We start from the raw sequence: 453,405 nt of genomic DNA on the forward strand, positions 1-453,405 counted from the left end.
TACCTCCTACCCGCCGTGGTCTTCCTGCTTCCCACCGCCCTCGTCGGCGCGGAGCTCGCCTCCGGGTGGTCCGGCGGCATCTACCGGTGGGTCAGCGAGGCGCTGGGCAAGCCGCTCGGGTTCGTCGCCGTGTGGTGCCAGTTCGCCATGACCATCGCGTACTACCCGAGCCTGCTGGCCTACGTGGCCTCGACGTTCGCGTACGTCATCCACCCGAGCCTCGCCGAGAACGGCCCCTACGTGGCGCTCGTCATCGTCGTCATCTACTGGACGGGCGTCTGGGTCACGTGCCGGGGCACCAGAACGGTCGCCGGGCTCTCCTCCCTGGGGCTGATCATCGGCACCCTCGTCCCCGGCGTCGTCCTCGTCGTCCTCGGCATCGTCTTCCTGGGGCAGGGCAACGCGTCCGCCGCGCCGATGAGCCCCGACCACTGGCTGCCCCCGTGGACCGGCCTCGCCAGCCTGGTCCTCATCGTCAACAACTTCCTCTCCTACGCGGGCATGGAGATGAACGGCGTCCACGTGTCGTCGCTGCGCCACCCCCGCGCCGAGTACCCGCGCTCGATCTTCCTGGCCACCGGCCTCGTCCTGCTGATCTTCATCCTTCCGGCGCTGGCCATCAGCTGGGTCATGCCGTCGGAGGAGCTCAGCCTCACCGCCGGTCTGATGCAGGCCTTCCAGGCGTTCTTCGACCACTTCCACGTCGGCTGGCTGACGAAGGTCGTCGGCGTCATGCTCGTGATGGCGGCGCTCGGCGGCATGCTCACCTGGCTCGCGGGGCCCGCCAAGGGGCTGGTGACGCTGGCCCGGCAGGAGGGCTACCTGCCGCCCTTCCTGCAGAAGTTCAACAAGGCGGGCGTCCCCCGCAACATCATGGTCGCGCAGGGCGTCGTCACCACCCTGATCGGCGTCCTCTACGCCTTCAGCTCCGACGTCTCCAGCGCGTACTGGATGTTCTCCGTCATCACCGTGCAGATCTACCTCATCGCGTACCTGCTGATGTTCGTGGCCGTCGTGCGGCTGCGGTCCTCACAGCCCGAGGTCGAGCGGGGCTTCGTGGTGCCCGCCGTGACGCTCGTCGCGACCGTCGGGTTCGTCGCCTCGCTCGCCGCGCTCGCGATCGGCTTCGTGCCGCCCGACCAGTTCGGCAAGGGCCCGTTGTGGCGCTATCTGCTGATCGTCGGCGGCGGTCTGCTCGTCCTCGGTGTGCTGGCGCCCGCGGCCTTCCTCAAGTACCGCAAACCCGGCTGGATCCACCCCGAGCATCGGTCTGCCCATGTGCCCGAATAGCGTCTCCCACCCGGCATCGCCCCCGACGACGGCAACCGCGCCCGTGGCCCCGCAGCAACCGCCCCCGCGGCGCCGGGCACCGCGGCCCGCCCTGGTCCGTGTCCTGGCGGCCCTCCTGCTGGCCGGCGCCCTCGCGTACACCACCTGGGTGAGCGAGATCGTCCTGCCGACCGGGCTCTCGCCCCGCACGGTGTACGTCAGCGCCCTCGCCGCCGAGGACCAGCCCTACGGCACGTTCTTCCGCGCCGCCGACCTCCTCGCGGGCCTCCTCGTCCTCGCGGGCGCGGCGGGCGCGTTGCTCTGGATGCCGCGCCGGGGGCGGTGGGCCGTGGCGGGCTGGGCCGGGATCGCGCTGTTCGGGGCGGCCACCGCGGCCGACTCGCGGCTGCCGCTGCACTGCGTGGCGACCGCCGACGCCGGGTGCCTCGCGCGGGAGCGGGCGGGCGACGTCCCCTGGACGCACTCCGCGCACGTGGTCAGCAGCGGTCTGGCCGCCACCGCGGCCGTGATCGGCATGGTGCTGCTCACGGCCGTCGCGCGCCGGCACGCCGCCGCGTGGCCCTCGCTCGCGCGCACCGGCCCGGCCGTCGTCGCCCTCGAACTGGCCGCCACCTGCTGGACGCTGGCCTCCATCGCCGCGTTCGAGGCCGGGCGGGGCACGTGGGGCCTGGGCATCGGCCAGCGGCTTCAGGTGTTGTTCATCGCGGTGTGGCTGGTGGTCCTCGCGCGGTCGCTGGTGACGGGCGCGGAGCCGCCCGCACCGGAGCCCTCCCCGGAGGCCGCGCGGGGATGACCTTCGTACGCGTCGGGGGAGTGCCGCACCACGTCACGGTGACCGGGCGCGGGCCCGTGTGCGTGCTGAGCGCCGGACTGGGGCTCGGCTGGTTCGACTGGGACCCGGTGGTGCCCCTCCTCGCCCCGCACCGGACGGTGGTCCGCTTCGACCGGCCGGGCGCCGGACTCAGCGGGCACGCGCGCGTGGCGCCCACTCCGCGGGGCGAGGCGGAGCGGATCCTGCGGGTCCTGGACGCCGTCCTCGACGGGGCGCGGCGCGGCGGGGAGCGGGCGACGGTGGTCGGCCACTCGCTCGCCGGGTTCCACGCGGAGGCGTTCGCGCGGCTGTATCCGGGGCGTACGGCGGGGCTCGTGCTCGTCGACTCCAGTGTGGAGGAGCGGCCGCGGGTGCTCGTGCCGCGCGGGGCGCGGGTGGCGGGCACGCGCGCGTGCGGGGCGCTGCTGCGCGCGACGGGGCTGCCGAGGGCGGTGGGGCCCGCGCTGCGGAGGCTGGCGGCGCCGACGCCCTGGGCGTGGCTCTACGGAGGCAGCCGGGTGTGGCGGGGCGCCCTCGTGGAGTACGCGACGTACGGCGACGCGGCACGTGAACTCGCCGCGCTGCGGCGGGCCCTGCCGCTGCCCGAGGAGGTGCCGGTGACGGTGCTCGCCGCGTACGGCGGGGGCTCGCGGCGGTGGCTGGAACGCCAGCGGGAGCTGGCCGCGGGTCTGGGCGGGACGTACCGCGTGGCGCGGCCGTCCGGTCACCTGGTGATGCGGGACCGCCCCGAGGACGTGGCGGAGGCGGTCCTGGCGGGGGCGCGGGACCCGTCCTGACGCCCGGCACCGGCCCGCCCCCCCCGGGCTACCCCTGCGCCCCCCGGACCGGCCGCACGCTGTCCCGGATCACGATGTGGGTGCCCAGGACGTGGCGCTCCTGGCCGGTGAGCGGGGCGCCGGAGAGGGCACGGCGGACCGCCGTGCGGCCCATCTCCTCGGCGGGGATGTGGACGGTCGTCAGACCGGGCGTGATGTCCCCGGCCACCGGGTCGTCGTTGTAGCCGACCACCGACATGTCATCCGGGACCCGCAGGCCGTACTCCCGCAGGGCGATGACCGCCGCCGCCGCGGCGCGGTCGTCGCCCGCGAAGACCGCCGTGAAGCGGGGCTTGCCCGCCGCCTCGTCGAGCAGTTCGCGCATCGCCCGGTAGCCGTGGTTCTGCCCGAACCCCGTCCCGTGGAGGATGGCCTCGCTCCGGGGCACCCCGTGGTCGTCGAGCGCCCTGAGATAACCGGCGAGACGGTCCTCGCCGGTGGTGTTGCCGGGCTCGTAGCCGAGCAGGGCGATCCGTCGGTGGCCCGCGCCCAGGAGGTGGCTGGTGACGGCGTGCGCGCCCGCTTCGTTGTCGTACTCGACGACCAGCGCGGGCATGTCGGGCGTCGGCGCGGGACGCCCGCACAGCACGAGCCGGGAGCCCGCCGCCGCGAGCGCCTGCGCGTACCGCGCCATCCGCTGCCGGTACTCGTCGTCCTGGACGGCGCCGCCCACCAGCATGACGGCCTCGGCGGCCTGTTCGCGCATCATCTGGACCAGCGCCAGCTCGCGGGCCGGATCGCTGCCCGTGGACGCGACCAGCGTGAGGCGTCCGCGCTGGGCGGCCTCCACCTCCACGCCCTGGGCCACCTGCGCGTAGAAGGCCCCCACCACGTCGTACATGAGGACCGCGATCGTCTTGCGGCCGGCGCCCGCCAACGCGCGCGCGTGCGCGTTGGCGACGTAGTCCAGGTCCTTCACCGCCCGGAGGACCTTGGCGCGCGACGCCGTGGACGTCGGGTAGTTGCCCGCGAGGACCCGCGAGACGGTCGCTACCGAGACGCCCGCGCGCGCGGCCACCTCGCGGATGGTGACCCGCTCACCCACTGTGTCTCCCTCACCCGGCCACCGGCCGGCCTCGATCGTCCGGCGGCCAACCCGCCGTATCCGGGGCGCAGTTGCCCCACGGCACCCCGCCCCGGACCATCATCGCGCGCCCGCGTCCCGGGTCAGTGCGCGGCCTCGTACTCCTTCAGGAACTCCTCGGCGGCCCGCTTGCCGCCCTGCGACTGCCACTTCCGGTGGATGCCGTCCCAGTCGGAGAGCTTCTTGCGGCCGGAGACGATCGCCGTCACGCCGTCCTCGATGATCTGCTGCATCGTGGCGCCCTGCCGGTTGTACGTCTCCGACATCAGGCCCCAGTGGTCGTCGGGCACGAGCAGCGGGACGACCTTCTTCTCCCAGGCGTGCAGCCGCTCGGTCAGCTCGGGGAAGCCGGGGAAGTACAGCGGCTGCGGCGCGTCCATGAGGTAGGGGAAGGGCAGGTTGGTCCTGGAGTCGACCAGGCCGAGCTCCGTGGCGACCGGGTCGCCGTCCTTGTTGTACGTGAAGTGGGTGCCCTCGACTCCGTAGTGCATCAGCTCGTACTCCTTCGAGCCGAACGGCGAGGCGAGCCAGTTCAGTACGCGCAGCAGCAGCTCGACGCGTTCCTTGGACGCCTTCTTGATGACGGTGTAGCCGAAGCAGCCGCGGTTCTGCTGGTAGACGGGGGTGGCCCCGTCCACGGCGTAGGGTTCGGCGACGTCCAGGGTGAACTCGTCCTTGATCCCCTGGGCGTTGGAGATGGCGGCGCCCCAGCCGTCCGTCATGGAGCGGACGGTGCCGTTGTAGAACTGCGTCTTGAGGTCCACCTGGGAGATCGAGGTGGCGTCGGAGTTGTACGAGCCGTCCTTGCGCATCGTGGCCATGTATTCCAGAGCCGCCTTGAACGCGTCGGTCCCGAACGCGTCGGTGACCTTGCCGCCCTTGATCTGCCACTGGTTGGGCGCGCCGTGCCACATCGCGTGGTAGAGGTAGCCGAAGACGCCCACCGTGGACGCGCCGAGCGCGGACTTCCTGCCCTGCGAGGCGTCCTGGGCCATCGCCCGGAAGTCGGGCGCGGACATGCCCGGTTCGTACCCGGCCTTGTCGAACGCCTCGCGGTTGATGAACATCGCGCCCTGCACCTTGGCCCGCTCGATCGGCACGCCGTAGACGCGCCCGGCGATGCGGCCCATGCCCTCCCACGCGTACGTGGGGATGTTGGCGAGGTTGGGGTAGTCCTTGGCCGCGTCGCCCGACAGGTGCTCGCTCAGGTCGGCACAGCGCGCCTTGACGAACTGCGATTCGCGCGGCAGGACGTACCCGCCGCCGAAGTTGATCAGGTCGGGCAGGTCGTCGCCCGACATCAGCGTCGACATCTTCGCGCGGAAGTCCGCGTCCGGCACGACGGTGAACTCGACCTCGACGCCCAGCGCCTCGTTCACGGCCTGCCAGTACCCGTTCCGGCCGACCGGCTTCGGCGGAGTGCCGTAGGTGATGGTCATGACCTTGATCTTCTGCTTGCCGGTGCCCGGCTTCTCGGCCGTCGACCGCACCAGCTTCTCCGGGTACTTGGTGTATCCCGGCTGCACGCCCTCGGCGGTCGGCGCGAGGTCCGGGGCGGGGCCCTTCGCTGGGGCGTACGTCGGCCAGGGCGCCACCTTCTTGCCCGCGTTGGAGACGTTGCCGCCGCCGCTGGAGTCGGTCGAGCAGGCGGTCAGGACGGACGGGGCGGCCACGGCGGCGCCGCCGACGGCTATGGAGCGCAGCAGCGTGCGCCGCGACATCGAGGAACCGGACACGTGAAGGAGCCCTTCTGGACGACGAGTTGAGGTATCAGCTCTTGATGGCGCCGGTGAGCACGCCCTTGGTGAAGTACTTCTGGAGGAAGGGGTAGACGAGCAGGATCGGCACGGTGGCGATCACCAGGACGGCCATCTGCGTCGTCTGCGGGGCGGAGACGAGACCGGCCTCGCTCAGTCCGGTGTCGGCGATCTGGGAGCCGCCGATGACGTACGTGCGCAGGACCTGCGACAGCGGCCAGTGGCCGGACTCCATGTAGATCGAGGCATGGAACCAGGCGTTCCAGTAGCTCACGGCGTAGAAGAGCGAGACCACGGCGAGCGCGGCCTTCGACAGCGGAAGGACGATCCGCCACAGGATGTGCCAGTCCCCGGCCCCGTCCAGCCTGGCCGCCTCGTACAGCTCCTCGGGTATCCCCTGGAAGAAGCCGCGCAGCACGATCAGGTTGAAGACGTTGATGAGGACGGGCGCGATGAGAGCGGCGTACGTGTCCATCATCCCCATCCCCTTGACCAGCAGGAACGCGGGGATCATGCCGGGCGGGAAGAGGAAGGTGAACAGGATGAGCAGGAGCACCGGCTTGCCGCCGAAGACGCCGGGGCGGGCCAGGGCGTACGCGAGGAAGGTGGTGCAGGCGAGCGAGAAGAGCGTGCCCACGACGGTGAGGCCGACGCTGACGCCGAGCGCCTCGGTGACGATGCCGCCGCTGAGGATGGTCCGGTAGGCGCGCAGGGTCGGATCGCTCGGCCACAGGACCCAGCCGCCGTTGTCCACGACCTCCCGGTTGGAGGCGAGCGAGGTCGAGACGATGACGAGGAAGGGGATGAGGACGAGCCCGAGAATGATCAGCACCGCCACCGCCTTGGCGGCCTTGGTCGCGAACCGGGGCTTCTCCATCCAGGCGGGCCTGGTGACGTGACCGGTACTCACTTGTAGACCCCCTGTTCGCCGAGCCGGTGGGCGATCCGGTTGGCGGTGAAGACGAGTACGGCGCCGACGACGCCCTTGAACAGCCCCGCGGCCGCCGCGTATCCGGTGTCGCCGCCGACGATGCCCTGCCAGAAGACGAAGGTGTCGAGCACCTCGCCGACCTCCGGGCCCACCGACTGCCGTTGCAGCAGCATCTGTTCGAAGCCGACGGAGAGGATGTCGCCGAGCCGCATGATCAGCAGCAGGATGACGATGGGCCGGATGCTGGGCAGCGTGACGTGCCAGAAGCGCCGCCAGGGCCCGGCCCCGTCGATCGCCGAGGCCTCGTAGAGCTGCTCGTCCACCTGCATCAGGGCGGCGAGGAAGATGATCGTGCCCCAGCCGGCGTCCTTCCAGATGACCTCGATGACGACGAGCGGCTTGTACGCGTCCGGATTGCCGATGATGTCGACGGTGTGCAACCCGGAGTCGCTGAGGAAGGTGTTCAGCAACCCGGTGTCACTGAGCACCTGCTGGAAGAGCGCGACCACGACGACCCACGACAGGAAGTGTGGCAGGTAGATCACGGACTGCGTGAAGCGGCGCAGCAGGTCCGAGGTCAGGCTGTGCAGGAGCAGCGCGATGGCGAGCGGCGCGGGAAAGAAGAAGACCAGCTGCAGCACGGCGATGAAGAGGGTGTTCCACGTCGCGTGCCAGAAGTCCGGGTCGCCGAACATCCGCGAGAAGTTCTCGGTGCCGACCCACGGGCTGGCCCACAGGCCGTCGAAGGGGACGTACTCCTTGAAGGCCACCGCGTTGGCGACGAAGGCGCCGTAGTGGAAGACCAGGAAGTACACCAGCCCCGGCACCATGAGCAGCACCAGGACGCGCGTGCGCTGAAACCGTTTCCACCGCTCACCACGGCCCGATTTCCCACCACTTGCCCCGCTCTCGCGCCTGCCGGGCGGCTTCACCGCCTCGGTTTCCGCCCGGTCCTTCGTCACCGTCGGCACGGCAACCCCTCCGTCGTCGGAATAAGGTGCCCGGAATCTAAAGCGGTTACTTCGCCCGGTCAACCCCCCTCGTCCTGCTGTCTCTTGACCACGCTCCCGGATTGGTCCTAGCCTCCAGGCGCTGGTTGGTAACCGGTTACTACGAGGGACGGTCACGCGTGGCAGATCAGGCAGAGCGGGCGGATCGGCGGGAGCGGGCCGGTGACGGGCCGCCGGTCACGGCCCTGGCCATGGGCATCGAGGTCGCGGACCGCGTGTTCGCACCGGACCTGCGCGAACGGCTCGCCCGCAGCGTGCGGCTGTCCCCGCTCCTGCTGTCGGGAACGCTCACCTCGCCCGAGGCTGGGGCGGTGCTCGCCGAGACGGAAATCCTGGTCACGGGCTGGGAGTGCCCGCCCCTGACGCCCGAGATCCTCGCCGGGGCGCCCCGCCTGCGCGCGGTCGTCCACGCGGCGGGCTCGGTCAAACCGATGGTGACGGACGCCGTCTGGGAGCGCGGCATCGTCGTCTCCTCGGCGGCGGACGCCAACGCCGACCCGGTGGTGGCGTTCACGCTCGCCGCGATCACCTTCGCGGCGAAGGGCGCGCTGTCGACCGCGGCGGGGTACGCGGCGGGATGGCCGTCGTTCATGGCCCGGACCGGGGCGGACGCCCGCACGATCGGCGTCATCGGGGCCTCCCGGATCGGCCGCCGGGTGATCGCGGCGCTGCGGGCGTCGGACACGAGGTGCCGCGTCCTGCTCACCGACCCCTACGTGAGCCCCGCCGAGGCGGCGTCGCTGGGCGTGGAGCTCGTGGACCTGCCCGAGCTGTGCGGGCGCAGCAGCATCGTCACGGTGCACGCCCCGCAACTCCCCGAGACGCGCGGCCTGTTGAGCGAACGGATGCTGAAGCTGATCCCCGACGGCGGAGCCGTCGTCAACACGGCGCGGGGCTCCCTTGTCGACACGGAGGCGCTGGCGCGGGAGTGCGGGGCGGGGCGCCTGGACGCCTTCCTCGACGTGACGGACCCCGAGCCGCTGCCGGCCGGCCACGCGCTGCTGCGCCTGCCGAACGTCCTGGTCACCCCGCACATCGCGGGGGCGCAGGGGAGCGAGGTGCGGCGCCTCGGCGAGTACGCGGTGGGGGAGGTCGAGCGGTTCGTGGCGGGGGCGGAGTTGAGGGGGCGGCTCCTGCGGGAGGAACTGGTTCGGCTGGCGTAACCGTGTCCTCGGGGGCTCGGGGGCTCGGGGGCTCGGGGGCTCGGGGCCCCTGGGCCCAGGAGTCTCGTGAGGGGTGAAATGTCCCGCTCGGCCAGGGGTCTTGTCCGGGAATCCTCTCGGGATTGTCCGTGATCTGTAACAGGCGGATCCCCTGAGCCGCGTCTCTCGTCCTGCCAGGTGGTCACAGGGTGACCGGGGATCGGCGCGGGACAGGGTGAGAGGGGCGGGGCATGGCACGGCACACCGGTGGGCGGGGCTGGTACGGCAAGATGATCGGGGCGGCGCTGGGGGTGACGATGCTCGCCACCGGTGCCTCCGTGTGGACCGCGCAGGCCGGTTCGGCGGGTGACGCCCCATCAGAGGTGACGTCCCCGGCGCGGGGCGGCGCCGCCAAGCCGGTCGCCGCGACCATCGCGCACGCCTCGGAGAAGGGCAAGGGCGGCATCAACCTCACCATCGACGACGGCCCCGACCCGAGATGGACCCCGCAAGTGCTCGACGTGCTGCGGGAGAACGACGTGAAGGCCACGTTCTGCATGGTGGGCACCCAGGCCCAGGCCCACCCGGACATGGTGAAGAAGGTCGTCGCCGCGGGCCACCGGCTGTGCGACCACACGGTGTCCCACAACACCGGCATGGACAAGGACACCGACGCCTACCAGTCCCGCCAGATACTCGACGCCGAACGCATGATCACCAAGGCGTCCGGGGGCGTGCGGCCGATGTACTACCGGGCCCCCGGCGGCGCCTTCACCCCCTACAGCCGCAAGCTCGCCGCCTCCCGCGGCATGCGCCCGCTGGGCTGGAACGTGGACACCAAGGACTTCGAGCGCCCGGGCACGGACGCGATCGTCGCCACGGTCGAGCGGGAACTGTCCAACGGGCCCACGCTCCTCTTCCACGACGCGGGCGGCGAGCGCACCCAGACCGTCGAGGCCCTGCGCCGCCTCATCCCGCGGCTCAAGGAGCAGGGCCACACCTTCGGCTTCCCGGTGCGCTGAGAGCCCGCGCCCGGGGCCGCGTCACGGCTTGGCGCCGCGGTCCTTCAGCATCGTCGCCATCAGCGCGATCTCGGACTCCTGCGACTCCACCATGCCCCGGGCGAGACGTCGTTCCGCGGACACCTCGCACCGCTCGACGCAGCCCTGCGCCATGTGTACCCCGCCCCGGTGGTGCCGCGTCATCAACCGCAGGTACAGCACCTCCGCCTGCTTGCCGCTCAGCTTCCCGAGCCGCTTCAGCTCCGCGCCCGTGGCCATCCCCGGCATCAGCGCACCGTCCTCGCCCGGCGGCATGTCGCCCATGCCCATCCACGCCATGGGCGCGCCCTCGGGAACCTTCGGCAGTTCCCACAGGTCCAGCCAGCCGAGCAGCATGCCCCGCTGGTTGGCCTGGGTCTGGGCGATGTCGTAGGCGAGGCGCCGCACCTCCTCGTCGTCGGTGCGGTCCCGCACGATGTACGACATCTCCACGGCCTGCTGGTGGTGGACGGACATGTCCTGCGCGAAGCCCGCGTCGGCCGACGACGTCGCGGGCGAGCCGCCCGAGTCGGAGTCCGTGGCGGCCACCGCCGCCGTGATGCCGCCCGCTGCGACGACCGCCGCCGCGACACAGCCGACCAGCCAGTTCGTACGCCGCCTCACGTCACACCCCACCTCGCCGCGCCCACCGCGCCCATCGTCCTCACTGCGCCAGGCCGTTCGTGCACGCCGCCCCCGGCTCGGGGGTCTGCTTGCCCTGGACGTACGTGGAGAAGAACTCCTTGACCTTCGGGTCGTCCGCGCCCGAGACGGTCCGCTGGTGCGCCCACGCGCTCAGCACGACGGGGTCCTTCTGGTCCTCGACCGGGCTCATCAGCGAGTACGGCGTGGCCTTGACCTTCGCCTCCAGCTTCTTCAGGTCGGCCGGCTTCGCCTTGGCGTTGTACGTGACCCACACGGCGCCGTGCTCCAGGGAGTGCACGGCGTTCATCTCCGGGATCGCCTTCTTGTAGACGTCACCGTTGCAGTTCATCCACACCTGGTTGTGGTCCCCGCCGACCGGCGGCGTCATGGGGTAGTTCACCTTCTTGGTGACGTGCGTACGGCCGAGTTTGCCCCAGACCTTCTCGCCGTCGGAGGTGACCTTGTACTTCGGCCAGCCCTTCGCGTCGTCCGAGCCGGAGCCGTCGGACGCCTTGTCGAAGAGGAAGAAGCCGCCCACCCCGAGCGCCGCGACGACGACCGCGCTGACAGTGATCATCAGGGCCCGGCCCCGGCGGTCACGTGCGCGCTCGGCCCGGCGCATCTCCTCTATCCGGGCCTTGCGGGAAGCGTTGCTCGTGTTCTTGGCGGAACCCATGGTGTGTCCTTCTGCGGAAAGGGACGGACGGGACGACGAACGAGTCCGCTGATCGTAATGCGAGGGAGGGGCGGTACTACAGAGCGTTCTGGAATCCATGGCGGTGCGGGAAGGGCCCGGGCGGAGAATTTGAGCCGCGGATGCGCATTACCTACGCTCGACGGCATGCGGCTCATGCGATCGACCGACCTGGCGCTGCGCACGCTCATGCGCCTGGCGGTCGCGGAGGGGGCGGCTCCCACGACGCGTGAGGTGGCCGCCGACATGGCCGTGCCCTACACCCACGAGGCCAAGGTGGTCGCCGAGCTCCAGAAGCTGGGCCTGCTGGAGGCCCGCCGGGGCAGGGGCGGCGGGCTCGCGCTGACGGAGGCGGGCCGCACCGCGTCGGTGGGCGCCCTCGTGCGGTCCTTCGAGGGCACGGGCGACGTGGTGGACTGCGAGGGCGGCACGCCGTGTCCGCTGAACTCGGCGTGCCGCCTGCGGGACGCGCTCCGCAGGGCGCAGGAGGCGTTCTACGCCTCGCTCGACCCGCTCACGGTGGCGGACATCGTGGCGGCGCCGACGGGCCGCCTCCTGCTTGACATCACGGTCCGGGGCACCGGCTGAGCGGGACCCGCCCCGCGTCTCCTCCTACTCCTGGGCCAGCCACAGGTCGGGTCCGAACACCTCGTAGTGGATGTCGGCGGCGGCGACCCCGCGCCCGATCAGCTGGGACCGGACGGCCCGCATGAACGGCAGGGGTCCGCACAGGTACGCGCGCGTGCCCGCGGGAATCGCCGGGAGCGCCGCCAGGTCGACGCGTCCCGTCAGGGCGTCGGGGTGCCCCGCGTCCGGCTGCTCGTAGAAGAAGTGGGTCTCGGCGTCCGGGAGCTTGGCGGCGTACCCCGCGTGCTCGGCGCGCAGCGCGTGCGCGGCGGGGGAGCGGTCGGCGTGCACGACGGTGACAGGGGCGCGGCGCCCGGTGGCGGCGAGCTGCTCCAGCATGGCGATCATCGGGGTGACGCCGATGCCCGCGGAGGCCAGCAGCAGCGGAACGTCACCGTCCGCGTCGAGGACGAGGTCCCCGTACGGCGGGGAGAGCCGCAGCACGTCGCCCTGCCGCACGCGCGCGTGGAGGTGGTTCGAGACCTCGCCCTCGGGCGCCGCGTGGACCCCGGCGGCCCCTCGTACCCGCTTCACGCTGATCTGCCGCACCCCGGGCTCCCGGCCCGCGGGGATGACGCCCCCGGACAGGCTGTACTGCCGTATCTGCCGTGCCCCGTCGTCCAGTTGGACCCGTACGGACACGTACTGCCCGGCGCGGCAGACCGGCGCGGGGGCCCCGTCGAGGGGGCGCAGCCGGAAGGTGGCGACGTCCGCGGTCTCCTCGACGCGCTCGACGACCTCCCACTCCCGCCAGCCGGCGTCGTCCGCCGTGACGCCGTGTGCGGCGTAGAGCCGCGCCTCGATGGCGATGAGGGCGTTGGCCATCAGCCAGTAGACGTCTTCCCAGGCGGCGGCCACGCCGGGCGTGACGGCGTCGCCGAGCACCTCGGCGATGGCCGCGAAGAGGTGGTGGCGCACGGTCTCGTACTGGCCGGGGGCCACGCCGAGCGAGGCGTGCTTGTGCGCGATGCGGTTCAGGAGCACGTCCGGCCGCTCGTCCGGGCGTTCCACCAGGTGGGTGGCGAAGGCGGCGATCGACCCTGCCAGGGCCCTGCGCTGGGTTCCGGCGGCCTGGTTGCCGCGGTTGAACAGGTCCTTGAGGAGCTCCGGCCGGTCGGTGAAGAGCCGGTCGTAGAAGCGCTCGGTGATCTCGCCGATGGCCGCTCCGACGACGGGAAGCGTGGCGCGGACGGTCGCGGCTGACTGCTCGGACAGCAACGTGGACTCCTCAAGGACGAAGAGGTACGGGAGGTTTGCACCCCCTTGTCTGTTTCGAGGCCCAAATTAGCATCTGAGATGCAAGTTATAGCGAGGGGGGTGGCCTCGGTGCGGACCGGACGAGGCACCCGCCGCCGTTACGGCCGGGCCGTCGAGCAGGCACTATGGGCAGAGAGCGGCGAGCGGCACGGCTGACAACGCTGCGGTACGGCTCGGAGCGGCGCGGTACGGGATCCGCAACGCGCGCGAAACCGAGTAATGGGATGCTCGTGTGCCCAGTGCGTCCCGGGAGCCGGGTGCAGGTGGCCTGACCAGCAAGGATGGGTGGAAGCGGAAGATGGACAAGCAGCAGGAATTCGTGCTCCGTACGTTGGAGGAGCGCGACATCCGGTTCGTACGCCTGTGGTTCACGGATGTCCTCGGCTTCCTGAAGTCGGTGGCCGTGGCCCCGGCCGAGCTGGAGCAGGCCTTCGACGAGGGCATCGGCTTCGACGGATCGGCGATCGAGGGATTCGCCCGGGTGTACGAATCAGACATGATCGCCAAGCCGGATCCGTCGACGTTCCAGGTGCTGCCCTGGCGCGCGGAGGCCCCCGGTACCGCCCGCATGTTCTGCGACATCCTGATGCCGGACGGCTCACCGTCCTTCGCCGACCCGCGCTACGTCCTCAAGCGCGCCCTGGCCAAGACCTCCGACCTGGGCTTCACCTTCTACACGCACCCCGAGATCGAGTTCTTCCTCCTGAAGGACAAGCCGCTGGACGGCTCGCGGCCCACCCCCGCCGACAACTCCGGCTACTTCGACCACACCCCGCAGAACGTGGGCATGGACTTCCGCCGCCAGGCCATCACGATGCTCGAATCCATGGGCATCTCGGTCGAGTTCAGCCACCACGAGGGCGCGCCCGGCCAGCAGGAGATCGACCTCCGCTACGCGGACGCGCTCTCCACGGCGGACAACATCATGACCTTCCGCCTGGTCATGAAGCAGGTCGCCCTCGAACAGGGCGTCCAGGCCACCTTCATGCCCAAGCCCTTCTCCGAGCACCCGGGCTCGGGCATGCACACGCACCTCTCCCTCTTCGAGGGCGACCGCAACGCGTTCTACGAGTCGGGTGCCGAGTACCAGCTCTCCAAGGTCGGCCGCTCCTTCATCGCGGGCCTGCTCAAGCACGCCGCGGAGATCTCCGCCGTCACCAACCAGTGGGTGAACTCCTACAAGCGCATCTGGGGCGGCTCCGAGCGCACGGCGGGCGCGGGCGGCGAGGCCCCCTCGTACATCTGCTGGGGCCACAACAACCGCTCCGCGCTGATCCGCGTCCCGATGTACAAGCCCGGCAAGACCGGCTCGGCCCGCGTCGAGGTCCGCTCCATCGACTCGGGCGCCAACCCCTACCTGACGTACGCGGTGCTGCTCGCCGCCGGCCTCAAGGGCATCGAGGAGGGCTACGAACTCCCGCCCGGCGCCGACGACGACGTGTGGGCGCTGCGGGACGCGGAGCGCCGCGCCCTCGGCATCGAACCGCTGCCGCAGAACCTGGGCGAGGCCATCGCCCTCATGGAGAAGTCCGAACTGGTCGCCGAGACGCTCGGCGAGCACGTCTACGACTTCTTCCTGCGCAACAAGAAGCAGGAGTGGGAGGAGTACCGCTCCGAGGTCACGGCCTTCGAGCTGCGGAAGAACCTGCCGGTGCTGTAGGCGGCCCGCGGCACCGCGCGGGGCCCTTCGGGCGGTGTCAGGGTCGGGCAGGCGTGCATCAACGGTCGCCCTCGGGCGGCACACGCGTTCGGGTGCCCGGTGTCGGTGCAGGTGGGGCGGGGCTCCGGAGCGGCCTCGGCCGAGGCTGGACCACGGTGGAAGCGTGTGAGTGGGGTGGGGGTGCATCAACCCCGCGGGAAGCTCGGATCCAGTGCCACGATGTCTCAACGGGCGCCGGTCGAGGCCCGGTTGACCCGCAGTCCGTGACTGTACCGGGCGCGATGTCCCGGGCACTTCGAGATCCAGAGGTACCTCATGCGCACACACCGGCGGCCGACCTGTGCCACGCCGAAGCCCGCTGTTCGTCCGGACGGCCACCAGACCGTCGTCGTCATCGTGGTGCTCGTCCTCGGCGCCGCACTGGCGCTCGCCGGGATGCCCGTCGTCGTCCTGGCCGAGACCCTGACGGCCTGCGGTCTGATCGGCGTCCGGCTGGCTCGCCGCGCTCCGGCCGCGCCCGAGGGAATGTGACCGGGGCGGGCCGTGGCGCGCCCGGAACAGCCGGTCTCCACCTCCAACCCGGGCCTGGCGAAGCTCGCGGAGTGGCTGCGCGCCCACCGCAGGGCGGCGGGGCTGACCCACCGGGAGATGGCGGAGAAGTCCGGGTACGCCTTCTCCGCCACCACGTACTCCCGTGCCGCGAGCGGGAACCAGGTGCCGCGCCTGCCGGTGGTGGAGGCGTACGCACGGACCTGCGGGGCTCCGGTCGGCCAGGCGCGGCGGCTGTGGCAGGCCGCCCGGTACGCCGAGCACCGGCGGAGGTACCCGCGGGCGGGCGTCCCGAGGCCGGACCGGGTCTATGACAGGGACGGGCTGAACCGCGCGCTGCAGGAGCTCTATTACAAGGCGGGGGCGATACCCGTGGACGAGATGGAGCGCCGGGCCGGCGCGCACGGAGAGCTGCCGCACAGCACGGTGCTGCGGATGCTGGCGGGCAAGTCCATGTTCGAACTCCCCCAGCTCGTGGCCTTCCTGCGGGTGTGCGACGTGACCGACGGCGTCGAATGGGGGCGGTGGCGCAGCGCCTGGCACCGGGCCCGCCGGCACCAGGAGGTGGAGCGGATGGCGCGGCGGCTGGCCCGGCTGCACGAGGCGTCGGCCCGCAGCCGTCGCAGCGCCCGCGACCAGGTCCCCGCGGACCGGAGCCCCGCGACCCATGCGGAGCCCCGAAGCCTTCCGTACCCCTCCGTGGGCCTCGCGATGCCACGGAACCGGCCCACGGGGGACGGCGCGCCGCCGCCTTGATGCCGCCTCGTACCGGCGGGTCAGAGCTTCGGCACGATCGCCTCACGCAGCGGTGTCGTCGCCCGGACCCGGTACTCCTGGATCGACCAGCCGTTGCCGTCCGGGTCCGAGAAGTACATGAACGTGGCGCCGTCCTGCGGGGCGTGCTCGACCGGCTCGGTGACGTCCAGGCCGCGGGCGACGAGCTCGGCGTGCGCCGCCTTGGCGTCGGGCACGCACAGCTGCAGGCCCTGGTAGCTCCCGGCGGCCGGGCGCGGCCCGCGGACCGACTCCCAGATCGTGTCGCCCAGGGCGATGGAACAGCCCGAACCCGGCGGGGTCAGCTGGACGATGCGCATGCCCGGCATGATCTCGGTGTCGATGTCGACGTGGAAGCCCAGCTTGTCGCGGTAGAACTCCATGGACCGGTCGATGTCGCTGATGGGCAGCGGGATCACTTCGAGTGTGTATTCCATGACCCGCAGTACACCAGGGCCCGGGGCGCCTGTCAGTGCCCCCGGCCCGGTGTCCCTCCACGAGGGCGGCTCCGCGCGCGCCGAGTGCGTCGCCCAGGCCGTAGGCTCGGGCTGAGGAGTGATCGAACGGAGGCTCGGCATGACGGTGCCGCAAGGACGACGGAGCAGCACGTTCACCCGGTTGCTGCGGCACGGCTTCACCGATCCGTCCACCGCGGAGCGGCTCCTCGACGACCCGGCGCTGAGCGCCGTGCGCGACGACCCGCTGCTCCTCGACGCGCTCGGCGCCACCGCCGATCCCGACCTGGCGCTCCTCGGCCTCGTCCGGCTCGTGGAGAGCCAGGAGAGCGACATCGGCCGGCGGGAGCTGCTCGACACCCTCGTCACCGCGAAGCCCCTGCGCGACCGCCTCCTCGGCGTCCTCGGCGCCTCCGAGGCGCTCGCCGACCACCTGGCCAGGCACCCCCGGGACTGGCGCGCCCTCGCCACGTACGAATCGGCCGATCTGCACCCCGGCGTGGAGGAGTTCGAACGGGGCCTTCGCGAGGCCACCGACCCGGTCTCGCTGCGCGTCGCCTACCGCCGCTGCCTGCTCTCCATCGCGGCGCGCGACGTGTGCGGCACGACGGACGTCGCCGAGGCGGCGGCCGAGCTCGCGGACCTCGCGACGGCGACGCTGCGGGCGGCGCTCGCCATGGCCCGCGCGGCGGCGCCCGGCGACGCGGCGCAGTGCAGGCTCGCGGTGCTCGCGATGGGCAAGTGCGGCGGCCACGAGCTCAACTACGTCTCCGACGTCGACGTCATCTTCGTCGGCGAGGCAGTGGACGGCGCCGACGAGGACAAGGCGGTGCGGGCGGCCACCCGGCTCGCCTCGCACATGATGCGGATCTGCTCCGAGACGAACGTCGAGGGCACGATCTGGCCCGTCGACGCGAACCTCCGCCCCGAGGGCAGGAACGGCCCCCTGGTGCGCACCCTCTCCAGCCACCTCGCCTACTACCAGCGCTGGGCGAAGACCTGGGAGTTCCAGGCGCTGCTCAAGGCCCGCCCGGTCGCGGGCGACCTCGCGCTCGGCGAGGAGTACGTGACCACGCTCGCCCCCCTGGTCTGGCACGCCGCCGAGCGGGAGAACTTCGTGCCCGACGTGCAGAAGATGCGCCGCAGGGTCATCGAGAACATCCCGGCGGGGGAGGTCGACCGGGAGCTCAAGCTCGGCCCCGGCGGGCTGCGGGACGTCGAATTCGCCGTCCAGATGCTGCAGTTGGTGCACGGGCGCAGCGACCCCTCGATCCGGAGCGGGTCCACGCTGGTGGCGCTGCAGGCGCTCGGCGCGGGCGGGTACGTGGGGCGCGTGGACGCCGCCCAGCTCGACGACGCGTACCGCTTCCTGCGCTCCCTCGAACACCGCATCCAGCTCTACCGCTTGCGCCGCACCCACCTCGTCCCGGAGCGGGACGCGGACCTGCGGCGCATCGGCCGCTCCCTGGGCATGCGCACCGAGCCGATCACCGAGCTCGGCCGGGCCTGGAAGCGGCACACCTCCGTGGTGCGCCGCCTGCACGAGAAGCTCTTCTACCGCCCGCTGCTCGACGCCGTCGCCCAACTCGCGCCGGGAGAGGCGCGGTTGAGCACGGCGGCGGCCCGCGAACGCCTCGTCGCCCTCGGCTACGCGGACCCGAGCTCGGCGCTCAGGCACCTGGAGGCGCTGGCGTCCGGGGTCTCCCGCAAGGCGGCCATCCAGCGCACCCTGCTGCCCGTCCTGCTCGGCTGGTTCGCTGATTCCGCCGACCCGGACGCGGGCCTCCTCGGCTTCCGCAAGGTCTCCGACGCGCTGGGCAAGACCCCCTGGTACCTGCGGCTGCTCAGGGACGAGGGCGCGGCGGCCGAGAACCTCGCCCGCGTCCTCTCCGCCGGACGCCTCGCCCCCGACCTGCTGCTCCGCGCCCCCGAGGCGGTCGCCCTGCTCGGCGACCCCCGCGGTCTCGAACCCCGCGGCCACGCCGCCCTGGAGCAGGAGATCCTGGCCGCGGTGCGCCGCGCGGACGGTGCCGAACAGGCCGTGACGGCGGCGCGCGGCGTGCGCCGCCGCGAGCTGTTCCGTACGGTCGCGGGGGACATCATCGGCTCCTACGGCACGGAGGAGAGCCCCGCCGAGGCCGACCCCGGCGCGCTGGTCGACCGGGTGGGCGGCGCGGTCTCGGACCTCACGGCCGCCACCATCGCGGGCACCCTGCGCGCGGTCGTCCGGGAGGGCTGGGGCGACACGCTCCCCACCCGGTTCGCGGTCATCGGCATGGGCCGCTTCGGCGGTCACGAGCTGAGCTACGGCTCGGACGCGGACGTCCTGTTCGTGCACGAGCCGCGCGAGGGCGCCGACGAGCAGGAGGCGGCGAAGGCCGCGGCCAAGGTCGTCGCCGAGATGCGCAGGCTGCTCCAACTCCCCTCCGCGGACCCGCCGTTGCTCATCGACGCGGATCTGCGCCCGGAGGGCAGGAGCGGCCCCCTCGTGCGCACCCTGCGCTCGTACGAGGCGTACTACCGCCGCTGGTCCCTCGTCTGGGAGTCCCAGGCGCTGCTTCGGGCCGAACCGGTCGCGGGCGACGAGGAGCTGGGCCGCGCCTTCATCGAGCTCGTCGACCCCCTGCGCTATCCCGTGGAGGGGCTCGGCGAGGACGCGGTCCGCGAGATCCGCCGCCTCAAGGCCCGGATGGAGGCGGAGCGGATGCCGCGAGGGTCGGACCCGACCCTCCACGCCAAGCTGGGCCGCGGCGGCCTCTCCGACGTCGAGTGGACCGTCCAGCTCCTGCAGTTGGAGCACGGCTGGGCCGAGCCGGGGCTGCGCACGACCCGCACCCGTGAGGCCCTCGCGGCCGCCTGCGCGGCGGAGCTGATCCCGACGGACGACGCGGCGATCCTCGACGAGGCGTGGGTCCTCGCCGCGCGGGTGCGCAACGCGGTGATGCTGGTGCGCGGCCGCGCGGGGGACACGTTCCCCTCGGACGGACGCGAACTGGCCGCCGTCGCACGGTACTTGGGGTACGACACGGGCCACGTCGGCGACATGCTCGACGACTACCGGCGGATCACGCGGCGGGCGCGAGCGGTGGTGGAGGAGCGGTTCTACGGGGCGTCGTGAGCCCGTCACCAGGGCCGACCGGCGCCCCGGCTGTCCCATCGGGCACCGAACCCTGCCCTCGCGCACCTGGCCCGGCACCCGCTCCGTGACGTATCCAGGAAGAGTTCGAGTCCGTCTGCCTGGAGGCCCCATGCGTGCCCGCGAAACCGCCCGACCTGCTGATGGGGACAGGGTCGGCCGCGTACCGGCCCGTTCCGCCGGGGCCCCGGCGAGCGTGGGTGGCCTGTCCGCCCAGGAGGTCCGCGCGCTCCAGCGCACGGCGGGCAACGCCGCCGTCGTCGAGGCCGTGCAGCGCTCCGCCGTCCACGACGTGCTCCGCGGCGGCGGGCGGCCGCTCGACAGCGCCACCCGCAGCGACATGGAGGCCCGCCTGGGCGCGGACTTCTCCGACGTCCGTATCCACGACGACAGCGCCGCGAAGGACTCCGCCGCCGAGGTCGGCGCCCGCGCCTACACCTCCGGCAGCCACGTCGTCATCGGCGACGGCGGCGCCGACCGGCACACCCTCGCCCACGAGCTGACGCACGTCATCCAGCAGCGCCAGGGGCCGGTGGCGGGCACCGACAACGGAGCGGGGCTCAAGGTTTCCGACCCCTCCGACCGCTTCGAGCGCGAGGCCGAGGCCAACGCCCACCGGGTCCTGTCCGGACCGGCGCCCGAGGCTCACGGGCCGGTGACGGCGCAGCGCGCCACCGGCGCCTCGCACGCGCCCGACGTGCAGCGCGCGACCGCGGTCCAGCGCGTCAACGGCACCGACGCCGGGCCCCGGGTCGACTGGGACCAGTTGCTGAACATCATCGTCGGCCAGGACCGCAGTCTCGGCGGGTTCCAGTTCGGCACCGACTGCCGCAACAACGGTGGCAACAACCTCATCTCCCGGGCCGTCACGGTGACCGTGAGTGACGGTGGTGCGACGGCCAAACTGGCCGTCCACCTCAACGTCATGCTCACCAGCGGCGGCGAGGTCAGGGACCGCAAGACGGGTGAGTCCACGGCCACGATCAAGGGTTCGCTCTTCCACCTGACGGCCCGCCCGGCCGAGGGCCAGGCCCGGATCAACCAGAGCGGCGCCTCCCAGCTCACCGCGGAGGAGTCCATCCACGTCGGCCGCAACAACGCCAAGGGCTGGAACAACCGGCCCGGCAACACCGCGGAGCTCGCGCGCGGCGTCGGCGTCTCGGCGGAGGCGCTGATCGCCGCGCTGGAGGCCAAGTACCCGCTCGCGGGCATGCAGGGCATGATCGACGGCTTCAAGAAGGACGTGGGCCGCGCGGTCGTCCACGGCCTCGTCCCGGACGTCGTGCACGTGAAGTGGGACGGCGACGAGTCGTTCAGCTAGGGCCTGGTCCAAGGGCCCGCTCCAAGGGCCTGGTCCAAACGAAAGGCCCGCCCAGGCCGTCCGAAAACCGCTACGTCGTGACCGGCGGCAGGTCCCGCTCGCCCTCGACGGCCACCTCGCGCGCCAGCGCGTACGGCATCGCGCCGTACCAGAGGCGGGCCACCAGGAACCCGAAGGCCAGGCAGATCATGCCGCCGACCGCGTCCAGCCAGAAGTGGTTGGCCGTGGCCACGATCACGACGAGCGTCGCGGTGGGGTAGAGCAGGCCGAGCACCCTCACCCACGGCACCGACGCCAGGGCGAAGATCGTCAGGCCGCACCAGAGGGACCAGCCGATGTGCATCGAGGGCATCGCCGCGTACTGGTTCGACATGCTCTTGAGGTCGCCCGACGCCATCGAGCCCCACGTCTGGTGGACGACCACGGTGTCGATGAAGTGCGAGCCGTTCATCAGGCGCGGCGGCGCCAGCGGATACAGGTAGTAGCCGACCAGGGCCACCGCCGTCGTCGCGAAGAGCACCAGGCGGATGGCCGCGTACCGCCCGGGGTGCGTGCGGAAGAGCCAGACCAGGACGCCGAGCGTCACCACGAAATGCAGCGTCGCGTAGTAGTAGTTCATGCCGACGATGAGCCATGTCACCGAGTCCACGGCGTGGTTGACGCTCCGCTCGACCGCTATGCCCAGATGGCCCTCGACGCGCCAGATCCAGTCGGCGTTGCGCAGCGCCTGCGACTTCTGTTCCGGCACGGCGTTGCGGATCAGTGAGTACGTCCAGTAACTCACCGCGATCAGCAGGATCTCGAACCAGAGGCGGGGTCGGCGGGGCGTGCGGAGACGGCTGAGACGACGTGCGAGGTTCCGCCCATGGCGGGTGTCGTGCTCGCCCGCGGTGGGTGATGAAGCGGGCCGCTGCCGGCCCTCAAGTGTCGTCACGGTCGTCTCACCCATAGGGACAGAGTCTGCCAGATCCCCACCCTTCGACCGATCATCCCCTGGTCGGGTTCGGGCCGCATTCTCTACGCCCCGGGGACGAGTCCGCCGTACGCGTGTGGCCCTTGGGGCGCCTGGGTCCCGAAGCCGTTGAATCCCGAACCGGAGACCGATGACCGTGCGGTCACGGAGCGGGACCGTACCGGCCGGTATCAGGGTGCCCACCAGACCGTCGTGTCGGCGGGGAGCACGGACTCGTCGGCGCCCGGTTCGACGTCCGCGCTCGCAAGGAGCAGGGTGCCGGGGGTGGGCAGCGCCACGGGGGACGCGGTGAGATTCACCGTGCAGACGAACGAGCCGCCGCGGGCGGTGCGCCGGAAGGCGAGCACGCCCTCGGGCGACGGCAGCCACGCGATGTCGCGGCCCGCGCCCAGGGCCGGGTGGGCGCGCCGCACGGCGAGCGCGCGCCGGTAGAACTCCAGCGTGGAATCCGGGTTGCCGGTCTGCGCCGCCACGGACAGGTCCCGCCAGGAGTCCGGCTGCGGCAGCCAGCTCGGGCCGCCCTCCGCGGGCCCGAAGCCGAACGGCGCCCGCCGCCCGGACCACGGCAGCGGCACCCGGCACCCGTCCCGCGTGCCGTCCTGCCCGGCGCCGCGGAAGAACGCCGGGTCCTGCCGCACCTCGTCGGGCAGCTCGGTGACCTCGGGCAGGCCGAGCTCCTCGCCCTGGTAGAGATAGGCGGAGCCGGGCAGCGCCAGCATGAGCAGCGTGGCGGCCCGCGCCCTGCGCAGGCCGCGGGCCGCGTCGCCGTCGGCGAAACGCGTGGCGTGGCGCACCACGTCGTGGTTGGAGAGGACCCAGGTGGCGGGCGCGCCCACGGCGTTCATCGCGGTGAGGGAGCGGTCGATGACGGCGCGCAGCGCGGCGGCGTCCCAGTCCGTCGTCAGGTACTCGAAGTTGAACGCCTGGTGCAGCTCGTCGTGGCGCAGGTACCGGGCGCTGCGCTCCACCGTCGGGGTCCACGCCTCGGCGACGGCGATGCGCTCCGCGCCGTACTCCTCGAGGATCCGGCGCCAGTCGCGGTAGATGGCGTGCACGCCGTCCTGGTCGAAGTACGGCACCTCCTGCTTGCCGAGCAGCTTGACCTGCTCGCCGTGGCCGATGTCCGGCAGGCCCGACGCCTTGACCAGGCCGTGGGCGACGTCGATGCGGAACCCGTCCACGCCGAGGTCGAGCCAGAAGCGCAGTACGGAGCGGAACTCCTCGTGGACGGCGGGATGGTCCCAGTTGAAGTCCGGCTGCTCGGGCGCGAAGAGGTGGAGGTACCACTCGCCGTCCTCGACGCGGGTCCAGGCGGGGCCGCCGAAGACGGACTCCCAGTCGTTCGGCGGGAGTTCGCCGTCGGCGCCGGTGCCGGGGCGGAAGTGGAAACGGTCGCGGGCCGGTGCTCCGGGCCCCTCCCGCAGCGCCTGCCGGAACCACTCGTGCCGGTCCGAACAGTGGTTGGGCACGATGTCGAAGATGACCCGCAGACCCAGGGCGTGCGCCTCGCGGATGAGGCCGTCGGCGTCGGTCAGGGTGCCGAACATCGGGTCGACGGCGCGGTAGTCCGCCACGTCGTAGCCCGCGTCGGCCTGCGGCGACGCGTAGAAGGGGGAGAGCCAGACGGCGTCCACGCCCAGGTCGCGCAGGTGCGGCAGGCGGGCCGCGATGCCGGGCAGGTCGCCCATGCCGTCGCCGTTCCCGTCGGCGAAGCTGCGTGGGTAGACCTGGTAGATGACTGCGTCGCGCCACCACTGCGGTGCGGGCGCGGAGTCGGTGGCGGCGGGCGCGGCGGTCGCGTGCTGCGTCATGAAGTCCCTTGGAGGTGCGGCGGACCGGTACACGGAGGTGAACGCCGTGCGGAACGGGAAGGTCACGAACGGGTGTCACGGGCGCCGCACGGGCGCAGATCCTATCGCCAAGCACACGGCCCGCGGCCGAAGTTCCCGGATCTTCACTGGTCCCGGTCGCAGCGGCCTCGTCGACTCCCCGAGCGCCCCGCGGAGCGCTAATTTGGTCGACAGGCCCAACGGGGGTCTGTCCCATCAGCCCCAAAGGGGCCCCGAGTGAGCGTCAACGGCAAGGAAGGCACCACGGTCCTGGTGGTGGACGACGTCGCCGCCAGCCGGTACGCCCTGGGCGCGGTCCTGCGCAGGGACGGCCATCGCGTCGTCCTCGCGGCCAGCGCCGGCGAGGCGCTCGTCGAGCTGCACGCGCGCGGGCGGGCGGGACAACTGCCCGACGTGGCACTCGTCGACGTCGGGCTGCCCGACATGAGCGGCTTCGAGCTGTGCCGCCGCATGAAGGAGACACCGCCCCTCGCCGCCCTGCCCGTCGTGCACTTCTCGGCCGCCAGGACCGCCCCCGCCGACCGGTGCCGCGGCCTCGACGCGGGCGGCGAGGCCTATCTGACGGTGCCCGCCGAACCGGAGGAGATCCAGGCCGTCGTGCGCGCGGCCGCCCGCGGAGCGCGCCACCGCTGCGACGCCGAGGCACAGGCCGGACACCTGACCCGACTCGCGGAGACCATCCTCGACGTGCAGTCGGCCCGCTGCCCGCGCGAGCTCGCCGAGGCCGCGGCGGTCGGCGCGGCCCGCCTCACCCACGGCCCGGCGGCCGCCTTCGTCCTCGGCGACGACGGCGAGCTCCACCGGGGCCTTTCCCGGCCCAAGGCCGCCGTCGCGCTCCCCGACGACGGCGCGCACGCGGCGGTCCTCCACCTGATCCAGCGCGGCATGGCGGGCCGTACGGGCGTACGCGACACCGTCGTGCACCCGCCCCTGTGGCCGCCCGGCTTCTTCCCCACCGAGCACTCCGGGGGCACCCGGCTCCCCGAGGGCGCCCGGCTGACCCTGGCCCGAGCCCGCGAGGGCTGCGCACCCGTCTGCCTCGCCACCCCCGCGTACGCCCGGGGGCTGCTGCCCGACACCGGACGGCTCGTGGCACGGCTGGCCAACGCCATGGCGGTTGCCGCCGAACGGCTGCTCATGTACGAGATGGAGCGCCACATCGCCCTGACCCTGCAGCGCAGCTTCCTGCCGGCGCACGTGCCCCAGACACCCGGCACCGAAGTCGTCGTCCGCTACGAACCCGCCTCCCGCGACACGGAGATCGGCGGCGACTTCTACGCCGCGCTCGGCACCTCCCAGGGCCTGCTCACCGGCATCGGCGACGTCGTCGGCCACTCCCTGGAGGCCGCCACCGTGATGGTCGAGATCCGGCACGCGCTGCGCGCCTACTGCGTCGAGGACCCCGACCCCGGCAGGCTCGCGAGCCGCCTCGACAGGATGCTCCAGCGCTACCACCCCGAGGTGACGGCCACCCTCTGCCTGGCCCTCACCGACCCGTCCGACGGACGCACCCGCGTCGCCAACGCCGGACACATCCCGCCCCTGATCGTCGGCGACGACGGCACCGCCGCCTACCTCAGGGCGAGCGGCCCGCTGCTCGGCCTCGGCCTGCCCCGGCCCGAGCCCACCGAGACGGTCCTGCTCCCCACCGACCGGCTCCTCATGGTCACCGACGGGCTCATCGAGACCCGCGGCACCGACCTCGCGGTCTCCATGGAACACCTGCGCACGGTCGCGGCGGACGGGCCACCCGGCGTCACGGCCCTCTGCGACTCGCTGCTCGCCTGCCTCGGCCACGACCGCGAGGACGACATCGCGCTGCTCGTGATGCGGTTGCGCGAGGACGGCACCTGACCGGCCCCGGCCATTACCGCTAGCGGAGCGGCCGCTCCAGCAGCAGCACCCCGTACGGGCTGCCGTCCGCGGCGCGTTTGTCCGGCAGCTTTCCCACGAGCGTGTAGCCGGCCCCCTCGTAGTACGTGCGCAGCCGGGGGTTGGTCTCCACGCAGTCCAGGCGGGCGAGGGCGCGGCCCGCCGCCGCGATGCGCCGCTCGGCGTCCGCGAGGAGTTCCCGGCCCGTTCCCGCGGGCGCGCCGCGGCGCGTCATCAGCCGGTGCACGTACCCGGCCACGGGAGGCTGCGGGCCCCACGCCTGCTCGTCGGACCACCACAGTTCGTACGCGCCGAGGGCGCTGCCGTGTCCGTCGTGGGCGAGCCACACCTCGGCGGACGCGGAGTCGAGGAGGCGCCGGAAGTGCCGCTCGTCCTTGGCGCCCGGCGTCCACTGGTCGATGCCGCGCTCCAGCATCCAGCGGGCCGCGCCGTCGTAGAGGGAGACGAGCGCGGTGAGGTCGTCGCCCGTCGCCGGGCGCACGGAGAGCGGTGCGGTGGTCATGGGGCGAGCGCGACCAGCCGTTCGATCAGCTCGGCGAACGGGCCGTCGGCCGGTTCCGCGGCGAGGATGCCGCGCAGCACCTCCGCCATCTCCGGGTCGTACGCGGCGCTCACCGCGGTCAGCGCCGCGAAGTCGTGCACCAGTTGCAACTCCAGCTCCGCGCGCGGGATGCGGCGGCCGTCCAGCCAGATCAGCGCCGTCGACTCGGCGAGCGAGATCCAGGAGCGCACCACGAGTTCGAGCCGGGCGGGCGGGTCGGTGATGCCCAGGTGCGCGAGGATCTGGTCGTACGCGGCCTGGCGCACCGAGTCGATCAGCGCGTTCGTCGTCGAGACGGCCTCCTGCGCGCAGGCGCCGCCCGCGGAGACCGCGGGGCCGCCCCGCATCAGCGCGGAGAAACCGGGCCCGTGCTCGTCCACGAAGTCGAGGAAGCGGCGCATCACGCGCTGCAGCCTGGCCCCGAGCGGCCCTTCGCGCGGCTCCACGAACCGGCCGGCCAGATCCTCCGCCGCCCGGCGCAACGCCGCCTCGTACAGGCTCAGTTTGCCGGGGAAGTAGTGGTAGACCAGCGGGCGCGAGATGCCCGCGGCCGCTGCTATCTCGTCGATGGAGACGTCGTCCGGCGAGCGGTGGCTGAACAGTTCGAGCGCGACCCCGATCAACTGCTCCCGCCGCTCCTCGACACCCATCCTGCGGCGCACCCCGGTAGTCATGCGAACACCTTACCGAGCAGAACCGGCCCTCCGGGGGGCCGGTCCGTGCCTGCCGGTGTCCGGGCGGGCCACTCGTCTCACATGTCGAGCACGAGCCGCTCGCCGCGCGCCCGCGAGACGCAGAGGAGCATGGACCCGGCCCGCTCGCCGTCGGTGAGGAGCTCGTCGCGGTGGTCGATCTCCCCTTCCACGACGCGCTGTTGGCACGTCCCGCAGAACCCCTGCTCGCAGCTGTAGGGGGTGTTGGGCAGCTCGGCGCGGACCGCGGCGAGCACCGTGGTGTCCGCGGCGACCGCCACCGTGCGTCCGCTGCGCCGCAGTTCGACCTCGAAGGGGGCGTTGCCTTCGAGGGAGGTGCGGGGCGAGAACCGTTCCAGGTGCAGCGTGCACCCCTCGGGCAGCGCGGCGTCGACGGCGTCCAGCAGGGGCTCGGGGCCGCACACGTGGACGGCGGTGCCGCGCCGCGTGCCGTCCAGGAAGGCGGCGAGGTCCGGCAGTCCGGCCTCGTCCTCGGCGACGACGGTGACCCGCTGCCGCCCGGCGCCGCCGAGCTTCTCGACCTCTTCCAGGAACGGCATCGACGCGCGTGAGCGCCCGCCGTACAGGAGCCGCCACGGGGCCCCGGAGGCCTCGACGGCCCGCAGCATCGGCAGGATCGGCGTGATCCCGATGCCCCCCGCCACGAAGACGTAGGACGGGGCGTCGGCGAGCGGGAAGCGGTTGCGGGGTCCGCGCACCTCGACCTCGGCGCCCTCCCCGAGCCGCTCGTGGACCTCGCGCGAGCCGCCCCTGCCGCCCTGCTCGGCGCCGATCAGGCGGGTCGCGACGGTGTACGAGGAGGAGTCCTCGGGGTCGCCGCAGAGCGAGTACTGCCGTACGAGGCCCGAGGGCAGCACGACGTCGAGGTGGGCGCCCGGCTCCCACCTCGGCAAGTCGTGGCCCTCCAGGCGCAGTTGGACGACGCCGTCGGCGACGCGCTCGTGCCGGGCGACGGTGAGCCGGAGCGCCCGGGAGCGCGGCTGCCCGGAGACCGGCTCCGCCAGGGCGGGCAGCGGCCACAGCGGGGAGGCCCCGATGCGGCGGCGCAGGGCCCGCCGGGTGAACAGGGCGGCGCCCGCGGCGAGGGCGACGGTGCGGATGCGGGGCATGTCAGGCGACCCCCTTCCCGGCGGCGAGCGCGGCGACGGCCGCGGGCGAGGAGGCGAGGTAGGCGACGGCCTGCTCCGTGCTGCCCTCCTGCGAGGGGTGGTAGTCCCGGCTGAGGTAGCGGGGGATGGAGCGGATCATGTCGCCGGCGGTGGGCAGCGTGCCCGCCCTGCCGCTGCGGTGGAAGTCCTTGAAGGACGCCTTGCCGTCCACGAGCGTCGGGTCGTTCTCCATGAAGAACCGCGTCCCGCGCTGCCAAAGGAAGACCAGGGCGGTGAACGCGGTCGCCCAGGTCCTGGCCCGGCGCCGGTAGCCGCCGTCGACGTGCATGAACAGCTCGAAGGCGACGGAGCGGTGCTCGACCTCCTCCGCGCCGTGCCAGCGGAGCAGGTCCAGCATCGTCGGGTCGGCGCCCCTGCGGTCCAGCTCCTCGGCGTTGAGCACCCAGTCGCCGAGGAAGGCGGTGTAGTGCTCGATGGCGGCGATCATCGCGACGCGCTCCATCAGCCACCAGCGGCTCGGCCTGCCGGGCGGCAGCGTCCGGTCGCCGAGCAGCTTCTCGAAGAGCCAGTCGACCTGCGCGGTGTACGGCGTCGGGTCGAGCCCCTGTTCCTTGAGGTGCGGCAGGACCTCGTCGTGGGCCTGTGCGTGCATGGCCTCCTGGCCGATGAACCCGATGACGTCCGCGCGCAGTCCCTCGTCCCGGATGAGCGGCAGGACCTGCTTGTAGACGTGCACGAACCAGCGCTCACCGGCGGGCAGCAGCAGGTGCAGCACGTTGATGGTGTGCGTGGTGAACGGGTCGTCCGGGAGCCAGTGGAGCGGGGTGTTCTCCCAGGAGAAGGAGACGTTGCGTGCCTTGAGCGGTATGTGCTCGGACGCGACGGGCTCGGGCACCCGCCTCTGCGTATTAGACATGGCGTCAATGTACTGAGCGGTAGTTCGGCGGTACAGGGGTCTGCGGGAGGAACTTCGGCGGCTACCGGGGCGGGCTCAGCTTCCTGCCGCCCGGCAACGTGCCGGTCAGACTGACCTCGGCGTCCCGCTCCGTCCGCGTCGCAAGGACATGGCCCGGCGTCCGCGCGCCGCCCGTCGCGGCGATGGACGCCACGTCCTTGCTCCCGGCGGCGAGCAGGTACCAGTTGCCGCCGCGCGACTTCCAGCGGACCCCCGCGAGGACATGGGGATCGCGGCTGCCGCACGTCGCGGAGTCCTCGGCCTTGGCGACGACCGCCCCGGTGGGCCCGTCGGCCGTCTGGAACTGGGCGAGGATCCGGCTGCCGGCGCCCCGCCAGGTGTCGGCGCGGGTGCAGACCCACTGCGCCGGACCGTTGCCCTCGGGCAGCGTCTGGCGCGCGTACGCCCAGGAGTTCACGGCCCGGACACCGTTCGAGCGCACCGACGCCAGGGAGCACGCGGACTTCGACCACTGGGCGGGCGTGGCCTCGCGCGGAGCCTCGGGGCGGCCCGCGGTCAGATGGGCGGGGACGAGCTCGCCGAGGTCGGACGACATGCGCACCGCGCCGGACTCGTCACGCAGCAGCAGCGCGTTCCACGACGTGCACCGACCGCTCTGCGCGGGCCCGGCGAATGGGTCGGTGACGCCGTCGCCGGAGCGGTGCAGGGGAACCGCCCGCGCGGCGGGCTCGAGCAGGTCCCGCACCGAGACGGACGCGACCCACGGGGCGGTCAGATAGCGGATGTTGCCGTCGGCGCGGTCCACGACGACGGCGTTCGCCTCGGTGCCGTCGGCGCCGTCCACCCGCGCGAAGTCCAGGGCCGCGCCGCTCGCGCCCTCCCTCGGCTCGGCGTACCGCACGATGCGCAGGCCGTCGTAGAGCAGCACCACGCGCGCGGAGTCGACGTCACCGGCGAAGAGCAGCTGGGCGGGGCCGGGCGGCGCCCCGGACGGGGAGCCCGGGGTCGCGGAGACCCGCACGGACTCGCCGGGCCGCGCCCAGACGGCGAGGGCGCGGCGCAGCAGCGCCCGGTCGCCGACGAGGTTGCCGCGGGCGGGCCACACGGAGAAGTCGGTGCGCGGGGACCGCTTCCAGGCCGAGGCCGTGGCCACCGTCAACTGGCCCGGGTCGAGGGCGGCCCGGCCCGCCGGGTTCTGCGCGTACGGGGGAGCGGCGGCGCCGTCGGGCCCCCAGCCCTCGCCCGGCAGCCCGAGCAGCGCTCCGCAGACCAGCGCGGCGACGGCCGCGACGCCCGCCGCCTTCATGTGCTGCCTGCGCCGCATCAGGTCCGTCGGCCTGGCCTGCAGGGAGCAGGGGTCGAACTCGGGCGACGCGAGCAGGTCGTACCGCTCCTCGACGTCGTCGGCCTCGTCCAGGGCGTCCTCGGGGTCGTCGCAGCCCGCCGCGGCGAGCACGGCGGCCACGGCCTCGTCGTCGAGTTCCTCGAGACCGCGCAGTACGTAGGCGGCGCGGGCGGCGCCGGACAGGGCGGACATCCGCTGGTCGAGGGCGAGTTCGTCGGCGCCGCCCGAGCGCGGGAACAGCCGCAACCCCCTCACCTGGGGAAACAGCGGCGGCAGCTGGGCCCGCTTGGGCCAGGAGGTCCACCGCAGGGGCTGCCCGGCGTCCAGGGCGCTGCGCAGCACCCGCAGGCGTACGTAGGCGTACCCGGGGTCGCCGTGGGGGCCGGAGCCGCGCTGCGCGGGGACGAGGGCCGCGTCGGCGCTCTTGCGGCTGCGGGGCAGGGCGCGCTGGGTGAGGGCGTGGGCGGTCAGGACCCGGCGGTTGCGGCCGAGGCTCGGCGGCAGCACCAGGTAGGCCAGCCGGACGAGCCGCGGGTAGTGCTCGACGAGGGCGGCCTCGGCCTGCTCCACGTCGACGACGGCCGCGGGGCCGCGGGGGTTCGGGGGCTTCGGGTGAGACTGCACATTCGACGACACGTTCAGCAAAACGAGCGAATCGTCGGATGGTCACCTCATGCCGGGGTGTCCTCCACGAGCGCGCGGGCGTAGTTGGCCATCGACCGCTGGTAGCGCGGCAGGTGGGGAGCGAGGGCGCCGAGCACCAGGGCGAGCCCCTCGCGCTCGCGCCCGAGGCTCGCCAGGCACAGGGCCAGGCAGGCCCGCACGGCGTCGTCGAGCTCATCGCTCGGAGCGACCAGTTCCGGGGTGAGCAGGGCGACGCCCTCCTCGGCCCGCCCGGTGTTCCGCAGGGAGCTGGCCAGCTGGACCGCGGTCCGCCGCCTGCGGTACGGCGGCAGTCCGCGCTCCAGCGCTTCCTGGTAGAGGGGCACGGCGCGGTCGGAGTGGCCGGTGGAGTCGAAGGCGCAGGCCCGCTCGAAGAGGCCGACCGGGTCCCCTTCGGGGAGTTCGGCGGCCAGTTCGTCGATGGCGGCGCGGAACTCCCCGGCGTTCTCCTCGCCGTACGCGTCCAGCGTGTCCCACGTCGCCGCGAGCCGCTTCTCCCAGTCGTCGTCCATTCCCTCACCCTCGCACCGCGGACCCCCTCACGTCACTCCCTTTACCCGCACCGCCCGCCGCCGCGCGGCGCTACGCGTCCACCTTCCAGCCGCTGAACTCCACCGTCCCGCGCCCGCCGTCACCCCCGTTCGTGGCACTCATGAACATCCCCACGTCCTGCGCCGCCACCGCACCGGCCACGGTCACCGTCGCCACGGTCCGCCAGGAGGCGCCGTCGTCCGTGGAGCACGCCCCGGTGAAGGAGTCGCCCTCGCGCGCGAGCCTCAGCAGCACCGGCGCCTTGATCCCGGTGAGCCGCTTGTACGTGTCCAGGGTGCCGTCGCCGTTCGTGTCGTACGACAGGACGACGCCGTTGGCCGGTGTGACGGCGAGGTTCACGATCCCGCGCGAGCCGGGGGTGCCCAGGGCCGCGCGGCTGATGAGACCCGCCCGCGCCCACGGCCCCGAGACCGTCTGGGAGTCGACGCGTACCGTCACCGACACCCCGTCCCGCAGCACCGCGTCCCGGTACAGCGCACCGAACTCCGTCGTCCCCTTCCACAGGTCCGCGCCGCCGCCGTCGATCGCGTACCGCCCGTCGAGCTCACCGAAGACGGCGCCGTTGTTCGCGTACGTGCGCCACGCACCGCTCAGCGGGCCGGCCTCGTACAGAGTGCCCTCGTGGACGGACCGCACCCGGCGCTCGCCCGCGGGGCCGTACTTCACCGTGATCTCGTACGGCAGCGGGCGCAGCGGCCGGTCCAGCGGAGTGTCCGGCGCGTCGGCCCGCCAGCCGGCCTTCGCCGTTCCCGCGGGCGGGACCCTCGGCAGCGAGACGGGTCCCGTCGGCTCCGCGTCGATGCCGGTCAACGCGAAGTCGACGCGGCCCGTGGCGCGCAGCCCGTTGACGTTGCGGAAGACGGCCTCCAGGCGGGCGTGGCCGCCCGGCGGGAGGGCGGGCGGCTCCGCGGTGACCTTGAGGTCGCCCTGGTAGGGCGCCCGGGCCAGGACGTCATGGACGCGGGACGCGGTGCGGTAGGCGGAGCCGACGGGCCGCAGCGGGTAGTCCTTGCGCTCCCGGGTCCACGGCTGTTCGAACGCGAACCAGTCGACGGGCTTCGGCGCGCGCCCCGCGGCCAGCGCGTCGGCCAGCTCGTCCAGCCACGTCTGCCAGCGGGGCACGTAGAAGTCGCTCATGAGGCCGTGCCATTCGCGGTTGCCGTAGTCGCGCAGCCGGCCCGCGTCGGCCGTGGCGCGCTCCCCCCACACGGTGATGAGCACCTTGGCGGTCCGCTCGAACTCGGCGGACTCGGCCTCGTTCGTGCCCATCCGCCGGGCGGCCTCGACCCACGGCCCGAGGAGGAACGCCGGGTCGGTGCCCGTCACCTCGTCCGAGAGCCGCATGAGCCGCAGCCACAGCGTCGACAGGGTGGCGAAGGTCTCGCGGTCCTTGCGGGCGTAGGCCGCCCGCAGCTGCGGCAGGAGCTGGCGGCTGCGGTGCGCGAGGGCCTGCCGGGCGACGTCCACCAGGTCGTACCGGTAGGCGGCGCTCGCCCGCAGCGCACTGCCCACGCCGAGCAGCCCGGTGAGCGCCGCGTCGAAGCGGCCGGGGTCGTAGGTGAGGGCGCGCGGCGCGAAGTCGGCGGCGCGGGCGGCCGCCAGGTCGGGCCGCGCGGCGAACAGGGAGTCGTGCGGGTCGCTGCGCTCGACGGCGGTGTGCTGGTAGGCGGTGTCGTTCAGCGCCTGCCAGGCGGCCCGCGCGTCGCGGTCGCGGCCGCCGTACCGGAAGTCGGCGTACGAGGAGAACCACGAGGACCGGTCCACGGGGTTCCTCGTCCAGGCCAGCTCCGAGAAGAGCTCGAAGGCGGCCGGGTCCCGGTCGGTGGCCTCCGGCAGGAAGGCGGTGCCGGTCAGCGCGCTGTTCTCCTTGTCGCGCCAGGCGAAGAACTTCTCGTTCCAGATGTGGGTGCGCGCCCCGATCGTCGTGCGGCCGCCGAAGTTGGGGATGGTGCCGAACGCGTACGGGGTGCCGCCCCAGTCCTTCTCCCGGTCCGTGACGCCCTTGAACCGGTCCGAGACGCCGTCGACGATCAGCATCCGCTTCTTGTCGACCGCGTCGAGGAGTTCGGGCAGCGGGTTGGCTTCCCAGCCGAGAATCACCCAGGTGGCCCCGGGCCGCGCCGTCCGCAGGGCGGCTTCCACGCCCCGGGCGGCCGCGGGCACGGGCACGTCACCCGCGGTTCCGCCCTCGTGCAGGAGGTCCATCTTGAAGTGGTCGGCGGGGCCGAAGAGGTCTTCCTGGTGGCGGTAGAAGGAGGCGGCGACCTTCGCGAAGGCGGTGGTGCGCGGGTCGAGCCAGTCGGGCCGCGGGAAGCCGTGCCAGACGCCCTGCGGCACGACCCGGGCGTCGCCGCCGTTGCGCTCCACGAAGCCGTCGGGCACGTGTCCGTAGTAGCCGGGGAAGACCGGCGCGATGCCGAGACCGCGCAGCCGGTCCACGATGCGACGGCCCAACCGCACGCGGTCGTCGATGAGTTGGTGCGAGAGGGGGCCGCCGTACCCGGAGAGGTTCTGCAGCAGCCACCAGGGCTGGTGCGAGGGGGCGGGCAGCCAGGCCCTGGCCTCCGCGTCGGAGTAGCCGAACTCCTGAAGTACCCGGTGGTACACGGCTTCCGCGCCCGCGATCACCATGACCTCGTTGCAGCCGTGCAGCGCGAGCACGTCGATCATCCGCTCCCAGTAGGCCCAGTCGGCGTACGGCGCGGTGTACCCGTCGTTGGTGTCGTTGAGGGCGAACCGGTGGGGGAGCGAGGTGGACCGCTCCAGCGGGCGGGCCGGGGCGGGCAGCCTGCGGGGCAGGTCCAACTGGCTGCCGTTCCAGGTGATGTGGGCGCCGCACACGTACTTCAGGTACCAGTGGACACCGGTGAGCAGCACGGCGGGCGTCGTGCCGGACACCTGGATCCGCCCGGTGGTGCCGGTGACCCGGAAGCGGTCCTCGCCCTTCCGCGCCGGGACGAGTCTGAGACGGATCTGCTCCGCGTGACGCGGCAGGAGTCTGTTGAGTGCCGAGCGCGCGGAATCCGTATCGAAGGCGGGGCCCCCGGTGGTCTCCGTGGGGCCGGTGGGGCCGTCGGCGGCGTGGGCCGGCAGCGGCACCCCGGCGACGGCGGCGCCGAGGCCGAGCGCGCCGGCGGTGCCGAGCACGGAACGTCGGGACAGTTCGGACATGTGTACCCCCTGAGGTGAAGGCTGCGGCGCACGGTATCCGTGCCGCACCCCGTGCTCAACGGTGAAGAGGGAGATGGCGTGTTCAAGTCGCCGGGTGAGGCTGGTGTGACGATGAGGGCAGCACGGAGCGCGTTTTCGGGCATGGCTGTGGGTGGGGTGCTGATGCTGGCGGTGATGGGGTGCGGCTCGGGGAGCGAGGGCCCGCCGAGGACGGCGAGCGGCAGCCTGGAGCAGCTGGCGGCGGAGGCGGGGTGCAGGCCCGACGTCCAGACGGACGCGGCCGAACTGCGCCAGGCCACCTGTGAGAACGGTGCCCGGCGCTACCTGCTCGTAACCTTTACAAACAGCCGTGGCCAGGCCGAATGGCTCGACGAGGCGAACGACTACGGGGGTACGTACCTCGTCGGCGGGACCTGGGTGGCGGTCGGCGGCGCCGGTGACATCGCGGCGCTGCGCGGACGGCTCGGCGGGACCGTGGTGGACGCCGCGGGCACACACGGCGAGGGCCACCACGGTCACCGGATGGGCTGAGAACGGGCCGGGCGCGGGGTCAGGTGCAGCGCTGTCCGGCGTTGACGCACTTCACGACGCGCCGCATCAGGCGCTCGTCGAAGACGTTGATGAAGTCGCCGTGGTCGGTCACGGGCTTGTGCAGCTGCTCGGGGAACGAGTCGACGGCGAAGCCGGGGCCCGGCGGCACGTCGTACACGATGCGCTGCACGAGCTGCGGGACGGCGCGGAACCCCTGCGGGCAGGCGCCGGTGCGCGGGTCGGCGAAGGCGACGTGGGTGCGGTGGTTGGCGCTGTCGGTGTTGCGGCCGTCCCAGCAGCTCTGGAACCTGAACGTCCGGACGACCTTGCTGCCCTCGGGGCAGATCGGGTACTTGTCCTTCAGCTGCCGGTTCTCGAATCCGGTGCAGCTCCAGGAGGCGTTGGCATTGGCGTCGCCGTTGGTGAAGGCCTTGGCGTCGCCGGTGATGATGCGCAGGAAGCGCGGCATCGCGGAGACCTTGCTCACCGGGTTCCCGGCGAACTGCAGCGTGACGGACGCGGGGGTCTGGATCTCCCCGACGTTCTGGTCCTTGCCGCCGCCGTCGGCCTGCGCGTCGTTCTCGTCCTTGCCGTTGCGCAGCCGCAGGACGGGCCAGTAGTACGTCGACTTGTCGCCCTGGTTGCGGCAGGTGGTCCGGCCGGCCGCGAGGGCGTCGTCGGTGGCGAAGGCGTCCGTCGCCTGATTGCCCACGTAGTCGTGCATGTGGTGCGCGCCGTTGCGCACGCCGGGCGCGGCGATGACGTTGTCCGGGTTGAACTTGCCGTTCTCGTTGCGGCCGCAGCTCGTGGTGAAGGTGCCGCGGGAGGCGTTGCGGCCGTTGCGGGGGCGGTCGACGTTGGGCCGGATGGACTGGATGCGCACGAAGTCGTCGGCCTCGGGTCCGTTGCCGCTACCGCTGCCGGTGTCGCCCTGGCCGGGCTGCTGGCCGGGCTGCTGGTCGTCGGCGCGCAGGGTGCACGGCGCCATGCCGTCGATGGCCTCGGGCCGGTCGCCGGCCCGGTCGAGGGCGTCGCCGATCCGGCCGATGGTCCCGCGCCGCTGCTCCTCCAGCGGGGGCAGGACGGATTCCTTGTCCTCGACCCGGCCGAACCGGGCGTAGGCCCGGGTGATCTGGCTGTCCAGCTCGGCGAGCCCGCGGTCCACCTCTCCGCGCGCCGCCCGCGGCACCTCGGCGAGCTGGTTGCCCACGTCCGGACAGCTGATGGTGGAGACCTGCTGCGCGGCGTTCTGCGGGGGCGGCCGGTCCGTGCCTTCCTCGGCGTTCGCGTAGACGTTCACCGCGACGAGACCGCCGCCGCCCAGCAGCAACGCCGCACAGGCGGCGACCACGCGCCGCGCGAGCTTCGATCGTTTTCGTGAAGTGCGTCCCATGGGGCTACATACGCATCAGGGGCCCGGCGTGTTCAGCGCCCCCGCTCCCCGTCAGCGCCCCTGATCCAAATAGGCGAGGACCGCGAGCACCCGCCGGTTGTCGTCGTCGGAGACCGCCAGGTCCAGCTTTCCGAAGATGTTGGACGTGTGCTTGGCGATGGCCCGCTCGGTGACGACGAGCTGCGCCGCGATGGCCGCGTTCGACCGGCCCTGCGCCATGAGTTCGAGGACCTCGCGCTCGCGCGGGGTGAGCGCGCCGAGCGGCTCCTTCGCCGAGTGCCGCGAGAGGAGCTGCTGGATCACCTGCGGGTCCATCGCGGTGCCGCCGCCCGCGACCCTGCGCACGGCGTCGACGAACTGCGCGGCGTCGAACACCCGGTCTTTGAGGAGGTAGCCGACGCCGCCGTTGCCGTCGGCCAGGAGCTCGCGCGCGTACAGCTGCTCCACGTGCTGGGAGAGGACGAGGACGGGCAGTCCGGGCCGGGCCCGGCGGGCGGCGAGCGCGCACTGCAGGCCCTCGTCCGTGTGGGACGGCGGAAGCCGGACGTCGACGACGGCGACGTCCGGCTGCAACTCCGCGAGGGCCTTGCTCAGTTCGGGCCCGCTCTCCACGGCCGCCGCGATCTCGAAGTCGAACGCCTCCAGCATCCGCACCAGGCCGTCGCGCAGCAGGAAGAGGTCTTCGGCTAGGACAACTCGCAAGGGATCTCCATGGTCACCATGGTCGGGCCGCCCGCGGGGCTGCTGACGGCCAGTACGCCGTCGAATGTACCGAGTCGGCGTTCGACACCGGTCAGCCCGGACCCCGCCCCCACCACCGCCCCGCCCCTGCCGTCGTCGGTGACGGCGATGCGCAGCATGCCGTCGGCGTGGTGAACGTCCACCCAGACGCGGTCGGCGCCCGCGTGCTTGATCGCGTTGGTCAGGGTCTCGCTGACCGCGAAGTACGCGGCCGACTCGACCGGCGCCGCCATGCGGGCGGGCAGCTCCACGTCGACCTCCGTGGCGACCGGCAGGCGCAGCGCGAGGGCCTTCACCGCGTCGCCGAGGCCCCGTTCGGCGAGGACCGGCGGGTGGATGCCGCGGACCAGGTCGCGCAGCTCGGTGAGCGCCTCGCCGGAGTTCTGCCGGGCCTTGGCGAGCAGCTCCTTGGCCTTGGCGGGGTCCGCGTCGATGAGCGCCTCGACGGTGCCGAGGTCCATGCCCATGGCGACAAGCCGGGCCTGCGCCCCGTCGTGCAGGTCGCGCTCGATGCGGCGCAGCTCGGCGGCGGAGTTGTCCACCGCGTCGTGCCGGGTCTCGGTCAACCGGTCCACGCGCAGCGCCAGTTCGCGCTCGCGCATGCTCGTGGTGGGCGCGAGGAGCGTACGGGCGAGCAGGAAGTGGCCGCGGATCAGGCCCGGGTTGACGAACACGCCGAGCACCAGGAGCGCGGTGCCGAGGGCCGCGGCCTGGTTGGCGGTGGACTGCGAGGTGACGTGGATGAAGCCGTACCACTCGCCGCCGCCCGCGTCGTGGATCGGCTTCCAGACGCCGAGGGCGAGGACCCAGCCGTACAGCCAGTAGAGCAGCAGCGCGGGAGCGAAGACCGCGCTGAGGAGTCCACCGGTCATGTCGACGAGCAGCCACTGCAGATCGCGCCAGGTCGCCGGGTCCTTGAGCATCGTCGAGCAGCGCTCCACCTGCCCGGTGACGCCGGTGCGCAGGTCGGCGGGGAAGGGCCGGTAGGGGACCGGGATCCGGACGTCCGACCACCGCAGGGCCTGATGGCGCCGCAGGGTCGCCCAGCCGCGGACCGCCGTGAGCACCGCGGGCGTGGTGAACACCCCGATGCCGAGCAGGATGAAGGCGAGCGAGAGGACGCTGAGGACGAAGAGGGTGACCGAGCCCGCGATCGAGACGATCGCCAGATAGAGTCCCCGCCCTCCGGCGATCACCGCGTTCCGTAGCCTCGTCATGGCCGTGAGCCCCTCTCGTCAGGTCGCCCGGCCGCTCCCGCGTCCGGCGCCCCCTCATTCTCGCTGGTCGCGCCGGTGCGGAGCACTGGGTCCCGCACCCGGGCGGGGGTGTACCTGACGACACCCCGGGGCCTCGCCCTGTGCTTCGGCGGGAGGGGGCCTCGGCGGCTGGGGCGGGCGGTCCCCGATTCCTAGCGTGGAGCACGTCTTATCCGGCGTATACACGCAGACTTGATGGGGGCGGATCGCCATGAGGCGGAACCTCGCGGCACGACTCGGGGTGTGGAGCGCACACCACCGGAAGGCGGCCGTCATCGGCTGGCTGGTTTTCGTGGTGCTCGCCACGGTCATCGGCGGGGCCTCCGGCATGGTCACCGCGTCCGACGACGAGATGGGCGTCGGCGATTCGGCCCGCGCCACGAAGATCCTCGCCGATGCGGACATCGACGAACCCGCGGGTGAGCTGGTCATGGTCACCGCCAAGGCCCCCGACGGCTGGCGGGACGCGGCCGCCGGCCTGTCGAAGGCGCTGACGGCGACCGGTGACGTACGGGGGCTCAAGGCGCCGCTGCCCTCCGAGGACGGCAGGGACGCGCTGCTGCGCTTCGAGATCAAGGGCGACTCCAAGGACGCGGCGGACCGGGTCCAGCCGGTCCTCGACGCCGTGGCGAAGGCGTCGCGGGACGGGGCCGAACACGGCGTCTCCGTCCACCAGTTCGGCGACGCGAGCTCCGAGAAGCACCTCTCCGACCTGCTGGCCGACGACTTCAAGAAGGCCGAGTTCACCGCGGTGCCGCTGGCGCTCGGCATTCTCCTGGTGGCCTTCGGCGCCGTGGTCGCGGCGCTGCTTCCGGTGGGCCTCGCCCTCACCGCGTGCGTGGCCGCCTTCGGGTTGCTCTCGCTGGCCAGCCATCGGCTGCACCTCTTCGAGACGACGTACTCGGTGATGTTCCTGATGGGCCTCGCGGTCGGCGTCGACTACTGCCTGTTCTACCTGCGGCGCGAGCGGGACGAGCGGGCCGCGGGCCGGGACGCCGAGACCGCCCTGCGGATCGCCGCGGCCACCAGCGGACGCGCCGTCCTGGTCTCAGGACTCACGGTGATGGTCGCGATGGCGGGCATGTTCCTGTCCGGTCTGCTCCTCTTCAAGGGCTTCGCCGTCGCCACGATCCTGGTGGTCTGCGTGGCGATGCTCGGCTCGGTGACCGTGCTGCCCGCGCTGCTCGCCGGGCTCGGCGACCGGATCGACGCCGGACGCATCCCGTTCCTGCGCCGCCGCGCCAAGAAGGCGGGGCACGCCGGTGGCGGGTTCGCGGGCACCGTCCTGAAGCCCGTCCTGGCCCGCCCGAAGTTCTTCGCGGTCGGCGCCGCCGTCCTCCTGCTCGCCCTCGCCGCGCCCGCGCTCGGCATGAAGACCGAACAGCTCGGCCTGGAGAAGCAGTTCGGCTCCGACGCCCCGCTCTCCGTCTCGTACAAGAAGATCACCGAGAAGTTCCCCGGCGGTCCGGCCCCCGCCCGGGTGGTCGTGAAGGCCGACGACATCGACGCGGGGCCGGTGCGGGACGCCCTCGGCTCGCTGACGCGGAAGGCGGGCGACGGCGCCGAGCTCACCGTCCACAAGGCGGCGGGCGTCGCGGAGATCGCCGTACCGCTGCCGGGCAACGGCACCGACGCCGAGGCGAAGAAGGCCCTGCGCGAACTGCGGGACGACACGGTGCCCGCGGCCTTCGACGGGGTGGACGCCGAGGCGTACGTGGGCGGGGACCTGGCGGATTCCGAGGACTTCGGCGACCAGCTCGGCAAGGGCATCGTGCCGGTCTTCGCCTTCATCACCGCGGTGACGTTCCTCCTGATGCTCCTCAGCTTCCGCTCGGTGGTGATCGCGGTGACGTCGATCGCGCTGAACCTGCTGTCGGTGGGCGCCGCCTACGGCGTCATGACCGCCGTCTTCCAGCACGGCTGGGGCGCCGATCTGATCGGCTCGGAGAAGGTCGGCGCGATCGAGAGCTGGATGCCGCTGTTCGTCCTCGTCGTCCTCTTCGGCCTGTCCATGGACTACCACGTGTTCGTGGTCTCCCGCATCCGCGAGTTCCGCGACCGGGGCCTGGACAACCGCTCGGCGATCCGCGAGGGCATCACGCGCACGGCGGGCGCGGTCACCGGCGCGGCCGTGATCATGGTGGCGGTCTTCGCGGTCTTCGGCACGCTGTCCATGCAGGACATGCAGCAGATGGGCGTGGGCCTGGGCGTGGCGGTCCTCCTGGACGCGACGGTGGTCCGGATGATCCTGCTGCCCTCCCTGATGAGCCTCCTGGGCGAGCGCAACTGGCACACGCCGCGCGCCCTGCGCCGGCTCCCGGCCCTCTCCCACGAGGAGGAGACCCCCGCCGCCCCGCGGCAGCCCGGGTGGCCCAACACCCCGGTGTCCAGCACCCGTTGACGAAGGCGGCCCGGCCCGGTCGGCCCGGCATGGCGCGGCCCCGGTGCGGCACGTCCGCACCGGGGCCGCGGCCGTCGCTACAGGCCCAGCGCCTTCGCCTCCTTCTCGGGGGAGAGCCCGACCACCGGGCGGTCCGGCCGCTGCGGCGCCGCGCCGCCGATGGACCGCAGCCACTCCCAGGTGTCGCGCACCGTGTCGGCCACCGGCCGCGTCCCGAGGCCCGCGTCGATCGCCTTCCGCGAGGACGTCCGGTGCATCGTGTCGTGCAGCTCGCCCGGCGCCAGCCACACCGGCAGCTCCGTCCACTGCTCGATGCCCGCGGCGAGCACCGTCTCCGGATCGGTCCAGCGCAGCGACGCGTCCGGGCCCGCCACGTCCGCGCAGGCGTCGAGCAGTTCCCCCATCGTGAACCGCCCCATCGGGCTGACCAGGTTGTACGGGCCGTGCAGCCCGGCACCCGCCGCGTGCAGGATCCACTCGGCGAGGTCCCGCACGTCGACGTACTGGATCTCCAGGTCGCGGGGGCCAGGGGCGAGCACGGGGCCGCCCCGCGCGACGCGGCCGAGCCACCACGGCAGCCGCCCGATGTTCTCGTACCGGCCGAGGATCAGCCCGGCCCGCGCGAGCACCGTCCGCTCGGCCCCGAATGCGGCGAGCGCGGCCAGTTCGCCCCCCCGCTTGTCCCGCGCGTACTCCGTCGCCTCCGCGTCCGGATCGCCGTCCACCACGGGGAAGCTCTCGTCGGACCCGGCCTCGCCCGGGTAGCGGTAGACGGAGCCGCTGGAGACGTAGACGTACCGGCCGGCCCGCTCCGCCAGGAGCCGGGCCGACGCGCGCACCACCCGCGGCGCGGCCGACCAGGTGTCGACCACCACGTCCCACTCGCCGTCGGCGAGCCCCGCGAGGCCGCCCTCGGCGGTGCGGTCGCCGTGCACGGCCGTGGCCCCCTCGGGCGCCGCGTGGTGGCCGCGGTGGAAGACGGTCACCTCCCAGCCCCGGGCGAGAGCCGCCTCGGTGACCGCACGTCCCACGAACTCGGTACCGCCCAGCATCAGAAGTCTCATGAGGGCGACTCTGCCCGGCCGACCCGCGCCGGGGAACCGGGTTCTGCTCCCGGCAGAGCCCGGCCCGTGCGGCGTCCCGGGTCAGCGCGGTGTGGGCGGCGCGTACTTGTAGCCGACCCGGCGCACCGTCTGGATCGTCCTGCGGTGCTCGGCACCGAGCTTGCGGCGCAGCCGGGCGACGTGGACGTCGACGGTCCGGCCGTCGCCCACGTGCCCGTACCCCCACACCGTGGTCACCAACTGGTCGCGGGTGTGCACCCGGTGGGGGTGCGCGACGAGGTGCGCGAGCAGCTCGAACTCCAGGTACGTGAGGTCGAGGGGGCGTCCGTCGACCTCGGCGGCGCGCTGGCCCGCGTCGATCCTGACCGGTCCCGCGGCGGGGACGGGCCGGGGCTCGGGCGGCGCGGGATCGGCGGTGACGGGCTCCTGGCCCGCCGGTACGAGGACGAGGTAGCCGACCATCGGGGGCTGCCCCGGCAGGGTCGGCAGGGTGTGCTGCGGCGCGGGCAGCCACGTGGCGCCCGGCGGCAGGAAGTCGGAGATCTGCGCGACCTCGTCGGGGGCGACGGCCCGCAGGCGGCCGCGGCCCGGCGCCGGAGGAGGGGTGAGGGCGGTGGGGGCGGTGGCGGAGAAGGATCGGGTGTTCGCCATGGTGGGATCAGCTCTTTCGCGCGAAGGAGTCGTCGAGAACGAGACGTACGTCGTGCGCGTCAGGCGAAGGCCGGTGAACGGCTTTAGAGGGCCCGCGCGTTCATCGCGCGGCAACACACCCGGTCGAAGTCGTGATGCTGCCGGGAGGGCCAGAAGGGCTCGAGGTCATGACGACCTGTCGCGGTGATCCGGTGGCTGCCCATGGCTCCATTGAATCAGATGGCGACGGGGGCGCCCACCAGAACCGGTGGGCGCCCCCGTCGACGACGGTGGGACGGGATCAGACCTGACCGGCCTTCTCGAGGGCGGTGCAGCACGTGTCGACGAGCAGCCGCGTCACGACGTACGGGTCGACGTTCGCGTTCGGGCGGCGGTCCTCGATGTAGCCCTTCTGCTCCACCTCGACCTGCCACGGGATGCGCACCGACGCGCCGCGGTCGGAGACGCCGTACTTGTACTCGTCCCAGGGCGCGGTCTCGTGCAGCCCGGTGAGACGGTCGTCGATGCCCGCGCCGTAGTTCTTGACGTGGTCAAGGGGCTTGGAGCCCTCGCCGAGGGACTCGCAGGCGGTGATGATCGGCGCGTAGCCCTCGCGCATCGCCCTGGTGGAGAAGTTGGTGTGGGCGCCCGCGCCGTTCCAGTCGCCCTTCACCGGCTTCGGGTCGAGCGTGGCCGACACCTTGAAGTCCTCCGCGGTGCGGTAGAGCAGCCAGCGGGCGATCCACAGCTGGTCGGACACTTCGAGCGGGGCGAGCGGGCCGACCTGGAACTCCCACTGGCCGGGCATGACCTCGGCGTTGATGCCGGAGATGCCGAGGCCGGCCGTGAGGCAGTGCTCCAGGTGCGCCTCGACGACGTCACGGCCGAAGATCTCGTCCGAGCCGACGCCGCAGTAGTAGCCGCCCTGTGCGGCGGGGAAGCCGCCGACGGGGAAGCCGAGCGGGCGGTCGCCCTCGAAGAAGGTGTACTCCTGCTCGATGCCGAAGATCGGCTCCTGCGCGGCGAAGCGGCCCGCGACCTCGGCCAGTTCGGCGCGGGTGTTGGACTCGTGCGGCGTCATGTCCGTGTTGAGGACCTCGCACAGGACGAGTACGTCGTCGCCGCCGCGGATCGGGTCCGGGCAGCTGAAGACCGGCTTGAGGACGCGGTCGGAGGCGTGACCCTGGGCCTGGTTCGTGCTGGATCCGTCGAAGCCCCAGAGCGGCAGCCCGGCGCCCTTCGCGTCGTCCGCAAGGATCTTCGTCTTGGAACGGAGCTTGGCGGTCGGCGCGGTGCCGTCGATCCAGATGTACTCAGCCTTGAAGGTCACGGGGGCCTCATCCTTTGACGCTCGGTACGGCGCAGAACGTGCGGGTGCTGCGGTGCCGCGGTGATGTGCGGCAGCCTGGCAACCGGCGATTTCCCGACCGTTGCCCTTGTGTGAACCCCGTGTTACCTGCGGCGGGTGTGGCCCACGTCACTTGATGACGGCGTTGGCGGCCGCGATCGCGAGCCCGATCGTCGCGTCGGCGCCGCCGATCAGGACCGCCGAGCGGCGCCGGTAGCCGACCCGCAGCGCGGCGAACGTGCCCCAGGCGAAGAGGAGGGCGGCGTTCAGGAGCAGCCCGCCGTAGGTGACGCGGCTCTCCGGCCAGTCCAGCGCGCCGGCGAGGATCAGCAGCAGCACGGTCGGCCAGCACGCGACGATCACCGGCCACTCATCCACGAGCGCCCAGGCCAGCTGGCGCCAGCGGTGGGTGCCGCGGCCCGGCCGGTGCGTCGACATGTGGTGCGCGTAGCCGTGGGCGAGGGCGGCCGTGCCCGCGGTCACCATGACCCAGGCCGCGTCGTAGTAGGGCGTGTAGGTGTCCCCCTGCGACTGCAGCGCCGCGAGCAGCGCGCTGGCGAGGACCGTTCCGTATACGCCTCCGAACATCCAGCTCCGCACGGCGCGCTCCTTCCCGTATGCCGGACGCGTCGTCCGGTCGGCGGTCGGTGAGCACCCCACGCTAGGCAGGTATATGTAACGGTTTGCCGGATTTACGTCATCGGTCGGAGGTCAACCGCGCGCGCTGCCGGGCCCCCGCCCTCAGCGCGACAGCGCGTCCCGCACCGCCTCCTCCGTGCGGCCCACCACCGCCGTGCCGTCGTCCGCCGTGATGATCGGGCGCTGGATCAGCTTCGGGTGGCCGGCGAGGGCCGTGATCCAGCGGTCGCGGGCCGAGGCGTCGCGGGGCCAGGCCTCGCGGTCCGCGAGGTTCAGCTCCTTGGCCTCCGCTTCCTGGGTCCTGGTGATGTCCCAGGGTTCGAGGCCGAGGCGGTCGAGGACGGCGCGGATCTCGTCCTCGGTCGGGACGTCGTCGAGGTAGCGGCGCACGGTGTAGTCGGCGCCCTCCGCGTCGAGCAGCGTGAGGGCGCTCCGGCACTTCGAGCAGGCGGGGTTGATCCAGATCTCCATGCCCGTACGCTACCCCGCGCCCCACCCGTTCCGGGCGGCGCGGAACGGGCCTGTTCGAATAGCCCAAAACCCGTCTGGCCAGCGGCGATTGTCAGTGCCTCGCAGTAGAATCACAGTAGTGTTCGAGGGCGCCCGACGGGGGGTCCTGACCGCGACAGGAGGATGCCTGTGCCCGCTGCCGCACTCACATCGAAGCGTGTGTCCAAGACCGTACCGAAGCCCGTCCTGATCGACCTGCCGTACGTACCGCTGGAGAAGAAGGCGCTGCCCGCCGGGCGCCCGCGCGAGTGGTACGTCAACCACAACCGCCGCCTCAAGGCGATGCGCCTCGCCATCGCCCTGCTCGACTCCGGTGTCTATCTGCCGAACCAGGCGAAGAACAGCACCATACGACGCATGGCGGAGGATGTCGGGATCCATCCGCCGTCCGACATCACCTGCCACATGGTGCGGGCGCTGATGCGGTACAGCCGCTGAGCAAGTACGGGGCCCGTGGCGGCAGTTGACTGCCGCAGGCCCCGTTTCCGCATGGGCCTGTGCGGTCGCGTGTGCGATGGGACATGCTGTGCCCCATGACCCTGCCGGAACCCGTCGGCGAACTGCCGCTCCTGATGACCGCCGAACTCCCGGACGGCACCCGCCTCCCGGTGCGCGGCCTGCGCGCCCCCGCACCGGACCGCTTCCTTCCGTCGGGCTCGGGTCCGGCGCCGGGTCCGCCCCCGGCCCCCGCGGTGCTGATCCTGCCCGCGATGGGCACCCCCGCCCGCCACTACCGCCGCTTCGCGCGCCAGCTGCACGACGAGGGGCTCACGGTGCTCACCGTCGACCTGCGCGGCCAGGGCGAGTCGACCCCCGGCGGCACCGGCCGCGGAGCGCTCGACCACGGCTACCGCGCCATCGTCGAGGAGGACTTCCCCGCGGTCGTCGCGGCGATCCGCGGCGAGCTCGGACCCGAACCGCCCCTGTACCTCCTCGGGCACAGCCTCGGCGGCCAACTCGGCCTGGTCTACGCGGCGGTGGCGCAAGGGAGCCCGGGGCGTCCTGGCGCCCCCGGCGTCGACGGAGTGGCGCTCGTCGCCACCGGGTCGGTCTGGTACCGCGCGTTCGGCCCGCTGCGCGGCCCCGGCCTGTACCTCCTCCAGCTCCTGATCACCGTCACGGCGACCCTGCTCGGCCGCTGGCCCGGCACCCGGCTCGGCTTCGGCGGCGACCAGCCCAAGGGCGTCATGCGTGACTGGGCACGGCAGGTGCGCACCGGCCGCTACCGCGCGAAGGGGTCCGCGCTCGACTACGAAGCGGCCCTCGCGGACCTGGAACTGCCCGTGCTCGCGGTCTCCGTGGAGCAGGACGGCTACGCCCCCGTCACCGCGCTCGACCACCTCCTCGGCAAGGTCCCGCGGGCCCGCCTCACCCGCCGCCCCTACACGACGCAGGAGGCGGGCCGTCGCCTCGACCACTTCGCGTGGACCCGGGCGGGCGCGACGCTGGCCAAGCGGGTGGCGGCGTGGACGGCCGACGAGGAGACGTCCGGCGTGCCGGCGACGGCGGCCACCGACCGCTGACGCGAGCGGAGCACGGCCCGGCGACGTCGCGTCACGCCGCGCCACGTCACGCCGCGCCGCGCCGCGCCGCGCCGCACCACGTCACCTCACGTCACCCGAGCAGGGCGTCCACGAGGCGGCGCCGGTCCGCCGCGTGGTCCCGCAGCCAGGCGCCCAACGCGTGGTCCGCCCGCGGCAGTTCGAGCCGCGTGAACCGCGCGCGGGTGGCGAGCGCCTCGCCGACGGCCGCCGTCACCTCGGGCGGGATCACCGCGTCGGAGCCGGGCACCACGAGCACCGCACGGCCGGAGAAGCCCCGGTAGACGTCGAGCGCGGCGGACTCGCGCCACCGGCCCGGCGTACGGATGATCTCGGTGAAGCGGCCGTCGCCGTCGCCGAAGGGGAGCGGCCAGGCCGCCGTCGCGTACACGGCGGGCGCGCACAGGCCGATGCCCGTGACCCGCGCGCCGAAGTGCGCCACCAGGTCCGCCACGGTCTGCCCGCTCATGCTGAACCCGAGGAACACCAGCTTCCCGGAGCCGGGCGCCCGCTCCTCGACCACCGCGGCCGCCTGCTCGAACCGCCGCCGCAGGCTCAACTCCCGCAGTGCGCCGGTGCTTTCGCCGTGCCCGGAGAAGTCGAGCGCGAGCGCCCGGCAGCCGCGCGCCGCGAAGTCGGCCTGGAGGGCGGCCAGTCGCTCCTTGCTGCCGGTGCCCGCGCCGTGCAGGAGGACGACGGTGACGGCAGGGTCCCGTACGGCGCCGGGCAGCGCCTGCGAGCAGCTGAGCGTCTCGCCGTCACAGGCGAAGGAGAAGGCGGACAGGGAGGCGGAGGGCGCGGCGAGGGGGTTCGAAGACAGGCTCTGAGTCATGCCGCCTATCCTCGGCCGGGCCCCCGAACCGTGGGGCGCGCAACGGGAAGATGAGGCGTATGGCACCCACCGTGTCCGTGTTCACCCTCGGCGGCACCATCTCCGCGCGGGGCGGCGGCGGTCCGGCCCGGCTGTCCGGCGCCGAGGTCCTCGCGGCGACCGGCGCGCTCCCGCCGGGCGTCGAGGTGGAGGTCCACGACGTCCGCAGGCTGCCCAGTTCCTCACTGACCGTGGAGGACGTGGCCGCCCTCGCCGAGCGGGTCGAGGAGGTGACGGCCGCGGGGCACGGCGCCGTCGTGGTCCAGGGCACCGACACCCTGGAGGAGACCGCCTTCCTCCTCGACCTCACCTGTACGCCCCGCACCCCCGTCGTGGTCACCGGTGCGATGCGCCGCCCCGACCTGCCGGGCGCCGACGGCCCGGCGAACCTGGCCGCGGCGGTCGCCGTCGCCGCGGACCCGGGGTGCGCAGGGCTCGGCGTCCTCGCGGTCCTCGCCGACGAGATCCACGCGGCCCGGCACGTGCGCAAGTGCCACACCACGTCGATCGCGACCTTCGCGTCACCGGGCGCGGGCCCGCTCGGCCGGGTCGTCGAGGGCAGGCCGCACGTCCTGCTCCGCCCGGCCGGGCCCACGGTCGCCCGCCCACTGAGCCTGCGCGGCCCGGCCCGCGTCGCCCTGGTGACGCTCGCGCTCGGCGACCGCGGGGAGCTCCTTGAAGCCGTCGACGACCGCTTCGGCGGCCTGGTCGTGGCGGCCTTCGGCGCGGGCCACGTCCCCACCTGGCTCGTCGAACCGCTGACCGCGCTCGCCGCCCGCATCCCGGTGGTCCTCGCCTCCCGCACGGGCGCGGGCCCGCTGCTCAGCGAGACGTACAAGGGCCCGGGTTCCGAGTACGACATGCTCGGGCGCGGTCTGCTCTCCGCGGGTCCGCTGGACGCGCCGAAGGCCAGGCTCCTGCTGCACGCGCTCCTAGCGGACGGCGCCGGCCACGCTCAAGTGGCCGACGCCTTCCGGGCGTTGACGCCCTAGCCGATCTGGTCCGGGGTCACCGTCAGCCACCGCTTGTCGGCGGTCACCTGCTGGCCGAGCTCGCGCTGCCGGTCGGCGTTCTTCTTCTTCATCCCATTGAGCTGCTTCATGTACGCGTCCTTGCGGTTGACCCACACGCGCACACCGCCGTGGTCCACGTCGGCGGAGTGGAACAGCATCGGGCCGTCGCTCGACGGGGTGTCACCGGCGGCGAGGATCGGCTTCCGCCACTCGTCGATGTAGGTGTTGATCGCCGCGGGCTTGCCCTCGTACCAGGTCAGCGGCGCCCACAGGTGCGGCGTCAGCTCGCGCTTCGCGAGCTTCGCGCGGTCCTTCTCGCCGAAGCGGCCCTCGGCGATCTCCTTGCGGGAGCTGGTCACCGCACCGGTCCTGCGGTCCTTGAGCTGCATGGACACGCCGATGACGTTCTGCGGCTTCACGCCGTAGCCGTACTTCGGGTCCGCGAGGACCATCCGCACCAGGTCCTCACTGGCCGCGCTGACCACGTACACCTCCACGCCGTGCGCGCGCAGCGTCTTGTAGAGCTGCCGCATGCCGCGCGAGAACTGCGGCGGCTTCACCTCGGTCTTCGTGAGCTTGCCGTCCTCGTAGTACTCGGCCGGGATCGGCTTCTTGTACGCGAGGAGTTCGTCGACGTACCCCTTGAGCTCCTTCAGCGTGAAGCCGGAGAAGATCTGCGCCGCCCAGGGGTAGGAGACCTGGTCGTCCACGTCGCACAGCCGCAGGTAGTAGCTGTAGAGGCTCTCCTTGTGACCGGGCTCGTCCTTGAAGGGGATGATCTTCAGGGACGGGTCCATGGTCTTGCGGGTGAGGACGCCCTTCATCTCCAGGAACGGCAGCAGCGCCTCTTCGAGGTCGCCCCGGTACGTGGTGTTGTCCGCGTCGAAGACCGCGTACGCGCCCTTGTGGTCGTTCTTCGCGATGACCTTGCCGAGCTGCTTCGCCACGGGCTTCGGCCAGTGGGACAGCTCGCGGGCGGTGGCCGCCGAGGTGTCGGCGGCGCTCGCCTCGCCCGTCGGCCACAGCGCGCCGCCCGCGAGGACGGCGGCGGCCAGCGCGCCCGTGGTGCCGATGAGGGCCAGCTTGCTCTTTGCCCGTACTGCCATGGTGTGACGTCCCTGCCGTTCCTGAGAGCGATGCGCGGCCCCGTCCGGAGCGGCGCGCAATGCTATGGGGCCCGGCGGACATTTCCCATGATCGAAGTCACCGGCTCCGGCGGGCATGGGGGAAGTGAACACGGGTAGGGGAGGGGGACCCTCGGGTGCTCACCGCGGTGGTCGCCGCGACCCCTCGGGACCCGCCGCGCATACTGGTTCGCATGGGCTCCCGTGAGTTCGTCAGGGCCGCGCCGCGGCTCGACGGCATGGTCGTCTCCGCCGTCGGCTACCGCACCGCGGGGCAGCGCCCCGCCCTGCACCGGGGCCTGCCCTCGCCGTACCTGACGGTGATCTTCTCGCTCGACGGGCCCATCGCCACCGGCGCCACCCCCGACCGGGCCACGGGGCCGGACGCGGCACGCACCGAGATCGTCGTGGGCGGCCTGCACCGGAGCCCCGCGTACGTCGTCCAGCCCGAGCACGAGGCGGGCATCCAGCTCGCCGTGCACCCCCTCGCGGCCCGGGCACTCCTCGGCGTGCCCGCGGCCGACCTGACCGGTCAGCTCGTCGTCGACGGCGCCGACGTGTTCGGCGACCGCGCCGCCGACGTACGGGAGCGGCTGTGCGAACTGGACACCTGGGCGGACCGGTTCACCCACCTCTCCGCCTACCTGCGGCGGCGCGCGTCCGACGGCCGCGCCGCGGGGGCCGTCCGCCCCGAGGTCGCCGAGGCCTGGGCCTGGCTGGCCCGGCACCGCGGCACGGGCACCCTGGGCGGCCTGTCCCGGCACGTCGCGCTCAGCGAGCGGAGGCTGACCGCGCTGTTCCGCGCCGAGACCGGCCTCAGCCCCAAGCAGGCCGCGCGCCTCATGCGCTTCCAGCACGCCAAGGCCGCCGTGGTCCGCGCCGTCGCGGCGGGCGCCCCGCCGGACCTCGCCCGGGTCGCGGCCGACACCGGCTACTACGACCACTCGCACCTCGTCCGCGACTTCCGGCAGTACACCGGGGCGAGCCCCACCCACTGGCTGGCCGAAGAGTGCCGGAATATCCAAGCCGGGGCGCACGGCAAGGACGAAGACTCGAAGACATGAACACCACACCGCACACCACACCGAACCCGAACCCCGAGCCGGCCCCCGCCGCGGGTGAGCACCTCACCACGCCCCCTCCCGCCGTCTGGCCGGGCGTGCAGGCCCAGGACGCCCCCGCGCTGATCGACTTCCTCGTCGACACCGTCGGCTTCCTGCGCACCGCCGTCTACGAGGACGGGGGCCGCGTCGCCCACGCCCAGCTCGACTGGCCCGAGGGCGGTGGCATCATGCTCGGCTCGTACGACCCGGAGGCCGCGGCCACCTGCGGCACACCCGGCACCGGGGGCGCCTACGTCGTCACCGCCCGGGTGGACGACCTGTACCGCCGCCTCACCGGGGCGGGCGTGAAGATCACCGCCGAGATCGAGGACAAGCCGTACGGCAGCCGCGAGTTCGCCATCGAGGACCCGGAGGGAAACCGCTGGTCGTTCGGCACCTACCGCGGCGAGCCGAGGCCCGCGCCGACCACGTGAAGGCGTGTGACAGGTGCGTGATAACTTGCGCAAGCCAGTCAAACCCACACCTGGGCCAGGGAATCCGGTGCGAATCCGGAACTGACGCGCAGCGGTGAGGGGGACGGGCGGGGCCACGGCCACTGGGTGTCTCCGGACGCCCGGGAAGGCGCCCCGCCCGGTCGATCCCGAGTCCGAAGACCTGCTGGCGCCTCCGCTCGCACACCGGGCGACGGAGGTCGTGACGCAGGCCAGGCTCCGCGTATGAGCCGTGAGACTCAAGGGATCACGTGTCCTCGACAGCCCGTACATTCGCCCTCCTCTGTGCCGGTCTGCTCGCGCTCACCGCGTGCGGCGACGGCTCCGCACGGAACTCCGCGCACTCCGGGGGCGGGAGCGCCGACGGCTATCCGGTCACGGTCACCTCCTGCGGCAAGGAGGCGAAGGTGACGGCGCCGCCGCGGCGGGCCGTCTCCCTCGACCAGGGATCCACGGAGATCCTGCTCTCCCTCGGCCTCGCCGACCGGATGGTGGGCACCGGCACCTGGACCGACCCGGTCCTGAAGAACCTGGCGAAGGACAACGCGAAGGTGGAGCGCCTCGCCGACCGCTACCCGTCGCTGGAGAAGGTCCTCGCCAAGGAGCCGGACTTCGTCAGCGCCTCCTTCCTCTACACGGTCGGCAAGGGCGGCGTCGCCGACCGTACGAAGTTCGGCGAGCTCGGCGTGCCCGTCTACGTCTCGCCCACCGACTGCGCGGGCAAGGACAACGACGGCGCGGGCGACGGCAAGCGCGTGAAGACCCTCACCATGGAGAGCGTCTACGGCGAGGTGCGCGACCTCGCGAAGGTCTTCGACGTGAAGAAGCGCGGCGAGAAGCTGATCGCGGGCATGAAGGACCGCGTCACGGCGGCCACGAAGGACATCGACGCCTCCGACGCGCGCCTCATGTACTGGTTCGCCAATTCCGACGCCCCGTACATGGCGGGCTGCTGCGGCGCCCCCGGCATCATCACCCGCGAACTCGGCGCGAAGAACGTCTTCGACGACACCCGCGAGGAGTGGCCCCAGATCAACTGGGAGACCGTCGCCGACCGCGACCCCGACGTCATCGTCCTCGGCGACCTCACGCGCAAGTCGCAGTCGGCCGAGAGCGCCGCCGCGAAGATCGAGTTCCTGGAGTCCAACCCGGCGACGAAGAACCTGACCGCCGTGAAGAAGAAGCGGTACGTGCTGCTCAGCGGCCAGGCCATGAACCCCACGATCCGCACGGTCGACGGCATCGAACAGGTCGCGGCCGCGCTGCGGAAGTTCGGACTCGTCACGTGACGCGGGTGGGCGGGGTGGCGCCCGGCACGGAGGAGGTGGCGCCCGGCACGCGGGACGGGGCACGGGGCACGCAGGACGGGGCGCAGGACGGGGCACGGGGCACGGAGGAGGTGGCGCCCGGCACGCGGGACGTGGCACGGGGCATGCGGGACGTGGCACCCGGTGCCGTACACCCGCCCGCCCCGCCGCACGGCCTGCGGACAGGGCTGCGCCTGGGCCTGCTCTGGTCGCTGGGCGTCGTCGCGCTCCTCCTCTCCGTGTCCGTGGCCGTCACCATCGGCCCCGCGGACATCTCCGTGCCCGACGTGTGGTCGACCGTCGCCGCCCACCTCGGCTGGGGCGAGACCCCGCTCACCCCGATCAGGGACGGCATCGTCTGGAACCTGCGGATGCCCCGCACCCTGCTCGCCGCGGTGTGCGGCGCGGGCCTCGCGGTCTGCGGGGCGGTCATGCAGTCCCTGCTCCGCAACCCCCTCGCGGACCCCTTCGTGCTCGGGGTGTCGTCCGGGGCGTCCACGGGCGCGGTCGCGGTCGTCGTCCTCGGGGTCGGCGGGGGAGCGGTGTCGGTCTCGGCGGGCGCCTTCGCCGGGGCGGTCTGCTCCTTCGCCCTGGTGCTGCTCCTGAGCCACACGCTGGGCGGCACCACGGACCGGGTCGTCCTGTCCGGCGTCGCGGCCATGCAGCTCTTCTCCGCGCTGACCTCGTTCGTGGTGCTCACCGCGGGCGACGCCGAGACCACGCGTGGCGTGCTGTTCTGGCTCCTCGGCTCGCTCAGCGGGATCGGCTGGACGGACGTGTGGCTGTGCGCCGGAGTGCTCGCGGTGACCCTGCTCGTCTGCCTCACCCACGCCCGTACGCTCGACGCGTTCGCGTTCGGCCAGGAGGCGGCCGCGACCCTGGGCGTCCGGGTGGCCCGCACCCGGCTCGTCCTGCTCTGCACGACGGCACTGCTGACCGCGGCCCTGGTCAGCTCGGCGGGCGCCATCGGCTTCGTCGGCCTGGTCCTGCCGCACGCGGCCCGAGCGTTCGTCGGCTCCGGGCACGCCCGGCTGCTCCCGGTCACGGCGCTGGCCGGGGCGGTCTTCCTGGTCTGGGTGGACACGCTGGCCCGCACGGCCCTGGACCCGCAGGAGGTCCCGGTCGGCGTGGTGACGTCGCTCATCGGCGTACCGGCGTTCGTGGCGGTCCTCTACCGGACGCGGAGGGTGTCATGACGTACGGGGAGGGTGCCGTGACGTACGGGAGGGCGTCATGACGTACGAGGACGGTGTCATGACGTACGAGGACGGTGTCATGACCCACGACCTGCTCCCCGCGGACGCGGCGGGGCTGCGCGCCGACCGCGTCAGCCGGGAGGCGGGCGGCCGCCTCGTTGTCGACGGGGTCAGCCTCGCCCCGCCCACCGGAGCCACCGTCGGACTCCTCGGCCCCAACGGATCCGGCAAGTCCACGCTCCTGCGCATCCTCGCGGGCGTCCTCGCCCCGGCCGCGGGGGTCGTCACCCTGGACGGCCGCTCGCTGACCGACACGGGCCGCCGGGCGGTGGCGCGCCGGATCGCCGTGGTCGAGCAACACGCTTCGACGCAGGTCGAGTTGACCGTACGGGACGTCGTACGACTCGGTCGTATCCCGCACCGTCGGGCCTGGTCGGCCCCCACGTCCCACGACGAGCGGGCGGTACGCGACGCGCTGGCGCGCACCGGACTCACCGCACGCGCCGCCCAGGCCTGGCACACCCTCTCCGGAGGCGAGCGCCAGCGCGTCCAGATCGCCCGCGCGCTCGCCCAGGAACCCCGCGAACTCCTCCTCGACGAGCCGACCAACCACCTGGACATCCAGCACCAGTTGGACCTCCTTTCCCTGGTGGCGGAGCTCCCGGTGACCAGCGTGATCGCGCTGCACGACCTCAACCTGGCGGCGATGTTCTGCGACCACCTGCTCGTCCTGCGGGAGGGCACGGCGTACGCGGCGGGGACCCCGGCCGAGGTGATCACCGAGGAGCTGATCGCCGAGGTCTACGGGGTGCGGGCGGTGGTGACGCCGGGGGAGGAGGACGGCGGCCCACCGGGCGGCCGTCCTTCGGTGCGGTTCCTGCGGGGCTGAGGGCCTGTGGACCAGGCCAGACGCATGGAAATGGCCCTTAACGAGGGCCTGTCGGCCGCTTAGGTTCGCGGGAAGGGGTCTACGGAGGCCCCGCGAGGACCGCAAGGACCGCGAGGACCGCGAGGAACGAGGAACCACAGGGATGCCCGCACCATCAGCAAGGCCAAGTGATGTGAGCGCTGTGAGTGCTGTGATCGCCCAGGTGAGCGACGTCCACATCGACACCGGCGCGGACGACGGCGGACGCAGCGCCGCCCGCACCCGGGCCGTCATGGACTACCTGAACGACCTCCCGTACGACCTGGACGCCGTCATCGTCACCGGCGACATCGCCGACCACGCGACCCCGTCCGAGTACGAGGCCGCCCGCACGCTCCTCACGTCCCGGCACCCGCTGCTGACCTGCCCCGGCAACCACGACGAGCGCGCCGCGTTCCGCGCGCACCTGCTGGGCGAGGCCCCGAGCACGGAGCCGGTCAACCACTCCCTCACCACGGACCGCTTCGTCCTGGCCCTGTGCGACACGTCGGTCCCCGGCGAGGACCACGGCAGGCTGGCGGACGAGACGCTGGCCTGGCTGTCCGCCCTGCTCGCCGGCACCCCGCCCACGCGCCCGGTCCTGATCGCCTTCCACCACCCACCGGTCCCGCTGCACACGCCGTACGTGGACGGCATCCGCCAGTTCGACGAGGACCGCCTGGCCGACCTGACGGCACGGCACCCGAACGTCGCGGCGTTTCTGGCGGGCCACGCCCACACGCCCGCGGCGACGACGTTCGCGGGCCGCCCCCTGCTGGTGGCCCCCGGCGTCGTCTCCACGCTCCGCCTCCCCTGGGAACCCCAGGCGTCCCCGTCCCACCACGTCCACCGCGACCTGCCCCCGGCCGTCGCCTTCCACGTCCTGGACAGCACGGGCCGCCTGACCACGCACTTCCGCCCGGTCCCGGTCCCGGCCGCCTGAGCGCTCCGGCTACCGGGAGGCCGCGTCCGTGGCCCGGATCGCGGATATGTCGAACTGCAACCGAACCTTCTCGCTGACCATCGTGCCGCCCGCCGCGAGGCGCTGGTTGTAGACGAGCCCCCACTCGGTGCGGTCGATGGTGGTGGTGCCGTCGAAGCCGACGCGCTCGAAACCGAAGGGGTCCACGACCGAGCCCAGATAGTCGAGTTGCAGCTCCACGGGCCGAGTGACGTCGCGGATGGTCAGATCCCCCGCCATCCGGAAACTCTCCCCGCCCTCGTGCACGGTGGCGGTACTGCGAAAGGTCATCTCCGGATAGCGGCGCGCGTCGAAGAAGTCGGTACCGACGAGATGCGCGTCGCGCTGCTCGACGCCGGTGTCGACGCTGCCGATCCGGATGACGAGCTCGGCCCGCGACTCCGAGGGCCGGTCACCGTCGAAGTACAGCGTGCTGTCGTAATCGGTGAACGCACCCCGGACGGTCGTGACCATGGCGTGCCGCACGGAGAACCCGATGCGGCTGTGCGGACGGTCGATGGTCCACTGCCCGCCGAGCGCGCGCAGCGCCGGATCGAGCCCGGCATCACCGCCCCCGGCCTGCCGGTCGAGCGTCCCGAGCCCACCACCGGACGTCGGCCCGGCGCTGGCGTTCTGGCGACGGCTGAAGATGCCCATGGGGCCGTACCTGCTTTCGGACGTTCAGAGATGATCACTCCATGCCGTCAAGACGGTCGCAGACACCCCTCAGCGAGATGGGCGGCCTCGTCCGTCTTCCATGGCGCCGACGACAAAGATGCACAGGATCGACATGATGTGAATGCACGGTGAGCCGACCCGACGTGACACAAGGTCACGGTCCCGGCATGGCTCCCACTTACGTCCCTGCCGACGGTCTTGTCGTTCACGGCCTCCATCGCGCCGATGGCTTCGAGCGCGGCTTTTCAGGCACCGTGTGCACACGCTGGGTGTGATCTATGCAAGCAGCAGGCGCCCGTGATCGTCGAGCACGGCCCACACCTCGGGTACGTCTTCGAAGTCCTGGAGTCGTCGGAGGACGACCCGCGCGCGCTCTGCCGTGCGGTCGCTCGCAAGGTCGCCGGACACCTCGATGACGGCCCGCGCCTGCGTGGCTGCCGCTTCAGGTTCCCCACCGTCGGCGAGAGCTATCGCAAGCCAGCTCCGGTACAACGCCACCTCTCGCACGTGCGTCGCGTCGTACCGAGCGAGCACGGACGTGAGCAGGGGTACCGCCCGCAGCGGTCGGCGCAGCTCGGTGAGTGCGCGGGCGTCCATGGCCTCAAGCTCTTCCCGGGAGACCCAGTAGCTCCACAGGGGCGCCTCGCAGCCGTCGCCACCTGACAGGGCGTCATGTGCTTCCCCGAGGGCTCGCATCGCCTGTTGCGCCTCGCCTGCCTTGGCGTGAGCCCACGCGACGCGGTCGAAGAAGAGCGCTCGCGTCTTCGGGGGGGCGCCAGGGCCGGCCTCTTCCAGGGCTGCGCGAGCCAGGCCGAGCCCCTCGCGCTCGCGGCCCGTGTTGGCGTGCTGGTACGCGAGCGACCCGGCGACATGGCCGACCAGGGTGAGATCACCCGACTGACGCGCGGCCGTGATCCCGAGTTCGTACGCATGCTGGGCGTCTTCGTGGCGTCCGGCGTCGCTCAGGACCCACCCGGCGATCTGAGCGAGCTCGCCGATCTGGACGAGTAGGCGGCGCCCGGTGTCGTCGTCGTAAGAAGCTTCGCGGTGAAGCCGTACGGCGGACCGCAGTTCGCGCACCGCGGGCTCTGCTAGATCGCCCCCGGACAGAACATCGTCGGCGAGCCGCAGGCCGTGCACGCGGCCCGCGAGGCTCTGTACGTCCGTCATGCCGATGCGGCGCCCGGTGCGTGCTGCGAGAGGCGCTAAGGGGTCGCACGAGGGCAGGAGTTCCGCGAGCGTCGCTGCGGGTCCGGGAGGAGACGCCAGGGTGTCACCGCGGGCGTACGCGGCGGCGCCTTCGAGGTCTTCGAAGGGTGTGCCGAGGGCCTGAGCGAGGAACGGTAGCCACGCCTCGGGCAGGCGCTCGCCGCGCTCCCATCGGGAGACCTCGTTGCGGGTGACCGACTGGACGCCGGAGAGGGCGCAGAGGTCTGCCGCGAGCTGCCGCTGCGATCGGCCGGTGCGCCGTCTCAGCCGTGCGAGGTACGCGCCGAACCACCGCTTCCGCTCGCTGCTCATGCTGGCCCCCTCTCGCTCACATTCTGGCCCCCTCCTGGCCCCTCGTCAGGCTCCTTTGCAGGGTCGGCACCGGGAGTTCGATGGAACGAAGACCCCGGCGACCGCGCGGAACGGCCCGGGGAATGGCCGACTGGTAAGGAGCCGACGCCGTGAACGATAACCACACGGCAGCCCCGGACGGAACGGCGCCCGAGAGCACGGGGAAACCCGCCATCGGGTACCTGGTCGTCGACACCGCACGGCAGCTCCTGGGGCGGGTCATGGGGAACGAAGGGCTGTACGTCCAGCTGCGGCCCCCCGGCGGGCGGACGCGAGTGGGATGTCAACCCGGAGTTCGTGCGGCCCGCCCGGGAGGACGAAATCCTACGCGCCGGTGTGGCGGAGGTCAGCCCGGCGACCGAGAGGAGGACGCCATGATCACGGACGCGCACGTGCCGCCGGACCCCCAGACGCTGAGTAATCTCCAGCTGACGGAACAGGCGTGCGCGTTGTGCGGCGCCCGCCTGTTCCGGGACCGCCTGCTGGGCCAGGTCACCTATCGCGACAGGCTGGGCAGGAAGCAGTCCGCGGAGCTGTGGGCGTGTGCGCCTGCGTGCTCGTCATGAGAAGGGACTGCCGCGAGTGCGGCGAGGACACCGACGAGCCGACGGCCTTCGGCCTGGAACAGGCAGGGGCCGCGGGTGGCCGCGTCGTGTACATGCGCCCGGTCTGCCGCTTCGTCCTCGGGATCGTGCCACTGTCGGAACACCCCGCGGGCAGTGATGGACGCGTCCGGTACGTGGAGGATGCACCCGCCTAGTGCTCTGACCGCATGCGTTCACCGGTTTGGGTGTCTCCGGCCCTGCACCCGCTCAGGAGGCGGTTGTTGTTGCCCAGGTTCGGAACAGGGTGAGGGCCTCGGTGAGGTTTCCGGGACCGCACGCGGCGTGGAAGGTCTCCAGGTGCGGACCCAGTCCTGCGTGCCGCGGTTGACCTCCTGGAGGCTGTAGTCGCGTCCTTCCAGGTCCGTCTGCTCCAAATCGATCTCGATGGTCCAGCCGGGATTGTCGAGCGTGGCAATCTTCACGCCCCACTCGTGCTCCCAGTCGCCGTCGCACTGCTGCGCGTACCAGTTCTGCAGCCAGTTGAGAACGGGCTCCGAATCGCTCATGGCAGGAGATGCTGGGCGAGTCGCGCGCCGGGTTCGGGCGTGACTGGTCCGTCCTGCAGGGGCGAAGCGATGGCGGAACCGGTGCGAGTACGCAGACTGACCGACCAGGAGGGACAACGTCTGCAGCAGATCGTGCGCCGGGGCAGCCGCCCGGTCAAACCAGGGCCGGCCCTTCACCTGCTGGTCGATCCGCAGACTCGCCGCCTACCTGACACTGCGGCACTACTACGCGTCGGTGCTGTTGTACGCCGGGCGGGGGCGTCAAGGCTCTCGATTGCTTTGATCATCAAGGGTTGCAAGCCCTCATGCTCGCCGACTCCTCGTCAGGGGCGATCGGAAGATTCGAGAAAGGCGATCAAGGAACCTAGGACGTCCACATAGAAGCCGACGGCCCAGAGGCGGCCCAGGCGAGCAGAAACCCGCTCTGACCTGCGGCGTTCTTAGATGTCGAAGTACAGCTAGACGAACGCTCTGACCTGGTTAGCTACCTCCCGGTCGGACGCGCCGGTGCACAACGGGTGCACGTGATGGAGTCAGGCGGAGTCGCTGCGCCCCCTGCGGTTTCGGAGTGGCGGTTGGTGAGGCTTCCTGGTGGTGCGCAGCTTCCGTGCGTCTGCCCGGGTGGTGCGGCGGCGGTGCTCCAGGATGACAATCCACCATTCCAGTCGATCACTGGACTTATCTGGAATGAGTAGCCGAAGGGCCCGGAGGCAGAAGTAGATGAGGCTCGTGAACGCGACGACCAGGCAGGCTGCCCACCAGGGCAGGCCGGTGTCCACGGCTTCAAGGATCTCGATCACGGCGTGAGTGCTTCCTGTCGGCGGCGCAGAGAGATCGGTGGCATGCGGTCGATCAGGCGCGTCGCGAGAGAAGGCGGAGCGAAGCGTTTCCGAGCGTGATGGTGAGATGGTCGGGAGTCGACACGGTCTTGCTTCCGGGAATGCCGATGACAGGGTCTGTCATCGACGCCGCCAGGTCGTCCGGATAGGGGTATGAGTCCCATTCCAGTTCCCAGCTGTCACCGGCCCCATGGAGCTTCCGGTTTTCGCCGAAACTTCGATCCCTGTCGATCCATCCTCGGCGCCGCAGGGGGTCGTAGAACCAGTTGCCGATTGCCCACCTGCGGTGAGGGTCCCGTGCTGAGATGCGGCAGAAGACGCCAGCCAGCAGACACTGTGCATGCGCCGTCATCAGAGGAACGCTGGCCAGCTGCTCGCGTTCGTAGGGAGCGAGCGGAGCGTCCAGGGAGAGGAAGTCGACGTAGGATTCGCTTCGGGCGCCGGCAGGCTTCCCCGACTGGTTATTCGTGACCACGAACTGCGCGTCCGTGGGCAGGTGCCGCATGACGTAGGTGCCGTATCCGCGATGCTCCTCAACTCGCAGCCCCGGCAAACCATCTGTCCTGTCAGGTTCTGGGAGCAGGTAGTCGACCACGTTGTGCGGAACGTCAGTGATGAGTACCAAGCGGTTGAATCGTGGGGACGCCGTGATGGTGTATGCGGAGAGGGCAGACATGTGCCATCCCGCGGGAGTGCTGTAGTCGTACCCGCGGTTCAGCAAACCGAGCGCGAGCAGCGCACGTAGCTCTCTTTGTCCTGGGACACAGACGTCCAGTCCCATGGAGTGGTCGCGGGCGATGCCTGCTTTGGCTGCAGCGAACTTCTCGCCGGTGTACAGCGAACGAGTGCGGGCCGCCAAGTTTCGTTGGCTTTCGGGCATGCTTCACCTCACCGCTGCCCGGTCAGCGCATCAGGGGCCACATACCTAGTGAAACCGTAGGCCGTCTATCGCGTCGCGGAGTAGGTGCTCCACACCCTGCTCAGCTTCCGTGAGTACCGGGCTCACATACTTCTGCTGGCGACCGGGCCTCCGCGGACCGGTATTTGGGCGGAGCGTACACGACATCTATCCAGCTGCGCGTTGAGTTGCAGAAAAGCCTTGGCTTGAACGCTTGGCTCGAATGGGTCTGGTGCACAACAGCACACCATGCACCAGCTGGGGGCTGCAGGCTGGAGGGCCTCATCCGGCAGCGGGCCGCCTGTCAGGAGATCGACGCAGAAGTGGGTGCTGCCTGTTGAGTCGCGCTCCAGCCCGCAGCTGCTGGCCAGGGGGCATCACAGTCCATGCTCTGCACGCAACGGGGCAGGGTTGTGATCCGAGCGATTGGACTCAGGACGCGCTTGTGCGGATGCCGTGCCGTCGACGCGTTACCCGCCGTATGTCAATGCTGTGAGAGTGCTTGCCCGCGACGGCGAGGCAGACCCCCACGACAGCTTCCTCATTCCACGGAAGGTGTCAGAGGTCGCTCGTAAGCTCTGGAACATGGGGAGCACTGGAATCACTGAAGCCGATGTCGACAAGGCGATGGCCGTCGTCGAGAGCAGTAGACAGTCACTTCGGCGGGATGATCCCGCCGTCCAAGCACTCGCCGCAGCAGTATCCGTGCGGCGTCGCTTACAGGAAGTGGGGGCGGTCACGGACGACGAACTACTGGGGGCGCATGACCACCTGCACGCAAGGATGCCGTACCGGCACGGCGGCTACCTGGAGATACTGGCCGAAGCGCTACTGGCCCGCGGGATAGTACCCTCGCCCGGCGACTACGACGGCGACTGGTGGCTGTGGTGGCCCAAGAAGGGTTATGGGCCGTGTCGTGACTGCCGACAGCCTCGCTCATTGACGCGCTACTCCGCCAAGTGGGGCAAGCCATACAGATACTTGTGCGCACGCTGCCGCAAGCAGGAATTGGCAGACGATACTGCCTTTCTCAACAGCGTCACCGGTGTCACCCCAGAGGAAGGCGAGTCCGCCGAATCGCTCTTCGCAAGGCGTACGGCAGCTCTCATAAGCCAGTTGGGCAGCCAGGCGGAAGCAGCACCTGAGAAGCAAGCGGTTCGCCCGAGTACTGAACAGTGGAGCGAGTACGTAGACCGGCTCATCGAAGTGCTCAGCTCGCTCGACTGGGCTGGCTGGGAGGTCCCGGACGAATACGATTCGGACTGGGACGCCGAAACCGGCCCGATGCTCTTCGGCACGCTGTGGCGTACCGGCGCCGGGCTAGACGTCGAGTACTACCCACATGAAGGCCGGCTCCGGCTTCTTCCCTACGAAGACGTATGCGGCGACTTCCCGGAGTCTTTTGCCGCACTCGATGAAGAGGTCGAAATCGCGATCTCCCGCGAAGGCGACGAGGCCGTTACGGCACTCCAACATCGAGCCGGCGCGCTGGGATTACTCGATGCAACCCGCGTCCGTGTGGTGGAAGGGGCTGATCCGGAGACCGCGGAGGCGTTCGAAGCTGAGTCGCTCCGGTCTCTCTTCAGCCCGGCAGCTTCGTACCGGAAGATCCCCGTTGCCGACATTGTCAAGGAAGCTCTACAGCACCCCGATCTCAGCACCTATCTGCGCTGGGTTGTCGGTATGGCAGGCTGCGACGTGCTCCCGGATCCGGTCCCCGATGCGGCGGCTTTGGGTATCGCGGCCTGGTGCTGGCGCAATGAAACTGCTGTGGAGAATCACCATCTTCCCTCGGACGTAATGATGGCTCGAGTGAACATCGCGGTGACTCGCGCGGTGCTGCCTCACGTCTGTCGGTACGAAGGAATCGACTGGGAGGGGGTCGAGCAGTCACTGACTGATACTGACTGGGAACTGCCAAACGGCCGTACTGTTTCCTCCCTGTTCGGCGACGGATGGCCTGAGGTGCAGTCGACGGTGCGTGAGCAGATCCGGAAGTGGCAACGACTCGACAGCGAGCTTCTTGGCCCGGATACCACTTTGAGGCTGATGACGATCGGGGGCTCGACAAGCTACACGCGTCATTGGTGGGGACAAGGGCGGTGGCGCGCGATCTGCGAAGAGATTGTCCGAGATGCTGTCCAAGCTGGGTTCACGCTGCCACAGCCGTACGACTGCCGCGGCCCTGGTGCCTTGATCGACGGCCTGGAAGATCCTGACATGCAGTCCGACGCAGTGCTGAACTGGCTTATCGACATGCCCGAAGCCTCCGTTTCAGGGCCTCACGGATTGCGCCACCATCCAGCTACCCAACCGCTCGTGCGTGAATACGATCCGTGGTGGGCAACGCCGGACGGAAACTGACTCCGCGATCATCGGCAGATCAGCGCCCCTAAGTAAAACGGGTGTCTACCTCCAGCAGGACCTGCTGGAGGTAGACACCCGGGGAGCCTTCGGCCGACAACCTGCCGAGTTCGAGCTCTACTTTGTAGAGGTCGAAGTAGAGCTCGAAGGGTGTTGTGACCTGTGCAGATGCGGTGTAGTGGGCGGGGGTGGTGCACATTCGGTGCACATGCCCGTTCCGCGGGCAGTGACCTAAGTGAGGCGACGAGCTAGAGCGACGGTTGCCAGGGGGGATGTCTCCATCGTCAGGGGCGAGCTTGCCTGTCGAGCAGAGATGAGGCGCTACGTCGCGGAAATTGATGTTCTGTCGGGTCGTGTCTTCCATCCGCCGCGCCGAGCTACTTCGGCGATCGACTCCAACGGCTTGCCCTTCGTGGACATCCCAGATCTGCGGGTCGGCTATATGGAGCCTGGAGCGGTGGCATGGGAGGTGCCTGATCCAGTCGACCGTCAGATGGCGACTGTCCTGCAGGTCTTGCCTTTGGACTGCCCTGAACCGAAGGATGCACCTAAGGCTGAGGCGCTCTGGATTGCCGGCCAGCTCGTCGCAAGCGCATCGCGGACCGGGCGCTTGTCGCGGGATTACGTGCTCCAGTGGTTGGCCGAGTCCGCGGACAACGAGCAACGGCAGGAAATATTTCGCCGAATCATGGATCCTGCTGTTCGATTCTATGTCCCGGTCCTCGGAACCTCCTGTCAGGGATGGTGATTTCAGATCGCTCGCCGTCTCATTTGGGTGACAAGCGGCACGCAGGATGAAGGACGGCTTCTTGAGTTGCTATTGGACAAGTCGCCACCAGCCGACGAGCGGTGTCCTGTTCCTCGACAATCCGATCGGCCGGGCCAACGCGGACTATCTGCACGCCCTTCAATGCAAGGTCGCCGAGGCATTGGGCGTGCAACTCATCTACACCACAGGGCTGTCCTACGACGGCACGCTGAAACGCTTCCCACTTGTTCTGAGGTTGCGCAACGACGCCGATCTCCGGGCGGGACGCAAGTATCTGACCGTGACCGACCGGATTCAGGAGACGCTCGATGCGTTGCCTGAGTCGGACGGCACGGGCAACGTGACCACCACCAGGATCTTCAAGCGAGTGACGGAGGATGGGCGCACCCGTGAAGCACAGGCAGAGTGAGTTCATCCGGTACCTGAGAACCGGTGCCACCGAGGCGGGTTGGAAAGGCGAACGCAGGACTCGCGTCGTGCTTGACGACATCTGGACTGCATTCCGAAGGGTGAACAACCGCAATCCGGACGGCGAGTTCGAACCCCTGCTTATGGCGAGGCTGTTGGATGAACTTGAAGAGCAGGGCCTGATCGAACAGATGAAACAACGCACTCGGGACAAAGTGTCCCTGCCGCTCAGGATCTGGCTGTGCGCCACCGCACCCCCGCGACCCCCGCACCGCCCATGCCGCACTGGCACCCCGATCTCTACCAGCTCGCCAGGGAGTGGCCGACGGCCACCCTGAAGCAGCGCTCCGCGTACGTGGCCGTCAACCAATGCTCTGGTCCGGTGGATGCCTGCGGCGCACCGGGCGAAGTCGATCGGCCTCCTCGTCGTCGGTCAGCGCCTGGCACAGGAGTGGGTCGGCTACCGATACCTGACCCGCAACACCGCTTGGCACGCCGACCTAGTTTGAGGAGCTGGGGAACTGGTCGTAACACAAGAGGAAGCGCCGGCGCGAGAGCAGAAGGCGGAGGCGACGCAGCGTCGCATCGAGGAGATACAGAGGCGGCTCAAGTCAGGTCCTGACCGAGTGTGCTGGTTCGGCATTGCGTGGGCGATGCGTGAGCGGACGTAGCCCCACACCTCGCTACACCATGGACCGAGCCGTCCCACAGTGCCTTCCTGAGTTGGGGTTTCCGGACAGCGGATCAGACCCCGCGATCATCCAGTCCAAGATCGCGGGGTCTTTAATCCAGTGGTGACTGCGTCGCGGTACCTCACAAGACAGCGAGGGTTGCGTCCTCCAGATCTGGAGGACGCAACCCTCGCTGCTAACTCTGACGTCGAGTCAGGAGGCTGGCCGACCGGTGCACACCCAGTGCACAGCAGTCTGGAAAACGAGTGGTAGCGCTGAGAAACGCTGAGCAGCGTTTCCGCAGGTCACCTCACGATTCCCGGCCTCCGGTCGAGGTCACCCGACCCCGCGGCTTAGATGTCGAAGTAAAGCTCGAACTCGTGCGGGTGCGGACGCAGTTGGATCGGGGCGATCTCGTTCGTGCGCTTGTAGTCGATCCACGTCTCGATCAGGTCGGACGTGAAGACGCCGCCCGCCTGCAGGTACTCGTTGTCCGCCTCGAGGGCGTCGAGGACCGCGGGGAGGGAGGTCGGGACCTGGGCGACGCCCGCGTGCTCCTCGGGGGCCAGCTCGTAGAGGTCCTTGTCGATCGGCTCCGGGGGCTCGATCTTGTTCTTGACGCCGTCCAGGCCGGCCATCAAAAGCGCCGAGAACGCCAGGTACGGGTTCGAGGACGGGTCCGGCGCGCGGAACTCGACGCGCTTGGCCTTCGGGTTCGAGCCCGTGATCGGGATGCGCATGGCGGCCGAGCGGTTGCGCTGGGAGTAGACCATGTTGACCGGGGCCTCGAAGCCGGGGACCAGGCGGTGGTACGAGTTGACCGTCGGGTTGGTGAAGGCGAGCAGCGACGGGGCGTGCTTGAGGATGCCGCCGATGTAGTAGCGGGCGACGTCCGAGAGGCCCGCGTAGCCCTGCTCGTCGTAGAAGAGCGGGTTGCCGCCGGACCACAGCGACTGGTGGACGTGCATGCCCGAGCCGTTGTCGCCGAAGATCGGCTTCGGCATGAAGGTCGCGGTCTTCTCGTTGCGCCACGCGACGTTCTTCACGATGTACTTGAAGAGCATCAGGTCGTCGGCCGCGGCGAGCAGCGTGTTGAACTTGTAGTTGATCTCGGCCTGGCCGGCCGTGCCCACCTCGTGGTGCTGACGCTCGACCTGCAGGCCGTTCTTGTCCAGTTCGAGGGAGATCTCGGCGCGGAGGTCCGCGAAGTGGTCCACCGGCGGGGCCGGGAAGTAGCCGCCTTTGTAGCGGACCTTGTAGCCGCGGTTGTTCTCGACCGCACCGGTGTTCCAGGCGCCGGCCTCGGAGTCGATGTGGTAGAAGCTCTCGTTCGCCGACGTCTGGAAGCGGACGTTGTCGAAGACGTAGAACTCCGCCTCGGGACCGAAGTACGCGGTGTCCGCGATGCCGGTGGACGCGAGGTAGGCCTCGGCCTTCTTCGCGATGTTGCGCGGGTCACGGCTGTACTGCTCGCCCGTGATCGGGTCGTGGATGAAGAAGTTGATGTTGACAGTCTTGTCGCGGCGGAACGGGTCGACCCGGGCCGTCGACAGGTCCGCGCGCAGCGCCATGTCGGACTCGTGGATGGCCTGGAAACCGCGGATCGACGAACCGTCGAAGGCCAGCTCCTCGTCCGGGTCGAACGCCGCCGCCGGAATCGTGAAGTGCTGCATGACACCGGGCAGGTCGCAGAAGCGGACGTCGATGAACTTGACGTCCTCGTCCGCGATGTACTTCTTCGCGTCGTCGGCGTTCTGGAACAACATCCAACTCCTCCTACTCCCGCCCGGGGCTGGACGGGGTTGCAGCTCGTGGTGCGGCCAGTGCGGTGGCACACGCTGGGACCCGACCATAGGGACGGGGCATTTCTCAAGCGTGACCCATTTGTTTCACCGAAGTTAACCGACGCGGCCGCGCGACGGGGCTCACCGTGGTGGTCCTGAGCTCCGTTCCGGGCCGTCCGGCACCCCCGGCCGCCCCTGCGGGAGAAGGGGCGCAGTACCTTTGACGGGTGGACAAGAGGCAAGCAATCGGATCGTGGCTGTCCGGCCCGCGCGCGGCCGCAGAGGACGCCGGCGTCGACTTCGGGTACCGGGGCCAGCAGCTCGGCCTGCCCGAGGAAGGGCCGGGAGCGATCGCCCGCCCCGGCCGCCGCATCGGCGCCCTCGCCGTCGACTGGGCCCTGTGCATGCTCATCGCATACGGCCTGTTCGCCGGCGGTGACCAGCAGGCGATGGGCAACTGGGCCCTCGGGATCTTCTTCGTCGTGAGCGTGCTGACCGTCGGCACGGTCGGCTGCACCCCGGGCAAGGCCCTCTTCCGCCTGCGCGTCATAGCGGAGGGCGGCGGCCGGCTCGGCGCGGGCTGGGTCCTGGTCCGCAGCATCCTGCTGTGCCTCGTCATCCCGGCCCTGATCTGGGACCGCGACGGCCGCGGCCTGCACGACCGCCTCTCCCGCGCGATTCAGGTACGGATCTAGTCAGCGCGGCTCGGGTACGGATCGAGTCGGCGCGGCTCAGCTACGGGTCCAGACGGCGCCCATCCCTCCCGGCTTTGGTCGGGAGGGTCTTTTCATGCCCGGGCGGGGGCGCGGGGCGGGAGGGTGGTCAGTGGCGGCCCGGGGCAGGCAGATCGGGCAGGGTCAGACCCTCGTGCACGACGGCCTGGGCGAGGTCGGTCAGGCTGATGTCGTGGGTGTGGGCATGAGCGCGCAGCAGCGCCAGCGCCTGGTCGGCGGTGACGGAGTGCCGATAGCTGATCCTGCCGATGGCCTGGTGGATCACCGCGTCGGACGGCGGGAACCAGGCGTCGGCGGTGTCGTCCCCGGCAGGGGCCAGCGCGGTCAGCAGGAGCAGGTCGGCGGCGTGGGCATGGATGTGGGCGGTGTCCCGCTGCACGTCGGAGAGCGGGCCGGGCCGGTCGCGGTAAACGGTCAGGACGAGCCCGGCCCGGCTGGTGCTGGGGGGCCCGTGCAGGACCGGGAAGGCGAAGACGGACCGGATGCCGCAGGCGAGGGCACGCTCGGCGTAGACGGGCCACTCGCGGATGGTGTCGGTGTGATGGAGGTCGGCGGCGAGGACGGGCATGTGCTGACCCAGGGCCTGGACGCAGGGGCCTTCCCCGAGGCTGACCTGGAGGTACTCGCCCGGGGTGGCCAGCGGTCCGGCGGTGGCCAGGGACACCCGCTGGGCCTGTGCGGCGTTCACGGCCAGCGTCAGCCCGGCGGAGCAGGACCGGTCGAGTGCGGTGCGGCACGCCGCGACGAGGCTGCGGGCCGGGGCCGGTTCGTACAGGTGGCGAGCTGCGAGGACGACGGCTTCGGCCGGGGAAACCGTCACGGCTGGCTCGCTGCGGACGGGGGGCTCCATGCCCTGTATGAACGCATAAGGTGACCCGATCTGTGGGCGTTCACCGATGCCGCCCGGGCGGGTCTGGGCCAGGTGTCGGCAGGACAACCCGAAGCAGCGTGCCTCCGAGCGGCCTGGCCCTTCGAGCTTACGCCCGTCGCGCGCCCCGGGAGCGGATGACTCGCTGAATTCCCTTGCTGCCGTCCGCGGCGGTGACAGTGGTGCTGTCGATGAGGGGCGCACTAGGCTGGGCACGCTGTGGGCCGGAACGGTACGGGAGGTGACGGGCATGGCATCCAAGGGTGACTTGGCTGCTGTGCTGGGGGACCTGCGCGCCTCGTCCGGTGGCAGGGAGTTGATCGGCGTTGACGCGGCGCGGTGTGCGCGGGTGCTCGGCGTCGACGGCGTCGCCGTCTCGGTGCCGATCACCGGCGACCTGGGAGAGATGGTGTGGTCGACCCCCGGGACGAGTGCCCGGCTGGAGGATCTGCAGTACACCCTCGGCCAGGGCCCGGGTCTGGAGGCGGCCGCGACGAGTGTGCCGGTGGCCGAGCCCGACCTGGCGCAGGTCGCGTGCGACCGGTGGCCTGTCCTGCTGCCGGAGACCATCGGACTGGGCGTGGGGGCGGTGTTCAGTTTTCCGCTGCTGCTCGGCGGTGCCTGCCTGGGCACGTTGACCCTGCAGCGTGCGGTGCCCGGCCCGCTGACGGAGACGCAGTGGACCAATGCGTGGCTGGTGGCGGGGGTGCTGACCGCCGTACTGGCGGACGGCGCGCAGCAGTGGGCCGCTTCCGATGCCAAGGGGGACTCGGTGTTGTACCGGGCGAGGGTGCACCAGGCCGCCGGGATGATCAGTGTGCAGGCGAAGACCACTCTGGCCCAGGCGCTGGTGCGGCTGCGCGCCTACGCCTTCGCCTGCGGCCGGCCGTTGGTGGAGGTCGCCGAGGACGTGGTGGCCCGGCGGGTGCACTTCCGCAAGGATCAAGACGGGCCGGGCGTGTCCGACCGGTGAAGGGATGAAAGAGTCATGACTCGTGAGGAACGCCTGCTGGCGGCCGTCCTCGATGCCGTCGACACGCTGGTCGACGACTTCGATTTGATCGATCTCCTGCACACGCTGTGCGCCCGCTGCGCCGATCTGCTCGACGTGTCGGCGGTGGGCGTCATGCTCGCCGACCCGGGCGGCCGGCTGCAGCTGATCGCCGCCTCGGACGAGCACGCCCGGCTGCTGGAACTCTTCGCGCTCCAGTACGAGGAGGGGCCCTGCGTGGAGTGTCACCGCGACGGCGTCGCCCGGCTCAACGTCGACCTCGGCTCGCCCGCACAGACCGACAGCTTCCCGCGGTTCACCGAGCAGGCCCACCAGGCTGGTTTCGCCGTGACCCATGCGCTGCCGATGCGCCTGCGCGAGCGGTCCGTCGGCGCGATGAACCTCTTCCACACGCGTCGGCAAGACCTGTCCAGCGCCGACGCGCGCGTGGCCCAGGCGCTGGCGGACGTGGCGACCATCGCGATCCTGCAGCACCGCACCATCGCCCACGGCAACCAGGAAAGGTCCCAGCTGCAGGCCGCCCTGTCCAGCCGCATCGTCATCGAACAGGCCAAGGGCATCCTCACGGAACGCTGGAACACCAGTCTCGATGCCGCATTCGACGCGCTGCGCCGGCACGCCCGCAGGAACCATCTGCGGCTCTCCGAAGTGAGCCGCCAGGTGGTCACCGGAGAGATCGACACCAGCGAGATTCCACCGCCCTGACCGGCAAGTCACCGGGCCGCACCAGCCCTGGTGCGGCAGCCACATCCCCGACCCGTTGGGATGCCCCATGCATGACGACGACCACAGTGCCGCCTGGCGCCGCATCACCACCACCGCCAACGGCGATGTCACCCTGAGCGCGGCCTGCCAGGCGGCCGCCGCGGACGTCCACGCCGACTGCCTGGGCATCACCCTGGTCGTCGCGGATGACCTGCGCATGCTGGGTTACGCCAGCGACGACCGCGCCAAACGCATGGAGGACGCCCAGCTCATCTCCGGAGAAGGCCCCTGCACCGACGCCTACGCCAAGGGTGCAGCCGTCGAAGAAGCCGATCTGCACCACGCCTTCGAACGGTGGCCCGTGTTCACCCAGGCCGCGGCCGACCAGCACATGCGCAGCGTCACCGCGTTCCCCCTGGCCGTCGGCGCGCTGCGGTTCGGCGCCGTCGACTTCTACCGCACCGCACCCGGCGCCCTCACCCCCCGGCACCGAGCCCGCGCCCACGTCTACGCCCGCATCCTGGCCCTGCTCACCCTCGACGAGCACCCCCACCTGCTGACCGCCGAAGTCCGCCACGCCCGGCCCGGCCCGCAGGGCTACCCGGCCAGCGTCCACGTGGCCGCCGGCATCCTCGCCGAGAAGGACAGCCTCAGCACCGACGACGCCCTGGCCCGCCTGCGGGCCCACGCCTTCCGCCACAATCAGCCCCTGCTGCAGACCGCCGACCACGTCCTGACGAACCACACCCTCGACTGAGAGCCTGTCTTTGAACCCCCGCCTGCGCCCCGACGCCCGGCACGCACTCCCCCAAGCTCTCGGCTGCGCTCGAGCAGGGGGGACCCCCATGGCGCACGGAGTCCAAGGACAGGTGGCTCCGCCACATGACCTCGGACTCCGCACACCGATCGCACGCACCGACCGCCGCTGCGCCCGCGCTCCGCGCGGACGACGGGGGTTCAAAGACAGGCTCTGACAGACATGTGAGCGGTGGGCGGTGCTGACGGCCCGTATCGGCTCACGTCGGCGTGGCTTTGACCGACGCGCGGTGAACGACTCAGGAGCAGGAGCGAAGAGCTTCGTCCCAGGCGCCAGGACTGCGGTAGTGGTTCTTGTGCCCCGCGGCGAGCACGTGGCGCAGTTCGGCGAGGTGCTGGGTGTCTGCCGGGAGGTCCAGCCGACCGAGGAGGCTCAGTGCGGCAGCTGGCTCCAGGTCTCCGTAGACGTCATGGAAACTCGCCAAAAGGCCGCGGAAGACGGCCGGGTGCAGAGGAGGAAGCCGCAGGGCGGTGCGGTACGTCAGCTCCTTCACCGTCCAGCGCACCGGTCCCGAACACTCCAGAACCCGACGGGCCCGGCGCAGCGAGGCCTCCGACGGGTCGGCCACCACCCGGTCGACATCGTTCCCGAGAACCTCGGCGAAGGCCGTCGCGGACGTGGTGCTGTCCTCGAACCAGTCCACCCACAGCGAGTAGGTGACGGTTTCGGCATCCCGGTCCGCCTCGAGGCGTTGGCGGTAGCCGTCCCACAGCACGTCGGCCGGCAGGGGGCCGTCCGGGTCCTCGTTCGCGAACCGGATCTCGCACGTGACCCAGTACTCGTCGAGGAGGTCCAGCAGCCCGAAGGCCAACCGCACCTGGTCGGCTGCATCCAGGTCTTCGGTGAACACATCACCGGCCCAGGAGTGCGCCACCTGGCCGGCGGTCAGCGACGTGTACGGCTTCTCCTCGCTCACCCACCCGTCGCGCACCTGGACGACGCCCTGATCAGCCAGCCATCGCCGCGCCGCTTCCTCGGCTTGCATCTCCACTCGGCAAGTATGGCAAGCCTCGCAAGATCCGAACGAAAGGGCTGCCTGCCCCATCGCGGGCGTCCCACTGACGCGTCCTCACCTCTCCCGCTCATGCATCAGACGGGAGAGGTGAGGCCGGAACTCGTCAACGCGAGGACTTGGGCGGGCGAGCGCCCTTCACGCCCTTCGGCATGGGCCCCTTCGGCAGCGGCATGTTGGACATGAGGTCGCCCATCGCCCGCAACCGGTCGTTCGTCGCGGTGACCTGCGGGCCCGTGAGGACGCGCGGGAGCTTCAGGAGCGTCGTGCGCAGCTTCTTCAGGGAGACCGTGTCGTCGGTGGTGCCGACGATGACGTCGTGCACCGGGACGTCCGCCACGATGCGCGCCATCTTCCGCTTCTCGGCGGCCAGCAGGCCCTTCACGCGGTTCGGGTTGCCCTCGGCGACCAGCACGATGCCTGCCTTGCCGACGGTGCGGTGCACCACGTCCTGGCTGCGGTTCATCGCGACCGCGGGGGTCGTCGTCCAGCCGCGGCCGACCTTGTCGAGCACCGCGGCCGCCGCACCGGGCTGGCCTTCCATCTGCCCGAAGGCGGCGCGCTCGGCCCTGCGTCCAAAGACGATCGCCATCGCGAGGAAGGCGAGCAGGAAACCGAGAATGCCCAGGTAGATCGGGTGGCCGATCAAGAAGCCGATCGCGAGGAAGACACCAAAGGTGACGATTCCCACAGCCGCGATGATCAGGCCGATTTTGGAGTCGGCCCGCCGGGTCATCTTGTAGGTCAGAGCGATCTGCTTGAGTCGCCCTGGCTCCGCGGCCGCATCCGCCGCGGTGGATTCCTTCCTCGCCATGCCGTGAAGTCTACGTGGCTCCGCGGGCGGCTACGACGTGCGGGTGGTCACGGCCTCTTCGAGCACGCGCAGGGCGTCGACCCGGTCCTTGGCGCGGCGCCGGTCTTCCAGTACGGAAGTCCAGGCGTTGCGCCGCGCGGTGCGCTGGCCGCCGCTCATCAGCAGCGACTCGACGGCGCGCAGGGCTTCGGAGACGGACGGGATCGCGGTGGCGCGAACGGGCGCGGCCTGCATGATGGGGCCCTCCTGGGGAGCGGCTCGGGTGGGGGGAGCGGCTATGGGTAAGGCTGTACGTGCGGTAGTACCAGAGTCACTGACTGGTGTTACCAGGGCGTGTCCGGGCGGTCAAACACCGATGAAACCCTGACGCCGGGCCCCAAAACGCTGACGCGGCCCGTACACCCCCGTCACCTGCGGGATCGTGCGGACCGCGTCGTTGCGGGTTCTACTAGTGGGTAGTCACTTGTGCGCGGATTCACACGGTGCGTGCGCGACCGGCATGTGCCCCCGTCACCGGCGAGGCGCCGGATGACGTCGGCGTCAGAGCGCCTGCGAGGCCACGTACGCGCCCCGCTTCTCGATCGCCATCTGGTACAGGCGGCCCGCGCGGTACGAGGAGCGGACCAGCGGGCCCGACATGACGCCCGAGAAGCCGATCTGCTCGGCCTCCTCCTTCAGCTCCACGAACTCGGCGGGCTTGACCCAGCGCTCGACGGGGTGGTGGCGCGGCGTGGGGCGCAGGTACTGGGTGATCGTGATGAGTTCGGTGCCCGCCTCGTGCAGCTGGCGCAGTGCCTCGCTGACCTCTTCGCGGGTCTCGCCCATGCCCAGGATCAGGTTGGACTTGGTGACCAGGCCGGCCTCGCGGGCCCTGGTGATGACCTCCAGGGAGCGCTCGTACCGGAAGCCGGGGCGGATCCGCTTGAAGATGCGCGGGACCGTCTCGACGTTGTGCCCGAGGACCTCGGGGCGGGACGAGAAGACCTCGGCCAGCTGGTCGGGGTCGGCGTTGAAGTCCGGGATGAGCAGCTCGACCTTGGTGTAGCCCTCGGCGCGCTCCGCCGTCATCGCGTGGATCTGGCGGACGGTCTCCGCGTAGAGCCAGGCGCCGCCGTCCTCCAGGTCGTCGCGGGCGACGCCGGTGATCGTGGCGTAGTTCAGGTCCATCGTGACGACGGACTCGCCGACGCGGCGGGGCTCGTCGCGGTCGAGGGCCTGCGGCTTGCCGGTGTCGATCTGGCAGAAGTCACAGCGCCGCGTGCACTGGTCGCCGCCGATGAGGAACGTGGCCTCGCGGTCTTCCCAGCACTCGTAGATGTTCGGACAGCCCGCCTCCTGGCAGACCGTGTGCAGCCCCTCGCTCTTCACGAGTTTCTGCAGGGCGTTGTACTCGGGGCCCATCTTCGCCCGGGTCTTGATCCACTCGGGCTTGCGCTCGATGGGGGTCTGGGCGTTCCGGACCTCCAGGCGCAGCATCTTGCGTCCGTCGGGTGCGACTGCGGACACATCGGCTCCCTGTAGCTTCGATTCTTCGGCGCACACCAGGGTACGCCCGTGATGTCGTTGGGCTTACTTCCGGCCAACCTCTGGCCAACGGGGTCCATTCCCCGGGCCGGGGGGCTCCGTCAAGCGGAGGCCGGCTCCGTCGTCCGCTCCCCGCTCGCCACCGGCTTCTCGACGAGGCGCGGCTTGAGCTCCGCGTTCTCCAGCACGTCGCGCAGGTGCCGCTCGGCGACGGGCAGCACGTCGGCGATGGTGACCTCGCGGTCCAGCTCGTACGAGAGGGATGTCACGCCCGCGTCGCGGATGCCGCACGGGATGATCCGGTCGAACCAGGTGTTGTCCGGGTTCACGTTCAGCGCGAAGCCGTGCATCGTGACGCCCTTGGCGACGCGGATGCCGATCGCGGCGATCTTGCGGTCCTCGCGGCGCTGGCCCGCGTTGGACGGGGCGTACTCCGGGCCGTTGAACCGGGCGTCGAACTCGTCGTCCTGGAGGCGCGGGTCGAAGTCCAGGGAGAGCCCGCCGAGCGCGGGGCGCTGCTCCACCGGGTCGCCGAGGACCCAGACGCCGCTGCGTCCCTCGACGCGGCTGGTCTCCAGACCGAACTCCGCACACGTACGGATAAGAGCCTCTTCCAGACGGCGTACGTGTGCTACGACGTCCACCGGCCGGGGCAGCTTCTGGATGGGATAGCCCACCAGCTGGCCCGGGCCGTGCCAGGTGATCTTGCCGCCGCGGTCCACGTCGACGACGGGGGTGCCGTCCAGCGGACGCTCGCTCGCCTCGGTCCTGCGTCCCGCGGTGTAGACCGGAGCATGCTCCAGGAGAAGGCAGGTGTCCGGGGCCTCGTCGGCGAAACGGGCCGCGTGCACACGGCGCTGCTCGTCCCAGGCCTCCTGGTACTCCACGAAGTCCGGGCCGAAGCCCAGCCGGACGAACCGAAACTCACTCACGGCAGGTTCCTCCCTGAACGTTCACCGTGCACATATCGCGCCCCTGCCACTGTACGGGCCCCCTCCGGTGGCAACCTCGGCCCGGGTTCCTCACACGATCGGATGAATGCCGGAGGAAGGTGCGTCCGCAGGCCGTGATGGCCGCTACATTCACGCCGTTCACGAGGCCATAAGGGCTGCTCACAGCAGGTCCGGAAGGCAGGAGACCGCACAGCCGATGACGGAACGACCCCCGCAGCGCACCCCCAACCGCCAGCTAGCCGCGCTCATCGCGGAAGCCGGGTTCTCCAATGCGGGCCTCGCGCGCCGTGTCGACCAGCTGGGGCTCGAGCACGGTCTCGACCTGCGTTACGACAAGACATCAGTGACCCGGTGGCTGCGCGGGCAGCAGCCCAGAGGCACCACACCCGCGCTGATCGCCGAGGTCTTCACCAGACGGCTCGGGCGGCGCCTGTCCGCCCAGGACCTCGGTCTCGACGCGTGCGCCCCGGTGTACGCGGGGCTGGAGTTCGCGGCCAGCCCCGAGGAGGCCGTCGACATCGTCGGCGGGCTCTGGCGCAAGGACTCCGGGAGCCACGCCGAGCTGCGGAAGATCGCGTTCACCCCGGCCGGGCTCGTGGTGCCCAGCCGGGACTGGCTCATCGGCCGCCCCGACGAACGCGTGGGGCGCGGGGAGGTCGACCCGTCCCACCTCCGCGTCCCCGCTCAGGGTCGCCCCGCACTGCCCCGGCAGCGGCAGGGTCCCGAGCGCGGCCCGGGCCAGCGGGTCAGCAACGGCGACATCGCGGCGCTGCGCTCCGTGGGCGAGCTGTTCCGCGCGCTCGACCACGCCTACGGCGGCGGGCACGCCCGCCAGGCGCTGGTCCGCTACCTGGAGCACGAGGCCGAGCCGATGCTCCGCGGGGTCTACGGCGAGCAGGCCGGGCGGCGGCTCTTCGCGGCCGCCGCCGACCTGACCCGCCTCGCGGGCTGGACCTCGTACGACATCGCGGCGCACGGCCTGGCCCAGCGGTACTACGTCCAGGCGCTGCGCCTGTCCCAGGCGGCGGGCGACCGGGCGTACGGCTCGTACGTCCTGGTCACGATGAGCCGTCAGGCCGTCTACCTCGGGCATGGACGCGAGGCCGTGCAGCTCGCGCGGGTGGCCCAGCAGGGCGTCGGCTCCGCGGCGCCGCACGTCGTGCAGGCCCTGCTCTACTCGGCGGAGGCGCGCGGGCACGGAGTGCTCGGCGAGGTGCGGGCCTGCACGGCGTCCCTCGCGCGGGCCGAGCGGTCCCTGGAGGCGGCCCGGCCGGGTGACGAAGTGCCGCACTGGGCGCGGTTCTTCGACGAGGCGCAGCTGGCGGACGAGTTCGGGCACAGCTACCGCGATCTGCAGCAGTACCGGGCCGCGGCCCAGTACGCCGAGCGTTCGCTCCAGCTGCGCGCCCCAGCGTTCGCGCGCTCCCGCCTCTTCTGCCGGGTGGTCCTCGCGACCGCGCGGCTGGGTCTCGGCGAGCTGGAGCACGCCTGCCAGCTGGGCGCGGAAGCCGCGCAGGCGGCGGGGGAGATGCGGTCCGCGCGGGCCCACGAGTACGTGCGCGAATTCGAGCGGCGCCTCGAACCGTACCGGGACGCGGGGCCGGTCCGCGGCTACCGGGACAAGGTCGCGGCGCTGGGCTGACCCGGGGCACGTGCGGGGAGAAGCCCCCGCGTGGGGGGCGCGGGGGCTTCCGGGGGAGCGGGACGAGAGACCGGACGGGTCAGGCCGCCGTGGGCAGCGCCTCCTGCGCGCACGCGGGGGTGATGCCCAGGTCCGTGAGGGCGGCGTGCGCCACGCGCCGCCCCGAGTGCAGGGCGCCCTGGACGGTGCTGGTGTCCCGGTGGTCCCCGCAGACGTAGAGCCCGGAGAGCAGGCGGACCGGGCGCCGGACGTCGTGCGGGGGCGGCATCGCGGGCACGGCCTCGCGGGTGTGGTGGAGGGCGAGCAGTTCCCAGCGGTGCGTCGGGGTGCCGTAGAGCGCGGCGAGGTGGGTGCGTACGGCGCGCTCGTCCGGTGGCGGCCCGAGGACCGTCGAGGAGACCAGGACGCGGTCGGCGGGGGCGCGCGACGGGTCGACCTGGCTGATGACCGAGGTGTGGGCGACCGGGCCCGCGCGGTCCGCGTCCAGGAGCAGCGCGGCACCGTCGAGCGGCGGCTCGGGCGCGGTGTGGTGGAACACCGTCACCTCGTGGAACGGAGGCACGCGCAGGCCGGGCAGGAGCTCGGCGGCGGCGCGCGCGTCGGTGGCGAGGAGGACGGCGCGGCACGGGAACTCCCCGTGTTCGGCGGTTCCGACGGAGCTCGTGGAGACCGAGGTGACGCGGACGCCGGTGCGGACCGTGCCGGGCGGCAGGGTGGCGGCGAGGAGGTCGGGCAGGACGTCGGCGCCGCCCTCGGGCACGCAGAGGCGGCCGCGCGCGAAGGCGTGCAGGGCGAGGTCCGCGCACCGGCTCGACGTGGTCAGGCCGGGGTCGCAGAGCAGCGCGGAGAGCAGCGGGCGCAGAAAGCCGTCGATGGTGCGGGAGGGCAGTCCGCGGGCGGAGAGGGCGTCACGGGCCGGGAGTTCGGGCCGGGTGAGGAGGCGTTCGACGGGGGTCGCGGCGAGGCGGGCCAGGGCGGCGCCGAGCCGGGCCTGGTCGAGGGAGGTGCCGAGGGGGGCGGGGCGGGACGTCGTGCCGGGGGCGGTTCGCGCGGGGGTCAGGGCGGCACGCGCGGGGCCGAGGGGGGCGGTCGCGAGGGCGCGCGCCGTGGTGAGTGCGCCCCTCGCGCTCCGTCCTGCCTTGGGCTCGGCGGCACGGTGGTGCCGCCCGTCGCTGTGGACCAGGAGGCCCGGGGCGAAGGGGCGCAGCACGAGGGAGCCGAGCCCCGGGGTGCGGCGCAGTTCCGGATACGAGGTGGTGAGGAGCTGCCCGATCCGGTCGAGCCGGAATCCGTCGACCTTCTCGGTGGACATCCGGCCGCCGACGTAAGGGGCGGCCTCCAGGACCACGGTCGTTACACCGGCGCTGGTCAGCCGATGCGCTGCCGAGAGCCCGGCGGCCCCGGCTCCCACGATGACGACATCCGCATGGTGCGCAGGCTCTGGCACGTGCCCCTCCCGAGGTCGCGCGGCTGATGAGGAGCTGATGCCCCGACAGCGCTCTGGAATACCCGAGTTCGGCACGAGGGTAGGAGCGGTTCCGGTCAGCGGCACTCGCGCACGCACCGGGCACGGTCGCACACAGGTCGCACGCCGGTGGCGCGGGGAGCCCGCGGCGGAAGGCCGACGCACGCTTCCCGGCAGGGGCGTACGCCGGTGACTGTGCCACTGGCACCCGCCCCGCGGCCGCACGTCGACGTCGACCGGATCGCCCTCACGTCAACGCCGACCGGATCGCCTCCTCGATACCGGGGAACGCGAAGGTGAAGCCCGACTCCAGGAGCCGCGTCGGCAGCACCCGCTGGCTGCCGAGGACGTCCCCGGCCATCTCGCCGAGCACCACGCGCAGCGCGGGCGCCGGGGCCGGGAAGAGCGTGGGCCGGTGCAGCACCCGCCCCATCGCGGCCGTCACCTCGCGGTTGGTGAGCGGATCGGGCGCCGTGAGGTTGACCGGGCCCGACAGCGACTCCGTGTCGATGAGGTGGCGCAGCGCGGCCACCTCGTCGTGCAGGGAGATGTAGCTCCAGAACTGCCGGCCGTCACCGAGACGGCCGCCGAGCCCCGCCTTGAAGAGCGGGAAGAGCCGGCCCCAGGCCCCGCCACCGCTGCCGATCACGAGGCCGTTGCGGGCGATGACGGTCCGGATGCCCGCCTCGCGCGCGGGCGCCGTCGCCTCCTCCCACTCCACGCACAGCGACGGCAGGAACCCCGTCCCCGCGGGCGCGCTCTCGTCCACCGCGCGGCGACCGGTGTCTCCGTAGTAGCCGATCGCGCTGGCGTTCAGGAAGACCCGCGGCGGCTCGTCGAGGGAGGCCATGGCGGTGGCGAGCGCCGAGGTGCCGAGGACCCTGCTGTCCCGCAGCTCCCGCTTGTAGGCGTCCGTCCAGCGGTGGTCGCCGATGCCCGCGCCCGCGAGATTGACGACCGCGGAGCAGCCGGCGAGCCCGGCCGTGTCGACGTACCCCTCCTTGGGGTCCCAGCGCACCTCGTCCTTGCCGCGGGGCGCCCGGCGCACCAGGCGCACCACGTCGTGCCCGTCGGCGGCGAGCGAGCGGGTGAGCGCCGTACCGATGAGCCCGGAGGAGCCGGCCACGGCGACGCGTGACTGTGTGGTTTCCATGGGTTCCATCCTGCCCCGCGGGGCCGGGACGGCACCCGCCGAGCGAGCCCGGAACGGCGCGTCCCCCGGCCGCCGTACAGTGGCGCCATGTCGGACATGCACATACGCACCGCACGCCCCGAGGACGACGACGAGCTCGCCCGCCTCGACCGCGCCGCCTGGTCCACCCTGCACGCCGTCCAGCCCCGTCCCGAGCCCCCCTACGAGCCGTTCTTCAACGACCGTTTCGGGCCCCACGACCATCTGGTCGTCGTGCTGGACGGCCGGATCGTCGGCTATGTGAAGCTCGGCTACCCCACTCCGCTGCTCGTCAACGCGCATGTACGGCAGATCCAGGGCTTCGTCGTCGCCGAGGAGGTGCGCGGCCGTGGCATCGGCACGCTGCTGATCCGGGCGGCCATGGACGAGGCACGCCGGCAGGGCGCCCGACGCATCACCCTGCGGGTCCTAGGGCACAACACTCCCGCCCGGAAGCTCTACGAGGCCGAGGGATTCGTCATCGAGGGCGTACTGCCCGGCGAGTTCCTGCTCGACGGCGCGTACGTCGACGACGTCCTCATGGGCCGCCTCCTCTGAACGGGGGCGGCCCGCGGAGCTTCCACGACCTTCCACGGGTGCGCACGCCTGCCCGGCGCGCCGCACCCGACGGACCGGCCCGGCGTGCGGAGGCACCGCGCGCGTAGGAGCGTGAAGAGATGATCAGGGCTGCGGCCAGACGGCGCGACGCGGACCAGCGCGACTGGCTGCTGCGCGGGACGCCACCCCCGCCCTGGGTGCGCTGGCCCCCGCCGCTGCTCCTGCTCGCGATCTTCCTGGTCCAGCTGGTCACCCCGAAGACGGTCGACCTCAGCTTCCTGGTCGCGGCCGTCCCGCCGCTCGCCGCCCTCTCGTACGGGCCCGCCGCCACCGCCGTGGTCGGCGGCGCCGTCGTCGTACTGCTCTCCCTGCCGACCTTCGGCCTCGGCCATCCCGGCAACAGCGACGAGCTCACGATCACCTTCGTCTCGCTGCTCAGCGTCGTCTTCGCGTGGGTGCGCAGCCGCCGCGAGGCCCAGCTCGTGACGGTCCGCACGGTCGCGGAGGCGGCCCAGTTCGCGGTCCTGCCCCCGCTCCAGGAGTGGGTCGGCAAGGTGCGGTGCGCGGGCCTGTACGAGGCGGCGCAGCACGAGTCGCTGGTCGGCGGCGACTTCTTCGACGTACGCCGGGGGCCGCACGGGGTGCGCGCCATCGTCGGCGACGTGCAGGGCCACGGCCTCGCGGCGGTCGGCACGGTCGCCGCGCTGCTCGGCGCGTTCCGCGAGGCGGTCCTCGACAAGCCGGACCTCGTGGGGGTCGCCGCCCAGCTCGACCGCAGGCTCGTGATCGACTCGGCGGGGCAGGAGCACGCGGAACTGTTCGCGACGGCGGTGCTCCTGGAGTTCCCCGACGACGCCTCCGTGGTGCGCGTCGTCTCCTGCGGCCACCCGCCCCCACTGCTCCTGCGCGGCGCCGAGGTCACCGAGCTGGACGTGCCGTCGGGACCGCCGCTCGGCCTCGGCATCGCGGGCCTCGCCCCGCCCGAGGAACTGACGGTTCACCTGCTCGGCGGTGACCGCCTGGTGGGCCTGACCGACGGCGTGAGCGAGGCGCGGGACGCCGTCGGCGCGTTCTATCCGCTGGTCGACCGGCTCGTCGCCATGCTCAAGACCGACGCCGGGCTCGTGGACGACCCGGCCGGGCTCGCGGAACGGGTGTGGCGGGACGTGGTCGGTTACGCGGGGCGCGTGCGCGACGACGTGACGCTGATGGTGTTCGCGCCGGGCCCCTACGGGCTGCCGGACGGCTCGGAGGACGGCTCCGACAGTTCGGCGGACGGCTCGGCGGAACCCAGGGCCCCGTACGACCCGGAGACCACGTAGAGCTCCGGACGGCGGCCCGCCCTCACTCCTCCGGCCGCGTCAGCACCCGCATGCCGCCCATGAGCTGCCGCAGGCACCGCACCGCGAGGTCCGCGGGGGAGCCGGGGCCCGTGACGTCGGCGTCCGTCTCCGCCCAGGTCTCCAGGGCGATCCGGATCGCGTCCGTGGCGGCGGCCGCGGCGAGACGGATCTCCAGGGGCCGCGCGCTTGCGCCCGCGCGCTCCGCGAGTTCCGCCACAACGGGCCGCAGCTTCTCCTCGGACTCCTGGTTCACGCGGTACCAGACCGCCCGTAGCGCCGGGTCGTCGGCGGCCGCGCGGAGCAGGCCGCGGGCCTGTCGCAGTCCGGCCCCGGCGGCCTCGTCCGGCGCCGAGAGCGCCTCGGCGACCGCGCTCCGCAGGGCGTCGGGCAGTCCCGCGCCCGGCTCGCTCGCGGCGAGCAGCGCCCGCCAGCGCTCCCCTCCGACGGCGAGCAGCGGGCCCACCGCGTCCTGCTTGCTGCGGAAGTACCGGTAGAAGGTGCGCAGCGCGACTCCGGCGCGGCCCGCGATGGCCTCGGCGGTGGTGCCGTCGGGCCCGTGCGCGGTGAAGAGTTCGGCGGCGGCGTGCGCGATCTCCAGCTGGGTGGCCAGCTTGCGGCGCTCCGTGAGGGAGAGGGGCGGCGGGGTGGTGTTCACGCGTCGCAGCCTACGCCGGGCGTGACGTGTGGGCATTTCGCGCCGACATGGCACAACATGCCACTCAGGCGTAACGTGTAGCGCGAAAGCGCGTCCGTTGGGAGAGTGGGAGAACGCCATGCAGAGCCCCGTGCAGAGCCCGAACCGTTACGAGGGGCGCCGCGCCCTGGTCACCGGCGCCGGATCCGGCATCGGTCAGGCGACCGTGCTGCGCATGCTGGCCGAGGGCGGCGCGGTGGCCGCCGCCGACGTCAGCGAGGACGGCCTGAAGGACACCGTCGCCAAGGCCGGAGCCGCCGCGGAGCGCCTCACCACCGTCGTCGTGGACATCGCCGACGAGGCCTCGGTCCGTGCGGCCGTCGCCGCCGCCACCGGCGCGCTCGGCGGCCTGGACGTCCTGGTGAACGCCGCGGGCATCCTGCGCTCCTCGCACACCCACGAGACCACCCTCGACGCCTTCAACCAGGTCGTCGCCGTCAACCTCACCGGCACCTTCCTGATGATCCGTGAGGCGATCCCGGCGCTGCTGCGGGGCGAGGGTCCGGCCGTCGTCAACTTCAGCTCGACGTCCGCGGAGTTCGCCCACCCGTACATGGCCGCGTACGCGGCGAGCAAGGGCGGCATCCAGTCCATGACGCACGCCCTCGCCGCCGAGTACGGCAAGCAGGGCATCCGCTTCACCGCCGTGCAGCCCGGCTCCATCTCCTCCGGGATGACGGACGGCTCCGGCGCCAGCAGGCAGAGCGTCGGCCCCGGCCTGCCCGAAGACGCCGACATGAGCCTCTTCCTGAAGCTCGCGCCCGCGCTGGGCCAGGGCTTCGCCGGTCCCGAGACCGTCGCCTCCGTCGTCGCGATGCTCGCCTCGGACGACGGCCGCTTCATCACCGGCACGGAGATACGCGTCGACGGCGGCACGCACTTCTGAGGCACGGGTGGGCGCCCCTCGAGGGCGACCCGTCTCACTCCCCCATGAACCGGTCCCAAAGCCTCGGATAGCTCCGCGCGAGCGCCGCCTCGTCCTCGAAGTCGACCGGTGTGCCGACCGGCTCCGGTGGGGCCGCGGGGAGGCCCAGGTCGGGGGCGACGTCGCCGGTGAGCTGCTCGTACGCCTCGTCCGCCGCGTAGCCGAGTTCCTCGCCGTCGCCGTCGAGCTCCTCGTCGAAGTCGTCCAGGAGGCCGGCGAGCGCGTCCGGGTCGTGCACGGCGCCCTCGAAGACCTCCCGGCCCTGGCCGATCAGCCAGCACCGGAAGTAGTCGAAGGCGTCGTCGCTCGCGCCCCCGAGGAGGACCGACGCCGCGCCCCACAGGTCCCAGCGGTAGGCGCGGTTGTAGCGGGCCTCGAAGTGACGGGCGAAGTCGAGGACGGAGTCCGGGTCGTACTGCAGCAGTCTCTCGACGAGCAGCTCGGCGTGGTCCTCGGGGTCGCCATCGGCGGCCTCGCGGGTGCTGTCCACGATCTCCCAGAACTCCGTCTCGTCCATCACGGGACAAGCATCGGTCCTGGAGGGTGGGGGCGCACGCGGAGTGCGCCGGAATGCGGCTGTCTCGTTATGCGTGCACATGCCCTTGGAAAAACCGACAGGAGTTGTCGCCTTTCGATGGAAGCCTCAAGGACATGGAGACCAACCAGCCCCTGACCGGAAAGACCGCCCTCGTCGCGGGCGCCACCCGCGGCGCGGGCCGCGCCATGGCCGTGGAGCTCGGCCGCGCCGGCGCCACCGTGTACGTGACGGGCCGCACCACTCGCGGGCACGTCAGCGAGACCGGCCGCACCACCGAGACCATCGAGGAGACCGCCGAACTGGTCGACGCCGCGGGAGGCAAGGGCGTCGCCGTCCCCACCGACCACCTGGAACCCGAGCAGGTCCGTGCCCTCGTCGAGCGCGTCGACCGCGAGCGGGGCCGCCTGGACGTCCTGGTCAACGACATCTGGGGCGGCGACCTGCACGTCGAGTGGGACAAGAAGATGTGGGAGCACGACCTGGAGAAGGGGCTGCGCATCCTGCGCCTGGGCATCGAGACCCACATCGTCACCAGCCGGTACGCACTGCCGCTCCTCATCAGGAACCCCGGCGGCCTGGTCGTCGAGGTCACCGACGGCACCGCCGCGTACAACGGCCCCAACTACCGCAAGCCCTTCTACTACGACCTCGCCAAGGCGGCCCCGCTGCGCATGGCGCGCGGCCTCGCCGAGGAGGTGAAGGAGTACGGCTGCACGGCGCTCTGCCTGACGCCCGGCTGGCTGCGCTCCGAGGCGATGCTCGACACGCACTTCAAGGTGACCGAGGAGAACTGGCGGGCGGGCACCGCGCAGAACCCGCACTTCGCGATCTCCGAGACGCCCGCGTTCGTGGGCCGCGCGCTCGTCGCCCTCGCCGCCGACCCGGACGTGGCCCGCCACAACGGCGCGTCCCTCTCCAGCGGCGGCCTCGCCAAGGAGTACGGCTTCACGGACGTCGACGGCTCGGCGCCGGACGCCTGGCGCTACCTGACGGAGGTCGACCAGGAGAGCCCGACCGCGGACGTCACGGGCTACCGCTAGGGCGCCCCATCGGCGCGCGGCATCATGGGCGCATGCGCGCTGCCCGCCTCATCAAGATGGTGCTCCTGCTCCAGGCCCGCCCCGCCATGACCGCCGCCGAGCTCGCCGCCGAACTCGAAGTCTCCGAGCGGACCATCACCCGGGACGCGCAGGCGCTCTCGGAGGCCGGCGTCCCCGTCTACGCGGACCGGGGACGCACCGGCGGCTACCGCCTCGTCGGCGGCTACCGCACGCGGCTGACCGGGCTCGGGCGCAGCGAGGCCGAGGCGCTGTTCCTCTCCGGGGTGCCGGGCGCGCTGCGGGAGATGGGCCTCGACGACGCGGCGTCGGCGGCCCGTCTGAAGGTGTCGGCGGCGCTGATGCCCTCGCTCCGCGACGCCTCGCAGAACGCGGCGCAGCGGTTCCACCTGGACGCGCCGGGGTGGTTCAAGGAGATCCCCGCGCCGGAGCTGCTGCCCCCGCTGGCGGACGCCGTCTGGGACGACCGGCGCGTCCTGGCCCGCTACCGGCGCGAGGACACCGAGGTGGAGCGGGAGCTGGAGCCCTACGGACTCGTGCTCAAGGCGGGCGTCTGGTACCTGTGCGCACGGGTGCCGGAGACGGACTCGTTCCGTGTGTACCGCATCGACCGCTTCACCGCGGTCGAGGGCGGCGCGGAACGCTTCGTACGCGACGAGGAGTTCGACCTGCCGGGCTTCTGGGACGAGCGGGCCGCGCAGTTCGCGCGGGCGATCCTGCGGGCCGAGGTCGTGGTGCGGCTCTCCGAGGCGGGCCTGCGGCAGCTTCCGTACGCCGTCGACGCCGTGTCCGTGCGCGCGGCGCTGGACGAGGCGGGTGCCCCGGACGAGGAGGGCCGGGTCACGCTGACGCTGCCCGTCGAGAACGAGACGGTGGCCTACACCCAGCTCATGGCCCTCGGCCCGGAGGCGGAGGTGCTGGCCCCGCCGTCCCTGAGAGCCCGCTTCACGGAGGCGTCCCGACGGATGGCTGCCCGCTACCGGTAACGGCAGCGGGCCCCCGCCCGCTCCCGACGAGGGAGTGGACGGGGGCCCGCACCAGGCCGGAGGGCTACAGGCCGTACTTGGCCCGCGCTTCCTTGACCGCCGAGGCCGGCACCTCGCCGCGGCGGGCGAGCTGCGCCAGCGCGGCGACGACGATCGACTCCGCGTCGATGCCGAAGTGGCGGCGGGCGGCGTCGCGGGTGTCGGAGAGGCCGAAGCCGTCCGCGCCGAGCGAGGAGTAGTCCTGCTCGACCCACTGCGCGATCTGGTCGGGAACCTGGCGCATGTAGTCGGAGACCGCGAGCACCGGGCCCTGGGCGCCGTCGAGCGCCGTACGGATGTAGGGCACCCGCTCCTCGCCGCGCAGGAGGGCCTCGTCGGCCTCCAGGGCGTCGCGGCGCAGCTCGGTCCAGGAGGTCGCGGACCACACGTCGGCGGCCACGCCCCACTCCTCGGCGAGCATCTTCTGCGCGGCGAGGGTCCAGTGGATGGCCGTACCCGAACCGATCAGCTGGATGCGCGAGGCGTTGGCCGCGGGGGAGTGCCCCGCCGTCTCGGCCGTGTTGAAGCGGTACAGGCCCTTGATGATGCCCTCGTCGACACCCGCGGGCTTCGCGGGCTGCGGCATCGGCTCGTTGTAGACGGTGAGGTAGTAGAAGACGTTCTGGTCCTCACCGGGAGCGGCCTCGCCGTACATGCGGCGCAGACCCTCCTTGACGATCGCGGCGATCTCGTAGGCGAACGCCGGGTCGTACGAGAGCGCGGCGGGGTTCGTCGCGGCGATCACCGGCGAGTGGCCGTCCGCGTGCTGCAGACCCTCACCCGTCAGCGTCGTGCGGCCCGCGGTGGCGCCGACGAGGAAGCCGCGGCCGAGCTGGTCGCCGAGCTGCCACATCTGGTCGGCCGTGCGCTGCCAGCCGAACATCGAGTAGAAGATGTAGAACGGGATCATCGCTTCGCCGTGCGTCGCGTACGACGACGACGCGGCGATGAAGTCCGCCATGGAACCGGCCTCGGTGATCCCCTCGTTGAGGATCTGGCCGTCCTTGGCCTCCTTGTAGTACATCAGCTGGTCGCGGTCGACCGGCTCGTACGTCTGGCCCTTCGGCGAGTAGATGCCGAGCGAGGGGAACAGCGACTCCATGCCGAAGGTGCGCGCCTCGTCGGGGACGATCGGCACCCAGCGCTTGCCGGTCTGCTTGTCGCGCACGAGGTCCTTGACCAGGCGTACGAACGCCATGGTCGTCGCCACCGACTGCGAGCCCGAGCCCTTGTCGAACGAGGCGAAGGTCTTGTCCGCGGCGGCGGGCAGCGGGGCGAGCGGCTGCGTGCGGCGGGCCGGGGCCGGACCGCCGAGCGCCGCGCGGCGCTCCTGGAGGTAGCGGACCTCGGGGGAGTCGGCGCCCGGGTGGCCGTAGGGCACCTGGCCGTCGACGAACGCGCTGTCCGGGATGGGCAGTTCGAGGAGGTCGCGCATGTCCTTGAACTCGTCCACCGTGAGCTTCTTCATCTGGTGGTTGGCGTTCTTGGACTCGAAGCCCTTGCCGAGGGTGAAGCCCTTGACCGTCTGCGCGAGGATCACGGTCGGCGCGCCGGTGTGGGTGAGCGCCGCACGGTAGGCCGCGTAGACCTTGCGGGCCTCGTGGCCGCCGCGCGAGAGGTGGAAGCACTCGCTGATCTTGTCGTCGCTGAGCAGCTTGCCCAGCTCGACGAGCGCGGGCTCGGAGCCGAAGAAGTGCTCGCGGATGTAGGCGGCGTCGCGCGTCGCGTACGTCTGGAACTGCGCGTCCGGCACCTCGCGCAGGCGACGGACCAGGGCGCCGTTGGTGTCGAGCTGGAAGAGCTCGTCCCAGGCGTTGCCCCACAGGACCTTGATGACGTTCCAGCCGGCGCCGCGGAACTGCGCCTCCAGCTCCTGCACCACGCGGAAGTTGGCGCGGACCGGGCCGTCGAGGCGCTGCAGGTTGCAGTTGATGACGTACGTGAGGTTGTCGAGGCCCTCACGCGCGGCCAGTGCGAGGGCCGCCGTCGACTCGGGCTCGTCCATCTCGCCGTCACCGAGGAACGCCCACACGTGCGAGGCGGAGACGTCCTTGATGCCGCGGTTGGTGAGGTACCGGTTGAAGCGCGCCTGGTAGATGGCGGAGAGCGGACCGAGACCCATGGAGACGGTCGGGAACTCCCACAGCCAGGGCAGGCGGCGCGGGTGCGGGTAGGAGGGCAGGCCGTTGCCGCCCGCCTCCTGCCGGAAGTTGTCGAGCTGCGCCTCGTTCAGGCGGCCGTCGAGGAAGGCGCGGGCGTAGATGCCGGGGGAGGCGTGGCCCTGGATGTAGAGCTGGTCGCCGGAGCCGGGGGCCTCCTGGGATTCCTTGCCCTTGAAGAAGTGGTTGAAGCCGGTCTCGTACAGCCAGGCCGCGGACGCGAAGGTCGCGATGTGGCCGCCGACGCCGTGCTTGGAGCCGCGGGTGACCATCGCGGCCGCGTTCCAGCGGTTCCACGCGGTGATCTTCCGCTCCATCTCCTCGTCGCCGTCGATGCCCGGCTCGGCGGAGGTGGGGATGGTGTTGACGTAGTCCGTCTCGAGGAGCTTGGGCAGCGCCAGGCCCGCGCCCTCGGCACGCTCCAGCGTGCGGCGCATCAGGTACGCGGCACGGTGCGGCCCGGCCGCCTCGGTGACGGCGTCCAGGGAGGCCTGCCATTCGGCGGTCTCCTCGGGGTCGCGGTCCGGGAGCTGGTCGAGCTCGCTCGGCTGGATTGCGGAGGGGTCGGTCATGTCGCCGCCTTCCTGAGTCGGAGGGGGTCCCCTGTTCGGTAAGGGGTGGGGGTGCCCGGTTCTTGGCAGGACAGGGCGTAAGGCTCTGGTGAGAGCCCGTCGGAGACTCTAACTCCGTGATCGATGATCGATCAAAGGGTTGAAGGCGAAAACCTCTCCATAACGAGAAAGTAGGCATCCGGTGCCAGCAAAGCGGGCACGCGGTGCCTTCGATTGCAAGGGTTTACGCAGGTGGGAGCACGTTTGGAGGCGGGGCGCCACGGATGAGCGTGGGTGTCACGGGCGCGGCGCGCAGCCCAGCACGTGGGACTTCACCAGGTCGGCGATGGCCGGGTCGCGACGCCGGAAAGCGGAGACGAGGGCCTCGTGCTCCTCGGCGTAGGACTGCTGGACCGTGCCCAGCCAGCGGATCGACAGCGCCGTGAAGACCTCGATGCCGAGGCCCTCCCAGGTGTGCAGGAGGACGGAGTTGTCCGCGGCGCGCACCAGTTCCCGGTGGAAGCCGACGGTGTGCCGGACCTGGGCCGTGCCGTCGGAGGCCCGGTCCGCCTCGTAGAGGGCCGCGACATGGGGTTCGAGGGCCGAGCAGTCCTCGGCGAGCCGCCCGGCCGCGAGCTCGGCGGCGATCGCCTCCAGACCGGCCCGCACCGGGTAGCTCTCCTCCAGGTCGGCGGCGGAGAGATTGCGAACGCGTACGCCCTTGTTGGGCGCCGACTCGATCAGCCGCAGCGTCTCCAGCTCCCGCAGCGCCTCACGCACGGGGGTCTGCGAGACCTCCAGCTCCACCGCGATCCGGCGCTCCACGATGCGCTCGCCCGGCTTCCATCGCCCGCTGACGATCCCCTCCACGATGTGCTCGCGGATCTGTTCGCGCAGCGAATGGACGACGGGCGCGGTCATGTGGGCTCCTCAGGCAGGGGCAGGCAGGCGCCCCAGGGCGTAGTGACCCCTAGACAATACGGCGACGCCCCCACTCGGAAACCTCCGAGCGGGGGCGTACGCGCTGATGAGACGAGTCTTACAGCCACGGGGGCCGCGGGACTACAGGCCGAGCTCGACCTCGAACTCGCCGGCCTCCAGGATCGCCTTGACCGCGGTCAGGTAACGGGCGGCGTCCGCGCCGTCCACCAGACGGTGGTCGTAGGAGAGCGACAGGTACGTCATGTCACGGACGGCGATGGTCTCGCCGAGGTCCGGGTGGTTGATGACGACCGGACGCTTCACCGTGGCACCGATGCCGAGGATCGCGGCCTGGTTCGGCGGCACGATGACCGTGTCGAACAGGGCGCCGCGCGAACCGGTGTTGGAGATCGTGAAGGTGGCGCCGGACATGTCGTCCGGGGTGAGGCCACCGCCACGGGCCTTGCCGGCCAGCTCGGCGGTCTTCTTGGAGATACCGGCGATGTTCAGGTCGCCCGCACCCTTGATGACCGGCGTCATCAGACCCTTCTCGGCGTCCACGGCGATGCCGATGTTCTCCGCGTCGAAGTACGTGATGGTGCCTTCGTCGTCGTTGATCCGGGCGTTGACGACCGGGTGGGCCTTCAGCGCCTGGGCGGCGGCCTTGACGAAGAACGGCATCGGGGAGAGCTTGACGCCCTCGCGGGCCGCGAACGCGTCCTTCGCCTTGGCGCGCAGCTTCATCAGCTTGGTGATGTCGACCTCGACGACCGAGGTCAGCTGGGCCTGCGAGTGCAGCGCCTTCATCATGTTGTCGCCGATGACCTTGCGCATGCGGGTCATCTTGACCGTCTGGCCGCGGAGCGGCGAGACCTCGAGGGCCGGGGCCTTCGGGGCGGCGGCCGGGGCAGCGGCGGCGGCCGGGGCCGGGGCCGACTTCTTGGCCTCGGCGGCGGCGATGACGTCCTGCTTGCGGATGCGACCGCCGACACCGGAGCCGGTGACCTCGGAGAGGTTCACGCCGTTCTCGGACGCGAGCTTACGGACCAGCGGGGTCACGTAGGCGCCGTCGTCGGCCGGGGTGGACTGCGCCGGGGCGGCGGGCGCGGCCGGGGCGGCCGGCTGGGCCGGGGCGGGGGCAGCGGCGGCGGGCTTGGCCGGGGCGGCCGGAGCCTGCGCGGGGGCGGCCGGAGCGGCGGGAGCCGGGGCGGCCTCCTGCTTCGGGGCCTCCTGCTGGGGAGCCTCCTGCTTCGGGGCCTCCTGCTGGGGAGCCTCCTGCTTGGGGGCTTCCTGCGCGGGGGCGGCCGGGGCCTCCTCCTTGGCCGGGGCCGGAGCGGCACCGGGCGCACCGATGACGGCGAGCTTGGCGCCGACCTCGGCGGTCTCGTCCTCACCGACGACGATCTCGAGCAGCACGCCCGCGACCGGCGAGGGGATCTCGGTGTCGACCTTGTCCGTCGAGACCTCCAGGAGGGGCTCGTCGGCCGCGACCTCCTCGCCGACCTCCTTCAGCCAGCGGGTGACGGTGCCCTCGGTGACCGACTCGCCGAGCGCGGGCAGGGTGACCTCGGTGCCCTCGGCGGAACCGCCGGACGGGGCGGGGGCGGCGGGAGCCTCGGCCTGCGCCGGGGCCTCCTGCTGCTGGGGGGCCTCCTCCTGGGCGGGGGCGGCCGGGGCCTCCTCCTGCGCCGGAGCGGCCGAGCCGCCCGCGTCGCCGGAGCCGTCGTCGATGACGGCGAGCTCGGCGCCGACCTCGACCGTCTCGTCCTCGGCGACCTTGATGGAGGCCAGGATGCCGGCGGCGGGGGAGGGGATCTCGGTGTCGACCTTGTCGGTCGACACCTCGAGCAGCGGCTCGTCGGCCTCGACGCGCTCGCCCTCGGCCTTCAGCCAACGGGTGACAGTGCCCTCGGTGACGCTCTCGCCGAGCGCCGGAAGGGATACGGAAACCGCCATGGTTTCAGTTGCTCCTTACGAAAATGGGGTCTCCCCTGCTCGAGCGAAGCCGAGAGCTTGGGGAAGGAAGTCTGGGTCGCGAGAAGGTCAGTCGTGGGAGTGCAGCGGCTTGCCCGCCAGGGCCAGGTGGGCCTCGCCGAGCGCCTCGTTCTGGGTCGGGTGGGCGTGGATGAGCTGGGCGACCTCGGCCGGCAGCGCTTCCCAGTTGTAGATCAGCTGGGCCTCGCCGACCTGCTCACCCATGCGGTCGCCCACCATGTGGACGCCCACCACGGCACCGTCCTTGACCTGGACGAGCTTGATCTCGCCCGCGGTCTTGAGGATCTTGCTCTTGCCGTTGCCCGCGAGGTTGTACTTGAGGGCGACGACCTTGTCCGCGCCGTAGATCTCCTTGGCCTTGGCCTCGGTGATGCCCACGGAGGCGACCTCGGGGTGGCAGTACGTCACCCGGGGCACGCCGTCGTAGTCGACCGGGACGGGCTTCTGCCCGGCCAGGCGCTCCGCCACCAGCATGCCCTCGGCGAAGCCGACGTGCGCGAGCTGGAGGGTCGGCACCAGGTCACCCACGGCCGAGATCGTCGGGACGTTGGTCTGCATGTACTCGTCGACGAGGACGTAGCCGCGGTCCATGGCGACGCCCTGCTCCTCGTAGCCGAGGCCCTGCGAGACCGGGCCGCGGCCGATGGCGACCAGGAGGACCTCGGCCTCGAAGGTCTTGCCGTCGGCGAGGGTCACGCGGACGCCGTCCTGCGTGTACTCGGCCTTCTCGAAGAACGTGCCGAGGTTGAACTTGATGCCGCGCTTGCGGAACGCGCGCTCAAGGAGCTTGGAGCTGTTCTCGTCCTCGACGGGCACGAGGTGCTTCAGGCCCTCGATGACCGTGACGTCGGCCCCGAAGGACTTCCAGGCCGAGGCGAACTCGACGCCGATGACGCCGCCGCCCAGGATGATCGCGGACTTCGGCACGCGGTCCAGGGTCAGGCCGTGGTCCGAGGAGATGATGCGGTTGCCGTCGATCTCCAGGCCCGGCAGCGACTTCGGCACGGAGCCCGTCGCGAGCAGCACGTGGCGGCCCTGGACGCGTCGGCCGTTCACGTCCACGGAGGTCGGCGACGAGAGCTTGCCCTCGCCCTCGATGTACGTCACCTTGCGGGAGGCCACGAGGCCCTGCAGGCCCTTGTACAGGCCCGAGATCACGTCGTCCTTGTACTTGTGGACGGCGGCCATGTCGATGCCCTCGAAGGTGGCCTTCACGCCGAACTGGTCGGCCTCGCGCGCCTGGTCGGCGATCTCACCGGCGTGCAGCAGCGCCTTCGTGGGGATGCAGCCGTTGTGCAGGCAGGTGCCGCCGAGCTTGTTCTTCTCGATCAGGGCGACGTCCAGGCCCAGCTGCGCTCCGCGCAGCGCCGCGGCGTAACCGCCGCTACCGCCGCCGAGGATCACTAGGTCGAAAACGGTGCTGGCGTCGTTCGCCACGTCACGTCCTCCATGCATGTGCGCCGTACGCCGGACCCCTTTTCGCGGGGGACGACCGGTCGGTCGGCTGGTGTTCGGCCGCTCTTTTTTCGGCCCTGTGGTGGGGGCCCTGTCCTGCCGAGAACCCATCTTCGCACTTGTCGACGGGAGACGGGACGCCGGGCCGGGCTGTGAGACGTCTGATCCGCCGTCCCGACGGGTCACCGCTGTGTTCGAACACACGGATTTCGTCGAGGGCGAAATCGGGCGGGGCCCCGGACGCGGGAGCGTCCGGGGCCCCGCCCCGACGTGTCCGGATCAGCCCAGGTCGCCCGCGGCCGTGTGCTCGGCCAGCCGGACCAGGGTGCGGACCGCGGAGCCGGTGCCGCCCTTGGGGGTGTAGCCGTAGGGGGCGCCCTCGTGGAAGGCCGGGCCCGCGATGTCCAGGTGGGCCCAGGTGATGCCCTCGCCCACGAACTCCTGCAGGAAGAGGCCGGCCACCAGGCCGCCGCCCATGCGCTCGCCCATGTTGGCGATGTCGGCGGTGGGGGAGTCCATGCCCTTGCGCAGGTCGGCGGGGAGCGGCATCGGCCAGGACGGCTCGCCGACCTCCTCGGCGATCTCGTGCACCGACGTACGGAAGGCGTCGTCGTTGGACATGATGCCGAAGGTGCGGTTGCCCAGCGCCATCATCATGGCGCCGGTCAGCGTCGCCACGTCGACGATCGCGTCGGGCTGGTCCTCGGAGGCCTTGGCGATGGCGTCGGCCAGGACCAGGCGGCCCTCGGCGTCCGTGTTCAGGACCTCGACGGTCTTGCCGCTGTACATCCGCAGGACGTCGCCGGGGCGGGTCGCGGAGCCGGACGGCATGTTCTCGGCGAGCGCCAGCCAGCCGGTGACGTTCACCTCGAGGCCCAGGCGCGCGGCGCTGACGACGGCCGCGAAGACGGCGGCGGCACCGGCCATGTCGCACTTCATGGTCTCGTTGTGACCGGCGGGCTTCAGCGAGATGCCGCCCGAGTCGTACGTGATGCCCTTGCCGACGAAGGCGAGGTGCTTCTTCGCCTTGGACGACGTGTACGAGAGCTTGACCAGGCGCGGCGGGGCGTCGGAGCCCACGCCGACGCCGAGGATGCCGCCGAAGCCGCCCTTGGCGAGCGCCTTCTCGTCGAGCACCTGGACCTTGATGCCGTGCTCCTTGCCGGCGGCCTGGGCGACGGCGGCGAAGGCCTCGGGGTTGAGGTCGTTCGGCGGGGTGTTGACCAGGTCGCGGGCGCGGTTGAGCTCCTCGGCCACGGCGGTGGCGCGCTCGATCGCGGCCTTGTGCGCCTTGTCGCGGGGCTTGGCGCCGAGCAGGGCGACCTCGGCGAGCGGCGCCTTGGCGTCCTTGCCGTTCTTCTTGGTCTTGGCCTCGCCCTGGTCCTTGTAGGCGTCGAAGGAGTACGCGCCGAGGAGCGCGCCCTCCGCGACGGCGCCCAGGCCCTCGGCGTCCTCGACGGGCAGCGCGAACGCGGCCTTCTTCGAGCCGGTCAGGGCGCGCGCGGCGGCACCGGCGGCGCGGCGCAGGGCGTCCGTGCCGTACGTCTCGTCCTTCTCCGGGACCTCGCCGAGACCGATCGCGACGACGACCGGGGCCTTGAAACCGGACGGCGCGGGAAGCTTCGTCACCTCACCCTCGCCGCCCGAGGCGCCGAGGGTCTCCAGGACGGACGCGAGCTTGCCGTCGTACGCCTTGTCCACGGCCTCGGCGCCGGGGGCGACGACCAGGCCCCCCTTGGATCCAGCGCCCTTCGCGACACCGACGACGATCGCGTCGGCGCGCAGGCCGGTCGCGGCGGCGGTGCTGAGAGTCAGAGCAGTCACGGTGGTGAGGTCCTCTTTCAGTGAGTTTCGGCGGGCTTTGGGGTGGTGAGCCCGTCGCGAGCCTACGCCCGTGAGCGCTGCGGTGTGCCTCACTGTGTGTGTTCGGCGCGGTGGAGGGGCGGTCGGGGTCCCGCCGGACCCGGGCGTCAGCCGAGTGCGAGCACCACGAGGGAGGCGGTCGCCGCAGTCTCCGCGAGGCCGCCGAACACGTCTCCAGTGACCCCGCCGAACCGCCGTACGCAGTGCCGCAGCAGCAACTCCGCGGCGCCCAGCGCGAGTACGACCGCCGCGGCGCCCCGTACGGCGTCGGCCGCACCGAGCGGCACGCTCACGGCCGCCGCCCCGCACACGACGACGGCCCCGACGCCGAGGGCGCGCCCGCGCGGCACGACCCCGGCGACGGCGGCGCCGAGACCCTCGGGGCGGGCCGGGGGCACCCCGTCGCGCGCGGCCAGGGTGAGGGCCAGGCGCGCGGCGGTCGCCGAGAGGACGGCGGCGACAGCGCCGCGGAGCCAGGACGCCTCGTAGAGCTGGCAGAACACGGCGACCTGGGCGAGCAGTACGAAGAGCAGGGTGATGACGCCGAAGGGGCCGATGTCGGACTGCTTCATGATGCGCAGCGCGTCGTCGGCCGGCTTGGCGCTGCCGAGGCCGTCGGCGGTGTCGGCGAGGCCGTCGAGGTGCAGGCCGCGGGTGAGGGCGGCCGGGACCGCGGCGGTCGCGACGGCGGCGAGCAGCGGGCCCGCGCCGAGCAGCGTCAGCGCGCCGCCGAGCGCCGCCGCGCAGAGCCCGGCCACCAGACCGGCGAGGGGGGCGCACTGCATGCCGGCGCGGGCGGCGTCCCGGTCCCAGCGGGTGACCCGGACGGGGAGCGCGGTGAGGGTGCCGAAGGCGAAACGTATGCCGTCGGCCGGGGAGGTTCTGGACACCGCGGCAGGCTACCCCGGCGGAACCCGCCGCCCTGCGGATCACTCTTCGGGGACGGAGGATGGGCGCATGGACGACTGGTGGGCCGCATGAACGACTGGTGGTACCGGAACATCGTCGAGCCGGGGAAGCTGCCGCTGCTGCTCGCGCTGCTCTCCTTCGTGGGCTCGTTCGTGGTCACCCGGACCATCACGCGGTTGATCCGGGCGGGCAAGGGGCCGTTCAGGAACATCAGCACCGGTGACGTGCACATCCACCACGTGGTGCCGGGGATCTTCCTGATGCTGGTCGGCGGGTTCTGGGCGGTGGCCGCGGGGCGGCACGGCGCGGGGCCGCTGTACGCCGCCGTCATCTTCGGCATCGGCGCGGGGCTCGTGCTCGACGAGTTCGCGCTGATCCTCCACCTCGACGACGTCTACTGGAGCGAGCAGGGCCGCAAGAGCGTCGAGGTCGTGATGCTCACGGCCGCCCTCGTGGTGCTCGTGCTCACCGGCTTCACGCCGTTCGGGGTGAACGACCTGACCCCCGTGGAGCGCCAGAACCGCGCCCTCTTCGCGCTGAACGTCGGCATCAACTGCGGCTTCTCCCTGGTCGCGCTCCTCAAGGGCAAGCTGCGGACCGCCCTGATCGGCATGGTGGTCCCGTTCGTCGCGCTGGTCGGCGCGGTCCGTCTCGCCCGGCCGGGTTCGGCGTGGGCGCGGCGGTTCTACCGCAACCGGCACCGGGCACGCGCGCGTGCGGGGCTGCGCGCCTTCCGGCACGACCGCCGCTGGGCGGGCCCGCGCCGCAAGCTTCAGGACTGGATCGGCGGCTTCTCGCCCGACGGGCCGAAGCCGGTGCGGGACGCGTCCGAGCCGGATCCGGAGCGGGTGCCGCCACCACCCCGGTGACCGTCGCCCCGGCGACGGACGGCCCGGATCACGCACAGCACGAGCACCACGACGATGGCGGCGATGTGCTCCTTGCCCGCGAGGTTGTTCTTGACGAGCACCTCGACGACCATCAGGGCGCTCACCAGGGCCGCGGTGAAGTACGCGCGGTGGCGCCAGCAGACGTAGACGGCGAGGGCGACGACGGCCGCCGAGGGGCCGGTGTCGACGACCTGCGCGTCGGAGGCGGGGAGTCCGAGCGGGTTGCCGGGGCCCAGTTCGATGCCCACGCGCGCGTAGAGCGTGCCGGCGAGGGTGGCCGCGTACCCGATGAGGAGCGTGCGCCACCAGCCCAGGCTGATCTCCGCGATTCCGAAGACGAGCAGGATCTGCGCGAGCGCGCCCCACACCGGCAGGTCGAGGGCAGGCACGAACAGGGAGAGCGGGGTGCGCAGCAGGGAGAGCCAGAGCGGGTCCTCGGCGCGCACGCAGCCGATGTTCTGGACGAACTGATAGCCCCAGGGCCGGTTCTGCACGTACTGGCAGAGGGCGGTGAGACAGACCGCGGCCAGCGTCATGGGGACGGCCCGCCATCGTCGGGCGACGAGCGCCCCGCGCACGGTGGAGAAGAGTGACCCCCACTCGGCGCGGGCGTAGCGGGCCGGCGGTCTCATCGTCTCGACTCCAGGTGCTTGCGGTGCATCCACTTCGGCAGACCGGGCGCTTCGAGGAAGCCCTCCGCGCGAGCGGCCGCGATGCCGATGCGCGGCAGGTCGACGCTCTTCTCGAAGAGGAGGAAGCGGGGCTCCCAGATCGGCCGGTACTTGGCGTTGGCCCGGTAGAGGGACTCGATCTGCCACCACCGTGAGAAGAAGCTGAGCAGCGACCGCCACAGGCGCAGGACCGGCCCCGCGCCGAGCCGCGAGCCACGTTCGAAGACCGAGCGGAACATCGCGAAGTTGAGCGAGACCTGAGTGATCTCGATCTCGGGGGCGCGCTGCAGGAGTTCGATGACCATGAACTCCATCAGGCCGTTCTCGGAGTCGCGGTCACGCCGCATCAGGTCGAGGGAGAGGCCGTGCGGCCCCCACGGCACGAAGGAGAGCACCGCCCGCAACGCGCCGTCCCCGTCGGTGCATTCGAGCATCACGCACCGCCCGTCCGCCGGGTCCCCGAGCCGTCCCAGCGCCATCGAGAAGCCGCGCTCGGTCGCCCCGTCGCGCCAGTCGTCGGCGCGCCGGAGCAGCTCGGTCATCTCCTCGGGCGGGATGTCCTCGTGGCGGCGGATGCGGACCGTGTACCCGGCGCGCTTCACGCGGTTGTACGCCTGCCGGACGGTGCGCATGGCCCGCCCCTCCAGCGTGAAGTGCTCTTTGGAGGACGAGCCTCGTGCGCCCGTCTCCACGATCGCCTCGTCGCCCAGCTCCAGGGCGTCGAGGCCGTGCCGGGCGTAGATCGTGCCCGCCTCCTCGCTCGCGCCCATCACGGCCGGGATCCAGCCGTGTTCGCGGGCCTCGGCGAGCCAGGGATCGATCGCGCCGGGCCAGGCCTCCGGATCGCCGATGGGGTCGCCGGAGGCCAGCGAGACACCGCCGATGACGCGGTGGGCGACGGCCGCCTTGCCGGTGGGGGACCAGACGACGCTCTTCTCGCGGCGCAGCGCGAAGTAGCCGAGCGAGTCGCGGTCGCCGTGCCGGTCGAGCAGGGCGCGCAGCCGCTCCTCGTCCTGCTCGGTGAGCGGGTCGACGGCCCGGCGGGAGCGGAAGGCCGCGTACAGGACGGCGCAGAGCAGCAGCGTGCTCAGCACGTTGATGCCGACGTTGACCCAGCCGGGCGTGGTGATGCCCTCGAAGCGCTTGTCGTCGGGGGCCAGCGAGACCAGGCGCATGGTGCCGTAGCGCCAGCGGTCCAGGAAGGTCGAGCGGTAGTCGTCGTGGGCGCTGTTGGTGACGGTCACGAGCAGCGCGGCGATCAGCGAGGTGACCAGGAGCCCGCCGGCCGCGACGACCGAGGCCAGCTTCGGGTTGGACCGGTCGCCCTTGGCGTAGAACTCCCGGCGCCCGACGACCAGCGCCGTGACGAACGCGGCGGTCAGCACGAGCGAGATCCAGTTCTGCGCGTACCTGCGGATCTCCGGGAAGACCATCATGAAGGCGAAGAGCAGCAGGAAGAGCCCGCTCAGCACCAGGTTGAGGATCCACGCGGCGCGTTTGCGGCGCCGCATGGTGATCGCGAGGAAGAGCGTGAACGCCCCCGACGCGAAACCGGCGGTCAGCAGGTACGGAGTGAAGTAGTCCGCCGTGTTGTGCTGCCGCAGATCCTGTCCGAGGGAGACCCAGACCGCGCTCAGGAAGTTGATGAACGTGACGGCCCGGAGGTACCAGACGGCGAATCCGGCGGCACGGCGCTGTATGACGGTGTGTGTTCTCTGTCGCCCGGCGACGACCTGCTCATCTCCCATGAAAAGGGATCATATGGGCAACGAGGGTCACCCTCCGCATTGCGGGCGAGCGGGCCACCGGTGCCGGGCGCCGTTGACGGTGCGTCAACCGGCGCCCGAGGGCGGGGCACTTACTCGGTGAACGGTACCGAAGACTCCGCTTCCGGTACCACAGACTCCGCTTCCGGCACTGAAGACTCCGCTTCCGGCGCCGCAGGCTCGGGCTCCCGTTCCGGCAGCTCCGCCGACAGCGCGGCCGCCGCCCGCACCAACGGCAGCGCGAGCAGCCCTCCGGCGCCCTCGCCGATCTTCACGCCGTGCGTGAGCAGCGGGTCGAGGGCCATCCGGTCCAGGGCCTTGGCCTGCGCGGGCTCCCCGCTGTCGTGCCCCGCCAGCCACCAGTCCGGCGACCGGAAGGCGACCCGCTGGGCCACCAGCGCGGCCGCCGACGCCACGACGCCGTCGAGGATCACCGGGGTGCGCCGCACCGCGCACTGCAGCAGGAAGCCCGTCATCGCGGCCAGATCGGCGCCACCCACCGCCGCGAGCAGCTCCAGCTGATCGCCGAGCACGGGCCGGGCCCGCCGCAGCGCGTCCCGCACCGCCGCGCACTTGCGCATCCACGCCAGGTCGTCGATGGGCTCGCCGCCCCGCCCGGTCACCACGGAGGAGTCGGTCCCGCACAGCGCGGCGACCAGGGTCGCCGCGGCCGTCGTGCCGCCCACGCTGATGTCGCCGAGCACGACCAGATCGGTGCCGGAGTCGGCCTCCTCGTCCGCGACGGCCATGCCCGCGCGCACCGCCTGTTCCGCTTCCTCGGAGGTCAGCGCGTTCTCGATGTCGATGCGCCCCGAGCCGCGCCGCACCCGGTGCCCCGCGACCTCGGCGGGCAACTCCTCCGGGGCGCAGTCGAGCGCCATGTCGACGACCCGTACGGGCACGTCGAGGCGGCGCGCAAGGACGGCCGCCGGGCTCTCACCGGCGAGTACGGAACGTACGAGAGAGGCGGCGCTCCCCGCGGGCCGCGCCGAGACGCCGAGCTCGGCGACGCCGTGATCACCCGCGAACAGCACCACGCGAGGCCGCTCGACCGGCTGCACCGGCACCGACGACTGGGCCGCCGAGAGCCACTCGCCGAGCTCGTCGAGACGGCCGAGTGACCCGGGCGGCACGGTCTGCCGTGCCCTGCGTTCCTCGGCGTCGCGGCGGACCCCGCCGTCGGGCCGCTCGATCAGGTCGGTGAAGTCGTCGAGATTCAGCGAGCTCATTCGTCGAACAGTACCGGGAGCGGTGCGGGTGTCGCTCGAACGGCCCTGTGCGCGCAGCCGTGCGCGGCAGCACCGCATGACACCACCGTCCATGCGGGAATGGTCCTTTACGTTCCTGTTTGTCTCGGCTTCTTCCAGGAGTACGACCATGACCACGGATGCCGCCGCCCAGCAGGTCGCCGCCCGGCGCCCCGCCTACCTCGCCGAACTCGCCCAGGGCACCGAGCGGTTCCACGAGCCGCGCCGCACCGACTGCCCCTGGTGCGGCTCCGAGCGGCTGCGGGTGCGGCTGCGCACCACCGACCTGATCCAGCGCAAGCCGGGCAGCTTCACGGTCGTCCGGTGCGGCGACTGCGCCCACTCCTTCCAGAATCCGTGTCTGACCCCCGAGGGCCTGGACTTCTACCGCCGGGACTTCGGGGACGGGTTCGACGGCAGGGAGCCGGTGACACCGTTCGGCGCGCGGTCCGGCACGAGACGCCGCCTCGCCGCCGCCCGCGCCCTTGCCGCCTTCGACGAGCCCGAGTGCTGGCTGGACGTCGACACCGGCGCCGCCCACTTCCCGGCACTGGCCAAGCAGGTCCTGCCGTACACCTCCTTCGACGGGCTCGACCGGCGCGCCGGCGTCGAGAAGGGCGTGCGGTGCGGCCGCATCGAGGAGGGGCACCGCGGCTCCCTCACGGAGCTCGCGGAGCGGCTCGCCGGGCGCTACGACGCGATGAGCATGTTCCACAGCCTGCCGCGCAGCCCCGACCCGCGCGCCGAGCTCCGGGCCGCCCGGACCGTGCTGCGCCCCGGCGGCCACCTCCTGATCGAGGCCCCCGACCCCGAGTGCCGCTACGCCGGTCTGCTCGGCAAGTGGTGGGCGTCCTACCACCAGCCGCGCCACCTGCACCTCGTGCCGCTCACCAACCTCTGCGAGGAGCTGACGGAGCTGGGCTTCACGGTCGTCGCCGTCGAACGCCGCGCGCCGCACGCCCCCGTCGACCTGAGCGCGGCGTTGGCGCTCTTCCTCAACTGCCGCATGCCGGGACCCGACGTCCCGTGGCGCGCCCGGCCCGCGCCCCCGCTCCAGCTCAAGCTGCGCCGGGCCGCGCGCACCGCGTCCGTGCCCCTGGTCGCGCTCGCCCGCGCGCTGGACACGCTCCTGGCGCCACTGCTCACCCGCACCGGCTTCGCCAACACCTACCGGGTCATCGCCCGCAGGGACATCCCGTAGGAGCGGCGTGGAGTCAGCCGCGCAGCGTCAGTGCCTGCCCCGCCACGAGGAGCAGCACCTGCTCGCACTCGGCGGCGAACGCCGCGTTCAGGCGGCCCAGTTCGTCGCGGTAGCGGCGGCCCGACGCGGTCGCGGGGACGATCCCGGAGCCGACCTCGTTCGACACGGCGACGACCGTGCGCCGGGTGGCGCGCACCGCGTCCGCGAGCTCGGTGACCCGCCCGCGCAGCTTCCGCTCCCCGCCGCCCGCCCACTCGGCGTCGTCCCACGCCAGCACCTCGTCCATGACGTGGGTCAGCCACAGCGAGAGACAGTCGATGAGCAGCGGCGGCCCGTCCTCGACGAGCAGCGGCACCAGGTCGCAGGTCTCGGCGGTCCGCCAGGAACCGGGGCGCCGCTCGCGGTGCAGGCTCACCCGCCGGGCCCACTCCGTGTCGCCGCTCCTGGTCCCGCCGGTCGCCACGTACAGCACGTCGGGAAAGGCCTCCAGGCGCTGCTCGGCCTCCACCGACTTGCCTGAGCGGGCGCCGCCGAGGACGAAGGTGCGGCGCGGCACGTCGGGGACGTCCTCGTAGGCGCCGACCACGAGCGTCGAGCCGTCCGGCACGGCCCGCGCCCCGGCGGCGGCGAGCCGGCGCGTCAGTTCCCCGCCCGGCGGCGCCTCGTGACCGATGTGCACCGCGATCACGTCGGTGGTGGGCCCGACGGCCCCGGCCGCACGCAGCCGGGCGAGCCCGTCGGGCCGCCCGACGACGTCGAGCACGACCATCTCGTACGGGGCCCGACCGCCGTCGCCGTTGCCCTCGGCGAGCCCCGCGGGCGCCCCGCCCGGCGGCAGGTACAGGAGCCGCTCCCCGCCGGGCCCCGTCACCTCGTACCCGGAGCCGGGCGCGTCCAGCGCCACCGCGCGCACCCGGTGGCCGGTGAGCAGCGCCAGCTCCCGCCCGTCGGCGACCCGGCCGGGCTGCGGCAGGCCCGCCGGGACCTCGACGGCGGGCCCGTCGTGCGGATGGGAGAGGAGGACCTGGCGCACTCCGCCGAGCGAGTGCCCCGCGCGGGCGGCCGCGAAGGCCGCGCCGGGGGTGAGGTCGAGCAGCAGGACGCCGTCCACGAGGAGCGCGGTCGCGGCGCGCGCGGCGTCGCCGAGCGCGGTCGCGCAGGCCGCGCAGGGGCAGTCGGGGAGAGGCAGTCCGCCGGGGGCGCCGGTGCCGAGCAGAGTCAGTTCCACACGAAGATCCTCCCGCGTCGGGTCCCGCACCGCGCGCCCGGCTAGGCTTCAAGCGGATTCAAGAGGATTCAGGCGGTTCACACACCGCTACGGGACCTTCGGGAGGCTGACATGGCGGCATGGACGTGGCGGTTCGAGAAGGCGGACGGGACGGAGGTCCAGCCCGCGGTGCAGCCCGAGGAGTTCACCACCCAGGGGGACGCCGAGTCCTGGCTCGGTGAGTGCTGGAAGGAGCTGTCCGAGGGCGGCGCCGACCAGGTGCACCTCTTCGAGGACGCGAACAAGATCTACGGGCCGATGAGCCTGCACGCGGACGAGGCGCAGGACGCGCAGGACGCGTCGGCGTAGGCCGCACGTCACACAGCGCGCGCCCACCCGGGAGGCGGCGACCGGACTCCGGCCGCCGCCTCCCGCATGTCACGGTGCAGCCGCTTCCTGCGTGTAACGGTGTCGCGGCTTCCTGCGCGTTACGGTGCCGCCACTACTTGCGCGTCACCGCGCTGCCGCTTCCCGTACGTCACGGTGCCGCCGCCTCCCGCGCGTCGCCGCGCCGCCCGCCGACGGTCATGCTCTCCGCGGCTACATCTCGCCGAGGGTCACGTCCGCCGTCTTCTCCGACCCGTCCCGCACGTACGTGACCTGCTTCTTCTGGCCCGGTTCTGCCGCGGCGAGCGCCTCGGAGAGGGAGTTGATCGTGGTGATCCTGGTGTCGCCGAGCTTGGTGATGATGTCGCCGGACCGCAGACCCGCCTCGGCCGCCGCGCCGCCCTGCCGGGCCTCGGCCACGGCCACCCCGGCGGGCCGGTAGTCGTCGTCGAGGACGGTGCGTCCCGTGATGCCGAGCGCGGCCCGGCCCGAGTCGGTGACCTTGCCGTCCTTGACGATCTGGTCGGCGACCGTCTTGACCATCGAGGACGGGATGGCGAAGCCGATGCCGGGCGCCGCGCTGTCGCCCATCTGCGGGTCGCTCGCGGCGAGCGTGGGGATGCCGATGACCTTCCCGTCGAGGTCGACGAGCGCGCCGCCGCTGTTGCCCGGGTTGATCGCGGCCGACGTCTGCACCATGTTGGCGATGGTCGCCCCGGTCCCGCCGCCGTCGCGGCCCTCGCTGACGGTCCGCCCGGTGGCCGACACGATGCCCTGGGTGACGCTGGAGGAGAGGCCGAGCGGGGAGCCCATGGCCAGCACGATCTGCCCGACCTCGGCCTTGGTCGAGTCGCCGAACTCCGCCGCCTTGAGACCGTCCGGTACGTCGCCGAGCTTGATGACGGCGAGGTCCTGTTCGGGGTAGGTCGCGACCAGTTCGGAGGCCAGGGCCTGCTCGCCGGTGGCGGTGGTGACCTTGAACCGCTTCTCCTTGCCCACGACGTGGGCGTTGGTGACGATGTGCCCCTTGCCGTCGTAGACGACGCCGGACCCGAGGCTGTCACCGGCGTCGACCTGGACGACCGACGGCAGGACGTCCTTGATCACCCGCTGGTAGTCGTCCTGCAGATCACCGGCGGCGGCGGGCGCGGCCTGCGTGGTGGACCTGCCGGAGTCCCCGGAACCCGAGGAGGAGCAGCCGCCGGCGAGCGCGACGGCGGCGAGGGTGGCGGCGAGGGGGACGGAGGCGGCGCGGATACGAGAGGCAGTCATGCGCCGAGTGTGCTTTTTGTCCGTTCCCGGCGCCCGTGGTGCGAGGTAAACGGGTGGGCACAGGGGGCTCACCGCCCTCGGCACGGTCCGACGCCCCGCCCTCGACTCAGTCCGGCTCGACTCAGTCCGGCACCCCGCCCGGTCAAGTCAGCCCAGCACCCCGCCCCGCCGCGACGTTCCCGCACTCCGCATGGTCAAGTCGGCCCCGCACCCCGCACTGCCGCGCCAGTCCCACACCCCGCACGGGAAAGTCGGTCCCGCACCCCGCCGGGCCGCGTCAGTCCCGCACCCAGCGGCCCGGCGCCAACGCGTCGGTCCCGCACCCAGCGCCCCCTGCTGACGCCTCAGTCCCGCACCCCGCACAAATGCAGCAGAGCGGCGACGCGCCGGTAGGGATCGGTCCGGCCCGCCCGCTCCTCGGCGGCGAGCAGCGCCTCCAGCTCCCGCTCGGGCGGCAGCGCCGTGCCGTCGGCCACCGTGTCGGTGAAGACCCGCACCCCGTACCAGACCTGGAGCGGCGCCGCGATGCCCGCAAGCGCGGCGGTCAGCGCGTCGAGCCGGTCCGCGCGGGCGTCGATGCCCAGCCGGTTGCGGTACGTGACGGAGTCGAAGGCGGCGAGCGCCCCCGACCAGTTTCCGGCCAGCCCCGGCCGCATGGCCAGCGCCTCCGCGTTGCGCACGAGCAGCGAGAGCAGCCCCCCGGGCGCCAGCATCCGGGCGAGCCCGGCGAGGAGCGCGTCGGGCTCCTCCACGTACATCAGAACGCCGTGACAGAGCACCACGTCGAAGCTGCCGGGCAGGAAGTGCACACCCGTCTGGTGCCCGTCGCCCTCGACGATCCGCACCCGTCCCTGGATGCCCTCGGGCTCACCAGCGAGCGCCGTGCGCGCGCTGGCGATCATGACGGGGTCCTGCTCGACGCCCGTCACCTTGTGCCCGGCACGGGCGAGCCGCAGCGCCTGCGTGCCCTGGCCCATGCCGACGTCGAGTATCCGAAGCCGCTGCCCCACGGGGAAGCGGGCGATTATCTGCTCGTCGAGCTGGCGGGCCACCAGCTCCTGGCGGACGGCGTTGCGCAGGCCGCCCAGCTTCTCCAGCCAGGCGCCGGCCCCGCCGGTGAATCCGCTCAGGGCCGTTCTCCGCGCTTGACCTGCGGCTTGGGCAGTCGCAGCCGGCGCATCTGGAGCGTACGCATCAGGGCGTACGCGACGGCGCCCTTCCGGCTCTCGGTCGGGAAGCGCTCGGCGAGCCGCTTCTTCAGGCGGAACGCGGTGACGACCGAGTCGACGATGATCAGGACGATCACGAAGAGCCAGAGCAGCAGCGCGATGTTCTGCAGCTGCGGCACGCGGACGATGCTCAGGACGAGGATGATCACCGCGAGCGGCAGGAAGTACTCGGCGATGCAGAAGCGCGAGTCCACGAAGTCGCGCGCGAACTTGCGCACGGGACCCTTGTCACGGGCGGGCAGGAACCGCTCGTCACCGCTGGCCAGCGCCTCGCGCTGCTTCGCCATCTGCGTGCGGCGCTCGTCGCGCTGCCGCTTGGCGGCCTCCTTGCGCGACGCGGGCTTGTTCGTCACGCTGCGGCGCTGCGACTGGGCCATGGCGCGCTTGGGGGTGGGGCGGCCCTTCGGGGCCTGCGGGTCACGGGGCTGCTTGGAGTCGGTCACCGGCGCCTGCGCGGCCGGGGCCTTCTCTTCCTTGGATCGGCTACGGAACACAAAATCCAAGGGTACGGGGTGTGGACGCATGGAGGTCCGCCGGGCGGGGAACGATCCGGCAACGCCGGGCGTCTTGATTTATGTGCCTAAGGGGACGTAGCGGGCGGTATGCGGCGGCCCGGGGCGCGCCGCCCCGGATGCCCCGGGGGGTCGGATCACAGGGGTGCACCTACTCCTTACGCCGGAGCGGCGCCGGAAGCAGTCGTCCTTGGGGATGAGCGCATCCGCCCGCGAACAGTGCGGTAATGGATGCAGGGCCCGTACTGTGGGTTCTGAGCAGTACCTGGAGCTGGAAGTCCGTCAGAAGGGGGCGCGCGAAGCCCATGAGCGGTGTCATGAAGCGTATGGGGATGATCTTCCGCGCGAAGGCGAACAAGGCCCTTGACCGGGCCGAGGACCCGCGCGAAACCCTCGATTACTCGTATCAGAAGCAGCTGGAGCTCCTGCAGAAGGTCCGCCGGGGCGTCGCCGACGTGGCGACCTCCCGCAAGCGCCTGGAACTGCAGCTGACCCAGCTCCAGAAGCAGTCCTCGACCCTGGAGGACCAGGGTCGCAAGGCGCTCGCCCTCGGGCGCGAGGACCTGGCCCGCGAGGCCCTGTCCCGCCGCTCCGCGCTCCAGCAGCAGGTGACGGACCTGGAGACGCAGCACCAGACGCTCCAGGGCGAGGAGGAGAAGCTCACCCTCGCGGCGCAGCGACTCCAGGCCAAGGTCGACGCCTTCCGCACCAAGAAGGAGACGATCAAGGCGACGTACACCGCCGCCCAGGCCCAGACCCGGATCGGCGAGGCGTTCTCCGGCATCTCCGAGGAGATGGGCGACGTCGGCATAGCGATCCAGCGCGCCGAGGACAAGACCGCGCAGCTCCAGGCGCGGGCCGGCGCGATCGACGAACTGCTCGCCTCGGGCGCCCTCGACGACTCCTCCGGACTCGCCAAGGACGACATCCAGTCCGAGCTCGACCGGCTCTCGGGTGGTACTGATGTAGAGCTGGAACTGCAGCGCATGAAGGCGGAGCTCGCGGGAGGCCCCAGCAGCCAGCAGCAGGCGATCGAGGGTGGCAAGGGCCAGCCCCAGTCGCAGCAGCAGCCGCAGGACACCCCGCGCTTCGACAAGCAGTAGCCCTACGCAGGTATCACGCGGATACCGCTCACGTCCGAGGAGGACGACATGATCGTACGGATCATGGGGGAGGGGCAGGTGAAGCTGGCCGACAGCCACTTCGCCGAGCTGAACAAGCTGGACGACGACCTGCTCGAGGAGATGGAGAGCGGCGACGCCGCCGGCTTCCGCCGCACGCTGCACGCGCTCCTTGACCGCGTCCGGGAGCTCGGCACGCCCCTCCCGGACGACGCCCTGGAACCCTCGGAGCTGATCCTCCCGGCCCCCGACGCCTCCCTGGACGAGGTCCGCGACATGCTGAGCGACGACGGCCTGATCCCCGGCTGACCAGGAACGCGAGGAACTGCGCGCCGCCCAGCCCCGAGGCCACCCCGGGTGCGCGGGGAACCGCGCGCCGAGCCCGATCCGGCCCGCACCCGAAAAGCCGCCCCCCGGCCCCCCCCCAACTCCCCATCCCCGCCCCGACGGGAGCAGTACCCCGGACCCGGTCCGGGCCGCCGCCCAGGCCCCGTAACGTTGAGAACGTGACCACTCTCGTGCGAGGCCGCGGCTGGGCCAGAACGCACCCGCTGGCGGTAGACGCCGTCCTCGCCACCGCCGTCCTCGTCTGCATGGTCGTCGGCTCCTTCGCCGAGCCCTACGGGGAGCACGGCCCCACCTGGGGCACCCGCACCCCCGACGCCCCCAGCCTGCTCCTGATGGCCCTCGGCGCACTCGCCCTGGTCTTCCGCCGCCGCGCCCCCTGGTCCGTGCTCGCCGCGACCTGTGCCGCCTCCCTCGTCGAGCTGCTGACCGGCGAGCCCCGCGCCCCCGTCGTGATGTGCGCGGTCATCGCGCTGTTCACCGTCGCCGCCACCACTGACCGCTCCACAACGTGGCGGATCGGCCTGGTCACGATGACGGGCCTCACGGGCGTGGCGATGCTCTCGGGCCCGCTGCCCTGGTACGCCCAGGAGAACCTCGGCATCTTCGCCTGGACCGGCATGGCCGCCGCCGCGGGCGACGCGGTGCGCAGCCGCCGCGCCTTCGTGGACGCCATAAGGGAGCGGGCCGAGCGGGCGGAACGCACCAGGGAGGAAGAGGCCCGGCGGCGCGTCGCCGAGGAGCGGCTGCGCATCGCCCGCGATCTGCACGACGTGGTCGCCCACCACATCGCCCTGGTCAACGTGCAGGCCGGGGTCGCCGCGCACGTCATGGACAAGCGGCCGGACCAGGCCAAGGAAGCCCTCTCGCACGTACGGGACGCCAGCCGCTCCGCGCTCAACGAACTCCGCGCCACCGTCGGCCTGTTGCGGCAGAGCGGCGACCCCGAGGCGCCCACCGAACCGGCCCCCGGCCTGCACCGGCTCGACGAGCTCGTCGAGACGTTCCGCAACGCGGGCCTGCCCGTGGAGGTGGCCCTGGGACAGGTCGGCCTCGATCTGGCCGCGGCCGTCGACCTCGCCGCGTTCCGGATCATCCAGGAGGCGCTGACCAATGTGCAGAAGCACGCGGGACGGGAGGCCACGGCCGAGGTCAGCGTCGTGCGCGTCGGCCCGAACGTGGAGGTGACCGTCATCGACGACGGCCCGGGCCACGAAGGCGGCAACGGCGCGGGGGGCGTCGACGGACGGCCCTCCGACGGCGGCGGTCACGGCCTGATCGGCATGCGGGAGCGCGTCACCGCCCTCGGGGGCAGCTGCACGGCGGGGCCCCGCTACGGAGGAGGGTTCCGCGTCCATGCGATCCTGCCCGTCACCACGGCAAAGGGAGGGACCGCGTGACGATCCGCGTACTGCTCGCCGACGACCAGGCGTTGCTGCGCAGCGCGTTCAGGGTGCTCGTCGACTCCGAGTCCGACATGGAGGTGGTCGGCGAGGCGTCCGACGGGGCGGAGGCGGTCAGGCTCGCCAGGTCGGAGCGGGCCGACGTGGTCCTGATGGACATCCGGATGCCGGGCACCGACGGGCTCGCCGCCACCCGGCTGATCAGCGCGGACCCCTCCCTGGCCCACGTCCGCGTGGTGATGCTGACGACCTTCGAGGTCGACGAGTACGTGGTGCAGTCGCTGCGCGCGGGCGCCTCCGGGTTCCTCGGCAAGGGTGCGGAGCCCGACGAGTTGCTCGGCGCCATCCGTATCGCGGCGGCCGGTGAGGCGCTGCTCTCGCCGGTGGCGACCAAGGGCCTGATCGCCAAGTTCCTCGCCCAGGGTGAGGGGCTCGACGGCGACGCGCCGGTGCGCGGCGAGCGGCTCGACGCGCTGACGAGCCGTGAGCGCGAGGTCCTCGTGCAGGTCGCGGGCGGCCACTCGAACGACGAGATCGCCGAGCGTCTGGAGGTCAGCCCGCTCACCGTGAAGACCCATGTGAACCGCGCGATGGCGAAGCTCGGCGCGCGCGACAGGGCCCAACTCGTCGTCATCGCGTACGAATCGGGCCTGGTACGTCCACGGGTGGAGTGACGCGGGGTCTCTGAGGGGCGCCCGCAATAGCGGGCGCCCCTTACGCGTGGACTCAGGGCAGGGCTACGGAAGCGCCAGCATCCGCTCAAGGGCCAGCTTCGCGAACTGCTCGGTCTCGCGGTCGACCTCGATCCGGTTGACCAGCTTGCCCTCGGCCAGGGACTCCAGGGTCCAGACCAGGTGCGGCAGGTCGATCCGGTTCATGGTCGAGCAGAAGCAGACCGTCTTGTCGAGGAAGACGATCTCCTTGTCCTCCGCGGCGAAGCGGTTCGCCAGGCGGCGTACGAGGTTCAGCTCGGTCCCGATCGCCCACTTGGAACCGGCGGGAGCCGCCTCCAGGGTCTGGATGATGTGCTCCGTGGAGCCCACGTAGTCCGCCGCGGCCACGACCTCGTGCTTGCACTCGGGGTGCACCAGGACGTTCACACCGGGGATGCGCGCGCGCACGTCCTCCACGCTCTCCAGCGAGAAGCGTCCGTGCACCGAGCAGTGCCCGCGCCACAGGATCATCTTCGCGTCACGCAGCTGCTGAGGCGTCAGGCCGCCGTTCGGCTTGTGCGGGTTGTAGACCACGCAGTCGTCGAGCGAGAGGCCCATGTCGCGCACGGCGGTGTTGCGCCCGAGGTGCTGGTCGGGCAGGAAGAGGATCTTCTCGCCCTGCTCGAAGGCCCACTCCAGGGCCCGCTTGGCGTTGGACGACGTGCAGATCGTCCCGCCGTGCTTGCCCGTGAACGCCTTGATGTCGGCGGACGAGTTCATGTACGAGACGGGCACGACCTGCTCGGCTATCCCGGCCTCGGTCAGCACGTCCCAGCACTCGGCGACCTGGTCGGCGGTGGCCATGTCGGCCATCGAGCAGCCGGCGGCCAGGTCGGGCAGGACGACCTTCTGGTCGTCCGTCGTCAGGATGTCCGCGGACTCGGCCATGAAGTGCACACCGCAGAAGACGATGTACTCGGCGTCCGGCCGCGCTGCCGCGTCACGCGCCAGCTTGAAGGAGTCGCCGGTGACGTCCGCGAACTGGATGACCTCGTCGCGCTGGTAGTGGTGGCCGAGCACGAAGACCTTGTCGCCCAGCTTCTCCTTGGCGGCGCGGGCGCGCTCCACCAGGTCCGGGTCGGAGGGGGACGGCAGATCGCCGGGGCACTCCACGCCGCGCTCGCTCCTCGGGTCGGCCTCGCGGCCGAGCAGCAGGAGAGCGAGGGGCGTGGGCTGGACATCGAGGTCCACGGGGGACTGGGCGGTGGTCACGACACGCACCCTTTCTGATCTGTGTATGCGCGGCGGAGCCGCTCCGGCGGGGCCTCGGGCCCGCACCGGGGATCCTTTTCGTCGAATTGACGTTATCTATCATAACCGCTTCACGTCAGTTTGACGATGGCCATTGTGTCGATGTGACGCATTCGCGGTTCCCGGGGCCGCTGTCCCATCCGGCGCCGTGTGCGAGCATGAAGGGGCAAGGACGTGAGCGCCCGGCCCGGAATGAATCCGCGGCCCCGCCGGTTGCAACCGTCGGCAAGCAGTCTCCGTACAACCCGGGAGAGAAGCAGATGTCCGTATCGGACGAGACCACCACCGTGAGCGACGGCATCCTCCTGTCGGACGCCGCCGCGGCCAAGGTGAAGGGCCTCCTTGAGCAGGAGGGCCGTGACGACCTGGCGCTGCGCGTCGCCGTTCAGCCCGGCGGCTGCTCGGGCCTGCGCTACCAGCTGTTCTTCGACGAGCGCTCGCTCGACGGCGACGTCGTCAAGGACTTCGACGGCGTCAAGGTCGTCACCGACCGGATGAGCGCTCCCTACCTGGGCGGCGCCTCCATCGACTTCGTGGACACCATCGAGAAGCAGGGCTTCACGATCGACAACCCGAACGCCACCGGCTCCTGCGCCTGCGGCGACTCCTTCAGCTGAGCCTGTAGGCACAGACGTACGAAGGCGGCGGCCCCCCGAGCGTTCGGGGGGCCGCCGCCTTCGTGTGCGCGGATCGCCTCGGCGCTACCTCCGCCGCACCGTCCCGCCAGTGGAGTCCACGACCTCGCGGTCGCCGAGGGGCTTGTCGAGGGTGACCGTCCGCGAGAACTTCTTGGCCATCTCGACGCAGACCTTGCCCTTCTCCCGCTTCTCGGTGACCTCGACCGCCACGCGGTCGCCGTCCTCCTCGGCGGCCGCCGCGTACGTGCTGCACACCCCGCCCCAGAAGTGCACGGTCAGCGACCGGCCGTCGGCGCTGTAGGACTCGACGCGGGTGGCGCTCCTGTCCTCCCCGTCACCCTTGTCGCCGGGCTTCCCGGTGTGCGTGGGTGCGCCCGGGGCGGTCGGCGACGTCAGGTACGCGGGGTCGACCGCCGGATGCGTCACCGTGAAGCTCTCCCGCGCGCCCTGCGGCTTCACGTCGAACAGCCAGGACGGCACGAGGGCCTGCTTGCCGTCCACGAAGTGCGTCGCGAGCCCGAACGTGGCGCCGTTGACGGCGATCGGCTGGGGCTTCGGCCGCGTGGACGACGGATCGCAGGGCGCCTGCTCCGACCCGCTGCCGCCCTCGGTCCTCGTGCTGTCGCCGGCGTGCGGCACCGGGGTCGCGCACCCGGCGATGCCCACGCGTCCGAGGCGGTCGCCCGCCCCGTTCAGCCGGTCCAGGGTCTCCCGGGCGCCGATCACCGGATACGTGGCACCCTTGTCCGGAGCCTTCAACTTGCCGCTGCCGCCGACCACTTCGCCGTCCGAGCCGATCTGGACGCCGGTCGCCCAGCCGTACGTCGGCAGACCGTCGATCCTGGGGTCGGCGTTCACCACCCGCACGGCGCCCATCAGCTGGCGGGCGTCCAGCTTGGCGTCGTCCTGGCCGAGCGCCTTCAGGACGGGGGCCGCGGCCTCCTTGGCGGCCTTCTCGCTCACCGCGTCGCCCGGCGCGCCGTTGGGGGCGGTGGACGTGCTGGAACAGGGCTTGCCCTTGGGGCAGTTGTCGGTGCCGCCCGTGCCGTGCGCGGTGTAGGCCCAGGTGCCGGGTGCCTGCTTGTCGACCTGCAGCAGGGGCCCGGAGCCGTCGTTGTGCGGGCCCACCCGCCAGGCGCCGTCCCGCGAGGTCGGCGTGCCGCTCACGCCGAGCGCGTCGGCCAGTTCGGTCACCTCGGCCCGGGTGACCTCGCCGCGCGCGTGGTAGACGGCGGCCGACTCCGGGCCCTCGGGCAGCTCGCCGGTCGCCTTGTACGTGGCGCCGCTGGGGTCGGGCTCGCCCGGCGCGATGCCGCCCGTACCGTCGTCTCCGCCGTCGCCGCTCTGCCGGTCGCCGGCCGGCTGGGCCTCCAGGGCGAGCGGCGGCGGGTTCCCGCGGTCGCCCGCGGGGGCCCCGTCGCCGCCGCCGTTGCCGCCACCGCCGGACGCGGTCGCCGCGAAGTACGCGCCGCCGCCGCCGACCAGCAGCACGGTGGCCGCGACCGAGACGACGGCCAGGCGGGAACGCCGCCGCTGCGGCTCGGTCGCCTCAAGATCGGATCGCTCGGTGCTCACCGCATCGCTCCTTCGACTGACTGCTGTCCCTGACATCCCACGCGTGGGCTTCGTCGTATCCCGGTTCCCCTCTACGGGGGACGGCGATGGGACGCAGGAGGGGAGCGCGCGGTTCCCTTACCGCGCGCCGGGGCTCAGTCCCCGTACTCGGACATGCCGTCGATCAGGCGCGCGGAGGCGGGCGGGACGGTGATCCCGTGGATCAGGGAGGGCGGCACGGGGGCGGCCGAGGCCGTGGCGGGGACCACCCAGTGCGGCGCCATGCGGGCGCAGTCCCCGCGCAGCGACTCCATGCTCTCTGGAGCCTCGGTGGAGAACGCGGCACGACGCTGGAGGACGACATCCTTCGGGATAACGGTCATAACGGCACCGTACGCACCACCCCACCCCCTGAAAAAGCCCTACTATTGGGTAGTTTTGGCACTTCAGAGACGGTGCGCCGACCCGGTAGCGTGAACTGTCAATCCCGCCTCTCCTCCACAGGAGCATCCAGCCGTGCGTATTGCAGTCACCGGCTCCATCGCCACCGACCACCTGATGACCTTCCCCGGCCGCTTCGCCGACCAGCTGGTCGCCGATCAGTTGCACACGGTCTCCCTGTCCTTCCTCGTCGACGCCCTCGATGTCCGCAGGGGAGGCGTCGCCGCCAACATCGCCTTCGGCATGGGCCAGCTCGGCACCACTCCGATCCTGGTGGGGGCCGCGGGCTCCGACTTCGACGAGTACCGGGCCTGGCTCGACCGGCACGGTGTGGACACCGCGTCGGTCCGGATCTCCGAGACCCTGCACACCGCGCGCTTCGTCTGCACCACGGACGCCGACCACAACCAGATCGGCTCCTTCTACACGGGCGCGATGAGCGAGGCCCGCCTCATCGAGCTGAAGACGGTCGCCGACCGCGTCGGCGGCCTCGACCTCGTCTCCATCGGCGCCGACGACCCCGAGGCGATGCTCCGGCACACCGAGGAGTGCCGTACCCGCGAGATCCCCTTCGCCGCCGACTTCTCGCAGCAGATCGCGCGCATGGAGGGCGAGGAGATCCGCACGCTCCTCGACGGCGCCACGTACCTCTTCTCGAACGAGTACGAGAAGGGCCTCATCGAGTCCAAGACGGGCTGGACCGACGCCGAGATCCTCTCCCGCGTCGGCCACCGCGTGACCACCCTCGGCGCGCGCGGCGTGCGCATCGAGTCCGTCGGCGAGGACCCGATCGAGGTCGGCGTCCCGGAGGAGGAGGCGAAGGTCGAGCCGACCGGCGTCGGCGACGCGTTCCGCGCGGGCTTCCTCTCCGGCCTCGCCTGGGGCGTCTCCCACGAGCGCGCGGCGCAGGTCGGCTGCATGCTCGCCACCCTGGTCATCGAGACCGTCGGCACCCAGGAGTACGAGCTGCGCCGCAGCAACTTCATGGACCGCTTCACCAAGGCGTACGGCCACGAGGCCGCCGCGGAGGTCCAGCCGCACCTCGGCTAGCCGGTCATGAGCTCCGGCGGACCACGTAGGCGACACCCTGGTCCGCCGGCCGCTCACCCACGTACTCCTGCTGCCTGGTCCAGCACCAGGCCGGGATGTCCACCGCCGCCACCTCGTCGTCGGCGAGCACGGTGACGGTGCCGCCCACCCGTACCCGGCCGATCGCCCTGGCCAGCTCGATGACCGGCCGCGGGCAGGCCATCCCGAGCGCGTCGACCGTCACGGCCTCCTCCGCCCCGCTCCCGCCCGCCACCGGCGCCCCCAGCGTCTCGCGCACGCCCCGCACCACGCCGGGCAGCACGTCGAGGAACCGCTCGACCTCCGCGGCCTCGGTGCCCGCGGGCAGCGAGACGCGTACGTTGCCCTCGCTCAGCACGCCCATCGCCTTGAGCACGTGGCTCGGCGTCAGCGTCGAGCTGGTGCACGAGGACCCGGACGACACGGAGAAGTCCGCCCGGTCCAGCTCGTGCAGCAGGGTCTCCCCGTCGACATAGAGACAGGAGAAGGTGACGAGGTGCGGAAGGCGCCGCACCGGTTCGCCCACCACCTCCACGTCCGGCACGAGCCCGGGCACCCGGGCCCGGATCCGCTCCGTCAGCTCCCGCAGCCGCGCCCCCTCCGCGGCGGCCTCGGCCCGCACCGCCCGCAGCGAGGCGGCCGCCGCCACGACCGCCGGAATGTTCTCGAACCCGGCGGCCCGCCCGGACTCCCGCTCGTCGGCGGGCCCTTGCGCGGCGAAGCGCACCCCCTTGCGCACGGCGAGCAGCCCGACCCCGGCCGGACCACCCCATTTGTGGGCGCTCGCGGTCAGCAGCGACCAGGCTCCGTCGACCGGTCCCCAGGGCAGCGACTGGGCGGCGTCCACGAGCAGCGGCACCCCGGCGGCGCGGCAGACCTCGGCGACCTCGGCGACCGGCTGCTCCGTGCCGACCTCGTGGTTGGCCGACTGCAGACAGGCGAGCGCGGTGTCCTCGCGCAGCGCGTCGGCGTACCCGTCCGGGGCCACCGCGCCGCCGCGGTCCACCGGCACCTCGGTCACCGTGCCGCCGCCGCGCTCGTGGTCCTCGGCCGAATGGAGTACCGACGAATGTTCGACGGCCGACACGATCAGGTGGTGTCCGACGCGCCGACGCGCCGCGAGCGCGCCCGCCATTCCGGAGTGCACGGCGCGGGTCCCGGACGTGGTGAAGACGAGCTCGTCGGGCCGGCAGCCCACCGCGTCGGCGGCCGCCTCGCGCGCGGCGTCGAGCAGCAGCCGGGCCCGCCGCCCCTCCCGGTACAGCCGCGCGGGATCGGCCCACCCCTCGTCGAGCGAGGCGGTCAGGGCCTGCCGGGCCACGGGATGAAGGGGAGCGGAGGACGCAGCATCGAAGTAGGACACGCCCTAACGCTAAGACGTGCCCGCGCCTGGAGGCGCCCCGCAAGGGGCACCCTCCAGGGGCGCGGGGAGCCGCGCGCCCGGCCACGGCGCACCCGCACTCGCGGACCAGCAGATTCCGCCGAGCCGGTGGGCGCCCCGACCCTCCGTCAGAAAGCGCCCGACAGCGCCCCGTCCCACCCTTCGGAGTGACCCGCGGCGCGTTAGGCACCCTCCCCGCGCGACCCCAAATAGCGTCCAGTAGGGTTTGGTCCGCATAAACATCCAAACCCCTGCCCGACGCAGGGCGGCGACCTACCAGCGTGAAGGCCGCAGCCGACCGCGCGGGCGAGACTCTCGGGAAGGCGCTACGTGAGTCCCAACGGCTCCGACCGCTCGTCGCGGCGCCCGATGCGGCGGAAGCTGCCGCAGGTGCTGACTGCGGGCCTGATCCTGGCGACCGCCACCGGTTGCACATACAAGGATTTCCCCCGCCTTGGAATGCCCACCCCGGTAACGGAAGAGGCTCCGCGGATTCTCTCCCTCTGGCAGGGCTCGTGGGCGGCAGCGCTCGCCACGGGCGTCCTGGTCTGGGGTCTGATCCTGTGGAGCGTCATCTTCCACCGGCGCAGCCGCACCAAGGTGGAAGTACCGGCGCAGACGCGTTACAACATGCCCATCGAGGCGCTCTACACAGTGGTGCCCCTCATCATCGTGTCGGTGCTCTTCTACTTCACGGCACGTGATGAGTCGAAGCTCCTCAAGCTCGACGAAAAGCCTGCCCACACCATCAACGTGGTCGGCTACCAGTGGAGCTGGGGCTTCAACTACGTCGAGAACGTTCCGGGCGCCGGCAAGGACAACGCCAAGACCTCCAAGGACCTGGAGGCCATCCCGGACAAGTTCCGCAAGGACTTCCCGGCCAAGGCCAACGGTGTCTACGAAGTCGGCACGCCCGGCGAGCGGAACCCCCAGAACGGCAACCCCGGCCCGACCCTCTGGCTCCCCAAGGGCGAGAAGGTCCGCTTCGTGCTCACCTCGCGTGACGTCATCCACTCCTTCTGGGTGGTGCCGTTCCTCATGAAGCAGGACGTCATCCCGGGCCACACCAACGCTTTTGAGGTGACTCCGAACAAGGAGGGCACCTTCATGGGCAAGTGTGCCGAGCTCTGCGGCGTCGACCACTCCCGGATGCTCTTCAACGTCAAGGTCGTCTCTCCCGAGCGCTACAAGCAGCACCTCGAGGACCTGGTGAAGAAGAACCAGACCGGTTACATCCCGGCCGGCATCGAGCAGACGCCCCACGAGAAGAACCGGGAGACGAACAACCTGTGAGCATCCTCAACGAACCCCAGGGTGCCGCGGCAGCAGAAGACTCGTACGAGAACGAGCTGCCGGTCAGGCGCAAGCAGCCGGGAAACGTCGTCATCAAGTGGCTGACCACCACTGACCACAAGACGATCGGCACGCTGTATCTGGTCACGTCGTTCGCGTTCTTCTGCATCGGTGGCGTGATGGCGCTCTTCATGCGCGCCGAACTCGCCCGCCCGGGTACGCAGATCATGTCGAACGAGCAGTTCAACCAGGCGTTCACGATGCACGGCACGATCATGCTGCTGATGTTCGCGACGCCGCTGTTCGCCGGTTTCGCGAACTGGATCATGCCGCTGCAGATCGGCGCGCCCGACGTGGCGTTCCCGCGGCTGAACATGTTCGCCTACTGGCTGTACCTCTTCGGCTCGCTCATCGCGGTCGGCGGCTTCCTCACCCCGCAGGGCGCGGCCGACTTCGGCTGGTTCGCCTACAGCCCGCTGTCGGACGCGGTCCGCTCGCCGGGCATCGGCGCCGACATGTGGATCATGGGTCTGGCCTTCTCCGGCTTCGGCACGATCCTCGGCTCGGTCAACTTCATCACCACGATCATCTGCATGCGCGCTCCGGGCATGACGATGTTCCGCATGCCGATCTTCGTCTGGAACGTCCTGCTGACGGCCGTTCTGGTCCTGCTCGCCTTCCCGGTCCTGGCCGCCGCGCTGTTCGCCCTGGAGGCGGACCGCAAATTCGGTGCCCATGTGTTCGACGCCGCCAATGGCGGGGCCTTGCTATGGCAACACCTCTTCTGGTTCTTCGGCCATCCAGAGGTGTACATCATCGCGTTGCCGTTCTTCGGCATCATTTCCGAGGTCATCCCGGTCTTCTCCCGCAAGCCGATGTTCGGCTACATGGGCCTGATCGGCGCGACCATCGCCATCGCGGGTCTCTCCGTGACGGTGTGGGCGCACCACATGTACGTCACCGGCGGCGTGCTCCTGCCGTTCTTCTCCTTCATGACGTTCCTCATCGCCGTGCCAACGGGCGTGAAGTTCTTCAACTGGATCGGCACGATGTGGAAGGGGTCCTTGTCCTTCGAGACCCCGATGCTCTGGGCGGTCGGCTTCCTGATCACCTTCACCTTCGGTGGTCTGACCGGCGTCATCCTGGCCTCCCCGCCGATGGACTTCCACGTCTCGGACTCGTACTTCGTGGTGGCGCACTTCCACTACGTCGTCTTCGGCACCGTGGTCTTCGCGATGTTCTCCGGCTTCCACTTCTGGTGGCCGAAGTTCACCGGCAAGATGCTCGACGAGCGCCTCGGCAAGATCACCTTCTGGACGCTGTTCATCGGCTTCCACGGCACCTTCCTCGTCCAGCACTGGCTGGGGGCCGAGGGCATGCCGCGCCGTTACGCGGACTACCTCGCCGCGGACGGCTTCACGGCCCTGAACACGATTTCCACGATCTGCTCGTTCCTGCTCGGTCTGTCGATACTGCCGTTCTTCTACAACGTCTGGAAGACCGCCAAGTACGGCAAGAAGATCGAGGTCGACGACCCGTGGGGCTACGGCCGCTCGCTGGAGTGGGCGACCTCCTGCCCGCCGCCGCGGCACAACTTCCTCACGCTGCCGCGCATCCGCTCGGAATCGCCGGCGTTCGACCTGCACCACCCTGAGATCGCCGCTCTCGGCCAGATCGAGAACGACGGGCAGAAGGACGCCGCGCTCTTCGGCGGCGACAAGGAGGCCACGAAGTGAAGATCCAGGGCAAGATGTTCATCTGGCTGAGCGTCTTCGTCCTCGCCATGGCGATCGTCTATGGCGTGTGGTCGAAGGAGCCGGCCGGTACCACGGCGCTCTTCCTGGCCTTCGGCCTGTGCATCATGATCGGCTACTACCTGGCCTTCACGGCCCGGCGGGTCGACGCCTCCGCACAGGACAACCTGGAGGCCGACGTCGCGGACGAGGCCGGCGAGGTGGGCTTCTTCAGCCCGCACAGCTGGCAGCCGCTCTCCCTGGCCGTCGGTGGCGCGCTCGCCTTCCTGGGCGTCGTCTTCGGCTGGTGGCTGCTGTACTTCTCGGCCCCGATCATCCTGATCGGCCTGTGGGGCTGGGTCTTCGAGTACTACCGGGGCGAGAACCAGACCCAGTGAGGTCGTAGTTCCCGCTCGACCCGAGGGGCCCGGACACTTCTGAAAAAGTGTCCGGGCCCCTCGGCGTGTCGGGGTTGACCCCCGGACGGGTCACTCACCGCGCCGGACAGGATGAACCTTCATACCGTGTGTTTATGAGCCACTCACCGCGAATCCGCACGGTACTGAGCTGCACGATGCTGGTGGCCGCCCTCGGGGCAGGGGCCACGGCATGCGGCGGCCCCGACGGCCACCCGCTCTCGGCGAAGCCGTACGACGCGGCCGGCCAGATCGCCTTCAACGGCCCTGTGGGCAGCCAGAAGGCGGACCCGGACAAGCCCCTGGAGGTCACCGCCCAGGGCGACGACGGGCGCATCACCGATGTGACCGCCACCGACGCGGCAGGACGGTACGTGGCGGGCGAACTCTCGGCCGACGGCGCCCGGTGGCACAGCACCACACCGCTCGCGGCGGACGCCCACTACACGGTGCGCGTGAGCACCGAGGACGAGGACGGGGCGCCCGGCCGCAAGGTCATGACCTTCGACACCAACGTCCCGGACAAGAAGAAGCGGCTGAAGGTCACCTTCGGCCCCGAGGAGGGCAAGTACGGCGTCGGACAGCCCGTCACGGCGTCGCTGAGCGCCCCGGTGAAGGGCAAGGAGGCCAGGGCGGTCGTCGAACGCGCGCTCAAGGTCCGCTCGACGCCCGCCACAGAAGGCGCCTGGTACTGGGTGGACAGCGAGACGCTGCACTACCGCCCCAAGGAGTACTGGCCCGCGGGGTCGACCGTCTCCGTCTCCAGCAACCTGCGCGGCCTCAAGGTCGGTGACCGGCTGTGGGGCGCCGAGACCAAGCCGCTCAAGTTCACCATCGGCGACCGGGTCGAGGCCGTCACGGACGCCGGCTCGCACTACATGACGGTCTACCGCAACGGCGAGGAGATCAACTCCATGCCGGTGACCACGGGCAAGCCCGGCTACTCCACGCGCAACGGCGTCAAGGTGGTGCTTGGCAAGGAGTACTCCGTACGCATGACCAGTGCCAGCATCGGCGCCTCGGACTTCTACGACAAGCAGGTGTACTACGCCACACGCGTCACCGATTCGGGGGAGTACGTGCACGCCGCGCCCTGGTCGGTGGGTTCGCAGGGCTACGCCAACACCAGCCACGGCTGCACCGGAATGAGCACCGGCGACGCCGCCTGGTTCTACGAGACCATCCGGCAGGGCGACCTGGTGAGGGTCGTCAACAGCTACGGCGAGGACATGCCGGCCTTCGGCAACGGACTCGGCGACTGGAACATGAGCTGGAAGAAGTGGCGCAAGGGCAGCGCGCTGTTCACCGAGGCCAAGGAGGGCCCCTCGGTGGCCGAAGCGGCCAGACTGCGGCCGCAGGTCTAGCGGCCCGGCAGAGAGGCCGTCAGAGGCGCGCAGACGAACGGAGGGGCCCACGCCGCGCGTGGGCCCCTCCGTTCGTCGATCAGGGGGCGCGTCAGGCCTCCACGGCCTTCTTGCTGCGCAGCAGGCCCGCCAGGGCGGACGCGAACTCCACCGGCTCGACCGGCAGGGTCACCGCGGCCTCCGCGCGGCTCCAGGTGGCGAGCCAGGCGTCCTGCGGGCGCCCCATGAGCAGCAGCACGGGCGGCGCCTGGAAGATCTCGTCCTTGATCTGGCGGCAGACGCCCATCCCGCCCGGCGCCGACTCGCCGTCGAGGACGCAGACGTCGATGCCGCCGTGGTCCAGCTCCTTGATGACCGCGTGCGGTGTGGCGCACTCGACGAACCGGACCTCGGGAACGTCCGTCGCCGGGCGGCGGCCGGTGGCCAACCGGACTTGCTCGCGGGTGCTCGCGTTGTCGCTGTAGACCAGCACCGTGGCGGTCGGCTGCATTGTTCCTCCGATACGTCGAGCTGTTGCGTCGAGCTGTGCCGTCATGGGATCGGGAACCGATGCGCGGATGCTACTCCTCCCGACACCCCGTCAACACCGGTTCGGACAGGCCTCCGATGGGCCATCCGGGCAGGACACACCCCGTAGACACTCCGAACGGCACCCCCCGGGGTGAGGGCGGGATAAGCGACCGACATAATGTCGGTCGTGGCGACAGCAACGACAGTAGATACCGGGCACGCGCACCCGCCGGTCAATCGACCGAACCTCACCAGCGTCGGAACCATCATCTGGTTGAGTTCCGAGCTGATGTTCTTCGCGGCCCTCTTCGCGATGTACTTCACCCTGCGATCGGTGACAGGTCCTGATCACTGGAAGGAAATGGCTTCGGCCCTGAACTTCCCGTTCTCGGCGACGAACACCACGATCCTGGTGCTCTCCTCTCTCACGTGTCAGCTAGGCGTGTTCGCCGCTGAACGCGGAGACGTGAAGAAGCTCAGGATGTGGTTCATCGTCACCTTCATCATGGGTGCGATCTTCATCGGCGGTCAGGTGTACGAATACACCGAGCTGGTCAAGCACGAGGGCCTCTCGCTCTCGTCCGACCCCTACGGCTCGGTCTTCTACCTGACCACCGGCTTCCACGGACTGCATGTGACAGGCGGCCTGATCGCCTTCCTGCTGGTCCTCGGACGCACCTATGCGGCCAGGAGGTTTACTCACGAGCAGGCGACCGCAGCCATCGTCGTGTCCTACTACTGGCACTTCGTCGATGTGGTCTGGATCGGCCTCTTCGCCACGATCTACATGATCAAGTAATCGGCAGCCGCTCACGCGGCACATCCGACACATTCCAGAAGCATCGACGCAGAAGATCCTGACACCGGGGTAATCCGTGAAAAAGCTCTCCGCACGACGACGCCATCCGCTGGCGGCGGTCGTCGTCCTACTCCTCGCGCTGGCGGCCACCGGGGGGCTGTACGCCGCGTTCGCGCCGGCGGACAAGGCGCAGGCCGATGACACCGCCCAGTCCCTCGCCATCGACGAGGGCAAGAAGCTCTACGCCGTGGGCTGCTCCAGCTGCCACGGAACCGGCGGTCAGGGCTCCTCCGACGGTCCGAGCCTGGTCGGCGTGGGCGCCGCCGCTGTCGACTTCCAGGTCGGCACCGGGCGTATGCCGCTCCAGCAGCAGGGTGCCCAGGCGCCCAAGAAGAAGGTCATCTACAACCAGGCCCAGATCGACCAGCTGGCGGCGTACATCTCGTCGCTGGGTGCCGGTCCCTCGGTCCCGACCGAGAAGCAGTACAGCCCGGACGGAGCGGACATCGCCAAGGGTGGCGAGCTGTTCCGCACCAACTGCGCCCAGTGCCACAACTTCACCGGTGAAGGTGGCGCGCTGACGCACGGCAAGTTCGCGCCGTCGCTCGAAGGTGTCTCCCCGAAGCACATCTACGAGGCCATGCAGACCGGCCCGCAGAACATGCCGTCCTTCCCCGACACCACGATGCCGGAGAAGAACAAGAAGGACATCATCGCGTACCTCGACGCGGTCAACGGTGAGAAGACCGAGAGCCCTGGCGGTCTCAAGCTGGGCGGTCTGGGTCCGGTCAGTGAAGGCCTCTTCGGCTGGATCTTCGGTCTCGGTTCGCTGATCGCGGTCGCCGTGTGGGTCGCCGCTCGGACCGCAAAGGCCAAGAAGTCATGAGTAGCCAAGAGATTCCAGAAGAGAACCTGCCCAGCAAGCAGGAGACCGAGCACGGCTCGGTGGCGGTGACGGAAGAGAACCCGTTCGCCGACCCGGGGCTGCCGCCCCACGAGCACCGCGTCCAGGACATCGACGAGCGGGCCGCCAAGCGTTCCGAGCGTGCCGTGGCGTTCATGTTCATGCTGTCGATGCTCGCGACGGTGGGCTTCATCGCCTCGTACGTGGCGATCCCGGCGGACAAGACCATCTACGTCTTCCCGATCGGTCACATCAGCGGCCTCAACTTCGCCCTGGGTCTCACCCTCGGCGTGGCGCTGTTCTGCATCGGCGCGGGCGCGGTCCACTGGGCCCGCACCCTGATGTCCGACGTCGAGATGACCGACGAGCGGCACGAGATCGCGGCCGAGCCCGAGGTCCGCGCCAAGGTCATGGCGGACTTCAAGCAGGGTGCCGAGGAGTCGGGTTTCGGTCGGCGCAAGCTGATCCGCAACACGATGTTCGGCGCGCTGGCCCTGGTCCCGCTCTCCGGCGTCGTCCTGCTGCGCGACCTGGGTCCGCTGCCCGAGGACAAGCTCCGCCACACCAAGTGGGGCAAGGGCAAGATGCTCGTGAACATGAACACGCACGAGCCGCTGCGTCCGGCGGACGTGCAGGTCGGTTCGCTGACCTTCGCGATGCCGGAGGGGATGTCGGAGCACGACCACGACTTCCAGACGCAGATCGCCAAGGCCGCCCTGATGATCGTCCGCATCCAGCCGGAGAACATCAAGGACAAGCGCGAGCTGGAGTGGTCGCACGAAGGCATCGTGGCCTACTCCAAGATCTGCACCCACGTGGGCTGCCCGATCTCTCTGTACGAGCAGCAGACGCACCACGTCCTCTGCCCGTGCCACCAGTCCACCTTCGATCTCTCCGACGGTGCCCGAGTGATCTTCGGCCCGGCCGGTCACGCCCTGCCGCAGCTGCGCATCGGCGTGAACGAAAAGGGCTACCTCGAGGCGCTCGGCGACTTCGATGAGCCCGTCGGCCCTGCCTTCTGGGAGCGCGGATGAGCACCACCACCACTTCCTCGAACGACAAGCGGCAGAAGGCACCCGCCGGTGAGCGGGTCGCGGACTGGGCCGACGGCCGGCTGGGGATCTACTCCCTGGCCAAGGCCAACATGCGCAAGATCTTTCCGGACCACTGGTCCTTCATGCTCGGTGAGATCTGCCTCTACAGCTTCATCATCATCATCCTCACGGGTGTGTACCTGACGCTGTTCTTCCACCCGTCGATGAACGAGGTGGAGTACTCCGGCAGCTACATCCCGATGCAGGGACAGCTGATGTCGGAGGCGTTCAACTCGACCATGCACATCTCCTTCGATGTGCGCGGTGGTCTGCTGATCCGGCAGATCCACCACTGGGCGGCGCTGATCTTCCTCGCCGGCATGTTCGTGCACATGATGCGCGTGTTCTTCACGGGTGCGTTCCGCAAGCCGCGTGAGGTCAACTGGCTGTTCGGCTTCCTGCTGTTCGTCCTCGGCATGTTCACCGGTTTCACCGGTTACTCGCTCCCGGACGACCTGCTCTCCGGTACCGGTGTCCGCTTCATGCAGGGCGCCATCCTGGGAGTGCCGATCGTAGGCACGTACCTGTCGATGTTCCTGTTCGGCGGGGAGTTCCCCGGCGGCGACTTCGTGGCCCGGTTCTACTCGGTGCACATCCTGCTGCTGCCGGGCATCATGCTCGGCCTCGTGGTGGCGCACCTGATCCTGGTCTTCTACCACAAGCACACGCAGTTCGCGGGTGCCGGCAAGTCCAACAAGAACGTCGTCGGCATGCCGCTCCTGCCGGTCTACATGGCCAAGGCCGGAGGCTTCTTCTTCCTGGTCTTCGGTGTCATCGCGGTCATCGCGGCGATCGCCTCGATCAACCCGATCTGGGCCATCGGCCCGTACCGCCCGGACCAGGTGTCCACCGGCGCCCAGCCCGACTGGTACATGGGCTTCGCCGAGGGTCTGATCCGCGTGATGCCGGGCTGGGAGATCAACCTCTGGGGCCACACGCTCGTCCTGGGCGTGTTCATCCCGCTGGTCGTGGTCTTCCCGCTGGTCCTCGTGGCCATCGCGGTCTACCCGTTCATCGAGTCCTGGGTCACCGGCGACAAGCGCGAGCACCACATCCTGGACCGCCCGCGCAACGCCCCGACCCGTACGGCCTTCGGTGTCGCGTGGATCACCGCGTACATGGTCATGCTCGTCGGTGGCGGCAACGACCTGTGGGCGACCCACTTCCACCTGTCGCTGAACGCGATCACCTGGTTCGTCCGGATCGCCTTCTTCGCCGGGCCGGTCATCGCCTTCATCGTCACCAAGCGGATCTGCCTGGGTCTGCAGCGGCGCGACAAGGACAAGGTGCTGCACGGCCGCGAGTCGGGCATCATCAAGCGCCTGCCGCACGGTGAGTTCATCGAGGTGCACGAGCCGCTCAGCCAGGACCAGCTGCACACCCTCACGGCGCACGAGCAGTACCAGCCGGTCGAGATCGGCCCCTCGGTCGACGAGAACGGTGTCGAGCGCAAGCTGTCGGGCTCGCAGAAGCTCCGGGCGAAGCTCTCCAAGGGCTACTACGGGGAGCACAACCAGATCCCCAAGCCCACCGCCGACGAGTACAAGGAGATCACGAGCGGCCACGGCCACCACTGATCAACCGCGAGTCGCCACGGCACGAGCCCCGTCCATTGCATGGACGGGGCTCTTTGCCGTCCCTGCGGCTGGATAGGGTGGTCTCACCCCGAATGACCGGGGTGAGACCACACGGACAGACGAAGACCAGGAGCGGCTATGAACGCTGTGACCCCCGCAGGAGGCGACACCGCGGCGGCCCGTTCCTGGCCCGACGTGCTGAACGGCCTGCTCGACGGGCGGGACCAGAGCGCCGACGACACGGCGTGGGCCATGGACCGCATCATGCGGGGCGAGGCCACCGACGCGCAGATCGCGGGCTTCGTGATCGCGCTGCGGGCCAAGGGCGAGACGGTCGAGGAGATCTCCGGCCTGGTCCGCGCCATGTACGCGCACGCCAACGTCATCGAGGTGCCCGGCCCGACCGTCGACATCGTGGGCACCGGCGGCGACGGGGCCAAGACCGTCAACATCTCCACCATGTCCGCGATCGTCGTCGCGGGAGCGGGCGCGAAGGTCGTCAAGCACGGCAACCGCGCCGCCTCCAGCGCGTCCGGCGCCTCCGACGTCCTCGAGAAGCTCGGCGTCAACCTCGACCTCTCGCCCCGGCGGGTGGTCGAGGTCGCCGAGGAGGCCGGCATCACGTTCTGCTTCGCCGTGAAGTTCCACCCGGCGCTGCGGCACGCGGGCGCCGCGCGCAGCCAGCTGGGGATCAGGACCGTCTTCAACCTCCTCGGTCCGCTCACCAACCCGGCGAAGGTGCGGGCCCAGGCGGTCGGCGTCGCCGACCCCCGGATGGCGCCCATCGTCGCCGGGGTGTTCGCCGAGCGCGGGCACTCCTCGCTCGTCTTCCGCGGCGACGACGGGCTCGACGAACTGACGACCACCTCGACCTCCCGGGTCTGGGTGGTGCGGGACGGCGCCGTGCGCGAGGAGGCCTTCGACCCCCGCGAGGTGGGGATCGGCCTGGTGCCGGTCGAGGCGCTGCGGGGCGCCGACGCCTCGTACAACGCGGAGGTGGCGCTGCGGCTGCTCGACGGCGAGAGCGGGCCGGTGCGGGACGCGGTGCTGCTCAACTCCGCGGCGGCGCTGGTCGCCCTCTCGCCGACCGGTGAGCCGCTCGTGGAGCAGATCCGGGCCGGGATGGCGAAGGCGGCGCAGGCGATCGACTCGGGCGCCGCGAAGCGGGCCCTGGAGCGCTGGGTGGCGGCCAGCAACCGCTGAGACGCCCCCCGTGTGACGTACGGCGCAGTCCGGATTCTGGACTGCGCGTTGCGCGTCGAAGATCGTGTGGCAGGATGCTGCACAGGTCATGAGTGACAGCGACTACGGCCCCGGCCCGCTGTCCGGCAACCCTCCGTCCGTGGCGGGGTGCCCCGGGTGAAGACCAGGTCGTACGCAGCAAGGCGTATGGCAAGCGCGGACCCCTGGACATCGGTGAATGTCCGCCCCTGGGGTCCTGGTCCTCAAGGGAGCAGTCTCGTGAGCAAGCGAATGTGCTAGGGCCTCCGGCCCCTTTCCGCGCACCCTTTTCTCTTCATCACTGCGCCGCCGTACCCCTCTGCCGTACGCGCTCTTCGCAGTGAACTCACTTGCCTCTTACGGGAGTTCGCCATGTCTGTTTCCGCCGTTGCCGCCGACTCGTCCGTCTGCGCCCCGCTGGCCGTCCTCGGCAGGGACGTCACCGTTCCGCTGGTCACCGGCGGCGAGGTGACCTACGCCGCGCTCGACTACGCGGCGAGCGCGCCCGCCCTGCAGCGGGTGTGGGACGACGTGGCCGCGTACGCCCCGTACTACGGCAGCGTGCACCGCGGGGCCGGCTACCTCTCGCAGCTGTCCACCGACCTCTTCGAGAACTCCCGCACGACCGTCGCCGAGTTCCTCGGCTGCCGCGAGGGCGACCAGGTCGTCTTCACCCGGTCCACCACCGACTCGCTGAACCTGCTCGCCGCCGCCCTGCCCGCCGGTTGCGAGGTCTTCGTCTTCGAGACCGAGCACCACGCCTCGCTGCTGCCGTGGCGGGACGCCCGCGTCACCTACCTCGACGCGCCGCGCACCCCCGACGAGGCCGTGCACACCCTGGAGCGCGCCCTCGCCGACCGCGACCCTTCCCCAAGCTCTCAGCTTCGTTCGAGCAGGGGAGGCCCCAATGGGCCCGCCCTGGTGTGCGTGACCGGCGCCTCCAACGTCACCGGCGAGCTCTGGCCCGTGCGTGAACTGGCCGCCGCCGCGCACGCCCACGGTGCCCGGATCGTGCTCGACGCCGCCCAGCTCGCGCCCCACCACCCCGTCTCCATCGACGAGTTGGACGTCGACTGGGTCGCGTTCTCCGGCCACAAGCTGTACGCGCCCTTCGGCTCGGGCGTCCTCGCGGGCCGCTCCGACTGGCTGCGCGCCGCCGAGCCCTACCTCGCGGGCGGCGGCGCCTCGCGGAAGGTGGCGCGACGCCCCAAGGAGGCAGGCGGCGGCGTGGACGTGGAGTGGCACGACACCGCGGCCCGCCACGAGGCCGGTTCGCCCAACGTCATCGGCGTCTACTCCATCGCCTCCGCCTGCAAGGCGCTCACCGACGCGGGCTTCGACGAGCTCGTCGCCCGTGAGCAGCACCTGATCGCGAAGGTGCGCGAGGGCCTCGCCGAGGTACCGGCCGTGCGGGTGCTCTCGCTGTTCGGGGACGACGCGCCGCGCGTGGGCGTCATCTCCTTCGTCGTCGACGGCTGGAACAGCTCGCACTTCGCCGCCGCGCTCTCCGCCGAGTACGGGATCGGCGTACGGGACGGCCTGTTCTGCGCCCACCCGCTGGTGCGCACCCTGCTCGGCGGCGAGTCCGACGAGCCCGGCGAGTGCGGTGCCCCCGAGGCCGCGCCCGGCGAGAAGTCGCTGAACGCCATTCGGGTGAGCTTCGGCGCGGGCACCCCCGACGAGCACGTCGAGCGCTTCGTGCGCGCGGTCAAGGAGCTGGTGGCGGACGGCGCCCGGTGGAACTACCGCACCGAGGACGGGCGTTGCGTGCCGGACACCGGCGCGGCCGCCTGACCGGACGGGCGCGGGCGGGCGCGGACGGCGCCTAGGAGTCGAGGCCGATCGCGAAGGCCGCTTCCAGGTCGTGCTGCGAGTACGTACGGAACGCCACGTGGGTGTCGGTCCCCTCGACGCCGGGGATCTTGCTGATCCGGCCGGGGATGACGTCCGCCAGGTCGTCGTGGCGCGGCACCCGCACCATCGCGATCAGGTCGTACGTACCGGTCACGGAGAAGACCTCACTGACGGAGTCCAGCGCGGCGATCGACTCGGCGATCTCCGGAATCCGGTCCACGCTGGTCTTGATGAGCACGATCGCGGTGATCACGGCTGGCTGTCTCCCTCGGTGGCCGGTGCACTGCCTTTCACATGCACTCTAGTCCTCCGGGCCACCCACCCCCACGCGACGAGGAACCCGAGCGAGAAGCCCACGAGATGCGCCAGATAGGCGACTCCCGTGCCGTTGCCGCCCTGCCCCGCGGCCAGCCACTGCAGCGTCACCCAGAACGGCAGCACCACCCACGCCGGAAAGCGCAGCGGCAGGAAGAAGAGGAACGGGAAGAGGCTGGTGACCCGCGCGCGTGGGAAGAGATAGAGGCAGGCACCGAGGACGGCGGAGATCGCCCCCGACGCTCCCACGAGCGTCTGGTCGGAGCCCGCGTGCGCGGCCGCGTAGGCGAGCAGGGCGAGATATCCGCAGCAGAGGTAGAAGAAGGCGTACCGGAGGTGGCCCATGCGTTCCTCGACCATGACCCCGAACACGTACAAGAAGAGCATGTTCCCCAGCAGATGAAGCCAGCTGCCGTGCACGAACAGGGCGGTGAACGGGCCGAGGGCGGCGCTCGGGGCACCGCTGAACAGTTCGACGGGTACCACTCCCCACCGCTCGAAGTAGACCTGTTGCGCACCGATCAACTCGTCGCCGCGGCCGTAGGAGGGGTTGAACCCGGAGACCGGGGAGATCAGGAAGACCGCGCAGCAGACGGCGATCAGCCCGTACGTCACCGGGGCGGTGCCCCCTCCGAGCAGCCGGCCTGCCTTCGTACCCCATGTGCGGATCATGGACAGAGCATGACGTAACGGGTGCTACCTCCGCAGACCGCCATGCCGCTCGGCGGACCGCCGCATGGCGCCCCTTACAGGCCTTAGGGTTACGGGCAATGCGCACACGGAAACCTGCGCACGCCCCACGGTCGCCGAAGATGTCGCCGCTGCCAGTCTCCGAAGAAAGCGAACAGCCACGATGACGGTTCCCCTGCCGACCGCCACCACCCGGTGGCGCTGCACGCTGTGCGGCAATCTCACGCGTTTCGATGTGACCCGCAGCTCGAAGGTCGTCGAGTATGTGCATCTCGACCTGGCCGGAGAGTCGAACGTCGAGGAACGTGAGGTGGTCAGTGAGACCATCGAGTCCGTGCGTTGCCGCTGGTGCAACGCCGTGGATCAGGTGGAACTCGTGGACAGGCCGGGCGCCGACTCCTGACGGAGCGGGGCCCGCACAGCTAGTGGGGTGACGGATGGTGGAGAGCTCGGGCGGGGAGCCGGACGACGGCGCCGCTGAGGTGCTCGACCGTCCGCTGCCCGACGGGGTGCGGCGACGGGTCGTCCACATCGTCTCGGACGGCTTCGGCGGCCTCACCCTGGCCGAATTGCCCCCTCAGCTGCGGCAGTACGCGCGCTTCACGCCCACCCGGCGCGCGAAGTTCGCGGGCAACGCCATGGCGGCCGCGCTGGAGAACGACACCCTCTTCCGCCAGCGCATCGGCGAACGCCTCAGGGAGGCCCAGCCCGAGCTCGCCGCCGCCCTGGACGCGGGCTCGCCGCCACCGGCCGCCGATCCGCTGGATGTGGCGGCCGCCGCCTACGTGCTGCGCCCGGCGGGCTGGGTGAAGCTGGTCACCGCCGCGGGCGAGGAGGCCCAGCGGGCCGACGCCGAGCGCGTGGACGACGAGACCAGGGCGGAGCTGGAGCGGCTGCGCGAGGAGCTCGCCGCCGCCCGCGGGCAGACCAAGGCGGAGACCGAGCGGCTGCGCGCCGAGCTCGACACGGTGCGCAGGGAAGCCGAATCGATGCAGCGCAAACTGCGCGGGGCGCTCAGCGACGTCAAGCGCGGCGAGGCCGCGCTGCGCAAGGCCGCCGCCGAGGCGGAGGCCGTGCGCGCCGAGGGGCAGGCGCAGGTGTCGGCCGCCGAGAGCGAGACGCGGCGGCTCAAGGCGCGGCTCGGCGAGACGGAGGCGGCGCTCGAGGCGAGCCGCAGGGCGGCGCGCGAGGGGCGCAGCGTCGAGGACATGCGCCTGCGGCTGCTGCTCGACACGGTGCTCGACGCGGCCCAGGGGCTGCGGCGCGAACTGGCCCTGCCCCCCGTCTCCGTACGGCCCGCGGAGACCGTGGACGCCGTCGAGCCGGGGCGGATGTCGCCCAAGGACATCGCCGCCCGCGCGCTCTCCGAGAGCGACCCGGCGATCCTGGACCAGCTGCTCGCGCTGCCGCAGGCGCACCTGGTCGTCGACGGCTACAACGTCACCAAGACCGGCTATCCGACGATGCCGCTGGAGAAGCAGCGGTTGCGGCTGCTCGGCTCGCTCTCGCAGCTCGCCCTGCAGTCGGGCGCCGAGGTGACCTGCGTCTTCGACGGCGCGGAGCTGGCCGCGCCCGTGCTGCTCGCGCCGCCGCGCGGGGTGCGGGTGCTGTTCTCCAAGCCCGGTGTCACGGCGGACGAGTTGATCCGTCAGCTGGTGCGCGCGGAGCCGCCGGGGCGGCCCGTGGTCGTGGTCTCGACCGACCGCGAGGTGGCCGACGGGATCGCCAAGGCGGGGGCGCGGCCGGTGGCTTCGGCGGTGCTCCTGAAGAGGCTTTCGCGGGGCTGACGGGGCGGGGCTTTCGCGGGGCTAAAGGGTGTGGTGCAACTCCTGGGTGCTATGCCTGAATTGAGCGCCGCCGGGAGCGACGTAGTGTCAGAAGATCATCACTGGCTGTGCGTTATCGGTAAAGAATGCGCTTCGCGACCGGTTTTTTGCCGGTGTGATTTGAACTGATCACAAGAAGGTCACTAAGGTCTCGCTTCGAACCCCCGCTCGGTTGATCACCCATCCGGGGTGGCGGCGGTGGTACCCGCCCGCCATGTCCCGGTAGGCGGCCGGAGGAAGAAGGAGCCGCCCGAGTGGCGTCCCACCGTCGACCCAAGCAGCCGAGCCGCACCCGCGTGACCGTGCTCACCGCGACCGCCGCCGCTGCCGTGGCCCTCACCTCGCAGGGTGCCGCCCAGGCCGCCCCGAAGCCGAGCAAGGACGAGGTCAAGTCCAAGGTCGACAAGCTCTACGAGGACGCGGAGCGGGCCACCGACAAGTACAACGGGGCCAAGGAGAAGCAGGAGAAGCTCGAGAAGCAGATCGGCGAACTCCAGGACAAGGTCGCCGACGGCCAGGAGGAGCTCAACGAGCTGCGCGACGGCCTCGGTTCGATGGCCAGCGCCCAGTACCGCTCCGGCGGCATCGACCCCTCCCTGCAGCTCTTCCTCTCCTCCGACCCGGACAACTACCTGGACAAGGCGTCCACCCTGGACCAGCTGAGCAGCCAGCAGGTCGAGGCGCTCAAGAAGATCCAGAAGAAGCAGCGTGACCTCGCGCAGCAGCGCAAGGAGGCCGCGGGCAAGCTCGACGACCTCGCGGACACCCGCGAGGAGCTCGGCAAGAAGAAGCGGGAAGTCCAGGGCAAGCTCGGCGAGGCCCAGAAGATCCTCAACACGCTGACGGCCAAGGAGAAGGCGGCCATGGCCGCCAAGGAGAAGCAGCGCGCGAGCCGCGCCGCCGGCGAGCGCGCGGACCTCGGCGACGAGGCGCCCGCCTCCGGCCGCGGCGCCGCCGCCATGGCCGCCGCCGCCACCCAGATAGGCAAGCCCTACGTCTCCGGCGGCACGGGACCCAACTCCTACGACTGCTCGGGCCTCACCCAGTGGGGATTCGCGCAGGCCGGCGTCCACATCTCCCGGACCACGTACACCCAGCAGAACGACGGCACGAGGATCGGCCGCGGCGACCTGAAGCCCGGCGACCTGGTCTTCTTCAACAACCTCGCGCACGTCGGCTTCTACGCGGGCAACGGCCAGGTGCTGCACGCCCCGCACCCCGGCGCCTCGGTGCGCTACGAGTCGATGTCCTACCTGGGCACCTTCCAGTTCGGCGTCCGCGTCTGACCCGCGCCGCTCCGGCACCCCGACGTCAACGCCTTGCCGACACCGTCCGAACGGGCGAATTCCGGTAACTCCCGCTGACCCCGCGCCCCGTTGATGACCTGCGTCTGAGGCGGGGCGCCGGGCTGTCCGCGGCCTTCGCGCACCTCGCCGGGTCTTTGGCCGCTCCGTGGTCGCACGGCTACTGTCGGCGCGCATTCCCCCGGACAGCCGGGGGGTCGTCAGCGGAAGGGAGAGCGGCTTCCCGTGGGGTTCCATCGCCGTCCCGCACAGCCCGGTCTCGACCGGAGCACGCGCGTCACCGTCCTTTCAGCGGCAGCGGCCACCGCGGCGGCGGCCCTCGGCGCCGTGCCCGCAGGCGCCGCGCCGCAGGACAAGCCGTCCGCCACCCGGGCCACGGTCGACCGGCTGTACGAGCAGGCCGAGCAGGCGACCGAGCTGTACAACAAGGCCGACGAACGCACGGACAAGCTGCGTGCGCAGGTCGCCCGGGCCAAGGACAGCGTCGCGCGCGGCCAGGAGCGCATCAACCGGATGCGCGGCGCGCTCGGCGCGCTCGCCGGTGCGCAGTACCGCGACGGCGGCATCGACCCGGGACTGGCCCTGCTGCTCTCCTCCGACCCGGACGGCTACCTCGACCGGGCCTCGGTCCTCGACCGCGTCAGCGCCCGGCAGGCGGGTGAACTGGCCGATCTGCAGCGGGCCCAGCGCAGCCTGGCGCAGGAGCGCACCGAGGCGGGCCGCAAACTCGCCGAGCTGGAGAAGAGCCGCACCACCGTCGCCCGCCACAAGCGCACCGTCGAGCACAAGCTGGCCAAGGCCCGGCGGCTGCTCAACTCCCTCTCCCGCGGGGAGCGCGACGCGTACGAGAGATCCTCGCGCTCCGACGAGCGCGGCGAGCTGCCGGAGCTCGGGGGCGCCGCCTCCTCCTCGCGGGCCGCCGCCGCGATCGCCGCCGCCAGGTCCGCGGTCGGCAAGCCCTACGTGTGGGGCGCCAACGGGCCTACCGGATTCGACTGTTCGGGCCTCATGCAGTGGTCGTACGCCCAGGCCGGGGTCGGCCTGCCGCGCACCTCGCAGGCCCAGCGGTACGCGGGGCGCCAGGTGCCCCTCTCCCAGGCGCGGCCCGGCGACCTGGTGGCCTACCGCGACGACGCGAGCCACATCGGGATGTACATGGGCAACGGCCAGGTGGTGCACGCGCCCTACCCCGGAGCGGCGGTCCGCTACGACCCCGTCGGCATGATGCCGGTGTCGTCCGTGACACGGATCTGACCGGTCCGCGCGCCGCGCCCCGTACGATCGGGAAGGTGGCTGGTCACAGACGTGGGTCGTGGGTGGTGGCGCTGTGCTTCGCGCTCTGCCTCGCCGTGCTCGCAGGCTGCGGCGGAGACCCGGTCCCCGACGCGGCCGCCGGTGACGTGCGCAGGCTCCTGGAGCGGCGCGCGCAGGCCGTCCTCGACGGGGACGAGAAGGCGTACGACAGGACGGAGCGGCCCGCGAAGGGCGCGCCGGACCTCTTCGAGCGCGTCGGCGAGGTCCCGCTGGACTCCTGGGAGTACCGGCTGACCGGCCTGGACCGCTCCGGCGCCGAGGCCACCGCGAGCGCCGAACTCCACTACCGCATCAAGGGTTACGACCGCGCGCCGGTCACCGCCGAGCGCACGCTGACGCTGGAGCGGCGCGCCGGACAGTGGTACGTCACCGCCGAGCGGCCCGCGAAGAGGTCCGGCGAGCAGCTCTGGGACCAGGGGCGGGTGCGGGCCGAGCGCGGCGCGCACAGCCTCGTCCTCGGCGTCGGGCGCGGCGCCGCCGAACTGCGCGCCCAGCGCCGCATCGCCGACCGGGCGGTGCCCGCCGTCCGGAGCGCCTGGCCGGGGAAGTGGCCGGGCCGGGTCGTCGTACTGGTGCCCCGCTCCCTGGACGGCATGGCGGGGCTGCTCGGGGCGCCCGCCTCCGGCTACCGGGGGATCGCGGCGGTCACCACCGGCGAGGCGGGCGGGTCGGGGCGGGCGCCGGCCGACCGCGTCATCGTCAACCCCGACGCGTACGGCGTCCTCGGCGACTTCGGCAAGCAGGTCGTCCTCACCCACGAGGCCGCCCACGTCGCGACCCGCGCCCAGACGTCCCCGGCGACCCCGCTGTGGCTCTCCGAAGGGTTCGCGGACTGGGTGGGCTACCGCGGCACGGGCCGCACCGCGGTGCAGGCCGCGCCCGAACTGCGGCGCTCGGTGCAGCGCGGGCACCTGCCCGGCGCTCTCCCCGAGAACGACGACTTCGGCTTCGCGGGGGACGCCGCGCAGCTCGCCCGCGCGTACGAGGGCGCCTGGCTGGCCTGCCGGATGATCGCGGAGCAGTGGGGCGAGCAGAAGCTGACGGACTTCTACGCGGCGGTCGGCGCCCGCAAGAGGCAGGCGGGCGCGGTCGGGGCCGCGCTGCGGGAGGTCCTGGACACCACGCCCCGGGACTTCACGGCGCGCTGGCGTACGTATCTGCGTGCGGAGCTCGGCTGACCGGCTCCGGCACGGGCCGCGGCCGTCCGCGCGGTTCGGACACCGTCTGGCGCCACAGGTTCCGGCAGGCCGGCACGGTCGCCGCGACCAGCAGGCCGTTGCGCACGAGGAGCAGGCAGACGCCCAGCGGATCGCCCGCGACCACGTGCGAGAACCAGATCGGGAACTCCAGGAAGGTCACGAAGGTGGCCGCGAGGACCAGCCGCGCGGGGAGCACCATCCGGCTCGTGCGGAACGCCAGACAGACGGCGGCCGCCCCCACCAGCCAGAGCATGTACTGCGGACTGATCACCCGGCTCGTGGTGGTGAAGAGCAGCACGGCCACGAAGGCCGCGTCCGCGGGCGTGCTCGCCGACCAGGCCCCGGCCCGCAGCCGCCAGACCAGGAGCCAGCAGAACGCCGCCGCCGAGAGGGCCTGCGCCGCCGTGCTCACCAGTGGGACGTACGGGCCGAGGAACTCCACCGAGCCGTAGTTGAGGCGCACTTCGCCGTGCCAGCCGAGGTGCCGGGCGACGTGGAAGACGAGGGCGCCGAGCGACTCCACCTCCGTGCCGCGGTCGCGCTGGAAGGTGAGGAAGGCGAACGCCCCCGGCATCGCGACCAGGAAGGCGAGCGTCAGGGCGAAGGCGGTGCCCGCCGCCGCCGTCCAGGACCGCCGGGTCGCCCGGCCGCGCGGAGCTCCTACGAGCAGCAGCACCGGCCACACCTTGAGCAGGGCCCCGAACCCCGCGAGCACCCCCATGACGCGCGGGTGCCGCGCCCCGGCGAGCAGCGCGGCGACCGCGACGGCGGTCACCATGACGTCGTAGCGCGCGTAGACGGTGGGCCCGAGGAGCGCCACGCCCACGACCCACACCCAGGCGCCCCGCGGCGACCTGCCGGGCCGCCGCGCCGTGGAAAGCAGCAGCCCGCACACCGCCGCGTCGCAGAGGAGGGCCAGGACGAAGAAGGCCGAGGCGTAGCCGAGGAAGGGCAGCAGGGCGGGGGAGAGGACCGCGAGGGCGGCGGCGGGCGGGTACTGCCAGGTGACGTCGTCCAGCGGGAAGGTGCCGGTGCGCAGCACCTCGTACCAGCCCTGGTAGATGACGGAGACGTCACTGGTCACGTCCGGCCCCGGGACCGTGAGCAGATGGAAGACGCAGAGCAGCAGGAGGGCTCTGGTCAGGACCCACACGGTCAGGATGCGTACCATGCGCGCCTCGCCCCATTTCCCATACTTCATTGCGATTTCGGGAGCCATGATGCCGGGCCGTGCGGGGCCGGGGCGAAGAGGCGGGGCCGTTCGGTACTGTCGTGCGCGATGCACAAGACCTTGATCGTCACGAACGACTTCCCGCCCAGGCCCGGTGGCATCCAGGCGTTCCTGCACAACATGGCGCTGCGCCTGGACCCCGAGCAGCTCGTCGTCTACGCCTCCACCTGGAAGCGCGGCCTCGAGGGCGCCGAGGCCACCGCCGCCTTCGACGCCCAGCAGCCCTTCGAGGTCGTACGGGACCGTACGACGATGCTGCTGCCGACCCCGCGCGTCACCCGCCGCGCGGTCTCGCTGCTGCGGGAACACGGGTGTACGTCGGTGTGGTTCGGGGCGGCCGCGCCGCTCGGGCTCATGGCGCCCGCGCTGCGCAGGGCCGGGGCGACGCGGCTGGTCGCCACGACCCACGGCCACGAGGCGGGCTGGGCCCAGCTGCCCGCCTCACGGCAACTCCTGCGCCGGATCGGCGAGTCGACGGACACGATCACGTATCTCGGCGAGTACACGCGCTCGCGGATCGCGGCGGCCCTCACCCCCGCGGCGGCGGGGCGGATGGTCCAACTCCCGCCCGGCGTCGACGAGAAGACCTTCCACCCCGGGTCCGGCGGTGACGCGGTTCGGGCGCGGCTCGGTCTGACCGACCGGCCGGTGGTGGTGTGCGTATCGCGGCTGGTGCCGCGCAAGGGGCAGGACACGCTGATCCTCGCCATGCCCCGCATTCTGGCGCGGGAGCCCGAAGCGGTGCTGCTGATCGTCGGCGGCGGGCCGTACGAGGACGACCTGCGCACACTCGCGGCGGAGACGGGGGTGGCGGCCTCCGTGCGCTTCACCGGCGCGGTGCCGTGGGAGGAGCTTCCCGCGCACTACGGCGCGGGCGACGTCTTCGCGATGCCGTGCCGGACGCGGCGCGGGGGCCTCGACGTGGAGGGCCTCGGCATCGTCTACCTGGAGGCTTCCGCGACGGGGCTTCCGGTCGTGGCCGGTGACTCCGGTGGGGCGCCGGACGCGGTGCTCGACGGGGAGACGGGGTGGGTCGTGCGGGGCGGGGTGCCGGAGGAGGCGGCCGACCGGATTGTCGCCCTGCTCGGCGACGGGGAGCTGAGGGCGCGGATGGGTGAGCGGGGTCGCGCCTGGGTGGAATCCCGCTGGCGCTGGGACCTCCTGGCGGAGCGCCTCCGCGCCCTGCTGTAAGCCCGTTCGACGCGCCCCGCCGTCGTGGCTGGTCGCGCAGTTCCCCGCGCCCCTGGGAGCGGCCTTCGGCCGCTTCAGGGGTGCGGGAGAGTGAGCTTGCGCGGGGGAGAAGCGGGGCGCAGCCCCGGCTTCGGGGGCGCGGGGAACTGCGCGAGCAACCACAGCGCACCGGGAGTCGCGAACACACCGCGCCCCCACGCCGAGTGGGCGCCCCCGCCAACGCTACCCGCGGTAAATCGCCTCGATCTCGTCCGCATAATCCTTGGCCACCACATTCCGCTTCAGCTTCAGCGACGGCGTCAGATGTCCCGACTCCTCCGTGAACTGCGAGCCGAGCACCCGGAACTTGCGGACGGATTCCGCCTTGGAGACCGCCGCGTTGCCGTCGTCCACCGCGCTCTGGATCGCCGCGAGCAGATCCGCGTCGTCCCGCAACGACGTCGCCGTCGACCCCGCGGGCTTGCCGTGCTCCGCGGCCCAGCGGCCGAGGAACTCGTCGTCGACCGTGACGAGCGCGCCCACGAACGGGCGGCCGTCGCCGACGACCATGCACTCGGCGACCAGCGCGTGCGCGCGGATGCGGTCCTCGATCACGGCGGGGGCCACGTTCTTGCCGCCGGCGGTGACGATGATCTCCTTCTTGCGGCCGGTGATGCGCAGGTAGCCGTCCTCGTCGAGCGTGCCGATGTCACCCGTGTGGAACCAGCCGTCGGCGAGCGCCTCCTCGGTGGCGCCCTCGTTGTTCCAGTACTCCTTGAACAGGTGCTCGCCGTGGAGCAGCACCTCGCCGTCGTCGGCGATGCGGACCACCGAGCCCGGCAGCGGCTGACCGACCGTGCCGATCTTCTGGCGGTCCCACGGGTTGAAGGCCGTGGCCGCGCAGGACTCCGTCAGGCCGTACCCCTCGAGGACCGTGAAGCCGATGCCGCGGAAGAAGTGGCCGAGACGTTCACCGAGCGGCGCGCCGCCGGAGATCGCGTACTCACCGCGGCCGCCGAGGACCGCGCGGAGCTTGCTGTAGACCAGCTTGTCGAAGATCTTGTACTTGATCCTCAGGCCGAGCGAGGGCCCGGCGGTGGTGTCGAGCGCGCGGCTGTACGCGATCGCCGTGTCCGCGGCCTTGTCGAAGATCTTGCCCTTGCCGTCGGCCTGGGCCTTGGCGCGCGCCGAGTTGTAGACCTTCTCGAAGACGCGCGGGACGCCGAGGACCATGGTCGGCCGGAAGGACGCCAGTTCGTCGGTGAGGTTCTTGACGTCGGGGGCGTGGCCGAGCTTGATCGGCGCCATCAGCGCGGCCACCTCGACGAGCCGTCCGAAGACGTGCGCGACGGGCAGGAACAGCAGGACCGAACACTCGCCGGTGCGGAAGAGGGGCTTGAGGCGCTCCACCACGTTGCCGCACTCCGCGAAGAAGCTGCGGTGGGTGAGGACGCAGCCCTTGGGGCGGCCGGTGGTGCCCGAGGTGTAGACGATGGTGGCCGGATCGTCGGCGCCCGCCACCGCGCCGCGCTCGTCGACGGTCGCGTCCGGGACGTCGGCGCCGGTGCGGTGCAGCTCGTCGACGCCGCCCTTGTCGATCTGCCAGACGTGGGCGAGGGCGGGCAGCCCCTCGCGTACGGAAGCTACGGCGGCGGCGTGCGCGTCCAGCTCGACGACGCAGGCCACGGCGCCGGAGTCGCCCAGGATCCACTGGATCTGCTCGGCCGAACTCGTCTCGTACACCGGCACGGTGACGGCGCCCGCGCTCCAGATGGCGAAGTCGAGGAGCGTCCACTCGTAGCGGGTGCGGGACATCAGGCCGACGCGGTCGCCGGGGCGTACGCCCGCCGCGATCAGGCCTTTGGCGGTGGCGCGCACATCGGCGAGGAAGGCCTTGGCGGTGACGTCCTGCCAGTGGCCGTCGACCTTGCGGCCGATGACGGCGACATCCGGGTGCTGCGCGGCATTTCTGCGGACGATGTCGGTCAGATTGCCGTCCGCAGGGACCTCGTACAGGGCCGGAAGGCTGAACTCGCGCAAGACTGCTGCTCCTACATAAGGGCGCCGGCGCCACGACGTTGTGTGCTGCGACGGTGCGGTCCAAGATCGGGCAGGTGCTCAGTGGAGATGGGGGGCTGAGCACTACTGGACTGCCCGGACGTTACCCATCGGTATGGCTTGTTCGGTAGGGGGGCAGGGCCAGATGTTCGGTGCGTCACACGTCGCTGCGGTCTGCATGGCACAGTACGCCACCGTCTTCCCGACTCGGAAGTAACCGCAGGTCCGGGCCGCTGCCCAGGACCCCTACCCTCCGCGGAGCCGCCGTCCTAGGGTGATCGGCATGCCAGCTTTCCGGGTCAACGTGGTCAGTGACGTGCACGGCAACACCGAGGCGCTCGCCCGCGCGGGGGACGGCGCGGACGCCCTCGTCTGCCTCGGCGACCTGGTGCTCTTCCTCGACTACGGCGACCACTCGCGCGGCATCTTCCCCGACCTCTTCGGCGCGGAGAACGCCGGGCGGCTGGTGGAACTGCGCACCGCCCGCCGCTTCGAGGAGGCCAGGGAGTTCGGCAGGGGGCTGTGGGGCGACCTCGACCGCGGGGCGGCGATCGAGGGCGCGGTCCGCAAGCAGTACGCCGACATGTTCGCGGCCTTCCCCACCCCGACCTACGCCACCTACGGCAATGTCGACATCCCGGCCCTGTGGCCCGAATACGCCGGACCCGGTACCACCGTCCTGGACGGCGAACGGGTCGAGATCGGCGGCCGCGTCTTCGGGTTCGTCGGCGGTGGTCTGCGCACTCCCATGCGTACCCCCTACGAGATCAGCGACGAGGAGTACGCGGCCAAGGTCGAGGCCGTCGGCGAGGTCGACGTCCTGTGCACCCACATCCCGCCGGACGTGCCCGAGCTCCTCTACGACACGGTGGCGCGCCGCTTCGAACGCGGCAGCCGGGCGCTGCTCGCGGCGATCCACCGCACCCGCCCGAAGTACGCGCTCTTCGGCCACGTCCACCAGCCGCTGGTCCGGCGCATGCGCGTCGGCGCGACGGAGTGCGTGAACGTCGGACACTTCGCCGGGACGTCCAGGCCCTGGGCCCTGGAGTGGTGACGGCGGCCGCGCGCGGTAGCCTTCACGCGGTACACACCACCCCATCCCGGACGACCGCATCTGGAGGAGCCACAGCGATGGCCGAACACACCAGCTCGAGCATCACGATCGAGGCGGCACCGGCCGAGGTGATGGGAGTGATCGCCGATTTCGCTCGCTACCCGGACTGGACGGGAGAGGTGAAGGAGGCCGAGGTCCTCGCCACCGACGAGCGGGGCCGCGCCGAGCAGGTCCGCCTGGTCATGGACGCGGGCGCGATCAAGGACGACCAGACGCTCGGCTACACCTGGACCGGGGACGACGAGGTCAGCTGGACGCTCGTCAAGTCCCAGATGCTCCGCTCGTTGGACGGCTCGTACCTCCTCAAGCCCGTGGGCACCGGCACCGAGGTCACCTACCGCCTCACCGTCGACGTCAAGATCCCGATGCTCGGCATGATCAAGCGCAAGGCGGAAAAGGTCATCATCGACCGAGCCCTCGCAGGCCTCAAGAAGAGGGTCGAGTCCAAGGAAGCTTGAGGGGAACGGGTCCTGAGGGGCAGAGGGGCCTGAGGGGGAAAGCGGGGCGCAGCCCCCGCTTTCCAGGGGCGCGGGGAACTGCGCGAGCAACCCCCACCGCCCCGAAAGCCGCAAAAGAACCGCCCCCCCACGGCGAGTGGGCGGCCCCGCTCCCCGCCCCGCGCTCACGTACCGTTCACCGATATGCGCACCCTCCTCGTCACCGGCCCCGGCGGCTCCGGCCGGACCACCACCGCCGCGGCCACCGCACTGGCCGCGGCGCACGCCGGCCACCGGGTCCTCGTCCTCTCCGCCGACCGCACCGACACCCTCGGCACGGTGCTCGGCACCCCGGACGCGCACCCCGCACTCACCGCCCGGCGCCTGGCCCCCGACGACCGCGTCCGGGACGACCTCCTCGCCCTGCAGGAACGTGCCGCTTCCGCCCTCGACCTGCTCGGCGCCGAGCGGCTCGACGGCGAGGAACTGACCCCGCTGCCCGGGGCCGAGGAACTGGCCCTGCTGCGCGCCCTGCGCGACGCCGCACGCGACGGCGCCCACGACACCGTGGTCGTCGACCTGCCGCCCACCCCCAAGGCCCTCACGGTCCTCGCCCTGCCCGAGCAGCTCCGCCGCTACCTGCGCCGCCTGCTCCCGCCCGAGCGACAGGCCGCCCGCGCCCTGCGCCCCATGCTCGGCCGCCTCGCGGGCGTCCCGATGCCGGCCGCCTGGCTGTACGAGAGCGCGGCCCGCCTGGAGGACGAACTCGCCGCCGTCCAGCGCGTGATCGAGGCCCCCACCACCACCGTCCGGCTGGTCGCCGAGCCCGGCCCCGCGGGCGCCGACGCCGTCCGCGCCGCCACCACGGGCCTGGCCCTGCAGGGCCTGCGCACCGACCTCCTGATCGCCAACCGGATCCTCCCGGACGCGAGCGCCGACACCTGGCTGGCCGCGCTGAGCGCCCAGCAGCGCAAGACGCTCGACGAGTGGGAGGCCGGACGCGACCGGGTCGCCGCGGTCCGCCACCTCGGCCGCGACCCGCGAGGCCCCGACGACCTCGCCGCCCTCGGCCTGACGGCGCCCGCCGCCGCCCCCGGCCCCGTCGTCTGGCCCGTCACCGAAGCCGCCGCCGAGGATCGTGCCGACGCAGGCCACACGTACGTCTGGCACATCCCGCTCCCCGGCGTCGGCCGCGACGAGCTCGGCCTGATCCGGCGCGGCGACGAACTCGTCGTCACCGCGGGCCCCTTCCGCCGCATCGTCACGCTGCCGTCCGCGCTGCGCCGCTGCACGGTCGCGGGGGCCGGGCTGCGCGACGGCGAGCTGCGGGTGCGGTTCGCGCCCGACCCGGACCTGTGGCCGCGCGGGAACTGAACCGCCGGGACCCGGCCGCGGGGCCGCACGGACGGTGAACGCGTGACCGCCATTCGGGTAACGTCGGATGGCATGAGCGATGCCACCGAGCGCGAAGCCCCCGAAGTCGACGCCGACGCCTGGGAGAAGGCGTGCGCCGAGGATCTCGCGGCCGAGCGGGCGCGCCGCCGCGCGCAGTACGGCTCCCCGACCGGGTCGGCCGCCGAGGAGCTGCGCAAGCTCGTCGACGCCGTGTCGGACAAGCTCTCCGGACTGCAGGCCCCGCTGCTCGGCGCGGTCGCGCAGGGCGCCGTGGAGCAGACCATCAAGCAGGTCGTCCGGGAGGCGAAGGCCGCCGTCGAGCCGGTCATCGAGCGCAATCCCGACGTCTTCGACCACCTCGCGGCGGCCGGCTCCGAGCTCCTCGCCGCCTACCGCTCGGCGGCCCGCGGCCAGGAGAACCGGTGGACCCGCGGCGACGGCCCGAGCGGCGGCAAGCCGGGCAGGGACCGCCCGGACGAGGGCCCCTCCGCGGGCGAACACATCGATCTGGACTGACCCCCCTCGGGTACGGTGGGCCGTAGCGGGGCTCGATCGAACTGAGGGATTCATGGGACTCACCATCGGCGTCGACATCGGCGGCACCAAGATCGCGGCCGGAGTGGTCGACGAGGACGGCAACATCCTCTCGACCTTCAAGGTGCCGACCCCTGGTACTTCCGAGGCCATCGTCGACGCGATCGCCTCCGCCGTCGCGGGCGCACGGGCCGGGCACGAGATCGTCGGCGTCGGCATCGGCGCCGCCGGGTACGTCAACCGCCAGCGCTCCACGGTCTACTTCGCGCCGAACATCGACTGGCGCCAGGAGCCGCTCAAGGAAGAGGTCGAGAAGCGCGTCGGCCTGCCGGTCGTCGTGGAGAACGACGCCAACGCCGCGGCCTGGGGCGAGTACCGCTTCGGCGGCGGCAAGGGCCATCGCAACGTCATCTGCATCACGCTCGGCACCGGCCTCGGCGGCGGCATCATCATCGGCAACAAGCTGCGCCGCGGCCACTTCGGCGTGGCCGCCGAGTTCGGCCACATCCGGATGGTGCCGGACGGCCTGCTCTGCGGCTGCGGCAGCCAGGGCTGCTGGGAGCAGTACGCCTCAGGGCGCGCCCTCGTGCGGTACGCGAAGCAGCGCGCCAACGCCACCCCGGAGAACGCCGAGTACCTCCTCTCGCTCGGCGACGGCACCCCCGAGGGCATCGAGGGCAAGCACATCTCGATGGCCGCCCGGCAGGGCGACGCCGTCGCCATCGACTCCTACCGCGAGCTGGCCCGCTGGGCGGGCGCCGGCCTCGCCGACCTGGCGTCGCTCTTCGACCCGTCCGCGTTCATCGTCGGCGGCGGCCTCTCGGACGAGGGCGAGCTCGTCCTCGACCCGATCCGCAAGTCCTTCAAGCGCTGGCTCGTCGGCGCGGCCTGGCGCCCCGAGGCCCAGGTCATCGCGGCCCAGCTGGGCAACGACGCGGGCCTCGTCGGCGCGGCCGACCTGGCGCGGGAGCCGGACCCGGTCATGTGACACCGCCCCGTACGGCACACCGGTGCCCGTCGCGTCCCCTCAGGGAGCGGCGGGCACTGTCGTATCTTGATCGCCATGGCCAGCGAACCGCTCCCCAACTCCCGCACCGAAGCCGACGGTTCGGCCGTCGTCCGGGTGCTCAGCTACAACATCCGTTCGATGCGCGACGACACCGCCGCGCTCGCCCGGATCATCTCCGCCTGCGCCCCCGACCTCGTCCTGATCCAGGAGGCCCCGCGGTTCTTCCGCTGGCGCAAGAAGCTGGCCCGCCTCGCGCGCGCGGCCGACCTGGTGATCCTCTCCGGCGGCGGCAGCGCGGCCGGACCCGCGCTGCTCTGCTCGCTGCGCGCCACGGTCGAGCGCACCGAGGACGTGCTGCTCCCGCTCACCCCGGGTCTGCACCGGCGCGGCTTCGCCACCGCCGTCGTACGCTTCGGCGGCGCCCGGCTCGGCGTCCTGAGCGCCCACCTGAGCCTGCAGACCGACGAGCGGTACGCGCAGGGCGGGATGCTGCTCGACCGGCTCGCCGCACTGGGCGTGGAGCACGCGGTCGCGGGCGGCGACCTCAACGAGCGGCCGGGCGGGCGGACGTTCCGCAGGCTCGCAGCCGAACTCCAGGACTGCTGGACGGCCAGGCCGTGGGGCGGCGAGAACACCTCCACGCCGGCCGACCCGCACCAGCGCATCGACGCGCTCTTCGCGACCTCCGGCATCGAAGTCCTCGGCTGCGGCGTGCCGTTGGACCTGCCCGGGGTGGGCCCGGACGACCTGAGGGCGGCCACGGACCACCTGCCGGTCCTGGCCGCCCTCAGGGTCCCCGCGGTGACGTCCTAGGGGCGCTGCTTCACCTTGTCGGTGATCGCCCAGCTGTCGGGGTACGAGAGCTGGGTGTACGTCTTCGAGTCGAAGATGAAGCAGCCGCCGCAGGAGACCGGCGAGGCCGCAGTGGATGTCCGGCCACTCCGGACAGCTGCCGGACGGGCCCTTGCCGATGGGTGCGGCTCAGACGACGGCGCCGCGCCCCGGGTCGTCGTCCTCGTCGTCGTCACCGCTGTTCATCCGCACCACGAGGGTGGCGAAGCCGCCCAGGAAACCGCCGATGCCCAGCGTGGTCAGCCACCACGTCATCTGCCAGCCGAACAGCACGGCGAGCAGGATGAGCAGCGGGCCGCCGAGCACGGCGAGCCAGGCGAACTTGGCCGTCACGTCGGCGTCGGGCAGCGGCGGCGGCTCGGGCGGCACGAAGTGCCCCTCGTCGTCGCCGTCGAAGTCGCTCTCGGCGGGCTCCGGCGTGGTGTAGTCGCGCGGACCGCCGACGCCGGGCGCGAACGAGACGGAGCTGCCGAGCGGCTGGCCGGGGCCGGGCTTGTCGTCCGATTCGGCCGGTGTCTTCGCCGGGCCGCCCGCCGTGCCGTTCGTCTCCGTCTCCAGGAGCGCCAGGCCGTCGACCGACTTGAAGGGCTTGGCGCCCGGCGGGTCCGCGGGCTCCTCGCCGTACCCCGCGACGATCGCCTGCCAGGCGGCGTCCTCGTCCAGGGGCACGCCGTCCGCGGGCGTCCCGTCCACCGGAGTCCCGTCCGCGGGCACCTTGCTCTTCTCCGGCTCGCGGCTCTCGTCGCGGTCCGCCTCGTGCTCAGCCACCGGTGGCCGTCCCTTCCTTGCCGACACTGGGGGCGAGCCGGCCGATGAACGCGTGACTCTCCTCGAAGATCCGGTCCGCTTCGTAGTCCAACGTCGCGACGTGGTAGCTCTGTTCCAGCAGGATCTCCGTGACGTCCGTGGAGGAGACGCGGCTGAGGATCCGGGCCGAGTCGGCGGGCGGCACGACGTGGTCGCGCGGGCTGTGCAGGACCACCAACGGCTGGGTCACCTGCGGCAGTTCGGCGTCGACCAGCCGGAAGAAGCGGCGCAGGGAGTGCGCGGCGTGCAACGGGATCCGGTGGTAGCCGACCTCCTCGGAGCCGGGCTTGGCGATGTCGCTGACGATGCCCTTGGTGCTGGGCACCAGGTGCCGCGCGAGCGGCAGGGCGTGCGCCGCAAGGCCGTGCACCTTGTTCCCCGGGTTGACCAGGACCAGGCCGCTGACCGCGTCCCCGTGCTTCGCGGCCAGGCGCAGCGCGAGCGCGCCTCCCATCGAGAGCCCGAACACGAAGACCCGCTCGCACCGGTCGAGGAGGCCGCGCAGCTCGCGCTCCACCTCCGCGTACCAGTCCTGCCAGCCGGTGATCTGCATGTCCTCCCAGCGGGTACCGTGCCCGGGCAGCAGCGGCAGCGAGACGGTGAGGCCGCGCTCCGCCAGGTACTCGGCCCAGGGGCGCAGCGACTGCGGGGATCCGGTGAAGCCGTGGCAGAGGAGGACGCCGACCTCGCCGCCTTCGTGGCGGTACGGCTCGGCTCCGGGGAGGACCGGCACTTCGGTCTCCTTCGTGAGAGGTGGGAGTACTTCACCGTACGCGACCGGACTGACACCGACCAGGGTCGTCGGGCCCATTGGCGGTACCCCGGGTTAAGGTCTGATCCACAGACACAGGAGGCACTCGGTTTGATCTACGGCGCAATGAAGGTTGCCATCGGAGGGCCGCTGAAGCTCGGCTTCAGGCCCTGGGTGGAGGGCCTTGAGAACGTCCCCGCCGAAGGCCCCGCGATTCTGGCCAGCAACCACCTCTCCTTCTCGGACTCCTTCTTCCTCCCCGCGGTCCTCGACCGCAAGGTCACCTTCATCGCCAAGGCGGAGTACTTCACCTCGCCGGGCGTGAAGGGCAAGCTCACCGCGGCGTTCTTCAAGGGTGTGGGCCAGCTGCCCGTGGACCGCTCCGGCGGACGCGGCGCGGGCGAGGCGGCGATCAAGAGCGGCATTGAGGTCCTGGAGCGCGGCGAGCTCTTCGGGATCTACCCCGAGGGCACGCGTTCGCCCGACGGACGCCTCTACCGCGGCAAGCCGGGCGGTCTGGCACGGGTGGCCCTCGCCACCGGCGCCCCCGTGCTCCCCGTCGCGATGATCGACACCGAGAAGATCCAGCCGCCCGGCAAGGTGCTGCCGAAGCTGATGCGGCCCGGCATCCGGATCGGTGAGCCGCTCGACTTCAGGCGCTACCAGGGCATGGAGCAGGACCGCTTCGTGCTGCGCGCGCTGACCGACGAGGTCATGTACGAGATCATGAAGCTCTCCGGCCAGGAGTACGTCGACATGTACGCGACGGCCGCGAAGCGCCAGATCGCCGAGGAGGCGAAGGCCGCCAAGGCCCTGGAAAAGAACGCTGAGAAGAGCGCGGGCGACAAGGAACGGTCCGGCTCCTAGCCGCGTCCGTTCAGGGGTGGGAAAGACGGCGGTGGGGGACATGGCCAGGCGCGAGCACGTCATGAGGATGTCGGTCGAGCAGCCGCTGTGGCGCGCGCTCACCGCGTACCGCGTCCTGACCATGCTCTACGCCATCGGCCTGTTCGTGGCGGCGCACGAGAAGCTGGACCGCCCCTGGCTCGCCGTCTCCTACTACGCGGTGCTCGCCCCCTGGACCCTGGCCACCCTGCCCCGCGTCGCGAACGCGGCGAGCTGCACCCGGCGCTTCCTCTTCGCGGACCTGACCGTCGCGATCGTGGGCATCCTGCTCACGCCGCTCGCCGACTCCCAGCAGCGGATCGTCGACGGCGGTCCGACGCTGCCCTCCATATGGACCGCGGGCTCCGTGCTCGCCTTCGCGATCAAGGGCGGCTGGCGCTGGGCGGCCTCGGCGTCCCTCCTGGTCGGCGTCGCCAACGTGGTGCAGCGCGGCGCGTTCAGCCGCGACACCCTGCACAACGTCCTGCTGGTCTGTATCGCCTCCATCGCCATCGGCTACGTCGTGGAGCTGGCCCGCGCCTCCGAGCGCACCCTGGCCCGCGCCCTGGAGATAGAGGCCGCCACCCGCGAGCGCGAACGGCTCGCCCGCGACATCCACGACAGCGTCCTTCAGGTCCTCGCCATGGTGCAGCGGCGCGGGACCGCCATCGGCGGGGAGGCCGCGGAGCTCGGCCGTCTCGCGGGCGAGCAGGAGGTCGCGCTGCGAACCCTGGTCGCCGGGGGCCTGGTGCCCGCCTCGCACGTGTCGGAGGACGCCTCGCAGGGCGCTGTCGTACGCGTTGTCGAGGTGCCGGACGACGACGGCCCGGACGACGCGGCGCCCTGCGATCTGCGCGCGCTCCTCGTCCCGCACGCGGGGGCGGAGGTCACGCTCTCCGAGCCGGGGGCGCCGGTGCTCATGGCGCCGGGGGCCGCGAGGGAGCTGGCGGCCGCCGTCGGCGCCGCCCTGGACAATGTCCGCAGGCACGCGGGCGAGCGGGCCCGCGCGTGGATCCTGGTCGAGGACGACCCCGACGAGGTGATCGTGACCGTCAGGGACGACGGCCCCGGCATCCCGGAGGGGCGGCTCGCGGAGGCCGAGGGAGAGGGGCGCCTCGGGGTGGCCCTCTCGATCCGGGGCCGGCTGCGGGACATCGGGGGCACGGCCGAGCTGATCTCGGTGCCGGGCCAGGGGACCGAAGTGGAACTGAGAGTGCCGCGCGAAGAGGCGCGGGAGGCACGGGGGAAGGCGGGAAAGGCGAGATGAGCGAGCAGCGGAGGCAGGAACCGGCCGGCGGGGCAGCCGGGGCCACGGGGTCGGCGGGGGACGGGGCGGCGACCGGCGCGATCCGGGTCATGGTCGTCGACGACCACCCCATGTGGCGCGACGCGGTCGCCCGTGACCTCGCGGAGGCGGGCCTCGACGTGGTCGCCACCGCGGGCGACGGCGAGCAGGCGGTCCGCCGCGCGCAGGCGGCCGCCCCCGACGTCCTGGTCCTCGACCTGAACCTCCCGCTCAAGCCGGGCGTGCAGGTCTGCAAGGAGCTCGTCGGCGCCAACCCGGCGCTGCGCGTCCTGGTCCTCTCGGCGAGCGGCGAGCACGCCGACGTCCTGGAGGCCGTCAAGTCCGGCGCCACCGGCTACCTCCTGAAGTCGGCGTCCACCGAGGAGCTGATCGACGCGGTGCGCCGCACGGCCGTCGGCGACGCGGTCTTCACGCCGGGCCTCGCGGGCCTGGTCCTCGGCGAGTACCGCCGCCTGGCCACCGAGCCCGCGACCGGCACCCCGGACGACCCCAAGGCCCCGCGGCTCACCGACCGTGAGACGGAGGTCCTGCGGCTCGTCGCCAAGGGCCTGAGCTACAAGCAGATCGCCGAGCGCCTGGTCATCTCGCACCGCACCGTGCAGAACCACGTCCAGAACACGCTCGGCAAGCTCCAGCTGCACAACAGGGTCGAGCTCGTGCGGTACGCGATCGAGCGGGGTCTCGACGACGCGTGACCCGCGCGAAGCCGCCGACGCGCGCCCCTCGTACGAGTGAAAGCGCGTGATCAACTCCCCAGCGCAGCAAAGGAATTGACCGTTCGCACCGTCCCGGAGTGACCTGGATCACCATTAGCGTGACTCGCATCAGGTCACTGAGGCGAAGGGACTGTTCCATGGGGGCCAAGAAAATTGGCGTACTGACCGGAGGCGGCGACTGCCCCGGGCTCAATGCCGTCATCCGGGGCATCGTCCGCAAGGGCGTCCAGGAGTACGACTACGACTTCGTCGGCTTCCGGGACGGCTGGCGCGGTCCGCTGGAGGGCGACACCGTCCCGCTCGACATTCCGGCGGTCCGCGGCATCCTGCCGCGCGGCGGCACCATCCTCGGCTCGTCGCGCACCAACCCGTTCAAGGCGGAGAACGGCGTGCGCCGCATCAAGGAGAACCTCGCCAAGTACGAGGTCGACTCCCTCATCGCGATCGGCGGCGAGGACACCCTCGGCGTCGCCGCCCGGCTCACCGACGAGTACGGCGTCCCGGTCGTCGGCGTCCCCAAGACCATCGACAACGACCTCTCCGCCACCGACTACACCTTCGGTTTCGACACCGCGGTCGGCATCGCGACCGAGGCCATCGACCGCCTCCACACCACCGCCGAGTCGCACATGCGCGTCCTCGTCGTCGAGGTCATGGGCCGCCACGCGGGCTGGATCGCGCTGCACTCGGGCCTCGCGGGCGGCGCGAACGTCATCCTCATCCCCGAGCAGCGCTTCGACCTGGACCAGGTCTGCGGCTGGGTGACCTCGCGCTTCAAGGCGTCGTACGCCCCGATCGTCGTCGTCGCCGAAGGGGCCATGCCCAAGGACGGCGAGATGGTCCTCAAGGACGGGACGCAGGACTCCTTCGGGCACGTCCGGCTCTCCGGCGTCGGCGAGTGGCTCGCCAAGCAGATCGAGGGGCGCACCGGCAAGGAGGCGCGCACCACGGTCCTCGGGCACGTCCAGCGCGGCGGCACGCCCAGCGCCTTCGACCGCTGGCTGGCCACCCGGTTCGGGCTGCACGCGATCGAGGCAGTGCTGGACGGCGACTTCGGCAAGATGGTCGCGCTGCAGGGCACGGACGTGGTGCGGGTGCCGATCGCGCAGGCCACGGCGAAGCTGAAGACGGTGGACCCGGCGCTCTACAGCGAGGTCGGCGTCTTCTTCGGCTGACCCCGCCCGTTCCCCGGGACGGCCCCGGCTCCGGGTGCCGTCCCGGGAGGATCTCCATAGACTCGCGACCATGGAGATCCTCGCGTTCGGCGTGCAGTCCGACGAGAAGCCGCTGATCGAGAAGGCCTTCGCCGGACACCACGACGTCCGCTGCACGAACGTCTTCCTCAACGAGGACACCGCCCCCATCGCCGCGGGCTACGAGATCATCTCCTCCAGCGTCAACGCCACGCTGAACAACCGCGTCCTGCAGACCCTCGCCGCCGGTGGGACGCAGATGATCGCCCAGCGCTCCACCGGCTTCAACAACATCGACCTGCTGGTCGCCGAGCGGCTCGGTCTGACCGTCGCCCGGGTCTCGTCCTACTCGCCGTACTCCGTGGCGGAGTTCGCCTGGACCCTGGCGATGACCGTCAACCGCCGCGTCGTCCGCGCCAGCAACCGCACCCGCGACTTCGACTTCCGCCTCGACGGGCTGATGGGGCGCGACCTGCACGGCCGCACGGTCGGCGTGCTCGGCACCGGCAAGATCGGCGAGGCCTTCACCCGCATCGCGCACGGCTTCGGCATGCGCCTGCTCGGCTGGGACGTCGCCGAGAACCCCGCCTGCGTCGCGCTCGGCATGACGTACGTGCCGAAGGACGAGCTGCTCGCCGAGGCGGACCTCGTCAGCCTGCACGTCCCGCTGCTCCCCAGCACCCAGCACCTCATCGGCGCCGACGCGCTGCGGATGATGAAGGACGACGCGATCCTGGTGAACTCCAGCCGCGGCGGCCTGGTGGACACCGAAGCCCTGGTCGGGGAGTTACGGGCCGGCCGCTTCGCGGGCGTGGGCCTGGACGTGTACGAGGCGGAGGCGGGACTGTTCTTCCTCGACAAGTCCCTGGAGGTCGTCGCCGACGACACGCTGGCCCGCCTCGTCACGTTCCCCAACGTCGTGGTCACCTCCCACCAGGCGTACTACACCGAGGACGCGGTCGGCCAGATCATCGACACCACGCTGCGCAACGTCCTGGACTACCGGGCGGGCCGCCGCTCCGAGAACGTCCTCGTCCCCGCGGCGGCCAGGAGCTGACCGAGCAGGTCCCGCACGATCGCGGCCCCGCGCAGGGTGAGCACCGACTCCGGGTGGAACTGCACCCCCGCGACCGCGAGGCCCGGCGCGCCCGCGGCACGGCGCGGCCCGCGCACCGCGTGCACCTCGCCGGTGTCCGTGTCCCTGCTGACCTCGATGCCGTGCGCGGCCAGCTCCGCCGCCGCCTCGTCGTCGCAGCGCGCCACGAAGCTGTTGTAGAACCCGACGGTCTCGGTCCGCCCGAACAGGTCGATGCACGTCTGCGCGCCCTGGTACGGCACCTCCTTGCGGACGATCTCCAGGCCCAGCTCGGCCGCGATCAGCTCGTGCCCGAGGCAGACGCCGAGCACGCCGTGCTCGTGGGTGCGCACCACATCGGCGGCCAGCGAGCGCAGGAACCGCATCTTCGGATCGGCGAGGTCGGACGGGTCGCCGGGGCCCGGGCCGAGCACGACGGGCCCCTCGTGCGCGAGCACCGCCTCCCGCAGTCCCTCCTCGTCGTACCGCCGCACCGACACCCGAAGGCCCGAGGAGCGCAGCACGTGCGCGAGCATCGAGGTGAACGTGTCCTCGCCGTCCACGACCAGCGCGTGCCCCACAAGCTCGTGGGACGGCTCCTGCATCCGCAGCCAGAACGGCGCGAGCCCGGCCCGCCGCCCGTCCAGGGCCGCACGCACGCGCGGGTCGTCGGCGAGCGGGGCGCGCGCGGCCTCGTGCCGGGGCCTGCCAGGACGTACGCCGAGCGCGGCGAGGACCCCCGCGGCCTTCGCGTGCGTCTCGGCGACCTCGCCCAGCGGTTCGGAGCCGCGCACCAGCGTCGCGCCCACCGGCACCCGCAGGCGCCCGGCCGCGGAGATGTCGGCGGTGCGGATGAGGATGGGGGAGTCCAGGGTCTGCGCGCCGCCCGCGTCGCGGCCGATGAGGGCGAGGGCGCCCGCGTAGTAGCCACGGCCGACACCGTCCCGCCCGACGGGCTCGTAGCGCTCGATGACGCGGCAGGCGTTCTGCACGGGCGAGCCGGTGACGGTCGCCGCGAACATCGTCTCCTTCAGGACCTCCCGCACGTCGAGGGACGACCTGCCCCGCAGCTCGTACTCGGTGTGCGCGAGGTGGGCCATCTCCTTCAGGCGCGGCCCGACCACGACGCCGCCCATGTCGCCGACCGTGCACATCATCTTGAGCTCCTCGTCGACGACCATCGAGAGCTCCTCGGTCTCCTTGCCGTCCGCGAGGAAGGCGAGCAGGCCGTCGGCGGTGGGCCCGTCGGCCGGGTAGCGGTACGTCCCGCTGATGGGGTTCATGACGACGGTCCCGCCGGACATCCGCACGTGCACCTCGGGGCTGGCCCCGACGAGCGTCCGCTCTCCGGTGTGCATGACGTACGTCCAGTACGCGCCCCGCTCGCCCACGAGGAGCCGCCGGAAGAGCGCGAGCGCGTCGGCCCGGTCGAAGCCCGGGATCTCTCCCTCGTACGTACGCCGGATGACGAAGTTGGCGCCCTCGCCCCGGCCGATCTCCTCGCGCAGGACCCGCTCCACGATGTCCGCGTACGCCGCGTCGGCCACGTCGAAGGCCCCGCCCTCGACGCGCACGTCGTGCGAGGGCAGCGCCGCGAGGGCCTCGGCGAGCGGCAGCGCGTACCGCTCGTCGGGGGTCAGGACGGTCAGCGGCGTGCCGTCGTCGCGGACGTCGAAGCCGCGCTCCCTGATCTGCCGGAAGGGCACGAGCGCGAGCCCCTCGGGAATGTCCGCGAGCCGCTCGTACGTGCCCGTCGGGCCGATCAGGACCTCGACCGTGTCGTGGTCGTGGCCCGGCGTGCGGCGGCGCAGCAGGGCGAAGGGGCGGTCGTCGGACAGCAGGTCGGTGAGGTGCATGGCTGGGGTTCCTTCTCACTGGGAGAGGAACGGCCCGCTCCCGGGAAGGTCCGGAAAACACTGAAGGCCGCCCCTCGGGCGGCCTTCGCGAGTCTGTGTGCGCGCAGAGTCAGTGGGCCGCCGGATGAGCGGGCCACCACCAGTTCTGGGTCGTCTTCTGCGTACGCATGTCCGGCACCCTAGCGCATCGTCGAACGCCCGGTGTTTCCTCCGTCTCACTTCGTGAGCGGGGGAATGGACGGCGCGCATCACCACGTAGTGTTGACGAGGTGACCGTGAACGCTAAGACCACCGCTACCGGTGGCAACACCTGGCGAAACCTGCCCGCGGCGCAGCAGCCCGAGTACCCCGATGCCGAGGCTCTGCGCGATGTGATCGCGGACCTCGAGTCGTATCCGCCGCTCGTCTTCGCGGGCGAGTGCGACCAGCTGCGCGCCCGCCTGGCCTCTGTCGCCAAGGGAGAGGCGTTCCTGCTCCAGGGCGGCGACTGCGCCGAGGCCTTCGACGCGGTGTCCGCCGACCACATCCGGAACAAGCTGAAGACGCTGCTCCAGATGGGCGCCGTCCTCACGTACGCGGCGTCCGTGCCCGTCGTGAAGGTGGGCCGCATCGCCGGGCAGTACTCCAAGCCGCGCTCCAAGGGCACCGAGACCCGCGACGGCGTGACCCTGCCGACGTACCGCGGCGACTCCGTCAACGGCTTCGACTTCAACGAGAAGGCCCGCGTCCCGGACCCCGAGCGGCTGAAGCGGATGTACAACGCCTCCGCCTCCACGCTCAACCTGGTGCGCGCCTTCACCACCGGCGGTTACGCCGACCTGCACCAGGTGCACGCCTGGAACCAGGACTTCGTGAAGTCGTCCCCGTCCGGCCAGCGGTACGAGCAGCTGGCCCGCGAGATCGACAACGCGCTCAACTTCATGAAGGCCTGCGGCACCGACCCGGAGGAGTTCAAGACCGTCGAGTTCTACGCCTCCCACGAGGCGCTGCTGCTCGACTACGAGACGGCGCTGACCCGCGTCGACTCCCGCACCGGGCGGCTGTACGACACCTCGGGCCACATGGTCTGGATCGGTGAGCGCACCCGCCAACTGGACCACGCGCACATCGAGTTCGCCTCCCAGGTGCGCAACCCCATCGGCGTCAAGCTCGGCCCGACCACGACGGCCGAGGAGGCGCTGCAGTACATCGAGCGCCTCGACCCCGACCGCGAGCCCGGCCGGCTGACCTTCATCGTCCGGATGGGCGCCGACAAGGTCCGCGACAAGCTGCCCGAGCTCGTCGAGAAGGTCACCGCCTCCGGCGCGACCGTCGCCTGGATCACCGACCCGATGCACGGCAACACCTACGAGGCGGCCTCCGGTCACAAGACCCGCCGCTTCGACGACGTGCTCGACGAGGTCAAGGGCTTCTTCGAGGTCCACAAGGCCCTCGGCACGCACCCGGGCGGCATCCACGTCGAGCTCACCGGTGACGACGTCACCGAGTGCGTGGGCGGCGGCGACGAGATCTTCGTCGACGACCTCCACCAGCGCTACGAGACGGCCTGTGACCCGCGGCTCAACCGCAGCCAGTCGCTCGACCTGGCGTTCCTGGTCGCCGAGATGTACCGCGACCAGTAGGTTCTCCGGCTGTACGCACGAGTGGGGCGCGGATCCGTGTGATCCGCGCCCCACCGGCGTATCAGGGCTTTTGTGGACTCGGGGGGCTGGGTAAGGTTAGGTTAGCCTCACCGATCAATCGGGACGGCGCTGCCGATGAGTCCACTCCGGGAGGTGAACCGCGTGTACGTCTGCAACTGTTTCGGGGTCACCGAAGCGCAGGTGAAGAAGCACGCGGAGGACGGTGCCTGCACCCCCCGCCAGATAGCGTCGGCCTGCAAGGCCGGCACGGACTGTGGTTCGTGCGTGCGGCGCATCCAGGCGCTGCTCGGCCGGGGCGCGTGCCCCCGCCGGGAGCTGGTGGACCAGGGCGAACCCGCCGTGGCGCTGGCCGCCGACGCGCAGCTCCCCGAGGCCGCCTGACTCCCTAGCTCTCCGGCTGCTCGATGAGCTGCGCGATGTAGAGCGCCTCACCGAGCTTCTCGACCAGTTCGAGCTGGGTGTCCAGATAGTCGATGTGGTGCTCCTCGTCCTCGAGGATCGACTCGAAGATGTTCGCGGACGTGATGTCGCCCTTGGCGCGCATCACCTCGATGCCGCGCCGGAGGCGGTCGATCGCCTCCACCTCCACCTGACGGTCGGCCTGGAACATCTCCGTGACCGTCTGGCCGACCCGGACGTGGAAGAGCCGCTGGTAATTGGGCAGACCGTCGAGGAACAGAATCCGGTCGGTCAGCACCTCCGCGTGCTTCATCTCGTCGAAGGACTCGGACCGGGTGTACTTCGCGAGCTTCGTCCAGCCGAAGTTTTCCTGCATCTTGGCGTGGAGAAAGTACTGGTTGATCGCCGTGAGTTCGGCGGTCAGCTGCTCGTTGAGAAATTCGATGACCTCGGGGTCGCCCTGCATCGCAGAGGCTCCTTCCACACGGGTTACTGGGCAGGTGACGCGCATCCTTGCACCGGTGTTCGGAGGCCGTCCAGTAAGTGCACGCTTAGTAGGAGTTGCCCCAATCAGCACCCCCGGGGTTACGGCTGGTCACGTCCACCGCCCCGGGTCTGTCAGGATGGAGCCATGGGTCAGCCGGCGGAACGCGCATCTCGACAGGCGGCGGAGCCGGAGCTTCCGCCGGGTCAGCGGCTGCAGCGCGGCTGGCCGGTCACGCACTACGGCCCGGTGCCGAAGTTCCGTCCCGAGCGCTGGGAGTTCAGGGTCTTCGGCGCCACCGCCGACGGTGGGAAGCACTGCTGGACCCACGAGGAGTTCTCCGCCCTGCCGTACGACACGGTGGTCGCGGACCTGCACTGCGTCACGAAGTTCAGCATGCTGGGCGCCGAATGGGGCGGGGTCCCGGCCCGTACGCTCCTGGAGATCGCGCCGCCCGCGCCGGACACCACGCACGTGATGGTCTGGGCCGAGTACGGCTTCAGCTCGAATCTGCGGCTCGCGGACTTCGCCTCCGACCGCACGATTTTCGCCACCCATAAAGGCGGCGAACTGCTCACCGCGGAGCACGGTTTCCCGCTGCGGCTCGTCGTGCCCCACCTGTACGCCTGGAAGGGCCCCAAGTGGGTCCGCGGCATCGAGTACATGACGGCCGACCGCCGCGGCTTCTGGGAGGAGCGCGGCTACCACAACCTCGGCGACCCCTGGCAGGAGCAGCGCTACTCCTACCAGGAGGAGCCCGGGGACGGCCCCGAGCTCTAGAGGCTCCCGAGCTCTAGAGGCTCCTGAGTTCCTTCAGGCGTGCCACGTCGGCGGCGTGCCCCTCCTTGCCACCCGGCGTCTCGATCACCAGCGGTACGCCCTCCGTGGCGGGGTGGAGCATCAGTTCACGGAAGGGGTCGGCGCCGATGTGGCCGGTGCCGATGTTCTCGTGGCGGTCCTTGTGGGCGCCGACGACGTCCTTGGAGTCGTTGGCGTGCACCAGCTTCAGACGGCCCTCGCCGACCGTGTCCACCAGGAGGTCGAGGGTCTGCTTCATGCCGCCCGGGCCCGCCAGGTCGTGGCCCGCCGCGTAGATGTGGCAGGTGTCCAGGCAGACGCCCAGCTTGGGGTGGGCGTCAAGCGCCTCGAAGTACGGCCCGAAGTCCCAGGTGCGCGAGCAGAGCGAGGCGCCCTGGCCCGCGGTCGACTCCAGGAGGAGGAAGGGGTCGTCGTCGTGCGTCAGCTCGTCGAGCAGCGGCAGCATGCGGTCGCGCACCTGCTGCAGGGCGACCGCGCGGTCCCGGCCGCCGGTCGCCGAACCCGTGTGCACGACGACGCCGAGCGCGCCGATCGCCCGGGCCCTGCGCAGCGAGTGGCGCAGTGAGTCGACGGACTTCTCGACGGTGGCCTCGGTGTGCGAGCCGAAGTTGATGAGGTAGGGCGCGTGGACGTACGCGGGGATCCGCTCGGCCGCGCAGACCGCGCGGAACTCCTCGTCCTGCTTCGGGTTGCCGGGCGGGGTCGCCCAGCCGCGGGGGTTGGCCACGAAGACCTGGACGGCCTCGGCGCCGAGCTCACGGGCGTACGACAGGCCGACCGTGGCGAGGCCGCCGGCCACGGGGACGTGGCCGCCGACGGGGTTGCGGGACGCTGGGCTGGGGGGCTTGTTGCTGCTCACACCCTCCAGGGTGGCATGCGCGCGGCGATGCTCCGTCGGCGGTCCGGAGCCCGTGCCGGGCCCCGGACGTGCGGCTCAGCGGATCGTGATGGTGATCGTCGAGTTCTTCGGCGCCTTGTCGCCGCCGTCCACCGACTGCTTCTTCACGGTGTCGCCGAAGAGGCCCAGGAGGCCGCGGTCCTCGTCCACGTCGAAGCCCGCCCCCTCCAGCTTGTCCTTGGCGTCGTCGACGCTCATCCCGGTCACGTCCGGGACCTCGATCATCGGCTGGCCCTTGGAGATCGTCAGGGTGACCGTGTCGCCCTCGGCGAGCGTCTTGTCCTGGCCGGGCGACTGCTCGGCGACGTCGCCCTTGTCCTCGTCCGAGTAGACCTGCTTCGTGGCGATCTCGACCTTGAGCCCCTCCTCCTCCAGCTCGGAGGTGGCGTCGGCCTCGGACTCGCCCGTCACGTCGGGGACCTGGACCGGACGGCCCTTGCTGACGACCAGGGCGACGGCCGAGCCCGCCTTGCGGGTGAAGCCGGCCCGCGGGTCCGTGCTGATCACGGCGCCCTTCTTGACGTCCTCGCTGAAGCGCTTGGTGACCATGCCCGGCGCGAGCCCGGAGTTCTCGAGCTCCTTCTTCGCCGTGGCCAGCGCGATGTTCTTGACGTTCGGGACCTTGACGGTCTCCGGGCCCAGCGAGACGGTCAGCGTCACCTTGCCGTTCTGCCGGATGCGCTCGCCCACCGCGGGGTCGCTGGCCATGACCGTGCCGCGCTTGTCCGTGTCGCTGTACTTGCGCTCGATGTTCTTCACATCGAGCCCGGAGTCGTCGAGCCGCTGCTTCGCCTGAGCCTCGGTCTTCGACAGGAGCGGCGGGACCTTCGTGAACTGGCCGGAATTGATGTACCAGATGCCGGTGCCGAGGCCCAGGACCAGGACGACGGCGGCTATCACCGCGATCATGCGGCGCCGCGGATCGAACCGCCTGCGCGAGGGCGGGGCGGCGGCGGGCGGGCCCGGCGGCGGGGTCGCGAGGACGCTGGTGCGGTTCAGCGCGTCCTGACCGTCCTGGGAGCCGTCCGCGGGCAGCGGGAGCTGGACGGAGCGCGCCGCGCGCGGGATCACGCTCGTACGGTCCTCGGCGTTGTCGTGCGCCGCCGTGTGGGCCTGCGGCGGCACCGCGTCGAGCTGCTCCTCGGTCAGGGCGGCCCGCGCCTCCCTGAGCTGCGCGAGGAGCGCCACCGCGTCGTACGGGCGCACGTCCGGATGGCGCGCGGTGGCGGAGGCGACCACCTCGTCGAGCGCGAGGGCGAGGCCGGGGACGGCCGCCGACGGGGGCGGCACGTCCTCGTTGAGGTGCTGGTAGAGGACCTGGGCGGGGGAGTCACCGGAGTGCGGCTTGGCGCCGGTCAGCATTTCGTAGAGCACGACCCCGCAGGCGTACACGTCCACGCGGGTGTCCGACGTGCCGTGCTCGATCTGCTCGGGGGCGAGGTAGGAGACGGTGCCGAGGACGGTGCCGGTCGTGTTCGTGACCGTGTCCACCGCGCGGACGAGCCCGAAGTCGGCGACCTTCACCCGGCCGTCGTCCCCTATGAGGACGTTCTCGGGCTTCATGTCGCGGTGCACGAAGCCGGCGCGGTGCGCGGCGCCGAGCGCGGCGAGGACCGGCTCCAGGATGTCGAGCGCCGCCCGCGGCTGCAGCGCGCCGCGCTCGCGCAGCACGTCGCGCAGGGTGCAGCCCGCGATGTACTCCATCGCCAGATACACGTACGCCCCGTCCGCGCCCTGGTCGAAGACGCCGACCACGTTCGGGTGCGAGAGGCGGGCCACCGACTTGGCCTCGCGGATGAAGCGCTCGACGAACGAGGCGTCGGCCGCCAGCGCCGGGTGCATCACCTTGAGCGCGAGCACGCGGTCGAGACGGGTGTCCACGGCCCGGTAGACCGTGGCCATCCCGCCGACCGCGATGCGCCCGTCGATCCGGTAACGGCCGTCGAGCAGCTGCCCGACGAGCGGGTCCTGAAGGGTCGTGTCCACGCAGGGGAGTCTACGAGGCACCACGGACACGTCTCCCCGCCCGGGCGGATTCGGGGCGCTACTGCAGCCGAGCTGTAACGCTGCGCGCCGTGCCCACGCGGACGGGGCCGACGCCGGCCCTAGAACGCGGGCCGCTCCGGATCGAGCCGGGCCATGCCCTCCGCCGGGGAGGACGCCTCCGCGAAGTGCCGGCGCGGGATCCGCCCGGCCCGGTGCGCCAGGCGCCCCGCCTCGACGCCGTGCCGCATGGCCTCCGCCATCAGGACCGGCTCCTGCGCCCGCGTCACCGCGGAGGCGAGCATCACACCCGCGCAGCCCAGCTCCATCGCGATCGTCGCGTCGGACGCCGTGCCCGCGCCCGCGTCCAGGATCACCGGCACGCGCGCGTGCTCCACGATCAGCTGGAAGTTGTGCGGGTTGCGGATGCCGAGACCGGAGCCGATGGGGGAGCCGAGCGGCATGATCGCCGCGCAGCCCACGTCCTCCAGCTTCCGCGCGAGCACCGGGTCGTCGTTCGTGTACGGCAGCACGGTGAAGCCGTCGTCCACCAGGACCTCCGCGGCGTCCAGGAGCTCCACCGGATCGGGCAGCAGGGTGCGCTCGTCGGCGATCACCTCGAGCTTCACCAGATCCGTGCCGAGCGCCTCCCGCGCGAGCCGGGCGGTGAGGACGGCCTCGCCCGCGGTGAAACAGCCCGCCGTGTTCGGCAGGACGCGGATGCCGAGCCGGTCGAGGACGCTGAGCACGGAACCCTGCACGCCCGGGTCGAGGCGGCGCATCGCGACCGTGGTCAGCTCCGTGCCGGACGCGACGAGGGACCGCTCGAGGACGTCGAGGCTGGGCGCACCGCCCGTGCCCATGATCAGGCGCGAGGAGAGGGTGAGCCCGCCGATGACGAAGGGGTCGTCTGCCATGGTTCAGCCTCCCTGGACTGCGGTGAGTACTTCGACGCGGTCGCCCTCGGCGAGCGCGGTGACCGACCACTGCGCGCGCGGGACGACGGTTTCGTTGACGGCGGCGGCGACACCGGAGTGCGCCGTGGAGAGGGTGGCCACGAGGGCTTCGAGCGTGGTGCCCGAGGCCACATCGCGTGCTTCTCCATTGACGGAAACGGCGAAAGGCGTGCTCATACGGGTTGCTCCGTGAAGGACTGCGGGCGGGGCGGGACGGGGCCCGAGGCTGCGCCGTCGAAGCGGCGCGGGGTGAACGGGCGCGCCTCGTCCGGCAGTTCACCGGTGGTCAGGGCGTGCGCCATCACATCGCCGGTGAGGGGCGTCAGGAGGACGCCGTTGCGGTGGTGGCCGGTGGCCAGCTGGAGTCCGGGGAGCCGGGTCGGGCCGAGCAGCGGCGCGTTGTCGGGCGAGCCGGGCCGCAGCCCCGCGCGGGTCTCGGTCAGCGGCAGCTCCGTGATGCCGGGCACGAGCTCGTGCGCGTCCCGCAGGAGTCCGTACACGCCGCCCGCGGTGACCGTGGTGTCCCAGCCGAGCTCCTCGCTGGTCGCGCCGACGACGAGCTCGCCGTTCTCGCGCGGCACGAGGTAGACGTGGCTGCCCCGCACCATGGCGCGCACGGTGCGGCTCAGGAACGGGGCGTACGCCTTCGGCACCGTCAGCCGCAGCACCTGACCCTTCACGGGGCGCACGGGCGGCAGGACGTCGCCGGGGACGCCCGCGAGGCGCCCGCTGAGGCTGCCCGCCGCGAGCACGGTCTGCGCCGCGCTCAGCTCGGTGCCGGCCGCGAGGACGACGCCGCGCGCCCGGCCGCCCGCCACCGAGAGGCGCTCGGCCCGGGCGCGGTGGAAGGCCACGCCGGTCCGCTCGCAGGCCACCACGAGCGCCGCCGCGAGCCTGCGCGGGTCGATCTGGTGATCGCCGTCGACCCGCAGCCCGCCGCGTACGCCCGGCGCGAGCATCGGCTCCAGACGGCGGCACTCGCGGCCGCTCAGCCACTGGGAGTCGAGCCCCGAACGGCGCTGCAGGTCGTGCAGCTCGCGCAGGTGGGCGCGGTCGTCGGAGTCAAGTGCGACGGCGAGCGTGCCGGACGCGCGGTAACCGAGGCCGTGCCCGCTCGCCTCGGTCAGCTCGGCGGCGAAGCCGGGGTAGCGGCGGGCGGATTCGAGGTTGATGCCGAGCAAGGTCTGCTCGCCGTAGTGGAGTTCGGTGACGGCGGCCAGCATGCCCGCCGCGACCTGGGCGGCGCCGCCGCCCGGCTCGGGGTCCACGACCGCCACGGAGAGCCCGCGCTGCGCGGTCCGCCAGGCCGTGACCAGGCCGATGACGCCGCCTCCGACGACCAGGACGTCAGAGGTGGCCGATGGTGGCGTCGTCGGCGATGTCGTACGTGGATGCATGGGCGTCCAGCCCCTCCCTTCGCCGGCATGACCCGGATCAGGTTCGTACGGTCGGAGGCCGTCCCAGCCTCCCTCTCAGCCCGGTCCGTCCGGGCTCCCGCGAGTGCTCTGCACCCGCCACCCTAGCCCGTCGCTCCGCGTGGCAGTAGGGGAGCTGTCCGGGTACGGGCAGTGACGGTGTGTCAGAGATCTCCTCGTCTCCGTCTGAGATCACTCCCGCCCGCCGCCCTACAGTGATCGGGTGAGCGAGCAGCAGAGGCAGACCGGGAAAGAGCGGCAGGCGGAGCGGCGCGTCGTCATCGTCGGCGCGGGCATGGCCGGGGTGCAGACGGCGGTGGCCCTGCGCGAGCAGGGGTTCACCGGCACGGTCACCGTCGTCGGCGCGGAGCCGCACCAGCCGTACGACAGGCCGCCGCTGTCCAAGGCGGTGCTGCTCGGCAAGGCGGAGGGCTCCGCCTTCGACATCGACTTCGAGGCGCTCGGCATCGAGCTGGTCCTCGGCCGCGCGGTCACCGGGGTGCGCCCCGCCGACCACGAGCTGGACACCGCGACGGGCCCCGTCGCGTACGACGACCTGGTCCTCGCGACCGGCGCCGAGCCGATCGGGCTGCCCGGCACCGAGGGCGTACCCGGCGTGCACCTCCTGCGCACCCTGGACGACGCGGAGCGGCTGCGCCCGGTCCTCGCCGAGCAGCACGACGTCGTGGTCGTCGGGGCGGGCTGGATCGGCGCGGAGTTCGCGACGGCCGCGCGCGAGGCGGGCTGCGCCGTCACCGTCGTCGAGGCGGCGGAGCGACCGCTCGCGGGGACGCTGCCCGCGGAGGTCGCGGCGCCCATGGCGAGCTGGTACACGGACTCCGGAGCGGTGCTGCGCACCCACGCGCGCGTGGCGAGCGTCGAGGCGGACGCGGTGGTCCTGGCGGACGGGACGCGGGTGCCCGCGGGCGCCGTCGTCGTCGGCATCGGGGCACGGCCCGCGACGGACTGGCTGACCGGCTCCGGCATCGAGCTCGGCGCGCACCGGGAGGTCGTGACCGACGACCTGCTGCGCACGTCGGCGCCCGACGTGTACGCGGTCGGCGACTGCGCCTCCTTCCCTTCGGGGAGGTACGGGGAGCGCCTCCTCGTCCACCACTGGGACAACGCCCTCCAGGGCCCGCGCACGGTGGCGGCGAACATCATCGGCGAGACACCGGCGGCGTACGACCCGGTGCCGTACTTCTGGTCGGAGCAGTTCGGCCGCTTCGTCCAGTACGCGGGTCACCACGCGGCGGCGGATCAGCTGGTCTGGCGGGGTGACCCGACGGGCATGGCCTGGTCGGTCTGCTGGCTCCGCGAGGGCGCCCTGGTGGCGGTCCTGGCGGTGGGCCGCCCCCGGGACCTGGCCCAGGGCCGCAAACTGATCGAATCCGCCACCCCCCTGAACCCGGCCCTGACGTCAGACCCCTCAATCCCCTTGAAGAAGGCATCCCTGTAGCCGCCAGGGCGAGGGGGGCGAAGCCCCCAGGGTCGCGGGGAACGGCGCGACCAGCCCCCACGACCCGCACCCGACGTCCCCAGGGGCGCGGGGAACTGCGCAACACCAGCCCCCACCACCCCGCACCCGACGTCCCCAGGGGCGCGGGGAACTGCGCAACACCAGCCCCCACCACCCCGCACCCGACAGACCACAAGCAAGCCCCCCAAACCCCACCCCCACCCAAGGCCCCCCGGCCAGAGATACGCTGGACCTGTGACCGAGATTGACGCAAAGACCGATGCTCTCGTCCCCGCCTGGCTGCACCTCCCCGACATCGCGGAAATGTTCGATGTCGAGGTGACCCGCGTGCGCCAGCTGGTCAAGGAGGGCACGCTGATCGCCGTACGCCGTGGTGAGAACCGCGCGCTGCAGGTGCCGGCTGCCTTCATCGACGGCGACAAGGTCGTCAAGGGCCTCTCCGGGACCCTGACGCTCCTGAGGGACGACGGTTTCTCCGACGAAGAGATGATCGAGTGGCTCTTCACCCCCGACCCGACCCTGCCCGGTACCCCCGCGCAGGCTCTGAGTGAGAATCGCGGCACGGAGGTGAAGCGCCGAGCCCAGGCGCTCGCCGTCTGAGCAGGTGCCCGGCCGACCAACCAGGACTCGGCCGTCCGGCCTGAACACATCGTCCGGCGTGCGGGGCGCGTGGTCCACGCGCCCCGCACGCCACCGACAACGGGGGACTTCTCCATGGCTGCCGCTGCCGCCGACCACCGCGCCCAGCTCGCGGACGCCCGGCTCTACCTGTGCGTGGACGCCCGCAGGCGCCAGGGTGACCTCCCGGAGTTCCTCGACGCCGTCCTCGCGGGCGGCGTCGACATCGTGCAGCTGCGCGACAAGGCCCTGGAGGCCGCCGAGGAGCTGGAGCACCTCCAGGTCTTCGCGGCTGCCGCGCGGCGGCACGGCAAGCTCCTCGCGGTGAATGACCGCGCGGACGTCGCCCACGCCATCGGCGCGGACGTGCTGCACCTGGGCCAGGGCGACCTGCCGGTCCCCGCGGCCCGCGCCGTCCTGGGCGAGGACGTCCTCATCGGGCGCTCCACGCACGCCGAGCCGGAGGCCGCCGCGGCCGCCGTCCAGGACGGCGTGGACTACTTCTGCACGGGCCCGTGCTGGCCCACGCCCACCAAGCCGGGCCGCCACGCCCCGGGCCTTGACCTGGTCCGTTACACGGCCTCGCTCGGCACGGACCGCCCCTGGTTCGCCATCGGCGGCATCGACGCGGGCAATCTGGACGAGGTCATCGAGGCGGGCGCGCGCCGCGTCGTCGTCGTACGGGCGATCACCGAGGCGGACGACCCCGGGGCCGCCGCGGCCGACTTCGCGAAGCGGCTGCGTACGGCTGTCTGAGCAACAGCCCGGGAGTGTCCGATCCGTGGACAACAACCCGGCAAACCGGCCAAATCTCCCGGCTCTGGTTGGGGGACCGCCGTGGCCTGGCTAACCTGCCCATATGGCCCTAGGCACAGCTTCGACCAGGACTGACCGTGCGCGCACGGTGCGCGACATGCTCGCGACCGGTAAGACGATGTTTTCGTTCGAGTTCTCCGCCCCCAAGACCCCGAAGGGTGAGCGGAACCTCTGGAACGCGCTGCGGCGGGTCGAGGCGGTCGCCCCGGACTTCGTCTCCGTGACCTACGGTGCGGGCGGCTCGACGCGCACCGGCACGGTCAAGGAGACCCAGCAGATCGTCGCCGACACCACCCTGACGCCCGTCGCGCACCTGACCGCGGTCGACCACTCCGTGGCCGAGCTGCGCAACATCATCGGTCAGTACGCGGACGCGGGCATCAGGAACATGCTGGCCGTCCGCGGTGACCCGCCGGGCGACCCGCTCGGCGAGTGGATCGCGCACCCCGAGGGCCTCACGTACGCCGCCGAACTGGTCGAACTGATCAAGGGGTCCGGGGACTTCTGCGTCGGCGTCGCGGCCTTCCCCGCGATGCACCCGCGCTCGCCCGACTGGGACTCCGACACCCGGTACTTCATCGACAAGTGCCGGGCCGGCGCGGACTACGCGATCACGCAGATGTTCTTCGACCCCGAGGAGTACCTGCGGCTGCGCGACCGCGTCGAGGCGGCCGGGTGCGACACCCCGATCATCCCTGAGATGATGCCCGTCACCAACGTCCGCCAGCTCCACCGGCTGCCCGAGCTCAGCAACGCCGTGTTCCCGGCCGAGCTGAAAGAGCGGATGCTCTCGGTCAAAGACGATGCCGCCGCTGTACGCTCCATTGGCATCGAGTTCGCGACGGAGTTCTGTCGGCGGTTGCTGGCCGAGGGCGTGCCGGGACTGCACTTCATCACGCTCAACAACTCCACGGCGACGCTGGAAATCTACGAGAATCTGGGTCTGCACGAGCAGGCCTGAACGGTCGTACCCCCCTGGGCCGCGGCCGAGGGGAGAGGGGCGTACATGGGCTGGACGGTCCTCTACATCGCGTTCGGATGCGTCGCGCTGTGGCTGCTGGGCGAGGTGCTGCTCCAGTACAAGGCGAGGCTGCGCTGGCGCCTGCTGGCCTTCGGGGGTTTCCTCGGGGTCGTCATCGGCGTGGTGATCCCCTCGGTGTGGATCATCGGGATCGGCGCCATCGCCTTCGCCACGGGTCAGACGTACGTGACGCTGTCGTTCCGCCGCGGATTCTCCACCGGCTGGGCGCTCGGCGGCCGGCCGGGCCTGAGCAGGCGCCGCAGGAAGCCCTCGCGCGGCGCCGCCGCGCAGGAGCCGACGCTGCAGGTCTCCGACCTGGAGTACGAGCAGGTCCCGGCGCCGCCCGAGCACGGCCCCGAGGTCCCCGGGGACGGTGGGGTCTACGCCCCCGAGCCGATGCCCGACGACACCGGTCAGTACGGCGTGTACAGCGACGCGGCGTACACCCCGCCGGCCCCGGACGAGGCCCGGCCGGGCGACGCCCACGGCTACGACGCCGCGGCCTTCACCGGCTACGACCAGCAGGGCTACGGGTACGCCGAGACGGGCCGGCAGCAGTACGCCGCCTACTCCGACCCGTACATCGGCACGCAGACCTACGGCACGCAGGGCTACGAGAACTACGGCGACCAGCAGCAGTACGCCCCGTACGGCGGCGACACCTACAGCGGCGGCCTCGGCGAGGCGTACCACGACACCCCGCCCGGCGGAGTCTGGGTGCCGCACCAGCGCACCACCGACGAGCCCTACGGCGGTGAACTCCCGCAGGAGCAGCCCTACCCGTACCACCAGGACGGGAACGCCGGGGGGCACGACGGCTCGGGCTACAACGAGCAGCAGTACCGGTACTGAACCGCGGCGCTCACCGAGAGCCGCGGAACTCCGGCCCCTCCACGATCAGGCCCGCGGCCAGCGTGCCCGACATGCCCGCGTGGGGCAGGCCCCCGCCGGGATGCGACCAGCCGCCGACGGCGAAGAGCCCCGGCAGGGCGGTGCTGTTGGCCGGGTGCAGGAGTGAGCCGCCGGCCGCGGCGAGCGCCGGTGCCGGGACCGCGCCGCCCTCGGCGCCGGTGGCCTCGGCGATGTCGGCCGGGGTGCGGACCTCGTGCCACAGGAGGCGCTCGCGCAGGTCGGGGACGGCCCGCACGGCACGGTCGAGCACGCGCTCGGCGCAGGCGTCGAACGCCTCGCGGGCGGCCCCGTCGGACGCGTCGCGGCACGCGGGCACCGTGACGGTCAGGGTGACCGCCTCGTGCTCCTCGTCCGGCACCGCCGCCGGGTCGTCCGGCCGGGTCACCGTGACCGTGGGGTGCGCCGCCGGGGCGAACGTGTCACCGAACAGCCCGTCCAGCTCCTGCGCGCGGTCCGCCGCGTGCACCACCGTCCGGTGCGGGGCGTCCGCGGGCCGCGGGCCGCGCAGCGCGAGCAGGACCGTCAGCCGGCTCGGCATGGCGGGGCTCACGGGATCTCCCGACGCGCGGACGCCCGCACCGGGAAGTAGGCCGTCCAGAGCGGCGGGCGCGATGCCGGCGACGACGAAGTCGGCGTCCTCGGTGGTGCCGTCCGCGAGCTCCACGCCCGCGGCCCGGCCGTCCTTCTCGACGATTCGCGTCACCGCCGCGCCGAACACGAACTCGACCCGCCGCGCGAGACACCGCTCGTACACCGCCCGGGCCAGCGCCCGCATGCCGCCCCGCACCGACCAGACGCCGAACGTCTGCTCCAGATACGGCAGGACGGCCGCGCTCGCCGGGGTCGTGCGGGGATCCAGGCCGTGCGCGAGCGCGAACTGCTCAAGGAGCGCGATCAGGCGCGGGTCGCCGCCCAGTTCGAGCTCACCGACCTCGGCGAGGGTGGCCGCGCGGCGCTCCTTGCGCAGCAGGCGCTTGCGGGGCACCGAGGGATACGGCTCGCGCGCGGCCAGCACCTCCCAGTTCGGCCACAGGGGCTCTTCGAGGAGGGGGCGGCGCGTGCGGTCCCAGGCTTCCCTGGCCCGGTTCATGAACGCCGCCCAGCGGGCGCCCGCGCCGTCGCCGAGGGCCGCGTCCAGCGCTTCGCCCACGCCCGCGCGGGACACGTTCGGCAGGTCGGCCGTGGTGCCGTCCGCGAAGACATGGCGCACGGCGGGCTCCACCTGGGACAGCTCGACGCACTTCTCCAGGGGCTCCTTGCCCGTCTTGATGAAGAGGTCGCGGTAGACCGCGGGGAGCTGGAGCAGCGTAGGTCCGGTGTCGAAGGCGAAGCCGTCCCGCTCGACACTGCCGAGCGCGCCGCCGTACGTCCCACCGCGTTCGTACACCACCACCCGGTGGCCCGCCACGGCCAGCCGGGCGGCCGCCGTCATCGCGCCTATGCCGGCGCCGATCACCACAATCCGTGCCATGCCAGGGACCTTATCGGCAGCCACCGACCGTCACGGCGGGGGAGTCCCCGTACGCCCCGCCAGCCGCTTCTCCTCGCGCCGCTGCGCCCTGCGCCGCAGGAACCGCCGGATGCGCGAGACGAGGAAGAACAGCAGGAACAGGCCGAGCAGCAGGAGTACGGCGGCGATGACCGCGGCGGCCTCCGGGTAGAACATCGCGAAGCTGATGATGCCGCCGACCCCGAGGTCCTCGGCGGTGCTCATCACGAGGTTGCTGAACGGCTCGGGCGAGGTGTTGACCGCCATCCGCGTGCCAGCCTTCACCGCATGGCTGGCCAGCGCGGTCGACCCGCCCACCGCGCCGGCGGCCAGATCGGAGAGGGACCCGCTCTGCCCGGCGAGGAGCGCCCCCACCACGGCGCCGGACACCGGGCGGATCACGGTGTGCACCGTGTCCCAGACCGAGTCGACGTACGGGATCTTGTCGGCGACGGCCTCGCACAGGAAGAGCACACCGGCCGCGATCAGGACGTCGGGCCGCTGGAGCGCCTCGGGGACCTCGTCGCTGACGCCGGTCGCCCCGAAGATGCCGAGCAGCAGGACAACGGCGTACGCGTTGATCCCGCTCGCCCAGCCGCTGGTGAACACCAGGGGGAGTACGGACACGGACGTGATCGTAACCAGTCCGGGACGGCCAGGCCCGGGGTTGAGCACGCGCGCCTGAGTATCCGTACCTAGTGAGTGAGATGAGTACGCGCACGGATGGGCCGCCACCTGCGAAGACGGAAGAGTGTGGAGCACGGAGAGGGGCGCGGGACCGGTACCGCCGACACGGGGCGGCGGAACGGTGCCGCGCCCTCGACCGCTCCTCCCGCCACCCGGCGGGAGCGAGGTGCGGGGGCGACTCGGGGGACGACCGCACGGGGGGTGCGGGGGGACACGAGAAGGCGCCGGTCCGGTGCCGCCCAGGGACAGGGGGGCACCGGACCGGCGCCGTTCGTACGCGCGCTCGGCGGTGGCTACGCGCGTGTGCCGCTCACCCGGCCCTGCAGCAGCCGCGAAAGCGCCGCGTGCACGTCGTCGAGCGAGCGTTCCGGCTGGAAGGCCTGCCAGTCCAGCGCGGCCACGAGGACCATGCCGACGAGCGCGGCTGCCGTCAGCGGGATGTCGATCTCCTCGCTGAGCTCGCCGTTGCCGACCCCGGCCCGCAGCACGTCCTCGACCACCGCGACGGCCTGTTGCCTGACCACGAGCAGCGTGGACTGCCAGGCCCGGTTGGTCCGCCACAGCTCGGCGACGTAGAGCTGGGTGAAGGCCGGATAGCGGTTGATGAAGACCAGGCCGGCCCTGATCATCGCGTCGAGGGCGTCGACCTTGCTGCCGCCCGCGCCGTCCACCTCGTCGGCCGCCGCCTTCAGGGAGGCGGTGAGCAGGCCGACGCCGTGCCGCAGCAGCTCTTCGAAGAGGACCGACTTGCTCGCGAAGTTGTAGTAGACGGTCCCCTTCGCGACCCCCGCCCGCTCCGCGATCTCGTCGACCGTCGTGGCCGAGAAACCCTGTTCCGCGATAAGGGTGACCGCGGCCTCGTAGAGCTTCTGCCGAGTGGCCTCACGGCGGCTGCTGCCTGCACTGCTGTCCATGGTCCTGATTCTCACAGGTTCCGCCGCCCGGCCCCGCCCGGCCGTCCTCACAGCGTCAGCTCCGGGTGCAGCCGGTCCAGGGTCCACACCTGCTTGCGGCGCGCGGCGAGCGCGGTGAGCGCGAGGGCCCCCAGGGTGAAGGCCGTCAGGACCGCGCAGCCCTGCCAGACGGGGCCGAGGCCGCCGCCCGTGATCAGTCTCCGGAGCGCCTCGACGACGTAGCTCATCGGCAGGAAGGGATGGAGCGCGCTGAAGAAGCCGGGGCTGGTCTGGACGGGGTACGTGCCGCCCGCCGACGTCAGCTGCAGCATCAGCGCCGCGAGGACGAGGATCCGGCCGGCCGCTCCGAAGCGGGCGTTCAGCCACTGCACGATCGCCGCGAAGCACGCCGTCACCAGGCAGAGGAAGCCCACCGTCCCGGCCGCCCTGGTCATCTGCAGGCCGAGCCCCCAGTGCAGGACCGACAGCAGGGCCGCGGTCTGGAGCACGCCGAGGGCGGCCACCGGGAGCCATCCTGCGAGCGCGATGCGCCAGGCGGAGGCGCCCGCGGCGAGCGCGCGCCGGTTGAGCGGCTGGATCAGCATGTACGCCACCATCGCGCCGACCCACAGGGAGAGCGGGATGAAGTACGGCGCGAAGCCCGTGCCGTAGTTGGGCGCCTTGTGCAGGGACTGGGAGGCGAGCTGTACGGGGTCGGCCATGACGCCGGTGCGCTCGTCGCGGTCCTTCTTGTCGTAGTCCGGGATCTTCTCGACGCCGTCGTGCAGCCCGCCGGACAGCTTCGCGGAGCCGTCGGCCAGCTTGAACATGCCGCCCTTGAGGTCGCCCGCGCCCGTCTCCAGCTTGCCGATGCCGGTGTCGAGGTCGGTGGCGCCGGTCTCGGCCGTGCCGAGCCCGGCGTTCAGCTTCCTGGCGCCCTTGGCGACCTTGCCCGCGCCCTTGTTGAGGTCGTTGATCCGGGTGACGGCCGTCTCCAGGTCCTCGTCGAGGTGCGGAGCGCGGTCGGCGAGCGCCTGCGACTTCTTCTGCAGGGCGGCCAGGTGCCGGTCGAGCTCCTTGACGCCGCCCCTCTGGTCCTTGATCACGGTGTTCATGTCGTCCGCGATGGCCGACACGTTCGCCGCCGCCTTCTTGGCGTCCTTGATCTGCGGGCAGTAGGGGTCGGGCACCGGGGCCTTCTCGCAGCGCTCCGAGTAGAACTTGTCGATCACCCGGGAACTGTTCTCGGCGTGCTTGGCGGCCCCCGGCGCGAGCTCGACCCAGGTGTCCAGGTGGTGGCGGAGCGCCTTGGAGGAGTCGGCGACGAGCTGGGCCGTGTCGCCGATGGTCTTGCCGTTGTCCTTGAGGAAGGGCCGCACCTTGTCCGCGGTGCCGTTGACCTTGTCGGCCAGCTTCTGGGTGCCGTCGGCGACCTTCTTCGAGCCGTCCGCCAGTTTGCCCGCGCCCGTGTGCAGCTTCTCGACGCCCCCGGCCAGCTTGCCGCTGCCGTCCTTGGCGTCCCCGAGACCGTTCGCGAGGTCCTTGGAGCCCTTCTTCGCCTTGCCGATGCCGCTGTCCAGCTTGTCGGCGCCCTTCGCGGCCTTCTCGGTCGCTCCGTGGATGTCGGAGAACGAGATGAAGATCTTGTCGAGGAACGAGCGCGACGCCTTCGTGGACGCGGCGGAGCGCACCTCGGAGAAGACCGTCCGGGAGATCTGCCCGACGATGTAGTTGTTGGCGTCGTTCGTCTTGACCCGCAGGGCGCCCGTCTCCGGGGAGGACCCCGAACTCGACGCGATGCGCTTGCTGAAGTCCGTGGGCATCGTCAGCGACAGGTAGTACGTCCCGTCCTCCACGCCCTCGCGCGCCTCGGCGTCGCTCACCTCGTGCCATTCGAACGTCTTGCTGTCCCGCAGCCCCTCGACGATGTTGTCGCCCGCCGCGAGCTTCTTGCCCTGCGCGGTGGCTCCCTCGTCGTCGTTGACGAGCGCCACGGGGATGCGGTCGAGATGGCCGTACGGGTCCCAGAAGGACCACAGGTACAGGGCGCCGTAGAGCAGGGGCAGCAGCAGGAGCGCGACGAGCGCGGCGCGCGGCAGCTTTCCCCTGCCGAAGCGCCTGAGCTCAAGCGCGGCGAGCTTCGGCGAGCGCATCCGCCGCCTCCTTGTCGTCGTCGGCGGAGGTCACGGCCGGGCCGGTGCGGACGACGACCGCGCCCTCGGGCGCCTCGCTGCACACCGCGAGCACGGTCGTCCCGCGCTCCGTGAGGGACTTCAGCATCGCCCAGGCCTCGGCCCGTTCGGCGTCCGAGAGCTTCAGGTCGGTGTCGTCGACGCCCAGCACGTGCGGGCGGCCGATCAGGGCCAGGGCCACGGAGAGCCGCAGGACTTCTGGCCGGTCCAGGTCGCGGACGGCGGTCCTGCGTCCCTTGGGCAGGGTCTCCAGGTCGAGTCCGACGGCCGTCAGCGCGGTGTCGACGCGCAGCCGCAGCTCGTTCCCGCGCTCGCCGCGGGGCCTCAGGAGCCCGCGCAGCGAGCCGCCGAACCGCCGCTCCAGGAGCGCCCGTTCGCGCAGGTGCTCGGCCACGGTCAGGGCGGGGTCGAGATCGGTCACCCCGGGCACCGGGCCGAGCCCGCTGATCCGGCGCACCGCGGCCAGTTGCCCGGGCAGTCGGTAGCGGCCCACGGCCGCGTGGCCCTCGGTGGCACGCATACGTCCGGTGAGAGCGAGCAACAGACAGGTGCGGCCCGATCCCGACGGGCCCTCCAGCGCGATCAGCGATCCGGGCTCCGCCTCGATCCCGATGCCGCGGAACGCCCAGCCCCGCGGCCCCTCGAGGCCGAAGCCCTCGGCGGTGACGGCGGCTCCGCGCGCGCCGTCGGTCGGACCGTCCACAGTCCCCCCTGCCCCTCTTTTGAACTGACTGGTCAGTACAAAAGTAAGCCCGAACCTACGATCCAGGCAAAGGGCCAGGTCAGAGCCGATTGTCAGTGGCGTACTCCACGATGGGCACATACGGCCACTGCGCCGTCACACGACGACAGGAGGTTCGTCATGGCCAGCACTTCCGCAGCAGCCGCACGTCGGCACCGCGCCGTCGCCCCTGCTTCCGCACTGACCGGCCCGGCGAGCGATGTCCACCCCGTCCTGCGCCGCGCCACGGCCCCGCCGGCCGCCCTCGAACTGCTCGCCCAGGCCCGCGCCGGAATCGACGAGGCGGCCCGCCCGGCCCCGGCCAACGAGCGCTACGCCACCGCCCACCTCGCCGCCCTGCGCACCGCCGCCGCCGTCCTCGCCGCGCGCGGTCGCCCCGAGACGACCCCGCGCCGCAGGCAGCGCATCCGCAGCGCCTGGGAAGTCCTGCCCGAGATAGCCCCCGAACTGACCGAGTGGAGCGCCCTGTTCGCCTCCGGCGCCGCCCGCAGGGCCCGCGCCGAGGCGGGCATCAGGGACGCCGCCACCACCCGCGACGCCGACGACCTGCTCCGTGACGTGGCGATGTTCCTGCGCATCGTCGAGCGGATGCTGGTGCTCCAGCCCGTGCTGCCCCAGCCCCGGCAGGACTCCCAGGACGCGGGCCGGGAGCCGCCGGACGCGGGCTGACCGGCGGCTGGGCGGCGCGGGACGGGTGGCCGGGGCACGGTGCGGCAGGCAATAGGGTGGAGGTGATCGCAACCCCACGCGCCGAGGAGTCAACTGCCGTGTCGGACCCGATGCGCCCCCGCGCTTCTCTCCGTACCGCCGTGGTCTGGGACGTCCTGAAAGACGCCCTCGACCGCCGCGTCAAGGTCACCGGCCGGGAGTCACGCACCGAACTCGATGTGCTCGACACCGGAGGCGGCAGCGGCAACTTCGCGGTGCCCGTCGCCCGCCTCGGCCACCGCGTCACCGTCGTCGACCCCAGCCCGAACGCCCTGTTCGCGCTGGAGCGCCGGGCCGCCGAGGCCGGCGTCGCCGAGCGGGTGCGGGGCGTCCAAGGCGACGTGCTCGGCCTCTTCGACGTCGTCGGGCGCGGCGGCTTCGACGCGGTCCTGTGCCACGGCGTCCTGGAGTACGTGGACGACCCCGCGGAGGGCGTGCGCCTCGCCGTCGACGCTCTGCGTCCTTCCGGCGTGCTCAGTCTGCTCGGCGCCGGACTCGGCGGCGCGGTGCTCGCGCGGGCCCTCGCCGGGCACTTCAAGGAGGCGCAGAACGCGCTCACCGACCCGGCGGGCCGCTGGGGCGAGGGTGACCCCGTGCCGCGCCGCTTCACCGCCGAGCAGCTCACCGAGCTGGTCGAGGCGGCGGGCGTGCGTGTCGACGCGGTGCACGGCGTCCGGGTCTTCGCCGACCTGGTCCCCGGCGTCCTCGTGGACACCGAGCCGGGCGCCCTCGAGGCCCTCCTGAAGCTGGAGGCCGCCGCCGCGGAGCTGCCCGCTTTCCACTCCGTCGCCACCCAGCTGCACGTGCTCGGTGAGGCGCGGGGCGCGGACGGGGCCTGAGTTACCCCTGCGGCCGAGCTCTGATCAGGGGCGCAGCCGCACATGGAGTACGCCACAGGCCCCCCGAACGGGCTACGGGCGCCGTATGATCGAGGCACACCGTTCTGCATGACGGATCGGCCGCTGGGGAATGCACGCTTCAGCGAGCCGGGGCGGCGTGAAGGTCCGGTTTGGCGAAGTTGGCGCAGAGGGGCGGGTTTCACGGGGGCGATTCCCTGCCTATCCTGAAGGGGACCCCCGGTCGCCCCGGCGACTGCACGATGAGGAGGACTCCGTGCCGCTCTCGGAGCACGAGCAGCGCATGCTCGAGCAGATGGAGCGAGCGCTGTACGCCGAAGATCCCAAGTTCGCGACAGCGCTTGAGGGAAGCGGGCTGCGTACGTACACCCGGAAGCGGGTCTACCAAGCGGTCGCGGGCTTCCTGGTGGGTATCGCCCTTCTCATGTCCGGAATGGTCGCCCAGCAGATCTGGATCAGCGTGGTGGGGTTCCTCGTCATGCTGGGGTGCGCGGTGCTCGCCGTCACCGGTTGGCGCAAAGCGCCGAAGCCGGGCGAACAACCCACGGGCGCGGCCGCCGGGCCGGGCGGGGCTCCGGCCCGACGCCAGGCGAAGCAGCGCCGCTCCGTGATGAACCGCATCGAGCAGCGGTGGCAGCGCCGCCGCGACGAACAGCAGGGTGGTCAGTGAGCGCAGCGGCTCACGACTGACCGAACACACGTACGCGTGAGGGGCGGCCGTCGATGGGCGGCCACCCCTCATGCGTACGTGCCCCCGGGTGCGGGGCGGCCCCTCGGGACAGCCCCTGAAGGCCGGTCGGGGACCGGTGGAGCGCCGGTGGAACTCAGAGCCTGACCCTCGGCCCTGGCTCTCAGCTCTCCTGTCCAGCCCGCCGCGGCAGCTTCCGCGCCAGCGTCGCCCACCGCTTCGCGCCCCGCTCGCGCCAGCGCGCGCCGAACGCCGCCCAGCGGCCCGAGACCGCCCACACCACCCGCGCGGCCGAACGCGGCGCGAGCAGTGCCCGCAGGCGCGCGGCCCGGCCCGCCGACGCGTTCAGCCCGTCCCGTACCCGCCGCACGTCCTCCGGCAGCCCCGTCACGGGCTGCGGGCGTGGCGCGTAGAGCACCTGCTCCACCGCGGCGGCCACCCGGTGGACGGCCTCCGCGGGCCCGTCGGCCAGCTGCCCGACGCGGACGATCCGCGCGGCGGCCTTCCGCGGGGTCAGTGAGTCGTCCGGCGCGATCCCGTGGTCCCAGGCCGTGTCGGTCACCTCGAGCCAGACGGCCAGCGTCCGCGCCGCCGCGTCGGCGTCGGTGCGGCTGCCGAGGGCCAGTCGGACCCGCCGTGCCCGGGTCCGCCAGAGCAGGGGGAGGAGGGGTGCCCCGAGGACGAGCAGCGCCGTCAGGGAGACGCCCACGATCATCCCGACGGGCGGTCCTTCGCCGCCCGAGCCGGACGCGACCTGCGGAGCCGCGCTCCGGCAGCCGCCCTGCTGCTTCCGGTCGGGCGGGCAGGTGTCCGACGCGGAGGGAGCCGTGGACGGCTCGGAGGAGGCGGACGGCTCCGGGGTGTCCGGGTCGCTCGCGCCGTCGGAGGGGACGTCGGAGCGGGTGTACTCGGGGACTGTGCCGCGGCTCGGCGTCGGCTCGAAGCGGGTCCAGCCCACGCCCTCGAAGTACAGCTCGGGCCAGGCGTGCGCGTCCCGCAGCCCGACCGACATCCTGCCGTTCGCCTGCGCGGTGCCCGGAGTGAATCCCACCGCGACCCGGGCCGGTATCCCCAGCGTCCGCGCCATGGAGGCCATCGCGAAGGAGAAGTGGACGCAGAAGCCTTCCTTCTGCTTCAGGAACCGCTCGATCGCGGAGGGGCCGCTGCCCGCCCGCACCTGGGTGTTGTACGTGAACCCGCCGTCCGACGCGAAGTAGTCCTGGAGCTTGACCGCCTGCTCGTACGGGTTCGCGGCGCCCCGGGTGACCCGGCGGGCCGTGCTGCCGACCAGGCGGGGGAGTGCGTCCGGCACCTTGGTGAACTCGCGCCGCAGGTCCTCGTCGGGAGGCGGCGCGGCCGCGAGCTGCTCGGCCGTGGGCTCCACGACCAGGCTCTTGACCTGGTACTGCGCGCCTCGCGTGGTCTGGCCCCGGTCGCCGACGAGGGAGCGGCCCACCGGCTCGTACCGCCAGCGGCCGCTGATCTTCACCTGGCTGGCGGGGAAGGGCATGGGCAGCCAGTTCTGGGCGTAGTTCTCGGCTGCCGAGAGGTTGGTCTGGATCTCGGTCCTGCGGACGTCGGGGCGCAGTCCCCGGGGGTCCGGCAGCGGTGACGGCACGTCCTCGATGCGCCGGACCGTGGTCTTCCACGTCGTGCCGTCGAACTGGTCGAGCGAGACGATCCGCAGATACAGGTCGTCGGTGCCTACGGCGTTCGTGCGGTACGAGAGGACCTCGCGGTCCTCGGGCTGGTTCAGGCTGTCCTGGAGCGCGACCAGCGGATTCACCGCGGAGATCGTGCCACCGCCGCCGGAGCCGTTGCCGCCGGGGCCGCCGTCGCCGTCCAGGAGGCCGCCGTCAAGGGCGGGCAGCGCCAGCGGCACCACCAGGGCGATGCCCAGGGCGAGGGCGCCGATGCGCCGTCCGGTGCGGACCGGGGCGAGCGCCCCGCCGTCGCTCTCCAGGCCGCCGGAGACCCGGCCCGGCGGGCGCGCCGCACCGCCGAACACCCGGCCCCACTGGGAGAGCCGGTCCCGGCCCTCGGCCAGGAGCAGCAGCAGATAGCCGGCGGCGGCAAGCAGGAACCAGAGCCAGCCGGCGCCGCCGCCCTCGGAGAGCCCGGCCGCGACCGAGTACAGGGCGAGCAGCGGGAGCCCGGCGGGGGCCGCCGTGCGGAACGTGACGGCCAGCGCGTCCACCACGAGGCCGACCACCAGGACGCCGCCGACCAGCATCAGCCGGATGCCGTCGCTCAGCGGCGCCGGGATCATGTACCGGCTGACGTCGTCGCCGCCCGCCTCCAGGAGCAGGCCGAACCGGCGGAACACCGCGGGCCCCGGCAGCACCCCCGCGAGGGCCTGTTCGCGGGCGAAGACCAGCGTCAGCAGGAACAGTGTCACCAGCGCCTGCACGGCCACCGTGAGCGCCCTGGCCAGCGGCACTCGCCTCGCCAGCGCGCCCACCCCGCTCTGGATGACGAGCAGGATCACCGCCTGCAGGAACCAGGTCGCGGGATCGACGAGCGGCAGCAGCGCGCCCGACGCCATCAGCGTGGCCGCGGTGGCACACACCGCGAGGCGCGCGCGCCCGCTCATGACCGCCCCCCAGCTGCCGTGCGTATCTCTGCCGTACGTGCCCTTGCTCTGCGTGCCACCGTCGTCCGTGCCCCCGTCGTCCGTGCCCGCGGCGCGGACCACCCGCTCATGCCCATCCCCCGGTCGTCGTGCCCGCGGCGGGCGCCGGGCCCGCGCTCGTACGGGCGTGGTCCGCCTGCCGCCACAGCGCCTCCAGCCTCGCCCCCGGAGCCACCGGGAGCGCCGTCCAGCCCGCCTCGCGGAGCATCCGCACGCGCGCCTCCCCGGCAGCGGAGGGACCGGCGCCGGGCCCCTGCGCCCAGGCGTCGCCGTCCAGGACGAAGGCGACCGCCGAGCCGCTGCGCTGGCGCATCTTGGCGACCACCGTCGCCTGCTCCTCCCCGAGGTCGCCGAGGAACGCGACGAGCAGGCCTTCGTTCCCGCCGCGCAGTACGTCGTACGCCCGGGAGAGGTCGACGCCGTCCGAGTGGTCGATCACCGCGAGGGTGTCCATCATGAGTCCGGCCGCGTCCGCCGACTCCTGGCTCGCGCCCGCGAAGCCGTCCGAGCCCTCGCCCGGCACGGAGGTCCCGGTGTCGGTCAACAGGCGCACCGAGAAGCCCCGTTCGAGCATGTGCACCAGCGCGGACGCCGTGCCCGACACCGCCCATTCGAAGGCCGAGTCCGGCCCGGCGCCCCGGAAGCCGACGCCCCGGGTGTCCAGGAGCACCGTGCAGCGAGCCCGCTGCGGCTGCTCCTCGCGGCGCACCATCAGCTCGCCGTAGCGGGCGGTGGAGCGCCAGTGCACCCGGCGCAGATCGTCGCCGTGGCGGTACCCGCGCGGGATGACGTCGTCCTCGCCGGCCAGCGCGAGCGAGCGGTTGCGGCCGTCGCCGTATCCCTTGGCCTCGCCCGTGAGCCGGACCGGGGGCAGCGCCTCCACGCGCGGGATGACGGTCAGGGTGTCGTACGTCGAGAAGGAGCGGGTCAGTTCGCACATTCCGAACGGGTCGGTCAGGCGCAGTTGCAGGGGGCCCAGCGGATAGCGGCCGCGCAGATCGGAGCGGACGCGGTAGGAGACCTCGCGCCGGCCGCCCGCCTCGACCCGGTCGAGCACGAACCGGGGGCGCGGCCCGAGCACGTACGGCACCCGGTCCTGGAGCATCAGCAGGCCGGTCGGCAGCCGCGAGATGTTGTCCATCCGCAGGTGGACGCGGGCCTCCGAACCGGCGGGCACGCGCGCGGGGGAGAGCCTGCGGCTGCCCGCGACGCGGTAGCGGGTGCGGAACAGGACCGTGGCGCACACCAGGGGCAGCACGGCGAGCAGTAACCCGACACGCAGCAGGTCGCCCTGGCCCAGGACGTAGGCGCAGATGGCTGCGGCGACGCCGGCCGCGAGGAAGGAGCGCCCACGGGTGGTCAGGCCCGCGAGAGCCGTGCGCAGCCCGCCCCTGTCGTCCTCGGCGGGGCCCGCCGGCGGCCCCCCGGCCGCCATCAAAGCCTCCGGGCGCCGGGCGGCTGCTGGTTGAGGTAGGGACCGGCGCCGGGCGGCGTCGCGGCGGGCACCGGGGTGCGCTGGAGGATCTCCAGGACGACGGACTCGGCCGTACGACGGTTCAACTGGGCCTGCGCCGTGGGCAGCAGGCGGTGCGCGAGGACCGCGACGGCCAGGGCCTGCACGTCGTCCGGCAGAGCGTACTCCCGGCCGCTGAGCGCGGCGGAGGCCTTGGCGGCGCGCAGCAGGTGCAGGGTCGCGCGCGGGGAGGCCCCGAGCCTGAGGTCGGGGTGGTTGCGGGTGGCGCCGACCAGGTCCACCGCGTACCGCCGGACGGGGTCGGCGACGTGGACGGTGCGCACGGCGTCGATGAGCTTCACGATCTCGTGGGCGTGCGCCACCGGCTGGAGGTCGTCCAGGGGGGAGACGCCGCCGTGGACGTCGAGCATCTGCAGCTCGGCCTCGGGGCCCGGATAGCCGATCGAGACCCGCGCCATGAAGCGGTCGCGCTGTGCCTCGGGCAGCGGGTAGGTCCCCTCCATCTCGACGGGGTTCTGGGTGGCCACCACCATGAAGGGGCTGGGCAGTTCGTAGGTCTGCCCGTCGATGGTGACCTGGCGCTCCTCCATGGACTCAAGGAGCGCGGACTGCGTCTTGGGAGACGCGCGGTTGATCTCGTCGCCGATCACGATCTGCGCGAAGATCGCGCCCGGCTTGAACTCGAAGTCCCTGCGCTGCTGATCGAAGATGGAGACGCCGGTGATGTCCGAAGGCAGCAGGTCCGGTGTGAACTGGATCCGTCGCACGGAGCAGTCGATGGACCGCGCGAGCGCCTTGGCGAGCATGGTCTTGCCCACGCCCGGCACATCCTCGATGAGCAGATGCCCCTCCGCCAGGAGCACGGTCAGCGAAAGCCGTACGACCTCTGGCTTGCCCTCGATCACACTCTCCACCGACCTGCGGACACGCTCCGCTGTGGTGGTCAGATCTGTGAGGCTCGCTCGATCGTCATAGGTCGTCACCCGGCCCTCCTCGGCCCTTCCCCACGCTCCTGCGGAGCGGAGAATTCCCCATTTCCGGACCGCCACGCGCGCGAGAGCCCGGTACACCCCGAATTCATCGACATCACGCGGACAGGCCTCCGCGTGATGTCACCACCGCATTGTTGTTGGGCATACCGCGTCGTGTCACTCGCCTGTGGATAACTGGCGCCGATTTGTCGGGTCTTACGACGCTTTGTCAGTCACGCAGGGTCGATCTCCCGCAGCAGGCCGGTGGTCACGTCGAACACGAAGCCGCGAACGTCGTCGGTGTGGGGAAGGAACGGCGAGGTCCGCACGCGCGCCATCGACTGCCGCACGTCCTGCTCGACGTCGGCGAAGGACTCCACCGCCCACGACGGGCGCTGGCCGACCTCCATCTCCAGGTCGTGCCGGAAGTCCTCGGTGAGGGTCTCCATGCCGCAGTTGGTGTGGTGGATCAGGACGACCCGGCGCGTGCCGAGCGCCCGCTGGCTGATGGCCAGGGAGCGGATCACGTCGTCCGTGACCACACCGCCCGCGTTGCGGATGGTGTGACAGTCGCCCAGCTCGAGGCCGAGCGCGCGGTGCAGGTCGATACGGGCGTCCATGCAGGCCACGACGGCGACCTGCAGAACGGGGCGGGCATCCATGCCGGGATCGGTGAACGCCGAGGCGTACGTCTGGTTCGCCTCGACGAGGCGGTCGGTGACCGTACCGACGGCTATGTCGCCGGTGGGCTCTGCGGGAATGCGGTCCGAGGAGGCTGCGGAAGTCGACATGGGCAAAACGTTAGTGGGCCCTGATCGTCCGGGCCCGCTGTGAGAAGGGACAAAGAACACCAAAGACTCTTGTTGTGAGCTACCCCACAAGGGTGCTTGACCTGCGGCTGAACGGGTGACTCCGGTGGGTTCGCGCCCCCGTCGGCGGCCGGTCCGCGACGCGCAGGCCGGTTGATTGACCGGGCGACACCGTGGACTAAAGTGACGCGAAGCGGGAGACGTGACCTGCTCCCCGCTGGACCGCACATCCCGGAGATTCCCCGGTATCTCCCCACGTGCGCGGCGCGTACGTACGGCTCGGCCTCCTCCCGCTCCCGGTCGGCTGACGCCACTTCCCCGGCGCCAGCAGTCCATTCCCCTTCACGGAGCGGGTGGGGGCCCGGCGGTGCGTGCGCACGCCGCGCCGGACCTGAGAGGGCCCCTTGAGCGACAACAGCCGACACGTCCCGGTGATGCTCCAGCGGTGCCTGGACATGCTGGCCCCCGCGCTCGCCGAGCCGGGCGCCGTCGTCGTCGACTGCACCCTGGGCCTCGGCGGCCACAGCGAGGCCCTCCTCGCCACCTTCCCGTCCGCCCGTCTCGTCGCGCTGGACCGCGACAAGGAGGCGCTGCGCCTGTCCGGCGAGCGCCTCGCCCCCTACGGCGACCGCGCCACCCTGGTGCACGCGGTCTACGACGAACTCCCCGACGTGCTCGACCGCCTCGGCATCCCGCGCGTCCAGGGCGTCCTCTTCGACCTCGGCGTCTCCTCCATGCAACTGGACGAGGCGGACCGGGGTTTCGCGTACGCCCAGGACGCCCCCCTGGACATGCGCATGGACCAGACGACCGGCATCAGCGCGGCCGAGGTCCTCAACACGTACGCGCCCGGCGAACTGGTGCGGATCCTGCGGGCGTACGGCGAGGAGAAGCAGGCCAAGCGCATCGTCGGCGCCGTCGTGCGCGAGCGCGAGAAGGAGCCGTTCAGCAACAGCGCACGGCTTGTCGAGCTCATCCGCGACTCCCTGCCGCAGGCCGCCAAGCGCACCGGCGGCAACCCCGCCAAGCGCACCTTCCAGGCCCTGCGCATCGAGGTCAACGGCGAGCTGAGCGTCCTGGAGCGGGCGGTTCCCGCGGCCGTGCGGGCGCTCGCCGTCGGCGGCCGGATCGCCGTCCTGTCGTACCAGTCCCTCGAGGACCGGCTGGTCAAGCAGGTGCTCGCGGCCGGCGCCGCGACGACCGCGCCCCCCGGCCTGCCCGTCGTCCCCGAGCGCTACCAGCCCAGGCTCAAGCTCCTGACGCGCGGTGCCGAACTCCCCACAGAGGAAGAGATCGCCGAGAACCGCCGGGCGGCCCCGGCGCGGCTGCGGGGCGCACAGCGCATCCGCGAGGACGTCGGGTGAGGCCTCGCCCGAGCAACCGGCCTCCGCGCAACCGGCCCCCGAGCATCGCCCGCTGAGCAGAACCCGCTGATCAGAGTCCGCGAGGAGGCTCCATGACCAAGAAGCCCGAGCTGCGGGGGAGGGCCGCCCGCCTCGCACGGCTGCTGCCACAGGGTCCGAGCCAGGCCGCGCGCACCCCCTTCGTCCTCCTCGTCGTGCTGCTCCTCGGCGGCGGCCTGATCGCCCTGCTCATCCTGAACTCCTCCCTCAACGAAGGCTCGTTCCGGCTGAGCGAGCTGAAGAAGGAGACGAAGGACCTCACCGAGGAGGAGCAGGAACTCCAGCGCGAGGTGGACGGCTACGCCGCCCCCGAGGCGCTCCAGCGCCGGGCCCGGGAGCTCGGCATGGTCCCCGGCGGCGACCCGGCCTTCCTCGGCCCCGACGGCGCCGTGCGCGGCGTGCCGGGCGCCGCGACCCGGCCCACGTCGCTGAGCTACCCCGCGCCCCGCCCGCAGGAGGTGGCGTCCCCGGCCGCCACGGTCTCCGTCCCGGCCTCGCCCCCGCCCGGGACCCTGGCCCCCGCTGCCCCCTCGGCCTCCACCGCGCAGCCGCCCGCCCGGGCCACGCCCGCCCCCGCGCCACCGACCGCACGGCCCACGAACCCCGGCCCCACGACGACTTCCGGCAGGTGACGCAAGTGTCCGACAGGGAACCCCCGCGGCGCCGGGTGCCACGACCCGCGAGGCCCGTGCGCCCCGCACGTCCCGGCGCACCCCGCCGCCCCGCGTCGGGCGGCCGCCCCGGCACCCGCCGCCCCGCGGCCAAGGGCAAGGGCCGCACCATCCGTCTGGGCAGCCCCAGGCCCCGGCTGCGTATGGTCAGCCTCGGCCTGACCCTGGTGATGCTGGCCTTCGTCGTACGGCTGCTTCAAGTGCAGGCGGTCGACGCGAGCGCGTACGCCGCCAAGGCCGAGAAGAACCGCTACTTCACCCACACCCTGGCCGCCGAGCGCGGCCGCGTCACCGACCGCGGCGGCGTCGAACTGGCCGCCAGCGTGGACGCGTACGACATCACGGCGGATCCCACGCTCTTCACGCCGAAGGAGATGAAGACCGAGGACGCGCCGGAACAGGCGGCCGCGCTCCTCGCCCCGATCCTCGGCAAGGACGCCGCCGAGCTGACCGAGAAGCTCAAGAAGCCGGACACGCGGTACGTCCTGCTCGCCCGCCGCCAGACCCCCCAGGTGTGGAAGCAGATCAAGGACCTGCGCGGCGCCCTCGCCGAGCGGGCCGCCGCCGATCCGGCCTCCCCGAACGTGCTGGCGGGCGTCCTCGCGGACCCGAGCAGCAAGCGGGTCTACCCGAACGACGAGCTGGCCGCCGGGATACTGGGCTGGGTCAACGCCGACGGCAAGGGCGCGGGCGGCCTGGAACAGCAGCTCGACAAGCAGCTCGCGGGCGAGGACGGCAAGATCAAGTACGCCCAGTCGGGCGGCCGCCGCGTGCCCACCGCGGGCTCCACGGAGACGCCCGCCGTGCCCGGCTCCGACGTCGAGCTCACCATCGACCGCGACATCCAGTGGGCCGCGCAGAGTGCCATCACCGAGCAGGTCAGGAAGTCCAAGGCCGACCGCGGCTACGTGATAGTGCAGGACACGCAGACCGGCGAGGTCCTGGCGATGGCCAACGCCCCCGGCTTCGACCCGAACGACCTCTCCGAGGCCAACGGCGCGGCGCTCGGCAACGCCTCCCTCCAGGACGCCTTCGAGCCGGGCTCCACCGCCAAGGTCATGTCGATGGCCGCCGTCCTCGAGGAGAACGCGGCCACCCCGGGCACTCACGTCACGGTCCCCAACCGGCTGCACCGCGGCGACCGGCTCTTCCAGGACGACATCGACCACCCGACCTGGCAGCTGACGCTCAACGGCGTGCTCGCCAAGTCCTCCAACATCGGCACGATCCTCGCCACCGGCGAGCTGGGCAAGACGCAGAAGGAGGCCAACCAGGTCCTCTACTCGTACCTGCGCAAGTTCGGCATCGGCAAGGAGACCGGACTCGGCTTCCCCGGCGAGACCCCCGGCATCTTCGCGCCCGCCGACAAGTGGTCCACCTCGCAGCAGTTCACCATCCCCTTCGGCCAGGGCTTCTCGATCAACGCCATGCAGGCGGCCTCGGTCTACTCGACCATCGCCAACGGCGGCGTACGCATCCAGCCCTCGCTGGTGCGCGGCACCAAGGGACCCGACGGCCGCTTCACGCCCGCGCCCAAGCCGAAGAAGACCCGGGTGGTGAGCGACAGGACGGCGAAGACCGTGTCGCAGATGCTCGAATCCGTCGTCGACGACGAAGAGGGCACCGGAGCCAAGGCCCGCATCCCCGGCTACCGCGTCGCGGGCAAGACGGGTACGGCCAACCGGGTCGACCCTGCGACCGGCCGCTACAAGGGCTACACCTCGTCCTTCGCCGGGTTCGCGCCCGCCGACAAGCCGCGCGTCACGGTCTACTGCGCGATCCAGAACGCCACCAAGGGCAGCTACTTCGGCGGCCAGATCTGCGGCCCCATCTACAAGGAAGTCATGGAGTTCGCCCTCAAGACGCTCCAAGTCCCGCCCACCGGAAGCGGCCCCGCCCGCCTCCCGGTGACCTTCAAGCCCTGAGACCGACAGAACGACCAGGAACCGCCCGTGACAACGATCACCCCGGACCCGGGGAACCGCCCCGCGCCACGCCCCTCACTTCGCCCCACGGGGGGTGCGCCCGGTACGCTCACCGCCGTGCCACACGCTGATCAGTCCCAAACCACCCAGAAGGGCGCTCCCGTGACATATCCGGGACCGCCGCGGCCCGTCCAGGTCTCACCGGCCGCACTGACGGAGCTCGCAGCGCAGCTGGGCGTCGCCGAACCAGGAGACCCGGCAACCCCGGGCACCCCGGCACGTGCCGACAGCACGGAGATCACGGGCATCACGCACGACTCCCGCGCGGTGCGCCCCGGTGACATCTACGCCGCACTGCCCGGCGCCCGCATGCACGGTGCCGACTTCGTCGCCCAGGCCGCCGACCTCGGCGCCGCGGCCATCCTCACCGACCCGACCGGCGCCGAGCGCGCGGCGGCGACCGGCCTGCCGGTCCTGGTCGTCGAGAGCCCGCGCGCCTGCATGGGCGAACTGGCCGCGACGGTCTACGGCCACCCCGGCCGCGACCTGCTCCAGATCGGCATCACCGGCACATCCGGCAAGACCACCACCGCGTACCTGATCGAGGGCGGCCTCAAGGGCGTGCGCTCGACCGGTCTCATCGGCACGGTCGAGATGCGCATCGGCGACGAGCGCATCAAGTCGGAGCGCACCACCCCCGAAGCCACCGACCTGCAGGCGCTGTTCGCGGTGATGCGCGAGCGCGGCGTCGAGGCGGTCGCCATGGAGGTCTCCAGCCACGCGCTGGTCCTCGGCCGGGTGGACGGCTGCGTCTTCGACGTCGCCATCTTCAACAACCTCAGCCCGGAGCACATGGAGTTCCACTCCGGCATGGAGGACTACTTCCAGGCCAAGGCGCAGCTGTTCACCAAGCAGCGCTCCCGGCTCGGCGTGGTCAACTTCGACGACGAGTACGGGCGCAGGCTCATCACCGAGTCCGAGGTGCCCGTCACCACCTTCTCCGCCGAGGGGCACCCCGACGCCGACTGGCGCGCCGAGGACGTCGAGGTCGGGCCGCTCGACTCGACGTTCACCGCGGTCGGCCCCCGGGGCGAGCGGATCGCCGCCAAGTCGCCGCTCGCGGGCCCCTTCAACGTCGCCAACACCCTCGCCGCGATCGTCACGCTGGCCGTCGCGGGGATCGACCCGCAGCAGGCCGCCGACGGCGTCGCCGCGGTGCCCGGCGTCCCCGGCCGCCTGGAGCGCATCGACGAGGGCCAGCCCTACCTCGCCGTCGTCGACTACGCCCACAAGACGGACGCCGTCGAATCGGTCCTGCGCGCCCTGCGCAAGGTCACCGAGGGCAAGCTGCACATCGTGCTCGGCTGCGGCGGCGACCGCGACAAGACCAAGCGGATGCCGATGGGCGCGGCCGCGGCCCGCCTCGCCGACACCGCCGTACTGACTTCCGACAACCCCCGTGGCGAGGACCCCCTCGCGATCCTCGCCACGATGCTCGCCGGTGCCGCCGACGTACCGGCCCACGAGCGCGGCGACGTCGCCGTGTTCGAGGACCGGGCCGCCGCCATCCGCGCGGCCGTCGTCCGCGTCCGGCCGGGCGACACCGTCCTCGTCGCGGGCAAGGGCCACGAGCAGGGACAGGACATCGCCGGGGTGGTGCGTCCCTTCGACGACCGCCAGGTGCTTCGCGAAGCTATCCAGCAAACCCAGGGATGAAGTTGTGATCGCCCTCTCCCTCGCCGAGATCGCCACCGTCATCGGCGGGCAGACGTACGACATACCGGATCCGGCCGTCCAGGTCACCGGACCCGTCGTCCGGGACTCCCGTGAGGTGGAGCCCGGCAGCCTCTTCGTCGCCTTCGTCGGCGAGCGCGTCGACGGCCACGACTACGCGGCCGACGTGGTCGCCGCGGGCGCGGTAGCCGTGCTCGCCTCGCGGCCCGTCGGCGTGCCCGCCATCGTCGTCGACGACGTCCAGGCGGCCCTCGGCGCCCTCGCCCGCCACGTGGTGAAGCGGCTCGGCGCGACCTTGGTGGCGCTGACCGGATCCGTCGGCAAGACCAGCTCCAAGGACCTCCTCGCGCAGGTGCTGCGGCGCAAGGCGCCCACGGTCTTCACGCCCGGCTCGTTCAACAACGAGATCGGGCTGCCGCTGACCGCGCTGAGCGCCACCGAGGGGACGAAGTTCCTCGTCCTGGAGATGGGGGCGCGCGGAATCGGCCACATCCAGTACCTCACCGGACTCACCCCGCCGAAGATCGGCCTCGTCCTGAACGTCGGCACCGCCCACATCGGCGAGTTCGGCGGGCGCGAGCAGATCGCACAAGCGAAGGGTGAGCTGGTCGAGTCGCTGCCCGCGGACGGCGCCGCGGTCCTCAACGCCGACGACCCCCTCGTCCGCGCGATGGCTTCGCGCACGAAGGCCCGCGTCCTGCTCTTCGGAGAGGCCGACGACGCCGACGTACGCGCGGAAAATGTCCGGCTCACGGAGAACGGACAGCCCGCTTTTACGCTGCACACACCCTCCGGGTGCAGCGACGTGACCTTGCGGCTGTACGGTGAGCACCACGTGTCGAACGCGCTTGCCGCGGCCGCCGTCGCCCATGAGCTGGGCATGTCCGTGGACGAGATCGCCCTCGCGCTCTCCGAGGCGGGCACGCTGTCCCGCTGGCGGATGGAGGTCACCGAGCGCCCGGACGGCGTGACGGTCGTCAACGACGCCTACAACGCGAACCCCGAGTCCATGCGAGCGGCCCTGCGCGCGCTCGCGGCCATGGGCAAGGGGCGTCGTACGTGGGCGGTGCTCGGTCACATGGCCGAGCTCGGGGACGAGGGTCTCGCCGAGCACGACGCGGTCGGACGCCTTGCCGTCCGGCTCAACGTGAGCAAGCTCGTGGCAGTCGGGGGCAGGGAAGCGTCCTGGCTCCAACTGGGCGCATACAACGAGGGTTCGTGGGGTGAGGAGTCGGTGCACGTGTCCGACGCACAGGCGGCGATCGACCTGCTGCGCAGCGAGCTGCGCCCGGGAGACGTCGTGCTGGTGAAGGCGTCCAGGTCGGTCGGTCTCGAGCGGGTCGCCACGGCGCTGCTCGACGACACCGCGGTGTCTTCTGAGGGGCAGGTCTCCGGCCGATGAGGCAGATCCTCTTCGCGGGTGTGATCGGGCTCTTCCTGACCCTGGTCGGCACCCCGCTGCTGATCAAACTCCTGGCCCGCAAGGGCTATGGCCAGTTCATCCGGGACGACGGCCCGCGCGAGCACCACAGCAAGCGCGGTACGCCGACGATGGGCGGCATCGCCTTCATCCTGGCCACGCTCATCGCGTACTTCCTCACGAAGGTCATCACCGGCACGGAGACCACGCTCTCCGGCCTCCTGGTGCTCTTCCTGATGGCGGGCATGGGCCTCGTCGGCTTCCTCGACGACTACATCAAGATCGTCAAGCAGCGCTCGCTCGGTCTGCGCGCCAAGGCGAAGATGGCCGGTCAGCTGATCGTCGGCATCGGCTTCGCCGTCCTCGCGCTGAACTGGCCGGACAACCGCAACCAGACCCCGGCCTCCACCAAGCTGTCGTTCGTGACGGACTTCGGCTGGTCGATCGGCCCGGTGCTCTTCGTGGTCTGGGCGCTGTTCATGATCCTCGCGATGTCGAACGGCGTGAACCTCACCGACGGCCTCGACGGCCTCGCCACCGGCGCCTCCGTGATGGTCTTCGGCGCCTACACCTTCATCGGTGTCTGGCAGTACCAGGAGTCCTGCGCCAACGCGGTCACGCTGACCAACCCGCAGGCCTGCTTCGAGGTCAGAGACCCGCTCGACCTCGCGGTCGTGGCCTCCGCGCTCATGGGCGCCTGCTTCGGCTTCCTGTGGTGGAACACCTCGCCCGCCAAGATCTTCATGGGCGACACCGGCTCGCTGGCCCTCGGCGGCGCGCTCGCGGGCCTCGCGATCTGCTCCCGCACGGAGCTCCTCATCGCGCTCCTCGGCGGCCTCTTCGTCCTGATCACCATGTCCGTCGTGATCCAGGTCGGCTCCTTCAAGCTGACCGGCAAGCGGGTCTTCAAGATGGCGCCGCTGCAGCACCACTTCGAACTCAAGGGGTGGTCCGAGGTCCTTGTAGTGGTCCGCTTCTGGATCATCCAGGGCATGTGCGTGATCGTCGGCCTCGGTCTCTTCTACGCGGGATGGGCAGCCGAAAAGTGACCTCCGTGTCCGACTGGCAGGGCAAGAACATCACCGTCGCCGGTCTCGGCGTGAGCGGCATCAGTGCCGCCCGCGCCCTGGCCGGCCTCGGCGCGTCGGTGACCGTCGTGGACGGCGGCTCCGCGGAGGCGCACCAGGAGCGTGCCGCCGCACTGGACGGCGCGGGTGTCTCCGTACGCCTGGGAGACGCCGAGACGCTGCCCGAGGGCACCGACCTGGTGGTCACCTCGCCGGGCTGGAAGCCGTCGTCGCCGCTGTTCGCCGCGGCCGCCGAGGCGGGCGTGGACGTCATCGGCGACGTCGAGGTCGCCTGGCGCCTGCGCGGGCCCGACGCGGCCCCCTGGCTCGCCGTCACGGGCACCAACGGCAAGACCACGACCACGCAGATGCTCGCCTCGATCCTGCACGCCGCGGGCCTGCGCACGGCCGCCGTCGGCAACATCGGCACCCCGATCGTGGACGTCGTCCTGGAGGGCGACGACGCGTACGACGTGTTCGCCGTCGAGCTCTCCTCGTACCAGCTGCACTGGGCGCCCTCGCTGCGCGCCCACTCCGCCGCGGTCCTGAACCTCGCGCCCGACCACCTCGACTGGCACGGCTCCATGGCCGCGTACGCCGCCGACAAGGGCCGCGTCTACGAGGGCAATCAGGTCGCCTGCGTCTACAACGTCGCCGACCGGGCCACCGAGGACCTGGTCCGCGAGGCCGACGTCGAGGAGGGCTGCCGCGCCATCGGTTTCACGCTGAACCCGCCCGCGCCCTCGCAACTGGGCGTCGTGGACGGCATCCTGGTCGACCGTGCCTTCGTGCCGGACCGCCAGAAGCAGGCCCAGGAGCTCGCCGAGATCTCCGACGTCCAGCCGCCCGCGCCGCACAACATCGCCAACGCGCTGGCCGCGGCGGCCCTCGCGCGCGCCTTCGGCGTCGAGGCCACGGCCGTGCGCGACGGGCTGCGCGCCTTCCGCCCCGACGCCCACCGCATCGAGCACGTCGCCGACGTCGGGGGCGTGGCGTACGTCGACGACTCCAAGGCCACCAACACCCACGCCGCACAGGCGTCGTTGGCGGCGTACGAGTCGATCGTCTGGATCGCCGGCGGCCTCGCCAAGGGGGCCACCTTCGACGAGCTCGTGGGCGCCGCCGCGAAGCGTCTGCGCGGTGCCGTCCTCATCGGCGCCGACCGCGAGCTGATCCGCGAAGCCCTCGCGCGACACGCCCCCGAGGTCCCGGTCGTCGACCTCGACCGGACCGACACTGGGGCGATGTCCGAGGCGGTACGGCGGGCGGCGGAGCTGGCTCAGCCGGGGGACACCGTGCTGATGGCTCCGGCCTGTGCGTCGATGGACATGTTCACCAACTACAACAAGCGTGGTGAAGCGTTCGCGGACGCCGTCCGCGGACTCGGCTCCACGCGCGCCTGACCGGGCCCCCTGTCCCGGCGGGGCGCCGGGCACACCCTTGGGAGGGGAACGTGGCCAGGTCTTCCGTGCGGGTCGCCAAACGACCGGCTCCGGTACGCGCCAGAGGAGCCTCCCACCCTCCGGGCGAGAGCGGGCTCCGGCGGCTGCGCGCCCGGGCCCGCCGGGCGTGGGACCGGCCCCTCACCGCGTACTACCTGATCTTCGGCAGCAGCCTGCTGATCACCGTGCTCGGCCTGGTGATGGTCTACTCGGCCTCGATGATCCAGGCGCTGCAGCTGAACCTGCCCGCCTCGTACTTCTTCCGCAAGCAGTTCGTGGCGGCCGTGCTCGGCACGGTCCTGCTGCTCATCGCCATGCGGATGCCCATCAAGCTGCACCGGGCGCTCGCCTACCCGATCCTCGCGGTGACCGTCTTCCTGATGGTCCTCGTGCAGATCCCGGGGATAGGGCGCAGCGTCAACGGCAACCAGAACTGGATCTACCTGGGCGGCCCGTTCCAGCTGCAGCCCAGTGAGTTCGGCAAGCTCGCCCTGGTCCTGTGGGGCGCCGACCTGCTCGCACGCAAGCACGACAAGCGGCTCCTGACCCAGTGGAAACACATGCTGGTGCCGCTCGTCCCGGTCGCGTTCATGCTGCTCGGACTCATCATGCTCGGCGGCGACATGGGTACGGCGATCATTCTCACGGCGATCCTTTTCGGACTGCTCTGGCTCGCGGGCGCACCCACGCGGCTCTTCGCCGGGGTGCTCGGCATCGCGGCCGTGCTCGGTGTGATTCTCATCAAGACCAGCCCCAACCGCATGGCCAGGCTCGCCTGCATCGGGGCCACGGATCCCGGGCCCGGCGACCAGTGCTGGCAGGCCGTGCACGGGATCTATGCCCTGGCCAGCGGCGGACTCTTCGGTTCCGGGCTCGGCGCGAGTGTGGAAAAATGGGGTCAACTGCCCGAACCGCACACCGACTTCATCTTCGCCATCACGGGGGAGGAACTCGGCCTGGCAGGGACACTGTCGGTGCTCGCCCTGTTCGCGGCTCTAGGCTATGCGGGTATCCGCGTGGCCGGACGCACGGAGGACCCCTTCGTGAGGTATGCCGCGGGAGGCGTGACCACCTGGATCACGGCCCAGGCCGTGATCAATGTCGGTGCGGTGCTCGGTCTGCTGCCGATCGCCGGTGTCCCGCTCCCGCTGTTCTCCTACGGGGGTTCGGCCCTGCTGCCGACCATGTTCGCCATCGGACTCCTCATCGCCTTCGCGCGATCGGACCCGGCGGCGAAGGCGGCCCTGGCCATGCGGCAACCTCGGGTGAGATGGAACACGATGAGACGGCGCGTCAAGGCGCGTTCGTCCGGAGAGCGGTGAATTTCGGTGCATGTCGTACTCGCCGGTGGGGGGACCGCCGGCCACATCGAGCCCGCGCTCGCCCTCGCGGACGCCCTGCGGAGGCAGGACCCGACCGTGGGCATCACGGCCCTGGGCACGGAGCGTGGACTCGAGACCCGACTCGTACCCGAGCGGGGCTACGAACTGGCGCTGATCCCGGCCGTACCCCTGCCGCGCAAGCCCACCCCTGAGCTGATCACCGTCCCGGGACGGCTGCGCGGCACCATCAAGGCGGCCGAGCAGATCCTGGAGCGCACCAAGGCGGACTGCGTGGTCGGCTTCGGCGGCTACGTCGCGCTGCCGGGGTACCTGGCGGCCAAGCGGACCGGGACGCCGATCGTCGTGCACGAGGCCAACGCGCGGCCCGGCCTCGCCAACAAGATCGGTTCGCGGTACGCCCACGGGGTGGCCGTCGCCACCCCCGACAGCAAGCTGCGCAACTCCCGCTACATCGGCATCCCGTTGCGGCACACCATCGCGACGCTGGACCGGGCCCGGGTCCGCCCGGAGGCGCGCGCCGCCTTCGGTCTCGACCCCAACCTGCCGACGCTGCTGGTCTCCGGCGGCTCGCAGGGCGCCCGGCGCCTCAACGAGGTCGTCCAGCAGGTCGCTCCGGTCCTGCAGCGCGCGGGCATCCAGATCCTGCACGCCGTCGGCCCGAAGAACGAATTGCCGCAGGTGCAGCAGATGCCGGGGATGCCCCCGTACATCCCGGTACCGTACGTGAACCGGATGGACCTCGCGTACGCCGCGGCGGACATGATGCTCTGCCGTGCGGGCGCGATGACCGTGGCCGAACTCTCCGCCGTCGGGCTGCCCGCCGCGTACGTCCCGCTGCCGATCGGCAACGGCGAACAGCGGCTGAACGCCCAGCCGGTGGTGAAGGCCGGCGGCGGACTCCTCGTCGACGACGCGGAACTGACCCCCGAGTGGGTCCAGGGCAACGTCCTGCCCGTGCTGGCGGACCCGCACCGGCTGTACGAGATGTCCCGCGCCGCCTCGGAGTTCGGCCGCAGGGACGCCGACGAGCTGCTCGTCGGCATGGTGTACGAGGCGATTGCGTCACGCCGCAACGCGTGAGAAGGCAGGGGACCGTGGCCGGACCGACCACCGCCGAACGGCAGCAGAAGAAGTCCGGCCCGCCCCGCCCGCCGCGCGTCCGCCGCGTCGGGCTGCCGCGTTCGCGCACTCTGATTGTCATCCTGGTCCTCGTCGTGCTGCTCGGCTCCGGCGGCCTCTGGGTGCTCTACGGCTCGCAGTGGCTCCGGCTGGAGCGCGTGCAGACGTCGGGCACCCGGGAGCTGACGCCGCGAGAGGTGCGGGAGGCGGCGGACGCCCCCCTCGGAACACCACTGATTTCGGTCGATACGGCTGCTCTCGAAGACCGGTTGCGCTCGAAATTGCCCCGAATTGACTCGGTTGACGTCGTCCGGTCCTGGCCGCACGGAATCCGACTCGAAGTGACGGAACGCAAGCCGGTTCTGCTCATCGAAAAGGGCGGAAAGTTCGTCGAAGTGGACGCCAAGGGAGTGCGATTCGCCACGGTCGAGCGCGCACCGAAGGCGGTGCCGCGCCTCGAATTGACGCCGGACCGGGAGAGCGGCGCCGCGAGCCTGCGCCGCTTCGGCACCGACCGGCTGTTGCGCGAAGCGGTGCGGGTCGCCGGTGACCTGCCCGAAGCGGTCGCCCGCGATACCCGGAACATCAAGGTCCGCTCGTTCGACTCCATCTCGCTGGAGTTGAGCGGCGACCGCACCGTCGACTGGGGCAGTGGCGAGAAGGGGCACGCGAAAGCCCGGACCCTCACCGCGCTCATGAAAGCGGCGCCCAAGGCGGGGCACTTCGATGTGAGCGTCCCCACCGCCCCTGCGTCAGCGGCGAGTTGACGCATATCGTCGCAGGCCAGCACCCTGGTTCGGCAGCGCTACGGCTGATCACATAGGGTGAAAAGAAAAACGGGAGGTTCGGCGTGTTCGTTGAACGTGCGCCACTTGTCGACTTAGTGTCCTGTTCGGAAGAGTCCAGGGAACAGACACACTGGTAACCCTAAACTTCAGCGTTAGGGTTCGGGTCGGCGTTCGGACCGTCCCATTCGGCATCAGTCGCCGCCTCGCATCGATGCGAAACGGCGACACGTAACTCGAGGCGAGAGGCCTTCGACGTGGCAGCACCGCAGAACTACCTCGCAGTCATCAAAGTCATCGGTGTCGGCGGCGGTGGTGTCAATGCCATCAACCGGATGATCGAGGTCGGTCTCAAGGGCGTCGAGTTCATCGCCATCAACACCGACGCGCAAGCCCTGTTGATGAGCGACGCCGACGTCAAGCTCGACGTCGGCCGTGAACTCACCCGCGGCCTCGGCGCCGGCGCCAATCCGGCCGTCGGCCGCAAGGCCGCAGAGGACCACCGCGAGGAGATCGAGGAGGTCCTCAAGGGGGCCGACATGGTCTTCGTCACCGCCGGCGAAGGCGGTGGCACCGGCACCGGCGGCGCACCCGTCGTCGCCAACATCGCGCGCTCGCTCGGCGCCCTCACCATCGGTGTGGTCACCCGGCCGTTCACCTTCGAGGGCCGTCGTCGCGCCAACCAGGCCGAGGACGGCATCGCGGAGCTGCGCGAAGAGGTCGACACCCTCATCGTCATCCCCAACGACCGGCTCCTGTCCATCTCGGACCGCCAGGTCTCCGTCCTCGACGCCTTCAAGTCGGCGGACCAGGTCCTGCTCTCCGGTGTCCAGGGCATCACCGACCTCATCACCACGCCCGGCCTGATCAACCTCGACTTCGCCGACGTCAAGTCGGTCATGTCCGAGGCCGGTTCGGCGCTCATGGGCATCGGCTCGGCCCGCGGCGACGACCGCGCGGTGGCCGCCGCCGAGATGGCGATCTCCTCGCCGCTGCTCGAGGCGTCCATCGACGGCGCCCGCGGCGTGCTGCTCTCCATCTCCGGCGGGTCCGACCTCGGTCTCTTCGAGATCAACGAAGCGGCCCAGCTGGTCAGCGAGGCCGCGCACCCCGAGGCCAACATCATCTTCGGCGCCGTCATCGACGACGCCCTGGGCGACGAGGTCAGGGTCACCGTCATCGCGGCGGGCTTCGACGGCGGGCAGCCGCCGTCCAAGCGGGACACCGTCCTCGGCTCGGCATCCGGCTCCGCCAAGCGCGAGGAGCCCGCGGCGCCGTCCTCCGCGCCGTCCCGTCCCGCGGAATCGTCCCGCCCGGCCTTCGGCAGCCTCGGCAGCGTCACGCCGCGCGACGAGCCCTCGACCCCGGAGCCGGCCGAGCCGGCCTCCGCGAGCGAGGCCCCGTCCGCGCCCTCGGCCCCGCCGCAGGTTCCGCCGGCCCGTCCCTACCAGGACAGCCAGGCCGAAGAGCTGGACGTGCCGGACTTCTTGAAGTGATAAGCGAGCACAGCACCGCGAGCGGCGCGCACTTCGCCTTCACCGACAGGTGGGGCGGGGTGAGCGCCGTTCCGTACGAAGAGCTCAACCTCGGCGGCGCGGTCGGCGACGCCCCGGAGGCCGTGCGCACCAACCGCGCCCTCGCCGCCAAGTCCCTCGGCATCGACCCGGACCGGGTGGTCTGGATGCACCAGGTGCACGGCCGCGAGGTCGCGGTGGTCGACGGGCCCTGGGGCGCCGACGCCGAGATCCCCGCCGTCGACGCGGTGGTGACCGCGCGCGAGGGCCTCGCCCTCGCGGTCCTCACCGCCGACTGCACGCCCGTGTTGCTCGCCGATCCGGTCGCGAGGGTGGTGGCCGCGGCGCACGCGGGCCGCCCCGGGATGCTGGCGGGGGTCGTTCCCGCCGCGGTCGAGGCCATGGTGCGGCTCGGCGCGGACGCCGGCCGCATCGTCGCCCGCACCGGACCCGCGGTCTGCGGGCGCTGTTACGAAGTGCCGGAAGCGATGCGCGCCGATGTCGCCGCCGTCGAACCCACGGCGTACGCCGAAACGAGCTGGGGCACGCCCGCGGTCGACGTGACCGCGGGGGTGCACGCACAGCTGGAGCGGCTCGGGGTGCGCGACCGGGAGCAGTCGCCGGTGTGCACCCTGGAATCCGGTAACCACTTCTCGTACCGCCGCGACCGGACCACCGGTCGTCTCGCGGGCTATGTCTGGCTGGACTGATAGGGCATGACGGAGCGTAAGTCTCAACTCGCGGCAAATCTGGCGAAGGTCGAGGATCGCATCGCCGCGGCGTGCGCGGCGGCCGGGCGCAAGCGGGAAGAAGTGACCCTCATCGTGGTCACGAAGACCTATCCCGCGAGCGATGTGCGGATCCTGTCCGAACTCGGCGTGCGGCACGTCGCGGAGAACCGCGACCAGGACGCGGCGCCCAAGGCGGCGGAATGCGCGGATCTTCCCCTGACGTGGCACTTCGTCGGTCAATTGCAGACCAACAAGGTGCGTTCCGTGGTCGGTTATGCCGATCTGGTGCAGTCGGTGGACCGTCCCAAGCTCGTCACAGCTCTGTCGGCGGCCGCCGCGGGTGCGGGGCGCGAGCTCGGGTGCCTCATCCAGGTGGCACTCGACGCCGAGGAGAACAGCAGGGGCGAGCGCGGGGGCGTGGGCCCCGGCGGAATCGAAGAGTTGGCCGATCTCGTGGCCGGGGCGCCGGGACTGCGGCTCGATGGTCTGATGACCGTCGCACCGCTCACCGGACCGTATGCGGGGCGGCAACAGGCGGCGTTCGAGCGGTTGATGGAATTCTCAACCCTCATGCGCGCGGCTCATCCTGCTGCGAACATGGTGTCGGCAGGGATGAGTGCGGACCTCGAGCAGGCCGTTTCGGCCGGGGCGACACATGTGCGCGTCGGTACGGCGGTACTCGGAGTCCGACCCGGGCTCGGGTAACGTCGCCAAGAAGTCGGACCACAGCAGAAAATATGGTCATTCTCGCTGTTGGGCGGGGAGGCCTCGTGGATCGCGGGCAGTTGGTGACGACAGCCGATCCACCACAGAGCGGAGGACTCAGAGCATGGCCGGCGCGATGCGCAAGATGGCGGTCTACCTCGGCCTCGTGGAGGACGATGGGTACGACGGTCCGGGGTTCGACCCCGATGACGAGTTCGAACCCGAGCCGGAACCCGAGCGTGACCGCAGAAGGCACGAACCGTCGCATCAGTCGCACCAGTCCCACCAGTCGCAAAGGGACGAATCGGTACGAGTGGTGCAGCCACCCGCCCAGCGCGAACCGGCGCCCCATTCCGCTTCGCTAGCCGCGGAATCCGGACGTCCGGCACGAATCGCCCCCGTGGCATCCATCACACCTGAACGCCAGAGCCTGGAGAAGAACGCACCGGTGATCATGCCCAAGGTCGTGTCCGAGCGGGAGCCCTACCGCATCACCACATTGCACCCGCGGACCTACAACGAGGCCCGTACCATCGGGGAACACTTCCGTGAAGGCACTCCGGTGATCATGAATCTGACCGAGATGGACGACACGGACGCGAAGCGACTTGTCGACTTTGCGGCCGGTTTGGTCTTCGGTCTGCATGGCAGCATTGAACGAGTGACGCAGAAGGTGTTCCTGTTGTCGCCTGCTAACGTCGATGTAACGGCGGAGGACAAGGCTCGCATCGCAGAGGGCGGGTTCTTCAACCAGAGCTGAGACGCAGTGATGCAGTAGTTGCCGTAGACGCAGTACCGGAACGACGAAGTACGAGTAACAGGGGAGAGGGAACCGCGAACATGAGCGTGGTCGTGCAGGTGCTTTACATCGCGCTGATGTGCTTCCTCATCGTGCTGATCTTCCGGCTGGTCATGGACTACGTCTTCCAGTTCGCCCGCTCATGGCAACCCGGCAAGCCGATGGTGGTCGTTCTGGAGGCCACCTACACTGTCACTGATCCACCGCTCAAGCTTCTGCGGCGGTTCATTCCGCCGCTGCGTCTCGGGGGCGTGGCGCTCGACCTGTCCTTCTTCGTACTGATGATCATCGTCTACATCCTGATCCACATCGTGAGTCAGCTGTGAGTGCGATGTCTAATACGGTCTTGCCGAATGCCGACGACTACGTTGAGGTGAAGAGATGCCGTTGACCCCCGAGGACGTGCGGAACAAACAGTTCACGACCGTCCGCCTCCGAGAAGGCTATGACGAGGACGAGGTCGATGCCTTCCTCGATGAGGTCGAAGCCGAACTGACCCGCCTGCTCCGCGAGAACGAGGACCTGCGCGCCAAGCTCGCCGCGGCCACCCGTGCCGCCGCGCAGAACCAGCAGCAGGGCGGAATGCGCAAGGGTCCCGACGGGCCCCAGGACCAGCGCGGTCCGGGCGCCCCCGTGCCTGCCGCAATATCGGGTCCGCAGCCGGTCCCGCCGCAGCAGCAGCAGCAGATGGGCGGCCCCATGGGCGGCCCGCCGCAGCTGCCCGGCGGTGCGCCGCAGCTGCCCGCAGGCCCCAGCGGGCACGGCCCGCAGGGCGGTCCGCAGGGTCCCGGCCCGATGGGTCAGGGTCCGATGGGCGGCCCCATGGGCGGTCCCATGGGCGGCCACGGTCCGCAGATGCCGCAGCCCGGTCAGGGTCCCGGTGGCGACAGCGCCGCCCGTGTGCTCTCCCTCGCGCAGCAGACCGCCGACCAGGCGATCGCGGAGGCCCGTTCCGAGGCCAACAAGATCGTCGGGGAAGCCCGCTCGCGCGCCGAGGGCCTCGAGCGCGACGCCCGTGCCAAGGCCGACGCCCTGGAGCGGGACGCGCAGGAGAAGCACCGCGTCGCGATGGGCTCCCTGGAGTCCGCTCGCGCCACGCTGGAGCGCAAGGTCGAGGACCTGCGCGGCTTCGAGCGCGAGTACCGCACGCGTCTGAAGTCCTACCTGGAGTCGCAGCTGCGCCAGCTGGAGACCCAGGCCGACGACTCGCTGGCTCCGCCGCGCACTCCGGCCACCGCCTCGCTGCCGCCGTCCCCGGCGCCGTCGATGGCTCCGGCCGGCGCGGGTGCCCCGTCCTACGGCGGCAACCAGTCGATGGGCGGCAACAACCAGCCCCCCGGCGGCCCGTCGTACGGCGGCCAGCAGCAGATGTCCCCGGCGATGACCCAGCCGATGGCGCCGGTGCGGCCGCAGGGCCAGCAGCCGATGCAGCAGGCTCCGTCGCCGATGCGCGGCTTCCTCATCGACGAGGACGACAACTGACGGGCGTGAGCACGCCATAGGCGTCGGCAGCGTTCAGGGCCGGGCCCCCGGATCATTCCGGGGGCCCGGCCCTTTTGTGTGCGCCCGTCGTGCGGCCGGGGCGCGGGTCGGCCGGGGCATGAGGTGGCCGGGGCAGGGGTGCAGAAACGTTCATCTGTACGTGGGTACGCAACGCCGAAGGCCCGGCCCCGCCAAGATCTTCGGCGGGGCCGGGCCTTCGTACGAGCACGCGGCCCGTGGGTGAGCGCTTACGCCTTGCGGAGGCGGAAGGTCAGCTTCAGGGAGTCGTCCGTGAACGGCTCACCAAACGTGTCGTCCGCATCGCCGGAGGCGAAGTCCGTGGCGAGCACCTCGTCGGAGATGAGCCCGGAGTGGTCCGACAGCGCCGTGACGACCTCCGCGTCCGGGGAGGTCCAGCGCAGGGCGATGCGGTCCGCGACGTCCAGGCCGCTGTTCTTGCGGGCCTCCTGGATGAGCCGGATCGCGTCCCGGGCCAGGCCCGCCCGGCGCAGCTCCTCGGTGATCTCCAGGTCAAGGGCGACCGTGGCACCGGACTCGGACGCCACCGACCAGCCCTCGCGCGGGGTCTCCGTGATGATCACCTCGTCCGGGGCGAGCGTCACTGTCTCGCCGTCGACCTCGACGGAGGCCGTGCCCTCGCGCAGGGCCAGGGAGAGCGCGGCCGCGTCCGCCTCGGCGACGGCCTTGGCGACCGCCTGGACGCCCTTGCCGAAGCGCTTGCCGAGGGCCCGGAAGTTGGCCTTGGCGGTCGTGTCCACCAGGGAACCGCCGACTTCGGAGAGTGACGCCAGCGAGGAGACGTTGAGCTCCTCGGTGATCTGCGCGCGCAGCTCGTGGCCCAGCGTCTCGAAGCCGCTCGCGGCGACGAGCGCGCGGGACAGCGGCTGACGGGTCTTGACGCCCGACTCCGCGCGCGTGGCACGGCCGAGCTCGACCAGGCGGCGCACGAGGAGCATCTGCTGGGAGAGCTCGGGGTCGATCGCCGAGAGGTCGGCCTCGGGCCACGAGGTCAGGTGCACGGACTCCGGGGCGTCCGGGGTGACCGGCACGATCAGGTCCTGCCAGACACGCTCCGTGATGAACGGCGTCAGCGGGGCCATCAGGCGCGTAACCGTCTCGACGACCTCGTGCAGGGTGCGCAGCGCCGCCTTGTCGCCCTGCCAGAAGCGGCGGCGCGAGCGGCGGACGTACCAGTTGGAGAGGTTGTCCACGAAGACCGAGAGGAGCTTGCCCGCGCGCTGGGTGTCGTAGCTCTCCAGGGCCTCGGTGACCTGGTCGGTCAGCGCGTGCAGCTCGCTGAGCAGCCAGCGGTCCAGGAGCGGGCGGTCGGCGGGCGCCGGGTCGGCATCGCCGGGCGCCCACCCGGCGGTGCGGGCGTACAGCGCCTGGAAGGCGACCGTGTTCCAGTACGTGAGGAGCGTCTTGCGGACGACCTCCTGGATGGTGCCGTGGCCCACCCGGCGGGCCGCCCAGGGGGAGCCGCCGGCCGCCATGAACCAGCGCACGGCGTCGGCGCCGTGCTGGTCCATGAGCGGGATGGGCTGGAGGATGTTGCCCAGGTGCTTGGACATCTTGCGGCCGTCCTCGGCGAGGATGTGGCCGAGGCAGACCACGTTCTCGTAGGACGACTTGTCGAAGACGAGGGTGCCCACCGCCATCAGCGTGTAGAACCAGCCGCGCGTCTGGTCGATGGCCTCCGAGATGAACTGCGCCGGGTACCGGCTCTCGAAGAGCTCCTTGTTCTTGTACGGGTAGCCCCACTGCGCGAACGGCATCGAGCCCGAGTCGTACCAGGCGTCGATGACCTCCGGCACGCGCGTGGCCGTCGATCCGCAGCCGTCCTGCGGGCAGGTGAAGGTGATCTCGTCGATGAACGGGCGGTGCGGGTCGAGGTCCGACTGGTCGGTGCCCGTCAGGTCGGAGAGCTCGGCGCGCGAGCCGACGCAGGTGAGGTGGTCCTCTTCGCAGCGCCAGATGGGCAGCGGGGTGCCCCAGTAGCGGTTGCGGGAGAGCGCCCAGTCGACGTTGTTGGTCAGCCAGTCGCCGAAGCGGCCGTGCTTGACCGAGTCCGGGAACCAGTTGGTCTTCTCGTTCTCCTGGAGGAGGCGGTCCTTGATGGCCGTGGTGCGGATGTACCAGGAGGGCTGCGCGTAGTAGAGGAGCGCCGTGTGGCAGCGCCAGCAGTGCGGGTAGCTGTGCTCGTAGGCGATGTGCCGGAAGAGCAGGCCGCGGTCGTCGAGGTCCTTGGTGAGCGTTTCGTCGGCCTTCTTGAAGAAGACACCGCCCACGAGGGGGACGTCCTCCTCGAAGGTGCCGTCCGGGCGGACCGGGTTCACCACCGGCAGGCCGTACGAGCGGCAGACCTTGAGGTCGTCCTCACCGAAGGCGGGGGACTGGTGCACGAGGCCGGTGCCGTCCTCGGTGGTCACGTAGTCGGCGTTGACGACGTAGTGCGCGGGCTCCGGGAACTCGACCAGGTCGAAGGGGCGCCGGTAGTTCCAGCGCTCCATCTCGGCGCCGGTGAAGGTCTCGCCGGTGGTCTCCCACTCCTCGCCGAGCGCCTTCTCGAGGAGCGGCTGGGCGACGACCAGCTGCTCCTCGCCGTTCGTCGCGACGACGTACGTGACGTCGGGGTGCGCGGCGACGGCGGTGTTGGAGACGAGGGTCCAGGGGGTCGTCGTCCAGACGAGGAGGGCGGCCCGGCCCGCGAGGGGGCCGGAGGTCACCGGGAAGCGGACGTAGACGGACGGATCGACGACCGTCTCGTAGCCCTGCGCGAGCTCGTGGTCGGACAGGCCCGTGCCGCAGCGGGGGCACCAGGGGGCGACGCGGTGGTCCTGGACGAGGAGGTCCTTGTTGAAGATCTCCTTCAGGGACCACCAGACCGAGTCGACGTACTCCGGGTTCATCGTCCGGTACGCGTCGTCGAGGTCGACCCAGTAGCCCATGCGGGTCGTGAGGTCGGCGAAGGCGTCGGTGTGCCGGGTCACGGACTCGCGGCACTTGGCGTTGAACTCGGCGATGCCGTACGCCTCGATGTCCTTCTTGCCGCTGAACCCGAGCTCCTTCTCGACCGCGAGCTCGACCGGGAGGCCGTGGCAGTCCCAGCCGGCCTTGCGGGCGACGTGGTAGCCCCGCATGGTGCGGAAGCGCGGGAAGACGTCCTTGAAGACGCGGGCCTCGATGTGGTGGGCGCCCGGCATGCCGTTGGCGGTCGGCGGGCCTTCGTAGAACACCCACTCGGGGCGGCCCTCGGACTGCTCGAGGCTCTTGGCGAAGATCTTCTGCTCGCGCCAGAAGTCGAGCACGGCGTGCTCGAGGGCGGGCAGGTCGACCTGGGCGGGCACCTGGCGGTACTGCGGCTGCGTATTCAACGGCTGCGTGTTCAACGCGCTTCCTCCGGCGGACGATTCCGTTCCGTCGGAGGGACGAGAGCCGCTTGTCGCGCTCCCGCGGTACCACCCTCCTTGGCCTTCCCGATGCGCGGGTGGCGCACGGGAAAGCCCCCTCATTGGGGTCGCGATGCCGGGTCTACTGGTCCGCTCCGGGCCGGGGGCCCGTCGCGGGTGGTTCTTCCGGCGGCTCCGGGGTGATCTTCACGTCGTGCCGGCCCCCGGGCTCACACCGTCCCCGGGTCGCTCATGGCTGCTCGCGCCGCTACTCGTCCCCATCCACGCTTCTCGCTGGGCCCAGTGTACGGGGCCGGGGCGGACGCGGCCGACCGGTTATCCGGGTCCGGCCCGGTCGCTCAGGCGTGCTGGGGGACTTCGTCCCGGAGGGACTCGCGGACCATCTTCCGCAGTTCCGGGCTGTCGGTGTGCCCGTGCACGGAAACGGCGTGCTCACTGGCGGCGCGGACCACTTCGTCCTCCTCGCCGGAGATGGCGAGGGTGCAGTGGGTCTCGCTCGGGAATTCTCGGCAGTCGGCTGTCTTGCGCATGACGCACCTTCTTCGATTACGCACCATTTTAGGCCTGTTTCGGGCCTCGGGGCGGACTCATGTCCGGTGCCGTCGGGGCCACCGGGACTGACCCGAATGGCGACATACGGAGCGTCCGGATCCCGGCCCGTCGTGTGCGGCGGATTACCGGGCCGGGAGCTGGGAAAGACGCATGCATGCTCGTCGCGCGGTGCCCGCGAGGCGGGCGGATCGGGCGGCGTGCCCCGTTGCCGCGGGCCTGGAGTCGATTTATCGTCCCAGCACGATTCGCGAGCAAGATCACAATATGTGAAGGGGCCGCGGCCATGGTGGCGAAGAAGACCGCCGTACAGCAGTCGGCGTCCGGCAGATCCACAGGCGCGGCCGCGGCGACGGCCAAGGATGTGAGCGGGAAGAAGAGCACGCACGGGGCGAGGGCGGCGAAGGCCGTCGGGAAGCCGGACGCAGGGGAGGCGGAGGCCGCGCCGGAAGGCGCGGGGAAGAGAGCCGCGGTCAGGAAGACGGCGGCAGAGGAGACATCGGCAGAGAAGACATCGGCAAGGAAGGCACCGGCCAAGAAGGCACCGGCCAAGAAGACCGCGGCGAAGAAGGCCATGGAGGCGGCTTCCGCTCCCGCGGAGGAGGCGGCGGCAGACGAGGGCGCGGCGGCCGACGGGACAGCCGTCAAGAAGACCGCCGTCAAGAAGACCGCCGCCAAGAAGACCGCAGCCAAGAAGACAGCGGCGAAGAAGACCACCGCCAAGAAGGCGCCTGCCAAGAAGGCGCCTGCCAAGAAAGCCACTGCCAAGAAAGCCGCCACCAAGAAGGCCGCCGCCCACGAGGCTCCTGCCGGGACGGTGGACACCGAGGCCGCCGACGCGGCCGCCGAGAGAGCTGCCGAGAAGGCGGCCCCCAGGAAGAGCGCGGCGAGGAAGAGCACGGCCAAGAAGAGCACGGCCAAGGAGACGGCCGCGTCCGCGGCCGAGGATGCGGCTGAGGCCGCGGAGACGACGGGAGCCACGACGGTGGTTGCGAAGAAGACTCCGGGCACGGCGACCGCAGCGAAGGCGCCGACGGCGGTGCCCAAGGCGCGGGCGGACGCGGCGGCGCCGGGCGAGCTCGCGGTGCGGCCCGGCGAGGACCCCTGGACCCCCGCGGAGGTCGCGGAGGCCCGGACCGAACTCCAGAGCGAGGCGCTGCGGCTGCGCAGCGAGATCGTGTCCTCCGAGGAGTCCCTCGCGGGGCTGATGCGGGACTCCGGCGACGGCGCGGGCGACGACGACGCGGACACCGGCACGAAGAACATCACGCGGGAGCACGAGATGTCGCTGGCCGCCAACGCGCGCGAGATGCTCCTGCAGACCGAGCGCGCCCTGGAGCGGCTGGACGCGGGGACGTACGGCCTCTGCGAGAACTGCGGCAATGCCATCGGCAAGGCGCGGATGCAGGCGTTCCCGCGCGCGACGCTGTGCGTGGAGTGCAAGCAGAAGGAGGAACGGCGCTACTGAGCACGGCCTGGGCGCCGGGGGGCGTACACGTGTGCCGTACGCTCGTCCCCAGTCAGGTACCTAGGTTGAGGGACTCACGTGGCAGAGGCGGAGCGCATCATCGGTACGCCGGACATTCCTGAGGCGGCAGGGGCGGAGCCGGAGGGCTCCGGTGCGGCGGCGGAGGAGCCCGGCCGGTCCGGTGCCGTCGCGGATCAGGACGGGCAGCAGGGCAAGGGCAGGCGCAGGATCGCCGTGCTCTTCGCGGTGGCCGTCTTCGCGTACGCCCTGGACCTGATCAGCAAGATGATCGTGGTGGCGAGGCTGGAGCACCACGAGCCGATCGAGCTCGTCGGCGACTGGCTGCGCCTCTCCGCCATCCGCAACGCCGGCGCGGCCTTCGGTTTCGGCGAGGCCTTCACGGTGATCTTCACCTGCATCGCGGCGGCGGTCATCGTGGTCATCGCCCGCCTCGCCCGCAAGCTGTACAGCCTGCCGTGGGCGATCGCGCTCGGCCTGCTGCTGGGCGGCGCGCTCGGCAACCTCACCGACCGCCTGTTCCGGGCGCCCGGCGTCTTCGAGGGCGCGGTGGTCGACTTCATCGCCCCGAAGGGCTTCGCGGTCTTCAACCTCGCGGACTCGGCGATCGTCTGCGGCGGCATCCTGATCGTGCTGCTCTCCTTCCGCGGCCTCGACCCGGACGGCACCGTCCACAAGGACTGAGGTCGGAGCCCTTGCCGAGGGCTGTGGTGCGGGAGTGTCGGTGCACTCCTGCATACTCAATGGGTGAGCACGATTCCCGAGATCCGAACCCTGCCCGTGCCGGACGGCCTGGAGGGCGAGCGCGTCGACGCCGCCATCTCGCGCATGTTCGGGTTCTCCCGTACGAAGGCCGCCGAGCTCGCCGCGGCGGGGAAGGTCTCGGTCGACGGCTCGGTGGTCGGCAAGTCCGAGCGGGTGCACGGCGGCGCCTGGCTGGAAGTGGAGATGCCGCAGGCGCCCGCTCCGGTGCAGATCGTCGCCGAGCCCGTCGAGGGCATGGAGATCGTCCATGACGACGACGACATCGTCGTGATCGTCAAGCCGGTCGGCGTGGCCGCGCACCCGAGCCCGGGCTGGACGGGGACGACCGTGATCGGCGGCCTCGCGGCGGCCGGTTACCGCATCTCCACCTCCGGTGCCGCCGAGCGCCAGGGCATCGTCCACCGTCTGGACGTGGGCACGTCCGGCCTGATGGCGGTGGCCAAGTCGGAGCGCGCGTACACCTCGCTGAAGCGTCAGTTCAAGGAGCGCACGGTCGACAAGCGCTACAACGCGCTGGTGCAGGGCCACCCCGACCCGATGAGCGGCACCATCGACGCCCCCATCGGCCGCCACCCGAACCACGACTACAAGTGGGCGGTCACGGCCGAGGGCAAGCCCTCCGTGACGCACTACGACCTCATCGAGGCGTTCCGGGCGGCCTCGCTGCTCGACATCAAGCTGGAGACGGGCCGCACGCACCAGATCCGCGTGCACATGGCCGCGCACCGCCACCCCTGCGTGGGCGACCTGACGTACGGCGCGGACCCGACGCTCGCCAAGCGCCTCGGCCTCACGCGCCAGTGGCTGCACGCCGTCCGGCTCGGCTTCGAGCACCCGGGGGACGGTCAGTGGGTGGAGTTCGAGAGCCAGTACCCCGACGACCTGCAGCAGGCGCTCGACCGGGTGCGGGCGGAGAGTTCGTGACCGGCGTGACGATCCGGGTCGCGGAGAGCACCGACGACCTGGAGTCCTGCTTCGCGGTCCGCAAGGACGTCTTCGTGTCCGAGCAGCAGGTGCCCGAAGAGCTGGAGTACGACGCGTACGACGCGGGGGCGGTGCACGTCCTGGCCGTGCGCGAGGACGGTGTCCCGCTGGGCACGGGCCGCCTCCTGACCGGCGCCGCCGCGGCCGCGAAGAACGGCGGGGACACCGCGGTGGGCGCGCTCGGCCGGCTCGCGGTGACACGGGCCGCCCGCGGACTCGGCGTCGGCGCCCGTCTCGTCCGGGCCATCGAGGAAGCGGCACGCGCGCGTGGCCTGACCGCCGTGGACCTGCACGCGCAGACCCACGCCCTGGGCTTCTACGAACGCCTCGGCTACGAGGTGTACGGGCCGGAGTTCCCCGACGCGGGCATCCCGCACCGGGCCATGCGCAAGCCGCTGGTGGGCTAGGCATGGCAGGGTTGAGGTCTTGATCGTTCAAGTCTCGACCGCCGGAGGGCACAACCCGTGGATCAACTGGCACTGGTGCTCATCCTGCTGCTCGGTGCCGTCATCACCGTGCCGCTGGGCGATCGGCTCGGGCTGCCCGCGCCGGTCCTGATGACGCTCGCGGGGATCGGCATGGCCCTGCTGCCCTTCGTACCCAACGTCGAGATCCCGCCCGACTTCATCCTGCCGCTGGTGCTGCCGCCGCTGCTCTACGCCTCCGTGCAGCGCACCTCCTGGCGGCAGTTCACGGCCAACATCCGGCCCATCCTCCTGCTCGCCGTGGCCCTGGTCTTCGTCACCACGGCGGCGGTCGCCGCGATGGCCAACGCCATAGTGCCGGGACTGCCGATCGCGGCGGCCGTGGCGCTGGGGGCGCTGGTCGCGCCGCCCGACCCCGTCGCCGCGACCGCGGTCGCCGGGGCCCTCGGGCTGCCGCGCAGGCTCGTGTCGATCCTGGAGGGCGAGGGGCTCTTCAACGACGTGACGGCCATCGTGCTCTACCACGTGGCGATCGCGGCGGCGATGAGCGGCACCTTCTCCCTGCCGTCCGCCGCGGGCCTCCTGGTGCTGTCCGGCGTGGTCGCCGTCGCCGTCGGACTCGTGCTCGGCTGGCTCACCAACAAGCTCATGGGGCTGCTCGGCGACGCCACCCTGCAGACCGGCCTGACGCTCCTCGTGCCGTTCGTCAGCTACGTGCTCGCCGAGGAACTGCTCGGCTCCGGCGTGCTCGCCGTCCTGACCACCGCGCTCTACCTCGCGGAGAACGCCGTCGACGCCGACGACGTGCTCGGGCGGATCACCGGGCAGACGTTCTGGCAGATCGTCGACACCCTCGTCACGGGAATCGCGTTCGGGCTCATCGGCCTCGAACTGCACAACGTCTTCGGCATCGCCAAGGGCCACCAGTGGCAGATGTACGGCTGGGGCGCTGCGATCGTCGCCGTCGTGGTCGGCGTACGACTGCTCTGGCTGCTGCCCGCGACCTGGCTGGCCAAGCGGCTGCACAAGCGGCGGGACGTCGACGAGGAGATCCCGACCACCTGGCGCGAGACCGTCGTCATGTGGTGGGCGGGGATGCGCGGAGTGGCCTCGGTCGCGCTCGCGCTCGCCATCCCGCTCAAGACGGACGACGGGTCCCCCTTTCCCGCTCGCGAAGAGATCATCTTCATCGCGTTCTGCGTGATCATGGCGACCCTCGTCGTCCAGGGGCTCACGCTGCCCTGGCTGGTGCGCAAGCTCAACGTGCAGGCCGACGCCGGCGCGGAGCGCGAGCTGGAACGCAGGCTCGCGCTCCGCGCTGCCAAGGCCGCCAAACGGCGCCTCAAGGAGATCGAGGACGTCGAGGAGCTCCCGGAGGACCTCTCCGAGCGGCTGCAGCGCGGCGCGCTCGACATCGGCGCCAGGATCAGCCCGGATCTCCTCGACGACGAGCGGCGCGCGCGGTACGCCAAGCGCGTCGACCGCCTCAAGGCGGTCCAGCGCATCCAGCGCGAGATGATGTCGGCCGCCCGCCACGAGGTCCTCGCGGCGCGCAGCGAACCCGGCGCCGACCCCGAGGTCGTCGACCGGGTCCTGCGCCACCTCGACGTACGCAGCCTGCGGTGAGGACGGGGCCCGCAGGGGTCAGCCGCGCCCCGTCCTCGGGACGTCCGGCGAGAACGGGTCGTGCCGCGGCCGGTGGCCGTTGTGCAGGGGCTCGACGGCCGAGACGGTGGTGACCCGCGGCAGCGCGTAGGAATGGTGCTCGGTGAGCCAGCGGACCATCTGCTCGCGCACCGTGACCCGCACCGTCCATATGTCGTCCGCGTCCTTCGCGGTGACCAGGGCGCGGACCTGGATCGTGCTCGTCGTGGTGTCCGTGACCGCGAGGCCCCAGTCCCGGCCGTCCCACGCCGCGCAGTCGCGCAGGATGTCGTGCAGCCGCTCGCGCATCAGCGCGATCGGGGCCGTGTGGTCCAGCTGGAAGAAGACGGTGCCGGTCATCTCGGCCCCGCCCCGCGACCAGTTCTCGAACGGCTTCGCGGTGAAGTACGAGACCGGCATGGTGATCCGGCGCTCGTCCCAGGTGCGGACGGTCAGGAAGGTCAGGGTGATCTCGTCGACCGTGCCCCACTCGCCGTCCACCACCACGGTGTCCCCGAGCCGCACCATGTCGCCGAAGGCGATCTGCAGCCCGGCGAAGAGGTTGCCGAGGGTGGACTGGGCGGCGACACCGGCGACGATGCCGAGAATGCCCGCGGAGGCGAGCAGCGAGGCCCCGGCCGCCTGCATGGCGGGGAAGGTCAGGAGCATCGCGGCGGTGGCCACGACGCCGACGATCGCGGTGACCACCCGCTGGATGAGGGTCACCTGCGTACGGACCCGGCGGACCCGGGCCGGGTCCCTGTGCATGGCGGCGTAGCGCGCGTACGACGACTCGACGATGGCCGCCGCGATCCGCACGACCAGCCAGGCGGTGGAGCCGATGAGGACGAGGGTGAGGGTCCGGCCGATCAGCTCCGAGTGGTCCTTGGCGAGCTTGGCCTGGCCGTAGGAGCCTCTCAGGAGCGCGCCGCACAGGACGACTTGCAGGGGGACGCGGCCACGGCGCAGCAGGCCCCAGAGCGGGGTGTCGTGGCGCCGTTCGTCGGCCCGGCGCAACAGGACGTCGACCAGCCAGCCGACGATCACCGTGAGCACGACCGAGCCGCCGATCACGATCAACGGACGCAGTACGTTCTCCATGCCTCCGAGAGTAGGGGTACGGGCCAAATGGCACGATGGCCCCATGAACATCATGCTTTTCCACTCGACGTACGGGCTGCGGCCCGCGGTGCACGCGGCGGCGGAGCGCCTGCGTGGCGCGGGGCACGAGGTGTGGACCCCCGATCTCTTCGAGGGCCGCGTCTTCGACGACGTCGAGGAAGGAAGGGCCTTCCAGGAGGAGCTCGGCAAGGACGAGATCCTGAAGCGGGCGATTCTCGCCGCCGCGCCCTACTCGGAGCGGGGTCTGGTCTACGCCGGCTTCGCGCTCGGCGCCGCCACTGCCCAGACCCTCGCCCTCGGCGACGCGAAGGCACGCGGCCTGCTGCTCCTGCACGGCACCTCCGACATCGCGGAGAACGCGTCCGTGGACGAGCTGCCGGTGCAGCTGCACGTCGCCGAGCCCGACCCGTTCGAGTCCGACGACTGGCTGAGCGCCTGGTACCTGCGGATGGGCCGGGCCGGCGCCGACGTGGAGGTCTACCGCTACGCGGGCGCCGGGCACCTCTACACCGACCCGGACCTCGACGACTACGACGCCGAGGCCACGGAGGCGACGTGGCGTACGTCACTCGGCTTCCTGGAGACGCTCTAGCCGTCCCGGCGCGTCAGCGGACCGGCGCGTCCACGCGCTCGACCTGCTGCGTGCCGCTGCGGGTGCGGTACGAACGGAGCCAGGACGAGGTCGCCTCGGGGTCGCTCCGGTCGGAGACCGCGTAGTAGTCCATCTGCGAGCGCTCGGCGGTGACGTCGAGGACCCCGTAGCCGTGCGAGTCCATGTCCAGCCACTTCACGTGGCGGTTGGCGGCCTTGATGGCGCCCGCGGCCACGAGGGACACCGTGTGCGGGGCGACGTGGAGCATGTCGTCGATGTTGTCGGAGCTCACCGAGGTCACCACGAACTCCGTGGCGGCGGAGGCCGAGAGCGGGTACGTGGCCGCCCTGGCCGGCACGTCGTTCGCCCAGGCCATGTGGATGTCGCCAGTCAGGAAGACGGTGTTCTGGATCTTCCGGTCGCGCAGGTGGGCGATGAGCTCCTTGCGGTCGTCCGTGTAGCCGTCCCACTGGTCGGCGTTGACGGCCAGGCCCTCCTTGGGCAGGCCGAGCAGCTCCGCGAGGGGCTCCAGCAGGTGGGCGGGCAGCGAGCCGAAGGCGACCGGCGAGATCATCACCGAGGTGCCGACGAGCTTCCAGGCCGCGTCCGAGGCGGCCAGGCCCGCCTTCAGCCAGTCGAGCTGGGCCCGGCCCGTGATCGTGCGGTCCGGGTCGTCCACCTCGCCGCTGCCGAACCCCGCCTGCTCGGAGCGGAAGGACCGCAGGTCGAGCAGGTGCAGGTCGGCGAGCTTGCCGTAGCGGACGCGGCGGTAGACGGTGCCCTCGGTCGAGGGGCGCACGGGCATCCACTCGAAGTACGCCTGCTTCGCCGCGGCCACCCGCAGGGCCCAGGCGCCCTCGGTCCCGGGAGAGTGGTTCACCGCCCCGCCCGACCAGGCGTTGTCGGCGAACTCGTGGTCGTCCCAGATGGCGATGACCGGATGCGTGGCGTGCATCGCCTGCGCGTCGGGGTCGGTCTTGTGGACGCCGTGCCGGGTGCGGTAGTCGGCGAGCGTGACGATCTCGTGGGCGGGCTCGTGCTTGCGTACGACGTACTCGGCGGACGGGTACTCGCCGCTCTTGTACTCGTAGATGTAGTCGCCGACGTGCAGGACCGCGTCGAGCTCGGTGCGGGCCGCGAGGTGGCGGTACGCCGAGAAGTAGCCCGCCTCCCAGTTGGCGCAGGACACCACGCCGAAGCGGACGCCGTGCGCGGCGGCGTCGTGCGCGGGGGTGGTGCGGGTGCGGCCCACGGGGGAGTGGACCGGGGACCCATCGTCCACGGAGAAGCGGTAGTAATACGTGGTCGCCTGGCGCAAGCCCCTTACATCGGCCTTGACCGTGTGGTCGGAGGCGGCCCGCGCGGTGGTGCTGCCGCGGGCGACGATCCGGGTGAAGGCCTTGTCCTCGGCTATCTCCCAGCTCACTTCGGTATCGGGCCCCTTGCCCGAGCCCGGCACGGCATCGGAGGTGGGCGTCACGCGGGTCCACAGGAGGACGCCGTCGGGCAGCGGGTCGCCCGAGGCGACCCCGTGGTGGAACGCGGGTCTCTCGGCGGCGTGCGCGGGCACCGCGGCGAGCGGGGCGAGCGCGGCGGTGGCGGCAGCGGCCTTGACGACGGTACGGCGGCGCGGCGTCAGCGTGCCTGCGGGTGCTTCTACGGGGATTCGACTGGTCACAGCCGATCACCTTACTGAGCGGTAATCGCAAAGAGCGGGCGAACTCCAGGAGTTCGCCCGCTCTTTCGGCACGCGCCGTGCGGGCGTGCGGTGTTGTGCGTCAGTTCGTCCGATTCAGCCGGACCACCGGCCGGTTCAGCCCTTGAGGGCCTTGTCGATCGCGGTCTTGTAGTCCGCGACCGTGCTGGGCGCGTTCTTCGAACCGGGGCCGGTCAGCTGCTTGCCGTCCATGACGAAGGAGGGCGTGCCCTCGACGCCGTCCTTGTTGTCGTCGAACTTCTTCGACATCTCCAGGGCCCACCGGTCGTAGGTGCCGTTCTTCACGTCCTTCTTGAACGAGGCGCTCTTCTTGAGCGCGGGCACCTCGTCGGCGACCTTGAGCAGGGCCGCGTCGTCCTTGAACTTGTCGTCCTGCTCCGAGGGGTGGTTCTTCGCGGAGAAGAGCGCCTTCTTGTACTCGAGGAAGGCGTCGTCGCCGACGTTCAGCGCCGCGCCGAGCGCGCTGAGGGCGTTCCTGGAACCCTCGCCCGGGATGTTGCGGTCGAGGAAGGTGGCGCCGATGAACTGGATCTTGTACTTGCCGTCCTTCAGGTCCTTCTCGACCGTGGGGCCGACCGCCTGCTCGAACTGGGCGCAGACCGGGCAGCGCGCGTCCTCGTAGACCTTGAGGGTCTTCTTCGCGGAGTCCTTGCCGAGGACGACCGTCGTGCCGTTCTCGCCCTCGGTGTTCGCGGGCTTGACCAGCTTGGCGTCCTTGGCCTCCTCCCAGTAACCGGGCTTGTTGGACTGCATCACGGCGTAGCCGACGCCGCCGGCTATCGCGAGGACGCCGACGATGGAGACGCCGACGATGACGGCGCGCTTGCGCTTCTCCCGCTTGCGCTCGGCTTCCTGCTGGGCGCGGATCCGCTCGCGGGCGGCGGACTTGGCGGCCTGGCTGTTGCGCTTGCTCATGATCTTTTCTCCGTGTGGATGACTGCGTGGATGCTGTGCTCAGGCGTGGACGGCCGAGCATGGCGGTCCACGCCGCCCCACGAAGTGCACGAGCAGCCGCGTGCGCGCCGCCCGGACCCGGCGCACGGGGCGCGGCGGGCGGCGCACGGGCGTCCGGGGCGTGGTGACCGCGGCGACCGCGATCAGCAGGGGCCGGAACGTGGCGGCGCCGACCGCGCGCAGCAGCTGGGCCAGGGCTCGCTCGCCCCTGCGCAGCCAGGCCGCCGCGAGGAGCCCGACGCCGACGTGCGCCCCGAGCAGCAGCCAGGCGGCGCCCGGGTCCGCGTCGGCGAGCAGCGCGGCGGCGCCGTGTCCCTCGGCGGTCATCCGGGCCAGCGGGGTGCCTACGGGCGTCCCGCCGCACAGCACGTCGAAGCCGACGGCGCGCAGCGGGCCGGCGACGGGGCCGCCGGCCTCGCCGTAACAGACGTGCTGGCCCGCGGTGAAGACCGTGTCGGCGGCCAGCTCCAGGGGGATGAGCAGGGCGGCGATCCGTCCGTAGCCACGCTCCGCCCCCGCCGTCGCGTACGCGACGGCGAAGACGGCGGCGGTGATCGCCGCGACGGTGGCCGGGGGCAGGGGGGCACGGGACAGCAGCACGTGGGACGCGGCGGAGAGCGTCACGACGAGCGCCGTGAAGAGTGCCGCGCGCACGGCTCTGAGCTGAATCCCGGACATGTCCATCGCCGAGGAGTGTGCCATGTGTTCCTGTGGGAGGTCCCTGAAGGGGGCCCGGCCCCCTTGGCCCCCGGGCGTCTACAGGCCCGGGATCCGGCCGTTGCGGAAGAGGTCGACGAAGATCTGGTGGTCCGCCCGCGCGCGTGCCCCGTAGGTGTGCGCGAAGTCCACGAGCAGCTCCCCGAAGCCGTCCTCGTCGGCCGCGATGGCCGCGTCGATGGCGCGCTCGGTGGAGAACGGCACGAGGTCCGAGTGGCCGCTCTCGTCGTCCGCGGCGGCGTGCATGGTGGCCGTGGCGCGGCCGAGGTCCGCGACGACCGAGGAGATCTCCTCCAGGTCGTCGATGTCCGACCAGTCCAGGTCCACCGCGTACGGGGACACCTCGGCGACCAGCTGGCCGGTGCCGTTCAGCTCGGTCCAGCCCAGCCACGGGTCGGCGTGCGCCTGCAGGGCGCGCTGCGAGATGACCGTGCGGTGCCCCTCGTGCTGGAAGTAGCCGCGGACGGCCGGGTCCGTGATGTGGCGCGAGACGGCGGGGGTCTGCGCCTGCTTGAGGTAGATCACGACGTCGTTCTCCAGGGCGTCGCTGTTGCCCTCCAGGAGGATGTTGTACGAGGGCAGGCCCGCGGAGCCGATGCCGATGCCGCGGCGGCCGACGACGTCCTTCACGCGGTACGAGTCGGGGCGGGTGAGCGAGGACTCCGGCAGCGTCTCCAGATAGCCGTCGAAGGCGGCGAGCACCTTGTACCGCGTGGCGGCGTCGAGCTCGATGGAGCCGCCGCCGGGCGCGAAGCGGCGCTCGAAGTCGCGGATCTCCGTCATCGAGTCCAGGAGGCCGAAGCGGGTCAGGGAGCGGGCGTCGCGCAGCGCGTCCAGGAGGGGGCCCTGGGCCGTGTCCAGCGTGAAGGGCGGCACCTCGTCGCTCTTGGCGCCCGTCGCCAGGTCGTGGATCCGCTCGCGGTAGGCCGCGGCGTAGGTCCGCACGAGGGCGGTGATCTGGTCGTCGCCGAGCGCCTTGGTGTAGCCGATCAGGGCCACGGAGGCGGCGAAGCGCTTCAGGTCCCAGGTGAAGGGGCCGACGTACGCCTCGTCGAAGTCGTTCACGTTGAAGATCAGGCGGCCCTGGGCGTCCATGTACGTGCCGAAGTTCTCGGCGTGCAGGTCGCCGTGGATCCACACCCGGCCGGTGCGCTCGTCCAGGTAGGGACCGCCGTGCTGCTCGCGCTCCTGGTCGGCGTAGAAGAGGCAGGCCGTGCCGCGGTAGAACGCGAAGGCGGAGGCGGCCATCTTCCGGAACTTCACCCGGAACGCGGCGGGGTCCGCGGCGAGCAGCTCGCCGAACGCGGTGTCGAAGACGGCGAGGATCTGCTCGCCGCGCTGCTCAGCAGTGGGCTGCGGGACCGACATCGCTGGGTGCCTCCTGGTACGGGGTGGTGCGTGACATGGGGACGGATGCTCCGCCCCGGCGGGACAGATGTTCCGCCCCTTCAACGGTTGACCGTACTCCCGAGTGCCCGTCGGCTGTCAGTGCCCCGGATTAGACTTCCACGCTGTCCCCCCAGACTGTCCGCAGCCTGTCGCCCAGCGTTCTCCGGAGGCCTTCCGCCGTGACCAAGCCGCCCTTCACGCACCTGCACGTCCACACGCAGTACTCGCTTCTGGACGGTGCCGCGCGGCTCAAGGACATGTTCGCCGCGTGCAATGAGATGGGCATGTCGCACATCGCGATGTCCGACCACGGCAACCTGCACGGGGCGTACGACTTCTTCCACTCGGCGCAGAAGGCGGGCGTGACGCCGATCATCGGCATCGAGGCGTACGTGGCGCCCGAGTCGCGGCGCAACAAGCGGAAGATCCAGTGGGGCCAGCCGCACCAGAAGCGCGACGACGTGTCGGGTTCGGGTGGTTATACGCACAAGACGATCTGGGCGGCGAACCAGACGGGACTGCACAACCTGTTCAAGCTCTCCTCGGACGCCTATGCCGAGGGCTGGCTGCAGAAGTGGCCGCGCATGGACAAGGAGACGATCTCCCAGTGGTCGGAGGGGCTGATCGCCTCGACCGGCTGCCCCTCGGGCGAGCTGCAGACCCGCCTTCGGCTCGGGCAGTTCGACGAGGCGCTGCAGGCGGCCTCCGACTACCAGGACATCTTCGGCAAGGACCGGTACTTCCTGGAGCTGATGGACCACGGCATCGAGATCGAGCGCCGGGTCCGTGACGGCCTCCTGGAGGTCGGCAAGAAGCTGGGCATCCCGCCGCTGGTGACGAACGACTCGCACTACACCTACGCGCACGAGTCGACGGCGCACGACGCCCTGCTGTGCATCCAGACCGGCAAGAACCTCTCCGACCCGGACCGCTTCCGCTTCGACGGCACCGGTTACTACCTGAAGTCGACGGACGAGATGTACGCCATCGACTCCTCCGACGCCTGGCAGGAGGGGTGCAGGAACACGCTCCTGGTGGCCGAGCAGATCGACACCACGGGGATGTTCGAGAAGCGCGACCTGATGCCGAAGTTCGAGATCCCCGAGGGCTTCACGGAGGTCACCTGGTTCCAGGAGGAGGTCCGCCGCGGCATGGAGCGCCGCTATCCGGCGGGCGTCCCCGAGGACCGCCAGAAGCAGGCCCAGTACGAGATGGACATCATCATCCAGATGGGCTTCCCCGGGTACTTCCTGGTGGTCGCCGACTTCATCATGTGGGCGAAGAACAACGGCATCGCGGTCGGCCCCGGCCGAGGCTCCGCGGCCGGCTCGATCGTCGCGTACGCGATGGGCATCACCGACCTCGACCCGATCACGCACGGCCTGATCTTCGAGCGGTTCCTCAACCCCGAGCGCGTCTCCATGCCCGACGTCGACATCGACTTCGACGAGCGCAGGCGCGTCGAGGTGATCCGGTACGTGACCGAGAAGTACGGCGCCGACAAGGTCGCCATGATCGGCACGTACGGCAAGATCAAGGCGAAGAACGCCATCAAGGACTCCGCGCGCGTGCTCGGATATCCGTACGCGATGGGCGACCGCCTCACCAAGGCGATGCCCGCCGACGTCCTCGGCAAGGGCATCGACCTCGCCGGCATCACCGACCCCAAGCACCCGCGGTACAGCGAGGCGGGCGAGATCCGGGGGATGTACGAGAACGAGCCGGACGTGAAGAAGGTCATCGACACCGCCAAGGGCGTCGAGGGCCTGGTCCGGCAGATGGGTGTGCACGCGGCCGGCGTGATCATGTCCAGCGAGCCGATCGTGGACCACGCCCCGCTCTGGACGCGGCACACCGACGGCGTGACGATCACGCAGTGGGACTACCCCCAGTGCGAGTCGCTCGGCCTGCTCAAGATGGACTTCCTGGGCCTGCGCAACCTCACCATCATGGACGACGCCGTCAAGATGGTGCGCAATGACAAGGGCATCGACCTGGAGATGCTCTCGCTCCCGCTCGACGACCCCAAGACCTTCGAGCTGCTCTGCCGCGGTGACACGCTCGGCGTCTTCCAGTTCGACGGCGGCCCGATGCGTTCGCTGCTCCGCCAGATGCAGCCCGACAACTTCGAGGACATTTCCGCCGTCTCGGCCCTCTACCGGCCGGGCCCGATGGGCATGAACTCGCACACGAACTACGCCGAGCGGAAGAACGGCCGCCAGGAGATCACGCCGATCCACCCGGAGCTCGAAGAGCCCCTGAAGGAGACGCTCGGCCTCACCTACGGCCTCATCGTGTACCAGGAGCAGGTGCAGAAGGCCGCCCAGATCATCGCCGGGTACTCGCTCGGCGAGGCCGACATCCTGCGCCGCGTGATGGGCAAGAAGAAGCCCGACGAGCTGGCGAAGAACTTCGTCCTGTTCCAGGAGGGCGCGAAGAAGAACGGCTACTCGGACGCCGCGATCCAGGCCCTGTGGGACGTCCTGGTCCCCTTCGCCGGGTACGCGTTCAACAAGGCGCACTCCTCCGCGTACGGCCTGGTCACCTACTGGACCGCCTACCTGAAGGCGAACTACCCGGCCGAGTACATGGCCGCGCTGCTCACCTCGGTCAAGGACGACAAGGACAAGTCGGCCGTCTACCTCAACGAGTGCCGCCGCATGGGCATCAAGGTCCTCCCGCCCAACGTGAACGAGTCGGTGCACAACTTCGCCGCCCAGGGCGACGACGTGATCCTCTTCGGCCTGGAGGCCGTCCGCAACGTCGGTACGAACGTGGTGGAGTCGATCATCCGCTCACGCAAGGCGAAAGGAAAGTTCACCTCCTTCCCCGACTACCTCGACAAGGTCGAGGCCACCGCCTGCAACAAGCGCACCACGGAGTCGCTGATCAAGGCGGGTGCCTTCGACACCATGGGGCACACCCGCAAGGGCCTGACCGCGCAGTACGAGCCGATGATCGACAACGTCGTCGCGGTCAAGCGCAAGGAGGCCGAGGGCCAGTTCGACCTCTTCGGAGGGATGGGCGACGAGTCCGGCGGCGACGAGCCGGGCTTCGGACTCGACGTGGAGTTCTCCGAGGACGAGTGGGAGAAGACCTACCTGCTCGCCCAGGAGCGGGAGATGCTCGGCCTGTACGTCTCCGACCACCCGCTGTTCGGCCTGGAGCACGTGCTCTCCGACAAGGCGGACGCGGGCATCGGCCAGCTCACCGGCGGTGACTTCTCCGACGGCTCGGTCGTGACCATCGGCGGCATCATCTCGGGCCTGCAGCGCAAGATGACCAAGCAGGGCAACGCGTGGGCGATCGCCACGGTCGAGGATCTCGCGGGATCGATCGAGTGCATGTTCTTCCCGGCCACCTACCAGCTGGTGTCGACCCAACTGGTCGAGGACGCCGTGGTGTTCGTCAAGGGGCGCCTCGACAAGCGCGAGGACGTGCCGCGGCTCGTCGCGATGGAGATGCAGGTCCCCGACCTGTCGAACGCGGGCACCAACGCGCCCGTGGTGATCACCATTCCGACCGTCAAGGTGAGCCCGCCGATGGTCACCCGCCTCGGCGAGGTCCTCAGCCACCACCGGGGCAACAGCGAGGTGCGGATCAAGCTCCAGGGCGCGCAGAAGACCACCGTGCTGCGGCTCGACCGGCACCGGGTGAAGCCGGACCCCGCGCTCTTCGGCGATCTGAAGGTGCTCCTCGGCCCGTCCTGCCTCACCGGGTGAGCACCGGGTGAGTCATGAGGGGCGCACCCGTCACCGGGTGCGCCCCTCATGTGTGCCTCAATACGCGTCAGTTGCCTCAGTTGTGGCCGAAGCGACGCTGATGCTTACGAGCAACATCCGCCGGGCTGCCCTGAGCCTGTGACTGCATCGGCGACTGGGCCTCCGTCGCCGTCGACTTGGCCTGCTCCTGCGCCTGCTCGGCCTGCGAGGCGCGGTCCTGCTGGCTGCCCTGCTTGCGATTCTTGTTCTTGGCCATAGTGATCTTCCTCCTGAGGGGGATCTGGGGGCCAGACGCGATCAGATTCACATATGGCGGCAAAGTGTGCATTTCGGAGAATTACCGTGCGTAATGCGGCCTGTCGGTGAGCGATCCGCCGATGCGCCACGCCGAAGATCGAGTTCCGGCCGTTAACCTTCGCCCGGTCGGGCAGACTCGAAGGGAACCCGACGCGGACCCGCACCCCTGATTCGTTGTCCTTACAGGGTGTCTTCGTGGGCCTTCGAGGGAACGTCCAGAACCTCCAGGGAAAGAGGGTGGACCGCGTGGATCGCTGCATCGTCCTGGTGGACGCCGGGTATCTGCTGGGTGCCGCCGCGAGCCTCCTCGCCGGCGAGCCGTCCAGGTCCCGGATCACCGTCGATCACACCGCCCTGATCCAGGGCCTGCGCGAGCGCGCGGAGTCGGACACCGAACGCCCCCTGCTGCGCATCTACTGGTTCGACGGGGCCCCCGACCGGGTGCCGCAGCCCGAGCACCGGCGGTTGCGCGTCATGCCCCGGGTGACGGTCCGGCTCGGCGCCCTGACCCGCAGCGACGGCCGGTGGGCGCAGAAGGGCGTGGACGCCGCGATGCACGCCGAGCTGACCGAGCTGGCCCGCAACCGCGCCTGCTCCGACGTCGTGCTCGTCACCGGCGACGGCGACCTGCTGCCCGGCATGATGGCCGCCAAGGAGCACGGCGTCGCCGTCCACCTGTGGGCCGTGCAGGCCGCCGACGGCGACTACAACCAGTCCGAGGACCTCGTCGCCGAGGCCGACGAGCGGCGTGTCCTCGACCGGGCCTGGATCACCAAGGCCGTCCGCCCCAAGGAACTCACCGGCAGCTGCGCGCCGCCGCCCGTGCCGCGCCCCGAGATCGCCGCGATCCTCTCCGCGCCGCTGCCGGAGTCCGCGCTCGCCGCCGCCGCACAGCACGCCGGGACGGACGCCCCCGACCAGCGCGCCGAACCCGCCGCCAACGGCCGCCCGGACGGCGAGCACCGCATCGCCGCGGCCAAGGGCGTGCCCACCCCCAAGGACCTGGCCGCCCTGCGCGGCCCCGGCACCCAGGCCGCGCAGCACCCCACGAACGCGACGCTGCGCTGGTCCTCCGACAAGGGCTGGGTCGAGCGCCCCGGCGGCGCGGCCGAGGGCCCCGAGGCCGCCGCCCTGCCCACCCTCGCCCAGCTGACGACGGCCGAGCAGCGCTGGGCCGACCGCGAGGAGGACATCACCACCGTCGGCGGCGACCCCTTCGAGGTGGGTCAGGTGTTCGCACGGCGCTGGATGGCCCGGCTCCCGGAACAGCACAACCTGCAGAAGCTGTCGACGATGTACCCGCGCATCCCGCACCGCGTCGACGGGGAGCTGCTGCGCTACGCGGCACGGTTCGGCCTGCTCGCCCACAAGGACGACCAGATCGACGAGCACGACCGGTACGCGATCAGGGCGGGCTTCTGGCGCGAGATCGACGTGCGGACGGCCGCCGAGCACGCGCCCGCGGGGGACCGGGCCGGTGACTGACACGGGACGTACGGGGCGCCCCGGACGACGTGCGCGACCACCGACCCCGTAGGCTCGTCCTTCGTGAGTACGCGCCCGGCACCGGCAGTCCGACAGGGACTCCGTCAGGAACACGGCAGCGACGCCGTCTGCGCGGTGCGCGACCTGGTGAAGACCTACCCGGCCGCCCGCGCCCGGCGCGGCAGGCCCGCGACCCCCGAGATCCGCGCCACCGACGGCATCCGCCTGACGGTGCGACGCGGCGAGATCTTCGGCCTGCTCGGCCCCAACGGCGCCGGCAAGTCCACCCTCGTACGCCAGCTGACCGGCCTGATGCGGCCCGACAGCGGGAGCGTCGAGATCCTCGGCCACGACATCGTGCGCCACCCCGAGCGCGCCGCCCGGATCCTCGCCTACCTGGGGCAGGAGTCCACCGCACTCGACGAGCTGACCGTGTCGCTCGCCGTCGAGACGACGGGACGGCTGCGCGGCCTCGACCTGCCGCGGGCACGGGCCGAGCGGGACTCGGTCCTCGCGGAGCTCGACCTCACGGCGCTGGCCTCGCGGCCGCTGAAGAAGCTTTCCGGCGGGCAGCGGCGGCTCGCCTGCTTCGCCACCGCGCTGGTGGGGGAGCGGCCGCTGCTCGTCCTGGACGAGCCGACCACCGGAATGGACCCCGTCGCGCGCCGTGCCGTCTGGGCGGCGATCGACCGGCGGCGGGCCGAACACGGCACGACGGTCGTCCTCGTCACCCACAACGTCATCGAGGCCGAGACCGTCCTCGACCGGGTCGCCGTCCTGGACCGGGGCAAGGTCATCGCCTGCGACAGCCCGGCCGGGCTCAAGGAGCAGGTCGCCGACGAGGTCCGGGTGGAGCTCGTCTGGCGGGAACGGGCGCCGCTGCACGTTCCCGAGGTGGCCGCGCTCCGCGCGCTCGCCGTCGAGTCGGGCCGCCGGTGGTCCCTGCGGCTGGCGCCCGACGCGGCGCGGGCCGCCGTCGCCGCGGTGACCGGCGGGGCCGCCTTCGCCGCGCTCGACGACTTCACGCTGGCCACGCCCAGCCTGGAGGACGTCTATCTGGCGCTGGGCGGCAGCGGGCGGGGGCTGGTGAAATCGTGAGGGCTGACAGGTGTCTGAGCAGGAGGGGCGTCCGGTGAGTGCGGTTCCCTTGGAAGCCGCCGTGCGGGCCGACAGCCCGCGGGCGGCGCAGGAGGCGGGCGGGCCCGCGCCCCTCGGCCCCGCGGCGCGGCTGTTCCCCGCGCTCTCGGCCGTGTACCGGGCCCAGCTGTCCCGGGCCCGGGTCGCCCGGATACCGCTGCTGTTCGTGGCGACCTTCCAGTCCGTCGGGATCATGATCCTGATGCGTGGCGTCGTCGACGGGGGCGGTGAGGCGCGGGCCGTGGTGGCCGGTTCCTCGGTGCTCGTCGTCGCGTTCGTCGCGCTCAACCTGCTCGCGCAGTACTTCGGGCAGCTCCGCTCCGACGGAGGGCTCGACCACTACGCCACGCTGCCCGTGCCGCCCGCCGCCGTGGTCCTGGGCGCCGCCGCCGCGTACGCCTCCTTCACGGTGCCCGGCACCTTCGTCACGGCGATCGTCGGCTGTGGGCTCTTCGGCCTGCCGCTCACCCACCTGTGGGTGCTCGTCGCGGTGATCCCGCTCGCGGGCGCCGCGCTCGCGGGCCTCGGCGCGGCCCTCGGGCTGCTCGCGCCCCGGCCCGAACTGGCCACGCTCCTGGGGCAGATGGGCATGTCGGCGGCGCTGCTGCTCGGGGTGCTCCCGGCCGACCGGATGCCCACGGTGCTGCAGTGGGCGCGGGACCTGCTGCCCTCGACGTACGGCGTGGAGGCCTTCGCCCGCACGTTCGGGCCCCATCCGGACTGGGCCGTGGTCGCGCTCGACCTGGGGGTGTGCGCGGGAGTCGGCGTGGTCTCGCTCGCCGTCGCGACGTGGGCGTTCCGCCGGGCGGCCGTCCGGTGACGCGGTGCACAGGGAGTGCTGGCACGATGTGAGGGTGACCGCACCGCTGACACCCTCCCAACCGCCGCACCACCGACCCCCGCACGACCCCTGGCAGGCAGCCGCGCAGCCGTCGGGAGCGACGTCTCCTCACGGACACGAGGAGGACGGGCCCGGTATGAAGACCGAAGTGCGGCAGTCCGCAGTGATCCTGGTCGTGGTGGCCGTCAGCGGCCTGCTGCTCGGCGCGCTGTGGATGTGGCTGGCGCCGCGGGTGCCGCTCATTTCCGACGGCAAGACGGTGTACCTGAAGGACACCGAGGGCGAGCAGGCGATGGGTGTGGACGGCACGTTCACGCTGCTCGCGCTCGGCTTCGGGCTCGTCTGCGGTGTCGTCGTGTTCCTGCTGCACCGGCGCGGCGGGGTCCCCCTGGTGGCCGGGCTCGCCCTCGGCAGTCTGCTCGGCGCGCTGCTCGCGTGGAAGGCGGGCATCTGGCTCGGCCCCGAGACGGACGTCGTGGCGCACGCCAAGGCCGTCGGCACGGGCGTGGTCTTCGACGCGCCGCTCGAACTCAAGGCCAAGGGCACGCTCCTCGCCTGGCCGGTGGCCGCGCTGGCCGTACACCTCGGCCTCACCGGCCTGTTCGGCCCCCGGGACCCGGAGCCGTATCCGGCGCCGGTGGCGTACGCGGGTCCCAGGGACGACGACTACCCCGAGGGAATGCGCTCGGGCTCGTAGGGCCGCCGGGCGGGCCCCTACGCGGGGCGCTTCCCGTGGTTCGCCTTGCGCTTCTTCGCCCGCCACTTCCGCATGCGCGTCTTCTTCGACATGCCCTCGGTACTAGTCCCGGGCGGGACACGTGTCGAGGGCACTTTCGCGTCGTACGAAAGGCCCTGGGCCCGGCCGATCGGCGCTAGGCCCGGCCGATCGGCGCGAGCACCGCGCCGGTGAGCCCCGCCAGGTCGCCGGGCGCCAGTTCGACCTCCAGGCCGCGGCGGCCCGCCGAGACGCAGATCGTGGCGTGCGCCGACGCCGAGTCGTCCAGGACCGTGCGCAGCCTCTTGCGCTGGCCGAGCGGCGAGATGCCGCCGCGCACGTACCCGGTGGTGCGCTCGGCGGCCGCCGGGTCGGCCATCACGGCACGCTTGCCGGATACCGCGGCGGCCAGCGCCTTCAGGTCGAGGGAGCCCGCGACGGGCACGACGGCCACGGTCAGCTCGCCGTCGACCTCGGCGACCAGCGTCTTGAAGACCCGGTCGGGGGAGACGCCCATGGCCTCGGCGGCCTCCTCGCCGTACGAGGGGTGGGCCGGGTCGTGCTCATAGGCGTGCACGGTGAAGGCGGTGCCCGCCGCGGTGAGCGCCACCGTCGCGGGCGTGCCTCCCGCCTGCTGCTTCTTCTGCTTCTTCGCCAAGGTGCTCGTGCCTCACGTCAGTTCAGGCTGGTGGTCCCGCGCGTGAGCTCCGTCGCGGGCAGGGACGGCAGGTTACGGATGATCGCGGTCTCGGAGCGCAGCAGCGTCAGCTCGTCCCGCAGCCGCGAGACGGCGTCCGGCGCCTCCAGGAGCCGCTGCTTGGTGCCGGTGTCCAGGACGGCCGCCGCGGCCACCAGGTACGACACGACGGACGGGTCGTCGGGCAGCTCGGCCCCCGTCGACAGCGAGCGCTCGCGCGCCCCGGCCAGCCGTTTCTGGTAGGAGCGGAAGGCCCGCAGGACCCCCTCGGCCAGCGTGCCCGCGCCGTCGCCGAGCTCCTCGGGCACCTCCTCGACCTCCGCGGTGAGGAAGGCGCCGGAGGCGTCGACGGAGTGGATGCGGACCCGGGTGGTGCCGGTGGCGAGGACCTCGAAGCCGCCGTCGGGGCGCTCCCTGATGGTCGCCGCTTCCGCCACGCAGCCCATGGTGTGGAAGGCCTTGAGCGGGTCGTCGCCGAAGCCCGCGGCGGGGCCGTGCTCGGGCAGCGCCGTCGGGTCGGGGAGGCCGGGCGCGCTCGGCGCCACCTCCAGGCCGTCGCGGATCGCCACGACGGCGAATGGGCGCTGCTCCTCCTCGGGGGTCTTGAGCAGCTCGCGCATCATGGCGCGATATCGCTCCTCGAAGACGTTCAGCGGCAGCACGAGGCCGGGGAACAGCACCGAGTTGAGCGGAAAGAGCGGAAGCCGGGTGGTCACGACCGGCAAGCCTAATGGTCGCCGGAGCGGCTCGGTCCGCGCGGAGTGCGCAGCGGCGTCATCGACGCCACTTCGATGCGTACGCCGTCGCGCAGTTCCAGGAACTGTCCCAGTGGATCGTCGGCCATCCGGTCCCACGGGAACGACGTCGCGTAGGGCCCGATCAGGCGCAGCTGCGCCAGCGCGTCGTCCCAGCGCTCCAGGCGGGTCAGGACGTAGGTGAGGAGGTTGCGGACCTCGGCGGGCCAGGGGTCCCCGGCCTCGTACTCGTGCGACAGGGCGATCGCGAGGTCCGCCGCCGCGTCCAGGCGCTCGCGCGGCACCTTGCCCGAGGGGCTGGTGAGGTAGGCGAAGGCGGCCCGCGCGGGCAGGACCTGTATCAGCGAGCCGGGCAGCGCGTCGGCGGCGGCGCGCTCGGCGAAGTCGAAGCACTCGCGGTGCGAGCCGTACCAGGCGGCCGACAGGTACTGCAGGGCGGAGGCGTGGCAGCCGTAGTGGTACGAGGAGCGGCGCACCGCCTCCTCCCACAGCCGCTCGAAGACGGTGTGCGGGGCGTGCGTGCCGCGGGCGTGGTCGAGGGCGATCCGCCAGGGCACCGGGTCGCGCGGGGCGGCCTCGGCGGCGGCGGTCAGCAGCGGGCCCATCTCGCGCAGCAGTTCGGCGCGGGCCGGCGATTCCCAGCCGCGCACGACCGCGAGCTCAGCCTTGACGAGCAGGGCGTCCGGGTCGTGCGGGGAGGCGTTCAGCCAGTCGTCGAACCACTCGGGGCGGGAGCGGGCGAACGCGGCGAGGCGGGTGGTGTAGCGGTCGCGGTTCTCCCACTCGGCGGCCTCGCGGGTGGTGGCAAGGACCTTCGAGGCCGGACCGTAGTCGCCGCGGCCCGCGGCGACCAGGGCGGGGGCGAGCCGCTCGTCGGGCACGTCGAGGAGCACCTCGTCGTCCGGCGGCAGCCCGGCGGCGAGCCGCGGGGTGTGCCGGACCATGCGGGCGGTACGGATGAAGGCACGCAGCACCCGTGCCCTCCTTTGCGCCTCAACCGGCGCCGCTCGCGCGGGCTCGCCGGTCACCGTCGTGGTTGCTCGTTTGTCGGTCGCTGGGATGACGGTCCAAGGGCGGTGATGGTTGCCCGGCCTCGCGTAACGGTTCGGCGGCCGAGGTGTGACCGGGATACGGCACAGGCTCTCAGCCGCGGCGCAGGAGCCGGGTGGCGCCCGCCGCCACGGTCGTGGCCAGGGTCCAGCCGAGCAGGATCAGCACGGTCGAGAACCACTGCCAGCCGCCGTTCAGCTGCCAGTAGGTGTCCTGGCCGAGGCTGATGACGGGCAGCAGCAGGTCGAGGGAGAACAGGGCGGGGTCCCAGTTCGGGTGCTCGCCCGCTTTGATCGCCGGGTGTTCGGCACGCGAGAACGCCATCGCGCTGACCGCCCACAGCACGGCCATCCAGACGGCGGCCCGGCCCGGCCGGTAGCCGTAGGCGACGGTCCAGTCCTGCGCGTACCCCCACAGCTTCGCCGCGAGCGGCAGCGTCTCGCGGCGCCGGCGCTGCTTGGCGAGGAGGACCTCGCGGGCGTCCGCGTCCTCGCCGCCGTTGCGCAGGACCGTGGCCAGTTTCTCGTACGGCTCGGGGTTGTACTCGGCCGTCGCGGCCGCCACCCAGCTCAGCCGCCGGGCGAGCGGGAAGGAGCCCTGCGGAACGAGGTTCTCGTACGAGAAGCCGCCCATCTGGAGGCCGCCGGGGCCCGGCCAGCTCGACGCGCGGTCGATGAGGTTGACGACCTTGGAGCCGGAGAGCACGACCTTCCCGTACTGCGGCGCCTCGCCGAGGAAGCGGAGCTCGGGCGTCTGGACGCGGCGCAGCGAGAGCTCCTGGTCGCTGTGGAGCGTGAAGCGGGCCTGCGCGAAGTCGATGGCGTCGCCGAAGCGGCCGTCGTCGAGGCGGATGCCGCCCTCGCACTCGAAGCGCTGCACGCGGGTGCCGCGGGCCGGTGTCGTGCCGCTGGTCTGCGGCGGATTGCCGACCGCCGCCGGGGTCAGGTACAGGGTGCGCTCGACGGTCAGCTGCGGGGCGTTGAGGGCGTGCCGCCCGTACTGGTTGATGAGCTTGCTGCCGCGCAGGCTGAGCGAGACGCCGATCTTCGCGCCGCGCAGGCTCAGCTCGCCGTGCGACTCCATCATCTCGGCCTGCAGGTCCTGCCCGACGGTGAGGCCGTCGCCGGTGATGGAGCGGCTGCGCCGGTCGCGGTAGACCACGGCCTGGTTCAGGAGCAAGTCGGTGCCGATGTGGGCGTCGGTCAGTCGGATGCCGTTGTGGATGCGGCAGCGCGGCAGGTGCAGGTCGCCCTCGGTGTGCAGCCGGGCGGCCTCGACGCGCGGGATCGAGCAGTCGACGAGCCGCAGCGTCGCGAAGCGGGTCTCGGGCAGCAGCACCTCCTTCTCGAAGCGGCAGTGCTTCATCTCGGTGTACGGGGCGATCGTGCCGCCCGCGAGATCGAGCACATCGGTGATCTGCACGCCCGCGAGCTTCAGCGAGGAGACCCGGCCCGCGAGGGCGGGCGGCCCGTCGAGCAGCAGCCAGCAGACGATGCGCGCCCGCACGCTGCGCTCGGGGCCCCAGGGGTGCCCGCCGTGCGGATCGTCGACGGTGGGATCGCCGGACCTGAGGTCGTAGACGCTGCCGTTGCGGAAGGCCTGCCACATGCCGATCTCCGCGGCGGTCAGTCCGTCCGGCGGATCCCCGATGCCGGCGTCGTCGACCACTGCTGTCGCCCTCCGATCTGGGTGCACGACTCTCGCACACCTGTTTCATGCCCGCTCCGTGACCGGCTGAACGCTAGTGGTGAACGCCGTCTTGCGGGGTTCATATCAGCCAGTGATACGGGCGACCGGAGCCGAAAGAAGGTCTGAGAGAATTGGCCATGTGATCTCTCGAATCGATCTGCGCGGCGATGCCCTCACGGAGTTTCCGTCGGGGTCCGCCCTTCGCGCCCTGCTGCCCCGTGCCGACTTCGACGTCGCGGCCGCCCTGGAGAAGGTGCGGCCCATCTGCGAGGACGTGCACCATCGTGGCGACGCGGCGCTGATCGAGTACGCGGAGAAGTTCGACGGCGTGCGCCTGGAGCAGGTACGGGTCCCCGCGGCCGCCCTCGCCGAGGCCCTCGCCGGGCTCGACCCGGTCGTGCGCGAGGCCCTGGAGGAGTCGATCCGCCGCGCCCGCGCCGTCCACCGCGAGCAGCGCCGCGCCCCGCACACCACGCAGGTCGCGCCGGGCGGCACGGTCACCGAGAAGTGGGTGCCCGTCGAGCGCGTCGGGCTCTACGCGCCGGGCGGCCGGTCGGTCTACCCCTCGTCCGTGATCATGAACGCGGTCCCGGCGCAGGAGGCGGGCGTCGAGTCGATGGCGCTCGCGTCGCCGCCGCAGGCCGACTTCGGGGGCCTGCCGCACCCGACGATCCTCGCCGCCTGCGCGCTCCTCGGCATCGACGAGGTGTACGCGGTCGGCGGTGCCCAGGCCGTCGCCATGTTCGCCTACGGCACCGAGACCTGCGCCCCGGCCAACATGGTCACGGGCCCCGGCAACATCTGGGTCGCGGCCGCCAAGCGCTACTTCACCGGGCGCATCGGCATCGACACCGAGGCGGGCCCGACGGAGATCGCGGTCCTCGCCGACGACACCGCCGACGCCGCGCACGTCGCCTCCGACCTGATCAGCCAGGCCGAGCACGACCCGCTCGCGGCCGCCGTCCTCGTCACCGACTCCGTGGCCCTGGCCGACGCGGTCGCCGAGGAGCTGGCGCCGCAGGTCGCCGCGACCAAGCACGTCGAGGACCGGATCGTCCCCGCGCTGAGCGGCCGCCAGTCCGCGATCGTCCTGGTCGACGGCCTGGCGGAGGGGCTCAAGGTCGTCGACGCGTACGGCGCCGAGCACCTGGAGATCCAGACCGCCGACGCCGCCGCCGTGGCGCAGCTCGTGAAGAACGCGGGCGCGATCTTCGTCGGCCCGTGGTCCCCGGTCTCCCTCGGCGACTACTGCGCGGGCTCCAACCACGTGCTGCCCACCGGCGGCTGCGCCTGCCACTCCTCGGGGCTCAGCGTCCAGTCCTTCCTGCGCGGCATCCACATCGTGGACTACTCCCGCGAGGCCCTCGCGGACGTCGCCCACCACGTGGTGACGCTCGCCGAGGCGGAGGACCTGCCCGCGCACGGGGCCGCGGTCAAGGCCCGGTTCGGATGGAAGGTGCCGGAGAACACGTGACGAACATCGACGACCTTCCCGTACGCGACGAACTGCGCGGCAAGTCCCCCTACGGCGCGCCCCAGCTCGACGTGCCCGTACGCCTGAACACCAACGAGAACCCCTACCCGCTGCCGGAGCCGCTCGTCGAGCGCATCGCCGAGCGGGTGCGCGAGGCGGCCCGTGACCTGAACCGCTATCCCGACCGGGACGCGGTCGAGCTGCGCACCGAGCTCGCGCGCTACCTCACCCGCACCGGCGGCCACGAGGTCACCCTCGCCAACGTCTGGGCGGCCAACGGTTCGAACGAAGTCATCCAGCAGCTCCTGCAGACCTTCGGCGGCCCGGGGCGCACGGCCATCGGCTTCGAGCCCTCGTACTCGATGCACGGCCTCATCGCGCGCGGCACCGGCACCGGCTGGATCCCGGGCCCGCGCGGCGACGACTTCACGATCGACGTCGACGCGGCGACGAAGGCCATCGCCGAGAACCGGCCCGACGTCGTCTTCATCACCACCCCCAACAACCCCACGGGCAACGCCGTCTCCGGCGACACGGTCCGCGCGCTCCACGACGCCGCGCAGGCCGCGAAGCCCTCGATGGTGGTGGTCGACGAGGCGTACGTCGAGTTCAGCCACGGCGACTCGCTGCTCCCGCTGCTCGCGGGGCGGCCGAACCTCGTCGTCTCCCGCACCATGTCGAAGGCCTTCGGGGCGGCCGGGCTCCGCCTCGGCTATCTCGCCGCCGACCCGGCGGTCGTCGACGCCGTGCAGCTCGTACGCCTGCCGTACCACCTGTCGGCCGTCACCCAGGCCACCGCGCTCGCCGCCCTGGAGCACACCGACACGCTCCTCGGATACGTCGAGCAGCTCAAGGCCGAGCGCGACCGCCTGGTCACCGAGCTGCGCGCGCTGGACTACGAAGTGACCGACTCCGACGCCAACTTCGTGCAGTTCGGGCGGTTCACCGACGCGCACGCGGTGTGGCAGCGGATCCTCGACCGGGGCGTCCTGGTCCGGGACAACGGCGTACCGGGGTGGCTGCGGGTCTCCGCGGGAACCCCCGACGAAAACGACGCGTTCCTCGATGCGGTACGCGAACTCAAGAAGGAGCAGCAGGCATGAGCCGGGTTGGACGGGTCGAACGGACCACGAAGGAGACGTCGGTCCTCGTCGAGATCGACCTCGACGGCACCGGAAAGGTCGACGTGTCGACCGGGGTCGGCTTCTACGACCACATGCTCGACCAGCTCGGCCGCCACGGCCTCTTCGACCTCACGGTCAAGACCGAGGGCGACCTGCACATCGACTCGCACCACACCATCGAGGACACCGCGCTCGCGCTCGGCGCCGCCTTCAAGCAGGCCCTCGGCGACAAGGTCGGCATCTACCGCTTCGGCAACTGCACGGTGCCGCTGGACGAGTCGCTCGCCCAGGTGACGGTCGACCTCTCCGGCCGCCCGTACCTGGTGCACACCGAGCCCGAGAAGATGGCGCCGATGATCGGCGAGTACGACACGACGATGACCCGGCACATCCTGGAGTCCTTCGTCGCGCAGGCGCAGATCGCCCTGCACGTCCACGTGCCGTACGGCCGCAACGCCCACCACATCGTGGAGTGCCAGTTCAAGGCCCTGGCCCGCGCGCTGCGCTACGCCGCCGAGCGCGACCCGCGCGCCGCCGGGATCCTCCCCTCCACGAAGGGCGCGCTGTAAAGCCATGACCGGTCTCAACACCATCCTCATCGTCGTCGGGCTCTTCCTGATCGGCGGCATCATCTCCTTCGTCAAGCAGGGCATGCCGAAGAGCCTCATCACGCTGCTCTCCATCGGCGCCGCGATGTGCCTGGCGGCGGGCATCATGCGGCTCGACTACTGGAACTGACGGGAGACGTCACCGACATGAGCACTCCCAAGAAGGTCGTCGTCTTCGACTACGGCTTCGGCAACGTCCGGTCCGCCGAGCGCGCCCTCGCGCGCGCGGGCGCCGACGTGGAGATCACCCGCGACTACGACACGGCCATGAACGCCGACGGCCTGCTGGTCCCCGGCGTCGGCGCGTTCGCCGCCTGCATGAAGGGGCTCAGGGAGGCGCGCGGCGACTGGATCGTCGGACGGCGTCTCGCCGGCGGCCGTCCCGTCATGGGCATCTGCGTGGGCATGCAGATCCTCTTCGGGCGCGGCATCGAGCACGGCGTCGAGACCGAGGGCCTGGACGAGTGGCCGGGCACGGTCGAGCCGCTGAAGGCCGAGATCGTCCCGCACATGGGCTGGAACACGGTCCAGGCCTCCGCCGGGTCCCCGCTGTTCAAGGGCCTCGACGACGACGCCCGCTTCTACTTCGTGCACTCCTACGCGGTGCACGAGTGGTCCCTCGAAGTGGCGAACCCCCTGATGCGCGCCCCGTACGTGCACTGGTCCACGCACGGCGAGCCCTTCGTGGCGGCCGTCGAGAACGGCGCGCTGTGCGCCACCCAGTTCCACCCCGAGAAGTCCGGCGACGCCGGCGCCCAGCTCCTCACCAACTGGATCGGAACCCTGTGAGCACCCTCGAACTCCTTCCCGCCGTCGACGTCCGCGACGGCCAGGCCGTACGCCTCGTCCACGGCGAGTCCGGCTCGGAGACCTCCTACGGCTCCCCGCTGGAGGCCGCCCTCGCCTGGCAGCGGTCGGGCGCCGAGTGGCTGCACCTGGTCGACCTGGACGCCGCGTTCGGCACCGGTGACAACCGCGAGCTGATCGCCGAGGTCGCGGGCGCGATGGACATCAAGGTCGAGCTGTCCGGCGGCATCCGCGACGACGCCTCGCTGGCCGCCGCCCTCGCCACCGGCTGCACCCGCGTCAACCTCGGCACGGCCGCCCTGGAGACCCCGGAGTGGGTCGCCAAGGTCATCGCCGAGTACGGCGACAGGATCGCCGTCGGCCTCGACGTGCGCGGCACGACGCTGCGCGGCCGCGGCTGGACCCGCGACGGCGGCGACCTCTACGAGACCCTGGCGCGCCTCGACTCCGAGGGCTGCGCGCGGTACGTGGTCACCGACATCGCCAAGGACGGCACGCTGCAGGGCCCGAACCTGGAGCTCCTGCGCAACGTCTGCGCGGCGACGGACCGCCCCGTCGTCGCCTCCGGCGGCGTGAGCAGCCTGGACGACCTGCGCGCCATCGCCGAGCTCGGGCCGCTCGGTGTCGAGGGCTCGATCGTCGGCAAGGCGCTGTACGCCAAGGCCTTCACCCTCGAAGAGGCCCTCGCGGCGGTGGCGTCGTCATGAGTGACGCCGTGCGCAGGGTGGGCTCGGGCGGCCCCTGGGAGGAAGCCATCGGCTACTCCCGCGCCGTCGAGCTGCCGAACGGCCTCGTCCTGGTCTCCGGCTGCACGTCCGTGGTGAACGGCGTCATCGACGCGGGTACCCCGTACGAGCAGGCGATCAACGCCTTCCGGACGGCGCTCGACGCCCTCGGGGAGCTGGGCCTCGACCGCGAGCACGTCGTCCGCACCCGCATGTACCTCACCCACGCGCGGGACGTCGAGGAGGTGGGCCGCGCCCACAAGGAGCTCTTCGACGACGTGCGCCCCGCCGCCTCCCTGCTGATCGTCTCCGGCTTCATCGATCCCAGCCTGGTCGTCGAGGTCGAGGTCGAGGCCTACCGGGGAGGTGCCGCATGACCCTCGCGGTCCGCGTCATCCCCTGCCTGGACGTCGACAACGGCAGGGTCGTCAAGGGCGTCAACTTCCAGAACCTGCGCGACGCGGGCGACCCCGTCGAGATGGCCAAGGTGTACGACGCGGAGGGCGCCGACGAGCTGACCTTCCTCGACATCACCGCGTCGTCCGGCGACCGCGAGACCACGTACGACGTGGTCCGCCGCACCGCCGAGCAGGTCTTCATCCCGCTCACGGTGGGCGGCGGCGTCCGCACCGCCGAGGACGTCGACAAGCTCCTTCGGGCCGGCGCGGACAAGGTGGGCGTGAACACGGCCGCCATCGCGCGCCCCGAGCTGATCCGCGAGATCGCCGAGCGGTTCGGCCGCCAGGTGCTCGTGCTCTCGGTCGACGCGCGGCGCACCCCGTCCGGCTCCTTCGAGGTGACCACCCACGGCGGCCGCAGGTCCGCCGGGATCGACGCCGTCGAATGGGCGCACCGGGCGGCCGAGCTGGGCGCGGGCGAGATCCTCCTCAACTCGATGGACGCCGACGGCACGAAGGACGGCTATGACATCGAGATGATCGAAGCGGTGCGCAAGCACGTCACGGTGCCGGTCATCGCCTCCGGCGGCGCGGGGAGGCTGGAGCACTTCCCGCCGGCCGTCGGGGCGGGCGCGGACGCGGTCCTCGCCGCGTCGGTCTTCCACTTCGGTGATCTGCGGATCGGTGAGGTCAAGGGGACGCTGCGGGAGGCCGGGTACCCGGTCAGGTAGGACGAGTACGGCTGCTGCCGCCACGGCCCGCGGGCCGTGGCGGCATTCCGTTGCCCAGGTGCGAAAGAAAAGTTGCGCAATTTATATTGCGCAACTTTCCCTTCGTACCTAGCGTGGTGCCATGGAGAACCGCCGCCGCATCACCGACCTCGGCACCCTCAAGGCCTTCGGACACCCACTGCGGATGAAGCTCTACAGCACCCTGCGCGTGGCGGGCCCCGCGACCGCCTCGCAGCTCGCCGCGCAGGTCGACGAGGCCGTCTCGCTGGTCAGCTACCACCTGCGCAAGCTCGCGGAGCACGGCCTCATCGAGGAGGCGCAGGCGCGGCGCGAGGACGCGCGGGAGCGCTGGTGGCAGGCCGCGCAGGACACCCTCAGCTTCCGGCACGAGGACTTCAAGGACTCACCGGAAGGGGCGGCCGCGCACGCGGCCGTCATCCGCGGCCTGATCGCCCACCGCACGGAGCAGTACGAGACCTACCTCGACCAGCAGGCCGCGTGGGGCGAGCAGTGGCGCACGGCGGCGGACCAGTCGGACTTCCTCGCCCGGCTGAACCCGGCCGAACTCACCCGCCTCAACACCGAGATCCACGCACTGATCAGGACGTACGAGGAGCGGGGCAGGGCCGCCGAGGCGGCGGGCGACACCCAGGACCGCGAGAACGTCGCCTTCCACCTGGCCAGCTTCCCCTTCCGGCTCTGAGGGGGCACCCCCGTGACCGCCGCGACCTCCGCCCCGCCCGCCACCGAACGCCCCGCCCACCGCGACGGCAACGTCCTGCGCTGGCTGAGCGCTTACACCGCGTCGATGGTCGGCGACGGCGTCTACTTCATCGCCCTCTCCTGGGCCGCGGCCCGGGGCGGCAGCGCGGCACAGGCGGGCCTGGTCCTCGCCGCCGGAGCCGTCCCCCGCGCCGCCCTCATGCTCGGCGGGGGAGTCGTCGCCGACCGCTTCGGGCCGCGCCGCGTGGTCATCGGGAGCGACGCGGTGCGCTGCGCGGTGATGCTCGCCGCCGCCGTGCTGCTCCTCCTGAGCACGCCCGGCGGCTGGCTCCTCGCCGCCCTCGCGCTGGTCTTCGGCTCCGTCGACGCGCTCTTCCTGCCGAGCGTCGGCGCGCTGCCGCCGCGCCTGACCCGGCGCGGGCAGCTGGGCCGGGTCCAGGGCATGCGCGCGCTCGCCCAGCGGGTCGCCACGGTGGCCGCAGCGCCCCTGGGCGGCCTCGCGGTGGCGCTCGGCGGCCCCGCGGGAGCGTTCGGTGCCGCGGGCGCGCTGTTCGCCCTCTCCCTCGTGCTGCTGATGGCCGTACGCCTGCGCCCGCTGCCCGCCGACGCGGAGGCGGCGCGCGGCGGACCGGCCGGACGCCCACTGACCGACGGGCTGCGCTACATCCGCGGCCACCGCGTGCTCGCCCCGCTGACCCTCGTGTCGGCGGTCATGGAACTCGGCTTCGCGGGCCCCGCCAACATCGGCCTGGTGCTGCTCGCCGACGAGCGCGGCTGGGGCGCCACCGGAATGGGCTGGATCGTCGCGGGCTTCGGCACCGGCGCGGGGCTCTCCGCGCTGCTGCTCGCCGTGCGCGGACGGATACCGCGGGCCGGAGCGGTGCAGGCCCTGGGCATCATCACCGGCGCGGTCGCCCTGGCCGGGATCGGCTACGCGCCCTCGGTCGCGACGGCCACCGCCGCCGGGCTCGGCGTCGGCCTGTGCACCGGGCTCGGCGGCGCCCTGATCGGGGCCCTGACGCAGACCGTCACGGACCCCGCCCACCTGGGCCGCGTCACCTCCGTGACCGCCCTCTTCAGCATGGGCGTGGCCCCGCTCTGCTACCCGGTCGTCGGCGCCGCGATCGGCGCGTGGGGCATCGAGCCGGTGTACACGGCCTGCGCGGCGCTGAGCGCGGCGGGCGGCGTCCTCGGCCTCTGCTCACGCGCCCTGCGCCACGCCGAACTCCCGCGCTGACAGGGCGGGTTCAGAGCCCCAGCTGCTTCGTCTCGTGCAGCGTGGCGATCGCCGCCTTGTCGCCCTCGAGCTCGACATCGGCGACGTCCTGCCGGTTGTACGCGAACATCAGCAGCTCCGAGGGCTCGCCGGTCACCGTCACCACCGGCGTACCGCGGTGCGCCACCGCCGTCCGGCCGTCCGGGCGGCGCAGGACCAGGCCCACCGGCGCCTTGCGTCCCACCAGACGGGCCGTGCGCTCCAGGCGGGACCAGAGGGTCTCCGCGAAGACCGGGTCCAGCTCGCGCGGCGTCCAGCCCGGCCGCGCACGGCGCACGTCCTCGGTGTGGACGTAGAACTCGACGACGTTCGACGCCTCGTCGATCTGCTTGAGCGAGAAGGGCGAGAACCGCGGCGGCCCCGTTCTGATGAGCTGGATCAGCTCGTCGTACGGCTTCGCGGCGAACTCGCCCTGCACCCGCTCGAGGCGCCCCGCGAGCTGCTTGACCAGGAGCCCGCCCGCCGCGTCCGCGCGGCGCTCGCGCACCACGACGTGGGCCGCCAGGTCACGGGTCTTCCAGCCCTCGCAGAGGGTGGGCGCCTCGGGGCCCTCCGCCTCCAACAGATCGGCGAGGAGAAGTCGTTCACGCTTCGCATGGGTCGACATGCCAGCCAGCCTACGACCGAGCCGCCGGTCCGCCCAGTGGACGGCCGTCGGGAGGCCCGCCGACGGGCTGCACAATGGGCCCATGACCAGCGTCCCGCCGCCCAGCAGCAACCTCGACCCGGAGATCGCCGCGCGCCTCAGGCGCAGCGCCGACGGCCTCGTGCCCGCCATCGCCCAGCAGTACGACACCGGTGAGGTGCTGATGCTCGGCTGGATGGACGACGAGGCGCTGCACCGCACCCTCACCACGGGCCGCTGCACCTACTGGTCCCGCAGCCGCCGGGAGTACTGGGTCAAGGGCGACACCTCCGGGCACTTCCAGTACGTCAAGGAGGTCGCGCTCGACTGCGACGCGGACACCGTCCTCGTCCAGGTCGACCAGGTCGGCGCGGCCTGCCACACCGGCACCCGCACCTGCTTCGACACCGACGTGCTGCCCGTGACGCCCGTGCCCGGCGCGCCCGCCCCCGGTCAGTAGGGTCTGCTGCCATGGATCTCGAGACCTTCCGCAAGCTGGCGGCCGACCGCCGCGTGATCCCCGTCAGCCGCAAGCTCCTCGCGGACGGCGACACCCCCGTGGGCCTCTACCGCAAACTCACCGCGGAACGCCCCGGCACCTTCCTCCTGGAGTCCGCCGAGAACGGCCGGTCCTGGTCCCGCTACTCCTTCGTGGGAGTCCGCAGCGCCGCCGCCCTCACCGTCCGCGACGGCGAGGCCCACTGGCTCGGCACCCCGCCCGTCGGCGTCCCCACCTCCGGCGACCCGCTCGAAGCGCTGCGCGCCACCGTCGACATACTGCACACCCCGCGCGACGTGGTCAGCGCCGCCGGACTGCCGCCCTTCACCGGCGGCATGGTCGGCTACCTCGGCTACGACATCGTGCGCCGCCTGGAGAAGATCGGCCCCGGCGAGCGCGACGACCTGCGCCTGCCCGAGCTGACCATGCTCCTCACCAGCGACCTCGCGGTCCTCGACCACTGGGACGGCTCGGTCCTGCTGATCGCCAACGCGATCAACCACAACGACCTCGACACCGGCGTCGACGAGGCCTACGCGGACGCCGTGGCCCGCCTCGACGTCATGGAGGCCGACCTCTCCCGGCCCGTCTCCCAGCCCCCCGCCGCCCTGCCGCCCTCCGCGCTCCCCGAGTACACGGCCCTGTGGGGCGGCCCCCAGTACCAGGACGCCGTCGAGGACATCAAGGAGCGCATCCGGGCCGGCGAGGCCTTCCAGGTCGTGCCCTCGCAGCGGTTCGAGACGCCGTGCACGGCGAGCGCGCTCGACGTCTACCGCGTGCTGCGGGCCACCAACCCCTCGCCGTACATGTACCTGTTCCGCTTCGACGGGTTCGACGTCGCGGGCTCCAGCCCCGAGGCCCTCGTCAAGGTCGAGGACGGGCGCGCCATGGTCCACCCCATCGCCGGGACCCGGCACCGCGGCGCCACCCCGCAGGAGGACCAGGCGCTCGCCGAGGAACTGCTCGCCGACCCCAAGGAGCGCGCCGAGCACCTGATGCTCGTCGACCTGGGCCGCAACGACCTGGGCCGGGTCTGCGAGCCCGGCTCGGTCGAGGTCGTCGACTTCATGTCCATCGAGAAGTACTCCCACGTCATGCACATCGTGTCGACGGTCACCGGCCAGGTCGCCGGCGGCCGCACCGCCTTCGACGTGCTCACCGCCTGCTTCCCCGCGGGCACCCTCTCGGGCGCGCCCAAGCCCCGCGCGATGCAGATCATCGACGAGCTCGAACCGTCCCGCCGCGGCCTGTACGGCGGCTGCGTCGGCTACCTCGACTTCGCGGGCGACTCCGACACCGCCATCGCCATCCGCACCGCCCTGCTCCGCGACGGCACGGCATACGTGCAGGCCGGAGCCGGGGTCGTCGCCGACTCCGACCCCGTCGCCGAGGACACCGAGTGCCGCAACAAGGCCGCCGCGGTGCTGCGCGCCATCCACACCGCGAACCGGCTGCACGACAGTTCGGTCCGTGAGGGATAGTGGACGGGTGACTTCTGCCGTACCTCCGCCCCGTACCGAGGCCGACGCCGAGAGCCCGGCCCAGCGCAGCAGCAGGCGCAGCATCGCCGCCGCGCTGCTGCTCGGCGCCCTCGGCGCCGCCCTCGCGCTGCTCGCCTCCCGCCAGGACTGGGCCCACGGCACCGCGTCGGTGGCCGGTGGCGAGCTGCCGCTGAGCGCCAAGGGCAGCGACGTCACGGGCGTGCCCGCGGCCCTCGCGATAGTCGGCCTCGCCGCCCTCGTCGCGGTCTTCGCGGTCCGCCGCGCCGGACGCTTCCTGGTCTCCCTGCTGCTCACGCTGAGCGGCGCCGGCATCGTGGCCGCGGCCCTGCTCGGCGCCGACGACAGCGGCGCACTCGACGAGAAGGCCGCGACGGCCGCAGGCAACACCGCGGCCACCGTCGGCGACCTGAGCCACACCGGCTGGCCCTACGCCGCGGCCGCCGCGGGCGTGCTGCTCCTGCTTGCGGGGCTGCTCGCGCTCACGTACGGCCGCTCGTGGCCCGCCATGTCGGGGCGCTACGAACGCGACGGCACCCCGAGCCCCCGCAAGGCGCGCCGGGCCGTCGACCCGGAGCGGCCCGAGGAGCTGTGGAAGGCCCTCGACCGCGGCGAGGACCCGACGCGCGGAACATGACCCCCCGCGCTCGGGGCACCCGTGCGGGTACGGGACAATGTGACCGAGCGTCGGACACGTGGCGGGCTTCCCACCCACCGCCACGCACAGAGCAACGAGGAGCACATCAATGGCGGGCAGCCACGGACACACCCCGGCCGCTTGGACCGGTTCCATCATCACCTTCATCGGCTTCTGCGTCGCGGGTGCCTTCATGGTGATGGCCAACGTCCCCGGCTTCTGGGCCGGCATGGCCCTCATCGCCATCGGCGGCCTCGTGGGCGGTGCCATGCGCCTGGCGGGCCTGGGCTCGGAGAAGCGCACGCCGCGCCGGGCCGTGAGCTCCGAGAGCTGACCTCGACGTACGACGAGAGGCGGACCGGCCGGCGCCGGGGCCGCCTCTTTCGTGTGTCCGGCTCCTTCACGGGGCCGCGCGCCCGGCCGGGCCGCCGGGCGACGCGCCCGGGCGCGCGGCAGAATGCACGGGTGACCGCCGAACCCCGGAGCGCCGCGCCCGCCGTCCTGACCCGCCTGCTCGTACCGGCCGGCCTGCTCGCCGCGGTCGCCGCCGCCTTCGCCTACGTCGGCGCCGTCGACCCGAACGAACCCGGCCACTACCCCGCCTGCCCCCTGCTGCGGCTCACCGGCGTCTACTGCCCGGGCTGCGGCGGCCTGCGCAGCGCCCACGCCTTCGTCCACGGGGACTTCCCTGCGGCCCTCGGCGCCAACGCGCTCGCCGTCGCCGGGTACGTCCTCTTCGCCGTGCTGTGGACCGTGTGGGTGGCCGGGACGGTGCGCGGGCGGCCCCTGCGGATCGAGCCGGGGCCGGTTCAGCTGCGGGCGGCGGGCCTCCTGGTAGCGATCTTCACCCTCGTACGCAATCTGCCGTTCGGGTCCTGGTTGCACCCCTGAAACCGCAGGCCGCAGGGGTGCCGGCTGTCCAGGTCGTGGGACGGGCGTCAACCGGATGCGGGGGCTTCGCCCTCCTGCGGATACCATCGCAGTGACCAGCTTGAACGTCAGCTCAACCGTCAGGGAAGGGGGCCGCTCGCGTGAGTGTGCTCGACGAGATCATCGACGGAGTCCGTGCCGACCTCGCGGAGCGGCAGGCGCGCGTCAGCCTCGACGAGCTCAAGGAGCGCGCGGCCAAGGCTCCCGCGGTCAAGGACGGCGCCGCGGCCCTGCGCGGCGACGGCGTCAAGGTCATCTGCGAGGTGAAGCGCTCCAGCCCCTCCAAGGGCGCGCTCGCCGCGATCGCCGACCCCGCAGGCCTCGCCGCCGACTACGAGGCGGGCGGCGCCGCCGTCATCTCCGTGCTCACCGAGGAGCGCCGCTTCGGCGGCTCGCTCGCCGACCTGGAGGCCGTCCGGGCCAAGGTCGACATCCCGGTGCTCCGCAAGGACTTCATCGTCACCTCCTACCAGCTGTGGGAGGCCAGGGCGTACGGCGCCGACCTCGCGCTGCTCATCGTGGCCGCCCTGGAGCAGCCCGCCCTGGAGTCCCTCATCGAGCGCGCCGAATCGATCGGCCTCACGCCGATCGTCGAGGTGCACGACGAGGACGAGGCCGAGCGTGCCGTGGACGCGGGCGCCCGGGTCATCGGCGTCAACAACCGCGACCTCAAGACCCTCAAGGTCGACCGCTCCACCTTCGAGCGCATCGCGCCGGAGCTCCCGGACGACGTCGTCAAGATCGCCGAGTCCGGCGTGCGCGGACCGCACGACCTGATCGCCTTCGCCAACGCGGGCGCCGACGCGGTGCTCGTGGGCGAGTCCCTGGTCACCGGGCGCGACCCGAAGGCCGCGGTCTCCGACCTCGTCGCCGCGGGCGCCCACCCGGCGCTGCGCCACGGACGGAGCTGACCCTTCCCGATGTCCGCCTTCGCCCGCCTCGCACCCGGCTGCCGCCCCCGCGGCTGCCGGGCGCCCGCGCGGCGCGTGCGGGGCAGGCGGGTGCGGTACCACATCGGTGCGGAGCCGGGCCAGATCCCCGGTATGCGATGGCGACGGCGCCCTGAGCGCCGACTGAGCTGAGGCGCGCCCCTTCAGGGGCGCGGGGAACCGCGCGACGAGCCCAGGACGGGCCGCGGTCGCAGCGGATCCGTGACCAGCCACGGCGCCATGGCGTACGCAAGCCAGACGTCCATGCCAACGCGAGGATCACGCATGCCCAGCGAGTACTTCATCCCCGACCCCGAGGGTCGAGTCCCCAGCGCCGAAGGCTACTTCGGCGCGTTCGGCGGCAAGTTCATCCCGGAGGCCCTCGTCGCCGCCGTGGACGAGGTCGCCGTCGAGTACGAGAAGGCCAAGAGCGACCCCGCCTTCGCCGCCGAGCTGGACGACCTGCTCGTCCACTACACCGGCCGCCCCAGCAGCCTCACCGAGGTCCCCCGTTTCGCCGAGCACGCCGGCGGCGCCCGCGTCTTCCTCAAGCGCGAGGACCTGAACCACACCGGCTCGCACAAGATCAACAACGTGCTCGGCCAGGCCCTGCTCACCCGGCGCATGGGCAAGACCCGCGTCATCGCCGAGACCGGCGCGGGCCAGCACGGCGTCGCCACGGCCACCGCGTGCGCGCTCTTCGGCCTCGAATGCACCATCTACATGGGCGAGATCGACACCGAGCGCCAAGCCCTGAACGTGGCCCGGATGCGGATGCTCGGCGCCGACGTCGTCGCCGTGAAGTCCGGCAGCCGCACCCTCAAGGACGCCATCAACGAGGCGTTCCGCGACTGGGTCGCCAACGTGGACCGCACCCACTACCTGTTCGGCACCGTCGCGGGCCCGCACCCCTTCCCCGCCATGGTCCGCGACTTCCACCGCGTCATCGGCGTCGAGGCCAGGCGGCAGATCCTGGAGCGCGCCGGACGCCTGCCCGACGCCGCCGTCGCCTGCGTCGGCGGCGGCTCCAACGCCATCGGCCTCTTCCACGCCTTCATCCCCGACACCGGCGTACGCCTCATCGGCTGCGAACCCGCCGGGCACGGCGTGGAGACCGGCGAGCACGCGGCCACGCTGACCGCGGGGGAGCCCGGCATCCTGCACGGCTCGCGGTCCTACGTCCTCCAGGACGAGGAGGGCCAGATCACCGAGCCCTACTCGATCTCCGCCGGACTGGACTACCCCGGCATCGGCCCCGAGCACGCCTACCTCAAGGACAGCGGCCGCGGCGAGTACCGCGCGCTCACCGACGACGCCGCCATGCAGGCCCTGCGCCTGCTCTCGCGCACCGAGGGCATCATCCCGGCCATCGAGAGCGCCCACGCCCTCGCCGGGGCGCTCGACGTCGGCAAGGAGCTCGGCAAGGACGGCCTGATCGTCGTCAACCTCTCCGGGCGCGGCGACAAGGACATGGACACGGCCGCGCGCTACTTCGGCCTGTACGACACGGACGCCGTCGTCGAGGCGGACGAGCCCGGCACCGGTGCGGAGATCGAGGGGGACGCCAAGTGAGCGGCAACGTACAGCTGTTGGACGACGCACTCGCCGGAGCGAAGGCCGAGGGCAGGTCCGCCCTCATCGCCTACCTGCCGGCCGGGTTCCCGACCGTGGACGGCGGCATCGCGGCGGTCAAGGCCGTCTTCGAGGGCGGCGCCGACGTGGTCGAGGTCGGCCTGCCGCACTCCGACCCGGTGCTCGACGGCCCGGTCATCCAGACCGCCGACGACATCGCGCTCAAGGCGGGCCTGAAGATCGCCGACGTGCTGCGCACCGTCCGCGAGGCCTTCGAGGCGACCGGCAAGCCCGTGCTCGTCATGACGTACTGGAACCCGATCGACCGCTACGGCGTGGAGCGCTTCACCGCCGAGCTCGCCGAGGCGGGCGGCGCGGGCTGCATCCTGCCCGACCTGCCCGTCCAGGAGTCCGCGCTCTGGCGGGAGCACGCCGACAAGCACGGTCTCGCGACCGTCTTCGTCGTCGCGCCGAGCAGCAAGGACGAGCGGCTCGCCACCATCACGGCGGCGGGCTCCGGCTTCGTCTACGCGGCGTCGCTGATGGGCGTCACGGGCACCCGCGAGTCCGTCGGCGAGCAGGCGCAGGACCTGGTGCGGCGCACCAAGGCCACCACCGGACTGCCGGTCTGTGTCGGCCTCGGTGTCTCCAACGCCCGCCAGGCCGCCGAGGTCGCGGGATTCGCCGACGGAGTGATCGTCGGCTCCGCCTTCGTGCAGCGGATGCTGGACGCCCCCGACGAGGCCGCGGGCCTGGCCGCCGTGCGCGCCCTCGCCGGTGATCTCGCGAACGGCGTACGCGGCAAGGCGTAACCCGTACGGGTGGACATCGGACCGGGGAGGCACGCTCGTGCCTCCCCGGTTCGTTGGCGGGGTGTGAGCGAGAAGAACCGTGAGGGAAAACGATCGGCCCGCGACCGGATGGCCGAAGAGCGAGAGCGGCAGAAGGCCCGCGACAAGCAGCGCCGGGCGCTGATCGTGGGCGCCGCGGTGGTCGGCGTCCTCGGACTCGCCGCCGTGGTGGGGCTGCTCGCCGCCAATGCGGGCGACGACAAGAGCGACACGGCGGGTCCCGCCGTCGCGCCCGCGGGGGCGAGCGACAAGGACGGGCCCGCGATCCCCGTCGGCAAGAAGAGCGCGAAGTCGACCCTCACCGTCTGGGAGGACTTCCGCTGCCCGGCCTGCAAGGGGTTCGAGGACGGCTATCGCTCGACGATCCACGAGCTCACCGACAAGGGCTCGCTCAAGGTCGAGTACCACCTGGCCACGCTCATCGACGGGAACATGGGCGGCAGCGGCTCCAAGCGCGCGGCCAATGCCGCGGCGTGCGCCCAGGACGCGGGCAAGTTCCTGCCGTACCACGACGTGCTCTTCAGGAACCAGCCCGCCGAGGCCGACGACGCGTTCAGCAAGAACGGCAAGCTGATCGAGCTCGCCGGGCAGGTCGACGGCCTGGACACCGACTCCTTCAAGAAGTGCGTCGAGGACGGCAGGCACGACGCCTGGGTCGACAAGTCCAACAAGGCGTTCCAGGACGCGAAGCTGCGGGGCACGCCCACGGTGCGGCTCGACGGCAAGGACATCTTCGCGGACCAGAACAACCCGCTGTCGCCGCAGAAGCTGAAGCAGAAGGTCGAAGAGGCCAACCGGAACTGACGTCCGGCGGGCGCGGGGGCGGTGGTCCTGTTATGGATACGTAGCCGGACCGGTTGCCGCCCCCGACGCCCGGCACGGTAGCGTCGGACGCGTCATGGACCTTGCCTTCATTCCCAGTCCGTCGCGCGGTGTGGTCGAACTCGGACCCATTCCGTTGCGCGGCTATGCGTTCTGCATCATCATCGGCGTCTTCGTGGCCGTCTGGCTCGGCAACAAGCGGTGGATCGCCCGCGGGGGCCGGCCCGGCACCGTGGCCGACATCGCCGTGTGGGCCGTGCCGTTCGGACTCGTCGGCGGGCGTCTCTACCACGTGATCACGGACTACCAGCTGTACTTCAGCGAGGGCCGTGACTGGGTCGACGCCTTCAAGATCTGGGAGGGCGGCCTCGGCATCTGGGGGGCGATCGCGCTCGGCGCGGTCGGCGCGTGGATCGGCTGTCGCCGCCGCGGCATCCCGCTGCCCGCCTGGGCCGACGCGCTGGCCCCGGGCATCGCCCTCGCCCAGGCCATCGGCCGCTGGGGCAACTGGTTCAACCAGGAGCTGTACGGCAAGCCCACCGACCTGCCCTGGGCGCTGAAGATCACTTCGGCCGACGACGGCCGGGTCCCCGGCACGTACCACCCCACCTTCCTGTACGAGTCCCTCTGGTGCATCGGCGTCGCCCTCCTGGTCATCTGGGCCGACCGCCGCTTCAAGCTCGGACACGGCCGGGCGTTCGCGCTGTACGTCGCCTCGTACTGCGCCGGGCGCGGCTGGATCGAGTACATGCGGGTCGACGACGCGCACCACGTGCTCGGCGTGCGGCTGAACGTGTGGACCGCCATCGTGGTGTTCGTCCTGGCGGTCGTCTACCTCGTGGTCTCCTCGAAGACCCGCCCCGGGCGGGAGGAGATCGTCGAGGCGGAAGTCCCGGGCGAGGACGGGGACGGTGCCGCCGCCTCCGCGGAGACCGCGAAGGCCGAGGACGGGACGAAGCCCGAAGCGGAGTCCGGAGCGAAGGCCGAGGCGAAGGCCGACGCAAAGGCCGATGCGAAGGCCGACAGCACGGGCGAGGCGAAGAGCGGGGCCAAGTCGGTCGACAAGAGCTGAGGCTTCGGCTGTACGTCGAGGGGGCCGCCGGATCGGTGATCCGGCGGCCCCCTCGTCTGTGCGTCCGTCATCTCCTGCGCGCCAGCGCCAGGATCCGCCGCGCGCCCTCCACCACCGCCTTGTCCACGAACCGGCCGTCGGGGAGGGCCAGAGCGCCCTCGTCCGTCGCGGCCGCCTTGGTGATCTCCTCCGCCCTCTCGATCTCCTCGGCGGTGGGGAGATAGGCCCGTTCGATCACCGGGAGCTGGCGGGGGTGGATCGCCGCGCGGCCGAGGAAGCCCAGGGCGCGGCCCCGGGCGCAGGAGGCGGCGAGGCCGTCCAGGTCGCGGATGTCCGGGTGGACCGACTGGGCGGGCGGGGCCAGCCCCGCCGCCCGCGCGGCCACCACCACGCGGGAACGCGCCCAGTCGAGGCCCGCGTCCGCGCGCACCCCGAGGTCGGCGCGGAGGTCGGCCTCGCCGAGGGAGACGCCGTGCAGGGCCGGGTGCGCGGTGGCGATGGCGAAGGCGTGTTCCAGGCCGAGCGCCGACTCCAGGAGGGCGTGCAGGACGGGCGCGCCGCCGCCCGCGGGGGCCGCCCGGTCGGCGACGCGGACGACCTCGGCGCGGGAGGTGACCTTGGGCAGGCGCAGGCCCGCCGTGCCGGGCAGTGCGGCGACGGCGCGCAGGTCGGCCTCGGCCAGCGGGCCGTCCAGGGCGTTGACGCGGACGTGGACGGGGAGCGGCTGGGGCTCGCACAGGAGCTCCGCCGTCGCCGACCTCGCGTACGCCTTGCGGTCGGGGGCGACCGCGTCCTCCAGGTCGACGATCACCGCGTCGGCGCCCGCGTGGAGGGCCTCGGTGACCACCTCGGGCCGGTCCCCGGGGACGTAAAGCCAGGTCAGTGGGGGGTGGGCGGTCACAGGGCGCCCTCCTTGCGCAGGGTGGCGATCTCCCGTTCCGTCAGGCCGAGTTCGGCGAGGACCGCGTCCGTGTCGGCGCCGTGCGGGCGGCCCGCCCAGTGGATCGCGCCGGGCGTCGCGGAGAGCCGGAAGAGGACGTTCTGCATGCGCAGGGGGCCGAGTTCCGGGTCGTCGACCGTGGTGAGCGTGGTGAGGGCCGCGTACTGGGGGTCCGTCATGACGTCCCGTACGTCCTGGACGGGGGCGACCGCCGCCTCCGCCTTCTCGAAGGCCTCGATCACCTCGGCGCGGGTGTGCAGGGCGATCCAGCCGCCGACCGCGCCGTCGAGTTCGTCCGCGTGGGCCGCGCGGTCCGCGCCCGTCGCGAACCAGGGCTCGGCGATCAGCTCCGGGCGGCCCACCAGGCGCATCACGCGCTCCGCGATCGACTGGGCGGAGGTGGAGACGGCGACCCAACTGCCGTCCGCCGTGCGGTAGGTGTTGCGGGGCGCGTTGTTGGTGGAGCGGTTGCCGGTGCGCGGCTGTACGTGGCCCAGCTGGTCGTACCAGAGCGGCTGGGGGCCGAGGACCGTGAGGATCGGCTCGATGATCGCCATGTCCACCACCTGGCCCGCGCCCGTGCGGTCGCGGGCCGCGAGGGCGGTGAGCACCGCGTACGCCGTCGCCAGGCCCGCGATCGAGTCGGCGAGGCCGAACGGGGGCAGCGTCGGCGGCCCGTCCGGTTCGCCGGTGACCGCGGCGAATCCGCTCATCGCCTCGGCGAGCGTGCCGAAGCCGGGGCAGCGGGAGTACGGGCCGAACTGGCCGAAGCCGGTCACGCGCGTCAGGACGAGGCGCGGGTTGACCGCGCTCAGCTCCTTCCAGCCCAGGTCCCACTTCTCCAGGGTGCCGGGGCGGAAGTTCTCGATGACCACGTCGGCGGTCGCGGCCAGGCGCAGCAGGGTGTCGCGGCCGCCCGGCGTCGACAGGTCGAGGGTCATCGTGCGCTTGTTGCGGCCGAGCAGCTTCCACCACAGGCCGACGCCGTCCTTCGACGGGCCGTGGCCGCGGGAGGGATCGGGGCGCGTGGGGTGCTCGACCTTGAACACCTCGGCGCCGAAGTCGCCGAGCATGGTGGCGGCGAGGGGGCCCGCGAAGAGGGTGGCCAGGTCGAGGACGCGGATGCCGGTGAGGGGAGCGGTCATGGCGTGCGCCCCGCCGCGCCGTCGATCTCCTTGCGGTAGGGCATGGAGGCCGACGCGCCCGGCCGCTGCACGGAGAGCGCGGCCGCGGCGGAGGCCCAGGCCAGCGCGTCCACCACGGAGCTTCCCTCGGCCAGGGCCACCGCGAGGGTGCCCGCGAAGGTGTCGCCCGCGCCCGTCGTGTCGACCGCGGGGACCCGCGGGGCCGCCACCGTGACCGGTTCGGCGCCGCGGCCGCGTACAGGCTGCCGCGCGAGCCGAGGGTGATGACGACCTCCGGGACCTGGGAGAGGAGCGACTTCGCGGCCGCGTGCGGGTCGTCGGTGATGCCGGTGAGGGCGGTGGCCTCGTGTTCGTTGGGCAGCAACAGGTCCACGGCGTCGAGGAGTTCGGGCGGCAGGGGCTGAGCGGGTGCCGGGGTGAGGACGGTGCGCACCCCGCGCCTGCGGGCGGCCCGCGCGGCGGCGAGCACGCCCTCGACCGGCACCTCCAGCTGGAGCAGCAGGGTGTCGGCGGAGGCGATGAGCGCCTCGTCGCCGGGGGTCAGCGAGGTGACGGTGCCGTTGGCGCCGGGGACGACGACGATCGCGTTGCCGCCGTGGTCGTCGACGACGATGTGCGCGGTGCCGGTCGGTGTCTCGACGGTGCGCAGCAGGTCCGTGTCGACGCCGGAGTGTTCGAGACCGGAGCGGAGCCGGGCGCCGTAGGCGTCGGTGCCCACCGCGCCGATCATCGAGACGGTGGCGCCCGCGCGGGCCGCCGCGACGGCCTGGTTGGCGCCCTTGCCGCCGGGAACCGTACGGAACTCGCGCCCCGGCACGGTCTCGCCGCGCCGCGGGGCCTCGGCGACGTACGCGACGAGGTCCATGTTCGCGCTGCCGAGGACGGCGATGTGGGGGGTGGGGGTCATGGGCGGTGTGCCTCCCGGGCGGTGAGTTCTGCGAGGGTGTCGAATCCGATGCCGTCGAAGTCGCCGACGGAGGTGGCGAGCCGGTTCTTCAGGGGCGCGGTCCAGCGGTCGGGCAGGCGGTCCGGGCGGCCGGCGAGCAGGCCCGCGACGGAGCCCGCGGTCGCGCCGTTCGAGTCGGTGTCCCAGCCGCCGGACACGGCACGGGTGATGGCGCCGGTGAAGTCGCCGTCGGCGTGGGTGAGGGCGGCGGCGATGAGGGCCGCGTTGGGCAGGACATGGACCCAGTGGTGGGTGGCGTACGTCCCGTGCAGCCGGTCCACCACCGCCTCGAACTCCGCGGTGGACTCGGCCAGTTGGATGCCGTGGCGGACCGCTCGGGACAGGCGGGAGTCCGCGGGGACGGCGGCGAGTCCCGCGCGCAGACACTGGTGGACGTCCGCGTGTCCGGCCGCCGCCTCGGCGATCGTCGCGGCCACGAACATCGCGCCGTAGGCGCCGTTCGCGGTGTGGGTCAGGGCGGCGTCGCGCAGGGCCTGGCCGGCGGCGGCCGCGGGGGCGCCGGGGTTGGTCCAGCCGTGCACGTCGGCGCGGATGAGGGCGCCGATCCACTCGCGGAAGGGGTTGCGGTGGGTGGCGGTGTGCGGGGGCTCGATGCCGTGCAGGAGATTGCGGTAGGCGACGCGCTCGGCGGTGAAGGTGCGGCCCGCGGGGAGTTCGTCGAGCCAGAGCCCCGCCACGTCCGCGGTGGTGAAGTTCCTGCCGTGGCGCTGGAGCAGGAGCAGGTTCAACAGCGGGTAGTTGAGGTCGTCGTCCTCGGGCGTGCCGTCGATGTTCTCGGCGAGGGAGGTGGCCGCGGACCGCTTGTTCCAGGGGTAGGCCGCCGTGAGCTCGGGCGGCAGGCCGCGCTCGGTGAACCAGGTGGTCAGGGGCCAGTTTCCGGTGGCCTTCGCGAGCCGGCGGATGCCTGCGAGGGGGAGCTTCTCGACCGGCTTGCCGAGGACGCAGCCCACGGCCCTGCCGAGCCAGGCGGCGTGCAGCCGGTGCCGCAGCTCGTCCCCGGCGGGCGCCCGGCCGGTCCCCGGCACCCGGGGCGCGGCCTCGGCACGCCACGGGCCGGGCGCCAGTTCGTCCAGGAGCTCCTCGGCCAGGGCCCGGAGGCGGGCCGGGGCCGGGTCGGGGGAGGCGCCGGCACGGAGCGGGGCGAGGTGGCCGCCCGCCGCGAGCCAGCGGGCGCGTACGGAGGTGACGCAGCGGCCCTCCTGCTCCGCCTGGTGCAGCTCGTGGCCGATGAGGTCCTCCGGCTGGACCCAGGTCAGGCGGATCACCGCGCGCCCGTCAGCGCAGTGAACGCGGACTCGCGGGCGCGGTGGCGCCGCGTGTCCCGGGCGAAGACCTCCTGGGCCACCTCGGTCAGCGCCGCCGCCGGGGCGTGCAGGTCGAGGCGGCTGGCCTCGGACACCTGCTTCGCCCACGCGGCGGGCACCGCGGCCGCGCCGCGCAGCGCGCCCACGAGGGCGCCGCTCATGGTCGCGATGGAGTCGCAGTCGCGGCCGTAGTTGACCGCACCGAGCACCGTACGGCGGTAGTCGGCCTCGCCGACCAGGAGCATGCCGAGGGCGATGGGCAGCTCTTCGACGGCGTGCAGGCGGGAGGGGCGGCGGGCGCCGAGCGAGGGGGCGCGGTAGTCGGGGCCGACCGTGTCGAAGGGGGCGACCGCGGCGCGCAGCGGAGCCAGCGCCGACTCGAAGTCCCGGTGCCGCGCGGCGACTTCGGCCACCGCCTCGATCGCCGTGCGCGTGCCGTCCTTCGCCAGGGCGAGGCACGCCTCGACCACCGAGTGCGCCGTGGCGCCCGGCGCGCAGGCCGCCGCCACCGCCGCCGCGAAGACGCCCGCCGCCTCCCGGCCGTACGAGGACTGGTGGGCGCCCGCGATGTCGAGCGCCTCGGCGTACGCGCCCCGCGGGTCGGCTGCGTTGACCAGGCCGACCGGTGCCATGTACATCGCCGCGCCACAGTTGACGAGGTTGCCGGTGCCTGCCTCGCGCGGGTCGACGTGGCCGTAGTGGAGGCGGGCGACGAGCCACTTCTCGGCGAGGAAGATCCGGTGCAGGGGGAGCGCTTCGGCCTCGAGCTCCGGGATCCAGCGCGGGGTCGTCATCAGGTCGGGGACGAGGTGGCCTGCCACGTCGTAGGCGTCGAGGTGGTCGCGGACGGTGGCGTAGACCCGGATCAGGGCGTGGGTCATCAGGGTGTCGTCCGTGACGTGTCCGTCGCCCTTGTGGAACGGCGCGAGGGGGCGGGCGGTGCGCCAGCGGTCGCCGTGCCAGGGGCCGACGACGCCGCGCACCCGGCCGCCGTGCCGCTCGGCGATCTGCTCGGGCGCGTACCCCTCGACGGGGCCGCCGAGCGCGTCGCCGACGGCGGCTCCGACGAGGCTGCCCGCGATGCGGTCGGACAGGAGCGGTTCGGACGGAGGTGCCTCAGTACGGTGCGTCACGGTCGTCATGTCGGGATTGTCCATCCGGTGCGGTCGGTTCCGTGGCTGCCAAACGCCCGGCGAGTTCCACCAGGTCGGTGTCCGCGAGACGGGGGAGCGCGCAGCCGGACAGGGTGCGGCAGGCCTCGCGCCACGCCTCGGGGACCGCCGCCGCCGTGCCCAGGACGCCGGTGAGCGCACCGGCGAGCGCGGGCGCGGAGTCGGCCACGCGCGACAGGCACGCGGCGGCCGGCACCGCCTCGCCGATGCGGCCGCGGGCGGCGGTGGTCAGGGCGAGGGCGACGGGGACGGTCTCGGCCGCGGCGATGCCGTAGCTGTAGACGTGGTCGACGATCTGGTGCTCCAGGAGCGGTACGAGGGCGAAGGCGCCGTCGTCCGCCAGGGCGCGGGCCATCTTCACCGCGTGCCGGGCGTTGCGGCCGATCTCCGTGTGCCCGGGCAGCTGGGCGAGGGCGGCGTCCACGGCGGTGTCGGCGTCGGAGTCGCCGAGCGCGGCGGCGAGGGCCGCGGCCATCGCTCGGGCGCCGTGCACGCCGTCGCCGTCCTGGGTGTAGCGGGCGTCGAACTCCGCTAGATCCGCGGCCCGTTCGGGGTCACCGGGGTGGATCAGGGCGAGCACGCAGGCGCGTACGCAGGCCGCGTCGTCGAAGTAGTGCGGGTTGTCGTGGCCGGTGGCGGGCGGGCGCAGGCCCGCGGCGAGGTTGCCGAGCCCGGCGCGCACGGAGATGCGGGCGCGCAGCGGCAGGACGGCGGACTCGACCTCGGGGGCGCGGGCCGCCGCGGCGGCGATCTCGGCGGCGAGGGTGTTCCAGGAGCGGTCGAGGGCGGCGCGGACCCGGTGGTCCCTGGGCAGGTGCGGGTCCGGGGCGCCGGCCGCCGCGAGCAGCGACTCGGCGGTGAACGCCGCCCATTCGGCGTCGTCCGAAGGGCCGAGGCGCAGGGGCTCGGGGGGCTGGTTCAGGGCGATGGGGACGGGGAGGGTGGTGGTCGCGTTCTGCTCGGCGAAGGTGTCGAGTTCGCGGGTGAGCCGCCGCGTCCACTCGGGCATGCGGGCGGCTCGGTGCCGGCCGGCCGGCCACCCGGCGGCGTCGCCCGCGGCGAGGCCGAGGAGGAGGGCTTCGGCCGGGGGAGCGGGGCGGCCTGCCGGGCTGCCGGGCGGTGCGGGAAGGATCCGCCGCGCGGCGGTGGTGCTGTGCAGGGTCACGACGCCTCCCGTACGGGGATCAGCAGGTCGGCGACGTCCAGGACGTGGTGGCCGCGCATGGAGGGCAGGCAGGTCCCGCGGGCCGGGCCGATCGCGTCGGCCCAGGGCGCCGGGATCGCCGGGGCGCCGCACGTGGCACCGGACAGCGCCCCCGCCACCGCCGCCGTCGTGTCGGCGTCACGGCCCATGTTCACCGCCGAGAGCACCGCGCAGCGGAAGTCGCCGCGCGCCGCCGCGTACGCCCCGAACGCGAGGCCCACCGCCTCGGGCGCGAGGTCCGTCCACGGATAGCCGCCGATGACCACCGCGGAGCGGACCGCCCGTTCGCCGTCGTGCGCGGCCGCGACCGCCCGCCGCAGGGAGCGGGCCGTCCAGCAGTCGTCGGGGATGACGGAGAGCGCCGCCGTCACGACGGCGTCCACCCGCGCCCCCGCCATCGCCGCCGCGACGCCCGCCGCCACGGCCTGGCCGCCGTAGATGCCCTCGCCGTCGTGGCTGACGCAGCCGTCGACCGCGACGAGCCGGGCCGCCTCCCGCGGGTGGCCCGCCGCGAAGACGCCGAAGGGCGCGGCCCGCATCGCCAGACCGTCGCTCCAGGCGTGCCGGTGCTGGGCGGAGATGGGCGCGGCGAGGCCCCTGCGCAGGTTCTCCAGGGTGCCGCGCTCGCTGAAGCCCGCGCCGCGGAACGGGCCCTCGTCCAGGTCGGCGATCCACTCGTGCCAGGCGGCCTCGACGTGGGCGACGGTCAGCGCGGTGCCGTGCCGGGCGAGCAGCAGCCCGGAGAAGATCGCGTACTCGGTGTCGTCTGTGCCCGCCGGGTGTTCGGCGACGTAGCCCGTGATGCGGCCCCAACGGCGGCGGATCTCGGACGGTTTCATGTTCTCGGCGGGGGCGCCGAGCGCGTCGCCGACCGCGAGGCCGAGCAGCGCGCCGCGCGCCCGTTCGCGGAGGCCGTCGGCGCTGTCCGGTGCCGGGACCGAGGGAACGCATGCGGTGGACGCCATGCCGTGCCTCCCTTGTGCGCGGACCGCTGGATGCGGTGCTTGGTGCATCCCTGCCACGTGGGGCGCTCAATCGAGCACACCTCGGCTCAGATCACTCCTTCGCTTATCGTCGGGCGCTGGTCCCGGCGGCCGACCGGCCCCCGCGCGCGGCGCGTTTTCGCAGGTAAGTACGGCCTTCCTTGCTGGCGGGAGATTTTTTTCGCGCGTACTTTCGAGATCGTCCACGCACACCCGAGGGGGCTCACCATGGCGATCATCGAGACCGAAGCGACGCTGCACGAGGCGCACCGCGACAACCACACCCACCGCGACGTGAACGGCGGCTGGCTGCGCCCGGCGGTCTTCGGGGCGATGGACGGCCTGGTCTCCAACCTCGCCCTGATGACCGGTGTGGCGGGCGGCTCGGTCACCCAGCACACCATCGTCATCACCGGCCTTGCGGGCCTCGCGGCCGGTGCCTTCTCCATGGCGGCGGGCGAGTACACCTCCGTGGCCTCGCAGCGCGAGCTCGTGCAGGCGGAACTGGACGTCGAGCGCCGTGAGTTGCGCAAGCACCCCAAGGACGAGGAGCGCGAGCTCGCCGAGCTGTACGCGTCGCGCGGCGTCGAGCCCGAGCTGGCCCGCGAGGTCGCCCGTCAGCTCTCCAAGGACCCCGAGCAGGCCCTGGAGATCCACGCCCGCGAGGAGCTCGGCATCGACCCCGGCGACCTGCCCTCGCCGACCGTCGCGGCGGTCTCGTCCTTCGGCTCGTTCGCGCTCGGCGCGCTGCTCCCCGTCCTGCCGTACCTGCTCGGCGCCACCGTCCTCTGGCCCGCCCTGCTGCTCGCGCTGATCGGGCTCTTCGCCTGCGGCGCGGTGGTGGCCAAGGTCACCGCGCGGTCCTGGTGGTTCAGCGGTCTGCGGCAGCTCGCGCTCGGCGGCGCCGCGGCCGGTGTGACGTACGCCCTGGGCAGCCTGTTCGGTACGGCCGTAGGATGAGCCGCTGCAGGTCTATGCGGGCCTTTGCATAAGTAGCCGTTACTCGGCGGTTTCGAGTCGTGGAACACCGGGCATGAGCCGTAAGCGCTGCGGGCAATGAGGCCTGTGTCGCTTTGGGCCTTCGGCCATCGATCTGTCCGCAGAGGCCCCCTCGAACCGCTCCCCACCTCAGCGAGCGGTGTCCACATGGTGGAATGAGCTATCCGCTTTTCGAGAAGCGTTCCATCATGTAATCTGCACGAAATTTTGCCAGGGCCAACGTCGTCCCTCGCCTTTTGTAGTTGCCTCGACGACGACGGGAGTGCCGATGCGTACCCACGCCTGGTCGCCCATGGACGGTCGCCCCGCCCCCCAGGGGATGTACGACCCCCGTAACGAACACGATGCCTGCGGTGTCGGGTTCGTGGCCACGCTCACCGGTGTGGCCAGCCATGAACTGGTCGAACAGGCGCTGACCGTACTGCGCAACCTCGAGCACCGCGGCGCCACCGGCTCCGAGCCGGACTCGGGTGACGGTGCGGGCATCCTGCTCCAGGTCCCCGACGCCTTCCTGCGCGAGGTGGCCGGATTCCAGCTGCCCGCGGCCGGTGCCTACGCCGTCGGCATCGCCTTCCTTCCGGTCGACACCGCCGGTACGACCGAGGGTGCCGTCTCACACATCGAGACGATCGCCTCCGAGGAGGGCCTGACGGTCCTCGGCTGGCGCGACGTGCCCGTCGCCCCCGAGCTGCTCGGCGCCACCGCCCGCTCGACCATGCCCGTCTTCCGCCAGATCTTCGTCGCCGACGGCGACACCGAGGGCCTGGAGCTGGACCGCAAGGCCTTCGTGCTGCGCAAGCGCGCCGAGCGCGAGGCCGGGACGTACTTCCCCTCGCTCTCGTCCCGCACGATCGTCTACAAGGGCATGCTGACCACCGGCCAGCTGGAGCCCTTCTTCCCGGACCTGTCCGACCGCCGCTTCGCGACGGCTCTGGCGCTCGTCCACTCCCGCTTCTCGACGAACACGTTCCCGAGCTGGCCGCTCGCGCACCCGTACCGCTTCGTCGCGCACAACGGCGAGATCAACACCGTCAAGGGCAACCGCAACTGGATGCGGGCCCGCGAGTCGCAGCTCGCCTCCGAGCTCTTCGGCGCGCCCGGCAAGCCGGACACGCTGGAGCGGATCTTCCCGATCTGCACGCCGGACGCCTCCGACTCCGCGTCCTTCGACGAGGTCCTGGAACTCCTGCACCTCGGCGGCCGCTCGCTGCCGCACTCCGTCCTGATGATGATCCCGGAGGCCTGGGAGAACCACGCCTCCATGGACCCGGCCCGGCGCGCCTTCTACCAGTTCCACTCCACGATGATGGAGCCCTGGGACGGCCCGGCGTGCGTGACCTTCACCGACGGCACGCAGGTGGGCGCCGTCCTCGACCGCAACGGCCTGCGCCCGGGGCGCTACTGGGTCACCGACGACGGCCTCGTCGTCCTCGGCTCCGAGGTCGGCGTCCTGGACATCGACCCCGCGAAGGTCGTCCGCAAGGGCCGCCTGCAGCCCGGCCGGATGTTCCTCGTCGACACCGCCGAGCACCGCATCGTCGAGGACGACGAGATCAAGGCGTCGCTGGCCGCCGAGAAGCCGTACCAGGAGTGGCTGGAGGCCGGCGAGATCGAGCTGTCCGACCTGCCCGAGCGCGAGCACATCGTGCACACGCACGCCTCCGTCACGCGCCGCCAGCAGACCTTCGGCTACACCGAGGAAGAGCTGCGCATCATCCTCGCGCCGATGGCCAAGACCGGCGGCGAGCCGCTCGGCTCCATGGGCACGGACACCCCCATCGCGGCCCTCTCCGAGCGCCCCCGGCTGATCTTCGACTACTTCACGCAGCTGTTCGCGCAGGTCACCAACCCGCCGCTGGACGCCATCCGTGAAGAGCTCGTCACCTCGCTGCACTCCTCGCTCGGCCCGCAGGGCAACATCCTGGAGCCGACCGCCGCGACCTGTCGCAGCGTGACGCTGCCCTTCCCGGTGATCGACAACGACGAGCTCGCCAAGCTCATCCACATCAACGCCGACGGCGACATGCCCGGCATGAAGGCCGCGACGCTCTCCGGCCTCTACCGCGTGGGCGACGGCGGCGACGCCCTCGCCGCCCGCATCGAGGAGATCTGCTCCGAGGCCGACGCCGCCATAGAGGCCGGCGCCCGCCTGATCGTGCTCTCCGACCGGCACTCCGACGCCGAGCACGCGCCGATCCCCTCGCTGCTGCTCACCTCGGCCGTCCACCACCACCTCATCCGCACCAAGCAGCGCACCCAGGTGGGCCTGCTCGTCGAGGCGGGCGACGTGCGCGAGGTCCACCACGTGGCCCTCCTCATCGGCTTCGGCGCCGCGGCCGTCAACCCGTACCTGGCGATGGAGTCCGTCGAGGACCTCGTCCGCGCGGGCACGTTCCTGCCCGGCATGGAGGCCGAGCAGGCCATCCGCAACCTGATCCACGCGCTCGGCAAGGGCGTCCTGAAGGTCATGTCCAAGATGGGCATCTCCACCGTCGCCTCCTACCGCGGCGCCCAGGTCTTCGAGGCCGTCGGTCTCGAAGCGGCCTTCGTGGAGCGGTACTTCAGCGGTACGACGACGAAGATCGGCGGCGCCGGACTCGACGTCATCGCCAAGGAGGTCGCCGCCCGGCACGCCAAGGCCTACCCGGCCTCCGGCGTCCCCTCCGCGCACCGCGCCCTGGACATCGGCGGCGAGTACCAGTGGCGCCGCGAGGGCGAGCCGCACCTGTTCGACCCCGAGACGGTCTTCCGCCTCCAGCACTCCACGCGCGGCCGCCGCTACGACATCTTCAAGCAGTACACGGGCCGCGTGAACGAGCAGTCCGAGCGCCTGATGACGCTGCGCGGGCTCTTCGGCTTCAAGTCCGGCCGCCAGCCGATCTCCATCGACGAGGTCGAGCCCGTCTCGGAGATCGTCAAGCGGTTCTCGACCGGCGCCATGTCGTACGGCTCGATCTCCCGCGAGGCGCACGAGACCCTCGCCATCGCCATGAACCAGCTGGGCGGCAAGTCCAACACCGGTGAGGGCGGCGAGGACGCGGACCGCCTCTACGACCCGGCCCGCCGGTCCAGCATCAAGCAGGTCGCCTCCGGCCGCTTCGGCGTGACCAGTGAGTACCTGGTCAACGCCGACGACATCCAGATCAAGATGGCGCAGGGCGCCAAGCCCGGCGAGGGCGGCCAGCTGCCCGGACACAAGGTCTACCCGTGGGTCGCCAAGACGCGTCACTCGACGCCCGGCGTCGGCCTCATCTCGCCGCCGCCGCACCACGACATCTACTCCATCGAGGACCTGGCCCAGCTGATCCACGACCTGAAGAACGCGAATCCGCAGGCGCGGATCCACGTGAAGCTGGTCTCCGAGGTCGGCGTCGGCACGGTCGCCGCGGGCGTCTCCAAGGCGCACGCGGACGTCGTCCTCATCTCCGGACACGACGGCGGCACCGGCGCCTCCCCGCTGACCTCGCTGAAGCACGCGGGCGGCCCCTGGGAGCTCGGCCTCGCCGAGACCCAGCAGACCCTGCTCCTCAACGGCCTGCGCGACCGCATCGTCGTGCAGACCGACGGCCAGCTCAAGACCGGCCGTGACGTCGTCATCGCCGCGCTGCTCGGCGCCGAGGAGTTCGGTTTCGCCACCGCGCCCCTCGTCGTCTCCGGCTGCGTCATGATGCGCGTCTGCCACCTGGACACCTGCCCGGTCGGCATCGCCACGCAGAACCCGGCGCTGCGCGAGCGCTTCTCCGGCAAGGCCGAGTACATCGTCAACTTCTTCGAGTTCATCGCCGAAGAGGTCCGCGAGATCCTCGCCGAGCTGGGCTTCCGCACCATCGAGGAAGCCGTCGGCCACGCCGAGCTCCTCGACACCGAGAAGGCCGTCAGCCACTGGAAGGCGCAGGGCCTGGACCTGGAGCCGCTGTTCCACGTGCCGGCGCTGCCCGCGGGCGCCGTCCGGCACCAGGTCGCCGCCCAGGACCACGGTCTGGAGAAGGCCCTCGACAACGAGCTGATCAAGCTCGCCGCCGACGCCCTCGCCGCGAACAGCGCGACGGACGCGCACCCGGTCCGCGCGCAGGTCGCCATCCGCAACATCAACCGCACGGTCGGCACCATGCTCGGCCACGAGGTGACGAAGAAGTTCGGCGGCGCCGGTCTGCCCGACGACACCATCGACATCACCTTCACCGGCTCGGCGGGCCAGTCCTTCGGCGCCTTCGTGCCGCGCGGTGTGACGCTGCGCCTGGAGGGCGACGCCAACGACTACGTCGGCAAGGGCCTCTCCGGCGGCCGCATCGTGGTCCGCCCGGACCGCGGCGCCGACCACCTCGCCGAGTACTCGACGATCGCGGGCAACACCATCGCGTACGGCGCGACCGGCGGCGAGCTGTTCCTGCGCGGCCGCACGGGCGAGCGCTTCTGCGTCCGCAACTCCGGCGCGACGGTGGTCTCCGAGGGCGTGGGGGACCACGGCTGCGAGTACATGACCGGCGGTCACGCGGTGGTCCTCGGCGAGACCGGCCGCAACTTCGCGGCCGGCATGTCGGGCGGCATCGCGTACGTGATCGACCTCGACCGCGACAACGTCAACGCCGGGAACCAGGCGGCCGTCGAGCCGCTCGACGACTCCGACAAGCAGTGGCTGCACGACGTCGTGCGCCGCCACCGGGAGGAGACGGCCTCGACCGTGGCCGAGAAGCTCCTTGCGGAGTGGGACACGGCCGTGGAGCGCTTCAGCAGGATCATCCCCAGCACGTACAAGGCAGTGCTCGCCGCCAAGGACGCCGCCGAGCGAGCCGGTCTCTCCGAGACCGAGATCACCGAGAAGATGATGGAGGCGGCGACCAATGGCTGATCCCAAGGGCTTTCTCAACCACGGCCGCGAGGTCGCGCAGACCCGCCCGGTCGGCGAGCGCGTCCAGGACTGGAACGAGGTCTACGTTCCCGGTTCGCTCCTCCCGATCATCTCCAAGCAGGCCTCGCGCTGCATGGACTGCGGCATCCCGTTCTGCCACAACGGCTGTCCGCTCGGGAACCTGATCCCCGAGTGGAACGACTACGCGTACCGCGAGGACTGGTCGGCCGCGCAGGAGCGCCTGCACGCCACCAACAACTTCCCCGAGTTCACGGGCCGGCTCTGCCCGGCGCCGTGCGAGTCGGCATGCGTGCTCGGCATCAACCAGCCGGCCGTCACCATCAAGAACGTCGAAGTCTCCATCATCGACAAGGCGTGGGACGTGGGCGACGTCAAGCCGCAGGCGCCCGAGCGCCTCTCCGGCAAGACCGTCGCCGTCATCGGCTCGGGCCCGGCGGGCCTGGCCGCCGCCCAGCAGCTGACCCGGGCCGGGCACACGGTCGCCGTCTACGAGCGCGCCGACCGCATCGGCGGCCTGCTGCGCTACGGCATCCCCGAGTTCAAGATGGAGAAGCGGCACATCAACCGGCGCATCGAGCAGATGCGCGCGGAGGGCACCAAGTTCCGCACCGGCGTGGAGATCGGCCGCGACATCGACGCGGCCAAGCTCCGCAGGCGCTACGACGCGGTGGTCATCGCCGCGGGCTCCACCACCGCCCGCGACCTGCCCGTCCCCGGCCGTGAGCTCAAGGGCATCTACCAGGCGATGGAGTACCTGCCCCTGGCCAACAAGGTCCAGGAGGGCGACTACGTCACCACGCCCGTCTCCGCCGAGGGCAAGCACGTCGTCGTCATCGGCGGCGGCGACACCGGCGCGGACTGCGTGGGCACCGCCCACCGCCAGGGCGCGGCCTCCGTGACGCAGCTGGAGATCATGCCGAAGCCGGGCGAGGACCGCGCCCCGCACCAGCCGTGGCCGACCTTCCCCATGCTCTACAAGGTCACCTCCGCGCACGAGGAGGGCGGCGAGCGGGTCTACGCCGTCAACACCACGCACTTCGAGGGCGACGAGGACGGCAACGTCCAGTTCCTGCACCTCGTCGAGGTGGAGTTCATCGAGGGCAAGCTGACCCCGAAGCCCGGCACCGAGCGCAAGATCCCGGCCCAACTCGTCACCCTGGCGATGGGCTTCACGGGCACGGACCGTGAGAACGGCCTCGTGGACCAGTTCGCGCTGGAGCTCGACGAGCGCGGCAACGTCGCGCGGGACGCCGAATTCCAGACAAACGTGCCCGGCGTCTTCGTCGCGGGCGACGCGGGCCGCGGCCAGTCGCTCATCGTCTGGGCGATCGCCGAGGGCCGCTCGGCGGCGCGCGGCGTGGACAACTTCCTCACCGGCGCGAGTGATCTGCCCGCCCCGATCCGCCCGACGGACCGTGCCCTGACGGTCTAGCCCGTACGGTTCCTCCGTACGACCCCTGCACGTCCCGTACAACGGCGTACGGAACTGAGCGGCGCCCGCCTCGTCCCCGACCGGACCTGGGCGGGCGTCGTCGCGTCCGGGCCCGATCGTGGGGCCGGTGCGTTGCATGGGGCGCAATGGTATGAGCGTATGTTGCGTCACCCGCAACCCTCATTACGGTTCGGCCGCTTATACCAATGGGTCTAGACCGCCCCCGTCTGGTGTGACCACAATCGCTCCCACCAATCGGAACCTGGAGGGGGCCGGCATGAATCGACGTGTCATCGCCGCTGGTTGTATCGCCATGAGTCTCGGACTGACCGCCACGGCGTGCGGTGGCGATGGCGACGACGAGGGCGGCAAGGCCACCGACGGCAAGGGCAAGACCCTCACCGTATGGATCATGGAGGGGACCAACCCCGACGCGCGGCCCTTCTTCGCGGAGGCCGAGAAGGCCTTCACTAAGAAGACCGGCGCCAAGATCAAGGTCGAGTACCAGCAGTGGGCCAGTGCCCAGAAGAAGTTCACGACCGCCATCGAGGGCGGCGCGGACCAGGTGCCCGACGTGGCCGAGGTCGGCACCACCTGGGTGCCGCAGTTCGCCGAGACCGACGCGCTCGTCGACGTCACCGACGAGGTGAAGAAGTCGGGCCTGAACGGCGACCTCGTCGAGGGCCTCAAGGACGCGGGCACGCTGGACGGCAAGCAGTACGGCATGCCCTGGTACGCGGGCGTCCGCTCGATCGTCTACCGCAAGGACGTCTTCGAGAAGCACGGCCTCAAGCCCCCGACCACGTGGAAGGAGCTCGAGGCGACCGCCAAGGCGCTCAAGGAGAAGGAGCCGAAGATGGTTCCCTTCCCGGTGGCGGGCGGCGCGGAGATGTTCGCGACCCCCTTCATCTGGGGCGCGGGCGGTGAACTCGCCACCGAGTCCGGCGGCAAGTGGAAGTCCGCCATCAACTCGCCCGAGGCCATCAAGGGCATCGAGTACTACACGGGCCTCGCCACCAAGGACAAGGTCTCCCCGGCCAAGGTCAACACCTGGACGGAGAAGGAGGTCGGCGACGCCTGGAACAAGGGCGAGATCGCCATGGCCATCGGCGGCAACTGGACCCCGAAGGCGATCGTCGACAAGAACCCGGACCTCAAGGGCAAGCTCGGCGCCGTGCCGATCCCCGGCCGGACGGGCGGGATGAGCAAGTCCTTCCTCGGCGGCTCCTACCTGTCCACGTTCGACACGGACAAGAAGGACCTCGCCTGGGAGTTCGTGAAGCTCGTGACGACCGGTGAGTTCGCCGCCAAGTGGGCCGAGCAGACCAACTACTTCCCCGGCCAGAACTCCGAGCTGAAGAAGATCGAGGCCAAGAAGGACCCGCTGGTCGAGCCGTTTGCCAAGCAGATGCTGGAGGCCGGAGCCACCGTCCCCAAGACGAAGTCGTACGGCGAGATCCAGGCCTCCAAGGTCATCCCCGGCATGATCCAGTCGATCCTCACCGGCAAGTCGTCCGTCAAGGACGCGGCGGACAAGGCGGCCAAGGACATGGACGCGATCTTCGCCAAGGACGAGTAGTTCAGGGGAAGTTCGGCACTGTGAAGGACGCGACACCGTGAAAGACACGCTTGTCAGCGACGGGCCGGAGTCCCCGGCCCGTCCCGGCCCCCTGACGCGGGACGACGGGGCGGCCGAGGCGGCTCGCCGCCGGAAGAAACTGACCGCCCTCACCCGGCCCTGGCTCCTGCTCGCCCCCTCCCTCGTGGTCCTCGTGGGGCTGCTGCTCTGGCCGCTGATCCAGGTCGGCAAGCTCTCCCTGCAGGACTACAAGGTCAAGTTCGGTGGCGGCACAGGGACGTTCACCGGCTTCGACCACTACAGCGACCTGCTCTCCAGCAGCCTGCTGTGGAAGACGGTCCTGCCCAACACCGTCTTCTTCGCCTTCGCCTGCGTCGGCCTCACCGTCGCGCTCGGCACCCTCGTGGCGCTGCTGCTCAACCGGCTCGGCGCCACCTGGCGGATGATCTGCTCGATCGCGATCCTCGCCGCCTGGGCCATGCCCGCGGTCACGGGCACGTACGTGTGGATCTGGCTCTTCCAGCCGCAGGACGGCATGGCCAGCCAGATCGCGGGCTCGATCGGCCTGATCGACCCCGAGACCACCAACTGGTTCACCGAGCGCGGCCCGTTCTACGCGATCGCCACGCTCAACGTCGTCCACCACGGCTTCCCCTTCGTCGCCATCACCGTCCTCGCGGGACTCATGACGATCCCCAAGGAGCTGTACGAGGCGGGGGAGCTGGACGGCGCCAATGCCTGGCAGCGGTTCTGGAACATCACCGTGCCGACGATCAAGCCCGTCTTCCTCGTGGTGACCATCCTCTCCACCATCTGGGACTTCAAGGTCTTCACCCAGGTCTATCTGCAACCCGGCGGCGACGGCTCCAACGAAGAGGTCTACAACCTCGGGGTCTTCTCCTACATCCAGGCCTTCGCCAAGAACGACTACGGCACGGGCGCGGCGGCCGCGGTCCTGCTGACCCTGCTGCTCCTGCTCATCACCGTCGTCTACATCCGCACGCTGTTCCGGCAGGGGGACGAGGACCTGTGACCGCCACCAAGCTCTCGGCGCCGCTCGACCAGGAGAAACCGCGCGGCCGCAGCACGCTCGCCTCGCGCGTCGGACTGCCGGCCGCGGTCCTCGGCCTCCTCCTCTTCACGCTCTTCCCCGTCTACTGGATGATCTCCACGGCGCTCGACCCGAAGGCCGCCCTGCGCGGCTCGGACGTGCTGCCGAGCGGCATCAGCTTCGAGCACTTCGAGTTCGTCTTCGACAAGGGCAACTTCGGTACGTACCTGCTGAACTCGGCGCTCGTCGGCCTCGCCACGATCGTCGCGGCCGCGCTGCTCTCGCTCTTCGCGGCCATCGCGGTGGCCCGGTTCAAGTTCCGCTTCCGCACCTCCGTACTGATCATGATCCTGATCGTGCAGATGGTGCCGCTCGAAGCCCTGGTCATCCCGCTCTTCATCCAGATGCGGGACTACGACCTGCTCAACTCGCTGCTCGGGCTGAGCATCGTCTACATCGCCCTCTCGCTCCCGTTCGCGATCTGGACGCTGCGCGGCTTCGTCGCCACCGTCCCCAAGGAGGTCGAGGAGGCCGCCTACATCGACGGGGCGTCCTGGCCGCGGATGTTCTGGTCGGTCCTTCTGCCGCTGGTCGCGCCGGGGCTCGTGGCGACCTCGATCTTCGCCTTCATCACGGCCTGGAACGAGTTCGTCTTCGCGTACACCTTCATGAAGGGCAGCGACAAGTACACGGCGGCCGTGGGCATTTACCAGTTCTTCGGTGAGAACTCCACGGCCTGGGGCCCGGTCATGGCCAGCTCCACGCTGGTCACGGTGCCGGTGATGATCTTCTTCGTGATCGTGCACCGGAAGCTGGGCTCGGGCCTGGCGGCGGGCGCGGTCAAGGGCTGAGCCGCCCGGCGGGTGTGCGGGGTCACGGCACCTTGTACGTCTCCCCGTACACCTGCCACGTCAGCGGCGTATCGAGGGCCAGGTTGCCGTCGTCGAGGAACTTCCGCTGCGCCGTGTCCACGCGCGAGGTGTCGCGGTGGGCCGGTTCGGCCTTCATCGCCGTGCGGCGGACGTCCAGGAAGGCGTCGAGGTACGCCTTCTCGCCGCCGCCCAGGGACGGCGGGTCCGCCCGCTTCATGGCCGCCTCGCGCAGGCCGTGGAAGGAGCGGGGGCCGGTGCCGGGGCCGTGCATGACCATCGCGTCGTAGTAGATGAACTGGCCGAGCGAGCCGAGGCCGTCGCGCTCGGCCCTGCGCACCGCCGGGTCGAAGTAGCCGCGGTCGCGTGCCCGGTCCTGGGCCGCGCGGAACGCGGGCTCGGCCGCCTCCGCCTTCCAGGCCTCGGGGAAGCCGGGGTCCAGGCCGTCGTGCGAGTCGCTGCCGTCGACCTCGCGCAGGGCGGGCAGGTAGCGGGCCAGGCCGTTGTCGGGGTGGTCCTTCGTGTAGTGCTCGACGAGGGTCAGCAGGTCGTGCGTGCCGGTGCAGAAGCCGATGAGGCCCGCGGTGTAGCCGCGGCCGTCGTCGATGTCCTCGACGTAGCCGTACTGGCCGCGCCAGTCCAGCGTCGAGTTCTCCGCGCTCGACACCAGCTGCTGCGCGAGTTCCTTCTTCGCGGGCGCGGTGAGGCCCGGATCGCGCCCGCCGTTCCCGGCGTCGCTCCGGTCCGGGGCGCCGCCCGCGAGGCAGGCGGCCGTGGCGACGAGCGGGACCACGGCGAGCAGGAGGAGGCCGGCGCGTTTCATCCGGCCAAGATTACGTGGGCATGACCTGCGGGTCGTCCGGCGGTTCCCGCCCGGCGGCTTCCGTGCCCCACCCTCCGACGCCCTACTCTATTGACTAAAAGTCAATTCAGCGCCAGTCTCTGGTCCCGGACCCGGCCGTGCGGCCGGCCGAGGGAGGCGACGTGGACACCGAGACCCGGCAGCGACGCGAGCGACTCGCCGCGGAGCTGCGCGACCAACCACCGGAATCCTTCGGGCAGTTGACGCCCGACCAGCTCGCGGTGCTGGCGGACGCGCTGGAGCGGCAGCGCGAGAGCCGCGCCGCGGGACTCAACGAGGCCGCCGAGGAGGCGCTGAAGCTCGTCCCCGCGCTGGCCCGCGGCCCCGTCCGCCGGATTCTCTTCCGATAGCCCAGTGGAGCGAGGAGTCAGCATGGACAAGCTGCGCGGCAGGGCCGAGACCCGCAAGATCGCCCACCTGCTCGACGTCGAACCGGACGCGCTCGCCTTCCTCCAGGGGCTGCCCGTCGAGGACGTACGACGCTTCCGCACCCAGAGCGTCGCGGCGCTCTTCGACCGGGCGCCCGACATGCTCGACCGGATCGCGTCCGCGACCAAGCTCGTGCCCGCCGGGGTGGCCGCCGCCATCTCCCAGAAGGCCCTCGGCCCGCGCCTGGCCGCCGCCGTCGCCGGCCGGCTCGAACCCGCGCGGGCCGCCGACATCATCGAGAAGCTGCCGGTGTCCTTCACGGCCGAGTCGTGCGCCCACCTCGACCCGCGCAGGATCAAGGGCATCGTCGACCGCCTCGACGAGGACCTGGTCGTCCGCATCGCCGTAGCGCTCGCCGAACGCGGCGACCACCTCACGATGGGCCGCTTCGTCGGCCACCTGCCCGACGCCGCGCTGCGCCGCATCCTGCCGCAGGTCGACGACGCCGCCGTCCTGAAGACGGGCTTCGCGATCGACGTGCCCGAACGGCTCGGTCACCTCATCGAGCTGATGGGCGCCGAACGGCTCGCTGCCGTCATCGGCTCCGCGGCCGCCGACGGCCTGTGGCCCGAGGCGCTCGCCGTCGCCGGCCTGGTGACGGGGGAGCAGCGCGGCCGCATCGCCTCGCTCACCGCGGGCCAGCCGCAGCAGCGCCTCGACTCCCTGGTCACGACGGTGGCGGAACAGGACCTGTGGGAGTCCCTGCTGCCCCTGGTCGCGCTCCTCGGCGAGGACGAGCGGCGCACCGTCGCCGAACTGCCCTCGCTGCGGGAGGCGGAGGTGCTCGGAGGCGTCGTGCGCGCGGTCGTGGCCACCGGGCTGTGGGCGGAGTTCCTGCCGCTCGTGGAGGCGCTGCCCGCCACGTCACGCAAGGCCGTCGCCGACACCGCGGGGGCGCTGCCCGAGCCCGACCTGGACGCCCTCGCCAGGGAGGTCGGCAAGCAGGACCTCTGGGAGCTGGTCATGCCGCTCGTCGAGCTCATGGACGACGCGGCGAAGACCCGGATCTTCGCCCTGCCCGCCTTCCAGGACCAGGCCGGAGGGTAGCCCGCACGGCGTACGAAGAAACGATGCGGCGACGGCGTACGGGTGACAGGGCGCATCCGCGGGCCGCGGGCCGGGAAAGGGCGCAGCCGGACCCGTCGACTCCCGGACGGGTCCGGCCACCCCCTTCCGCCGGACACCCCCACGTCCGGCGCCGGACGGAAACGGACCCCATGCGTCTGCGCCACTCCCTCGCCGCCGCCCTCGGCGCGCTCACCCTCGTCGTCGCCCTGCCGACCTCCGCGGGCGCCGCCACCGGCGCCTTCTCCTACAAGTTCGTCGGCCTCGACGGCTCACCCCGGTCGGCCACGCTCCACGACCCGGAGAGCCCCGGCTGCGCCACGCTCCCCGAGGTCGCGGACCCGGATGCCTCGGAGCCCGCGTTCGCCCCGCACAACGACACCGACACCTGGGTGATGGTGTTCACCGAGCCGGACTGCACCGGCGACTCCTGGACGCTGCGCCCGCACGGACACCCGGCCACGGACCGCCTCAAGCTCCGCTCGGTGCACTTCACCGATCGCCACTGACCGGTCGTCACTGACCGGCCGTCACCCCGTCGTCGAGCCGCCGTCCACGGTGAACTCCGCCCCCGTGACGTACGACGACGCGTCCGACACCAGGAACAGCACCAGGGAACCGACCTCCTCCGGGCGGCCCATCCTGCCGAGCGGCAGGTGGGAGAAGTCGCGCCCGGCGGAGGCCGCGGAGATCATCGGGGTGTCGATCACCCCCGGGTGGACGGAGTTGACCCGCACCCGGTACGCCGCCAGGTCCAGCGCCGCGGACCGGGTCAGGCCCCGCAGCCCGAACTTCGTGGACCCGTACGCCGCGTGCCCGGGGATGCCGACCAGGCCCGCCGTCGACGACACGTTCACCACCGAACCGCCGCCCGCCTCCTTGAGCGCGGGCAGCACCGCCTGGATGCCCAGGAAGGGCCCCAGGAGGTTGACCCGGACCAGGGCCTCGAAGTTCTCGTACGTCTCGTCCTCCACGGACGCCGTGCGCCACAGCGCGGCATTGTTCACCAGTGCGTCGAGGCGCCCGAAGGCGTCGAGGGCGCCCGCCACGGCCGCCGCCCAGCTCGCCGCGTCGGTCACGTCGTGCCGTACGAAGAGCCCTTGGTCCCCCAGGGACCCGGCGACCGCACGGCCCTCCTCCTCGCGCACGTCCGTCACCACGACCCGCGCCCCCGCCTCGGCGAAGAGCCGCGCCTCCGCCGCCCCCTGACCGCGGCCCGCGCCGGTGATCAGGACGGTCCTGCCGTCCAGTCCGCTCTCCCGGGGGTTCATGCCGCGCCTCCAGTACGCCTCGGCCGTCCGCACCCCGCCATGTGACGGAGCGTCATATGGCTGGAGCGCATATGTCTAGCAGTCATATGCGCAATGGGGAAGGGCGGGCGCGACGCGTACCCTCGACCGCGGATCGACGCCATCGTGGCCGGCCTCGGGCACATGGGGAAGACCAGCTACCACCTGGCGATGGACGCCGTCATCGACCACTACGTGGACAGCGGTTCCACCGCGCCCGCCCTCGTGATCTTCCAGACCGACGGCGGCCCCATCAACAAGCCGGCCGCCGAGCGTTACCTCTGCAAGGCGGCGAAGCTGCCCCTGTTCTGGCAGTTCATCGGCTTCGGCGACCCGGCGAGCAAGCAGTTCGACTACCTCCGGCGGCTCGACGACCTCGCCGTCCCCGCCGAGCGCCCGGTCGACAACGCGGGCTTCTTCCACGCCGGGAACGACCCCCTGGCGGTGCCGGACGACGTGCTCTACGACCGGCTGGTGGGGGAGTTCCCGGCGTGGCTCGCGGCAGCGCGGGCGGGCGGCATCGTGGCCTAGGGGCTGCCGCCCGGGCCGCGCCCCGCCGGCCGACCAGGCGCTCGCGCGGCTTCAGTCGACGAGGCGCTCGCGCAGCTTCAGGATCGTGCCCGCGTCGAGCCCGAGCCCCTTGGTCAGATAGCCCTGCAGGCCCCCGTACCGCTTCGCCGCCTCGTCGAGCGCCGTGTCGAGGTAGTCGGTGCGCACCTCCTGCAGCGGGATGATCAGATCCGGGTTCTGCATGAGCCCGCCCTGCTTGAGCGCCTCGCGCAGCCGCGCGTCGTAGGCGGCCCGGTAGGTGTTGGACGCCAGGTAGTCACCGACCGCGGTCCCGTCCGGCACACCGGCCAGGCGCAGCAGGAGGTACGTCGTCCAGCCGGTGCGGTCCTTGCCCGAGGTGCAGTGGTAGAGCAGCGGCGAGCGGCTGTCCGCGATGTCGCGCAGGGTGGCCGCGAAGCGCGCGCGGTTGACGGAGTCCGTGACGAAGGTGCGGTAGACGTCGCGCATGAACGCGGCCGCCCTGCCGTTGCCCAGCATCTCCTCCTGCTTGACCGGGTCCTTCGAGCCGATCGCGGTGAGGAGCTGGGTGAACAGGCCGTTGTCGGTGATCGGCCGGGAGACCGGGGAGGCCCCGGCGGGCAGCCGGTCCGCGCCGTCGTACTGCACCTCGGCGGGCACCCGGAAGTCGATGACCTTCTTCAGGCCGAGCCCGGTGAGCGTCCCGAGGTCGGCGTCGGTGAGCTTGCCGAGGGCGTCGGCGCGGAAGACCCGTCCGTAGGCGACGCGCTCGCCGTCGTACGTGCGGTAGCCGCCCACGTCCCGCACGTTGACCGCGCCCTGGAGCGGAATGTGCCGGACGGTGTCGGCCGCGGGGCGGGCGGCCCGGTGGGCGGGGGCGTGCGACGCGTGCCGGGGCGCGGTGGGCGCGGCGGTCTCCGCGGGGGCGGCCCAGGCGGGCAGGGTCCCCAGGGCGAGCGCGGAGATCACGAGTCCGGTCGCGGTACGGGTACGGGAGATGCGCATCGGTCCGCCTTCCCATCGGCAGGGGTGCTCGGCCCAACCAAGCGATTGTTTGGTCGGAGGGCGAAGGTAGCGAGGGGCCGGTGAGCGAGGAAGGGGCGTGCGCGAAAGGCTGACGAAAAGTCAAAACTGTAGAGCGGCGTCCCGGCGCCGCGCGGGGCCGGGGGGAGGGCCGGGGCGGGGCCCGGGCAAGGGGGTCTGCCGGGCCGGGAACAAGGGGTCGCGCGAGCGTGTTAGGGTTATGTGTTGCAGTTTTGGTACCCATGAACTTTATGTGCGCCTGACGGGAATGCTCCGAGGGCGCAAAATTGTTTTTCCGGTTCTCTCCGGTATGGGGGTCATTGCAGCGCTGGAGATTCACAATTCGGTGATTCTCCATTCACTGCCCCTGTTGAGGAGATTGACATGGCAACCGGCACCGTTAAGTGGTTCAACTCGGAAAAGGGCTTCGGCTTCATCGAGCAGGACGGCGGCGGCCCCGACGTCTTCGCCCACTACTCGAACATCGCGTCCTCGGGCTTCCGTGAGCTCCTCGAGGGCCAGAAGGTCTCCTTCGAGGTCACCCAGGGCCAGAAGGGCCTGCAGGCCGAGAACATCGTTCCTGCCTGATCGCCGCAGCGCGCGAACCTCACAGCCGAGGCCCGCACCGGAAGGTGCGGGCCTCGGCTTGCGCTGTCATCGGGCCCGACCGGGCCCAGAGCCGCACCGGCTCAGAGGTCCGGAAGTCCAGCGACCAGGAAGGCACTACTGCATGAACCGCTCCGAACGTCCGGCGCGCCCCGCCCGCAAGCGTCCCGCCGACGCGGCAGGAAAGGGCCGGCCCTACGGCCAGGCGAAGGGCTCCGCGCATTCTTCGCATTCCGCGAAGAAGCCCGGGAGCCGCAAGCCGAAGCCGGTCCAGGGCGGTGAATTCGCGCTGCCCGAGAGCATCACGCCGGCGCTGCCGTCCGTCGAGGCCTTCGCTGATCTGGACATGCCCGAGGCCCTCCTGAAGACGCTGGCCGCCCAGGGCGTCACCGAGCCCTTCCCGATCCAGGCCGCCACCCTCCCGAACTCGCTCGCGGGCCGTGACATCCTCGGCCGCGGGCGCACCGGCTCCGGCAAGACGCTGGCCTTCGGCCTCGCGCTCCTGGCCCGCACCGCCGGGCACCGCGCCGAGTCGAAGTCCCCGCTCGCCATGGTCCTGGTCCCCACGCGCGAGCTGGCCCAGCAGGTGACGGACGCCCTCACGCCGTACGCGACGTCGGTGAACCTCCGAATGGCCACGGTCGTCGGCGGCATGTCGATCACCCGGCAGTCCGGGACGCTGCGCCGCGGCGCCGAGGTCCTGGTCGCCACCCCCGGCCGCCTCAAGGACCTGATCGAGCGCGGCGACTGCGATCTGTCGCAGGTGCGCACGACGGTTCTCGACGAGGCCGACCAGATGGCCGACATGGGCTTCATGCCGCAGGTCACGGCGCTGCTCAAGCAGGTGGCGCAGGGTGGCCAGACGATGCTGTTCTCGGCGACCCTCGACAAGAACATCGACCGTCTCGTACGGATGTTCCTGACCGATCCCGTCGTGCACTCCGTCGACCCGTCCGCGGGCGCGGTCACGACGATGGAGCACCACGTGCTCTACGTCGCCGACGAGACGGACAAGAAGGCCGTCGCGATGCGGATCGCCGCCCGTGAGGGCCGCGTGATCATGTTCCTGGACACCAAGCGCGCGGTGGACCGCTTCACCAAGCGGCTGCTCGCCAACGGCGTACGCGCCTCCGGACTGCACGGCGGACGCTCGCAGCCGCAGCGCAACCGCACCCTCGACCAGTTCAAGACCGGCCAGGTCACCGCGTTGATCGCGACGAACGTGGCGGCGCGCGGCATCCACGTCGACGACCTCGACCTGGTCGTGAACGTCGACCCGCCCACCGACCACAAGGACTACCTCCACCGGGGCGGGCGCACCGCGCGGGCAGGCGAGTCGGGCAGCGTCGTCACCCTCGTGCTCCCCGACGAGAAGCGCGACATGACGCGGCTGATGTCCGACGCCGAGATCCGTCCGAACACGGCGCGCGTCTCCTCCTCCGACGAGGAGCTGACGCGGATCACCGGGGCGCGCGAGCCCTCCGGTGTGCCGGTGGTCATCGAGGTGCCGCAGCCGCAGCAGCAGCCCGCCGCACGGGGTGGCGCGCAGCGGCGCCGTCGTCCTCGCGGCGCTGGTGGCGCCGCCGCTGGGCAGGGCCAGGGCCAGGGTCAGGGCCAGGGGCAGCGCAGGGTTCCCCGTCAGGGCCAGGGCCAGGGCCAGGGCGGCCAGGGTCAAGGCGGTCAGGGGGGTCAGGCCAGGAGCGGTTCCGCCGGGGCCGGTGGCAGCGGTGGCGGTCGTGCCCGCCGCGGTCGCGCCGGTGGCGGGGCCCAGGGAGGCCGTCGCTCCGCGGCGTGACCCGGCGCTGCTTCCCGCAGTGCCAGTGCCCGTAGCAGTGTCAGTTCCGCCCGCAGCCCCTGCCGAGGCTGCGGGCGGAACAATGTAGTGCCGTACCGGCTGAAGTGCCGTACCACCCGTAGTGCCGTGCCACCGCACCACCCGGCCCGAAGGAGCCCGCCCGATGTCACCGGAGCGCGAACCCGTCGCCCTGCCCCTGCTCGACGACGACCGCGCGGCCCTGCGGGCCGACTGCGGCAGCTGCTTCGGGCTGTGCTGTGTGGCCCTCACCTTCTCCAAGTCCTCGGACTTCGCCGTGAACAAGGACGCGGGCACGCCCTGCACCAACCTGCGGGAGGACTTCCGGTGCGGCATCCATCGCGACCTCCGGGACAAGGGGTACCGGGGCTGCACCGTGTACGACTGCTTCGGGGCGGGGCAGCACGTCTCGCAGAACACCTTCGAGGGGCGTGACTGGCGTCGGGATCCGGCCACCGCGCGCCAGATGTTCGAGGCCTTCCCGGTCATGCGGCAGCTCCACGAGCTGCTCTGGTACGTGACCGAGGCGCTCGCCGTGCCGCAGACCCGGCCGATCCACGCCGACCTGAAGCGCGCGCTCGCCGCGACCGAGCGGCTGACCCGGGGCACCCCCGAGGCCGTCGTCGAGACCGACGTGGCCGCCCACCGTCAGGAGGTCAACCAGCTCCTCCTGCGGGCCAGCGAGCTCGTCCGCGCCGAGTACCGCGGCAAGGGCGGCAAGGGCGGCAAGGGCGCCAAGAACGGCAGGGGCGGGAAGGGCGGCAAGAAGAACCGCAGGGGCGCCGACCTCATCGGCGCGCGGCTCAGGGGCGCCGACCTCACGGGCGCCGACCTGCGCGGTGCCTACCTCATCGGCGCCGACCTGCGCGAGGCGGACCTGCGGGGAGCCGACCTGATCGGCGTGGACTTCCGCGACGCGGACCTGCGCGGCGCCGACCTCACCGGCGCGCTCTTCCTCACCCAGTCGCAGGTGAACGCGGCCAGGGGCGACGACCTCACCCGGCTGTCCGACACCCTCGACCGCCCCGCCCACTGGTCCGGTGCCTGACCCCGACGCCTCCTACGCGTCGCACTCGAGCACCGTCCGGCACAGCGTGCACCGCACCCGCATCCTCCCCCGAGCCGGTACCCGTATCCGCTGGTGGCAGGTCGGGCAGGGAAACGTCACCCGCAGGGTGCCGTTGTCGAGGGAGAAGGAGTAGGCCCCGCCCGCCGCGACCGCGCCGCCGTGGTCCAGTGCGTAGCGCCGGTCCTTCGCGTACCGCCGCCGCCCCGCCCACCCCGCGGCCGTCAGCGGCGGCTGCTGCTCGTCGCGGCGGGCATGGGCGAGCCCCTTCGTGTACGCCGTGTACGCCTGCGCGCTGGTGAACCACGTCTCCGGGGCCTCGCCGAACGCCGACGCCCGCTTGGCCAGGACGTATCCGAACTCCTCCGGCGTGAGGTAGCCGAGCTTCTGCGAGGACGCGCCGTCCTCGCGGTAGGCGTCGAGCAGCAGCCAGCCCGCGCCCAGGTAGGCGGTGGCGGTGTCGGTCAGGATCTCGTTGTCGCGCGTGCCGGGGAACGACAGGTCGAGCCGGTGCAGATAGACGTGCATGACCTCGTGGGCGAGGGCCGCGCCGATGTCCCTGCGGTGGGTGCGGAAGCGGTCGTTGAGCTCGATGAAGTACTCGGGCCCCGCGGCGAGTTCGACGTACGCGGCATGGTCCATCTCGCGGAAGCCGACGATCATCCGGGCGTCGGGGAGGCGCAGGTGCCGCACCATCTCGCGGGCCACCCGCTGCACGCCGAGGTACAGGTCGTCCTGGTCGTGGAAGGCCACGTCGGCGGGGGCGACGCTGGTCTCGAAGGTGTGGACGGTGTCGTACGAGAGGCGTTTGTAGAGCGCGGTGAGGGCGGCGCGCACGGTCTCCAGATGGGGGTAGCCGTGCACGACTGGACCGCCGCCGACCGTCACGTCCGTACCCCCTGACGTCACTCACCGGGCACTGCAACTCCCTTCCACTGTACGGGGGGAGCCGCTCCCGCGACGGTGCCGCGCGACACCCCGTGGCCGGAAACCGCCCCTTGTCCTGAGCGGACACCGATCTCCATAATCCGCAGCAACGCTTTGGCGGGCTCATGCCACCCACGCGCGACCTGTGGGGACGGCCGGGGCCCGCCACGCGTGACCCCCCACGAACCCCCCACGAAGGGAAGCAAGTTGAAGACCAAGCTGCGTGGAGTGAAGAGAGCCGCCACCCTCGGCGCGATCGCTCTGGCCACCATCAGCCTTCAGCCCGTGGCCGCATCCGCGGCACCCCACCCGGGCCCCCGACCGAGTGAGCGCGTCGTCGGCGGAACCCCCGCCGAGCAGGGCGAATTCCCGTTCATGGTCCGTCTGTCGATGGGCTGTGGCGGCGCTCTGTACGCCAAGGACGTCGTCCTGACCGCCGCCCACTGCGTGGACGGCTCCGGCGACAACACCGGCATCACCGCCACCGGTGGCGTCGTGGACCTGGAGAGCTCCGACGCGATCAGCGTGAAGTCCACCAAGGTCCTGCAGGCGCCCGGCTACAACGGCAAGGGCAAGGACTGGGCGCTCATCAAGCTCGCCCAGCCGATCGACCAGCCCACGCTGAAGATAGCCAAGGACACCAAGTACAACGAGGGCGACTTCACCATCGCCGGCTGGGGCGCCGACAAGGAAGGCGGCGACCAGCAGCGCTACCTCCTCAAGGCGACCGTCCCGTTCATCAGCGACGCCGACTGCCAGGCGGCCTACGGCGACGACCTCACCCCCGGCGAGGAGCTCTGCGCGGGCAAGCTCGCCGAGGGCGGCACGGACACCTGCCAGGGCGACTCCGGCGGCCCCATGTTCCGCAAGGACGAGGCCGGCGAGTACGTCCAGGTCGGCATCGTCAGCTGGGGCAACGGCTGCGCGCGGCCGAAGTTCCCCGGCGTCTACACCGAGGTGTCGACCTTCGCGGCCGACATAGAGAAGGCGGCCGCGGAGCTCTGAGGTTCTGAGCCGCACGTCGTACGTTCCGGGCGGGGCGCTCGCGGTCGCGGGCGCCCCGCTCCGGCACGGGGGCACGGGCCCGCGTGAGCGCCACGCGCCGCCACCCGACGGTTAGTCCAACACCTGCCCCTCCTTTGTCCATGGGCGCGTTCGCCACCCCCGGCGCATCGTGAGCGGCACGAATTCCGTCCCACGGAGGGGTGCCCCATGCTGCCGTCAGACACGTCCGGACCGAGCCGCAGAGCCGTGGTCGCGACGGGCGCGATCGCCGGAATGGGCGTCGCCCTCGGCGCGGGCGGCAGCGCGTTCGCCGCGCCCGCTTCCGCTCCCGTTCCCGGCAGCCGCCCGGCGGACGAGGCGGTGCTGCGCTCGGCCGACCTGGAGGTGCGCGTCGCCACCGCCTTCCCCAGCGTCGTCTCGTACACGGACCGGGCGACCGGCGCCGTCCTGCACGGCCGGGCGGACGCCGCCGGTACGGTCCTGATCGACGAGGCCGCGCACACGCCCACGGTCACCGCGAAGGCGGGCGCCGCCCGCATCGCGTACCGGCTCGCCTTCGACGGCGGCACCCGGGTCGACGTCGAGATCGCGGTCGAGGGCCGCCAGGTCCACTGGCGCGTCACGAAGATCGCGGACACCGACGCGCTGCGGGTCGGCACCCTGCGGATCCCCGGCCTCACCCTGCTCTCCGTACGCAGCGACCAGCCCGGGGCCGCCCTCCTCGCCGCCAAGGTGCAGCTGGACAAGGCCAAGAGCGGCGACACCCTCGTCCGCCCCGCCGCCGACAGCCCCGCCGAGCCGCCCACCGGCTGCGCCTACGCCGTCCTGGCACACGACACGCTCGGCGGCGCCATCGAGACGAACACCGTCTACGACAAGCCCACCAGCGCCGCGGGCACCACCTGGGAGAACGGGCGCCTGTGGCGCGAGACGGTGAAGTCGAGCGACTACGTGGAGGCCCGGCTGGCCCCCGGACAGTGGACGCACCGCGCCGCGACCGCGCCCGTGCACGCCACCGAACCCCTGCCGTACGCCACCGTCGTCATCACCGGTGACCGCAACGGCGACGGCAAGGTCGACTGGCAGGACGCCGCGATCGCCTTCCGCGACATCATGGTGACCCCGCTCGGCGCCGACGAGACGCACCTGAGGGTCGTCCCGCACATCCCGTTCAACTTCGCCTCGCAGGCCACCAACCCGTTCCTCGCCACACTCGACAACGTCAAGCGGATCCACCTCGCGACGGACGGCCTGCGCCAGTACACGCTCCTCAAGGGCTACCAGTCCGAGGGCCACGACTCCGCCCACCCCGACTACGCGGACAACTACAACACCCGCGCGGGCGGCCTCGACGACCTCAACACTCTGGTCCACGAGGGCAAGAAGTGGAACAGCGACTTCAGCGTGCACGTCAACGCCACCGAGTCCTACCCCGTCGCCCGCGCCTTCTCCGAGAAGCTCGTCGACAAGAACGACGAACAGTGGGACTGGCTCGACCAGAGCTACCGCATCGACCAGCGCCGGGACCTGGTCTCCGGCGACATCGTCCAACGCTTCGCCGACCTGCGCGCCCAGACCGACCGTGGCCTGAACGCCCTCTACATCGATGTGTTCCGCGAGTCCGGCTGGACCTCCGACCGCCTCCAGCGGGCCTTCCGCGACCAGGGCTGGACCATCACCACGGAGTGGGGCCACGGCTTCGAGCGCTCCGCGATCTGGTCGCACTGGGCCACCGAGACCGACTACGGCGGCGACACCTCGCGCGGCATCAACTCCCGGCTGATCCGCTTCGTCCGCAACCACCAGAAGGACGTCTTCGCCGACAAGTGGCCCACCCTCCTCGGCGTCGCCCGCATGGGCAACTTCGAGGGCTGGGTCGGCAAGACCGACTGGCACGCCTTCTACGACCTCATCTGGACCCACTCGCTGCCCGCCAAGTACCTCCAGGCGTACCCCGTCAAGACGTGGGACGAGCACGAGATCACCTTCTTCGGGAAGCCGGGCACGACCGTCTCGGACGCCTCGGGGAAGCGGCGCATCACCACCGAAGGGCACCTCGTCTACGAAGACGGCCGGTACCTCCTGCCCTGGGAGCCCCGCAAGGCCCACGATCCCGCCAAGCTGTACCACTACAACCCGGCGGGCGGCGCCAGCACCTGGCAGCTCCCGCGCGCGTGGGCACGCCGCTCCCGCGTCGCGCTGTACCGGCTCACCGACCAGGGAAGGGTCTTCGAGTCGTACGTCTCCGCAGCGGGCGGAAAAGTCACCCTCAAGGCCGACCCGAAGCAGCCCTACGTCCTCTACCGCGAGCGCGCCGCGTCCCTGCCCGACCCGAAGTGGGGCCAGGGCACGCCCCTGCACGACCCGGGCTTCCACTCCGGCTCCCTCAAGGGCTGGCAGGTCAGCGGGCCCGCCACCGTGCGGCTCAGCGACCTCGGCGACTACGAGCTGGTCATCGGCGCGGGCGGCGCGGCGGTCGTCGGACAGCGGCTCGCCCGCCTCAAGGCCGGTACGTACGTCGCCTCCGTGCAGGTCGAGGTCGGCGAGAAGCCGGGCGAGCGGCGCCGGGCGGCCCTGGAGGTGCGCACCGCCGACGGCATCACCGCCGCCAACTCCACCGAGACGTCCACGGCCGGCAACTACGTCGCCGCCGACCGCAAGCACGGCACCCGCTTCCAGCGCATGTTCACGTACTTCACCGTCCCCGAGGGCGGCGGCACCGCCGAGCTGACGCTGCGCGCCGAGGCCGGCCACGCGCGCGTGCGCTTCGACAACGTACGGATCGCCGCCACCGGGCGCCCCGCGAAGCGCCCCCGCGCCACCCTCTCCCACGAGGACTTCGAGCACGTCCCGCAGGGCTGGGGCCCCTTCGTGAAGGGCGACGCGGGCGACGTCACCGACCCGCGCACCCACATCGCCCAGCGCCACGCCCCGTTCACCCAGCGCGGCTGGCACGGCAAGGCGATCGACGACGTCGTCGACGGCACCAACTCCCTGAAGTCCCGCGGCGAGAACACCGGCCTCGTGTACCGCACGGTCCCGCACACCGTCCGCTTCGCACCGGGCAAGCGCTACCGCGTCTCCTTCCGCTACGAGAACGAGAAGGCGGGCCAGTACGCCTGGATCACCGCGGTCGACGCACCGGCCCCCCGCGAGACGGACCGCAAGGCCCTGCCGGTCGCCACCGAACCCACCACGCTCACCTACGAGTTCACCGCCCCCGCCGAGGGTGAGGCGTGGGTCGGCCTGCGCAAGACGGGCGACGACGGCAAGGCGGAGTTCGTGCTCGACGCCTTCGAGGTCAGCGAGGTCTGACCTCCTCGAACCCCGGGAGGGCCCGCGGATCACCCGCGGGCCCTCCCGGCGTCGGGGGCGCTGACGGGGGTGCCAAGAGCAGGCTCTCAGGCCAGCTCGACCCGCTCTCCGCCGCGCTCCAGCTCCAGCACCCACACCTCGTTCGCCCCGTCCCTGAGCACCGGGCCCGGCACGTACAGCGACGTCTGCGGGCCCACTGACCAGTAGCGGCCCAGGTTGAATCCGTTCACCCACACGAACCCCCGCGTCCAGCCCGGGAGTTCGATACGGGCGTCACCGGGGGAGCCGACCTCGACCGTGCCCCGGTACAGGCCGGGGCGGCCCTCGCCGGGGCCGCTCACGGGGAGGGAACGCACCGCCGACGGGACATCGAACGCGTCGAGGCGCAGACCGCGCGCCCGCACCCCGTGCAGGTACTGCCGTTCGTGCAGGATGCCCCCGGTGACGCCCTTGGGCTCGCCGGTGCGCGGGCCGTAGTTGACCCTCCCCAGGGACTCCACCCACAGCTCCACGCGCGCGTGCCCGGCGACCGGGGCGAGCAGGGTCGGGGTGCCCTCGGTGAGGACACCGGCGCGTTCACCGTCGACGTACACCACCGCCCGGTCCCGAAGACCCCGCACGCTCAGCGGGTACGGCTCGCGCGGGCCCGGCACCGTGACGGCGTAGCGCACCAGGCCGCGGTCCACGTCCAGCTCCTCGAACGTGGGCGGCACGGCGTGCTCCGACTCCGGAGTGCCCAGCGCGTCGAGGACCGTCTCCAGCGAGCACCACAGCGGGAGAGCCGCCGACGCGGGGGCGCCGAGCGAGGGGAGCGGCGCGGGCGGCCGCGGCAGCGGCCCCGGGGCGTACTCCGCGAGGACCTCCCGGAACGCCCAGAACTTGGGCGTGGCCCGGCCGTGCTCGTCGACCGGCGCGTCGTAGTCGTACGACGTGACGTCGGGCTGCAGCTCACCGTCGTGCAGCGAACCACCGCCCCGGTTGGCCCCGGCCCAGCCCGCGAAGTTCGTCCCGCCGTGCGCCATGTACAGGTTCACCGACGCCCCGCACGCCAGGATCTCGCGCAGCGCCTCCGCCGCGTCCCCGGCGTCCCGCGCCACGTGCTCCGCGCCCCAGTGGTCGAACCAGCCGCACCAGAACTCCATGCACATCAGCGGGCCCGTCGGCCGGTGCCTGCGCAGCGTGTCGAAGCCCGCCCGCGCCCCCGAGCCGAAGTTGGCCGTCGCAAGGACACCCGGGATCGAACCGCCCGTCAGCATGTGGTCCTCAGGGCCGTCCGAGGTGAACAGCGGAACCGTGACGCCCTCGGCCCGCAACAGGTCGGCCAGGTGACGCAGGTACACCTGGTCCGAGCCGTAACTGCCGTACTCGTTCTCGACCTGCACCATGATCACCGGGCCGCCGTCGCCCCGCCCGTGCTGACGGGAGACGATCTCCGGCAGCAGCCGCCGGAACCACCTCCCCACATGGCCCAGGTACTCCTCGTCGCGGGTCCGCGCGCGGGAGCCCACCGCGCCCGTCAGCCAGTGCGGCAGACCGCCGTTCTCCCACTCCGCGCAGATGTAGGGGCCCGGCCGCACGATCGCCCACAGGCCCGCCCCGCGCGCCGCGTCCAGGAAACGGCCGAGCGCCCCGACGTCGCGGTACGTGCCCGGGTGCGGCTCGTGCAGGTTCCACGGCACGTACGTCTCCACGCAGTTGAGCCCCATCGCCCGCAGCATCGCAAGGCGGTGACCCCACTGCGCCTCGTGCACCCGGAAGTAGTGCAGGGCGCCGGAGAGCAGCCGTACCGGCCGCCCGTCCAGCTCGAAATCGTCCTCGCCGACCCTGAACCCGTTCATCGTGTCCTCTCGCTCACGTACTGCTCGCCCACGATCACCTCTGGCGGGCGGCAGGGTCCATGGACAAAGATCGGGTCCGGTTGGACGCAGCGAGGGAACGCGGCGCGAGGAACGAACGCAGCCAGGAAGGGACGCACGCGGATGTACCACACGTGGATGCGGTATTTCACCCCGAGCCCGGCCCACCACCGGCTCGGCCTCGTCTGCCTCGGCGTCGGCCTGCAGCACGGCCTCCTGCCGACCGTGGGCCCGCGCACCCTCGACCACCACGTCGCCGTCGTCATCAGCTCGGGCGGCGGCTGGTTCCGCGGCGTCGACGGCCGCCGGACCACCGTCACCGCGCCCGCCCTGATCTGGCTCACCCCCGACGTGCGCCACCACTACGGGCCCGACCCCGACACCGGCTGGGACGAGTGCTTCGTCGACTTCACCGGCCCCGCCACCACCACGTACACCGAACTCGGCTACATCGAACCCACCCGCCCCGTCGTCCCGCTCTCCGACGCCGCCGGCGCCCGCGGCGTCGTCGCCCGCATCGCCCGCGCCGCCCGCCGCGGCAACCCGCTCCTGGAGGTCGAGACCGGCGCCGCCGTCCACGAACTCCTCGTCGCGCTGCGCCGCGCCCGCGCCGACATCGCCCCCGACGGCGACCCCGTCCTGCAGGCCCTGGCCCGCGACGCCTTCCAGCCCCTGTCCGTCGCCGAGCACGCCGCACGGCACGGCATGACCCCCGCGGAACTGCGCACCGCGGTGCGGCGCGGCGCCGGCTGCAGCCCCAAGGACTACCTCCTCGGCATCCGCCTCGGCCGCGCCAAGGAACTCCTCGCCGCCACCGAACTGCCCGTCGCCGCCGTCGCCCGCCGCGTCGGCTACGACGACCCCGCGTACTTTTCCCGCCTTTTCACCCGCCGGGTCGGCATGGCCCCCGTCCGCTTCCGCGACCAGCAGGGAAGGGCGGTGCCGGGCGGCTGGTCGCACCAGATACCCGACCCGGACCACCCGCCCGTTCTGCGCTCTTCCGCCGGTGGCGGCCCCGACCCGGCAACGTAGGCTCGTGCCCCATGACCACCAGCCACACCAGTGACGAGAACAGCGCGTCCGGGGCCGGCGCCCCGGCCGCGGGCGGTGCCGCTCCGGACGAGGCCGTGCGCGCCGAGCTGTCCCGGTTGCGCGACAGCATCGACAACATCGACGCCGCCGTCGTCCACATGCTCGCCGAACGCTTCAAGTGCACCCAGCAGGTCGGCCACCTCAAGGCCGAGCACCACCTGCCGCCCGCCGACCCGACCCGCGAGTCCCGCCAGATCGCCCGCCTGCGCGAGCTCGCCGAGAGCGCCAAGCTCGACCCGGCCTTCGCGGAGAAGCTGCTCAACTTCATCATCGCGGAGGTCATCCGCCACCACGAGAGCATCGCGGACAGCGGCCTGACCGGCGGCGACGCCCCCAAGGCGTAACACCGCCCGGGGACGATACCCCGAGGCCCCGTCAGCCGCGCGCCGACGGGGCCTCGCGGCCGGTCACTCAGCCGTTGCCGGAACCCGTGTCGCCCAGATCCATGGGGCTCAGGCGCACGCCGCCCAGGTCCATGCCGCCCAGGTGGATGCCGCCCGCGCCCGGCACCACGCCGACGCCCGCGGTCTTCCCGAGACCCGACATGGCCCCCGGCTGCTTCACGGGCTCCTGCGCCGGGTCCGCCATGGAGACCTTCCCGGACTGCATGCACTGGTCGTGGACACCGGCGAGGTTCAGGCCCTCGACCTTGACGAGCCCAGCGGTGTTGATCTGCTCGACGATCTTCTGCACGCTCGCGCAGACGGTCTCAAGGATCTTGCCTTCTGAAGCCGCGGGAGCCGTGGGAGCCGTGGGAGTCGTGGGCGGGGGCGGATCCGCCGCGACGGCGGGACCCGCCACCGCGAGCGGTCCGAAAGCAGCGGCGGCGGCCAGACCGACGCAGGCCAGGGTGGTGCGTGTACGCATGGTTCTCCCTCGAACAAAGCGGTTCCGTCAGTACTCCCACTCCATTCACCGACCCCGCGCGCCGGGCCGCACGCGGGGCACCCCCATTCAGCGGGTCACCCCACCACTCCCGGCGTACCGGCGGGGCGCCACGGTTCACCGGACACAATTCCTACGCCCATCCGGGTGCCATCGGGCAGCATGGGCCCATGCCCGTACTGACGCGCGACGAAGCGCAGACCCGAGCCCAGTTGATCGACGTCCACCGGTACGCCGTCGAGCTGGATCTCAGCGCGGCGGCGGATCCCGCCCGCGACACCTTCGACTCCCGGACGGTCATCCGGTTCCGCGCTCGCACCGACGGCGCCACCTTCGTCGAGCTCAAGCCCGCCGAACTGCGCTCCGTCACCCTCGACGGGCGCCCCCTGGACCCCGCGGGCCTCGTCGACAACCGGTTCGCGCTCGACGGCCTCACCGCGGGCGAGCACGAACTGCGCGTGGACGCCGCGATGCGCTACTCCCACACCGGTGAGGGCATGCACCGCTTCACCGACCCCAGCGACGGTGAGACGTACACCTACACGCAGCTCTTCATGGAGGACGTGCAGCGCGTCTTCGCCGCCTTCGACCAGCCCGACCTGAAGGCCGTCTTCGAGCTGTCCGCCACCGCCCCCGAGGGCTGGACCGTCCTCGCCAACGGCGTCACCGAACACGTCGGCGACGGGACCTGGCAGGCCGCGGCCACCCCGCCCATCTCCACCTACCTCGTCGCCGTCGCCGCAGGGCCCTGGTACTCGGTGCGCACCGAACACCGCGGCCTGCCCTTCGCCCTCCACTGCCGGCGCTCGCTCGCCCCCTTCATGGACGCCGACGCCGAGGAGATCCTCGACGTCACGCGCGCCTGCTACGACCGCTACCACGAGAAGTTCGACGAGCCCTACCCCTTCGACTCCTACGACCAGGCGTTCGTCCCCGAGTTCAACGCGGGCGCCATGGAGAACCCCGGGCTCGTCACCTTCCGCGACGAGTTCATCTACCGCTCCGCCGTCACCGACACCGAGCGGCAGACCCGCGCCATGGTCATCGCCCACGAGATGGCCCACATGTGGTTCGGCGACCTCGTCACCCTCACCTGGTGGGACGACATCTGGCTGAACGAGTCCTTCGCCGAGTACATGGGCTTCCAGACCACCGCCGAAGCCACCCGCTTCACGGACCCCTGGACCGACTTCGGCGTCGCCCGCAAGTCCTGGGGGTACGACGCCGACCAGCGCCCCTCCACCCATCCCGTCGCACCCGACCCGGACGCCGTCCCCGACACCGCGTCCGCGATGCTCAACTTCGACGGGATCTCGTACGCCAAGGGCGCGAGCGCCCTGCGCCAGCTCGTCGCCTGGCTCGGCGAGAAGGACTTCCTCGCGGGCATCAACACCCACTTCGCGCGGCACAAGTTCGCCAACGCCACCCTCGCCGACTTCCTCGACTCCCTCGCCCACGCCACCGACCGCGACGTGCACGGCTGGGCCGAGGCGTGGCTGCGCACCACGGGCGTCGACACCCTCACCTCGAAGGTCACGCACAGCGGACGCACCTGGACGCTCGCGGTCGACCGGGACGCCGAACCGGGCCGGGAGGCCGGGCGCCCCCACCGCATCGCCGTCGGCGTCTACGACCGCGACCTCTCCGGCGGCCGCGGCCTCGTCCTGCGCGAGCGCTTCGAGACGGACGTCCCGGCCGGCGAGGAGATCACGCGCGACGGCGGCCGCCCCGCCCTGGTCGTCCTCAACGACCAGGACCTCACCTTCGCCAAGGTCCGCCTCGACGAGGCCTCCCTGGAGACCGTCCTGGACGGCCTGTCCGGCGCCCCCGACGCCCTCACCCGCGCCGTGCTGTGGAACAGCCTGCGCGACATGGTCCGCGACGGCGAGCTCGCGGGGAACGCCTACCTGCGGGCCGCCCGCGCGCACCTCCCCGAGGAGAGCGACCTCGCGATCGTCCAGGGCGTCCTCGCCTTCGCCACCGACCACATCGCCGACCGCTTCGCCACCCCCGAGGAGCGCCCCGCCGCCCTCGCCCTCCTCGGCGAGCTCTGCCGCGACCTGATCCGCCGCACCGAGGACGGCTCCGCCCCGGGCCTGCGCCTCACCGCCGTCCGCGGCGCCATCGACGTCGCCACCCAGGCGGCGCCGCTGCACGCCTGGCTCGGCGAAGGCACCGTGCCCGGCGGGCCCGAGCTCGATCCGGAGCTGCGCTGGCGCATCCTCGGCCGGCTCGCCGCGCTCGACGCCACCGACGAGGCCGCCATCGAGGCCGAGCTGGCCCGCGACCCGAGCGCCACCGGCCGCGAGGGCGCGGCGCGCTGCCGGGCCGCGCTGCCCGACGCCGCCGCCAAGCGGGCCGCGTGGGAGGCCATGTTCGCCACGGACGACCTGTCGAACTACCTCTTCAACGCCACCGCCCAGGGCTTCTGGCAGCCCGGCCAGGCCGACCTCGTACGGGAGTACGTCCCGCGCTACTTCGAGGACGCCGTCGCCCTCGCCGCCCGCCGCGGACCCGCCATGGCCGAGGCGGTGGGACGGTACGCCTTCCCCCTGCCGTTCGTGGACGCGCAGACGCTCCAGCTGGGGGAGCGGTGCCTGAGCGACGCCGATCCCACCCCGGCGCTGCGCCGCAAGCTCGTCGACCAACTCGACGACCTGGCACGGGCGTTGCGCGTGCGGCAAGGAGTGGGCAAGGGCTGACGGAGGCGTGCGGGGGCGCGGGCCTTGGCGCCCGCGCCCCCTGGCCCCGGCGGCGATCCGGCGGGCCGCGGACCCGTCCTAGGGTGACCCGGAGCCGGTCCGGTACCGCCGGGCCGGCCCCCCGGCACCAGGACCGGAACAGACCGGCCGGGCCGCGCCAGCAAGGAGCCACTCGTGATCGTCGTGACCGGTGCCACCGGAAACGTGGGCAGCGCCCTCGTCAGCCACCTCCTCGCCGAGGGCGCCCCCGTACGCGCCCTCACCCGCGACCCCGAACGTGCGGCGCTCCCCGCCGCGGCGGACGTGGCCCGCCTCGACCTCGCGGGCGACCCGCCCCGACCGGCCGACCTGGGCGCCCTGTTCGACGGAGCCCGCGCGCTCTTCCTGCACGCCCGGGCCGTGGGCGCACACACCGCGGCCCTGCTCGAAGCGGCCCGCGCGCACGGCGTCCGGCACGTCACCGTCCTCTCCTCCGGCATCGTCCAGGACGGCGCCGACACCACCCACCCCGTCTACGTCCAGCACGCCCGGCTTGAGGACCACGTACGCGAGAGCGGGCTCACCTGGACCTCCCTGCGGCCCAACGCCTTCGCCACCAACGCCTTCCAGTGGGCGCCCCAGATCCGCTCCGGCGACACCGTCAGCGGCCCCTTCCCGGGCGCCGTCAGCGCCCCCATCCACGAGGCCGACATCGCCGCGGTCGCCGCCCGCACCCTCCTCGACGACGGCCACCAGGGCGCCGTCCACCGCCTCACCGGGCCCGAACCGGTCACGAACGCGGAGCAGGTGCACGCGATCGGCGCCGCACTCGGGCGCGCCCTGCGCTTCGTCGAGGTGGCCCCGCAGGACGTGCGGCCCGAGCTCTTCCCGCACGTACCGCCCCCCATGCTCCCCGCCATCCTGCGCACCTGGGGCGAGGCGGTCGGCGCCGAACCGGAGATCACCACCACCGTCAAGTCCGTCACCGGCCAGCCCGCCCGCACGTTCGAGAAGTGGGCGACGGACCACAGGGACGCGTTCAGCTCCTGACCGGCGCCGGGGCGGGCACCGGCACCGGCACCGGCTATCGGGGACACCGGCACCGGCTACCGGGGGGCACCGGCTACCGGTGCAGGCCTGCGCGTCCCCTCCGGGCCGCCCCGCCCGCCCCACCCGCCCCGGGCGCACATGGCCATACGTCAGCGAGCCGCGGCCGGCTCCTAGCACCCCACCCCGCTCCCCCACGTTTTCTCCGCACGGCAGTACCACTTTCGGGTTCCCTCGCCCCGGTATCCGGGCGCACCGGGCCGCCCGCCGTACAGGCTGGTCCCCCTGAACGCGCGCACCCGAAGGACCGCCTCATGAGCACCCCGCCAGCCCTCGCCGGAGGCGCCCAAGGACCCGACGCCCTGCGGCCGTTGCTCGCCGCCGCCCTCGAAGGGCTCTACACCGGGGCGGCCGCCCGCTGCGGGCCCCTCCCCGCGGGCGGGCCCGAAGCCGTCGCCGACCGCGTCCGCGCCGCCGCGGAACCGATCCTTCCGCAACGCGGCACGGGGCCCGAGGAAGCGCTGCGCACCCTCGTCCACACCCTCGCCGAGGGCGCCGCCGACCCCGCCGACCCACTGTGCGCCGCCCACCTGCACTGCCCGCCGCTCGCCGTCGCCGCCGCCGCCGACCTGGCGGCCTCCGCCCTCAACCCCTCCATGGACTCCTGGGACCAGGCACCCGCGGCGACCGCCCTCGAAGCCCTCGTCACCCGCGCACTGGCCGCCGAGATCCACGACGGCGGCGACGCCCTCGTCACCACCGGCGGCACCGAGGCCAACCAGCTCGCCCTCCTCCTCGCCCGCGAGGCCCCGGCCACCCCCGGCCCCGTACGCCTCCTGGCCGGCGAGAACGCCCACCACTCCCTCACCCGCGCCGCCTGGCTCCTCGGCCTGCCCGACCCCGTCACCGTGCCCGCCCCCGCGGGCACCCTCGACCCCGCGGCCCTCGACGAAGCCCTCACCGAACTCGGCGGCCCACCCGGCACCTTCCTCGTCGCCGCCACCGCGGGCACCACCGACGCCGGACTCATCGACCCCCTCGACGAGATCGCCGACCTCTGCGCGGCCCACGGCGCCCGCCTGCACATCGACGCCGCGTACGGCGGCGGACTCCTCTTCAGCGACACCCGCAGAGAACAGCTGCGCGGAATCCACCGCGCCGACACCGTCGCCCTCGACCTGCACAAACTCGGCTGGCAACCCGCCGCCGCAGGCCTCATCGCCGTCCGCGACCCCCGCGACCTGCACGCCCTCACCCACCGCGCCGACTACCTCAACGCCGACGACGACACCGACGCGGGCCTGCCCGACCTCCTCGGCCGCTCCCTGCGCACCACCCGACGCCCCGACGTACTCAAGATCGCCGTCACCCTCAAGGCCCTCGGCCGCACCGGCCTCGGCGCCCTCGTCGACCAAGTCTGCGCCCAGGCAAGCGAGTTCGCCGACCTCGTCGAAGCCCACCCCGGCTTCGAGCTCTACGACACCCCCGCCATCAGCACCGTCCTGTTCCGCCCCGCGCACGCCACCGACGACCACATCTCCCACGTACGCAGGCGCCTGCTCACCGAAGGCACCGCCGTGCTCGGCCGCGCCGACCTCGACGGCCGCCGCTGGCTCAAGGCCACCCTCCTCAACCCGCACACCCGGCCCGGCGACCTCGCCGCGCTCCTCAAGCTCGTCGAGGAGCCCGACCCGGCACCCGCCACCGCGGCCGCCCCCGACCACCCGGAAGGAACCACCCCCCGATGACCGGCACACCCGACCACCCCGGCCCCCGGCCCCTCACCACCCCCGAAGACCCCCGCGACCTGGTCGGCATCGGCATCGGCCCGTTCAACCTCTCCCTGGCCGCCCTCGCCGAACCCCTCGGCGAACTCGACACCGCCTTCTACGAACAGCGCCCCGACTTCCACTGGCACCCCGGACTCCTCATCGAAGGCGCCACCCTCCAAGTCCCCTTCCTCGCCGACCTCGTCACCCTCGCCGACCCCGCGAGCCCCTGGTCCTTCCTCAACTGGCTCAAGACCCGCGAACGGCTCTTCCCCTTCTACTTCGCCGAGCGCTTCCACATCCAGCGCGCCGAATACGACGCCTACTGCCGCTGGGTCAGCGAGAACCTCCCCGGACTCCACTTCGGACACCAGATCGACGCCGTCCGCTGGAACCCCGAACGCGCCCTCTTCGAAGTCGACTTCACCCAACTCGACACCGACGGCGAAGCCGAAGCCCTCGGCCGCACCTACACCAAGAACATCGCCCTCGGCATCGGCACCACCCCCCACGTCCCCGACCCCCTCAAACCCCTCGCCGACGCCCCCACCGTCCCTGTCATCCACTCCGCCGACTACCTCCACCACCGCGACCTGCTCCTCGCCGCCGAACACATCACCGTCATCGGCTCGGGACAGTCCGGCGCCGAGATCTTCCTCGACCTGCTGCGCTCCCGCCCCGCAGGCCACGAGAAGATCCACTGGCTCGCCCGCACCGAGGCCTTCGCCCCCATGGAGTACTCCAAACTGGGCCTGGAACACTTCACCCCCGACTACACCCGCTACTTCCACGCCCTGCCCGAAGCCGTACGCGACGGCCTCGTCCCGCACCAGTGGCAACTCCACAAGGGCATCGACGCCGACACCATCGCCGCCATCCACGACGAGCTCTACCGGCGCACCCTGCACGGCGGCTGGCCCGACGCAGTCCTCACCCCCGGCGTCTCCGTACGCACCGCGGGCCGCGTCGCCAGCACCCGCGTCGAACTCCACCTCGAACACCTGCAACAAGGCACCCGCTCCCGCCTCACCACCGACGCCGTCGTCCTCGCCACCGGCTACCGCGAACGCCCCGTCGACCAACTCCTCGCCGGCCTCGACCCCTACATCCGCAAGGACTCCTCCGCCCGCCCCCGCATCGACGAGCAGTACCGCCTCGTCCTCGACCCCTCCGTCACCGGCTCGGTCTACGTGCAGAACGGCGAACGCCACACCCACGGCGTCGGCGCCCCCGACCTCGGGCTCGCCGCCTGGCGCAGCGCCACCATCCTCAACTCCCTCTCGGGCAGGACCCCTTACCCACTGCCCGACCGCACCGCGTTCACCAGCTTCGGACTCCAGACCCCCGAACGGCACACCGGCAGCGCAGGCCGCATCGGCGAACAACGCGGAAACCTCGTACGCCTCAAGGGCTGACACCAGTGTTCTTGGGTGGAAATGTCCCCGCCCAAGCGCAGCCACACCGTCGAATATTCCCGCGCGAAAAGCGTCCCACGGCGAAATATCCGCCCCGCACGGCCGGTTCGGACGACCATGACCACCGACACCACGGCCTCCTGGGCCGCCGCCTTCCGCTCCGCCGTCGTCAGCCCCCACGAGAGCATCGACCTCTTCGAACTCCGCGGCTTCGCCGGCCAGACCGTCCGCCAGATCATCCGCCTCGACGGCGGCGGCAGCGCCCTGCGCATCCGCCTCAGCAACCGCTACGGCAAGCAACCCCTCCACATCGGCGGCGCCCGCCTCGCCAGACGCACCGAAGGAAGCGGCATCGACACGGGCAGCGACACACCCGTCCGCCTCCGCGGCGCCGAGGACTTCACCGTCCCCGTCGGAGAAGAAGCCGTCAGCGACCCGGTCGACCTCGGCGTGAGCGCCGGTGACGAGCTCGCCCTCAGCCTCTGGCTGCCCGACGACACCGGCCTCTCCACCTACTCCGCCGTCCCCCTGCGCACCGGCTACGCCGTACCCGGCAACGCCCTCACCGCACCCACCCTCGACGGCGCCGAAGGCCTGGAAGAGCTCGCCACCCGCCACTTCATCAGCGGCGCCGACGTCCTCGCCCCCACCGGCACCCCCGTCGCCGTCGCCTTCGGGGACTCCTGGTTCGAGGGCACCGGCACCACCACCGACACCGACCGCCGCTTCCCCGACCTGCTCAACAACCGGCTGCGCGCCGCGGGCAGCGACGGCTGGGTCGTCAACCAGGGCCTCTCCGCCAACCGCCTGCTCACCGACGAGATCGGCGAACACGCCCTGGCCCGGCTGGAACGCGACGCCCTGGACGTGCCCGGCGTCACCCACGTCCTCATCCACTTCGGCCTCAACGACCTCGGCATCCCCGGCCAGGAGGCCTACCCCGAACCCGCGCCCATCCCCACCGCGGCCGACCTCATCGCGGGCCTCACCGCCCTCGCCGACCGCCTCCACGCGGCGGGCCTCACCACCACCGTCACCACCGTCGGCCCCTACAAGGACACGATCTTCGAGGGCTACTCCACCCCCGAAGGCGTCGCCGTCGCCCGCGAGGTCAACGACTGGATCCGCCGCGGAGACAGCCCCTTCGACTCCTACGCCGACTTCGCCGCCGCCGTCGCGGACCCCGCCGACCCCGACCGGATCCACGACGACTACGACAGCGGCGACGGCCTCCACGTCAACGACGCCGGCGCCCAGGCCCTCGCCGACGCCGTCGACCTGGCCACCCTGCGGCTCGACAGACTCGGCAGCCTCCAGAAGGCCTAGAAGACCGGCGTGCCGTCCCGGGTCAGCTTCCAGTCCACCGACGCGAACCGACCCGGGTCGACCGTCCCCTTCGCCTTCACCCAGCCGATGATCGTGTTCCGGATCTCCTCCGAATTCGCCCACAACTGCTTGGCACCCGCGATGTGCGGGAAGTTCCCGCCACCACTCGCCCGGTAGTTGTTCACCGCCAGGACGAACTCCGCCTTCGGATCGATCGCCTCACCCCCGAACGCCAGCTTCACGATCCGCGACCCCACCGGCTTCGCGATGTCCACCTCGTACGTCACACCCCGCACCGCGTCATAGTTGTAATCCGGAATGTTGTCGGCATTCGTGAGCTTCGCCGGATCGACCGGACCACCGGCCGGCGTCCGCACGTAATACCGCGCCGAGAACTCCAGATAGTCCTTCAGCTGCGCACCTGTGAGCAGCCGCGCCTCCAGCGTGTTCTCGAACGGATACAGCCCCGCCGCATCCCGGATCGTCACCTCGCCCGCCGGGATCCGCGCCGTACGCGAGAAGCACGAACCCTGCGAAAGCACCGGCAGCGCCGCGTACGCACCGCCCTTCAGCGCCGCCGCCACCGTCTCCGTCTGCACCAGGTTGATCAGATCGATGAGGGCGACGTCCTTGTACGGGCCCTCGGCCGAGCTCATCGCCGCCGTCGACGTACCGATCACCTGGTTGACGTACGCGACGACCTTCTCGTGCTCGTCCGCGAGCAGCCGCCTGACCTTCCTGTCCTCCGCCGCCGTATTGGAGTTCAGGACCTTCGCACCGGCTTTCTCGACCGTCCAACGGCCCTTCGCCCACACCAGATCGAAGTCGAACAACGTCAGACGCTGCCCCCACTTCAACGGCTCGGACAGCACGACCTTCTTCCCCGTCTTCTTGTTCTCCACGAAGTACTCGGGAATCTCCGTGTGCGCGTGCCCGACCAGGATCGCGTCGATCCCCGGCACCTGCTCCGCCACCAGACCCGCCGCGTTCTCGACGTACGGCAGCTGGTCCCCGTACGACGACGTGCCGCTGGACCCCGAGTGCGCCGACACGATCACCACGTCCGCGCCCATCGACCGCAGCCTCGGCACCCACTTCGCCGCCTGCTCCTCCAGACCCGGGAACGTCATCCTGCCCTGCACGTTCGCCTTGTCCCAGATCGCGATGCCCGGATTCGTCAGACCCAGCACCGCCACCTTCACATCACGGCCGTGCGGAGTGCGAAGCCGCTTCATGAAATACGGCGGGAAAGCGGGCTTCTGCGTCTTCGCGTCGAGCGCGTTGGCACCGAGCAGCGGAAAGTCGCACTGCTCCTCGAACTTCCGCAGCACCGGAATTCCGTAATTGAACTCGTGATTGCCCAGCGCCGCCGCGTCGTACCCGATCGCGTTCATCGCCTGCGCCATCGGATGCACCGGACCGTGCTCGGCGGTGATCGGATCGACCTTGGCGTAGTAGTACGACAACTGCGTGCCCTGAATCGTGTCGCCCGCGTCGATGAGGAGGGTGTTGCGGCGGCCCTTGGCCTTCCGCACCTCGTTCACCAGCGTGGAGATCTTCGCCAGGCCCACGTCGTTGTGGTCCTTGTCGTCGAACTCCTTGTCCGTGAAGTAGTCCCAGTTGAAGACATTGCCGTGCAGGTCCGTCGTGCCGAGCACGGTGAACGAGTACCGCTTCGCCCGCCGACCGCCCCGCCCGGACTCACCCGCCTCGGCGGCGGGCGCCACGACCGCACCCGTCAGCGCCACCCCCACGCCCGACGCGGCAGACGTACCCAGGAACTTCCGGCGGTTCAGCGGCATTTCCGTACTCCTCAGTCGACCGATGTAACGCGCGTAGATTCTGACCCCGGGCACCGGCCCCGCAACAGCCCCCCCAGGTTTCGATCCGGTGACTGTCCGGTGCGCCCACCCGATGCGACAGTGACCCCATGGACACCGCCCCCACCCCCTACGGCACCCCCGACGCCCCCCGCCTCGCCGTCCGCGGCGAAGCACACCTCGAAGTCGACCCCGAGATCGCCCGCATCAGCATCACCGTCAGCGCCCGCGGCACCGACCGCCGCGACGCCCTCACCGACCTCACCCGCCGCAACACGGCCGCCCTCGACCTCATCAAGACCTACGGCGACGCCGTCGAAAAGCTGGAGACCGGCACCTTCTCCATCAGCCCCGAACTCACCAAACACGGCCGCGGCGAACGCGTCCGCGCCTACCACGGCCGCGTCCACACCACCGCCGAACTGTCCGACTTCACCGCCCTCGGCGAACTCACCACCCGCCTCGCCGACCTCGACCTCACCCGCGTCCAAGGCCCCTGGTGGGCCCTGCGCCCCGACTCACCCACCCACCGCGACGCCCGGCAGCACGCCGTCCGCGAAGCCGTGCAACGCGCCCGCGAATACGCCGAAGCCCTCGGCACCGGCCTCGCCGCCCTCGTCGAACTCGCCGACATCGGAGCCGACCACCCCACCCCCGCCTACGGCTACGGCGGCCCCGCCGGCGCCATGCGCTCCGCCGCGTACGGCGGCGCGGCCGACCTCACCGAGGACGCCGCGCCCCTCGACCTCGAACCCGAGCGCCAGCACGTCTACGCGCAGGTCAACGCCCGGTTCACCATGAAGCCGCCGGAACTGCGGTAACCGCCGGAACCGCGGTAACCGGCGGGCCGCGGCCCGCTCAGGCCAGCATGCCGCCGTCGACCGGCAACACCGCACCCGTGACGTAGGAAGCACGGTCGCTGAGCAGCCACGCGGCGGCCTCCGCGATCTCCCGAGGCTCGGCGGCACGCCCCAACGGCGTCCGGGCATTGAGCTGGTCGATGGTGCCCGGCGACCGCTCGTCCCACTCCAACAGCATCTCGGTGAGCGTCGTCCCGGGCGCCACCGCGTTGACCCGGATGCCCTCGGGCCCGTACGTCGCGGCCGCCGACGCCGTCAGACTGTTCAACGCCCGCTTCGCCGCCCCGTAAGCGGGCAACTGCGGATTGGCCATCAGAGCGCCGACACTGGACGTGTTGACGATGGCCCCGCGCCCCGCCGTCGCACGCATCGCGGCCACCTGCGCCGCCATCGCCCACCACGGCCCCTTCACATTAACGGCGTAGACGTGGTCGAAATCGACCTCCGACAGCTGATCCAGCGGTCCCGGCGCCTGCCCCGTCGCACCGTTGTTGAACGCCACGTCCAACCGTCCGTACACCTCCACACAACGATCCACCGCCGCCCGCACACTCACCTGATCGGCCAGATCGCACACCACGTACTCCGCGCTGCCCCCGCCCGCCCGGATCTCCTCCGTCACCGCCGCGAGCTGACCCTCCGTACGCGCCGCCAGGACCACCCGCGCACCCTCCCCGGCGAACAGCCGCGCCGCCGCCGCACCGATGCCACGACCGGCACCCGTGACGAAGGCGACCTTCCCGGCGAGGAGACCGGAACCCGGGGTGGATGTGGTGTCGGTCCTCACGTCGTTCACCGTGTCGTTCGTCATGTCGTTCACCGTGTCGTTCGTCGTGTTGTTCATGGAGCCGAGCCTGCGCCCAGCCACCCACCTCATCCAGGCACCAGCAGTACCTGGCTGAGCCCGCCCCGGCGCACGTCCGCGCAGGTCAACTCGGCCACACTGGTCACGTGGAACGACGTCTGCAACGAGAACTCGGTGACTTCCTGCGCAGCCGACGGGAGCGGATCACCCCCGCCGACGTGGGGCTGCCCGCGGGACCGCGCCGCCGCACCCCCGGCCTGCGCCGTGAAGAAGTGGCACAGCTGGCCTACATCTCCACCGAGTACTACACCCGCCTGGAACAGGCCCGCGCCCCGCACCCCTCCCGCGAAGTCCTCGCCCACGTCACCCGCGCCCTGCGCCTCTCGGACGTCGAACGCGACCACCTCCACCACCTGGCCGGACTCCCGCCGGGACCGCCGCCCGGCCCCTCCCGCGACGTACGGCAGAGCATCATCGACCTGCTGCACCGGCTGCCCGCGGCCGCCGCGGTCGTCCTCTCCGCCACGTACGAGGTCATCGCCTGGAACCCGCTGGCCACCGCCCTCATGGAGGACTTCTCCGCCCTGCCGCGGCCCGCCCGCAACCTCATCCGCCGCACCTTCCTCACCCCGTACCGGGACGGCCGGCGGCTGTACGGCGTCGACGACGCGGACGAGTTCGCCCGGACCTCCGCCCAGCACCTGCGCACCGCCGCCGCCCGCTACCCCGACGACCCGGAAGTGACCGGCCTCGTCGAGGAACTCCTCACCGGCAGCGAGGAGTTCGCCCGGCTCTGGGCCGCCCACGACGTCGCCGACCGGCCCACCCTGTGCAAGACCTTCGAGCACCCCCTCGTCGGCCCGGTCACCCTCCGCTGCGACGTCCTGGACATCACCGACCGCGACCAGCGCGTCGTCATCTACACCGCGGCGCCCGGCTCGCCGTCGGAAGAGGCGATGCGCCTGCTGTCGGTCGTCGGCACACAGACCATGAACGTGCCGGGCTGACGCACGCGGTTGACCTGATGTTCGGGTGGGATGTGTTCGGATGACGTCACCCGTACGTGTCGCCGACACCACCGCACGGGCCCCCGCCGCCTGTGACTTGGATCACGCGGGCCCTCGGGATTGGCGTAGACCTCGCACCATGCGCAACGGCGAACCCTATGGTCACACTCCGTTACCCGCGAGTATGTGGTGACGATGTGCAGCGTTCAATGATCACTGCGTAATATTCGCTCCTCCACGCATGCGTGTTCGCCCCCTTCGAGCGGTTGAGTAACCCTCACCAGTGGGCGACAGGACGCAAGTTGACGATCGCCCTTCGCTTCAAGCCCTCCATGAAGAGGACTCATGACCGAAGATGTCCACGCGGAGGACGGCAGCAGCCCGGTAGCCGAGTCCGTGCTGCCACTGCCGCTGGAATTCGAAACGCTCTACCTGACCAACCAGGAAGCGTTTCACGCCTACGCGTTGCTGCGACTCGGCACCAACGGAGCTGCCGAAGACGCGGTGCACCGCGCGTTCCTGGAAATCCTGCGGCACTGGAACGCACTGATCGAAGAGAGCGACGTCCAACAGCAGATGTGGGCGATCCTCCGACGGGCCGTCATGTCACAGACTCTCAAAGCCTTCCGCGAGCGCCTGGCACTCCTGCCCAGCGACATCGGCCTCTTCCGCGCCATGTGCAACCTGCCACCACGCCAGTTCGACGTCATCGTCCTGCGCTACGTCCTGCAACACGACACCAACAGAATCAGCGGATACATGGGCGTCACGCCCAGCACCGTCGACTATCACTGCCGCAAGGCGAAGGAGCGGCTGGAGCCCGCCGTGGCCTCACACATCAAGACCCAGGGGGACCGGAAATGACAAAGATGGAGACACAACTGGCACAAGTCGGCACCGAACTACGCACCCGGCGACGGCCGTTCGACGTAGCAGCCGGACTCCGCCGCCTCGCCGAAGACGCCGGCTACGTACCCCACACCAAAGAAATGCCACCCGTCGCACGAGCCCGCCGCCAACTCTCCGCCGTCGTACGCGGAACACTCGACCAGACCGGCGCCGCCGACCACATCGAACGACTCGCCCAAGAAATCGGCGAAGACGGGCCCGACGGCAACCCCACACCACTCAAAGACCTCGACGTCGGCGGCGCACACGTATTCGCCTGCATGCTCCACCTCGCCGACCACCCCGAAAGCGCCCAGTTCTGGTGGCAACTCGCCGCCGGCGCCGGAAACCGCACCGCCGCCCACTGCCTCTACCTCCACCACCTCGGACGCGGCGAAAACCCCGAAGCAACCCACTGGCTCGGCCAACTCCAGCACTGCCACGACGACCCCGACGACACCCCCACCGACCACGTCGCCCCCAGCACCCGCGAACCCGGCATCACCGCCGAAGTGGCCCGCCTCGCCGCCCGCGACGACACCGAACCCGTCCTCGTCTGCCGCCCCGAACGGCAAATCGCCGACCGCCTCCAGCACTGCGCCCAACAGCACTGACCCGCGGCGAACCACCCCGCCGCCCGGCAACAAAACCCACCCACAGCAAAGAGCCTGACCGGCGGCCATCCGGTTCCTACGCCACCGACCGCCGACAGGCTCCTCCACAGGCACGCCCCCAGGAGGGCCACCCATGCCGAAGCGTAAGCCGAAGCCCACCCGCACGACCAGCGTTCCACCGGCCAAGAGCCGCCCCCGCGACGCCGCCACCCACCTCCTGCGCGGCACCTGCTACGGCCTCGGCACCGGCCTCGTCGGCCTCGCCGCCCGATGGCTCCAACAGCATGGCTGACCGCCACCCCAGGGGCAGCTTCACCCGCTGGCTGCTCCGCCAGTACCGCCTCGCCGGACACGACACGGACGACGCCGAAGCCCACATCCGCATCGTCGTCACCGCCGCCGTCGCCCTCGACGCGGGACTCACCCCCGAACAAGCCGCCCACCTGGCCCACACCCTCCACGTAACCCCCCAGCAGGTCACCGCGGCCTACTCCGCCGAAATGCGACAACGCACCCTCGACCAGCTCCTGGACCACCCCGGCCTCGCCGCACTCGACACCCACCTCGACGAAATCGCCCGCCGGTAACCCACCGGATACGCGCCGACGGAGCACGGGAGCCGCTCATCGGAGCGGCTCCCCGCACAATTCAACACTTGTCAATAACCCTTCACGCAAAGGTTGTTGAGTAGTCACCCCCGACCAATTCTCTACCGACCGGTAAGGCCTAGGGTCGAACCATGCGCCGAGCGAAAATCGTCTGCACCCTGGGCCCCGCCACCGACTCCTACGACCAGATCAAGGCACTGGTCGAAGCCGGAATGGACGTCGCCCGCTTCAACCTCAGCCACGGCACCCACGCCGAGCACGAGGAGCGCTACCAGCGCGTGCGACAGGCCTCCGAAGAGACCGGCCGCAGCGTCGGGATCCTCGCCGACCTTCAAGGTCCGAAGATCCGCCTCGGCCGCTTCCGCGAAGGACCCGTACTCCTTGAACGCGGCGATGAGTTCACCATCACCGTCGAAGACGGCGTCGAAGGCGACCGCCAACACTGCGGCACCACCTACAGCGGCCTCGCCGACGACGTCACCACCGGCGAACTCATCCTCGTCGACGACGGCAAGGTCACCCTCGAAGTCACCGCCGTCGACGGCCCCCGCGTCACCACCACCGTCGTCGAAGGCGGCATGGTCTCCGACCACAAAGGCCTCAACCTCCCCGGCGTCGCCGTCTCCGTCCCCGCCCTCAGCGACAAGGACGAAGCAGACCTCCGCTGGGCCCTGCATACAGGCTTCGACGTCATCGCCCTCTCCTTCGTACGCAGCGGACGCGACATCGAAGACGTCCACCGCATCATGGACGAAGAAGGCCACCGCCTCCCCGTCATCGCCAAAGTCGAAAAGCCCCAGGCCGTCGACAACATCGAAGACATCGTCGCCGCCTTCGACGGCATCATGGTCGCCCGCGGCGACCTCGGCGTCGAAATGCCCCTCGAACAAGTCCCGATCGTCCAGAAGCGCGCCATCAAACTCGCCAAGCGCAACGCCAAGCCGGTCATCGTCGCCACGCAAATGCTCGACTCGATGATCGACAACTCCCGCCCCACCAGGGCCGAAGCGAGCGACGTCGCCAACGCCGTCATCGACGGCACGGACGCGGTCATGCTCTCCGGCGAGACCAGCGTCGGCAAATACCCCATCGAAACCGTCAAGACGATGGGCCGCATCGTCGAAGCGGCAGAGGAAGACATCCTCACCAAGGGCCTGCCCCCTCTCACCGAACGCAGTAAACCCCGCACCCAGGGCGGCGCCGTCGCCCGGGCCGCCGCCGAAATGGGCGACTTCCTCGGCGCCAAATTCCTCGTCGCCTTCACGCAATCCGGCGACACGGTCCGCCGCCTCTCCCGCTACCGCTCACCCATCCCGCTGCTCGCCTTCACCCCCGACAAGGCGACGCGTGCCCAGCTCAACCTCACGTGGGGAGTGGAAACCCTGCTCGGCCCGCACGTCGACTCCACCGACGCGATGGTCGACCAGGTCGACGAGCTCCTCCTCAAGATCGGCCGCTGCGAGAAGGGCGACATCGTCGTCATCACGGCGGGCTCCCCGCCCGGGGTGGCCGGCTCCACGAACCTGGTCCGCATCCACCACATCGGCGAGGACGACAGCCCGGAGGCTTAGTGTTTCGGGCCGACGTGGGCGTCCATCAGGGCTACGTCGGCTTTGCGGGCGACGGAGATGTTGTACGGGTTGCCGTGGCGGGTGCAGTGCGTCCAGCTGACGCCGAGCGCGTTGAGGGTGCGGGTGAAGAGGTCCCTGATGTCGTCGGACTTGTTGGTGAAGAAATACCGGGGATATTCGTAGCGCTTGCGTACGCCGCTGACGATGCGGGTCGTCCAGTTGGTGATGCGGCAGCCGTCGGAGTGGATGAGCCCGCGAATGAAGTCCCACGGGTGGGCGTCGACGATCTCCTGCTGCCAGGGTTCGAGGGCGATCTTCCGGTCGTGCTTCTTGCCGGGGCCGTGCTGGGGGAACATGCACCACAGGTGTTTCGAGTAGACCTTCACGTTCCGACAACCGGTCCGGCGTACGCGACAGACCGAGTTGTCGGGGAACACTGCGCGCATCGCTTCTTCGCAAAGATCCATGAGCCCCGGCCACGCCTCGGCGCAGACGATCATCAGGCTCGGGACGCGGTGGGCGGAGTACCGGATGATGTGCCCGTCACCGAGATAAAGGCCCAGGAGGTACGAGTACGCGCCTTCGTCGAGATCGCGGCCGTCACAGCGCGGACACTTCGGGTCGTGTCTCCCGGGGCATTCTCCGCGTCTGGCCCGGTCCGTGTGCTTCCAGTAGCCGATGGTGCCGAGCGGAACGTTCAGCTCGCGCGCGACCCAAGCGTTTTTCGCTCCGCCCCGCAGCAGTGTGAGTGCCTTCTGTCGCACTTCTGTGCCGTGGAAGTTCATACGGCCACTTTGCGCAACCAGCCGTGGCTGCACGTAGCAGAAAGCGGAGATCCACGAGAACGTGGACCTCCGCTTCTCGGCGGTGCCGGGTGCGGGATTCGAACCCGCAAGCCCTCTCAGGCAGAGGTGTTTGAGACCTCCGTGTATACCGTTCCACCAACCCGGCCAGGCGCTGCCGGAAGTGTACCGGGTCACCGCGTGCCATCGCAGCTAGGTACCCTGCTAGGGCAGTGCACCTGCCATGAACGAGGAGCCCCCCGTGACCGCCCCCGAGTCGCCCCAGCCCACCGACGCGTCCGACGACGACAAGTCGCACGTGCCTCCGCTGACGACCCGCGTCGTCATCGCCGAGGACGAGGCCCTGATCCGGCTCGACCTCAAAGAGATGCTCGAGGAAGAGGGCTACAGCGTCGTGGGCGAGGCCGGTGACGGCCAGACGGCCGTGGAGCTGGCCCGCGAGCACAAGCCGGATCTGGTGATCCTGGACGTGAAGATGCCCGTCATGGACGGCATCTCCGCGGCCGAGAAGATCGCCGAGGAGTCCATCGCCCCGGTCCTGATGCTGACCGCGTTCTCGCAGCGCGACCTCGTCGAGCGCGCGAGGGACGCGGGCGCGATGGCGTACCTCGTGAAGCCGTTCAGCAAGACGGACGTCGTCCCGGCGATCGAGATGGCCGTCTCGCGCTTCACGGAGCTGAAGACGCTGGAGAAGGAGGTCGCCGACCTCTCCCAGCGCCTGGAGACGCGGAAGCTGGTGGACCGGGCGAAGTCGATCCTGCAGACGGAGTACGGCCTGACGGAGCCCGCCGCGTTCCGGTGGATCCAGAAGACGTCGATGGACCGTCGTCTTTCGATGCAGCAGGTCGCGGAGGCGGTCATCGAGGACGCCGAGGAGAAGAAGGCGTCCAAGGGCTAGCAGCCCGGAGTACGTGTCATACGGGGAGGCCCGCACCCCCCAACCGGGGGTGCGGGCCTCCTCGTATGCGGGGCTGAGGGTCAGTCCTCGCCCAGGTACGCCTTCCGCACGGACTCGTCGTGGAGGAGGTCGCCGCCCGTGCCGGAGAGGACGATCTTGCCGACTTCCATGACGTGGCCGTGGTCGGCGAGGGAGAGCGCCGCCTGGGCGTTCTGTTCGACGAGGAGGATCGTCGTGCCGTTGGCCTTGAGTTCGGCGATGGTCGCCATGATCTTCTGCATCATGATCGGTGAGAGGCCCATGGAGGGTTCGTCGAGCATGAGCAGTTTCGGCTGGGACATGAGGGCGCGGCCCATGGCGAGCATTTGTTGTTCGCCGCCGGAGAGGGTGCCTGCGGCTTGTTTCTTGCGTTCGCCGAGGATGGGGAAGAGTTCGTAGGCCCGTTTGATGTCCTTTTCGATGCCTGCCTTGTCGGAGCGGAGGTAGGCGCCGAGGCGGAGGTTGTTCTCGATGGTCATGCGGGGGAAGATGTGGCGGCCTTCGGGGGAGTGGGCGAGGCCTTGGGCGACGATTTGGTCGGCGCGGTATTTGCGGAGCGGCTTGCCGTTGAATTTGATGGAGCCGCCCACCGGCTTCAGCAGGCCCGAGAGGGTGCGGAGTGTCGTCGTCTTGCCTGCGCCGTTCGTCCCGATCAGGGTGACGACTTCTCCTGCTTCGACTTTGAAGCTGATGCCTTTGACGGCTTCGATTTTTCCGTAGGCGACGCGGAGGTCTTCGACTTCGAGGAGTGTGGTCATGAGTTGTTCTCCTCGAAGGGTTCGCCGAGGTAGGCGGCGATGACGCGGTCGTCCTGTTGCACGGTTTCGCTGGTGCCTTCGACGAGTTTTTCGCCTTGGACGAGGACGGCGACGCGGTCGCAGAGGTTGAAGATGAAGCGCATGTCGTGCTCGATGACGAGGACGGCGATTCCCATGTCCCGGATCGCGAAGACGAGTTCTTCGGTGGCGCGGGTTTCCTGGGGGTTCATTCCGGCGGTGGGTTCGTCGAGGAGCAGCAGGCCGGGTTCGCTGGCGAGGGCGCGGGCGATTTCGAGCTTGCGTTGTTCTCCGTAGGGGAGGTTGCGTGAGAGGTGTTCGGCTTTTGCGGCGAGGCCGACGAATTCGAGGAGTTCCATGGCGCGGGCCTTGGAGGCGGCTTCTGCTCTGTGGAATCCGGGTCCGCGCAGGAGTGCTGACCAGAGGCCTTCTTTGGTGCGGGTGTGGCGGCCGACGAGGACGTTTTCGAGGACCGTCATGTTGGCGAAGAGGCGGATGTTCTGGAAGGTGCGGGCGATGCCTGCGGCGGTGACTTTGAAGGATTTGGCGGGCAGGATTTGGCCCTTGTAGCGGACTTCGCCTTCGGTGGGGATGTAGAGCCCGGTGAGGCAGTTGAAGAAGGTGGTTTTGCCGGCGCCGTTGGGGCCGATGAGTCCGACGATTTCGCCGCTGTTGACGGTGAGGTCGACGGAGCGTACGGCGGTGAGGCCGCCGAAGCGCATGGTGACGCCGCGGGCGTCGAGGACGGTTTGTCCTGCCGGGGTGGCGGGGGTGCGGTCCTCTTCGGTGGTGTGGGTGGTCATGGTCAGACCCCTGTCTTGCTGAGGGCTGCGGGTGGCGGCGTCTCGCCGGGGCTGAGGTCGGCTTCGTGGAATTCGAGTTGGCGGCGGCGGTTGGGGATGAGGCCTTCGGGGCGGAAGCGCATGAGGAGTGCGAGGGCGAGTCCGAAGGCGAAGAGCTGGTAGTCGCCGAGGAATTGGAGTTTGTTGGGGATGAGGTAGAGCAGTGAGGCGCCGACGAGGGGTCCGCTGATGGTGCCCATGCCGCCGAGGACGACGGCTGCGAGCAGGAAGGCGGAGTTGGGTGGTACGGAGTTGGCGAATTGGTACTGCTCGGGTGTGACGGTGTAGGTGACGTGGGCTTGGACGGTGCCTGCGAGGCCGGCGAGTGATGCGCCGAGGGCGAAGGCGGTGAGTTTGACGCGGAAGCCGTTGATGCCCATGGCGAGTGCGGCGGTTTCGTCTTCGCGGATGGCGACCCAGGCGCGTCCGATGCGGGAGTCTCCGCTGCGTCGGAAGACCAGGACGACGACGAGGGTGATGAGCAGCATCAGGAAGAAGTAGTTGGCGAAGCGGCCGATGGTGAAGCCGCCGATGCTGTGTTCGAGGCCGAAGTCGAAGCCGAGGATCTTCAGGTTGGGGATGGAGGAGATGCCGTTGGAGCCGTTGGTGATGTCGGGTCCGGAGGAGCCGTCGCTGTTGTTGGCGGCGAGGCGGAAGATTTCTCCGAAGCCGAGGGTGACGATGGCGAGGTAGTCGCCGCGGAGGCGGAGGGTGGGGGCGCCGATGAGGACGCCGAAGACGAGGGAGGCGCCTGCGCCGACGAGGATGGCTCCCCAGAAGGGGAGGTGGATGTCGAAGGGGGAGGAGGGGGTTCCGGAGACCATGGATGCGGCGTAGGCGCCGACGCCGAGGAAGGCGACGTATCCGAGGTCGAGGAGGCCTGCGAGTCCGACGACGATGTTCAGGCCGAGGGCGACGGTGGCGAAGATGAGGATGTAGACGCCGATGGTGGCGTATTGGTCGTCGCTTTGGGTGAAGGGGAAGGCTGCGGCGGCGAGGAAGGCGCCGATGAGGGTGATGTTGCGGTGGCGTGCGGTGTAGGTGGAGATCTGTGCGACGAGTCCGGCTTTGGCGAGTGCGGCGAAGCCGAAGCCGACGGTGATGAGGAACCCGATGAAGAGTTCGTCGTATTCGGTGCCGATGCCGTAGGTGAAGACGAGCAGGCCGGTGGCGAGGGCCGTGATGATGATGAGGATTTCGAGGTATGAGTTGAGTTTGCGGGGCGGGGCGGGGGTTTCTGCGGCGAAGGCGCCCTTGATGATGATGCGGCTGTTGCGGGCGCGGTGTTTGTACTGTTCCCAGGTGGTGTCCTCTTCGTCGACCGGGTAGGTGTGCGGTCGTGTGAAGGGGAGGGCGAGGGCGCCGGTGAGGGCGGCGAGGGTGGCGATGGCGACGATCCAGCCGCCGGGTTCGAGGTTGGCGAGGCCGCCGAGTTTCTTGGCTATGGCGAAGAGGGTGTACCAGGCGGTGGCGAAGGCGGCGAGTGCGGCGTATTTGAGGGCGGCGTCGGCTCCGGCGGGGGCGAGGGCGCGTAGGCCTTTGGTGCCGTAGGAGGCGAGTCCGTAGAGGGTGGTGAGGGCGCCTGCGATGAGGACGAGCCATTGGAGGCCGCCGGGGTAGCCGTAGACGGTGAGGTCGCCGGGGAATGCGGCGGTCCAGGTCCAGGCGAGGAACGCGGAGATGACGGTGAGGATGCCGCCGCCGGTGGCGAGTGCGCGGGCGGGGCCGACGGGGAGGGGGATGAGTCCGGTGTCGGGTGTTTCTTTGGTGAGGTTCTGCGGGCGGGGGCCGTCGGCCGGTGTGGTGTGTGTGGTCATGGTTGTCACGCCCTGTCCGCGACGCGCTCGCCGAGCAGGCCTTGGGGCCTGACGAGGAGGACGATGATGAGGAGTACGAACGCCCAGACGTCGGCCCAGGACTGGCCGCCGAGTTTGTCCATGCCGGGGACGTCGTTGATGTAGGCGGTGGCCATGGATTCGGCGAGGCCGAGGACGACGCCGCCGATCATGGCGCCGTAGATGTTGCCGATGCCGCCGAGTACGGCCGCGGTGAAGGCTTTGAGGCCGAGGATGAAGCCCATGCGGAAGTCGATCTGGCCGTATTTGAGTCCGCGGGCGACGGCGGCGATGCCGGCGAAGGCGGCGCCGATGGCGAAGGCGACGACGATGACGCGGTCGGTGTTGATCCCCATGAGTTTGGCGGTGTCGGGGTCTTGTGCGGTGGCTTGCATGCCGCGGCCGATGCGGGTCTTCATGACGAAGTAGCCGAGGGCGACCATGCAGATGGGTGCGGCGACGAGCAGGAAGATGTCGCCGGGTTGCATGGTGACGGAGCCGATGTGGATGGAGCCGCCGGGGAGTTCGGGGAAGGAGCGGGCGGATTTGGCTTCGGGGTACCAGGCCCAGACGGCTTGCTGGAGGGCGAGGGAGAGGCCGATGGCGGTGATGAGCGGGGCGAGGCGGGGTGCTTCGCGCAGGGGGCGGTAGGCGAAGCGTTCGGCTCCGACGGCGATGGTGGTGGAGACGAAGATGGCGCCTATGAGCATGAGGGGGACGGCTGCCCACATGCTGGTGCCGTCGGGGAGCCAGAGCCAGACCGTGAGGGCACCGAATCCGCCGGTCATGAAGATCTCGCCGTGGGCGAAGTTGATGAGCTGGACGATGCCGTAGACCATTGTGTAGCCGATGGCGATCAGGCCGTACATGGATCCCAATAGCAGGCCGTTGACCAGCTGTTGCGGCAGTTCGTGCACCGCAGGTCCTCCGAGTCTTTCGATGTCGTGCGACCGTTTCGCGGTGGCGCGGGGGCCTGTGCGTGGTCGCACGCTCCTGGTGACGGGCGCGACGGATGCGACGCCGCGCGGGGCGCTTGTGTGTGAGCGCCCCGCGCGGTCTGTCGTGGGCTTGCGGGTCGTGCGTCAGTTGGACCCGGCGTAGGTGCCGGACTCGACGGGCTTCCAGCCGGTCTTGGGGTCGGTCGTCTTGACCTGGTAGACGGTGAGCTGCTTGTTGGTCGCGTCGCCGTACTGGTCGAAGGAGACCTTGCCGGTGACGCCGTCGAAGGAGACGTCCTTCATGGCGTCGATGACCTTGGTGCGGGCGTCGTCGGGCAGCTTGCCGTCGTTGTCGTCGACGATCTTCTTGACGGCTTCGATGATGGCCCAGGCGCTGTCGTAGGAGTAGCCGCCGTAGGCTTCGTAGGCTTCTTTGAAGCCGGCCTTCTTGTAGTTGGCGATGAATTCCTTGGCGGAGGGGAGTTCTTCGACGGGCTGGCCGACGGAGGTGGCGTAGTCGCCGACTCCCTGCTTGCCGGAGAGCTTGATGAAGTCGGCGCTGTAGATGCCGTCGCCGCCGACGAGGGGGGCTTTGGAGCCTGCCTGCTTCATCTGCTTGCTGAGGGGTCCGGCCTGGGGGTATTCGCCGCCGTAGTAGACCAGGTCCGCGTCGGAATTGCGGATCTTGGTGGCGACGGCGCCGAAGTCCTTGGTGTCGGGGTTGATGTGTTCGGTGCCGACGACCTTGCCGCCGAGCTTGGTGAACTCGTCCTTGAAGGTGGCGGCGAGTCCGGCGCCGTAGGTCTTCTTGTCGTCGACGACGAAGACCTTCTTCTTCTTGGCCTTGTTGTACAGGTACTGGGCGGCGAAGGGTCCTTGGATCGCGTCGGTGGTGGCCGTGCGGAAGTAGGACTTGTAGGGGCGCGCCTTCTTGCCGCCGTTCCAGTCCGGGCCCTGGGTGAGGGCGGGATTGGTGTTGGCGGGGGAGACCTGGACGAGTTTGGCGTCGTCGAAGACCTTCTGCATGGACTCGGCGACGGAGGAGTTCAGGGGGCCGACGGCTCCGAGGACGCTCTTGTCGGCGACGAACTTGGTGGCGTTCGTCTGGCCGGACGAGGGCTGGCCCTGGTCGTCGAGTGCCTGGATCTTGAACGTGACTCCGTCGACGTACTTCTTCTGGTTGGCCTGTTTGGTGGCGAGGTCGACGGAGTTGCGGATGCCGAGGCCCAGTGCGGAGAGTTCACCGGTCAGTGGCGCGTCGACGCCGATGACCACGGTGGTGCCGCCCCCACCGGCCTCGTCTCCGTCGTCCTTGTCGTCGCGCGAGCCACAGGCGGTGAGGGTGAGAGCCCCCGCGGTGAGTGCAGCGGTGATGGCTATGAGCGAACGTTGACGCACGATCAGTCCTTTCCCCTGGCACGGCTGTCCCTTGTTGGGATGCCGAGTCGAGCGCGGAACCGAACTGACAGGAATCCGGTGGGCGCGGTGACTGGCCGTGACTCTAAGGGCGGCTTTGTTCCTGGTGGAGTGGTCGGACCAAGGCTGTGACGCTCTTGTTATGCCACGGAGTATTCCGGGCTGGAACACGGGGGGCGGTTGGGGCTGAATATGGCCTTGTTCGGTGGATCTCGACGGATCCGCATGCTGAGAATCTCCGGGGCTTCTGGCAGGACTGTAAATGCCTTTTACTCATGACAGTGGTGTTCGTGGGCATGCGGCGTCGAGAGCCCCGGAAAGATCATTCGCGTATTCCGGACCCAGGATGTAACTCTGCCGCTCGTTTGCGCGGGCATTACGCAGCGTTACCTCCAGAAAAGGGAGGCTGGCATTCCGGGGCACTTCTCCGCATTCGCGAATGTGCATCGTGATGATCAACTTCCGGGGAGATCCCGATTTGAGCGTGAAAGGCGCGGGAGGGGAGGTGCTGACCGAAAGGGCCGCCGACGGCTGGGAGACCCGGCGGACGGTCGTCGGCGGACCGGACTCCTGTGCGAACGTGACGCTGAAGGTGAAGCTCCGGTCTCCGGGCCGCGGCTGCGACATCCGGCCCGCGTACGTCACCGCCACGCTCTGCGACGGCCAGGGCGGGGGCGGTTCGGGCGGCGGTTCCGGTCGGGTCAGGTAGAGGGTGAGCCCGGCGGCGCCCGCGAGCGCGGCCGCGCAGGCGACGAGTGCGGTACGGCGGTGGCGCAGCCGGTGCGGTGCGGTGCGGGCCGCCGGGTGCGGCAGGGCCCGCTCGTGGTCGTAGGTGTCCTCGCCCGGCTCGACCGGTCCGATGGCGTTCACACCCACGGCCCGCCGCTCGGCCCGCCGTGCCGATAGCGCTCGGCACACCTGGCCCGCGCCTGACGGCCGATCAACTCCCGCCCCGCGTCCTGGGATTCACGCCGCCGCTCGGTGCGCGCGGCGTCCAGGATGTCGCGCAGGATCATGTACTGCCCGTTCGACAGGCCCATCGACTGGTAGTCGCCGTAACCCGTGTCGCCCGAGTCGTAGATCTGCCGGGCCCACTTGGTGATGACCGTGGCGCAGAGGCGGGCGGGAGGGGTCGCGTCGGCGGAGGTGCGCGGGGTACGGAGGGTGGCGTCGGGACCGTCGTCGGCGCCGGAGCTTCCGCAGCCGGCGGCGAGGACGGCGGTGAGGGCGAGCGCACAGAGCGATATCCGGTGCCTCATGTGGAGACGCTAGTGCGGTGCGGCCGCTCCGACAATGAGCTGGGCGGGCTCAATGAGCCGGGCGGGCTCTACGGGCCGCGCACCCCCGCGCGGGCGGGGGGGCGGGCCGTCTGCCGGGCGTCAGCCGGCCGAGGCGACCGAGCCCGTCTCGGGGGTCGCGTCACGCAGCATGCAGGTCAGGCGGGCGCTGCAGACGCGCTTGCCCTGGTCGTCGGTGATCACGATCTCGTACGTGGCCGTCGAGCGGCCCCGGTGCACGGGTGTCGCCACGCCCGTGACCAGGCCGGAGCGGGCGCCGCGGTGGTGCGTGCAGTTCAGGTCGACGCCGACGGCGAGCTTGTCGACGCCGCCGTGCAGCATCGCGCCGACCGAGCCGAGGGTCTCCGCGAGGACGGCGGACGCCCCGCCGTGCAGCAGCCCGTACGGCTGGGTGTTGCCCTCGACGGGCATGGTGCCGACGACGCGCTCCGCCGAGGCCTCCAGGACCTGCACGCCCATGCGGGTGCCGAGGTGCCCCGCCGAGAACAGGGAGGGCAGGTCGACGCCGAGCGCCGCGTACTCGTCGATGACCTCCTGCGGGAACTTCACGCTGTGCTGCTCACCCATGGGCCCGGCTCCGTTCGTTCGTCCTCGGCTGTCGCTGAGCGAACGCTCAGTCGAGCGCCGATTGTTCCAGGCGTACGACGACGGACTTGCTGGCAGGGGTGTTGCTGGTGTCCGCGGTGGCGTCCAGCGGCACCAGGACGTTGGTCTCGGGGTAGTACGCGGCCGCGCAGCCGCGGGCCGTCGGGTAGTGCACGATCCGGAAGCCCGGCGCGCGGCGCTCCACGCCGTCCTGCCACTCGCTGACGAGGTCGGCGTACGAGCCTTCGGCGAGGCCGAGGCCGGCCGCGTCGTGCGGGTTGACGAGGACGACGCGGCGGCCGTTCCTGATGCCGCGGTAGCGGTCGTCGAGGCCGTAGATCGTGGTGTTGTACTGGTCGTGGGAGCGCAGGGTCTGCAGCAGCAGCCGCCCTTGCGGGAGCTTCGGGTACTCGACGGGTGCGGCGGTGAAGTTGGCCTTGCCGGTGGCGGTGGGGAAGCGGCGCTCGTCGCGGGGCGCGTGCGGCAGGGCGAAGCCGCCGGGGCGCGCCACCTTCGCGTTGAAGTCCTCGAAGCCGGGGATCACGCGCGCGATGCGGTCGCGCACGGTGGCGTAGTCCTTCTCGAACTCCTCCCAGGGCGTGTGCGACGCGCTGCCCAGGACGCGGCGCGCGAGGCGGCACACGATGGCGGGCTCGGACAGGAGGTGCTTGCCCGCGGGCTCCAGGCGCCCGCGTGAGGCGTGCACCATGCCCATGGAGTCCTCGACGGTCACGAACTGCTCGCCGCCGGCCTGGAGGTCGCGCTCGGTGCGGCCCAGGGTCGGCAGGATCAGGGCGCGCGCGCCGGTGACGGCGTGCGAGCGGTTCAGTTTCGTCGACACGTGCACGGTGAGGCGTGCCTTGCGCATCGCCGCCTCGGTGACGTCGGTGTCGGGGGAGGCGGCGACGAAGTTGCCGCCCATCGCGAAGAACACCTTTGCCTCGCCGTCGCGCAGGGCCCGGATGGCGCGGACGACGTCCAGGCCGTGGTGGCGGGGCGGCGCGAAGCCGAACTCCTTCTCCAGGGCGTCGAGGAAGGCGGGGGCCGGGCGTTCGAAGATGCCCATCGTGCGGTCGCCCTGCACGTTCGAGTGGCCGCGCACGGGGCAGACGCCCGCTCCGGGGCGGCCGATGTTGCCGCGCAGCAGGAGGAAGTTGACGACTTCGCGGATGGTGGGCACCGCGTGCTTGTGCTGGGTGAGTCCCATCGCCCAGCACACGACGGTGCGCTCGGAGGCGAGGACCATGCGCAGCGCTTCCTCGATGCGCTCGCGCTCCAGGCCCGTGGCCGTGAGGGTGTCGTCCCAGTCGGCGGCCCGTGCGGCTTCGGTGAACGCTTCGTAGCCGTGGGTGTGTTCGCGGACGAAGTCCTTGTCGACGGCTCCCTCCGTCTCCAGGATGAGCTTGTTGAGGAGGCGGAAGAGGGCCTGGTCGCCGCCGAGGCGGATCTGCAGGAAGAGGTCGGTGAGGGCGGTGCCCTTGAGCATGCCCTGTGCGGTCTGCGGGTTCTTGAAGCGCTCCAGGCCGGCTTCGGGCAGCGGGTTGACCGTGATGATCTTCGCGCCGTTGTTCTTGGCCTTCTCCAGGGCGGAGAGCATGCGCGGGTGGTTCGTGCCCGGGTTCTGCCCGGCGACGATGATCAGGTCCGACTTGTACAGGTCCTCCAGGAGGACGCTGCCCTTGCCGATGCCGATGGTCTCGGTGAGCGCGGAGCCCGACGACTCGTGGCACATGTTCGAGCAGTCGGGCAGGTTGTTGGTGCCGAGCTCGCGGGCGAACAGCTGGTACAGGAACGCCGCTTCGTTGCTGGTGCGGCCCGAGGTGTAGAAGACGGACTCGTCGGGGGAGTCCAGGGCCTCGATCTCCTCGGCGACGATGTCGAAGGCCCGCTCCCAGGAGACGGGCTCGTACCGCTCGGCGCCCTCGGCGAGGTACATGGGGTGGGTGAGGCGGCCCTGCTGTCCCAGCCAGTACCCACTGCGGGTGGCGAGGTCCGCCACCGGGTGGGCGGTGAAGAAGTCGGGCGTGACGCGCCGCAGCGTGGCCTCTTCGGCGACCGCCTTCGCGCCGTTCTCGCAGAACTCCGCCTTGTGGCGGTGGTCCGGCTCGGGCCAGGCGCAGCCGGGGCAGTCGAAGCCGTCCTTCTGATTGACGCGCAGCAGCGTCAGCGCCGTGCGCCGCACGCCCATCTGCTGCTGTGCCATCCGCAGCGTGTGACCGATGGCGGGCAGGCCCGCGGCCGCGTGCTGCGCCTCGGCGACCTGCGGCGCGTCCTGGACCGGATCGCCCTTGGGCGGCTTGCTTGCCATGGTCGGCTCCCCTTCGAGGACCTGCGTGAGCTACGGCTCCCAGCTGCGTGAGCCTTCTCTCGATCCTCCCACGCGACGGTGACAATGCCGGGCTCAGGGGCGGCACGGGGCCGGAGTGTCAGTGGGGCGTGGCAGGATCGGGGACGTGGCAGAAACAGCATCGAAGAAGAAGTCCGAGACCGCGGCGACGAAGGCCCCCGAGGCGGGCGGTGAGCGGCGTCCGCGCCTGCTCCTCATGGACGGGCACTCACTGGCGTACCGGGCGTTCTTCGCGCTGCCCGCGGAGAATTTCACGACCGCGACGGGCCAGCCGACGAATGCGATCTACGGCTTCGCGTCGATGCTGGCGAACACGCTGCGCGACGAGGCGCCCACGCACTTCGCGGTGGCGTTCGACGTCTCGCGCAAGACGTGGCGATCCGAGGAGTTCTCCGAGTACAAGGCGAACCGCTCCAAGACCCCGGACGAGTTCAAGGGCCAGGTCGAGCTGATCGGCGAGATGCTCGACGCGATGCACGCGGTGCGCTTCGCGGTCGACGGCTTCGAGGCGGACGACGTCATCGCCACCCTGGCCACACAGGCGGAGGCGGCCGGCTTCGAGGTGCTGATCGTCACGGGTGACCGTGACTCCTTCCAGCTGATCACCGACCACGTGACGGTGCTGTATCCCACGAAGGGCGTCTCGGAGCTGACGCGCTTCACCCCGGAGAAGGTCACCGAGAAGTACGGCCTGACCCCCGCGCAGTACCCCGACTTCGCGGCGCTGCGCGGCGACCCGTCGGACAACCTCCCGGGCATCCCCGGCGTCGGTGAGAAGACCGCCGCGAAGTGGATCAACCAGTTCGGTTCGTTCGCCGACCTCGTCGAGCGCGCCGACGAGGTCAAGGGCAAGGCCGGGCAGAACTTCCGCGACCACCTGGACGCGGTCAAGCTCAACCGCCGCCTGACCGAGATGGTCCGTGACGTCGAACTGCCCAAGACCGTCGCCGACTTGGAGCGCGCTCCGTACGACCGTACGGCGCTCGCGATGGTCCTGGACACCCTGGAGATCCGCAACCCCTCGCTGCGGGAGCGGCTCCTCGCCGTCGACCCGGGCGCGCAGGAGGCCGAGCAGGCCCCCGCGGAGCCGGGCGTGGAGCTGGACGGCACGGTCATCGGCGCGGGCGAGCTGGCCCCGTGGCTGGCCGAGCACGGCAGGGCGGTCCTCGGCCTCGCCACGGTCGACACCTGGGCGCTCGGCACGGGCACGGTCACCGAGATCGCGCTGGCGGCGGCGGGCGGGGCGGCGGCGTGGTTCGACCCGTCGACCCTGGACGAGGCCGACGAGAACGCCTTCGCGGCCTGGATCGGCGACCCCACCAAGCCCAAGGTCCTGCACAACGCCAAGAGCGCGATGCGGGTCTTCCCCGAGCACGGGTGGAGCGTGGACGGCGTCACCATGGACACGGCGCTCGCCGCGTATCTGGTGAAGCCGGGCCGTCGCTCCTTCGCCCTCGACGCGCTCTCCCTGGAGTACCTGGGCCGTGAGCTGGCGCCCGCCTCGGCCGCCGACGGGCAGCTCGCCTTCGGTACGGAGGAGGACGACCGGGCCGAGGCCGACTCCCTGATGTCGCAGGCCCGCACGATCCTCGACCTGGGTACGGCCTTCGGCGAGAGGCTGACTGAGGTCGGCGCGAGCGATCTGCTCGGCGACATCGAGCTGCCGACGTCCACGCTCCTGGCCCGTCTGGAGCGGCACGGCATCGCGGCGGACCGCGCCCACCTGGAGGCCATGGAGCAGCAGTTCGCGGGCGCGGTGCAGCAGGCCGTGAAGGAGGCGCACGCCGCGGCGGGCCACGAGTTCAACCTCGGCTCGCCCAAGCAGCTCCAGGAAGTCCTCTTCGGCGAGCTGAACCTCCCCAAGACGAAGAAGACGAAGACCGGTTACACCACGGACGCGGACGCGCTGGCCTGGCTCGCGGCCCAGACCGAGAACGAACTGCCGGTCATCATGCTCCGCCACCGCGAGCAGGCGAAGCTGCGCGTCACCGTCGAGGGGCTGATCAAGGCGATCGCCGCGGACGGCCGCATCCACACCACGTTCAACCAGACGGTGGCGGCGACGGGCCGGCTCTCCTCCACGGAGCCGAACCTGCAGAACATCCCGGTCCGCACGGACGAGGGCCGGGCGATCCGCCGCGGCTTCGTCGTGGGCGAGGGCTTCGAGTCGCTCATGACCGCCGACTACAGCCAGATCGAACTGCGCGTGATGGCCCACCTCTCCGAGGACGAGGGCCTCCTGGAGGCGTTCTCCTCCGGCGAGGACCTGCACACCACGGTCGCCTCGCAGGTGTTCGGCGTGGACGGTTCCGCGGTCGACGCGGAGATGCGCCGCAAGATCAAGGCGATGTCGTACGGCTTGGCGTACGGCCTGTCCGCGTTCGGCCTGTCCCAGCAGCTGAACATCGACGCGGGCGAGGCCCGTGCCCTGATGGACACGTACTTCGAGCGGTTCGGTGGCGTACGGGACTACCTGCGCCGCGCGGTCGACGAAGCCCGCGCGACGGGTTACACGGAGACGATGCTCGGCCGCCGCCGGTACCTCCCCGACCTCAACAGCGACAACCGCCAGCGCCGTGAGATGGCCGAGCGGATGGCGCTGAACGCGCCGATCCAGGGCACGGCCGCGGACATCGTCAAGATCGCCATGCTGAACGTGCACGGCGCGCTCACCGCGGCGAAGCTCGACTCCCGCATGCTGCTGCAGGTCCACGACGAAATCGTCCTGGAGATCGCGCCGGGCGAGCGGGCGAAGGTGGAGGAGCTGGTCCGCAGGGAGATGGCGGGAGCGGTGGATCTGCGGGCGCCGTTGGATGTGTCGGTGGGGGTGGGGCGGGACTGGGAATCCGCAGCGCACTAGCCCTCCCGGGCCGGGGAGCGGGCGGGGTGGGGGTGCCCCCCTCCACCGGCTTGTGCCCCTTCGGGGGTTCTGGTGCTTCGTCCCTGCGGGTTGGGTGGGGTTGGGTGCGCAGTTCCCCGCGCCCCTTCGGGGGGTTCCGGTGCTTCGTCCCTGCGGGTTGGGTGTGGCTGGGTGCGCAGTTCCTCGCGCCCCTTGGGGGTGGGCCTTTTCGGTAATGGTGCTGCCTTTCTTCTCTGCCGCAACTGTGGTCAAGCCCTGGGGGCGTGCTTCGGTGTGTCGAAATTGGCTGGGGACCCACCCCGGATGGCCCGCGCAGCGGCAGCGTCCCGCTCAAGCCCAGCGCCGCGGCACCTCACTCGCGTGGCCCCCGGTGGGGCGCCCCCGGCGTGAGGCGGGGGACAGGATGTGGGTATGGGTTCTCACCTGCGTAGGTGCCGCGCGGCTCTCGCTGCGGCGTTGACCACGGCTCTTCTCGCTCCTATACCGGCCGTCGCCGCCGAAGCCGGCCAGCGGCAGGGCGCAGCGCTCTGCAGGGCGGGTCGTGACCGTGTTCTCGCCGCCCGGATGTCCAGGGACATCCGGGCGGCGCTGTCGTCCCGGCGGGGCACCGTCTCCGTGTCCGTGCGCGACACCCGTACCGGGCTTGTCTGCGAACTCGCGAGCCTGCGGCGCTACGACTCGGCCAGCGTCGTCAAGGTGCTGGTGATGGAGGCCGCCCTGCGCCGCGCGCAGGAGTGGGGGCGGGGCCTCACCGACTGGGAGCGCCGCAAGATCCGCCCGATGATCACCGTGTCGGACAACAACGCGACCGTGCGGCTCTGGAGCGACCTCGGTCAGTCCTGTCTCTCCCGGTTCCTGCGCCGCGTCGGGACCACCGCCACCACCCTGGGTTCGTACGGTCGTTGGGGGCTGACCCGCACCACGGCGGCCGATCAGCAGCGGCTGCTGGGTGCGCTCACGGAGGCCGGCGACGTCCTGCGGCCCGGCTCGCGTGCGTACGGGCTGCGGCAGCTGGCCGATGTGCGGCGCGACCAGCGCTGGGGCGTGCCCGCGGGCGTGCCGCGCGGCATCCGGGCGCATCTCAAGAACGGCTGGCTGCCCCGGGCCGCGCACGGCTGGCGCGTGCACAGTGTCGGCGCGTTCACCGGCGAGGGGCGCACGTACCGCATCGTCGTCCTTTCGCACGACAACCCCTCGATGGCGTACGGAGTGCGTACCATCGAGCGCATCGCCCAGGCGGTGCACCGGGGCCTGAACAAGGGCCGCGCCCTGAGCCAGGGTTTCACCCCGGAGAGCGAGATCAGCGAGGTTCCGGACGGCTCCGTTCCGGCGGAGGGCGAGGGCGGGGAGCCCACCCCGTAACCCGTCGCGTAACAGACTTGTCGCGGCCGCAAGGCCAACTGGTAAAAACCGGGCACGAACGGGTGTCTGGGCGCTCGAAGTTGTCGTAGTGTCGCCTGAGTCGACTCACTGGAATGTGCGGGCGTACGACAACAAGCGTGTACGCAGGAGAACGCGTGCACGGAGGTGGGGGCGGCGCGAAATGGCCGCCACAAGGGGAGGGGTGGCTCGGTCATGGCGCCGGTATTCGGCAGGCGGCTGCGCAGAGGAACGATGACCGCAGCGGTGGCCGCGGCGGCAGTGGCGGCCCTCGCCGCGTCGCAGGCTCCGGGCGTGACGGACGTGCCGCGCGGCGGCGAGCGGGCGGCGGGCTCTTCGGACACCGCGGAGTCGCCCGACGGCTCCGCGACGGGTGACTCCCCGTACTACACCGACCTGCCACCGCTGCAGAGCCCCGTGCCGCCGAAGACCGGCGGCCACGAGGCGGGCCTGCCGGCCACCGTGCTCGACGCGTACAAGAAGGCCGAGGCCGCTCTCCACGCCGACAAGCCCGGCTGCAACCTGCCCTGGCAGCTGCTCGCCGCCATCGGCAAGGTCGAGTCGGGCCAGGCCCGCGGCGGCCGTGTCGACGCGGACGGCACCACGCTCAAGCCGATCCTGGGTCCGGTCCTGAACGGCAACGGCTTCGCGAAGATCACCGACACCGACAAGGGCGCGTACGACGGGGACACCACGCACGACCGTGCGGTCGGCCCCATGCAGTTCATCCCGTCGACGTGGGCGACCTCGGGCCGGGACGGCAACGGCGACGGCAAGAAGGACCCCAACAACATCTACGACGCGGCGCTGGCCGCCGGTTACTACCTCTGCGGGGGCGACCGCGACCTGTCCGTCGAGGACGACCTGCACCAGGCGATCCTGAGCTACAACCACTCGACGGAGTACCTGAACACGGTCCTGTCGTGGCTGGAGTTCTACCGCAAGGGCACCCACGAGATCCCGGACGGTTCGGGCACCCTGCCGGACGACCGCAGCGACACCCGGGGCCCGACGGTGCCGCTCTCCCCGTCGCCCAAGCCCAAGCCCAAGCCGAACCCCGGCCACGGCAGGACGGGCGGGCAGGAGTCCGGCACCCGCCCCGGCGACGCCAACCCCGAGCCGCCGAACGGAGGCGGTCACGGGAAGCCCGGGCCCTCACCGACCGAGCGGGTCGACGTCCTGGCCAACGCCGGGACGGGCGACCTCGTCGCGAAGACGGGCGACGCCTTCACCGAGCGCGTCGCGGTGCGCGCGGAGTCCGAGTCGGGTGCCTCCGTGCCGAAGGTCAAGGTGAAGTTCCGCGTCGTCGGTGCCACGGACACCCGCTTCGCGGGCGGCGCGCGGAGCGTCGTCGTCACCACGGGCGCCACCGGCAAGGCCACCGCCCCCGAGCTCCAAGCGGGCGAGAAGGCGGGCAAGTTCACCGTCCTCGCCACCGTCATAGGCCGCTCGCTGCCCGGCATCGAGTTCGACGCCGAGGTCACCGCGCGCCTGGCCGACGCGGTCGCCAGGACCGGCGACGAGCCGCTGGTCTGCGAGCCGGGCAAGGAGTTCGCCGACCGGGTCGAGGTCAGGGCGACGTACCGGGGCAAGGCGGCCGACGGCGTCGCGGCCACCGCCACGATGATCAAGTCGGCGGCGGACGCGACCGCCAACGACAAGGGCCCCTACTTCAAGGGCGCGGACGGCAAGCCGGTCCGCACGCTCACGGGCCTCAAGACGGACGCGAACGGCCGGCTCAAGCTCCCGAAGATGTACGCGGACGACGCGGCGGGCACGTACCTCCTGCGCATCGTCACGGACGGCGGTGCCACCCTCACCGTCGAACTGAAGGTGGCCGCCGCCGAGCCCGACGCGACGCCGTCGCCGACGGACTCCTCCAGCGCGTCCCCGAGCGCCTCGCCGAGTGCTTCACCGAGTGGGACGCCGAGCGCCTGACCCCGCGGCCGCCCGGCCGCCGCGCGTCCTTGTGACCGCCCCTCCGCCCACCACGGCGGAGGGGCGGTCCGTGTTGTGCGACGTGTTCTCATCTCGCTCGTCCGTTGCTACGGTGCCCGGCCTGACGACCTATCAGTTCCGGCCGCAAGCCGAATCGGGAGGCCCCGCATGCGCGCCCTCATCGCCGCCGCCACCGGTCTCGCCGTCGCGCTCGCCCTGGTCCTGACCATCACGGCGATCGGCGCCCCACCGGGCGAGACGTCCCCCGAGCCGCTCCTCACCACTGTCCCCAAGCACCCGTAGACGTAGGGAGGGCCGCCGCGATGCGCCGCAAGGCCAGCCTCGTCCTGCTCGCCATCGCCGTGTTCTGCACGGCCATGTCCCCGCTCATGCGCTGGTACGCCTTCCCCCGGCTCGCGAAGATCCCACCGAGCCAGTACCAGGAGGCGGTCCTGGAGGCGGACAACCCGACGCTCATCGACTACGGCACCATGAAGGCCAAGAAGATCGACAAGGTCACCATCGTGCAGACCCTCAAGGGCAACGTCGAGGCCTCCGAGAGGATCGAGAAGAGCGCGGACCGCGACGTCGTGGTCTGGGACGCCCTCTCCTACGTCCAGGACGACAAGGGCAAGATGGTCTCCAAGATCCCCGAGCGCTACGTCTTCGACGCGCACAGCCAGGAACCGGTGCACGCCACCGGCGAGATGGTCGACGGAGACCCGGTCAAGCGCGAGGGCATCGAGTTCAAGTGGCCCTTCCTCACCGAGAAGCGCGACTACGAGTACTTCGACGCGCAGGCCCGCATCACCCGGCCCATCCACTACAAGGGCACCCAGGACTTCCGCGGCCTGAAGGTCTACTACTTCGAGCAGACCATCCCCTGGACCAAGGTCCCCTTCCCCAAGACGATGCCGGTCAAGGGCATCACCGCCCAGTCCCTCGCCGAGACCGGAACGACCCGCTGGTACACCACCGTCCGCAAGTTCTGGGTCGACCCGACCACCGGAGCACCCGTCTACGGAGAGGAGATCCAGAAGAACGAACTGCGCGGCGGCACCCTCCTGGGCGACCGCGACAAGGTCACGGTCTTCGCCGGGCACGTGAAGATGCGCGAGGACTACATCCAGGACACCGTCGACCTGGTCAAGTCCCAGCGTGTCCTGGTCCTCCTGCTCACCTCGTACCTGCCCTGGGGCTTCCTCGCCCTCGGCATCCTCCTGCTGGCCCTCTCGCTCTGGCTGGAGGCCCGTGGCCGCAGGCCGGGCGACCCGGCACCGGCCGCGCAGAACGACCCCGAACCGGAGCCGGTCAACGCCTAGGCCCCCGCGTTCCGGCTCGCCTGCCGGGCCTTCGTGTACCGGGTCGGCTCGGCCGTCGCGGGGTCCTCCGGCCACGGGTGCTTGGGGTAGCGGCCGCGCAGGTCGGCGCGGACCGCGCGGTAGCCGGACCGCCAGAAGGAGGCGAGGTCGGCGGTGACGGCGGCCGGCCGGCCCGCCGGTGACAGGAGATGCACGACCACCGGCACGGAGCCGCCCGCGATCGCCGGAGTCTCGGCGAGCCCGAACATCTCCTGCAACTTGACGGCGAGCACCGGCTGTCCGGGGTCGGAGTAGTCGATCCGGATCCTGGACCCGCTCGGTACCTCCAGGCGCTCCGGGGCGAGCTCGTCGAGGCGGGCGGCCTCACCCGTCGCCCACGGCAGCAGCCGCGCCAGGCCCTGCCCGGCGTCGATCCCCGCCAGGTCGGCCCGTCGCCGGGCCCGGGAGAGCTCGGGCTCCAGCCACTCCTCCACGCGCGCGTGCAGGGCGTCCTCGGACACGTCGGGCCAGGGCGCCCCGAGGTGCCGGTGCAGGAACGCGAGCCGCTCCCGCAGCTCCCGTGCGCCCCGGGACCACTTCAGCAGTCCCGTCCCCTCCTCCCGCAGCCCCGTGAGCAGCGCCTCCCGCACCAGCCGGGCATCGGGGTCCTTCAGCGGGCGCACGGCCAGTTCCACGGCGCCCAGCCGTTCCACGTGCCGTGCCACGAGCTCGCCGCCGCCCCAGGCCACCTCGTCGCCCTCGGAGCGCAGCGGGGCCGCGGCGTCCCGTGCGACGTACTCGTCGATGTGCCCGGCGAGCAGCACGCGCGCGTGGCCCGCGCCCACCGGCCGGTCGGCCACGGCCACGGCGATCCACCGGACCCCGGAGAGCGCGGACCCCTGCCGCACCTCGGCGCGGGTCCCGCCCGCCATGAGGTACGCCCCGTCGCCCACGCTCCGGGCCACCCGCTCGGGAAAGGCCAGCGCGGCCACGAGACCGGCGACGTACTCGTCGCTGCCGCCGCCCTTCTCGGAGGGGCCGCTCTCGGAGGGGCCGCCGGGCGCCGCCGAGGCGAGGCGCCGGGCCTCGGTCCGCCACCGCGCCGCATAGCCGTCCGCTCCTCGCCGGGCCGCCCGCCAGGCCCCCGCGAGGTCGTCCCCGTACGCGCGCGGCGGCTCCTCGCTCAGCAGGGCCACCGCCTCCGCCGCCCGCCGGGTGCCGACGCGCGGTGCCGCGTCGAGGAGGGCGCGGGCCAGGCGGGGGTGCAGACCCACCCGCGACATCCGCGTCCCCCGCTCCGTGGCGCGACCGCTGCCCGCCTCCACCGCCCCGACCGCCACGAGGACGTCCCGCGCCGCCGCCATGGCGCCGCCCGGCGGGGGATCGAGGAGGGCGAGCCCGGTGGCGTCGGGATCGCCCCAGCACGCCGTCTGCAGGGCGAACGCGGCGAGGTCGGCCACCTTGATCTCCGGCGCGGGAAAGCGCGGCAGGCGCCCGTCCTCCGCCTCCGCCCAGCACCGGTACACGGCCCCCGGCGCCTCGCGCCCGGCCCGCCCCGCCCGCTGCCTGCCCGCCGCCTGCGAGGCCCGTACGGTCGTCAGCGCGCTCAGCCCCCGGGCGTGGTCGACCCGCGGCTCCCGCGCGAGGCCCGAGTCCACGACGACCCGCACCCCGGGCACCGTCAGGGACGACTCGGCCACGGACGTGGCAAGCACCACCCGCCGGCCCTCCGACCCGGCGAGCACCGCGTCCTGCACCGCGGCCGGTGCCCGCCCGTGCACCTGCAGGACCTCCACGCCGTCGAGCCCCGTCAACTGCCCGGCCACCCGCGCGATCTCGCCGACCCCGGGAAGGAAGCACAGGACGTCGCCCGCGCGCTCGGCGAGCGCCCGCCGGATCACCGAGGCCACATGGGTCAGCAGCGCGGGGTCCACCCGCATGCCGTGCGGCGGCCGCACCCCGCGCGCGGGCGGCGCCCACACCACCTCCACGGGATGGGCGGTGCCGTGCGCCTCGACCACGGGCGCGCCCCCGAGGATCCGCGCCCACCCCTCGGCGTCGGTCGTCGCGGACGCCGCGACGAGGCGCAGCTCCGGCCGCAGCGCCGCCCGCACGTCCACCAGGAACGCCGCCACGGTGTCCGCGTCCAGATGCCGTTCGTGGCACTCGTCGAGGATGACCACGTCGACGCCCGCCAGCTCCTGGTCGCGCTGCAGCCGCTGCAGCAGGACACCCGTGGTGACGACCTCCACACGCGTGCGCGGCCCCACCACGCGCTCCCCGCGCACCGTGTAGCCGACGCTGTCGCCCACCTTCTCGCCGAGCAGCCACGCCATGCGCCGCGCGGCGGCCCGTGCGGCGATCCGGCGCGGCTCGGCGACGACGACGCGCCGTACACCGTCGGGTGTGCCGTCCCGCGCGCCGTCGAGGAGGCCCGCGAGGGCCAGCGGCACCAGCGTCGTCTTGCCGGTCCCGGGCGGGGCGCACAGCACGGCGCTGCCCGGCCCCTCCAGAGCGGTCAGGAGGGCGGGCAGCGCGTCGCGTACGGGCAGGTCCAGGGCGTCGTTACGGAGACCGGTCACCTGCTCAGTCTCGTACGCACACGTAGATCGCCGTCCCGGGGATCAGGTTTCCGCGCAGCGGGGACCAGCCGCCCCACTCCTGGGTGTTCCAGGCGGGCCACTCCGGCTCCACGATGTCGACGAGCCGGAAGCCGCCCGCCACGATGTCGCGCACCCGGTCACCGATCGTCCGGTGGTGCTCCACGTACACCGCGTTGCCCTGTTCGTCCTGCTCCACATAAGGAGTGCGGTCGAAGTAGGAGGCCGCCACGGAGAGGCCCTCCGGACCCGGCTCGTCCGGGAACGCCCAGCGGACGGGGTGCGTCGCGGAGAAGACGAACCGGCCGCCGGGGCGCAGCACGCGCCGCACCTCCTTCAGGACGAGGACGGGGTCGGCGACGAAGGGCATCACGCCGTAGGCGGAGCAGACGAGGTCGAAGGCGCCGTCCTTGAAGGGCAGCACTCCCGCGTCGGCCTGCACCAGGGGTACGTTCCCGCCGATGCGCAGTGCGTGCTGGAGCTGACGGTGGGAGAGGTCGAGCGCCACGGGCCGCGCGCCCTGCGAAAGGAGCCAGCGCGAGCACTGCGCGGCACCGGCGCCGATCTCCAGGACGTCCTTGTCTTTCAGCTCCTCGGGCGGACCGAGGAGTTCCGCCTCCACCTCGTCGAGCCCCTCGGGACCCCACACGAAGCGGTCGTCCCCGAGGAACGTGCCATGCTCGATCTGGTACTCGTCGGCGTTCCGGTCCCACCAGGTGCGGTTCGCGCGACTGCTCTCCGTCACGTCGGCGGCACGCCTGGTGGCCTCGGGCTCGGGCAGCTCGGACTCTTGGATGATCGGCTCCATCGTCGTTCTCTTCGTCGGAACCCGTCGTGAGGGGGCGTGATGCGGCCCGTGTGGCCTCATGCGACAGGTTTTGTGCCGGGTATGCGGCGATCCGCCCCGGGTGTGCGCCTTCGCGCATTGACCCTGTCCGGCTGCCCCCGTATGCTACAAGTTGCGCTGCGAGCCTGCGCTCCTCAGACATAGCAGGCTGCGCTCGCGTCTGTTGTATGTCCCCTCGGTTGTCGAGGCGCCTTCCGTTTCACGGGAGCCGCGCTTCCTAGGCTGTCCGGCTTCTGCAGAGTGCGAAATCGGCTCCGGCGTTGCAGTACCTACGACTTCAATGTCCGTACCGGAGCCCTTTCCCACATGACGAGCAGCACCGAGACCACCGCCACCACGCCGCAGGTAGCGGTCAACGACATCGGTAACGAGGAAGCCTTCCTCGCCGCGATCGACGAGACGATCAAGTACTTCAACGACGGCGACATCGTCGACGGCGTCATCGTGAAGGTCGACCGGGACGAGGTCCTGCTCGACATCGGTTACAAGACCGAAGGCGTCATCCCGAGCCGCGAGCTCTCGATCAAGCACGACGTCGACCCGAACGAGGTCGTCAAGGTCGGCGACGAGATCGAGGCCCTGGTTCTCCAGAAGGAGGACAAGGAAGGCCGTCTGATCCTGTCCAAGAAGCGCGCTCAGTACGAGCGTGCCTGGGGCACGATCGAGAAGATCAAGGAAGAAGACGGCATCGTCACCGGTACCGTCATCGAGGTCGTCAAGGGTGGACTCATCCTCGACATCGGCCTCCGTGGCTTCCTTCCGGCCTCCCTCGTCGAGATGCGCCGCGTCCGCGACCTTCAGCCCTACGTGGGCAAGGAGCTCGAGGCCAAGATCATCGAGCTGGACAAGAACCGCAACAACGTGGTCCTGTCCCGCCGTGCCTGGCTCGAGCAGACCCAGAGCGAGGTCCGCCAGACCTTCCTCACGACCCTGCAGAAGGGCCAGGTCCGCTCCGGCGTCGTTTCCTCGATCGTCAACTTCGGTGCGTTCGTGGACCTCGGTGGCGTCGACGGTCTCGTCCACGTGTCCGAGCTTTCCTGGAAGCACATCGACCACCCCTCCGAGGTTGTCGAGGTCGGCCAGGAAGTCACCGTCGAGGTCCTCGACGTGGACATGGACCGCGAGCGTGTCTCCCTGTCGCTCAAGGCGACGCAGGAAGACCCGTGGCAGCAGTTCGCCCGCACGCACCAGATCGGGCAGGTTGTTCCCGGTAAGGTCACCAAGCTCGTTCCGTTCGGTGCGTTCGTGCGCGTCGACGAGGGCATCGAGGGCCTGGTCCACATCTCCGAGCTGGCCGAGCGCCACGTGGAGATCCCGGAGCAGGTCGTCCAGGTCAACGACGAGATCTTCGTCAAGGTCATCGACATCGACCTTGAGCGTCGCCGGATCTCGCTGTCCCTGAAGCAGGCCAACGAGTCCTTCGGCGCCGACCCGTCGGCCGTCGAGTTCGACCCGACCCTGTACGGCATGGCCGCGTCCTACGACGACCAGGGCAACTACATCTACCCCGAGGGCTTCGACCCCGAGACCAACGACTGGCTCGAGGGCTTCGAGACCCAGCGCGAGGCTTGGGAGGGCCAGTACGCCGAGGCGCAGCAGCGCTTCGAGCAGCACCAGGCCCAGGTCATCAAGTCCCGCGAGGCCGACGCCCAGGCCGAGGCCGAGGGTGCGGCGGCTCCGGCCGGCGCCGCTCCGGCCGCGTCCAGCGGTGGCGGCGGCGGTTCGTACTCCTCGGAGTCGGACGACAACTCCGGCGCCCTGGCTTCGGACGAGGCGCTTGCCGCGCTTCGCGAGAAGCTCGCGGGTGGCCAGAGCTGAATCTCGCCTCCAGGCGGTTGTAGCTGAACGATGCGGGCCCGCACCTCTTCGGAGGTACGGGCCCGCTTCTTTGTTTTTGGGCGCGGGTTCGGTGGAGGCTGGTCGCGCAGTTCCCCGCGCCCCTGACAGCTCGTCCCTTCGGGACGTCGCCTTATGGCGTCACCTCTATGTTCGTCAGGCCCTTGCCGCCCGTCACCGTGTTGCTGGCGTGGACCGTGGTCCTGCAGCTGGAGCTGTGGTTCGTCACGTTGATCGCGAGCTGTCTGTCGCCCGTCGCGCCCGTCAGGGTCGACTTGTTGCCGCGGAAGACCGTGCCGCAGCCCCAGCCGGACTGCTGGCTGTGGGTCTCGTAGCCGTTGTTCAGGGTGTTCTTGCCGGTGTTGTTCTCGATGACGTAGTCGTTGCCCTTCACGTCGATCCACGAGTCGTCGAAGTGGTTGCCGGTCAGGCCCTTGCCGTCGAAGGTGTTGCCGGAGACCTTGCCGCCCGTGGTGCCCTCCTTGAGGTCGATCGCCTCGCCGCCGACGTCCGGGCCGATGGTGTTGCTGAGGATCTGCACGTTGTCGCTCTTGTCGGAGAGCGTGTTGGCGGTGCCCACGTAGACGCCCTCTCCCATGCCGCGGTCGTCGTTCCCGGTGTCGTAGATCCGCGAGTTCCTGATCACGCCGTCCCTGCTCGACGTGCGGAAGTGGACGCCCTCCATGTCGAGGCCGTGGACCGTGACGGTGTCCACGACGACGCCCCGCGCGGAGTCGATCATGATGCCCTTCTGGCCGCCGGTGACGGTGAGGCCCTGCACCGTCCAGTAGGCGGCGCCGTTGAGGTGCAGGCCGTAGCCGCCGCCGGCCTTGAGCACCGCCTGCACATGGAGTTCCTGTACATGAACTTTGGGTGCGCACACGAACGTACGGCCGGGTCATGTGCGCGTCAAGGTGGGGATCGGGCGGGCCTGATCGGCCCCTGAGTGGGTGTCACCACTCAGGAGCGCCATCAACTCGGCGTCCCTTTGCGGGTGTTCACGCATACGAACAGCGGGGGCCCGAGCGCGCCGGTGAGCGGCGAGGAGTCGTCGTCGGGGAGGCGTGGCCGGGAATGCATATGTCCCCGCGCGCGTTCTTCCCTACGAACACGAGGAGGAGCGGTCACAGTGCTTGATCCGCAGGGTTTGTACGCATGGGAGCCGAAGGGCCTCGCCGTGGTCGACATGGCGCTCGCCCAGGAGTCGGCCGGACTGGTCATGCTCTACCACTTCGACGGATACATCGACGCGGGCGAAACCGGCGACCAGATCGTCGAGCGGCTCACGGACGGCCTTCCCGGGCAGGTGGTGGCGAGATTCGACCACGACCGGCTCGTCGACTACCGCGCCCGCCGCCCGCTGCTCACCTTCCGGCGCGACCGATGGAGCGACTACGAGGTGCCGACGCTCGACGTCCGCCTCCTCCAGGACGCCACCGGCGCGCCCTTTCTGCTGCTCTCCGGGCCCGAGCCCGACGTCGAGTGGGAGCGCTTCGCCGCGGCCGTCCAGCAGATCGTGGAGCGCCTCGGCGTGCGCCTGTCGGTGAACTTCCACGGCATCCCCATGGGCGTTCCGCACACCCGCCCCGTGGGCCTCACGCCGCACGGCAACCGCACCGACCTCGTCCCCGGCCACCGCAGCCCCTTCGACGAGGCGCAGGTGCCCGGCAGCGCCGCCTCCCTGGTGGAGTACCGCCTCCTGGAGGCCGGGCACGACGTCCTCGGCGTGGCCGCGCACGTGCCGCACTACATCGCGCGCTCCGCCTACCCGGACGCGGCCCTCACGGTCCTCGAGGCGATCACCGCCGCCACCGGCCTGGTGCTGCCGAGCGTCGCGCACGGCCTGCGCACCGAGGCACACCGCACCCAGACCGAGATCGACCGGCAGATCCAGGAGGGCGACGAGGAGCTGGTCGCGCTGGTCCAGGGCCTGGAGCACCAGTACGACGCGGCGGCCGGCGCCCAGGACCGGGGCAACATGCTCGCCGAGCCGGTGGACATCCCGTCCGCCGACGAGATCGGCCGCGACTTCGAGCGCTTCCTCGCCGAGCGGGAGGGCGACGCGTAACGCCGGGGCCGTGCCTGGCCCCGCCGGGCAGGCCCTAAGCTGCCGGTCATGCTGAAGGTGGGCCTGACCGGCGGAATCGGCGCCGGCAAGAGTGAAGTCTCGCGGCTGCTCGTCGCGTCCGGTGCCGTCCTGATCGACGCGGACAAGATCGCGCGTGAGGTGGTGGAGCCGGGAACTCCCGGCCTCGGGGCCGTCGTCGAGGCCTTCGGGCCGGAGATCCTGGCGCCGGACGGCTCCCTCGACCGGCCCGCTCTCGGCGCGGTCGTCTTCGCCGACGCCGAGAAGCTGGCCGCTCTGAACTCGATCGTGCATCCCCTGGTCGGCGCCCGCTCCGCCGAGCTGGAGGAGGCCGCGCCCCACGACGCCGTCGTCGTCCACGACGTGCCGCTGCTCGCCGAGAACGGCCTCGCGCCGCTGTACGACCTCGTCGTCGTCGTCGACGCGAGCCCCGAGACCCAGCTGGACCGCCTGGTGCGGCTGCGCGGCATGCGCGAGGAGGACGCCCGCGCGCGGATGGCCGCGCAGGCCACCCGCGAGAAGCGCCTGGAGATCGCGGACATCGTGATCGACAACGACGGCCCGCTGGACGGCCTCGCGGAGCGCGTCGGCGAGGTCTGGGCGGAACTCGCGCGCAGGGCGCGTGCTTAGGCGGTGCACGTGTTCGCCCCATGAGGGTTTTCCCTGTACGGGTTCCGTTCCCCGTGAGGGTCCGGAATAGGTGGGGGCGTGGCGGGCGTTGAGGCGGGTGAGCGAGGGAAGGAGTCCGGTGTGCCCGAAAGCAGTCCGGAGACTCATGTCATCGATTTCCGTGCGGCGGAGCAGCTCCTCGCCGCGCGGGATCCGCGGGGCGCGGTGAAGCTGCTCGACACCGTTATCGCGGCCCACCCCGAGAACACGGCCGCCCGCCTGCTGCGGGCGCGTGCCTTCTTCGCCGCCGCGCAACTGCGCGCCGCCGAGCTGGAGTTCAGCATCGTCCTGGAGCGCGAGCCGGACAACGCCTTCGCGCACTTCGCGCTCGCCCGCACCTATGAGCGCGCCGCCAAGCCCGAGCAGGCGCGCCGTCACTTCCGCCTCGCGGCCGCTCTGGACCCGCAGCCGGAGTATCTGGCGGCGGCCCGGTTCGACGGCGAGGACGGACAGGCCGCCGGCTAGCGGGCGCCCGGCGGCTCGTACGGCGGGACGTCCTTGCCCGGCTGGTAGTGCGGGCCCTGGTGCAGCCGGTGGACGACCCACGCGAGGTCGGCGGCGACCACCAGGAGCAGCACCCCGCACGCCGCCGCCCACCCCGCCCGCCCGACGAGCGCGAAGGCGGCGGTGCCGAAGGCCGCCCAGACCAGGCCCCACACGCTGAACCAGAAGCGCATGCGCAGTGGACTGCGCGCGGTCAGCGGTTCACTGCCTGTACGCATCATGAGAGGTCATCTCCTCCCTTCAGGATAAAGAGGGTGGCAACGTGCTGGAAGCGCTCAGGGGCGACGCCGGGCTCGCCGCATGGCTCAGGGAACTGGAGGACGCCGGGGAGCCGGCGGCCGGGGCGGTGTTGCCGGACACCGACGGGCTTCCCGAGGTGCTGCTCGACCTCGCCGTGCCGCACGAGGACATCAACGCCCTCGTGGCGCTGCGCGAGCGGCTGTGGGCCGACGCGGAGGCCCGGTGGCTGCTCGACCGCTGCGTGGACGCCGTCGTGCGCGGTCTGGGAACCGTCGGCGGCGGGGGCCGGGCCCCCGTACTGCCCGAGGCGTGGGGCGAGCTCGGCCGCTGCTTCTTCGTGTACGTGTACGTGGCGGCGCTGCCGCACGTGCGCGCGTACCACCGCGGCCGCGGCATCCCCGACGACGTCTCGCGCCGCACCCTCGCCGACCTCGGCCGCCACATGGCGGTGCACCGCAGGGCGTACGGAAGCTGCGGCCTCGTCGTACCGGAGTGGCCCGGCCTGCACTTCCGGGGCGAGCTCTACCAGTTGGGGCGGCTGCAGTTCCAGCGTGCCGTGCTCGGCGCGCGCATGGGCGGCGCGACGCGTGCGGCCGGGCACGCGGCGGGGCCGGGGGATCCCTGCCTGAACCTCCACATCACCGGCTTCGGGGGGCCGTTGACGCCGGCGGCCTGCGAGCGGTCCCTCGCCCTGGCGCGGGAGTTCTTCGCGCGGCACTTCCCCGAGGAACGATATGAGACAGCCGTCTGCCACTCCTGGCTGCTCGATCCGCAGCTGAGGGACCGGCTGCCCGCGGACTCGAACATCGTCCGCTTCCAGGAGCGATTCCGTCTCGCGGAGGGTTATGTGCGAAGGCCGGAGGACGGCGACCCCGTCGCCTTCGTCTTCGGCTCCCGCGATCTTCCCGTATCCGAACTGCCCAGGCGGACCAGGGTGGAGAGGGCTGTGGGCGACCATTTGCGGGCGGGCGGCCACTGGTACGGCGGGCATGGCTGGTTCCCGCTGTAGGCGGCGGGGCCGGGCGGGCGGCGGGAACGGCGTCGGAGCGCGCTTCGTTGGGCGGGGCATGAGCCTGGAGATGCGTGGGGGATACGAGGGGACGGGGCCCGGCGCGATCACGCCGGACGGCTGCGCGGTCGAGCTGTACACGCGCCTGTCCGTCGGGGACGAGCCGGACATCATCGAGGGCGCCGTACCGGCCGGGGCGCACATCCTGGAACTGGGCTGCGGTGCGGGCCGGGTGACGCGTCCGCTCCTCGAGAGGGGCTTCCGGGTCACCGCAGTGGACGAGTCCCCGGAGATGCTGGAGAAGGTCGCCGCGCTCGACGGCGGGGTGCGCAGGGTGCGGAGCCCCATCGAGAAGCTCGACCTGGACGAGAAGTTCTCCGTGGTGATGCTCGCGTCGTTCCTCGTGCACACCGGCGACGCGGCGGTCCGGCGCGGCATGCTGCGGGCCTGCCGGAAGCACGTCACGGACGGCGGCTGTGTGCTGATCCAGCGGGAGGGCGCGGACTACCACATGAACCTGCCGAGGGAGCGTGTCGACCCGGCCGGCTATACGGTCCGGATCGTGTCGGCGACGCCGGTCGGCGACGGTGTGAACGAGGTGCGCGCGGAGTACGTGTTCCCCGACGCCACCTGGACCCAGACCTTCCGGGCCCGGCCGCTCACCACGGAGCAGTTCGAGGACGCCCTCGCCGAAGCGGGCCTGAAGGTCGACGAGTACCTCACGGACGACGGGATCTGGGTGCGGGCCGTGCCGGTGGGCTGACGGCGTGCACGGGGGCGACGAGGTGCGGGTCGCCCGGCCGGGCAGTCGGGCAGTCGGACGGGACCGGTCGGCCGCCGACAGCGGAGGAGCCTCAGCAACACGCCTTCTGCCAGGGCGTGTTGCTGAGGCTTCTCGGTATCCCGCGAACCCGCCGGGTTCCGTGCAGGCGGGGCTCTAGCCCTCCGCACCCCGCAGACGCTCCATCTCGCGGCGGTCCCGTTTCGTGGGGCGGCCGGTGCCCCGGTCGCGGATGCCCGCGGGGGCGACGGCCTCGCGGGGCGGGGGCGGCGGCGAGTTGTCCACGTAACACTCGACCGCGACCGGTGCGCCGACGCGCTTGCGGATGAGGCGCTTCACGATGACGACGCGCTCCCGGCCGCCCGGCTGGCGGACCCGCACCTCGTCGCCCACGTGCACGCCGTGCGCGGGCTTGACGCGGTCGCCGTTGACCCTGACGTGGCCGCCCTTGCACGCCGCGGACCCCGCCGAGCGGGTCTTGGCGAGGCGGACCGACCAGATCCAGCTGTCGACGCGCACCGAGCCGCCACCCGCCGGGCCACCACCCGCCGGGCCGGGTCCCGCGGGGCCGGAGCCCGCCGTTCCCTTGTCCACCGGCGGGGTTTCCGGCGGCGCGGTGTCCGACGTGCGGCCCGTTCCACCATCCCCTGAAGTCTCCGAAGCCATACATCGACCTTAGAGCCTGTGTCATATCCCCGGCCGGGCGGGCGGCGTCTGGCACGCACGCTCGCCGCGTTGCCGAAAAGCCCTAGTAGCTCCGCTACAAGGACTTCCCGGCGCCTTGCGATCGCACGCACCAGACGCCGCCCGCTGATCCGACCGGGGATATGACACAGGCTCTTAGTCCGGCTTCGACGCGGCACCCCCGCCTCCCGGCGAGCCGTCCGGAAACCGCCAACCCGGGGCGCCGATAATTCGGACCGATCACATCAAAACGGTCCGGACATGAGGACATGACACGCGACTCCCAGGAGTGCTGCCCATGACGTCTTTCGAAGCCACCGTCGACGCTCTGATGGACGGACTCCGCGCCGACCTGGAACGGCTCGCCGCGATCCCCTCGATCGCCTTCCCTGGGTTCCCCGCCGAACCGGTGGAGGAGGCCCACGACCTGCTCGCCGGGCTGTTGCGCGACGCCGGGGTGCCGCACGTCGAGCGGCTCGACCTGCCCGACACCGCGCCGGTGGTCTACGGCGAGATCCCACCGCCCTCGCCGGACGCGCCGACCGTCCTGCTCTACGGCCACTACGACGTGCAGCCGCCCGGCGACGCGTCCCTCTGGAAGTCCCCGCCCTTCGAGCCGACGCCCGTCGAGGGCGGCCTGCGCGCCCGCGGCATCGCCGACGACAAGTCCAACGTCATCGCGCACCTCGGAATGGTGCGGGCCTTCGAGGGACGGCCGCCGGTCGGGATCAAGATCGTCATCGAGGGGCAGGAGGAGTACGGCAGCGCCTTCGACGGCCATCCGCCCACCGACCCGGAGCGGTTCGCCTGCGACGCCATGGTCATCGCCGACCTCGGCAACCTGCGTCCCGGCACCCCCACCCTCACCACCGGCCTGCGCGGCGCCGCGGAGGTGACGGTCGAGGTGCGCACCCTCGACGAGCCGCGCCACAGCGGGGAGTTCGGCGGGGCCGCGCCCGACGCGCTGCTCGTCCTGCTCAAGGCTCTTGCCACCCTGCACGACGTCCACGGGGACGTCGCCGTCGAGGGTCTCAGGCGCGAGGAGTGGGACGGCACGTCGTACACCGAGGAGGAGTTCCGCTCCCTCGCCGGTGTGCGCGACGGGGTGCCGCTCGTCGGCAGCGGCAGCCTGGGGGAGCGGCTGTGGAGCGTGCCCGCGATCACCGTCATCGGCCTGGACGCGCCGAGCGTGGAGCACGCCGCGTCCGCCGTGGTGCCGTACGCCCGGGCCAAGTTGAATCTCCGTTTCCATCCGCGGCAGGACCCGGCGGAGGCGCGGGACAGGCTCGTCGAGCACCTGCGTTCGCTCAGGCCCTTCGGGGTCCCGCTCGCCGTCACGCCCGGCGACACGGGGCCCGGCTTCGAGGCCACCACCGGCGGGCCCGCCTACCGTGCCGCGCTCGACGCGCTGCGGGAGGGCTGGGGGAGGGACGCCTCGTACGTGGCGACCGGCGGGTCCATTCCGCTGGTCAACGGGCTCGCGAAGGCGGCCCCCGGCGCCGAGGTGCTGCTCTTCGGGGCGCAGGACAGCATGTGCAATCTGCATGCCCCGAACGAGCGCGTCCTCTTCTCGGAGCTGCGCAACACGGTCGTCGCCCTGTGCGCGTTCGTACGGGAGTACGCCGACGGGTTCGAGCGGGCGGACCCTGAGCGGTCGGACTCCGCCTCGCCGCACTCTGAGCGGTCGGACTCCGAGCCGTCGGGTGGTGGTGCCGCGTGAGCACGACCGAGACGCCCGTGGGGAACGGGGGCAGCGGCACCGGGGGCGGCGGAGGCGGCGCCGACAGCGGGAGCCCGGCCGAAAACCCCGCGGGAAAGCGCAAGTTCACCTTCCCCAGCGCCCTGACCGTCCTGGCGGTCGTCACCGTCGCCGTCTGGCTGCTCGCCTTCCTCATCCCCTCGGGGCAGTACGACCTCGACGGCTCCGGCGCCCCCGTCGAGGGCACCTACCACCGCGTCGACTCCGGGCAGTCCTTCGTCGACCGCCTCAACGACCTCTTCCTGTCGCCCGTCAACGGCCTCTACGGCATCCAGGACGAGAAGACCTCGCTGGTCGCGCCCGGCAACGCCGGCTCGCTGTACGGCAGCGCGGGGGTGTTCCTGTTCGTGCTCGCCATCGGCGCCTTCATCACCGTCGTCTTCGCGACCGGGGCGCTCGACCGCGGCATCGGGCGGCTCGCCCACCGGCTGCGCGAGCGGGGCGCGCTGCTCATCGCCGGTGTCATGGTCGTCTTCTCGGTGCTCGGCACGGTCGAGGGCTTCGCCGAGGAGACGCTCGGCTTCTACGGCCTGATCGTGCCGCTGATGCTCGCCCTCGGCTACGACCGCATGACCGCGGTCGGCGCGATCATCCTCGGCGCGGGCGTCGGTGTGCTCTGCTCGACCGTGAACCCCTTCGCGACGGGCGTCGCCTCGTCCGCCGCGGACATCTCGCTCGGCGACGGCATCGTGCTCCGCTTCGCCATGTGGATCGTGCTGACGGGCGTCACGGTCGCGTACGTCATCCGGTACGCCAAGCGCGTACGGAGGGACCCGGAGCGCTCCCTGTCCGGGTTCCTGCCCGGCGACCGGGACCGCGAGCAGGCCGCCGAGACCGGTGCGGCGCCCGAGCTGACCGGGCTGCACAAGGCGGTGCTCGTCGCCACGGCACTGGTCTTCGCCTTCATGATCTTCTCGGTGGTGCCCTGGTCCAGTGCGCTCACCGGCAAGGCCGACGCGAAGCCGTACGGTTTCGAACTGGGCTGGTCCTTCCCGCAGTTGGCCGCCCTCTTCCTGTGCGCGGCCGTCCTCGTCGGTCTGGTCGCGCGGATGGGCGAGCAGCGGCTCAGCTCGACGATCATCCAGGGCGCGGCCGACTTCGTCTCGCCCGCCCTGGTCATCCTGCTCGCCCGCGGCGTCACGACGATCATGAACAACTCGAAGATCACGGACACCGTGCTCCACTCCATCGAGGGGATCGTGAAGGGCACGTCGTCCGGGCTCTTCGCGGTCATCGTCTTCCTCGTGAACCTGCCGCTCGCCTTCCTGATCCCCTCCACCTCCGGCCACGCCACGCTCGCCATGCCGATCCTCGCGCCGCTCGCCGACTTCGCGGGCGTCTCGCGCGCGGTCGTCGTCACGGCCTGGCAGGCGGCCAGCGGCTGGATGAACCTGTGGGTGCCGACCACGGCCGTGACCATCGGCGGCGTGGCGCTCGCGAAGGTCGGTTACGACAAGTACCTGCGGTTCGTGTGGCCGCTCCTCGCCGTCCTCGCGGTGCTCATCTGCGGGTTCGTGGCGCTGGGGGCCGTGCTGACCTGAGCGGGGCCCTGGGCCCCGGACGCGGTTCGGTCGGGCGCGTACGTACGGTGGAGGGCATGGATGGCCTGAGCGAACTGGACGAGCGGATCACCGGCTGCCGGGCTTGCCCTCGTCTCGTCGAGTGGCGCGAGGAGGTCGCGCGGACCAAGCGCGCCGCCTTCGCCGACTGGGAGTACTGGGGGCGGCCCGTGCCCGGCTTCGGGCCGCCCGACGCCGCGCTCCTGATCGTCGGCCTCGCGCCCGCCGCGCACGGCGCGAACCGCACGGGGCGGATGTTCACCGGCGACCGGTCCGGCGAGTTCCTCTACCCGGCGCTGTACGACGTGGGGCTCGCCTCCCGGCCCACCGCCGAGAGCGCCGACGACGGCCTCACTCTCCACGGCACCCGCATCACCTCGCCCGTGCACTGCGCCCCGCCCGACAACAAGCCCACCGTCGGCGAACGCGACACCTGCCGCACCTGGCTGGTGAGCGAGCTGAACCTGCTCGCTCCGACGCTCCGGGCGGTGGTCGTCCTCGGCGGCTTCGGCTGGCAGGCCGCGCTGCCCGCCTTCGCGGCGGCGGGCTGGCAGCTCCCGAAGCCGCGCCCGGCGTTCGGGCACGGGGCGCGGGTGACCCTGGCGGGCGGCCGGGACCGGGAGCCGCTCGACGTCTTCGGCTGCTTCCACGTCAGCCAGCGGAACACGTTCACGGGACGGCTGACGCCCGCGATGCTGCGGGAGGTGCTGGGCGCCGCCGCGTTCGAGGCGGGGCTGCACCCGAACGGCCCAGCAGAGTGAGCCGCGCCCGCCGGTGATTCCTAGCGTGAGGTCGTGGACGAGACCCGCGCAGCCAAGCCGCCCGCCGCCGCCTACCGCAATCTGGCCGTGGCGACGATCGGCTTCACGCTCACGTTCTGGGCCTGGGACCTGGTCGCCCCGCTCGGCAGCGACTTCAAGGACCGCCTCGGGCTCAGCTCCTTCGAGCAGTCCCTGCTGGTCGCCGTGCCCGTGATCGTGGGCTCGCTGGGCCGCGTACCGGTCGGCGCGCTCACCGACCGCTACGGCGCGCGGCTGATGTTCCCGCTGGTCTCGGCGCTCACCATCGTCCCGGTGCTGCTGATCATCCCGGCCAGGAACAGCTACCTCGCGATGCTCGGGGTCGGATTCCTGCTCGGCCTCGGCGGCACGACGTTCGCCATCGGCATCCCGCTGGTCAACTCCTGGTTCCCGCCCGCCCGCAGGGGCTTCGCGCTCGGCGTCTTCGGGATGGGCATGGGCGGTGTGGCGCTCTCCGGCTACTTCACCCCGCGCATCGCCGAGCACGGCGTGGACCTGCCGTTCATCGTCGTCGCCGTCGCACTCGCCGCCTTCGCGGTGCTCGCGTTCTTCCTGATCACCGACCGCCCCGACCGGCCGGTGCCCACCAGCTCCCTCGCCACCCGGCTCGGGCAGGCGGGCAGGCTGCGCGTCACCTGGGAGCTGTCCGCCCTGTACGCGATCGGCTTCGGCGGGATCGTCGCCTTCGGCGTGTACCTGCCCACGTACCTGAAGACCTGGTACGACCTCTCGCCCACCGACGCCGGGACCAAGGCGGCCGGCTTCGCGCTGGTCACCGTCGTCTTCCGGCCCGTTGGCGGCTGGCTCTCCGACCGGATCCACCCGGCGACGGTCACCACGATCGCCCTCGCGGTGGTCGCGCTCTTCGCCGTCGTGCAGGCCTTCGACCCGAGGCTGAACCCGACGGGCACCATCTGCTTCCTGGCCATGGCGGCGGGCCTCGGCACCGCGAGCGGCAGTGTCTTCGCCCTCGTCTCCCAGGTCACCCCACAGCCGCAGGTCGGCTCCGTCACCGGCATCGTGGGCGCGGTGGGCGGCCTCGGCGGCTTCGTACCGCCGCTGGTCATGGGCGCGATCTACAGTGCGAAAGGCTCGTACTCGATCGGTTTCATGCTCCTCTCCGACCTGGCGCTCGCGGGGTGCGTGTACGCGTACGGGCGGATGCGGAACGCGAGGGCGGACTGATCCGGCCGCAGTGCGCGCGACGCCGTCCCGCTCGTCAAAACCCGTCGGCGGGCGCGCACTTGGCGATCTTGGTACGAGGCGGGAGGCCGCCGTACGAGTGATCTTCCGGGCGAACCGCCGCGCCCCCGCCGGGGACCGGCCTCCGGCACGGCGTGACGACCGCACACTTCCGGGAACGCGCCGGAGACCACCGACGCCGTCACGTCGAACGACTGGAGCCGCCCGGTGTCTCCACAGCTCTTCCGCCGCGCCCTTCGCGGCCTCGGCCCCCGTCGCCACCCCGCGCGGTCTCGCCCCTTTCTCACCACCGCCGTCCTCTTGGGCGTGTTGAGCGCGGCCGCGACGGGCGGCGCGGCGGCGGACGGCACGGCGCCCACGGACCCGGCCGCCGCCACCGCCTTCTGGGTCGATCCGGACAGCGCCGCGGCCCGGCAGGTCGCGCAGTGGCAGCGGGAGGGCCGGACCGCCGACGCCCAGCTCGTCCAGCGCATCGCCGGGCAGCCGCAAGCCGTCTGGCTGTTCGGGAACGGCTCCGGCCCCGTCGTGCGCACCCACGTCGAGGCGGCCGCGAAGGCGGGGCGCACGCCGGTCTTCGTCGCCTACTTCATCCCGCACCGCGACTGCGGCGCGTACTCCTCGGGCGGCGCGGGCGACGCCGCCGACTACCGCCGCTGGATCGAGGAGGTGGCCGTGGGGCTCGGCACCGGGGAGGCGTACGTGATCGTGGAACCGGACGCCGTCGCCCAGCTGGTGGCGGGCTGCCCGAGCGCGGACGCCACCGAGCGGTACGCACTGCTCGCCCACGCGGTCCAGCGCCTCAAGCGCAACCCGCACACCAGGGTGTACCTCGACGCGGGCAACGCCGGCTGGATCCCCGACGAGCACCGCCTGGTCGACCCGCTGCGCCGCGCCGGGATCGCCGAGGCCGACGGCTTCGCCCTGAACGTCTCCAACCACCAGACGGACCAGGTGAGTTCCGCCTACGGACACCGGCTCGCCAAGGAGCTCGGCGGCGACAAGCACTTCGTCGTCGACAGCAGCCGCAACGGCAACGGCCCCTACGTGGGCGACCAGGCCTGGTGCAACCCCCCGGGCCGCGCCCTGGGCCGCCCACCCACGTCGCAGACCGGCGACCCGGGCCTCGACGCCTACCTGTGGATCAAACACCCCGGCGAGTCCGACGGCACGTGCCGCGGCGGACCGAAGGCGGGCCAGTGGTGGCCGGAGTACGCCTTGGACCTCGCCCGCCGGGCACGGGTTTAGTGGCGCACCGCCACCGGTGAACTCCCGCCCCGTACCCGCAGCGTGGGCTTCCCCGTGCCGTTCGCGGGCGTCGACCAGATGTCCTGCTTGCGCCCGTCCCGGCCGGGCAGGGCGTACGCGAGGGTGCCGTCGTCGAGCCAGGCCGCCTGGTCGTCGACGCTGCGCCGCTCGGCGAGCGGGTGCTCGCGCATCGTGCGGAGGTCGAGGACGTACAGCCGCCAGGGGTCCCGAGTCCCCTTCCGCACCCGCTTCTTGAAGGCGATGCGGGTGTTGTCGGGGGAGAGGGAGGGGCACTCGACGTTCGAGCGCAGGGCGGTCGCCGCCCACTTCTTCATGTCGCCGCGCACGAGGTACGTCTTGCCCTTGGTCGAGACGGTCGCGTAGAAGCGGTTGTCGTCCTTCGCGAAGGTCACGCCCCAGTAGTTGACGTCGGGGGCGTGGTAGCGGCGGCCGTCGAGGGTGAGGGGGACCTCCTCCATGTTCTTGATCAGGTAGCCGGTGCGGGTGTCCAGGATCGAGGTGCGGGTGGAGAAGGAGGAGCCCGCGTAGGAGTCGCCGGTGGCGAACATCGTCCAGGACAGCATCCGGCCCGACGCCGAGACGCGCGCCCTGTTGGGGATTCCGGTGAGCGCGATGCGGCGCTTCTCGCGGAGCTTGTCGTCCAGGACGACGGCGTACGACTTCGGTGGGATCCCCGCGCGGCGCTGCAGGCACAGACCGGTGCCCGCGGCGGCGTAGAACCGCTCGCAGGAGGGGCCGCCGGTGGTGCGGGCGGCCGTGCGGGACGGCTCGCGGGACGGTGCGGCCGCAAGGGGCAGGCGGGCGACCCGGCCCGCGCCGCCCTCCGTGCCGCGGAAGTAGAGGTGCCCCGGGCCGAGGCCGAACTCCGAGGTGGCGTCGGCCGATTCGGCGCGCTGCGCGGCGTGCAGGGTGTACGTGACGGCCACGCCCGCGAGGACGGCGGCGGCCGCGGAGACGGCCACGATCCGGGAGCGGAGGGACGGGAGGGAGGGGAGGGAGCGACGGGCGTCAGGTGGCGGGGTCATGGGCGCCTTTCGGAGGGCGGTAGCAGGGCGGCCGCGCCGGCGAGCGCCACGGTCAGTGCGAGCACCGCGCAGGTCAGCGCGGTCCCCACGCCCCACAGCGTCCAGGCGGCCCCGAACCCCGCGGCGGCGACGAGCCGGGCCAGCGCCTGGCCGGTCTGCAGCACCGCCATGCCGCTCGCCCGCCGCTTCTCGGCGACGACCGGGGCGACGAGGGCCATCAGGACGCCGTCGGTGGCGGCGTAGAAGATGCCGAGCAGGAGCAGTACGCCGATGAGCAGGGGCCAGCCGTCGGTGGGGGAGAGCAGGAGGAGGTAGCCGCCGAGGAGCGCCACGTGCCCGGCGAGGAACGGCACGCGCCGTCCGGTGCGGTCGGCGAGCCGCCCCGCCGGAACCGCGAGCAGCAGGTAGACGGCGGCGGAGCCCAACGGCAGCAGCGGGAACCAGGAGATGGCGAAGTCGAGCCGCCGCTGGAGCAGGAGGTAGAGGAAGGAGTCGCCGATGGTGGCCGCGCCGAGCAGCGCCGCCGCGATCAGGACGCGCCGGAAGGCGGGGATCCGGAGGAGCCCGAGCGCCTTGCCCGTGCCTGTGGCGGGTGTGGAGCGCGGGCCCGGCGGGTGCGCGGGGCCGCCCAGGTGACCCGGCACGAACGCGACCAGCATCAGCACCCCGAGCAGCCCGAAGCAGAAGCTGACCACGAACACGGCGTCGTACGCGTCCGCGGTCGCCCACAGCAGCGCGAACGCGGCGAGCGGCCCGAGCAGCGCGCCCGTCGTGTCCATCGCGCGGTGCACGCCGAAGGCGCGGCCCAGCGCGTCGGGCGGGCTGCTCAGCGAGATGAGCGCGTCGCGCGGCGCGGTGCGCACGCCCTTGCCGATGCGGTCGGCGGCGAGCGCCGCGCCGATCCCGGCGGTGGCGCCGCCCGCGAGGAGCAGCCCGAGCCGGGACAGCGCGGAGAGGGCGTAACCGCCGCCCGCGACCAGCTTGTGCCGCCCGCCGCGGTCGGCGGCGTACCCGCCGGCCAGCCGCACGAGCGCCGTGACACCGTTGTACAGACCGTCCAGGAATCCGAACTGGAGCGGGGACAGGCCGAGTTGGAGGACGAAGTAGAGCGGCAGGACGGCGGTGACCATCTCGGAGGAGATGTCCGTGACCAGGCTGACCGCGCCCAGCGCGAGGACGGGTCCCGCGACGCGGCCGCGCCGGGCCCCGGATCGCTCCGGGGTCCCGGCGGCCGCGTCGCCCTTGGTGGCCGCGCCGGTGGAGGCGAGGTACATCGCAGGGCTCCCGCCGGGCTCAGTGGCAGGAGTAGGACGGGCTGGTGTCCTTCGTCGAACCGTCCGTGGCGAGGAGGTTCCACGAGAAGCCGGTGTCGGTGAAGTTCAGCTTGACCACGCCGAAGGTGTTGGTGATCCGCTTCTGGCTGTTGGGCTGGACGTCCTCGATCTTGTACGGGTTGGCGCCGCCCATGCCGCCGAGCAGTTCGACGAGGCCGTTGGCATCGGCCTTGCCGTCCGCGTTCTGCGGGGCGAAGCGCTCGTAGTGGTGGTCGTGGCCGTTGAGGACCAGCTCGGCCTTGTTGTCGTAGAGCAGCTTCCAGACCGGGCGGCTCACCGGGTCGTTGCCGTGCTCGCCGGAGGAGAAGAGGGGGTGGTGCCAGTACGCGGCGACGCACTTCTTGGAGTTGGCGGCGAGGTCGTCCTTGAGCCAGTCGATCTGCTCGTCGTCGTCGAAGCTGTTGGAGTCGAGCGCGATGAAGTGCCAGTTGCCCTGGTCGTAGCTGTAGTAGCTCTCGCCGTCGGGGTAGGCGACGGACCCGAAGTAGGACTTGTAGCCCTTGAGGGCGCCCGCCGGGTCGTACGTCTCGTGGTTGCCCGCCACGGGGTGCGTCTTGCTCTTGAAGGCGCCCCACGTCTTGTCGTAGTACTTCTGGAAGTCCTTCAGGCGGGCGTCGTCGTACTGGTTGTCGCCCATGGTCATCACGAACGACGGATTGATCTGCTTGACCAGGGCCGCGGTCTTGGGGTGCTTGCAGCTGCCGCTGCTCGCGGTGCACTGCTCGGCGATGTCGCCCGCGGCGACGGCGGTGAAGCCGGCCCGGGGCGCGGCGGCGGGGGAGGCGTCGGCCTCGTCGGCCGGTGACCAGAGGAGCACGCCCCCGACGAGGGCGAGCGCGACGCCCGCCGCGACGGGGGCGCCGATACGGGCCTTGGGGGTCCTACTGGCTTTGGCGGTGCGGGAGTTCATGGCGCGTGGGGTGGGCGACATGTCCGTCTCCTCGGTTGGCGTGGGGGTGCCGGGCTGTCTCGGGGGGAATCCTGGCGATGCGGCATGTGCGCGTCAATAACTTGGGATGAATTATTGTTAGGAAACTTTCCTTCCAGTGTTCACGCGGGGACGGGCGGGGCGCGGCTAGGGGCGCGCTCGCCGGTGGCGCACCTGGGTTGTCAGTGGTCTCGCCTAGGGTGGCGAGCGTGGGGGACGGGTGACGTGAGCTGGGGCTGAGTGAGGCGGCGGTGGCGGTGACGACGGAGACGGGCGCGCGGGCGGCGGGCGGGACGGAGGCCGACGATGCCTTTCTCGTACGCTCCTGCGCCGCCGTGTTCCTCCCCGCCGATCCGCCCCGCCGGGGGCGCATCGCGTTCTGGCGGCCGGACGGTGGCGACCTTCCCGAGTTCGCCGGGTCCGGCGGTGGCGGTCTCTCTGTGTCGGCCGGTCCCGACGGCGGGGGCCTTCCCGTGTCGGCCGGGTCCGACGGCGGGGGCCTTCCTGTGTCGGCCGGTCCCGACGGCGTGCGCGGCGATCTCGTCGTCGCCCGCAAGTACGGCAAGGGCGCCCGCGCCCGCACGGTCCCCGCGCTGTTCCTGCCGGTCGCCGATGCCGTACGGCTGCTGCTGCGCACCGACCGCCCGCATCCCGCCACCGCCTGCTGGAGCGTGGCCGCCCGGCACGCGCTGCACCTCGCGGCGCGGGGCAGTCTGCTGCCCGGCCTGACCGCCGGGGACCTGGACGCGTGGCGGGCGGGACCGCTGGACGAGGCCGACGTGGCCCACCTGCGGGCCATCGCCGCCGCGCTGCCCGCCGAAGCGCACGCCGTGCCGCTGCCCGGCCCCGGGCCGCTGCGCCTGCCGCAGCCGTTCGCCCTGGTCAGGGCCTTCGTGGACGCGGTGGTCGACGCCCTGCCGCGTACCCCGGCCGCCGCACACGCGGTCGGCGCCCCCTTCGCCGCGCGCGAGCCGCAGCGGCTGCCGGGGGCGCGGGAGTGGGCGGCCGAGGTCGCGGCCGGGATGGACGCCGGGGTGCGGGTGTCCCTGCGGCTCGACCTGCGGGCGCATGAGGTGTTCGACGGCGGCGAGGGCTCGGGTGACCCGGGCTACGACTCAGGGTCTGAGTCCGGGGCCGGGTCCGACTTCGACCCAGACTCCGACTCCGGTTCCGCGGGCGGAGGGGAAGGTTCCGCCGGGGGCGTCCCCCGCTCCGCCGTCGCCAGTCCCGCCGCCGCGATCGTCCAGGTGCACAGCCTCGCCGACCCCGCCCTCGTGACGGACGTGCCGGGCCTCTGGGCGGGCACCGACCACTTCGGGCCGCGCGCCCGCGTCGACACGCTGCTCGCGCTGCGCCGCGCCGCCCGCGTCTGGCCCCCGCTCGCCAGGCTCCTGCAGCGGCCGCGCCCCGACGTGCTGCCGCTGAGCGAAGAGGAGCTGTACGACCTGCTCGGCGCCGCGGCGGGCCGCCTCGCCGCGGCCGGGGTGGCCGTGCACTGGCCGAGGGAGCTCACCCGAGGCCTCACCGCCACCGCCGTCGTCCGCCCGGCCCCCGGCACCGCCGCCGACAACTTCGACTTCTTCAAGACCGAGCAACTCCTGGAGTTCCGCTGGCAGGTGGCGTTCGGCGACCAGGACGCGCCGCTGACCGACGCGGAGCTCGACGTGCTCGCGGAGGCACACCGTCCGGTCGTCCGCCTCCGCGACCAGTGGGTCCTGGTCGACCCCGAGCTCGTCCGCAAGGCGCGCAAGCGGGACCTCGGCCTGCTCGACCCCGTGGACGCCCTGTCGGTCGCGCTCACCGGCACGGCGGAGGTCGACGGCGAGCAGGTGCCCGCCGTACCCGTCGGCGCCCTGGCCCGGCTGCGCGAGCGCGTGACGGGCGACCTCGACGCGATCGCCCAGCCGCCCGGCCTGCACGCCACCCTGCGCGACTACCAACTCAGGGGCCTGGCCTGGCTGGACCGCATGACCTCGCTGGGCCTCGGCGGCTGTCTCGCCGACGACATGGGTCTCGGCAAGACGATCACGCTCATCGCCCTGCACCTCCACCGGGCGCACCCCGCCCCGACGCTCGTGGTCTGCCCCGCCTCGCTCCTCGGCAACTGGCAGCGGGAGATCGAGCGGTTCGCGCCCGGCGTCCCGGTGCGCCGCTTCCACGGGACGGGCCGCACCCTCGCGGGCCTCGACGCCGAGGGCGGCTTCGTCCTCACCACCTACGGCACGATGCGGACCAGCGCGCCCGAACTGGCCGCCCAGCGGTGGGGCCTGGTCGTCGCGGACGAGGCCCAGCACGTCAAGAACCCGCACGCGGCGACGGCGAAGGCCCTGCGGACGATCCCCTCCCCGGCACGGGTCGCGCTCACCGGCACCCCCGTGGAGAACAACCTCTCCGAGCTGTGGGCCCTGCTCGACTGGACGACCCCGGGTCTGCTCGGCCCCCTGAAGGCGTTCCGCGCCCGCCACGCGCGCCTGGTGGAGGGCGGCGAGACGGCCGAGAACGACGAGGCCCTCACCCGGCTGGCCGGGCTGGTCCGCCCCTTCCTGCTGCGCCGCAAGAAGTCGGACCCGGGGATCGCCCCCGAACTCCCGCCGAAGACCGAGACGGACCACCCCGTCACCCTCACCCGCGAACAGACCTCCCTCTACGAGGCGGTGGTGCGCGAGACGCTGGCCCGCATCGAGGCGTCGGACGGCATGGCCCGCCGCGGCCTGGTCATGAAGCTGCTGATGGCCCTGAAGCAGATCTGCAACCACCCGGCGCAGTACCTGAAGGACGGCGCCCTGACGACACGGACGGGCCGCGCCCGCTCGGGCAAGCTGGAACTGCTCGACGAGCTCCTCGACACGATCCTCGCGGAGTCGGAGAGCGCGGGCGCGGTCCTGGTCTTCACGCAGTACGTGGAGATGGCCCGCCTCCTGGAGGCGCACCTGTCGTCCAGGGGCATCCGGACCCAGCTCCTGCACGGCGGCACGCCCGTCCCGCGGCGCGAGGAGATGGTGGACCGCTTCCAGTCGGGCGAGGTCCCGGTCTTCCTCCTCTCCCTGAAGGCGGCGGGCACCGGTCTGAACCTGACCCGCGCGGGCCACGTCATCCACTACGACCGCTGGTGGAACCCGGCGGTCGAGGAGCAGGCCACCGACCGCGCGTACCGCATCGGCCAGACGCAGCCGGTGCAGGTCCACCGGCTGGTCACCGAGGGCACCGTCGAGGACCGCATCGCCGAACTCCTCGCCGCGAAGCAGGCGTTGGCGGACGCGGTGCTCGGTGACGGCGGCGAGTCGGCGTTCACGGAACTGTCGGACGCGGAACTGGCCGACCTGGTGGCGCTGAGGAGGTCGGCATGAAGCCGCGGGGTGCTGAGGAGGGCGGCGGGACGGCGCGGGGCGGGGCGACGCGAAGTGGCGCGGCGGGCAAAGCCTCTCGGGGCGGTGGCCCGGGGTCCGGCGCGGGTGCCGGGTCCCGGCGGGGCGGCGGTCTGGGCTGGGCCAGCGGCATGAGCGAGACGAGCCGCATGGGCAGCGGCCGCGTCTTCCCCGCGCTGCCGGCCTGCCCCGACCCCCACACCCCCTTCGCCACCTCCTGGTGGGGCAACGCCTGGACCGACGCGCTGGAGGAGAGCGCCCTGGACCAGGCCCGTCTGGCCCGCGGCCGTACGTACGCGCGCGAGGGCGCGGTCGACACGATCACCGTCGCGCCGGGCCGCATCGTCGCGTACGTGCACGGCAGCCGCCCGCGCCCCTACCGCGCCGAGATCCGCCTGCGGACGATGCTCCCCGAACACTGGGACCGCTTCCTGGACGCGGTGGCCACCGACCCCGCGCACATCGCCGCGCTGCTCGACAAGGAGATGCCGCACGCCCTGGCCGACGCTGCGGCCAGGGCGGACGTCCCGCTCCTGCCAGGCGCCCGCGAACTGGCTCCCTCCTGCACCTGCCCGGACCGCGGCCACCCCTGCAAGCACGCGGCCGCGCTGGCCTACCAGACGGCCCGCCTCCTGGACGCCGACCCCTTCGTGCTCCTGCTGCTGCGGGGCGGCGAGGAACAGGACCTGCTGGACGAGCTGGCCCGCAGGAACGCGCAGAAGTCGGCGGTGGAGGCGGCGGAGGCGGCGGCGGAACTCCAGGCGGCCGGGCGACAGCCATGGTCCGGAGCGGGGATGCGGCTGGACGACTCCGTGCCGCAGGGCGACTCCGTGCCGCGGGGCGACTCCGTGCCGCCGGACGACCACACGCCCCCGGACGGCCACACGCCCCCGGACGGCCGCACGCCCCCGGGCAGTCACGCCCCTCCGGACGACTCCGTGCCCCAAGGCCAAGACCCCGCGCACCAGGACGCCCCCGTCCTCCCCGGCGTCCTGGCCCGCGAGGCGCTGGCCGCGGAGTACCGCTCGCCGCTCCCCGCCCCGCTCCCTCCGCCGCCCCACCCGGGCGAGCCGCCGGTCCTCCCGTCCGTCCCCGGCGCCCCGGACCCGACCGCCCTGGAATTCCTGGTCACGGACGCGGCGGCGCGCGCCCACGCCTACCTCACCGGCGGCGCGGACCCCTTCACCGCCACGTCGCCCTGGCACGACGCGGTCCGGCTGGCAGCCTCGCATCCCGGCCTCACGGGCCGCCGCACGTTCAGCCGCCAATTCGCCGAACTGGCCAGGTCGGTGGGGAGCACCCCGGCGGACCTCTCCCGGGCGGCCGCGGCCTGGCGCCAGGGCGGCGAGGAGGGCCTGGCGGTCCTGGAATCGCCCTGGGACCCCCCGGCGGGCCCGTTCGACCGGGCCAGGGGAGCCCTGGTCGCGGCGGACCTCCCCCGCATGACGATCGACCGCAACCACCTCACCAACGCGGAGGGAACGCTCCAGCTCCGCTACGGCAGGGACGGCCGCTGGTACCCCTACCTGAGCGAACCGGGCGGCGGCGACTGGTGGCCCGAGGGGGAGGCGGACGGGGACCCGGTGGGGGCGCTGACGGGTATGACGGAGGCGTAGCGGGCGCGCGTTCGGGCAGGCCGCGGCGTGGTGTCAGGGCCGCAGGTGGCCCAGGAGTTCGTCGCCCGCCGGGTAGGGCCGTTCCGCGGGCAGCAGCCGGGCTGCCGCCGCCGGGTCGCCCGTCTCCCGTACGAGGGAGTGGATCTCCCGCGCGAGGTCGGTGACGTCGGTGATCGAGACCGTCCACTCGTCCGCGTAACGGCGGGACGCCTCGCCGGACAGGCCCAGTTGGAGGGAGCGGTACGGGAGGGGGTTCAGCTGGAGGTCGCGCTCGGGGTCCCATTGGACGCGGGCGGACGAGCGGCGCAGATTCCGCTTCCAGGTGGCCTGGTCGGGGTGGAGGCCGCGGGTGTAGCTGGACAGGCAGGCGTCGCGGAGGGAGCTGTCGAAGCCTTCGCGGGTGATCTCGACGGCCAGGACCGTCTGCTGGTCCTCCTTGGTGGCCCAGCCGCAGCGGTACATCATCCAGAGGAACGACGGCTTGATCCACGTCATGCGGTCCCGTTTCCAGGCGTCGGGGAAGCGCCCGGAACGCGCCGCGGGGACGCCGATCTCCGGGGCGTACGCCTGGTAGACGGTGATCGTCGTGTCGGTGTGCAGGGCGCGGATCTGGCGGCGGGGGACGGGCTGGGTGTTCATGGAGGGCCACCTTCGCAGCCTCTGTGGCCCGACTGCCAGCGAGTTGTCGGTGGACCGCGTTACGGTGACAGCCTTGAACGGGAAGGTTCGGGACGTACGGGGAGGGAGGCCTGTGGACGCGGAGTTGACGGCACTGGCGGCGGCCGGGGCGACGGCGCTCGTGCAGCAGATGGTGACCGACGGGTGGACGCAGGCGCGGGACCGGGTCGCCGGGTTCTTCTCGCGCGGCCGGGGCGGCGAGGAGGACGTTCTCGCCGGGGAACTGGAAGAGGCGCGTGCCGAGCTCGTCGCCGCGCGCGACGCCGGGGACGAGGACACCGCGGACGAGGTGCGGACGGAGTGGCGTTCCCGGCTCCGGCGCAGGCTCGCGGCGGACCCGGCGGCCGCTGCCGAACTGCGCGCCCTCCTTGACGAGTTGGCCCCGGCGCCCGCCTCGGACGCACAGCCGGGCAGCGTCACGTACAACAACACGATCAACGGCGGCACGTATCACGCGACGGTGATCCAGGCCGGGACCGTGCACCACGGCACCGGCCGGTAGCTGCCGGGCGGGAGCACGGCCGGGTGGCGACCGGGTGTCCGGCCGCCACCCGCCCTGGTCCGGGGCCCGGGTTCAGAAGTCGACCCGCGTCCGCTCGTCGAGCCGCGCCACGGAGTCCTGCGCGAACGCCTTCTCGTAGTCGCTGCGGATCTCCTCGATCTGGACGTCCCGCCGGCGCGCCTCATCCGTCGGATACAGCAGGATCAGTTCGTACGAACGCTCGCGCTCGATCCTGCCGTTGGAGTCGCGCCACTGCCCGCGCCCGTCCTGGACGGTCAGTCCGTCGGGGAAGCTCGGCGTGACCTCTTTGTCGATGAAGCGCATGAACTGCTTGTCGGTCACGGCGGGCCCGCCGTCGGGCCGTTCGGTGCCGAAGAGGAGCCGGGTCTCGTGGTAGGGCTTGCCGCGGGCGACCGTCGAGGCGGCGGGCGCGGCCGAGGACGCCGACCGGGGCTCGTCGTCCAGCGAGGCGTACGCGGCGGGAGCGCCCGCGGCCAGCACGGCGGTGACGGCACCGGCCACGGCGAGTCGGGTGCGGGAGACGCGGGTCCTGGGAACGCGGGGCCTGGAGATGCGGGGAAGCGTGCGGGGCACGGGAAGGTCCCTTCCTGTCAGGGCTACTTGTTCTGCCGGTTCTGCCTGTCCGTAGATCCCTAACGGCAGCACGACGAGACTGACACGCACGCCTCCTCCGCGAGGGCCGTCCGCACCGCGACGACCGGATGTCGTCGCGTCCCGATCAGCCCAGCCGGTACGCCGCGAGGTCCCGCCAGGCGCCTCCCGGCCCGTCCGACACGATCAGGTGGACGGTGTCCACGTGGCTGGTGAGCGGCAGGTGGGGGGCGAGTTCCGATTCCAGGGCGTCGTAGGCCTGTCGGTAGGTCTCGGGGCCCTCGTGGTTCGCGAGGGTGAGGTGGGGCGCCAGGGGCGGGTCGAAGATGCCCCGGTAGGGGACGGCTTCGGGCCAGCGGCGGGTGAGGGACGCGGTGAGCGCGCGTACGGGGGCGTCGGGGGCCGGTGGCAGATAGAGGACACCCGGGTAGCGGCGGAATTCGGCGAACGTCAGCGTGAACGGGGGCCGGGCGGCGAAGAGGCTCCGCAGGTCCGCGTGGGTGGACGAGGTGAGACGGGACGCGTTGAGGAACGGGTAGAGCACCGTCACGTGGGCCGGGAAGCCCGCCCTGACCAGAGGGTTCGCCTCGGGGATACGGATGGTCAGGGCCGTGTCGCCCGGCCGGTCCGGCCAGCCGTCGCCCGCCGCGTCGCCGTCCCTCGCGGACGCCGTGGCCCCAGCCGGGGGCGCTGTCGCTTCTTCTGTTCCGGTGCTCATGGCGTCACGCGTCGGGCGCGGTCCGCTCCTCGCGTCGCAGGCGCGCCGAGAGGTGATGCTGCAGGGGCTGACCCACCGCCGCCAGGTCGTGCGTGAACGTGAGCGTGCCGTCGTCGGTCAGGGTGTAGCGGCGACGGGTGGCGGTGACCTCCTTCGCGGTGGGGGTGAGCGCCACCTCGTGGGTGGAGAGATCGACCGTGCCGCCGGCCGCGTGCCCGACCGAGATCTCCGCGATGCCGGTGGGCTGGGTGACCAGCGCCTCCACCCGGCCGTCCGGCTGCAGCCGCCACCAGCCGCTCTCCCGGGCCGCGGGACGCAGGGGCGCGCCGTCGGCGTCGAGCAGCCAGGCCCGGGCCTCGTAGCGGAGGAAGGGGCGGCCGTCGTGGCTGAAGGTGACTTCCTGGGCGTAGGTGAAGTCGGCGGGGAGCGTCGGATATTCGCCCCGGCCCCGGCCGTGCCAGGTGCCCAGGAGGCCGAGCACGGGGGCGAGCAGGGCGTGCGGTGCGGGGGCCGCGTCAGGGTGCCGGCTGTCGGGGTACGGGTGCGGGTGCTCCGGCGCGGGGTCGAACACGGGGTGGGCTCCTAGGGGTCGGGGTCGGACTCGGGGTGGCGCGGGGCGATGTGGTGCGGTGTGCGATGTGGTGTGCGGTGCCGGGAGGAAGCTTAGGGTGCTCGCCTCGAGGCTCGGACGGCACAGGCGCGCCTGATTCCTCCCCTCCCCCCAGGCGTAAGCCACCTCATGAGTCACGCCATACGCCACCCCATGAGTCACCCCGTAAGACGCCGTCTTCCCCAGCGTCACCCGACTCCCTTACGTTTCCCAGGACTTGTTCGGAGCATGACGAGAGGGCGGTGGGCGCGATGGGGCGCAAGAGCGTGCGGAGTCTGCTGGTGGGAGCGCTCGTCTGCTGGGGCGCACTCGGCGGGGCCGGAGCGGGAGCGGGGGCCTCCGCGGACCCCCGCGGCGCGGCCGGCCCCGCACCCGGATCCGCCTACTCCGCCACGACCGGCGTCGGCGTCCACAACGCCTACGAGAAGGCGAAGTACCCGTACTTCGCGGACGCCCTCGACTCCGGCGCCGGGATGCTCGAACTGGACGTGTGGACCAACGTGTTCGGCAGCGGATGGCGGGTGTCCCACAGCAACCCCGTCGGGAACGACAACAACTGCGAGAACGCCCAGAGCCCCGCCGAACTGCGCACCAAGCCGCGCAACCAGAGCCTCGCCGGGTGCCTGAAGGACATGCGCAGCTGGCACGACGCCCACCCCGGGCACCGCCCGATCCTGCTGAAGGTCGAGTTGAAGGACGGGTTCCAGGGCAGGCGCGGACGCGGGCCCGCCGACCTCGACGCGCTCCTCACCGGCGCGCTCGGCGACGCCGTCTACCGCCCCGGCCGGCTCGCCGCAGGACACGCCGGGCTCGACGACGCCGTACGGGAGAAGGGCTGGCCCGCACGCGCCGAGCTCGCCGGGAAGTTCGTGGTCGAGCTGATCCCCGGCACCGTCGAGCAGGGCAACCCCGCCGACACCCTCTGGACCGACCGCGAGTACGCCACCCACCTGCGCGACCTCGCCGCCACCGGCCGCCTCGGCGAGGCCGCCGCCTTCCCCGCCGTGCTCGGGGCGGCGGCCGGTGACCCGCGCGAGCGGTACGCGGACGCGTCGATCCGGCCGTGGTTCGTCCTTTTCGACGGGGACGCCGCCGCGTACGCGGGCGGAGGCATCGACACCCGGTGGTACGCCGACCGGCGCTACCTCGTCGTCATGACCGACGCCCACGGCGTCGCCCCCGCCATCGACGGGACGCGGCCGACCGAGGCCCAGGCCCGGGAGCGGGTCGCGTTGCTCGCGGGCAAGCACGCCAGCATCGTGTCCGCCGACTGGTACCCGCTGCCCGGCGTCCTCTCGACCGTGCTCCCGCGCGGCTGAGGCCGACCGCGGCCGGGCGGCGTCAGGGCTGGATCCGGATCCACACCGGCGCGTGGTCCGACCCCGCCGCGTCCCGCCGCAGCGCCGGATCCTCGTCCGCCACCGACGGCAGCGCGGCCGCCGCGGCGCCCGGCGCGCCCGTGCCCGCCGTCCGCACCTGGTCCAGCAGGCCCCGGCTCACCAGGACGTGGTCGATGAGTTCGCGGCGGCCGGCGTGGATGCGCGAGAAGCGCTGTTCGGGCGGGATCAGCGGGGCCACGTCCCACAGCCGTGTCGCGTCGCCCCGGTCCGGGCGGTCGAAGCCGGGCGTGCCGATCTCGGAGCCGGGCGGGCCGAGCAGGATCTGCGTCGTCGCCGCGCCGACCTCGTCGTTGAGGTCCCCGAGCACCGCGACCCGGTGTTCGCGGCCGTCGCCCCACAGCAGCCGGTCGGCGAGCGCGCGCACCGCGGTCGCCTCGGCCGCGCGGCGGTAGAGGGCGTACGCGCCGTACCGCGCCCGCTCGCCCTCGTCGAGCGGCTGGAAGCGGCCGCCGGGGTAGGACAGGAGCTTCGACTTGAGGTGGCAGACGACCACGTCGAAGAAGAACGCCCGTGTCGACACCGTCACCGCGAGGATGCCGCGCCCCGTCCGCGCGGTCGTGCGGCCGGTGTCGTCGGTCTGGACCGGGTGCAGCGGTTCGGGGAAGCCGTCCTCGTCGGTGACGACGGAGACCGGCAGGCTGGTGAGGAAGCCGACCCGGATGCCGCGGTCGTCCGCGTGCCGCGAGAGCGTGACGTGCCAGCTGCCCTCCAGCAGGCCCGCCAGGTCCTCCAGGGCGGCCGGATCGCCGACCTCCTGTACGCCGAGGACGCTCGGCCGCAGCTCGTTGACCGTCGCCGCGAGCGAGGCCAGCTTCGCCTCGTACGCGGACTTGTCCCTGGGGCCGAACTTCCCGCCGGGCCGGTAGAGGTTCTCCAGGTTCCACGTGCCGATGATCATGACCGACTCCCTAGTCCCGATCCCGTGTCCCGATCCGGTGTCCGATCGCGTGCCCTGCTCCTGTCCCCCGGTCCCGGTACGCCCCGTCCGCGCGGCGGGTGAGGTCAGCGTGCCCGCAGAACCGGCCCCGCGACAGGGCCGCCGGATGCGCACTCGCACTACCTTGAAGAGATGACGCCGCCTCCCGCGCCCGGCCCCACCGGCCTCATCACCCACGGCCCCGCCGACCTCGTCGTCACCGGCTGCACGGCACTGACCCACGACGCGCGAGGGGAGATCGTCTTCGTCGACGACGCCACGGTCGTCGTACGCGACGGCGTCATCGCCTCGGTCACGGCGGGCGGCACCGGCGCCGACGAGGGGGTCCCCGCGATCCCCGCGGCCGCCGAGCGCGTCGACGGCCGCGGCACGGTCGCCCTCCCCGGGCTCGTCAACTGCCATACGCACACCCCGATGGTGACCCTGCGCGGCCTCGCCGAGGACCTGCCGGCCCACGCCTGGTTCAACGACTGGATCTGGCCCGTCGAGTCCAATCTGACCGGGCGCGTCGTGGGACTCGGCGCGCGGCTCGCCTGCGCCGAGATGATCCGCGGCGGCGTCACCACCTTCGCCGACCACTACTTCGCCATGGACGAGGTGGCCGCGGCCGCCGGGCAGAGCGGCCTGCGCGCCGTCCTCGGCCAGGCCTACTTCAGCTCACAGGGGCCCGAGGGCCGGGCCGCCTCCCTCGATTTCGCGCTCCGGCAGCGGGGCGCCGCCGACGGCCGCGTCACCACCTGCCTGGCCCCGCACGCCCCGTACACCGTCGACGGGGCAGACCTGGCCGCGACCGCCGAACTGGCTTTGGAACACGGCCTGTTGGTGCACATCCACGCCGCCGAGAACCGCGAGCAGACCGAGAACAGCCTGGCCCGCCACGGCCGTACCCCCATCGAGATCCTGGAGCGCGCCGGACTCCTCGACGCCGACGTGCTCCTCGCCCACACCACCGGCCTCGACGCCGACCGGGACCTGCCCGTCCTGCGCCGCGCCCGCGGACGCGTCGCCGTCGCCTCCGCGCCGCGCGGCTACCTGAAGTTCGGCTGGGACACCACGCCCCTACGGGCGCTGCGCGAGGCCGGTGTCCCGGTCGGCCTGGCCACCGACGGCGCCGCGTCCAACAACACCCTCGACGTGTGGGAGTCCATGACGCTCACCGCGCTCGTCCAGAAGTACGTGGAGCGCGACCCCACCTGGCTGACCGCCCGCCAGGCCCTGGACCACGCCACCCTGCAGAGCGCGCGGGCCGTCGGACTCGGCGACGAGATCGGCAGCCTCGCCCCCGGCCGGCGGGCCGACCTGATCCTGGTCGACATGACGGGCCCGCACACCCAGCCCGTGCACGACCTCGCCGCCACACTCGTGCACAGCGCACGTTCCGCCGACGTACGCACCACGATCGTGGCCGGCCGCGTCCTGATGCGCGACCGGCGGCTGCTGACCCTCGATGTGCCGGACATCGTCGGTGAGTTGAGCGAACTGCTCCCCGAGCTGATCGACCGGAGCCACGGCAGGCGGATCCAGGAGTACGAGGGGTGAGCGGGAGCACGGTGGCTCTCCTGCCTCCCGGTGAGCCCCGGAAAGTTCTTCGCCCGTCGGCGATGAGTTCCGCGGACCCCACCGGTCCACCCTTCGCAGACGTACGTGCCCGAAGGGTGGAGGAGACGCCATGGGACTTCCGGAGATCGTCACGCGTGAGGAGTGGCTCGCCGCGCGTGAGGAACTGCTGGCCAAGGAGAAGGCCGCCACCCGCGCCCGTGACGCGCTCAACGCCGAGCGGCGCGGGATGCCGATGGTCGAGGTCGACAAGGAGTACTTCTTCGACGGTTCCGGCGGGAAGGCGACCTTGCTCGATCTCTTCGACGGCAAGGACCAACTGATCGTCTACCACTTCATGTTCGCCCCGGAGTGGGACGCGGGGTGCCGCAGCTGCTCCGGGTTCCTCGACCAGATCGGGCACCTCTCGCACCTGCGGGCCCGCGCCACGAACTTCGTCGCCGTGTCGCGCGCCCCGTTCACCAAGCTCCTTGCCTTCAAGGCCCGGATGGGCTGGACCGTGCCCTGGTACTCGACGAACGGCGGCGACTTCAACTACGACTTCCTGGCCTCGTTCCCGGAGGAGCCGCGCGACGTGCCCGGCATCAACTGCTTCCTGCGGTACGGCGACCGCGTCTTCCACACGTATGCGACGTTCGCCCGCGGCCTGGACGGCCTCGGCTCCACCACCAGCCTGCTCGACCTCACCGCGCTCGGCCGGCAGGAGGAGTGGGAGCGGCCCGAGGGGCGGGCGACGGTGTTCGGGGCGCCCGCGGGCAGCGCGCGAGTGCGGTACCACGACGAGTACGAGGACTGAGCCGCTCCTCCGGGGGAACCCTGGGATGTCCCCCAACTCCGTCTCAGTTCGGTCACGTTGCGATCCCCGGGGGCCGTCCCGAGCGTTCTCCTCGGTAAGAGTCTTCGGACTGCGCACGGAACGACACGGGGGACAGGGACGATGACGAACGGACGAACGGTGCTGGAGCGCTTTCCCGCGGGCGGACCGCGCGGATCGTGGCCCGCGGAGGAGTTCGCACGGGCCCGCCGCGAGGAGGGCCAGAACGCCCAGGTGGTCATGGACCTGGCCACGGACACCTTCTTGGTGACGGTCCCGGCCCCACTCCCGGCCGCGGCATAACGGAAAGGGCCCGCAAGGGCCCCTGCCCGGCCGCGAGGAACCACGCGCCAGCACGTTCAGGGCCGCGGGCAACCGCGCGCCAGCACGTTCAGGGCCGCGGGGACTGCGCGCCAGCGCGTTCAGGGGCGCGGGGAACTGCGCGCCCAGCCCCCACCCACCCGCACCCGAACATCCACCGAAATGCCGCCCAACCCAGCGGAGCGCCTACGCGCTGAGGGCCCGGGACCACCCCGGAGTAGTCCCCGTGACCCGGCACAACGCCAGATACAGCGGAATCGGCGGAGTATAGGGAACGTCGTCCGGAGGACGATTGATCAGCACCGGACGGCAGTCGGCGTCCCGCACCACCGCTCCCGCCGAATAGGCGACCGGAGCGGGCCATTCCATGGCGACGTCGGAGTCCGCGGGCACGATCCACCACCAGCGCGCCCCGTCCTCGTACACGCAGCCGACCCGGGGCAGCCGTGCCATCACCCGGGGCCCGAAGGCCGCGGGCACCGCCACCGCGTCGCAGCCGAGCGGCTCGGTCATGCCCTCGGGCAGATCGAGCCGCGGGAGTGGCGAGGTCGGTGACGGCCGCCCGGCGCGCTGTCGTTGCCGCGACAGACGCACCAAGGTGTTCAGGTCCAACGGCCGTACCGTACCCGCGCTCACATGCCCCCCGCCCGCATCACTGCCACGTTCGTTCGTTCCGTTCTACGCACACGCCGGCGTCGACACCGACGTCTCCCTCGGCAACTCCGCCCACACCGTGAGCCCGGTACCGGGCCCCGCGTCGTGGACGCCCCACGCGCTGCTCACCGCATCGACAAGAAGCAGTCCCCTCCCGTGCTCCTCATCGGCCCCCCTGTGCACCGGACGCGGCATGCCTGACCCGCGTCCTTCGTCACGTACGGCTATCCGCAGCTTCTCCGGATCTGCGCAGAGCTCGCAGATGATCCGCCTGCTCGCGGTGTGCACCACGGCGTTGGTGACCAATTCGGAGAGTACGAGTGCCGCCGCGTCGCAGGCGTCGTCGTCGCGCACCGCCCACCCGTCCAACTGTTCCAGCATCAGGCGCCTGGCCTGTGCGACGGAGCCGGGACGTGGTGCGAGGGCGAAACTGACGCAGACCTCGGCGCCCTCGGGCCACGCCTCGGCGATATCGCCAGGACGGCCTTCGGTGGCTTCGGTTCGTAACGGCGCGGGCGGAGTCACGCTCTCCACTATCGCCCCGCCCAGAACACCTTGGCAAGGGCCACTCTGAAATGTGCACAGTGGCGTGTTCCTCCGTGACGGCGCATGGCACACTGCTCGCTACGGCTCGCGGTGCGGTGTGGGTCGAGGCAACGCGCCAGTCAGGTGGAGGTAGCAGACGTGAGCGAACCGCGGTCCGCGCCGACCGTCGGCCAGGTCGTTCTCGGTCGCCGCCTCCAGGACCTGCGCGAGAGCGCGGGCCTCAAGCGCGAGGAGGCCGCGAAGATCCTGCGCGTCGCCCCCGCCACCATCCGGCGCATGGAGACGGCCGAGGTCGCGCTGAAGATCCCGTACCTCCAGCTGCTCCTGAAGTCCTACGGCGTCGCGGACGACGAGTCCGAGGCCTTCGTGACGCTCGCCGAGGAGGCCAACAAGCCCGGCTGGTGGCAGCGGTTCCACGACATCCTGCCCGGCTGGTTCAGCATGTACGTCAGCCTGGAGGGCGCCGCGAGCCTCATCAGGTCGTACGAGCCCCACTTCGTACCGGGGCTCCTGCAGACCGAGGAGTACGCGCGCGGCGTGATGCACTCCGGCGCCATCGGCCAGACCCGGCCCGCCGACATCGAGCGGTACGTGGCGCTGCGCATGGAGCGCCAGTCGCTGCTCACCCGTGAGGACGCGCCGCGCCTCTGGGTGGTGATGGACGAGACCGCCCTGCGCAGACCCGTGGGCGATCCGCAGGTGATGCGGGATCAGATCGACCGGCTGCTCGAAGCGGCCGAAATGCCCCACGTCACTCTGCAGATCGCGACCTTCGCGGCGGGCCCGCACCCCGGGACGTACGGACCGTTCGTGCTCTTCCGCTTCGCCATGGCGGAACTGCCCGACATGGTCTACAGCGAGTACCTGACCGGCGCCGTCTACCTGGACGCGCGCAAAGAGGTGGCCACTCACCTGGAGGTCATGGACCGCATGGCGGCGCAGGCCGCCACCGCACAACGCACGAAGGAGATCCTCCGGGACCTCCGCAAGGAGCAGTGACAATGGACCGACATCGAGCCGGAACGCGCCCTGCCGGTCCGCGTTCGCCGGGCGGCCGCGCCGACTCACGCAGCGAGGCCCGCACGGAATCCCGGATCTACAACGGCATGCCCGCCCGCGACCTCGGCACCGAGGGCTGGTACAAGCCGTGGAGCGGCGGCAACGGCGGCAACTGCCTGGAGGCCATGAAACTGGCCGACGGCCGCGTCGCCGTGCGCCAGTCGACCGACCCCGACGGCCCCGCGCTCATCTACACGCGTAGTGAGATCACCGCGTTCATCCAGGGGGCGAAAGCGGGCGAGGCGGACTTCCTGCTGTCCTGACCGCTCCACTTCCACGATTCCACTTCCACTTCCACTCCCACTTCCGCGGCCGGGGCGGAGGGCACGTCCCGCTCACACCCAGGACCACATCCTGCGCGGCGCGTCCACGAGGCGGCTCAGCGCGATCACCGGCAGCGGCGGCCGGTGCACCCGGTCGCGGTCGAGGCGCAGCGCGTAGTAGATCTGCTCGACCGAGGGCGGGCCGACCGCGAGGTTGCGCAGCGCGGCCCGTCGCGACGAGTCCTCACCCGTACGGACGAGATAGGCCGCGGCCATCGTCCCCGTCCGCCCGACGCCCGCGCCGCAGTGCACGAACACCGGGCCCGGCGCCGTGCGCACGACCCGCAGGAAGCGCCCGACCTGGGCGGGTTCCGGGGTCTGCCCGTCCCGGATCGGCAGCCGCACGACGCGCAGCCCCGCCCGGCTCGGCTGGTCGCGCTGCGCCGGGGTCAGGTCCTCGGCGCGCAGGTCGACGACGGTCGTGAAGCGCAGGCGCGCGAGGCTGCGGTACCCCTCCGTCGAGGGCACGGCCCCGCGCCACAGCCTTCCGCCGGAGTCCACCGGCCGGAAGTGGTGGATGCCCTCCGCCCGGAGGGAGCCGTGCGGCTGGGCGCCGGTGCTCCGCGCCCAGTCGGAGAGCGCGAGGATCCCGAGGGACCCGGTGGCCCAGAGCGCGAGATACCCGAGCGCGCACCCGGCCAGGGCGCGCAGACAGGCGCGGCGCAGACGGCGGCGCAACGGCGGTGGGGGAGTGGGCTGCGGAGCGGGCAGCGGGAACGACGGAGCGGCGGGGGCTACGGCCATGGGGAGACCCGGGGATAGGAGGCGGGTGTACTCGAAGGGTAACGGGCCCCGGGTAAAAGGGAGTTGAAGATCCGCGGCGGTGGTGCGGGATCAGCTGTCGGCGGGGTCGTCGTCATCGGCGTCGGTGTCGCCGATGCCGAGGACCGTCAGGTGTGCCTTGTCCAGTTCCGTGTCCTCGAGGCAGCCGCGCAGCCGTATGCGGTCGTGGTCGGTGAGGGCGGGGCGTACGACGCCCGCGTACAGGTCGTCGTCCAGGGTGCCGAGCGCCGCGTGGCGCAGCGGGGCGGAGGTGGAGTCCCGGCAGCGTTCCCAGAGTTGGTGCGCGGCCAGGGTGCGGCGCTCGGGCGTGGCGTCGCCGCCGCGCATCTCGACGCGCAGGAGCACGGACGTCGCCGCCGACTCGTCCGCGTGGCCCTCGCGGGTCTGGGTGAGCTCGGCGAGGCCCACGACGAGCCCGGCGAGCAGTGCGGCGCCGACGGTGGCGACGGCGAGGAACCTGACCGTGCGCCGCCGGTCGCGGCCGGGCACCGGGGGCAGGTCCTCGATCCCCGTGCCGGGGGGCGGGGCCGCGAGCACGGCGAGCCGCCCCGCGAGCCGCCGCTCGGCGACGGGCCGCGCGGTCGCGGCGGCGAGCCGCTGCACGAGCCAGGCGAGCCCCGAAAGGAGCACCCCGGCCACCATGAGCACCGGCACGAAGACATAACTACGGCTGCCCGGGTCGTCCAGCCAGCGGAACCGGGCGCCGCCCGCCCGCCCGGGCGGGTCCTCGCGCAGGCGCACGAGGAGGTCCTGCCGCGGTGGCCGGTCCGCCTCGCCGGGGTCGGACCCGTACGGGCGGCCGTCGTGCGGCCGGGCCTCGATGCGCTCCGCCAGGCGCGTCAGGCGCCCGAGCAGGGCCACGCCGAGCAGCAGCACCTCGACGACCAGGAGCAGTACCCCGCACAGGATGGCCCGTTGCCACTGCCAGCGGTACAGGTAGACGACCAGGTAGACGGCGGCGCCCGCGGCGGCCGCCCCGCCGAAGAGGTAGGCGAGCCGCCTCATCGCGACACCTCCGGCCCCGCCCCGGCCACGGGCAGCGGGGCGTCCGCCAGGCGTACCTGGCCCGTCGTGCCGTCCAGGGTGAGGCGGCTGCCGGGCGGGATGCGGCGTACCGCGTCCGTGGCGCCGACCACGGTGGGCAGGGCGAACTCCCGTGCCAGCAGAGCCAGATGGGACAGCGGGCTGCCGGTCTGTGCGACCAGGCCCGCGAGTTCGGGCAGCAGGGGAGCGAGTGCGGGGTCGAGGGTGCGGACGACGAGGACGGCGTCGGGGGGCCGTACGCCGGTGCCGTCCCACGCGGTGCCGGACGCCCGGCCGCCGGACACGCCCCGGCCGCCGTATCCCGCGGCCGCCTCGCCGCCTGCCGCCCCTTTGGCGAAGCGGCGGCGGCGCGCCGGCCGTTCGGCCACCACCGTGCCGCCCTCGGCGCCGCTCCCCGTAGCGCCCTCCGCGAGCCGGAACGCGTCGGGCAGCGGCGCGGACGCGGACCGCGGCAGCCGTTCCCCCACGTCACCGGGGAGCGGCACGCCGGCCAGCGCGCCCAGCAGCTCGTCCCAGCGCAGCAGCGCGACCCGGCCCGCGTCGCCGAGCGGCGCGCCCCGCTCCACGAGCCGTCGCGCGGCCTCGCGGACCAGCCGTACCTGGAGCTCCTGCGTCCAGCGGATCCGCAGCCGCAGGGCCTCACGCGGTGGCAGCGCGCCGGGTGTGGCATGCGCCGGTGGCGTGCCGTGCGCCGTGACCGCCTCGGGCAGGCGTACGTCCCCGTGGAGGCCGGGCGGAACCAGCGCGAGCACCACCGGGTCCGTCGCCACGATCCGCTCGTCGGGCAGGCCCGCGGCCCGGCCGCGGGCGAGCGCGGCCAGCGCCGCACCGGCCGCCGTGCCGGTGCCGGGGTCCGGGAGCAGCGCCCCGCACAGGGCCTCCTGGGCGTGCAGGGAGACGAGGGCGGCGCGGGTCCAGCGGAGCGTGGTGGCGAGGGCGGGCGCGGGGAGGTCGGCGGGGGCGGGCGTCTCGGTGAGGCGGCGGTCGACGTCCGCGGCGAGGTCGAGCGCGAGGCCCGGCAGCGCCGCGGTCAGCCGCCCCATCCGCCACGCCGCGGCGAGCCTGCGCGCGCTCGGCGCCGGATTGAGCAGCGCGAGCCAGCGGTGCGGCGGCGGAGCGGCGCCGAGCAGCCGCAGGTCCGCCGCCGCGTATCCGCCGACCACGGTGACCACCGGCGTCGCGCGGAGCACGCGGCGCGGCGCGGCGCCCCCGATGTCGAGCGCCGCGGCGAGCCCGCGGGCCATCGGGGCGATCCACAAGTCCTCTTCCAGTGGCTGGAGTCGGCCCGGCAGGGTCTCGGCCACGGGTCCGGGGCCGAGGAGGCGGGCGCCGCGCCGCGGCCGGGCGGCCATGGCCGTGATGGGGCGGCTCTGGAACAGCCACAGGCGGCCGTCCCCGTCGAACCCGAACTCGACGTCCTGCGGCCCGCCGAACACCTTGCGGGCGCGCCGGGCGAGCCGGGCCAAGCGGTGCAGCTCGGCCGCCGTCAGGACCTGCTCGGCGCCGGGCGGCTCGGTGCGCAGGACGCGCCCGCGGAGGCTCAACGTGTGGTTCGTGCCGGGCTGTTCGCCGCTGACGAGCGTGTCGGGGCCGCCCCGCACCGCGCTCACCAGCATCCGGTCGGCCCGCCCCTCGACGGGGTCGGCGCCGAACAGCACACCGCCGACGCGCGCGGCGAGCATCGGCTGGACGAGGACCGCCATCGGGGCTTTCGTGCCGTCGGGCCTGCGCGCCGAGTCGAGGACGGCGCGTACCGCCGTACGGAAGTCCGCCCAGCCGCGCACGTCGAGCACGGACGCGAACTGGCCGGCCAGGGACGACTCCTGGGTGTCCTCCTGCGGGGACGACGACCGCACGACCAGGGGGCGGGCACCCTCGCCGGACAGCTCGCCCCAGGCCCGGCGCAGTGCGTCGTCCTCGCCGGTGGCGGCAGAGTCGGACGGGAGGACGAATCCGGGCAGCACGGGGAGCCCGGCGCGGGTGGCGCGGGCGAGGTGCGCGGCCTTGGAGCCGGCGAGGTGGGGGAGCGCGGCCCGTGGATCGTCCAGGTGCAGCGGGGCGGGCGCGGGGGGCACGGCGCGGGATGAGGGGTGTTCGTGCAACGTCGTCATCGGGCACCCTCCAGGACCGGCCGCCTACAGGGGGGACGCGCGGGGGTGGCCCTGCGCCTGACGGCGGAACGAAGGATCTCGGCGGGGCGTCCGCAGGGCCGCGGTGCGCGCGGTGCGGTCCGGCAGGCGTCACGCCGTCTCGGGCAACGATCCCATCGCCGTTCGTATTCCCGTAGTGCGCAGGCGAGTTGGCGTTCTCATTCCGGCCACGGGGGAGTGGCCACGGTGCCGCCCCGACGTCACAGCGTCATGGGTCGGTCGTGCGGCGAGATCGGGCACGGGAGCCGGGTGGAGCCGGTCAGCCAGCGGTCCACCGCCGCGGCGCACGCGCGGCCCTCCGCGATGGCCCAGACCACGAGCGACTGGCCGCGCGCCGCGTCGCCTGCCGCGAACACGCCGGGGGTGTCCGTCGCAAAGCGCGCGTCGCGGCCGAGCGCGCCCCGCCCGTCGAGCTCGAGACCGAGCTGGTCGAGCAGGCCGCCCGGCGGACGCTCGGGCCCGGAGAAGCCGAGCGCGAGCAGCACCAGGTCGACCGGAAGTATCCGTTCCGTGCCGCGCACCGGTCGCCGCCCCGCATCGACCTCCGTCAGGTGCAGCGCCCGCACGTGTCCCGCCGCGTCCCCGCTGAAACGGAGCGTGGACGCCGCGAACAGCCGTGCGTCGGCGTCCGCGGCGGGCGCGGTCCGCAGCTGCCCGGCCTCCTCGTGCGCCGGGGTGAGCCGGTAGATCTTCGGGTACGTGGGCCACGGCTCCGCCTCCTCGTCGCGCGCCTCGCCGGGGCGTGCGTAGATGTCCAGCTGGGTGACGGACGCCGCCCCTTCGCGGACCGCCGTGCCCAGGCAGTCGGCCCCCGTGTCGCCGCCGCCCACGATGACGACGTGCCGGCCTGCGGCGCTCAGCGGCGAGACGTCGAGGTCCCCCGCGCACACCCGGTTGGCGAGCGGCAGATACGCCATGGCCTGCTCGATGCCGGCCAACTCCCGCCCCGGCACGTCCAGGTCCCGCCACGCCGTGGCCCCGACGGCCAGCACCACCGCGTCGTGACCGGAACGCACCTCCGCCGCTCCCACGTCCCGGCCCACCTCCGTCGAGGTGCGGAAGCGGACGCCCTCGGCGGTCAACTGGCCGAGCCTGCGCTCCAGATGGTGCTTCTCCATCTTGAAGGCGGGGATGCCGTACCGCAGCAGCCCGCCCGGCCGGTCCGCCCGCTCGTACACCGCGACGGTGTGTCCCGCGCGGGTCAGCTGCTGCGCGGCGGCGAGGCCCGCGGGCCCGGAGCCGACGACGGCGACGCTCTTGCCGGAGTGGCGCTCCGGGAGGTGCGGCGCGGCGAGACCGTCGGCCCAGATGCGGTCGGCGACGGCGACCTCGACGTTCTTGATCGTCACCGCGGGCCGGTTGATGGCGAGGACGCACCCCGCCTCGCAGGGGGCGGGGCAGAGCCGGCCGGTGAACTCGGGGAAGTTGTTCGTGGCGTGCAGCCGCTCCGCCGCGGCGTGCCAGTCGGCGCGCGAGACGAGCTCGTTCCACTCGGGGATCAGATTGCCGAGCGGGCACGCCTGGTGGCAGAACGGGACCCCGCAGTCCATGCAGCGGTCCGCCTGCCGCTCGACGAGCGGCAGCAGCGCGCCGGGGACGTACACCTCGTCCCAGTCCCGCACCCGCTCCTCGACGGGGCGGCGCGGCCAGTCCTGCCGGGGGGTGGTGAGGAAGCCCTTGGGGTCGGCCATCGCCGTCTCCCTTGCGGCCGTGCGCAGGCTTTTTGTCACCATACGTCGGGTCGTGGCGCCCGGCACTCGGGGCGGCCGGGCCCGGGTCGGCCCGAGGGCGTCGGCTCAGGTCAGCCCGAGGATGAAGCACGCCGTCGCGGCGAGCGAGGCGGCACCGCGGACGTGGTTCCACGCGGTCCACTGGCGCACGTACGTACTCCAGTACGCGGCGCCCTCCGCGCTGTCCGGATCGACCGCGGCGAGGTCGTCGTTGCGCGGGACGTTCGCCACGACGGTCACCCCGAACGAGCCGACGAGGTACAGCGCGCTGCCGGTCAGCAGCTCGACGGTGCCGTCCTGCGGCCAGAGCACGAACGTCACCACGGCGAGCACCGCGCAGAGCCCCGTCGCCCCCAGGAACACCGTCATGAACGGCGGGGTGACCGCGGTGGCGTTGATCCGGTTCATCGCGGCGATGCCCTGGGCAGGGGGCAGCTCCGCCAGGCCCTTCATGACGAAGGTCGAGAACGCGGCGAACACCCCGGCGACGAGGCCGCAGGCCAGCGCCCCGAGCACGGTGAGCACGAAGTACGGACCGTCGATCATGACAACTCCCGTGGGGGCTTGGCCGGTTGCCGCTGACAGGTGTGGCGGGCGGCGGTGTCGGGCGGGACCGCGAGCCATAGATCGTGCAGTGCGCCGCCGCCTCACCACAAGTCAATTCGCACCGGCTCCCGACGTCCCTGCGCGAGGCCCGCCCTCCCCTGCGCCGCCCTCTCCGCCCGTGCCCGCCACCCGGCATCATGGGGCGGGTGCGACTCGAACCGATCACCTGGGAACGGCTGGCCGACACCCTCGCCGACCGCCTGCTCGACCTGAAGCGGGGCGACGGCGGCGCCTGGCCGCGGGTGGCCTTCGACGGGGCACCGGCCGGCGGTACCGGCGAGCTGGCGCGCCGGGTGGGCGACGCCCTGCGCCTGCGGGGACGCGACGCGCTCGTGGTCGGTACGGAGGGGTTCCTGCGGCCCGCCTCGCTGCGGCTCGAATACGGCCGCGAGGACGTGGAGGCGTACTACAGCGGGTGGTTCGACACGGGCGCGCTGTGGCGCGAGGTCCTCGGACCGCTCGACCCCGGCGGTACGGGGCGGGTCCTGCCGGACCTCTGGGATCCGGTGGCCGACCGCGCGACCCGCAGCCCGTACGTCGGCCTGCCGCCCGGCGGGGCGCTGCTGCTGCACGGCCCGCTGCTCCTCGGCCACTGGTTCCCCTTCGACCTGACCGTGCACGTGCGGCTCTCGCCGGGTGCCCTGCGGCGGCGCACACCGGACGGCGAGCGGTGGACCCTGCCGGCGTTCGAGCGGTACGAGGACGAGGTGGACCCCGCGGCCGCGGCGGACGTGGTGGTGCGGGCGGACGACCCGCGCCACCCGGCGTGGAGCGGCTGAGCCCTGCCCCGCTCCACCCGCGCCCCGCACACCGCCGGGAGCGGCCTCCGGATGCGTGCCGTCGCGGGCGCCGCGAGAATGAGGGGCGCCGGGACCAACGGCGCCCCCGCGCCGCTCCGGACACTGCCCGGCCACGGGAGGTAGTGATGACCACCGCCGGAGACATCATGCACCGGGGTGCTCAGTGGATCCCCAAGCACGAGACCCTGGACCGCGCCGCCCAGCTGATGCGCGAGCTCGACGTGGGCGCGCTGCCCATCAGCGACGAGAACGAACGGCTCTGCGGCATCCTCACCGACCGCGACATCGTCGTCGGCTGTGTGGCCATGGGGCACGACCCGGCGCACATCACCGCGGGTGACCTGGCCAAGGGCACCCCGCGCTGGATCGCCGCGGACGCCGACGTCGACGAGGTGCTGCGCGAGATGCAGGGCCACCAGATCCGACGGCTGCCGGTGATCGAGAACAAGCGGCTGGTCGGCATGATCAGCGAGGCCGACCTGGCCACCCACCTCACCGACGACCAGCTCGCCGGGTGGGTCGAGAGCGTCTACGCGAAGGGCGCCCAGGGCCGGGGCTGAGGCTTCGGGCTCCGGGCCTCACAGCCAGCCGTTGCGGCGGAAGCCCCGGTACAGGGCGAAACAGGCCGCCACGACCAGGGACATGACGATCGGATAGCCGAACTGCCAGTGCAGCTCGGGCATGTGGTCGAAGTTCATGCCGTACATCCCGCAGACCATCGTCGGCACCGCGACGACCGCCGCCCATGCGGTGATCTTCCGCATGTCCTCGTTCTGCGCGACGGTCACCTGCGCGAGGTGCGCCTGGAGGATCGAGTTCAACAACTCGTCGAAGGCGGCGATCTGTTCGGTGGCCCGCTTCAGGTGGTCGTCGACGTCCCGGAAATAGGCCTGTATCTGCGGGGCGATGAGCCGCATCGGCTGGGTGGCCAGTACCTGGAGCGGGCGGCCGAGCGGCACCACCGCCCGCTTCAGTTCGAGCAGTTCGCGCTTGAGCTGGTAGATGCGGCCCGGGTCGGTCCGCTCGCCGTCCGGGGCGAACACCTCGGTCTCCACCTGGTCGATGTCCGACTGCACCGCGTCCGTCGCCGCGAGATAGTCGTCGACCACCTGGTCGGCGATGGCGTGCAGCACCGCGGCGGGCCCCTGGGCGAGCTGCTCGGGCGAGGCCTCCAGCTCCTCGCGCAGCGGGCCGAGCGAGCCGTGCCTGCCGTGCCGGACGGTGATGACGAACTCCCGGCCGACGAAGACCATGATCTCGCCGGTGTCCACCACCTCGCTGGTCGCGGTCAGTTCGCCGTGTTCCACGTAGCAGACGGTCTTGAACACGGCGAACAGCGTCTGGTCGTACCGCTCCACCTTGGGGCGCTGGTGGGCGTGGACCGCGTCCTCCACCGCGAGGGGGTGCAGGCCGAAGAGGTCGGCGATGTCGGCGAACTCGTCCTGTGTCGGCTCGTGCAGCCCCAGCCAGACGAAGCCGTCGCCGCTCCTGCGGACCCGCTCCACCGCCTCGACCAGGTCGGGGTGCGACGGCTGGCGCACCCCTTCCCGGTACGTCACGCAGTTGACGACCGACGAGCCGAGCGGCGAGCGGGCCGGGTGGCTCAGGTCGACGCGGGTGCCGCGGCGGCCCAGGCGGGCGACCCTGCGCAGGCCACCGACCTTGCGCAGGCGTGTGACCTTGCGCAGATTGCCTGCCATCGACATGTGGGCTCCTCGCACCGAAGACGTGGCGTGCCAGTCTGCCAGGGCGCTCGTACGCCCTGCCAAGGCCTGGGGGAACGGAGAACTCCGTTCCGGATTGCCCGGTTCTGCCTCCCGGGAGCAAGCGGGACAACTGGGATGATCGGGGCATGACGCAAATCGACGGTCATCTCCTCGACCCCCGGCGGTACGCCGGTCCCCGCCAGCTCTCCGACCACCGGCAGCTCTCCGACTCCCGGCACTCCCTGGCGCGGTCGCGCTCCGACGCGTTCGCGGCCCTCTTCGACCCCACGACGTTCGGGCACGTCGAGCGTCTCGGCATCGGCCCCGGCTGGCGCTGCTGGGAGGTCGGCGCGGGCGGCACCTCCGTGATCTCCTGGCTCGCCAAGCGGGTCGGCCCGACCGGCCGGGTCCTGGCGACCGACGTCGACATCTCATGGCAGACGCGGGCCGCGCGCTCGCCCCTCGAAGTGCGGATCCACGACGTCGCCGCCGAGCCGCCGCCCGGCGGAGGCTTCGACCTCGTGCACGCGCGCCTCGTCCTCACCGACGTGTCCGACCAGGAGCAGGCCCTCGCGTCGATGCTCAGGGCGCTGCGGCCCGGCGGCAGACTGCTCATCGAGGAGCCCGACCCGGCGCTCCAGCCGCTGGCCTGCCCCGACGAGCACGGCCCCGCCCAGGAGTTGGCGAACCGGCTGCGCCACGCGGTGCGCTCGCTCTACGCGGAGCGCGGCGCGGACGTCGCGTACGGGCGCGGACTGCCCCGGCTGCTGCGCGAGGCGGGCCTGCACCGGGTGGAGTCCGACGTGTACTTCCCGCTCACGTCGCTGGCCTGCGCGGACCTGGAGACGGCGACGCTCGAGGAGCTCAGGCCCGAGCTGCTCGCGGCGGGCCTCGCCACGTCCGAGGACATCGACCACCACGTGGCGAACGCGGCGACGGGCACGCTGGACCTGGCGGCGCCGCCCCTGATCTCCACGTGGGGGAGGAAGGCGTAAGGGGCGGGGTGGGGTGCGGCTCCGGTGCCCGGCTTCGGTGCGCGGCGTCGGTGCGCGGCGGTGCCGGGGTGGGCTTCACGCCGTGGCGGGCGGTTCCGGGGGTCTGCCGCCGATGCGTTCCACGGCGCGGGCTCCGGCCGTGCACCCTTGCCTCGCCGCCTCGCGGAGCCCCGCGCCGGCGAGGCGCGCTGCGAGGAACGCGCCGGTGAACGCGTCGCCCGCGCCCGTCGAGTCACGCACCCGCGCGGGCTCCGCGGGGATTCGGCCGAGCATCTCGCCCTCGCGCGCCACCAGCGCGCCCTCCGCGCCGAGCTTGACCACCACCGCCGGGAAGCGGTGGCTCAGCTTCGACGCCGCGTCCGCCGGGTCGGGCAGCCCGGTGAGCAGCTCCGCCTCGTCCCGGCTCGGCAGCAGCGCGGCCACTCCGTCCACCGCCGAGAGGAACCGCTCCACGCCCGTCTCCGCGAGGAACCCCGCCGACGCGGGATCCACGGTCACCGGCACCCCACGCGCGCGTGCCGCCGCCAGCGCGGCGCGGGCGGTCGCCCGGCTCGGCTCGGCGAAGAACAGGTAGCCGGACAGGTGCAGCAGCGCCACGCCGTCGAGCAGGCCGGGCGAGAAGTCGGCGGGGGAGAGCCGCAGCGCGGCGCCGCTGTCCGTGAGGAACGTGCGCTCGGCCCCGGCACCCCCGTCGACCAGGCAGATCACCGTCCCCGTCGGTGCCTCCGCGTCGACGACGAGGCGTGGCCGCACACCCGCGCGTGTGAGCGCGGCCTCGTGCCACGCCGCCGCGTCGGCGCCGACCCGGCCGAGGAGACGTACGTCCGCCCGGCCCCGATGCGCCGCCCAGCAGGCGACGTTGGCGCCCGCGCCGCCCGGCACCGTACGGATGGCCGCGGCCGTATCGGTGCCCGGCGCGAGCGCTCCGTGGTGCCGGGCCACGATGTCCGTCACGACGTCCCCGACCACGAGCAGGGCGCCGGGGCGCGCGCCCATGCCCCCGGCCGGGTCCTCGCCCCGCGCCCTCACCGCCCGGTGGCCCACGCCGACGCGATCCGCCCCGCGAGGCGCGCGTTGCCGCGGACCGCGGCGAGGTTGGCCTCCAGGGACGCGCCCCCGGTGCGCCGGACCAGCTGTTCCAGCAGGAACGGTGTGATCGCCTGCCCCGTGATGCCCCGCTCCGCGCACTCCTCCAGCGCCTCGGCGAGCACGCGCGCGTGGAGGGCGGGATCGAGCTGCTCGTCCCGGGGCACCGGGTTGGCCACGATCAGCGCCGACTCCGGCCCGCCGAGCGCGTCCTGACCGCGCATCACCTCGGCCGCCTCGCCCGGCGTGCGCAGCGTCCAGTCCACCGGGTGGCCGGAGTCGGCCAGATAGAACCCGGGGAAGCGGTCGGTCCGGAACCCGGCGACCGCGACGCCCAGGGTCTCCAGGCGCTCCAGCGTCGCCGGTACGTCCAGTATCGACTTCACGCCCGCGCACACCACCGTGATCCTGGTGCGGGCGAGCAGCCCCAGGTCGGCCGACTCGTCCTGCGCCCGCGTCCACTGCCGGTGCACTCCGCCGAGCCCGCCCGTGGCGAAGACCCGTACGCCGGCGCGCGCGGCGAGCAGCGCCGTCGCCGAGACCGTCGTCGCCCCGCTCGCGCCCGCCGCGACGGCGAGCGGCAGGTCGCGGTGGCCCAGCTTGCGGAAGCCGTCCTCGTTCGCGACCCGGTCCAACTGCTCCTTGTCCAGGCCGACGTGGGGGCGCCCGTCCAGGACGGCGATCGTCGCGGGTACGGCGCCCTCCTCCCGTACGAGCGCTTCGAGTTCCCCGGCCACCTGGAGGTTGCGCGGGCGCGGCAGGCCGTGCGCGATGATCGTGGACTCCAGGGCCACCACGGGGCGTCGCTCCGCGACAGCCGTCTGCACCTCGTCGGACACCACCAGCACGGGCCTGCCTCCTGCCTGTCGGGTCTGTCGGGTCTGTCGGGCTCTGCTCGGTCCTGTCGGGTCCCGCCGTCCCCCTCATCCCTGGCGGGCCGCGCGCCCCGCCAAACCCCCGGGGACGCGGATACGCACGCCGACCCCCGCCGAGGTGCAGCCCGACCCCCGGCTAGGGTGACCGGCCATGACCACGAATGATCAGACCGTTGCGTCTTTTGCCGTGCACATTCCGGACGTTGAGTTGGAGGCTGAGCCGCTCGACCCGGCGCAGATCGTCTCCGGTGACCCGGTGGTGACCGGCAAGGTGCTCTGGGAGTCCGCCGACGGCAAGCAGCTGCGCGGCATCTGGCAGATCACGCCGGGCGTGGTCACCGACACCGAGGCCAACGAGCTGTTCGTGGTCGTCAGCGGCCGCGCCACCGTCGAGGTCGAGGGCGGCGACACCCTGGAGATCGGTCCCGGCGACGCCGCCGTGCTGCGCGAGGGCGACCGCACCACCTGGACCGTCCACGAGACGCTGCGCAAGGCGTACCACATCACGCTGCCCTGAGAGCCCGTGCCATCCCCGTCCGAGCGGCCGTCGCCCCGCTCACGCCTTCCTGACGGCCCTGTGCACCACGAGCGCGGCCATCGGGAGCAGCACGCAGACTCCGATGAGGTTGAGCCAGCCGTAGCTCGCCCGGGCCACGATCAGGCCCGCGGCGGCGCCGCCGATGCCCGCCGCCGCGTTCATCGTCAGGTCCGACAGGCCCTGCACGGCGGCGCGCGCGGGCTGCGGGACCGAGTCGGTGAGCAGCGCGGATCCGGAGACCAGGCCCGCGGACCAGCCGAGACCCAGCAGGAAGAGGCCCGCGGCCGTCTGGCCGTGGTGCGCGCCCGCCGTGCCGGCGAGCAGCGCGGCGCAGCACAGCAGCCCCACCGCGAGGCCGATCACGGAGAGCCGGCCGAACCGGTCGGCGAGCCACCCCATCACCGGGGAGAACGCGTACATGCCCGCGATGTGACCGCTGATGACCAGGCCCACCAGTTGCAGGCTCGCGCCGTGGTGACCCAGGTCGACGGGGGTCATCACCATGATCGAGACCATCACCGTGTGCGAGGCGGCCACCGTCACCAGGGCGAGGCGGGCCATCGGCGAGGCGACCACCGCGGCGACACCGGCCCTCAGCGAGCGGCTCTGCGCTGACCCGCTCTCCCGCGGGGCCAGCGCGCGGGCGGTGAGCAGCGGGTCGGGCCGCAGCAGCACCGCCACCACCAGCGCGGCGCCCGCGAAGATCCCGGCGGCGAAGAGGAAGGGCCCGGCCTCCTCGGGGATGGAGGTGCCGGTGAAGACGCGGCTGGCCGGTGCGGAGATGTTCGGGCCGAGGACGGAGCCGATGGTCGTGGCCCAGATGACGTGCGAGATGGCCCGGCCGCGCCGCTCGGGCTCGACGAGGTCGGCCGCCGCGAACCGCGCCTGCAGCGTGGCCAGGGAGGCCGCACCGTAAGCCGCCATGCCGAGCAGCAGCAGCGCGAAGTTACCGGCGACCGAGGCGAGCACGACGACCCCCGCGCCGAGTGCGCCGATCACATAGGCGAGGACGAGTCCCGCACGCCGTCCGCGCGCGTTCATGAGCGCGGCGAGCGGCAGCGAGAGCACGGCCGTGCCCGCCACGGAAGCGGTCGACGCGAGGCCGGACAGTGCCTCCGTCCCGCTCACGTCGGTCGCCAGCGTCGGCGCCAGGGCGATGCCGATCGGTACCCCGAGCCCGCCCAGTATCTGGCTGGCGATCAGTACCGCGTTCGTACGGCGCCGCAGGGCGGGCAGCGCCTCCGGCGTGGGTATGTCAGGGGCGTCGACGGTCGAAGTCACTGACGCAGTGTGCCAGGGCGTCCGCGCGCCCGGAACGGGGATCCGGTCAGAACAGCGGCTGCGGAAGCACCCCTTCCAGGGCGAGCAGGTGGCGCTTGGTCTCCAGACCGCCCCCGAAGCCGCCGATACCCCCGTCGCGCTCCACCACGCGGTGGCAGGGCACCACGACCGGCAGGGGGTTGGCGCCCATCGCGAGGCCCACGGCCTGCGCCGCGCCCGGCTGTCCGACGCGGTGGGCCAGGTCGCCGTAGCCCACCACCGAGCCGTACGGCACGCCGGAGAGGAGCTCGCGCAGCACCTGACGGTTGAACCCGGAGATCAGGGACCAGTCCAGCGGCAGCTCGAAGTCGTGCCGCCGGCCCGCGAAGTACTCCGCGAACTGGCGTATCGGCTCGGCGAGCAGGGGCGAGTCGGGCGCGTGGACCGGCTCGGCGCCCAGTCGGGAGCCGAGCCGGTCGAGCGCCTTCACCCGTACCGCGTCGGTGGCGTGGAAGGCCACGGTGACCAGGCCTTCGCCGGTCGCGGCGAGCAGCAGCGGGCCGATGTCGCTGTCGACGACGGCCCACACGGCGCCGTCCCGGTCCTGCGCAGTGGCGTTCATGCCGACCACCGTACGGCCGGCCACTGACAACGCGGTCGGCCGTGCTCTTGCTCGGCAGGCCCGTCAGCTGTCGCGCGGCGGGTTTGTCAGCTGTCGCGCAGCGCCTTGCGGACGACGTCGGGCGCGTTGGTGATGATCCCGTCCACGCCGAAGCCCGCCGCACGCACCGTGCCCGGGGCGTCGTTGACGGTCCAGGTGAAGATCTCCAGCGGCTTGCCGTGCGGGCCCTTCACGGCGTGCAGCGCGGAGACGTAACCGGCCGATATGGTCGTGTGCGAGGAGTTGATCTGGTCGGCGAACCGCGCGTACGCGGGCAGCTCGGCGACCGCGGGCGTGCCGAGGAAGCCTGTCTTCACATCGGGCCGCAGGGAGTGCACCGTCTTCACGCTGTCCGCGCTGAAGCTCTGGATGACCAGCTTGCTCTTGACGTGGTGCTTGTCGAGCCAACCGGTGTCGCGCAGGACCCGCAGCCCCTGCTTCTCGATGCCCGGGTACAGCTCGGGCTTCTTGAACTCGAAGACCAGCTTCTGGTGGTTGTGCGACACCCGGCGCATGTACTGCTTCAGGGTCGGGACGCGCTGACCGGCGTACTTCGGGCTGAACCAGCTGCCCGCGTCGAGCTTTGCTATCTCCGCGGCGGTGAAGTCCGCGACCTTCCAGGGGGCCCGGTCCGGGTAGACCTCCTCGACGTTCGTGGTCCGCTTCAGGGTGTCGTCGTGCACGATCACCAGCTCGCCGTCCTTGGTCCGCTGGACGTCGTTCTCCACCCAGCGGAACCCCATGTCGCGGGCCTTGTCGATCGCCGCGAGCGTGTTCTCGGGCGCGTAGGCGGAGGCGCCGCGGTGGGCGACGACCACCGGGCTGTGCTGCTGGGTGGCGCTCGGCACCGCGTGGGGCCGCGCGGTGGCGGAGGCGGTGGGCAGGACCAGCGCACCTGCTCCGAGGAGGGCGACGGTGGTGGCGGCAGCGCGTGCGTACACGGGTACTCCTCGCGTCGTGAGATCACGGACCGGTCGAGAGTGACAGTCAGCGGCCAACGGGAGACAGGTGCAGGATGGCCACAGGTTGAACGAAGTCGTCAAAGTCGAGGACCCCGCGCGTGGGGAACGCGATTCTTTGCCGGAAAATCGTTCGTGCGCTCCGGCGTGAGCTTTACTCTCTGCCTCAGCCGACGGCCTTTCAGATGGCCGTCAGCAGGGGGTATGTGGAACGTTTTCAGGGCTTTTGGGCACAACGGGCGGAAGGGCTACCGCGCATGCAGGGCACGGTCGACGGGTTCAGCTACGGAGTCGTCACACCGGTGGTGGCCTACCTCATGGCCTGTCTGGGAGGCGCGCTCGGCCTGCGCTGCACGACCAGGTCGCTGCTCGTCGCCCACTCCTGGCGCCCCGGCTGGCTGGCGCTCGGCTCGGCCGCGATCGGGTCCGGCATCTGGACCATGCACTTCGTGGCGATGATGGGCTTCACCGTGGAGGAGGCCCCCATCCACTACGACAAGGCGCTGACCTTCGCGAGCCTCGCCGTCGCCATCCTCATGGTCGGCATCGGCATCTTCATCGTCGGCTACCGCGGCGCGACGGGCACCGCCCTCTTCACCGGCGGAACGGTCACGGGCCTGGGCGTCGCCTCCATGCACTACCTGGGAATGGCCGGTATGCGTCTTCGCGGGACGCTGGAGTACAACACCCTGACCGTCGCCGCCTCCGTGGTGATCGCCATGGTCGCCGCGACCGCCGCGCTCTGGGCGGCCGGGCAGGTCAGGGGCTTCGTGTGGAGCCTGGGTGCCAGCCTCGTCATGGGCCTGGCCGTGAGCGGCATGCACTACATGGGCATGGCGGGGCTCAGCGTCCACCTGCACGGCTCGGGCGCCGCGCCGCCCGGCGACTCGCCCGCCGAGATCCTCGCGCCCATGATGATCGGGCCGCTCGCCTTCCTGCTCCTCGCGGGCGTGATCGTGATGTTCGACCCGCTCATGATGACGGGCGGCCAGGCCGACGTCGGGAACCCCGCGAACGGCGCCCGCGCCCGGCGGCCCTACCCCGTCTCCCGTTCCGGCGACCGCCACGTGCCGCCCGCCCGCCGCCGCACGCGGCCCCGCCCCCGCACCCGCCCCGGCTCCCGCACCCCGCAGAACTGGTGAGCCGCCCCGGACCGGACGCGGGGGGCCGTTGAGCGGCCGGAGCGGCCCGGTTGTCAGTGGGGGGTCGTACGGTGGATTCCATGCGGCCCGTATCCAAGATCGAACGCACGGTGGCACCCTTCGAGGTCGTCAGTCCGTACCAGCCCAACGGTGACCAGCCGGCGGCCATCGCCGAGCTGGAACGACGTATCCGCGCAGGTGAGAAGGATGTCGTCCTCCTCGGCGCGACCGGCACCGGCAAGTCGGCCACCACCGCGTGGATGATCGAGAAGCTCCAGCGCCCCACCCTGGTGATGGCGCCGAACAAGACCCTGGCCGCCCAGCTGGCGAACGAGTTCCGCGAGCTCCTGCCGAACAACGCGGTGGAGTACTTCGTCTCGTACTACGACTACTACCAGCCCGAGGCGTACGTCCCGCAGTCGGACACCTACATCGAGAAGGACTCCTCGATCAACGAGGAGGTCGAGCGCCTGCGCCACTCCGCGACGAACTCGCTGCTCACCCGGCGCGACGTGATCGTGGTCGCCTCCGTCTCCTGCATCTACGGCCTCGGCACCCCCCAGGAGTACGTGGACCGCATGGTGCCGCTCAAGGTCGGCGAGGAGATCGACCGCGACCAGCTCCTGCGCCGCTTCGTCGACATCCAGTACACGCGCAACGACCTGGCGTTCACCCGCGGCACCTTCCGGGTCCGCGGCGACACCATCGAGATCTTCCCGGTCTACGAGGAGCTGGCCGTCCGCATCGAGATGTTCGGTGACGAGATCGAGGCGCTCTCCACCCTCCACCCGCTCACCGGCGAGGTCATCAGCGACGACGACCACCTGTACGTCTTCCCGGCCTCGCACTACGTGGCGGGCCCGGAGCGCATGGAAAAGGCGATCAACGGCATCGAGAAGGAGCTCGCCGAGCGCCTCGCGGAGCTGGAGAAGCAGGGCAAGATGCTGGAGGCCCAGCGCCTGCGCATGCGCACCACGTACGACCTGGAGATGCTCCGCCAGATCGGCTCCTGCTCCGGCATCGAGAACTACTCGATGCACTTCGACGACCGCGCCCCCGGCACCGCGCCCCACACCCTCCTCGACTACTTCCCCGAGGACTTCCTCCTCGTCCTGGACGAGTCGCACGTCACGGTCCCCCAGATCGGCGCGATGTACGAGGGCGACGCCTCCCGCAAGCGCACCCTCGTCGACCACGGCTTCCGGCTGCCCTCGGCCCTGGACAACCGCCCGCTGAAGTGGGAGGAGTTCCTCGGCCGCATCGGTCAGACGGTCTACCTCTCGGCGACCCCGGGGAAGTACGAGCTCTCGCGCGGCGACGGCTTCGTCGAGCAGATCATCCGCCCCACCGGCCTCGTCGACCCCGAGGTCGTCGTGAAGCCCACCGAGGGCCAGATCGACGACCTGGTGCACGAGATCCGCACGCGCACCGAGAAGGACGAGCGCGTCCTGGTCACCACCCTCACCAAGAAGATGGCCGAGGACCTCACCGACTACTTCCTCGAACTGGGCATCCAGGTCCGCTACCTCCACAGCGACGTCGACACCCTGCGCCGCGTCGAGCTCCTGCGCGAACTGCGCGCCGGTGAGTACGACGTCCTGGTCGGCATCAACCTCCTGCGTGAGGGCCTCGACCTGCCCGAGGTCTCCCTGGTGGCGATCCTCGACGCCGACAAGGAGGGCTTCCTGCGCTCCGGGACCTCCCTGATCCAGACCATCGGCCGCGCCGCGCGCAACGTCTCCGGCCAGGTCCACATGTACGCGGACAAGATCACCCCGGCGATGGAGAAGGCCATCGACGAGACCAACCGCCGCCGGGAGAAGCAGATCGCGTACAACACGGAGCGGGGCATCGACCCGCAGCCCCTCCGCAAGAAGATCAACGACATCGTGTCGGCGATCGCGCGCGAAGAGGTCGACACCGAGGAGCTCCTCGGCTCCGACTACCGCAAGCCGAAGGCGGGCAAGGGCGCCAAGGCCCCCGTGCCCTCGCTCGGCGGCGAGACGGCCAAGGCCGGCAAGGCGGCCGCGTCCGCCAAGACCAAGGCCAAGGGCAAGAAGGGCGCCGAGACCGTCCCGACCGACCGGCCCGCGGCCGAACTGGCCGAACAGATCGAGGAGATGACCGAGCGCATGCGCGCGGCCGCCGCCGACCTGCAGTTCGAGATCGCCGCACGGCTGCGCGACGAGGTGTCCGAGATGAAGAAGGAGCTCCGTCAGATGAGGGAGGCGGGACAGGCCTAGAAACCCCCTCGGGACAGGGGGAAACGGCGTACTGCCCGGTCTGTTGCAAAGCCGCCACAAAGTGCTGACCGGAGTGCGGTTCCGCAGGTCGCACTGCATAGGGTGCTGGGCAGCCGCAAGAGGCGGCTGCCCAGGCAGTTCGAGAGGGGACAGCGCGTGACGGTCAACATGACCAAGGGTCAGGCCATCAGCCTGCAGAAGGACGACGGGGGCGCCCTGACCGCGGTGCGCATGGGACTGGGGTGGCAGGCGGCCCCGCGCCGCGGCCTGTTCGGCTCGCGCACCCGCGAGGTCGACCTGGACGCCTCGGCGGTGCTGTTCGCGGACAAGCAGCCGCTCGACGTCGTCTTCTTCCGTCACCTGGTCAGCGACGACGGCTCGGTGCGGCACACCGGCGACAACCTCGTGGGCGGCGTCGGCAAGGGCGGCGACGACGAGGCGATCCTCGTCGACCTCCAGCGGGTCCCCGTCCACATCGACCAGATCGTCTTCACGGTGAACTCCTTCACCGGCCAGACCTTCCAGGAGGTGCAGAACGCCTTCTGCCGCCTGGTCGACGAGACCAACGGCCAGGAGCTCGCCCGCTACACGCTGGACGGCGGTGGCCAGTACACCGCCCAGATCATGGCGAAGGTCCACCGCGCGGGCAAGGGCTGGCAGATGACGGCCATCGGCAACCCCGCCAACGGCCGTACCTTCCAGGACCTGATGCCGTCGATCCTGCCGCACCTGTGAGTGCGCCCAGGGGCCGCGCCTGACGGCACGCCGGTCCGCAGTACGTACGAGGTACGGGGCTCGCGGGAGCCCCCGAGGGGGAACGAACGCGATGACGGCCGAGCTGGTGCGAGGGCAGAACCACCCGCTACCCGGGACCCGCCTGGAGATCCGTGTGTCGGCGGGGAACCCGGTCGTGGCGGGCGCCACGCTCGGCGACGACCGGGGCCGGGTCCGGGGCGTGGAATGGGTGGCCCACCCCGGCTCGCCCACCCTGCCGGGCCTCGAGGTGTCCCAGCAGGCGGCGGCCGACCACCGCCTCGCCGTGGACCTCGGTGCCCTGCCGGACACCGTCCACCGGGTCAGCGTGCTGCTTGCGCTGCCCGTCGGCGCCGGGGACCCCGCCACCTTCCGCGCGCTCGCCGCCCCCTTCGTCGCGGTCACCACGCTCGACGGCGCCGAGGTCGCCAGCTACACCCTCACCGACCTGGACGCCGAGTCCGCGGTCGTCGCCCTGGAGCTCTACCGCCGGGAGGGCGCCTGGAAGGTCCGCGCGGTGGGCCAGGGATACGCGGGCGGCCTCGCCGAGATGCTCACCGACCAGGGCCTGCCCGAGGCCCGGGAGCTGGCGGGCGCGATCGACGACGCGGTCGCCCGGGGCCTGGCCCGCTCCGTGGCCGCGCCGCCGCCCCGTACCGCCGACGACACCCGCGTGCGCACCGCGGCCCAGGGGAGGACCGCCCAGGACCGGCCCGCCGCCCCCGTCACCGGGCACGGGCAGCCGCAGAGCCAGCCGCAGTCCGCCCCGCCCCCGCGGCAGCCGGGCGACGACGACACCGCCACCGGCGCCACGCCCACCGCCTCCACTGCGTCCGTGCCGTCCGACCCGTCCGCCGCGGCCACGGACCCGCAGAGCGGCGGCGTCCCCGTCGACTACACCCATCCGAGCCGCCGGACGTCCGCGCCCCCGACGCCGCCGCCCACCGCGCCTCCGGCCAGGCCCGGCGAGCCCGCCCCGCCCGTCGCGGGCGACGCCACCGGCTGGTCGATGGAGGAGCGGCTCTACAACCAGGTGTGGGGCATGTTCGAGGACCTGGCCCGCACCGCGGCGGCGTACCGCAGTGCCGTCGACTTCGCCGACTCCCGCCTGGAGCAGGAGCTCGACAAGGCCCTTTCCGACCCGCGCAGCCGCATCGGCGGCGCGGGCGACGCCGCGCGCGAGACCGCCCGCGCCCGGCACGCGGACCTCGTCGGCCAGGCCAGGGCCGCCCTCGACCGCGACCTCGCCCAGCTCGCCGCCGAGTCCGACGTCGTCGAGCCCGCCCTGCCCCCGGCGTACGCGGCGTGGAGCAGCCCCGTATGGCAGGCCTACCGCGCTCCGATGGAGATCCCGATGGCGCTGCGCCTGGGAGATCTCCACCTCCCCGAGCGCGTCGGCCTGCGGATTCCGATGCTCGTCAGGCTGCCCCTGGAGCGCGGCCTGTGGATCGACAGCGGCAAGGCGCTCACCAACTCCTTCACCGACCCCGCCGAGCTGCGCCGACTGGCCGTGGACACCGCGGTCGCACATGCGGCCCGGCTGCTCGCGGCCTATCCGGCGGACGAGTTCCAGGTGCACGTGATCGACGCGGCGGGCGCCGCGGCGGACGCGTTCGCACCGCTGGTGGCGTCCGGTGTGCTCGCCGGGCCACCTGCCGCCGGGGCCGCCGGTGTCTCCGAGGTCCTCGGCAGGCTGACCCAGCGTGTGGACCTGGTCCAGATGGCGGTCCGCGGTGATGCGGCCGACGCGCTGCCCCCGGACGTGGACACCGCAGAGCAGCTCCTGATCGTCAACGACTTTCCGCACGGCTTCGACGACCGGGCCGTGACCCGGCTGCGCTATCTCGCGGACGAGGGCCCGGCCGTGGGCGTCCACCTCATGATGGTCGCCGACCGCGAGGACGCCGCCGAGTACGGGCCGCTGCTCGACCCCCTGTGGCGCGCGCTGCTGCGGCTGACGCCGGTTCCCGACGACCACCTCGCCGACCCCTGGGTCGGCCACGCCTGGACGTACGATCCGCCCGTGATGCCGCAGGGCAGCCAGGTCCTGCGGCAGGTGCTCGACCAGGTCGCGACGGCCCGGCGCAACGGCGGGCGTTGACGGCAAAGCGACTTTTGTGCTGCCCCGACCAGGGCTTTTGGCTCTTGTTTGCCATCCCCTTTACCAAACCTTGGTGCTTCGCGTACGCTTCTACCTGCGGAGGGGAGTACTCCCGACTGCGACGTACCCGTCAATACGGACCGCCATCGGTCCCGGGGCGTCGGCCCGTACGGCGGCAGACGCCTCGGGTGGAAGAGACCTCCGGCAGCGACGACGCTGATCAGTAGCCGTACGACGCCGGAGGCGCAGTGGACGTTTCAATGACTCTGTGGGTGACGACCGTTCTCGGTCTGTGCGCCCTGATCGCGGTCGACTTCTTCATCGGGCGCAAGCCCCATGACGTGTCGATCAAGGAAGCCGGAATATGGACGGTCGTCTGGATCGTCCTCGCGGCGCTCTTCGGCGTCGGCCTGCTGGTCGCCGGTGAGAGCCAGGCGTCCGGCGAGTTCTTCGCGGGCTTCATCACCGAGAAGTCGCTCTCCGTCGACAACCTCTTCGTCTTCATCCTGATCATGGCGAAGTTCTCGGTCCCGTCCCACCTGCAGCAGCGGGTGCTGCTGTTCGGTGTGCTGATCGCCCTGGTCCTGCGCGCGATCTTCATCGCCGCCGGCGCCGCGGTCATCGCCAACTTCTCGTGGGTCTTCTACATCTTCGGCGCGTTCCTCATCTACACCGCCTGGAAGCTCATCCAGGAAGCGCGCTCCGACGACGAGGAGGAGGAGTTCGAGGAGAACCGCCTCCTGAAGTCCATCGAGAAGAAGTTCGGCGTCTCCGACCGGTACGAGGGCACGAAGCTGTTCATCCGCAAGAACGGCAAGAAGATCATGACGCCACTCATGGTCGTCATGCTCGCCATCGGCACCACCGACGTGCTCTTCGCGATGGACTCCATCCCGGCGATCTTCGGCCTCACCCAGGACTCGTACATCGTCTTCACCGCCAACGCCTTCGCCCTGATGGGTCTGCGGCAGCTGTACTTCCTCATCGGCGGTCTGCTCAGGAAGCTGGTCCACCTCAGCTACGGCCTGTCGGTGATCCTCGGCTTCATCGGCGTGAAGCTCGTCCTGCACGCCCTGCACGAGAACGGGGTGCACGTCCCCGAGATCTCCATCCCGGTCTCGCTCGGCGTCATCTGCGGCGTCCTGGTGATCACAACGATCACCAGCCTCATCGCCTCCAGGAAGCAGGAGCAGGCGGCGGCCGAGGCCGCGGACGACCAGCGCAAGGACAGCATCGAGGCCTGACGCTCGCGCCGCCCGCCCGGAGCCGCCCGCACGGCACCGGGCGGGTGGCACCGAGTCGCGGCACACGAGCGCCCGGGGCAGCATCGAGTCATGGTCACTCGGCTCCGGGCGCTCGGCATGCAGTGGACTGCCGTGGTGCCGATCCTCGCGATCGTCCTCCTCGCGTTCACCTGGGGGAGGGACCTGCCGGGCCCGGTCGTGGGCCTGGTGACGCTGATCCTCGCCGGGGCGGTGCTCGCCGCCGTCCACCACGCCGAGGTGATCGCACACCGCGTGGGCGAACCCTTCGGCTCCCTCGTCCTCGCGGTCGCGGTGACGATCATCGAGGTGGCGCTGATCGTCACCCTCATGGCCGACGGCGGCGACAAGAGCGCGACGCTCGCGCGGGACACCGTCTTCGCCGCCGTGATGATCACCTGCAACGGCATCGTCGGGCTCTGCCTCCTGGTGGGCGCCCTGCGCCACCGCACCGCCGTCTTCAACCCCGAGGGCACCGGCGCCGCCCTCGCGACCGTCGCCACCCTGGCCACGCTCTGCCTGGTCCTGCCGACCTTCACCACCACCAAGCCGGGTGGCGAGTTCACCACCTCCCAGCTCACCTTCGCCGCGGTCGCGTCGATCATCCTGTACGGCCTCTTCGTGACGACCCAGACGGTGCGCCACCGCGACTACTTCCTGCCCCTCACCCGGCAGGGCGACGTCATCGACGCCGACAGCCACGCCGAGGGCCCCTCCGCCCGGAAGGCGCTGACCAGCCTCGGGCTGCTCGCCCTCGCGCTGATCGGCGTGGTCGGCCTCGCCAAGGGCGTCTCCCCGACGATCGAGTCGGGCGTCGAGAGCGCGGGCATGCCGCACGCCGTCGTCGGCGTGATCATCGCGCTGCTCGTGCTGCTCCCCGAGACGATCGCGGCCGTCCGCGCCACCCGCCGCGAGCGCGTGCAGACGAGCCTCAACCTCGCCCTCGGCTCGGCGATGGCCAGCATCGGACTGACCATCCCGGCCGTCGCCGTCGCCTCCGTGTGGCTGTCCGGGCCGCTCGTGCTCGGCCTCGGCTCGACGCACATGGTGCTGCTCGCCCTCACGGTGGCCGTCAGCACGCTCACGGTCGTCCCCGGGCGCGCCACACCGCTGCAGGGCGGCGTCCATCTGGTGCTGTTCGCGGCGTACCTGGAGCTGGCCGTCAACCCGTAGCCGGCCGTCACGTCGTCATGGCCGTCACCCCACCGTCCGCCGCCTTCACCGGCCGCGTCTCCGGAAGCAGCGCGAAGCAGCCGAGGCTCAGCAGCGCGATGCCCGTCAGATACGCGGCCACGCCCCACGGCGTCCCGTCCCCGGCCGCGAGCGCGGTCGCCACGATCGGGGTGAGCGCGCCGCCGAGCACTCCGCCGAGGTTGTAGCCGACCGCGGCGCCCGTGCAGCGCAGCCGGGGCTCGTACAGCTCCGGCAGGTACGCGGCGACCACGGCGAAGACCATGATGAAGGCGAGCATCGCCACCAGGAACGCGAGGAACATCAGCAGCGGCTGCCCGGTCGAGAACAACGCGATCATCGGGAACATCCAGAGCGCCGACGCGCCGCAGCCGAGCAGACACAGCGGCCGCCGCCCGTACCGGTCGCCGAGCACGGCCACTACGGGCGTCAGGACGCCCATCACCACCACCGCGGCCATGACGCAGGCCAGCATGACGGTGCGGCTCACGCCGAGCCGCACCACCCCGTAGGAGAGGGACCACGTCGTCACGGCGTAGAACACCGCGTACCCGAAGGCGAGCGCGCCCGCTGTCAGGAGCACCAGCCGCCAGTGCCCGCGCGTCACCTCGACGAGCGGCACGCGCGCGTGCTCGCGCATCCGCAGGAAGTCCGGGCTCTCCACGAGCGAGGTGCGCAGCGCCAGTCCCACCGCGACGAGCAGGCCCGCCGCCCAGAACGGCACGCGCCACCCCCAGGCCGCGAACTGCGCGTCGGTGAGCGTCACCGAGAGGACCAGCATGATGCCGTTGGCCAGCAGGAAGCCGACCGGGGGACCGATCTGCGGGAAGCTCGCCCACAGCCCGCGCCGCTCGGCCGGCGCGTGCTCGGCGGTGAGCAGCACGGCGCCGCTCCACTCGCCCCCCAGCCCGAGTCCCTGGAGGAACCGCAGCACCAGGAGCAGCAGGGGAGCGCCGATGCCGATCGAACCGTACGCCGGTACGCAGCCGACGGCGACCGTGGCCACGCCGGTCAGGAGCAGCGACCCGACGAGTACCGGCCGCCGCCCGTGCCGGTCGCCGATGTGCCCGAACAGGACGGAGCCGAGCGGTCGGGCGACGAATCCCACCCCGAAGGCGGCGAAGGCGGCGAGGGTGCCCGCGAGCGGGGAGAAGGTGGGGAAGAACAGCGGTCCGAGGACCAGTGCCGCAGCCGTCCCGTAGAGGAAGAAGTCGTAGAACTCGATGGCCGTCCCGGCGAGGGAGGCGGCCGCGAGGCGGGGCAGTGAGGGCGGTTCGGTGGGGCGCATGCCGCGTCAACTACCCACGGTGACTGCTGGTTACGTGGAGTCGCGGGGGGCGTGCGGGGGTGCGGGGCATCAGAGGGGGCGTGATAGACCTCCCGTATGACGCGCAGCCTCGCCACCGCCCCGATCATGATCCTCAACGGCCCGAACCTGAACCTCCTCGGCCGGCGCCAGCCCGAGATCTACGGCACCGACACGCTCGCCGACGTCGAGGCCCTGTGCGCCGAGGCGGCCGCCGCGCACGGTGGGACCGTGGACCTGCGACAGAGCAACCACGAGGGCGAGTTGGTGGACTGGATCCACGAGGCGCGCGAGCACCACGCGGGCATCGTCATCAACCCCGCGGCCTACTCCCACACGTCCGTCGCGATCCTGGACGCCCTCAACACCTGTGACGGGATGCCGGTGTTGGAGGTGCACATCTCCAACATCCACCAGCGCGAGGCGTTCCGGCACCACAGCTACGTGTCGCAGCGCGCCGACGGCGTCATCGCGGGATGCGGCGTGCAGGGGTACGCGTTCGCGGTGGAGCGGGTGGCGGCGCTGGTCGCCGCCGGTCAGGCGTAACGCGTACCCCCCTGGCTCACCAGCCCCGCGCGCGCCACTCGGCGAGGTGCGGCCGCTCGGCGCCGAGCGTCGTGTCGCCGCCGTGGCCGGGGTAGACCCACGTCTCGTCCGGCAGCGCCCCGAAGATCTTCGTCTCGACGTCGTCGATGAGGCTCGCGAAGGCCTTCGGGTCCTTCCACGTGTTGCCGACGCCGCCCGGGAAGAGGCAGTCGCCGGTGAACACGTGCGGGTGGCCGTGCGGGTCGTCGTAGACGAGCGCGATCGAACCCGGGGTGTGGCCCACCAGGTGGCGCGCGGTCAGCGTGATGCGGCCGACCGTGACCGTGTCGCCGTCGTCGACCGGGACGTCCGTCGGGACGGGGATGCCCGTGGCGTCCTCGCGGCCCGCGTACGTCCGCGCCCCGGTTGCCTCGACGACGGCGGCCAGGGCCTGCCAGTGGTCACCGTGCTGATGCGTGGTGACGACCGACGCGATGCCGTCGTCGCCGATCAGCGTCAGCAGCGTCTCGGCGTCGTTGGCCGCGTCGATCAGCAGCTGCTCGCCGGTGGCCCGGCAGCGCAACAGGTAGGCGTTGTTGTCCATCGGCCCGACCGCGACCTTCGAAATCATCAGGTCCGGCAGCTCGTGCACATCCGCGGGCCCGCCGACCTTCACCGCTCCGCTGTACGTCATGTACGCCAGCCTATAGCGGGGGCAGAGCGGGCAGCAGGCCGCCTTCGGCGGTGAGCGCGGCGCCGTCGCGGCGCCCGGAGAGCCAGCCGACCACGTCCGGCGCCGGGCCGGAGACGGTCACCTCCGGGGTGCCCTCGCCGCCGGTGCTCCACGTGTGCGTGCCGTCCGTGATCCGCGTGGGCGGTACGCCGGGGGCGCCCGTGAAGCGCGCGGTCAGGAACACGGTCTCGCGCCGCACGAACTCCGCGGGCAGGTCCTCGAGTTCGTATCCGATGCCGAGGTCGACGTGGTGCAGTTCCACCTCGACCCACCGGCGGAACGGCACCCTGGAGGCGGAGTCGGTGACGCCGTTGCGCAGGGTGACGGTGCGCGACCAGTCGGCGGGGAGCGCGGCCTGGGCCTCGAAGCGGGCCGTGCTCTCGCGGACGTCGTCGAGCTGCTCGGCCAGGGGGCGCGGGGCGTCCCGCTCGATGTCCGCGTCCCGCGCCTCGGCGCTGACGTACATCGGCCGCCCGGCCAGCACGTTCACCAGTGCGTCCGCGTTCCGCGCGAGGTGGGCGAGGATGTGGCCCCGGGTCCAGCCCGGCAGCCGTGACGGCGCGGCGGTCGAATCGTTGTTCAGTTTCGCGGCTGCGGTGAGCAGCCGTTCGGTCGCGTCACGTACAGACGCCAGGTCGCGCACATGATCAATCATGAGGCCGACGATAGCTGGGTCACACGTTCGAGTGAAGACACCAGGACAGGCCGCAAATCGAATGTACGTCCTATATGGTCGAGGGCGGCATCGGGCATTCTTGAAGGTCCCGGTTTGTTGTGCATACGGAACCAGGGAAGCGGCCCGGCGTTGTCAGTGGCTCGCCCTAGTCTGTGAACGACGGGGGTTCTGCCCCTCGTCACTTCTCTCTAGAAAGGTGCGGACCGGCGTGGCCGACCGTCTCATCGTCCGTGGCGCGCGCGAGCACAATCTCAAGAACGTCTCGCTCGACCTCCCGCGTGACTCCCTCATCGTCTTCACCGGACTCTCCGGGTCGGGCAAGTCCTCGCTCGCGTTCGACACGATCTTCGCCGAGGGCCAGCGGCGGTACGTGGAGTCCCTCTCCTCGTACGCCCGGCAGTTCCTCGGCCAGATGGACAAGCCAGACGTCGACTTCATCGAGGGCCTCTCGCCCGCCGTCTCCATCGACCAGAAGTCGACCTCGCGCAACCCGCGCTCGACGGTCGGCACCATCACCGAGGTCTACGACTACCTGCGCCTGCTCTTCGCGCGCATCGGCAAGCCCCACTGTCCCGAGTGCGGGCGCCCCATCTCCCGGCAGTCGCCGCAGGCCATCGTCGACAAGGTCCTCGAACTGCCCGAGGGCAGCCGCTTCCAGGTCCTCTCGCCGCTGGTGCGCGAGCGCAAGGGCGAGTTCGTCGACCTCTTCGCCGACCTCCAGACGAAGGGGTACTCCCGCGCGCGGGTCGACGGCGAGACGATCCAGCTCTCCGAGCCGCCCACGCTCAAGAAGCAGGAGAAGCACACCATCGAGGTCGTCGTCGACCGCCTCACGGTGAAGGACTCCGCCAAGCGCCGCCTGACCGACTCCGTGGAGACCGCACTCGGCCTCTCCGGAGGCATGGTCGTGCTCGACTTCGTCGACCTCGCCGAGGACGACCCCGAGCGCGAGCGCATGTACTCGGAGCACCTCTACTGCCCGTACGACGACCTGTCCTTCGAGGAGCTGGAGCCCCGCTCCTTCTCCTTCAACTCGCCCTTCGGCGCCTGCCCGGACTGCACCGGCATCGGCACGCGCATGGAGGTCGACCCGGAGCTGATCGTTCCGGACCCGGACAAGTCGCTCGACGAGGGCGCCATCCACCCCTGGTCGCACGGCCACACCAAGGAGTACTTCGGCCGCCTCGTGGGCGCCCTCGCCGACGCGCTCGGCTTCTCCACCGAGATGCCCTGGGCCGGACTTCCGCAGCGCGCCAAGAAGGCCCTGCTCAACGGCCACAAGACGCAGATCGAGGTGCGCTACCGCAACCGGTACGGCCGCGAGCGGGTCTACACCACCGCCTTCGAAGGCGCCGTCCCCTTCGTCAAGCGCCGCCACAGCGAGGCCGAGAGCGACGCCAGCCGCGAGCGCTTCGAGGGCTACATGCGCGAGGTGCCCTGCCCCACCTGTGAGGGCACCCGCCTCAAGCCGATCGTCCTGGCCGTCTCGGTCATGGGGAAGTCGATCGCCGAGGTCTCCGCGATGTCCATCAGCGACTGCGCGGACTTCCTGGCCATGCTGAAGCTCGGCGCCCGCGACAAGAAGATCGCCGAGCGGGTCCTCAAGGAGGTCAACGAAAGGCTGCGGTTCCTGGTCGACGTCGGCCTGGACTACCTCTCGCTGAACCGCGCCGCGGGCACCCTCTCCGGCGGCGAGGCCCAGCGCATCCGCCTGGCCACCCAGATCGGCTCCGGCCTGGTCGGCGTGCTCTACGTCCTGGACGAGCCGTCCATCGGCCTCCACCAGCGCGACAACCACCGCCTGATCGAGACCCTCGTCCGCCTGCGCGACATGGGCAACACGCTCATCGTCGTCGAGCACGACGAGGACACCATCAAGGTCGCCGACTGGGTCGTCGACATCGGCCCCGGCGCGGGCGAGCACGGCGGCAAGGTCGTGCACAGCGGCTCCATGAAGGAGCTCCTCGCCAACGACAAGTCGATCACCGGCCAGTACCTGTCGGGCAAGCGGGCCATCCCGGTGCCGGACGTGCGCCGCCCCGCCGACCCCTCCCGGCAGCTCACGGTGCACGGCGCCCGCGAGAACAACCTGCAGGACATCGACGTCTCCTTCCCGCTCGGCGTCCTCACGGCCGTCACGGGTGTCTCGGGCTCGGGCAAGTCGACCCTCGTCAACGACATCCTGTACACGCACCTGGCCCGCGAGCTCAACGGCGCCAGGACCGTCCCCGGCCGGCACACGCGCGTGGACGGTGACGACCTGGTCGACAAGGTCGTGCACGTCGACCAGTCGCCCATCGGCCGCACCCCGCGCTCGAACCCGGCGACGTACACCGGCGTCTTCGACCACGTCCGCAGGCTCTTCGCGGAGACCACGGAGGCGAAGGTCCGCGGCTATCTGCCCGGCCGCTTCTCCTTCAACGTCAAGGGCGGCCGCTGCGAGAACTGCTCCGGCGACGGCACCATCAAGATCGAGATGAACTTCCTCCCGGACGTATACGTCCCGTGCGAGGTCTGCCACGGCGCGCGGTACAACCGCGAGACGCTGGACGTGCACTACAAGGGCAAGTCCATCGCCGAGGTCCTCGACATGCCGATCGAGGAGGCACTCGGCTTCTTCGAGGCCGTGCCCGCCATCGCCCGGCACCTGAAGACCCTCAACGACGTCGGCCTCGGGTACGTACGCCTCGGCCAGTCGGCTCCCACGCTCTCCGGAGGCGAGGCCCAGCGCGTGAAGCTGGCCTCCGAGCTCCAGAAGCGCTCGACGGGCCGCACCGTGTACGTCCTGGACGAACCGACCACCGGTCTGCACTTCGAGGACATCAGCAAGCTGATCACGGTCCTCTCCGGCCTCGTCGACAAGGGCAACACGGTCATCGTCATCGAGCACAACCTCGATGTGATCAAGACCGCGGACTGGGTCGTCGACATGGGCCCCGAGGGGGGCAACGGCGGCGGTCTGGTCATCGCCGAGGGCACGCCCGAGGACGTCGCGGGAGTGCCTGCCAGCCACACCGGCAAGTTCCTGCGGGACATCATCTCGTCGGACCGGATCAGCGACGCGGTGCCCTCGCGGGGGCGGTCGGCCAAGAAGACGGCCGCCAAGAAGGCGCCCGCCAGGAAGACCGCCGCCAAGAAGACGGTGGCGGCGACCGCCACGGCCACGAAGCGGACGGCCACGGTCAGGACGGACACGCCCGCCAAGGCGAGCACCCCCGCCAAGGCGAGCACCCCCGCCAAGGCGAGCACCCCCGCCAAGAAGGCCGCCGCCACGAAGAAGTCGGCTGCCGCGAAGAAGACGGCCGCCGCCACGAAGAAGCAGGCCGCCGCCAAGAAGACGACGCGGGCCCGCAAGGCCTGACGACCGCCGTCATGGGGGAACCGGCACACGGCCCTCCGGCCGACGCACGGACCCGAAAGAAGCGCCCCGTCCCTCACCAGGGCCGGGGCGCTTCCCCGTGCCCGAGGGGCGGTGCCGGGCGGCCCGAACGCCCCTTGTCCGCCGCCCCGCTCGCGTGGTCCGCTTCTCCCATGCCCGTACGCAGCGAACGCGCAGGCCCCGTCACCACCATCGTGCTGTCCCGCCCCACCGCGCGGAACGCCGTCGACGGGCCCACCGCCCGTGCCCTCGCCGACGCCTTCCGCGCCTTCGACGCCGACCCCGACGCCGCCGTCGCCGTCCTGTGGGGCGAGGGCGGCACCTTCTGCGCGGGCGCGGACCTCAAGGCCATCGGCACGCCCGACGGAAACGCGGTGACCGAGGACGGGGACGGCCCCATGGGCCCCACCCGGATGCGCCTGTCCAAGCCGGTGATCGCGGCGATCTCCGGCCACGCCGTCGCCGGTGGCCTGGAACTCGCCCTCTGGTGCGACCTGCGGATCGCCGAGGACGACGCCGTCCTCGGGGTGTTCTGCCGCCGCTGGGGCGTCCCGCTCATCGACGGCGGCACGGTGCGGCTGCCCCGGCTGATCGGCGAGGGCCGCGCCCTGGACCTGATCCTGACGGGCCGTCCCGTGGGCGCCGCCGAGGCGCTGAGCATGGGCCTGGTCAACCGGACCGTGCCCACCGGCACCTCGCGCGCCGCGGCCGAGCGGCTCGCCGCCGAGATCGCCGGGTTTCCGCAGGCCTGCCTGCGGCGCGACCGGCTCGCCCTGCTCGACCAGGGCGGCCTGCCCGAACAGGAGGCGATGGCGGTCGAGTTGAGCCACGGTCTGCACTCGCTGGCCGAGGCGGCCGCGGGCGCGGCGCGCTTCGCGGCGGGAGCGGGCCGCCACGGCGTGTTCACGGGCCGCTGAGGCGGGCACGGGGCCTGCGTCGCCCTACCCGGCCCGCCCCGGGCGCCTCGCGCGCCCCGTATGCCTCGCACGCCCCGTGTGCCTGTCCCGCCCCGTTCGCCCCGCGTGCCCCGTACGCCCGTCCCGCCCCGTACGCATTCGCCTGCCCACTAAGCCAGTTCGGCCGCGTACGGCGGCTCCGCGCCCGCCCGCGAGCAGGTGAGCGCGGCCGCCCGCGCCGCGAAGCGCAACACCTCGCTCCAGCCCTGCGCGTCCAGCTCCTCCAGTGCCCGCGGCGACAGCGCGTCGCGTGCCGAAAGTCCGTGCAGCAGCGCCGCGTTGACGGTGTCGCCCGCGCCGATCGTGTCCACCACGTCGACCGCCTCGCCGGGCACCCGCAACTCCGTGCCGTTCCGTGTGTACAGCGACAGGCCGTCGCCGCCCTGGGTGACCACCACGGCGGCGGGCCCCGCGGACAGCCACTCGTGCGGGGTGCCCCCGATCCAGTCGCCGTCCTCCCGCGACAGCTTGAGCAGCGAGACGGAGGGCAGCCAGCTCTTGAACCGCGCGCGATAGGCGTCCGCGTCGGGGATCAGCCCGGCCCGTACGTTCGGGTCCAGCGTGGTGAAGACCCCGCGCGCCGCCGCCCGGCGCATCAGCTCCTCGTACGCGCTCGCGCCCGGTTCGAGGACGAGCGAGCAGGTGCCGAACGACATCGCCCGTACGCCATCGGGGAGCCGCTCGGGAGCTTCGAAGAGCCGATCGGCCGTGCCCTCGACGTAGAACGAGTACCCGGCCGAGCCGTCCGCGCCGATCGAGGCGACGGCGAGCGTCGTCGGCTCCGGGCCGCGCCGCACGGCCGAGACGACGACACCGGCCGCCCGCAGCCCGTCGAGCAGCGCCTCGCCGAAGGCGTCGCGCGAGACGCGCGAGCAGAAGGAGACCGGTGAGCCGAGTCGGCCGAGCGCGACGGCGGTGTTGTACGGGCCGCCGCCGAGGCGCGGCGCGAGCGCGGGCAGCCCGGGGCCGCCGTCCGTCCCCTGCGGCACGAGGTCGATCAGGGCCTCTCCTGCGACGACAATCACGGGCGGTTCCTCTCGGGTGCGGGGTGCGGGGTGCGGGGTGCGGGACGTGGGGCGTGGGGTGCGGATCGGGCTCGGCGTCCCGCACAGGCTAGGCCGTGCGCGGCGCCCCGGGCGGATGCGGGCACCACTCGGGCGCGCTCGTGCCCGACCCGGTCGCGGCGCCCCGCGCCGGTAGGGTCTGATCCGTCACCGACGCCCCTGACCTGTGGAGACACCATGTCCGGCACGCCCCATGCCCGCCGCACCGTGCTGCGGGCCGCCGCCCTCGCCCCGGCCGTCGGGCTCGGGCTCACCGCCTGCTCGTCCGGCGACGAGCCGAACCGGTCGGCGCCGACCGCGCCGGTGGATCTCGGGAAGTCCGACGACGTGAAGGTGGGCGCCTCGAAGCTGTACACGGACCACAACGTCGTCGTCAGCCGGGTCTCCGAGGACGAGTACAAGGCGTACAGCACGATCTGCACCCACGCGCGCTGCCCGATCAACCACCTGGAGGGGCACAAGCTGGTCTGCCAGTGCCACGGCAGTCAGTTCGACGCCACGAACGGCAAGGTGCTGCACGAACCGGCCGTCGAACCGCTCGCCGAGGTGCCGGTGAAGGTGGCTGACGGCAAGATCATCGCGGGCCCGGCGAAGAAGGCCTGAAGCCCGGAGAAGAGGGGTCGGGGCCCGACGCAGAAGGCCTGAAGCCCGGCGTGCGAGACGCGCCCCGGCTCACTCCCAGTCCCACGCGATCCCCAGGATCCCCGCCCGCACCTGCGGCTCGACCACGTGCACCGAGCGGTGGCTGCCGCTCAGCGTCAGTTCTTGCCTACCGCCGCGCGGCGCCGCGGCCGAGTGCTGTGCGAAGCGGTGGCAGCGTACGGGCAGCGCCGCGTCGTCGTAACGGATCTGCAGGGCGTACTGGCCGCCCGCGTAGGTGAAGCCGCGCATGTACTCGGTGGCGGGACCGGCCGTGCCGTCCTCGAAGCCGTAGCCGAACACATGGGTGTCGCCCGCGCGCAGACGCGTGTCGAAGAGCAGCTCGGCGACCAGCACCCCCGTGCCCTGGTGCCACCGCACGCGCCCCGTGCGGCAGTTCTCCAGGGCGCGCACGCGGACCCGGTCGGGGGCGCACCCGGGGTCCCCGTGGTGGATGGCCACGTAGCGGTCCACGCCGTCGCGGTGGGCGCGCACGATGTGCTGCGATTCGCGGCCGACCATCTCGCGGAGTGCGCCGATCCGCACCCGCTCGTGATGGCCGATGGTGTGCAGCCCGCCGTCGACGGGTGATCCGAGCTCGGCCAGGAGCGAGCGAAGGACGTCGGAGGCCTCGACAAGCGAGCGGTACGAGCGGGCGGCGGGCCGCGCCCGGTCGGCGCGCTGGTCCGGCTGGACGAGCAGCCGGATCAGCGACTCCTCCGGGAGCTGCAGGATCTCCTCCAGGGCGCGTACGGCCCGCAGGGACTCGGCGCGCTGGGGGCGTCGGGCGCCCTGCTGCCAGTAACTCAGGCTCGTCACCCCGACGTTGACGCCGTGCCGGGTCAGGTGGTGGCGTATGCGCTGCAGGGGGAGGCGCCGTACGGCGATCGCGGTGCGCAGCGCGAGGTGGAAGGGGCCGGTGCGCAGGGCGGCTTCCAGGTCCGCGAGTGCTTCGTGGTCCTCGGTCTCGCCGTGCTCCGCGCGCTGTTCGTGCCGCTCGTCCGCGAGTCGTGTGCCGTGCCGCAAGGCGGACTCCTTCTGTGAACGTTCACTTCTGCCGTTCCGGCGTTCGCGCCGGTGGGGGCGGGCCGCCAGGTGGACGTACGGCCGATGTTCACATCCGTACGCCGCCGTTCACGGCCCAAGTAATTCCGCATTGAAGCGTGTTGACCTGCACTCGACAACACTCGATGCTCAATCGCAGCGTCCGGACGCGCTCCTCCACACCCCACCCCGCACGGGAGGAACGCGATGCGCCCACCCCACTCCAGGAGCAGCAGCGCCGGCAGACGGAGACGCCTCTCCGCACTCGCCGTCGTCGCCGCGGCACTCTTCGCCGCACCCGTGGCCACGGCCACGGCAGCTCCGCTCGACTCCGCCCCCGCCGCGTCGGCCGCGCCCGAGGCCCGCACGGCGAGCGCCGCCACCACCGCGGACCCGTCCGTACTGGCCACCAAGCGGCTGAACATCACCATGCAGTCCCAGCAGAAGACCAACTGGTGCTGGGCCGCGGGAGGCAACACGATCGCGACCTACCTGGGCCGCAACTACAGCCAGAACCAGTTCTGCAACGCCGCGTTCGGCCGCAGCCAGGGCACCGAGTGCCCCAACAACCAGGCGACGCTCGGCAATGTGCAGAGCGGTCTGCGCTGGGCCGGCATCAACCCCGGCTCGTACGTCACCGGCTGGCTGCGCTACCCGACCGTGAAGGCCGAGGTCGACGCGGGCCGCCCGGTCGAGACGCGCATCCAGTGGTCCAACGGCGGCGGCCACATGCACGTCCTCTACGGCTACGACGACGCCAGCAGCTGGGTCTACTGGGGCGATCCCTGGCCCTCCAACGACCGCTACAACTGGGCCTCGCACGCCTGGTACGTCGACAACGACACCTTCTCCTGGACCCACTCGCTCTACCGGATCGGGGCGTGAGAGCGATGACCCGTCACCTTCCCCGCCACCTGGACGGCCGGAACCTGGCCAAGGCCGCGCTCGCGGGCGCGGCCGCCACCCTGGTCCTCGGCGTCGTCGCCCCGGCGGCCTCCGCCGACTCCGGTCCCGCGGCCCCCTCCGCGGCCTCCCGCGCCGCCGCGCTCCGGGCGGCCGAGGCGCCGAAGACCCTCGACACGCTCTCCCGCTTCTTCGCGCGGGAGGGGGCGGTCTCCGTGGCCGCGGCCGACCCGCGGGTCGAGGGCAGGACCGTGCCCGTCCGCTACCTCTCCCCGGACTTCGTCGCGGGCGAGAAGGGCGCGCCCGTCGCCCGCGTGGAGTTCCTCGCCGGCAAGGCGGTCTCCTCCGACGGCCAGGAGGCCTCCCTCTGGATGGTCGACCGGGGCGGCTCCTGGCAGGTCGTGAACATCGCCACCGGGGACGACGAGACCCACTACGCGCGCGTGGGCGCCGAAAAGCTCCCCGGCGGCACCGTCTTCCACGAGCCGCAGATCAACGCCTGGTACGTCCAGGACGAGGAGCACGCGCGCGTGCTGCCCCTCGACAAGGACGCGGTGCGCGCCGTGGGCGCCCGGGGGACCTCGTCCGCCGCCTACCGCAAGCGCGTGCAGAAGGCGTACGGCGACAAGCTGCCGGGCTCCGCGTACGAGAAGTCGGGCAAGGCGGGCGGCTACGAGGACAAGAAGCAGGACAGGAATCAGGACAGGAGTGAGGCCCGGCCGCAGGACGAGAAGGGCGGCGCGACGTCGCAGCAGGCGTCCGGGCGGCCGACCGCCCAGGGACCTGTGACGGTCGCCTCCTCGCTGGCCGGCGCGGGCGCCCTGGTCGCCCTCGGCCTCTCCGGAACGGCGCTCGTCCGGCGGCGCCGCACCGCCGGGCGGCAGGGCTGACCCGGGGGAGCGGCGGCCGGGACGCCGGCCGCCGCTCCCGACCGCCGGCCCCGGAGGCGGAGCCGGACCGTCGGGCCCGGACGCGGAGCCGGACTGTCAGCACCCGCCAGTAGGCTGTCCGACATGGCCGACCCTTCCAGCTACCGCCCCAAGCCGGGACAGATCCCCGACGCCCCGGGGGTCTACAAATTCCGCGACGAGCACCGCCGGGTGATCTACGTCGGGAAGGCCAAGAGCCTGCGCCAGCGCCTGGCCAACTACTTCCAGGACCTGGCCGGGCTCCACCCGCGCACCCGTTCCATGGTGACGACGGCGGCCTCCGTCGAGTGGACCGTGGTCACCAACGAGGTCGAGGCGCTGCAGCTGGAATACACCTGGATCAAGGAGTTCGACCCCCGGTTCAACGTCAAGTACCGCGACGACAAGAGCTATCCGTACCTCGCGGTCACGATGAACGAGCAGTACCCCCGCGTGCAGGTGATGCGCGGCCAGAAGAAGAAGGGCGTGCGCTACTTCGGGCCGTACGGCCACGCCTGGGCGATCCGCGACACGGTGGACCTCCTGCTGCGCGCCTTTCCCGTGCGCACCTGCTCCGCGGGCGTGTTCAAGAACGCCGCCCGCACCGGCCGCCCCTGCCTCCTCGGCTACATCGGCAAGTGCTCGGCGCCCTGTGTGGAGCGCGTCACCGCCGACGTCCACCGTGAACTGGCCGAGGACTTCTGCGACTTCATGGCCGGCCGTACCGGTACGTACATCCGGCGCCTGGAGCGTCAGATGGCGGACGCGGCCGAGGAGATGGAGTACGAGCGGGCGGCCCGGCTGCGCGACGACATCGAGGCCCTCAAGAAGGCGATGGCCAAGAGCGCCGTCGTCCTCGCCGACGCCACCGACGCCGACCTCATCGCCCTCGCCGAGGACGAGCTGGAGGCGGCCGTCCAGATCTTCCACGTCCGGGGCGGCCGCGTGCGCGGACAGCGCGGCTGGGTCACCGACAAGGTCGAGGCGGTCACCAGCGGCGACCTCGTCGAGCACGCCCTGCAGCAGCTGTACGGCGAGGAGAGCGGGGACGCCGTGCCCAAGGAGGTGCTCGTCCCCGCGCTGCCGGACCCCATAGAGCCGGTCCAGGAGTGGCTGACCGAGCGCCGCGGCGCCAACGTCTCGCTGCGCATCCCGCAGCGCGGCGACAAGAAGGCCCTCATGGAGACCGTCGCGCGCAACGCGCAGCAGTCCCTCGTCCTGCACAAGACCAAGCGCGCCTCCGACCTCACCACGCGCTCCCGCGCCCTGGAGGAGATCGCCGCCGCCCTGGAGCTGGACAGCGTCCCCCTGCGCGTCGAGTGCTACGACATCTCGCACCTCCAGGGCGACGACGTGGTCGCCTCGATGGTCGTCTTCGAGGACGGCCTCGCCCGCAAGAGCGAGTACCGCCGCTTCCAGATCAAGGGCTTCGAGGGGCAGGACGACGTCCGCTCCATGCACGAGGTGATCACGCGCCGCTTCAAGCGCTACCTCGCCGAGAAGGAGCGGACGGGGGAGTGGGTCGACGAGGAGACCGGCGAGGTCGCCGACCTCGGGCCCACCGAGGAGGACGGCCGCCCCAAGCGGTTCGCGTACCCGCCGCAGCTCGTCGTGGTCGACGGCGGCCAGCCGCAGGTCGCCGCCGCCAAGAGGGCCCTCGACGAGCTCGGCATCGACGACATCGCGGTGTGCGGCCTGGCCAAGCGCCTGGAGGAGGTCTGGGTCCCCGGCGAGGACGACCCGGTGGTCCTGCCGCGCACCAGCGAGGGGCTCTACCTCCTTCAGCGGGTACGTGACGAAGCCCACCGCTTCGCCATCACCTACCAGCGCAACAAGCGCGCCAAGCGCTTCCGTGCGGGGCCGCTGGACGCCGTGCCCGGTCTCGGGGACGCGCGCAAGCAGACGCTGATCAAGCACTTCGGTTCGGTGAAGAAGCTGCGATCCGCGACAATCGACCAGATCTGCGAGGTACCGGGCGTGGGCCGCAAGACGGCCGAGGCCATCGCCGTGGCCCTCGCCCAGGCGGCACCCGCCGCACCCGCCGTGAACACGGCGACCGGAGAGATCATGGAAGAGGAGGAGCCCGTGACCGCGGGCCCCTCGGAGGAACGACGGGGGCAGGAGACATGAGCGAGCACGACGAAGGTGAAGAGCAAGTGAGTGCGGGCACGCCGATCGAGACGCCGGGCGTGCCGGACGCCGCCATCCCCGAGCTGGTGATCATCTCCGGGATGTCGGGCGCCGGCCGCAGTACGGCGGCCAAGTGTCTGGAGGACCTCGGCTGGTTCGTGGTCGACAACCTGCCGCCCGCGCTGATCCCCACCATGGTGGAGCTCGGCGCCCGCTCGCAGGGCAACGTCGCCCGTATCGCGGTGGTCGTCGACGTCCGCGGCCGGCGCTTCTTCGACAACCTCCGCGAGTCCCTCGCCGAGCTGGAGTCGAAGAACGTCACCCGGCGCATCGTCTTCCTGGAGTCCTCCGACGAGGCCCTGGTGCGCCGCTTCGAGTCCGTCCGCCGCCCGCACCCGCTGCAGGGCGACGGCCGCATCGTCGACGGCATCGCGGCCGAGCGCGACCTCCTTCGCGAGCTGCGCGGCGACGCCGACCTGGTGATCGACACCTCCAGCCTGAACGTGCACGAGCTGCGCGCCAAGATGGACGCCTCGTTCGCGGGCGAGGAGGAGCCCGAGCTGCGGGCCACCGTCATGTCCTTCGGCTTCAAGTACGGCCTGCCGGTCGATGCCGACCTCGTCGTGGACATGCGCTTCCTGCCGAACCCCCACTGGGTCCCCGAGCTGCGCCAGTACACCGGCCAGAACGAGGAGGTCGCGGCGTACGTCTTCAACCAGCCCGGCGCCAAGGAGTTCCTCGACCGGTACGCCGAGCTGCTCCAGCTCATCGCCGCGGGCTACCGCCGCGAGGGCAAGAGGTACGTGACGATCGCGGTCGGCTGCACGGGCGGCAAGCACCGCTCCGTCGCCATGTCGGAGAAGCTCGCGGCGCGCCTGGCGTCCGAGGGCGTGGAGACCGTCATCGTCCACCGGGACATGGGGCGCGAGTGAAACCCCACCGCCGGACCGTCCGCCTGAGCCGACTGGGCCGCAAGCGGGGCACCCAGCCGAAGGTGGTCGCGCTCGGCGGGGGCATGGGCCTGTCCGCCTCGCTCGCCGCGCTGCGCCGCATCACCGGAGCCGGAGACCTCACCGCCGTCGTCACGGTCGCCGACGACGGCGGCTCCAGCGGCCGCCTGCGCGACGAGCTGGGCGTGCTGCCGCCCGGCGACCTCCGCAAGGCCCTCGCCGCGCTCTGCGGGGACGACGACTGGGGCCAGACGTGGTCGCGCGTCATCCAGCACCGTTTCCAGTCCAAGGGCGACCTGCACGAGCACGCGGTCGGCAATCTGCTGATCGTCGCCCTGTGGGAGCAGCTCGGCGACCACGTCCAGGCACTCGACCTGGTCGGCAGGCTGCTCGGCGCGCAGGGCCGGGTCCTGCCCATGTCGGCGGTGCCGCTGGAGCTCCAGGCCCTGGTCAGGGGCCACGATCCGGAGCGGCCCGACGACGTGGACACCGTGCGCGGGCAGGCCACGGTGGCCCTCACCCCGGGCGAGGTCCAGTCCGTGCACGTCGTCCCGCACGACCCGCCGGCGGTACCGGAGGCAGTCGCCGCCGTCCTGGACGCGGACTGGGTGGTGCTCGGCCCGGGCTCCTGGTTCTCCTCGGTGATCCCGCACCTGCTCGTCCCCGAACTGCTCGACGCGCTCACCGAGACGAAGGCCCGCAAGGTGCTCTCGCTCAACCTCGCCCCGCAACCGGGAGAAACCGAAGGCTTCTCTCCGCAGCGTCATTTGGAGGTTTTGGCCCGACACGCCCCTAAACTCGCCCTGGACGTGGTGCTGGCCGACGAGGCCGCCGTGCCCGACCGTGAGTCACTCACCGATGCCGCCAAGCGGTTCGGCGCCACGGTCGAGCTGGCGCCGGTGGCCCGGCCCGACGGAACTCCGCGGCACGACCCGGAGCTCCTGGCAGCCGCGTACGACCGTATTTTTCGGATGCATGGAAGGATCGGCCCATGGCGATGACGGCAGCGGTGAAGGACGAGATCTCCCGGCTCCCCGTCACCCGGACCTGCTGCAGAAAAGCAGAGGTCTCGGCGATCCTGCGGTTCGCGGGCGGCCTTCACCTGGTGAGCGGCCGCATCGTGATCGAGGCGGAGCTGGACACCGCGATGGCGGCGCGCCGCCTCAAGCGGGACATCCTGGAGATCTTCGGGCACAGCTCGGAGCTGATCGTGATGGCCCCCGGCGGCCTGCGGCGCGGCTCGCGCTACGTCGTACGGGTGGTTGCGGGCGGCGATCAGCTGGCCCGCCAGACGGGTCTCGTCGACGGGCGCGGCCGCCCCATCCGCGGTCTGCCGCCGCAGGTGGTCTCGGGGGCCACCTGCGACGCGGAGGCGGCCTGGCGCGGCGCCTTCCTCGCGCACGGCTCGCTCACCGAGCCCGGCCGCTCCTCCTCCCTCGAAGTGACCTGCCCGGGCCCGGAGGCCGCTCTCGCGCTGGTCGGCGCGGCGCGTCGGCTGCAGATCGCGAGCAAGGCGCGCGAGGTGCGCGGCGTGGACCGGGTCGTCGTGCGCGACGGGGACGCGATCGGCGCGCTGCTCACCCGGCTCGGGGCGCACGAGTCGGTCCTGGCCTGGGAGGAGCGGCGGATGCGGCGCGAGGTGCGCGCCACCGCCAACCGCCTGGCCAACTTCGACGACGCGAACCTGCGCCGCTCGGCCCGCGCGGCCGTCGCCGCGGGCGCCCGCGTGCAGCGCGCCCTGGAGATCCTCGCCGACGAGGTGCCTGAGCACCTCGCCGCCGCGGGCCGGCTGCGCATGGAGCACAAGCAGGCCTCCCTGGAGGAGCTGGGCGCGCTCGCCGACCCGCCGCTGACCAAGGACGCCGTCGCGGGCCGCATTCGCCGCCTCCTCGCGATGGCCGACAAGCGGGCCCAGGACCTGGGCATTCCGGGTACGGAGTCGAACCTGACCGAGGAGCTCGCCGACAACATGGCGGTCTGACGCCCGGTCCCGCAGCCGAGGTCACAGAGGCCTCCCACACCCCGTAAGCCGCTGGTGTCCCACGGGACGTCGGCGGCTTTCGTGTGTCCGTTCCCCTCATCCTCACCCGCTGTATTGACATGATCATGCACCGTCACGAGCCTGGCATCCCGCACATCTGTGCCGGACAACCGCAAGGGGGGCTCATGAGACGAAGAGCGAGCGCGAGATCCGTTCTCGCGGCCAGTGCACTGCTCATCGGCGGTCTCGCCGCCGCACCGCAGGCCCAGGCCAGTGGACCGGGTGCGGCGCCCGACGCCGACGACCCGGCGGCCGTGCAGGTCTACCAGGCAGAGGTCACCAAGAAGCAGATACCGACCCTGGTCGAGGCGGGCCAGGACGCCCAGGAGCTCGCCGGGCAGACGCCCGAGCACGGCACCGGCCGCGTCGAGCTGTACCTGACGAAGGGGCAGGCCGCGGCGATCGAGCGCAAGGGCATCGAGCTCAGCGAGCACAAGGTGTCGGCGGCGGCGCAGAAGCGGCTCAAGGCCGCGGGGGACGGCGTCTACCGGCCGTACAGCGGGCAGGGCGGCCTCAAGGAGGAGATCGTCAAGACCGGGCAGGCCCACCCCGGCCTCACCAAGGTCGTCTCCATCGGCAAGACCCTCAAGGGCCAGGACATCCTCGCGCTGAAGCTCTCCAAGAACGCCAGGAAGACCAAGGACGGCGCCAAGCCGTCCACGCTGTACATGTCCAACCAGCACGCCCGCGAGTGGATCACCCCCGAGATGACCCGCCGCCTGATGCACCACTACCTGGACAACTACGGCAAGGACAAGCGCATCACCAGGCTCGTGGACTCCACCGAGCTGTGGTTCGTGCTCTCCGCCAACCCCGACGGCTACGACTTCACCCACGCCGCCGACGGCGAGCGCCAGTGGCGCAAGAACCTCCGCGACGTCAACGGCGACGGCAGGACGACCCCCGGCGACGGCGTCGACCTCAACCGCAACTTCACCTACAAGTGGGGCTACGACAACGAGGGCTCGTCGCCCGACTCCTCCTCCGAGACCTACCGCGGCACCGGCCCGATGTCCGAGCCGGAGACCAAGGCGATCGACCGCTTCGAGAAGCGCATCGGCTTCACGTACGGGATCAACTACCACTCCGCGGCCGAACTGCTCCTCTACGGCGTGGGCTGGCAGGTCGCCACGCCGACCCCGGACGACGTGCTCTACAGGGCGCTGAACGGCACCCCGGAGAAGCCCGCGGTCCCCGGCTACCACCCGCAGGTCTCCTCCGAGCTCTACACCACCAACGGCGAAGCCGACGGCCACGCGGGCAACGTCAACGGCATCTCGATGTTCACGCCGGAGATGTCCACCTGCCAGACCGCGTCGAACATCGACCCGAACGACGCCTGGAAGCCCGAGGACTGCGCGTCCATCTTCACCTTCCCGGACGACGAGAAGCTGATCCAGCAGGAGTTCGCGAAGAACGTGCCCTTCGCGCTCGCCGTCGCCGAGACCGCACTCCACCCCGACCGGCCGGTCTCCGTCACCGGCATCGAGGCCCCCGACTTCACCCCCGACTCCTTCGCCACCTCCTACGCGCGCGGCGGCGACCAGGAAGTCGCCGTCACCGTCCGCAAGTCGGTCCGCGAGAAGGAGCTCAAGTACCGGATCAACGGCGGCCGTACGCACGACGAGAAGCTCAAGGCCTGGAAGGGCGGCGAGACCTACGGCGGCGAGGACAACATCCACTTCGACCAGTACCGCGCCAGGATCGAGGGCGCCCGCGTGGGCGACAAGGTCGACGTGTGGTTCACCGGCCGTACGAAGAAGGACCGCACCCGGAGCGAGCACTTCACGTACACCGTCGCCGAGCGCCCGAAGGCGAACACGCTCGTCGTCGCCGAGGAGGGCGCGAGCGCCACGCAGGCACAGAAGTACGTCGACGCGCTGAAGGCCAACGGCCGCTCCGCCGCCGTCTGGGACGTCGCCAAGCAGGGCGCCCCGCACCCGCTCGGCGTCCTGTCGCACTTCTCCGCGGTCGTCCACTACACCGGCGACCCCGTCCCCGGCGCGCCCACCCAACTCGCCCTGCGCGCCTACCTCAACGAGGGCGGCAAGCTCATCGAGTCCGGTGAGCGCACCGGCGGCAACGTCGACCTCGGCGAGGCCCTCACCGACGACTTCGCGCAGTACTACCTCGGCGCCTACCAGCGCCTCTCCGCGGCCGGCGCCAACAGCTTCAAGGGCGCGGGCGCACTCGACGGCGTGCGCACACCGCTCGCCGCCGCCGACACCAACCCGCTCGACAAGGCGGGCCGCTTCACCGTCACCTCCGAAACCCTGCCCGTCGATGAGTTCCCGCAGTTCAAGAGCGCGGCAGCGGGCTCCTACCCCAACCTGCCCAACCCGTTCGCGCCCTTCGAGGGCCAGGGCATGGCCTCGGCCACCCACGCGGACCAGGACTACAAGCGGCTCACCCACACCATCGACCTGACCGGCGTCACGGCCGCCGACGCGCCCGAGCTGCGCCTCGCCCTCAACTGGAACCTGGAGACCGGTTACGACCACGGTCTCCTGGAGGCGCACACCACCGGTGCCGAGGACTGGACCACGCTCCCGGACAAGAACGGCAACTCGTCCGCCGCCGTGCCCGCCGAGTGCGAGGCCGGCTTCCTCCTCAACGGCCACCCCTTCCTGCGCCACTACCTGACCCTCGGCACCGGCGCCTGCACGGCGTCCGGCACCAGCGGCGCCTGGCACAGCTTCACCGGCTCCTCCGGCGGCTGGAAGCCCGTCGCCTTCGACCTCAGCGCCTACGCGGGCAAGAAGATCGAGGTGTCGCTCAGCGCCGTCACCGACCCCTCCACCGGAGGGCGCGGCCTCTTCGCGGACAACGCGCAGCTGGTCATGGGCCGCAACGTCGTGGAGAGCGAGGGCTTCGAGACCACGCTCGGCTCGTGGACCGTCGCGCCGCCCCCGGCCGGCAGCCCCAATATCACAGGCGACTGGGCGCGGACCGGGGAGCTCTTCAAGTCCTACGCGGCCGTCACAGCGCGTGACAGCGTGCTGCTCGGCTTCGGGTTCGAGCACATCGCAGGAAACGCCGAACGGGCCGCTCTTATGGGCGCCTCCCTGGCACATCTGCGCAGCTGACAGTGCGTAATCGGGACCAAGGTCCCCGTGGCCCGTACCCCTACTGGGGGGTACGGGCCACCGTGTCGCCCGTGGCCCCTCTCGATGTCACTTCAGGGGCTCCAGAGAGGTAGGGTCGGAGGCGGTCGGGGACATCCCATACAACTCGCCGGCGTCTAAAACCGGCGTACCAACGAGGAGATCGGTTTCGTGACGATCCGCGTAGGCATCAACGGCTTTGGCCGCATCGGTCGTAACTACTTCCGCGCGCTGCTTGAGCAGGGTGCGGACATCGAGATCGTGGCTGTCAACGACCTGGGTGACACCGCGACCACCGCGCACCTTCTGAAGTACGACACCATCCTGGGCCGCCTCAAGGCCGAGGTGTCGCACACCGAGGACACCATCACCGTCGACGGCCGCACCATCAAGGTGCTGTCCGAGCGCAACCCCGCCGACATCCCGTGGGGCCAGCTGGGCGTCGACATCGTGATCGAGTCGACCGGCATCTTCACCAAGAAGGCCGATGCCGAGAAGCACATCGCCGGTGGCGCCAAGAAGGTCCTGATCTCGGCTCCGGCCAAGGACGAGGACATCACCATCGTGATGGGCGTCAACCAGGACAAGTACGACGCGGCCAACCACCACGTCATCTCGAACGCCTCCTGCACCACCAACTGTGTGGCGCCGATGGCGAAGGTTCTCGACGAGAACTTCGGCATCGTCAAGGGCCTGATGACCACGGTCCACGCGTACACCAACGACCAGCGCATCCTGGACTTCCCGCACTCGGACCTGCGCCGCGCCCGTGCCGCCGCCGAGAACATCATTCCGACCACGACCGGTGCCGCCAAGGCCACCGCTCTGGTCCTGCCCCAGCTCAAGGGCAAGCTCGACGGCATCGCGATGCGCGTCCCGGTCCCGACCGGCTCGGCCACCGACCTGGTCGTCGAGGTGTCGCGCGAGGTCACCAAGGACGAGGTCAACGCCGCGTTCAAGAAGGCTGCCGACGACGGCGACCTGAAGGGCTACCTCTTCTACACCGAGGACCCGATCGTGTCGTCCGACATCGTCAGCGACCCCGCCTCCTGCACCTTCGACTCGGCCATGACGATGGTCCAGGACGGCAAGTCGGTGAAGATCCTCGGCTGGTACGACAACGAGTGGGGCTACTCCAACCGTCTCGTCGACCTCACCGTCTTCGTCGGCGGTCAGCTCTAACCATCAGAGCAGGCACCTAGATGTGAGCACAGGGTCCGGACCGCGCAACGCCGCGCGCTCCGGGCCCTGTTGTGCGTCAGCCCACCCAAGGAGTCCAGTTCATGAAGACGATCGACGAACTTCTCGGCGAAGGAGTCGACGGCAAGCGGGTCTTCGTCCGCGCCGACCTCAACGTGCCGCTCGCCGAGGGCACCATCACCGACGACGGCCGCATCCGCGCCGTCCTGCCGACGGTCAAGGCCCTCGCCGACGCCGGCGCCAAGGTGGTCGTGGCCTCGCACCTGGGCCGCCCCAAGGGCGCCCCGGACCCGGCCTTCTCGCTGCTGCCCGCCGCCGAGCGGCTCGGTGAACTCCTGGGCGCGCCGGTCGCGTTCGCGCAGGACACCGTCGGTCCGGCCGCGCACGACGCGGTGGACGGCCTGCAGCCCGGCCAGGTCGCCGTCATCGAGAACCTCCGCTTCAACGCGGGCGAGACCTCGAAGGACGACGCCGAGCGCGGCGAGTTCGCCGATCGCCTCGCGGCCCTCGCGGACGTCTACGTGGGCGACGGCTTCGGCGCCGTGCACCGCAAGCACGCGTCCGTGTACGACCTGCCGGCCAAGCTGCCGCACTACGCCGGGTACCTCATCGCCACCGAGGTCGGCGTCCTGAAGAAGCTCACCGAGGACGTCAAGCGCCCGTACACCGTCATCCTCGGCGGCGCCAAGGTCTCCGACAAGCTCGCCGTCATCGACGAGCTGCTCGGCAAGGCCGACCGTCTGCTGATCGGCGGCGGCATGGCGTACACCTTCCTCAAGGCCAAGGGGTACGAGGTCGGCATCTCCCTCCTCCAGGAGGACCAGATCCCGGTCGTCACGGAGTACATGGAGCGCGCCGAGAAGAACGGCGTCGAGCTCGTCCTGCCCGTCGACGTCCTGGTCTCCACGGACTTCCCCGACCTGAAGACGAAGGCCCCGGCCGACTTCAGGACGGTCGACGCCGATCAGATCCCCGCGGACATGGAGGGCCTGGACATCGGCCCCAAGACCCGCGAGCTCTTCGCCGAGAAGATCGCCGACGCCGAGACCGTCTTCTGGAACGGCCCGGTCGGCGTCGCCGAGCACCCCGACTACGCCGGGGGCACGTCCGCCGTCGCGCGAGCCCTGCTCAACTGCGACGGTTTCACCGTGGTCGGCGGCGGCGACTCCGCCGCGGCCGTCCGCAACCTGGGCTTCGACGAGAATGCCTTCGGCCACATCTCGACCGGCGGCGGCGCCTCCCTCGAATACCTCGAGGGCAAGACGCTCCCCGGCCTCGCCGCACTGGAGAACTGAGACCTGATGACTACGCGTACCCCGCTGATGGCGGGCAACTGGAAGATGAACCTCAACCACCTCGAGGCCATCGCCCACGTCCAGAAGCTCGCCTTCGCCCTGGCCGACAAGGACTACGACGCCTGCGAGGTCGCCGTCCTGCCGCCCTTCACCGACCTGCGCTCCGTGCAGACCCTGGTCGACGGCGACAAGCTCAAGATCAAGTACGGCGCCCAGGACATCTCGGCGCAGGACTCCGGTGCCTACACCGGCGAGATCTCGGGCCCGATGCTGGCCAAGCTGAAGTGCACCTACGTCGCCGTGGGCCACTCCGAGCGCCGCCAGTACCACAACGAGACCGACGAGATCTGCAACGCCAAGGTGAAGGCCGCCTACAAGCACGGCCTGACCCCGATCCTCTGCATCGGCGAGGGCCTGGACATCCGCAAGGCGGGACAGCAGGTCCAGTACACGCTGAACCAGCTCGACGGCGGCCTGAAGGACCTCCCGGCCGAGCAGGCCGAGACCATCGTCATCGCCTACGAGCCGGTCTGGGCGATCGGCACCGGTGAGGTCGCGACCCCCGAGGACGCGCAGGAGGTCTGCGGCGCGATCCGCGGCCGGCTCGCCGAGCTGTACTCGCAGGAGCTGGCCGACAAGGTCCGCATCCAGTACGGCGGCTCCGTGAAGGCGAAGAACGTCGCCGACATCATGGCGCAGCCCGACGTCGACGGCGCCCTGGTGGGCGGCGCGGCGCTGGACTCGGACGAGTTCGTCAAGATCGTCCGGTTCCGCGACCAGTGAGTATGCGGTAGCGGCGATACGTCGTACCCTTGCGGGGGTCGGAGGCTCTCGAAGCTGGCTTGAAAGCCGCGCACAAAGCCCCCGGCCCCCGCCGTCGATTCAGATCCGAGGAAGTTGGTCCAGCCGTGGTTATGGGGTTCTCGATCGCCCTCATCGTCTTCAGCCTGCTGATGATGCTGCTGGTGCTGATGCACAAGGGCAAGGGCGGCGGTCTCTCCGACATGTTCGGTGGCGGCATGCAGTCGTCCGTCGGTGGCTCCTCCGTCGCGGAGCGCAACCTCGACCGCATCACGGTCGTGGTCGGTCTGCTGTGGTTCGCGTGCATTGTCGCGCTGGGTCTGCTGATGAAGGCGAACAACTAGCGCCAGGCACTGGTCGCTTGTCCGGTGCGTGCCCGCGTGCGCGGCTTATCATGGGGCTTGCGTCCGGGGGTGGGGTGTAACTCCCAACACTGGACGCGCGTTGGGCCTTACGTAAACTGAGGCGCCCGCAGCAGCACCATCACGCAGGGAGTTACGACCGTGGCAAGTGGCAACGCGATCCGAGGAAGTCGGGTCGGGGCGGGGCCGATGGGCGAGGCCGAGCGCGGTGAGTCCGCGCCGCGACTGCGCATCTCCTTCTGGTGCTCCAACGGGCACGAGACGCAGCCGAGCTTCGCCAGCGACGCGCAGGTCCCCGATACGTGGGACTGTCCCCGCTGCGGCTTTCCGGCAGGTCAGGACCGGGACAGCCCGCCGGACCCGCCGCGCACCGAGCCGTACAAGACGCACCTGGCGTACGTACGTGAGCGGCGCAGCGACGAGGACGGAGAGGCCATCCTCGCGGAAGCACTCGCCAAACTGCGGGGCGAGATCTAGTACTTGAGAACCGGCCGGACACCTCTCGGTGTCCGGCCGGTTTCTTTATCCCGGCACGTGTGCGGACGATCAGTTTCAGACATCTCATATCGCTCATCGATCCATTAGGTTGGAGAGTGCAGCGGGGCAATACACGTACATGGGTACGAAAGAAGGCTGAAGTCCGAGATGAATGCAGAAAGCCGCGCCAGGCTCAATCAGACGCCCGAGTGGACGGCGCTCTCCAAGCACCGCGAACAGCTCGGGGAGGTGCAGCTGCGCGATCTGTTCGCCGCCGATCCGGCACGCGGCACGGCCTACACCCTCCAGGTCGGCGACCTGCACCTCGATTACTCCAAGCACCTCGTCACGGAGGAGACGCTGCGGCTGCTGCGCGAGCTCGCCGCCGCGACGGACGTCTTCGGGCTCCGGGACGCCATGTTCCGCGGCGAGAAGATCAACACGACGGAGGACCGCGCGGTCCTGCACACCGCGCTGCGCGCTCCGCGCGACGCCGTCGTCGAGGTCGACGGCGAGAACGTGGTGCCCGCGGTGCACGCCGTCCTCGACAAGATGAGCGCCTTCTCGCGGAAGGTCCGCTCCGGCGAGTGGACCGGTCACACCGGTAAGCGCATCAAGAACGTCGTCAACATCGGCATCGGCGGCTCCGACCTCGGTCCGGCCATGGCCTACGAGGCGCTGCGCGCCTTCACCGACCGCGGGCTCACGGTCCGCTTCGTGTCGAACGTGGACGGCGCGGACCTGCACGAGGCCGTGCGGGATCTGGACGCCGCCGAGACGCTGTTCATCATCGCCTCGAAGACGTTCACCACCATCGAGACGATCACGAACGCCACGTCCGCGCGCGACTGGCTGCTCACGCAGCTGGGGGCGGGGCAGGACGCCGTCGCCAAGCACTTCGTGGCCCTGTCGACCAACGCCGAGAAGGTCTCCGACTTCGGCATCGACACGGACAACATGTTCGAGTTCTGGGACTGGGTCGGCGGCCGCTACTCCTACGACTCGGCGATCGGCCTCTCCCTGATGATCGCCATCGGGCCCGACCGCTTCCGCGAGATGCTCGACGGCTTCCACCTCGTAGACGAGCACTTCCGCACCGCGCCCGCCGAGTCCAACGTGCCGCTCCTGATGGGCCTGTTGGGCATCTGGTACGGCAACTTCCACGACGCGCAGTCGCACGCCGTCCTGCCGTACTCGCACTACCTCTCCAAGTTCACCGCGTACCTGCAGCAGCTGGACATGGAGTCCAACGGCAAGTACGTCGGACGGGACGGCGAAGAGGTCGACTGGCAGACGGGCCCGGTCGTCTGGGGCACCCCGGGCACCAACGGCCAGCACGCCTACTACCAGCTCATCCACCAGGGCACGAAGCTGATCCCGGCGGACTTCATCGGCTTCGCGCGGCCCGTCGCCGACCTGCTGCCCGGCCTCGTCGCCCAGCACGACCTGCTGATGGCCAACTTCTTCGCGCAGACCCAGGCGCTGGCGTTCGGCAAGACGCCCGACGAGGTGCGTGCCGAGGGCGTCCCGGAGGAGCTCGTCCCGCACAAGACCTTCAAGGGCAACCACCCGACGACGACGATCCTCGCCGAGGAGCTCACGCCCTCGGTCCTCGGTCAGCTCGTCGCGCTCTACGAGCACAAGGTCTTCGTCCAGGGCGCCGTCTGGAACATCGACTCCTTCGACCAGTGGGGCGTCGAGCTCGGCAAGGTCCTCGCCAAGCGCGTCGAGCCCGCGCTGACCGAGGGCGCCGAGGTGCCGGACCTGGACGGGTCGACCACGGCCCTGGTCGACAAGTACCGGGACCTGCGCGGCCGTTGAGCCGCGGTGGCTGATCCTCGACGGCCGAGCGCCGTCCGGCGTTAATCGGATGCGGGCGCACCGCCCGGCGGGTGACACTGCTTCGGCTCCGTCACCCGCCGGGAGGGACCCCGTCATGGACCAGCTGCTCGCCGTGCTCGCCGACCCCGAGAGACTCAGGCTGTACGCGCGCGTCGTCCTCGACGACCTGCCGCCGCGCGAGGCCGACTCCGCCGTCGCCCGCAGGCACCTCGGGCGGCTGCTGGCCACCGGCCTCGTGGAGCGGCTGCCCGACGGGTCGCTGCGGGCCGACCCGGCCGTCTTCCGGCGGGCCCCAGGGCCCGTGGACGCCCACCCCACCGTGCCGCGCCGCCTCACCGGCTTCTTCGCGCACGGCCGCCTCACCGCGATCCCCGTACGCCCCGTCGTACGCCACGAACTCCTCGTCCACCTCACGGACACCCTCTTCGACACCGGCCGCAGCTACAGCGAGCGCGAGGTCAACGACGCGTTCGGCACCGTCCACGACGACACCGCCGCCCTGCGCAGGTACTGCGTCTCCGACGGCCTCCTGGAGCGCGACCAGGACGGCAGCAGCTACCGCCGCGTCCTCGTACACGCCTGAGGGCCCCCGCACCGAACCGGTGCGGGGGCCCTCGGACGGACGACGGGAAGCGGCTACGCCACGGCGGGCGGGTAGAGCTCCGGAGGGAGCTCGGAGGCCGCCGCGGAGTCCAGCAGCCACAGCGTGCGCGAGCGGCCGTAGGCGCCGGCCGCGGGGGCCTGCACCTCGCCGGCGCCCGACAGGGCGATGGCCGCGGCCCGCGCCTTGTCCTCGCCCGCCGCGAGCAGCCACACCTCACGCGCCGAGCGGATCGCCGGGAGCGTGAGCGAGATGCGGGTCGGCGGGGGCTTCGGCGCGCCGTGCACGCCGACCACCGTGCGCACCGTCTCGCGCACCGCGGGCAGCTCGGGGAAGAGCGACGCGACGTGCGTGTCCGGGCCGACGCCGAGCATCAGGACGTCGAAGGTCGGCACCGGGCCGTGGTCCTCCGGGCCCGCGGCCGCGGTGAGTTCGGCGGCATAGATCTCCGCCGCCGCGTCCACCTCGTACGCGCCGTCCGACGCGGGCATCGGGTGCACCCGGGCCGGGTTCAGGGGCACCGAGTCGAGCAGTGCCTCCTTGGCCTGGGTGTAGTTGCGCTCCGGGTCGCCGTCCGGCAGGAAGCGCTCGTCGCCCCACCACAGGTCCAGGCGCGACCAGTCGATCGCGTCCCGGGCGGGGGACGAGCCCAGTGCCGCGAGGAGGCCGTTGCCGTTGCGGCCGCCGGTGAGGACCACCGACGCGCTGCCGCGGGCGGCCTGCGCGTCGACGATCTTCGTGATGAGGCGGGCCGCCGCGGCCTGTGCCATCAGCTCCTTGTCGCGGTGGACGACGAGCTGCGGGGTCGCGCTCACTTCGCGGCCGCCTTCTTGGCCGGGGCCTTCTTCGCCGGCGCCTTCTTCGGCGCGGCCCCCTCCTCGGCGCCCCTGGCCTCTTCCGCCGTCTCGGTCACCGGCTGCGACGGCGGGGCCGCCAGGCGGTCCACGCCGTACTTCAGCGCCGAGGCGTAGGTGTCGTCCGGGTCGAGGCGCCGCAGCTCCTCAGCGATCAGCTCGGCCGTCTCGCGGCGCTTGAGCGCCACCGCGCGGTCGGGCTGCCCCTGGATGGAGAGCGTGGCGAGCGAGCCGTCGGCCCGGTCGAGCACGATGGGACCGCAGGTGGTCTCCATCCGGACGCCGGTCAGGCCGGGGCCCGCCGACAGCGCGCGCTTGACCGGCACGTCGAGGCGGTCCGCCAGCCACATGGCGAGCAGCTCGCAGCTCGGGTTGAACTCCTCGCCGTCCACCTGCACTTCGGTGACCTTGCAGGTGACCTGGTCCAGGGCCGCGGCGAGCATGGAGCGCCACGGGGTGATGCGGGTCCAGGACAGGTCCGTGTCGCCGGGGTGGTAGGCCTCGGCACGGGCGGTCAGCTCGTGGATCGGCTCCTCGGCCGCGTAGGTGTCCGTGACGCGCCGCTGCGCCAGGGCGCCGAGCGGGTCGTTCGCCGGGTCCAGCGGGGCGTTCACCGGCCACCAGACGACCACGGGGGCGTCGGGAAGCAGCAGCGGCAGGACGACCGACTGGGCGTGGTTGATGACCTCGCCGTACAGCCGCAGGACCACCGTCTCGCCGGTGCCGGCCTCGACGCCGACCCGTACCTCGGCGTCCAGGCGCGAGGTGGTGCGGTCACGGGGCGAGCGCGCGGCCCGCTTGATGACCACGAGGGTGCGCGAGGGGTGCTCGCGGGAGGCGTCGTTGGCCGCCTTCAGGGCGTCGTAGGCGTTCTCCTCGTCGGTGACGATGACGAGGGTGAGCACCATGCCGACGGCGGGGGTGCCGATGGCCCTGCGGCCCTTGACGAGCGCCTTGTTGATTTTGCTGGACGTGGTGTCCGTAAGGTCGATCTTCATGGCCGACGCCAGCTCCGTCCGTCTCGTGCGAGCATTTCGTCCGCCTCGGTCGGGCCCCAGGTGCCTGCCGGGTACTGCGCGGGCTTGCCGTGCTTGTCCCAGTACTCCTCGATCGGGTCGAGGATGTTCCAGGACAGCTCGACCTCCTCCGTGCGCGGGAAGAGGTTGGCGTCGCCGAGCAGGACGTCCAGGATCAGGCGCTCGTACGCCTCCGGGCTGGACTCGGTGAAGGACTCGCCGTAGGCGAAGTCCATCGAGACGTCCCGGATCTCCATGGAGGTGCCGGGCACCTTCGAGCCGAACCGGACCGTGATGCCCTCGTCCGGCTGGACGCGGATGACGATCGCGTTCTGCCCGAGCTCCTCGGTGGCGGTGTGGTCGAAGGGGGAGTGGGGCGCGCGCTGGAAGACCACCGCGATCTCCGTGACGCGGCGGCCGAGGCGCTTGCCGGTACGCAGGTAGAAGGGCACACCCGCCCAGCGGCGGTTGTCCACCTCCAGCTTGACGGCCGCGTAGGTGTCGGTCTTCGACTTGGCGTCGATGCCCTCTTCCTGGAGGTAGCCGACGGCCTTCTCGCCGCCCTGCCACCCGGCGGAGTACTGCCCGCGGACCGTGTTCCTGCCGAGGTCCTTAGGGAGCCGGACGGCGCCGAGGACCTTGGCCTTCTCGGCGACCAGCGCGTTGGCGTCGAAGGAGGCGGGCTCCTCCATCGCGGTGAGCGCCATCAGCTGGAGCAGGTGGTTCTGGATGACGTCGCGGGCGGCGCCGATGCCGTCGTAGTACCCGGCGCGGCCGCCGATGCCGATGTCCTCGGCCATGGTGATCTGCACGTGGTCGACGTACGACCGGTTCCAGATCGGCTCGAACATCTGGTTGGCGAAGCGGAGCGCCAGGATGTTCTGGACGGTCTCCTTGCCGAGGTAGTGGTCGATCCGGAACACCTGGTCCGGGGCGAACACCTCGTGCACGATCGCGTTCAGCTCCTGGGCCGACGCCAGGTCGTGGCCGAACGGCTTCTCGATGACCGCGCGGCGCCAGGAGCCCTGCGGGGCGTCCGCGAGCTCGTGCTTCTTCAGCTGCTGGACGACCTGGGGGAAGAACTTCGGCGGCACCGAGAGGTAGAACGCGAAGTTGCCGCCGGTGCCCTGAGCCTTGTCGAGCTCCTGGATGGTGGCCTTGAGCTGCTCGAAGGCCTCGTCGTCGTCGAAGTTGCCCTGGACGAAGCGCATGCCCTGGATGAGCTGCTGCCAGACCTCCTCGCGGAACGGCGTGCGCGAGTGCTCCTTGACCGCGTCGTGGACGACCTGGGCGAAGTCCTCGTTCTCCCAGTCGCGACGCGCGAAGCCAATGAGGGAGAAGCCCGGCGGCAACAGGCCTCTGTTGGCGAGGTCGTAGACGGCAGGCATCAACTTTTTACGGGACAAATCGCCCGTGACGCCAAAGATGACCAGGCCCGACGGCCCCGCGATGCGCGGGAGCCGTCGGTCTGCGGCGTCACGCAGCGGATTGCTGCTTGACAAAGTGGGTCAGCCCTTCGAAGGAGCGAGGCGCCGGAGCTCGGCCTCGGTCGACTTGAGCAGGTCGGTCCAGGACGCCTCGAACTTCTCGACGCCCTCGTCCTCGAGCAGCTGCACGACCTCGTCGTAGGAGATGCCGAGCTTCTCCACGGCGGCGATCTCGGCGCGCGACTGGTCGTAGGTGCCCGCGATGGTGTTGCCGGTGATCGACCCGTGGTCGGCGGTGGCCTCCAGGGTGGCCTCCGGCATCGTGTTCACCGTGTTCGGCGCGACCAGGTCGTCGACGTACAGGGTGTCCTTGTACGCCGGGTCCTTGACGCCGGTCGAGGCCCACAGCGGACGCTGCTTGTTGGCCTGCGCCTTGTCCAGGGCGGCCCAGCGGTCCGAGGAGAAGACCTCCTCGTAGGCCTCGTAGGCGAGGCGGGCGTTGGCGAGCGCGGCCTTGCCCTTGAGGGACTTGGCCTCGTCCGTGCCGATGCCGTCCAGGCGCTTGTCGATCTCGGTGTCCACGCGGGACACGAAGAAGGACGCCACGGAGTGGATCTTCGAGAGGTCCAGGCCGCGCTCCTTGGCCTTCTCCAGGCCCGCGAGGTACGCGTCCATGACCATGCGGTAGCGCTCGAGCGAGAAGATCAGCGTGACGTTGACGCTGATGCCGAGGCCGATGACCTCGGTGATCGCCGGGATGCCCGCCTCAGTGGCCGGGATCTTGATGAGCGCGTTCGGCCGGTCCACCAGCCAGGCGAGCTGCTTGGCCTCGGCCGTCGTGGCCTTGGTGTTGTGCGCCAGGCGCGGGTCGACCTCGATGGACACCCGGCCGTCCTGGCCGCCCGTCGCGTCGAAGACCGGGCGCAGGATGTCGGAGGCGTCACGGACGTCCGCCGTCGTGATCATCCGGATGGCCTCTTCGACGGTGACCTCGCGGGCCGCCAGGTCGGAGAGCTGCTGGTCGTAACCGTCGCCCTGCGAGATGGCCTTCTGGAAGATCGACGGGTTGGTCGTGACGCCCACGACGTGCTGCTGGTCGATCAGCTCGGCGAGGTTGCCGGACGTGATCCGCTTGCGCGACAGGTCGTCCAGCCAGATCGCGACGCCTTCTTCGGAAAGGCGCTTGAGTGCGTCTGTCATGGAATTACATCTCCTACTTGGTCGTATATGGGCGTCAGCGCTGAGCGGCGTCGATCGATTCCCGCGCCGCCTGGGCCACCGCGTCGGCGGTGAACCCGAACTCGCGGAACAGCACCTTGCCGTCCGCCGAGGCACCGAAGTGCTCCAGCGAGACGATGCGTCCGGCGTCGCCCACGAAGCGGTGCCAGGTCAGACCGATGCCGGCCTCGACCGCCACACGCGCCTTGACGGACGGCGGCAGCACCGAGTCCCGGTACCCCTGGTCCTGCTCCTCGAACCACTCGACCGACGGCATCGAGACGACGCGCGTCGGGACACCGGCGGCCTGCAGCTGCTCGCGCGCCTCGACGGCGAGCTGGACCTCGGAGCCGGTGCCGATGAGCACGACCTCGGGCGCGCCGCCCTCGGCCTCGAACAGGACGTAGCCACCCTTGGCGGCGTCCTCGTTGCGCTCGTACGTCGGCACGCCCTGGCGGGTCAGCGCGAGGCCGTGCGGGGCCCCCTTGCCGAACTCCTTGGTGTAGCGCTTGAGGATCTCGCGCCACGCGATGACGGTCTCGTTGGCGTCGGCCGGGCGCACGACGTTCAGGCCCGGGATGGCGCGCAGCGAGGCCAGGTGCTCGACCGGCTGGTGGGTCGGGCCGTCCTCGCCGAGGCCGATGGAGTCGTGCGTCCACACGTACGTCACCGGGAGGTGCATCAGCGCGGACAGGCGGACGGCGTTGCGCATGTAGTCGGAGAACACCAGGAAGGTGCCGCCGAAGATGCGCGTGTTGCCGTGCAGCGCGATGCCGTTCATCTCCGCGGCCATGGAGTGCTCGCGGATGCCGAAGTGGACCGTACGGCCGTACGGGTCGGCCTCGGGCAGCGGGTTGCCCGCGGGCAGGAACGACGAGGTCTTGTCGATCGTCGTGTTGTTCGAGCCCGCGAGGTCGGCGGAGCCGCCCCACAGCTCGGGGATGACCGCGCCGAGCGCCTGCAGGACCTTGCCGGACGCGGCGCGGGTGGCGACGCCCTTGCCGGTCTCGAACTCGGGGAGCTTCTCCTCCCAGCCCTCGGGCAGCTCGCCCGCGCGGACGCGGTCGAACTCGGCGGCGCGCTCGCCGTTGGCGGTGCGCCAGGCGGCGAAGCCCTTCTCCCACTCGGCCTTGGCCTCGCGGCCCCGGTCGAGCGCCTTGCGGGTGTGCGCGAGGACCTCGTCGGAGACCTCGAAGGTCTGCTCCGGGTCGAAGCCGAGGACGCGCTTGGTGGCGGCCACTTCCTCGTCGCCGAGCGCCGAGCCGTGGGCGGCCTCGGTGTTCTGCGCGTTCGGGGCGGGCCAGGCGATGATCGAGCGCATCGCGATGAAGGAGGGGCGCTCGGTCTCGGCCTTGGCGGCCTGGATCGCGGCGTAGAGGGCGGCCGGGTCGAGGTCGCCGTCCTCCTTGGGCGCCACGCGCTGGACGTGCCAGCCGTACGCCTCGTACCGCTTCATGGTGTCCTCGGAGACCGCGGTCTCCGTGTCGCCCTCGATCGAGATGTGGTTGTCGTCCCACAGCAGGATCAGGTTGCCGAGCTTCTGGTGCCCGGCCAGCGACGAGGCCTCGCCGGAGATGCCCTCCTGGAGGCAGCCGTCACCGGCGATGGCGTAGATGAAGTGGTCGAACGGGGAGGAGCCGTCGGCCGCCTCCGGGTCGAACAGACCGCGCTCGTAGCGGGCGGCCATCGCCATGCCCACGGCATTGGCGACGCCCTGGCCCAGCGGGCCCGTCGTCGTCTCCACGCCCGTCGTGTGGCCGTACTCCGGGTGGCCGGGGGTCTTCGAGCCCCAGGTGCGGAAGGCCTTCAGGTCGTCCAGCTCCAGGCCGAAGCCGGCCAGGTAGAGCTGGGTGTAGAGCGTCAGGGACGAGTGGCCCGCAGAGAGGACGAACCGGTCGCGGCCGGTCCACTCGGCGTCCGCCGGGTCGTGACGCATCACCTTCTGGAAGAGGGTGTACGCGGCGGGCGCGAGGCTCATGGCCGTACCGGGATGGCCGTTGCCGACCTTCTGTACGGAATCCATGGCCAGGACGCGGGCGGTATCAACGGCCCGCTGGTCCAGTTCGGTCCACTCGAGGTCTGTGGTGGTCGGCTTGGTGCTCACCCTGAGTCAGGGCTCCTCTCCACATGTCGAATGCCGGCGGCGTAGATCCCACCGGCCGCTGTCGAGCCTACCGCTGCGAGAACGTTCATTTTTTCGAGTCATTCCAGACTGCAGTGACACACGAGGAAGCGCCTCCCGAAAGGAAAGGGCGGGCATTAGGCAAGTGAATACCGGGTCGCTCATATGTCCGCTCAAAAGGCCACCGGTATCGCCCGTTTGTCCGCTCAATGAACGCCGGGTTCCGCTCATCTGGCGGCTCAACTCGCCACGGACGCCGTTCGACCGGCCGGGCCAACACGACCCCACCCCCGCGAAGGGCGAGGTATGGGCAACGTCTACAGTGGCGTGGTACGCGCGGGCTTTACCGGATCTTCATGTCAGAAGGTGCTGGTCGGCCCGCTGGGATGTCTCTGTCAGGGGTGTGCGTGACGGCCGTTGAATCCCGTCCAGCGGGGGTTTCCGGGACGGACCTGAGCCCGAGCCATCGGCCGTTCGGGGCTCGCGTCAAGGCGTTTGTGGCGCTGACGAAGCCGCGGATCATCGAGCTGCTGCTCATCACCACCGTTCCGGTGATGTTCCTCGCCGAACAGGGGGTGCCCGACCTGTGGCTGGTCTTCGTGACCTGCCTGGGCGGCTACCTCTCCGCGGGGGGCGCGAACGCGCTCAACATGTACATCGACCGCGACATCGACGCCCTGATGGACCGCACGTCGCAGCGGCCGCTGGTGACCGGCATGGTCAGCCCGCGCGAGTGCCTCGTGTTCGGCATCACCCTCGGGGTCGTCTCCACCCTGCTGTTCGGCTTCGCCGTCAACTGGCTCTCCGCCTGGCTCTCGCTCGGCGCGCTGCTCTTCTACGTGGTCGTCTACACGATGATCCTCAAGCGGCGCACCTCCCAGAACATCGTCTGGGGCGGCATCGCGGGCTGTCTGCCGGTCCTCATCGGCTGGTCATCGGTCACCGACTCCATGTCGTGGGCCCCGGTCATCCTCTTCCTGGTCATGTTCTTCTGGACGCCGCCGCACTACTGGCCGCTCTCCATGAAGGTCAAGGCCGACTACGCGCGCGTCGGCGTGCCGATGCTGCCGGTCATCGCCTCCAACAAGGTGGTCGCCCGCCAGATCGTCCTCTACAGCTGGATGATGGTCGCCGTCTCGCTGCTGCTCCAGCCGCTCGGCTACACCGGCTGGTTCTACACGGCGGTCGCGCTGGTCACCGGCGGTTTCTGGCTGTGGGAGGCGCACGGGCTGCAGAGCCGCGCCAAGGCCGAGGTCACGGGCGGCAAGCTCAAGGAGATGCGGCTCTTCCACTGGTCCATCACCTACGTCTCGCTGCTCTTCGTGGCGGTGGCCGTGGACCCCTTCCTCCGCTGACCCCCCTCCACTCCGCCGACGGGCGGGGCACGTGGTGTTGAACGCCACGCGCCCCGCCCGTCGCCAGTTGATCTACCCGTCGGTAGCATCCTGCCCATGGCAGACACACAGCAGGTGGACGAGAGCAAGGGCGACAGCAAGCAGGCCGCCAAGGCCGAGCGCCGGGCGGCCAGGCTCGCCAAGGAGATCGGCACCTTCGCGCGGGCGCACGGCGGAGCCGAGGCGCAGGTCGCGTACATCGGGCACGAGGGCGCCCGGATCGTCCTCGTGGGCGAGGACGGCGGCTGGGGCGACCTCGTCGCGCCCACCTACGCCATCGCGCAGGACGCCGTCGAGAAGGCCGGAGTCACCGTCCACGAGGAGTTCGCGGGGGACTTCGCGGCCAAGGTGCGGACCGGCCCCTACGAGTGGAAGCGGATGGCCGGCATCCAGCTGGGCGGCCCGAGCAACGGCTGACGCCCCGCCGTACGTTCGACAGAGACTGGCCGAAAGCAACACCTGACGCCTGGGTCACCCGTTAGGACCGTAGGAGCACGGTCCACCCATCGGGAGTCCGGATGATCGAAACGCCGTCCCTGGTGGACCAGTACTGCCATGGCGTCCTGCGCACGGAGCTGGGCCTCGGCACCTTCGAGGCCCACCTCGGCCGGGGCGAGGGACCGCCCGCCCCCGGCACCACCTTCTTCGACACCCAGACCGGCTTCGCGGTGCGCCGCTGGTGTCCGCCGCTGCTCGGCCTGGAACCGCACTGCCCGCCGGCCCGCTACCTCGCCCGGCGCCGCGAACTCGGCGTCCTGGAGTCGGGGCGGCGCCTGCTGCGGGGCAGCGGCATCACCACGTACCTCGTCGACACGGGGCTGCCGGGGGACCTGACGGGGCCCGCCGAGATGGCCTGCACCGGCGACGCCGACGCCCGCGAGATCGTCCGCCTGGAATTACTCGCCGAACAGGTCGCCGACACCTCGGGCACCGCGGACGCGTTCCTCGCCAATCTCGCCGAGTCCGTGCACGCCGCCGCCGTGGGCGCGGTCGCCTTCACCTCGGTCGCGGGGGTGCGCCATCCGCTCGCCCTCGCGCCGGAACCGCCCGGCCCCGGCGAGGTGCGGGGCGCGGTCGGGCGCTGGCTGGCCGGGCGCCAGGTGGGCGGGGCGCTCGCCGATCCCGTCCTGCTGCGGCACCTGCTGTGGATCGCCGTGGCCTCGGGACGGCCGCTGCAACTGCACGCGGGCGCCGGGGACCCGCAGACGTATCTGGGGGACTTCGCACGGGCCACCGCGGGGCTCGGCACCGATCTGGTGCTGCTGCACGGCTATCCGTACCACCGCAGCGCCGCGCACCTGGCGGCCGTCTTCCCGCACGTGTACGCCGACCTCGGGCCCGCGCTCGTACGCACCGGGGCCCGCGCGGCCGCCGTGCTCGCCGAGATCCTCGAACTCGCGCCCTTCGGCAAGCTGCTGTTCTCCAGCGGCGCCCACGGGCTGCCCGAACTGCACGTCGTCGGCGCGCACCTGTTCCGGGAGGCGCTCGGGCGGGTGCTCGGCACCTGGGTCGCGGAGGGCGCCTGGTCGCTCACCGACGCGCAGCGGGTGGCGGGGCTGATCGCCGCGGGCAATGCCCGACGGGTCTACGGGCTCGCGGCGGGCGCGCAGCGGTGAGGGCGGCCGGTGCCCGGCCGCCCACGGCCTGCCGGGCTCAGACGGCCGAGAGGCGTGAGTCGTCCGCCTGGGCGGGCACGTCCGCCGTGGTGAGCGGCCGCTCCCGCATCGAGAGCAGCACCCGCAGCACGGCGATCCACACCAGGCACGAACCGAGCATGTGCAGGCCGACCAGGATCTCCGGCAGGTCCGTGAAGTACTGGACGTAACCGATCGCGCCCTGCGAGAGGAGCACCAGGAACAGCTCGCGGGTGCGGGCCAGCGGGCCGGGCGGCGCGTCGACCGCCTTGAGCACGAACCACAGGGCGAACGCCAGCGTCACCACGATCCAGGCGAGGACGGCGTGCAGCTTGCTGACCGCCTCCCAGTCGAAGCCCATCCGCGGCACGTCGCTGGAGTCGCCCGCGTGCGGTCCCGAGCCGGTGACGACCGTGCCCACGGCGATCAGCAGCGCGGAGGCCGTGACGAGGACCCACACGAGCTGCAGCACGGCCTTGCCCACCAGCGGGCGCGGCTCGCCGTCGCCCTCGCGGGTCCGCTGCCACATGGTGACGGCGACGGCGATCAGCGCGGAGGAGAGCAGGAAGTGCGCCGCGACCGTCCACGGGTTCAGGCCGACGAGGACCACGATGCCGCCGAGCACGGCGTTGCCCATCACCAGCCAGAACTGGACCCAGCCGAGCCGGGTGAGGCTGCGCCGCACCGGCTTCTGCGAACGGGCCGCGATGATCGCCCAGCCGACGGCCGCGCTCAGCACGTAGGCCAGCATGCGGTTGCCGAACTCGATGGCGCCGTGGACGCCCATCTCGCTCGTCGCGGTGAGGGACTGGTCCGTGCACTTGGGCCAGGTCGGGCAGCCGAGGCCGGAGCCGGTCAGCCGGACGGCGCCGCCCGTCACCACGATGAGCACCGTCATGACGACGGAGATCACGGCCGCCTGCTGGACGGTCCGCTGGGTGGGGGTCCAGCGCTCGGCGATGAAGGCGAGCGGGTTCCGCGCGGCCGAGGTGATGTCGGCTCGGGTCACTTTTGGCACGCGCACCATCGTAGGGGGCCGCTTGTGCATGTCTTCACGAGGGGGACGAGTTGTCCCAGAGCGACCGGTGGATGCGGTCCGCTCGGGCCCGGAGCTCCGCCGCGCGGGCCGGGTCCGCGGCGCAGTCCGCGAGGAACGCGTACACCGCCACGAGCGAGGGGTGCTCCTCGCCCAGACTGACGACGAAGATGCGCTCCGCCGTACGCAGCTCCTGCTCGGCGCGGGTCCGGTAGCCCGCGGCCCGCAGCACCGGGCCGAGCCGGCAGAGGGTCTTCGCCCGGTAGTGGTGGTCGGGGCCGTACGCGGCGACGTAGATCCCCTCGGCCTCGCGCAGGGTGTCGATCGCCTTGTTGAGGTGCCCCTCGGCCCACTGCAGCGAGCCGAGCTTGTTGAGACAGGCGGCGTAGGTGTGGGCCTCCGTCGCCCGGCGCTCGCCGAGCAGGGTCAGGACGGGGCCGAGGAGTTCGTGCGCACGGGTGAGATGGGTCTGGGCCTGGGCGCGCAGGCCGCGCTTGCGCAGGGGGCTGCGGGCCTGCCGGGACGCGGCCTTGCACTGCTGGCCCTTGCGGCGCTCCACGTCCGCGAGGAACTTGGCGACCTGCGCGGTTTCGAAGTCCTCCTCGCCGCGCTTGCTGCAGAAGACGGCGTGCGCGGCCGCCAGCTCGGCCTGGGCGGTGTCCAGGTCGCCGCGGTCCTGCGCGACGATGCCGACGTCGCGCCGGAGCATGGCGCGGAACACCACGTGCTCCTCCAGGCCGGTGGAGCCGCCGCTGCCGATCAGCTCGCCGGCCCGCCGGTAGCAGGCGAGCGCGTCGGTGAGGCGGCCCGCGTTGCGGTGGATCATGCCGGCCTCCTGCTCGGTGACCGCCCAGTCGCTCACCTCCCAGCCGGAACCCTGGTGCTCGTAGATCCGCAGGGCGGCCTCCAGATAGCCGCCCGCCTCGCGGAAGCGGTTGCGCTCGCGCAGGATGCCGCCGAACTGACGGCAGCACTGCGCCCGTATCTGCTGGAAGGCGTCGTCGTCCTTGTGGGCGTCGCACAGGGCGAGGGCCCGGCCGCAGGCCGCCTCCGCGGGGTCCAGGTGGGCGAGGAGGTAGTGCTGGCGGGCGATGGCCAGGTGGGCCGTCGCGAGGCTGTGCTCGGAGCCGGTGCCGAGGCCGCGCAGCTCCACCTCGCGGGCGAAGAAGGCCAGGGCGCTCTTCCAGTCGCAGCGGTGGCTCTGATAACTGCCCGCCCGGTGCAGCAGCCGCACGAGGGCCTCCGGATCGCGCGCCGCGCCCAGTTCGCCGTCGTCGTCCTCGGCCCAGGCGGGTTCGGCGGTCACCGCGTCGACGTGCGGCATCAGGCGCTCGCAGGCGAGGCGCGAGTCGAGCTGTTCGGGGGCGAGCGGGAAGGCGGCCTCGATCAGCCGGACCGCGGCCTGCGACCACTCCAGGCGCTCGTGGCCGGTGAGGCGGGAGCGGATGAAGATCTGGACGCGGGGATGGATGCCGTACGTCACCGGTTCCGTGCGGCCGTCGCCCTGGCGGGTCATCAGGGAGTGCTGGACGAGCTTGAGGACGAGCCGGGTGAAGGCGAGCTGGTCCTCCATCACCAGGCGCAGCCGGTCGGGCAGGACCGAGCGGTACCGGAAGAGCATGGTGCGGGGCACGTCCTCGGAGGCGAGGAAGGAGCAGAGCCGCAGCAGGTCCTCGGCGGCGGGCTGCTGGCGCCCGATCCGCTCGATCGCCAGCTCGAAGGTCTTGGCGTCGCTGTCGGCGGTCTGCTCGGAGAGCCGCTGCAGGTAGTCCTCGAAGTCCTCGCTCTCGACGCTGATCTCGGCCTGCTCGATGTAGGCACCGGCCTGTTCCAGGGCGAGGGGCTGCCAGCCGAGGAGCCGGCCGAGCCGGGCGAGCCGCCCGTCGTCCGACGAGCCGGTCCTGAGCCGCAGGAACTCCAGGCCCTCGGCCTCGGCGTAGACGGTGAGCTCGACGGGGTCCGGGCACAGGCCGCTCCAGCCCTCGCGGTGCTGGGTGGTGATGAGCACCTTCCCGGCCCCTTCGGGCGGCAGCAGGGGCTGCAGCCGCTCCAGGCGGTCGATGGGACCGTCGCTGTTCGCCTCGGCCCCGTCGAGCTGGACGTTGTCGTAGACGAGGAGCCAGTCCGGGTGGTCGCGCAGCCAGCTCCAGAGGCGGGAGAGGACCACGGTCTTGGACTCGTGGTAGGCGATGCCGATCAGGGCGGCGAGTTCGAGGAGGTCGCACAGGAGCCGGTCGGCGCTGGTGGCGTTGAGCCATCGGGTGAGGCTGTGCTCCTCGAGCTTGTCGTGTGCGTACACCGTGGCCAGCTGGGACTTCCCGATGCCGCCGGTGCCGTGCAGGACGCAGACGCGGCGGCCCCCGGCGCCCTTGCCGGGGCGCAGGGTCCGCTCGATCCGGGCCATCTCGTTCTTGCGGCCCACGAAGTAGCGGGAGCGGAAGGGGAGGTTGTTCGGGGGAGAGGCGGCCGACGCGGTGTCCCCAGCGGCGCGCCCGTGCGCCGGCGCGGCCATGACGACGAGGGAGACCATGACCAGCACGATGAAGCCGACCAGGGTCCACATCACCGGTCCGGTCGTCTTGTCCTTGAGGAGGGCCACCAGGGCGACCGCCACGCCCGAGAGCGCGGTGGCGCCGGCGGCGAGCCGCTTCATGGTGAGGGTGAGCCGTTTGCGGGTCAGGACGAACCGTTTGCGTGCGCCGACGACTAAACCGGAAAGCGATACGGACATCAGTTCCCCCTGTCTGCCCTCACCCGCCCTTTGCGCAGTACAGTCCCATTCTCGGGGAAAACCCGCCCTCACCGGAATACAACAGCAGGGGAAACCGGGGCTAGTCTGCGCTTCGCGGATTCGACGGCACGGAGGCGGCATGGATCTCGACGCGCAGGATCAATCCCCGGAAGACGGGGTGCATATCGCCTTGGTCCACTGGTCATTTCCGCCCTGTGTGGGCGGGGTGGAATCCCACTTGTGGGACTATTCGCGGCTGTTGGCGCGGCGGGGCCACCGCGTCACCGTCCTCACCGGCACCCCCGGCGCGCAGACACCGGGCCAGCCGGGCGTGGAGGTGCTCGCCCACCCGGCGCTCGACCTCGCCAGACTGGAGCGCGACTCCGGCGACCTGCGCCGCCTCACCCGGTGGTTCGCCGAGGTCCTGGGCAAGCGCGGGGTGCGCGTGGTGCACTGCCACAACCTGCACCACTTCAGCGAGGCCCCGGCCAGGGCCCTGGAGACGTTGCGCGGGCCGCTCGGTCTGGTGCTCTGCCACACCTACCACAGCATCTGGGGCGCCCCGGGCAGCCGGGGATCCACGCTCATGGCGGCGGAGTGGGACGGGCACTACGCGGTCTCGGAGTTCCTGCGGACCGCCTGTGCCGACGTGCTCGACGTACGGGCGGAGCGCACCTACCTGGGCATCGACACCGCTCCCTACACCTCGGTCGCGCCACTCGACGACGCGCCCCGGCAGGGCACGGTCCTGCTGCCCGCGCGGCTCATCCCGGACAAGGGCGCGATGCTCGCGGTGGCCGCGCTCGACCTCATCGTCAAGCGCCGCATGTGCGCATTCGAACCCCGGCTCGTCCTCACGGACACCCGCCGGACGGTCGATTTCCACGGCGAGAAGATCGGCTTCCGGGAAAGCCTCGAAAAGGAGATCGAGAAGCGCGGCCTGAAGTCGTACGTGGATTTCGTGGAGGCCGGTGTCGAGGAAATGCCTGGTCTCTACGCCGAGTCCACGGTCGTCGTCTACCCCTCGCTTTTCGCGGAGCCGATGGGACTCGCCCCCCTGGAGGCCATGGCGGCCGCGCGGCCCGTGGTGGTGACCCGGATGGGCGGTCTGGGCGAGGGCGTCGACGCCGACGGCGTCATCGGCCACCTCGTGCCGGACGGGAACGAGGAACAGCTCGCCGCGCGGATCGCCGCCCTGCTCGACGACCGCGGGACCGGCCGCCGGATGGGGCTGCGCGGCCGGGAGCACGTCAGGGACCACTTCGACCTGCGCAAGATCTACCTGGAGCGGATGCGCGCGGAGTACCGCACGCTGCTCTCGCGAGCGGACGGAGCGTCAGCCGACGGGGTCCGGACCGGCGCCCGCGCCAGTGTCTGAACCGGCGCCCGCTCCGGCCTCCACGTCGATGTCGACCCGCCAGCCCCCGGGCAGCCCGGCCACCGCGGCCCGCCCGTCCCCGCCGATCCGTACCGAGAGGTCCGCGCCCGCCAGGCGCAGCCCCGACACGGTGAGCGGCCCGAGCAGCGCCGGGTGGAGCGGACGCAGCGCGAGCCTGCGCCGCGCCGCGTCGGGCCGCAGCCCGAGGAGTGCCGCGAGCACCGCGACGCCGGACGCCGCCGACCAGCCCTGCGGGCGGCAGGCGGCCGGATAGGCGAGCGGGGCGGGCGAGGTCTCGGTCCGCGCGTCGCCGCCGTACAGCTCCGGCATCCGGTACGAGAAGTGCACCGCCGCGTCCAGCAGGCCGTCGGCGAGCGCCGCGGCCTCGGCCTGGCGGCCCGACGCGCACAGGCCCTGCACGGCGATCGCCGTGTCGTGGGTCCACACCGAACCGCCGTGGTAGCTCAGCGGGTTGAAGCCGGGCACTGCGGCCGACCTGCTGCGCAGCCCCCAGCCGGAGTTCAGCTCGGGGGAGGCGAGCCAGGCGGCGACGTCGGCGCAGCCGGCCGTGTCGAGGATGCCGGTGGCGAGCAGCTGGCCCATGTTGGACGCGGGGCCGGTGACCGGGGTGAGGTCCCGGCCGACCGCGATGGCGGCGTAGCGGGGAGCGGGGCCGTCCTTGCCGGTGATCCAGAAGGCGTCCGCGAAACGGTCCCGGAGGGCCGCGGCCCAGCCGCGCAGCTCGCGGGCGCGCCCGTCGGCGCCCCGGGATTCCAGCAGGGCGGCGAGGCCCGTCGCCGCCTCGTAGGCGTATCCCTGCACCTCGCAGAGGGCCAGCGGGGGTTCGACGCGGCGGCCCGCCGCGTCGCGCACCGCGTCGGCGGAGTCCTTCCACGACTGGTGGAGCAGCCCGCCGGGGCGCGGGTAGTAGCGCAGCAGCCCGTCCTTGTCCTTGCCGCAGACGGCGACGATCCAGTCCATCGCGCGCTCCGCGTACGGCAGGAGGCCCTCGACGTCGGCCGCGGGCAGGCCCCAGCGCCAGGCGTCGACGAGGAGCGAGACGAAGAGCGGGGTCGCGTCGACGGAGCCGTAGTAGTGGGAGGGGAGCAGCAGGCCGTGGCCGTGCTCCGACTGCGCGGGCCGCAGCTCGTGCAGGATGCGCCCCGGCGCCTCCTCACGGAACTCGTCGTGGACCGTGCCCTGGCGCCGGGCGAGGGTCCACAGCGTGCCGCGGGCCAGGTCGGTGCCGAGCGGCAGCAGCATGCGGGCCGACCAGATCGAGTCCCTGCCGAACAGCGTCAGGTACCAGGGGCAGCCAGCGGCGATGAACTGGTCGTCGCGGGGCGCGGGCCGCCCGCCCGCGCCGTCCGCGAGGCGCAGCGCCCGCAGATCGGCGAGCCCCTGGCGGACCAGCGCGACCAGCCGCCGGTCGCCCCGGACCACCGGCTCCGACCAGGGCGCGTGCGGGGAGGCGGCGACCGGATGGCCCGGCGGTGCGGGGACGGCGCGGCCCGTGACGGCGAGCCGGATCAGCCAGGAGCCGCCCGGCGGCACGTCGACCCGCGACCAGGTGAAGGTGGCGCGCGCCGGGCCCGCCGAGGTCCTGGGGCGCGTGGGGCTCTCGGCGAGCAGGATCCTGGCGCGGCCCGTGGGGGAGCGCCAGGAGAGCGCGGCCGCCCCGGTCCGCGCGGCGGACGGCGGCACGGCCGGGCCGGTGAGCCCGTGCTTGACGTCGGCGATGTCGGCGAGATCGGTGGCGGCGGCCAGCTCGACGCGCACGGTGTGGGTGAGGGTGCCGACGTTGCGCAGCAGGACCGTCTCGCCCGCCCCGGCGGTGCGCACGCGCTCGACGATCAGCGTCGGGTCGTCCGTGCCGTCTCCCGGGTAGCGGTGCACGGCGGTGAAGCGGACCCGGTCGGGGCCGAGCGGCTGGACGCCGACGGGCTCGGGCTCGCGGCCGTCGAGCAGCAGCACCAGGGTGTGCAGGAGCCGCCGGTCGTGGTCGTAGAAGCCGTCGGCCCGTGCGCCGCGCAGCTGACCGTCACGGCCCGACGCGGTGAAGGCGGGGGCCGCGACGCAGATCATCACGTCGTGCAGCAGCGGCTGCAGGGCGAGGGCCCGGCGCGGTGCGGGTAATTCCGGGGTGTCGGCCACGGAACGGGAGTGCCCGCTGCGCCCTCACGTCATGCCGCTGTCACTCCCAGCGGAAGAACTTCGCCGCCGCGCCGAGCCCGAGCACCGCCCACACCGCGAGGATGCCGAGGTCGCCCCACGGCATGCCCGCGCCGTGCCGCAGGACGTCGCGCAGCCCGTCCGAGAGCGCCGAGATGGGCAGCAGGCCGAGCACCGTCTGCGCCGCGTCGGGGAACTTGTCGAGCGGGACGATCACGCCGCCGCCCATCAGCAGGAGCAGGAAGACGAGGTTCGCGGCGGCGAGCGTCGCCTCGGCCTTGAGGGTGCCCGCCATCAGCAGGCCGAGTCCGGAGAACGCGGCCGTGCCGAGCACCAGGAGCAGGAGCACGGAGACGGGGTTGCCGTGCGGCGACCAGCCCAGGGCGAACGCGATGACCGTGAGCAGCACGATCTGCAGGACCTCGGTGACCAGGACCGAGAGGGTCTTGGCGGTCATCAGGCCCCAGCGGGGGAGCGGCGAGGCGCCGAGCCGCTTGAGGACGCCGTAGCGGCGCTCGAAGCCCGTCGCGATGGCCTGGCCGGTGAAGGCCGTCGACATCACGGCGAGCGCGAGGATGCCGGGCGCGAGGAAGTCCACCGCGTCGCCGTCACCCGTGTCGACGATGTCGACGGCGCTGAACAGGACGAGCAGGAGGGTCGGGATCACGACCGTGAGGAGCAGCTGCTCGCCGTTGCGCAGCAGCATCTTCGTCTCGAGCGCCGCCTGCGCGGCGATCATGCGGCGGAGCGGGGCGGCGCCCGGCTCCGGCGTGTAGGTCCCTGCGGCGCTCATCCGCGCAGCTCCTTGCCGGTGAGTTCCAAGTACACGTCTTCCAGTGTGTGGCGTTCGACCGAGATCTTCTCCGGCATGACGCCGTGCTGCGCGCACCACGAGGTGACGGTGGCGAGCAGCTGCGGGTCGACCGTGCCGCTGACCCGGTAGGAGCCGGGGGTCAGTTCGGCGGCGGCCGAGTCCGGGGGCAGGGCCTTGAGCAGCGAGGCGACGTCCAGGCCGGGGCGGCCGCTGAAGCGCAGGGTGTTCTCGGCGCCGCCGCGGCAGAGCTCGTCGGGGCTGCCCTGGGCGATGACCCGGCCCGCGTCGATGATCGCGACGTCGTCGGCGAGCTCCTCGGCCTCGTCCATGTGGTGCGTGGTGAGGATGACGCCGACGCCGTCGCGCCGCAGATCGCGTACGAGGTCCCAGGTGGCCCGGCGCGCCTGCGGGTCGAGGCCCGCGGTCGGCTCGTCGAGGAAGACGAGCTCGGGCCTGCCGACCACGGCCATGGCGAGCGCGAGGCGCTGCTGCTGGCCGCCGGAAAGCCGCCGGTAGGTGGTGCGGCCGCAGCTCTCCAGGCCGAGGCGCTCGATGAGCGCGGGCACGTCGAGGGGGCGGGCGTGCAGCTTGGCCACGTGGCGGAGCATCTCGTCGGCGCGGGCGCCGGAGTAGACGCCGCCGGACTGGAGCATCACGCCGATGCGGGGCCGCAGGGCGTCCGCCTCGCGCGCCGGGTCGAGACCGAGGACGCGGACGGTGCCGGAGTCCGGTTTCCGGTATCCCTCGCAGGTCTCGATCGTGGTGGTCTTGCCCGCGCCGTTGGGGCCGAGGACGGCGGTGATGCCCGCCCCGGCCGTCAGGTCGAGACCGTCCACCGCGGTCTTGGTTCCGTACCGCTTGACCAGATTCCGGATCTGGACGACGGGCTCGTTTCGCATGGTGAGCCAGTCTAGGTTCGGCGCCGGGGGCGAGGACCGGCGGGGCGGTGCGGTTCCGCCGCGCGACGCTACGTCCGCGGCCGGTGCTCGGCCAGCCACCGTTCGGCGTAGGCGACGGCGTCCGCCACGGGGAAGAGCCGGGACAGGGCGGCGCCGACGTGGCCGCGTACGACGGGGGAGTCCTTCTCGTACGCCGCGCCGAGCTCCGCGAAGCCGTCCTCGGAGATCGAGCGTTCCCGCACGGTCTTCCAGCGGCGCCCCGCGGACGTCATGACGGCGAAGGAGTTCTCCTCCATGGGGCCGGGGATCCGGTACTCGGCCAGGTGGAAGGCCGTACAGGCGTCGAAGCCGGCGCCGAGGAGCAGCACGCGGGCGCCCGCCCGCTCCAGGCGTGCCAAGGGGCTGCGCTCGCCGAGCCGGCAGTCGCGGGCGTGCCCGGAGGTGAGGTCCGCGGCGGCCGGTCCGAGCGCGGCGAACGAGGTCTGCGGGTGGGCGCTGCGCAGCGCGCCGGGCCAGCGGCGCACGGTCTCCGGGACGATGCCGATCCCGTACGTGGGCGTGGTCAGCGGGTCGTACGCGGGCAGCGACGCGCGGATCGCGGGCCACCACTCCTCGGGCACGGGCGGGCTCTGCCAGGGCGCGGGGTCGGAGTTGTCGCCGGAGTGGGCGGGGACCACCAGCGTGCCGTCCGGGCCCAGCGTGTCGAGCAGCGCCTGGACGAGGGCGACCGCGCCGCCCGCGACCCAGCCGAGCGCGCTGAGCGAGGTGTGCACGAGGAGGGTCTCGCCGGGCCGGACGCCGAGCTCGCGCAGGTCGTCCGCGAGCGTCGCGCGGGTGCACAAAGGGCCGGTCGGAGGGGGTGTCGGCATGGTTCCCGAGTGTGCTGTACGGGGCTCGCGGGCGCCACCGATTTGATCGATCGGTGATCGTTTCCGCAGGTCAGCTTAGGTATGCCTAAGTGATGCAGCGCACCAGCGGTCGCTCGAGACGCGGGTTGTCAGGCTCTGAGGAATTACGCAACAATGGCGTTGTGAAAAACGTTGGCGAGGCTCCGCAGGAGGAACTCGCGGCCGGGATGCGCTCGGACCACTCGACGCGCAACCGGGTCGCGCGCTCCATCCTGGATCACGGCCCGTCCACCGTCGCCGACCTCGCGAAGCGCCTCGGCCTCACCCAGGCGGCCGTCCGCCGCCACCTCGACGCCCTCGCCCATGAGAACGTCGTCGAGCCCCGTGAGCAGCGCGTCTACGGAGCCCGGACCCGGGGCAGGCCCGCCAAGGTCTTCGCCCTGACCGACTGCGGGCGCGACGCCTTCGACCAGTCGTACGACAAGCTGGCCGCGGACGCGCTCCGGTGGATCACCGAGCACCACGGAGAGGGCGCGGTCGTCGAATTCGCCCGGGCGAGAATCGCCGCCCAGGCGGAGACGTACCGCAAGGCGATGGCCGCCGCACCCCCCGAACAGCGCACCGAGGCTCTGGCGAAGGCATTGACCGCCGACGGGTACGCTGCTACGGCGCGTAGCGCACCGGTCGGCGAGCAGCTCTGTCAGCACCACTGCCCTGTCGCCCATGTCGCCGAGCAGTACCCGCAGCTGTGCGAGGCGGAGACGGAAATCTTCTCCGCGCTGCTCGGCACGCATGTGCAGCGCCTCGCCACGATCGCCCACGGAGACGGCGTCTGTACGACGTTCATCCCGCGCCGTGGCAGCGGCGGCGACAGCACCACACGGACCACCACATCAGCATCAGCAAGCACGGCCGGGAGGAACCCCGCATGACTCTCCCCACGGAGACTGCCCACCCTGAGCTCGAGGGCCTGGGCAACTACGAATACGGCTGGGCCGACTCCGACGCGGCGGGTGCCTCTGCCAAGCGCGGCATCAACGAGGACGTCGTCCGGGACATCTCGGCCAAGAAGTCCGAGCCGGAGTGGATGACGAAGCTGCGCCTGAAGGGCCTGCGCCTCTTCGACAAGAAGCCCATGCCGAACTGGGGCTCGGACCTCTCCGGCATCGACTTCGACAACATCAAGTACTTCGTGCGCTCCACGGAGAAGCAGGCGGAGTCCTGGGAGGACCTGCCCGAGGACATCAAGAACACGTACGACAAGCTCGGCATCCCCGAGGCGGAGAAGCAGCGCCTCGTCGCCGGTGTCGCCGCGCAGTACGAGTCCGAGGTCGTCTACCACCAGATCCGCGAGGACCTGGAGGAGCAGGGCGTCATCTTCCTGGACACCGACACGGCGCTGAAGGAGCACCCGGAGCTCTTCAAGGAGTACTTCGGGACCGTCATCCCCGTCGGCGACAACAAGTTCGCCTCGCTGAACAGCGCCGTCTGGTCCGGTGGCTCGTTCATCTACGTCCCCAAGGGCGTGCACGTCGAGATCCCGCTCCAGGCCTACTTCCGCATCAACACGGAGAACATGGGCCAGTTCGAGCGGACGCTGATCATCGTCGACGAGGACGCCTACGTCCACTACGTCGAGGGCTGCACCGCGCCGATCTACAAGTCGGACTCGCTGCACTCCGCCGTGGTCGAGATCATCGTGAAGAAGGGCGGCCGCTGCCGCTACACGACGATCCAGAACTGGTCGAACAACGTCTACAACCTGGTCACCAAGCGCGCCGTGGCGTACGAGGGCGCGACCATGGAGTGGATCGACGGCAACATCGGCTCCAAGGTGACGATGAAGTACCCCGCCGTCTACCTCATGGGCGAGCACGCCAAGGGCGAGACGCTGTCCATCGCCTTCGCGGGCGAGGGCCAGCACCAGGACGCCGGCTCCAAGATGGTCCACATGGCGCCGAACACGTCCTCCAACATCGTCTCCAAGTCGGTGGCGCGCGGCGGCGGTCGTACGTCGTACCGCGGCCTCGTCGAGATCGGTGAGGGCGCCGCGGGATCGAAGTCGAACGTGCTCTGCGACGCGCTGCTTGTCGACACGATCTCCCGCTCGGACACCTACCCCTACGTCGACGTCCGTGAGGACGACGTCTCCATGGGGCACGAGGCCACCGTCTCCAAGGTCTCCGACGACCAGCTCTTCTACCTGATGAGCCGCGGCATGACGGAGTTCGAGGCCATGGCGATGATCGTGCGCGGCTTCGTCGAGCCGATCGCCAAGGAGCTGCCCATGGAGTACGCCCTGGAGCTGAACCGGCTGATCGAGCTGCAGATGGAGGGTTCGGTCGGTTAATCCCGGCAACCGTCCCCGCAGCGACCGACATCTTTACCCAGAGAGAGAGCACGACGACAGCCATGGCTGAGGCTCAGAACATCCCGGTGGGCAGCACCACCGCGGGATCCATCGCGGTGGCCGCCGAGTCCACCGTCGCCACCCGTATGAGCGCTCCCCCGTCCTACGACGTGGACAGCTTCCCGGTCCCGCACGGCCGGGAGGAGGAGTGGCGGTTCACGCCGCTGGAGCGTCTGCGCGGGCTGCACGACGGAACCGCGGTCGCCGACGGCGGCATCCGCGTCGAGGTGAGCGCCCCCGAGGGCGTCATCCAGGAGACCGTCGGCCGGGACGACGCGCGCGTCGGCAAGGCGGGCAAGCCCGTCGACCGCGTCGCCGCCCAGGCGTACTCGTCCTTCGAGAAGGCCTCGGTCGTGACCGTCCCCAAGGAGACGGTGCTCACCGAGCCGATCCGCATCGCCGTGCACGGCGAGGGCGGCACCGCCTTCGCGCACCAGGTCGTCGAGCTGGGCGCGTTCGCCGAGGCCCTGGTCGTCATCGACCACACCGGTGACGCCGTGCTCGCTGCCAACGTCGACTTCGTCGTCGGCGACGGCGCCAAGCTCACCGTCGTCTCCGTCCAGGACTGGGACGACAAGGCGGTGCACGTCGCCCAGCACAACGCGCTGGTCGGCCGCGACGCCTCCTTCAAGTCCGTCGTCGTCACCTTCGGCGGCGACCTCGTCCGCCTCCACCCGCGCGTGAACTACGCGGGCACCGGCGGCGAGGCCGAGCTCTTCGGCCTGTACATCACCGACGCGGGCCAGCACCAGGAGCACCGCCTCCTGGTCGACCACAACACCCCGCACTGCAAGTCCAACGTCGTCTACAAGGGCGCGCTCCAGGGCGACGACGCCCACGCGGTGTGGATCGGCGACGTCCTCATCGAGGCCGCCGCCGAGGGCACGGACACGTACGAGATGAACCGCAACCTCGTGCTCACCGACGGCGCCCGGGTCGACTCGGTGCCGAACCTCGAGATCGAGACCGGCGAGATCGTCGGCGCGGGCCACGCCTCGGCGACCGGCCGCTTCGACGACGAGCAGCTCTTCTACCTGCAGTCGCGCGGCATCCCGGAGGAAGAGGCCCGCCGCCTCGTCGTTCGTGGCTTCTTCGCCGAGCTGGTCCAGCAGATCGGCCTGCCCGACGTCGAGGAGCGCCTCATCGCGAAGATCGAAGAGGAGCTGGAGGCGACCGTCGCATGAGCCTCGACCAAGCCCGCTTCGTTCGGGCCTGCGGACTGAGCGAGCTGGAGGAGGACACCCCGAAGCGGGTGGAACTCGACGGCACGCCCGTCTCCGTCGTCCACACCGAGGGCGAGGTGTACGCGATCCACGACATCTGCTCGCACGCGAACGTCTCCCTCTCCGAGGGCGAGGTGGAGGACTGCCAGATCGAGTGCTGGCTGCACGGCTCCAGCTTCGACCTCCGCACCGGCAAGCCGTCCGGCCTGCCCGCGACGCGCCCCGTACCCGTATACCCCGTAAAGATCGAAGGGGGCGATGTACTCGTTGACGTGCACGCCTCCCCTTCCCAGGAGTCCTGAGGCACCCATGGCAACGCTTGAAATCAAGGACCTGCACGTCACCGTCGAGGCCGACAACTCCACCAAGGAGATCCTCAAGGGCGTCGACCTGACCGTGAAGCAGGGCGAGACCCACGCCATCATGGGCCCGAACGGCTCCGGCAAGTCGACTCTCGCCTACTCCATCGCGGGTCACCCCAAGTACACGATCACGCAGGGCACCGTCACCCTCGACGGCGAGGACGTCCTGGAGATGTCCGTTGACGAGCGCGCCCGCGCCGGCATGTTCCTCGCCATGCAGTACCCGGTCGAGGTCCCCGGCGTCTCGGTCTCCAACTTCCTGCGTACGTCGGCGACGGCGATCCGCGGCGAGGCCCCCAAGCTGCGCACCTGGGTGAAGGAGGTCAAGTCCGCGATGGAGCAGCTCCAGATGGACCCGGCCTTCGCCGAGCGCAACGTGAACGAGGGCTTCTCCGGCGGTGAGAAGAAGCGCCACGAGATCCTCCAGATGGAGCTCCTCAAGCCGAAGATCGCGATCCTCGACGAGACGGACTCCGGCCTCGACGTCGACGCGCTGCGCCAGGTCTCCGACGGCGTCAACCGCGTCCGCGAGACGGGCGAGGTCGGCACCCTGCTGATCACGCACTACACGCGCATCCTGCGCTACATCAAGCCCGACTTCGTGCACGTTTTCGCGAACGGCCGCATCGCCGAGTCCGGCGGCGCCGAGCTCGCCGACAAGCTGGAGGCCGAGGGCTACGAGGCTTACACGAAGGGTGGCGCATCCGCGTGACACAGCTGCCGGGCCTCCTCGACACCGAGGCGATCCGCAAGGACTTCCCGATCCTGGATCGCACGATCCACGACGGCAAGAAGCTCGTGTACCTGGACAACGCGGCGACCTCGCAGACCCCGCGCCAGGTCCTCGACGTGCTGAACGAGTACTACGAGCAGCACAACGCCAACGTTCACCGCGGCGTGCACGTCCTCGCCGAGGAGGCCACGGCGCTGTACGAAGGCGCCCGTGACAAGGTCGCGGCGTTCATCAACGCGCCCAGCCGCGACGAGGTGATCTTCACCAAGAACGCCTCGGAGTCGCTGAACCTCGTGGCCAACATGCTCGGCTGGGCCGATGAGCCCTACCGCGTGGACCACGAGACCGAGATCGTCATCACGGAGATGGAGCACCACTCCAACATCGTGCCGTGGCAGCTGCTCTCGCAGCGCACCGGCGCGAAGCTGAAGTGGTTCGGTCTGACGGACGACGGCCGCCTCGACCTCTCCAACATCGAAGAGGTCATCACCGAGAAGACGAAGATCGTCTCCTTCGTGCTCGTCTCCAACATCCTGGGCACGCACAACCCGGTCGAGGCCATCGTGCGCCGCGCCCAGGAGGTCGGCGCGCTCGTCCTGATCGACGCCTCGCAGGCCGCCCCGCACATGCCGCTGGACGTGCAGGCGCTGCAGGCCGACTTCGTGGCCTTCACCGGCCACAAGATGTGCGGCCCGACGGGCATCGGCGTGCTGTGGGGCCGCCAGGAACTCCTGGAGGACCTGCCCCCGTTCCTCGGTGGCGGCGAGATGATCGAGACGGTGTCGATGAACTCGTCGACGTACGCTCCCGCGCCGCACAAGTTCGAGGCGGGCACGCCCCCGGTCTCCCAGGCCGTGGGCCTGGGCGCGGCCGTGGACTACCTGTCGGCCATCGGCATGGACAAGATCGCCGCGCACGAGCACGCGATCACCGAGTACGCGGTCAAGCGCCTCCTGGAGGTCCCCGACCTCCGCATCATCGGCCCCACCACGGCCGAGGAGCGTGGCGCCGCGATCTCCTTCACGCTCGGCGACATCCACCCGCACGACGTGGGCCAGGTGCTCGACGAGGAAGGCATCGCGGTCCGCGTCGGCCACCACTGCGCGCGCCCCGTCTGCCTGCGCTACGGAATTCCTGCGACCACGCGAGCGTCGTTCTATCTGTACTCCACGCCCGGCGAGATCGACGCGCTCGTCGACGGCCTGGAGCACGTACGGAACTTCTTCGGCTGAGGGGCTGGCTGGGCAACGTGAAGCTGGATTCGATGTACCAGGAAGTCATCCTGGACCACTACAAGCACCCGCACGGGCGTGGTCTGCGCGATGGCGACGCCGAGGTGCACCACGTCAACCCGACGTGCGGCGACGAGATCACGCTGCGCGTGCGGTACGACGGGTCGACGATCGCCGACGTGTCGTACGAGGGGCAGGGCTGCTCCATCAGCCAGGCCAGCGCGTCCGTCCTGAACGACCTCCTGGTCGGCAAGGAGCTCGCCCAGGCGCAGAGGATCCAGGAAGTCTTCCTGGAACTGATGCAGTCCAAGGGCAAGCTGGAGCCGGACGACGCGATGGAAGAGGTCCTGGAGGACGCGGTCGCGTTCGCGGGCGTCTCCAAGTACCCGGCGCGCGTGAAGTGCGCCCTGCTGAGCTGGATGGCCTGGAAGGACGCGACGGCCCAGGCACTGGGCGAGACCGACGGGGCCGCTGAAAGGAAGACGGCATGAGCGAGAACGAGACACTCACGACGAAGCCCGCTTCGGAGGAAGAGGTCCGCGAGGCGCTGTACGACGTCGTCGACCCCGAGCTGGGCATCGACGTCGTCAACCTCGGCTTGATCTACGGCGTGCACATCGACGACGCCAACATCGCCACGATCGACATGACGCTGACGTCCGCGGCCTGCCCGCTGACGGACGTCATCGAGGACCAGGCGAAGTCGGCGACGGAGGGCATCGTCAACGAACTCCGGATCAACTGGGTCTGGATGCCGCCGTGGGGCCCGGACAAGATCACGGACGATGGGCGCGAGCAGTTGCGGGCGCTCGGGTTCAACGTCTGAGCCGTTCGACCAGGATCGCGGAGAGGGCCCCGGCAGTGTTGCCGGGGCCCTCTCCGTGTCTCGGCAGCGCGCTGCCTCGTGCGGGACGGGCGCGAGCAGGACCGTCACGGCCGCGTTTGCGTACAGCCGTCCACATCGATATGTACACTCGTACGCATGGGATACGCACTGCTGGCCGCGGCCATCGCGGCGGAGGTGGCCGGGACCACGGCCATGAAGTACAGCGAGGGGTTCAGCAGGCTGTGGCCCTCGCTCATCACCGTCGTGGGCTATCTGCTCGCCTTCACGCTGCTCGCGCAGACCCTGAAGACCCTCTCCGTAGGCACCGCCTACGCGATCTGGGCCGGCATCGGCACCGCCGCCGTGGCCGCCATCGGCATGGTCTTCCTGGGGGAGTCGGCCAACCTGATCAAGGTCGCGGGCATCGCGCTCGTCATCGCGGGCGTCGTCGTGCTCAACCTGGGAGGGGCCCACTGATGGCCCGCCGCTACGACCCCGAGCGCCGCCAGCGGATCATCGACGCCGCGATCCGCGTCGTCGGGGCGAAGGGGATCGGCGGGCTCAGCCACCGCTCGGTCGCCGCCGAGGCGGACGTGCCGCTCGGCTCGACCACGTACCACTTCAAGACGCTCGACGAACTGCTGACGGCCGCCCTGCGGCAGAGCAACGAGGGCTTCGCGAAGGTGATGGCCGCCAGTGACGTGTTCGAGGACGCGGCGGCGGGTCCCGCGGACCTGGCCCGCGGCCTTGCCCGGGTCCTGGGCGAGTGGTTCGCGGGGGAGCGCTCCGGGGTCGAGCTGGAGTACGAGCTCTATCTCGCCGCCGTGCGGCGGCCCGCGCTGCGCCCCGTGGCCGCCGAATGGTGCGCGGGGCTCACCGATGTCATCGAGCTCCGCACCGACCCGGTCACCGCGCGCGCCCTCGTCGCGTTGATGGACGGGATGAGCCTGCAGGTGCTCCTCACCGGCGGCGAGTACGACGAGGAGTATGCGCGGGAGATGCTCGGACGGCTGCTTGTGTAGATCCGTCAAGGATTCGCTTTTTGCCGACAAAGATCATTGCGTGCGCCGAGTTCCCGCTGGTAGCGTCCCGCGTGCATTGACCAAGCAATTGCGAGAACTTGGGGGAACGAGTTCATGAGCATGCGTCATAAAGGTATTTCCGTCGTCATTGCCTGCGCCATGACCGGGGTTGCGGGCGGTACGGCGTATGCGGCTTCGGCGCCTGCGGAGACCGCGCAGCGGCAGGCCCTCGGCGCGGACGAGATCTGTGCCGTCCTCGGGATCGGCAGCGGGGCGGCAGGCCTTGCCAAAGCGCTGGCCAAGGGGGCATCGTGGGTAGGGATCGGCGCCAGCGTCGGTTGCTACGCGTACACGAAGGCCAAGGAAGCGACGCCTGCGCAGAAGCGTGCGGCCATGATCGAGTCGTACAAGAAGTACCAGGCGATGAGTGACCTCAAGAAGCTCGACGCCCTCGGCTATTACTGCCGCAAGCAGGGCGGCGGCGGTGGTGGCGGAACCGATGTCGCCCCGGTGAATTCCACGTCGACGGTGGGGGTGATGGCAGGATGGCGGACCATCAAAATGAAGGGCGTCAAGTACTCGTGCACCGCGACAAGGGACTGAACGGAAGCCGCACTCCCGGACGTGCTCCGGGAAATGGCGAGAGATTTCTGCTCTCCCTCGCATTGGTCGCCGTGGGCCTTCTCTGGATGACGCGGGAATTGGCTCAGTGGGCGGTCGTGCTGTGTGCCTTCGGTGCGGTGGCCGGAGCGGCGGGAATGGTTTTCTTCGGGCTGCGTTTCATGCGGGAGCGCGCGCAGTCCCAGTAAGTGCGGCGCGGCATGCGTGATGCGGTGTCACTCGCTCGTTCCGCTCCGGCGCGCACCCTCAGCCGGAGCGGGACGCGAGGCCCTTGACCGTCCGCAGCGCCGCCTCGACGCTCGCCGTGACGTCCGTGATCGGGTACTGCACGTCACGGACGGTCCGGTCGCCGTCGAGCACCAGCGTCAGGCGCTTCAGGCGGCTCACCCCCGCCGCGCGGAACGTCGGCAGGCGCAGAGCCGCCGTGAGGCCCAGGTCCGCGTCCGAGAGGAGCGGAAAGCGCAGGCCCTCCTTCTCCGCGAACGCCCGCTGCTCGTCCGGGCGCTGCGAGGACACCCCGTGCACCCTCGCGCCCGCAGCGGTGAACTCCGCCAGCTGGTCGCGGAACGAGCAGGACTCCAGCGTGCAGCCGCGCGCGCCGGGAATCCGCGCCCAGCCCGGCGGGTAGGCGTCCTTGCGGGCGTACGCGCCGGGGAAGCAGTACAGGACCGTGTACGGCGTGTCCGCGGCCACCGGGTCGAGCAGCTCCCCGTCGTGGCCCACGAGCCGCAGCTCCGGCACGCGCGTGCCGAGCAGCGCGTGCACCCGCTGCGCCTCCCGTGAGGTCTCCGCCGCCGTCGCCATCGTCTCTCCCTCTCCCAGAACCCAGGTGTCCCCCCAGTCCTGGAGGGCGACCAGGACGGGCAGCAGCGCGCGGCCGCGCGGCGTCAGGCGGTACTCATGGCGCACCGGACGGTCCTGGTACGGGACGCGCGTGACGACGTCCGCCTCCACCAGGAGCTTCAGCCGCTCGCTCAACACCTTCCGGGACACGCCCAGTTCGCGCTGCATCTCGTCGAAGCGGCGCACCCCCCGCGCCGCGTCGCGCACGATCAGCAGGGTCCACCAGTCGCCCACGACGTCCAGGGCCTGCGCGATCGCGCAGTGGTCGTCGTCGAGTCGGGTCCGTTGCGCCATGACGCACATGCTGACATAGTCCGTTCCCAAAAGGAACTGACCCCTGGGGGCTGCCCCCGAGGGGCGGTCACCGATCTGCCGGGGGGCGACGTGCGTGATGTTCCGAGGACCGTGTGGCTGCTGGCCGCCGGTCAGTTCTTCAACATGGTCGTCGCCTTCACCTTCGTCTACTTCTTCGTCTACCTGACGGACGAACGCGGCCTCCCCCTCGCCCAGGCCGGACTGATCAGCGGCATCGGCGGCGTCGGCATGGTCGCGGGCAACTTCACCGGCGGCTGGTTCGGCGACCGCTCGGGCCACCGGCGCGTCCTGCTCGCCGGTTCGCTGATCGGCGGCGCGGGCGTGCTGGCACTGCCGTTCCTGCCGGTCGAGCTGCTGTACGTCGTGCCGCCGCTGAGCCAGTACGCGGGCGGCTGCGCGCGCGCCGCCACCGGCGCCCTCGTCGCCGTGTCCGTGCCGGAGGGCGCCCGCCGTCAGGGGTTCGCGGTCCACCGGTTCGCCGGCAACGCGGGCTTCACCGTCGGACCCCCGCTCGGCGCGCTCCTCATCGCCCACACCTCGTACACCTGGCTCTTCGTCATCGACGGCATCGGCACGCTGATCTTCGCCGGGTACGCCGCGAGGGTGCTGCCCGCCCGCGGCGCGGTGCGCGCCGAGCCGACGGCCGACCGGGGCCCGGGAGTCCTCGCCGCCCTGCGCGAGCGGCCCACCGTCCTCGTCCTCCTCGTCGCCATCCTCCTCACCGACCTCGTCTACCGGCAGCAGTACTCGACCCTCCCCGTCGACCTCGACCGGCACGGACTCGGCACCGGCGTCTACGGCTGGCTCCTCGCGATCAACGGCGGCGTCATCCTGCTCCTCGAACTCCCCGCCACCCTCGCCCTGCGCGACCGGGCACCCCTGCGCATCATCGGCTCGGGCCTGCTGCTCGTCGGCGCGGGCTGCGCAGTGCTCGCCCTCGGCACCGGAGTCGGCACCGCCGTGGCGATGATGCTGCTGCTCACCGCGGGGGAGATCCTCTACAAGACACCGGCCACCGCGTACGTCGCCGACCAAGCCCCCGCACACGTGCAGGGCCGCTTCCAGAGCCTGTACTCGGGCGTCTCGGTCAGCGGCGTCGTGCTCTCGGCACCACTGGGCGGGGCGCTCTACTCCGTGGCCCCGGGGCTGCTGTGGCCGGTCTGCGCGGCGGTCGCCGGGGCGGCGGGATGCCTGGTCCTCGCGGCGGAGCGGGGCCGGGCGCGGCGGCCCTCCGCGGCGGTGGCGGCGGCCGTGGCCGGGGGCGGCACGGCGAGCGGCACCGCGGGCAGCCCGGACCCTGAGACCGGTTCGCCCGCGCGCCGCACCTCCGGTTAGGTTTCACCCATGACCGACACGAACGCTTCCCGCACCACCGGCGCCGTCGCCGCAGGCCTCGCCACCGTCACCGCCGACGGCACCGTTCTCGACACCTGGTTCCCCGCGCCCGAGCTCGTCGCGGCGTCCGCCGAGGGCCACGGCCCCGCCGGCAGCGAGCGGCTGACCGCCGAGCGCGCCGTGGAACTGCTCGGCGCGGGCGCGGCCAAGGCCATCGGCCCGGACGCCCGCCGTGGCGTGGAGATCGTCGCCGTACGTACGGTCATCTCGTCCCTCGACGACAAGCCGCTGGACGCCCACGACGTCTACCTGCGCCTGCACCTGCTGAGCCACCGCCTGGTCAAGCCGCACGGCGTGAACCTCGACGGCCAGTTCGCCTTCCTCGCCAACGTCGCCTGGACCTCGCTCGGCCCGGTCGCCGTCGACGACGTCGAGAAGGTGCGCCTCAACGCCCGCGCCGAGGGCCTGCACCTCGCCGTGACGTCCGTCGACAAGTTCCCGCGCATGACGGACTACGTCACGCCGAAGGGCGTCCGCATCGCCGACGCCGACCGGGTGCGCCTCGGCGCGCACCTGGCCGAGGGCACGACCGTGATGCACGAAGGCTTCGTGAACTTCAACGCGGGCACGCTCGGCACCTCCATGGTCGAGGGCCGCATCTCAGCCGGTGTCGTCGTCGGCGACGGCTCGGACATCGGCGGCGGCGCCTCCACGATGGGCACGCTCTCCGGCGGCGGCAACGTCCGCATCGTCATCGGCGAGCGCTGCCTGATCGGCGCCGAGGCGGGCGTCGGCATCGCGCTGGGCGACGAGTGCGTCGTCGAGGCCGGTCTGTACGTCACCGCGGGCACCCGCGTGACCATGCCCGACGGCCAGATCGTCAAGGCCCGCGAGCTCTCCGGCGCCTCGAACATCCTCTTCCGCCGCAACTCGGTCACCGGCGCCGTCGAGGCCCGCCCGAACAACGCGGTGTGGGGCGGCCTGAACGACGTACTGCACAGCCACAACTGACGGACACCGTCACAGGGGGAGCGACATGAACAGAACGGGTGCACGGGCCCTGGCCCTCGGCGCCGTCGCGGTGCTCGGCCTGGTCGCCGGGTGCGGACAGAGCGTGGGGCAGCCCCGGGACGACGTCCGCGGCGGCGCGCACCAGGTGAGCCGCGCGGCCACCGGCGGCCACGGCTATCCGCTGCGCAGGAGCGACATCCCTTGGAGCGGCAGCCCCAGCCCCTTCAACGCGCAGGTCAAGCTCGCCGACGGGCGCCGCGTGGCCATGCACTACATGCGCGCCAAGGGCCTGTTCGTGCAGGACTACAGCCCCCGGGCCAGGGGCTGGTCGAAGCCGGCCCTCGTCCACGGGACGAAGACCGACGCCTGCCAGGGCATCACCCTCAAGGCCAAGGACGGCACCGTCGCGGCCTTCGGTGACTTCGGTCGGTACTGCGCGGACGGCGAGCCGCCGACCGAGTCGGTCGCCGCGGTGGCCGTCGGGCCGCTGACGAAGTGGGCGAAGCACCTCACGAAGAACTTCGACGGCTGGGAGAAGATCGTCGTCGCCCCCGGAGGCAAGAAGGTCACGTTCAGCCGGGGCAGCGACACGCTGCGCTGGACCAAGGCGGCGGGGTTCCCCGCGGCCCGCTGACGCGCACCTCGACCGGAGCGGCCACCCCTCACGGGGTGGCCGCTCCGGTTTTTCTCTGCCCGATTTCTCTGCCGGGGAGGCATAGCGGGGGCCCTGCGGACCCGTCCCCATCCATGCGGGAGGGCAACAGGCCCACCAGGGAGCGAAGGTGACGATGGATGCCCATGAGCAGGACAGTTTCCGGGAGTTCGTGGAGACCAGATCGTCGGCGCTGCTGAAGACCGCCGTACTGCTCAGCGGGGGCGACCGGCACGCGGGCGAGGACCTGCTGCAGACCGCGCTCGTCAGGGCGGCGGGGCGGTGGCAGCGCATCGACGAGCCGGAGGCGTACGTCCGCCGGATCCTGTACCGGCAGCAGGTCAGCAGGTGGCGGCTGAAGTGGCCGCGACGCGAACTGGCCGTCGCCGAACCGCCGGAACGTGCCGCGTCGGGGGACGGCACGTCCGCGGCGGAGCTGCGCATCGTGATGCGCGGCGCCCTCGCCAAACTCACCGCGCGGCAGCGGACGGTGCTCGTCCTGCGCTACTTCGAGGACCTGCCGGAGGCGGAGGTGGCCGCCGTCCTCGGCTGCTCCGTCGGCACCGTGCGCAGCACCACGCACCGCTCCCTCGCCCGGCTGCGGGGCCTCGCGCCCGAGCTCGCGCACCTCGACCGCCACGACACCGCCGAGCGGCCCGCGTCCGCCGACTTCTCGCCTCTGGAGGTACGACCGTGAACGTGGCAGATCTGGTGCGCGACGCGCTGCGCGAACAGGCGGACCGAGGGGCGCCCGTGCCGGGGGACTTCGCCGACCGCGTGCTCGCCGCGCGCAAGCGGCGCAGGACCCGGGCGGTCGTGGGCACTTCGCTCGTCGCGGCGGCGGCCGCCGTCGTCGCGGTGGCGGTGCCGGTCATCGGACACGACTCCGGGAGTCAGGAGCCGCGCCCGGCGAGTGAGCTCCAGGGCGACGACGTCATCGCGCGTCCCGGCCAGACGCCGCCCCGGGAGCTGATCGCCGCGGGTGACATGGCCCTCGCCGCGTACAGCACGAGCAGGAGTGTCCGGCAACCGGACGGCGACGCGGTCTTCACCCGCACCTACCGGCTCCTCGACCAGCGGACCGGCACCTACCGCGAGGCCCCCCGCTGGTCCTGGCTCGACATCGCGCCCGGCATGCGGACCGCCGCCGTCCTGGAACGCGGCCTGCCGACCCGGCGGATCGGCCTGCTGAACCTGATGACCGGCGAGGTCGAGCGCTGGATCCCGGTGGACCGCGGGGTCGGCGGCGTCGAGTTCTCGCCCGACGGCAGGAAGCTCGTCGCGACGACGTACGCGGACGACCCCGACCGGCTCGACAAGGACCGGCCGATCAGCGACGGCAAGCACGAGGAGCCGGGGCCCGCCGACCCGACCAGGACCGGCTTCTACGTCCTCGACGTGGCCTCCGGCAAGGGCAGCTGGAGCGAGGTGAAGACCAAGTCCGGCGGATGGGGGTTCTCGGACATCAACACCCGCCAGGACTTCGACTTCAGCCAGGACGGCTCGCTGGTCCACACGGGCCGCATCCGCGAACCGAGCGAGCAGTACTACGACTTCGCGGGGCGGAAGAAGAGCGCGCCCGCACGGGAGAGGCACCTGTCCTGGGCCGTCGAGGCCCGGCTCTCCCCGGACGGGAAGCTCGCCGCCGGTGACTTCGCGGGCAGCGGCGGCACCACCGCCACCGAGGTCCTCGACCCCCTCACCGGCAAGCGGGTCGCCAAACTGCCCGGCCAGCAGCTCCTCGCCTGGGCCGACGCCAAGCGGCTCATCGCCTGGGACATCGAGCCCGGCACGAGCGAGTACCGCAGTCGGCTCGTCCTCGTCACCGTCGGGAGCAGGAAGACCGTCCCGCTCAGCGGCTTCCGCTCGTCCAAGGCCGACGGCGCCGAGCGCTGGACGCCGGTCTTCGCCCGGCGCTGATCACCGCACCGCGGCCCGGACCTCCTCGTACACGGCCAGCAGCCCGTCGGTCGCCTCGCGGCCGGCGGGCAGCAGCGGTGCCCGGACCGGGCCCGCGGGCAGCCCCGCCGCGCCGAGCACGGCCTTCGCCGTGACCGCGCCGGGCAGGCCCGACGCCATCATCGCCTCGATCAGCGGGGTGGCGGCCAGCTGCAGCCGCCGCGCGCGCTGCGTGTCACCGGCGTCGAACGCGTCGAAGACCGCCCGCGGCAGGCCGGGCAGCGCGTTGGCCACCGTGCTGACGCAGCCGGCGCCGCCCACCGCGTACAGCGCGAGATGGAACTCGTCGCAGCCCGCGTAGTACGCCAACTCCGTCTCGTGCATGGCCTTCTGACTGCCCAGCAGGTCGTACGCGCAGTCCTTCACGCCGACGATCCGCGGGTGGTCCGCGAGCCGCAGCACCGTCTCCGTCGCGATGCGCGTGCCGGTGCGGCCCGGGATGTCGTAGAGCAGGACCGGGAGCCCACAGGCGTCGGTGACCGTGCGGAAGTGCGCCTCGACGGCGTCCTGCGGCGGCAGGCTGTAGTACGGCGTGAGGACCAACAGGCCGTCGGCGCCCGCCTTCTCGGCCCCCAGCGCCAGCTCGACGGCGTGCCGGGTGTCGTTGCTCGCGACACCCGCGACGACGGACGCGCGGTCGCCGACCGCGTCCGCCACGGCCCGCACGAGCGCCGCCTTCTCGTCGTCGGAGGTGGTCGGCGACTCACCGGTCGTGCCGGACAGGACGAGTCCGTCGCAGCCCCCGGACACCAGGTGATCGGCGAGGCGCTGGGCGCCGTCGAGGTCGAGGAGGCCCTCGGCGGTGAAGGGAGTGATCATCGCGCAGAGGGCGCGACCGAGGGGTGCTGCGGCTCGGGAGGTCATGAGTGCAGTCTCGGGACCCCGTCGCTAAAGCTCTACTTAATTCTTCTACGAGGTAATGGACAGAAGGGCTACGAGATCGGGCGGGCGCGGGGAGGTACTAGTGCCAACTCGCCCCCGTGTGGGCCACTATGGCGGGACAGTCGGTCCCCAGGAGGCGTCATGAAGCTCGGCAAGGCACTCTCCACCGGCATTGCCGAAGAGCGGCCCGCGCGGTACGAGGAGCGGTACGAGCAACGGTACGAGGAGCGGCCCACGGAGCCCGGGAAGGCCGTGCCCGCACCCGATGCGGAACCGCGCGAGCCCGCCGCGCGGGAACGGCGAGTCGAGGCCACGGGCGCCCGATGAGGCTGCGGCTCCCCGAGGAACGCCCGACGGAGCCGCCCACCGGATACAAGATCGCCCGCCCGGTGCTGTCCCACGACGGCACCCGGGCGGGCTTCACCGGCGTCTCCCTCGGCGCGGCCCTGCCGTACGGCGTGCTCGACGAGGCGAGCTGCGGCTACGGCAGACGGCACCGCGCCCCGCACCGCCGCTGCGACTGCGGCTTCCACTGCGTCCACGACCGCGCGGAGGCCGAGGCCCTGCTGTGCACCGCCGAGCACCGCGGGGCGGCTGTCCTCGAAGTGACGGTGCTCGGCGCGTACATCCGCTTCGAACGCGGCTTCCGGTACGCCAGGCAGCGGGTGCGCGGCGCGACCCTGCCGCCCTGCCCGTGCGGCGCCACGGCCTCGCTGCTCGCCGACGCCGGCCGTGGCGTGCCCGGCTGGCGGGTGGTCGAGGCGGCGTGCGGGCGGTGCCGGGGCGGGCGACAGGCGCTGTCCGTCGCGGAGTTCGCCCGGCTCGCGGGGGAGGGGCTGCGGGTGGTCGCGGCCGCGCCGCCCGCGACCGGGAGCGCCCCCGCCGGACTCGGCGTGCCCGAGCTGATGGCCGAGGCCGCGCTCCTGCAGGCACGACTGGACTGGTTCCAAGCGGAATTGGCGCGGTTCACCGGGGAGCAGCGGGGATAGCGCGGCTCCGCCCGGGTACCCGGGCCTCCCAGAAGGAGGGAGGCGAAACTGTGACCGGGACCATGGGTGAGCAGCCCACGCGCGAGCACGCGCAGCACTCGGTGGGAGAGCTCGTCGAGCAGGCCACCGCGCAGATTTCGGAACTCGTACGACAGGAAATGCGGCTCGCCGCCCAGGAGATGACCGAGAAGGGCAAACGGGCGGGACGCGGCGGAGGGCTCCTCGGAGCGGCCGGCGCGGTCTCGTACGTCGGCCTCATGGCGCTGTCGGCCACGGCGGCCGCGGCCCTCTCCCTGGCGATGCCCGTATGGGCCGCCGCGCTGATCGTCACCGGCGTGCTCTTCGTCGTGGCGGCGGTACTGGCCGTGGTGGGCCGCGGGCAGCTGGCCCGCGCGGTACCGCCCGTACCGCAGGAGGCGATGAACAGCGTCAAGGCGGACGTCGAAGAGATCAAGGGAAGGGCGCACCGATGACGAATACGCCGAAGGATTCCGAGAACACGGGCGTGAAGGGGCCGGACGAACTGCGCCGGCAGATCGAGGACACCCGTGGGCGCCTCGGCGAGACCGTCGAGGAACTGGCGGCGAAAGCGGACGTGAAGGCCCGCGCCCGGCACCGGGCGGCAGTGGTCAAGGACCAGGTACAAGGGACGGCGGCACAGGTGAAGGACAAGGTGACGGAACAGGCGGCGCGCGCGAAGGGCAAGGCGGCGGACGAGGCGGAGCACGCGAAGAGCGTGACGGCCGAGGGCGCGGCCCGCGCCAAGGGCATGGCGGCCGAGGGCGCGGCCCTGGTCAAGGGCAAGGCGGCGGAGGGCGCCGAGCGGGCCAAGGGGGCCGTGCTCGACGGCAAGGCGCGCGCGGAGCAGCACCCGGCCGTGGTGCAGGCCGAGGAGAAGGTGGCCGAGGCCGCGCGCCGGGTGCAGGACAGTACGCCCGAGCCCGTGCGGAACGCCGCGAGCGGCGTCGTACGGACCGGCGGGCGCCACCCGAAGACCTTCCTCGCGGCGGGAGCGGGCGTCCTGATCGCCTACGCGGCGCTGCGCCGTCGCAGGCGGGCGGGTCGCCGATGAGCGGGGTCAAGCTGCTCTACAAGCCGCTCGGCATGGCCTTCGGCATGGTGGGCGGCCTGGCCGCGAGCGCGCTGTTCCAGCGCACCTGGAAGGCGGTGGCGGGCGAGGACGACGCCCCGGACGCGCACGACGAGGACCGTGACTGGGGCGAGATCCTCGCCGCCGCGGCGCTGCAGGGCGCGATCTTCGCCGTGGTCAGGGCCGCCGTGGACCGCGGCGGCGCGGTCGGCGTGCGACGCCTGACCGGCCGCTGGCCGGGCTGACGTGCACGACGGCCCGCCCACGCCCGTCCGGCATGATCGGCGCGGTCAGCATCGTCACCATCTCCTCGCAGGCGGGCGTGCGGCCCACCGGCAGCTCGATCCCGTACGCGGCCGGGTCACGGACGGGCTTGACCTCAACCTTGGTTGAAGTCGCAGGGTTGTCCGTGGCCCCGCCGGGCCGGGCCCCGGCCCGGCGCCGGTACCGACACCACCGAGACGGACGGTCCGCCATGCCCGCGATCTCCACCCACCGCACCCGCACCCTGCCCGACCCGGCCCGCAGCGGCGGCCTCACCTTCCTCAGCACCTGGAGCACCGGCACGCCCGAGCGGCAGCGGGCCACCCTGGACGCCATCGCGAAGGCGTGGGAGTCCCGCCCCTGGCCCCACGAGGGGCTGCTCTCCTACACGGTGTACGCGGGATCAGACGGCTCGACCGTCATGCACCGCTCGCAGTGGCGGGACGATGAGGCCTACCAGGACTTCTTCGCGAGCTCAGGGAACGGCAGGGACGCCAGGAACGCCGACATCGACGCGGCCGTGCCGGGCATCGAGCGGCTCGGCCTGAACAAGACCCGCCTGTACCGCAGTTGGACCGACGGCGGCGGGCGCGAGGGACGTGAGCCGGGCGCGATCGTGGTCGCCCAGGCCGACTTCGAGGGCCCCGGCGACGACCGGCCGCGGGCCTGGGCGGACGCGGCGATCGAGGCCCTGGACGCCGAGCGGGCCGAGGGGCGCGGGCCGTACGCCGCCCACTTCCACCTCACCACGGACGGTGGGCGCGTTCTCGACTACGCCGAGTGGGAGAGCGAGGAGGCTTACGGGGCGTGGGAGGGGGCGCGGGACGAAGCCCGCGGCGGAGCGGTCGCCCGGTACCGGTTCGCGTACGGCTTCGTACCGAGCAAGGCGTAGATTACCGGCCACCTCCCGCCACCCGCCCCGCCCGCCTGGACAGCGCATGGGGTCGGCGGGACGGTGGGGTCATGCCGGACGTCACCGCTGCTCCGCCCCCGTCCCCCGGTACCGCTCCCGGGGGGCCGGTATGAGCGGCGACGACAGGGCGGGCCGGGGGAGGTCCGGCAGGCCTTCCCGGCGCAGGTCCGGCCGGGGCAAGGCCGGTGCCGACCGGTCCGTGGCCGCCGAGGGGACCGGCGCGGCCGACGGCGGAGGCGAGGCTTTCGAGATCGTCAGGGAGTTCGAGGTCGAGGGGGCTCCGGCCCAGCTCTGGGCCGCCCTGACCACCGGCACCGCCGGCTGGCTGTGGCCCATGGAGTACGAGCCCCGCGAGGGCGGCGCCGCCCCCTCCGGCGGCACCGTCACCCGCTGGGACCCGCCCCACCGCCTCACCGCCCGCGTCGAGGACCCGGACGGCGTGCCGGGCCAGACCCTGAGCCAGCTCGACCACACCATCGAGCCCCGCGACGGCGGGCGCCGCTCCTGGCTGCGCTACGCCCGCAGCGGCGTCTTCGTCGGCCATGCGGACACGCAGTACGAGAGCGCCGTCCGGCACACCGACTTCCACCTGCACACCCTGGGCCAGTACATGGCGTACTTCGCGGGCCGTCCCGTCGCCTTCTCCGCCGTCAACGGCCCGCTCGCCTCCCTCGCCCCGGACGCCTTCGGCAGGCTCGCCCGCGCCCTCGGCCTGCCCGACGACGCCACGGACGGCGCCCGCGTCCGCGCCCAGGCCCCCGGCGGGGAACTGGACGCGGTGATCGACTTCCGCAGCCGGTACTTCATCGGCCTGCGCACGGACGAGACGCTCCACCGGTTCTTCGGCCGCAACCACTTCGGCGCCCCGGTCTCCGTCAGCGTCCACGACTTCGGCGCGCACGCAAATGCCAAGGGCGCCGAACTGGCCTGGCAGGACTGGCTGGACCACCTCTACGGCTGAGGCGGTCCGACAGCCCCCGGACTACGGCCGGAAACGCAGCACCTGCGGGTCGTGATCGCTGTTCTGCTCGGCGAACTCCGCGTTGATGTGCACGCTGTCGTAGCGGAAGTCGTCGCCCACCCCCGGACTGGTCAGGATCTGGTCGAGGACCTGCGCGTTGCCCTGGTAGACGTACGAGTAGCGCTCGCTCCTGGGCAGTGACCTGACGGCCGAGCGCAGCGCGCCGCCGTCCTCCAGGGCCTTGGTGGCCGCCGAGAACTCGAAGTCGTTGATGTCGCCGAGCACGACGACGTCGGCGTCGCGCTGGACCTTGCGGAGGTCCTTCACGAAGCCGTTCACGGCCTGCGCCTGCAGCAGCCGCTTGGCCTCGGAGGAGCGCTTCGGCGGCTGGTGGTGCGAGGTCAGCCCCTCGTCGCCGCCCTTGGAACCGAAGTGGTTGGCGATCACGAAGACCGTGCGGCCGCGGAAGACGAACTCACCCGCCAGCGGCTTGCGGCTGTCCGCCCACGCCGCGTTCGCCGGGTCCACGCGCCCCGGGGAGTGGCTCAGCGCGGCCCGCTTCCCCTCGCGCACGACCTCGGTGCGGGTCGTGGCGTCGCCGGGCGCGCGCTCGGTGAAGGAGACCCGCGCCGGGTTGTAGAGGAAGACCTGCCGGATGTTGCCGCCCGGCTCCCCGCCGTCCTTGTTGTTCGCCGGGTCGACGGAACGCCACGCGTAGCGCGGCCCGCCCGCGGCCACGACCGCGTCGGTGAACTTCTTCAGGGTCGCCTCCGCGGAGACCGTGCCGTCGTTCTTCGCGCCGTTGTCGTCCTGGATCTCCTCCAGGGCGACGATGTCGGGCGAGGAGAGGTTCGAGACGACGGCCCCGGCGAGCGCGTCGAACTTCTGCTGCGGGTCGGTCGGGTCGAGGTTCTCGACGTTGTACGTGGCCACGGCGAGCTCGCCCTTGGCCTGGCGCCGCGTCTTCTCGCGCGTGAGGCCCTTGCCCACGACCTCGCCGAGTTCACGCGCCACGAGGGTGTAGCCGCCGAACTGGTTGAAGTCCAGGGGCCCTTCGGCGCCGCCCCGCAGCACGTCACCGACGTCCGCCTTGGGGAAGGGCCGCTCGGAGACCGGGGCGAGCTGCTGGATCTGCAGCCGCCCGCCGTTCTGCGCGTCGTACGAGCCGTAGACGGTGCCGCCGCGCCGGCTGGGGTTCTCGTGCTTCTTCACCGTCACCCACAGCTCGTTGTACGCGTCGGTCGCGCCGACCACGCGCGAGCCGCCGATCCGTACGTTCATGCCCTCCAGGGACTCGTACAGGTCCAGGGCGTACGAACGGGGCTTCAGCGGCAGCGCGTTGATGCTGCCGCCCTGCGCGGGATCGCCGACGGGCGCGTACGCGGCGGGCACGGACTTCGCGTCGAGGGTGACCGGCGCGGGCAGCGGGTTGCCGGACGACTCGACGGTCACCGTCGGCTTGGTGATCTGGGTGAGGGACTGGTTGCCGGAGCCGGTGCCCCCGGGCACGTACTCCCCGACCGTCCCGGAGACCCGGACCGCGTCCCCCGGCTCGACGGTGAGCGCCGCCGAGCCGGTGAAGACGAAGACCGCCTCGCTGGTGGCCGCGTTCTCGTCGGCGTCGCCGTCGGCCGACTGGATCCAGAAGCCCTTCGAGCCGTAGCCGCGGACGCCGGTGACGATGCCCGCGACGTCCGTGACCTGCTGCCCCGCGAGGGGCGAGACGCGGGTGGTGCCCTGGATGTCGTGGACGCGGACCGCGTCGGCGGAGGCGGCCGGGGAGCCGGCCACGAGCAGGCCCGCCGCGAGGGCGGTGGCGACCACGGCGCCGACGGCGGCGGATCTCGGGACGCGGGGCGACGGTATGTGCGGCATCGGGAAACTCCGGGTGAGGGAAGACGGAGAGGACAGCAGGCGCCCTGACGGGTGCTCTACGCGCGTCAATCTCTTGTGTGACCAGGGGAGTTGTCAAGGTTCTGCGGGGGCGCATTACCTGTACGTCTTCTGACAGGGACATGAACCGGGCGGCATGCTGCCAAATTGTCTAGGCTTGCGCTCTGCCGACCCGAACACTCGGCGTCCCGCACCTCCGGAGGAGAACCAGACGATGTCCGTAAGTCCCGCCACCCTGCCGCCGGTGCTGCTGCACTCCGAAGCGGAACTCGCGCGGGCCGCGCTCGCCACTCCGCTGCTCTCCCGCGCCGTGCGGCTCGCCCGCTGGGCGGGGCCCGGGACCCGGGTCGGCGCGGGCGGCGAGCTCGTCGACGCGCAGCTCCCGGCGGCCGCGGCCGAGCTGGGGCTCTCGTCGGACGACCCGGACTCCGCCGCGTACGCGAGCGAGGCCTGGCGGGTCGCGGTGGACACCGGCCTCGTCGACGTCACGGACGCCGAGGAGGAGGGCGCGGACGGCACCGTCGCCCAGGGCGAGGACCTCGCGGTGCTCTCCGCGGGCAGCCCGCAGGACGTCCTCGGCGTCTGGCTCGGCGCCCTCGACACCGTGTACGCGGACGCCACCGTGCCCGACATGGAGAACCTCCTGGACGTCCTGGAGGAGAACGGCGAGGTCGACTTCGACGAGCTCGGCTGGGACCCGCAGGCCGAGGCGGACTTCCTGGACGGCGTCCTCGGCAACCTCTACCTGCTCACCGTGGGCGACGCCGCGGGCGGCGAGGGCCCGGTGCCGCTGCCCGCGCTCGCCGCCTCGATGATCGTCCCCGACGACATGGGCGAGCCCACGGACGACGTCCTGGAGCAGGTGTCGGACGCGATGATGAAGCTCGACGACCAGTTCCGGCTCTTCGAACCGCTCGGGCTCGTCGAGTACCAGCCGGTCGACGAGGCGCTCATGGCCGACATCGACGACCAGAGCGCCGAGGAGCCCGCCCCGCTCGACGACGAGGACGTCAGCCGCTACGGCATGGTCCGCCTCACCCCCCTCGGCCTGTACGGCGTCCGCGCCCGCATGCTGGAGGCCGGCGTCGACGCGCCCGCCGTCGGCGACCTCGCGGACAAGGGCGCCGACGTACTGCTCGCCGGCACCTCCGGCTTCCCGCAGCACGCCGCACAGGCGGAGATCGAGCAGTGGCTCTCCCGGCACGAACCGCTGGGCGCCGCGAGGGAGTTGCTGTCCGCGGCGCGCGGCGGCGACGAGGGCGCGCCGCTGCGCAGGCTCCGCTGCCAGCAGGCGCTCTCCCTGGTCGGGAACGAGGCGGAGCCCGCGCTGCGCGAGGTCCTCGACGACCCGGAGCTCGGCGGTCTCGCCCGGGTCTGGCTCGCCGAGCACGACGCCGCGGACGTGCCCGCGCCCTCCGAGGGCCTCATCTTCTGGCTGACCATCGACACGCTCGCCGCGCAGCTCGCCGCCGAGGGCAACTCGGACGAGCTGCAGGGCCTGGTCGAGGGCCTCGCGCAGCAGCACAGCGGCTTCTTCGCCACGGCCTGGCGGGTCGAGCACCCCGCCACCGCGGACGTCCTGGAGGCGATGGGCCGCCTGCACCCGGACAAGAAGGTGGCGAAGGAGGCCCGCAAGGCGGCCTTCAAGGCGCGGAACCTGTAGCGAGCTCAAGCCCGGCCGCCGATCGAGATGTTCGAGCCCGTCCGACGACGGAGGACGAGCCCGGAGGGCGATCGACGGCAGCCCGGGTGGACCTGACTTCCAGGTCCACCCGGGGATCCTCTCACCCCGCCGGAGGCCTCAGCACTCGTAGCGAGTCGTGTGCTTGAACGAGGACGACGCCCCGTCGAAGCCGTACGTCCCCCGGTACGCCGGCGGATTCTGGAACTCGCCCACGATCGTGATCGTGGTCGCGCACGAGCCCTGTCCGGCACGCTTGGCGTCGAGCCGGATCGTCTCGCCGATCGTGCCGCCCGTGATGTCCCACGGCGCGCCACAGATGCCGGACGTGATCTGGCCCCCGGTCACCACGTGCGGATAGGTGTTGGGGTGGTACTTCACCGTGATGGCGAAGGTGACGGCGCCGTTGTGGAGCGTCAGCTTGCACTCCGTCGACAGGGCCTCGGCCGACACCTCGGCCATCGGCGCGGCGAACGCCTCGTCGCGCGTCTTGACCTCGGCGCCCTGCGGATTGTGGAAGCGGTGCTCCGACGTCCGCGGCTGGCCGCCCTTCTGCTTGCGTGCCTGAGTGGTCACGGGAAACCCTCCTTCCGTCCTGACCGTCAGGCCAGCAGCTCGGCGATCTCCACGCGCAGCAGCGCGCGGACGTTCTCGATGTGGTTGACGATGGTCGCGACCGAGGAACCGGCGAAGAGCAGACCCACCGCCACGTCGTCCTGCGAGGTGACGAGCGAACCGGAGTCGCCGCCCGCCGAGATGTTCGTCGTGACGATCTGGTCCTTGAACCGGGCCGTGCCCGCGGTGCCGTAGTTCACGTCGACGGTCGCGTCGACCGCGATGATCCGGCCGAAGCTGATGTTCGTCGTCCTGCCGGACTTCTTCACCAGGTCGCCGACGGCCACGTTGGCCTTGCGCCGCCAGGCGCGCGGGGCGCCGCTGAAGTACTGCTCCCGCGTCGCGTCCTGGAAGTCGACCGCGCCGAGCGCCGCGTCCACCACGTTGTTGTGCCGCTCCAGCGGGATCTGCGGCGCGAACTGGATCGTGATGAAGCGCTCCAGGGTCGCGATGCGGTCCGCCGGGTCCTGCCCGCCGTCGAAGACGCCCGGCTGCACGATCGCGCTGCCCAGCTGCGCCCGGTTGGAGTCGGCGAGCACGTGGTTGTTGGAGAGGACGTAGAACTTCGCCGGGACGCCGAGACCGGAGCCGGGCGGGTCGACGGAGGCACCGGGCAGGAAGTCGTAGACCACGCTGCCGAGCGTGCCCGCGGTCACCCGGACGTTGCCGACCGAGAAGCCGGAGGGGCACGGGCGCATCCGGCGCTTGAGGAGCTGCGGCTCGAACGCGCCGTGCCCGGCGAGCTCTTCGAGCTGCGGCTGCCCGAGCCCCGAGAGCTGCTCACTGATGCTGACGTCCGGGTCGTACGCGCCCGGCGCGCGGTCCTCGGCCCGCCGGCCGCCGGGCCTGCTCTGCCTGCCGCGCTGCGCCGCGATGTGGCCCACCGCGACGATGTCGGTCGGGGTGCCGTCGTCCATCTGGCGCGGGACCACGTCCCGCTCGGGAAGCATGGACTCCGGGACCTTCTGGGTGACGAACACGATGACGGCGGGCTCGCCGGTGGGCTCCCCGTCGCTCCACTTCACGCCGTGGCCGAAGCCGACGACGTTGGCCAGCGGCTGCTGGGGCCGCAGGAAGTCGGACATCGCCTGCTGACGGGAGCTGTCGCTCAGCTGACCGCCGGTGGGTCCTCGCATCAGTTCGGGCTGGCTCACCACGCCAGACCACCTCTTCCCCTTCGAAGGGTGGGAGCTCCGGTGCGCGCTCGGGCGTCGCTCTCGCTACGACCCGCCGTCCTGCGCGTCGACTTCGCCGATGGCGAGTACGCGTACGGGGACGCCGTCCAGCGTGTCCGGAACCACGTCTTCGTCCCGGAGGCGGTCGCGGGGCACCCGGTGCGTGACGAAGACGACGATCACGTCCTGGCCCGAGTGCTCATCCCTGCCGGTGCCGACTCCGGTGACATTGGCCAGCCGCATCAGCCGGCCCTCATGGAGGCTGCGTGCCTGATGTGCGTCCACTCGGCTCGCCTCCCCGCGCGGTGGTGCGTGTGCACGTACGTGCTGTCTATTGCCGTGGGCATCGCGGGTCAAGGTGTTCTGCGGTGATTCTTCGCTTTCCTGGCGGTCGGGGGCGGGCGCGGGGGAGGGGCCCGGCAGGTTCACGGAACGCGACCTCCCGCCGTCGGGCGGGGTTCAACCCCCGTTCACGCACGGGCGCGACGGTGGCGCCGGAAGCAGCCCGGCCGTACGCACCCGCCCACGCGCCCTCAGGAGTAACCATGACGCTCACCCGCAGGGATTTCGCCGGACGCACCGCGGCCACCGGCGCGGGCATCGCGCTGGCCGGCAGCGTCGGCGCGCTGGCCACCGCGCCCGGCGCGCTGGCCGCGACGGACCTCCAGGACGACCAGGAGACGGCGGACGGCGCCCCGGGCCACGCTCCCCACGGCCCCGGCTACGGTCCGCTGATCCCCGACCCGGAGGGCCTGCTCGCGCTGCCCGCCGGATTCTCGTACCGCGTCCTCACGCACAGCGGCAGGACGCGACTGGAGAGCGGTGAGTTCACCCCCTCCCACCACGACGGCACCGCCACCTTCCGCGGCCCCCGCGGCACCACCCTCCTCGTCAACAACCACGAGCTCGGCGGCCCCCGCAGCAAGTGGCAGCACCCCGTGCCGCTCACCGAGGGCCTGGTCTACGACCCGGCCGCGGCCGGCGGCTGCACCGTCGTCGAGGTCCGCCCCGACGGGCGCGTCGCCGAGTGGGTCGGCATCGCCGGCACCGCCACCAACTGCGCGGGCGGCAGCACCCCTTGGGGCACCTGGCTCACCTGCGAGGAGACCGAGGACAGAGCCGGCAGGAACGGCATGACCAAGGACCACGGCTACGTCTTCGAGGTCGACCCCCTCGACCGGCGTGCCAACCGCGCCCCCGAGCCGATCAAGGCGCTGGGCCGCTACGCCCACGAGGCCGTCGTCGTCGACCCCAAGCGCGGCCACCTCTACCTCACCGAGGACGCCTCGAAGCCCAACGGCCTCCTCTACCGCTGGACCCCGCCGCACGGCTTCGAGCACGGCCGCGGCAGGCTGCGCGCCCTCGCCGACGACGCGGGCGTCCTGAAGGCCCCCAAGTGCTACGACTCCGGCGGCCGTTTCGTGGACGACCTGTCCCGCGCCACGAAGACCGGGACGGTATACGGCGTCGACTGGGTCGAGGTCCCCGACCGCGACGCGCGGACCGTACCCGTGCGCGAGCAGTTCGACGACGGCGACATCACCCGCGCGCGCAAGCTCGAAGGCATGTGGTGGGGCGACGGCGGCGTCTACGTCGTCTCCTCGTTCGCCCGCGGCGAGAGCCCCGTCCCGCACGACGGACAGGTGTGGTTCTACCACCCGGGCCGCCGCACCCTGACCCTCAAGGTGCTGCTCGGCGTGAACGCCGACCCGGCGAAGGACGGCGCCTTCGACGGCCCCGACAACATCACCGTCTCCCCGTACGGCGGGCTGGTCATCGCCGAGGACGGCGAGGGCGTCCAGCACCTCTTCGGCGCGACCGAGAGCGGCCGTACGTACCCCATCGCGCGCAACGAACTCAACGCGGGGACGCCGGAGAAGCCCGAGTACAGCGAGTTCACGGGCGTCACCTTCTCGCCCGACGGCAGGACGCTCTACGCCAACATCCAGACGCCCGGCATCATGCTCGCGATCACCGGCCCGTGGCGGCGCCGGCGACGCTGAGAGCCAGCCCGAGTACGGCCCGTCAGCCGCCGCCCCCGGCGCCCGGACCGCCCCCGTCGCCGAGGAGCACGGCCGCCGCGGTGGCGCCCACGGCCGCGAGCGCCGCACTGCCCCAGCCGAAGAGACGGCGCCGGGAGGTGCGGTGCGGGGGCGGCGGGGTGTCGTCCAGCGGGTCGGCGGGGCGGGTGTCCGCGGAGGTTCCGGGTCCGTGGCCGGGGCCGAGGCCGTGGCCGGTAGGCGGCGGTGGTGGGCCCGGATCGGCCGGAGGCGGGCCGCCGTAGAGGCCCCATCCCATGACGCCGTCCGCCGCGTCCTCCGCCCCGTCGTCCCGCCCGCCCCCCTGACCTTCCCGCGGCGCGGCCTGCCGCAGCTGCTCGGCGACCTTGTCCTCCTGGCGCCGGATCTGCCCGGCGACCGGCTCCTGCTCCCACCACGGCTCCCCGGCCGCCCGCCCGGCGCACCAGGCGAGCACCTGCGGGGCCGTCGGCCGGTCCGCGGGATCGCGGGCCAGGCAGCGGCCGAGGAAGTCCTGCCAGGCGGCGTCGGGCACGCCCACCAGGTCCGGCTCGTCGTGCAGCGTGCCGTGCAGGACCTCGGGGGCGCCGCCGGACCCGAAGGGGCCGCGCCCGGTCGCCGCCACGGCGAGGACCGCGCCGAGCGCGAAGACGTCGGCGGCGGGACCCGGCCGGACGCCGGGCGTCAGCCGCTCGGGGGAGACGAAGCCGGGCGAGCCGACGGCCCGGCCCTCGGCCGAGGGGCTCTCGTCGGCCGCGCTCCTCGCGAGGCCGAAACCGATGATCCTGGGCCCGTCCCGCGTGATGACGACGTTGGACGGCTTCACGTCGCGGTGCACCAGGCGCGCCGCGTGCAGGGCAGCCAGCGCCTCGGCGAGCGCGGCGCCCAGCGCGGCGAGTTCGGCGCCGCCGAGCGGGCCGTGCGCGGCCACCGCCTTCGGCAGACCGGGGCCCGCGCAGAACTCGACGGCGTACCAGGGCCGGTCGGCGTCCGGGTCGGCGTCGAGCACGGCGGTGGCGTACCGGCCGGTGACGGTGCGCACGGCGGCCGCCTCGCGACGAAAGCGCGCACGGAACTCCGGATCCGCGGCCGACTGCTCGTGCACCGTCTTGAGGGCCACCGCCCGCCCGGACGCGGACCGCGCCAGCTGGACGCGGCCCCTTGCGCCCTCGCTGAGCGATGCGACGACCCGATACCCGCCGACCTCCACGGATGCTCCTTCCAGAGACCCGAGGAGACCCTCGGGACGACAGGGTGACAGGAAGACCTGTACGTACTGTGCGACGCCCGGGAGGCATCGTACGGTTGCGCCGCCGACCGGCCAGCCGCCGCCTGAGCCGCTGGACCGGCGCCCGAGCCCCTCCGGTCACGACCCGTGGCCGAAAGGGCGCGACGGGTCACCGCATCCCCCGTTCGGGTCGTCTCCGCCCCCGGGCGCGGGCGCCGCGCACCGTGGCTTGTGTGTCTGTTCCATACCGATGTGAGGGCAGTGTGAGTACGGAGCATGGTGCCTCGCCCTCCCGAAGCCTCATACTGCGAATATGACGAGGCCCCCCGGCTCGCGCCGCCACCTGCCGAACAGTCCCTTCAACGTGCCCGCCCCGCCCGCGCCACCCGTGGAGCACTTCGAGGTGGGTGACAGGGTCTCCCATGACCAGTACGGCCTCGGAAGGATCGTGGGCGTCGAGGGAGAGGACGCGGTGGTCATCGACTTCGCGGGCCGCCAGGGACGGTTCCTGAGCCCCTATCCGAAGCTGTCCAAGCTCTGATTCCGATAACGATTTGATACGAGTGAGGGGCGGCGGACCGCGCATGCGGTCCGCCGCCCCTCTTTCATCTCCGCCCCGGCCGGCCTACAGGGCCTGCGCCGACGGCTTCACCATGCCGCGCACCGTGCGGGACTTCACGAACTGCCCCATCGCGGTCATTTCCCACTCGCCGCTGAACTGCTTGATCAGCTTCGCCATCATGACGCCCGTCTGCGCCTCGGCGTTGGTCAGGTCGAAGCGGACCAACTCCTCGCCGGAGGCCGCGTCGATCAGGCGGCAGTAGGCCTTCGCGACCTCGGTGAACTTCTGGCCGGAGAACGAGTTCACCGTGAAGACCAGGCCCGTGACGTCCTGGGGGAGCCGGCCGAGGTCGACGACGATCACCTCGTCGTCACCGCCGCCCTCGCCCGTCAGGTTGTCGCCGGAGTGCTTGATCGCGCCGTTCACGATCGAGAGCTTGCCGAAGTAGCAGCTGTCGACGTGGTTGCGCTGCGGGCCGTACGCGATGACGGAGGCGTCCAGGTCGATGTCCTTGCCGCGGAACGCGGGCTCCCAGCCGAGGCCCATCTTGACCTGCGAGAGCAGCGGGCGGCCGCCCTTGACCAGGGACACCGTCTGGTTCTTCTGGAGGCTGACGCGGCCCTTG

At 71.8% G+C, this 453,405-nt stretch carries 414 protein-coding genes, 1 tRNA gene, 3 pseudogenes and 3 riboswitches (2 of these 421 cut by a window edge); of the genes and pseudogenes, 247 read left to right on the plus strand and 171 right to left on the minus strand.

The window, feature by feature from the left end:
• The 3 genes in view from ACZ69I_RS03490 to ACZ69I_RS03500 are tightly spaced (at most 43 nt apart) and all read left to right on the plus strand, a layout consistent with a single transcriptional unit that may run on beyond the window.
• Window positions 1–1,290, plus strand: partial view of an APC family permease gene (locus ACZ69I_RS03490; RefSeq protein WP_470830349.1) — the 3' portion only. Its footprint begins 177 nt before the window's first position; only the last 1,290 of its 1,467 coding nucleotides appear in the window; its start codon lies beyond the left edge, outside the window; the stop codon is at window positions 1,288–1,290.
• 43 nt (window positions 1,291–1,333) lie between these two features.
• Window positions 1,334–2,083, plus strand: a complete 750-nt coding sequence (locus ACZ69I_RS03495; protein ID WP_470830350.1) for a DUF998 domain-containing protein — start codon at window positions 1,334–1,336, stop codon at window positions 2,081–2,083.
• A complete protein-coding gene (locus ACZ69I_RS03500) occupies window positions 2,080–2,898 on the plus strand; it encodes an alpha/beta fold hydrolase (protein ID WP_467668481.1) in 819 nt (272 codons plus the stop codon). Before ACZ69I_RS03495 ends, ACZ69I_RS03500 begins: the two co-directional genes overlap by 4 nt.
• A 28-nt stretch (window positions 2,899–2,926) precedes the next feature.
• Here the strand turns inward: ACZ69I_RS03500 and ACZ69I_RS03505 are convergent, their stop codons facing one another.
• From ACZ69I_RS03505 to ACZ69I_RS03520, 4 genes are all read right to left on the minus strand, one after another.
• Entirely contained in the window at window positions 2,927–3,982 is a 1,056-nt protein-coding gene (locus ACZ69I_RS03505; RefSeq protein WP_470830351.1) for a LacI family DNA-binding transcriptional regulator, read from the minus strand.
• A 122-nt stretch (window positions 3,983–4,104) separates the two neighbouring features.
• The gene (locus ACZ69I_RS03510) at window positions 4,105–5,757 is read right to left on the minus strand and encodes a type 2 periplasmic-binding domain-containing protein (RefSeq protein ID WP_470830352.1); all 1,653 of its coding nucleotides are present in this window, start codon (window positions 5,755–5,757) and stop codon (window positions 4,105–4,107) included.
• Between the two features lie 34 nt (window positions 5,758–5,791).
• Window positions 5,792–6,655, minus strand: a complete 864-nt coding sequence (locus ACZ69I_RS03515; protein ID WP_467670749.1) for a carbohydrate ABC transporter permease — start codon at window positions 6,653–6,655, stop codon at window positions 5,792–5,794.
• 29 nt (window positions 6,656–6,684) lie between these two features.
• Window positions 6,685–7,539 (minus strand): ABC transporter permease, encoded by an 855-nt coding sequence (locus tag ACZ69I_RS03520; RefSeq protein WP_467670747.1) that lies wholly within the window; start codon window positions 7,537–7,539, stop codon window positions 6,685–6,687.
• Window positions 7,540–7,910: 371 nt separating this feature from the next.
• On the opposite strand from ACZ69I_RS03520, the gene ACZ69I_RS03525 reads away from it, so the two are divergent.
• Both ACZ69I_RS03525 and ACZ69I_RS03530 read left to right on the plus strand, forming a co-directional pair.
• Complete coding sequence (locus ACZ69I_RS03525; RefSeq protein ID WP_470830651.1) at window positions 7,911–8,882, plus strand: hydroxyacid dehydrogenase; 972 nt, start codon at window positions 7,911–7,913, stop codon at window positions 8,880–8,882.
• Between the two features lie 230 nt (window positions 8,883–9,112).
• The gene (locus tag ACZ69I_RS03530) at window positions 9,113–9,883 is read left to right on the plus strand and encodes a polysaccharide deacetylase family protein (RefSeq protein ID WP_467668475.1); all 771 of its coding nucleotides are present in this window, start codon (window positions 9,113–9,115) and stop codon (window positions 9,881–9,883) included.
• A gap of 21 nt (window positions 9,884–9,904) precedes the next feature.
• On the opposite strand, the gene ACZ69I_RS03535 is transcribed toward ACZ69I_RS03530, so the two are convergent.
• Both ACZ69I_RS03535 and ACZ69I_RS03540 read right to left on the minus strand, forming a co-directional pair.
• Complete coding sequence (locus tag ACZ69I_RS03535; RefSeq protein WP_389712917.1) at window positions 9,905–10,525, minus strand: DUF305 domain-containing protein; 621 nt, start codon at window positions 10,523–10,525, stop codon at window positions 9,905–9,907.
• A gap of 40 nt (window positions 10,526–10,565) precedes the next feature.
• Entirely contained in the window at window positions 10,566–11,222 is a 657-nt protein-coding gene (locus ACZ69I_RS03540; protein WP_470830353.1) for a DUF3105 domain-containing protein, read from the minus strand.
• Window positions 11,223–11,387: 165 nt separating this feature from the next.
• Between ACZ69I_RS03540 and ACZ69I_RS03545 the strand changes: the two genes are divergently transcribed.
• Window positions 11,388–11,828: an RrF2 family transcriptional regulator gene (locus tag ACZ69I_RS03545; protein ID WP_467668469.1), complete on the plus strand. Its 441-nt coding sequence runs from the start codon at window positions 11,388–11,390 to the stop codon at window positions 11,826–11,828.
• A gap of 24 nt (window positions 11,829–11,852) precedes the next feature.
• On the opposite strand, the gene ACZ69I_RS03550 is transcribed toward ACZ69I_RS03545, so the two are convergent.
• Window positions 11,853–13,085: a globin domain-containing protein gene (locus ACZ69I_RS03550; protein WP_467668467.1), complete on the minus strand. Its 1,233-nt coding sequence runs from the start codon at window positions 13,083–13,085 to the stop codon at window positions 11,853–11,855.
• 337 nt (window positions 13,086–13,422) lie between these two features.
• Between ACZ69I_RS03550 and ACZ69I_RS03555 the strand changes: the two genes are divergently transcribed.
• From ACZ69I_RS03555 to ACZ69I_RS03565, 3 genes are all read left to right on the plus strand, one after another.
• Window positions 13,423–14,784, plus strand: coding sequence for a glutamine synthetase family protein (locus tag ACZ69I_RS03555; RefSeq protein ID WP_467668465.1), 1,362 nt, complete (start codon window positions 13,423–13,425; stop codon window positions 14,782–14,784).
• 315 nt (window positions 14,785–15,099) lie between these two features.
• Entirely contained in the window at window positions 15,100–15,315 is a 216-nt protein-coding gene (locus ACZ69I_RS03560) for a hypothetical protein (RefSeq protein WP_467668463.1), read from the plus strand.
• Window positions 15,316–15,327: 12 nt separating this feature from the next.
• The gene (locus ACZ69I_RS03565; protein WP_470830354.1) at window positions 15,328–16,089 is read left to right on the plus strand and encodes a helix-turn-helix domain-containing protein; all 762 of its coding nucleotides are present in this window, start codon (window positions 15,328–15,330) and stop codon (window positions 16,087–16,089) included.
• 20 nt (window positions 16,090–16,109) lie between these two features.
• On the opposite strand, the gene ACZ69I_RS03570 is transcribed toward ACZ69I_RS03565, so the two are convergent.
• Complete coding sequence (locus tag ACZ69I_RS03570; RefSeq protein WP_467668459.1) at window positions 16,110–16,544, minus strand: VOC family protein; 435 nt, start codon at window positions 16,542–16,544, stop codon at window positions 16,110–16,112.
• Between the two features lie 139 nt (window positions 16,545–16,683).
• On the opposite strand from ACZ69I_RS03570, the gene ACZ69I_RS03575 reads away from it, so the two are divergent.
• Together ACZ69I_RS03575 and ACZ69I_RS03580 are read left to right on the plus strand one after the other, a co-directional pair.
• Window positions 16,684–19,680, plus strand: a complete 2,997-nt coding sequence (locus ACZ69I_RS03575; protein ID WP_470830355.1) for a bifunctional [glutamine synthetase] adenylyltransferase/[glutamine synthetase]-adenylyl-L-tyrosine phosphorylase — start codon at window positions 16,684–16,686, stop codon at window positions 19,678–19,680.
• 130 nt (window positions 19,681–19,810) lie between these two features.
• Window positions 19,811–21,019, plus strand: a complete 1,209-nt coding sequence (locus tag ACZ69I_RS03580) for an eCIS core domain-containing protein (RefSeq protein WP_467668455.1) — start codon at window positions 19,811–19,813, stop codon at window positions 21,017–21,019.
• Window positions 21,020–21,089: 70 nt separating this feature from the next.
• Here the strand turns inward: ACZ69I_RS03580 and ACZ69I_RS03585 are convergent, their stop codons facing one another.
• Together ACZ69I_RS03585 and ACZ69I_RS03590 are read right to left on the minus strand one after the other, a co-directional pair.
• Window positions 21,090–21,968 (minus strand): phosphatase PAP2 family protein, encoded by an 879-nt coding sequence (locus ACZ69I_RS03585; RefSeq protein ID WP_467668453.1) that lies wholly within the window; start codon window positions 21,966–21,968, stop codon window positions 21,090–21,092.
• 194 nt (window positions 21,969–22,162) lie between these two features.
• Entirely contained in the window at window positions 22,163–23,803 is a 1,641-nt protein-coding gene (locus ACZ69I_RS03590; RefSeq protein WP_470830356.1) for a glycoside hydrolase family 13 protein, read from the minus strand.
• A gap of 255 nt (window positions 23,804–24,058) precedes the next feature.
• On the opposite strand from ACZ69I_RS03590, the gene ACZ69I_RS03595 reads away from it, so the two are divergent.
• On the plus strand, window positions 24,059–25,696 hold the full coding sequence (locus ACZ69I_RS03595) for a SpoIIE family protein phosphatase (RefSeq protein WP_470830357.1): 1,638 nt from the start codon (window positions 24,059–24,061) through the stop codon (window positions 25,694–25,696).
• A 19-nt stretch (window positions 25,697–25,715) separates the two neighbouring features.
• Here ACZ69I_RS03595 and ACZ69I_RS03600 read toward each other — a convergent pair whose 3' ends face one another.
• The 7 genes from ACZ69I_RS03600 to ACZ69I_RS03630 form a co-directional block, all read right to left on the minus strand.
• Window positions 25,716–26,237: a GNAT family N-acetyltransferase gene (locus ACZ69I_RS03600; protein ID WP_470830358.1), complete on the minus strand. Its 522-nt coding sequence runs from the start codon at window positions 26,235–26,237 to the stop codon at window positions 25,716–25,718.
• Window positions 26,234–26,950: a TetR/AcrR family transcriptional regulator gene (locus ACZ69I_RS03605; protein WP_470830359.1), complete on the minus strand. Its 717-nt coding sequence runs from the start codon at window positions 26,948–26,950 to the stop codon at window positions 26,234–26,236. The genes ACZ69I_RS03600 and ACZ69I_RS03605 overlap by 4 nt, the downstream gene beginning before the upstream one ends.
• Window positions 26,951–27,027: 77 nt before the next feature.
• Complete coding sequence (locus ACZ69I_RS03610; RefSeq protein WP_470830360.1) at window positions 27,028–28,098, minus strand: PDR/VanB family oxidoreductase; 1,071 nt, start codon at window positions 28,096–28,098, stop codon at window positions 27,028–27,030.
• A 1-nt stretch (window position 28,099) separates the two neighbouring features.
• Window positions 28,100–29,014 (minus strand): metal-dependent hydrolase, encoded by a 915-nt coding sequence (locus ACZ69I_RS03615; protein WP_467668441.1) that lies wholly within the window; start codon window positions 29,012–29,014, stop codon window positions 28,100–28,102.
• A 61-nt stretch (window positions 29,015–29,075) separates the two neighbouring features.
• Window positions 29,076–30,983 (minus strand): hypothetical protein, encoded by a 1,908-nt coding sequence (locus tag ACZ69I_RS03620; RefSeq protein WP_470830361.1) that lies wholly within the window; start codon window positions 30,981–30,983, stop codon window positions 29,076–29,078.
• A gap of 47 nt (window positions 30,984–31,030) precedes the next feature.
• On the minus strand, window positions 31,031–31,534 hold the full coding sequence (locus ACZ69I_RS03625) for a tetratricopeptide repeat protein (protein ID WP_467668437.1): 504 nt from the start codon (window positions 31,532–31,534) through the stop codon (window positions 31,031–31,033).
• A 70-nt stretch (window positions 31,535–31,604) separates the two neighbouring features.
• Complete coding sequence (locus tag ACZ69I_RS03630) at window positions 31,605–34,745, minus strand: alpha-N-acetylglucosaminidase (protein WP_470830362.1); 3,141 nt, start codon at window positions 34,743–34,745, stop codon at window positions 31,605–31,607.
• 141 nt (window positions 34,746–34,886) lie between these two features.
• On the opposite strand from ACZ69I_RS03630, the gene ACZ69I_RS03635 reads away from it, so the two are divergent.
• Entirely contained in the window at window positions 34,887–35,276 is a 390-nt protein-coding gene (locus ACZ69I_RS03635; RefSeq protein WP_467668433.1) for a hypothetical protein, read from the plus strand.
• A gap of 19 nt (window positions 35,277–35,295) precedes the next feature.
• On the opposite strand, the gene ACZ69I_RS03640 is transcribed toward ACZ69I_RS03635, so the two are convergent.
• From ACZ69I_RS03640 to ACZ69I_RS03650, 3 genes are read right to left on the minus strand one after another with little or no spacing between them, the layout of a single operon-like run.
• Window positions 35,296–36,669, minus strand: coding sequence for a DUF1996 domain-containing protein (locus ACZ69I_RS03640; RefSeq protein ID WP_470830363.1), 1,374 nt, complete (start codon window positions 36,667–36,669; stop codon window positions 35,296–35,298).
• A 51-nt stretch (window positions 36,670–36,720) separates the two neighbouring features.
• Window positions 36,721–37,371 carry a LuxR C-terminal-related transcriptional regulator gene (locus tag ACZ69I_RS03645; RefSeq protein WP_467668429.1) on the minus strand — a complete coding sequence of 217 codons (651 nt, stop codon included), beginning with the start codon at window positions 37,369–37,371 and terminating at the stop codon, window positions 36,721–36,723.
• On the minus strand, window positions 37,356–38,627 hold the full coding sequence (locus ACZ69I_RS03650; RefSeq protein ID WP_470830364.1) for a sensor histidine kinase: 1,272 nt from the start codon (window positions 38,625–38,627) through the stop codon (window positions 37,356–37,358). The genes ACZ69I_RS03645 and ACZ69I_RS03650 overlap by 16 nt, the downstream gene beginning before the upstream one ends.
• Window positions 38,628–38,877: 250 nt before the next feature.
• Here ACZ69I_RS03650 and ACZ69I_RS03655 point away from each other — a divergent pair, with 250 nt between their 5' ends.
• Window positions 38,878–41,067, plus strand: a complete 2,190-nt coding sequence (locus tag ACZ69I_RS03655; RefSeq protein ID WP_470830365.1) for an MMPL family transporter — start codon at window positions 38,878–38,880, stop codon at window positions 41,065–41,067.
• Between the two features lie 77 nt (window positions 41,068–41,144).
• Here the strand turns inward: ACZ69I_RS03655 and ACZ69I_RS03660 are convergent, their stop codons facing one another.
• The 5 genes from ACZ69I_RS03660 to ACZ69I_RS03680 all read right to left on the minus strand — a co-directional run bounded on the left by ACZ69I_RS03660 (window position 41,145) and on the right by ACZ69I_RS03680 (window position 45,219).
• Window positions 41,145–42,131, minus strand: coding sequence for an NAD-dependent epimerase/dehydratase family protein (locus ACZ69I_RS03660; RefSeq protein ID WP_470830366.1), 987 nt, complete (start codon window positions 42,129–42,131; stop codon window positions 41,145–41,147).
• Window positions 42,132–42,212: 81 nt separating this feature from the next.
• Entirely contained in the window at window positions 42,213–42,782 is a 570-nt protein-coding gene (locus tag ACZ69I_RS03665) for a winged helix-turn-helix domain-containing protein (RefSeq protein WP_467668421.1), read from the minus strand.
• A gap of 280 nt (window positions 42,783–43,062) precedes the next feature.
• Window positions 43,063–44,091 carry a glutamine synthetase gene (glnII, locus tag ACZ69I_RS03670; protein ID WP_470830367.1) on the minus strand — a complete coding sequence of 343 codons (1,029 nt, stop codon included), beginning with the start codon at window positions 44,089–44,091 and terminating at the stop codon, window positions 43,063–43,065.
• A 147-nt stretch (window positions 44,092–44,238) separates the two neighbouring features.
• Window positions 44,239–44,709: a hypothetical protein gene (locus ACZ69I_RS03675; protein ID WP_467668417.1), complete on the minus strand. Its 471-nt coding sequence runs from the start codon at window positions 44,707–44,709 to the stop codon at window positions 44,239–44,241.
• 141 nt (window positions 44,710–44,850) lie between these two features.
• Complete coding sequence (locus tag ACZ69I_RS03680; RefSeq protein ID WP_467668415.1) at window positions 44,851–45,219, minus strand: arsenate reductase family protein; 369 nt, start codon at window positions 45,217–45,219, stop codon at window positions 44,851–44,853.
• A gap of 168 nt (window positions 45,220–45,387) precedes the next feature.
• Here ACZ69I_RS03680 and ACZ69I_RS03685 point away from each other — a divergent pair, with 168 nt between their 5' ends.
• Complete coding sequence (locus tag ACZ69I_RS03685; protein WP_467668413.1) at window positions 45,388–45,696, plus strand: hypothetical protein; 309 nt, start codon at window positions 45,388–45,390, stop codon at window positions 45,694–45,696.
• Window positions 45,697–45,791: 95 nt separating this feature from the next.
• The gene (locus tag ACZ69I_RS03690) at window positions 45,792–46,781 is read left to right on the plus strand and encodes an alpha/beta hydrolase family protein (protein ID WP_470830368.1); all 990 of its coding nucleotides are present in this window, start codon (window positions 45,792–45,794) and stop codon (window positions 46,779–46,781) included.
• A gap of 91 nt (window positions 46,782–46,872) precedes the next feature.
• Here the strand turns inward: ACZ69I_RS03690 and ACZ69I_RS03695 are convergent, their stop codons facing one another.
• Window positions 46,873–47,631, minus strand: coding sequence for an alpha/beta hydrolase (locus ACZ69I_RS03695; protein WP_470830369.1), 759 nt, complete (start codon window positions 47,629–47,631; stop codon window positions 46,873–46,875).
• Between the two features lie 59 nt (window positions 47,632–47,690).
• Between ACZ69I_RS03695 and ACZ69I_RS03700 the strand changes: the two genes are divergently transcribed.
• Window positions 47,691–48,662 (plus strand): asparaginase, encoded by a 972-nt coding sequence (locus ACZ69I_RS03700; RefSeq protein ID WP_470830370.1) that lies wholly within the window; start codon window positions 47,691–47,693, stop codon window positions 48,660–48,662.
• Here ACZ69I_RS03700 and ACZ69I_RS03705 read toward each other — a convergent pair.
• Complete coding sequence (locus ACZ69I_RS03705) at window positions 48,659–49,789, minus strand: HAD family hydrolase (RefSeq protein ID WP_470830371.1); 1,131 nt, start codon at window positions 49,787–49,789, stop codon at window positions 48,659–48,661. The two genes, ACZ69I_RS03700 and ACZ69I_RS03705, sit on opposite strands and share 4 nt — an antisense overlap.
• A gap of 212 nt (window positions 49,790–50,001) precedes the next feature.
• On the opposite strand from ACZ69I_RS03705, the gene ACZ69I_RS03710 reads away from it, so the two are divergent.
• The 6 genes from ACZ69I_RS03710 (at window position 50,002) to ACZ69I_RS03735 (ending at window position 55,715) form a co-directional block, all read left to right on the plus strand.
• Entirely contained in the window at window positions 50,002–50,871 is an 870-nt protein-coding gene (locus tag ACZ69I_RS03710) for an AraC family transcriptional regulator (RefSeq protein WP_470830372.1), read from the plus strand.
• Entirely contained in the window at window positions 50,868–51,344 is a 477-nt protein-coding gene (locus tag ACZ69I_RS03715; protein WP_470830373.1) for a VOC family protein, read from the plus strand. The genes ACZ69I_RS03710 and ACZ69I_RS03715 overlap by 4 nt, the downstream gene beginning before the upstream one ends.
• 18 nt (window positions 51,345–51,362) lie before the next feature.
• Window positions 51,363–51,547: riboswitch (cobalamin riboswitch) on the plus strand.
• Window positions 51,548–51,613: 66 nt separating this feature from the next.
• The gene (locus tag ACZ69I_RS03720) at window positions 51,614–52,651 is read left to right on the plus strand and encodes an ABC transporter substrate-binding protein (protein ID WP_467668399.1); all 1,038 of its coding nucleotides are present in this window, start codon (window positions 51,614–51,616) and stop codon (window positions 52,649–52,651) included.
• Window positions 52,652–52,794: 143 nt separating this feature from the next.
• Window positions 52,795–53,865 (plus strand): FecCD family ABC transporter permease, encoded by a 1,071-nt coding sequence (locus tag ACZ69I_RS03725; RefSeq protein WP_470830652.1) that lies wholly within the window; start codon window positions 52,795–52,797, stop codon window positions 53,863–53,865.
• Between the two features lie 79 nt (window positions 53,866–53,944).
• Window positions 53,945–54,754 (plus strand): ABC transporter ATP-binding protein, encoded by an 810-nt coding sequence (locus tag ACZ69I_RS03730; protein ID WP_470830653.1) that lies wholly within the window; start codon window positions 53,945–53,947, stop codon window positions 54,752–54,754.
• A 181-nt stretch (window positions 54,755–54,935) separates the two neighbouring features.
• Entirely contained in the window at window positions 54,936–55,715 is a 780-nt protein-coding gene (locus tag ACZ69I_RS03735) for a metallophosphoesterase (protein ID WP_470830374.1), read from the plus strand.
• A gap of 9 nt (window positions 55,716–55,724) precedes the next feature.
• Here ACZ69I_RS03735 and ACZ69I_RS03740 read toward each other — a convergent pair whose 3' ends face one another.
• Window positions 55,725–56,390: a YceI family protein gene (locus ACZ69I_RS03740; RefSeq protein ID WP_470830375.1), complete on the minus strand. Its 666-nt coding sequence runs from the start codon at window positions 56,388–56,390 to the stop codon at window positions 55,725–55,727.
• 297 nt (window positions 56,391–56,687) lie between these two features.
• Window positions 56,688–57,932, minus strand: a complete 1,245-nt coding sequence (locus ACZ69I_RS03745) for a helix-turn-helix domain-containing protein (RefSeq protein ID WP_470830376.1) — start codon at window positions 57,930–57,932, stop codon at window positions 56,688–56,690.
• A 413-nt stretch (window positions 57,933–58,345) separates the two neighbouring features.
• Here ACZ69I_RS03745 and ACZ69I_RS03750 point away from each other — a divergent pair, with 413 nt between their 5' ends.
• Both ACZ69I_RS03750 and ACZ69I_RS03755 read left to right on the plus strand, forming a co-directional pair.
• Window positions 58,346–58,537 carry a hypothetical protein gene (locus ACZ69I_RS03750; RefSeq protein WP_470830377.1) on the plus strand — a complete coding sequence of 64 codons (192 nt, stop codon included), beginning with the start codon at window positions 58,346–58,348 and terminating at the stop codon, window positions 58,535–58,537.
• Window positions 58,534–58,731, plus strand: coding sequence for a hypothetical protein (locus tag ACZ69I_RS03755; protein ID WP_470830378.1), 198 nt, complete (start codon window positions 58,534–58,536; stop codon window positions 58,729–58,731). Before ACZ69I_RS03750 ends, ACZ69I_RS03755 begins: the two co-directional genes overlap by 4 nt.
• Window positions 58,732–58,749: 18 nt before the next feature.
• Here the strand turns inward: ACZ69I_RS03755 and ACZ69I_RS03760 are convergent, their stop codons facing one another.
• On the minus strand, window positions 58,750–59,082 hold the full coding sequence (locus ACZ69I_RS03760; protein WP_470830379.1) for an Imm53 family immunity protein: 333 nt from the start codon (window positions 59,080–59,082) through the stop codon (window positions 58,750–58,752).
• A gap of 852 nt (window positions 59,083–59,934) precedes the next feature.
• Window positions 59,935–60,801 carry a hypothetical protein gene (locus ACZ69I_RS03765; protein WP_470830380.1) on the minus strand — a complete coding sequence of 289 codons (867 nt, stop codon included), beginning with the start codon at window positions 60,799–60,801 and terminating at the stop codon, window positions 59,935–59,937.
• Window positions 60,802–61,317: 516 nt separating this feature from the next.
• Here ACZ69I_RS03765 and ACZ69I_RS03770 point away from each other — a divergent pair.
• From ACZ69I_RS03770 to ACZ69I_RS03785, 4 genes are all read left to right on the plus strand, one after another.
• Window positions 61,318–63,183, plus strand: coding sequence for a hypothetical protein (locus ACZ69I_RS03770; RefSeq protein WP_470830381.1), 1,866 nt, complete (start codon window positions 61,318–61,320; stop codon window positions 63,181–63,183).
• Between the two features lie 313 nt (window positions 63,184–63,496).
• Entirely contained in the window at window positions 63,497–63,931 is a 435-nt protein-coding gene (locus tag ACZ69I_RS03775; RefSeq protein ID WP_470830382.1) for a hypothetical protein, read from the plus strand.
• 46 nt (window positions 63,932–63,977) lie between these two features.
• On the plus strand, window positions 63,978–64,361 hold the full coding sequence (locus ACZ69I_RS03780; RefSeq protein WP_470830383.1) for a hypothetical protein: 384 nt from the start codon (window positions 63,978–63,980) through the stop codon (window positions 64,359–64,361).
• A 385-nt stretch (window positions 64,362–64,746) separates the two neighbouring features.
• The gene (locus ACZ69I_RS03785) at window positions 64,747–64,869 is read left to right on the plus strand and encodes a hypothetical protein (protein WP_470830384.1); all 123 of its coding nucleotides are present in this window, start codon (window positions 64,747–64,749) and stop codon (window positions 64,867–64,869) included.
• A gap of 515 nt (window positions 64,870–65,384) precedes the next feature.
• Here ACZ69I_RS03785 and glnA read toward each other — a convergent pair.
• Complete coding sequence (gene glnA, locus ACZ69I_RS03790; RefSeq protein ID WP_467670741.1) at window positions 65,385–66,794, minus strand: type I glutamate--ammonia ligase; 1,410 nt, start codon at window positions 66,792–66,794, stop codon at window positions 65,385–65,387.
• Window positions 66,795–67,042: 248 nt separating this feature from the next.
• Between glnA and ACZ69I_RS03795 the strand changes: the two genes are divergently transcribed.
• Window positions 67,043–67,510 carry an RDD family protein gene (locus ACZ69I_RS03795; RefSeq protein ID WP_467668391.1) on the plus strand — a complete coding sequence of 156 codons (468 nt, stop codon included), beginning with the start codon at window positions 67,043–67,045 and terminating at the stop codon, window positions 67,508–67,510.
• A gap of 127 nt (window positions 67,511–67,637) precedes the next feature.
• On the opposite strand, the gene ACZ69I_RS03800 is transcribed toward ACZ69I_RS03795, so the two are convergent.
• The gene (locus ACZ69I_RS03800; protein ID WP_467668389.1) at window positions 67,638–68,369 is read right to left on the minus strand and encodes an ANTAR domain-containing protein; all 732 of its coding nucleotides are present in this window, start codon (window positions 68,367–68,369) and stop codon (window positions 67,638–67,640) included.
• Between the two features lie 298 nt (window positions 68,370–68,667).
• Here ACZ69I_RS03800 and ACZ69I_RS03805 point away from each other — a divergent pair, with 298 nt between their 5' ends.
• The 3 genes from ACZ69I_RS03805 to ACZ69I_RS03815 all read left to right on the plus strand — a co-directional run bounded on the left by ACZ69I_RS03805 (window position 68,668) and on the right by ACZ69I_RS03815 (window position 70,891).
• Window positions 68,668–69,390, plus strand: a complete 723-nt coding sequence (locus tag ACZ69I_RS03805; RefSeq protein ID WP_467668387.1) for an ANTAR domain-containing protein — start codon at window positions 68,668–68,670, stop codon at window positions 69,388–69,390.
• 15 nt (window positions 69,391–69,405) lie between these two features.
• The gene (locus tag ACZ69I_RS03810; protein ID WP_467668385.1) at window positions 69,406–70,134 is read left to right on the plus strand and encodes an ANTAR domain-containing protein; all 729 of its coding nucleotides are present in this window, start codon (window positions 69,406–69,408) and stop codon (window positions 70,132–70,134) included.
• Window positions 70,135–70,201: 67 nt separating this feature from the next.
• The gene (locus ACZ69I_RS03815; protein WP_470830385.1) at window positions 70,202–70,891 is read left to right on the plus strand and encodes a GAF and ANTAR domain-containing protein; all 690 of its coding nucleotides are present in this window, start codon (window positions 70,202–70,204) and stop codon (window positions 70,889–70,891) included.
• 298 nt (window positions 70,892–71,189) lie between these two features.
• On the opposite strand, the gene ACZ69I_RS03820 is transcribed toward ACZ69I_RS03815, so the two are convergent.
• The 5 genes from ACZ69I_RS03820 to lipB form a co-directional block, all read right to left on the minus strand.
• On the minus strand, window positions 71,190–71,936 hold the full coding sequence (locus ACZ69I_RS03820; protein WP_470830654.1) for a hypothetical protein: 747 nt from the start codon (window positions 71,934–71,936) through the stop codon (window positions 71,190–71,192).
• Window positions 71,937–72,069: 133 nt separating this feature from the next.
• Window positions 72,070–72,777, minus strand: a complete 708-nt coding sequence (locus ACZ69I_RS03825; RefSeq protein WP_467668379.1) for a DUF4191 domain-containing protein — start codon at window positions 72,775–72,777, stop codon at window positions 72,070–72,072.
• Window positions 72,778–72,807: 30 nt separating this feature from the next.
• Window positions 72,808–73,011 carry an SCO2195 family GlnR-regulated protein gene (locus ACZ69I_RS03830; RefSeq protein WP_389712863.1) on the minus strand — a complete coding sequence of 68 codons (204 nt, stop codon included), beginning with the start codon at window positions 73,009–73,011 and terminating at the stop codon, window positions 72,808–72,810.
• Between the two features lie 306 nt (window positions 73,012–73,317).
• The gene (locus tag ACZ69I_RS03835; RefSeq protein ID WP_467668376.1) at window positions 73,318–74,283 is read right to left on the minus strand and encodes a lipoyl synthase; all 966 of its coding nucleotides are present in this window, start codon (window positions 74,281–74,283) and stop codon (window positions 73,318–73,320) included.
• 119 nt (window positions 74,284–74,402) lie between these two features.
• A complete protein-coding gene (gene lipB, locus ACZ69I_RS03840) occupies window positions 74,403–75,233 on the minus strand; it encodes a lipoyl(octanoyl) transferase LipB (protein WP_470830386.1) in 831 nt (276 codons plus the stop codon).
• A 217-nt stretch (window positions 75,234–75,450) separates the two neighbouring features.
• Between lipB and ACZ69I_RS03845 the strand changes: the two genes are divergently transcribed.
• Window positions 75,451–76,896: a regulator gene (locus tag ACZ69I_RS03845; protein WP_467668372.1), complete on the plus strand. Its 1,446-nt coding sequence runs from the start codon at window positions 75,451–75,453 to the stop codon at window positions 76,894–76,896.
• 79 nt (window positions 76,897–76,975) lie between these two features.
• Here the strand turns inward: ACZ69I_RS03845 and ACZ69I_RS03850 are convergent, their stop codons facing one another.
• On the minus strand, window positions 76,976–78,343 hold the full coding sequence (locus ACZ69I_RS03850; RefSeq protein WP_470830387.1) for an NAD(P)/FAD-dependent oxidoreductase: 1,368 nt from the start codon (window positions 78,341–78,343) through the stop codon (window positions 76,976–76,978).
• 265 nt (window positions 78,344–78,608) lie between these two features.
• Window positions 78,609–79,523 (minus strand): TIGR01777 family oxidoreductase, encoded by a 915-nt coding sequence (locus tag ACZ69I_RS03855; RefSeq protein WP_470830388.1) that lies wholly within the window; start codon window positions 79,521–79,523, stop codon window positions 78,609–78,611.
• 78 nt (window positions 79,524–79,601) lie between these two features.
• Here ACZ69I_RS03855 and ACZ69I_RS03860 point away from each other — a divergent pair, with 78 nt between their 5' ends.
• Window positions 79,602–80,090 carry a GNAT family N-acetyltransferase gene (locus ACZ69I_RS03860; protein WP_470830389.1) on the plus strand — a complete coding sequence of 163 codons (489 nt, stop codon included), beginning with the start codon at window positions 79,602–79,604 and terminating at the stop codon, window positions 80,088–80,090.
• 119 nt (window positions 80,091–80,209) lie between these two features.
• Window positions 80,210–81,412, plus strand: coding sequence for a PP2C family protein-serine/threonine phosphatase (locus tag ACZ69I_RS03865; RefSeq protein ID WP_470830390.1), 1,203 nt, complete (start codon window positions 80,210–80,212; stop codon window positions 81,410–81,412).
• Between the two features lie 22 nt (window positions 81,413–81,434).
• Here the strand turns inward: ACZ69I_RS03865 and ACZ69I_RS03870 are convergent, their stop codons facing one another.
• Window positions 81,435–82,088 carry a TetR family transcriptional regulator gene (locus ACZ69I_RS03870; protein WP_467668362.1) on the minus strand — a complete coding sequence of 218 codons (654 nt, stop codon included), beginning with the start codon at window positions 82,086–82,088 and terminating at the stop codon, window positions 81,435–81,437.
• Between the two features lie 118 nt (window positions 82,089–82,206).
• Between ACZ69I_RS03870 and ACZ69I_RS03875 the strand changes: the two genes are divergently transcribed.
• A complete protein-coding gene (locus tag ACZ69I_RS03875; RefSeq protein ID WP_467668360.1) occupies window positions 82,207–83,013 on the plus strand; it encodes an SDR family NAD(P)-dependent oxidoreductase in 807 nt (268 codons plus the stop codon).
• A gap of 34 nt (window positions 83,014–83,047) precedes the next feature.
• Here the strand turns inward: ACZ69I_RS03875 and ACZ69I_RS03880 are convergent, their stop codons facing one another.
• Window positions 83,048–83,569, minus strand: a complete 522-nt coding sequence (locus tag ACZ69I_RS03880) for a DUF4240 domain-containing protein (protein ID WP_467670739.1) — start codon at window positions 83,567–83,569, stop codon at window positions 83,048–83,050.
• Window positions 83,570–83,703: 134 nt separating this feature from the next.
• On the opposite strand from ACZ69I_RS03880, the gene ACZ69I_RS03885 reads away from it, so the two are divergent.
• Window positions 83,704–84,630 (plus strand): SDR family oxidoreductase, encoded by a 927-nt coding sequence (locus tag ACZ69I_RS03885; RefSeq protein ID WP_467668358.1) that lies wholly within the window; start codon window positions 83,704–83,706, stop codon window positions 84,628–84,630.
• A gap of 32 nt (window positions 84,631–84,662) precedes the next feature.
• Window positions 84,663–85,634: a helix-turn-helix transcriptional regulator gene (locus ACZ69I_RS03890; protein WP_467668356.1), complete on the plus strand. Its 972-nt coding sequence runs from the start codon at window positions 84,663–84,665 to the stop codon at window positions 85,632–85,634.
• Window positions 85,635–85,698: 64 nt separating this feature from the next.
• Here the strand turns inward: ACZ69I_RS03890 and aceE are convergent, their stop codons facing one another.
• The 6 genes from aceE to ACZ69I_RS03920 all read right to left on the minus strand — a co-directional run bounded on the left by aceE (window position 85,699) and on the right by ACZ69I_RS03920 (window position 95,507).
• Window positions 85,699–88,404: a pyruvate dehydrogenase (acetyl-transferring), homodimeric type gene (gene aceE, locus ACZ69I_RS03895; protein WP_467668354.1), complete on the minus strand. Its 2,706-nt coding sequence runs from the start codon at window positions 88,402–88,404 to the stop codon at window positions 85,699–85,701.
• Between the two features lie 276 nt (window positions 88,405–88,680).
• On the minus strand, window positions 88,681–89,304 hold the full coding sequence (locus tag ACZ69I_RS03900) for a GntR family transcriptional regulator (RefSeq protein WP_467668352.1): 624 nt from the start codon (window positions 89,302–89,304) through the stop codon (window positions 88,681–88,683).
• 141 nt (window positions 89,305–89,445) lie between these two features.
• The gene (sucB, locus tag ACZ69I_RS03905) at window positions 89,446–91,260 is read right to left on the minus strand and encodes a 2-oxoglutarate dehydrogenase, E2 component, dihydrolipoamide succinyltransferase (protein WP_470830391.1); all 1,815 of its coding nucleotides are present in this window, start codon (window positions 91,258–91,260) and stop codon (window positions 89,446–89,448) included.
• 87 nt (window positions 91,261–91,347) lie between these two features.
• The gene (gene lpdA, locus ACZ69I_RS03910; RefSeq protein ID WP_467668348.1) at window positions 91,348–92,736 is read right to left on the minus strand and encodes a dihydrolipoyl dehydrogenase; all 1,389 of its coding nucleotides are present in this window, start codon (window positions 92,734–92,736) and stop codon (window positions 91,348–91,350) included.
• A 297-nt stretch (window positions 92,737–93,033) separates the two neighbouring features.
• A complete protein-coding gene (locus tag ACZ69I_RS03915; protein ID WP_467668346.1) occupies window positions 93,034–94,578 on the minus strand; it encodes a leucyl aminopeptidase in 1,545 nt (514 codons plus the stop codon).
• Window positions 94,579–94,724: 146 nt separating this feature from the next.
• The gene (locus tag ACZ69I_RS03920; protein WP_470830392.1) at window positions 94,725–95,507 is read right to left on the minus strand and encodes an adenosylcobinamide-GDP ribazoletransferase; all 783 of its coding nucleotides are present in this window, start codon (window positions 95,505–95,507) and stop codon (window positions 94,725–94,727) included.
• Between the two features lie 87 nt (window positions 95,508–95,594).
• Here ACZ69I_RS03920 and ACZ69I_RS03925 point away from each other — a divergent pair, with 87 nt between their 5' ends.
• Entirely contained in the window at window positions 95,595–96,395 is an 801-nt protein-coding gene (locus ACZ69I_RS03925; protein ID WP_467668341.1) for a hypothetical protein, read from the plus strand.
• Here the strand turns inward: ACZ69I_RS03925 and ACZ69I_RS03930 are convergent.
• The 3 genes from ACZ69I_RS03930 to cobT form a co-directional block, all read right to left on the minus strand.
• Window positions 96,299–97,048, minus strand: a complete 750-nt coding sequence (locus tag ACZ69I_RS03930) for a hypothetical protein (RefSeq protein ID WP_467668339.1) — start codon at window positions 97,046–97,048, stop codon at window positions 96,299–96,301. The two genes, ACZ69I_RS03925 and ACZ69I_RS03930, sit on opposite strands and share 97 nt — an antisense overlap.
• Window positions 97,045–98,835 (minus strand): phosphatidylglycerol lysyltransferase domain-containing protein, encoded by a 1,791-nt coding sequence (locus ACZ69I_RS03935; RefSeq protein WP_470830393.1) that lies wholly within the window; start codon window positions 98,833–98,835, stop codon window positions 97,045–97,047. Before ACZ69I_RS03935 ends, ACZ69I_RS03930 begins: the two co-directional genes overlap by 4 nt.
• A 110-nt stretch (window positions 98,836–98,945) precedes the next feature.
• Complete coding sequence (gene cobT, locus ACZ69I_RS03940) at window positions 98,946–100,082, minus strand: nicotinate-nucleotide--dimethylbenzimidazole phosphoribosyltransferase (RefSeq protein WP_470830394.1); 1,137 nt, start codon at window positions 100,080–100,082, stop codon at window positions 98,946–98,948.
• A 148-nt stretch (window positions 100,083–100,230) separates the two neighbouring features.
• On the opposite strand from cobT, the gene ACZ69I_RS03945 reads away from it, so the two are divergent.
• Window positions 100,231–101,301: a class I SAM-dependent methyltransferase gene (locus ACZ69I_RS03945; protein ID WP_470830395.1), complete on the plus strand. Its 1,071-nt coding sequence runs from the start codon at window positions 100,231–100,233 to the stop codon at window positions 101,299–101,301.
• A gap of 13 nt (window positions 101,302–101,314) precedes the next feature.
• Here ACZ69I_RS03945 and ACZ69I_RS03950 read toward each other — a convergent pair whose 3' ends face one another.
• Window positions 101,315–102,529, minus strand: coding sequence for a bifunctional adenosylcobinamide kinase/adenosylcobinamide-phosphate guanylyltransferase (locus ACZ69I_RS03950; RefSeq protein WP_470830396.1), 1,215 nt, complete (start codon window positions 102,527–102,529; stop codon window positions 101,315–101,317).
• 111 nt (window positions 102,530–102,640) lie between these two features.
• Here ACZ69I_RS03950 and ACZ69I_RS03955 point away from each other — a divergent pair, with 111 nt between their 5' ends.
• On the plus strand, window positions 102,641–102,877 hold the full coding sequence (locus ACZ69I_RS03955) for a hypothetical protein (RefSeq protein ID WP_470830397.1): 237 nt from the start codon (window positions 102,641–102,643) through the stop codon (window positions 102,875–102,877).
• 231 nt (window positions 102,878–103,108) lie between these two features.
• On the opposite strand, the gene ACZ69I_RS03960 is transcribed toward ACZ69I_RS03955, so the two are convergent.
• From ACZ69I_RS03960 to ACZ69I_RS03970, 3 genes are all read right to left on the minus strand, one after another.
• Entirely contained in the window at window positions 103,109–104,167 is a 1,059-nt protein-coding gene (locus tag ACZ69I_RS03960) for a S1C family serine protease (protein WP_470830398.1), read from the minus strand.
• 344 nt (window positions 104,168–104,511) lie between these two features.
• Complete coding sequence (locus tag ACZ69I_RS03965) at window positions 104,512–105,219, minus strand: class I SAM-dependent methyltransferase (RefSeq protein WP_470830399.1); 708 nt, start codon at window positions 105,217–105,219, stop codon at window positions 104,512–104,514.
• Window positions 105,220–105,293: 74 nt separating this feature from the next.
• Complete coding sequence (locus ACZ69I_RS03970) at window positions 105,294–105,920, minus strand: DUF3043 domain-containing protein (RefSeq protein ID WP_467668323.1); 627 nt, start codon at window positions 105,918–105,920, stop codon at window positions 105,294–105,296.
• Window positions 105,921–106,213: 293 nt separating this feature from the next.
• On the opposite strand from ACZ69I_RS03970, the gene ACZ69I_RS03975 reads away from it, so the two are divergent.
• From ACZ69I_RS03975 to ACZ69I_RS03990, 4 genes are all read left to right on the plus strand, one after another.
• Window positions 106,214–107,011 carry a PspA/IM30 family protein gene (locus ACZ69I_RS03975; protein WP_470830400.1) on the plus strand — a complete coding sequence of 266 codons (798 nt, stop codon included), beginning with the start codon at window positions 106,214–106,216 and terminating at the stop codon, window positions 107,009–107,011.
• 48 nt (window positions 107,012–107,059) lie between these two features.
• Window positions 107,060–107,338, plus strand: coding sequence for a PspA-associated protein PspAA (gene pspAA, locus ACZ69I_RS03980; protein ID WP_389712835.1), 279 nt, complete (start codon window positions 107,060–107,062; stop codon window positions 107,336–107,338).
• Between the two features lie 197 nt (window positions 107,339–107,535).
• The gene (locus ACZ69I_RS03985) at window positions 107,536–108,774 is read left to right on the plus strand and encodes a sensor histidine kinase (protein ID WP_470830401.1); all 1,239 of its coding nucleotides are present in this window, start codon (window positions 107,536–107,538) and stop codon (window positions 108,772–108,774) included.
• A complete protein-coding gene (locus ACZ69I_RS03990; RefSeq protein WP_467668315.1) occupies window positions 108,771–109,451 on the plus strand; it encodes a response regulator in 681 nt (226 codons plus the stop codon). The genes ACZ69I_RS03985 and ACZ69I_RS03990 overlap by 4 nt, the downstream gene beginning before the upstream one ends.
• 63 nt (window positions 109,452–109,514) lie before the next feature.
• Here ACZ69I_RS03990 and nadA read toward each other — a convergent pair whose 3' ends face one another.
• Window positions 109,515–110,711 (minus strand): quinolinate synthase NadA, encoded by a 1,197-nt coding sequence (nadA, locus tag ACZ69I_RS03995; protein WP_467668313.1) that lies wholly within the window; start codon window positions 110,709–110,711, stop codon window positions 109,515–109,517.
• Window positions 110,712–111,001: 290 nt separating this feature from the next.
• Here nadA and ACZ69I_RS04000 point away from each other — a divergent pair, with 290 nt between their 5' ends.
• Entirely contained in the window at window positions 111,002–111,358 is a 357-nt protein-coding gene (locus tag ACZ69I_RS04000; RefSeq protein WP_030933606.1) for a HesB/IscA family protein, read from the plus strand.
• A gap of 84 nt (window positions 111,359–111,442) precedes the next feature.
• Here the strand turns inward: ACZ69I_RS04000 and ACZ69I_RS04005 are convergent, their stop codons facing one another.
• Both ACZ69I_RS04005 and ACZ69I_RS04010 read right to left on the minus strand, forming a co-directional pair.
• Entirely contained in the window at window positions 111,443–112,954 is a 1,512-nt protein-coding gene (locus ACZ69I_RS04005) for a hypothetical protein (RefSeq protein WP_470830402.1), read from the minus strand.
• 134 nt (window positions 112,955–113,088) lie between these two features.
• Window positions 113,089–113,316, minus strand: coding sequence for a hypothetical protein (locus tag ACZ69I_RS04010; protein WP_467670883.1), 228 nt, complete (start codon window positions 113,314–113,316; stop codon window positions 113,089–113,091).
• A gap of 133 nt (window positions 113,317–113,449) precedes the next feature.
• Between ACZ69I_RS04010 and ACZ69I_RS04015 the strand changes: the two genes are divergently transcribed.
• Window positions 113,450–114,424, plus strand: coding sequence for a carbohydrate kinase family protein (locus ACZ69I_RS04015; RefSeq protein WP_467668308.1), 975 nt, complete (start codon window positions 113,450–113,452; stop codon window positions 114,422–114,424).
• A 4-nt stretch (window positions 114,425–114,428) separates the two neighbouring features.
• Here the strand turns inward: ACZ69I_RS04015 and ACZ69I_RS04020 are convergent, their stop codons facing one another.
• Window positions 114,429–115,805 (minus strand): aminotransferase class V-fold PLP-dependent enzyme, encoded by a 1,377-nt coding sequence (locus ACZ69I_RS04020; protein WP_470830403.1) that lies wholly within the window; start codon window positions 115,803–115,805, stop codon window positions 114,429–114,431.
• Window positions 115,806–116,153: 348 nt separating this feature from the next.
• Between ACZ69I_RS04020 and ctaC the strand changes: the two genes are divergently transcribed.
• The 4 genes from ctaC to ACZ69I_RS04040 all read left to right on the plus strand — a co-directional run bounded on the left by ctaC (window position 116,154) and on the right by ACZ69I_RS04040 (window position 120,629).
• Complete coding sequence (gene ctaC, locus ACZ69I_RS04025) at window positions 116,154–117,116, plus strand: aa3-type cytochrome oxidase subunit II (protein WP_467668304.1); 963 nt, start codon at window positions 116,154–116,156, stop codon at window positions 117,114–117,116.
• Window positions 117,113–118,852, plus strand: a complete 1,740-nt coding sequence (ctaD, locus tag ACZ69I_RS04030; RefSeq protein ID WP_389712827.1) for an aa3-type cytochrome oxidase subunit I — start codon at window positions 117,113–117,115, stop codon at window positions 118,850–118,852. Before ctaC ends, ctaD begins: the two co-directional genes overlap by 4 nt.
• Window positions 118,849–119,247 (plus strand): cytochrome c oxidase subunit 4, encoded by a 399-nt coding sequence (locus tag ACZ69I_RS04035; RefSeq protein ID WP_389712826.1) that lies wholly within the window; start codon window positions 118,849–118,851, stop codon window positions 119,245–119,247. The genes ctaD and ACZ69I_RS04035 overlap by 4 nt, the downstream gene beginning before the upstream one ends.
• A gap of 134 nt (window positions 119,248–119,381) precedes the next feature.
• Complete coding sequence (locus ACZ69I_RS04040) at window positions 119,382–120,629, plus strand: L,D-transpeptidase (protein ID WP_470830404.1); 1,248 nt, start codon at window positions 119,382–119,384, stop codon at window positions 120,627–120,629.
• 91 nt (window positions 120,630–120,720) lie between these two features.
• On the opposite strand, the gene ACZ69I_RS04045 is transcribed toward ACZ69I_RS04040, so the two are convergent.
• Window positions 120,721–121,119 carry a hypothetical protein gene (locus tag ACZ69I_RS04045; protein ID WP_467668299.1) on the minus strand — a complete coding sequence of 133 codons (399 nt, stop codon included), beginning with the start codon at window positions 121,117–121,119 and terminating at the stop codon, window positions 120,721–120,723.
• A 198-nt stretch (window positions 121,120–121,317) separates the two neighbouring features.
• Here ACZ69I_RS04045 and ctaE point away from each other — a divergent pair, with 198 nt between their 5' ends.
• From ctaE to ACZ69I_RS04075, 6 genes are all read left to right on the plus strand, one after another.
• On the plus strand, window positions 121,318–121,938 hold the full coding sequence (ctaE, locus tag ACZ69I_RS04050) for an aa3-type cytochrome oxidase subunit III (protein WP_055566234.1): 621 nt from the start codon (window positions 121,318–121,320) through the stop codon (window positions 121,936–121,938).
• 76 nt (window positions 121,939–122,014) lie between these two features.
• Window positions 122,015–122,824: a cytochrome bc1 complex diheme cytochrome c subunit gene (qcrC, locus tag ACZ69I_RS04055; RefSeq protein WP_361730142.1), complete on the plus strand. Its 810-nt coding sequence runs from the start codon at window positions 122,015–122,017 to the stop codon at window positions 122,822–122,824.
• Window positions 122,821–123,876, plus strand: coding sequence for a cytochrome bc1 complex Rieske iron-sulfur subunit (qcrA, locus tag ACZ69I_RS04060; RefSeq protein ID WP_467668296.1), 1,056 nt, complete (start codon window positions 122,821–122,823; stop codon window positions 123,874–123,876). The genes qcrC and qcrA overlap by 4 nt, the downstream gene beginning before the upstream one ends.
• Window positions 123,873–125,513 carry a cytochrome bc1 complex cytochrome b subunit gene (qcrB, locus tag ACZ69I_RS04065; RefSeq protein ID WP_467668294.1) on the plus strand — a complete coding sequence of 547 codons (1,641 nt, stop codon included), beginning with the start codon at window positions 123,873–123,875 and terminating at the stop codon, window positions 125,511–125,513. Before qcrA ends, qcrB begins: the two co-directional genes overlap by 4 nt.
• A gap of 138 nt (window positions 125,514–125,651) precedes the next feature.
• Entirely contained in the window at window positions 125,652–126,716 is a 1,065-nt protein-coding gene (gene trpD / locus ACZ69I_RS04070; RefSeq protein ID WP_467668292.1) for an anthranilate phosphoribosyltransferase, read from the plus strand.
• A gap of 84 nt (window positions 126,717–126,800) precedes the next feature.
• Window positions 126,801–126,918, plus strand: a riboswitch (SAM riboswitch).
• Between the two features lie 188 nt (window positions 126,919–127,106).
• Window positions 127,107–128,528, plus strand: a complete 1,422-nt coding sequence (locus ACZ69I_RS04075; RefSeq protein WP_467668290.1) for an aminotransferase class V-fold PLP-dependent enzyme — start codon at window positions 127,107–127,109, stop codon at window positions 128,526–128,528.
• Window positions 128,529–128,559: 31 nt separating this feature from the next.
• On the opposite strand, the gene ACZ69I_RS04080 is transcribed toward ACZ69I_RS04075, so the two are convergent.
• Window positions 128,560–128,841, minus strand: coding sequence for an Lrp/AsnC family transcriptional regulator (locus ACZ69I_RS04080; RefSeq protein ID WP_055566223.1), 282 nt, complete (start codon window positions 128,839–128,841; stop codon window positions 128,560–128,562).
• A complete protein-coding gene (locus ACZ69I_RS04085; protein WP_467668288.1) occupies window positions 128,838–129,575 on the minus strand; it encodes a rhomboid family intramembrane serine protease in 738 nt (245 codons plus the stop codon). The genes ACZ69I_RS04080 and ACZ69I_RS04085 overlap by 4 nt, the downstream gene beginning before the upstream one ends.
• A 181-nt stretch (window positions 129,576–129,756) precedes the next feature.
• On the opposite strand from ACZ69I_RS04085, the gene ACZ69I_RS04090 reads away from it, so the two are divergent.
• From ACZ69I_RS04090 to ACZ69I_RS04110, 5 genes are all read left to right on the plus strand, one after another.
• On the plus strand, window positions 129,757–129,996 hold the full coding sequence (locus ACZ69I_RS04090) for a hypothetical protein (protein ID WP_055566221.1): 240 nt from the start codon (window positions 129,757–129,759) through the stop codon (window positions 129,994–129,996).
• A gap of 34 nt (window positions 129,997–130,030) precedes the next feature.
• Window positions 130,031–131,380, plus strand: coding sequence for an NYN domain-containing protein (locus tag ACZ69I_RS04095; protein ID WP_470830405.1), 1,350 nt, complete (start codon window positions 130,031–130,033; stop codon window positions 131,378–131,380).
• A gap of 293 nt (window positions 131,381–131,673) precedes the next feature.
• Window positions 131,674–132,705, plus strand: coding sequence for a C40 family peptidase (locus ACZ69I_RS04100; RefSeq protein WP_467668283.1), 1,032 nt, complete (start codon window positions 131,674–131,676; stop codon window positions 132,703–132,705).
• Window positions 132,706–132,948: 243 nt separating this feature from the next.
• Window positions 132,949–133,977, plus strand: a complete 1,029-nt coding sequence (locus ACZ69I_RS04105) for a C40 family peptidase (RefSeq protein WP_470830406.1) — start codon at window positions 132,949–132,951, stop codon at window positions 133,975–133,977.
• A gap of 35 nt (window positions 133,978–134,012) precedes the next feature.
• Window positions 134,013–135,215 (plus strand): hypothetical protein, encoded by a 1,203-nt coding sequence (locus tag ACZ69I_RS04110; protein ID WP_470830407.1) that lies wholly within the window; start codon window positions 134,013–134,015, stop codon window positions 135,213–135,215.
• Here ACZ69I_RS04110 and ACZ69I_RS04115 read toward each other — a convergent pair.
• Window positions 135,172–136,407: a glycosyltransferase 87 family protein gene (locus ACZ69I_RS04115; RefSeq protein ID WP_470830408.1), complete on the minus strand. Its 1,236-nt coding sequence runs from the start codon at window positions 136,405–136,407 to the stop codon at window positions 135,172–135,174. The two genes, ACZ69I_RS04110 and ACZ69I_RS04115, sit on opposite strands and share 44 nt — an antisense overlap.
• A gap of 108 nt (window positions 136,408–136,515) precedes the next feature.
• Here ACZ69I_RS04115 and ACZ69I_RS04120 point away from each other — a divergent pair, with 108 nt between their 5' ends.
• Window positions 136,516–137,658, plus strand: coding sequence for a glycosyltransferase family 4 protein (locus ACZ69I_RS04120; RefSeq protein ID WP_470830409.1), 1,143 nt, complete (start codon window positions 136,516–136,518; stop codon window positions 137,656–137,658).
• 222 nt (window positions 137,659–137,880) lie between these two features.
• Here the strand turns inward: ACZ69I_RS04120 and ACZ69I_RS04125 are convergent, their stop codons facing one another.
• Entirely contained in the window at window positions 137,881–139,677 is a 1,797-nt protein-coding gene (locus tag ACZ69I_RS04125) for an AMP-dependent synthetase/ligase (RefSeq protein ID WP_470830410.1), read from the minus strand.
• Window positions 139,678–139,978: 301 nt separating this feature from the next.
• Between ACZ69I_RS04125 and ACZ69I_RS04130 the strand changes: the two genes are divergently transcribed.
• The 6 genes from ACZ69I_RS04130 to ACZ69I_RS04155 all read left to right on the plus strand — a co-directional run bounded on the left by ACZ69I_RS04130 (window position 139,979) and on the right by ACZ69I_RS04155 (window position 144,997).
• Complete coding sequence (locus ACZ69I_RS04130; protein WP_470830411.1) at window positions 139,979–140,749, plus strand: metallophosphoesterase family protein; 771 nt, start codon at window positions 139,979–139,981, stop codon at window positions 140,747–140,749.
• A gap of 77 nt (window positions 140,750–140,826) precedes the next feature.
• Window positions 140,827–141,267, plus strand: a complete 441-nt coding sequence (locus ACZ69I_RS04135) for an SRPBCC family protein (protein ID WP_467668267.1) — start codon at window positions 140,827–140,829, stop codon at window positions 141,265–141,267.
• A 183-nt stretch (window positions 141,268–141,450) separates the two neighbouring features.
• Window positions 141,451–142,620 carry an ArsA family ATPase gene (locus ACZ69I_RS04140; RefSeq protein ID WP_470830412.1) on the plus strand — a complete coding sequence of 390 codons (1,170 nt, stop codon included), beginning with the start codon at window positions 141,451–141,453 and terminating at the stop codon, window positions 142,618–142,620.
• A gap of 72 nt (window positions 142,621–142,692) precedes the next feature.
• Window positions 142,693–143,157 (plus strand): DUF5304 domain-containing protein, encoded by a 465-nt coding sequence (locus ACZ69I_RS04145; protein ID WP_467668263.1) that lies wholly within the window; start codon window positions 142,693–142,695, stop codon window positions 143,155–143,157.
• Window positions 143,158–143,209: 52 nt separating this feature from the next.
• On the plus strand, window positions 143,210–144,163 hold the full coding sequence (locus ACZ69I_RS04150) for an ROK family glucokinase (protein WP_467668261.1): 954 nt from the start codon (window positions 143,210–143,212) through the stop codon (window positions 144,161–144,163).
• Between the two features lie 75 nt (window positions 144,164–144,238).
• A complete protein-coding gene (locus tag ACZ69I_RS04155; RefSeq protein ID WP_467668259.1) occupies window positions 144,239–144,997 on the plus strand; it encodes an endonuclease/exonuclease/phosphatase family protein in 759 nt (252 codons plus the stop codon).
• A 168-nt stretch (window positions 144,998–145,165) separates the two neighbouring features.
• Here ACZ69I_RS04155 and ACZ69I_RS04160 read toward each other — a convergent pair whose 3' ends face one another.
• Together ACZ69I_RS04160 and ACZ69I_RS04165 are read right to left on the minus strand one after the other, a co-directional pair.
• A complete protein-coding gene (locus tag ACZ69I_RS04160; protein WP_470830413.1) occupies window positions 145,166–145,804 on the minus strand; it encodes a hypothetical protein in 639 nt (212 codons plus the stop codon).
• On the minus strand, window positions 145,797–146,576 hold the full coding sequence (locus tag ACZ69I_RS04165; protein WP_467668255.1) for an alpha/beta hydrolase: 780 nt from the start codon (window positions 146,574–146,576) through the stop codon (window positions 145,797–145,799). The genes ACZ69I_RS04160 and ACZ69I_RS04165 overlap by 8 nt, the downstream gene beginning before the upstream one ends.
• A gap of 144 nt (window positions 146,577–146,720) precedes the next feature.
• Between ACZ69I_RS04165 and ACZ69I_RS04170 the strand changes: the two genes are divergently transcribed.
• From ACZ69I_RS04170 to ACZ69I_RS04190, 5 genes are all read left to right on the plus strand, one after another.
• Entirely contained in the window at window positions 146,721–147,461 is a 741-nt protein-coding gene (locus ACZ69I_RS04170) for a lysophospholipid acyltransferase family protein (protein WP_467668253.1), read from the plus strand.
• Between the two features lie 40 nt (window positions 147,462–147,501).
• Complete coding sequence (macS, locus tag ACZ69I_RS04175) at window positions 147,502–148,746, plus strand: MacS family sensor histidine kinase (RefSeq protein ID WP_470830414.1); 1,245 nt, start codon at window positions 147,502–147,504, stop codon at window positions 148,744–148,746.
• 89 nt (window positions 148,747–148,835) lie between these two features.
• Window positions 148,836–149,480: a response regulator gene (locus ACZ69I_RS04180; RefSeq protein WP_467670737.1), complete on the plus strand. Its 645-nt coding sequence runs from the start codon at window positions 148,836–148,838 to the stop codon at window positions 149,478–149,480.
• Window positions 149,481–149,638: 158 nt separating this feature from the next.
• On the plus strand, window positions 149,639–150,676 hold the full coding sequence (locus tag ACZ69I_RS04185; RefSeq protein WP_470830415.1) for a 6-phosphofructokinase: 1,038 nt from the start codon (window positions 149,639–149,641) through the stop codon (window positions 150,674–150,676).
• 70 nt (window positions 150,677–150,746) lie between these two features.
• On the plus strand, window positions 150,747–151,751 hold the full coding sequence (locus ACZ69I_RS04190) for a 2-hydroxyacid dehydrogenase (RefSeq protein WP_470830416.1): 1,005 nt from the start codon (window positions 150,747–150,749) through the stop codon (window positions 151,749–151,751).
• Here the strand turns inward: ACZ69I_RS04190 and ACZ69I_RS04195 are convergent.
• A complete protein-coding gene (locus tag ACZ69I_RS04195; protein ID WP_470830417.1) occupies window positions 151,694–153,625 on the minus strand; it encodes an anthranilate synthase family protein in 1,932 nt (643 codons plus the stop codon). The genes ACZ69I_RS04190 and ACZ69I_RS04195 overlap by 58 nt on opposite strands.
• 269 nt (window positions 153,626–153,894) lie before the next feature.
• Between ACZ69I_RS04195 and ACZ69I_RS04200 the strand changes: the two genes are divergently transcribed.
• Together ACZ69I_RS04200 and ACZ69I_RS04205 are read left to right on the plus strand one after the other, a co-directional pair.
• The gene (locus tag ACZ69I_RS04200) at window positions 153,895–155,247 is read left to right on the plus strand and encodes a class II 3-deoxy-7-phosphoheptulonate synthase (RefSeq protein ID WP_467668243.1); all 1,353 of its coding nucleotides are present in this window, start codon (window positions 153,895–153,897) and stop codon (window positions 155,245–155,247) included.
• 153 nt (window positions 155,248–155,400) lie between these two features.
• Window positions 155,401–155,649 (plus strand): (2Fe-2S)-binding protein, encoded by a 249-nt coding sequence (locus ACZ69I_RS04205; RefSeq protein WP_467668241.1) that lies wholly within the window; start codon window positions 155,401–155,403, stop codon window positions 155,647–155,649.
• 4 nt (window positions 155,650–155,653) lie between these two features.
• On the opposite strand, the gene bfr is transcribed toward ACZ69I_RS04205, so the two are convergent.
• On the minus strand, window positions 155,654–156,133 hold the full coding sequence (bfr, locus tag ACZ69I_RS04210) for a bacterioferritin (protein ID WP_457476112.1): 480 nt from the start codon (window positions 156,131–156,133) through the stop codon (window positions 155,654–155,656).
• A gap of 165 nt (window positions 156,134–156,298) precedes the next feature.
• On the opposite strand from bfr, the gene ACZ69I_RS04215 reads away from it, so the two are divergent.
• Window positions 156,299–156,931 (plus strand): sulfite oxidase-like oxidoreductase, encoded by a 633-nt coding sequence (locus tag ACZ69I_RS04215; protein WP_470830418.1) that lies wholly within the window; start codon window positions 156,299–156,301, stop codon window positions 156,929–156,931.
• A gap of 13 nt (window positions 156,932–156,944) precedes the next feature.
• Here the strand turns inward: ACZ69I_RS04215 and ACZ69I_RS04220 are convergent, their stop codons facing one another.
• From ACZ69I_RS04220 to thiO, 5 genes are all read right to left on the minus strand, one after another.
• On the minus strand, window positions 156,945–157,838 hold the full coding sequence (locus ACZ69I_RS04220; RefSeq protein WP_470830655.1) for a deoxyribonuclease IV: 894 nt from the start codon (window positions 157,836–157,838) through the stop codon (window positions 156,945–156,947).
• A gap of 66 nt (window positions 157,839–157,904) precedes the next feature.
• A complete protein-coding gene (gene pknB / locus ACZ69I_RS04225) occupies window positions 157,905–159,854 on the minus strand; it encodes a Stk1 family PASTA domain-containing Ser/Thr kinase (protein ID WP_470830419.1) in 1,950 nt (649 codons plus the stop codon).
• A gap of 119 nt (window positions 159,855–159,973) precedes the next feature.
• On the minus strand, window positions 159,974–160,768 hold the full coding sequence (locus ACZ69I_RS04230; RefSeq protein WP_467668234.1) for a thiazole synthase: 795 nt from the start codon (window positions 160,766–160,768) through the stop codon (window positions 159,974–159,976).
• A 3-nt stretch (window positions 160,769–160,771) separates the two neighbouring features.
• Window positions 160,772–160,984, minus strand: a complete 213-nt coding sequence (gene thiS, locus ACZ69I_RS04235) for a sulfur carrier protein ThiS (protein WP_467668232.1) — start codon at window positions 160,982–160,984, stop codon at window positions 160,772–160,774.
• A complete protein-coding gene (gene thiO, locus ACZ69I_RS04240; RefSeq protein ID WP_470830420.1) occupies window positions 160,981–162,204 on the minus strand; it encodes a glycine oxidase ThiO in 1,224 nt (407 codons plus the stop codon). The genes thiS and thiO overlap by 4 nt, the downstream gene beginning before the upstream one ends.
• Window positions 162,202–162,315: riboswitch (TPP riboswitch) on the minus strand. (Overlaps the previous gene by 3 nt.)
• A 202-nt stretch (window positions 162,316–162,517) precedes the next feature.
• Here thiO and ACZ69I_RS04245 point away from each other — a divergent pair.
• The 5 genes from ACZ69I_RS04245 to ACZ69I_RS04265 all read left to right on the plus strand — a co-directional run bounded on the left by ACZ69I_RS04245 (window position 162,518) and on the right by ACZ69I_RS04265 (window position 167,009).
• Window positions 162,518–163,681 (plus strand): NAD(P)/FAD-dependent oxidoreductase, encoded by a 1,164-nt coding sequence (locus ACZ69I_RS04245; protein WP_467670733.1) that lies wholly within the window; start codon window positions 162,518–162,520, stop codon window positions 163,679–163,681.
• Window positions 163,682–163,936: 255 nt separating this feature from the next.
• Window positions 163,937–164,302 (plus strand): Rv2175c family DNA-binding protein, encoded by a 366-nt coding sequence (locus ACZ69I_RS04250; protein WP_467668228.1) that lies wholly within the window; start codon window positions 163,937–163,939, stop codon window positions 164,300–164,302.
• 114 nt (window positions 164,303–164,416) lie between these two features.
• Entirely contained in the window at window positions 164,417–165,076 is a 660-nt protein-coding gene (thiE, locus tag ACZ69I_RS04255) for a thiamine phosphate synthase (RefSeq protein ID WP_467668226.1), read from the plus strand.
• A gap of 103 nt (window positions 165,077–165,179) precedes the next feature.
• On the plus strand, window positions 165,180–166,097 hold the full coding sequence (metF, locus tag ACZ69I_RS04260; protein ID WP_470830421.1) for a methylenetetrahydrofolate reductase [NAD(P)H]: 918 nt from the start codon (window positions 165,180–165,182) through the stop codon (window positions 166,095–166,097).
• Window positions 166,098–166,142: 45 nt separating this feature from the next.
• Window positions 166,143–167,009, plus strand: coding sequence for a hypothetical protein (locus tag ACZ69I_RS04265; protein ID WP_470830422.1), 867 nt, complete (start codon window positions 166,143–166,145; stop codon window positions 167,007–167,009).
• Between the two features lie 10 nt (window positions 167,010–167,019).
• On the opposite strand, the gene ACZ69I_RS04270 is transcribed toward ACZ69I_RS04265, so the two are convergent.
• From ACZ69I_RS04270 to ACZ69I_RS04290, 5 genes are all read right to left on the minus strand, one after another.
• Window positions 167,020–168,540 (minus strand): phytoene desaturase family protein, encoded by a 1,521-nt coding sequence (locus ACZ69I_RS04270; RefSeq protein WP_470830423.1) that lies wholly within the window; start codon window positions 168,538–168,540, stop codon window positions 167,020–167,022.
• A 30-nt stretch (window positions 168,541–168,570) separates the two neighbouring features.
• A complete protein-coding gene (locus tag ACZ69I_RS04275; protein WP_467668218.1) occupies window positions 168,571–169,185 on the minus strand; it encodes a DUF4126 domain-containing protein in 615 nt (204 codons plus the stop codon).
• A 353-nt stretch (window positions 169,186–169,538) separates the two neighbouring features.
• The gene (locus ACZ69I_RS04280; protein WP_467668216.1) at window positions 169,539–170,159 is read right to left on the minus strand and encodes a TetR/AcrR family transcriptional regulator; all 621 of its coding nucleotides are present in this window, start codon (window positions 170,157–170,159) and stop codon (window positions 169,539–169,541) included.
• Between the two features lie 47 nt (window positions 170,160–170,206).
• Window positions 170,207–172,291, minus strand: a complete 2,085-nt coding sequence (locus ACZ69I_RS04285) for a YhgE/Pip family protein (RefSeq protein WP_470830424.1) — start codon at window positions 172,289–172,291, stop codon at window positions 170,207–170,209.
• Window positions 172,263–173,033: an ATP-binding cassette domain-containing protein gene (locus tag ACZ69I_RS04290; RefSeq protein WP_470830425.1), complete on the minus strand. Its 771-nt coding sequence runs from the start codon at window positions 173,031–173,033 to the stop codon at window positions 172,263–172,265. The genes ACZ69I_RS04285 and ACZ69I_RS04290 overlap by 29 nt, the downstream gene beginning before the upstream one ends.
• Window positions 173,034–173,192: 159 nt before the next feature.
• Between ACZ69I_RS04290 and ACZ69I_RS04295 the strand changes: the two genes are divergently transcribed.
• The 3 genes from ACZ69I_RS04295 (at window position 173,193) to ACZ69I_RS04305 (ending at window position 175,307) form a co-directional block, all read left to right on the plus strand.
• Window positions 173,193–173,741 (plus strand): SAV_6107 family HEPN domain-containing protein, encoded by a 549-nt coding sequence (locus ACZ69I_RS04295; RefSeq protein WP_470830426.1) that lies wholly within the window; start codon window positions 173,193–173,195, stop codon window positions 173,739–173,741.
• A 98-nt stretch (window positions 173,742–173,839) separates the two neighbouring features.
• Window positions 173,840–174,619, plus strand: coding sequence for a methyltransferase (locus ACZ69I_RS04300; RefSeq protein ID WP_467668208.1), 780 nt, complete (start codon window positions 173,840–173,842; stop codon window positions 174,617–174,619).
• Between the two features lie 274 nt (window positions 174,620–174,893).
• Complete coding sequence (locus ACZ69I_RS04305; RefSeq protein WP_467668206.1) at window positions 174,894–175,307, plus strand: DUF3040 domain-containing protein; 414 nt, start codon at window positions 174,894–174,896, stop codon at window positions 175,305–175,307.
• Between the two features lie 181 nt (window positions 175,308–175,488).
• On the opposite strand, the gene ACZ69I_RS04310 is transcribed toward ACZ69I_RS04305, so the two are convergent.
• The 4 genes from ACZ69I_RS04310 to ACZ69I_RS04325 all read right to left on the minus strand — a co-directional run bounded on the left by ACZ69I_RS04310 (window position 175,489) and on the right by ACZ69I_RS04325 (window position 181,193).
• Window positions 175,489–177,918 (minus strand): transglutaminase TgpA family protein, encoded by a 2,430-nt coding sequence (locus ACZ69I_RS04310; protein ID WP_467670731.1) that lies wholly within the window; start codon window positions 177,916–177,918, stop codon window positions 175,489–175,491.
• 106 nt (window positions 177,919–178,024) lie between these two features.
• On the minus strand, window positions 178,025–179,392 hold the full coding sequence (locus ACZ69I_RS04315) for a DUF58 domain-containing protein (protein ID WP_467668204.1): 1,368 nt from the start codon (window positions 179,390–179,392) through the stop codon (window positions 178,025–178,027).
• Window positions 179,392–180,414 (minus strand): AAA family ATPase, encoded by a 1,023-nt coding sequence (locus ACZ69I_RS04320; protein ID WP_470830427.1) that lies wholly within the window; start codon window positions 180,412–180,414, stop codon window positions 179,392–179,394. The genes ACZ69I_RS04315 and ACZ69I_RS04320 overlap by 1 nt, the downstream gene beginning before the upstream one ends.
• Before the next feature lie 221 nt (window positions 180,415–180,635).
• The gene (locus ACZ69I_RS04325) at window positions 180,636–181,193 is read right to left on the minus strand and encodes a beta-class carbonic anhydrase (RefSeq protein ID WP_470830428.1); all 558 of its coding nucleotides are present in this window, start codon (window positions 181,191–181,193) and stop codon (window positions 180,636–180,638) included.
• A 422-nt stretch (window positions 181,194–181,615) separates the two neighbouring features.
• On the opposite strand from ACZ69I_RS04325, the gene rsmH reads away from it, so the two are divergent.
• From rsmH to ACZ69I_RS04405, 16 genes are all read left to right on the plus strand, one after another.
• A complete protein-coding gene (gene rsmH / locus ACZ69I_RS04330; RefSeq protein WP_389712776.1) occupies window positions 181,616–182,575 on the plus strand; it encodes a 16S rRNA (cytosine(1402)-N(4))-methyltransferase RsmH in 960 nt (319 codons plus the stop codon).
• Window positions 182,576–182,667: 92 nt separating this feature from the next.
• The gene (ftsL, locus tag ACZ69I_RS04335) at window positions 182,668–183,246 is read left to right on the plus strand and encodes a cell division protein FtsL (protein WP_470830429.1); all 579 of its coding nucleotides are present in this window, start codon (window positions 182,668–182,670) and stop codon (window positions 183,244–183,246) included.
• Between the two features lie 5 nt (window positions 183,247–183,251).
• Window positions 183,252–185,210: a peptidoglycan D,D-transpeptidase FtsI family protein gene (locus ACZ69I_RS04340; RefSeq protein WP_467668194.1), complete on the plus strand. Its 1,959-nt coding sequence runs from the start codon at window positions 183,252–183,254 to the stop codon at window positions 185,208–185,210.
• A 27-nt stretch (window positions 185,211–185,237) separates the two neighbouring features.
• Window positions 185,238–186,926 (plus strand): UDP-N-acetylmuramoyl-L-alanyl-D-glutamate--2,6-diaminopimelate ligase, encoded by a 1,689-nt coding sequence (locus ACZ69I_RS04345; RefSeq protein ID WP_470830430.1) that lies wholly within the window; start codon window positions 185,238–185,240, stop codon window positions 186,924–186,926.
• Window positions 186,927–186,930: 4 nt separating this feature from the next.
• The gene (locus tag ACZ69I_RS04350; protein ID WP_470830431.1) at window positions 186,931–188,346 is read left to right on the plus strand and encodes a UDP-N-acetylmuramoyl-tripeptide--D-alanyl-D-alanine ligase; all 1,416 of its coding nucleotides are present in this window, start codon (window positions 186,931–186,933) and stop codon (window positions 188,344–188,346) included.
• Complete coding sequence (gene mraY, locus ACZ69I_RS04355; RefSeq protein WP_389712771.1) at window positions 188,343–189,413, plus strand: phospho-N-acetylmuramoyl-pentapeptide-transferase; 1,071 nt, start codon at window positions 188,343–188,345, stop codon at window positions 189,411–189,413. Before ACZ69I_RS04350 ends, mraY begins: the two co-directional genes overlap by 4 nt.
• Complete coding sequence (gene murD, locus ACZ69I_RS04360; RefSeq protein ID WP_470830432.1) at window positions 189,395–190,834, plus strand: UDP-N-acetylmuramoyl-L-alanine--D-glutamate ligase; 1,440 nt, start codon at window positions 189,395–189,397, stop codon at window positions 190,832–190,834. The genes mraY and murD overlap by 19 nt, the downstream gene beginning before the upstream one ends.
• 50 nt (window positions 190,835–190,884) lie before the next feature.
• Window positions 190,885–192,195: a putative lipid II flippase FtsW gene (gene ftsW / locus ACZ69I_RS04365; RefSeq protein ID WP_467668185.1), complete on the plus strand. Its 1,311-nt coding sequence runs from the start codon at window positions 190,885–190,887 to the stop codon at window positions 192,193–192,195.
• Window positions 192,196–192,201: 6 nt separating this feature from the next.
• On the plus strand, window positions 192,202–193,296 hold the full coding sequence (gene murG / locus ACZ69I_RS04370; protein ID WP_470830433.1) for an undecaprenyldiphospho-muramoylpentapeptide beta-N-acetylglucosaminyltransferase: 1,095 nt from the start codon (window positions 192,202–192,204) through the stop codon (window positions 193,294–193,296).
• 14 nt (window positions 193,297–193,310) lie between these two features.
• Window positions 193,311–194,102, plus strand: coding sequence for a cell division protein FtsQ/DivIB (locus tag ACZ69I_RS04375; protein WP_470830434.1), 792 nt, complete (start codon window positions 193,311–193,313; stop codon window positions 194,100–194,102).
• Window positions 194,103–194,377: 275 nt separating this feature from the next.
• Window positions 194,378–195,616: a cell division protein FtsZ gene (ftsZ, locus tag ACZ69I_RS04380; protein WP_467668180.1), complete on the plus strand. Its 1,239-nt coding sequence runs from the start codon at window positions 194,378–194,380 to the stop codon at window positions 195,614–195,616.
• Window positions 195,613–196,344 carry a peptidoglycan editing factor PgeF gene (gene pgeF, locus ACZ69I_RS04385; RefSeq protein ID WP_467668178.1) on the plus strand — a complete coding sequence of 244 codons (732 nt, stop codon included), beginning with the start codon at window positions 195,613–195,615 and terminating at the stop codon, window positions 196,342–196,344. The genes ftsZ and pgeF overlap by 4 nt, the downstream gene beginning before the upstream one ends.
• Before the next feature lie 6 nt (window positions 196,345–196,350).
• The gene (locus tag ACZ69I_RS04390; protein WP_470830435.1) at window positions 196,351–197,070 is read left to right on the plus strand and encodes a YggS family pyridoxal phosphate-dependent enzyme; all 720 of its coding nucleotides are present in this window, start codon (window positions 196,351–196,353) and stop codon (window positions 197,068–197,070) included.
• A gap of 124 nt (window positions 197,071–197,194) precedes the next feature.
• The gene (locus ACZ69I_RS04395) at window positions 197,195–197,830 is read left to right on the plus strand and encodes a cell division protein SepF (RefSeq protein WP_361729959.1); all 636 of its coding nucleotides are present in this window, start codon (window positions 197,195–197,197) and stop codon (window positions 197,828–197,830) included.
• Window positions 197,831–197,910: 80 nt separating this feature from the next.
• Window positions 197,911–198,195, plus strand: coding sequence for a YggT family protein (locus ACZ69I_RS04400; protein ID WP_150166801.1), 285 nt, complete (start codon window positions 197,911–197,913; stop codon window positions 198,193–198,195).
• A gap of 55 nt (window positions 198,196–198,250) precedes the next feature.
• Window positions 198,251–199,351 carry a DivIVA domain-containing protein gene (locus tag ACZ69I_RS04405; RefSeq protein ID WP_470830436.1) on the plus strand — a complete coding sequence of 367 codons (1,101 nt, stop codon included), beginning with the start codon at window positions 198,251–198,253 and terminating at the stop codon, window positions 199,349–199,351.
• Between the two features lie 248 nt (window positions 199,352–199,599).
• Here ACZ69I_RS04405 and ileS read toward each other — a convergent pair whose 3' ends face one another.
• Window positions 199,600–202,746: an isoleucine--tRNA ligase gene (ileS, locus tag ACZ69I_RS04410; RefSeq protein WP_470830656.1), complete on the minus strand. Its 3,147-nt coding sequence runs from the start codon at window positions 202,744–202,746 to the stop codon at window positions 199,600–199,602.
• Between the two features lie 374 nt (window positions 202,747–203,120).
• Window positions 203,121–203,312, minus strand: a complete 192-nt coding sequence (locus tag ACZ69I_RS04415) for a DUF1059 domain-containing protein (protein WP_470830437.1) — start codon at window positions 203,310–203,312, stop codon at window positions 203,121–203,123.
• Window positions 203,313–203,617: 305 nt separating this feature from the next.
• Between ACZ69I_RS04415 and ACZ69I_RS04420 the strand changes: the two genes are divergently transcribed.
• The 5 genes from ACZ69I_RS04420 to ACZ69I_RS04440 all read left to right on the plus strand — a co-directional run bounded on the left by ACZ69I_RS04420 (window position 203,618) and on the right by ACZ69I_RS04440 (window position 208,617).
• Complete coding sequence (locus ACZ69I_RS04420) at window positions 203,618–204,799, plus strand: TraR/DksA family transcriptional regulator (RefSeq protein WP_470830438.1); 1,182 nt, start codon at window positions 203,618–203,620, stop codon at window positions 204,797–204,799.
• Between the two features lie 78 nt (window positions 204,800–204,877).
• A complete protein-coding gene (gene lspA / locus ACZ69I_RS04425; protein WP_467668168.1) occupies window positions 204,878–205,501 on the plus strand; it encodes a signal peptidase II in 624 nt (207 codons plus the stop codon).
• Between the two features lie 63 nt (window positions 205,502–205,564).
• On the plus strand, window positions 205,565–206,506 hold the full coding sequence (locus tag ACZ69I_RS04430) for an RluA family pseudouridine synthase (protein WP_389712759.1): 942 nt from the start codon (window positions 205,565–205,567) through the stop codon (window positions 206,504–206,506).
• A complete protein-coding gene (locus ACZ69I_RS04435) occupies window positions 206,503–206,973 on the plus strand; it encodes a GNAT family N-acetyltransferase (protein WP_467668166.1) in 471 nt (156 codons plus the stop codon). Before ACZ69I_RS04430 ends, ACZ69I_RS04435 begins: the two co-directional genes overlap by 4 nt.
• 57 nt (window positions 206,974–207,030) lie before the next feature.
• The gene (locus ACZ69I_RS04440) at window positions 207,031–208,617 is read left to right on the plus strand and encodes a Na+/H+ antiporter (protein ID WP_470830439.1); all 1,587 of its coding nucleotides are present in this window, start codon (window positions 207,031–207,033) and stop codon (window positions 208,615–208,617) included.
• 18 nt (window positions 208,618–208,635) lie between these two features.
• On the opposite strand, the gene ACZ69I_RS04445 is transcribed toward ACZ69I_RS04440, so the two are convergent.
• Window positions 208,636–209,736: a mechanosensitive ion channel family protein gene (locus ACZ69I_RS04445; RefSeq protein ID WP_467668161.1), complete on the minus strand. Its 1,101-nt coding sequence runs from the start codon at window positions 209,734–209,736 to the stop codon at window positions 208,636–208,638.
• A 43-nt stretch (window positions 209,737–209,779) separates the two neighbouring features.
• Here ACZ69I_RS04445 and ACZ69I_RS04450 point away from each other — a divergent pair, with 43 nt between their 5' ends.
• Entirely contained in the window at window positions 209,780–210,349 is a 570-nt protein-coding gene (locus tag ACZ69I_RS04450) for a dienelactone hydrolase family protein (RefSeq protein WP_467668159.1), read from the plus strand.
• A gap of 13 nt (window positions 210,350–210,362) precedes the next feature.
• On the opposite strand, the gene ACZ69I_RS04455 is transcribed toward ACZ69I_RS04450, so the two are convergent.
• From ACZ69I_RS04455 to ACZ69I_RS04470, 4 genes are all read right to left on the minus strand, one after another.
• Entirely contained in the window at window positions 210,363–212,027 is a 1,665-nt protein-coding gene (locus ACZ69I_RS04455) for an alkaline phosphatase D family protein (protein WP_470830440.1), read from the minus strand.
• A gap of 135 nt (window positions 212,028–212,162) precedes the next feature.
• Window positions 212,163–212,981 carry a thioredoxin domain-containing protein gene (locus ACZ69I_RS04460; protein WP_470830441.1) on the minus strand — a complete coding sequence of 273 codons (819 nt, stop codon included), beginning with the start codon at window positions 212,979–212,981 and terminating at the stop codon, window positions 212,163–212,165.
• 39 nt (window positions 212,982–213,020) lie between these two features.
• Window positions 213,021–213,704, minus strand: coding sequence for a hypothetical protein (locus ACZ69I_RS04465; protein WP_467670727.1), 684 nt, complete (start codon window positions 213,702–213,704; stop codon window positions 213,021–213,023).
• A 72-nt stretch (window positions 213,705–213,776) separates the two neighbouring features.
• On the minus strand, window positions 213,777–215,105 hold the full coding sequence (locus tag ACZ69I_RS04470) for a DUF2252 domain-containing protein (RefSeq protein WP_467668153.1): 1,329 nt from the start codon (window positions 215,103–215,105) through the stop codon (window positions 213,777–213,779).
• Window positions 215,106–215,305: 200 nt separating this feature from the next.
• Here ACZ69I_RS04470 and dnaE point away from each other — a divergent pair, with 200 nt between their 5' ends.
• Window positions 215,306–218,848, plus strand: a complete 3,543-nt coding sequence (gene dnaE, locus ACZ69I_RS04475; protein WP_467668151.1) for a DNA polymerase III subunit alpha — start codon at window positions 215,306–215,308, stop codon at window positions 218,846–218,848.
• A gap of 76 nt (window positions 218,849–218,924) precedes the next feature.
• Here the strand turns inward: dnaE and ACZ69I_RS04480 are convergent, their stop codons facing one another.
• Entirely contained in the window at window positions 218,925–219,104 is a 180-nt protein-coding gene (locus ACZ69I_RS04480) for a hypothetical protein (protein ID WP_467668149.1), read from the minus strand.
• A gap of 287 nt (window positions 219,105–219,391) precedes the next feature.
• On the opposite strand from ACZ69I_RS04480, the gene ACZ69I_RS04485 reads away from it, so the two are divergent.
• The 4 genes from ACZ69I_RS04485 to ACZ69I_RS04500 all read left to right on the plus strand — a co-directional run bounded on the left by ACZ69I_RS04485 (window position 219,392) and on the right by ACZ69I_RS04500 (window position 223,305).
• A complete protein-coding gene (locus ACZ69I_RS04485) occupies window positions 219,392–220,630 on the plus strand; it encodes an NYN domain-containing protein (RefSeq protein ID WP_467670725.1) in 1,239 nt (412 codons plus the stop codon).
• 63 nt (window positions 220,631–220,693) lie between these two features.
• The gene (locus ACZ69I_RS04490) at window positions 220,694–221,728 is read left to right on the plus strand and encodes an ABC transporter ATP-binding protein (RefSeq protein ID WP_470830442.1); all 1,035 of its coding nucleotides are present in this window, start codon (window positions 220,694–220,696) and stop codon (window positions 221,726–221,728) included.
• A gap of 34 nt (window positions 221,729–221,762) precedes the next feature.
• Window positions 221,763–222,587: an ABC transporter permease gene (locus ACZ69I_RS04495; RefSeq protein ID WP_470830443.1), complete on the plus strand. Its 825-nt coding sequence runs from the start codon at window positions 221,763–221,765 to the stop codon at window positions 222,585–222,587.
• Between the two features lie 34 nt (window positions 222,588–222,621).
• Window positions 222,622–223,305 (plus strand): DUF2567 domain-containing protein, encoded by a 684-nt coding sequence (locus ACZ69I_RS04500; protein ID WP_470830444.1) that lies wholly within the window; start codon window positions 222,622–222,624, stop codon window positions 223,303–223,305.
• A gap of 175 nt (window positions 223,306–223,480) precedes the next feature.
• Here the strand turns inward: ACZ69I_RS04500 and ybaK are convergent, their stop codons facing one another.
• The 4 genes from ybaK to ACZ69I_RS04520 all read right to left on the minus strand — a co-directional run bounded on the left by ybaK (window position 223,481) and on the right by ACZ69I_RS04520 (window position 227,433).
• On the minus strand, window positions 223,481–223,981 hold the full coding sequence (gene ybaK / locus ACZ69I_RS04505; RefSeq protein ID WP_467668141.1) for a Cys-tRNA(Pro) deacylase: 501 nt from the start codon (window positions 223,979–223,981) through the stop codon (window positions 223,481–223,483).
• A 17-nt stretch (window positions 223,982–223,998) separates the two neighbouring features.
• Window positions 223,999–224,745: an LON peptidase substrate-binding domain-containing protein gene (locus tag ACZ69I_RS04510; RefSeq protein WP_467668139.1), complete on the minus strand. Its 747-nt coding sequence runs from the start codon at window positions 224,743–224,745 to the stop codon at window positions 223,999–224,001.
• A 2-nt stretch (window positions 224,746–224,747) separates the two neighbouring features.
• The gene (locus ACZ69I_RS04515; RefSeq protein ID WP_467670723.1) at window positions 224,748–225,719 is read right to left on the minus strand and encodes a hypothetical protein; all 972 of its coding nucleotides are present in this window, start codon (window positions 225,717–225,719) and stop codon (window positions 224,748–224,750) included.
• Window positions 225,720–225,918: 199 nt separating this feature from the next.
• Window positions 225,919–227,433 carry an oxidoreductase gene (locus ACZ69I_RS04520; protein WP_470830657.1) on the minus strand — a complete coding sequence of 505 codons (1,515 nt, stop codon included), beginning with the start codon at window positions 227,431–227,433 and terminating at the stop codon, window positions 225,919–225,921.
• Window positions 227,434–227,653: 220 nt separating this feature from the next.
• Between ACZ69I_RS04520 and hisD the strand changes: the two genes are divergently transcribed.
• From hisD to ACZ69I_RS04570, 10 genes are all read left to right on the plus strand, one after another.
• Window positions 227,654–228,988 (plus strand): histidinol dehydrogenase, encoded by a 1,335-nt coding sequence (gene hisD / locus ACZ69I_RS04525; protein WP_467668137.1) that lies wholly within the window; start codon window positions 227,654–227,656, stop codon window positions 228,986–228,988.
• The gene (locus tag ACZ69I_RS04530) at window positions 228,964–230,091 is read left to right on the plus strand and encodes a histidinol-phosphate transaminase (protein ID WP_470830445.1); all 1,128 of its coding nucleotides are present in this window, start codon (window positions 228,964–228,966) and stop codon (window positions 230,089–230,091) included. Before hisD ends, ACZ69I_RS04530 begins: the two co-directional genes overlap by 25 nt.
• Window positions 230,088–230,681 (plus strand): imidazoleglycerol-phosphate dehydratase HisB, encoded by a 594-nt coding sequence (gene hisB, locus ACZ69I_RS04535; protein WP_467668133.1) that lies wholly within the window; start codon window positions 230,088–230,090, stop codon window positions 230,679–230,681. The genes ACZ69I_RS04530 and hisB overlap by 4 nt, the downstream gene beginning before the upstream one ends.
• Window positions 230,682–230,685: 4 nt before the next feature.
• A complete protein-coding gene (locus ACZ69I_RS04540) occupies window positions 230,686–230,850 on the plus strand; it encodes a hypothetical protein (RefSeq protein WP_384255852.1) in 165 nt (54 codons plus the stop codon).
• 17 nt (window positions 230,851–230,867) lie between these two features.
• The gene (gene hisH / locus ACZ69I_RS04545; protein ID WP_470830446.1) at window positions 230,868–231,509 is read left to right on the plus strand and encodes an imidazole glycerol phosphate synthase subunit HisH; all 642 of its coding nucleotides are present in this window, start codon (window positions 230,868–230,870) and stop codon (window positions 231,507–231,509) included.
• Window positions 231,506–232,234 carry a bifunctional 1-(5-phosphoribosyl)-5-((5-phosphoribosylamino)methylideneamino)imidazole-4-carboxamide isomerase/phosphoribosylanthranilate isomerase PriA gene (gene priA, locus ACZ69I_RS04550; protein ID WP_467668127.1) on the plus strand — a complete coding sequence of 243 codons (729 nt, stop codon included), beginning with the start codon at window positions 231,506–231,508 and terminating at the stop codon, window positions 232,232–232,234. The genes hisH and priA overlap by 4 nt, the downstream gene beginning before the upstream one ends.
• Complete coding sequence (locus ACZ69I_RS04555) at window positions 232,231–232,629, plus strand: RidA family protein (RefSeq protein ID WP_470830447.1); 399 nt, start codon at window positions 232,231–232,233, stop codon at window positions 232,627–232,629. The genes priA and ACZ69I_RS04555 overlap by 4 nt, the downstream gene beginning before the upstream one ends.
• Entirely contained in the window at window positions 232,626–233,381 is a 756-nt protein-coding gene (hisF, locus tag ACZ69I_RS04560; RefSeq protein WP_467668123.1) for an imidazole glycerol phosphate synthase subunit HisF, read from the plus strand. The genes ACZ69I_RS04555 and hisF overlap by 4 nt, the downstream gene beginning before the upstream one ends.
• 121 nt (window positions 233,382–233,502) lie before the next feature.
• Window positions 233,503–234,084 (plus strand): ArsR/SmtB family transcription factor, encoded by a 582-nt coding sequence (locus tag ACZ69I_RS04565; protein WP_470830448.1) that lies wholly within the window; start codon window positions 233,503–233,505, stop codon window positions 234,082–234,084.
• 12 nt (window positions 234,085–234,096) lie between these two features.
• Window positions 234,097–235,341, plus strand: coding sequence for an MFS transporter (locus tag ACZ69I_RS04570; protein ID WP_470830449.1), 1,245 nt, complete (start codon window positions 234,097–234,099; stop codon window positions 235,339–235,341).
• Window positions 235,342–235,351: 10 nt separating this feature from the next.
• Here ACZ69I_RS04570 and ACZ69I_RS04575 read toward each other — a convergent pair whose 3' ends face one another.
• Window positions 235,352–235,987 carry a TIGR03085 family metal-binding protein gene (locus ACZ69I_RS04575; protein WP_467668117.1) on the minus strand — a complete coding sequence of 212 codons (636 nt, stop codon included), beginning with the start codon at window positions 235,985–235,987 and terminating at the stop codon, window positions 235,352–235,354.
• Window positions 235,988–236,069: 82 nt separating this feature from the next.
• Between ACZ69I_RS04575 and hisI the strand changes: the two genes are divergently transcribed.
• The 11 genes from hisI (at window position 236,070) to lgt (ending at window position 244,816) form a co-directional block, all read left to right on the plus strand.
• Entirely contained in the window at window positions 236,070–236,465 is a 396-nt protein-coding gene (gene hisI, locus ACZ69I_RS04580; protein ID WP_467668115.1) for a phosphoribosyl-AMP cyclohydrolase, read from the plus strand.
• Between the two features lie 11 nt (window positions 236,466–236,476).
• A complete protein-coding gene (locus ACZ69I_RS04585) occupies window positions 236,477–237,985 on the plus strand; it encodes an anthranilate synthase component I (protein WP_470830450.1) in 1,509 nt (502 codons plus the stop codon).
• Between the two features lie 7 nt (window positions 237,986–237,992).
• A complete protein-coding gene (locus tag ACZ69I_RS04590; protein ID WP_470830451.1) occupies window positions 237,993–238,640 on the plus strand; it encodes a TIGR02234 family membrane protein in 648 nt (215 codons plus the stop codon).
• Between the two features lie 109 nt (window positions 238,641–238,749).
• Window positions 238,750–238,974 (plus strand): HGxxPAAW family protein, encoded by a 225-nt coding sequence (locus ACZ69I_RS04595; RefSeq protein WP_467668109.1) that lies wholly within the window; start codon window positions 238,750–238,752, stop codon window positions 238,972–238,974.
• Between the two features lie 131 nt (window positions 238,975–239,105).
• Window positions 239,106–239,531 carry a DUF2752 domain-containing protein gene (locus tag ACZ69I_RS04600; RefSeq protein WP_470830452.1) on the plus strand — a complete coding sequence of 142 codons (426 nt, stop codon included), beginning with the start codon at window positions 239,106–239,108 and terminating at the stop codon, window positions 239,529–239,531.
• A gap of 140 nt (window positions 239,532–239,671) precedes the next feature.
• Entirely contained in the window at window positions 239,672–240,481 is an 810-nt protein-coding gene (trpC, locus tag ACZ69I_RS04605; protein ID WP_467668105.1) for an indole-3-glycerol phosphate synthase TrpC, read from the plus strand.
• 9 nt (window positions 240,482–240,490) lie between these two features.
• Window positions 240,491–240,652: a tryptophan biosynthesis modulator TrpM gene (gene trpM, locus ACZ69I_RS04610; RefSeq protein ID WP_467668103.1), complete on the plus strand. Its 162-nt coding sequence runs from the start codon at window positions 240,491–240,493 to the stop codon at window positions 240,650–240,652.
• 132 nt (window positions 240,653–240,784) lie between these two features.
• Window positions 240,785–242,071: a tryptophan synthase subunit beta gene (gene trpB / locus ACZ69I_RS04615; RefSeq protein WP_467668101.1), complete on the plus strand. Its 1,287-nt coding sequence runs from the start codon at window positions 240,785–240,787 to the stop codon at window positions 242,069–242,071.
• A complete protein-coding gene (trpA, locus tag ACZ69I_RS04620) occupies window positions 242,068–242,883 on the plus strand; it encodes a tryptophan synthase subunit alpha (RefSeq protein ID WP_470830453.1) in 816 nt (271 codons plus the stop codon). Before trpB ends, trpA begins: the two co-directional genes overlap by 4 nt.
• Before the next feature lie 63 nt (window positions 242,884–242,946).
• A complete protein-coding gene (locus ACZ69I_RS04625; RefSeq protein ID WP_470830454.1) occupies window positions 242,947–243,726 on the plus strand; it encodes a DsbA family protein in 780 nt (259 codons plus the stop codon).
• 94 nt (window positions 243,727–243,820) lie between these two features.
• Window positions 243,821–244,816 (plus strand): prolipoprotein diacylglyceryl transferase, encoded by a 996-nt coding sequence (gene lgt, locus ACZ69I_RS04630; protein WP_470830455.1) that lies wholly within the window; start codon window positions 243,821–243,823, stop codon window positions 244,814–244,816.
• A 67-nt stretch (window positions 244,817–244,883) separates the two neighbouring features.
• Here lgt and ACZ69I_RS04635 read toward each other — a convergent pair whose 3' ends face one another.
• The 7 genes and pseudogenes from ACZ69I_RS04635 to ACZ69I_RS04665 all read right to left on the minus strand — a co-directional run bounded on the left by ACZ69I_RS04635 (window position 244,884) and on the right by ACZ69I_RS04665 (window position 252,513).
• Entirely contained in the window at window positions 244,884–245,717 is an 834-nt protein-coding gene (locus ACZ69I_RS04635) for an HpcH/HpaI aldolase/citrate lyase family protein (protein ID WP_470830456.1), read from the minus strand.
• Window positions 245,714–246,901, minus strand: coding sequence for a CaiB/BaiF CoA transferase family protein (locus ACZ69I_RS04640; protein WP_470830457.1), 1,188 nt, complete (start codon window positions 246,899–246,901; stop codon window positions 245,714–245,716). Before ACZ69I_RS04640 ends, ACZ69I_RS04635 begins: the two co-directional genes overlap by 4 nt.
• Window positions 246,898–247,808 (minus strand): annotated as a pseudogene (gene rbsK / locus ACZ69I_RS04645) (ribokinase). Before rbsK ends, ACZ69I_RS04640 begins: the two are co-directional and overlap by 4 nt.
• Window positions 247,805–249,133: an ADP-ribosylglycohydrolase family protein gene (locus tag ACZ69I_RS04650; RefSeq protein ID WP_470830458.1), complete on the minus strand. Its 1,329-nt coding sequence runs from the start codon at window positions 249,131–249,133 to the stop codon at window positions 247,805–247,807. Before ACZ69I_RS04650 ends, rbsK begins: the two are co-directional and overlap by 4 nt.
• Window positions 249,130–250,314, minus strand: coding sequence for an ADP-ribosylglycohydrolase family protein (locus ACZ69I_RS04655; protein WP_470830459.1), 1,185 nt, complete (start codon window positions 250,312–250,314; stop codon window positions 249,130–249,132). The genes ACZ69I_RS04650 and ACZ69I_RS04655 overlap by 4 nt, the downstream gene beginning before the upstream one ends.
• Window positions 250,289–251,476: an ADP-ribosylglycohydrolase family protein gene (locus ACZ69I_RS04660; protein ID WP_470830658.1), complete on the minus strand. Its 1,188-nt coding sequence runs from the start codon at window positions 251,474–251,476 to the stop codon at window positions 250,289–250,291. Before ACZ69I_RS04660 ends, ACZ69I_RS04655 begins: the two co-directional genes overlap by 26 nt.
• Before the next feature lie 29 nt (window positions 251,477–251,505).
• On the minus strand, window positions 251,506–252,513 hold the full coding sequence (locus ACZ69I_RS04665) for an ADP-ribosylglycohydrolase family protein (protein WP_467668087.1): 1,008 nt from the start codon (window positions 252,511–252,513) through the stop codon (window positions 251,506–251,508).
• A 246-nt stretch (window positions 252,514–252,759) separates the two neighbouring features.
• Between ACZ69I_RS04665 and ACZ69I_RS04670 the strand changes: the two genes are divergently transcribed.
• The 6 genes from ACZ69I_RS04670 to ACZ69I_RS04695 all read left to right on the plus strand — a co-directional run bounded on the left by ACZ69I_RS04670 (window position 252,760) and on the right by ACZ69I_RS04695 (window position 263,313).
• Window positions 252,760–253,491: a VIT1/CCC1 transporter family protein gene (locus ACZ69I_RS04670; protein ID WP_467668085.1), complete on the plus strand. Its 732-nt coding sequence runs from the start codon at window positions 252,760–252,762 to the stop codon at window positions 253,489–253,491.
• A 358-nt stretch (window positions 253,492–253,849) separates the two neighbouring features.
• Complete coding sequence (gene gltB / locus ACZ69I_RS04675; protein ID WP_470830659.1) at window positions 253,850–258,379, plus strand: glutamate synthase large subunit; 4,530 nt, start codon at window positions 253,850–253,852, stop codon at window positions 258,377–258,379.
• A complete protein-coding gene (locus ACZ69I_RS04680) occupies window positions 258,372–259,832 on the plus strand; it encodes a glutamate synthase subunit beta (RefSeq protein ID WP_467668083.1) in 1,461 nt (486 codons plus the stop codon). The genes gltB and ACZ69I_RS04680 overlap by 8 nt, the downstream gene beginning before the upstream one ends.
• A gap of 313 nt (window positions 259,833–260,145) precedes the next feature.
• On the plus strand, window positions 260,146–261,411 hold the full coding sequence (locus ACZ69I_RS04685) for a sugar ABC transporter substrate-binding protein (RefSeq protein ID WP_470830460.1): 1,266 nt from the start codon (window positions 260,146–260,148) through the stop codon (window positions 261,409–261,411).
• A 37-nt stretch (window positions 261,412–261,448) separates the two neighbouring features.
• Window positions 261,449–262,444 (plus strand): carbohydrate ABC transporter permease, encoded by a 996-nt coding sequence (locus ACZ69I_RS04690; RefSeq protein WP_467668079.1) that lies wholly within the window; start codon window positions 261,449–261,451, stop codon window positions 262,442–262,444.
• Between the two features lie 74 nt (window positions 262,445–262,518).
• The gene (locus ACZ69I_RS04695; RefSeq protein ID WP_470830660.1) at window positions 262,519–263,313 is read left to right on the plus strand and encodes a carbohydrate ABC transporter permease; all 795 of its coding nucleotides are present in this window, start codon (window positions 262,519–262,521) and stop codon (window positions 263,311–263,313) included.
• 22 nt (window positions 263,314–263,335) lie between these two features.
• Here ACZ69I_RS04695 and ACZ69I_RS04700 read toward each other — a convergent pair whose 3' ends face one another.
• The gene (locus tag ACZ69I_RS04700; RefSeq protein WP_470830461.1) at window positions 263,336–264,154 is read right to left on the minus strand and encodes a chitosanase; all 819 of its coding nucleotides are present in this window, start codon (window positions 264,152–264,154) and stop codon (window positions 263,336–263,338) included.
• A 161-nt stretch (window positions 264,155–264,315) separates the two neighbouring features.
• Between ACZ69I_RS04700 and ACZ69I_RS04705 the strand changes: the two genes are divergently transcribed.
• The 3 genes from ACZ69I_RS04705 to ACZ69I_RS04715 all read left to right on the plus strand — a co-directional run bounded on the left by ACZ69I_RS04705 (window position 264,316) and on the right by ACZ69I_RS04715 (window position 266,196).
• Window positions 264,316–264,543 carry a hypothetical protein gene (locus ACZ69I_RS04705; RefSeq protein ID WP_470830462.1) on the plus strand — a complete coding sequence of 76 codons (228 nt, stop codon included), beginning with the start codon at window positions 264,316–264,318 and terminating at the stop codon, window positions 264,541–264,543.
• Window positions 264,544–264,565: 22 nt separating this feature from the next.
• Window positions 264,566–265,669, plus strand: coding sequence for a hypothetical protein (locus tag ACZ69I_RS04710; protein ID WP_470830463.1), 1,104 nt, complete (start codon window positions 264,566–264,568; stop codon window positions 265,667–265,669).
• Window positions 265,670–265,839: 170 nt separating this feature from the next.
• Window positions 265,840–266,196: a hypothetical protein gene (locus tag ACZ69I_RS04715; RefSeq protein ID WP_470830464.1), complete on the plus strand. Its 357-nt coding sequence runs from the start codon at window positions 265,840–265,842 to the stop codon at window positions 266,194–266,196.
• A gap of 21 nt (window positions 266,197–266,217) precedes the next feature.
• On the opposite strand, the gene ACZ69I_RS04720 is transcribed toward ACZ69I_RS04715, so the two are convergent.
• Window positions 266,218–266,958, minus strand: a complete 741-nt coding sequence (locus tag ACZ69I_RS04720; RefSeq protein WP_470830465.1) for an SDR family NAD(P)-dependent oxidoreductase — start codon at window positions 266,956–266,958, stop codon at window positions 266,218–266,220.
• A 129-nt stretch (window positions 266,959–267,087) separates the two neighbouring features.
• Here ACZ69I_RS04720 and ACZ69I_RS04725 point away from each other — a divergent pair.
• Window positions 267,088–267,507 (plus strand): annotated as a pseudogene (locus tag ACZ69I_RS04725) (VWA domain-containing protein); the annotation flags it as partial.
• A gap of 51 nt (window positions 267,508–267,558) precedes the next feature.
• Here the strand turns inward: ACZ69I_RS04725 and ACZ69I_RS04730 are convergent.
• Complete coding sequence (locus tag ACZ69I_RS04730; protein ID WP_470830466.1) at window positions 267,559–268,509, minus strand: tyrosine-protein phosphatase; 951 nt, start codon at window positions 268,507–268,509, stop codon at window positions 267,559–267,561.
• Between the two features lie 402 nt (window positions 268,510–268,911).
• Between ACZ69I_RS04730 and ACZ69I_RS04735 the strand changes: the two genes are divergently transcribed.
• From ACZ69I_RS04735 to ACZ69I_RS04745, 3 genes are all read left to right on the plus strand, one after another.
• Entirely contained in the window at window positions 268,912–269,115 is a 204-nt protein-coding gene (locus ACZ69I_RS04735) for a cold-shock protein (RefSeq protein WP_030362889.1), read from the plus strand.
• A 142-nt stretch (window positions 269,116–269,257) separates the two neighbouring features.
• The gene (locus tag ACZ69I_RS04740; RefSeq protein WP_470830467.1) at window positions 269,258–270,928 is read left to right on the plus strand and encodes a DEAD/DEAH box helicase; all 1,671 of its coding nucleotides are present in this window, start codon (window positions 269,258–269,260) and stop codon (window positions 270,926–270,928) included.
• 163 nt (window positions 270,929–271,091) lie between these two features.
• Window positions 271,092–271,994, plus strand: a complete 903-nt coding sequence (locus ACZ69I_RS04745) for a pentapeptide repeat-containing protein (protein ID WP_470830468.1) — start codon at window positions 271,092–271,094, stop codon at window positions 271,992–271,994.
• Between the two features lie 12 nt (window positions 271,995–272,006).
• On the opposite strand, the gene ACZ69I_RS04750 is transcribed toward ACZ69I_RS04745, so the two are convergent.
• Window positions 272,007–272,900, minus strand: coding sequence for a hypothetical protein (locus tag ACZ69I_RS04750; RefSeq protein WP_467668058.1), 894 nt, complete (start codon window positions 272,898–272,900; stop codon window positions 272,007–272,009).
• Window positions 272,901–273,146: 246 nt separating this feature from the next.
• Between ACZ69I_RS04750 and ACZ69I_RS04755 the strand changes: the two genes are divergently transcribed.
• Entirely contained in the window at window positions 273,147–273,944 is a 798-nt protein-coding gene (locus tag ACZ69I_RS04755; protein WP_470830469.1) for a S1 family peptidase, read from the plus strand.
• A gap of 207 nt (window positions 273,945–274,151) precedes the next feature.
• Window positions 274,152–277,259 (plus strand): endo-alpha-N-acetylgalactosaminidase family protein, encoded by a 3,108-nt coding sequence (locus tag ACZ69I_RS04760; RefSeq protein WP_470830470.1) that lies wholly within the window; start codon window positions 274,152–274,154, stop codon window positions 277,257–277,259.
• A gap of 86 nt (window positions 277,260–277,345) precedes the next feature.
• Here the strand turns inward: ACZ69I_RS04760 and ACZ69I_RS04765 are convergent, their stop codons facing one another.
• Window positions 277,346–279,097: a glycoside hydrolase family 35 protein gene (locus ACZ69I_RS04765; protein WP_470830471.1), complete on the minus strand. Its 1,752-nt coding sequence runs from the start codon at window positions 279,095–279,097 to the stop codon at window positions 277,346–277,348.
• Window positions 279,098–279,238: 141 nt separating this feature from the next.
• Between ACZ69I_RS04765 and ACZ69I_RS04770 the strand changes: the two genes are divergently transcribed.
• Window positions 279,239–280,147, plus strand: a complete 909-nt coding sequence (locus ACZ69I_RS04770) for a helix-turn-helix domain-containing protein (protein WP_467668049.1) — start codon at window positions 279,239–279,241, stop codon at window positions 280,145–280,147.
• An 11-nt stretch (window positions 280,148–280,158) separates the two neighbouring features.
• Complete coding sequence (locus tag ACZ69I_RS04775; RefSeq protein WP_467668047.1) at window positions 280,159–280,551, plus strand: chorismate mutase; 393 nt, start codon at window positions 280,159–280,161, stop codon at window positions 280,549–280,551.
• A 67-nt stretch (window positions 280,552–280,618) separates the two neighbouring features.
• Here ACZ69I_RS04775 and ACZ69I_RS04780 read toward each other — a convergent pair whose 3' ends face one another.
• The gene (locus ACZ69I_RS04780; protein WP_467668045.1) at window positions 280,619–281,074 is read right to left on the minus strand and encodes a hypothetical protein; all 456 of its coding nucleotides are present in this window, start codon (window positions 281,072–281,074) and stop codon (window positions 280,619–280,621) included.
• A 188-nt stretch (window positions 281,075–281,262) separates the two neighbouring features.
• Between ACZ69I_RS04780 and pepN the strand changes: the two genes are divergently transcribed.
• The 5 genes from pepN (at window position 281,263) to ACZ69I_RS04805 (ending at window position 289,330) form a co-directional block, all read left to right on the plus strand.
• Window positions 281,263–283,794, plus strand: a complete 2,532-nt coding sequence (pepN, locus tag ACZ69I_RS04785; RefSeq protein WP_470830472.1) for an aminopeptidase N — start codon at window positions 281,263–281,265, stop codon at window positions 283,792–283,794.
• A gap of 174 nt (window positions 283,795–283,968) precedes the next feature.
• The gene (locus ACZ69I_RS04790; RefSeq protein WP_470830473.1) at window positions 283,969–284,823 is read left to right on the plus strand and encodes an NAD(P)H-binding protein; all 855 of its coding nucleotides are present in this window, start codon (window positions 283,969–283,971) and stop codon (window positions 284,821–284,823) included.
• Window positions 284,824–285,134: 311 nt separating this feature from the next.
• On the plus strand, window positions 285,135–286,568 hold the full coding sequence (locus ACZ69I_RS04795) for a pyridoxal phosphate-dependent decarboxylase family protein (RefSeq protein WP_470830474.1): 1,434 nt from the start codon (window positions 285,135–285,137) through the stop codon (window positions 286,566–286,568).
• Complete coding sequence (locus ACZ69I_RS04800) at window positions 286,565–288,004, plus strand: lysine N(6)-hydroxylase/L-ornithine N(5)-oxygenase family protein (protein WP_470830475.1); 1,440 nt, start codon at window positions 286,565–286,567, stop codon at window positions 288,002–288,004. The genes ACZ69I_RS04795 and ACZ69I_RS04800 overlap by 4 nt, the downstream gene beginning before the upstream one ends.
• 117 nt (window positions 288,005–288,121) lie before the next feature.
• Window positions 288,122–289,330 carry a GDSL-type esterase/lipase family protein gene (locus tag ACZ69I_RS04805; RefSeq protein ID WP_470830476.1) on the plus strand — a complete coding sequence of 403 codons (1,209 nt, stop codon included), beginning with the start codon at window positions 288,122–288,124 and terminating at the stop codon, window positions 289,328–289,330.
• Here ACZ69I_RS04805 and ACZ69I_RS04810 read toward each other — a convergent pair.
• Window positions 289,327–291,132 (minus strand): bifunctional metallophosphatase/5'-nucleotidase, encoded by a 1,806-nt coding sequence (locus ACZ69I_RS04810; protein WP_470830477.1) that lies wholly within the window; start codon window positions 291,130–291,132, stop codon window positions 289,327–289,329. The genes ACZ69I_RS04805 and ACZ69I_RS04810 overlap by 4 nt on opposite strands.
• 128 nt (window positions 291,133–291,260) lie before the next feature.
• On the opposite strand from ACZ69I_RS04810, the gene ACZ69I_RS04815 reads away from it, so the two are divergent.
• Window positions 291,261–291,971 carry an SIMPL domain-containing protein gene (locus tag ACZ69I_RS04815; protein ID WP_470830478.1) on the plus strand — a complete coding sequence of 237 codons (711 nt, stop codon included), beginning with the start codon at window positions 291,261–291,263 and terminating at the stop codon, window positions 291,969–291,971.
• A gap of 37 nt (window positions 291,972–292,008) precedes the next feature.
• On the opposite strand, the gene ACZ69I_RS04820 is transcribed toward ACZ69I_RS04815, so the two are convergent.
• Entirely contained in the window at window positions 292,009–292,821 is an 813-nt protein-coding gene (locus ACZ69I_RS04820; protein ID WP_470830661.1) for an SDR family NAD(P)-dependent oxidoreductase, read from the minus strand.
• Between the two features lie 140 nt (window positions 292,822–292,961).
• Between ACZ69I_RS04820 and ACZ69I_RS04825 the strand changes: the two genes are divergently transcribed.
• The 6 genes from ACZ69I_RS04825 (at window position 292,962) to pyk (ending at window position 297,503) form a co-directional block, all read left to right on the plus strand.
• Window positions 292,962–293,822: a helix-turn-helix transcriptional regulator gene (locus ACZ69I_RS04825; RefSeq protein ID WP_467668029.1), complete on the plus strand. Its 861-nt coding sequence runs from the start codon at window positions 292,962–292,964 to the stop codon at window positions 293,820–293,822.
• A gap of 345 nt (window positions 293,823–294,167) precedes the next feature.
• Window positions 294,168–294,686, plus strand: a complete 519-nt coding sequence (locus ACZ69I_RS04830) for an RNA polymerase sigma factor (protein WP_470830479.1) — start codon at window positions 294,168–294,170, stop codon at window positions 294,684–294,686.
• A complete protein-coding gene (locus ACZ69I_RS04835; protein WP_467668025.1) occupies window positions 294,683–295,324 on the plus strand; it encodes a hypothetical protein in 642 nt (213 codons plus the stop codon). The genes ACZ69I_RS04830 and ACZ69I_RS04835 overlap by 4 nt, the downstream gene beginning before the upstream one ends.
• A gap of 133 nt (window positions 295,325–295,457) precedes the next feature.
• The gene (locus ACZ69I_RS04840) at window positions 295,458–295,616 is read left to right on the plus strand and encodes a hypothetical protein (protein WP_470830480.1); all 159 of its coding nucleotides are present in this window, start codon (window positions 295,458–295,460) and stop codon (window positions 295,614–295,616) included.
• A complete protein-coding gene (locus tag ACZ69I_RS04845) occupies window positions 295,609–295,911 on the plus strand; it encodes a hypothetical protein (protein ID WP_470830481.1) in 303 nt (100 codons plus the stop codon). Before ACZ69I_RS04840 ends, ACZ69I_RS04845 begins: the two co-directional genes overlap by 8 nt.
• 152 nt (window positions 295,912–296,063) lie before the next feature.
• Window positions 296,064–297,503, plus strand: a complete 1,440-nt coding sequence (gene pyk, locus ACZ69I_RS04850) for a pyruvate kinase (RefSeq protein ID WP_467668019.1) — start codon at window positions 296,064–296,066, stop codon at window positions 297,501–297,503.
• On the opposite strand, the gene ACZ69I_RS04855 is transcribed toward pyk, so the two are convergent.
• Entirely contained in the window at window positions 297,500–298,288 is a 789-nt protein-coding gene (locus ACZ69I_RS04855) for a helix-turn-helix domain-containing protein (protein ID WP_470830482.1), read from the minus strand. The genes pyk and ACZ69I_RS04855 overlap by 4 nt on opposite strands.
• An 83-nt stretch (window positions 298,289–298,371) precedes the next feature.
• Window positions 298,372–298,454: transfer RNA gene (locus tag ACZ69I_RS04860), tRNA-Leu, on the minus strand.
• A gap of 93 nt (window positions 298,455–298,547) precedes the next feature.
• Between ACZ69I_RS04860 and ACZ69I_RS04865 the strand changes: the two genes are divergently transcribed.
• Complete coding sequence (locus ACZ69I_RS04865; protein WP_384255683.1) at window positions 298,548–299,204, plus strand: ANTAR domain-containing response regulator; 657 nt, start codon at window positions 298,548–298,550, stop codon at window positions 299,202–299,204.
• Between the two features lie 80 nt (window positions 299,205–299,284).
• Here ACZ69I_RS04865 and ACZ69I_RS04870 read toward each other — a convergent pair whose 3' ends face one another.
• The 9 genes from ACZ69I_RS04870 to ACZ69I_RS04910 form a co-directional block, all read right to left on the minus strand.
• Window positions 299,285–300,001: an ABC transporter ATP-binding protein gene (locus tag ACZ69I_RS04870; RefSeq protein WP_467668013.1), complete on the minus strand. Its 717-nt coding sequence runs from the start codon at window positions 299,999–300,001 to the stop codon at window positions 299,285–299,287.
• Window positions 299,998–300,822, minus strand: coding sequence for an ABC transporter ATP-binding protein (locus ACZ69I_RS04875; RefSeq protein ID WP_470830483.1), 825 nt, complete (start codon window positions 300,820–300,822; stop codon window positions 299,998–300,000). The genes ACZ69I_RS04870 and ACZ69I_RS04875 overlap by 4 nt, the downstream gene beginning before the upstream one ends.
• A 2-nt stretch (window positions 300,823–300,824) precedes the next feature.
• Window positions 300,825–302,678: a branched-chain amino acid ABC transporter permease gene (locus ACZ69I_RS04880; protein WP_467668009.1), complete on the minus strand. Its 1,854-nt coding sequence runs from the start codon at window positions 302,676–302,678 to the stop codon at window positions 300,825–300,827.
• Window positions 302,679–302,683: 5 nt separating this feature from the next.
• Window positions 302,684–303,613: a branched-chain amino acid ABC transporter permease gene (locus ACZ69I_RS04885; RefSeq protein ID WP_470830484.1), complete on the minus strand. Its 930-nt coding sequence runs from the start codon at window positions 303,611–303,613 to the stop codon at window positions 302,684–302,686.
• Between the two features lie 165 nt (window positions 303,614–303,778).
• Window positions 303,779–305,032 (minus strand): branched-chain amino acid ABC transporter substrate-binding protein, encoded by a 1,254-nt coding sequence (locus tag ACZ69I_RS04890; RefSeq protein ID WP_467668005.1) that lies wholly within the window; start codon window positions 305,030–305,032, stop codon window positions 303,779–303,781.
• Between the two features lie 291 nt (window positions 305,033–305,323).
• Window positions 305,324–305,920 (minus strand): Tat pathway signal sequence domain protein, encoded by a 597-nt coding sequence (locus tag ACZ69I_RS04895; protein ID WP_470830485.1) that lies wholly within the window; start codon window positions 305,918–305,920, stop codon window positions 305,324–305,326.
• The gene (locus tag ACZ69I_RS04900) at window positions 305,917–306,309 is read right to left on the minus strand and encodes a hypothetical protein (RefSeq protein WP_470830486.1); all 393 of its coding nucleotides are present in this window, start codon (window positions 306,307–306,309) and stop codon (window positions 305,917–305,919) included. Before ACZ69I_RS04900 ends, ACZ69I_RS04895 begins: the two co-directional genes overlap by 4 nt.
• Before the next feature lie 120 nt (window positions 306,310–306,429).
• Window positions 306,430–306,915 carry a PaaI family thioesterase gene (locus tag ACZ69I_RS04905; RefSeq protein ID WP_467667999.1) on the minus strand — a complete coding sequence of 162 codons (486 nt, stop codon included), beginning with the start codon at window positions 306,913–306,915 and terminating at the stop codon, window positions 306,430–306,432.
• A 46-nt stretch (window positions 306,916–306,961) separates the two neighbouring features.
• Entirely contained in the window at window positions 306,962–309,241 is a 2,280-nt protein-coding gene (locus ACZ69I_RS04910) for an FdhF/YdeP family oxidoreductase (RefSeq protein WP_470830487.1), read from the minus strand.
• A gap of 235 nt (window positions 309,242–309,476) precedes the next feature.
• Here ACZ69I_RS04910 and polA point away from each other — a divergent pair, with 235 nt between their 5' ends.
• The 5 genes from polA (at window position 309,477) to pgfA (ending at window position 316,780) form a co-directional block, all read left to right on the plus strand.
• Window positions 309,477–312,140 (plus strand): DNA polymerase I, encoded by a 2,664-nt coding sequence (gene polA, locus ACZ69I_RS04915; protein WP_470830662.1) that lies wholly within the window; start codon window positions 309,477–309,479, stop codon window positions 312,138–312,140.
• 564 nt (window positions 312,141–312,704) lie between these two features.
• On the plus strand, window positions 312,705–313,502 hold the full coding sequence (locus ACZ69I_RS04920) for a serine hydrolase (protein ID WP_470830488.1): 798 nt from the start codon (window positions 312,705–312,707) through the stop codon (window positions 313,500–313,502).
• Between the two features lie 213 nt (window positions 313,503–313,715).
• Window positions 313,716–315,458 (plus strand): lytic transglycosylase domain-containing protein, encoded by a 1,743-nt coding sequence (locus ACZ69I_RS04925; protein ID WP_470830489.1) that lies wholly within the window; start codon window positions 313,716–313,718, stop codon window positions 315,456–315,458.
• 168 nt (window positions 315,459–315,626) lie between these two features.
• Window positions 315,627–315,761 (plus strand): SPW_0924 family protein, encoded by a 135-nt coding sequence (locus ACZ69I_RS04930; protein WP_016639761.1) that lies wholly within the window; start codon window positions 315,627–315,629, stop codon window positions 315,759–315,761.
• 20 nt (window positions 315,762–315,781) lie between these two features.
• Window positions 315,782–316,780 carry a cell envelope lipid trafficking protein PgfA gene (pgfA, locus tag ACZ69I_RS04935; RefSeq protein ID WP_470830490.1) on the plus strand — a complete coding sequence of 333 codons (999 nt, stop codon included), beginning with the start codon at window positions 315,782–315,784 and terminating at the stop codon, window positions 316,778–316,780.
• On the opposite strand, the gene hrpB is transcribed toward pgfA, so the two are convergent.
• Complete coding sequence (gene hrpB / locus ACZ69I_RS04940; RefSeq protein ID WP_470830491.1) at window positions 316,777–319,341, minus strand: ATP-dependent helicase HrpB; 2,565 nt, start codon at window positions 319,339–319,341, stop codon at window positions 316,777–316,779. The two genes, pgfA and hrpB, sit on opposite strands and share 4 nt — an antisense overlap.
• Before the next feature lie 4 nt (window positions 319,342–319,345).
• On the minus strand, window positions 319,346–320,167 hold the full coding sequence (locus ACZ69I_RS04945; RefSeq protein ID WP_467667983.1) for a class I SAM-dependent methyltransferase: 822 nt from the start codon (window positions 320,165–320,167) through the stop codon (window positions 319,346–319,348).
• A 345-nt stretch (window positions 320,168–320,512) separates the two neighbouring features.
• Between ACZ69I_RS04945 and rpsA the strand changes: the two genes are divergently transcribed.
• The gene (rpsA, locus tag ACZ69I_RS04950; protein ID WP_389712672.1) at window positions 320,513–322,024 is read left to right on the plus strand and encodes a 30S ribosomal protein S1; all 1,512 of its coding nucleotides are present in this window, start codon (window positions 320,513–320,515) and stop codon (window positions 322,022–322,024) included.
• Window positions 322,025–322,175: 151 nt separating this feature from the next.
• Here the strand turns inward: rpsA and ACZ69I_RS04955 are convergent.
• A pseudogene (locus tag ACZ69I_RS04955) lies at window positions 322,176–322,886 on the minus strand (right-handed parallel beta-helix repeat-containing protein); the annotation flags it as partial.
• A 285-nt stretch (window positions 322,887–323,171) separates the two neighbouring features.
• On the opposite strand from ACZ69I_RS04955, the gene ACZ69I_RS04960 reads away from it, so the two are divergent.
• The 3 genes from ACZ69I_RS04960 (at window position 323,172) to ACZ69I_RS04970 (ending at window position 325,262) form a co-directional block, all read left to right on the plus strand.
• A complete protein-coding gene (locus tag ACZ69I_RS04960; protein WP_467667979.1) occupies window positions 323,172–324,110 on the plus strand; it encodes a PAC2 family protein in 939 nt (312 codons plus the stop codon).
• A 48-nt stretch (window positions 324,111–324,158) separates the two neighbouring features.
• Window positions 324,159–324,758, plus strand: coding sequence for a dephospho-CoA kinase (coaE, locus tag ACZ69I_RS04965; RefSeq protein ID WP_470830492.1), 600 nt, complete (start codon window positions 324,159–324,161; stop codon window positions 324,756–324,758).
• 120 nt (window positions 324,759–324,878) lie between these two features.
• Window positions 324,879–325,262 carry a tetratricopeptide repeat protein gene (locus ACZ69I_RS04970; RefSeq protein ID WP_467667975.1) on the plus strand — a complete coding sequence of 128 codons (384 nt, stop codon included), beginning with the start codon at window positions 324,879–324,881 and terminating at the stop codon, window positions 325,260–325,262.
• Here ACZ69I_RS04970 and ACZ69I_RS04975 read toward each other — a convergent pair.
• The gene (locus ACZ69I_RS04975; RefSeq protein ID WP_467670711.1) at window positions 325,259–325,519 is read right to left on the minus strand and encodes a DUF6343 family protein; all 261 of its coding nucleotides are present in this window, start codon (window positions 325,517–325,519) and stop codon (window positions 325,259–325,261) included. The two genes, ACZ69I_RS04970 and ACZ69I_RS04975, sit on opposite strands and share 4 nt — an antisense overlap.
• A 44-nt stretch (window positions 325,520–325,563) precedes the next feature.
• Here ACZ69I_RS04975 and ACZ69I_RS04980 point away from each other — a divergent pair, with 44 nt between their 5' ends.
• Both ACZ69I_RS04980 and ACZ69I_RS04985 read left to right on the plus strand, forming a co-directional pair.
• The gene (locus ACZ69I_RS04980; RefSeq protein ID WP_470830493.1) at window positions 325,564–326,550 is read left to right on the plus strand and encodes an acyltransferase domain-containing protein; all 987 of its coding nucleotides are present in this window, start codon (window positions 325,564–325,566) and stop codon (window positions 326,548–326,550) included.
• Between the two features lie 58 nt (window positions 326,551–326,608).
• Window positions 326,609–327,313 carry a class I SAM-dependent methyltransferase gene (locus ACZ69I_RS04985; protein WP_470830494.1) on the plus strand — a complete coding sequence of 235 codons (705 nt, stop codon included), beginning with the start codon at window positions 326,609–326,611 and terminating at the stop codon, window positions 327,311–327,313.
• A 174-nt stretch (window positions 327,314–327,487) separates the two neighbouring features.
• Here ACZ69I_RS04985 and ACZ69I_RS04990 read toward each other — a convergent pair whose 3' ends face one another.
• Complete coding sequence (locus tag ACZ69I_RS04990; RefSeq protein WP_470830495.1) at window positions 327,488–327,997, minus strand: RNA-binding S4 domain-containing protein; 510 nt, start codon at window positions 327,995–327,997, stop codon at window positions 327,488–327,490.
• Window positions 327,998–328,313: 316 nt separating this feature from the next.
• Here ACZ69I_RS04990 and ACZ69I_RS04995 point away from each other — a divergent pair, with 316 nt between their 5' ends.
• From ACZ69I_RS04995 to ACZ69I_RS05015, 5 genes are all read left to right on the plus strand, one after another.
• Window positions 328,314–329,735: a M20/M25/M40 family metallo-hydrolase gene (locus ACZ69I_RS04995; protein ID WP_470830496.1), complete on the plus strand. Its 1,422-nt coding sequence runs from the start codon at window positions 328,314–328,316 to the stop codon at window positions 329,733–329,735.
• Between the two features lie 122 nt (window positions 329,736–329,857).
• Window positions 329,858–331,315: a YfcC family protein gene (locus ACZ69I_RS05000; protein WP_470830663.1), complete on the plus strand. Its 1,458-nt coding sequence runs from the start codon at window positions 329,858–329,860 to the stop codon at window positions 331,313–331,315.
• A gap of 56 nt (window positions 331,316–331,371) precedes the next feature.
• Window positions 331,372–332,094: a uracil-DNA glycosylase gene (locus tag ACZ69I_RS05005; protein WP_470830497.1), complete on the plus strand. Its 723-nt coding sequence runs from the start codon at window positions 331,372–331,374 to the stop codon at window positions 332,092–332,094.
• Between the two features lie 33 nt (window positions 332,095–332,127).
• Entirely contained in the window at window positions 332,128–333,318 is a 1,191-nt protein-coding gene (locus tag ACZ69I_RS05010; RefSeq protein WP_470830498.1) for an MFS transporter, read from the plus strand.
• A gap of 318 nt (window positions 333,319–333,636) precedes the next feature.
• Window positions 333,637–334,581 carry a glycoside hydrolase family 6 protein gene (locus ACZ69I_RS05015; protein WP_470830499.1) on the plus strand — a complete coding sequence of 315 codons (945 nt, stop codon included), beginning with the start codon at window positions 333,637–333,639 and terminating at the stop codon, window positions 334,579–334,581.
• On the opposite strand, the gene ACZ69I_RS05020 is transcribed toward ACZ69I_RS05015, so the two are convergent.
• The 3 genes from ACZ69I_RS05020 to ACZ69I_RS05030 are packed head-to-tail and all read right to left on the minus strand — an operon-like array spanning window position 334,578 to window position 337,892.
• Window positions 334,578–335,627 (minus strand): TolB-like translocation protein, encoded by a 1,050-nt coding sequence (locus ACZ69I_RS05020; protein ID WP_470830500.1) that lies wholly within the window; start codon window positions 335,625–335,627, stop codon window positions 334,578–334,580. The two genes, ACZ69I_RS05015 and ACZ69I_RS05020, sit on opposite strands and share 4 nt — an antisense overlap.
• Window positions 335,624–336,901 (minus strand): MFS transporter, encoded by a 1,278-nt coding sequence (locus tag ACZ69I_RS05025; RefSeq protein ID WP_470830501.1) that lies wholly within the window; start codon window positions 336,899–336,901, stop codon window positions 335,624–335,626. The genes ACZ69I_RS05020 and ACZ69I_RS05025 overlap by 4 nt, the downstream gene beginning before the upstream one ends.
• 19 nt (window positions 336,902–336,920) lie before the next feature.
• Window positions 336,921–337,892, minus strand: coding sequence for a metallophosphoesterase family protein (locus tag ACZ69I_RS05030; protein ID WP_470830502.1), 972 nt, complete (start codon window positions 337,890–337,892; stop codon window positions 336,921–336,923).
• A gap of 254 nt (window positions 337,893–338,146) precedes the next feature.
• Here ACZ69I_RS05030 and ACZ69I_RS05035 point away from each other — a divergent pair, with 254 nt between their 5' ends.
• Complete coding sequence (locus ACZ69I_RS05035; RefSeq protein ID WP_470830664.1) at window positions 338,147–341,236, plus strand: DEAD/DEAH box helicase; 3,090 nt, start codon at window positions 338,147–338,149, stop codon at window positions 341,234–341,236.
• A gap of 149 nt (window positions 341,237–341,385) precedes the next feature.
• The gene (locus ACZ69I_RS05040; RefSeq protein ID WP_470830503.1) at window positions 341,386–342,870 is read left to right on the plus strand and encodes an SWIM zinc finger family protein; all 1,485 of its coding nucleotides are present in this window, start codon (window positions 341,386–341,388) and stop codon (window positions 342,868–342,870) included.
• Window positions 342,871–342,903: 33 nt separating this feature from the next.
• Here the strand turns inward: ACZ69I_RS05040 and ACZ69I_RS05045 are convergent, their stop codons facing one another.
• On the minus strand, window positions 342,904–343,509 hold the full coding sequence (locus tag ACZ69I_RS05045) for a DUF4291 domain-containing protein (protein ID WP_470830504.1): 606 nt from the start codon (window positions 343,507–343,509) through the stop codon (window positions 342,904–342,906).
• 112 nt (window positions 343,510–343,621) lie between these two features.
• Between ACZ69I_RS05045 and ACZ69I_RS05050 the strand changes: the two genes are divergently transcribed.
• Complete coding sequence (locus ACZ69I_RS05050; RefSeq protein WP_470830505.1) at window positions 343,622–344,050, plus strand: hypothetical protein; 429 nt, start codon at window positions 343,622–343,624, stop codon at window positions 344,048–344,050.
• A gap of 72 nt (window positions 344,051–344,122) precedes the next feature.
• On the opposite strand, the gene ACZ69I_RS05055 is transcribed toward ACZ69I_RS05050, so the two are convergent.
• From ACZ69I_RS05055 to ACZ69I_RS05065, 3 genes are all read right to left on the minus strand, one after another.
• Window positions 344,123–344,644 carry a DUF3574 domain-containing protein gene (locus ACZ69I_RS05055; protein ID WP_470830506.1) on the minus strand — a complete coding sequence of 174 codons (522 nt, stop codon included), beginning with the start codon at window positions 344,642–344,644 and terminating at the stop codon, window positions 344,123–344,125.
• Window positions 344,645–344,789: 145 nt separating this feature from the next.
• Window positions 344,790–345,380 carry a 2'-5' RNA ligase family protein gene (locus ACZ69I_RS05060; protein ID WP_470830507.1) on the minus strand — a complete coding sequence of 197 codons (591 nt, stop codon included), beginning with the start codon at window positions 345,378–345,380 and terminating at the stop codon, window positions 344,790–344,792.
• A gap of 4 nt (window positions 345,381–345,384) precedes the next feature.
• Entirely contained in the window at window positions 345,385–345,951 is a 567-nt protein-coding gene (locus tag ACZ69I_RS05065; protein ID WP_470830508.1) for a nitrobindin family protein, read from the minus strand.
• Between the two features lie 290 nt (window positions 345,952–346,241).
• On the opposite strand from ACZ69I_RS05065, the gene ACZ69I_RS05070 reads away from it, so the two are divergent.
• A complete protein-coding gene (locus ACZ69I_RS05070) occupies window positions 346,242–347,309 on the plus strand; it encodes a phosphatidylinositol-specific phospholipase C domain-containing protein (protein WP_470830509.1) in 1,068 nt (355 codons plus the stop codon).
• Window positions 347,310–347,331: 22 nt separating this feature from the next.
• Here ACZ69I_RS05070 and ACZ69I_RS05075 read toward each other — a convergent pair whose 3' ends face one another.
• Window positions 347,332–348,288 carry an endonuclease/exonuclease/phosphatase family protein gene (locus tag ACZ69I_RS05075; RefSeq protein WP_470830510.1) on the minus strand — a complete coding sequence of 319 codons (957 nt, stop codon included), beginning with the start codon at window positions 348,286–348,288 and terminating at the stop codon, window positions 347,332–347,334.
• Window positions 348,289–348,459: 171 nt separating this feature from the next.
• Between ACZ69I_RS05075 and ACZ69I_RS05080 the strand changes: the two genes are divergently transcribed.
• From ACZ69I_RS05080 to ACZ69I_RS05090, 3 genes are all read left to right on the plus strand, one after another.
• Window positions 348,460–349,866 carry an amidohydrolase gene (locus tag ACZ69I_RS05080; RefSeq protein WP_470830511.1) on the plus strand — a complete coding sequence of 469 codons (1,407 nt, stop codon included), beginning with the start codon at window positions 348,460–348,462 and terminating at the stop codon, window positions 349,864–349,866.
• A 130-nt stretch (window positions 349,867–349,996) separates the two neighbouring features.
• Window positions 349,997–350,680, plus strand: coding sequence for a DUF899 domain-containing protein (locus ACZ69I_RS05085; RefSeq protein WP_467667937.1), 684 nt, complete (start codon window positions 349,997–349,999; stop codon window positions 350,678–350,680).
• A gap of 141 nt (window positions 350,681–350,821) precedes the next feature.
• A complete protein-coding gene (locus ACZ69I_RS05090; RefSeq protein ID WP_467667936.1) occupies window positions 350,822–351,001 on the plus strand; it encodes a hypothetical protein in 180 nt (59 codons plus the stop codon).
• 204 nt (window positions 351,002–351,205) lie between these two features.
• Here ACZ69I_RS05090 and ACZ69I_RS05095 read toward each other — a convergent pair whose 3' ends face one another.
• Together ACZ69I_RS05095 and ACZ69I_RS05100 are read right to left on the minus strand one after the other, a co-directional pair.
• The gene (locus ACZ69I_RS05095; RefSeq protein WP_467667934.1) at window positions 351,206–351,631 is read right to left on the minus strand and encodes a hypothetical protein; all 426 of its coding nucleotides are present in this window, start codon (window positions 351,629–351,631) and stop codon (window positions 351,206–351,208) included.
• 66 nt (window positions 351,632–351,697) lie between these two features.
• A complete protein-coding gene (locus ACZ69I_RS05100) occupies window positions 351,698–352,198 on the minus strand; it encodes an ATP-binding protein (protein ID WP_467667932.1) in 501 nt (166 codons plus the stop codon).
• A 159-nt stretch (window positions 352,199–352,357) separates the two neighbouring features.
• Between ACZ69I_RS05100 and ACZ69I_RS05105 the strand changes: the two genes are divergently transcribed.
• Window positions 352,358–353,218, plus strand: coding sequence for a helix-turn-helix domain-containing protein (locus ACZ69I_RS05105; protein ID WP_467667930.1), 861 nt, complete (start codon window positions 352,358–352,360; stop codon window positions 353,216–353,218).
• Between the two features lie 2 nt (window positions 353,219–353,220).
• The gene (locus ACZ69I_RS05110) at window positions 353,221–353,541 is read left to right on the plus strand and encodes a DUF397 domain-containing protein (RefSeq protein ID WP_467667928.1); all 321 of its coding nucleotides are present in this window, start codon (window positions 353,221–353,223) and stop codon (window positions 353,539–353,541) included.
• Between the two features lie 72 nt (window positions 353,542–353,613).
• Here ACZ69I_RS05110 and ACZ69I_RS05115 read toward each other — a convergent pair whose 3' ends face one another.
• The 5 genes from ACZ69I_RS05115 to ACZ69I_RS05135 all read right to left on the minus strand — a co-directional run bounded on the left by ACZ69I_RS05115 (window position 353,614) and on the right by ACZ69I_RS05135 (window position 359,854).
• The gene (locus ACZ69I_RS05115; RefSeq protein WP_470830512.1) at window positions 353,614–354,345 is read right to left on the minus strand and encodes a protein-tyrosine phosphatase family protein; all 732 of its coding nucleotides are present in this window, start codon (window positions 354,343–354,345) and stop codon (window positions 353,614–353,616) included.
• Window positions 354,346–354,435: 90 nt separating this feature from the next.
• The gene (locus ACZ69I_RS05120; RefSeq protein WP_470830513.1) at window positions 354,436–355,389 is read right to left on the minus strand and encodes a hypothetical protein; all 954 of its coding nucleotides are present in this window, start codon (window positions 355,387–355,389) and stop codon (window positions 354,436–354,438) included.
• Window positions 355,386–357,539, minus strand: coding sequence for a PEP/pyruvate-binding domain-containing protein (locus tag ACZ69I_RS05125; protein ID WP_470830514.1), 2,154 nt, complete (start codon window positions 357,537–357,539; stop codon window positions 355,386–355,388). Before ACZ69I_RS05125 ends, ACZ69I_RS05120 begins: the two co-directional genes overlap by 4 nt.
• Before the next feature lie 239 nt (window positions 357,540–357,778).
• On the minus strand, window positions 357,779–359,269 hold the full coding sequence (locus ACZ69I_RS05130) for a glutamate synthase subunit beta (protein WP_470830515.1): 1,491 nt from the start codon (window positions 359,267–359,269) through the stop codon (window positions 357,779–357,781).
• A gap of 105 nt (window positions 359,270–359,374) precedes the next feature.
• Window positions 359,375–359,854: an anthrone oxygenase family protein gene (locus ACZ69I_RS05135; RefSeq protein WP_467667918.1), complete on the minus strand. Its 480-nt coding sequence runs from the start codon at window positions 359,852–359,854 to the stop codon at window positions 359,375–359,377.
• Between the two features lie 197 nt (window positions 359,855–360,051).
• On the opposite strand from ACZ69I_RS05135, the gene ACZ69I_RS05140 reads away from it, so the two are divergent.
• On the plus strand, window positions 360,052–360,693 hold the full coding sequence (locus ACZ69I_RS05140; protein WP_470830516.1) for a nucleoside/nucleotide kinase family protein: 642 nt from the start codon (window positions 360,052–360,054) through the stop codon (window positions 360,691–360,693).
• Window positions 360,694–360,839: 146 nt separating this feature from the next.
• A complete protein-coding gene (locus tag ACZ69I_RS05145; RefSeq protein ID WP_470830517.1) occupies window positions 360,840–361,274 on the plus strand; it encodes a CBS domain-containing protein in 435 nt (144 codons plus the stop codon).
• A gap of 18 nt (window positions 361,275–361,292) precedes the next feature.
• On the opposite strand, the gene ACZ69I_RS05150 is transcribed toward ACZ69I_RS05145, so the two are convergent.
• A complete protein-coding gene (locus ACZ69I_RS05150; RefSeq protein WP_470830518.1) occupies window positions 361,293–362,420 on the minus strand; it encodes a magnesium and cobalt transport protein CorA in 1,128 nt (375 codons plus the stop codon).
• Window positions 362,421–362,566: 146 nt separating this feature from the next.
• Between ACZ69I_RS05150 and ACZ69I_RS05155 the strand changes: the two genes are divergently transcribed.
• Window positions 362,567–363,415 carry a methyltransferase domain-containing protein gene (locus tag ACZ69I_RS05155; protein WP_470830519.1) on the plus strand — a complete coding sequence of 283 codons (849 nt, stop codon included), beginning with the start codon at window positions 362,567–362,569 and terminating at the stop codon, window positions 363,413–363,415.
• 75 nt (window positions 363,416–363,490) lie between these two features.
• On the opposite strand, the gene ACZ69I_RS05160 is transcribed toward ACZ69I_RS05155, so the two are convergent.
• Both ACZ69I_RS05160 and ACZ69I_RS05165 read right to left on the minus strand, forming a co-directional pair.
• Entirely contained in the window at window positions 363,491–364,411 is a 921-nt protein-coding gene (locus tag ACZ69I_RS05160; protein WP_470830520.1) for a carbohydrate kinase family protein, read from the minus strand.
• Between the two features lie 29 nt (window positions 364,412–364,440).
• A complete protein-coding gene (locus tag ACZ69I_RS05165; RefSeq protein WP_467667908.1) occupies window positions 364,441–365,349 on the minus strand; it encodes a pseudouridine-5'-phosphate glycosidase in 909 nt (302 codons plus the stop codon).
• A 178-nt stretch (window positions 365,350–365,527) separates the two neighbouring features.
• Between ACZ69I_RS05165 and ACZ69I_RS05170 the strand changes: the two genes are divergently transcribed.
• A complete protein-coding gene (locus ACZ69I_RS05170) occupies window positions 365,528–365,893 on the plus strand; it encodes a cupin domain-containing protein (RefSeq protein WP_389712630.1) in 366 nt (121 codons plus the stop codon).
• 39 nt (window positions 365,894–365,932) lie between these two features.
• Here the strand turns inward: ACZ69I_RS05170 and ACZ69I_RS05175 are convergent, their stop codons facing one another.
• From ACZ69I_RS05175 to ACZ69I_RS05185, 3 genes are all read right to left on the minus strand, one after another.
• Window positions 365,933–367,195: an MFS transporter gene (locus ACZ69I_RS05175; protein ID WP_467667905.1), complete on the minus strand. Its 1,263-nt coding sequence runs from the start codon at window positions 367,193–367,195 to the stop codon at window positions 365,933–365,935.
• 46 nt (window positions 367,196–367,241) lie between these two features.
• Entirely contained in the window at window positions 367,242–367,796 is a 555-nt protein-coding gene (locus tag ACZ69I_RS05180; RefSeq protein WP_470830521.1) for a methylated-DNA--[protein]-cysteine S-methyltransferase, read from the minus strand.
• 86 nt (window positions 367,797–367,882) lie between these two features.
• Window positions 367,883–368,776, minus strand: a complete 894-nt coding sequence (locus ACZ69I_RS05185; protein ID WP_470830522.1) for a glycerophosphodiester phosphodiesterase family protein — start codon at window positions 368,774–368,776, stop codon at window positions 367,883–367,885.
• Between the two features lie 275 nt (window positions 368,777–369,051).
• Between ACZ69I_RS05185 and ACZ69I_RS05190 the strand changes: the two genes are divergently transcribed.
• The 6 genes from ACZ69I_RS05190 to ACZ69I_RS05215 all read left to right on the plus strand — a co-directional run bounded on the left by ACZ69I_RS05190 (window position 369,052) and on the right by ACZ69I_RS05215 (window position 377,468).
• Window positions 369,052–369,936, plus strand: coding sequence for an MHYT domain-containing protein (locus tag ACZ69I_RS05190; protein ID WP_470830523.1), 885 nt, complete (start codon window positions 369,052–369,054; stop codon window positions 369,934–369,936).
• An 80-nt stretch (window positions 369,937–370,016) separates the two neighbouring features.
• Window positions 370,017–372,179, plus strand: coding sequence for an excinuclease ABC subunit UvrB (gene uvrB, locus ACZ69I_RS05195; RefSeq protein ID WP_470830524.1), 2,163 nt, complete (start codon window positions 370,017–370,019; stop codon window positions 372,177–372,179).
• 156 nt (window positions 372,180–372,335) lie between these two features.
• Window positions 372,336–372,914, plus strand: a complete 579-nt coding sequence (locus ACZ69I_RS05200) for a TerD family protein (RefSeq protein WP_361727022.1) — start codon at window positions 372,336–372,338, stop codon at window positions 372,912–372,914.
• A gap of 91 nt (window positions 372,915–373,005) precedes the next feature.
• Window positions 373,006–375,033 carry a TerD family protein gene (locus ACZ69I_RS05205; RefSeq protein ID WP_470830525.1) on the plus strand — a complete coding sequence of 676 codons (2,028 nt, stop codon included), beginning with the start codon at window positions 373,006–373,008 and terminating at the stop codon, window positions 375,031–375,033.
• 248 nt (window positions 375,034–375,281) lie between these two features.
• Window positions 375,282–376,277: a TerC family protein gene (locus ACZ69I_RS05210; RefSeq protein ID WP_470830526.1), complete on the plus strand. Its 996-nt coding sequence runs from the start codon at window positions 375,282–375,284 to the stop codon at window positions 376,275–376,277.
• 90 nt (window positions 376,278–376,367) lie between these two features.
• Entirely contained in the window at window positions 376,368–377,468 is a 1,101-nt protein-coding gene (locus ACZ69I_RS05215) for a calcium:cation antiporter (RefSeq protein WP_467667890.1), read from the plus strand.
• A 7-nt stretch (window positions 377,469–377,475) separates the two neighbouring features.
• On the opposite strand, the gene ACZ69I_RS05220 is transcribed toward ACZ69I_RS05215, so the two are convergent.
• A complete protein-coding gene (locus ACZ69I_RS05220) occupies window positions 377,476–378,774 on the minus strand; it encodes an MFS transporter (protein WP_467667888.1) in 1,299 nt (432 codons plus the stop codon).
• Window positions 378,775–378,870: 96 nt separating this feature from the next.
• Here ACZ69I_RS05220 and aroQ point away from each other — a divergent pair, with 96 nt between their 5' ends.
• Window positions 378,871–379,338, plus strand: coding sequence for a type II 3-dehydroquinate dehydratase (aroQ, locus tag ACZ69I_RS05225; RefSeq protein WP_470830527.1), 468 nt, complete (start codon window positions 378,871–378,873; stop codon window positions 379,336–379,338).
• A gap of 16 nt (window positions 379,339–379,354) precedes the next feature.
• Here the strand turns inward: aroQ and ACZ69I_RS05230 are convergent, their stop codons facing one another.
• Window positions 379,355–380,011, minus strand: a complete 657-nt coding sequence (locus tag ACZ69I_RS05230; protein ID WP_467667884.1) for an MBL fold metallo-hydrolase — start codon at window positions 380,009–380,011, stop codon at window positions 379,355–379,357.
• Window positions 380,012–380,021: 10 nt separating this feature from the next.
• On the minus strand, window positions 380,022–380,705 hold the full coding sequence (locus ACZ69I_RS05235; RefSeq protein WP_470830528.1) for a maleylpyruvate isomerase family mycothiol-dependent enzyme: 684 nt from the start codon (window positions 380,703–380,705) through the stop codon (window positions 380,022–380,024).
• A 229-nt stretch (window positions 380,706–380,934) separates the two neighbouring features.
• On the opposite strand from ACZ69I_RS05235, the gene uvrA reads away from it, so the two are divergent.
• Both uvrA and ACZ69I_RS05245 read left to right on the plus strand, forming a co-directional pair.
• Entirely contained in the window at window positions 380,935–384,087 is a 3,153-nt protein-coding gene (gene uvrA / locus ACZ69I_RS05240) for an excinuclease ABC subunit UvrA (RefSeq protein WP_470830529.1), read from the plus strand.
• A 170-nt stretch (window positions 384,088–384,257) separates the two neighbouring features.
• Entirely contained in the window at window positions 384,258–385,022 is a 765-nt protein-coding gene (locus tag ACZ69I_RS05245; RefSeq protein WP_470830530.1) for a crotonase/enoyl-CoA hydratase family protein, read from the plus strand.
• Between the two features lie 149 nt (window positions 385,023–385,171).
• Here ACZ69I_RS05245 and ACZ69I_RS05250 read toward each other — a convergent pair whose 3' ends face one another.
• Window positions 385,172–386,086: a carbohydrate kinase family protein gene (locus ACZ69I_RS05250; protein WP_470830531.1), complete on the minus strand. Its 915-nt coding sequence runs from the start codon at window positions 386,084–386,086 to the stop codon at window positions 385,172–385,174.
• 216 nt (window positions 386,087–386,302) lie between these two features.
• On the opposite strand from ACZ69I_RS05250, the gene ACZ69I_RS05255 reads away from it, so the two are divergent.
• The gene (locus ACZ69I_RS05255) at window positions 386,303–386,728 is read left to right on the plus strand and encodes a Rieske (2Fe-2S) protein (protein WP_470830532.1); all 426 of its coding nucleotides are present in this window, start codon (window positions 386,303–386,305) and stop codon (window positions 386,726–386,728) included.
• Window positions 386,729–386,797: 69 nt separating this feature from the next.
• On the opposite strand, the gene ACZ69I_RS05260 is transcribed toward ACZ69I_RS05255, so the two are convergent.
• On the minus strand, window positions 386,798–387,790 hold the full coding sequence (locus tag ACZ69I_RS05260) for a hypothetical protein (protein ID WP_470830533.1): 993 nt from the start codon (window positions 387,788–387,790) through the stop codon (window positions 386,798–386,800).
• Window positions 387,791–388,015: 225 nt separating this feature from the next.
• Here ACZ69I_RS05260 and ACZ69I_RS05265 point away from each other — a divergent pair, with 225 nt between their 5' ends.
• The 14 genes from ACZ69I_RS05265 (at window position 388,016) to ACZ69I_RS05330 (ending at window position 404,404) form a co-directional block, all read left to right on the plus strand.
• Window positions 388,016–388,693, plus strand: coding sequence for a papain-like cysteine protease family protein (locus tag ACZ69I_RS05265; RefSeq protein WP_470830534.1), 678 nt, complete (start codon window positions 388,016–388,018; stop codon window positions 388,691–388,693).
• A gap of 5 nt (window positions 388,694–388,698) precedes the next feature.
• Entirely contained in the window at window positions 388,699–389,601 is a 903-nt protein-coding gene (locus ACZ69I_RS05270) for a hypothetical protein (protein WP_470830535.1), read from the plus strand.
• 123 nt (window positions 389,602–389,724) lie between these two features.
• Entirely contained in the window at window positions 389,725–391,749 is a 2,025-nt protein-coding gene (gene uvrC / locus ACZ69I_RS05275) for an excinuclease ABC subunit UvrC (RefSeq protein ID WP_470830536.1), read from the plus strand.
• Window positions 391,746–392,681 carry an RNase adapter RapZ gene (gene rapZ, locus ACZ69I_RS05280; RefSeq protein WP_467667865.1) on the plus strand — a complete coding sequence of 312 codons (936 nt, stop codon included), beginning with the start codon at window positions 391,746–391,748 and terminating at the stop codon, window positions 392,679–392,681. The genes uvrC and rapZ overlap by 4 nt, the downstream gene beginning before the upstream one ends.
• The gene (locus ACZ69I_RS05285; RefSeq protein WP_467667863.1) at window positions 392,678–393,700 is read left to right on the plus strand and encodes a gluconeogenesis factor YvcK family protein; all 1,023 of its coding nucleotides are present in this window, start codon (window positions 392,678–392,680) and stop codon (window positions 393,698–393,700) included. Before rapZ ends, ACZ69I_RS05285 begins: the two co-directional genes overlap by 4 nt.
• The gene (whiA, locus tag ACZ69I_RS05290) at window positions 393,691–394,680 is read left to right on the plus strand and encodes a DNA-binding protein WhiA (RefSeq protein ID WP_384258708.1); all 990 of its coding nucleotides are present in this window, start codon (window positions 393,691–393,693) and stop codon (window positions 394,678–394,680) included. Before ACZ69I_RS05285 ends, whiA begins: the two co-directional genes overlap by 10 nt.
• Window positions 394,681–394,865: 185 nt before the next feature.
• Complete coding sequence (locus tag ACZ69I_RS05295; RefSeq protein WP_470830537.1) at window positions 394,866–397,826, plus strand: M14 family metallopeptidase; 2,961 nt, start codon at window positions 394,866–394,868, stop codon at window positions 397,824–397,826.
• Window positions 397,827–398,015: 189 nt separating this feature from the next.
• Entirely contained in the window at window positions 398,016–399,026 is a 1,011-nt protein-coding gene (gene gap, locus ACZ69I_RS05300) for a type I glyceraldehyde-3-phosphate dehydrogenase (RefSeq protein ID WP_389712606.1), read from the plus strand.
• Between the two features lie 101 nt (window positions 399,027–399,127).
• Window positions 399,128–400,339 (plus strand): phosphoglycerate kinase, encoded by a 1,212-nt coding sequence (locus ACZ69I_RS05305; RefSeq protein WP_470830538.1) that lies wholly within the window; start codon window positions 399,128–399,130, stop codon window positions 400,337–400,339.
• A 6-nt stretch (window positions 400,340–400,345) separates the two neighbouring features.
• Window positions 400,346–401,122 carry a triose-phosphate isomerase gene (gene tpiA / locus ACZ69I_RS05310; RefSeq protein WP_389712604.1) on the plus strand — a complete coding sequence of 259 codons (777 nt, stop codon included), beginning with the start codon at window positions 400,346–400,348 and terminating at the stop codon, window positions 401,120–401,122.
• Between the two features lie 131 nt (window positions 401,123–401,253).
• Window positions 401,254–401,484, plus strand: a complete 231-nt coding sequence (gene secG / locus ACZ69I_RS05315; RefSeq protein WP_055702100.1) for a preprotein translocase subunit SecG — start codon at window positions 401,254–401,256, stop codon at window positions 401,482–401,484.
• A 159-nt stretch (window positions 401,485–401,643) separates the two neighbouring features.
• The gene (locus tag ACZ69I_RS05320; protein ID WP_361727066.1) at window positions 401,644–401,979 is read left to right on the plus strand and encodes an RNA polymerase-binding protein RbpA; all 336 of its coding nucleotides are present in this window, start codon (window positions 401,644–401,646) and stop codon (window positions 401,977–401,979) included.
• Between the two features lie 168 nt (window positions 401,980–402,147).
• Complete coding sequence (gene pgi, locus ACZ69I_RS05325) at window positions 402,148–403,800, plus strand: glucose-6-phosphate isomerase (RefSeq protein ID WP_467667854.1); 1,653 nt, start codon at window positions 402,148–402,150, stop codon at window positions 403,798–403,800.
• 115 nt (window positions 403,801–403,915) lie between these two features.
• On the plus strand, window positions 403,916–404,404 hold the full coding sequence (locus tag ACZ69I_RS05330; RefSeq protein ID WP_470830539.1) for a DUF2087 domain-containing protein: 489 nt from the start codon (window positions 403,916–403,918) through the stop codon (window positions 404,402–404,404).
• A gap of 53 nt (window positions 404,405–404,457) precedes the next feature.
• On the opposite strand, the gene pgl is transcribed toward ACZ69I_RS05330, so the two are convergent.
• From pgl to tkt, 5 genes are read right to left on the minus strand one after another with little or no spacing between them, the layout of a single operon-like run.
• A complete protein-coding gene (pgl, locus tag ACZ69I_RS05335) occupies window positions 404,458–405,192 on the minus strand; it encodes a 6-phosphogluconolactonase (RefSeq protein WP_470830665.1) in 735 nt (244 codons plus the stop codon).
• A 41-nt stretch (window positions 405,193–405,233) separates the two neighbouring features.
• Entirely contained in the window at window positions 405,234–406,274 is a 1,041-nt protein-coding gene (opcA, locus tag ACZ69I_RS05340) for a glucose-6-phosphate dehydrogenase assembly protein OpcA (protein WP_467667850.1), read from the minus strand.
• The gene (gene zwf / locus ACZ69I_RS05345) at window positions 406,271–407,794 is read right to left on the minus strand and encodes a glucose-6-phosphate dehydrogenase (RefSeq protein WP_470830540.1); all 1,524 of its coding nucleotides are present in this window, start codon (window positions 407,792–407,794) and stop codon (window positions 406,271–406,273) included. Before zwf ends, opcA begins: the two co-directional genes overlap by 4 nt.
• A gap of 6 nt (window positions 407,795–407,800) precedes the next feature.
• Entirely contained in the window at window positions 407,801–408,919 is a 1,119-nt protein-coding gene (gene tal, locus ACZ69I_RS05350; protein WP_470830541.1) for a transaldolase, read from the minus strand.
• A 34-nt stretch (window positions 408,920–408,953) separates the two neighbouring features.
• Window positions 408,954–411,041 carry a transketolase gene (tkt, locus tag ACZ69I_RS05355; protein WP_467667844.1) on the minus strand — a complete coding sequence of 696 codons (2,088 nt, stop codon included), beginning with the start codon at window positions 411,039–411,041 and terminating at the stop codon, window positions 408,954–408,956.
• A 419-nt stretch (window positions 411,042–411,460) separates the two neighbouring features.
• Between tkt and ACZ69I_RS05360 the strand changes: the two genes are divergently transcribed.
• From ACZ69I_RS05360 to ACZ69I_RS05370, 3 genes are all read left to right on the plus strand, one after another.
• Window positions 411,461–412,414 carry a heme o synthase gene (locus tag ACZ69I_RS05360; RefSeq protein WP_467670699.1) on the plus strand — a complete coding sequence of 318 codons (954 nt, stop codon included), beginning with the start codon at window positions 411,461–411,463 and terminating at the stop codon, window positions 412,412–412,414.
• Window positions 412,415–412,510: 96 nt separating this feature from the next.
• Window positions 412,511–412,870, plus strand: a complete 360-nt coding sequence (locus tag ACZ69I_RS05365; RefSeq protein WP_467667842.1) for a hypothetical protein — start codon at window positions 412,511–412,513, stop codon at window positions 412,868–412,870.
• A 101-nt stretch (window positions 412,871–412,971) separates the two neighbouring features.
• Window positions 412,972–414,069, plus strand: a complete 1,098-nt coding sequence (locus ACZ69I_RS05370) for an amidohydrolase family protein (RefSeq protein ID WP_467667840.1) — start codon at window positions 412,972–412,974, stop codon at window positions 414,067–414,069.
• Between the two features lie 37 nt (window positions 414,070–414,106).
• Here the strand turns inward: ACZ69I_RS05370 and ACZ69I_RS05375 are convergent, their stop codons facing one another.
• Together ACZ69I_RS05375 and ACZ69I_RS05380 are read right to left on the minus strand one after the other, a co-directional pair.
• Window positions 414,107–415,114, minus strand: a complete 1,008-nt coding sequence (locus ACZ69I_RS05375; protein WP_467670697.1) for a COX15/CtaA family protein — start codon at window positions 415,112–415,114, stop codon at window positions 414,107–414,109.
• A 25-nt stretch (window positions 415,115–415,139) separates the two neighbouring features.
• A complete protein-coding gene (locus ACZ69I_RS05380) occupies window positions 415,140–417,854 on the minus strand; it encodes a hypothetical protein (protein ID WP_470830542.1) in 2,715 nt (904 codons plus the stop codon).
• 139 nt (window positions 417,855–417,993) lie between these two features.
• Between ACZ69I_RS05380 and ACZ69I_RS05385 the strand changes: the two genes are divergently transcribed.
• Entirely contained in the window at window positions 417,994–419,232 is a 1,239-nt protein-coding gene (locus tag ACZ69I_RS05385; protein WP_470830543.1) for a glycosyltransferase family 4 protein, read from the plus strand.
• On the opposite strand, the gene ACZ69I_RS05390 is transcribed toward ACZ69I_RS05385, so the two are convergent.
• The 4 genes from ACZ69I_RS05390 to ACZ69I_RS05405 form a co-directional block, all read right to left on the minus strand.
• Complete coding sequence (locus ACZ69I_RS05390; protein WP_470830544.1) at window positions 419,191–421,386, minus strand: glycogen debranching N-terminal domain-containing protein; 2,196 nt, start codon at window positions 421,384–421,386, stop codon at window positions 419,191–419,193. The genes ACZ69I_RS05385 and ACZ69I_RS05390 overlap by 42 nt on opposite strands.
• Before the next feature lie 40 nt (window positions 421,387–421,426).
• Complete coding sequence (locus ACZ69I_RS05395; RefSeq protein ID WP_470830545.1) at window positions 421,427–422,197, minus strand: ABC transporter permease; 771 nt, start codon at window positions 422,195–422,197, stop codon at window positions 421,427–421,429.
• A complete protein-coding gene (locus tag ACZ69I_RS05400) occupies window positions 422,194–423,117 on the minus strand; it encodes an ABC transporter ATP-binding protein (RefSeq protein WP_470830546.1) in 924 nt (307 codons plus the stop codon). Before ACZ69I_RS05400 ends, ACZ69I_RS05395 begins: the two co-directional genes overlap by 4 nt.
• A gap of 68 nt (window positions 423,118–423,185) precedes the next feature.
• Window positions 423,186–423,986, minus strand: coding sequence for an AAC(3) family N-acetyltransferase (locus tag ACZ69I_RS05405; protein WP_470830547.1), 801 nt, complete (start codon window positions 423,984–423,986; stop codon window positions 423,186–423,188).
• A 161-nt stretch (window positions 423,987–424,147) separates the two neighbouring features.
• On the opposite strand from ACZ69I_RS05405, the gene ACZ69I_RS05410 reads away from it, so the two are divergent.
• The 11 genes from ACZ69I_RS05410 to ACZ69I_RS05460 all read left to right on the plus strand — a co-directional run bounded on the left by ACZ69I_RS05410 (window position 424,148) and on the right by ACZ69I_RS05460 (window position 432,376).
• Entirely contained in the window at window positions 424,148–424,897 is a 750-nt protein-coding gene (locus ACZ69I_RS05410) for a helix-turn-helix transcriptional regulator (protein WP_470830548.1), read from the plus strand.
• Window positions 424,894–426,315 carry a Fe-S cluster assembly protein SufB gene (gene sufB, locus ACZ69I_RS05415; RefSeq protein ID WP_467667824.1) on the plus strand — a complete coding sequence of 474 codons (1,422 nt, stop codon included), beginning with the start codon at window positions 424,894–424,896 and terminating at the stop codon, window positions 426,313–426,315. The genes ACZ69I_RS05410 and sufB overlap by 4 nt, the downstream gene beginning before the upstream one ends.
• 62 nt (window positions 426,316–426,377) lie before the next feature.
• Complete coding sequence (gene sufD, locus ACZ69I_RS05420) at window positions 426,378–427,559, plus strand: Fe-S cluster assembly protein SufD (RefSeq protein ID WP_470830549.1); 1,182 nt, start codon at window positions 426,378–426,380, stop codon at window positions 427,557–427,559.
• Window positions 427,556–427,900, plus strand: coding sequence for a bifunctional 3-phenylpropionate/cinnamic acid dioxygenase ferredoxin subunit (locus ACZ69I_RS05425; RefSeq protein ID WP_355817992.1), 345 nt, complete (start codon window positions 427,556–427,558; stop codon window positions 427,898–427,900). The genes sufD and ACZ69I_RS05425 overlap by 4 nt, the downstream gene beginning before the upstream one ends.
• A gap of 7 nt (window positions 427,901–427,907) precedes the next feature.
• Entirely contained in the window at window positions 427,908–428,672 is a 765-nt protein-coding gene (gene sufC, locus ACZ69I_RS05430) for a Fe-S cluster assembly ATPase SufC (RefSeq protein WP_030784213.1), read from the plus strand.
• The gene (locus tag ACZ69I_RS05435) at window positions 428,669–429,925 is read left to right on the plus strand and encodes a cysteine desulfurase (RefSeq protein WP_467667819.1); all 1,257 of its coding nucleotides are present in this window, start codon (window positions 428,669–428,671) and stop codon (window positions 429,923–429,925) included. The genes sufC and ACZ69I_RS05435 overlap by 4 nt, the downstream gene beginning before the upstream one ends.
• A 17-nt stretch (window positions 429,926–429,942) precedes the next feature.
• On the plus strand, window positions 429,943–430,416 hold the full coding sequence (gene sufU, locus ACZ69I_RS05440; RefSeq protein ID WP_470830550.1) for a Fe-S cluster assembly sulfur transfer protein SufU: 474 nt from the start codon (window positions 429,943–429,945) through the stop codon (window positions 430,414–430,416).
• Entirely contained in the window at window positions 430,413–430,751 is a 339-nt protein-coding gene (locus ACZ69I_RS05445; RefSeq protein WP_030358830.1) for a metal-sulfur cluster assembly factor, read from the plus strand. Before sufU ends, ACZ69I_RS05445 begins: the two co-directional genes overlap by 4 nt.
• 156 nt (window positions 430,752–430,907) lie before the next feature.
• Entirely contained in the window at window positions 430,908–431,228 is a 321-nt protein-coding gene (locus tag ACZ69I_RS05450; protein ID WP_467667810.1) for a DMT family transporter, read from the plus strand.
• Window positions 431,228–431,773 (plus strand): TetR/AcrR family transcriptional regulator, encoded by a 546-nt coding sequence (locus ACZ69I_RS05455; protein ID WP_470830551.1) that lies wholly within the window; start codon window positions 431,228–431,230, stop codon window positions 431,771–431,773. The genes ACZ69I_RS05450 and ACZ69I_RS05455 overlap by 1 nt, the downstream gene beginning before the upstream one ends.
• Before the next feature lie 114 nt (window positions 431,774–431,887).
• Window positions 431,888–432,376, plus strand: coding sequence for a hypothetical protein (locus ACZ69I_RS05460; protein ID WP_467667806.1), 489 nt, complete (start codon window positions 431,888–431,890; stop codon window positions 432,374–432,376).
• 264 nt (window positions 432,377–432,640) lie between these two features.
• Here the strand turns inward: ACZ69I_RS05460 and ACZ69I_RS05465 are convergent, their stop codons facing one another.
• Window positions 432,641–433,531, minus strand: a complete 891-nt coding sequence (locus ACZ69I_RS05465; RefSeq protein ID WP_470830552.1) for a winged helix-turn-helix transcriptional regulator — start codon at window positions 433,529–433,531, stop codon at window positions 432,641–432,643.
• A 90-nt stretch (window positions 433,532–433,621) separates the two neighbouring features.
• Between ACZ69I_RS05465 and ACZ69I_RS05470 the strand changes: the two genes are divergently transcribed.
• The 5 genes from ACZ69I_RS05470 to ACZ69I_RS05490 all read left to right on the plus strand — a co-directional run bounded on the left by ACZ69I_RS05470 (window position 433,622) and on the right by ACZ69I_RS05490 (window position 438,470).
• Complete coding sequence (locus ACZ69I_RS05470) at window positions 433,622–434,887, plus strand: MFS transporter (protein WP_470830553.1); 1,266 nt, start codon at window positions 433,622–433,624, stop codon at window positions 434,885–434,887.
• 9 nt (window positions 434,888–434,896) lie between these two features.
• Window positions 434,897–435,898: a 2,3,4,5-tetrahydropyridine-2,6-dicarboxylate N-succinyltransferase gene (dapD, locus tag ACZ69I_RS05475; RefSeq protein ID WP_470830554.1), complete on the plus strand. Its 1,002-nt coding sequence runs from the start codon at window positions 434,897–434,899 to the stop codon at window positions 435,896–435,898.
• Window positions 435,899–435,923: 25 nt separating this feature from the next.
• A complete protein-coding gene (locus tag ACZ69I_RS05480) occupies window positions 435,924–436,532 on the plus strand; it encodes a hypothetical protein (RefSeq protein WP_470830555.1) in 609 nt (202 codons plus the stop codon).
• A gap of 154 nt (window positions 436,533–436,686) precedes the next feature.
• Window positions 436,687–437,247: a SigE family RNA polymerase sigma factor gene (locus ACZ69I_RS05485; protein WP_467670695.1), complete on the plus strand. Its 561-nt coding sequence runs from the start codon at window positions 436,687–436,689 to the stop codon at window positions 437,245–437,247.
• Window positions 437,244–438,470 carry a WD40 repeat domain-containing protein gene (locus tag ACZ69I_RS05490; RefSeq protein ID WP_470830556.1) on the plus strand — a complete coding sequence of 409 codons (1,227 nt, stop codon included), beginning with the start codon at window positions 437,244–437,246 and terminating at the stop codon, window positions 438,468–438,470. Before ACZ69I_RS05485 ends, ACZ69I_RS05490 begins: the two co-directional genes overlap by 4 nt.
• On the opposite strand, the gene dapA is transcribed toward ACZ69I_RS05490, so the two are convergent.
• Window positions 438,471–439,373: a 4-hydroxy-tetrahydrodipicolinate synthase gene (gene dapA / locus ACZ69I_RS05495; protein ID WP_467667794.1), complete on the minus strand. Its 903-nt coding sequence runs from the start codon at window positions 439,371–439,373 to the stop codon at window positions 438,471–438,473.
• Between the two features lie 159 nt (window positions 439,374–439,532).
• On the opposite strand from dapA, the gene ACZ69I_RS05500 reads away from it, so the two are divergent.
• The 7 genes from ACZ69I_RS05500 (at window position 439,533) to ACZ69I_RS05530 (ending at window position 443,608) form a co-directional block, all read left to right on the plus strand.
• The gene (locus ACZ69I_RS05500; RefSeq protein ID WP_470830557.1) at window positions 439,533–439,718 is read left to right on the plus strand and encodes a hypothetical protein; all 186 of its coding nucleotides are present in this window, start codon (window positions 439,533–439,535) and stop codon (window positions 439,716–439,718) included.
• A complete protein-coding gene (locus tag ACZ69I_RS05505; RefSeq protein ID WP_470830558.1) occupies window positions 439,715–440,380 on the plus strand; it encodes a hypothetical protein in 666 nt (221 codons plus the stop codon). The genes ACZ69I_RS05500 and ACZ69I_RS05505 overlap by 4 nt, the downstream gene beginning before the upstream one ends.
• Before the next feature lie 50 nt (window positions 440,381–440,430).
• Window positions 440,431–440,853, plus strand: coding sequence for a phage holin family protein (locus ACZ69I_RS05510; protein ID WP_467667788.1), 423 nt, complete (start codon window positions 440,431–440,433; stop codon window positions 440,851–440,853).
• A complete protein-coding gene (locus ACZ69I_RS05515) occupies window positions 440,850–441,452 on the plus strand; it encodes a DUF3618 domain-containing protein (protein WP_467667786.1) in 603 nt (200 codons plus the stop codon). The genes ACZ69I_RS05510 and ACZ69I_RS05515 overlap by 4 nt, the downstream gene beginning before the upstream one ends.
• Window positions 441,449–441,715 carry a DUF4235 domain-containing protein gene (locus tag ACZ69I_RS05520; RefSeq protein ID WP_467667784.1) on the plus strand — a complete coding sequence of 89 codons (267 nt, stop codon included), beginning with the start codon at window positions 441,449–441,451 and terminating at the stop codon, window positions 441,713–441,715. Before ACZ69I_RS05515 ends, ACZ69I_RS05520 begins: the two co-directional genes overlap by 4 nt.
• Window positions 441,716–441,945: 230 nt before the next feature.
• Window positions 441,946–442,626: an antibiotic biosynthesis monooxygenase gene (locus ACZ69I_RS05525; RefSeq protein ID WP_470830559.1), complete on the plus strand. Its 681-nt coding sequence runs from the start codon at window positions 441,946–441,948 to the stop codon at window positions 442,624–442,626.
• A 130-nt stretch (window positions 442,627–442,756) separates the two neighbouring features.
• Window positions 442,757–443,608: an SRPBCC family protein gene (locus ACZ69I_RS05530; protein ID WP_470830560.1), complete on the plus strand. Its 852-nt coding sequence runs from the start codon at window positions 442,757–442,759 to the stop codon at window positions 443,606–443,608.
• Between the two features lie 21 nt (window positions 443,609–443,629).
• On the opposite strand, the gene ACZ69I_RS05535 is transcribed toward ACZ69I_RS05530, so the two are convergent.
• Window positions 443,630–445,483: an endonuclease/exonuclease/phosphatase family protein gene (locus tag ACZ69I_RS05535; protein WP_470830561.1), complete on the minus strand. Its 1,854-nt coding sequence runs from the start codon at window positions 445,481–445,483 to the stop codon at window positions 443,630–443,632.
• 232 nt (window positions 445,484–445,715) lie between these two features.
• On the opposite strand from ACZ69I_RS05535, the gene ACZ69I_RS05540 reads away from it, so the two are divergent.
• Entirely contained in the window at window positions 445,716–447,164 is a 1,449-nt protein-coding gene (locus ACZ69I_RS05540) for a hypothetical protein (protein ID WP_470830562.1), read from the plus strand.
• A gap of 138 nt (window positions 447,165–447,302) precedes the next feature.
• On the opposite strand, the gene ACZ69I_RS05545 is transcribed toward ACZ69I_RS05540, so the two are convergent.
• From ACZ69I_RS05545 to ACZ69I_RS05555, 3 genes are all read right to left on the minus strand, one after another.
• Entirely contained in the window at window positions 447,303–447,758 is a 456-nt protein-coding gene (locus ACZ69I_RS05545) for a hypothetical protein (protein WP_467667774.1), read from the minus strand.
• Between the two features lie 26 nt (window positions 447,759–447,784).
• A complete protein-coding gene (locus ACZ69I_RS05550; RefSeq protein WP_467667772.1) occupies window positions 447,785–448,951 on the minus strand; it encodes a chymotrypsin family serine protease in 1,167 nt (388 codons plus the stop codon).
• 66 nt (window positions 448,952–449,017) lie between these two features.
• The gene (locus ACZ69I_RS05555) at window positions 449,018–449,257 is read right to left on the minus strand and encodes a hypothetical protein (protein ID WP_361727140.1); all 240 of its coding nucleotides are present in this window, start codon (window positions 449,255–449,257) and stop codon (window positions 449,018–449,020) included.
• Between the two features lie 260 nt (window positions 449,258–449,517).
• On the opposite strand from ACZ69I_RS05555, the gene ACZ69I_RS05560 reads away from it, so the two are divergent.
• Window positions 449,518–450,975, plus strand: coding sequence for an alkaline phosphatase PhoX (locus tag ACZ69I_RS05560; RefSeq protein WP_470830563.1), 1,458 nt, complete (start codon window positions 449,518–449,520; stop codon window positions 450,973–450,975).
• Window positions 450,976–450,997: 22 nt separating this feature from the next.
• On the opposite strand, the gene ACZ69I_RS05565 is transcribed toward ACZ69I_RS05560, so the two are convergent.
• Window positions 450,998–452,200, minus strand: coding sequence for a protein kinase domain-containing protein (locus ACZ69I_RS05565; RefSeq protein ID WP_470830564.1), 1,203 nt, complete (start codon window positions 452,198–452,200; stop codon window positions 450,998–451,000).
• Between the two features lie 331 nt (window positions 452,201–452,531).
• Here ACZ69I_RS05565 and ACZ69I_RS05570 point away from each other — a divergent pair, with 331 nt between their 5' ends.
• Window positions 452,532–452,759, plus strand: a complete 228-nt coding sequence (locus ACZ69I_RS05570) for a CarD family transcriptional regulator (RefSeq protein WP_355818053.1) — start codon at window positions 452,532–452,534, stop codon at window positions 452,757–452,759.
• Between the two features lie 84 nt (window positions 452,760–452,843).
• Here ACZ69I_RS05570 and ACZ69I_RS05575 read toward each other — a convergent pair whose 3' ends face one another.
• Window positions 452,844–453,405, minus strand: partial view of a TerD family protein gene (locus tag ACZ69I_RS05575; protein WP_470830565.1) — the final stretch only. 665 nt of this gene lie beyond the right edge of the window; the window shows 562 of its 1,227 coding nt (coding positions 666–1,227); its start codon lies off the right edge, out of view; the stop codon is at window positions 452,844–452,846.

The sequence above is a fragment of the Streptomyces sp. NPDC036815 genome (assembly GCF_055609205.1).

Bases quoted from the DNA above. Each gene is read 5' to 3' on its own strand.
- ACZ69I_RS04920 (WP_470830488.1), top strand. From the start codon at position 312,705: ATGTCCAGGGACATCCGGGCGGCGCTGTCGTCCCGGCGGGGCACCGTC.
- ACZ69I_RS04195 (WP_470830417.1), bottom strand. From the start codon at position 153,625: ATGCACCTCACCGACCTGCTGTCCGACGACCGCCCCTTCGCCCTGCTG.
- cobT (WP_470830394.1), bottom strand. From the start codon at position 100,082: ATGAGCTCGCTGAATCTCGACGACTTCACCGACCTGATCGAGCGGCCC.
- ACZ69I_RS04985 (WP_470830494.1), top strand. From the start codon at position 326,609: ATGAGCCTGGAGATGCGTGGGGGATACGAGGGGACGGGGCCCGGCGCG.
- ACZ69I_RS04090 (WP_055566221.1), top strand. From the start codon at position 129,757: ATGACGGTTCCCCTGCCGACCGCCACCACCCGGTGGCGCTGCACGCTG.
- ACZ69I_RS03665 (WP_467668421.1), bottom strand. From the start codon at position 42,782: ATGGCGAACACCCGATCCTTCTCCGCCACCGCCCCCACCGCCCTCACC.
- ACZ69I_RS04540 (WP_384255852.1), top strand. From the start codon at position 230,686: ATGACCGGTCTCAACACCATCCTCATCGTCGTCGGGCTCTTCCTGATC.
- ACZ69I_RS05070 (WP_470830509.1), top strand. From the start codon at position 346,242: ATGGGGCGCAAGAGCGTGCGGAGTCTGCTGGTGGGAGCGCTCGTCTGC.
- ACZ69I_RS03545 (WP_467668469.1), top strand. From the start codon at position 11,388: ATGCGGCTCATGCGATCGACCGACCTGGCGCTGCGCACGCTCATGCGC.
- ACZ69I_RS03635 (WP_467668433.1), top strand. From the start codon at position 34,887: ATGGCTGTGGGTGGGGTGCTGATGCTGGCGGTGATGGGGTGCGGCTCG.
- ACZ69I_RS05120 (WP_470830513.1), bottom strand. From the start codon at position 355,389: ATGAGGCGGCTCGCCTACCTCTTCGGCGGGGCGGCCGCCGCGGGCGCC.
- ACZ69I_RS05155 (WP_470830519.1), top strand. From the start codon at position 362,567: ATGACGCAAATCGACGGTCATCTCCTCGACCCCCGGCGGTACGCCGGT.
- ACZ69I_RS04845 (WP_470830481.1), top strand. From the start codon at position 295,609: ATGGCTGACCGCCACCCCAGGGGCAGCTTCACCCGCTGGCTGCTCCGC.
- ACZ69I_RS05485 (WP_467670695.1), top strand. From the start codon at position 436,687: ATGGATGCCCATGAGCAGGACAGTTTCCGGGAGTTCGTGGAGACCAGA.
- ACZ69I_RS05190 (WP_470830523.1), top strand. From the start codon at position 369,052: ATGCAGGGCACGGTCGACGGGTTCAGCTACGGAGTCGTCACACCGGTG.
- ACZ69I_RS04415 (WP_470830437.1), bottom strand. From the start codon at position 203,312: ATGCGCAAGACAGCCGACTGCCGAGAATTCCCGAGCGAGACCCACTGC.
- ACZ69I_RS03715 (WP_470830373.1), top strand. From the start codon at position 50,868: ATGAACACCACACCGCACACCACACCGAACCCGAACCCCGAGCCGGCC.
- ACZ69I_RS05445 (WP_030358830.1), top strand. From the start codon at position 430,413: ATGAGCGAGAACGAGACACTCACGACGAAGCCCGCTTCGGAGGAAGAG.
- ACZ69I_RS05385 (WP_470830543.1), top strand. From the start codon at position 417,994: ATGGATCTCGACGCGCAGGATCAATCCCCGGAAGACGGGGTGCATATC.
- ACZ69I_RS05140 (WP_470830516.1), top strand. From the start codon at position 360,052: ATGGGGCGGGTGCGACTCGAACCGATCACCTGGGAACGGCTGGCCGAC.
- ACZ69I_RS04390 (WP_470830435.1), top strand. From the start codon at position 196,351: ATGACGGAGCGTAAGTCTCAACTCGCGGCAAATCTGGCGAAGGTCGAG.
- ACZ69I_RS04115 (WP_470830408.1), bottom strand. From the start codon at position 136,407: ATGGTACGCATCCTGACCGTGTGGGTCCTGACCAGAGCCCTCCTGCTG.
- coaE (WP_470830492.1), top strand. From the start codon at position 324,159: ATGCTGAAGGTGGGCCTGACCGGCGGAATCGGCGCCGGCAAGAGTGAA.
- ACZ69I_RS03515 (WP_467670749.1), bottom strand. From the start codon at position 6,655: ATGGAGAAGCCCCGGTTCGCGACCAAGGCCGCCAAGGCGGTGGCGGTG.
- ACZ69I_RS03775 (WP_470830382.1), top strand. From the start codon at position 63,497: ATGAGGCGCTACGTCGCGGAAATTGATGTTCTGTCGGGTCGTGTCTTC.
- ACZ69I_RS03865 (WP_470830390.1), top strand. From the start codon at position 80,210: ATGATCAGGGCTGCGGCCAGACGGCGCGACGCGGACCAGCGCGACTGG.
- hisI (WP_467668115.1), top strand. From the start codon at position 236,070: ATGACCAGCGTCCCGCCGCCCAGCAGCAACCTCGACCCGGAGATCGCC.
- ACZ69I_RS03815 (WP_470830385.1), top strand. From the start codon at position 70,202: ATGCATGACGACGACCACAGTGCCGCCTGGCGCCGCATCACCACCACC.
- ACZ69I_RS05060 (WP_470830507.1), bottom strand. From the start codon at position 345,380: ATGAGCACCGGAACAGAAGAAGCGACAGCGCCCCCGGCTGGGGCCACG.
- ACZ69I_RS05425 (WP_355817992.1), top strand. From the start codon at position 427,556: ATGAGCCTCGACCAAGCCCGCTTCGTTCGGGCCTGCGGACTGAGCGAG.
- ACZ69I_RS03740 (WP_470830375.1), bottom strand. From the start codon at position 56,390: ATGGGCATCTTCAGCCGTCGCCAGAACGCCAGCGCCGGGCCGACGTCC.
- ACZ69I_RS04285 (WP_470830424.1), bottom strand. From the start codon at position 172,291: ATGCGCTCGCCGAAGCTCGCCGCGCTTGAGCTCAGGCGCTTCGGCAGG.
- ACZ69I_RS03605 (WP_470830359.1), bottom strand. From the start codon at position 26,950: ATGACTACCGGGGTGCGCCGCAGGATGGGTGTCGAGGAGCGGCGGGAG.
- ACZ69I_RS05370 (WP_467667840.1), top strand. From the start codon at position 412,972: ATGATCGAAACGCCGTCCCTGGTGGACCAGTACTGCCATGGCGTCCTG.
- metF (WP_470830421.1), top strand. From the start codon at position 165,180: ATGGCCCTAGGCACAGCTTCGACCAGGACTGACCGTGCGCGCACGGTG.
- ACZ69I_RS03745 (WP_470830376.1), bottom strand. From the start codon at position 57,932: ATGAGCAGCGAGCGGAAGCGGTGGTTCGGCGCGTACCTCGCACGGCTG.
- ACZ69I_RS03580 (WP_467668455.1), top strand. From the start codon at position 19,811: ATGCGTGCCCGCGAAACCGCCCGACCTGCTGATGGGGACAGGGTCGGC.
- ACZ69I_RS04930 (WP_016639761.1), top strand. From the start codon at position 315,627: ATGCGCGCCCTCATCGCCGCCGCCACCGGTCTCGCCGTCGCGCTCGCC.
- ACZ69I_RS05235 (WP_470830528.1), bottom strand. From the start codon at position 380,705: ATGATTGATCATGTGCGCGACCTGGCGTCTGTACGTGACGCGACCGAA.
- ACZ69I_RS04405 (WP_470830436.1), top strand. From the start codon at position 198,251: ATGCCGTTGACCCCCGAGGACGTGCGGAACAAACAGTTCACGACCGTC.
- ACZ69I_RS05505 (WP_470830558.1), top strand. From the start codon at position 439,715: ATGAGGCTGCGGCTCCCCGAGGAACGCCCGACGGAGCCGCCCACCGGA.
- ACZ69I_RS04640 (WP_470830457.1), bottom strand. From the start codon at position 246,901: ATGACCGCTCCCCTCACCGGCATCCGCGTCCTCGACCTGGCCACCCTC.
- ACZ69I_RS04800 (WP_470830475.1), top strand. From the start codon at position 286,565: ATGACCGGCACACCCGACCACCCCGGCCCCCGGCCCCTCACCACCCCC.
- ACZ69I_RS04155 (WP_467668259.1), top strand. From the start codon at position 144,239: ATGGCCAGCGAACCGCTCCCCAACTCCCGCACCGAAGCCGACGGTTCG.
- ACZ69I_RS05400 (WP_470830546.1), bottom strand. From the start codon at position 423,117: ATGCGAAACGAGCCCGTCGTCCAGATCCGGAATCTGGTCAAGCGGTAC.
- sucB (WP_470830391.1), bottom strand. From the start codon at position 91,260: ATGGCGGTTTCCGTATCCCTTCCGGCGCTCGGCGAGAGCGTCACCGAG.
- ACZ69I_RS03575 (WP_470830355.1), top strand. From the start codon at position 16,684: ATGACGGTGCCGCAAGGACGACGGAGCAGCACGTTCACCCGGTTGCTG.
- ACZ69I_RS04945 (WP_467667983.1), bottom strand. From the start codon at position 320,167: ATGGAGCCGATCATCCAAGAGTCCGAGCTGCCCGAGCCCGAGGCCACC.
- ACZ69I_RS04000 (WP_030933606.1), top strand. From the start codon at position 111,002: ATGTCCGTATCGGACGAGACCACCACCGTGAGCGACGGCATCCTCCTG.
- bfr (WP_457476112.1), bottom strand. From the start codon at position 156,133: ATGCAGGGCGACCCCGAGGTCATCGAATTTCTCAACGAGCAGCTGACC.
- ACZ69I_RS04085 (WP_467668288.1), bottom strand. From the start codon at position 129,575: ATGATCCGCACATGGGGTACGAAGGCAGGCCGGCTGCTCGGAGGGGGC.
- ACZ69I_RS04870 (WP_467668013.1), bottom strand. From the start codon at position 300,001: ATGACCACACTCCTCGAAGTCGAAGACCTCCGCGTCGCCTACGGAAAA.
- pgl (WP_470830665.1), bottom strand. From the start codon at position 405,192: ATGGCACAGGCCGCGGCGGCCCGCCTCATCACGAAGATCGTCGACGCG.
- ACZ69I_RS04720 (WP_470830465.1), bottom strand. From the start codon at position 266,958: ATGAACCCCCGGGAGAGCGGACTGGACGGCAGGACCGTCCTGATCACC.
- uvrB (WP_470830524.1), top strand. From the start codon at position 370,017: ATGCGGCCCGTATCCAAGATCGAACGCACGGTGGCACCCTTCGAGGTC.
- ACZ69I_RS05180 (WP_470830521.1), bottom strand. From the start codon at position 367,796: ATGAACGCCACTGCGCAGGACCGGGACGGCGCCGTGTGGGCCGTCGTC.
- ACZ69I_RS03750 (WP_470830377.1), top strand. From the start codon at position 58,346: ATGATCACGGACGCGCACGTGCCGCCGGACCCCCAGACGCTGAGTAAT.
- ACZ69I_RS03765 (WP_470830380.1), bottom strand. From the start codon at position 60,801: ATGCCCGAAAGCCAACGAAACTTGGCGGCCCGCACTCGTTCGCTGTAC.
- ACZ69I_RS03630 (WP_470830362.1), bottom strand. From the start codon at position 34,745: ATGTCCGAACTGTCCCGACGTTCCGTGCTCGGCACCGCCGGCGCGCTC.
- ACZ69I_RS05135 (WP_467667918.1), bottom strand. From the start codon at position 359,854: ATGATCGACGGTCCGTACTTCGTGCTCACCGTGCTCGGGGCGCTGGCC.
- thiE (WP_467668226.1), top strand. From the start codon at position 164,417: ATGGCTGCCGCTGCCGCCGACCACCGCGCCCAGCTCGCGGACGCCCGG.
- aroQ (WP_470830527.1), top strand. From the start codon at position 378,871: ATGACGCGCAGCCTCGCCACCGCCCCGATCATGATCCTCAACGGCCCG.
- ACZ69I_RS05125 (WP_470830514.1), bottom strand. From the start codon at position 357,539: ATGACGACGTTGCACGAACACCCCTCATCCCGCGCCGTGCCCCCCGCG.
- ACZ69I_RS04835 (WP_467668025.1), top strand. From the start codon at position 294,683: ATGACAAAGATGGAGACACAACTGGCACAAGTCGGCACCGAACTACGC.
- ACZ69I_RS05030 (WP_470830502.1), bottom strand. From the start codon at position 337,892: ATGTCGCCCACCCCACGCGCCATGAACTCCCGCACCGCCAAAGCCAGT.
- pspAA (WP_389712835.1), top strand. From the start codon at position 107,060: ATGATCGTACGGATCATGGGGGAGGGGCAGGTGAAGCTGGCCGACAGC.
- ACZ69I_RS05270 (WP_470830535.1), top strand. From the start codon at position 388,699: ATGACCCGTCACCTTCCCCGCCACCTGGACGGCCGGAACCTGGCCAAG.
- ACZ69I_RS05255 (WP_470830532.1), top strand. From the start codon at position 386,303: ATGTCCGGCACGCCCCATGCCCGCCGCACCGTGCTGCGGGCCGCCGCC.
- ACZ69I_RS04900 (WP_470830486.1), bottom strand. From the start codon at position 306,309: ATGAGGCACCGGATATCGCTCTGTGCGCTCGCCCTCACCGCCGTCCTC.
- ACZ69I_RS04810 (WP_470830477.1), bottom strand. From the start codon at position 291,132: ATGCCGCTGAACCGCCGGAAGTTCCTGGGTACGTCTGCCGCGTCGGGC.
- ACZ69I_RS04230 (WP_467668234.1), bottom strand. From the start codon at position 160,768: ATGGCAGACGACCCCTTCGTCATCGGCGGGCTCACCCTCTCCTCGCGC.
- ACZ69I_RS05170 (WP_389712630.1), top strand. From the start codon at position 365,528: ATGACCACGAATGATCAGACCGTTGCGTCTTTTGCCGTGCACATTCCG.
- ACZ69I_RS05520 (WP_467667784.1), top strand. From the start codon at position 441,449: ATGAGCGGGGTCAAGCTGCTCTACAAGCCGCTCGGCATGGCCTTCGGC.
- ACZ69I_RS04880 (WP_467668009.1), bottom strand. From the start codon at position 302,678: ATGACCACACACACCACACCGGCCGACGGCCCCCGCCCGCAGAACCTC.
- ACZ69I_RS04745 (WP_470830468.1), top strand. From the start codon at position 271,092: ATGTCACCGGAGCGCGAACCCGTCGCCCTGCCCCTGCTCGACGACGAC.
- ACZ69I_RS03855 (WP_470830388.1), bottom strand. From the start codon at position 79,523: ATGGAACCCATGGAAACCACACAGTCACGCGTCGCCGTGGCCGGCTCC.
- ACZ69I_RS03825 (WP_467668379.1), bottom strand. From the start codon at position 72,777: ATGGCGAGGAAGGAATCCACCGCGGCGGATGCGGCCGCGGAGCCAGGG.
- ACZ69I_RS05150 (WP_470830518.1), bottom strand. From the start codon at position 362,420: ATGTCGATGGCAGGCAATCTGCGCAAGGTCACACGCCTGCGCAAGGTC.
- ACZ69I_RS05515 (WP_467667786.1), top strand. From the start codon at position 440,850: ATGACGAATACGCCGAAGGATTCCGAGAACACGGGCGTGAAGGGGCCG.
- ACZ69I_RS05230 (WP_467667884.1), bottom strand. From the start codon at position 380,011: ATGACGTACAGCGGAGCGGTGAAGGTCGGCGGGCCCGCGGATGTGCAC.
- ACZ69I_RS05405 (WP_470830547.1), bottom strand. From the start codon at position 423,986: ATGCCGACACCCCCTCCGACCGGCCCTTTGTGCACCCGCGCGACGCTC.
- ACZ69I_RS04310 (WP_467670731.1), bottom strand. From the start codon at position 177,918: ATGAGCGGGCGCGCGCGCCTCGCGGTGTGTGCCACCGCGGCCACGCTG.
- ACZ69I_RS04480 (WP_467668149.1), bottom strand. From the start codon at position 219,104: ATGGCCAAGAACAAGAATCGCAAGCAGGGCAGCCAGCAGGACCGCGCC.
- ACZ69I_RS04130 (WP_470830411.1), top strand. From the start codon at position 139,979: ATGCCAGCTTTCCGGGTCAACGTGGTCAGTGACGTGCACGGCAACACC.
- ACZ69I_RS04075 (WP_467668290.1), top strand. From the start codon at position 127,107: ATGTCTGTTTCCGCCGTTGCCGCCGACTCGTCCGTCTGCGCCCCGCTG.
- ACZ69I_RS04740 (WP_470830467.1), top strand. From the start codon at position 269,258: ATGAACCGCTCCGAACGTCCGGCGCGCCCCGCCCGCAAGCGTCCCGCC.
- ACZ69I_RS04215 (WP_470830418.1), top strand. From the start codon at position 156,299: ATGGGTCAGCCGGCGGAACGCGCATCTCGACAGGCGGCGGAGCCGGAG.
- ACZ69I_RS04450 (WP_467668159.1), top strand. From the start codon at position 209,780: ATGAACATCATGCTTTTCCACTCGACGTACGGGCTGCGGCCCGCGGTG.
- trpM (WP_467668103.1), top strand. From the start codon at position 240,491: ATGTCCGCCTTCGCCCGCCTCGCACCCGGCTGCCGCCCCCGCGGCTGC.
- ACZ69I_RS03640 (WP_470830363.1), bottom strand. From the start codon at position 36,669: ATGGGACGCACTTCACGAAAACGATCGAAGCTCGCGCGGCGCGTGGTC.
- ACZ69I_RS05380 (WP_470830542.1), bottom strand. From the start codon at position 417,854: ATGTCCGTATCGCTTTCCGGTTTAGTCGTCGGCGCACGCAAACGGTTC.
- ACZ69I_RS04665 (WP_467668087.1), bottom strand. From the start codon at position 252,513: ATGGCGTCCACCGCATGCGTTCCCTCGGTCCCGGCACCGGACAGCGCC.
- mraY (WP_389712771.1), top strand. From the start codon at position 188,343: ATGAGGCAGATCCTCTTCGCGGGTGTGATCGGGCTCTTCCTGACCCTG.
- ACZ69I_RS04515 (WP_467670723.1), bottom strand. From the start codon at position 225,719: ATGGTCCGGCACACCCCGCGGCTCGCCGCCGGGCTGCCGCCGGACGAC.
- ACZ69I_RS04170 (WP_467668253.1), top strand. From the start codon at position 146,721: ATGAAGGTTGCCATCGGAGGGCCGCTGAAGCTCGGCTTCAGGCCCTGG.
- ACZ69I_RS03780 (WP_470830383.1), top strand. From the start codon at position 63,978: ATGAAGGACGGCTTCTTGAGTTGCTATTGGACAAGTCGCCACCAGCCG.
- ACZ69I_RS04520 (WP_470830657.1), bottom strand. From the start codon at position 227,433: ATGTGGCAGGCCTTCCGCAACGGCAGCGTCTACGACCTCAGGTCCGGC.
- ACZ69I_RS04315 (WP_467668204.1), bottom strand. From the start codon at position 179,392: ATGGCGGCCGGGGGGCCGCCGGCGGGCCCCGCCGAGGACGACAGGGGC.
- ACZ69I_RS03755 (WP_470830378.1), top strand. From the start codon at position 58,534: ATGAGAAGGGACTGCCGCGAGTGCGGCGAGGACACCGACGAGCCGACG.
- ACZ69I_RS04395 (WP_361729959.1), top strand. From the start codon at position 197,195: ATGGCCGGCGCGATGCGCAAGATGGCGGTCTACCTCGGCCTCGTGGAG.
- ACZ69I_RS03585 (WP_467668453.1), bottom strand. From the start codon at position 21,968: ATGGGTGAGACGACCGTGACGACACTTGAGGGCCGGCAGCGGCCCGCT.
- ACZ69I_RS03810 (WP_467668385.1), top strand. From the start codon at position 69,406: ATGACTCGTGAGGAACGCCTGCTGGCGGCCGTCCTCGATGCCGTCGAC.
- ACZ69I_RS03970 (WP_467668323.1), bottom strand. From the start codon at position 105,920: ATGCGTCCACACCCCGTACCCTTGGATTTTGTGTTCCGTAGCCGATCC.
- ACZ69I_RS04735 (WP_030362889.1), top strand. From the start codon at position 268,912: ATGGCAACCGGCACCGTTAAGTGGTTCAACTCGGAAAAGGGCTTCGGC.
- ACZ69I_RS04925 (WP_470830489.1), top strand. From the start codon at position 313,716: ATGGCGCCGGTATTCGGCAGGCGGCTGCGCAGAGGAACGATGACCGCA.
- ACZ69I_RS04875 (WP_470830483.1), bottom strand. From the start codon at position 300,822: ATGACCACCCACACCACCGAAGAGGACCGCACCCCCGCCACCCCGGCA.
- ACZ69I_RS04905 (WP_467667999.1), bottom strand. From the start codon at position 306,915: ATGGGTGAGCAGCACAGCGTGAAGTTCCCGCAGGAGGTCATCGACGAG.
- ACZ69I_RS03975 (WP_470830400.1), top strand. From the start codon at position 106,214: ATGAGCGGTGTCATGAAGCGTATGGGGATGATCTTCCGCGCGAAGGCG.
- ACZ69I_RS03570 (WP_467668459.1), bottom strand. From the start codon at position 16,544: ATGGAATACACACTCGAAGTGATCCCGCTGCCCATCAGCGACATCGAC.
- ACZ69I_RS04995 (WP_470830496.1), top strand. From the start codon at position 328,314: ATGACGTCTTTCGAAGCCACCGTCGACGCTCTGATGGACGGACTCCGC.
- ACZ69I_RS04680 (WP_467668083.1), top strand. From the start codon at position 258,372: ATGGCTGATCCCAAGGGCTTTCTCAACCACGGCCGCGAGGTCGCGCAG.
- pepN (WP_470830472.1), top strand. From the start codon at position 281,263: ATGCCCGTACTGACGCGCGACGAAGCGCAGACCCGAGCCCAGTTGATC.
- trpD (WP_467668292.1), top strand. From the start codon at position 125,652: ATGAACGCTGTGACCCCCGCAGGAGGCGACACCGCGGCGGCCCGTTCC.
- ACZ69I_RS05460 (WP_467667806.1), top strand. From the start codon at position 431,888: ATGAGCATGCGTCATAAAGGTATTTCCGTCGTCATTGCCTGCGCCATG.
- ACZ69I_RS04140 (WP_470830412.1), top strand. From the start codon at position 141,451: ATGCGCACCCTCCTCGTCACCGGCCCCGGCGGCTCCGGCCGGACCACC.
- ACZ69I_RS04670 (WP_467668085.1), top strand. From the start codon at position 252,760: ATGGCGATCATCGAGACCGAAGCGACGCTGCACGAGGCGCACCGCGAC.
- ACZ69I_RS03930 (WP_467668339.1), bottom strand. From the start codon at position 97,048: ATGAGACCGCCGGCCCGCTACGCCCGCGCCGAGTGGGGGTCACTCTTC.
- trpB (WP_467668101.1), top strand. From the start codon at position 240,785: ATGCCCAGCGAGTACTTCATCCCCGACCCCGAGGGTCGAGTCCCCAGC.
- ACZ69I_RS04530 (WP_470830445.1), top strand. From the start codon at position 228,964: ATGGAAGGTGCCGGAGAACACGTGACGAACATCGACGACCTTCCCGTA.
- ACZ69I_RS04180 (WP_467670737.1), top strand. From the start codon at position 148,836: ATGGTCGTCGACGACCACCCCATGTGGCGCGACGCGGTCGCCCGTGAC.
- ACZ69I_RS03525 (WP_470830651.1), top strand. From the start codon at position 7,911: ATGGGCATCGAGGTCGCGGACCGCGTGTTCGCACCGGACCTGCGCGAA.
- ACZ69I_RS04270 (WP_470830423.1), bottom strand. From the start codon at position 168,540: ATGGCACGGATTGTGGTGATCGGCGCCGGCATAGGCGCGATGACGGCG.
- ACZ69I_RS04190 (WP_470830416.1), top strand. From the start codon at position 150,747: ATGGAGATCCTCGCGTTCGGCGTGCAGTCCGACGAGAAGCCGCTGATC.
- ACZ69I_RS04655 (WP_470830459.1), bottom strand. From the start codon at position 250,314: ATGACGACCGTGACGCACCGTACTGAGGCACCTCCGTCCGAACCGCTC.
- ACZ69I_RS04280 (WP_467668216.1), bottom strand. From the start codon at position 170,159: ATGGACAGCAGTGCAGGCAGCAGCCGCCGTGAGGCCACTCGGCAGAAG.
- ACZ69I_RS04700 (WP_470830461.1), bottom strand. From the start codon at position 264,154: ATGAAACGCGCCGGCCTCCTCCTGCTCGCCGTGGTCCCGCTCGTCGCC.
- ACZ69I_RS03875 (WP_467668360.1), top strand. From the start codon at position 82,207: ATGCAGAGCCCCGTGCAGAGCCCGAACCGTTACGAGGGGCGCCGCGCC.
- ACZ69I_RS03600 (WP_470830358.1), bottom strand. From the start codon at position 26,237: ATGACCACCGCACCGCTCTCCGTGCGCCCGGCGACGGGCGACGACCTC.
- ACZ69I_RS04595 (WP_467668109.1), top strand. From the start codon at position 238,750: ATGGCGGGCAGCCACGGACACACCCCGGCCGCTTGGACCGGTTCCATC.
- sufC (WP_030784213.1), top strand. From the start codon at position 427,908: ATGGCAACGCTTGAAATCAAGGACCTGCACGTCACCGTCGAGGCCGAC.
- ACZ69I_RS04815 (WP_470830478.1), top strand. From the start codon at position 291,261: ATGGACACCGCCCCCACCCCCTACGGCACCCCCGACGCCCCCCGCCTC.
- ACZ69I_RS03615 (WP_467668441.1), bottom strand. From the start codon at position 29,014: ATGTCTAATACGCAGAGGCGGGTGCCCGAGCCCGTCGCGTCCGAGCAC.
- ACZ69I_RS03690 (WP_470830368.1), top strand. From the start codon at position 45,792: ATGACCCTGCCGGAACCCGTCGGCGAACTGCCGCTCCTGATGACCGCC.
- ACZ69I_RS04135 (WP_467668267.1), top strand. From the start codon at position 140,827: ATGGCCGAACACACCAGCTCGAGCATCACGATCGAGGCGGCACCGGCC.
- ACZ69I_RS04715 (WP_470830464.1), top strand. From the start codon at position 265,840: ATGCGTCTGCGCCACTCCCTCGCCGCCGCCCTCGGCGCGCTCACCCTC.
- ACZ69I_RS04730 (WP_470830466.1), bottom strand. From the start codon at position 268,509: ATGCGCATCTCCCGTACCCGTACCGCGACCGGACTCGTGATCTCCGCG.
- ACZ69I_RS03805 (WP_467668387.1), top strand. From the start codon at position 68,668: ATGGCATCCAAGGGTGACTTGGCTGCTGTGCTGGGGGACCTGCGCGCC.
- ACZ69I_RS04325 (WP_470830428.1), bottom strand. From the start codon at position 181,193: ATGTCGACTTCCGCAGCCTCCTCGGACCGCATTCCCGCAGAGCCCACC.
- ACZ69I_RS03695 (WP_470830369.1), bottom strand. From the start codon at position 47,631: ATGACTCAGAGCCTGTCTTCGAACCCCCTCGCCGCGCCCTCCGCCTCC.
- ACZ69I_RS04555 (WP_470830447.1), top strand. From the start codon at position 232,231: ATGAGTGACGCCGTGCGCAGGGTGGGCTCGGGCGGCCCCTGGGAGGAA.
- opcA (WP_467667850.1), bottom strand. From the start codon at position 406,274: ATGAAGATCGACCTTACGGACACCACGTCCAGCAAAATCAACAAGGCG.
- ACZ69I_RS03655 (WP_470830365.1), top strand. From the start codon at position 38,878: ATGAGGCGGAACCTCGCGGCACGACTCGGGGTGTGGAGCGCACACCAC.
- ACZ69I_RS03820 (WP_470830654.1), bottom strand. From the start codon at position 71,936: ATGCAAGCCGAGGAAGCGGCGCGGCGATGGCTGGCTGATCAGGGCGTC.
- ACZ69I_RS03700 (WP_470830370.1), top strand. From the start codon at position 47,691: ATGGCACCCACCGTGTCCGTGTTCACCCTCGGCGGCACCATCTCCGCG.
- ACZ69I_RS03785 (WP_470830384.1), top strand. From the start codon at position 64,747: ATGCCTGCGGCGCACCGGGCGAAGTCGATCGGCCTCCTCGTCGTCGGT.
- ACZ69I_RS03705 (WP_470830371.1), bottom strand. From the start codon at position 49,789: ATGGCAGTACGGGCAAAGAGCAAGCTGGCCCTCATCGGCACCACGGGC.
- ACZ69I_RS04775 (WP_467668047.1), top strand. From the start codon at position 280,159: ATGACCACCAGCCACACCAGTGACGAGAACAGCGCGTCCGGGGCCGGC.
- ACZ69I_RS03530 (WP_467668475.1), top strand. From the start codon at position 9,113: ATGGCACGGCACACCGGTGGGCGGGGCTGGTACGGCAAGATGATCGGG.
- ACZ69I_RS04780 (WP_467668045.1), bottom strand. From the start codon at position 281,074: ATGCGTACACGCACCACCCTGGCCTGCGTCGGTCTGGCCGCCGCCGCT.
- ACZ69I_RS05265 (WP_470830534.1), top strand. From the start codon at position 388,016: ATGCGCCCACCCCACTCCAGGAGCAGCAGCGCCGGCAGACGGAGACGC.
- ACZ69I_RS05245 (WP_470830530.1), top strand. From the start codon at position 384,258: ATGCCCGTACGCAGCGAACGCGCAGGCCCCGTCACCACCATCGTGCTG.
- ACZ69I_RS04805 (WP_470830476.1), top strand. From the start codon at position 288,122: ATGACCACCGACACCACGGCCTCCTGGGCCGCCGCCTTCCGCTCCGCC.
- pyk (WP_467668019.1), top strand. From the start codon at position 296,064: ATGCGCCGAGCGAAAATCGTCTGCACCCTGGGCCCCGCCACCGACTCC.
- ACZ69I_RS05305 (WP_470830538.1), top strand. From the start codon at position 399,128: ATGAAGACGATCGACGAACTTCTCGGCGAAGGAGTCGACGGCAAGCGG.
- ACZ69I_RS03650 (WP_470830364.1), bottom strand. From the start codon at position 38,627: ATGACGAGGCTACGGAACGCGGTGATCGCCGGAGGGCGGGGACTCTAT.
- ACZ69I_RS05090 (WP_467667936.1), top strand. From the start codon at position 350,822: ATGACGAACGGACGAACGGTGCTGGAGCGCTTTCCCGCGGGCGGACCG.
- ACZ69I_RS04295 (WP_470830426.1), top strand. From the start codon at position 173,193: ATGGCCAGCACTTCCGCAGCAGCCGCACGTCGGCACCGCGCCGTCGCC.
- ACZ69I_RS04465 (WP_467670727.1), bottom strand. From the start codon at position 213,704: ATGGACATGTCCGGGATTCAGCTCAGAGCCGTGCGCGCGGCACTCTTC.
- ACZ69I_RS03880 (WP_467670739.1), bottom strand. From the start codon at position 83,569: ATGGACGAGACGGAGTTCTGGGAGATCGTGGACAGCACCCGCGAGGCC.
- ACZ69I_RS05025 (WP_470830501.1), bottom strand. From the start codon at position 336,901: ATGTACCTCGCCTCCACCGGCGCGGCCACCAAGGGCGACGCGGCCGCC.
- tal (WP_470830541.1), bottom strand. From the start codon at position 408,919: ATGACAGACGCACTCAAGCGCCTTTCCGAAGAAGGCGTCGCGATCTGG.
- ACZ69I_RS04990 (WP_470830495.1), bottom strand. From the start codon at position 327,997: ATGGCTTCGGAGACTTCAGGGGATGGTGGAACGGGCCGCACGTCGGAC.
- ACZ69I_RS05045 (WP_470830504.1), bottom strand. From the start codon at position 343,509: ATGAACACCCAGCCCGTCCCCCGCCGCCAGATCCGCGCCCTGCACACC.
- rpsA (WP_389712672.1), top strand. From the start codon at position 320,513: ATGACGAGCAGCACCGAGACCACCGCCACCACGCCGCAGGTAGCGGTC.
- ACZ69I_RS03885 (WP_467668358.1), top strand. From the start codon at position 83,704: ATGGAGACCAACCAGCCCCTGACCGGAAAGACCGCCCTCGTCGCGGGC.
- ACZ69I_RS05570 (WP_355818053.1), top strand. From the start codon at position 452,532: ATGACGAGGCCCCCCGGCTCGCGCCGCCACCTGCCGAACAGTCCCTTC.
- ACZ69I_RS04585 (WP_470830450.1), top strand. From the start codon at position 236,477: ATGGATCTCGAGACCTTCCGCAAGCTGGCGGCCGACCGCCGCGTGATC.
- ACZ69I_RS04685 (WP_470830460.1), top strand. From the start codon at position 260,146: ATGAGTCTCGGACTGACCGCCACGGCGTGCGGTGGCGATGGCGACGAC.
- ACZ69I_RS04575 (WP_467668117.1), bottom strand. From the start codon at position 235,987: ATGTCGACCCATGCGAAGCGTGAACGACTTCTCCTCGCCGATCTGTTG.
- gltB (WP_470830659.1), top strand. From the start codon at position 253,850: ATGTACGACCCCCGTAACGAACACGATGCCTGCGGTGTCGGGTTCGTG.
- ACZ69I_RS03520 (WP_467670747.1), bottom strand. From the start codon at position 7,539: ATGGTGCCGGGGCTGGTGTACTTCCTGGTCTTCCACTACGGCGCCTTC.
- ACZ69I_RS04185 (WP_470830415.1), top strand. From the start codon at position 149,639: ATGGGGGCCAAGAAAATTGGCGTACTGACCGGAGGCGGCGACTGCCCC.
- ACZ69I_RS05500 (WP_470830557.1), top strand. From the start codon at position 439,533: ATGAAGCTCGGCAAGGCACTCTCCACCGGCATTGCCGAAGAGCGGCCC.
- uvrC (WP_470830536.1), top strand. From the start codon at position 389,725: ATGGCCGACCCTTCCAGCTACCGCCCCAAGCCGGGACAGATCCCCGAC.
- ACZ69I_RS05395 (WP_470830545.1), bottom strand. From the start codon at position 422,197: ATGAGCGCCGCAGGGACCTACACGCCGGAGCCGGGCGCCGCCCCGCTC.
- ACZ69I_RS04045 (WP_467668299.1), bottom strand. From the start codon at position 121,119: ATGCAGCCGACCGCCACGGTGCTGGTCTACAGCGACAACGCGAGCACC.
- ACZ69I_RS04470 (WP_467668153.1), bottom strand. From the start codon at position 215,105: ATGTCGGTCCCGCAGCCCACTGCTGAGCAGCGCGGCGAGCAGATCCTC.
- ACZ69I_RS03610 (WP_470830360.1), bottom strand. From the start codon at position 28,098: ATGCCCCGCATCCGCACCGTCGCCCTCGCCGCGGGCGCCGCCCTGTTC.
- ACZ69I_RS04765 (WP_470830471.1), bottom strand. From the start codon at position 279,097: ATGAACGGGTTCAGGGTCGGCGAGGACGATTTCGAGCTGGACGGGCGG.
- ACZ69I_RS05540 (WP_470830562.1), top strand. From the start codon at position 445,716: ATGTCCGTAAGTCCCGCCACCCTGCCGCCGGTGCTGCTGCACTCCGAA.
- ACZ69I_RS03760 (WP_470830379.1), bottom strand. From the start codon at position 59,082: ATGAGCGATTCGGAGCCCGTTCTCAACTGGCTGCAGAACTGGTACGCG.
- ACZ69I_RS05465 (WP_470830552.1), bottom strand. From the start codon at position 433,531: ATGGCGCAACGGACCCGACTCGACGACGACCACTGCGCGATCGCGCAG.
- ACZ69I_RS04910 (WP_470830487.1), bottom strand. From the start codon at position 309,241: ATGGCAAGCAAGCCGCCCAAGGGCGATCCGGTCCAGGACGCGCCGCAG.
- ACZ69I_RS03660 (WP_470830366.1), bottom strand. From the start codon at position 42,131: ATGAGACTTCTGATGCTGGGCGGTACCGAGTTCGTGGGACGTGCGGTC.
- ACZ69I_RS04120 (WP_470830409.1), top strand. From the start codon at position 136,516: ATGCACAAGACCTTGATCGTCACGAACGACTTCCCGCCCAGGCCCGGT.
- ACZ69I_RS05110 (WP_467667928.1), top strand. From the start codon at position 353,221: ATGGACCGACATCGAGCCGGAACGCGCCCTGCCGGTCCGCGTTCGCCG.
- thiS (WP_467668232.1), bottom strand. From the start codon at position 160,984: ATGAGCACGCCTTTCGCCGTTTCCGTCAATGGAGAAGCACGCGATGTG.
- ACZ69I_RS05525 (WP_470830559.1), top strand. From the start codon at position 441,946: ATGCCCGCGATCTCCACCCACCGCACCCGCACCCTGCCCGACCCGGCC.
- ACZ69I_RS05330 (WP_470830539.1), top strand. From the start codon at position 403,916: ATGGACCAGCTGCTCGCCGTGCTCGCCGACCCCGAGAGACTCAGGCTG.
- ACZ69I_RS05480 (WP_470830555.1), top strand. From the start codon at position 435,924: ATGAACAGAACGGGTGCACGGGCCCTGGCCCTCGGCGCCGTCGCGGTG.
- ACZ69I_RS04150 (WP_467668261.1), top strand. From the start codon at position 143,210: ATGGGACTCACCATCGGCGTCGACATCGGCGGCACCAAGATCGCGGCC.
- ACZ69I_RS04840 (WP_470830480.1), top strand. From the start codon at position 295,458: ATGCCGAAGCGTAAGCCGAAGCCCACCCGCACGACCAGCGTTCCACCG.
- ACZ69I_RS03830 (WP_389712863.1), bottom strand. From the start codon at position 73,011: ATGCAGGCCGCGCCCGTTCGCGCCACCGCGATCCCGTCCGTCTCCGAA.
- thiO (WP_470830420.1), bottom strand. From the start codon at position 162,204: ATGCATCCACGTACGACATCGCCGACGACGCCACCATCGGCCACCTCT.
- ACZ69I_RS03725 (WP_470830652.1), top strand. From the start codon at position 52,795: ATGCGGGACGTGGCACCCGGTGCCGTACACCCGCCCGCCCCGCCGCAC.
- ACZ69I_RS03730 (WP_470830653.1), top strand. From the start codon at position 53,945: ATGACCCACGACCTGCTCCCCGCGGACGCGGCGGGGCTGCGCGCCGAC.
- ACZ69I_RS04820 (WP_470830661.1), bottom strand. From the start codon at position 292,821: ATGACGAACGACACGGTGAACGACGTGAGGACCGACACCACATCCACC.
- ACZ69I_RS05215 (WP_467667890.1), top strand. From the start codon at position 376,368: ATGGTCACTCGGCTCCGGGCGCTCGGCATGCAGTGGACTGCCGTGGTG.
- ACZ69I_RS04760 (WP_470830470.1), top strand. From the start codon at position 274,152: ATGCTGCCGTCAGACACGTCCGGACCGAGCCGCAGAGCCGTGGTCGCG.
- secG (WP_055702100.1), top strand. From the start codon at position 401,254: ATGGGGTTCTCGATCGCCCTCATCGTCTTCAGCCTGCTGATGATGCTG.
- hisB (WP_467668133.1), top strand. From the start codon at position 230,088: ATGAGCCGGGTTGGACGGGTCGAACGGACCACGAAGGAGACGTCGGTC.
- ACZ69I_RS05040 (WP_470830503.1), top strand. From the start codon at position 341,386: ATGAGCGAGACGAGCCGCATGGGCAGCGGCCGCGTCTTCCCCGCGCTG.
- ACZ69I_RS03540 (WP_470830353.1), bottom strand. From the start codon at position 11,222: ATGGGTTCCGCCAAGAACACGAGCAACGCTTCCCGCAAGGCCCGGATA.
- ACZ69I_RS04795 (WP_470830474.1), top strand. From the start codon at position 285,135: ATGAGCACCCCGCCAGCCCTCGCCGGAGGCGCCCAAGGACCCGACGCC.
- ACZ69I_RS04770 (WP_467668049.1), top strand. From the start codon at position 279,239: ATGTACCACACGTGGATGCGGTATTTCACCCCGAGCCCGGCCCACCAC.
- ACZ69I_RS05130 (WP_470830515.1), bottom strand. From the start codon at position 359,269: ATGGCCGACCCCAAGGGCTTCCTCACCACCCCCCGGCAGGACTGGCCG.
- ACZ69I_RS05145 (WP_470830517.1), top strand. From the start codon at position 360,840: ATGACCACCGCCGGAGACATCATGCACCGGGGTGCTCAGTGGATCCCC.
- ACZ69I_RS04710 (WP_470830463.1), top strand. From the start codon at position 264,566: ATGGACAAGCTGCGCGGCAGGGCCGAGACCCGCAAGATCGCCCACCTG.
- ACZ69I_RS03590 (WP_470830356.1), bottom strand. From the start codon at position 23,803: ATGACGCAGCACGCGACCGCCGCGCCCGCCGCCACCGACTCCGCGCCC.
- ACZ69I_RS04830 (WP_470830479.1), top strand. From the start codon at position 294,168: ATGACCGAAGATGTCCACGCGGAGGACGGCAGCAGCCCGGTAGCCGAG.
- ACZ69I_RS05530 (WP_470830560.1), top strand. From the start codon at position 442,757: ATGAGCGGCGACGACAGGGCGGGCCGGGGGAGGTCCGGCAGGCCTTCC.
- hisF (WP_467668123.1), top strand. From the start codon at position 232,626: ATGACCCTCGCGGTCCGCGTCATCCCCTGCCTGGACGTCGACAACGGC.
- ACZ69I_RS03955 (WP_470830397.1), top strand. From the start codon at position 102,641: ATGGCGGCATGGACGTGGCGGTTCGAGAAGGCGGACGGGACGGAGGTC.
- ACZ69I_RS05455 (WP_470830551.1), top strand. From the start codon at position 431,228: ATGGCCCGCCGCTACGACCCCGAGCGCCGCCAGCGGATCATCGACGCC.
- lgt (WP_470830455.1), top strand. From the start codon at position 243,821: ATGGACCTTGCCTTCATTCCCAGTCCGTCGCGCGGTGTGGTCGAACTC.
- ACZ69I_RS04400 (WP_150166801.1), top strand. From the start codon at position 197,911: ATGAGCGTGGTCGTGCAGGTGCTTTACATCGCGCTGATGTGCTTCCTC.
- pgi (WP_467667854.1), top strand. From the start codon at position 402,148: ATGAATGCAGAAAGCCGCGCCAGGCTCAATCAGACGCCCGAGTGGACG.
- ACZ69I_RS04460 (WP_470830441.1), bottom strand. From the start codon at position 212,981: ATGAGCAAGCGCAACAGCCAGGCCGCCAAGTCCGCCGCCCGCGAGCGG.
- ACZ69I_RS03960 (WP_470830398.1), bottom strand. From the start codon at position 104,167: ATGACTGCCTCTCGTATCCGCGCCGCCTCCGTCCCCCTCGCCGCCACC.
- ctaE (WP_055566234.1), top strand. From the start codon at position 121,318: ATGTCGGTCGTGGCGACAGCAACGACAGTAGATACCGGGCACGCGCAC.
- ACZ69I_RS04420 (WP_470830438.1), top strand. From the start codon at position 203,618: ATGGTGGCGAAGAAGACCGCCGTACAGCAGTCGGCGTCCGGCAGATCC.
- ACZ69I_RS05075 (WP_470830510.1), bottom strand. From the start codon at position 348,288: ATGATCATCGGCACGTGGAACCTGGAGAACCTCTACCGGCCCGGCGGG.
- ACZ69I_RS05085 (WP_467667937.1), top strand. From the start codon at position 349,997: ATGGGACTTCCGGAGATCGTCACGCGTGAGGAGTGGCTCGCCGCGCGT.
- ACZ69I_RS04855 (WP_470830482.1), bottom strand. From the start codon at position 298,288: ATGAACTTCCACGGCACAGAAGTGCGACAGAAGGCACTCACACTGCTG.
- ACZ69I_RS05080 (WP_470830511.1), top strand. From the start codon at position 348,460: ATGACGCCGCCTCCCGCGCCCGGCCCCACCGGCCTCATCACCCACGGC.
- ACZ69I_RS05365 (WP_467667842.1), top strand. From the start codon at position 412,511: ATGGCAGACACACAGCAGGTGGACGAGAGCAAGGGCGACAGCAAGCAG.
- ACZ69I_RS05205 (WP_470830525.1), top strand. From the start codon at position 373,006: ATGACGGCCGAGCTGGTGCGAGGGCAGAACCACCCGCTACCCGGGACC.
- ACZ69I_RS05375 (WP_467670697.1), bottom strand. From the start codon at position 415,114: ATGGTGCGCGTGCCAAAAGTGACCCGAGCCGACATCACCTCGGCCGCG.
- ACZ69I_RS04040 (WP_470830404.1), top strand. From the start codon at position 119,382: ATGAGCCACTCACCGCGAATCCGCACGGTACTGAGCTGCACGATGCTG.
- ACZ69I_RS04975 (WP_467670711.1), bottom strand. From the start codon at position 325,519: ATGCGTACAGGCAGTGAACCGCTGACCGCGCGCAGTCCACTGCGCATG.
- ACZ69I_RS05560 (WP_470830563.1), top strand. From the start codon at position 449,518: ATGACGCTCACCCGCAGGGATTTCGCCGGACGCACCGCGGCCACCGGC.
- pgfA (WP_470830490.1), top strand. From the start codon at position 315,782: ATGCGCCGCAAGGCCAGCCTCGTCCTGCTCGCCATCGCCGTGTTCTGC.
- ACZ69I_RS05450 (WP_467667810.1), top strand. From the start codon at position 430,908: ATGGGATACGCACTGCTGGCCGCGGCCATCGCGGCGGAGGTGGCCGGG.
- tpiA (WP_389712604.1), top strand. From the start codon at position 400,346: ATGACTACGCGTACCCCGCTGATGGCGGGCAACTGGAAGATGAACCTC.
- ACZ69I_RS05295 (WP_470830537.1), top strand. From the start codon at position 394,866: ATGAGACGAAGAGCGAGCGCGAGATCCGTTCTCGCGGCCAGTGCACTG.
- ACZ69I_RS04445 (WP_467668161.1), bottom strand. From the start codon at position 209,736: ATGGAGAACGTACTGCGTCCGTTGATCGTGATCGGCGGCTCGGTCGTG.
- ACZ69I_RS03555 (WP_467668465.1), top strand. From the start codon at position 13,423: ATGGACAAGCAGCAGGAATTCGTGCTCCGTACGTTGGAGGAGCGCGAC.
- polA (WP_470830662.1), top strand. From the start codon at position 309,477: ATGGACGGGCACTCACTGGCGTACCGGGCGTTCTTCGCGCTGCCCGCG.
- ACZ69I_RS04565 (WP_470830448.1), top strand. From the start codon at position 233,503: ATGGAGAACCGCCGCCGCATCACCGACCTCGGCACCCTCAAGGCCTTC.
- ACZ69I_RS03860 (WP_470830389.1), top strand. From the start codon at position 79,602: ATGTCGGACATGCACATACGCACCGCACGCCCCGAGGACGACGACGAG.
- ACZ69I_RS05220 (WP_467667888.1), bottom strand. From the start codon at position 378,774: ATGCGCCCCACCGAACCGCCCTCACTGCCCCGCCTCGCGGCCGCCTCC.
- ACZ69I_RS04265 (WP_470830422.1), top strand. From the start codon at position 166,143: ATGGGCTGGACGGTCCTCTACATCGCGTTCGGATGCGTCGCGCTGTGG.
- ACZ69I_RS03845 (WP_467668372.1), top strand. From the start codon at position 75,451: ATGACGGAACGACCCCCGCAGCGCACCCCCAACCGCCAGCTAGCCGCG.
- ACZ69I_RS03935 (WP_470830393.1), bottom strand. From the start codon at position 98,835: ATGGGAGATGAGCAGGTCGTCGCCGGGCGACAGAGAACACACACCGTC.
- ACZ69I_RS03945 (WP_470830395.1), top strand. From the start codon at position 100,231: ATGACCACGGATGCCGCCGCCCAGCAGGTCGCCGCCCGGCGCCCCGCC.
- whiA (WP_384258708.1), top strand. From the start codon at position 393,691: ATGGCGATGACGGCAGCGGTGAAGGACGAGATCTCCCGGCTCCCCGTC.
- ACZ69I_RS03890 (WP_467668356.1), top strand. From the start codon at position 84,663: ATGCGCGCTGCCCGCCTCATCAAGATGGTGCTCCTGCTCCAGGCCCGC.
- ACZ69I_RS04010 (WP_467670883.1), bottom strand. From the start codon at position 113,316: ATGACCGTTATCCCGAAGGATGTCGTCCTCCAGCGTCGTGCCGCGTTC.
- dapA (WP_467667794.1), bottom strand. From the start codon at position 439,373: ATGACCTCCCGAGCCGCAGCACCCCTCGGTCGCGCCCTCTGCGCGATG.
- ACZ69I_RS04095 (WP_470830405.1), top strand. From the start codon at position 130,031: ATGGTGGAGAGCTCGGGCGGGGAGCCGGACGACGGCGCCGCTGAGGTG.
- ACZ69I_RS03710 (WP_470830372.1), top strand. From the start codon at position 50,002: ATGGGCTCCCGTGAGTTCGTCAGGGCCGCGCCGCGGCTCGACGGCATG.
- ACZ69I_RS05535 (WP_470830561.1), bottom strand. From the start codon at position 445,483: ATGCCGCACATACCGTCGCCCCGCGTCCCGAGATCCGCCGCCGTCGGC.
- ACZ69I_RS05005 (WP_470830497.1), top strand. From the start codon at position 331,372: ATGGATGGCCTGAGCGAACTGGACGAGCGGATCACCGGCTGCCGGGCT.
- sufD (WP_470830549.1), top strand. From the start codon at position 426,378: ATGGCTGAGGCTCAGAACATCCCGGTGGGCAGCACCACCGCGGGATCC.
- hisH (WP_470830446.1), top strand. From the start codon at position 230,868: ATGAGCACTCCCAAGAAGGTCGTCGTCTTCGACTACGGCTTCGGCAAC.
- ACZ69I_RS03500 (WP_467668481.1), top strand. From the start codon at position 2,080: ATGACCTTCGTACGCGTCGGGGGAGTGCCGCACCACGTCACGGTGACC.
- ftsL (WP_470830429.1), top strand. From the start codon at position 182,668: ATGACCAAGAAGCCCGAGCTGCGGGGGAGGGCCGCCCGCCTCGCACGG.
- aceE (WP_467668354.1), bottom strand. From the start codon at position 88,404: ATGACCGACCCCTCCGCAATCCAGCCGAGCGAGCTCGACCAGCTCCCG.
- ACZ69I_RS05020 (WP_470830500.1), bottom strand. From the start codon at position 335,627: ATGACCCCGCCACCTGACGCCCGTCGCTCCCTCCCCTCCCTCCCGTCC.
- ACZ69I_RS03900 (WP_467668352.1), bottom strand. From the start codon at position 89,304: ATGACCGCGCCCGTCGTCCATTCGCTGCGCGAACAGATCCGCGAGCAC.
- qcrA (WP_467668296.1), top strand. From the start codon at position 122,821: ATGAGTAGCCAAGAGATTCCAGAAGAGAACCTGCCCAGCAAGCAGGAG.
- ACZ69I_RS03560 (WP_467668463.1), top strand. From the start codon at position 15,100: ATGCGCACACACCGGCGGCCGACCTGTGCCACGCCGAAGCCCGCTGTT.
- ACZ69I_RS05160 (WP_470830520.1), bottom strand. From the start codon at position 364,411: ATGGGCGCGCGCCCCGGCGCCCTGCTCGTGGTCGGGGACGTCGTGACG.
- murD (WP_470830432.1), top strand. From the start codon at position 189,395: ATGGGCAGCCGAAAAGTGACCTCCGTGTCCGACTGGCAGGGCAAGAAC.
- ACZ69I_RS04145 (WP_467668263.1), top strand. From the start codon at position 142,693: ATGAGCGATGCCACCGAGCGCGAAGCCCCCGAAGTCGACGCCGACGCC.
- ACZ69I_RS03680 (WP_467668415.1), bottom strand. From the start codon at position 45,219: ATGGAGATCTGGATCAACCCCGCCTGCTCGAAGTGCCGGAGCGCCCTC.
- ACZ69I_RS04245 (WP_467670733.1), top strand. From the start codon at position 162,518: ATGGCCGGGGTGCAGACGGCGGTGGCCCTGCGCGAGCAGGGGTTCACC.
- sufB (WP_467667824.1), top strand. From the start codon at position 424,894: ATGACTCTCCCCACGGAGACTGCCCACCCTGAGCTCGAGGGCCTGGGC.
- rapZ (WP_467667865.1), top strand. From the start codon at position 391,746: ATGAGCGAGCACGACGAAGGTGAAGAGCAAGTGAGTGCGGGCACGCCG.
- ACZ69I_RS05115 (WP_470830512.1), bottom strand. From the start codon at position 354,345: ATGGCCGTAGCCCCCGCCGCTCCGTCGTTCCCGCTGCCCGCTCCGCAG.
- macS (WP_470830414.1), top strand. From the start codon at position 147,502: ATGGCCAGGCGCGAGCACGTCATGAGGATGTCGGTCGAGCAGCCGCTG.
- dapD (WP_470830554.1), top strand. From the start codon at position 434,897: ATGACCGACACGAACGCTTCCCGCACCACCGGCGCCGTCGCCGCAGGC.
- ACZ69I_RS03625 (WP_467668437.1), bottom strand. From the start codon at position 31,534: ATGGACGACGACTGGGAGAAGCGGCTCGCGGCGACGTGGGACACGCTG.
- ACZ69I_RS03925 (WP_467668341.1), top strand. From the start codon at position 95,595: ATGAACGACTGGTGGTACCGGAACATCGTCGAGCCGGGGAAGCTGCCG.
- qcrB (WP_467668294.1), top strand. From the start codon at position 123,873: ATGAGCACCACCACCACTTCCTCGAACGACAAGCGGCAGAAGGCACCC.